The following is a 461,373-nucleotide window of genomic DNA, read 5'->3' as shown; positions in this document are numbered from 1 at the left end:
GGCGACGGCCCGCTGCTGCCCGATCCTTCGGGCAAGGGCACGATCGGCAGCAAGATCTTCCCGTCACCGAGCTTTACCCCTTCGTTCGGCGTCATCACGGTGGGCAAGAACGGCGCCGTGCTGACATCGAGCACGCCGATCAAGGTATCGGCCACCGTCAACAGCTCGGGCTTGCCCGTGCCTGTGGGCGCGGTCGGCAATTCGGCCGAGATTCCCGTCATGGATGCGATGAAGTTCGATGCCGCCGGCAAGGCCGTCTTCAATGCGGGCGGCCTCGATTCGGAAGCCATCGTCGTCGATGCCAAGCGCAACGCGCTGTGGGTCTCGGACGAATACGGTCCCTTCATCGTCAAGATCGATGCCGCCACCGGCATCATCCAGGCCAAGTACGAGCCGGGCAAGGGCTTGCCGGCGCTGTTCGCCAAGCGCCGCGCGAACCGCGGCATGGAAGGCATGACGCTCGACACGAGCAACGACAAGCTGTACGCCTTCCTGCAAAGCCCCTTGTCCGACGGCAGCGCGCCGTACACGGTGACGAAGAAGAATGAACAGGTCGAGCGCTTCGCCCGCTTCACGCGCTGGATCGAATTCGACCCGACGACGGGCACGAGCGGCAAGATGTATGCGTATCCCTTGAATGCGGCCGACTACCAGGATGGCCGCACGGGCAACGCCAAGCTGGGCGACATGGTGGCGCTGGGCGGCGGCAAGTTCCTCGTCATCGAGCAGGGCGCCGCGCCGTCGGGCAAGGTCTTCAATAAACTGATGCTGGTCGAACTGAAGGGCGCCACGGACATTGCGGCCGCCGCCTTCAACGCGACGACCTCCGACCTGGAAAAAAGCAGCATGGGCGGCGCGGCCGTCAATGGCGCCGACTGGGCCGCTGTCACGCCGCTGAAGAAAACTATGCTGCTGGACTTGAACGCCATCGGCTGGGCGGCAGAAAAGGCCGAAGGCCTGACCCTGATCGACGACTCCACCATCGCGCTGGCCAACGACAATGACTTCGGCCTGAAAACCAAGGTATTCGACGCGAATGGCGTGGAAGTCGATGGCGCCGACGTGACCAAGTGCACGGTCGACGCCAATGGCACCATCGTCACCAGCAGCACGGCCGGCTGCAACGCCGCCAACACCATCCGCGTGGCGCGCGGCGACGACCGCGAGCGTCCAAGCCGCTTGTGGATCGTGAAGTTTGCCAAGGCGCTTAATAGCTATTGAACGGGAGCGGTGGTGATGTCGGATTACGCGGCGCTACGCACCGCTAATCCGACCTACGTGAACATGAAAAAGCCGCGCGGTGCAGAGATGCACCGCGCGGCTTTTTTGCGTAGATACTGTTATCCCCGTCAAGCGGCATGCAAGGCCGGATCAAATATTTTTCCCGACCTGAGCACACCGAATGCCACATGCACCAGCTTGCGCATCATGGCGCCGATGATCAGCTTGGGCGCCTTGCCGGCGTCACGCAGGCGCTGACCGAAGCGCTTGCCCCAAGGCGTCTTATGGACTGCCACCATGGCCGGCATGTACAGTGCCTTGCGCAGGAAGCTGTGGCCGACCTTCGACATGCGTGGCTTGCCACGCACGCTGGAACCCGACTCGTGCTGGCGCGGGTCGAGTCCCGCAAACGCTACCGCCTGCTTGGCGCTGTCGAAGCGGTCCGGATTGGCGTAGTAGGACAGCAGTACCGGAATCGTCCGCTCGCCCAGGCCAGGGATGCTATCGAGCAGTTCGCGCTTGTCGCGTAAATCCGGGTCGTCATCGATATGGCGGCGGATCGCCAGGATCAGCGCCTTGATCTCGGCGTCGAGCCAGGCAATATGATCCTCGATACCCTGGCGTACCGCCGCGCGCGCGACTTCAAGCCGGTTGCTTTCCTGCAGGCGCATCGCCTGCAGGGCATCCAGGCGCAGCACCAACGCGCGCAGCGATTGCTCGGCGGGCGATGGCGCCAGCCAGGGCTCTGGCTGGCGTTCGTGGGCGAAGTCGGCGATCAGTTGTGCGTCGACCTTGTCGGTCTTGGTGCGCACCAGGCGCGAAGCGCCGAAGGCCTTGATCTGGGCCGGATTGATGACACTGACCACCATGCCAAGTCCAGCGAGATATTCGGCCACCCCTTCCCAATAGGTGCCAGTCGCTTCCATGCACACCCTGGGGCTGCCGGCAGCGTGCTTCAGCAGCCATGCGTTGAGCGCAGTGAATCCTGTGTGGTTGTTCTCGACAACCTTGTTACGATGCTTGCCGTTGGGTAGGCGCAGCGCGCAGTCGAGCTTGGCCTTGGCAACGTCGATTCCTAAATTAAACATGCTGTGTTCCTCTTGCGATCTACCTTGCAAATGCGGGCTAACCGGCATGCCGGTGCCAAAGATACTGTCCGATCTTGACATGGAGGATGGGTAACTGGTGCGAGATCTACGGAGCTGGCTCGGGGCCTAAGGGCGGATACGGCATCCAGTTACCCGGTCTTGATATGCCTACCAAGATTTTGACAGCGGTCGATGCCGTTCGCAATACCACGAACGGCATGAGGGGAATAATACAAGGTCGGATTAAGCCGAAGGCTGTAATCCGACATGTATCCGCTTATTTTTTCGTGTAGGTATTCAACCAATCCAAAACGGTGTGATGCCACAGCAGCGAATTGGCCGGCTTCAGCACCCAGTGGTTCTCGTCTGGGAAGACCAGCAGCTTGCTCGGGATGCCACGGCGCTGCAGCGCCGTGAAGGTACCCAGGCCTTGCGCGGTGGGGATGCGGAAATCGAGGTCGCCCTGCACCACCAGCATCGGCGTCTTCCAGTTCTTCACGAAATTGACGGGGTTGAACTGTTCGTGCCTGGCCGGTGCGTCGTAATAGGTGCCGCCGTTTTCCCACTCGGTGAACCACAGTTCTTCCGTTGCGTAAGCCATGCCGCGGTTGTCGAACACGCCGTCGTGGTTGACCAGGCATTTGAAGCCGTCCGGCCAGTTACCGGCGATCCAGTTCATCATGTAGCCGCCGTATGACGCGCCCAGCGCGCAGCTGCGCTCGCGGTCCAGCCACGGGAATTTTTTGGTGGCCGCTTCCAGGCCCTTTTGCAGGTCGAGCAGCGGCTTGCCGCCCCAGTCGCCGCTGATGGCATCCGTGAACTTCTGGCCATAGCCGGTGGAGCCGTGGAAGTCGATGAAGACGGTGGCGTAGCCGGCGCCCGCATACACTTGCGGATTCCAGCGGTAGCTCCAGCTGTTGCCGAAGCTTCCTTGCGGGCCGCCGTGCACCAAAAAGGCGATCGGGTACTTTTCGCCGGCCTTGGCGTTCCATGGCTTCATGACGTGGCCGTAGACGGTTTCGCCATTCGCGCCGGCGAACGAGAACTGTTCATATTCGCCGAAACGCACGTCGGCCAGCGCTGCCGCATTCTGCTTGGTCAGCTGCACCATCGGCGCCGATTCCGACCTGGCGTCGAGCTTGCGCGTGTACAGCTGCGCGCCCGAGGCCAGGTTCGCTTGCGCCAGCACGATGGTATTGCCGCGCACGTCGAAGTCGCCCACGGCGCCCTTGCCCGTCAGCGCGTTGACCTTGCCGCTGGCCGCGTCGATGTGGAACAGACGGTGCTGGCCCACGTCATCGGCGGCGACGAGAAAAGCCTTGCCGTCCGGCGTCCAGCGGAAGTCGGCCACGGAACGGTCCCAGTCGTCGGCCAGGGTGCGCTTCTTGCCCGTGGCGACATCCATCAGCACCAAATGAAAACGGTCCGCCTCGAAGCCCGGCTTGGTCATGGCGACATAGGCCAGGGTGCGGCCATCGGGCGACCAGGTGGCTTTCGCATCCCAGGCCGGATTGTCGGCGGTGAGGTTGCGCGGCGCCTGGCCGCCGGCGGCGGAGATCGTGTAGACGTCGAAGTTGGTCGACCACGCTTCCGTGCGGCCGGCCACGCGCACGGAGAAGGCCACCGTCTTGCCGTCCGGGCTGAAGTGGTATTCGCTGTTGTCGCCGAATGGCTTCGATGGCGCGTCGCCATCGAGGGTGCCGCTCAGGCTGACGGGTGCGGCGCTGACCTTGCCGGTCGCGTCGATCGGTGCCGAGTACAGCGCATTGCGGCGGCCATCGGCCCAGGTATCCCAGTGACGCACGAACATCTGGTCGTAGACCATGCCGCTCGCCTTGTTCTTGGTTTTTTCATCGAGGCGTTTTTTCGTGCAGGCGATATCGGCGCAATCGAGGAAGACGCCCATGCTGAAGGCCAGGCGGTCGCCCTGCGGCGACAGGCGATAAGTATCCACGTCCAGCGCCAGGTCGGTGACCTTGGCCGCTTCGCCGCCGTTCAGGGGCAGCTGCCACACTTGCGAGGAGCCGGAGCGGCCCGAGAGGAAGTAGATGGCGTCGCCGTTCGGCGACCATTGCGGGTCGCTGGCGCTGGCATCGCCACGCGTGAGCTGGCGCGGTGCCGCGTTCGGCGCGCGCAGGTCGATCAGCCACAGCTGCGTGTTGCCGCGGTTTTTGTCCAGGTTGGTCGTGCGCACCGTGTAGACGACGCGCGTGGCGTCCGGCGACAGCACGGGGCTGCCCACTCTTTCCATGGCGACCATGTCTTCCACGGTGAAACCGCGCGGCGCGGCCAATGCCGGCACGGCGGCAGTGGTGGCCATGGCGGCACTGAATGCTCCCAAGAGCAGCAGACGTAAACTCATTCAAACTCCCGATTCTGATGACGACGTTATCGATATGGTATTGACGTGGCCGGCTGTACCGCCGGCAGCCCGACATCATAGCAATAAAGACGTGCCCGCTGCGGGAGTTGACCGCCGGTTAGCCGGCGGGAAGTGCCAGTTGGTCGAGTGGGCGGACGCGCAGCTGTTTTCTTACAGAAACAGCCGTTTTTATGCAAAGTGCTAGACTGCCGGCCTTAGCTCACTACTTTTGATACCCATGCGCCTGACTTCCCTTGCCCTGACCGCCGCCGCCCTGTTCGCCGCCTTGCCGGCCCATGCGGACACCATGCCGACACTCGAACACATCGACGCCGCCGTGCAGGCGGGCGTGGCCAGGACCCAAGCGAAGACGCAATCGAGCATGCCGTTCGCCGTCAAGGTCAAGAGCCTGCAGGGTTGCCAGGATTCGCTGGAAGTACCAGGCGAAGTGGTGTGCCTGGTGGCCATGAGCGCCGGCATGCGCGACGGGTTTAATGTGTTGCCTCTGCGTAAAGAGGGCGATATCTGGGTCGGCGTCGAGCGCAAGCATGCCAAGTTCGCGGGACCGTCGCCGGCCGAGGCGCAAGCCATGGCACGCGCCTGGGTCAAGGAAGAAGCGGCGGGCAATCCGCAACTTGCCAAGGATTTGCAGATGGCGGAAGCGGAGGCCTCCCTGCAGGTCAAGGCCATCAACGAATGCGAAGTCAGGCGCTCGACGGGCTACCTCGTGTGCGACACGGAAGTGAGCCTGCCGAGCCGTCCGCAAGGCTTCAAGACGGATCTGACCTTCATGCTGGACAGCGGCAACTGGCGTTACGTGCCGCGCTAGGCCGCCGCTCGCGCATCATCTGATACTTCTCCCCGCATAGCGCCAGCGTCTTTTCGCGACGTCTGGCGCTGGCGCTCGTCTTTCCTTTCCTGCACATCATGCCCGTGTGGTGGCCCATGAGGCCGCCGGCAGGCATGCGCCTCCATCATCGGCAGGATGCATACAATTCCACGAAATCAATATGGATTAATTGATATATTTATTGATTAATTATTATTTTCTAATGAAAACGATATAATTGGTGATTATTGCTGTATTTGTTGTGATTTAGCTATATAAATCAATTTATTCGGTTTAATCATTATTTTTGGCGTATGATATTGATAATGCGCAAGTAAATGTCGCGATCTGAATGTGTGGAGAACCGCCGTGCTGAAAAAAATAAGGAGTAGCGAACTCATGCTGGGAATGTATGTCGAGCGCCTCGGCCGCTCCTGGCTTGAGAACCCGTTCTGGAAGCGTTCCTTTTTACTCGAATCGCCGGCTGACCTGGAGCGTATCCGGGCGGCCCGCCTGAATGAAGTGTGGATCGACACGGCGCGCGGGCTGGCGCCGCCTGAACCTGTTGCCGTTGCCGCGCCGCCCGTTCCTGCAGCCGACGCAGCCGGCACGGAAGCGGCAGTGCCGGCCGTCTCCGTCTCCGTCCCCGTTGTGAATGTGGCGCCTGCCCTGTCGCGCGAGGCGGAAATGGCGCACGCCCGGCGCCTGCTCGAGCGCACGCGCCAGGCCGTGCAGACGATGTTTGACGAAGCGCGCATGGGCAAGGCCCTGGCCGTGGGGCAGGCCTACGAGCTGGTCGACGACATCGCCGCCTCGGTGCTGCGCGGCGGCGGCGTGCTGCTGGGCCTGGCACGCCTGAAAACCGCCGATAACTATACGTATATGCACTCGGTGGCCGTGTGTGCGCTGATGACGGCGCTGGCCAGGGAGCTGGAGCTGGCGCCGGAGCAGGTGCGCTCGGCCGGCCTGGCGGGTTTGTTGCACGACATAGGCAAGATGGCCGTGCCAGCGGCCATCCTGAACAAGCCTGGCAGCCTGAGCGACGCGGAGTTTTCTTCCGTGCGTACCCATCCGGCCGCCGGCCATCGCATGCTGCTCGAGGTGGGCGAGATCGATCCGGTGGCCCTCGATGTGTGTCTGCACCACCATGAAAAACTCGATGGCAGCGGCTATCCCAAGGGCTTGCGCGGCGAGGAAATCAGCCTGTATGCGCGCATGGGCGCCATCTGCGACGTGTACGACGCGATCACCTCGAACCGGCCGTACAAGCAGGGCTGGTGCCCGGCCGAGTCGCTGCGCCGCATGGCGGCCTGGCGCGGCGGACATCTGGACGCGACACTGTTTGCCGCCTTCGTCAAATGCCTGGGCATTTATCCACTGGGCACCCTGGTGCGGCTGCAATCGGAGCGCCTGGCCGTGGTGGTGGGGCAGGCGGCGGGCAAGACGCTGACCTCGCCCACGGTCCGCGTATTTTTTTCCATCCGCGCCGGCACTTGTATCGTACCCAGCATCATCGACCTGGCGGCACCCGGTTGCCAGGAGCGCATTGTTTCCACGGAAAGCGCTGCCCAGTGGGGCTTGCTGGACGTCGACCGTTACTGGGTCGACGAACCTGCCGTGGCATAGCGGCAGCCACGGCAGGAATAAAGTCTATTTTGTTAATAATAAAATATTAAAATAATGGTGCCAGTGCCGCGTCCGTTTTCCTGTCTGGCGACCGTTCCTTGTCCGCATACCCGTCACCGTACGGGCTACCACTGAGGATGTGACCATGCGACTCAATCTTCCCGTCAACGATACCGAGATCAATCTGAGCGATACCGAGACCATCGTCTCGACTACCGACTTGCAAGGCAATATCACGTATGCGAACCCGTATTTCATCGCCGTCAGCGGCTACAGTGCGGAAGAATTGATCGGCGCGCCGCAAAACATCCTCCGGCATCCGGACATGCCGGTCGAAGCGTTCGCCGATTTCTGGGCCACCATCCGCTCGGGACGCTCGTGGAGCGGCATGGTGAAAAACCGCTGCAAGGATGGCGATTACTACTGGGTGCTGGCAAACGTGACGCCGGTGGTGGAAGACGGCGTGGCTGTCGGCTACGTGTCCGTGCGCACCAAGCCCACGCGCCAGCAGGTGGCGCAGGCCTCCGCCCTGTACGCGCGCATCAAGGCGGGGCAAGCCGACGGCATCGCCCTCAGCCAGGGCGCGGCCGTGCGCACGGGCATGCTCGCCAGGCTGGCGAGCATGCGTGACCTGCCGCTGGGCAAACGCATCGGCTGGAACCTGGGGGCGCTGGTCGTACTCTTGCTGCTGCAGCTGGCCTGGGATGCGGGCCTGTTGCCGGATGCGGCCCAACGCTGGCTGACGGGCCTGTCCGTGGCGGCCTTGTGCCTGACCCTGTATTTCTGGCATGCCCTGCACAAGGTGGTGCTGCAACCGCTGCAGCGGGCGCGCCAGGCCTGCGACGTGATGGCGGGCGGCGACCTGACGGGCGAGCTCGATACCACGCGGCGCGACGAGATGGGGCAGCTGCTGCGCTCCTTGCGCCAGCTGCGCGTGAACCTGCACTCCATCGTCGGCGACGTGCGCGGCAATTTCCTGCGCATCAGCATGGCCAGCCAGGAAATCGCCGCCGGCAATATGGACTTGTCGGGCCGCACGGAAGCGCAGGCCTCGGCCCTGGAGCAAACGGCATCGAGCATGGAGCAACTGGCGGCCACGGTGCAGCAAAACAGCGGCAACGCCGTGCAAGCGAGCGACATGGCGGGCAAGGTCCATGGCCTGGCGGGGCGCGGCGGCGAAATCGTCGGCCAGATGGTGACGATGATGGCGGACATTAACGCTTCATCGAAGAAGATCGGCGACATTACGGGCATCATCGAAGGCATTGCCTTCCAGACCAATATCCTCGCCCTGAACGCGGCCGTGGAAGCGGCGCGCGCGGGCGACCAGGGGCGTGGTTTCGCCGTGGTGGCGGGCGAAGTGCGCAGTTTGGCGCACCGCAGTGCGGCGGCGGCCACGGAAATCAAGCAATTGATCACGGCGTCTTTGGCCCAAGTGCAGGCGGGCGCGAAGCTGGCGCAGCAGGCGGGCGCCAGCAGCGCCGAGATGCTGGGCGCCGTGCAGGGCGTGCACGGTATCATGGCGGAGATCGCCTCGGCCTCGCGCGAACAGAGCCATGGCATCGGCCAGGTCAACATGGCCGTCACGCAGATGGATGAAGTGACGCAACAGAACGCGGCGCTGGTGGAGGAATCGGCGGCCGCCTCCGCGTCGCTGCAAGACCAGGCCTTGCAGCTGGAGCAAGCGATGGCGTTGTTCAAGCTGGAACGGCGGCGCGGCGGGCCGGCCACGCCCTTGCGCGCGCCCGAGCGCCGCGCTACAGCAGGCGCTCTGACAGCGCCTTGAAGTCCACTTGCGGTACGAGAAAGGCAAACGGCGTGGATACGGGTGGCAGTTGCCTCAGCATGCCGCAGTCGGCGCGCAAGGCTGTCAGTGCTTGCACTTGATCCACATCAACGGGCAAGTCGATTTCGCCGAAGACCAGTTTGCCGTTGCGCGGCACGTGCGCGATGGCCGCATCCTGGCAAGCGAGGAAGGCGACGGCGGCGTGCCAGTTGCCGAACAGCGTATGCCAGTCGGCATCCAGATCATGCTCCGCCGTGATGTCCGCCTGCACCTCGAGCGCAGGGGCGCTGCCGGTGCCGGATGCAATGCTGCAGTGCGCCTGCGTGGCGCCGACTTCCAGCGTCATGCCGGCGGCCAGGTGGGTCGGCAGGATGTCGCTGAACAACCGCGTGCCCAGCGCATGGGGCAGGCTATCCATGATGTTTTTCAGAAAATACACGCAGGGCACGGCGGGTGCGCCCGGTGGCGTGTGGTCCAGATATAAACGCCAGTTGCTTTGCAGGGGCGAGGGCAGCAGCTTGCGTAACGGACCGGGCAGGGCAGGGCCGAAATGCCCGTGGCGGTAGGTCAGCACGGTAAACGGCGTCTTGCCGTCGCGCTGCCACAAGGCCACACCTGGCGGCAATAATTTCTGCGCGGCAGCGGCGTCGACCAGCCAGCTCACGTAGACGACATCGCGCACGTCGCTGTGCAGGGTGAGGAAAGGCAGGCGCGACATGACAGCCTGGCGTAGGTTGGCGAAACGCGTGCAATTGGCGAGCGCGGCAAACAGGCGCCCCGGCCAGCCCGCGCGCGGGTGGCGGTAAGTGTTGTCTTGCAATTGGGAAGTCTTTCGGTTGCGGTGATGCAGGCGGACGGCGCCGCCTGCCGGAAACGCTACGTCTTATTGCATGTGCCAGCCGTGACTCACTACTATGGACTGGCCGCTCAGTGCCGTCGACGGGAACGCAGCCAGGAAGACGGCCGTTTGCGCCACGTCTTGCGTGGTGGTGAATTCGCCGTCGATGGTTTCTTTCAGCATCACGTTCTTGATGACTTCTTCTTCCGTGATCTTCAGCTGGGCCGCCTGCTCGGGAATTTGCTTGTCGACCAGCGGCGTGCGCACGAAGCCGGGGCAGATGACGTTGGCGCGGATGTGGTCTTTCGCGCCTTCCTTGGCCACCACCTTGGCCAGGCCCAGCAAGCCATGCTTGGCGGCAACATAGGCGCTCTTGAACGGCGAGCCTTCGTGCGAGTGCACGGAACCCATGTAGATGATGGCGCCGCCGCGGCCGGCCTTGATCATTTCGCGCATGCAGGCGCGCGTGGTGAGGAAGGCGCCGTCCAGGTGAATGGCCAGCATCTTTTTCCACTGGTCGAACGGGTAGTCGACGACGGGACTGATGATCTGGATGCCCGCGTTGCTGATCAGAATGTCGATGCCGCCGAAGTGGGCCACGGCGTCCGCCACGCCCTTGTCGACCTGCTCTTCGCTGGAAACATCCATGGCGACGGCAAACGCCTGGCCGCCCGATTGCTTGATTTCCTCGGCCGTCTTGCTGGCCGCTTCCAGGGCCAGGTCGGCGATGACGACCTTGGCGCCCTGTTTCGCGTATTCAATGGCCATTTCCTTGCCGATACCACTGGCGGCGCCGGTAATCAGTGCGACTTTGTCTTTGAGTTGCATATTAATCCTTTGCATTGCGGGTTGGAGTGATCGTGGGAAGTCAGACTATGCCAGTATAGCCAGAAAACGCGTCAGGCATGCCCCGCGCACGCGTGCAAACCGGCTTGCTTCTCCTGTAATTGCTGCAGGCGCCAGGCGCCGGGATTGGTGCCCGCCCAGACGCGGAACGCGTGGTTGAACGCGCTTTGTTCCTGGTAACCGAGCAGAAAGGCGATGTCGACCAGCGACAGGTCCGGCTCGCGCAAATAATCGCGCGCCAGGCCGTAGCGGGCCTGGTCCAGCAGGGCCTGGAAGCTGGTGCCCGCGTCGGCCAGCTTGCGCTGCAAGGTGCGCGGCGTCACAGCCAGTGCGGCGGCAACGCTTGCCAGCCGCGCCGAACCGTGGCGCAAGCCCGCCACGATGGACGCGTGTACTTGTACTTCGATGCCGGCGCCGGTGTCCATTTCGGCCTGGCGCTGCGCCAGCAGCTGTTCCGCGTGCTGGCACAGCACGGGGTACAGGCTGACGTCGGCATTCGGCACGGGCCAGTCCAGCAATTGCGCGTCGAAGGTGGCCGTGTTGGCGTCCGCGCCAAAGGCGGGCAGGCTGCCCAGCACGCGCACGTATTCGTCGCGGTGCGCCGCGTGGCGCAGCAGCTCGCCGCCACCATCATGGGCAAACGCCAGCCGGGCCGGCGGCAGCGGCATGCCCGCCAGCCAGTCGCCGCACACTTTGACACCGGCAAAGACGCTGTCGACCAGGTGCCGGCTGGCGCCCGGGTAATTGCTGGCCCAGCGGTAGTGCGCGACGGCGCCGTCGCGCTGCAGCGTTGAGCGGCCCAGGTCGTGCGCCAGCCGCTCGTAGCGGGCCGTCTGTTCCAGCGCCTGGCCCACGTTCTTGCAACTGAGCAAAATCAAGCCGTACGCGCTGTACGTGCCCATGCGCACGCGCTGGCCCACGTGCAGGCCGAAATGCGCGTCGCCCGCCAGGCTGGCGCCCGCATCGAGCAGGCGCACGTAGTCGCGCGCGGCCAGGCTGGCCGCTGACGCTTCCAGGCTGTGCGGCGGCACGCCGGCCGCTTGCGCCAGGGTGGCTGCCGCGATGCCGTGCGCGCCGGCCGCTTCGAGCAGCGGCAGCAGATAGGCGCCGGCGACACGGCCGTCAGTACTTGTCATGATAGAACAATGCGATTGTCATGAAAAACCAATACCCTTCGTTTGTGGCGGCATATGCTATTGATCTGGCAAGAAAATAAGGCAAGGACAGTATAGCAAGCCGCCGTGGCGCGCAACTGGCCCAACACAGGGGATATCAATGCAACGCTGGAATGGCTGGGGGGACGAGAGCGTCACGTACGCGCTGAGCGAGGAGGCGCTGGCCTTCCTGGGCGAACGCCTGGGGCCGGGCAGCGGCATGCTCGATGCCACATTGGACGAGGCTTGCGCGCAAGTGCCCGCTTCGCGCCTGGCGCCGCATCCACTGATCGATACCCTGCCTGCCACGCGCGTGCGCCATGCGCTCGGTCAAAGCCTGCCCGACTGGTTCAAATTGCGCCACGGCCGCATCGGTGTTGTTCCCGATGGCGTGGCGTTTCCCGACAGCGCGCTGCAGGTGCGCCAGCTGCTCGACTACGCGCGCCAGGCCTGCGTGTCCGTGATACCGCACGGTGGCGGCACCAGCGTGGCCGGGCACCTGACGGTGGCGGCGGGGTCGCGCCCCGTGCTGGCGCTGAGCCTCCGGCGTTTGTCTGCGCTGGACCACCTGGACCGCGAAGCGCAGCTGGCCACGTTTGGCGCGGGAGTCTACGGCCCCGACCTGGAAGCGCAGCTGCGCGCGCATGGCTATACCCTGGGCCACTATCCGCAGTCGTTCGAATATTCCACCCTGGGCGGCTGGATCGCCACGCGCTCGTCTGGCCAGCAATCGCTGCGCTATGGCCGCATCGAGCAGCTGTTCGCGGGCGGCGAGGTGGAAACGCCGTCCGGCACCCTGACGATTCCCACGTTTCCGGCTTCGGCGGCCGGCATCGACCTGCGCGAAATGGTGCTCGGTTCCGAGGGGCGGCTGGGCATCCTGACGCAGGCGACGGTGCGCATCTCGCCGCTGCCGCCCTACGAAGCGTTCCACGCCGTGTTTTTCGCCGATTGGGGTCAGGCACAGGCGGCCGTGCGGACGCTGGCCCAGTCGCGCCTGCCCCTGTGCATGCTGCGCCTGTCGAACGCGCTGGAAACGCAAACCATGCTGACCCTGGCCGGCCACAAGAAACTGGTGGGACTGCTGGAGCGCTACCTGTCCCTGCGCGGCTGCGCAGAAGGAAAATGCATGCTGATGCTGGGCGTCAGCGGAGAAGAAAAAACGGCGCGCGCGGCCCTGCGCGGCGCCTTGGCGCTGGCGCGGCGGCACAAGGGCGTGCACGTGGGGCGCCACATGGGCGACAAGTGGAAGCAGGGGAGATTTCGCAACGTTTACCTGCGCAATGGCGCCTGGGAACACGGCTATGTCATCGACACGGTGGAAACGGCCGTCGACTGGCCCCGCGTGGCGGCCATGATGGCGGCGCTGGAGCAGGCGGGCACCGCTGCGCTGGCCGCGCACGGTGAGCGGGTGCACGTGTACACGCACCTGTCGCACGTGTATGCGCAGGGCGCCAGCGTCTACACCACGTATGTGTACCGGCTGGCGTCCACGTATGAAGACAATATGGCGCGCTGGCGTAGCTTGAAAGACGCGGCCTGCGCCGCCATCGTGGCCAATGGCGGCACCATCAGCCACCAGCATGGCGTGGGCACGGATCACGCCCCGTGGCTGGCGGCGGAAAAGGGAGAGCTGGGCATCGCGGCCATGCGCGCGCTGCTGCGCCAGTTCGACCCGCAGGGCATGATGAACCCCGGCAAACTGCTGCCTGACGCCGGCGGCCCATCGTGAACAGGGGCGATTTGCCTGGCATCCTGGCGCGCGAGTGGGATGTGCTGATCGTCGGCGGCGGCATCACGGGCGCCGGCATCCTGCTGGAAGCCTCGCGGCGCGGCTTGAAGGCGCTGCTGGTGGAACAGCGCGATTTCGCCTGGGGCACGTCGAGCCGCTCCTCGAAGCTGGTGCACGGCGGCTTGCGCTACCTCAAGCAGGGGCAGTTCGCCATGACGCGCGAATCGGTGCATGAGCGGCAAGCCTTGCTGACCGATGCGGCGGGGCTGGTCGAGCCGCAAGGCTTTGCCTTTGGCGACTACACGGGCAGGAAACCGGGGCGGCGCCAGTTCATGCTGGGCCTGGCTATCTATGACGTGATGGCGGGCCGGCGCGCGCGCCGCTATCTGGCCGCAGACGATTTTGCCATGCTGGCGCCACATGTCAACCGCGATGGGCTGCGGGGCGGCATGCTGTACCAGGACGCCAAGACGGACGACGCGCGCCTGGTGCTGCGCGTGCTGCAGGAGGCGCGCCGCCATGGCGGCGTGGCCGTCAATTACCTGGGCGTGGCGTCGCTGCTGCGCGAAGATGGCAAGGTTGCCGGCGCCACCTTGAACGATGCGGTCGCTGGCGCGACATTCACCACGCGCGCGCGCCTGGTGATCAGCGCCACGGGCGCCTGGGCCGACGGCTTGCGCGGCCAGGTGGGAGAGCAGCCGAAGCTGCGGCCCTTGCGCGGCAGCCATCTGCTGCTGCCCGCCTGGCGCCTGCCGCTGGCGCAAGCCGTCAGCCTGATGCACCCGCACGATGGCCGTCCCGTGTTTGCGTATCCGTGGGAGGGCGTGACCCTGGTGGGCACCACCGATGTCGACCACGGCGCCAGCCTGGACCTGGAGCCGGCCATCACGCGCGGCGAACTTGATTATCTGATGACGGCGCTGCGCTGGCAGTTCCCGCAGCTGGCGCTGGGCGACGACGACGTGCTGGCCACGTTTGCCGGCGTGCGCCCCGTCATCGACAGCGGCCAGCTTGACCCGTCGAAGGAAGCGCGCGAACATGCGCTATGGCTGGAACACGGCTTGCTGACGGTGGCGGGCGGCAAGCTGACGACGTTCCGCGTGATCGCCCTCGACGCCTTGCGCCGCGCCGCGCCGCTGCTGCCGGGCTGGCAGGCGGATTTGCGTCCCTTGCCGATCTTTGACGCCACGCCGCCCCTGTCGGGCAAGGCCTTGCTGCTCGACGGCGAACAGCGCGCGCGCCTGCTGGGCCGTCATGGCGCGGCCGCGCAGGCGCTGTGCGATGCGGCGCACGAGGGCGAACTGGCGCCGGTTCCCGGCACGCAGACCCTGTGGGCGCAACTGCGCTGGGGCGCGCGCAACGAGGACGTGCGGCACCTGGACGACCTGCTGCTGCGGCGCACGCGCCTCGGTTTGCAACTGGCCGGCGGCGCGCTTGCTATCATGCCGCGCCTGCGCGCCATCTGCCAGCATGAACTGGGGTGGAGCGATGCGCGCTGGGACGACGAGCAGGCCCGCTACCTGGCCCTGTGGCGCCGCCATTACAGCGTGCCGCAAGGCGATTGAAAAACCATAAAAAATAAGGAGAACATCATCGACACCACCCTGTTTGGCCAGCCCCTGGCGCTGGGCGACGCCCGCATCACCTACGACAGCCTGTCGGCGCTGGACCTGCGCCAGAGCGTGGAGGCTCTCGTCGACGACCTGGGCGAAGACCTGCTGCAAATCACGTGCGCGAATGGCGACATCGTCGACGTGGGCTGGTATCCGGCCTGGAATGAACAGGGCCGCTTGCGCGTGGTGGCCGTGCGCGGGCAGGACTGGGAAGCACCCGTCTTCAGCGCGCAGCCGGAAAAAGATCCGCAGGCGCTGCTGCAGGCGCTGCGCGCCGCGCTGGCCAGCGTGGCATAAGCGATGGCCTCCGCAGCGGGCAATGGCCCCTATATCCTCTCCATCGACAATGGCACGCAAAGCGTGCGCGCGCTGCTGTTCGACCGGGACGGCAACCTGGCGGCCAAGGCGCAAGTGTTCCTCGAAGCGTATTACTCCGAGCACCCCGGCTGGGCCGAGCATGACGCCGACGGTTACTGGCAAGCCGTGTGCGAAGCGTGCCAGCAGCTGTGGCGCGGCACGGACATCAATCAATCCTCGGTGGCCGGCGTGGCCGTGACCACGCAGCGCGGCACGGTGGTCAATGTGGATGAACATGGCGCCCCGCTGCGGCCCGCCATCACCTGGCTGGACCAGCGCAGCACGCGCGACATTCCGCAACTGGCGCCGTGGTGGCGCGCCGCCTTCCGCGCCATGCGCCTCGATGGCACGATCGCCTACTTCCGCCGCGAGGCCGAGATCAACTGGATCAGCGCGCACCAGCCCGACATCTGGCGCCGCACGCATAAATTCCTGCTGCTGTCGGGCTTCTTGAACCACCGCCTCTGCGGAAAGTATATCGATTCGACCGGCTCGCAAGTGGCGTACATCCCGTTCGACTACAAACGCCACGCCTGGGCCGGGCGCTTCGACTGGAAGTGGCAGGCGCTGGCGATACGACGCTCCATGCTGCCGGAACTGGTGACGCCGGGCACGCGCATGGGTGCCATCACGGCCGCGGCGGCGGCGGCGACGGGCATTCTTGAGGGCACGCCCTTGCTGGCGGCGGCCGCCGACAAGGCGTGCGAGGTGCTGGGCGCGGGCTGCGTCGAACCGCATGTGGCGTGCCTCAGCTACGGCACCACGGCCACCATCAACACGACCAACCGCAAATACGTGGAAGTGACGCGCTTCATTCCGCCGTATCCGGCCGCCATGCCGGGCGCCTACAGCACGGAAGTGCAGATTTTTCGCGGCTACTGGATGGTCAACTGGTTCAAGGAGCAGTTCGGCGACCGCGAACGGGCGGCGGCCGCCGAAGATGGCACGGGCTTGTCCGCCGAAGCGCTGTTCGACCGCCTGGTCGACGCCGTGCCGCCCGGCTCCATGGGCTTGATGCTGCAGCCGTACTGGAGTCCGGGCATCAAGGTGCCCGGCCCGGAAGCGAAGGGCGCCATGATCGGCTTTGGCGACGTGCACACGCGCGCGCACATCTACCGCGCCATCCTCGAAGGTCTCGCGTATGCGCTGCGCGAAGGCAAGGAGCGCATCGAACAACGCAGCGGCATGGCGATTACGGAGCTGCGCATCGCGGGCGGCGGTTCGCAAAGCGACTCTGCCATGCAGCTGACGGCCGACATCTTCGGCTTGCCCGCCGCGCGCGCCCACGTGTATGAGAGTTCGGGCCTGGGCGCGGCCATCGCCGCCGCCGTGGGCCTGGGCTGGCATGCGGATTTCCCCGCCGCCGTGCAGGCGATGACGCGCAAGGGCAAGGTATTTCATCCCCATCCCGAGCACCGGAAAATCTACGAACAGCTGTACCGGCGCGTGTACCAGAAAATGTATGCGCGGCTGCAACCGCTATACCGCGAGATCGCCGATATCACCGGCTATCCGGAATAACTACTCATTAAATCGTATTGCGAATCATTCGCATCCGATATATGATGTATTCCGCATTTCACTAAGGCAACTTATCCCGGTGACTGCAGTGCGCCGCCGGCCATGCGCTGGCGGCGTGTCCGCGCGGGCAGGGTTCCGCCGCAACGCTTGCGTCAACGCCGCCGCTTGATCGTGCACCGCCTGTCCTCTGCCCAGCGTTTTTTCATTCCACAAGCATGAAGTAGCAAACCCAGGCAAGGATAGCGATGAAGAGCAGCAAACAACGATTGACCCCGCTGGCCGCCGCGCTGGCGCTGGCATTGGGCGGCGCGCAGGGCCCTGCGTGGGCGGCGGCGATGGCCGACAAGGCCGATGCCGTGCAGATGCCCGCCATCAGCGTGTTTGGCGACGCCATCAGCGCCGGCACGGCAGGGCGCTCGTACATCAACAGCGCCGACATCGAACGCCAGCAGGCCGACAACGTCGCCTCGCTGCTCGACACCCTGCCCGGCGTGGACCTGGCCGGTACGGCCCGTCCCAGCGGCCAGAGCCTCAATATCTGGGGCTTCAATAAAGTGCAGGACGTGAAAGTCATCCTCGACGGCGTGCCCAAGGGCTTCGAGAAATACCGCCAGGGCTCCATCTTCATCGAACCGGAACTGATCAAGCAGATCGAGGTGAACAAGGGCGCGCATACGAGCTTGTACGGCAACGGCGGCTTCGGCGGCGTCATCACGGTCGAGACCAAGGATGCGCAAGACTTGCTGGAAGGCGGCGAGAGCGTGGGCGCCATGCTGAAGTATTCGCGCCATTCGAACAATGGCGAAAACGACGCCACCGTGGCCGTGTATGGCCGCAGCGCAGATGGTCGCTTCGATGCGATGGCCTTTACCACGCGGCGCAAGTCTGATGATTTGCGCAAACCCGATGGCAAGCCATTCCGCTTCTCCGCCATCGACGCGCCATCGAGCCTGGCGAAACTGAATATCCGGCTGACGCCGGAGCAACTGCTGACCCTGACGGCGATGAAGAGCGGCAGTTCGGGCTGGGGGCCGTTCGCCGCCATGGGCGAAGACGTGCCCACGCCGACCGAGGCGGAAATCAAAAAATATGGACTGGAAGAGGCGTGGCGGCGCAAGGCCGTGTACCGCGACCAGGACGACGACACGGTTTCCGTGAAGTGGCAGTATGCGCCACAAGACAATCCGTGGATCAAGCTGACGGCCAGCGCCGGCTATTCGCACACGGACCAGCATGACCAGCGCCTGCCGTCCGCTTCACTCGGTTCCTATCTGGGTTCGCTGGGCAACGAGAGCTGGGCTTCGTACGTGGACCGCATCGCGGAGGTGCGCAATGAGAGCGTGTTTGCGACGGGTGCCGTGTCGCACGTGCTGCAAACGGGCCTGCAGTGGCACAAGAATGTGCGCGATACCCTGATGTACTACCCGTCGTCGACGGCGCTGAAGGATCCCAGCTATAACTATGGCTACTTCCAGCCCTATTACATGCCGGCCGGGCGCCAGGAAACCACGGGCCTGTATCTGCAGGATGCGATGACGTATGGCGACCTGACGCTGACGGCGGCGCTGCGCCATGACCGGGTCGTCTCCGAGGGCGTGCCGAACAAGGCATCGCGCTACAACAGCCCGCTGGCGGCGGCCGGTCACGACTTCAGCGAAAAGGCCCACGAAGACTGGTCGCCCCGCCTGGGCCTGTTCTGGAAGGCGTCCAGCACGCTGGCCTTGTTCGGCGACTTGAGCCGCACCTGGCGCGCGCCGACCATCGACGAGATGTATTCGAATGAATATTATGTGTCGCCGCGCCTCGGTTCATCGACGCCGGCTACCAGCCGCAACCTGGCCGTCGAGCGCGTGACGGCCGTGCGCGCGGGTGTCATGCTGCACCGCCAGAACGTGTTCATGGAGCGCGACGACGCGCAGCTGCGCCTGACGGTCTACCGCAATCGCGTCAGCGACAATATCGGCCCGCGCCTGGGCGTGCTGGTCGAAGGCTACGAGCCGGGATCGGGCAAGGTGCCGCCGGCGCTGTCCGACTACCGCAACCTGGCCGGTTTCCGCACGCAGGGCGTGGAGGTCGAGTCCTACTACAACGCGCCGCGCCTGTTTGCCAGCGCCTCGCTGTCGAAGCAGCGCGGCACGCGCAGCGGTACCCAGCGCGACCCGTGGGGTCAGGACGAACCCGTGTCGACGATTGCGCCGGACAAACTGATGGCGGGCCTGGGCTGGCGCTTGCCCGACCTGGGTGCCAGCATCGGCTGGCAGGGTCGCTTCGTGGCGAAGCAGGAGCGCGTGCTGCCCGTGGGCAGCGTGTACCGCCTGCCGCCATCGAAGGGCTATGCGCTGCACACCTTGTTCGCGTCGTGGAATGGCAAACAGGGCGTGTGGCGCGGCACGGAGGTGCGGCTGGCGGTCGATAATGTCTTCAACCGCCACTACATGCCGTATCTGAGTGAAGCGGTGACCGGCGTGGGGCGCAATGCGAAGCTGAGCGTGTCACGTAAGTTTTGATTAATTTTAAGAATGGCGGGCCTGAGACGCGGGCCTGAGAAAATGCCGATGGCGGCGTTGCAGCTTCCTTGCCGTACTTGCGTACTGTCTGCGTCGCTGCGCCTTGCCCTCGACATTTTTCAGGCCCGCTTGGCCCGGGGTGCCTTTGTTTGGGGCGTGGGTCTACTCCTGGTTCGCGACATGTTTCGTTGAACTTCCCTGTTAACGCAGTACCAACGCCTTGACCGTTTTCCATGCCGTGCTGCCCGAGTGCGTGGCGCGCACCTGGTTGCGGCCCGCTTCCTTGGCCACGTACAGGGCGCGGTCGGCGGCGACGAACAGGGCTTCGCGGTCGTCCAGCTGGTGCGGGTGGATGGTCGCCACGCCGATGCTGACGGTGATCCACGGCGAGGTGGCGGAGCGCGGGTGCGGCAGCTGCAGTGCTTCGATGTGCATGCGGATGGCTTCGGCCAGATGCAGGGCGCCGTCGGCATCCGTGTCGGCGAGCAGCATGACGAATTCCTCGCCGCCGTAGCGGGCTGCCAGGTCGCCAGGGCGGGCGGCATGCGAGGCGATGGCTTGCGCCACCTGCTGCAGGCAGCTGTCGCCGGCCGGGTGGCCCAGGCTGTCGTTGTACAGCTTGAAGTGGTCGACGTCGAGCACCACCAGCGACAGGGCTCCGCCGCCGCGCACGGCGCGCTGCCACTCTTTTTCCAGGAAACTGTCGAAATGCCGGCGGTTGGCTATTTTTGTCAGCGGATCGAGATAGGCGGCGCGCTGCAGCGCGTCTTCCGACTGCTTGTGGTGCGTGATGTCGTGCAGCAGGCCGATATACAGGGGCTGGCGCAGATACATGGGTGTCAGCGTCAGGTCCATGCTCAGCGCCGCGCCGGTGCGGTGGCGGATCACCACTTCGCGCGTGCCGTGGTTGTGCGCTTTTTCCGGATTGGCGGCGTACATGCTGAAGTAATCGAGGTATTCCTGCGTCACCAGGGGGCTGAGCAGTTCAGCGATCGAGCGTCCGGCCAATTCGTTTTCGCGGTAGCCCAGGTACTGGTCGCAGGCCGGGTTGGTGTACTGGATGCGCCCGTCCGCCTCGATGATCAGCAAGCCCTCGGCCATGTTGTTGACGATGGTGCGCAGGCGCTCGGCCTGCTCCTGCTGGGTTTCATTGCTGCTGCGGATGTGCAGCTGGGCGCGCACGCGCGCGCACACTTCGGCCATGCGCAGCGGTTTGCTGATGTAGTCGACGGCGCCGCAGTCGAAACCGGCCACCACGTCTTCCGTCTCCGTCCTGGCGCTCATGAAGATGACGGGAATACCCTGCGTCAGCGGATGCTGCTTGAGGCGGCGGCAGGTTTCGATGCCATCCATGTCCGGCATCAGCACGTCGAGCAGGATCAGGTCGGGATGGGCACGCTGGGCGATCGCCAGCGCCCGCTCACCGGACGTGGCGACATAGGTTTGATAACCCTGTTCGCTCATCAGCTTGCGCAGCAGCTCAAGGTTGGCTGGCGCATCGTCGACAATCAAAATGGCGGCGTTGCGCCGCTGGGAATGCTCCACACTGCCTGGACTCATTGCTTCCGGCCTTCTCGATGTACTCTGCGCTGCCAGCGTTTGCTGCATTTTCCGTGATGCTGACCGGGTTCAAATCGGATACAGCGGTCAAATCATACCGCTTTGCCAATTTTTTGGGTGGAAAAATCGATGCTGTGGGAGCTGGGAAAATATTATTCTTATACTATTTTTAAGAATAAATACACGCGGTTGCTGTCGCGAAGGCGGTTTTTGGGCGGAGAGCGGCGTGCCCGTTGGCGCTGGGGCAGCGATGACACGCCCCGCGCAGGCGGGGCGTGAAGAGCGCAATTACATTTTTGCGGCGATCAGTTTGCCCAGGATGGCGATGCCCTCGCGGATGCGTTCCGGCGGCACCGTGACGAACGACAGGCGCAAGGTGTGCGTTTCCGGCGTGTTCGCATAGAACGGCGCGCCCGGCACGAAGGCGACCTTGTTGGCGATGGCTTCATCGAGCAGTTGCATCGCGTCGATGTGTTTCGGCAGGGTGACCCAGATGAACATGCCGCCTTCCGGTTTGGTCCAGGTGACGCCGGCCGGGAAGTGCTCTTCCAGCGCCGACAGCATGGCCTGGCACTGGTTGCCGTACAGGCTGCGGATGCTGGGGATGTGCCGCTCCAGGAAGCCGTCCTTGATCACTTCATGCACCACCATCTGCGTCAGCTGCGACGTGTGCAGGTCGGCCGCCTGCTTGGCCAGTTCCAGGCGGCGTACCAGCGGCGGCGGGGCCACCACGTAGCCGAGGCGGATGCCGGGCGTGAGCACTTTCGAGAACGAACCCATGTAGATGACGCCGTCCGGATTCATGTTGATCATCTTCGGATACGGCTCGCCGCTGTAGCTCAGGGCGCCGTACGGATCATCCTCGATCAGCGGCAGGCCGTGGCGGGCGCAGGTTTCCACCAGTTCCACGCGGCGCGCCACGGACAGGCTGCGGCCCGTCGGGTTCTGGAAGTTCGGCAGCGCGTACAACAGGCGCGCGCCATCGGCGACGGGGTCGATCGACGACGGCACCAGGCCTTCGTCATCGGTGTCGACGGAAACGAATTCGGGACGGTAGACGGAAAACGCCTGCAGCGCGCCCAGGTAGCTGGGGGTTTCCACCAGCACGCGGCTGCCTTCGTCGATCAGGACCTTGCCCAGCAAGTCCAGCGCCTGCTGCGAGCCGGACGTCATCAGCACTTGCTCGGGCAGGATGGTGCTGCCATTGCCGGAGAGCGAGTCGGCGATCCACTGGCGCAGCGGCAGGTAACCGTCGGTGGGGCCGTATTGCAGGGCCACCTTGCCATTGTTCGACAGGACCTTGTCGAAGGCGGTCTTCATTTCTTCCACGGGGAAGGTGGCGGGCGAGGGCAGGCCGCCGGCAAACGAGATGATCTCGGGACGCTGCGTGATCTTCAGGATTTCGCGGATGAACGAGCTTTGCAGCTGTTCCGCGCGTTCGGCAAAGCGCCATTGGATCGGATTCGGATTTTCAATTTTCATACGAGTCTCACAGAAGATGCCGAGCTGCGCCGGCTGGATTTGTTGGCCCGCTTGTGGCGGTGCGTGCGCAAGCGGCGCCGGATAGGCGTCGCCATGGTGCTGCGGTATTGTACGGCTTGCACGCCGCTCTGCCCATCCGCACGCACAAGGGCGTTGCAAATGGGCGTCAGGGAACCTTACTTCAGCTTGCGTCCGATGGCCACGACGGCAATCACGGCGCCGGCAAACAGCAGGCTTTCGCCCGTCAGTGGCTCGTGCAGCAGCACGGCCGCGCCCAGCAGCGTGAGGAAAGGCTGCAGCAACTGCGTCTGTCCCACGCGCGCCACGCCGCCCAGCGCCATGCCCCGGTACCAGAAAAAGAAGCCGATAAACATGGAAAACACGGAGATGTAGGCAAAGCCCAGCCAGGCCGCGCCGCTGGCCTGCGCCATCAGCGCGCGCTGCGGCCAGGCGTTCCACAGCACCACGGGCAAGACAAAAGGCATGGCCAGCAGCAGCGCCCAGGAAATCACATGCTGGCCCGGCATGGCTTGCGCCAGGCGTCCGCCTTCCGCATAACCGAGGGCGCCCAGCAGCACGGCGGCGAACATCAGCCAGTCGGCCAGGTGGAAGCTGCCGCCGCCCTGGCGCAGCGCGAACGCCACCACCAGCGCCGTGCCGAGCAGGGCCATCAGCCAGAATCCCGGCGATGGACGTTCCTTGCCGCGCAGCACGGCAAATACGGCGGTGGCCAGCGGCAAAATACCCACCAGCACGGCGCCGTGCGAGGCGGGCAGGCTGCGCATGGCGATCGACGTCAGCCAGGGGAAACCCAGCACGCAGCCCAGCGATACAAGCGCCAGCGGCAGCCATTGCTCGCGCCGCGGCAACGGCGCCCGCTGCTGCCATAGCCACAGGCCGGCCAGGCAGGCGGCCACCAAGGCGCGGCCCAGGGCGACAAAGGTGGGGTCGAGTTCCGCCACCGCCAGGCGCGTAAAAGGCAGGGTCAGGCTGAAGAGGGCGACGGCGATGAGGCCCAGCAGCAGGCCTGTGCGGTCGGCGCCGAGGCGCGGGAGGGAGCTGGGGGAAGTGGTGGCGGGCGATGGCATGGCTGTCCTGGTACGGGTGGTGTGGGTCAATGGGCGGGGTGGATCAATCCGCCCCGTACTGCTATCCTAGAGGTGAATAGCAATACAGTAAAAATACACTTCCACGCATAATTTCACATACTGTCATGGTCATATGAGCAATACACTCGCCTCTCCATCCCTGCCCTTGCTGTCGCGCACTTCGGGCGAAACCCTGATCGACCAGATCGCGCGTTCGCTGGCGGCGCGCATCGACGACAAGCTGCTGCGCGGCGGCGCGCGCATGCCCTCGATCCGCCAGTGCGCCGCCAGCCTGAGCGTGTCGTGCGCCACGGTGGTGGCCAGCTACGACAAGCTGGTGGCGCGCGGCTACCTCGAATCGCGGCGCGGCGCGGGATTTTTCGTGCGCGAGCGCTCGCCGCTGAACACGCCGACGCCGCCCACCGGCGCGCAGGACGCGGCGGCGCAGCCGATGGACGTGGTTTGGCTGATCCGTAACATGTTCCGCCAGACGCCGGTCATCCCCGCGCCCGGCACCGGCATGCTGCCCGCCGAGTGGCTCGATGGCGACCTGGTGGCGCGCGCCCTGCGCGACGTCAGCCGCCAGCCGGGCAGCCTGCTGCTCGGTTACGGATCGCCGCAGGGATTCCTGCCGCTGCGCCAGCAGTTGCAGCTGAAACTGGCGGGCCTGGAAATCGCCTGTCCGCCCGAGCAGATCGTTACCACGGTGGGTGTGATGCAGGCGCTGGACCTGGTGGCGCGCGAGTTTGTCCGCCCTGGCGAGACTATTTTCGTCGACGATCCCGCGTATTGGCTGATGTTTGGCGCCTTTGCCGCCATGGGCATGCACGTCATCGGCATCCCGCGCTTGAACGACGGCCCTGATATCGCCGTGCTGGCCGAGCTGGCGGCCCTGCACCGTCCCAGGCTGTACGTGATCAACTCGGTGCTGCACAACCCCAGCTCGACGTCGCTGTCGGCGGCCAAGGCTTTCCAGGTGCTGCGCCTGGCCGAACAGCACGATTTCCTCGTCGTCGAAGACGATATCTATTGCGACATGCATCCGGGCGGCGAGGTGCAGCCGGCCACGCGCCTGGCCGCGCTGGACCAGCTGCGCCGCGTGATTTATCTGGGCGGCTTTTCCAAGAGCCTGGCGGCCAACTTGCGCGTGGGCTTCATCGCCACCTCGCCTGAATGGGCGCAGCGGCTGGCCGACCGCAAGATGCTCGCCACGCTTACCACCAGCGACATCGGCGAGCGCGTCGTCTATAAAATCCTCTCGCAAGGCTTGTACCGCAAGCATGCGGAACGGCTGCGCGCGCGGCTCGACAAGGTGCGCGAGGGGACCTACCGCCGCGCCGAGCGGGCCGGCCTGCGCTTCGATCCCGCGCCGGCCGGCATGTTCCTCTGGACCGATGCGGGTTGCGACACGAATGTGCTGGCCGAAAAGGCGCTGGCCGAAGGCCTGGTGCTGGCGCCGGGCAGTCTGTTTTCGCCGCGCCAGCTGCCGTCGACCCGCATGCGCCTGAACCTGGCCACGGTGCAGGACGAGCGGGTATGGGACTTTTTCGACCGCGCGCTGGGATAAGACACGGCGTGAAACGGGAGCCCTTGAAATCGCTTATATAATCCCCAACTTCATCAAATCCGTCCCATCCACAAGACTATGAGGTAAAAATGGCTGTCTCCGAAAAGCAAACCCTGGGTTTTCAGACCGAAGTGAAGCAAATGCTGCACCTGATGATCCATTCCCTGTACTCGAACAAGGAAATCTTCCTGCGCGAACTGATCTCGAACGCGTCCGACGCGGCCGACAAATTGCGCTTCGAAGCGATCGATAACGACGCCCTGTACGGCAACGATCACGAATTGAAGATCAAGGTCAGCTTCGACAAGGATGCGCGCACCATCACCATTTCCGACAACGGCATCGGCATGACCCGCGACGAGGCGATCTCGCACCTGGGCACCATCGCCAAGTCGGGCACCAAGGAATTCTTCGGCAAGCTGTCGGGCGACCAGCAGCAGGACGCGGCCCTGATCGGCCAGTTCGGCGTGGGCTTCTATTCAGGCTTCATCGTCGCCGACAAGATCACCGTCGAAACGCGCCGCGCCGGCGCGGACGCCGCTGAAGGCGTGCGCTGGGAATCGGCCGGCGAAGGCGATTACAGCATCGAAAACATCGACAAGCCGTCGCGTGGCACGGACATCATCCTGCACCTGCGCGAAGGCGAGGACGAATTGCTGTCGAGCTGGAAGCTCAAGTCCATCATCCGCAAGTACTCGGACCATATCTCGTTGCCGATCGTGATGCAGAAGGAAGAGTGGGACGAAGAGAAAAAAGAAACCGTCCTGAAGGACGAATTCGAGACCGTCAACCAGGCCAGCGCCCTGTGGGCCCGCAACAAGGCCGACATCACGCCGGAACAGTACGACGAATTCTACAAGCACGTCTCGCACGACTTCCAGTCGCCTTTGAGCCACACGCATAACCGCGTGGAAGGGCGCAGCGAATACACGCAGCTGCTGTACATCCCGGCCAAGGCGCCGTTCGACATGTGGGACCGCAACAAGCGCGGCGGCATCAAGCTGTACGTCAAGCGCGTCTTCATCATGGACGATGCCGAGCAACTGATGCCGACCTACCTGCGCTTCGTGCGCGGGGTGATCGACTCGGCCGACCTGCCGCTGAACGTGTCGCGTGAAATCCTGCAGGAGTCGCGCGACGTCAAGGTGATCCGCGAAGGCTCGACCAAGCGCGTGCTGGGCATGCTGGAAGAACTGGCGAACGCGGACGAGCAGGACAAGAAGGACAAGTACGCCGTCTTCTGGAAGGAATTCGGCCAGGTGCTGAAAGAGGGCATCGGCGAAGACGCGGCCAACAAGGAACGCCTGGCCAAGCTGCTGCGCTTTGCCTCGACGGCCAACGACAGCGACGGGCAAATCACCTCGTTCGCCGACTACGTGGCGCGCATGAAGGAAGGCCAGGACAAGATCTATTACGTCACGGCCGACAACTACGCCGCCGCCAAGAACAGCCCGCACCTGGAAATCTTCCGCAAGAAGGGCGTCGAAGTGCTGCTGCTGACGGACCGCGTCGATGAATGGATGCTGTCGTTTATCCAGGACTTCGAAGGCAAGGAACTGGTTTCCGTCGCCAAGGGTGGCCTGGACCTGGGCGCGCTGGAAGACGAGGCGGAAAAGAAAGAGCACGAAGAAACGGAAACCTCGTACGCCGACCTGGTGGGCAAGATGAAGACCGTGCTGGCCGACAAGGCCAAGGACGTGCGCGTCACGTTCCGCCTGACCGATTCGCCAGCCTGCCTGGTGGCCGATGAAAACGAATTGTCGGGCAACCTGCTGCGCATGCTCAAGGCTGCGGGCCAGAGCGCGCCGGAATCGAAACCGATCCTGGAAATCAATCCGAACCACCCGCTGGTGACGCGCCTGAAATACGAAGATGCCGAAGGCGGCAAGTTCGGCGACTGGGCCAACATCCTGTTCGACCAGGCCATGCTGGCCGAAGGCGGTTCGCTGGCCGACCCGGCCAGTTTCGTCAAGCGCCTCAACGAATTGCTGCTCAATACGGCGAAGTAATTCAGATGCGTGTAGGTCGGATTAGCGTAAGCGTAATCCGACACAGCGGCTAATGCATCAAGGCCGGCCCTTTCCTCGTGAAAGGGCCGGCTTTTTTTTAAGGGTCATCATGAAAATCCGCTGGATGGCGGGCCTGGGCGCGCACGCGCTGGGCTGCCTGCTGTTTATTGTATTGAGCTGGCTGGGATTTTTCCTGTACACGCAGCTGTTCGGCAGCCTCGGCTCGCGCGGCGTGGCCGGTGGCCTGGCCCTGCTGCTGGTGTTTTATGTGTATGTGGGCACGAATCTGCTGCTGGCGCTGCTGCCGCCAGGCTGGTGGAAGCCTGCGCTGTGCGGCTTGCTGGGCGCGGCCGTGCTTGCGTATCTGCTGCCGCAGCATCCGCTGCGGGCCATCTACTTCAGCGTGCTGTCGGGCGGCTTGAGCTGGCTGGCCGTGCTGGCCAGCGCGCGTTTAATCAGATTCCTGCGCGGCTGACAGGCCGTTGACAAAGGCGGCGACCGCATCGGCGGCCGCTGCCGGCGCCGCCTGCAGCAGCATGTGCGGCGCGTCGATATCGACCAGCTGCGTGCCTGGCGCCAGGCACAGTATCTGCAAGGCGTTTGCCGGCGGCACCAGACGGTCGTGGCGGGCGCGTAGATACAGGACGGGCAGGCTGCCGCGCGCGAAGCTGGGCGAGGTGTCTTTTTCCGGTATCTCCAGCACGGCGCGCAGGCGCTGGCGCAGCACGCTGGGCGGCACTTGCGCCAGCGCCGCCGTCAGTTCGGCCTGCAGGGCCGGCGTCGCATACGGCGCCAGCAGCGCCTGGCGCAGGGCGAAGCCGGGCAGGGCGCCAAAGGGCACCATGCCGAGCAGGTGGCGCAGTGGCGTCAGCAGCGGGCGCGGATTGCGCACGAACGCACAACACAGTATCAGCGCGCGCATGCCGGGCGGCGGATCGGCGCGCAAAGCTGCCCCCAGCGGTCCTGAAAACGATTCGGCCAGCACGACGAAAGGGCGGTCCTGCGGCAAGCGCGCGCGCACGAATGCTTCCAGCGCCGCGTAATCGAGTGGCGCGGCCGGATAGGCGATGGCCTGGGTCTCGATGGCGGTTTGCGCGCGCAAGGCGGCGTCAAAACGGTGGAATAGCCGGGCCGTGCCATCCATGCCGGGCAGGAGGACAAGCAGTGTTGGGGCGGGGGAAGAGATGCTCATTGCGGCCATCATAACAGCCGTCCTGGCGCACACGCCGTCCGCCAGCCGCACGGCATGGGGGCTGGCGCCATGCTAGAATCGCCGGCGCGCCATGCGTGGCCAGTGGCCGCTGGTAGCGGCCAAATCTCCCGACAGACAGAATCATGCATATCATCTTTTCGCATTACCGCACCCTGGGCGGCGCCTTGCTGGCAGCGGCTTGCGTCCTTTCCCAGCCCGCCCGCGCCACGGCTGCACCTTCGGCGCCGGCCGGGAAAAGCCTGTCTTCGCTGCTGACCGGCGGTCCCTTGCCGCGCCTGAGCGACGATGCGCAGGTGCGCGCGGCCCTGTTCGATTTCTTCGGCTACGCGCGCGGCAGCTACACGGAAGACGATGAACTGCTGCTGGCGCAGGCGCTCGAAGCGATCAGCGAAAAGCGCGACGCCACGCGCACCGCGCTGGCCGATGGCCGCCAGTTGCTGGCGTCGATGAATGACCGCAATCAGGGCCGTGAACGGGGCGCCATGCTGCTCGACAAGCGCGGCGTCATCCTCGCCTTTGGCCTGGTCAACGGGCATTGCCACCTCGAGGGCCAGCCGCTGGCGAAAGTCTGCAATCCCGATCCGAATGCGGTGCTGACGGTATTCCACCGCAAGGGCATGCTGGTCGGCGAAGCGGCGCCCTTGCTGGCCTGGGCCAGGCAATTGCCGCCCATGCTGGCGCTGATCGCGGGCGACAAGGAAGCGGGCGCCGATGGGCAGAGGATCGCCAGCGTCGAATATGTGCTGGCGCAGCCGGCCCTGCCGGGCTGGAACCGCGCCCAGCTGCCGCCCGCCTATCCGCCGGCGCTGCTGCCGCTGCTGCTCGATAAATCCACGGTGCTGACGTCGGCCGGCGCCGGCGTGTTTGCCTATCCGCTCACGCTCAAGGGCAAGAAACAGAACAATGTGCTGGACCATGCCGAAGGCCGCCCGCCGCGCGACCTGGAAGTGGCGTTGCGCAGCTATGCCAGCTTCGATGCGGTGGTCGAGCGCTACCGCCAGCTGGCCAAGGGCGCCAGGCTGCAGCGCAATGAGCGCACGGCCTACCTCGATGGCGACATGGGGCAGGGCAGCTACCGCGTCTACATCCGCAACACGGGCGTCGATGGCGTGATGATCGACGTGGCGCTATGGCAGCGCAAGCTGGCGGCCGGCCGCTGATCTTAGCCAGGGCGCGCCTCTGCGTAGCCCAGTTGCGCCAGCTGCGCGGCGATGGCGTCGTCGCGTGTTTTCCTGCCGGTGCGCAGGCGCGCATGCGTCAGGGATGCGGGCAAGCCATGCGCCAGCAAGGCGTCGATGTCGAGCATGGTCCCGGATGCCGACAACTGGCGCAGGGCGGGCAAGGTGGCCAGGCCGGGCAGGCTGTCGAGCGTCTTGCAGGTGTGCAGGTTCAGGCGTTCGAGCACGGAATTGGGCCCCAGCGCGATCTGCCGCAGCTTGATCTGGTCTTCCACCCATAGCGCCTGCAGCAGGGGGAAACGACCGATATCGCCCAGCGTTTCCAGGCCGCGCACGCGTAGTACTTCCAGTTTCCTCAACAGCGGCGCCTCGATGTGCGCGAGCGATTCGCGGCCGCCCAGCTGCAACAGCAGCCTGTCCAGGCGGGCCATCTCCGAGATGAAATCCAGCGGCACCTTGTTCTTGATGCGGTACAGCGACAGCTCGTGCAGCGCCGGCAGGCCAGCCAGGGTGTCTATATGCTGGCTGTGGCCTTCGATGACGAGGCTGGCCAGATGCGCATACTGGCGCAGCGGCGCCAGGTCGATATTGTTCCTGGCCGATTCGCCCAGGTTCAGGTATTCGAGGGCGCGCAAATTGTCCAGTTGCAGGATGTCGCCTTGCGCCAGCTCGTACACGCCCAGGCTCAGGCGCTTGAGGTGGCGCAGCTCGCCCAGCGCTTCCAGATGGATGGCTTGCCGGTGGCAATCGATGGACAGGCTGGCCACATGCGGCAGCGCGCGCAGGATGCGGGCATCGAACACCCTCGGGTCGTAGCCGTAGATGCGGATGGTCAGCGCCGTGCCGCAAGTGGCGGCCAGGGCGTCGAGGTCGGCCAGCAGCGGCCCCGGCTCGGCCAGGGTATTGAACTGCACCAGCACCTGTTGGCCGCTGGCGATGGCGGCGCGGATCGCCCCGGCATCGATGCGCTCGGGATTCTGGATGCGCTGCGGCTGTCTTGCTTGCGTCATCGTCACAGTCCTATGGGATAGTCCACCTGCCTGGGGGGCGGGCAGCCTTCCGGCCCCGGGAACGTCTGCTTGCCCGTATCGTCAAAGCGTTTGCCGCATTCGACGAGCACGCGCTTGCGGAAGGTGTAGATGCTGGCCATCTTGCCGTTCGGGTGGTAGCAGATATTGTCGCCATCGCGGTCGGCCGAGGCGTAGCTGATCATGGTCTGGCCGTTGACCGTGCGCGTGCTGTGGCCGCTGCGCGGCTCCGTGCATTTGAGCTGGCCGCTTGCATAATACGCGTTGAAGACGGAGGTGTCGGCCGCGCGGTCGACCAGCAGTTCGTCCTTGCGCTTGCCGTCCGGGTAGTTCGAATAGCCTTCCTGGCGCTGGCCGTACTGGAAGGCGTAGTAGTACTGCGGCTTGCCGTCCGGGTAGTACATGTGGTGGTACTCGCACACGTCGTCGCGCGTGCTGCCGTCCTCCTTGAAGGTACAGCGGTGGATGTCGTTGAGCAGCTGGCCGTCTTCATAGTATTCGCGCAGGTGGGTGAGCAGGCGTCCCTGGTCGATGACGGCCAGGCGTTCCGGCTTGCCGTTCGGGTAGTAGCGCGCATCGAGGCCCTGCTTCTTGCCCTTGTCCCATAGCGTATCGAGGCGCAGGATCTTGCCGCTGTCGTCGAACGCCTGTTCGCGCCCGTCCAGCTGACCATTGCGGTAGGTGGCCGTGTAGACCACGTATTCCTTGCCGGCCGGGCCCAGATAGCGCGTGCGCGTGCCATCGAGCACACCGGCCTGGTAATGGTCGCGCTGGCGCAGCGCGCCACTGGCGTCCGTGTCGAGTGCCTCGCCCTGTTTTTTACCTTTCACGAAAGTGACGCTTTGCGTGACCTTGTCCTTGAGCTTGAGTTTCCACGGCCCGTCGCGCAAGCCGTCGATAAAGCTGCCGTCGCCGTCTTCCGTGATCCATGCGCCATGGCGCGTGCCGTTGACGTAGTTGCCGCGCGTTTGCAGCTTGCCGCCCATGCGGCGCTCGTGCGGGCCGTTCAGCTGGCCGCCCGCGTAGGTGTCGAAACCCGTCACCTCCTCTGCATCGGCATAGTTGACGACCGTCCAGCGGCCTTCGCGCTTGCCGGCCTTGTACATGCCGCTCTCGCTTTGCTTGGGATAGTTGAAGGACCACAGGCCTTCCTGCAGGCCGTCGACGAAATGGCCTTTTTCGCTGCCTTCATGCATGCCTTCGCGCACCCACAGTCCCTGGCGCTTGCCTTTCACGTACTGGCCCCGCTCGACCACCGAGCCGTCGTCCCAGGCCAGGCTGTAGATGACGGACGGGCCGTCCTGGCTGCCCGTGAATTGCTTTGGCGCCGTTTCCCACGTCACTTGCCACAGGCGGTAATTGGGCAGGATGCCCGCGCCCGCGTCGCTGTACAGCGTGTAGCTGGCAGTGAGAAAACGCTCGCCTTTCTTCTGGAAGGTCTTCTTGTAGGTGATGGCGTCCTTGCCGCCTGCCGCCACGGGCTTGCCGTCATCGCTGTAGTAGCCGACGATGGTGCCTTGCGTATGGTCGATGGCGTCGAAGTCCGCATTGCCGCTCTTGCCCCGCGCGACGCTGTAGTCCATGGGTGCCAGTTTCGCCAGCGCCGCCTTGACCTGGCCCGCATTGGGAGCGGCGCCTTGCGCCACGATGCGGTTCAGGGCCGGCTGGAGGCCGTCCAGGCGCCGGTATTTGCCGGAACCGCGGTGGTAGCGGTAGGCGCGCAAGCCATTTTTTTCTCCCTGGCGGAACAGCACCAGCATGGTTTGCACGCTGTCGTCCGTTTCCTTGTCCAGCGAGGCGTAGAAGACGGAGCGGATGACGGCGTTGCCGAACTGGTCGAGCAAAATGGGTTTCGAGCTGCCGCTCTTGCACTCGCAGTAATAGCCGTTGACACCTTCTTTTTCCTTGAGAAAGGCGACGTCAGCCCCGCTGTCCTGCGAGGCGCTGATGGCGGGATGGGCGAGACTCTTGCCTTCATAGAAGGGCGTGCCGTGGGCGAGGGCGGAGCAAAGCAGCAAGGGCAGGATAACTGGCAAGAGCGGACGTTTCATCGTGGGGCTGGCGCCGGGGCGCCGCAATGGAAAGGCCACGATTCTGCCTGTGTTCTCTGCCGCGGGCAAATGGGCGCACGCGTATCGTGTGCGCGCCCTTGTTCAGGGCTGGTGCGCGGCGCAAAAATCGAGCAGCAGCTGTTCGCCGTCCAGCCAGGGGCCGTAGCCGGCGTCGCCATTGATATGGCCGGCGTCGCCGATCATGGTGAAATCGCTGCTCCAGGCGGCGGCAAACGCGCGTGCCCGCGCGAAGCTGACGTAGGGATCATCGCCGCTGGCCACCACCAGACTGGGAAACGGCAAGGCTTGCAGCGGCATGGGAGAAAAACCCGTGGTGCCCGACGGGTAGGAGGGCGCTTCCACATCGCTGGGGGCGACCAGGAAGGCGCCGGCGATCCTGTGCGGCGAGCCGCTGGCCGCCCAATGGGCCACCAGCGCGCAGGCCAGGCTGTGCGCCGCCAGCACGGGCGGGCGTTCGCAGGCGGCGATGGCGCGGTCGAGTTCCGCCACCCATTCATCCTTGTCCGGCGTCTGCCATTCCCGGTGCGGCACGCGCGACCATTGCGGGTGGCGCGCTTCCCAATGGGTTTGCCAATGCTGCGGCCCGGAATTCCACAGGCCGGCCAGGGTCAGGACCAGAGACGACATCGATGCTCCTTAAGTTACAACTCCGTGCGCAGGGCGAATAATTCCGGGAACAATACCACGTCGAGCATCTTGCGCAAGTAGCTCACGCCGGCCGTGCCGCCCGTACCCGTCTTGAAGCCGATGATGCGCTCGACCGTCGTCACATGGCGGAAACGCCAGAAGCGGAAGGCCGTTTCCAGGTCCACCAGCTTTTCGGCCAGCTCGTACAAGGCCCAGTGTTTCGACGGGTCGCGGTAGACTTCCAGCCAGGCCGCCTTGACCGAGGCGTCGGAGGCGGTCGGCAGGGTCCAGTCGGCGTCCAGGCGCTCGGGCGCGATGGGCAAGCCGCTGCGCGCCAGCAGTTTGACGGCTTCATCGTAGACGGACGGCGTGCGCAGGGCGGCGTCGAGCACCGCATAGGTGTCGGGCTTTGTGGTGTGCACGTTGAGCAGGGCGGCGTTCTTGTTCCCCAAAATGAATTCAATCTCGCGGTACTGGAAGGACTGGAAGCCGGACGAGGCACCCAGGTAGGGCCGGATGGCCGTGTATTCGGGCGGCGTCATGGTGGCCAGCACGTCCCAGGCATGCACCAATTGATCCATGATGCGCGCCACGCGGGCCAGCATTTTAAACGCGGGCGCCAGGTCGCCGCTTTGCAGGTTGGCGCGCACGGCGTGCATTTCGTGCAGCATCAGCTTCATCCACAATTCGCTGGTCTGGTGCTGCACGATGAACAGCATCTCGTTGTGGTTCGGCGACAGCGGATGCTGGGCCGTCAGGATGCGGTCCAGCGCCAGGTAGTTACCGTAACTCATCGATTCGCTGAAATCCATCTGCGCGCCATGCCATTCGGCGCCTTGCTGGGCGCCCGCATGCATGGGGCATCCGCTGCTGTTTTCTTTGCTCATGGTGTTCTCTTGGTTCGGGTTCAGGTGACGGCGTCGCGCTTGGCGGCGATGTCGTAGGCGAGTGTGTCGAGGATGTCGCGCAGGATCTCGACGGCATCCCACACGTCGGCAAAGCTCGTGTACAGGGGCGTGAAGCCGAAGCGCATGATGGCCGGTTCGCGGTAGTCGCCGATCACGCCGCGCGCGATCAGTGCCTGCATCACGGCATAGCCGTGCGGGTGCGTGAAGCTGACCTGGCTGCCGCGTCGCGCATGCTCGCGCGGCGTGACGAGGCCCAGCGGATGGCTGGCGCAGCGCTGCTCCACCAGCGCGATGAACAAATCCGTCAGGGCCAGCGACTTGCGGCGGATCGCTTCCATGCTCGTTTGCGCAAAGATATCGAGGCCGCATTCGACCAGGGCCAGCGAGACAATCGGCTGCGTGCCGCACAGGGCGCGGGCGATGCCGTCGGCCGGCGCGAAGCCCGGGTCCATGGCGAACGGCGTGGCGTGACCCCACCAGCCGGACAGTGGCTGGCGGAAGCGCGCCTGGTGTTTTTTCGGCACCCAGATGAAGGCGGGCGAGCCGGGGCCGCCGTTCAGGTATTTATAGGTGCAGCCGACAGCCAGGTCGGCGCCGGCACCGTTCAGGTCCAGCGGCACGGCGCCGGCCGAATGGGCCAGGTCCCACAGTGCCAGCGCGCCTTGCGCGTGGCAATGGCTGCTGATGGCGGCCATGTCGTGCTGGTAGCCCGTGCGGTAGTTGACGTGCGTGAGCATGGCGACGGCGCAAGCGGCATCGATGGCTTGCGTCAGTTCCTCGGGGCTGTCGACCAGGCGCAGCTGGTAGCCGCGGTCGAGCCAGGCGGCCAGGCCTTGCGCCATGTACAGGTCGGTGGGAAAGTTGCTGCGTTCGCTGACGATGACCCTGCGCGCGGCATGGGCGGGATCGCTGGCCTGCATCTGCAGGGCGGCGGCCAGCGCCTTGAACAGGTTGACGGAGGTGGTGTCGGTGATCACCACTTCGCCAGTCTGCGCGCCGAGCAGTGGCGCCAGGCGGTCGCCCAGGCGCTTCGGCAGGTCGAACCAGCCCGCGCTATTCCAGCTGCGGATCAGGTCCGTGCCCCATTCGGCCGTGATGACGTGCTGGGCACGGGCCAGGGCCGCTTTCGGCCGGGCGCCCAAGGAGTTGCCGTCGAGATAAATCACGCCTTGCGGCAAGTCGAATTGCTGGCGCAGGGGCGCCAGCGGGTCATCGAGGTCGCGCGCGCTGCAGTCATGTCGAGAAATCATGGTAGCTTTCATGTTGGGACTTGCGTTAATAGCACGATATTGCTTGAGGTCTAAAGTATTGTGCGGAAGCAGGCAGTGTAGCAAATCCCCGCCAAAAAGCGGCATTTGCGCCTCGGATGAGGGGTGGAAAGTGACGTTCTGCGGGGCGTCAACGAAAAAAATCACGTTTTTTTTAAAATATTTTCAAATCGCCCTAAAGTTCTGCGATTTGCCGCCGTCAACGATTACATGAACGGCGTCAAGCCGCCAAAAAGAATGCGGGTCTTTTAAATATTTTTCGAAAAAGCCCTAAAGTTCCTGTCAAGGCAGCCGTTATCTAGGTAAGCAGACTTGATTTTGATCAAGTTGTTGTAAAAAAGTGATATTTTTTACAGGCCTGAATCCGGGTAAATCCCCTTCAACGGCCACCTCCCGCATCCGCGCCGTTACTGGCGTGCGACCATGATCGAGTAGTGTTTGTCAGACAAACACCTACGGTCCTGCCCGCCATTTCCCGACCAAAAATACAGTCCTTCGCCTCTGTTGCGTTTGATGTTGCTCCTGCAGAATGTATCTCACTGGCAACAGACAACGCCAGCTGAATTCAACGGATTGAGGAGATGGAAATGACTGCTAACGACATGATGGCTGAGATTCGCGACGCTAACCTGAGCTACCTGATGCTGGCCCAGCAAATGATTCGTGCGGACAAGGTAACGGCCATCTTCCGTTTGGGCATAGCCGCCGAAATCGCCGAATTGATCGAAGGCATGAGCAATGCGCAGATCCTGAAGCTCGCTGGCGGCAACATGATGCTGGCCCGCTTCCGCTTCGACGACAGCGCCATCCTGGGCATGTTGACGAACTACAATAAAGACCGCTCGCTGGCCCAGTCGCATGCCGCTATTCTGATGGCAGGCCAGGGCGTCGAAGAAATCGCTTAAGGTTCCCATCAAAACGTCCATGGCGGCGTTGCATTGCCCTGAACATTTTGCTGGCAACCTTCAGTCAGTATCAGTCGCCGGTATCAGTCAGTAGTGGAGTACACAGCATGGCCAAGAAAAGTGTCGTATCGGAAGCGCAAGAAATCCAGCTGGCCATCGAATTGATACAGCTGGGCGCGCGCCTGCAACTGCTGGAGACGGAAGTCTCGCTGTCGCGCGAACGCCTGCTGAATCTGTACAAGGAATTGAAGGGCGTCTCGCCGCCCAAGGGCATGCTGCCCTTTTCCACCGACTGGTTCCTCACCTGGCAGCCGAATATCCATTCCTCGCTATTCATCAATATCCACAAATTCCTCGTCGACCACGCCGGCGCCACCGGCATCGAAGCCGTGATGAAGGCGTACAAACTGTATCTCGAGCAGATGCCGCCCGAAGCGGGTGAAGAGCCGTTGCTGTCGCTGACGCGGGCCTGGACCCTGGTGCGCTTTTTCAGCAGCAAGATGCTGAACATGGCGCCCTGCGGCAAGTGCGGCGGCAAGTTTGTCGTCAACTGCCTCGACCTGAACGCCGATTATGTCTGCGGCCTGTGCCATATGCCTTCGCGTGCCGGCAAGACCAAGAAGGCGCGCGATGAAGCAGCCGCGGTCGCGTCGCCGAGCATCGCCACCTGATACTGCCCCGCATCGCTCAAGCCGGAGCTGGTCGCCAGACCGGACTCCGGTTTTTTCATGGTGCTTTCGCTTACACTGGCGTTTTCCTTCTTTGACTGCCCCATGCTGCAACAAATCCTGCGCGCGCCCGCGCTCAAGGCCATCCTGATCCAGGTGCTGGCCTTTCCCTTGATGTTGCTATTGGTGTATGGCCTGGCGCGCGCAGGCGTGGCCATGTCGTTGTCCGTCGTGGCCTTGCTGCAGGGTGTGCTGGCGGCGCTCATCACGTGGCGTGCGGGACTGGCGCGCTGGTGGTGCGCCATCGGCCTGCTGTTCGCGCCCGCGCTGCTGGCGGCCAGCTTGCTGCACTGGCCCCCGGTCGTGTTCCTGGCGGCCTTTGTTTTCCTGTTGAGCTTGTATTGGTCCACGTTTCGCACGCAAGTGCCGTTTTACCCGTCGGGGCCGAAGGTCTGGCAGGCGGTGGCCGAGCTGATCGCGGACCGTCCCGGCGTGCGTCTGGTCGATATCGGCAGCGGCCTGGGCGGCCTGGTGCTGGACCTGGCGCGGCGCCGTCCCGATGGGCAGTTTTCCGGCATCGAGCTGGCGCCGCTGCCGTGGCTGGCAAGCCGCCTGCGCGCGCGGCTGTCGGGCAGCCGCGCGCGCTTCCTGCGCGGCGACTACGAAGCACTCGATTTCAGCCGCTACGATGCGGTCTTTGCCTACCTGTCGCCAGCGGCGATGGCTGCCCTGTGGCGCAAGGCGGAAAGGGAAATGTTGCCCGGCAGTATGCTTCTTAGTTACGAATTCCAGATTGCCGCACGCGAACCCGATAAGACCATCGCCGCCACAGAGGGTGGCCCTTTACTTTACATATGGTGCTTTTAAGCAATTGTCTGCGTTATTTGCTTGCCCGGAGGGCAATCTCACGTTATTGTAGTTCCACACGGCATTTTCTCGGATTTGCATTGAAAAGCAGCACATTTCAATTAACTCCCGGTTACTTTTTTTGCCGCTGTCTTCGTCGGCGGCGCAGCCGCCAGAGGGCAGGAACAGGTTTGAACATGCCGGGCACACAGCCCCGGCCATTATTGGGAGTCAGGGCACTTTGTTAGTCATAATCGGATACATCATCGTCTGCGCCTCGGTCTTTGGCGGCTTCGCGCTGGCCGGCGGCCATCTGGCGGCGCTGTTCCAGCCGCTGGAGTTGCTGATGATCGGCGGCGCCGCCCTGGGCGCCTTCCTTGTTGGTAACAATAACAAGGCGATCAAGGCGACGATCGCCGCCTTGCCCAGCCTGTTCAAGGGTTCGCGCTATACCAAAGAGCTGTACATGGAACTGATGTCGCTGCTGTTCGAAGTGCTCAGCAAGGTGCGCAAGGAAGGCTTGATGTCGATCGAAGGCGATATCGACAAGCCCGAAGAGAGTCCCCTGTTTTCCAAGTATCCGGCCGTGCTGGCCGATCACCACATCGTCGAATTCATGACCGATTACCTGCGCCTGATGGTATCGGGCAATATGGATGCGTTCCAGATCGAAAACCTGATGGACAACGAAATCGAGACGCACCATCACGAAGGCGCCGTGCCGGCCCACGTGATCGCCAAGGTGGGCGACGGCTTGCCCGCTTTCGGTATCGTCGCCGCCGTGATGGGCGTGGTGCACACGATGGAGTCGGTGGGCATACCGCCGGCCGAGCTGGGCATGCTGATCGCGCACGCGCTGGTCGGCACCTTCCTCGGTATCTTGCTGGCGTATGGCTTTGTCGGCCCGCTGGCCAGCCTGCTGGAGCAGAAGCTGGAAGAGTCGAGCAAGATGTTCCAGTGCGTGAAAGTAACCCTGCTGGCCAGCCTGAACGGGTATGCGCCGGCGCTGGCCGTGGAGTTCGGTCGCAAGGTCCTGTTCTCGACCGAGCGCCCGACGTTCAACGAGCTGGAAGACCACATCAAGAAATCGAAAACGAAGTAAGCAGTGAACAGACGCCTGGACACCATGATTCATTTGCAGCACACGGAAGGGGGACGCCATGGCCGATGAAGGCATGCGCCCGATTATCGTCAAGCGTATCAAGAAGACGGCTGGCGGCCACCATGGCGGAGCGTGGAAAATCGCCTACGCCGACTTTGTCACGGCCATGATGGCCTTCTTCCTGCTGATGTGGCTGCTGGGCTCCACCTCGAAGGGCGACTTGAACGGCATTTCCGAATTCTTCAAGACACCGCTGAAAGTGGCGATGGCGGGCGGTTCCGGCAGCGGCGAGAGCAATTCCGTGATCCAGGGCGGCGGCCAGGACCTGTCACGCCAGGATGGACAGGTGCGCAAGGCGCAGGAAGAGCCGCAGCGCAAGTCGTTCGACCTCAATTCCGCCAAGGCCGCGCTCGAACGCGAGGAAGGCAAGCGCCTGCAGGCGCTCAAGGCGCGCATCGAAGCGACCATCGACGCCGATCCCCTGCTGAAAAAATACAAGAACCAGTTGCTGCTCGATATCACCAGCGAAGGCTTGCGCATCCAGATCGTCGACGAGCAGAACCGTCCGATGTTTGCGCTCGCCAATGCGAATCTGCAACCCTATACCAAGGAAATCCTGCACGCCATCGGCTTCGTGCTCAATGAAGTGCCGAACCGCATCGGCCTGTCCGGCCACACGGATTCGACGCCCTACATGAGCGATGCCGGCTACAGCAACTGGGAATTGTCGGCTGACCGCGCGAATGCGTCGCGGCGCGAACTGGTGATTGGCGGCATGAAGGAAGAAAAAGTATTGCGCGTGGTGGGACTGGGCTCGGCCGCTCACCTGGATAAGCTCGATCCCTTCAATCCGATCAACCGGCGCATCAGCATCATCGTCATGAACAAACGCACGGAAGAAAATGTTTTGCGCGATGGGGCGGCGATAGAGCTGCCGGTGAGCGATGCCGCTTCCGCCGCTGTCGCTTCGGGGCTGGCGGCTGGTGCGCCGCCCGCGGCGGCGCCAGTTCCCGGCCCGGCAGCGGCGAAAAAATAACACGCAAGGCTGTCAACGCGTGGTGTACTGAAACAATGAGACCTTTATGACAAGAAAGAAAATACTTGGCTCGCATGTAAAACGCCTGCTGTCTGGCGTGTCGGACCATGGCCGCAAGCACTTGACGGAGGTGGAAACCGACCTGGTGCAGACCGGTATCTTGCTGGAAGAGGCAATCGAGAAGCTGTCCTTCAATTTCATGGCGATACACGCAGCCGTCGCTGCGCAGCAAGATACCATCGCCATGCTGCTCGCAGGCGGCGTGCCGGCCGAGGAGCAGCGGGAAAAACTGCTGGCGCTGCAGGACGAAGTGGGCGGCTACGTGAATGCCGCCATCACCAGCATGCAGTTTCAGGACATGACCAGTCAGCTGATCGAGCGTACCCTGAAGCGCGTGACGGGCTTGCGCGAGTTCCTCGGTACCTTGGGCTCGCATGGCGCGGAGATGTTGCCGGAGAGCGACAATGAAGAAATTGTCGCCTTGCTGGGGCGGGTCAGCATGGCGCTGGCGATTCAAAGCCTGGAGTTGCGCAGCGTGCTGCGCAAGGCTGTCAGTCAACAGCATTTGGAAAGCGGCGACATCGAGCTGTTCTAGCATGCCAGTGTGGAACGCTTGCGGTTGCATGGATTGATTAATCAAATACTCGGGCAGGATGCCCGGAATAAGTGGGAGCAAAGATGGCCAAAACGATACTTGCAGTGGACGATTCCAGCTCATTGCGCCAGATGGTGGCGTTCAGCCTGAAAGCCGCCGGTTACCAGGTGGTGGAGGCCGTCGACGGCCAGGATGGACTGGAAAAAGCCAAGCTGCAAACCGTGGACCTGGTATTGACGGACCAGAACATGCCGCGCATGGATGGCCTGGAGCTGATCAAGCTGTTGCGCGAGCTGCCGACCTACCAGAAGGTGCCGATTTTGATGCTGACGACGGAGTCGTCGGACGAAATGAAGTCGAAAGGACGTGCCGCCGGCGCCAATGGCTGGCTGGTCAAGCCCTTCGATCCGCAACGCCTGATTGAAGTGGTCAAGAAGGTGATCGGCTGATGCCAGCCGCGCAGCGCAACGATGCACATGACGGAGTCACCCTATGACCATCGATATTAGCCAGTTTTTTCAGGTCTTTTTCGATGAGGCCGAAGAACTGCTGGCTGAAAAAGAACGGCTGCTGCTGGCCGTCGATATTGCGGCGCCCGACGCCGAAGACCTGAATGCCATTTTTCGCACCGCCCATTCGATCAAGGGCGGCGCATCGACGTTCGGCCTCTCCGACATGAGCGAGGTGACGCACATCCTCGAGTCGCTGCTCGACCGCATCCGCCAGGGCCAGATGGCCCTGACGGCGGAACACGTCGACGCCTTTTTGGCCGCCAAGGACATCCTCAAGATGCAGCTCGACGGTCATCGTCTGGGCAGCGCCGTCGACCAGGATGCCGTGGCCAATGTGCGCATGATGCTGCAGTCGTTCTCGCAGGACGTGCCCGTGGCCGCGCTCACGCCCATCGCGCCAGCGTTCCATACGGCGGAAAAAGCAGCCGTCAGCCACGCCGGCGGACATCGCATCCGCCTGGAGCTGCCGAAGATGGAAGAGCGCGAAGTCGATGCGCTGGCGGCCGAACTGGGCTTGTTGGGCGACGTCGCCGTGTCCACCCTGGCCGACGCGCGCAAGGTGCTGGAAGTGACGACGCATGAAAGCCTGGACGATATCCTGGCCATCTGCTCGTTCGTGCTCAATCCCGACGACATGGTCATCACGCAGGCGCCGCCACTGGCGCCAGGCGAAGCCGAAGCGGCCCGCGCGGCGCAGGAAAAAGCCCAGGGTTATGGTTTCTTCGACCCGCTGCCAGGCGCGCCTGGAGCGCAGGGTGCGGCCGATCCCGGCTATGGCTTCTTCCAGCCGATCGAGGACATCCGCGCCGCCGCCGGCGTGCAGAGCGACGCCGAACAGGGCTACGGTTTCTTCCAGCCGCTCGAACAGATTCGTGCCGATGCCGCCAAGGCGGGCAACGCCGGCGCCGCCGCCGTGCCGGCCGTGGCGAGCGCCGCGACCGAGGTGGAGCCGGAAAAGAAACCGGCCAGGAAAGAGGGCGACAAGGCCGGTACCGAATCGTCGTCGATCCGCGTCTCGATTGAAAAAGTCGATCAGCTGATCAACCTGGTGGGCGAGCTGGTGATCACGCAGGCGATGATCGAGCAGCGCGCTGGCGCGCTCGACCCGATGCTGCACGAGAAACTGCTCGACAGCGTCAGCCACCTGACGCGCAATACGCGCGACTTGCAGGAAGCGGTGATGTCGATCCGCATGATGCCGATGGATTTCGTCTTTTCGCGCTTCCCGCGCATGGTGCGCGACCTGGCGACCAAGTTGGGCAAGAAGGTCGATTTCATCACCAATGGCGCCGCCACGGAACTGGACAAGGGCCTCATCGAGCGCATCGTCGATCCGCTGACGCACCTGGTGCGCAACAGTATCGATCACGGCGTGGAAATGCCGGCCGCCCGCGTGGCCGCCGGCAAGACCGAGGCCGGCCGTTTGTTCCTTTCGGCCAGCCACCAGGGTGGCAACATCATCATCGAAGTATCCGATGATGGCGCGGGACTGAACCGCGAGCGCATCCTGGCCAAGGCGCAGCAGCAGGGACTGGACGTGTCCGAGTCGATGAGCGACGCCGACGTGTGGCAGCTGATCTTCGCGCCCGGCTTTTCCACCGCCGAGGCGGTCACCGACGTGTCGGGCCGCGGCGTGGGCATGGATGTCGTCAAGCGCAATATCAGCGCCATGGGTGGCGTCGTCGACATCCGTTCGGCGAAGGGCTTCGGCACGACGATTTCGATCTCGCTGCCGCTGACCCTGGCCATCCTCGATGGCATGTCGATCCGCGTCGGCGACGAAGTGTATATTTTACCGTTGGGCTTTGTCATCGAATCGCTGCAGCCGGCCGTTGAGGATATCAAGGACATCAGTGGCAAGGGGCAAGTGGTGAAAGTGCGTGGCGAGTACCTGCCGCTGATTCCCTTGTACCAGATGTTCGACATCGCGCCGCGCTTTACCAGTCCGTCGGAAGGCATCTGCGTGATCCTCGAGACGGAAGGGCGCAAGGCGGCCCTGTTTGTCGACGACCTGGTGGGACAACAGCAGGTCGTGGTGAAAAACCTCGAATCGAATTACCGCAAGGTAGTGGGCATTTCTGGCGCCACCATCCTGGGCGATGGCGGTGTGTCGCTGATTCTCGATGTCGCCGCCCTGATCCGTTCCTCTCGCCAGCTGGCCGACGAGTCCATTTTTTCGTAATACCGATAGATAAAAGATAGGAAAACGCACCATGTCAGATACTCAACAAACATCCGGAAGCAATACGGGCGACGGCAAGGACATCGCCGGACGTGAATTCCTGGCCTTCACCCTGGGCTCCGAAGAGTACGGCATCGATATTCTGAAGGTCCAGGAAATCCGTGGTTACGAAGCGGTCACCCGCATCGCCAACGCGCCTGAATTCATCAAGGGCGTGATCAACCTGCGCGGCATCATCATTCCCGTGGTCGACATGCGCATCAAGTTCAACCTGGGCACGCCCGTGTATGACCAGTTCACGGTGGTGATCATCCTGAACATCGGTGGTCGCATCGTCGGCATGGTGGTCGACAGCGTTTCCGACGTCACCACCCTGACGCCGGAGCAGGTGAAACCGGCGCCGGAAATGGGCACCGCCTTCTCGACCGACTACATGATCGGCCTGGGCACCATCGACGAGCGCATGCTGATCCTGGTCGACATCGACAAGCTGATGTCGAGCAGCGAGATGGGCCTGATCGACAAGCTGGCGGCGTAAGCGGCAGCAAGGCGGCGCCCGGTGCGCCGCCGTGTTGCCACGCAAAGTATCACTACAGATATGCATGTACCGGCGCGAGCAGCATCTAGAGGCGCGCCGGCAGGCTGCAAGGTCCGACAGAGACCAGGCCACAACACGGCGCCGTCCGGTTGAACGGGCGCCGTTCACATAAATATTGGAGACTGTAATGAGTTTGCGCGATTTTAAGATAGGTACCCGGCTGGGGATAGGTTTCGGCAGCATCCTCGCCATCCTGGTGGTGGTGATCGTTTCGGCGAATGCACTGAATTATCGTAACAAGGCCCAGTTGCTCACGGGCCTGGCACTGGCCAGCGAAAAAAATACGCAGGCGTCGCTGATGAAAAGCGCGATGCTGGAAACCGGTATCGCCATGCGCAATATCGGCCTGCAGGGCGATGTCGGCCTGATGCAGGTGGAAGAGGGCAAGGTGCGCGAGCAGCGCAAGCTGTACGACGGCGCGCGCGGCAAGCTGGCCACCTTGGGCCTGTCCGATGGCGAGAAGACGCTGCTGGCCAATATCGCCAGGGTCGACGGCGAGGTCGATGCCGCCTTCAAGGAAGCGATGGGGCAGGTGCTGGCGTTTAACAGCGAGGGCGCGGCGAAGGTGATTGCAACCCGCATCGACCCTTTGAACAAGACGACCCTGGCCGATATCAACAAGCTGCTCGACTTGCAGCATGTGGCCCAGCAAAGCTTCATGGACGATTCGCTGGCGGCCGATGCGCGCCTCATGATGGTACTGTTCATCCTGGGCGGCGCGGCGGTGGCGATCGGCGCCTGGTGCGCCATCTTCATCACGCGCTCGATCACGGTGCCGCTGTCGGGCGCCCTGGCGGTGGCGCAGAAGGTGGCTGCCGGCGAGCTGACAGCGCGCGTGGTGGTCGAAGGCAAGGATGAAACGAGCGCGCTGCAGCAGGCGCTCAAGGACATGAACGAGAGCCTGGTGCAGACGGTCAGCGACGTGCGCACCGGGACGGACACCATCACCGTGGCGTCGCGCGAGATCGCCAGCGGCAATGCGGACCTGTCGGCGCGCACGGAAACGCAGGCCAGTTCGCTCGAAGAGACGGCGTCGTCGATGGAAGAGCTGACGTCGACCGTGAAGCAGAACGCGGACAACGCGCGCCAGGCCAACCAGCTGGCCGTGTCGGCATCGTCGGTGGCGGAGCAGGGCGGCAAGGTGGTGGCGCAAGTGGTCGACACCATGGGCTCCATCAAGGACAGTTCGCGCAAGATCGTCGATATCATCGGCGTCATTGACGGCATCGCGTTCCAGACGAATATCCTGGCGCTGAATGCGGCCGTCGAAGCGGCGCGCGCAGGCGAGCAGGGACGCGGTTTTGCGGTGGTGGCGTCGGAAGTGCGCAATCTGGCGCAACGATCCGCTGGCGCCGCGAAAGAGATCAAGGGCCTGATCGGCGACTCGGTCGACAAGGTCGATGCGGGCAGCCGCCTGGTGGATGAGGCGGGACAGACCATGGGTCTGATCGTCACATCGATCCGGCAGGTGGCCGACATTATGGGCGAGATCACGGCGGCAACGCAGGAACAGAGCCATGGCATCGAGGAAGTGAACCAGGCCATCGCGCAGATGGACCAGATGACGCAGCAAAATGCGGCGCTGGTCGAGGAAGCGGCGGCGGCGGCCGAAAGCATGCAGGAGCAGGCGCAGAAACTGGCCGACGCCGTCAGCATTTTCAAGCTGGGCGGCGAGAGCGCGGCGCAGGCGTCCGTGCCCGCGCCGGTGAAGGCGCCGGCACGGCCGGCACCGAATATGGCGGCAACTACACGGCGGTTGGCAAAGACGGCGCAGGCCGGCACGCCACCGCCCGCGAAAAAGCTGGCGGCGGCCGGCGGCGATGATTGGGAAGAGTTCTGACGCCAACCCGGTCCCGCTAGTTATACTTGCAAAGGCATTGGTCAGAGTAGTCATAGAGAGGTAAAAACAAAATGCCGCAAACTAAAACGGATTCGGTCAAGGAATTTGATTTCACTGGCAAGGACTTCGAACGGGTCCGCGCCATGATTTACAAGCGGGCCGGCATCGCGCTGGCCGACAGCAAGCAGGAGATGGTTTACAGCCGCCTGGCCAGGCGCCTGCGCGCGACCGGCATCTCCTCGTTCGTCCGCTACCTGGACGACCTGGAAGCGGGCCGCATGGGCGACGAGTGGGAAGCGTTCACGAATGCGCTGACGACCAACCTGACGTCGTTCTTCCGCGAGGCGCATCACTTCCCGCTGCTGGCCGAGCATGTGAAAAAACTGAGCGGTCCGATCACCATCTGGTGTTCGGCCAGTTCCACTGGCGAGGAGCCGTACTCGATCGCCATGACGGTGTGCGAGGCGTTCAATACGCTCACGCCGCCCGTCACCATCATCGCCACGGATATCGACACGAACGTGCTGGCCACGGCCGCCAATGGCGTCTACAACCTGGACCGGCTCGAGAAGATGCCGGCCGACCGTGCGCGGCGCTTTTTCTTGCGCGGCAAGGGCGATCGCGAGGGGCAGGTGCGGGTGCGCCCGGAACTGCGCCAGATGATCACCTTCAAGCCGCTCAACCTGCTGGCCGACAGCTGGCCCCTGACGGGACAGTTCGACGTCATCTTCTGCCGTAACGTGATGATTTATTTTGACAAGGCGACGCAGCGCAAGATCCTGTCGCGCTTTGTGCCGTTGATGAAGCCTGATGCCCTGCTGTTTGCGGGCCATTCGGAGAATTTCCTGTACGTGTCGGATTCATTGAAGCTGCGCGGTAAAACAGTCTATGAGCTCGACCAGCCTCGGGGCGCCGCGCCCAAGGCATCGTCGCATCGTACATGAGAGTGAAATATGAGCCTGGAATCCAAAGAGCAATTTGCCACTAACGTCTATTACGACAGGACGTTCAATTGTGACGCCGCCAAGATCTTGCCTGGTGAGTATTACTTTACCAACAAGGACATGCTGATCGTCACCGTGCTCGGCTCCTGCGTCTCGGCCTGCATCCGCGACCGCGTTACGGGCCTGGGCGGCATGAACCATTTCATGCTGCCCGACGGCGGCAGCGATCCGAATAGCCCGATTTCCGCGTCGATGCGCTATGGCACTTACGCCATGGAGATATTGATCAACGATCTGCTGAAGGCCGGCGCGCGGCGCGAGAACATGGAAGCGAAGGTGTTTGGCGGCGGCGCCGTGCTGCGCGGCTTCACGGCGATCAACGTCGGTGAACGCAATGCGGCTTTCGTCATCAATTACCTGAAGGCGGAAAAGATGCGCGTGGTGGCCGAAGACTTGAACGACATCCACCCGCGCAAGGTGTATTTTTTCCCCCGCAGCGGCAAGGTGCTGGTGAAAAAGCTGATGCAGACGCACAACGACACCCTGGTGCGCCGCGAACTCGATTACGCCAGCCGTCTCAAGGTTGCGCCCGTGGGTGGCGAGATCGAGCTGTTCTAGTAACACCAGACCAAACCTACTGCGCGTCGTGCTTTGCGGCCTGCGATGCTCACCGTGCTTCAGCACGGTTGCGCTTCTTAGCCACAAATCACTGCCGCTCGCTACGGTTTTGTCTGGCGTTTTTACCGATTAAGAATAAGGGCCGCAAGGCCTGGAAGGATATTTTATGAAGATCAAAGTATTGATCGTGGATGATTCGGCGCTCATTCGCAGCGTCATGACGGAAATCGTGAATAGCCAGCCCGACATGGAAGTGGTGGGGGCGGCGCCCGATCCGCTGGTGGCGCGCGAGATGATCAAGCAGACCAACCCCGACGTGCTGACCCTCGACGTCGAGATGCCGAAGATGGATGGCCTCGACTTCCTGGAAAAACTGATGCGCTTGCGTCCGATGCCGGTGCTGATGGTGTCGTCGCTGACCGAGCGCGGTTCGGAAATCACCATGCGCGCGCTGGAGCTGGGCGCCGTCGATTTCGTCACCAAGCCAAAGATTTCCATCCAGAGCGGCATGCGCGAGTACACCGACATGATCGCCGACAAGATCCGCGCGGCCTCGAAGGCGCGCATCCGCGCCCGCACGCTGCCGTCGGCGGGCGACCGGGTAGCCGCACCGCTGCCTGCGCTGCGCAGTCCCTTGACGTCGAGCGAAAAGCTGATCATCGTGGGCGCCTCCACGGGCGGCACGGAAGCGATCCGCGAATTTTTGATGCAGATGCCATCCGATTGCCCCGGCATCCTGATCACGCAGCACATGCCGGAAGGATTTACGCGTTCGTTTGCGCGTCGCCTCGATTCGCTGTGCAAGATCTCGGTGCAGGAAGCGGCAGGCGGCGAACGGGTGCTGCCCGGCCACGCCTACATCGCGCCCGGCCATTCGCATCTGACCCTGACGCGCAGCGGCGCCAACTACATGACCAAGATCGACCAGGGCGAACCGGTCAACCGCCACCGCCCCTCGGTCGATGTGCTGTTCCGTTCGGCCGCGCAATCGGCGGGTAAAAATGCCGTCGGCGTGATCCTGACCGGCATGGGCAAGGATGGCGCACAAGGCATGTTGGAGATGAAGGCCGCAGGAGCGTATAATTTTGCGCAGGACGAAGCCAGTTGCGTGGTGTTCGGCATGCCGCGCGAGGCGATCGCCATCGGTGCTACGCATGAGGTCGGCGCTCTGACGGCGCTGCCCGGCATGGTGCTGGGACACCTGGCTGCGCATGGCATGCGTGCTTTGCGCGTGTAAGCCACGTTTTGTATGATCTGGGGCAAGTTTGTTCGCCTAAAAGCAACGAAAATGCTATCCTACAACTTGCTGCCGTAGTGTCGACCATAATGTCGGCATTCATGTCGATATTATTAACAAACCGCTACAGAAACAACGGAGTTATTCATGGCTGATCCAAAGATGAAATTTTTAGTCGTTGACGATTTTTCGACGATGCGCCGCATTGTCCGGAATCTGTTGAAGGAACTGGGTTATGCCAACGTCGATGAGGCGGAAGACGGCGTGATGGGCCTGGCCAAGCTGCGCGCGGAATCCTACGATTTCGTCGTCTCGGACTGGAACATGCCTAATATGGATGGCCTGACGATGCTGCAGCATATCCGCGCCGATCCCGCACTGGCCAAGCTGCCCGTGCTGATGGTGACCGCCGAAGCGAAAAAAGAAAACATCATCGCCGCCGCGCAAGCTGGCGCCAGCGGTTATGTTGTCAAGCCGTTCACGGCCGCGACCCTCGATGAAAAGCTGAACAAGATTTTCGAGAAGCTGGAAAAAGCCGGCGCCTGATCCAGGCTTGACCGTTATCAAGAAAAACGCTGCCAGTGCGAACTGGCGGCGTTTTTTTCGTCGGCCTGCACCTTGCTTACACCAGGCCGCCATTCGCGCGTAACGTTTGTCCATTCACCCAGCGGCCGTCGGGGCCAGCCAAAAAGGCCACGGCGGCGGCGATGTCGTCCGGCGTGCCCAGGCGCTCCAGGGGCGCCATCTTGCTCATGCGTTCTATCATTTCCGCCGTCTTGCCATTCAAGAACAGGGCCGTGGCCGTGGGGCCGGGTGCGACGGCATTGACGGTGATGTTCTTGCCGCGCAATTCCTTGGCGAAGATAGTCGTCATCGTCTCGATGGCCGCCTTGCTGGCGCCATAGATGCTGTAGCCGGGCAGGGCCAGGCCAATCACGCTGGTCGAGAAGTTGACCACGCTGCCGCCGTGGCGCAAGCGCGTCGCCGCCTGGCGCATGGTGTTGAAGCTGCCCTTGACGTTGATGGCGAACAAGCTGTCGAAGGTGGCGTCGTCCGTGTCGGCCAGGGCGGGCAGCGCGGGCGGCATGATGCCGGCGTTGTTGACCAGCACATCAACGCCGCCGAAGGCCGCTTCGGCCGCATCGAACAGCGCTTGCACCTCGCCCGCATCGGCGACGTTGGCCTTGACCGCGATGGCGGCGCTGCCGTCGGCAAGCATGCTGGCCACCAGCTCGTCTGCCGCCGCCTTGTCGCTGGCGTAATTGACGACGACCTGCATGCCATCGCGCGCCAGGCGGCGGGCGATGGCCGCGCCGATGCCGCGCGAGGCGCCCGTGACGATGGCGACCCTGGCTGGGGTGAGTATGGTATGCATGCTGCTTCTCCTGTCATGGTGGGCGGCCCGCGCGATGTGTCTGCGAGCCCGTATGGCGATTGTGATCTTTATTGTTGCGTGGATAAAGACTGGTTTGATGGTTTTAGTGTGCAATCCAGATCAACAGTCACGGCGCCAGCCGTCGGGCAAACGCTGCCATGCAGCTGATTGCTACGCAGAATGAAATATTTCCCAAAGTTAACTTTACACGTCAACTAAAGTGGCTCATGATCGCTGCACTATTCCACCTCTGTCCCCGACCCCGACAAGAAGGAGCGCCACATGCGCCGAGCACCCGTATTATTCTTTGCCCTGAGCACGGCCTTGCTGGCGGCTTGCGGCGTGAGCCTTGAGCAAACCAGCGTCGCCCCTATCGCGCCTGCCGTCGTCGAGGCGCCGGAGCCTGCCGCGCAGCCGGCAGCCGATGGCGATGGCCGGCATGCCTATCTGCATCGCATGGGTGGCCATGATTATGTCAGCCTGAGCCAGAACGGCCCGCAGGGCGGCTTGCCGATACTCACAGGGGCGCAGCGCGGTGCGCACGCCATCCGCCTGCTGGCAGCCGATCCGGCCCAGGCACGGGCCATCCTGCGCAGCCTGAGGCTGCCTGCAAACCAGCGCAAGTTGTGGGCGGGCGAGGAAATCGTGCTCGATGCGGCCAGCTATGACATGTTGCAGGCGGCACGCGGCCATCACAGGCCGCTGTTTGCCGAGCTCAAGCTGGTCGGGATGGAGAGGTAGATAAAGAAACGGGGCCGAATGGCCCCGTTGTGAATGCGTTTAAATTTCCAGATTATCAATCAGACGCGTCTGCCCCAGCTTGGCCGCGGCCAGCACCACCAGCGGTTCGCCGGCGGCCAGTTCGGCGGCGCTCGGCGCTTGCAGGTTGGCGCGCTTGCGCACGGCGATGTAGTCCGACTTCCAGCCGCGGCCGTCCAGCAGCCGCATGGCCGCCTGTTCCAGTTCACCGACGGCCAGGTTGCCCTTGCGCACTTCCTCGGCCACGACATTAAGTCCCTTGAACAGCTCCGGCGCTTCCGCGCGTTCGCTTTCCGACAGATACATATTGCGCGAGGATAAGGCCAGGCCGTCGTTGGCCCGATACGTTTCAGCGGCGATGATTTCCGTCGGCAGCGCGAACTGGCGCGCCATGTTGCGGATGATCATCAGTTGCTGGTAATCCTTCTTGCCGAACACGGCTACTTTTGGCCCCACGCACGAGAACAGCTTGGTGACGACCGTGCATACGCCTTCGAAGAAGCCGGGGCGGAATTCCCCTTCCAGGGTATTGCCCAGGTCATCGGGCGGGCGCACGCGGTATTCCTGCGGTTCGGGGTACAGTTCCTTTTCCGTCGGCGCGAACAGCACGTACACGCCTTCCTTTTCCAGCTTGGCGATATCGTCCGCCATGGTGCGCGGATATTTTTCGAAGTCTTCGTTCGGGCCGAATTGCAGGCGATTCACGAAGATCGAGGCGACGACGGGGTCGCCATGCTTGCGCGCCAGGCGCATCAGCGACAGATGGCCTTCGTGCAGGTTGCCCATGGTGGGGACGAACGCCGTGCGCAGCTGTCCGCTGAGCTGGTCGCGCAATTCTTCGATGTCGGAAATAATTTTCATGGATTGCTTTCGCTAAAACCCCGTTGTACGGTGGTCAGTGACAAAGGGAAGGGATCAGGCGGGCGAATAGGCCAGCCGGACGTAGATGGGGGCAAACGGTTCTGCCTGCGTGATTTCGATCAGGGTTTCCTTGGCCAGTTCCAGCAAGGCCACGAAGTTGACCACCACCACGGGCACGCCGCCGGCAATGTCGAACAGTTCGCTGAACTCGACGAAGCGCGACGACTGCAAGTGGCGCAGGATGCTCGACATGTGCTCGCGCACGGACAGTTCCTGGCGACTGATGCGGTGGTGCTGGGTCAGCTTGGCGCGTTTCAGCACGTCGAGCCACGCCTGCTGCAAGTCCACCGGTTCCACGTCGGGCCAGGTGGGCGTCAGGCTTTGCTCGATGAAAATCTGCGTGCGCACGAAATCGCGCTCGAACTGGGGAATGGTGTTCAGGTCGTAGGCGGCCAGCTTGATCTGCTCGTACTCGAGCAGGCGGCGCACCAGCTCGGCACGGGGATCGCCACCGTCTTCCTCGACCTCGCTCTTGCGCGATGGCAAAAGCATGCGCGACTTGATCTCGATCAACATGGCCGCCATCAGCAGGTACTCGGCGGCCAGTTCCAGGTTGCTCACGCGGATCTGGTCGACGTATTTCAGATATTGCAGGGTCACCTGCGCCATCGGAATATCGAGAATGTTGAAGTTTTGCTTGCGGATCAGGTAGAGCAGCAAGTCGAGCGGGCCTTCGAAGGCTTCGAGGAAGATTTCCAGCGCGTCCGGCGGGATGTATAAATCCGTCGGCATGCGCAGCATCGGTTCGCCATACAGGCGGGCGATACCGGGTGGCTCGGCGGCAGGCGCCGCGTCCGTGCTTGCAGATGCTGCAGGGTCGCCGCTGCCGTCGCCGCCAGTGGCGGGTTCGGGCGACTCGATGACTGCGCCGGCACCGGAAGCGTCGGCTTCCGGCGTCACTGCAGACTCTTCAGGCAGCATCGTGCCGGTTCCAGATCTTAGTTCTTGTTCTGGTAAACGTAAGCCTGTTGCTTGACGGCCGATGCCAGCTGGCGTTCCTGCTCATCGATGCTGACGGCCGGCTTGTCCCACAGCAGGGCGCGGCCCGCTTGCTGGCCCGCTTCCATGCCAGGATTCTTGGCCTTCAGTTCGGCGATGAACAAGGTGTGGTCGGATACGTAGTTGTTGTGTTTTGCAGGCAGTTTCATATTCTCTTCTGAGTGTCTTATAAGTAAGGTCAGCCGGCCGTATTCTACCGCGCCGTGCCGCCTGGCGGGTTGTAGTATCGGCAAGTCCGGGGGCGAAATTGCTAAAAATCAATAACGCAATCAATAACGTAACAAGCGCCGCATCACCATCGGCGCCGGTTCGGCGGGGTTGGCGTGCGAATATTCCAGTTCTTCGGCCAGGTCGAATTCAAAGGCCGCATAAAAATCGATCAACTTGCGCTGGTCGCGCCGCACGGCCAGGCGCAATTCCTCGGCCTGGCACGACAGGCCATGATGAATGATGGCTTCGAGCAAATGTTGTGAAACATGGCTGCCCCGGTAGGCGGGCAGCACGCCCATGCGTGAAATCTTCCAGATGGCGGGATCGCTGTCGAGCGGCATCCAGCGCAGTGAACCGGCTGGAATGTCGTCGATCAGCAACAAAAAACCGCCGCCGTGGCGCAGTTGCGCTTGCACCTGCTGCGCCGTCTCGTGGTGCCCACTGGACGAGGCGGCTACCTTGCCGGCCCACGCGGCGCGGGTCAGATCGGCCATCAGTTGTGCATCGGCATTTGTTGCTTCGCGCACCACGATATTCATCATCGGTCCTTGTGGGGGGGGGCTTAGCGGATGCGCATGCCAGGTTCGGCGCCCGGCCACGGGTTCAGGATGTAGATGCCCGGATTCGCCTTCTCGTCGGCGGCGGAGGCGGCCATGACCATGCCTTCCGAAATGCCGAACTTCATCTTGCGCGGCGCCAGATTGGCCACCAGCACGGTCAGCTTGCCGATCAGTTCTTCCGGCTGGTACGCCGAGCGGATGCCCGAGAAGACATTGCGCAAACGGCCTTCGCCCGCGTCCAGGGTCAGGCGCAGCAGCTTGTCGGAGCCGTCCACCAGTTCGCAGTTGACGATTTTGGCGATGCGCAGGTCGACCTTGAGGAAGTCGTCGATCTTGATTTCGGGCGCCAGTTCCTCGATGGCGGCAGCGGGCACGGCTGGCACGGTGGCATCGTTCGCGGCGTCGCCGGCCGGTGCGGCGATAGCGGCGGTCGCTTGCGGCGCGTCAAACAGCGCCTCGATCATCTTTGCATCCATGCGCGTCATCAAATGGCTGTAGGCGCCGATGGTGCGGCCCAGCATGCTGTTCGCGACGGCGTCGCCGAACACCTGCGTATCGGCCCAGCTAAACTCGGCGTCGTTGAGGAACGATGCCACGTTCTTCGCCACGCCCGGCAGCACCGGCGAGAGCAAAATCGTCAGCTGGCGGAACAGGATCAGGGCCGTGGTGCACACGTCGTGCAACTCGGCTGTTTTGTCGACGTCCTTGGCGAGGATCCACGGCTTGTTTTCATCGACATACTGGTTGGTGATGTCGGCGATTTCCATGATTTCGCGCAAGGCCTTGCCGAATTCGCGGTTCTCGAAGTGCGCGGCGATGCTGGCCTGGCGCTCGACGATGACGCCGTTCACGTCCACCGTCAGCGCGCGGTTGATCCAGCTTTGCGCGCCTTCCGACAGCGTCGATGCCAGCTTGCCGTCGAAACGCTTGGCGATGAAGCCGGCGCAGCGGCTGGCGATGTTCACGTACTTGCCGATCAGGTCGCTGTTCACGCGGGCGACAAAATCTTCGCCGTTGAAGTCCAGGTCTTCCACTTTCGAGTTCAGCTTGAAGGCGATGTAGTAGCGCAGCCATTCCGGGTTCATGCCCAGGTCCAGGTAGCGCAGCGGCGAAATGCCCGTGCCGCGCGACTTCGACATTTTTTCGTTGTTGACCGTCAGGAAGCCGTGAACGTTGACTTTCAGTTTATCGATGACGGGGTGGCCGGCAAATTTCAGCATGGCGGGCCAGAACAGCAAATGGAAGGAAACGATGTCCTTGCCGATGAAGTGGATCTGTTCCGTCGCAGGATCATTCAGCAAGGCGTCGAAATCGATGCCTTTCTTGTCGCAATAGTTTTTCAGGCTGGCCAAGTAGCCGACGGGCGCATCCATCCACACATAGAAGAATTTACCTGGCGCATCGGGAATCGGGATGCCGAAGTAGGGCGCATCACGCGAAATATCCCAGTCGGCCAGCTTTTCGCCCGCTTCGCCCAGCCATTCGCTGACCTTGTTGACCATTTCCGGCTGCAAGCGGCCTGGCGTATTCAGCCAGCTTTTCAGGAATTCGAAGCAGCGCGGGTCGGACAGCTTGAAAAAATACTGTTCCGACGGCTTCATCACGGGCGTCGCGTTGGTAAACACGGAGAACGGATTGACCAGGTCGGTCGGCTGGTAAGCGGCGCCGCACACTTCGCAATTGTCGCCATACTGGTTCTTGGCGCCGCATTTCGGGCATTCGCCCTTGATGTTGCGGTCGGCCAGGAACATGCCTTTCACCGGATCGAAGAAGCGGTCGACGGTTTTCGTGACGATCAGGCCCGTATCGCGCAGCTTGCGGTAGATCGATTGCGACAGGTCGACGTTTTCCGGCGAATCGGTCGAATACCAGTTGTCGAAGGCGATATGGAAGCCATCGAGGTACTGGGCGCGGCCGGCGGCGATGTTGGCGACGAATTGCTGCGGCGTGATGCCTTCCTTTTCGGCGGCGATCATGATGGGCGTGCCATGCGTATCGTCGGCGCCCACAAAGTGCACTTCACGGCCGGCTGCGCCATCGCGTTGCATTCGCTGGAACCGGACCCAGATATCAGCCTGGATGTATTCCATGATGTGGCCAATGTGAAAAGCGGCGTTTGCGTAAGGCAGGGCAGTGGTGACGAACAGCTTGCGAGTCATGATTGATGCACTTTTGGGATGGATAATAGGACATTTTAACAGCGGAAAGGCAATATGAGCAGATGCAGCGCCGGCAAGTGATGCTTTTGTCTTGATCGCCCCTGGCGATTTTGCGCTAGACTGCGCGTATTGCACATATGTAGTACACACGGAGATTTACATGAGCATCACAGTAGAAGACGTCAAGGCCGCGCTGGCCCAGGTTATTGATCCAAATACACATAAAGATTTCATTTCCAGCAAAACCGTCAAGAATCTGAAGGTCGATGGCAATGATATTTCCCTCGATATCGAGCTGGGCTACCCCGCCAAAAGCCAGATCGACCTGATCCGCAAATCCGTGCTGGCCGCCCTGCGCGTGCTGCCGGGCGTGGGCAACGTCAGCGTGGGCGTGTCGTCGAAAATCATTTCGCATACGGTGCAGCGCGGCTTGAAGCCGATGAGCAATGTGAAAAACATCATCGCCGTCGCTTCCGGCAAGGGCGGCGTGGGCAAATCGACCACGGCCGTCAACCTGGCCCTGGCCCTGGCTGCCGAAGGCGCCACCGTCGGCATGCTGGATGCCGATATCTATGGCCCGTCGCAACCGATGATGCTGGGCATCAGCGGCCAGCCGAAGACGCTCGACGGCAAGAGCATGGAGCCGATGGAAAACCACGGCCTGCAAGTGTCGTCGATCGGCTTCATGATCGATCCGGACGAACCGATGGTGTGGCGCGGCCCGATGGTCACGCAAGCGTTGCAGCAACTGCTGGACCAGACCAACTGGCGCGACCTTGACTATTTGATCGTCGACATGCCGCCAGGCACGGGCGACATTCAGCTGACCCTGTCGCAGAAAGTGCCCGTCACGGGCGCCGTGATCGTCACGACGCCGCAGGACATCGCGCTGCTGGACGCGCGCAAGGGCCTCAAAATGTTCGAGAAAGTCGGCATTCCGATCCTCGGCGTGGTGGAAAACATGAGCACGCACATCTGCTCGAACTGCGGCCATGCGGAAGAAATTTTCGGTGCCGGCGGCGGCGCGAAGATGTGCGCGGACTTCGGCGTGGAATTCCTCGGCGCCCTGCCGCTGACCATGGCGATCCGCCAGCAGACGGATTCGGGCACGCCGACCGTCGTGGCTGAGCCGGATGGTCCTGTTGCCGAGATCTACAAGCAGATCGCCCGCACCATCGCCATCAAGGTGGCGGAAAAGGCGAAGGATATGACCAGCAAGTTCCCGTCGATCGTCATCAAGAACGACTGATGATTGGATTTGGCGCTCCCCGGCGCCAGTCTCAGCAGGAATATGGTTTCATGCAGTCCGTGTTGTTACTAAACAAGAGGAGACATCATGCAATTGACCACCGTATTCCTGCGCCAGGCCGCAGTCCTGGTTGCCGGCAGCCTGCTGGCCGCCAGCGCCTTCGCCCAATCCGTGTCCTTCGTCGAGCCTGTTGACGGTGCGACGGTGACCAGTCCGTTCAAGGTGAAATTTGCCGTCAGCGGCATGGACGTCAAGCCGGCCGGTGACATGACGGCCAGGACGGGCCACCATCATCTGCTCATCAATATGGGGCCGATGAAGGCGGGCGAGATGATCCCCATGGATGATAAACATTTGCATTTCGGCAAAGGACAGACGGAAACGGACGTCACCTTGCCGCCGGGTCAGTACACGCTCACCATGCAGTTCGCCAACGGCGCGCACCAGTCGTATGGGCCGGAGTTGAGCAAAAGCATCAAGGTGACGGTCAAGTAATCGCGCATATTGATTCATGTCGGCATCAGGCCGGGTTCCAGCGATGGTGCCCGGCCTTTTTCATGGTCGTGCTTCTTGTCATCATTGCGTCATACAGTTTGCGTATGCTGCCCGGTGGCCTAACTTTGGATGAGTGCATATGAGCAAGAATTTCTCCCTTTCCCGACAACTGGCGCAGGCGTTGCTGCTGGTGGCTGGCGCGGCGGCGTGCCAGGCGCATGCGGCCAAGGCGCTTCCTGCTGCTGCTTCTGCCACTGCGGCGCAGCCGAAGCTGGTGGTGGTGCTGGTGGTCGATGGTTTGCCGCAAGAGCAGGTGACGCGCTACCGCGACCAGTTCGGCCAGGGCGGCTTCCGCCGCCTGCTGGAGCAGGGCGCGTGGTTCAGCGATGCGCACCAGGCGCATGGCATCACGGTCACCGCCATCGGCCACTCGGCCGTGCTGTCCGGCGCTTATCCGTACCAGCATGGCGTGATCGGCAATAACTGGATCGATCCCGTCACGAAAAAATCCGTGTACTGCACCGAGGATGGCAATTTCCACTACATCGGCGAAGAGACGAAACCCGATGATGGCACCTCGCCCGTGAAGCTGCGCGTGAGCACCCTGGGCGACGAGCTGCGCTATGCCACGGGCGACAAGGCCAAGGTCGTCACGGTCTCGGGCAAGGACCGGGGCGCCATCCTGCTGGCGGGAAAAACGGGCACGGCCTATATGTACATGGAAAAAACGGGCAATTTCGCCAGCAGCACTTATTATATGCAGCAGCATCCGCAATGGGTGCAGCGCTACCAGGCCAGCAAGCCGCAGGACCGCTACTACGGCAAGAGCTGGACGCCCTTGCTGGCTGACAGCGCCTACGCCAATGATGCGCGCGAGGATATCGTGCCGGCCAAGCCGGGCACGCGCAACACCTTCCCGTTCGCCTATTACAGCGACAGCGGCAAGCTCGATGGCGAGTACTACAGCCGCTTGAAGTCCGGTCCCTTCCTCGATGAGCTGACCCTGGAATTCGCGCGCGCCGCCATCGATGGCGAAAACCTGGGCCGCAACCCGGCCGGCGTGCCCGATATCCTCGGCGTGAGCCTGTCCGCACACGACTACGTGAACCACGCCTACGGCCCGGAAAGCAGGATGTCGCATGACCACCTGCAGCGCCTGGACCGCATGCTGGCCGGTTTCTTTGCCGACCTCGATAAAAAAGTCGGCATGGATAACGTGCTGGTGGTGCTGACGGCCGACCATGGCTTTGCCAACGTGCCCGAATTTACGGAAGCGCGCGGCGGTTTTTCCGCCAAGCGCATCGACGGCGACAAGATGGTGGCAAGCCTGAACCAGCACCTGGCCACGACGCTGGGCATCGACAAGCTGGTGACGGCGTCGTCGCTGCCGAATATCTACCTCGATTACGCGCTGGCGGAAAAGAGCGGCGTCCATCGCGCCGCCCTGGAAGACGCGGCGGCCCGCTTCCTGCTGCAGCAGGACGGTCTGGCACAAGTATATACGCGCACGCAAATGGAAGCGGGCGCCGTCGCCACGCGCATGGACACCCTGATGCGCCGCGCCTGGAACCGCCAGCTGTCGGGCGACCTGATGGTCGTCACAAAGCCGGCCTGGTACTTCGGCAAGGGCGTTGGCGGCACCTCGCACGGCACGCCGTACACATATGACACCAACGTGCCGCTGATGGTCTTCGGCCCCCGCTGGATCAAGCCGGGCGCCTATGGCCAGTACGCGGAAGTGGTCGATATCGCGCCTACGCTCGCCCATTTGCTGCGCATACGCCAGCCGTCCGCGTCGGAAGGGCGGGTGTTGACGGAAGCGGTGCGGTAAGGCTCCGGGGCTGTGGTGTTGTCGGGTTACGCGCGGAGCGCTAACCCGACCTACGTCGGCTGCGTTAGCCTGGAGCGAGCGTAGGTCGGATTAGCGGGGCAAAGCCACGCGTAATCCGACAACAGTGTTGGCAAAACCGCTTACAGCAGCCAGTCTATCGGCAGCACCGACAGAATCGCCACCCCCATGCGCTTCCACACGCTGGTGCCCGGCTCCGTGTCGTAGCGCGTGGCGCCGCCGCTGGCGTCGCGGGCGATCCAGTACAGCTTGCCGTCGTCGCCCAGCAGCACCTGGTAGGCGCGCTGCGGGATGGTGGTGCGCATGGCCAGGCCCAGCTGGCTGGCCAGCGCGGGGCTGTCGATGACGAGGCCCATTTCCGTGTTCAACTCGATCGAGCGCGGATCGAAGTTGAACGAGCCGACAAAGATGCGCTTGTCATCGACGGCAAAGGTCTTCGCATGCAGGCTCGATGCGGAGCTGCCCAGGTGGCCGGGCTGCGCGCGCGCGTCGCCCCGTTCCCACGAGCGGCGCGATTCATACAGCAGCACGCCCGCTTCCAGCAGCGGCTTTCTCCACTTCGCGTAACCCGCATGCACGGCCGCCACGTCGGTCGCTTCCAGCGCATTCGTCAGGATGCGCACGCCGACGCCTTTTTTCGCCAGGTCCGCAAAGGCCAGCGTGCCGGCTTTGCCGGGCACGAAATACGGCGACACCAGGTCCACTTCCTTTTCCGGCACGCCCAGCAGGTTTTGCAGGTTTTCCGCCACGCCCGTGCCGGGCCTGGCCTTGTCCAGCACCTTGGCCGGGTCGTCGCTGACCATGCGCGTGCGCGCCCATTCGAAGGGCAGGGTGCGTTCCATCATCTGCCTGACGAAGGGCGAGGTGCGCAGCGCCTGCACGTATTCCTCGGCCGCCCTGGTGTCGTCGATGCGGTCCGCTTCGGCGGCGATGGTGGCCGCGTCGCCCTCGACTGGGCTGGTCAGCAGCAGGCTGGCCGGGTAGGCCGAGGCGCTGTTCCAGTAGCGGTCGAAATCGTGCGAGACCTCGTTGACGACGGGGCCGACGGCCAGCACGTCCAGGTCGGCGAACAGCACGTCGCCGGCCGCGCCAAAATACTCATCGCCCACATTGCGTCCGCCGACGATGGTGGCCTGGTTATCGGCCGTGAACGATTTATTGTGCATGCGCCGGTTGAGGCGGGAAAAGTCGGTGGCAAAGGCGAGCGCGCGCGGCGCGCGGGGCACGAAGGGATTGAACAGGCGGATTTCCAGGTTCTGCTGCTTGCCCAGCATGCTCAGGGTCTGGTCCAGGCCCGCCGTGTTGTTATCGTCGAGCAGCAGGCGCACGCGCACGCCCCGTTCGGCCGCCTGGCGCAGGGCGTCGAACAGCAAGGTGCCCGTAATATCCTTGTGCCAGATGTAGTACTGCACGTCCAGGCTGCGCTGGGCGGCGGCGGCCAGCAGGGCGCGCGCGGCAAAGGCGTCGCGCCCGTCGGCCAGCGGATAAATGCCGGACACGCCGGGATGCTGCGCCACCATGGGCGCAATGGCCGTGGCTAATTTGGTCTGCGCCGTATCCGTGATGACGCTGGAGGGAACGCGGCCTTCCAGCGACGGCAGTGCGGCGCAGCCGGCGAGGACGGCGGACAGCAGCAGGGACAGCAGCAGCCGGGTGGCGCTGCGGAAGGGAAGTACTTGGGCGGGCATGGCGGGCTTTCATCGAGTTGCCCCGATGTTAGCAGATGCGCATGCCCGCACGCGGGCACGGTTTTACAGTTGTTCCAGCGCGATCAGCTCGGCCACCGTCTGGCGGCGGCGGATCAAGCGGGATTGCGCCCCATCGACCAGGTATTCGGCCGCATGCGGACGGCTGTTGTAGTTCGACGACATCGACGCGCCATACGCGCCCGCGCCTTCGAAGACGACGTAGTCGCCCACCTGCGCGGCCGGTAGCAAGCGGGTTTCCACCACGCCGCCATCGCGCTGGGTAAACACGTCGCCCGATTCGCACAGGGGGCCGCCGACCACGGTGGCGCGCTGGGCTTCCAGGGCGCGGCCGTCGTGCGCGATCACCGACATCTCATGGTAGCTGCCGTACATGGCAGGGCGCATCAATTCATTGAAGCCCGTATCGAGCAAGGTGAAGTGGTTGCCGCCCATTTGCTTGGTGGCGCGCACTTCGGCCACCAGCAGGCCCGCGTCGGCCACCAGGAAGCGGCCCGGTTCGATTTCCAGGTGCACGGGATGGCCCAGGTGCGCCTCGATCTGCTTGCGCGCCGCATCCCACAGCTGGAAATAATGGTCCGTGTCGACCGGCTGCTCTCCTTCGCGGTAGGGCACGGACAGGCCGCCGCCCGTGGAAATGGCTTCCAGATCGTGGCCCATGTTTTTCACCAGGTCGACCATGGTGCCGCAGACGGTTTCCAGGTGGCTGTAGTCGACGCCCGAACCGATGTGCATGTGCAGGCCTACCAGGTGCAATCCATGCGCGCGGATGACGGCCAGCGCCTCCGGCAGTTCTTCATGCCAGATGCCGTGCTTGCTGTTTTCGCCGCCCGTATTGGTCTTGTTGCTGTGGCCATGGCCATAGCCGGGATTGATGCGCAGCCAGACGCGGTGGCCGGCCGACACGGGGCCCAGCTGGCGCAGCATGTCGACGGAGCCGCAATTGACTTCAATTTTTGCCGCCGCCACGCGCGCCAGGGTGGCGCGGTCGAACAGGTCGCAGGTGAATACCACGCCGGCGGCGCCATTCGTTTGCGCCGGCGTAAAGCCCGCCTGCAGCGCGCGTTCGATCTCGCCCAGCGAGACGGCGTCCACGTGCACGCCCGCTTCGCGCATCAGGGTGAGCAGATGGATGTTCGAATTGGCCTTTTGTGCGAAGCGCACGGTGTCGAACTGCGCCAGCTGCGCCACGCGCGCGCGAATGGTGGCCGCGTCATACACCCATAATGGCGTGCCGTGTTCCTGGGCGAGTTGGGCGAGGGTGGCGTCTGGCACTGGTTTCATGGTGATGGTCTTTGTCATGTTATGGGTGACGTCGGATTACGCGGGCTTTGCCCGCTAATCCGACCTACGATGCTGGCCATGATGCGGGTTTTCTGTGTAAACATAAAATATCTATTTAGGGTTACCTTATTCATTTATGATATGGCTATGACTATCTCCCTGCGCCATATCGAGGTCTTTCGCGCCATCATGACGACGGGCAGCGTGACGGCCGCCGCCGCCATGCTGCACACGTCGCAGCCCACCGTCAGCCGCGAGCTGGCGCGCCTTGAACACTTGACGGGCTTGACCCTGTTCGAGCGCGAGCGGGGACGGCTGCGCCCGACGGCGCAGGCGCTGCAGCTGTTTGAGGAAGTGCAGCGCGCGTATTTCGGCCTGGAGCGCATCGTCAGCACGGCGGCGGCCTTGCGCCAGTTTGACCAGGGTCAGCTGTCGATCGCCTGCCTGCCCGTGTTTTCCCAGTCGCTGCTGCCGCAGGCGTGCAAGCGCTTCGTGGCCGACTTTCCGAAGGTGAGCATCAGCATCACGCCGCAGGAGTCGCCGCTGCTGGAAGAGTGGCTGTCGGCCCAGCGCCACGATATCGGCCTGACGGAAGTGGGCAATGCGCCGCCGGGCACCGCGCTCGATACCCTGATGTCCGTCGATGAAGTGTGCGTGCTGCCCGATGGGCACCCGCTGGCGGCGAAATCCGTGCTGCAGCCGGCGGACTTCGCGGGCCAGCCTTTTATCAGCCTGGCCGCCGTCGATCCTTACCGCCAGCAGATCGACGCCATCTTCGCGCAGGCCGGCGTGGAGCGGCGCATGGCGCTCGACACGCACAGCGCCGCCTCCGTCTGCGCCATGGTGCGCGAAGGCGTGGGACTGGCTATCGTCAATCCGCTTACGGCCCTCGATTATGCGGGGCAGGGCCTGCAGATTCGCCGCTTCGGCGTGTCCTTGCCGTTCACGGTGAATCTCGTGAAGCCTTTGCACCGGCCCCTGTCGCAACTGGTCGCCCTGTTCGATCAGGCGCTGCATGCCCAGGCGGACGAGGTGAAAAGGCGCTTGCTGCAGCTGTGACGGCCCTTGTGGAGCGGCGGCGGTCAACAGAGTAAAATGGCGTTTTACTTATTCAGGCCTGATTACTTCGATGACCACAACCGCTACTCCCGTCCGTACCCGTTTCGCTCCCAGCCCGACCGGCTATCTGCACCTGGGCGGCGCCCGCACCGCTTTATACAGCTGGGCGTATGCCCGTCACTTCGGCGGCACCTTCGTGCTGCGCATCGAAGACACGGACGTAGAGCGCTCGACGCCGGAAGCCGTGCAAGCCATCATCGAAGGCATGCAGTGGCTGGGCCTGGACCACGACGAAGGCCCGTTCTACCAGATGGCCCGCATGGACCGCTACCGCGAAGTGGTGGCGCAGATGCTGGCCGAAGGCACGGCATATCACTGCTACTCGTCGCCGGACGAAGTCGAAGCGATGCGCGAGCGCATGCGCGCGGCCGGCGAAAAGCCCCGCTACGACGGCACCTGGCGTCCGGAGCCGGGCAAGACCCTGCCTGCCGTACCAGCGGATCGCAAGCCCGTCGTGCGCTTCAAGAATCCGCTCGATGGCGACGTGACGTGGGACGACGTGGTCAAGGGCACGATCACGATCTCGAACCGCGAGCTCGACGACCTGGTGATCGCCCGCCCTGACGGCACGCCGACGTATAACTTCTGCGTGGCCGTCGACGACTGGGACATGGGCATCACCCACGTGCTGCGCGGCGATGACCACGTCAATAACACGCCGCGCCAGATCAATATCCTGCGCGCCATCGGCGCACCGTTGCCGCTGTATGGCCACCTGCCGATGATTCTGGGTTCGGACGGTCAGAAGATGTCGAAGCGCCGCGATGCCGTCAGCGTGATGGATTACCCGGCGCAGGGCTTCCTGCCTGAATCGATGCTGAACTACCTGGCGCGCCTGGGCTGGAGCCATGGCGACGATGAAGTGTTTTCGGTGGAGCAGTTCTGCGAATGGTTCAACCTCGATCACCTGACCAAGTCGGCCGCGCAGTTCGACCTGGAAAAGCTCAAGTGGCTTAATAACCAGTACATCAAGCAGGCCGACAATACCCGCCTGGCCGACCTGGCGCGTCCGCAAATGGTCGCCGCCGGCGCCGTCTTCGAAGGCGCGCCGGACCTGGCGCAAGTGCTGGGCATGATGAAAGAGCGCGCCAACACCGTCAATGAACTGGCTGCCGCCTCGATGCTGTTCTTCCGCGAGCCGCAGCCGGAAGCTGAACTGGTGACGCAGCACATCACGGATGCGATCAAGCCCGTGCTGGCGCAGTTTGCCGAGCGCATCGCCACGGTGGAGTGGAGCAAGGAAGCCGTTGCCGCCATGATCAAGGAAGTGCTGGCTGCCAACACCATCAAGATGCCGCTGCTGGCCATGCCCTTGCGCCTGATTTTGACGGGCCAGCTGCAGACGCCGGCCATCGACCAGGTGGTGGTGATGTTCGGCCGCGACACCGTGCTGGCGCGCCTGGCAAAGTGGCTGTAATCGCCGCGATGAAATACGCGTAAAAACAGCGTGCGGAAACCGCCCCTATGAAAAGTTGCTCATAGACGAAAAAGGGTATTTGCAGAGTGAAACTTCTTTGCTATACTCTTGTTTCTGCACCAACGGGGGTATAGCTCAGCTGGGAGAGCGCTTGCATGGCATGCAAGAGGTCAGCGGTTCGATCCCGCTTACCTCCACCAGCAGCAAAATCGCAGTCAGGTTTTGTTAGTCGTTGAAGTGGTGCAGATGTTGTTTGGAAGTTCCGCGGTCCCCATCGTCTAGAGGCCTAGGACATCACCCTTTCACGGTGAGTACAGGGGTTCGAATCCCCTTGGGGACGCCAGGTAGTTGTGGTATAGTAGTGGCAGTTGTTTGTACTGATTGTTGTAAGTTCAGGCCCGTAAAAAACAGGTTCTGAATGGAAAGCAAGTAGTGGAACAAAGTCGCCAAGTGCGGCTTTTATTATTTCTGCGCCCGGGGGGTATAGCTCAGCTGGGAGAGCGCTTGCATGGCATGCAAGAGGTCAGCGGTTCGATCCCGCTTACCTCCACCAACAGCGCAGAAGTAAGGTAGCAAACTGTAGTTCCATGGTCCCCATCGTCTAGAGGCCTAGGACATCACCCTTTCACGGTGAGTACAGGGGTTCGAATCCCCTTGGGGACGCCAGTTCGGTCTGGTGTTGTGGTAGTGAAGAAGTAGCAGTGTTTCTGCGCCCGGGGGGTATAGCTCAGCTGGGAGAGCGCTTGCATGGCATGCAAGAGGTCAGCGGTTCGATCCCGCTTACCTCCACCAACAGCGCAGAAATCACATGATAATCAAAGTCGCCTCGAGCGGCTTTTTTTATTTCCGAGACACTTCTCGCCATCCCCCTCGGGGAATATGGCGTAGGTCGGATTAGCGGGGCCGCCGAGGCGCAGCGTAATCCGACAACACCGTCGCCCTGAATCAACATCCATAGTCATGTCAGGTCGCTTATGCGGCTTTTTTTGCGCCTGCTGAAATTGCAATGACACAGTATTTCCATATCGTATGAGTATCTTCTGTCCCATAGGGAGATCTCTGCAAATAAGATGGAAAATAAAACCCCCGGTAGTTGATTTCGTGAATCGCTTCGTGTTAAACTTCGCGCACGCTTTTTTGAGGGGCTAAGCAAAGCCTTCAACGAAGAGTCCGCTGAGAGTAGAGCCAGCACAGGTCCCCATCGTCTAGAGGCCTAGGACATCACCCTTTCACGGTGAGTACAGGGGTTCGAATCCCCTTGGGGACGCCAGGATTGAGTTGTAAAGTGAGTGCAGTGCTGAACGGGCCTGACAAGTCAGGCTTTTTTTGTTTCTGCGATCGCTGCAGTACCGGGTCAGGATGCGGAGTTAATGCATTCAGGACAGATTTCTGTCCCCATCGTCTAGAGGCCTAGGACATCACCCTTTCACGGTGAGTACAGGGGTTCGAATCCCCTTGGGGACGCCAGATTCGCAAGCAGTAAGCAGGTAAAGTAACAGGTCGGGATGCAAAGCAGCGCATCCTGGACAGATTTTCTGTCCCCATCGTCTAGAGGCCTAGGACATCACCCTTTCACGGTGAGTACAGGGGTTCGAATCCCCTTGGGGACGCCAGACCGGCTGAATCAGCCAACAACAAAGCCGCCTGGTAACAGCGCGGCTTTTTTGTTATTGGGCGTCGTGCCCACGTTTTTCTCTTCCCGTTGACTATGCCACTTCCTACCGATCGCGCACCATCCCTGGCCATCTTCTGCAAAGTCGTCGACAACTACGGCGATATCGGCATTTGCTGGCGCCTGGCGCGGCAACTGGGCGGCGAGCACGGCGTGGCCGTCACCCTGTGGGTCGATGATTTATCCAGTTTCCAGCGCATCTGTCCTGAAATCGATGTGGCTGCCGAAGTGCAGCACGTGTCCGGCGTCATGATCCGTCATTGGCGCGGCCAGGATGGCGTGTTTGCGCCGGCCGATATCGCCGATATCGTCATCGAGTTTTTTGCCTGCGACATTCCACCCGGCTACATCGGCGCCATGGCGCAGTGCGCGCCGCAGCCGGTGTGGCTGAACCTGGAAGGCTTGACGGCGGAAGAGTGGGTCGAGGGCTGCCATGCGCTGACCTCGCCACGCCATGGCATGATCAAGCATTTCTTCTTCCCCGGTTTTACCAATAAAACGGGCGGCTTGCTGCGCGAGGCGGCGCTCGATGAAAAAAGGCTGGCATTCCAGGCCGATGCCGGCGCCATGGCGGCATTCCTGGGGCAATTCGGCGTGAGTCCGGCGGAAATGTCTGCTTTGAAAGTATCGCTGTTCTGCTATCCGTCCGCGCCCGTCGCCCAGTTGTTTGGCGTGTGGCAGGCGGGGCGCGAAGCCGTGACATGCCTGGTGCCGGAAGGCGTCGCGTTCGATGCCGTTCAGGCATTTATCGGCGACGATGCGGCGACGGCTGGTGCTGCGCGCACGCGTGGCGCGCTCACCGTGCGCGTGCTGCCTTTCGTGCCGCAAGACGATTACGACCGCTTGCTGTGGGCCTGCGATGTCAATCTCGTGCGCGGCGAGGATTCCTTCGTGCGCGCGCAATGGGCCGGCCAGCCGTTTCTCTGGCATATCTATTTGCAGGATGAAAACTTGCATCACGTGAAATTGCGCGCCTTCCTGCAGCGCTATGCGGCCGATGCGGACGGTGCCATCGACAGCCTGGCGCAGGCGGCGCTGGCCTGGAATGGCGCCAGCGCGGACGCCTTGCCGTGGACGTTGCTGTGGCCCGCCTTGCAGGCCGACCTGCCGCGCATCAGGGCACGCGCGCGGGCCTGGCAGCGGCAGATGCAGTCCAATGGCGATCTGGCAAGTAACTTGCTGGCGTTCGCCGGCGCGACGAGATAGGCGCTTGCCAAAAATTAAGGTAAAATGCCCGGTTATTTCTAACGTATTTTTAACCGATCAAACGCAAGCTTGCGGCGCTGATGGCGCACAGGCGGCAGATGGTCTTCATGCAACCCACTTTTTACGTACATTCCTATGAAACCCGCAAAAGAAATTCGTGTTGGCAATATCATCATGGTCGACAGCAAGCCAATGATCGTGTTGCGTTCTGATGTCAACGGTTCGAGCCGCACGGGCTTCACCTACAAATGGAAGATGAAAAATCTTCTGACGAACACCCCGATGGAAAACGTGTTCCGCGGCGACGACAAGTTTGACGTTGTTGTTCTGGATAAAAAGCCAGTGACGTATTCGTACTTCGCCGACCCGCTGTTCGTCTTCATGGACACCGAGTACAACCAGTATGAAATCGAAGAAGAAAACCTGGGCGATGCACTGCATTACCTGAAGGATGGCATGGAATGCGAAGCCATTTTCTACGACGGCAAGGCTATCTCCGTTGAACTGCCTACGACCATCGCCCGTCAAGTGGTGTACTCGGAGCCTGCGGTCAAGGGCAACACTTCGGGCAACGTCCTGAAAGAAGCCAAGATCGAAAACGCCATCGAAGCGCACCGCCACATCGTGCAAGTGCCGCTGTTCGTGGCACAGGACGATGTCATCGAAATCGACACCCGTACCAACGAATACAAGCGTGTCGTGCGCAACTGATTTGCCCCAGTGCTTGACCATCAAGAAACGCTGCCTTCGGGCGGCGTTTTTTTTGCTTAAAAAATAATTCCCTTTGACAACAATTGAGTTGCAAGGACTGCTATGCTATGGATAGCACATTATTGCGTTAGAAGCACTGAAGTTTCCTGGAGATAGCATGCAGCGTAGTCATATGGTGCGCGACGGCGCATATCGGGGCGCGACGCCTGTCGTGGCGGCCGTGCCGGCGCGCGTGTCGCGCCCCGTATTGGCCCGTGCCACGGCGCCCGCCAGCCCCATGGCCCACCTGCTCGATGCGGGTGTCTTGCCGCAACAGCAGATGATGCGGGCAGGCAAGCTCAGTTCGCATGCGCTGACGTCGCAGTACCTGGCGCGTATCCGCTCCCTGTGCAGCATCGGCGCGCGTGCCTATGCCGGCATTGAAATCAATCCCGATGCGCTGAAAATTGCCCTGGAAATGGACCGCGAGCGGCAGGGGCACAAGGTGCGCGGCCCCTTGCATGGCATCCCTGTCGTCTTGCGCGACAATATCGCCACCGGCGACCGCATGAAGACGCGCACGCAGGCGCAGCTGGCCACGCAGGCCAGTTGCGATTCTTTTGTCGCGGCGCGTTTGCGCGCGGCCGGCGCCGTCATCATCGGCAAAAGCAATTTGCGCCAGTGGGCCGCCGTCAGCGTGCCGCATGCCAGTGCCAGCTGGGCCGGTCTGACCATCCTGGCCGTGGACAGCGCGGCGGACGGCTCCATCGTCGCGCCTGCTTCAAATTGCGGCCTGGTCGCCATCAAACCCACGGGCAGGGCAGCCGCCGGGCAGGGCGGCGAGCCAGCCACGGCGGGACCGATGGCGCCCAGCGTGCGGGAAGCGGCCTGGCTGCTCGCTGCCCTGACGGGCGAGCGCCTGGCCGATGGCATGGTGCTCGACGCCGCCGGCTTGCATGGGCGCCGCATCGGCGTGGCGCGCCACCTGTTCGGCCAGTGTGCCGGGACCGATGCCGTGATCGAGCAGGCACTGCTGGTGCTGCGCGAACAGGGCGCGGAACTGATCGAGACGCCGCCTGCGCCCGGACCAGACGGCATCGCAGCGTTGCTGTGCTCGCATGAGCTCGATGCGCTGGTGGGTCCGACCTGCCATGGCGTATCGCCGCAGTCCGACTTGCCGCACATTACGGTGCCTGCCGGCGTGGTTGCGGGCTTGCCCGTCGGTTTGTCCTTCATCGGACCTGCCCATGGCGACATGCCGCTCATTGCGATGGCCTATGCCTATGAGCAGGCGACGTTGCACCGGCGTACACCGGCATTGCCGTCCAGCATCACGCAGGCGCTGCGTTGACCATGATGATACTTTTCGCTTTCTTTCGATAACTATGCTTGCAATCTTGCTGCTGAGCGCGGCCATGGCCGCCACCCCGACTCCTTTTGATGCCGCGCAACTGTCTGGCAGTTGGTCCGACAGCGTGAATACGAGCAGTGTTTGCGAAGAAGCGCGGCACTTTACGCGCATGCAGCTGTCTGACGATCATCAGCGGCTGGCGATCTTCAACGACCGCACCTGGAAAAGCAAGCTCGGTGAAACCAACCGCTTTGCCGCGACCGTGGTGGCGGAAACGGAGCGCAGCCTGACTTTGCGCTATGACAATGAAACCCGCCTCAATGCCGCTGGCAAGCTGGTGGAATGGCAGTTGATCATCGTCGCGCCCGGCGTGTACCGCTGGCGCGAGACGGGTTGGCCGGAAGGCAAGGTCAACGGCGTGGTCGGCATCCGCTGCTCTCCCTGATGCGGGTGTGCAAGCATGGCATTCTGCTATGCTGCCCCCCATTACACTATGCTTTCAGGAGAAGTCATGTCCGCACGTTTGTTGTCCCCCCTGTTCCTGGCCGCCGCCGTGGCGCTGGCCGCCATGCCGGCGCAAGCGCGTACGCCCAGGCTGTCGCTCATTGAGCAAGCGCAAAGCTGCGACGGCGGCCATACCTGCCCGTATTTCCCCGACGTCTACAAGGCGGACTACGCCTTTCGCACGGCCTTCAATGTGGGCTTGAAAAAAGCCGGCCTGAAGCGCCAGCGCTGGGTGCCAGATGGCGTGGCCAGTCCGCTCAAGCCCGTCGAGATCGACGGCAAGGCGCGCCTGCTGAGCAGCGTCTGCGAACCGCACAATTGCGGCCACCACTACACCATCCTGTACGACCCGGTCGCGCGCAGCATGACGGGCGTGTACATGGGCAGCGACGACAAGGGCGGTTTGCGCACCGTGTACTTCGGTGAGCCCAGCATTGCCGAAGCCGACTTGCTGTACAAGAACTGATGCACGCGCCACTACGCATCTCCAGCGAACGCGGCGAACTGGACGTGCTCATGATCCACCGCTACCTGAGCGAGCAGTCGTACTGGAAGCGTGGCGTGGCGATCGAGACGGTGCGCAAGGGCATAGCCAACGCGCTGAGTTTCGGCGGCTACGTCGATGGGCAGCAAGTGGCCTTCGCCAGGGTCATCACCGATTACACGGATTTTGCCTACCTGCGCGATGTCTTTGTGCTGCCGCCATATCAGGGGCGCGGGTATGGCAAGCAGATGGTGGCCGCCGTGCTCGGCGATGTACGCTTGCGCGATGTCGCCTGGATGCTGGGCACCGACGACGCGCATGGCCTGTATGCGGGCTTTGGTTTTGCGCCGCTGGAGGCGCCGCAAAAATACATGCGCCGCCCCGCGCCATAAAATTATCAAAAAACCTTTAAGTGACAAGATAACCATTAGCATTATTGCACAAAATAATGTTGCATTGATAATGACATCATGTCATTATCTGCGCTCTGCAGCGTGCGCTGCGCTGAGTTGGTAGTGCTGTGCTTTGTCGTCGCCCCTTGGGCGCGGGCAAAGGTGGTGAGCGGTCCGATTCGTCGTCCCTGGCACGTTTTCTCGTCACTTTAAAGGAATACATCATGAAACAATATGGAGCCGAGTTCCTCGGCACGTTCTGGCTGGTGCTGGGCGGTTGCGGCAGCGCCGTGCTGGCGGCTGCCTTTCCCGGCCTTGGCATCGGCTTTGCCGGTGTGGCGCTGGCGTTTGGCCTGACGGTGCTGACCATGGCTTACGCCATCGGTCACATCTCGGGTTGTCATTTGAATCCTGCCGTCTCGATCGGCCTGTGGGCCGGTGGCCGTTTTCCCGCCAATAAACTGTTGCCGTACATCATCGCGCAAGTGCTGGGCGCCATCGTGGCCGGCGGCGTGCTGTACGTGATCGCCAGCGGGCAGGCCGGTTTCGATGTCAGCAAGGGCTTTGCCTCGAACGGCTATGGCGCCCATTCGCCGGGCGGCTATTCGATGTTGTCGGCGCTGGTGATTGAAATCGTGCTGACGATGTTCTTCCTGATCGTCATCCTGGGCGCCACCGACAAGCGCGCCCCGGCCGGCTTCGCCCCGCTGCCGATCGGCCTGGCGCTGACCCTGATCCACCTGATCAGCATTCCCGTGACGAATACCTCCGTCAACCCGGCCCGCAGCACGGGCGTGGCCTTGTACGTGGGCGACTGGGCCACCAGCCAGTTGTGGCTGTTCTGGCTGGCACCCATCATCGGCGCCTTGCTGGGCGCGCTGGCCTACCGCTTGATTGCTGGCGAAAAAAAGTAGGTCGGCTTAGCCCGCAGGGCGTAAGCCGACAATGCCGGCAGCGTAGCTTGTCGGCTTACGCGCGGCTGCGCCACGCTAAGCCGACCTACGCGGCTGGCGTATCGCCTGGTTGCAGGTGAAAAATCAAGGTGTAGGTCGGCTTAGCCCGCAGGGCGTAAGCCGACAATGCCGGCAGCGGCGCTTGCCGACCTACGCGGCGCGCCACTCGCTCAGGTAGTGCTGCGGCGTGCGGCCCAGGATGCGGCGGAACATGGCGCTGAAGGCGCTGGGGCTGGCGTAGCCCAGCGCATAGGCGATGGCGGCCACGCCTTCGCCCCGGTCGAGGCGGCAGAAGGCCTCGGCCAGGTGGACTTGCTGCAGCCATTGGCGGTAATGCAAGCCCGTTTCCTTGGGAAACAGACGGATCAGGGTGCGCGCGCTGGCGCCCGCCTCCTGCGCCCAGTCTTCGATGCTGCGCCGGCTGCCCGGTGCGCTCATGATGGCCGAGCAGACAGCCACCAGGCGGCGGTCGCGCGGCCAGGGGATGGCGAGGGGCACCGTATCGGCGGCCGCCAGTTCCGACAGGATCAGGTGGGCCAGCCAGTCGCCGCGCCCCGCCAGCGCATACTCGATCGGTTCGGCCAGCAAGGCCAGGATCAGCTCGCGCAGCAGCCGGCTCACTTCCAGCACCTTGCAATCGGCGCCATACTGGGCCGCTACCTGCGCATCGATGTACACGGTGCGCATGCTCAGTTCGCTCAAGATGTTGACCTCATGCACGATGCCCACGGGGATCAGCAGGGCGCGCCGGGGCGGCAATATCCACACGCCGTGCCCGGTGGAGACGCGCATCACGCCTTCCGTCGCATACAGCAGTTGCGCCCGCACATGGCTGTGCGGCGCCGTATAGTCGCCCACCGCATATTGCCTGGACATGGCCGTCACGGGGCGCGGCACGTGCTGGTAATCGTGCGAGCTGGTGCTGCGGCTGAACGGCACGCCAGCGGGGTGGGTCTGGGCAGGTTGCTGGGTATACATGTGGGGCGTTGGTTTGTCTCGTGGTTGTCACTTGGGCGACGATTATTGGAAGTTATCAGTTCGGCGACCATACTATACTGGCTTCTTTGCCGGGCCGCCCGCCGAGCCCGATTATTGCGGATGACACATGCATACAACCACAACTGCTCCAGCATTGGCCAAACCCGTGCCGGTGGCCCCCTCGCTTCATCGTTCCCAACAACCATCCGGTCTGGCCATGCACATCCTGGGCGCCGTCGCCTTCGTGCATTTGCTCAATGACCTGATCCAGGCATTATTGCCGTCGATTTACCCGATGCTGAAAGCCGAGTTTTCACTCAGTTTTACCCAGGTCGGCCTTATAACCCTGACGTTCCAGTGCACGGCCTCGTTGCTGCAGCCCTGGATCGGCTTGTACACGGACCGCCGTCCGCTGCCATTCCTGTTGCCGGTCGGCATGTGCTTTACCCTGGCCGGCGTGCTGATGCTGTCCATCGTCTCGACCTTTCCGACCCTGCTGCTCGCCGCTGGCCTGATCGGCGTCGGTTCTTCGACCTTCCACCCGGAAGCGTCGCGCGTGGCGCGCATGGCCTCGGGCGGGCGCTACGGCTTTGCCCAGTCCCTGTTCCAGGTGGGCGGCAACGTCGGTTCCGCGCTGGGGCCGCTGCTGGCGGCCGCCGTCATCGTCAACCGTGGCCACGGCAATATCGCCTGGTTCAGTCTGCTGGCCGTGCTGGCCATCGGCGTGCTGTACAAGGTCAGCCGCTGGTACAGCGGCCACCTGGCCAGCTTCAAGCCGAAGGCGGGCGGCCATGGCCCGAACTTGTCGCGCAACAAGGTGTTGCAAGCGCTGGGCGTGCTGGCGCTGCTGGTGTTCTCGAAGTACATCTACATGGCCAGCTTGTCGAGTTATTACACGTTTTACCTGATCGACAAATTCCACCTGTCGCTCGGCGATGCGCAGCTATACCTGTTCCTGTTCCTCGCCGCCGTGGCGGCCGGCACCTTCATGGGCGGCCCCATCGGCGACCGCATCGGCCGCAAGCGCGTGATCTGGATTTCCATCCTGGGTGCCGCCCCGTTCACCCTGCTGTTGCCGTATGTGGACCTGTTCTGGACGGCCGTCTTGACGGTGATCATCGGTTTCGTGATTTCTTCCGCCTTTTCCGCCATCGTCGTCTTCGCGCAAGAACTGGTGCCGGGCAAGGTGGGCATGATCGCCGGGATCTTCTTTGGCCTGATGTTCGGCGTGTCCGGCATCGCGGCGGCCGCCATGGGCCATCTGGCCGACGTGGCGGGTATCGCCTATGTGTATCAAATCTGCTCCTACCTGCCGCTGCTGGGCATATTGACGGTGCTGCTGCCGCATATCGAGCAGGCGAAAAAATAAGCGGGGGACGCGGGAGGGCTTGACGGCCCGCCCGCGTCCATGCGATATTTGTCCCATGATCACTTTCATCCTCGCTCCAGTTTTTGCATCCGGCGCCGCTGCTGCGCTGTGTCCGTGCGCCTGGCTTCGTGAGGATGCGGCCCGGCGCCGTTAAACTTTTTACTCCTCATTCGATGGCCACAGTGTTGAAAAACCTGTGGCCATTTTCTTTTTCCGCAACGCGCATGAAAGTCCCGCATGACACTTCATTTGTACGATACGTATAGCCGCAGCCTGCGGCCGTTTGAACCCATCGCCCCGGGCCAGGCGGGCCTGTACGCCTGCGGCCCCACCGTCTACGATTACGCGCACATCGGCAACTTGCGCACCTATCTGTTCGTCGACGGCTTGCGCCGCGCGCTCGCGTTCAACGGCTTGCAGGTGCGCCACGTGATGAACATCACGGACGTGGGCCATTTGACGTCGGACGCGGACAGCGGCGACGACAAGGTCGAGGCGCGCAGCCGGCGCAGCGGCGAGTCGGCCTGGGACATCGCCGCCGCATTCACGCGCGCGTTTGAAGACGATCTGCGCCAGTTGAATATCCTGCCGCCCACCGTCTGGTGCCGCGCCACCGATCACATCGCGGAACAGATCGCGTTCATCGGCGACCTGGAAGCGAAGGGCTATACCTACCGCACGGACGATGGCATCTATTTCGACACGACGCGCCAGGACGATTATGGCAAGCTGGCGCGCCTGAAGCGCGATGGCCTGCAGGCGGGGAAACGGGTGGAGCTGGGCGAGAAGCGCGATATCTGCGACTTCGCGCTGTGGAAGTTCAGCGGCGTGCCGGGCCAGCGGCAGATGGAATGGGACAGCCCCTGGGGCCTGGGTTTTCCCGGCTGGCATATCGAATGCTCGGCCATGGCGGAAAAGCACCTGGGTACGTATTTCGACATCCATTGCGGCGGCGAAGACCATGTGGCCGTCCACCACAGCAACGAGATCGCGCAAACGCAGGCGCGCCACGGCACGCGCCTGGCCAATTTCTGGCTGCACGGCGCTTTCCTCAAGACGCAGGATGCGAAGATGTCGAAATCCTCGGGCGATTTTTTGCGTTTGCAAAGCCTGGCGGAGCAGGGCGTCGATCCGCTGGCCTACCGCTACCTGTGCCTGGGCGCCCACTACCGCGGCAGCCTCAATTTCACGGATGACGCCCTGCGCGCCGCCGCCAGCGGTCTGGCGCGCCTGCGCCTGGCCGTGCATGGCCTGGGGGATGCGGACGGCGAGGCAGATCCCGCATGGCTGGCGCGTTTTACGGCCTGCATCAACGATGACCTGAATTATCCGCGCGCGCTGGCCGTGGCCTGGGAGCTGCTGAAAAGCGATGTACCCCATAGCGCCAAAAAAGCGACCTTGCTGCGCTTCGACGAAGCCTTGGGCCTGGACTTGCTGCGCTGGCAGCCGGCGCAGGTGGACGTGCCGCGGCAGGTGCAGGCCTGGATGGCGGAAAGGGCGCTCGCCCGCGCGCAGCGCCTGTGGGCCGAGGCGGACCGCTTGCGCGCACTGGCGCGCGCGGCCGGCTATGACATCGACGATACGCCGCAAGGGCAACAGGCGCGGCCTTTGTGAAGATGTCCTGCATAATGGCCGCCTGATGAAACTGGAGATGCCGTGAAGCGTCGTGTGCTGCTATTGAGTTGTTGCCTGGTCTTTTCTGCCGCGCAGGCGGCCAGCGAGTGTCCGGGCTTTCCCGCGCTGGCCACGTCAGGAGAGGCGCTGCTGGCGCAAGTGCGCGCGCTGCCGCCCGTCGGCATCGACCGCGAACGGCAGGCGTGCGCGCCGGCGACCATCATCGACTTCGCCTACAGTGGCGGCACCTTGTGCCGCTTTGGCGGCGAGATCGAGGCGGCGACGGCCGCCGTCACGCGCCTGGCCGACGGCGGTGAACTTGTCGAATACCTGTACCTGTTCCCGTATGCGCCAGCCACGCATGCGCGTTTGCTGGCGCTGCTGGCCGCGCGTTTTACGCCAGTCGACAAGGCGGCCTGGCCGGCCTTCCTGCGGGGGACCGCGCCGGGCAAGGAAACCACGGCCCTGTTCACGCAGGGCGGCTACCATATTTCGCTGGGCAAGCCCAGCGCAGGCGACCCTGCCGCATGGTATTCGAATGTGATCTTTGAAAAGGTGGATAAACCTGCCTTGGGCGTGCGCAAGGTGTGCCGGGAAGGGCGCGATGGCTGAAGCGGACGCCTTTCCGGCCGCCTTGGCCGGCACTGTGGCGCAGCTGTTGCCCGCGCTGGGGAGCAGCCGGGCACACCCGCCATTTGCCGTGTATCAGAATGGCGAGACCTTGCTGATCCCGACGCGCACGTACTACGACCGCGAGCGGTTGCTCACTTGTACCCGGCTGCCCGGCGACGCGGGCGTGATCGCTCTGTGCCTGGGCACGCGCCACCATGACGGCCATCTGCGCGAAGCGTGTGTAAGCCAGCTGCTGCTGCAGCAGCGGGTATGGACGGTGCCGTTCGTCGTGCACCTGTGCGGCGAATACGTGCTGGAGATTATCGAGGTGATTGGCGCGGCGCTGCCGGCCTGGAATGGAGAAGCGCTGGCGCGCTATCTGCGGGAAAACCCCGCGTATGTGGCTACCCTGGAGCGGCGCAGCATCAGTTACTGGAGCTGCTACTACCGCGGGCGCTATCCCGTGTGGGAAGACTATCCGGGACGCAGGGCCATGGCGGCCCTGCGTGCATTGCAGCAGCTTACGCCTCGATAAAGCGCATCTTGAAGCTGCGGCCCTTGATGTTGCCGAAGTCGCGGCCCAGGGAGTTACCGGCGTTGAGGCGCTTGAAGGCCGCTTCGGCCACCTTGCGGTCCAGCGCCACGTAGGTCATGAACTCGAACACGTTGATCTTGCCCACTTGCTCCTTCGTCAGGCCCGCATCGCCCGTCAATGCGCCCAGCAAATCGCCCGGACGCAGCTTGTCCTTCTTGCCGCCCATGATGCACAGGGTGACCATCGGCGCCGGCAGCGCCTCGATCCCGTCATCTTCCGCCAGTTCCTTCAGGTCGTGCCATTCGGCGGCGCTGTTCTGGTACTGCTCGATCAGCTTGACCCATTTTTTCTCGTTCGGCGCGCACAGCGACAGGGCCAGGCCCTTCTTGCTGCCGCGGCCAGTGCGGCCGATGCGGTGGATGTGGACTTCCGTGTCTTTCGAGACGTCGACGTTGATCACGGCGCCCAGGTCGGAGATATCGAGGCCGCGCGCGGCGACGTCGGTGGCGACCAGCACGGAGCAGCTGCGGTTGGCGAACAGCACCAGGATTTCATCGCGCTCGCGCTGTTCCAGCTCACCATACAGGGCCAGCGCGGAAAAGCCTTGCTGGCGCAGTTCGTCGGCCAGTTCGCGGCAATGCACCTTGGTGTTGCAGAAGGCCAAGGTCGATTCCGGCTTGAAGTGTTTCAGCAGCTTGCCGACGGCGCCATTGCGTTCGTCGAAGCCGATTTCATAGAAGCGCTGCTCGATCTTGTCGTTGTCGTGCTGCGCCTCGACCGTCACTTCCAGCGGATTGACGAGGAACGATGCCGTGGCGCGGCGGATGTCTTCCGGATACGTGGCCGAGAACAGCAGGGTCTGGCGGCGTGCCGGGCAGGCGCTGACGATGCCGGCGATTTCCTCGTAAAAGCCCATGTCCGTCATGCGGTCCGCTTCATCGAGCACCAGCGTCTGCACGTGGCTCAGGTTGATGGTGCCGCGGCCCAGGTGGTCGCGCATGCGGCCCGGCGTACCGACGACGATATGGGCGCCGTGTTCCAGCGAGGCGATTTGCGGGCGCATCGGCGCGCCGCCCGTCAGGGTCAGGATCTTGATGTTGCCGGCCGCGCGCGCCAGGCGGCGCAATTCATTGGCTACCTGGTCGGCCAGTTCGCGCGTGGGGCACAGCACCAGGCCCTGCACGGCAAACCAGGCCGGATTGAGCTTGTGCAGGATGCCGATGCCGAAGGCGGCCGTCTTGCCGCTGCCCGTTTTCGCTTGCGCGATCAGGTCGCGGCCATCGAGCACCGCCGGCAGGCTTTGCGCCTGGATGGTGGTCATCTCGTGGTAGCCGAGCGAGTCCAGGTTGGCCAAAAAGGCGGGCGTCAGCGGCAGGCTGGAAAAAGAATTGGTGGTGGCGGTGGTGGTGTTCATAGGGGCGGAGCCGGTAAAAAGCGGGTGGATGGGCACAGTCTACAGGCGTTCTACGCCCTTGTGCGGATGGTGGTGTGGAAGCCGGCGGCAAACGGCCGCCGGCGCGGGTACTAATTATCTGGCGCCCAGATGGGCAAGCCAGTGAGATCAAGGCCGGCGTCGCGCGTCCACACGGGCAGGCCCGTGGCGTCGGTCGGCTCCAGCAATTCGAGCTGCACCTGCTTCAAGGCCACCTTGCGCGCACGCGCGCGGCGCTGCGGTTCCGGCGCCGGCTCTGGCGCCTCGTGCGCTGGCAGCTGGCCGAAGCCGGGCAAGTCGATGGTGGCGTTGTCTTTTTTATCTCTCATTTGCTAACCTCTGTCCTTGGCCGGCGAAAGCCAAGGGGCGGGCAAGGTGCTGCCCGCCTATGTCTATACGCTTTAACTTCATCCACAAAACAAAAGCCCGGCTACTGGAGTCGGGCTCATTGTTGGAACAACCGTCAGGAATACCTGTCCTGCGGATTTAAGTGCGGCACGCAGTGTATCACAGGCGTGCCGCACCGTGTGGGGCTTAACGGAAGCTCAAGGCGCCAGTCAAGTCGCCCGGCGGCAGCGCGCCGCGTGACGCAAACGCGTCGTTGCGCACTTTCAGGCCTTCGAGCAGCGGCAGATCGTGCAGGCGCGTGATCAGGCGCAGGATCGACGTCGTGTCATAAAAACTGTGGTCGACGGCGCCTTTTTTCGCGTACGGCGAGACGACGATGGCGGGAATGCGCGTGCCCGGGCCCCAGCGGTCGCCCTTGGGCGGCGCCACGTGGTCCCACCAGCCGCCGTTTTCGTCAAACGTGATCACCACGATCATGTCTTTCCACTGCGGCGATTCCTTCAGATGCTGGATGATGTTGGCCACGTGCTGGTCGCCCGATTCGATATCCGAATAGCCCGCGTGCAGGTTCAGGTTGCCCTGCGGCTTGTAGAAGGTCACGGCCGGCAGCTTGCCCGCCACGGCGGCGGCGAGGAATTTGTTCGAGATCGGGCTGTCGCCCGTGCCGCCGTCGCGCAGGTGCTCGGCGCGCGCAGCCGTGCCAGGCGCGAACTGCTTGAAGTAGTTCAGCGGCTGGTGGTGGAACTGGAAATTCGGCTTGCTGCCGCCACCCTTCTGGTCGAGCGCCGCTTGCCAGCCGCCGCCGTACCACGCCCAGCTGACGCCCTTGCGCGACAACAGGTCGCCGATGGTGTCATAGGTTTGCGGTGGCAGGGTGTTCGCGTCGGCCGGGTCGGCATGCAGCGGATCGCCATCGAAGGCGGGGCGGACGTAACTCGGTTGATATGGCGGCGCCATGGTGTTGACGGCATAGCCGTCCGGCGTGAGGGCGCCGTCGTTCACGTACTTCGGCTTGCCATCGAGCGCGGAGGCGGGGCACTCGGGAGAGATCGCCAGGCGCACGCCTTGCGGGCCATCGGACAGCACGGCGATCTTTTTCTTCGCCGCCGTCTCGGCGGCATTGAAGTATTCGTTGGCGCGGCCCGTGACGAGGAACTGGTGGTTCATGTAGGAGCCGCCGAAGGCCGCCATGAAGAAGTTGTCGCACAAGGTGTACTGCTCGGCGATCTGCCACAGGTTCAGGTTTTTCGACGTTTCGCCGTAGTGGCCCATCACCAGGCCGCCGCTGTCGGCCCACGCGGCAAAGCCGTCGTTCTTGCCGCCGTTGATCTGCATCTGGTTGTTATAGAAGCGGTGCACGAGGTCGCGCGTGATGATGCTCTCGGGCAGGGGCTTGCCGGCCGCGTCGCTCAGTTTGTAGGGCGCGTTCGGCAGACCGGAAATCTGCTCTTCCTTGATCAGGTAATCGGTGCCGCCGATATTTTGCTGGTTCGGCACCAGGCCGCCCCAGATCTTCGGCAGGGTGGCCAGCGGCTTGCCGTCGCGGTCCAGCTGCCGCGCCTGTTCCGCCGTGACGGCGGACAGGGGCGCGCTGGTGCCGGGGAAGTTGGCGAACAGGTTGTTGAAGCTGCGGTTTTCCAGGTAGATCACGACCACGTTCTTGACGTGGGCCTTGAGTTTCGCGTCGAGCGAACCCCTGGCGATGGTCTTTCTGGCGGGCGCGGCGTCGGCCAGCGCCGGCAGACTGGCGGCCAGGCCGACTGCGGAAGCGGCCTGAAAAATGCGCCGGCGCGAGGGATTGGCGGGTTGGTCGGCCGGATCGGCTGGCAGGGCGGGGGCGAGGTCCTTCACACATTCTCCTTGGGTGTCATTCGTTTGCTGATGCGCGAAAATTGTATCACCGTGGCCTGGCAAATGTGAAATTTCACGGCTGCGTATCAGCAGTGCTTTTCCCCTGCAGGCAGCAAGGCAGGCAGCGGCGATTTGTGCTGCCCGGTGATACGGGGGGCGGAATGGATCGGAATGCAGGCGGGCGGCAACAGACATGCGAGGCCAATGAGGATCAAAGGACTTTCACTGGAGGCCGCTTTGCTGGCGTCGGAAAAAGCGACGTCGGCAAGGCGGCCGTGCGCTTACACTACCGTTTCAATGCCGTGGAAGTTCTCATAGAACTCGGTGGCGAAGCGTTCGCCGGGCAGTGGGGCGAAATCGTTTTCCAGCCAGGTGGCCAGGCGCGCGGCTTGCGTCTCGTTGCCTGCCCAGATCAAGGCGCTGATCTTGCTCTGAGGCGCAGGCGTCACCGAAAAGATAAGCCGCCGGTGGCCGCGCAGCACCTCCAGCGCCACTGGCGCCGTCTTGGCGGAGGCCCAGGCCAGCGCTGCCGGTGTGTACGGATAGCCATTGATACCTGTAATAACGTCGTCCGGCGCCAGCCCGCTATTTCCGGCCGGCGTGTTGTCGAGCACGTTATAGATGGCCGGTGCGCCCTGGTTCAGGAACATGATGCCCAGCTGTAGCACGGTACTGTGCTGCACGGCAAAGCCCAGTTCGCCAAGCAGCGCCTCCGTGCCCAGCCCGCCCGGATGGCGTACCGCCGCGCCGATCTGTGCCCCCAGTCCTGCGCGCTGGCTATCGAAGTAGGTGATCACATCATCGTTGGTGTAGCCCTCATGATCGGGGCCGCCGCTGAGATATTCCTCGAAGAAGCCGCGGAAGCTGCGGTCCAGCGTCTGTGTGTTCGAGCCCAAGCGCAGCGTGGCATCGACATCGAAGGCGATCAGCATACCCTTGTCGTAATAGTCGATGCTGCTGGCCGGCCGGCCGGGGTACTTGGGGTGATTCAGGTAAGTCGCCAGCGAAGAATCGGCCGCGCTGACGCGCTCGTAGGCGGGCACCGCCCGCAGGTGTTCCAGATAGCCAACCACGCTGCTGAAGAATTGTCCGGGACTGTAGATGCCGGCCCGGGTACAAGACAGAAATTCGTAGTAGCGCGTGAATCCCTCGGCCATCCACAGTCCTTCGCTGAAGCTGCCGCAGGTCAGCGCATGCTGCAATTGCAGCAGTGGCGCGGGCCGCAGGCGCCGCACGTTCCAGGCATGGAACAGTTCGTGGGCGCACACGCGCACGCCGATGGCGTTCTGTGCGGGATCGACGAAGACGTCTTGGCTCAGTCCGCACATGGTGCTGGTCAGATGCTCCAGCCCCCATTCGGCGGCCGGGTTCAGGCTCAGCACGAAGGTGTAATCCTCGAAAGGGAAGGTGCCGAACATGCGTCCAAAGCCCGCCGTCACCTGCGCCACCTGGTCGACGAACGCCTCCACACCCTCGTCGAAACCCACGCCGCTGTCAACAAAGGCAAAGTAAAACGGCGTGCCCTGGACCGTACGCTCGAGCAAGCGGTAACCGCCCATGACGACCGGCGTATCGAGCAGGATCTCGTAGCTGGGATAGCGCCACCCGTTGGCGCCCAGCGGCGTCGCCCCGGACGGATGGTGGATGCTGGCGCGCCACGCTTCCGGCAGCTCATAACTGACGGAGCAGGGGCCTGCATGATCCGGGCTGTGCAGATAGCGCGTGCCCAGCAGCACAGCGTACTCGCTGTCGACGATGCCGGCCTGTTCACCGAATTCAGCCGCATAGGCCGAGGCGCGGTAGCGGACGGTGACGTCGCCCGCGCCGCCGTCGACAACGAAGGCTTGCCAGCCATCGCGCCACAGCGGCAGGGGCGCGCCGCTGTGGCTGTCGTGGGCCTGCAGCTCGAAAAGCTCCCGCGCCAGCGGCGCAAAACTGTAGTCGCCCGGCACCCAGGTGGGCGTCTCCAGGCGGATCCTGCCGCGCGCAAGGTCGCCCGTCAGGCGCATGCAGACAGTCAGTTCATGCCGTTGCGGATCGACGGACACCTGGTAGTGCACGTTGGAAGTTGTGGTCATGGTGGACTCCTGCATGGATTCAGAGAATGGTCGGCGGTATCGGCGCGTACATCGCCGCATCGGCCTTGGCAGCGACTGTCGGCTCGATCTCCAGCGACGCGCGAATTCCCGATTCGATCGCGCCCTCGATCCATGCGTGGCGCAGCGTGGTCCAGTCGCCGGCGAAGTGCAGATTGCCGACCGGCGGCGCGACGTCCGCTTGCAGCTCGCTGAGCTGGCCCGGCGCAAACATCGCCGCCTCGCCCATCGCCAGCGGACTGTCATCCCAGTTGACCGAGTGGCCGGCGATGAAATGCTTGCGCACGTAGTCGCCGTGCACCTGGGCTACGCCGTCCAGCGCGAACTGGATGCGCTGCTCGTTGTTGAGCGAACCCCAGCCATGCGCCTCGGTCTCCCAGGTATAGCTGGCCAACAGCACGCCGCTGGACTCGCCGAAGCCGTGGCTGGGGTAGTAGATGGTGCGGTTGGCCAGGTCCGTCAACGAGCCGCCGCCCCAGATGTTGTCGCGGGTTTCCCAGAAACGTTCGTCAAAGCTCATCAGAACCTTGCAGGCGGAATCGTAGTACAGCTGGCGTATCATCTTGCGCTTGGCGTGCGGCAGCATGGGGCTGAAATCGACCGTGCGCAGGCAGGGCGTGGGCACGGTCAAGATCACGTGGTCGGCGCTGACGCGCGAAGGGTGGCTGTGCTCCGCCAGCTCCGCGCCCAGGCCGACGACGCCGTCCCATGTGGCGTCGTAAGGTTGAAAGTTGAGCTGCGCGCGATCGCCCTTGTCGGACCATTCCACGCTTTGCAGCCATTGATTGAAGCACACGCGCACGCCGGCGGCCTTGAGCGGCGCGAGCCACGCGCGCACCAGATTGTCGCTGCCGCCGGTGATTTCCCAATACATATTGTCGGAGTTAATCAGCGACATTTCGATCAGGTTCTGCACGAACGACAGCGCGCGCCGGCTCTCCAGGTTTTGCATCACCTCGACGAATTCCACGCCTTCAGCCGACAGCAGCGAGAACTGGCGCAGGAAGCCGTTGATCGAATAGCTGTCGTAGCGCGCGATCGCTTCCGGCCAGTTCTCGCGCGGCGCGGCATTGACGAAGTCCTTGACGAAGTCGGTCACGCTGGCCAGTAGCGTCGGCCCGTTCATGCGCTGCTGTGCCTGCGGCAGATTGCTCAGGTCATAACCGAGCGCCTTGCCCGGATATTCATGCTTCAGATAGTCGCCGGTGCGCAGTTTGATGCCGTTGACGTAGGTCCAGGATTGATACGCCTTGAGCGCCGGCGCGGCGACCACGGCGCCGGACAGCACCGCCAGCTGATCTTGCTCCTTGATGGTGTCGCGCTTGACGTCGACCTGGTAAAAGAAGTTGGTCGGCACCGAGTACTTGCAGATATAGGTGCGCAGCAGGTGGTGAATCTGCAGCGGCAGCCGCATCGCGCCGGCTTCGCCGTACAGATCAGCGCGGCCGAAGTAACGTTCGCCGCGCAGCGTGTGGACGCGCCCGCCGATGCGGCTGCCGGCCTCGAACAGGCTTACCTCATGGCCGGCTTCGGCCAGCAGCTGCGCCGACACCAGACCGGCCATGCCGGCGCCGACGATGGCGATTTTCTGCGGCCGCGTGGTTTTCGGCAGACCGTTTTTAATAATGGACAAGTACTCGGCGATGACAGGATCATCCTGCTCGCCCAGCAAGTCCTGGATGTTTGTGCTCATGGAAAGTGCCTTTCAAAAATCAGACGATGGCGTGATTGGCGGCGGGCGGCGTGCCGTCCAGCTTCCAGCGCGTGTTGCTTGGCAAGTCCTTGCAGACGTTGCGCACCGCCACCAGCGTGAAGGTGGAGTGCGGCGCCAGCGGCGCGCCACCGCCAAAGGTGCAGCCGCCGCTGCCGCCGCTGATGCCCGGCCCATGCGGCTGCGGCCCCGGTGGCGAGCCGGCCTTGATTTTTTCGAGGATGGCCGCCAGTTCCGCATTGGTGCTTGCCTCGTAGCCCACGCCACCGAAACCGCGCGCCAGCGCGGTCCAGTCCCACAAAGCCGTTTGCGGCACCCGGCACAGTGGCGCGAATTTATTGGTCGAGCCGGGCGCGAAGGCGTTGGCGTTGATCAGGAATTGCTCGATGGCAAACACGCCGTTGGCCATGACGAACACCACGTTGTCCAGGCCCAGCTCGGCCAACGTGCCGATGGCGTTGCAGCTTTCGGCAAAAGCGCCATCGCCGGAAACGGAGACCACGCGGCGCTTGCTGCCGGCCGCTTGCAGCGCCAGCTTGACGCCGCAGCTGGCCGCTGGCGAGTAGCCAATCGCGCCCCATGCCAGCTGGGCGATATAGCCGTTTTGCGGCGACTTGATATTGTTCAGGTTGTAGAACGTCAGGCCGGTGTCGGCCAGCACTACCGGCGCGTCGCCGTTTTCGTCGTTGCCGAAGGTGTCCAGATAATCGTGGTGCAGCAGTGACTTGAAACTGTCCCAGGTGATCTGCGCATCGCTGGCAAAGGTGGATGGCAGTGGAATGTCCCACACCGGGCCGACGATGGCGGGGAAGGGCGCCGCCGGCAATTTGCCGTCGGCGTTGAGCAGCGCCTGCTGGACCGGCGCCAGCGACGGATAGTTCTGCACCAGCACCGCCATGACGGTGCCATTCGGCCGGCTGATCACCTCGTTGAGGGTGCTGATGAAACTGCCAAGGGCAACGTCGCCCCAATACAGGCCGCCCGCCACGCCGCCGTTCAGGCGCGCCGCGCCCATGCGCACTTCGATGGCCGCGCTCATCGGCAGCGGTGGCGGCAGGTCCGGGTTGTAATCGGTCCTGGCCAGGCCGGAGAAGTTGAAGTCGGTCTCCTGCACGCCCAGGCTGAGGATCAGGTCGGCGGAGCGCACCAGATCCTGCACGTTCTGCTGCGAGTTCTTGCCGTTGTAGGTGCCGGCGAAATACGGCGCGTCATATTCGCTGAGGACGCTCTTGCCGAGCAGGCTGGACAGATACGGCGCCTTCAGCGTCCTGAGCAGATTGGCGAACGCATCCTGCAAGCCGAAACGCGCCAATTCCACGCCGCCCAATACCACCAGATTTTTTGCCTGGAGCAGCAGCGGCAGCGTCGCCGCCACCGCCTCGCCCAGCGAAATCGGCGTTTGCGGCACGGGCGATTTGAGCAGCGGCGGGCGCGAACCGACGTTGCTTAATTTATACGCCTCCATCTGGTTGGCAATTTCAATGTACACCGGCTTGGAATCGGTGATGCAGGCGGTCAGGGCGGCGTCGATCAGGTCGGCGGCATACGCCGGATTGTCGATGCGCACCGCCATGCGCGTGACTTCGCGCAGCACGCGCAGGTCGGTATACGCACCGTCGAACATGTGGTGCCACAGCACGCCCTGGTCGCGTTGCGAATTGAACTGGGCCGCCGACGGCGAACCGTTAATCAGCACCATGGGCACGTTTTCAACGAAGGCGCCGGCTACCGCCTGCACCGCGTTCAGTGCGCCGACGCCATAGGTGGTGGCCACGCAACCGACAGAGCCGGGAACGGCGCGGCCGCAGCCGTCGGCGGCGTAGGTGGCGCACATCTCGTTGTTCGGGTGGACGCGCACCAGGCCGGCGTTGTCAGGCCCGTCGAGCGTCTCGACCCATTCGCTGATGTAGTCGCCGGGAATGGCCATGACGTGGCGCACGCCGATCTCGGCCAGCCGCTTGTTCAGATAGGTGGCGACGGTGTCGACCTCCTCGCCGGGTGCCGCCGTCGGCGCTTGCAGCAAGCTGGCGCTGGCGCTGGCATTGGCCACTGGCGCGGCCTCAGGCAGCGCTTGCGGAGCGCCGAACTGACGCCGGTATTGTTGCTGAGTCAATAAATAATTGTTAGGCATGGGATTTCCTTGATGATCAAACAGGATTCGGCCGGGCGTGTTGGCCGCTCAGATCTGGATGGCGTTGGTGGTCGCCGCGTTCAGATGCTGTGGCGCTTGCCACGCAACCAGGTTGGCGCTGAGGTAGTAATACGCCAGGCTGTTCGGCACCGGCGTGGCGCCGCGCCAGGAGGCTACGCGGGCTTGCTGGTTGGCGCCGATCACCGACGTCACCGACGCCGGGCCTTGCCAGATCTCGTTCCAGAAAGCGCCGACGGCCGCCTGTTGCGGCGAGCCGGCCGCGTAGGGATAAATCTGCTGCATGTCGGCCCCGCTGGCGGGAGTGACGCCCAGGGTTTCGCTGACCACGCTGGTGCCCGACATCACGAATGAAATCTGCGGTTGAATGGTGTTGTTCTTGTCGCTGACGACTTGTGCCGGATTCGGCAGCGAAGCGAGCACGGTCTGGCGCGAGACGGCGGCGGCGTTGGCCGGCGGCGGTGCCTGCATGGCGAAGGCGCCATTCGGGATGAAGCCCCAGGCGTTGAACATGGTGTTGTTGACGGCGGTGTGCTGCACCGAGCAGGTGAACAGCAGGTTGCTGAACACGCTGTTCAGGCAGGCCACGCTGGGCGTCCAGGTAAAGCGCGTGGCGCCATCGTGGTTGAAGGCCGCTTGCACCGCATTCATCCAGCCGTTCAGGCCGGCGTCGGCGGCCACGGCGGCGTCGTTGGCGTAGGTGGCGTTGACGATGCCGCTGACGAAGTTGTTGACCGCCGTCCACCATCGCTGGCCGTCATCGCGATATGGAAACACCACCTTGGTGATCGGACCGCTGTTCAGGCCGCGCTTGCTGATTTGCGCCGGAAAGGCGTTATCGTCAAAGCGGTAGTTCTGGTACAGGCTGCTGATGACGGAATACAGGCCGACGCGCCCGGTCGGCAGCACATTGTCGCAAAAACTGCCTTTCTGATAAATGGGCGTGTCGCTGATATCGGCCTTCATGCCGATTACGCCGCTGTTGATGTTGAACGATTTTTGCAGATAGGGCTTGGCCAGGATCACCAGCGCATGGTTGGCCGGCAGCACGCCGGTCAGGATCTGGTTCAGCGCTGCCGTGCCGAACAGCATGTCGATGGTGTGGGTGTTGAACAGGTGGGAGCCGCTGAACCACCATTGCTGGTCGGATGAGGCTACCCAGAGTTTGGCCAGCAGCCAGGCGTCGCGCTGCGGGTCGGCCGCGTCGGTCGGCGTGAAGATGTAGGCGCCGCTGTCGGTGGCGCTGATCTGTATCGCCTGCGGCGTGAGTGCGGCGCCGCTGGCGTCGATGGTGAAGAAGCACAGCGGCGCGGCCAGGTGGCTGCCCTTGCGCACCAACTGGCCGGTGACGGCGGCGCCCAGCACCGGCCGGTAGTCGCAGACGAACAATGCGCCGGCGTTCTGGGCGGCGCTCAGGGTCGCTTGCAGGGCGGACAGTTGCGCGCCGTTGCTGGCCGCGCCTGTCCAGGCGGCGATGTCGTAGCTGGCGGCGTCGGCCAGCTTGATCACGTTGGGGTTGGCGCTACCGAGGCGCTGGCGCGCCAGTTCGCCGTCGTCGGCGACCCAGTTGCCGCTCAGCGCAGCCACCTGCTGTTGGGAGAAGAGGCTCGGATCCCACATGCCCTGGGTAAAATACTGCTCGATGATCTGGGCGGTGGTCGTGCCGTTGTACTGCTGGCCCGGCACATGGTTGGCGATGTAGCTCATCGCCGCGGACACTTGCGTCTGACGGTCGAGGGAGTCCTGTTTGTCGGCGGCCGTGGCCTGCCAGTTCTGCGGCACCGTGTTGATGTCGTCTAGCCACGGCGGCAGCACGCCGCCGAAGGTGCCGCTCTGCGGATACTCGCTGCTATCGTAGTTGAGGTCGGCCGAGGTCAGCCCGCTGTAGACAAATTGTGGCGCTATCACGTCGCTGGCGCGCGCGTTCGCCTCGGGCGCGCTCGCGCTCTTGTACAAGCTGCGCAGCGGTGCGCGCAGGCCGGCGGTGTAGGCGCCGGAACCGGCGTAGGATTTGTTGTCGCTCATTGCATGCTCCTGGAAAAAGGCTGAAAAATCAGTTGGGTTCAGACGGATGCCTGGTCGGAAAATACCTCGCGTGCCAAGGCGGCGATGCCCTCGTCGCCGAAATACGGAATCATGGTCGGCAAGACCAGCCCGCCGCCCAGCGCATCGCGCAAGCGGTGCATCAGCTTGCGGTTCAGCAAGCCTTCCTGGAGCGTCAGTTCCCATACGCTGCGGAAGGCCGAATCGTAGGCGCCGGCGATCCAGTAATGCACCATGTCCAGATGCTCGCCGGCGAAGTGGACGTTGCCCACCGGCTGGCGCGCGGCCAGGAACTTGCGCGTGAACTGTCCCGGCGCGAAGAATTCAAAGCCGCCGCCGGCCAGCGGTTCCTGGTTCCAGGTCACCGCCGCGCCATGGCCCAGATACTGTTCGCGCGCCACTTCGCCGTGCAGCGTGACCAGATGGCGCAGGCAGGTATCGAACATCTCTTGTTCCGAGAGGTGGGAAAACTTGTCGGCGTCGTTCTGCCAGCAATAGCTGGCCAGCAGGTAGGCCGGGCCAGGTTCGCCGATGCCGAACGACGGGTAGACCACGCTGCGCACCGGCAGGTCGGTATTGCTCTGGCCGCCCGCCATGTGCGTGCTATAGGGGCCTGTGCTTTCCCAAAAGCGGCTCTTGAAACCGAGCGCGACCTTGACTGCATTGGTCATTTTGAGCGTGCGGATGGCGTCGTACTTGCTGGCTGGCCAGTTGGCCGGCGTGTCGATGAAGCGCAGCGCGCTGAATGGCAACGTCATGATGACGTGATCGAACTCGGCTTCCTGTGCCAGCGCGCCGTCACCATGGCGGTAATGCAGCACCGGCTTGCCGTCGCGCTCTTCCAGGCGGAATACCTTGGCGCCCATCTGCACGCGTTCGGCCGGGATGCGTTTGACCATCTCCTGCGTGACGCGGTCGGTGCCGCCGTCCATGGCCGACCAGTTTTTCTCTTCAAACGAGAAATTATCGAGCAGCATTTCTGTGAACGCCAGGTCATACACGCCGGTGTAGCTGAGCACGGTTTCCATGTAATCGACGATGGCTGCCGGATACGGCCGCTGGCCATCGCCTATCTCTTGAAGATAGCTGCGCCCCGAATAGGTATCGAAACGCAGCATGCGTTCCCAGGCCGCATCGATCTGGCCGTCGTCAAGCAGCTCCATGAAAGGCGCCAGCGCGGCCGTCAGCAGCGCTTGCGCGGGTTTCAAGCGGCCCTGCTTATCCTTGAAGTAAGCGAACTCGCCGCTGTCGAAGGCGGCGTCAAAGCCGAGCAGCGTATTGTCCTTGGCGACCGCGTTGCGCGTCACCGGCGGACGGCCGTTGAAGCACATCAGGTTGCCGGCATCCTGCGCCTGGTTTTGGTCGAAGAGCACATAGGGAATGCGCTCGATCGGCGCGCCGCCCGGCACGCTGTCGGCGGTCGCGTTGAGGTAGTCCCAGAAATTGAACAGGCGGCTCTGCATCCAGGTGTGCGGGAAACGCATCGCGCCCAGCTCGGCGTACTGGTGCGGCTTGTCGTTGAAGTAATGGGTTTTCACCCGGCCGCCCATGCGTTCGCCGGACGCTTCAAAGATGCGGTAGCCGATGCCTAGTTCTTCCAGCAACAACGCGGCGTACATGCCGGCCTGGCCGCCGCCGACGATGCCGACACGCAGCTCGCTTGCTGGCCGCGAGGCCCGGGCGGCGGCCAGCAGATGCTTGTGCGCACCCGCATGGGCCTGCTCCTGCTGCTGGATGTGTTTGTCCATGGCTTCGAATAACTGTTTCCGGTACTGTTTTTTCAACTCCTGGGACTGCGCTTCTGCTGCTGGCATGACGTTCTCCAAGTCCCGGCCGTCGCCGGGATGCTCAATATGGAATTTCCGTCCGTCGGCGGAAATTGGCGCCGGCACCGGTGTCAAACGGTGCCTTGCGCCAGCAAGGATTTGCCGATCGGCCAGGCATGGGCGCGCTGACGCGCGGCGGCGCTGTGGAAGGCGCGCGGACTGACGCCGCGCACCGCGCTGTGCTGGCGCGACAAGGTATACGCGGCTGGGCCGACTGCCTGGCAGGCGGCCCAGCCGGGCGCGGCCATCAGGCCGAAGCATTCGGCGTGCAGCGTTTCCATGGACAGGCCGGTAGCGCCGGCAGCCCAGGCGATGAAATCGGTGTAGGTCGTTTCGCCGTCGTGGATGCGGGCGTCGCCCAGCGCGCGCACATAGCGCAGCAGGCGCCGGATGTAGGTCTCCAGCTGGGCGCACAGCACGCCCTCGGCCTGGGCTTCCGGCGTGGCGCCATACAGGGCCAGGTAGGCCGATTGCACCGGGGTGGGCGCGGCCACGGCCAGCAGCGTGCGGGCGGCGTCCCAGTAGTCGAACTCAAGACAGAAGGCCATGCCTTCGCAGAGGGGTTCGGCCAGCGCCGTGTCCAGGCCGGCCAGCGGCGACGCGGCATCGTCGTCTGGCGCCGGGGCCGGCCGGCCGCGTGCCGCCGCGCAGGCCCACGCGTTGATCATGCTGAGCAGGGACAGGCGCTGTTGCGCCGCCGGGCAGCGCCGGCCGCCGCACCGCGCGCCGGCATCAGGATCACGCGCCAGCAGGTAGCACGCGCCATAGTCTTCGCAAGCGCGCGCCACGCGCGCCGTCCAGTCGCCGCAATCGACTTCGTAATGGATGCAGACGCGCAGCCACACCGCTTGCAGGTCATCGGCGCCGCTGGCGAAGGGCAGGGCGGCGATTTGCCGGGCGACCTTCCGCGCCAGCGGAACCTCCCGCTCCAGCCAGGCTTGCGCCAGCGCGGCGATTTGTTGCGGGCTTTCCTGTATCTGGTAGCGAGATTGCAGGCAGGCCGGAAAACCGGGCGTGCGCTGCGGTCCGGCGATGGCGTCACCGGTCCGCAACAGCGGCCAGTATTCGGCGAAGGCGCCGGAAGCGAGGCCCTCGATCTCGAACAGCATCCGGTACTCGCGCAGCGCGGCGAGGATGGCGTTGACCTTGCCGCCGAACTCAGGCCATGACTGTTGCAACAACAGCAACGCGCCACGCAGCTGGATCGCGGCGTCCAGGCATTCGCGCCGCGTCAGCAGGGAAAAATCGTGCCCCCACCAGCGCAGCGTTTCAAAATTGACGAGGTCGTGCGCCGCATCCAGATACGCATCCATGCAGCACGCCTGCCGGTCATCGGCGAGGAACACGCGGTTCAGGCCGTCGGCGGCGGCGCGCACGCCACCCATGGCGGCGGCGGACGGTCCGGCGCCGCTGGGATGCGGTAAGGCCAGTTGCGATTGGAGCGCGCTGAGCAAGGCGTCGGAGGTAGCGCGCAGCCGGGAGTCGGCCACCTGCGGCAATTGCTGACGCAGCGCATGGATACGGTAGCGCATCTCCTTGACGTTGTGCACGGTCGGTTTGAACAGCGTCGACAGTACAGGCTGCCGGCCGCACAGGTAGCCGGCAACGGGATTGATCTCGGCCCATAGCGTGACGATGGATGCGGTCGTATCGTTCTGTCGTGTGCTTTCCAGGATAACCTCGCTGTCAGATGGGCCAAGGCCTCCGCGACGATGGGGCGGAGACAAGGACATCTACAGCAAGCGGCGTGCCAGGCCAGACTGGCATGCCGTTCAGAGGGGGAGCGCAGGCGGGGCGGAAAACGCGTGGACGGATTCGTCCATTGCGGCGCGCAATGGTGGACGAATCCGGGAAGGCTAGGCGCCGTACTTGCTATAACAGGCGCGGCTTGGACGAATTCCCATGCGCACCAGCGATACCAGGAAGCTGAAGCCGGCCTGATTCGGGTCGATCACCGGTACGTAAAAACCCAGCGCCGCCTGCAGCCGGGCCGTGACCTGGGCAGCCACGCCAACAAAACCGGTGCAGCCAAGCAGGATGGACTGGGCGCCGTCCTGCTGCACCGCCTTGATCGCCGCTTCCAGCGTCCGCTCGACCACCACGTCCAGGTCATGCAGTTCGGCGACCTTGACGTCAATCGAATGGATGGAGGCGAACGAATCGTTCAGGCCGTAGGTCGGCACGTGGCCGCGCTGCATCGCCGGCGTGCTCGGCAGGATGGTGATGATGGAAAAGCGCTCGCTCAGCGCCAGCGCGGTAAAAGCCGAGGTGGGAAACCCGCCGATGATGGGGATGTTGATGGCTTCGCGCGCCGCCTCCACGCCGCACATGTCAAAGTCGCTGAGCCAGATGCCGTCGTAGCCGTCGTTTTCGATCTGGATGGCCGCCTCGACGACCGGATAGCCATTGTGCAGCAAATCGATGCGGCTCTGAATGCAGTCATGCCCGGCTGTCAGGTTGCGTACCGAGACCGTCACATCGGGCGGTATGACAGGCTCCACCGCCTGCAGCAACAGATCGTTGTACAGACTGGTATTGACCGGCGCCAGGATACAGATGCGTAAGCGCTTGCTCATTGCGCGCTCCCTTCTTCAGCCAGCGGCAGATACGGTCCCAGATAACCGAGCTGCGCCACTTGCGCCATAAAGCTGTCCAGAATCAGGCCGCCAGGTTCGCGCAAGGGCGCCGCCGCCGCAATGCCGATTACGCTGAGCGGCCGCCCCTTGAGCTGCGGATTGAGCGTGCCGTCAGCCTGCAACAGATCGCCGTTGGTAAACACCTGCTGTCCCGCGCCATCGGCAAAATAGGCCAGGCTGTCCGGCGCCATGCCGATCGGCAGGCCTTTGCTGCTGTCCCAGGCCAGCAGCGATTCGTTCTGATACACCACCGTGCACTGCGCGCCGTCGGTATCAATGCTGACCTTGCCCACGTCAAAGCCGCCGGCCGTCTCCTCCTTGATGGAGACGATGCGTCCCGGCCCGAACACGACGCGCGCGGCCAGGCCGAACTTCTCTTGCAGGCAGCGGACCAGCGCGGAGGCGTTGTCCAGTTCGCCTTGTCGCAGCAAGCGGCCCAACTGTAATGCACGGCTCAGCGTGCCGCGTATCGGCAGCGCCTGCGCCAGCTCGGACGGCCCCATGATCCACATGGCCAGGCCGCCGAACTGCTTGAACTCCTGCACGGAGACAATCGGCCGCAGCATCTGTTCAATGATGGCCGCGACATCCTGCTGATGCCCGGTGGAGCCATTTTCGTTGCCGCGCGGCGTGACATCGAGTTCCACTTGCAAGCCGTCCTGGCTGACCAGCATGGTCGGCCGCGGATTGATGCCAGCCGCCGCGAACGTCAGCATGGGCAGCGATGGCACGGCGCGGCCGGCGCCGTCAGCGTCGATCACGGCCAGGCCGAAGTGGGCCGCCACCAGACAGGCCACCGTAAAACCAAGCGCACCGCTTTCGGGGGGCACGATATAGGCGAGCTTGCGGCCGTTCTTTTCCAGATGAGCCTTGATCTGTTCCACCGCCCTGACCGGCCCTTCAGGATAGGTGACCTGGTTGATGGCCACCGGCGCGCCCAGGTAAGCGACCATCACGGCCTCGCCTTCGGTCGCCTCTTCCACTGTGACCACGCGGATGCGCTGTTCCGGATAATATGGTCCCGGCACAAAGTTCTGCGCCAGGTGGCGCGCCGACGTCAGCGTGCCGCCGCCGCCGCTGCCAAAAAAACAGCCGCCTTGCAGCAGCGCTTCCAGATCGGATTGCTTCAATTCAAATGCCATGCTGGACCTCCCCAACAGGTGAAACACAGAGATCCCGGTGCTTGAGCTGCTCCATCAGCTGCAATGCGCGCGTCAACGCCGGGTACGGAACGACACTTTGTATATCGGTAATGTTTTTATCGAGCACGGCGATGGCCTGGCCGCGGCGGCCGTCCTGCAACAGCAGTTCAGCAAGATGGGTCGCGGCGCGGATGCGTCCCGGCACCGAGCCCAGCGCCTGAGCGGTCGACAGCGCGTTGCGCAAGCTGTCTTCGGCGCTGTCCAGATCGCCCAGCATGTGCTTGGCCAGGCCGCCCACACACATCAGTTCGCTCAGATAAGCGCGTTCGTGGTGGGACTGGGCGATGTCCAGCGCCTGTTCGATCAGCGCGGCGCTGTCGGCGGCACGGCCCGCGGCCAGCAGCGCATCGGCCCGTTTCCAGGCCTGGAAGGAGTGAAACAGTGCGCCGCCCTGTTCGACGAAACAGGAGGCATAGGCGTCGCGCATGTGCTGCTCGGCCTGCAACGGATTGCCCAGCGCCGCCATGTGGCAGCCGCAGAATATCTCGCCCACGCCCCGGTAGAAGCTGAACTCGTGCTGATGCGCCAGCCGCGCCAGTTCGCTCGACAGCGGACCCAGCGCTGGCATGTCTTCGAACAGGCAGGTCAGCCACGCGGCGCCTTGCAATGCGATGGCCCGGTCAAACGGGCTGGACTCAAATAGGGTGCAGCGCAGGGTCAGCTGTTCGCGCATGTGCTGGGCCCGCGCCAGCGCGCCGGTCTGGAAGGCGGCAAGGCCGGCAAAGGTCATGGCCAGGCCGAACAGATCGATTCCCTGTACGCTGCGGCGTTCGGTAGGCTCGGCATCGAGCAGCTTGCTCAACGTCAGGCAGGCCAGGGTTTCATCGCTGTCGCCCAGCCAGAACAGGGTGTTGGCCAGCGCAAATTGCGCCTCCGCATGAATTGCCGGATGCCCGGTTGTGTGCGCCAGTTTGAGCATGTCCTGCGCGGTGGCGCGCGCGGCGGACAGCTGCATCATCATCAGTTGCACGCTCCAGATGCCGAACATCAGCGAGTTCAGCTCGACCGAATCGACCACGCCCTGGCCGGCCCGTAGCGCCGACTCATGCTCGGCCTGTGCCTGCGGGCTGTGCCAGCCGTAAATGCCGCGATAGGACACGGCCAGCATGCGGTGCAGTTCAAACCGCAGCTTGCGGCTGGCCTCGGGCGCGCCGCCGCTTTCCAGCAAGGTCAGGCCGCGGCGCAGCGTGGCGGTCGCCTCCCGGAACTCGCCCCGCTCCAACATGCGCCTGCCGGCCAGCAGGCATTCATCGACACCTGTACGGCTTCTGTCGCGCGCCAGCAGGCGCCGTTCGATGACCTTGCGGTTCACGCCCAGCATGGTGGCGGCGGCCGTCTTGCTACCGCCGCTCAGGCTAAGCGCGCGGTCGATCAGCAAGCGTTCAAGCAGCGCCATCTTGTCTGGTGCGGCCAGGTACAGGACGGCGTCGATCAATGCCTCGGGCGGCAATGTCGGGGCAGTGGCGGGTCCGAGAAACGCCTCGAGGATGTCCAGGCTGATCTCGCTTTCGTCGCTGAGCACGGCGATGCGGCTGACCAGATTGCGCAGTTCGCGCACGTTGCCGGGCCAGGATCGCAGCTTCAGCCGTTCCAGTGCCTCGACACTGAAGCGTGGCGGTGTCAGCTCGCGTATCGCAAAATGGCGCACCAGCGCCGGAATGTCTTCCTTGCGTTGATCCAGGCCGGGCACTTCGATGGTGAACACCGCCAGGCGATAGTACAAGTCCTCCCGGAACCGGCCACTGTTGACCATGGCTTCAAGATTGCGGTGCGTGGCCGCCACGATGCGGCCGGTGAACGGGCGCTGTTCTTGTGCGCCCAGAGGCCGGAAAGTTCGCGTTTCGAGCACACGCAACAGCTTGGCCTGCAGCGCCAGTGGGAATTCGCCTATTTCGTCGAGAAACAAGGTGCCCTGCGCCGCCATTTCGAAGTATCCGGGCCGGTCCGCGGCGGCCCCGGTAAATGCCCCGCGGGTGTAGCCGAACAGTTCGGATTCCACCAATTGCTCGGGAATGGCGCCGCAATTGACGTCGACAAAGCGCGCCCCGGTGTGGCGACCGCTTTGATGTACCAGCTGTGCAACGACTTCCTTGCCGGCTCCGGTAGGGCCGGTGATGAGCAGGGTATGGTCGGTCGGGGCTATGCGGGCAATCAGTTGCAGAACTTTCTGGAAGGCGGCCGAATTCCCGATTGCGCGAGTGGACGGCTCGGCAATGGGCACGACGGAGAATCGCCCAGGTTCCGGGTGCGCAGTCATGATGGCTGCGGGAGAAGATTATTGGCTAAGGCATTTGCAATCCAAAGAATCATAAAAGTTGTATAAATATTTATAATTAAATAATCGTGTGGGCATATTGGAAGCTAAAGTTACATTAATGTTTTCAAAAAAGACTCATCAATTGTCACAGTTTTAGTGTTGTTGTTATCTTGCTACGCATTCATGCGGGTCTTGATGCGATTGCAGGCTTGCAGTCAAGAATATTCAATATAGTTGGGAAAGTTTGGGCGCGCGATGGCCGCCGGCATCGGAGGGGGAGTCCGAAGTTAGGGAGATAAGCTGTTCGTTTGCCCGCATATACACAAGTCCGCTCCAGCCAGGGATTGTGCTTGCAAGATACTACCGAACTGGATTTCAACGGACAGCAGGCATTCGGCTTGGGGCCGTTAAGCTATGCAGCCCAGCGCGGGATGTGCCTGCACCCGACCTACGTGGTGCCGCCAGATCGCCAACCGCCGGGCAACGTCAGAGTTGTGTATGACGAGGTGCTTTAGAATTGATACCGCACGCTCAACGCCACCTTGCGCGCCGGGCCATGCATGCCCGAGTACCACCAGTCCGACACGGAAGCCGTGTACTGCTTGTCGAACAGGTTGGCCACGTTGACGGTGGCAGAGAGCTTGTCGTTGACGTCGTAGCGCGCCATCAGGCTGGCCACCGAGTATGCCTTCTGTTCCCAGTGCAGGGTACTCTTGATCTGCCATGCCTCGATGTCGGAATACACGCGGCTTTGCCAGTTCATGCCGCCGCCCACCGTCAGGCGATGCAGCTCGCCGGGCAGCCGATAAGTGCTCCACAGCTTCACCAGGTGGCGCGGGAAGGTGGTCTGGATCGCCTTGCCGGCATTGTTTTCCGTCTGGCTGTACGACCACGAGGCCGACACATTCCAGCTTGGCGTGAGGGAGCCCGTCGCTTCCAGGTCGAGGCCCTTGGTATCGGCGCCCTTGATGGTGCGGAACGCCGGATCGTTGGAGCCGGGCAGGGTGTGGCCCGGATCCGTTTCAGCCAGGTTTTTCTGGCGGATCAGATACAGCGCGGCGGACGTGTTCAGGCGGCCATCGAACCAGCCGCTCTTGATGCCCGCCTCATAGGTCTTGCCTTCGCGCGGCGCCAGCAGCTTGCCGTAGCGGTCTTGCGAGGCTTGCGGCTGGTAGATGGTGGAGTAGCTGGCGTAGGCGCTGTGCGTGGCGTCGATGTCGTAGACCAGGCCGCCGTACGGCGTGAAGACGCTGCTGTCCGAGGCTGGCGAGGCGCTGAAAAATTGCGCGGCAGGCGCGTCCGCGATGTAATTCTCGCTGTAGCGCAGCACCTTGGCGCCGGCGATCAGTTTCAGGCGCTCGGAGAGGTTGAAGCGGCTGGCCGCGTAGGCGCTGGCCTGGCGGCGCGTGCTGTCGTAGGTGACGAAGGTATCGCCAAACACGGGCGTTGCCATGCGATTCCAGCGGTACAGGTTGACGGGCTGGCCCTGGATGTGCGTGTCGCGGCGGCCATCCGTCGTGCTTTGAAATTCGTTGTAGTCCATGCCCAGCACCAGTTCGTGCTGGCGGCCGAATGCGTTGAACGGTCCGCGCACGTTGACGTCCACGCTGTTGACCTGGAGCTGGTAATCGCGGTAGTCGGCGCTCATGCGCAGGCCATCGCCCGTGGCCTGATCGGCAAAGGCGCTACTCACGTTGATGAACACGGAGCGCTCTTCCTGCGACGACTGCACGCGGCTGGCCGAGATTTTCAGCTTCCAGTCGTTTGCCAGCGCGTGTTCCAGGGTGGCGAAAAGGTCGGTCGAATTGCTGCCGAAGCGATTCGACGCGGCCGCCGGGCTGAAGGAGCGGGGCAGGTCCGTCATTGCGCCATTGCTGTAGAACAGGGGAAAGCCCAGGTAGGACAGCGAACCTTTCGAGCGCTTGCGCTGGTGCGTGATGCCGGCCGTCAGCTTCGTGTCGCGTGACAGGTCCGCCTCGATCACGCCATACACGACTTTTTTGTCGTGGCTGTAGTCCTTGATGATGCTGTCGGTTTCTTCATACACAGTCACCAGGCGGCCGCGCAGGCTGCCCGCCTCGTTCAGCGGGCCGGCTACGTCGGCCACGCCGCGCCGTTCATTGCGGGAAGCCAGTTCGCCCTCGACGGAGGCCTGGAACTGCGCCGTCGGCTTCTTGCGCACCATGTTGATGGCGCCCGAGGCATCACCCGCGCCCGTCATCAGGCCCGAGGCGCCGCGCAGCACTTCGATGCGGTCGTACAGCGCCATGTCGGCCAGGCTTTGCGACGGTATCGCATTGAGGCCCAGGTTTTCCGAATGCGTGCTGACGCCATCGAGCTGGTAGTTGGTAATCGCATAGCCGCGCGAAGTAAAGCCGGAGCGTTCGCTGCCCAGCGAGAACAGGGTGATGCCCGGCGTTTGCGCCATGACCTGCGCGATGGTGTTCAGGCCCTGGTCCTGCATGCGCTGCTGCGTGATGACGCTGACCGACTGCGGCGTTTCCCGGATCGACAGACCCAGCGGCGTGGCCGTGGAAACCGGCAGGGTGGAGACATACGCGCCCGTGCCTTCGGTGGCATCCTGCTGCGCCTTGACCGACACTTCCGGCATCATGGCGATGGCATCCGCGCCGGATTCCACCTGGGCCTGGGCCGGACGCAGCACATAGCTGCCGTTGGCGCTGCGCTCGGCCTTCAGGCCCGTGCCGCGCAGCACGCCGTTCAGGGCGGCCAGCACGTCGTGGCGGCCCGTGAGGCCCGCCGAGGTCTTGCCGCGCGTCTGTTCCGGCGTGAAGCTGAGGATGACCCGGGACTGGCTGGCGACCTGGCGCAGCGCCGCCGCCAGGTCGCCGGCCGGCACCTGGAAGTCGAGGCTGGCCGCTGGCACCGCGGCGCTTTCCTGCGCCAGGGCTGGCGCCTGGGCGTTCAGCAACAGGGCCGAACCGATGCAGATGAGCTGGATAGCGTACGCCATGCGCTTGATGCGCGGCTTGGAATGAATGGCAGGAGACATGGTTACCTTGTGGTGTAGTCGTCAAAAAGAACGTTGCCTACACAGGTCACGCGAGAAACGAAATCGGGTAAGGTTTTTTTGCGGTGGACTCACAATAAATGTTTAATGCTGCCTGCGCGCTTCCACCTGCACCCAGTAGCGCGTGCGCAGGCGCACATCGACGGGCAGGGAGTCGGGCAGCGACAGCAGCACCGCGTCCAGGTCGGCCAGCGGGAAGACGCCGGAGATGCGCAGGCCGGCGACGGCGTCGTCGCAGCCCAGCAAGCCGTGGCGGTAGCGGCTCAATTCATGCAGGAAGTCGCGCAGCGGCATCGCGTCGGCCAGCAGCAAGCCCTGGCGCCAGGCCCAGATGTCGGGCGAGACGGCGTGCGCGGGCAAGAGCTGCCGCGCCGTCATGCCGCCGCCCTGGCCCGCATGGATCACGCGGTTGCCGTCGCCATGGCGCGGCATCAGCCGCACGGCGCCTTCCTCGACGGCGACCACGGTGCTGCCCTCGGCCTGGCGCACCGAGTAGCGCGTGCCCAGCGCCTGTGCGTAGCCATGCGCGGTTTCGACGAGGAAGGGGCGGTAGGGCCGGCCTGTTTCGCGGGCGGTGGCGATGAATGCCTCCCCTTGCACCAGTTGCAGCAGCCGTTGCGTGCCGCTGAAGCGGATGTTCACGGCGCTGCCGCTGTTCAGGTGCAGACGGCTGCCGTCGGGCAGGCTCAGCTCGCGGCGCTCGCCCACGCCGGTCGACAGGTCGGCCAGCGCGGCGCGGGCCATGTCGGGCGCATATTCCGAGCGCGCGCCGAACCAGCCCGTGAGGCCGATGCTCGATACCCACGCCAGCAGTTGCAGGCTGTTGCGGCGCGAGATCGGCGAGGCAGGATGCCGTGCCAGCGCCGTGCGGCACGCCTGCGCATCGAGTTCGCGCAAGCCGCCGCTGGCGCTTTCGATGTGTTTCCACGCCCGTTCATGGTCGGGGTGCGCCTGGCGCCACTCTTGCCAGGCCGATTTTTCCGCCGGGGTCGTTTCGCCGCTCATCAGGGTGGCCAGCCATTCGGCTGCCTGCATGGCGATGGCCAGGTCGATGGGCTGGCCCAGTGCATGGACGGTGGCGGTGCGCATGTCAGGACGCGGCAAAATCGGGCACGGCAAAAAAGCACAGCAGATTGGCCTTGCTCAGGTATTTTTTGACGGAATGCGTGGTGGTGTCCAGTTCGGCGGCGATCTCGGCATAGCTCATGCCGTCCAGGTGGGCCAGCAGGAAGGCGGCCCTGGCCTTGGTGGAGAGCTGGTCCAGCGCGCGGTCGATCAGTTGCAGCGATTCGAGCAGGATGGACATCGCTTCGGGCGAGGGCGTGCAGGCTTGCGGCTGATGCAGCAGGGCGTCGAGGTAGGCCCGTTCCAGTTCTTCGCGCCGGCAGTGATTGGCCAGCAGGCGCCTGGCGATGGTGGCCAGGAAGGGGCGCGGCTGCGCGATCCCGGCACTGCCGCGGGCAAGGAAAATCTTGAGGAAGGTATCCTGCGCCAGGTCGCCCGCCAGCCCCGTGTCGTACAGGCGACGCTTCAGCCAGTGCAGCAGCCAGGAATGGTGCTCGGCATACAGGGCCTGGAAGTCGGACGGCGGGGACGGGGCGGACGGCATGCGGACAGGGCACCTCAATCTAAATGAGAATTGTTCTCATAATAGCGCAGCGGCGCACGCCAGGCAATCAGGAAAACGCGGCGTTGCTGAAATGCGACTGTGCGCGCGGGCCGCACGCGGTGGTGGCTTTGCGCCTGCGCACGGCAGATGTAAAAGTTTCCTTGGCGCAAGCTTTCATGTGAGAAAATGCGGCTTGTCGATGTGGTGCGGAGCGCAAAATGATGTGGATGGTTGGCGGTGTCCTGGTTCTTTTGGTCGCCAGATTTTTATGGTTGGCCTTTTTTCATCGGGTCAATGCGATGTCGCGCCAGGCGGAACTGATGAACTGGCTCGACATCGGCCGCGTGTCGAATGCCGATGGCGGCAAGGATATTTTGTTGGCGAGAAATGAGCGCGGCGCCCGGATCGACTGGCGCACGGGCGAGGTCTGGTTGATGAATCCCAAGGTGGAGGAGCCGTTTGCCGACTTTCTCGCCGTCGAGCGCTGGCTGACGTTGCGTGACATGCCGATGGTGGACAAGCCGGCGCATGCCGCTCCCGCGCCAGCGGAGCCGGAACCGGCGTCTGAGCCCGGCCCCGTGCGCGACACCTTGCCGGCCTTCCAGCAAAAAGTCGATGCTTGCCTGGCCAAGGCGGAAGGTGGCCAGGAATTGTTGGAAACCAAGCAGGCTTTCGAGGCGGGCAGCGAGCCTTACCTCGAGGCGTCGACGGAATTGAGCAAGACCGCGCTGGAACTCGAAGTGTCGCCGGCCATGGTGGCCACGTTTCATATCAGCGCCTTTGCCGCCCTGGCTGAAACGGCGGGCACCGACAAGCTGGAACGGGTGGCGGCCAGCCTGCACGCGGCGGCCAGGCAGATCCGGGCCAGCGTCACCGCGTAAAAGTATTGACAGTATTGACCCGGCCTGGAATGAAAAAACCGCTGCATCCCTTGCAGGAGTCAGCGGTTTTTATGTATTGGTTGCGGGGACAGGATTTGAACCTGTGACCTTCGGGTTATGAGCCCGACGAGCTGCCAGACTGCTCCACCCCGCAGGCAAATTATAGCGGGGTTTGCTGCAATGCGCAATGGCCAGGGGCATTGCGCAGAAAAGGGGGGCAAGGCAGCGGCACGGCCGCGCCATTGCGGCGCAGGCATCGTCGTGTGATTCATGCCGCCGTCGAGCGGATGGCGGCGGCCAGGCGGCGCAGCGAGTCTCGCGTCTGTGGATCGGAGGCATTGGAATACAGCAGCACGTCCAGCGTGGGCAGGGCCGGTAGTCCGAACTTTGGCCCCGCATCCATCGTTCCCGCGGGTGCCACCCGGCACCCCAGCGCCGCAATGGCGAAACCTGCCGCAATGGCGGCGCCGATGGTGGCGATGCCGCCGCCGACGAAAACCTCGGTCCACGCGATGCCGTGCTCCTTGAGCGCGGCGAGTGCAATGCTTCTTACCCGGCAAGACTCGGATTGCGCCGCGAGACGCAGGGGCTCGTCCGGGTGGTATGCGAAGCCGGGGGCGGCCATCCAGCCAAAGCGTTCTTCGAGTATCACGTCGCCACCTTTGCGCAGATGGTCATGCCCCAGCACGATGGCGGCATCGAGCGTGCCGCGATCAAAGCAGGCGAGCACTTCGTGCGATGCGGCGATGCGTAATTCCAGCACCAGATCCGGCTCGGCGTCGTGCATCTGTTTCAGCAACAGTGGCAGTTCCGCGCCGACGATGTGGTGGCTGATGCCGATCACCAGCCGCCGCTTGCCGACGCTGAACGCGGCAAGGGCGCCTTGATGGGCGGCTACCAGCTTGCGCGCTGCGACCATGAACTGGTGTCCGTCCGCAGACAGGCCCACCAGGCGCGGCGTACGCTCCAGCAAATGCCGGCCGAGCATCTTTTCCAGTCGCTTGATCTTCAGGCTGACGGCCGACTGGGTGGTGTCGAGCGCCTCGGCCGCGCGCGTGAAGCTCTTCAGTTCCGCTGCCAGAACGAAGGCTTGCACGGCCTCGATATCGAGCGTCTTCACGGATAATCATTTAAAAAACGAATCATTGAAATATGGTGCCATGTGTTTTCAATATGGTCAATAGCGCCTATCGTTAGCTATCTCAATCAACCATCAGGAAGGAGTCACGCATGCCGATGACACGCGTATCCCTGCGGCGGGGCAAGCCCGCCGCCTATCGCCAGGCCATACTCGATGGCCTGTATCTGGCCATGCGCGAAACGTTTGACGTGCCGGACGATGACCGCTTCATGACGATCAGCGAGCACGACGAAGACGATTTCAGCTACGGCAAGTCGTATCTTGGCATCGCGCGCAGCGACGATCTCGTCATGATCCAGATCACGGTCAGCAAGACCCGGACGATAGCGCAGAAAAAGGCGCTCTATGCCCGGATTGCCGAGCGCCTGTCCAGCAGTCCCGGCCTGCGTCCCGAGGACATTTTTATCAACCTCGTCGAGGTGGCGCCTGAAAACTGGTCGTTCGGCCATGGCATCGCCCACTACGCGCCGCGCGACGCATAAGCGATGCAGATATGAAAAAACCGCTGCATCCCTTGCAGGAGTCAGCGGTTTTTATGTATTGGTTGCGGGGACAGGATTTGAACCTGTGACCTTCGGGTTATGAGCCCGACGAGCTGCCAGACTGCTCCACCCCGCAGCCGAATTATAGCCGGGTTTGCTGCAATGCGCAATGGCCTGGTTTCAGACCCTCGATTATGCCGCCGCCAGGCGCCACAGCGACGTGACTTCCTTCGAGCGGGCCGCGTGCAGGCTGTCCGTGGCGTCCTGCGCGCGCGGGTGCGTGGGTTTCACGTCCAGGCGGTCGACGACCTTCAAGCCTGCCTGCGCTATCCATTCGAGCAATTGCGCGCGCGGCCGCAGGCCCAGGTGCTCGGCCAGGTCCGACAGGATCAGCCAGCCTTCGCCGTTGGCTTCCAGGTGAGCGGCCAGGCCGGCGAGGAAACCGCGCAGCATGCGGCTGTCCGGATCGTAGACGGCGTATTCGATCGGCGAGCTGGGGCGCGCGGGCAGCCATGGCGGATTGCATACGATCAGCGGCGCGCGGCCGGCGGGGAACAGGTCGGCCTGCACCACATCGACCTTATCGAGCAAATCGAGGCGCGCCAGGTTTTCGCGCGCGCAGGACAGGGCGCGCGGGTCCTGGTCGGTGGCGACGATGCGTTGGATGCCGCGCTGCGCCAGCACGGCGGCCAGCACGCCCGTGCCGGTGCCGATGTCGAAGGCCAGACTGGCGCGCGCGGGCAGTGGCGCGTCCGCCACCAGGCCCACGTATTCGCCGCGAATCGGCGCGAACACGCCGTAATGCGGGTGGATGCGCTGGCCCAGGGCCGGCAGTTCCACGCCCGTGCGGCGCCATTCGTGCGCGCCAATCAGGCCCAGCAGCTCGCGCAGCGAGGCGACGAACGCTTCTTCGCCACGGCCATACGCTTCATTGCACGCCAGTTTCACGTCCGGCGCGCGGCGCAGCGGGATCGTGTAGTCGGCGTCAAAAGGCAGCAACAGCATGGCCAGGGTGCGGGCGCGCTGCGACTGCGCCTGGCGGTGCAAGTGAAACGCTTCCGTGGCCGATGGTTCCGGTTGCGCCAGTTTGGCGGCCTTGGCCTTTTTGCTCGGTTTGTCGTTCTTGTGGTCGGCGCGCCGCGCCAGCGCCTGCAGCAGCTGGCGCGCGTTCTGGAAGTCGCCGCGCCACAGCATGGCCGTGCCTTCGCAGGCCAGGCGGTAAGCCTGGTCGGCCGTCGTGCGGTCATCGGCGATGACGACGCGCTTGGGCGGCGGCATGCCGCTTTCCGAGCGCCAGCGGGCCGAATGCTCGGCGCCGTTTTCGCTCCAGTGGATCTGCGGATGAACGGTAGGGGAAGAAGTGTCGGACATGGGATTCAATCGATAGAAGGGGGCGCGCGGCATGGTCGCCTGCGCAGGCCGTCTTCCATTATACGTCGCTGGCCGTGCCGTTAGCAGTGTCCGTGCCATAGGCGAGTGCCAGCGCGCGGGCGCGCGCCTGCTCTTCCGGCGTGGTTTCCACGGCTTTCTTGTCGGCTTTGACCGCCGCGTCCGGCTGCACCAGCTTGAGCAAGCGCAAGCTCAGGCTGCCTGCCAGGTCGCCATCCTTGCCGCTGGCGCTGGCGCCATCGGCGTTGCTGTTGACGTTGTTATTAAAAATGTTGCTTTGCAATTGCTGGCCCAGCAGCTTGAACAGGTCGCGCAGATTGCCGGCAAAAGTCGTGGCGGGCAACTCTTTGGCGGGCAGGGCGGCGTCATCGGGTGGCGGAACTTCCTGCGCATCATCTTGCGTTTGCACCAATGCGCCCGCGCTGATGTTCGATTGATATTGCACTTCCAGTTCGAAGTCGAAGGTCTGGCCATCGGCCGTGGTGATCTTGCCCTTGCCGATGAAATGCGCGTTTTCATCGAGGCTGAAGGCGGCGGCGGCGCGGCTGCTGCCGGCGCCCGAAACGCTGGCACTGCCGCTGCTGAAGCTGGAACCGGCTTGCAGGTCGACCGAATCAAAGGCGATCGTGGCGCCGTCGCCGAACAGCTGGCGCGTCATGTTGCCAAGAAAATCTTGCGCCACATCGACGGTGGCGTTGCCCAGCGCATCGGTCCGTTGCGACAGTCCCTTGGCCGACAGGTCCAGGCCGTTTTTTGACAGGGCCACCACGTCTTGCGCCGTGCGCTGCATCAGGGGCGAAGCGGCCAGGCCCATGGCGCCGCTTCCTGTGCGGGACGGCTGCTGGCCAGCCAGCGTATTCGCGGCGGGTTGACGACTGGCAAGGGCGGGAAGCTGGGACATGGCGGTTTCTCAGTGAGCGAAGTACCGTTATTAACGGCGTTCTACGCCCATTCTTTAACCATTAGTGGTGGTGCGCCCAGTTACCATCCGCCGACTCCAGGTAAGACTTGACGGCATCGGCCTGGCCCGTGGCGTGGCGCTTGAGTTCGCCGCATGCGCAAATGCCCTGATATGGCTGGATATGCGAGCAGGCAGAGACTTTTTGCAGGTAGACCTGCATGGATTTGTGACATTTTACGCACTTGAAGGTGAGGCTGCGGGCGGCTTTCATGGGTTTCCTTGAATTGTTGCGGGGCGTAGGCGGTGCCTGCGCGAAGGCGGCGATTTTAACGCACTCCGGCCATCGTTACACGTTGTTGCATCTGCGCCACGCGCACGTCAACTGAATCCGCGCCATGACGTTGAGCGTATATAGGAGGTCGTCTGACCGCCGTTGAAGAGGTAGCACCATGGACAAGCATGACAAGGAAAAGCCTGTACAGCCCGCCAAGGAGCTGGTCAGGAAGTGGCTGAAAGCGGAGCTGGCCCAACGCCGGCCCCCGCCCGACCCCGAGCAGATCCGCCGCGAACTGGGCTGGGATCTGCTCAGGCTGGGCCGCGAACCTGTGCCACGCTAGCGCACCGTCACCACGCTCTTGCCGCCGGAGCCGGGCTGGACCAGGATCTTGGTGGCGATGCGCTCCGTCATTTCCTGGACGTGCGAGATGACGCCCACCTTGCGGCCCATCGCTTGCAGGCCGTCGAGCGCATCCATGGCCACGCGCAGGGTTTCCGTGTCCAGGCTGCCGAAGCCCTCGTCGATGAACAGCGATTCCACGCGCACCCGGTTCGAGGACAGCGAAGCCAGGCCCAGCGCCAGGGCCAGCGAGACGAGGAACGATTCGCCGCCCGACAGCGAGTGCACGGAGCGCAGCTCGCCGCCCATGTCCTGGTCGCGCACCATCAGGCCCAGCGAGGGATTGTTCGGGTTGTCGATGCGCTCCAGCTGATAGCGGCGCGCCAGGTGGTTCAAATGCGCGTTGGCATAGCCGAGCAGCACTTCCAGGGTGAATTGCTGCGCGTAGTTGCGAAATTTCTTGCCGTCGGCCGAGCCGATCAATTCATTCAGGCTGGCCCAGCGCCGCTCGATGACGGCTTGCGCCTCGATTTGCGCCAGCATCGCTTGCGCGCTGTGGCGCCGCGCGTCGTCTTGCGCGATGGCCAGGCGCAGGCGCGTCGCTTCCTGGTTGGCCGCCTGGCGTTCCAGCAGCAGTGCGTCGAGCGCCGCCTGCAGCGCCGCCACGTCCATTTCCAGGCCGTCTGGCGGCTGTGCCAGGTGCGCCGCCAGCTGCTGCCGGCGTTCGGCCAGCACGGAGACGGCCGCCGTGTGGCGGTCGGCGAGCACTTGCAGGGCGTCGCGTTCGGCGCGCATGGCGTCCGGCGCGATGGCCAGGCGCGCGCGCAAGGCGTCCATGTCGGCGGGCGCGTGACCAGGGTGGGCCAGCTGGAACTGGCGCAGCCAGTCGTGCAGGGCGGTTGTGGCGCCGTGTTCCTGTTCACGCAAGGCGACCAGGCGCTGCGACAGCTGCGCGCACGCTTCTTCCAGACGCGTGCGCTGCTGGCCAGCCGATTGCGCCGCCGTTTGCTGTCGCGCCAGCAGCTCCCTGGCTGCCGCGACGGCGGCTGCCAGCGCGCGCTCCACCTCGGCCACGCTCTGGCCTTGCCATAGCGCGTTGCGTTCCGCTTGCATTGCCGTGCGCTGCTTGTCGGCAGCGGCAAAGACGGCGTGGGCTTCTTGCGCCGTTTGCTGCGCCTTGCCGGCGGCCAGCTGCGCCGCTTCCAGCTGCGCGGCCAGGGTCGCCAGCGCGTGGCCGCGGTGGTCCTGATCCGCCTGCTGTTTCAGCCATTGCCGGCTTTCCGTTTCACGCGCCGTGCGGAAGGCGGCCGGGCCGGCGCGCCAGCTGTCTTTCCAGTCCTCGGCGCCGTCGGCGTCGGCAAACGCGCCATCGAGCTGCGCCAGCAAGGCATCGAGCGCGGCGCGCGCCGTCTCGCCCTTGTCGGCGTTGCCCGCTTGCTGCGCTTGCAGTTGCGCCAGCCGCGCTTGCGCATCGGCGACGGCGCTGGCGCAGCGCGCGTGGTCGTTTGACGCCAGTTCATGCGCCGCCTGCGCCTGCTCGCGCCGTGCGCCGGCCTGGCGCAGCGCCGCCTCCTGCTGCGCCAGCGCCTGCAAACCGGCCGCATTCGCCGCCAGCTGCCGCGTGAACCAGTCCGTGCGCTGCTTTGCCGGCGGCAATTCCAATGTGTCCGCATGCGGCCGCCACTGCGCATTCAGGCTGTCGATGGCGGGCGGCAGGGCCGCCAGTTCGGCATCCGTTTGCGCCTGTTCGCGCGCCGTCGCGGCCAGCGCCGCCTTGTGCGTGGCCAGCCGCTCCAGATTGTCGCGCGCTTGCGTGCGGCAAGCCAGTACGTCATCCTGCAAGCTGGCCAGCATCGCCTGCAAGGCGTGGTTGGTATGGTCGGCGTGGCTGTACGGGTGCTCCAGCGCGCCGCAGACGGGGCAGGGCTGCTCGTCCTGCAAAGTGGCGCGCAGCTGCTCGACGCTGGCCGCGCATGCCGCTTCCGCGCCCTTCAACGACTTTTCCGCCTGCGCCAGGCGCGCTTCCAGCAGCGGCGTTTGCGCCGCCGCCGCCGCCCATGCCGTACTTTCCGTTTGCGCGGCCTGCGCCAGCTGGGCCGCCCTGGCTTGCCAGTGCGCCAGCGCCTGCTGCTGGCGTGCCAGTTCGCTCCAGGTTTTTTCCGCGCTGGTTAAAACGCGCGCATGGTCTTCCAGCTGGCCGCGCTGTTCCTGCAAGGCCTGGCCATCGATGGCTTGCACGAGCGCCAGCGCTTCGCGCCGCTGCGCATCGCGCATGGAAAGCGCGGCAGCGGCGCTGGCCAGCGCCGTTTGCGCCGCCTGCGTGGCGTCCAAGGCCAGGCGCACCTGCTGCGCCGATTCGGCCATGCTGGCGTCGGCCGCATCGGCTTGCGCGGCTGCTTGTCCGGCCTGGGCAAACAATTGATCCCACAACTGCCACGATTGCGCCAGCGCCTGCCACTGCTGGTGCGATGCCAGCCACTGGCGGCCCGCTTCCTGTTCCGCCTGCGCGGCGTGCTGGCGCTGTTGCAGTGCCTGCAGCGCGCTGCGCGCCGCCTCGTTGGCCTGGTCAGCAGCCAGGGCGCCATCTTGCGCCTGGCGGTGCGCGGGCAAGTGGGCCGCGATGCCGGCGTCGAGTGCCTTGGCCTGGTCGAGCAGGGGCGCCGCATCGCGCTGCGCCGCTTCCCGGGCCAGCAAGGCCGCTGCCGCCTGCCGCACGGCTTGCGCCAGCTGCGCTTCGCTGGCCACGGCGTGCGCCGCCTGCGCGCGCGACGCTTCCAGCGCGGCGCCGCTGCCGGCGATGTCGCTGGCCAGGCGCGCCACGTCGTCGATCAGGGGCCGCGCCGGCTGCAGCAATTCCCACTGCGCCAGCGCCGCGCGGCGTTCTTCCGCGGCGGCGCGGTCAACGGCGGCGCTATCGAGCGCCTCTTGCGCGGCCGTCGCCTGGGTTTGCAGCTTGTGCGTCTCCTGGTGCCAGCGCTGCTGCAGTTCCAGCACCGCCTTGCGCAGGTCGATCGTTTGCAGGCTGGTCTCGGCCGCCCCGCACAGTGCCTCGGTCTCGCTGCGCTCTTGCGGCGACAAGGGCCGCTGGTCGGCCAGTTTTTCGCCCAGGCGTTCGAGGATCTGCTTTTCCTTTTTTGCCCGCTCGAAGGCGCGCATGGAAATGTCCGTATAGATGCTGCTGCCCGTCAGGGTTTCCAGCAATTCACCCCGTTCATTGTCTTCCGTCTTGAGGAAGGTGGAAAATTCGTTCTGCGCCAGCAGCACGGCGCGCGTAAACTGGTCGAAGGACAGGCCGATGCGTTTTTCGATCTCTTCCTTGACTTCCGTCTTGGTGCCGCCGATGGCTTGCAGCGCGGGCAGCTGATGCAAGCTCATGGCGGTCGCCTGCAGCGCCCCTTCAGCCCGGGTGCGCGAGCGGCGCACGCTCCAGCGCGCGCGGTAGCTGGCGCCGTCGTTGCCGACGAAATCGACTTGCGCATAGCCGTCCGGCGTGCCGCGGCGCAGCAGGGTGCGCGTATCCTGCGCGTTGACGGTTTCCTTGCCCACGTCGGGCAGGGCGCTGCCCCGGCCCAGCACTTTCAGCAGGCGCGGCGTGGCGTCGTACAGGGCCAGGCACAGGGCGTCGAGCAGGGTGCTCTTGCCCGCGCCTGTGGGGCCGCTGATGGCGAACAGGCCGGAAGACGCCAGCGGCTCCTGCTGGAAGTCGACTTCAAATTCGCCGGCCAGCGAGGCCAGGTTCTTACCGCTGATTTTCAGGATTTTCATGGTTTTTCAGGAGCAGTCAGGCGCCGGGCAGCAGCAGTTCGGCCAGGGCCGAGAGGAGTTCGGGTGGCGCTTCCTTGGCGTATTTTTGCTGGTACAGGCGGCGGAAGATGTCGTCGGGCTGCAGCTGGCCCAATTGGTCGAGCGTCATGTTCTCGGGCGCGCTGCTGCGCGCGGCGCTCGACGTTTCGATCTTTGCCAGGCGCACGCTCTTGCCGTCGAGCGCCGTTTCGATGCGCGTGCGCAGGCCCGGCTCGGGCGCATCGAGGCGCACGCGCACTTCCAGGAACGGTTGCGCTTCGGCCGGAGAATCCGGCACGTCGAGGGCCGCCAGCTGCGCCAGCACTTCGGCGATGGGCGCCGGCGTGGCGGGCACGCGCAACAGGGGCACGGCGCGCGGCACCTCGATGACGCGTACCTCGCGTAATTGCTCGCCGTCGATATCGAGGCACAGCACCTGGTGGCGGTAGTTCACTTCGGCAAACGACAGGGGAATCGGGCTGCCGCAGTAGCGGATATGTTCTTGCCCGCCCACGGCCTGCGCCTTGTGCAAATGGCCCAGCGCCGCGTAGGCGATGGCGGTATCGAAGATCCCCGACGGCAGCATCTCGGTGCCGCCGATGACGATGCGGCGCTCGGAATCGTTCGACATTTCGCCGCCCACCATGTGGCAGTGGCCCATCGCGATGATGGCTTGCCCTGGCTGGCGGCGCGCCAGCGCCAGGTCCGTCAATTGGCGGTACAGCAGGGCGATGCCGCCCAGGTAGGCATCCTGGGTGTCGCCGGCGGGCAGCTTCGGCACGTCGCCAGGGCGCAAAAAGGGCACGGCCAGGCACCAGGCCCGCACCTGGCCATCGGCGCCCGTCAGGGGCAGCAGCAGGCGCTCCAGGTCGATCTGGCCATCGTCGCCGCGCAGCAGGTGGCCGATCACGTGCGTGCCGTGCGCGGCCAGCAGGGGGCCGGGCGCTTCCAGCCGTCCGGCCGAATCGTGGTTGCCGGCGACGACGATCAACTGCAGCGCGGGCAGGCGCGCGCGCGCCTGCTGCAGGAATACGTACAGCTGCTTTTGCGAGGCGGCCGACGGGTTGGCGTTGTCGAACACGTCGCCCGCCACCAGCAGCACGTCGACCTGCTCCATCACGAGCGTGTCGAGCAGCCAGTCGAGGAAGCGCTGGTGTTCGTAGCCCCGTTCATAGTTGTGCAGGGTCTGGCCCAGATGCCAGTCGGAAGTGTGCAGCAGGCGCATGGTGGGGCAAGGGTAGGGGAGACAGGCGCCAATATAGCAGGAATGACAGGGGGCGGAATGATAGGGGTCAGACCCGTTGGGTCTGACCCCAGCCTTCAGTTGGGCTTGCCCTCAGCCATCAAGCCGTCAATGCGCCGGCCCTGTAGGTATTGCGCCCATCCTGCTTGGCCTGGTACAGCAGCACGTCGGCGCGCTGCAGCAGCACGGCGGGGGAAATGTCTTCGTCGCGGTAGAAGGCCAGGCCGATGCTGGCGGAAATGCGCACGGTGATGCCATCGAGTTCGAACGGCTGCCGCATGGCGGCGACGATTTTTTCCGCCAGCGCGGCCGCGTCGTCGGGCCGGGCGATCTGTTCCATGATGATGGTGAATTCGTCGCCGCCGAGGCGGGCGATGATGTCGTTGACGCGCATGGTCTGCGTAAGGCGCTGGGCGAAGGCGCGCAGCAGGGCGTCGCCGGTGCCGTGGCCATGCGTGTCGTTGACGGGCTTGAAGCGGTCGATATCCATGTACATGACGGCCATCAGGTGCTGTTGCCGGCGGCTGGCGTGCATGGCGTCGCTGAGTTTTTGCTGGAAGCCGGCGCGGTTCGACAAACCGGTCAGCACATCGACCTGGGCCAGCTGCAGCAAGCGCTGTTTCTCGCGCTTTTGCACGGTGATATCCTGGCGCATCACGTGAAAACCCGCCACCTGCAGCTTGTCTTCGCCGATCTGCGGAATGTAGATCACTTCCAGGCAGCGCTCGATGCCTTCTCTTTCATCTTCCTCTTCAAAACTCAGGGTTTCACCCGCCAGCACGCGCTCGATATACGGCGCCACGGTGCGGTAGCGCGCCTCGCCGACGGTCTCGCGCACGCTGCGGCCCAGCGCCGGCCGGCCGGTCAGGCCGAATTCGCGCTCATAGGCGATGTTCAGGAAGCGGTAGACCTGGTCGGCGTCGATGTAGGCGATCATGGCCGGCAGGGTGTCGGCGATGGTGCGCAGGCGCGCTTCGCTCTCGAGCAGCGCCACTTCCGATTCGCGCAAGGTGGTGATGTCGTCCAGGCTGCCCACATAGCCTTCGATCTGGCCGTCGATGAGGATGGGGGCAATTTTGACGGAGACCCAGACCAGCCTGCCGTCGGGTTGCAGGCAGCGCAAGGTGGACTGGAACGGCGCGTGGCTGCGCTTGAGCTGTTCCAGCGCCACGTGCATCAGCGGATAGTCGTCCGGGTGCAGCGCGCTGGTCCAGCCGGCGCCCAGGGCGGCGGCGCGCGGCAGGCCCGTGATCGATTCGAAGGTGCGGTTGACGTAGGTGCAGCGGCGCTGGCGGTCCAGGCGCACCAGCCCGAGCGGCGAGGCGTCGGTGACGGCGGCCAGCTCCGCCTGTTTCTGGCGCAGTTCCAGTTCCTGCTGGCGGCGCTGCGAGACATCCTCGGCGATGCACAGGATATGTTCGATCTGCTGGCGCTCGTCGAACACGGGCACGGAGACGGCGTGCACGTAGCGCAGGCTGCCATCACGCAGGCGCAAGGGCTTTTCCGTATGCTCGATGACCCCGCGCTCGGCCAGGATGGCGCGGTCGTCCTCGGCATCGTGCAGGCCGAAGTCGGGTGGAAAAGCCTGGCAATCGGTCTTGCCGATGACGTCGGCGGCCAGGTGACCGGTGATATCCTCGGCCGCCTTGTTCCACACCACCATCTTGCCGAAATTCTCCGGGCGCGCGCTTTTCACGTAGACCAGCACGGGCAAATGGTCGATCAGCGACTGCAGGAAGCTGCGGTTATCCTGCAGCGCCAGTTCGTCGTGCTTGCGCGCGCTGATGTCGCGCGTGGTGACGGCCACGCCGTCGATGATGGGCACCACCTGGTGGCGCAGCCAGCGCGTGCCGCCCGAGGCCAGTGTCAGCTCGAATTCGTCTTCCAGCGGCTGGCCCGTTTCCATCACCAGCACGAAGCGCTTGAAAAAACGCTCGCCGCGCAGCAGCGGCACGCGCGGCAGCACGCGCTGGCCCAGCAGTTCCGCGCGCGGCTTGCCCAGCATGTCGGCGGCCCGCTCGTTGACGTCGGCGAAGATGAAGTCTTCCACCGGCTTGCCCGGCGCGGGGCGCCAGGCCTTCAGCAGCAGCACGGCATCGAGGCTGCCCTGGTGCGCCGCGCGCAACAGGGCCTGCGTTTCCTTGGCCTGGCGGATGCTGCGGCGCAGGCGCGCGCTCTGGCGCATCAGCAGGCCCGTAAAGCCGCCAATGAGCACGCTGGCGGCGAGCAGCGCGCCGACATACTCCAGGCGGCGCTGTTCGAAGCGCGTCAGGGCGACGGCGCGGCTGACGCCCACCACGGCCAGCAGCGGGTAGCGTGGCAGCTCGCGGTAGCTGTAGATGCGCGCCGTCGCGTCGACGGGCGGCTCGATCAGCAATTCTTCGGCGGCATGCCGGGGCGGTCCGGGCATGCGGAAGTCGATGCGGTCGCTGAGGATCAATTGCTCGCCGATGCGTCCCACCGTCAGGCCGCTGTCGCGCGCCACCAGCATCAGCGCGCCCTGTTCATCGAGGTCCAGGCGGTCGTAATCGTCGACAAAATAGGTCGGGTCGACGTGGATGATGATGGCGCCGGCAAAGCGGCCTTGCGCATCGTTCAGGCGGCGTGCCAGGCGGATGGTCCAGTGCCTGGCGCCCGCGTCGAGCATGGGCGTGTCGACCAGGGCCGTGTCGGACGCATTCGCGGCCAGCGCCTTGAAAAATGCCTGGCTGGCCAGGTTTTCTGGCATATATGCATTGGCGCTGTCGATCACATTGCCCTGTGCATCGACGAGGGCGATCGGCAATGCCAGCTTCGACGGCAGCACGCTGTCGAGCAGGCCCTGGCGGCGCATGAATTCATTCAGGCGCAGGCCGCCATCCGATTCCTCGTACTTGAGCTTGAACAATTGCGTGGCGTGGTCCGCCTGGCGCAGGGTGAAACTGGTATGGTCGGCCAGGGTGCGCGCCAGCGACTGACTGACGGCCACGGCGTCGCGCACGGCGCTGGCGCGCTCCTGGCCCACCTGGTAAAAGACGGCCGCCCACAGCGCCAGCAGCAAGATGAGCGCGAACAGGGGTACCAGGCTGAGACGGTACAGGCGGCGGGCAAGGCGTTGCAGGGGTCTTGTTATCGCTATCACGGGCGCTTGCAGGCTAGAGTCATGGTAAAAGGGAGGGGCGGCGTGGCGCGCATGATAGCCGAAATCGGCTGCCTTGCGCGTCACGCTGTTGCCGCCGCTCCCATCGTCTGTTCGCGGTCTGTCGCTGGGCTTATTCTGCGTTAAATCAAGTATCTGTGGTGCCGCGCACGCTAAAAAAAGCACGCCGGCGACGACACGGGCTGGCGGCGTGGCAGAAAAAGTACAATTGCGTCCCCATCCTCATTAAAATGGGCGCTTCTACCTCCCATATCGAAAGTTGTCATGCAGAGTAAAAAGCCCGACGCGGCAAGACTGGACAAGATCGTGGCCGAAGCGCGCCGCGCCGCCGACCAGCGCGAGAGCGGCTACCGCGAGCGCTCGCTGAAGATGTATCCATGGGTATGCGGCCGCTGCACGCGCGAATTCACGCGTGCCAACGTGCAGCAACTGACGGTGCACCACCGCGACCATAACCACGACCACAATCCGCCGGACGGCAGCAACTGGGAACTGCTGTGCCTGTATTGCCACGACAATGAGCACTCGCGCTACCTGGAAGCGGACCGTGGCGCCGGCCTGCTGTCGGCCGAGGTGGCGCCCGCCACGCATAATCCGTTCGCCGCGCTGGCCGGCCTGATCAAGAAGAAGGACTGAGCGGGCCGCGCCGCTTCCCCATGCGCATCCTGCTGACCGAAGACGACCCGCAACTGGGCCGCGCCACGCAGATCGGCCTGGAACAGGGCGGCCATGCCGTCGACTGGGTCACCAGCGCTGAACACGCGCACACGGCCGTGCGCCTGCACGACTATGGCTGCATCCTGCTCGACCTGGGCTTGCCGGGGCAGGACGGCATGCAGGCGCTGGGCGTGCTGCGCGACAATGGCTACAGCGGCGCCGTGCTGGTCGTCACGGCGCGCGACACGGTGGGCGAGCGCATCGCCGGCCTGGTGCTCGATATCGCCGACCGGCAGGTGAGGCAAGGGGGCGTGCCCGTGACCTTGACGGTCAAGGAGTTCCGCATCCTGCAATTGCTGCTGGAACACGGCGGCCGGGTGCTGAGCCGGGAGCAGCTGGAGAAAAACCTGTACAGCTGGGGGGACGAGGTGGAAAGCAATGCCGTGCAAGTGCATATCCACCACCTGCGCAAGAAGCTGGGGCGGGACTTGATACGCACGGTGCATGCGATCGGTTATTGCATCGACAAGCCCAAAGCGGCCTGACGAAGGCGGCCGAGAGGCCGCCCGCTGGATCAGAAATCGACAGTCGCCGACAGCCACAGACGGCGGCCGTCCAGGCTGTTGACGTAGCGGTTGGCGTAAGTCAATGTCGGCGCCGATGAACCACGGTACGGCTGGTAGTCGATGAAGTCCTTGTTGAGCAGGTTGTACACGGCCGCGTTCAGGGTCACGCGCTGGTTCAGCTGATAGCTGGTGCCCAGGTGCAGCATGGTGTAGCCCTTGTAGTCGCCCAGCGCGGCCTTGGCGGCGCGCGTGGAAGCCGATGTGCCCGGATCGCGGAAGCGCTCGCTGCGGTACTCGGCGCGCAGCCAGCCGTTCCATGCGCGCGAGATATCCCACGAGAGGCGCGCGTTGGCGGCGTGCCTGGGCGTGTCGCTCAGCGGTTTGCCGGCGTTGCTGCCGCTCTTCTGTTCGCTTTCCGTGTAGGTGTAGTTGGCGCTGGCCGACAAGGTTTTGCCCAGCGGGAAGCGCGTGTTCAGCTCGACGCCGCGCGTGACGGCCTCATCCACGTTGACCGACTGGCCAAACGCATCGACGTTGGGCCAGTTGCCGAAGCTGACGCAACCGGGACGGTTCGGCGACGGGCGGTAGTCGCAGTTGACGAGGCCCGTGCCTGTCGTGATCTTGTCCTTGAATGCATTGTTGAACAGGGAGCCGCTGGCGGTCCAGCCGGCCAGGTTGTCGAAGTAGGCGCCGATTTCCGTCGTCGTGCTCGTTTCCGGCTTCAGGTCCGGGCTGCCGACGAGCGGGATCGTGCCCTGGCCGCCGAAACCGTTGATGCCTGGCGACAGCTGTTCCACGCGCGGCGTCTTGTAGCCTTTGCTGACGCCGCCCTTGACGGTCCAGCTTGGCGTCGCGTTCCACACGGCATACGCGCGGGGGCTGGTCTGGCCGCCAAAGATGCTGTGATCGTCATAACGGGCGCCGAAGGTCAGGGCGAGATGCTCCAGCAGCTGCCATTCGTCTTCCACGAACAGGGCTTTTTGCGTGAATTCGAATTTCTTTGGCGCCACGCCATCCGTCATTTCCGCTTTCCACCATTGCGCGCCGACGGTCGCCATGTGTTTGCCCAAAGGCATGACCAATTTGGTGTCAAACACCTGGCTTTCCACTTCCAAGGTGCGCGCGCTGCCGGCCACGGCGCCCGGCGTGCCTGGCGGAATCGTGCGGCCCAGGGTTTCCGTCTTGTTCACCATGTAGCTGCTGTCGAGCGTGCCGAAGCCGAAGCGGCCCGTGTGCGACAGGGTCCACTGGTCGCGGTTGTATTTTTGCTCGGGACCGTAGCCGCCCTGCACGGTCTTGGTGCCCAGCTGGCCGTTCGAATTGTCGTAGGTCTGGCGGCCCGCGTCGGCGTCGAGGATGACGGTGTGGTAGCGGTTTGGCGTAAAGGCCAGGCGCGCGCCAAAGTTGGCGATGTCCGCGCGCACGGGGTTGGCGCCCATGCTGGCGGGCACTTCCGCGCCGGCCGCGTTGGGGACGCGGATGTCGGCCGCATCGCGGCGCTGCTTGCTGCCGCGCAGGGACAGGCCCAGCAGGTCGGTGGCGATGGGGCCGCTCAGGTAGAAGCGGCCGTTTTTCACGTCGCCGAAATCCGATTCTTCCTGCACAGTGTAGTCAGCCGAGACGGAACCCATCCACTGCTTGCCCACCTTGCGCGTGATGATGTTGATCACGCCGCCCATGGCGTCCGAGCCGTACAGGGTCGACATGGGGCCGCGGATGATCTCGATGCGCTCGATGGCGGCCAGCGGCGGCATGAAGCTCGTCTGCGTGCCGCCGAAGCCGTTCGGCGTGACGTTGCCGGCCGCGTTCTGGCGCCGTCCGTCGATCAGCACCAGGGTGTAGTCGCTGGGCATGCCGCGGATGCTGATGTTCATGCCGCCCGTCTTGTCGCCCGCCGCGCCCACGTCGATGCCTTCCACGCTTTCCAGCGCCTGCGTCAGGTTGCCGAAGCGCTCCTTCGACAGCTCTTCACGCGTCAGCACGGTAATGGAAGCCGGCGCCTGCCTGATATCCTGCTCGAAACCGGAGGCGGAGACCACCACTTCGGGCATGCTGGCAGGCGTGCCCGTCTGGGCATAGGCCGGCAGGCAGGACAGGGCGGCCATGGCCAGGGCCAGGGTGGTGGGACGCGGCAGGTGCGCGCGGCGGGTGCGGTTGGACATGCAAACTCCTGGAAGGTGGATTAGTTATTGGTCTGGTTTATTTGGGGAATGGGAATCATGAAAGTAATAAGAATCATTAACAATTACGAACCTGGCTTCCCAAAAAATATTTCGTTTCGGATCATGCGCAGAAGTTCTTAAGAGATTCTTAACAAGCTGGCGGGAATGCGTCGCGCTTGCTTGTCGTCCGCTGCGGCGTCGTGCGTCCGGGCTGCGTGCCGTTGCCGGGCAAGCCGATAGCGATAAAACGTGCAAGTGTCACGCGGAATGCGGTATCTTTCTGTTATGCCTAGCCCACACCAGCCCATTCCTTCCGACCTCCCCCCTTTATCGCTGGCCGCCGCGCGCGCCTTGCACCTGGCCGCGCAAGGCTTGCTGCAAGCGCGCCGCAAGAAGGCCGTGAAGGCCGACGTGCTGGCCGCCGTGCGGCAGATGGGCGTGCTGCAGATCGACACCATCCACGTGGTGGCGCGCAGCCCGTATCTGGTGCTGTGGAGCCGGCTGGGCGATTATCCGCAGCCGTGGCTGGAGCAATTGCTGGCCGAGGGCGCGCTGTTCGAATACTGGGCGCATGAAGCCTGCTTCGTGCCCATCGAGGATTACGGCTTGTACCGCCACCGCATGCTGGACCCGGCCGCCATGGGCTGGAAGTATTCGGTCAAATGGATGGCCGAGCAGGGCGACGCCGTCGCTTCGGTGCTCGAGCACATCCGCGCCAACGGCGCCGCGCGCTCGGCGGACTTCGAACGCACGGACGGCAAGGTGGGCGGCTGGTGGAGCTGGAAGCCGGAAAAACGCTCGCTGGAGGTACTGTTTACGTCGGGCGTGCTGATGATCGCCAAGCGCCATCAGTTCCAGCGCTATTACGACCTGGCCGAGCGCGTGCTGCCCGGCTGGCACGATGGCTTGCTGCCGCCCGAAGAGCAGGTGCGGCGCCACCTGCTGCTGGCCAGCGTGAAGGCGCTGGGCCTGGCGCGCGCCAGCTGGATCAGCGACTACTTCCGCACGAAGCAAGCGCGCGCCAGCCTGGCGCAGGATCTGCAGGCGCTGGTGGACGAAGGCGCGCTGCTGCGCTGCGCGGTGGCCGGCTGGGATGATGCCGTCTACGTGCATGCGGATCATGCGGAACTGGCGCGCAACGCGGCGGCCGGCAAGCTGGCGCCCACCCTGACGACGATTCTATCGCCGTTCGACCCCGTCGTGTGGGACCGGCGCCGCGCGCTGGAATTGTTCGATTTCGACTACCGGCTCGAATGCTACACGCCGGCTGAAAAACGCCGGTATGGTTACTTCACCCTGCCGATCTTGCGCCGCGGCGCGCTGGTGGGGCGGCTGGATGCCAAGGCGCACCGCGCACAGGGGCGTTTCGAGATCAAGTCGCTGGCGCTGGAAGACGGCGTGCGCCTCAGTCCCCGCCTGGTGCAGGACGTGGCCGGCGCCGTGCAGCGGCTGGCGCTCTGGCATGCGTGCCCGGAGATTGACATTGCGCAGGCGCAGCCGGCGCTATTTGGCGCGCAGCTGGCCGCCGCCCTGCACGACGGCGGCGCTGCCGCAAGGCGGGCCGCATGATGCTGCCGCCGGCTCCTGCCCACCTGCTCGACGCTGATGGAGTTCCATGCTTTGGCCGCTACACGGGGCAATTGAACACCTTCGACTGGGCCGCGCTGGCGTCGCCGCACGCGCGCGGCGCCCTCTGGCGTTTGTTCCACCACAAGCGCTGGCATTACGTGGCCTTGTCCACGCCCGCCCTGTTCTGCGGCGTGGCCATCGTCGACCTGGGCTGGACCAGCACGGCGTTCGCGTATGCCTTCGACCGTCACAAGGGCAAGATCGTGGCCAGCTTTTCGCAGGATGGCATCCCCGGCCTGTGCGCCACGCTGGCGCCGCATGCGGGTGCCAGCAGCCGTTTCCGCTTCCTCTCGCACCTGATCGCCATCGAGGCGCAGCCGCAGCAGCGCTACCGTTTGCGGCTCGATTGCGGCCATTTCGGCATCGATGCGGAATTCGGCCCGCCCGTGGCGCCGACCCTGCTGGCCATCGGGCCGGTGGCCGAGGGCGGCAGCGTGCATGCGACGCAAAAGTCGGGCGGCCTGCCCTTGTGGGGCAGCGTGCGCTGCGGCGCCATGGGCTACAGCCTCGATGACGGCGTGGCCAGTTTCGACTATTCGAACGGCTTGCTGGCGCGCGAGACGGAATGGCGCTGGGCCTCGGCGCACAGCCTGGACCTGGGTTTCAATCTGCAGGCCGGTTATTTTGGCGCGCATGAAAACGCGCTGTGGCTCGATGGCCAGCTGTATGCGCTGGGCCGCGCGCATTTCGACTTCAATCCCGACAACCCGCTGGCGCCTTGGCACGTGTGGACGGACGACGATCTGCTGGACCTGCATTTCAAGCCCGAGGGGGCGCGGCGCGAAGATAAAAACCTGTGGCTCGCCGCCAGCCGCTACATCCAGCCCATCGGCACTTTCAGCGGCTGGGTGCGCACCAGCGCGCAATCTCCCAAGCGCATCGTGGCGCAGCTGGCGGGCGTGACGGAAAGCCACCGCTCGCGCTGGTAGGCGCGCGCGGTTTTTTTGCGAAACGCGCCACAAGGTCAAGTTTTTTTGGCAGCGCATCCTATACACTGGCGCAGCCATTCCGGCAATCCATGAGGCCAGAACATGAGTATCCGTAATCTCGACAAGTTGTTCAAGCCGGCCTCGGTGGCCCTGATCGGCGCCACGGCGCGCGACCACAAGCTGGGCGCCATCGCCCTCGCCAACCTGCTGGGGGGAGGCTATCAAGGAGACATTTGGCCCGTCAATCCCAAGTACGACGAGCTGATGGGCCTGAAATGCTACCGCAAGCTGTCCCAGTTGCCCAAGGCGCCGGACCTGGCCATCATCTGCACGCCGCCCGCCACCATCACGGCGCTGATCCGCGACCTGGGCGCGCTGGGCACGCGCGCGGCCATCGTCATGACGTCGGGCCTCGACCCCGTGCGCGAGCAGTCGCTGCGCCTGGCCATGTTGAAGGCGGCCAAGCCGCATCTGCTGCGCATCCTCGGCCCCAACAGCATGGGGTTGCTGGTGCCGAAACTGGGCTTGAACGCCAGCTTCGCCCACCTTGGCGCGACCAGCGGCAAGATCGCCTTCGTGTCGCAATCGGGTGCGCTGGTGTCGGGCGTGCTCGATTGGGCCAACGCGCACGGCGTGGGCTTTTCCAAGTTCATTTCGCTCGGCGGCAGCTACGACATCGATTTCGGCGACCTGCTCGATTATCTGGCCGGCGACATCGACACGGCCGCCATCCTGCTGTACATGGAAGACATCCAGGCGGCGCGCAAATTCATGTCGGCGGCCCGCGCGGCCGCGCGCAGCAAGCCCGTCATCGTCCTGAAGGCGGGACGCGAGGCGGAAGGCGCCGCCGTGGCGGCCTGGCACACGGGCGCGCTGGCCGGTTCCGACGCCGTGTACGACGCGGCCATCCGCCGCGCCGGCATGCTGCGCGTGTATTCGGCCGAAGAACTGTTCGACGCGGTGGAAACGCTCACGCATATCCGTTCGCAGCGCGGCGAGCGCCTGGCGATTTTGTGCAACGGCGGCGGCCTGGGCGTGATGGCCACCGATGCGCTGGTGGGCAGCGGCGGCAAGCTGGCCGAGCTGTCGCCCGATACCGTGATCGCGCTGGAAAAGGCGCTGCCACGGGGCTGGTCGCACGACAACCCCGTCGGCTTGCCCGGCGACGCGCCCGTGCAGCGCTATGTCGACGCCATCAAGCCGCTGCTCGACGAGCCCCAGGCGGACGCCTTGCTGCTGCTGCACGCGCCCACGGCCATGGTCTCGTCGATCGACATCGCCGAAGCCGTCACGCCGCTGATCAAGGCCACCTCGCGCACGGTGCTGTCGTGTCTGCTTGGCGGCACCACCGTGGCGCCCGCGCGCCAGGTCTTCAACCGCGCCGGGATTCCCACCTACGATACGCCGGAAAAGGCCGTGCATGGCTTCATGCAGATCGTGCAGTACCGGCGCAACCAGGAAACCCTGATGCAGGTGCCGGCGCAGCTGCCCATGTCGGCCACGCCGCGCCGCGCGCGCGTGCGCGAAATCGTCGCCGCCGCGCTGGCGGCCGGCCAGACGGTGCTGGGAGAGTGCCGCTCGAAGGAAATCCTGGCCGCCTACGGCATCCCGGTGGCGATGACGCGCATGGCGGCCGACGTGGAAGAGGCGCTGGCCGTGGCGGCGGACATCGGCTATCCGGTGGCGCTGAAAATCCATTCGCCCGACATCGGCCACAAATCCGACGTGGGCGGCGTGGCGCTCGACCTCGACACGCCCGACATCCTGCGCGCGGCCGCCGCCGCCATGCTCAAGCGCGTGCGCCGCATGCGCCCCGACGCGCTGATCGACGGCTTTACGGTGCAGCAGATGGCGCGCCGGCCGCAATCGCATGAATTGATCGTCGGCGTCACCACGGACGCCGCCTTCGGCCCCGTCATCCTGGTGGGGCAGGGCGGCATCGCCGTCGAAGTGACGGCCGACCACTCGATCGGCCTGCCGCCGCTGAACATGGTGCTGGCGCGCGACATGCTGGCGCGCACGCGCGTGTCGAAACTGCTGGCCGGCTACCGCAACCAGCCGCCGGCCGACATCGACGCCATCTGCTACACCCTGATCCAGGTGGCCGAACTGGTGGCCGATATCGGCGAGCTGGCCGAGCTCGACATCAACCCGCTGGTGGCCGACGCCGACGGCGTGATCGCCCTCGACGCGCGCATCCGTTTGCAACCGGGCCAGAAGAGCGACCGCCTGGCCATCCGCCCGTATCCGCAAGAGCTGGAAGAGCGCGTGACGTGGATGGGGCAATCCATTTTGCTGCGCCCCATCCGCCCCGAAGACGCGCCGCAGCATATGGACCTGTTCCACGCGCTGGACCCGGACGACGTGCGCCTGCGCTTCTTTACCTCGATGCGCGAGCTGCCCGTGTCGCAGCTGGCGCGCCTGACGCAGATCGATTACGACCGCGCCATGGCCTTCATCGCCACGCACACAGGCCCGGACGGCAAGCCGGAAACCCTGGGCGTGGTGCGCGCCGTGGCCGACCCGGACAATATTCACGCCGATTTCGCCATCGCCGTGCGCTCGGCCCTGAAAGCCAAGGGCCTGGGCCATATCCTGTTTGAAAAGCTGGTCGACTACTTCCGCAGCCGCGGCACGGAAGCGCTGGTGGGCGAGGCGATGGCGCGCAACAAGGGCATGCAGCGGCTGGTGAAAAATTTTGGCGGCGCAGTCACGCCATCGGAAGAGCCGGGCGTGGTCAACCTGTATATCGGCTTGCGCGCGCCGTAAAAGAAAGCGCGGGGGCTTGCCGCGGGTTTGTGCAGGATCAAACCGCCCCCTGTCGGTAGTCTTTACACTTTCACTTCCAGGATCAGACATCCAGCGCATTTTCGGGAGTGAGTGCATGCTTACGGCAACATATATATTGGTTTCCCTGTCGGTAGAACAGGCAAGTATCCGCATGAGTTTGTTGGCATTTCAAAAATACATGCAGGTGCAACTGCGCCAGCAGAGCAGGCTGAGCCTGGCGCAACTGCAGTACACGGGCGACTGGCTGAGCCGGCTGTACCAGGGCGGCTACTGGCGCAAGGTGGAGATGTATCTGGTGCCCGCCATCCGCCAGGCTGCGCCCCATGCGGACGGCTTGCTCGATGAAATCAATGGCTTGAACCACGTGGCGCTGGAAAGCATCAATGTGGTGCAGCAGCGCGCGGGCGCCGCCTTCGACCATTCCGAATTGCAGGCCGAGCAGCTGTGCGCGGCCATCGACGCCTTTTGCGCGGCCTTGCTGCAGCGCCTGGAAAAAGAAGAGCGCGAACTGTTCGCGCTGGCCCGCAAGGTCATCGTGGGCGAAGCGTGGTTTGCCATCGCCTACCAGTTCCTCGCCCACGATGCGCGCGCGCAGGAAGCGCGCCGTGGCAAGGCGCAAGTGCTGCCCTTTGTTTTGCCCGTGCCTTTGCCGGCGCCGCTGCCGGCAACCGGCGGCGCTGAAACGGCAGCCGATGGCGCCGCGTCCGCGTTGCCGGTGGCGGCACAGCCGCTGCGTGCGCAGGCTTGAACGGGTAGCGAGCGCACACCCCGACAAGCGGAGTCTGCTGTGGGCACTTTGGGTATGGTCGCTGGCGAGCTGTCATAGGAAAAAATAGAGGAAAAAGATTCGCTTTATTCATTTGATAACTTGTTCAGTCCTGTCCGATGCAATACCCCGGGCTTTGTTATGATGGTGGTTTTGATCCACGCGAAACCCGTCATGTTCGAATTTCTCTTCAAGCGTTCTGCCAGCAAGACTGCCGTCCCCGATCCTGTCGTGGCAGAACAGGCCGCCGCCTCGGCGCAGAGCGCATCGCGCCGCGCCGAACAGGTTGCGCGTGCCCATGCCGTGGCGGGCGACGAAGCCGCCGCCTGTGAATTCATCCTGGCCAGCGAATTTGCCGATGCCCGCCTGATCGCGGCCGAACACGTCCATGCCTTGCCCCTGCTGGAAAAAGTCCACCACGCCATGCGCAATACGGACCGCCGCGTTGCCAAGCTGATGCAGGGGCGCATCGACCTGATCCGCCACCAGGCGGCCGAGACGCAACGCGCCCAGGCCAGCATCGACACAGCCCAGCGCCTGTTGAACGATGACAAGCTGAGCCCGAACCAGGTAGCCGAGCTGGACCGCCAATGGCAAGTCATCAAGGCCACGCCCGAACTGGAGACCGCCTTTGCCGCCGCGCGCGCCGCGCTGGCCGCCCGCCTGGAAGCGCAAGTGGTGTTGCAGCGCGCCGTGATCGACGCCGTGGGTGCCATGCGCGCGCTGGCCAGCAATGGCCAGTCCGCCGCGGAACTGGCGCAGGCGCTGGCCCGCCTGGATGTGGAACACGCGCAGCATGCGCAATCGCCGGAGCGCGGTTCGCTGCCGAAACACCTGGAAAGCGATTTCATCCAGGCGCGCGAACAGGCGCAGTCCGCCTTGCAAGCGCTGCAGCAGCACCAGGCCTTGTTCGACGCGCGTCAGGCCGCGCTGGCCGAATGGCAGGCGCAGGACGCCGCCACCCTCGACGTGGATAGCCTGAAACGCGCGTGGCAAGCCCTGCCGCGCCTGCCTGAATCCAGTTTGTCCGACAGCCTGCAGCAGCAATTTGCGGCCGTGCTGGCCAGCGCGCCGGCGCCCGTGCAGTCGGCGGCGCCAGAGGCCGCAGCGGCCCATGCCGAGCCGATACCTGTACTGCGCAAGCCGCGCCAGGAGCACGCGCCCGTGTCGAAAGAAGCGACGGAGCAGTTCTTCAAGGTGCTCGACGCCATGGAAGCGGCGCTGCAGGATGGTTTGTTGCACGTGGCTTCCGAGCATGACAAGACTTTGCGCGATAGCAAACACGGCCGCCTGACACCTGCGCAAGCGGATCGCCTGGCACATGTGCGTGGAGAATTCAAGCGCCTGGCCGACTGGGCGCGCTGGGGCGGCAACGTGTCGCGCGAAGAGCTGGTCAAGGCGGGCGAGGAATTGCCGGCGCAAGAACTTCCAATGGCCGAGCTGGCCAAGAAAGTGGGCAGCCTGCGCGAGCGCTGGAAGTCGCTCGATACCTTGTCCGGCCCGGCACCGAAGTCCCTGTGGGAACGTTTCGACGCCGCTTGCAGCCTGGCGTACGCGCCGGCGGCCCAGCATTTCAAGCAACTGGCCGAAGAGCGCCACGGCAATGCGGCCAAGGCCCAGGAACTGATCGCGGAAACGGCGGCTCTGGCGGCCGAAGAGAGTACCGACTGGAAACACGTCGCCTCCGCCTCGCAGCGTTTGCGCCAGGCGTGGACGCGCCTGGGCACCATCGACCGCAAGGAAAAGAAACGCCTGGATGCGGAGTTCGGCGCCGCGCTGGACGCCCTGTCGAAGCCGCTCGATACGCAGCGCCAGATCGAGACGGCGCGCCGCGAACAATTGATCGTCGAAGTGGGCTTGCTCAAACCATCGGAGCGCAACACGGTCGACATGCTGAAAGCCTTGCAGGACAAATGGCAGGAACTGGCGAAAGCCCTGCCGCTGGAGCGCCGCGCGGAACAGGCGCTGTGGCAGCGCTTCCGCGCCGCCTGCGATGATATCTTCTCCAGGCGCAAGGAAACGGCCCACGCGGCCGACCACGAGCGCCGCGAACACCTGCATGCACGCGAAGCGCTGTGCGCCAGCCTGGAAACGGCCGTCGTGCCCGAGGGCGACGACAAGGCCCGCACGGCCTTCATCCACCACTTGCTGCGCGACACGCGCGCCGCCTGGAACGCCACCGGTCCCGTGCCGCGCGCCAGCGAAGCGAAGATCGAGCAGCGCTACCAGGCGGCTGTGGCTGGCGTGCAAGCGCAAGCGGACGCCATCGCCGAGCGCGCCGGTGCGGCCCAGGCCAACGCCCTGCGCGACAAGCTGCGCCTGGTGCAATCGCTCGAAGCCGCACTGGCGGACGGCGACGCCAGCGCCGATGCGGCCAGCTGGTCCGAACGCTGGAGCGCCTTGCCAGCGCTGGACACGCAATATGAACGCAGCCTGCAGCAGCGCTTTGCCGCCGCCCAGGCGGCACTGGGCGAGGGCAACGCCGCCTACGTGCAGCAATTGCAGGCCAACCAGGAGCGCTTGCGCGATGAAGTGTTGCGCCTGGAAATCGTCGCCGGCGTCGACAGCGGCGCCGAATTTGCCCGCGACCGCCTGAAAATGCAGGTGGAAGTGCTGCAATCGTCGCTGAAATCGGGCCAGAAGCCGCTCACGCAAGTGTCGCAGCTGATGCAACTGTGCGCGATCGCCGCCGCCACCGATGCGCGGACGGCCAGCCGTATCGAAACCCTGCTGCGCCGTATCGGAGGCCATGCCAAATGAGCACTTCCGTCCGCGTCCAGCAAGCCGATTTTGACTTGAGTCAAGAAATTGCACAATTGCGTGCAGGCAACCCCAAGGTGGGCGCCGTCGTCGGCTTTGTCGGCACGGTGCGCGACATGAACGAAGGGCTGGACGTGGCGGCCATGGAACTCGAGCACTATCCGGGCATGACGGAAAAGTCCATCGAAGCCATCGTCGAGCAGGCGCGGGGCCGCTGGCCCCTGTCCGGCGCACTGGTGATCCACCGCGTGGGGCCATTGCTGCCGCAGGAGCAGATCGTGCTGGTGGCCGTCTCGTCGGCCCACCGGGGCGAGGCCTTCGCCGCCTGCGAATTCATCATCGACTACCTGAAGACGGAAGCGCCGTTCTGGAAGAAGGAAGACACGCCGGAAGGCGCGCGCTGGGTCGATGCGCGCGACAGCGACGAGACGGCGCTGGACAAATGGACGGCAAAAGCCAGCGCTATTTGAGGCGTATCAGCCGCGCACGCTTGCATTTGCAAGAATGCATCAGTTTTCTGCTTTGTGTATGCTTGAAAAGTACTGCCTCACCCCAATTTGGTTAACAACTAATTAACCGGGAGCGCTTTTCATGCGACAAGACAAACTCACTACCAAATTACAGGAAGCCCTGGCCGATGCGCAAAGCTTGGCCGTGGGTAACGACAATCCCTATATCGAACCAGTCCACCTGCTGACGGCCCTGTTGAACCAGGACGACGGCGGCGCCCGTTCGCTGTTGCAGCGGGCCGGCGTCAACGTGGGCGGCCTGTCCAAGGCCCTGGGCGCCTCGATCGAACGCTTGCCGAAGGTATCGGGCACGGGCGGCGACGTACAGGTCAGCCGCGAATTCGTGGCCTTGCTGAACCTGGCCGACAAGGAATCGCAAAAGGCGGGCGACCAGTTCGTGTCCAGCGAAATGGTCTTGCTGGCCATGACGGACGACAAGTCCGACTGCGGCAAGCTGGCGCGCGAAAACGGCCTGACCCGCAAGGCCCTGGAAGCGGCCATCGACGCCGTGCGCGGCGGCAACAAGGTCGACTCGCAAGAGGCCGAAGGCCAGCGCGAAGCCTTGAAAAAATACACCTTGGACCTGACGGAGCGGGCGCGCAAGGGCAAGCTCGACCCTGTCATCGGCCGCGACGATGAAATCCGCCGCACCATCCAGATCCTGCAGCGCCGCAGCAAGAACAATCCCGTGCTGATCGGTGAACCGGGCGTGGGCAAGACGGCCATCGTCGAAGGCCTGGCGCAGCGCATCGTCAATGGCGAAGTGCCCGAGTCGCTGAAAGGCAAGCGCGTGCTGGCGCTGGACATGGCCGCCCTGGTTGCCGGTGCCAAGTTCCGCGGCGAGTTCGAAGAGCGCCTGAAGTCCGTGCTGAAGGAACTGGCCATGGATGAAGGGCAAACCATCGTCTTCATCGACGAGATGCACACCATGGTGGGCGCGGGCAAGGCCGACGGCGCGATGGATGCCGGCAATATGCTGAAACCGGCGCTGGCGCGCGGCGAGCTGCACTGCGTGGGCGCGACCACCCTCGACGAGTACCGCAAGTACATCGAGAAGGATGCCGCGCTGGAACGCCGCTTCCAGAAAGTGCTCGTCGACGAGCCGACCGTGGAAGCGACGATCGCCATCCTGCGCGGCTTGCAGGATAAGTATGCGCTGCACCACAAGGTGGAAATCACGGACGCGGCCATCATCGCCGCCGCCGAGCTGTCGCACCGCTACATCACGGACCGCTTCCTGCCCGACAAGGCGATCGACCTGATCGATGAAGCGGCGGCGAAGATCAAGATCGAGATCGATTCCAAGCCGGAAGTGATGGACAAGCTGGAACGCCGCTTGATCCAGCTGAAGATCGAACGCGAAGCCGTCAAGAAGGAAAAGGACGAAGCGTCGCTGCGCCGTCTGGGCCTGATCGAGGAAGAAATCGTCAAGCTGCAACGCGAATACAACGACTTCGAGGAAATCCTGAAGGCGGAAAAAGCCGTGGTGCAAGGCAGCACGCACATCAAGGAAGAGATCGAGCAAGTCAAGCTGCAGATGGAGCAGGCGACGCGCGAGAGCAACTGGCAGAAAGTGTCGGAATTGCAATACGGCAAGCTGCCGCAGCTGGAAGCCCAGCTCAAGCAGGCTGACAGCGGCATCCCGAAACGCGATCCCGACCAGCCGAAACTGCTGCGCACGGAAGTGGGCGCCGAGGAAATCGCCGAAGTGGTGTCGCGCGCGACGGGCATCCCCGTGTCGCGCATGATGCAGGGCGAGCGCGACAAGCTGTTGCATATCGAAGAGAAGCTGCATGAGCGCGTCGTGGGCCAGGATGAAGCGATCACGGCCGTGGCGGACGCCATCCGTCGCTCGCGCGCCGGCTTGAGCGACCCGAACCGTCCATATGGTTCCTTCATGTTCCTGGGACCGACGGGCGTCGGCAAAACCGAGCTGAGCAAGGCGCTGGCGACCTTCCTGTTCGATACGGAAGAATCGATGATCCGCATCGACATGAGCGAGTTCATGGAGAAGCATTCCGTGGCCCGTCTGATCGGCGCGCCGCCCGGCTACGTCGGTTACGACGAGGGCGGTTACCTGACGGAAGCCGTGCGCCGCAAGCCGTACAGCGTAATTTTGCTCGACGAAGTCGAGAAGGCCCACCCTGACGTCTTCAACGTGCTGCTGCAAGTGCTCGACGATGGACGCATGACGGACGGCCAGGGCCGCACGGTGGACTTCAAGAATACCGTCATCATCATGACCTCGAACCTGGGTTCGCATAAAATCCAGGCGATGGAAAGCGATGATCCCGGTGTCGTGAAGCTGGCCGTGATGGCCGAGGTACGCTCGCACTTCCGTCCCGAATTCGTCAACCGCATCGACGAAATCGTCGTGTTCCACGGCCTTGACGAGAAAAACATCGGCGCGATCGCGAAGATCCAGCTGAAGATTCTCGAAGAACGCCTGGCGCGCATGGACATGCAGCTGAGCTTGACGGACGCGGCACTGCAGCAAATCGCCGAAGCGGGCTACGACCCGGTGTATGGCGCCCGTCCTTTGAAGCGGGCGATCCAGCAGCAGATCGAAAATCCGCTGTCGAAGCTGATCCTGGAAGGCAAGTTCGGCCCGAAAGACGAGATCCGCATCGACGCCCAGAACGGCAACCTGGTATTTTCGGGTGCGCAAGTGGGGCTGGACAAGGTGTAATGCTCTCTGGTCAGTCCCTGCGGGATTGGAAGCTATTTCATTGGGGGTAGCTTCCCCCGTCGGGTCTGCCTCCAGTTTCACTGCATTCGCAGTGAGGAAGATTTGCGACGTCTAACAAAACCGTAGCGAGCGGCAGTGATTTGTGGCAGAGAAGCGCAACCGTACTCTAGTACGGTGAGCATCGCAGGCCGCAAAGCGCGACGCGCAGTAGGTTTTGTTAGACGTCCTCAGGCAGGGCGCGATCGGGCTAGACCTGATCGCGCCCTTCTTGCTATCATCGTCACTATTTTCTGACTAATTTTCGGAGGCGGTACGATGGCAAACACATGGCAAGCAGGGCGGCGCATTGGAGTGGGACTGACCTTGGCGGCGGCCGTGCTGGCATTGCCTGCCCACGCTCAGGCCCAGGAAGAGAAGGTCCTGAACATCTATAACTGGTCGGACTATATCGGCGACGATACGATCAAGAATTTTGAGAAGGAAACGGGCATCAAGGTACGCTACGACGTTTTCGACAATAACGAAATCCTCAATGCGAAACTGGTGGCGGGCAAGTCCGGCTACGATATCGTGGTGCCGACGGCCCAGTGGGCGCGCCTGCAGATCGATGCGGGCTTGCTGCGCAAACTCGACAAGAGCAAGCTGACGAACCTGGGCAACCTCGACCAGAACTTGCAAGCCAAGCTGTCGAAGATCGACCCGAACAACGATTACCTGGTCGACTGGCTATGGGGCTACACGACGGTGGGCATCAACGTCAACAAGGTCAAGGCCGCGTTGGGCGGCATGCCCATGCCCGACAATGCCTGGGACCTGGTCTTCGACCCGAAATACGCGTCCAAGCTGAAAGCGTGTGGCGTGTCCTTCCTCGACTCGCCGTCGGAAGTGCTGCCGGCCGCCCTGCAATACCTGGGCAAGCCCGCGTACTCGAAAACGGCCGCCGACTACCAGGAAGCGGGCAAGGTGCTGCAGGCGATCCGCCCCTACGTGACCCTGTTCAGTTCATCAGGCTACATCAACGACATGGCCAACGGTTCCGTTTGCGTCGCATTGGGCTGGTCGGGCGACATCAATATCGCGCGCCAGCGCGCCATCGAGGCGAAGAATGGCAATGTGATCCAGGTGCTGGTGCCGAAGACGGCCGCGCTGATGTTCGATACCATGGCCATCCCCGCCGACGCGCCCCATCCGAACAATGCGCACCTGTTCATCAACTACATTTTGCGTCCGCAAGTGCATGCCAGCCTGAGCAACAAGGTGTTCTACGCGAATCCGAATCCGGCCAGCATCAAGTATGTACGCAAGGATATCGGCGAGAACAAGGCCATCTTCCTGTCGGATGCCGACAAGCAGCGCATGGCGGCGCCAGAGGCGACCACGGCCGATATCCGCCGCTTGATGACGCGCATTTATACGAAATTCAAGACGGGAGTGTAAAAACAAGGATGGCGCGAGGGACGGGCCTGTAGGCCGTCACTGGCGCCATGCGATATTGCCGAGGTGAACACTACTCGTGGTAGCGGTCCATCAGCTTGTGGTGACTGCCGCGCATTTCTTCGATCAGTTCAAAGGCGACGAAGCCGATGATGGCGGCGAAGATGGCGATGAAGAGAAAAACGAGGAAGGTGATTAACATGGTCTTTCGGCCGCCGTTGGACGGCCGTCCGCTGGGTTGCTCAATGTGCCGGAGCAAGGCTCTTGCACGTAGTTGATGCAATTAAACTCTAGCAGATCGGCAGCGCTTTACAAGGCTGCTGAGTTGTAATTCCTACCAGTATTTGTCCCAGCGCACTTTTTGCGCATTCAGCTGTTTTACGACCCCGTGGCCTATTTCACCACCAAGTCATGCGCCATCACGGCCTTCAAATAAACGCTGATCGGGTCGCCCAGTTCTCGCTGCGAGAACCTGTCCATCCTTGCGCTGGCCTTGCGCATTTCCCCTTATTTCACCACCAGATCATGCGCCATCACGGCCTTCAAATAGACGCTGATCGGGTCGCCTAATTCTCGCTGCGAGAACCACCACGCGCTGGCCTTGCGCATTTCCCATTCCTGCTCCTCGCCCGTCAGCAGCAGGGCGGCCGCCTGGCCCAGGGTGGGCTGGTGACCGACGATGAGCACGCTTTCCTTGCCGCCGGGCCAGTTGGCCGCCTTGAGGATGTCTTCCGCCTCGGCGCCCGGCGCCAGTTCCGGCATCAGCTTGAACTTGCGCCCCAGCGCTTCCGCCGTTTGCAGGGTGCGCAGGGCGGGGCTGACGAGGATGCGGCAATTTTCCGGTAGTTGCGAGGCCAGCCATTCGCCCATGCGGCGCGCCTGCTTCTGACCTTTGATGGTCAGGGCGCGTTCGAGGTCGGGCAGGCCCGGCTCGGCTTCTGCGTGTCGCCACAAGATGAGATCCATGCTGTGCTCCTGTGTGTAGAGTTGCCTATTCGCCGACCTCCGCGCCCGGCGTGCCCAGTGTGTGCATCAAATACTGCTGGGCGCTGAACGGCGTTTGCTTGCCGCGCGGCTTGCGGCGCGCGTAGTGGCCCGTCGGCTCCAGCTCCCATGCATTCGTATTATCCTTCAAATACGGATTCAAGCCCTCGGCGATCACGCGCCGTTTCAGCGCCCGGTCCAGCACGGGAAAGGCCACTTCCACCCTGCGGAACAGGTTGCGGCTCATCCAGTCGGCACTGGCCAGGTAGACATCGTGCGCCAGGTCGTTGCGGAAATAGTAAATGCGGCTGTGCTCAAGGAAACGGCCGATCACGGAACGCACCTTGATGTTTTCCGACAGGCCAGGCACGCCCGGCTTCAGGGTGCAGGCGCCGCGCACGATCAGGTCGATCTTCACGCCATCGGTCGAGGCCGCATACAGGGCGCGAATCACGGATTCATCGACCAGCGCATTGACTTTCACGATGATGCGTCCGCGCCGGCCGGCGCGGGCGATCTTCGCCTCGTTGCGGATGGCCTTGATGATCTCGCTTTGCAGGCCGAACGGCGCCAGCCACAAATGGTTCAGGTTGTGCGGCTTGGTCAGGCTGGTCAGGTGGATGAAGACTTCGTTCACTTCCACGGCCAGGTCCTGGTTCGCCGTCAGCAAGCCGAAATCCGTGTACAGCTTGGTGGTGGTGGGATGGTAGTTGCCGGTGCCCAGGTGGGCGTAGAAGCGCAGCGCGCCGTCCTCGCGGCGGATGACGAGCGCCACCTTGGCATGGGTTTTCAGTCCCACCACGCCGTAGACGACTTGCGCGCCCGCCTGTTCCAGCTTGTCGGCCCAGTTGATATTGGCTTCTTCGTCGAAACGCGCCATCAATTCCACGATGACGGTCACTTCCTTGCCCATCTTCGCGGCCGTGATCAAGGATTCCATCAGGTCCGAGTTCATGCCCGTGCGGTAGATCGTCTGCTTGATGGCGACGACGGACGGGTCGTAGGCGGCGCTGCGGATGAAGTCGATTACCGTCTGGAACGACTGATAGGGATGGTGCAGCAGGATGTCGTGCTTGTTCAGCGCGGCGAAGATGTCGTTGCCGATGGCTTTATGCGCGAGGCCCGGGAAGAACGGCGGGAAGCGCAGCTCGGGCTGCTTGACGTGGTCGATCATTTCCGACAGCCGCACGAGGTTCACGGGGCCGTTGACGCGGTAGAGGCGGCTTTGATCCAGGTTGAACTGGTCGAGCAGGAACTGCGACAGTTCTGGCGGACAATTGCGCGCCACTTCCAGCCGCACGGAGGTGCCGAACTGGCGCCCCACGAGTTCGCCTTTTAACGCCTGACGCAGGTTCTTGACTTCGTCCTCATCGACCCACAGGTCGCTGTCGCGCGTGACGCGGAATTGTGAATAGGCGATCACTTCGCGCCCGGCGAACAGGTCCGAAATGTGCGCATGGATGACGGAGGACAATAAACAGAAGGACACGCCGTCGCCGGAAATGTCGTCCGGCAGCTTGATGACGCGTGGCAAGACACGGGGCGCCTTGACGATGGCGATCGCCGTGCCGCGTCCGAACGCATCCTTGCCGCTCAGCGAAACGATGAAATTGAGACTTTTATTCACCACTTGCGGGAAGGGGTGCGCCGGGTCCAGGCCGATCGGTGTCAGCAGGGGGCGCACTTCGCGGTCGAAATACTGCTTGACCCATGCGCGCTGCGCCTCGTTGCGGTCGCTGTCGCGCAGCAGATGCACGCCCGCTTCGCGCAGGGCCGGCAAGACTTCGCTATTTAATATCTCGTACTGGCGCTCCACCAGCGCATGGCATTCCTTGCCGATGCGCTCCAGGTTGGCCGCCAGGGCAGGGTGGCCCGCCAGTGTGCCGCCGATGCTGCCGGCCGCCAGCAGGCTGGCCACGCGCACCTCGAAGAACTCATCCATGTTACTGCTGACGATGCACAGGTAGCGCAGGCGCTCGAGCAGCGGAATGTTCGGGTCTTCCGCCTGGGCCATCACGCGCCGGTTGAAAGTCAGTTGCGACAGTTCGCGGTCAAGCAGGATGCCCGATTTGGTCACTTCCATGTGCAGTTCAGGTTTCATATTCTTTTGTCTTTGCAGATAGTTAATTCTAGCCGTATTTCATCATGTATGACGCGCTGTGAGTGTAATCATGAAATATGACGTAAGCGTGACATAAGCTGTCATAAAGCGTCGCCCGTCCTGTCATTTTTCACGTCGAAAAGGGCAATTCTCGGGGCGTAGCCAATTATTTCAGGATTTTTTACCCATGTCATAAAGCTGTCATATTCGCTTGCTAGACTGCGCAGCATTCAACCGGGACTTTGAGCCCTAACAACCCTGAGGACTTGATATGCAAATGAAGCAAATGTTCAAATTTATCGTCGTGGGTGCTTCGGCAGCGATGGCATTTTCTTCCGCTTCCGTCATGGCGGCAGATATGACAGGTGCTGGTGCTACCTTCCCGTACCCGATCTACGCCAAATGGGCCGAGACTTACAAAGCCAATACCGGCAACGGCCTGAACTACCAGTCCGTCGGTTCCGGCGCCGGCATCAAGCAAATCAAGGCCAAGACTGTTGAATTCGGCGCCTCGGACATGCCTTTGAAGGCGGAAGAGCTGGAAGAAGCGGGCCTGATGCAGTTCCCGGCCATCATGGGCGGCGTGGTCACCATCGTCAACCTGGACGGCGTAACCCCAGGCCAGCTGAAAATGACGGGTAAAGTCGTTGGCGACATCTACCTGGGCAAGATCACCAAGTGGAGCGCGCCTGAGATCGCCGCACTGAACAGTGGCGTCAAGCTGCCGGATACGGAAATCACCGTGGTTCACCGCGCCGACGGTTCGGGCACGTCCTTCCTGTTCACCGACTTCCTGTCGAAAACCAACCCGGAATTCAAATCGAAAATCGGCGCCGGCTCGGCTGTGAAATGGGCCGTGGGCGTGGGCGGCAAAGGTAACGAAGGCGTCGCCGCCAACGTGCAGCGTATCAAGGGTTCGATCGGCTACGTCGAGTGGGCTTACGCCAAGAAAAACAAGATGTCGCACACCCAGCTGCAAAACAAGGACGGCCACTTCCTGCAGCCTGACGACGAAAACTTCAAGGCAGCAGCCGCTTCGGCACCTTGGACGCAGACCCCGGGCTTCGGCGTGGTCCTGACCGACCAGGCTGGCAAGAACAGCTGGCCTATCACGGGCGTGTCGTTCATCCTGATGCATAAAGTCCAGGCTGACGCAGCCAAGGCTAAAGAAGTCCTGAAATTCTTCGACTGGGCCTACAAGAACGGCGGCCCTGCTGCCGTCGAACTGGACTACGTGCCGATGCCGGCATCGGTCGTGAAACTGGTGCAGGAATCGTGGAAAGCCAACCTGAAAGATGCATCGGGCAAAGCAATTTACTAATCCGATAGTCTGCATACTGAAGTACCTATCCTTGTCCCTCCGCCAGCAGCACGGCGGGGCAGGGAGTTAGCCAGGACCGCCCGCAAGCCCTTGCAGGCGTTCCCGGCTAAAAGAGCAAAATAAAAATAGCCGTACCTGCAGTACCACCCACATGGCACATTATGAGCGCACAATCTACCTCCTCCACGATCCCCATGCCAGGCGGCACCATGACCGATTCCATCAGTCACGCGCAAATGCTTTCCACCATGCGCAAGCAGCGCATCCAGGATTTTTTGTTCCACAAGGTGACGATGCTGTTCGCCCTGTCGGTGCTGATCGTCCTGGTGGGCATCATCATTTCGCTGATCATGGAATCGATACCGGCCTTCAAGACCTTCGGCCTGCACTTCATCGTGTCCGCGGAATGGGACCCCGTCAATGACCAGTACGGCGCCCTGATCCCCATCATCGGTACCCTGGTGACGTCGGTGATTGCCCTGCTGATCGCCTTTCCCGTCAGCTTCGGCATCGCCCTGTTCCTCACGGAAATCTGCCCGGCCTGGCTGCGCCGCCCGCTGGGCACGGCTGTCGAGCTGCTGGCCGGCGTGCCATCGATCATCTACGGCATCTGGGGCCTGTTCGTGTTTGCGCCCCTGTTTGCCGACCATGTCCAACCTATCCTGAAAGCCACGCTGGGCAACGTGCCTGTCATCGGCCAGCTGTTCAGCGGCCCCATGATGGGCATCGGCTTGCTGACGGCCGGCCTGGTGCTGGCCATCATGATCATCCCCTTCATCGCTTCCGTGATGCGCGACGTATTCGAGATCGTCCCTGCCGTGCTGAAAGAATCCGCATACGGCCTGGGCTGCACGCGTTGGGAAGTGGTGCGCAAGATCGTCTTGCCATACACCAAGACCGGCGTCGTCGGCGGCGTCATGCTGGGCCTGGGCCGCGCGCTGGGCGAAACCATGGCCGTGACCTTCGTCATCGGTAATGCCAACAAGCTGTCGTGGTCGCTGTTTGCCGCCGGTAACAGCATCACCTCGCTGCTGGCGAACGAATTCGGCGAAGCGCAATCCGAGCTGCACGTCGCGTCGCTGTTCTCGCTGGCGCTGATCCTGTTTGTCATCACCTTTATCGTCTTATCCGCCGCCAAGCTGATGCTGGCAGGCATGTCCCGCAAGGAAGGCACGAAATGAGCCAACTCAGCCAAGTTAGCACGCACGACGTTCCGGCCAAGCCGGCCATGAATCCTGTCTACCGCAAGCGCCTGCTGATGCACCGCATCGGCATCGCCCTGTCGGTGGCGGCCATGGCCCTGGGCCTGGCCGTGCTGGTGTGGATTCTGTTCACGCTGGTGATCAAGGGTTTCGGCGCGCTATCGATCGACCTGTTCACGCAAACCACGCCGGCCCCCGGCAGCGAAGGCGGCGGCCTGATCAATGCCATCGTCGGCAGCGCCCTGATGGTGGGCCTGGCGACTGTCGTCAGCACCCCGATCGGCATCCTGGCCGGCATCTACCTGGCCGAATACGGCGAAGAAAACAAGTTTGCGCAAGTGACGCGCTTTGTGACGGACATCATGCTGTCGGCGCCATCGATCGTCATCGGCCTGTTTGTGTATGCGCTGTACGTGGCCCACGTGAAACACTTCTCCGGTTACGCGGGCGCCATCGCGCTGTCGCTGATCGCCGTGCCGGTGGTGGTGCGCACGACGGACAATATGCTGCGTTTGGTACCGAACAGCCTGCTGGAAGCCGCGTTTGCCCTCGGTGCGCCGCGCTGGAAGGTGGCCACCCTGGTGCGCTTGCGCGCCGTGAAAGCCGGCGTCATCACCGGTGTGCTGCTGGCCCTGGCCCGCATCGCCGGCGAAACGGCGCCGCTGTTGTTCACGGCCCTGAATAACCAGTTCCAAAGCTTTAACATGAATGCGCCGATGGCCAACTTGCCGTCCGTCATCGCATCGTTCGCGATGAGCCCGTACGACAACTGGCGCTCGCTGGCCTGGGGCGGCGCATTGCTGATCACCTTCAGCGTGCTGGCCTTGAATATCCTGTCGCGCACCGTGTTCAGCCAAAAAGTCCCTAATTAAACAGATACCGAGCGAAGCGAACCCATATGAATACGCAAATGAACCCAGCCCAAGACCTGGCACCAAAGAAAAAAACCATCGAGATTTCGGGCCTGAACTTTTTTTACGGCAAAACGCAAAGCTTGCATAACGTCAACCTGGACATCCACGAAAAGAAGGTCACGGCTTTCATCGGCCCGTCCGGTTGCGGCAAGTCAACCCTGCTGCGCACCCTGAACCGCATGTACGATCTGTATCCGGGCCAGCGCGCGGAAGGCTCGATCCTGTACCGCGGCCGCAACGTGCTCGACGCGGACCAGGACGTCAACATGCTGCGCGCCAAGGTCGGCATGGTGTTCCAGAAGCCGACGCCGTTCCCCATGTCCGTGTATGACAACATCGCCTTCGGCGTGCGCCTGTATGAAGACCTGTCGAAAGGCGAGATGGACGAGCGCGTCGAGTGGGCCCTGAAAAAGGCGGCGCTGTGGGGCGAAGTCAAGGATAAGCTGAACAAGAGCGGCCTGTCGCTGTCGGGCGGCCAGCAGCAGCGTTTGTGCATCGCGCGCGGCGTGGCCGTGAAGCCGGACGTCTTGCTGCTCGATGAGCCGACCTCGGCGCTGGACCCGATCTCGACCTCGAAAGTGGAAGAGCTGATCAGCGAACTGAAACAGGATTACACGATCGCCATCGTGACGCACAATATGCAGCAGGCGGCGCGCTGCTCCGACTACACTGCCTATATGTACCTGGGCGAACTGGTGGAATTCGGCGAAACGGACCAGATCTTCATGAATCCGGCCCGCAAGGAAACGCAGGATTACATCACGGGTCGCTTCGGCTGATCCACCCAGAATAACGACATACAAGACAACTGAATACGGAGAGACAGCATGTTAGGCGAACATTCATCCAAGCAATACGACAACGAACTCGAAGCGATCCGCTCGAAAGTTCTGCTGATGGGCGGCATCGTTGAAACCCAGTTCCTCGACGCGATGACGTGCTTTCGCATCGGCAACCCGGAACGCGCCGACCGCGTGATGCGCGAAGACGACGTCGTCAACCAGCTGGAAGTGTCGCTGGACGACGCGTGCAGCCATCTGATCGTGCGCCGCCAGCCGGCCGCCAACGATTTGCGCACCATCATGGCCACCATCAAGGTGATTACCGACCTCGAGCGCGTAGGCGACGAGGCGACCAAAATCGCCCGCGTGGCGAAGAATCTGCACAAGCGGGGCAACGGCGTCGTCAACCATTACGAGATGGTGCGCGGCATTGCCAACACGGCCACCGACATGCTGCACGATGCGCTCGATGCGTTCGCGCGCAACGATGGCAAGCAGGCCTTACAATTAATTGCACAAGACGCCATCATCGACCATGAGTTTCGGTCTATCATGCGCAACTTGATCACCTTTATGATGGAAGACCCGCGCACGATTTCGGCGGCGCTCGATACCCTGTGGGTGGCCAAGGCCATCGAACGGATCGGCGACCATGCGAAAAACATCGCCGAATACGTGATTTACGTGGTTGAAGGCAAGGACATCCGCCACACCAAGGTGGCGGCTCCCGCCATTTCCGAGGAGCTCCCTGAGTAAGCTTTATGGCATCTGATAAAACCACGGTATTGATTGTTGAAGATGAGCCAGCCATCGTCGAGCTGGTGACGTATTCGCTGCGCGAATCGGGCTGGAATTGCTGTTCCGTACAAAACGTTGCCGATGCCTGGGAATTCATCCAGCACCGCACGCCGCACCTGATCCTGCTGGACTGGATGCTGCCGGACCAGACGGGCTTGCGCCTGCTGTCGCGCATCCGCGCCGACCGCAATTTCGCCGCCATCCCCGTCATCATGCTCACCGCCAAGAGCATGGAAGAAGACAAGCTGGCCGGCCTGAACAGCGGGGCCGACGATTACGTCACCAAGCCGTTCTCGCCGCGCGAGCTGCTGGCGCGCGCCAAAGCGCTGTTGCGACGCAAGAGTCCGGAACACGCGCAGGCGCCCATGCGCGCCGGCAACGTGGCCCTGGATCCCGTCAGCTGCACCGTGATGATGGATGAACAGAAGATCGATATCGGCCACGCCGAATACAAGCTGCTGAAATTCCTGCTGGCCCATCCGGAGCGCGTGTTTTCGCGCAGCCAGTTGCTCGACAAGGTGTGGGGCGACCATGTGGTGATCGAGGAACGCACGGTCGATGTCCACGTATTGCGCTTGCGCAAAGCCTTGAAAGAGGCGGAAAGCCTGATCAAGACCGTGCGCAGCGTCGGCTACATGTTGTCTGAAAAATAAAGCCTGTCTCTTATGAATCCGAAATTGCTGTTCTGGGTGCCGGCCGCCTTGCGCATGGTGCTGGCGCTGCTGGGCGTGTCCATCGTCTGGTATCTGTTTGGCGCCACGTATGCGCTGGGCATCGCCTTCGTGCTGATGGCCATGATGGTGTTCGTGCAGCTGTCGTATCTGTTCCAGCTGAGTAACTGGCTGGACAATCCGCAAAGCGCCAAGCTGCCCGACGGCTGGGGCGCCTGGACCAGCATCTTCGCGCGCCTGTACCGCATGCGCCGCGACGACGAGAAAAACCAGGCCGAGCTGACGGAATGGCTGGCGCGTTTCCGCCAAGCCATGCACCTGTTGCCCGACGGCGTCGTCATCATGGACGATGTGCTGTTCCTCGAATGGTGCAACCCGGCCGCCGAGAAACACCTGGGCCTGACGCACGAGCGCGACAAGGGCATGCGTGTGACCAACCTGATCCGCAGCCCCGAGTTCATGGATTACATCATCCTGGGCCGCTACGACCAGCCGCTGACGATCACTTTCCGCAACCGCAAGCTGATCGTGCAGATCATTCCGTTCGAGAACCGCCGCCAGATCCTCGTCACGCACGATGTGACGGAAACGGAACGCATCGAAATGATGCGCCGCGACTTCATCGCCAACGCTTCGCACGAACTGCGCACGCCGCTGACGGTCATCGTGGGCTTCCTGGAAATCGCTTCCGCCGAGCTGGACCTGGACGCCGCCACGCGCGCCGCTCACCTCAAACTGATGACGGAGCAGGGCCACCGCATGCAGCATCTGATCGAGGATATGCTGACCCTGTCGCGCCTGGAATCGGTCGACTATCCGCTGCGCCCCGAGCCCGTGGATATCAAGAAGCTCATGCAGCAGGTCTTGCGCGACGCCAAGGGCTTGTCGGCCGGCAAGCACGAGATCAAGATGGAATGCAACGGTCCCGACGTGCTGGGCAGCTACGACGAGCTGTACAGCGCGTTTGGCAACCTGGCGTCGAACGCCGTGCGCTATACGCCGGCCGGCGGCAGCATCGCTCTGCGCTGGCAGGATGGCCCGGCCGGACCGCAATTCATCGCGCAAGACACGGGCATCGGCATCAGCCAGGAACATATTTCGCGCCTGACGGAACGTTTTTACCGCGTCGACAAAAGCCGTTCGCGCGAAACCCAGGGCACGGGCCTGGGCCTGGCCATCGTCAAGCACGTGCTGCTGCGCCACGGCGGCACGTTGGCCATCCAGTCCGTGGCCGACAAGGGCAGCAGCTTCATCGTCAGCATGCCGAAGTCCGTCGTCACGCCGCTGCAGGGCGGGTTGCTGGTCAAGTAGTCCGCAGGGGGGCGATAGTTCCCCCTGGCGGCTGGTGCAATGTTGGCATAAGTCGTTACAATCAGGCCATGACTTTAATCAACGCCTCTTTTCGCCACGCCGGCGCGCAGCAACTGGCCCAATCGCTGCAGGCCGCGCGCCAGGACACGCTTTCCCTGTTCGACTGTTATGTCAGTGCCGGGCTGGACGTGGTGGCGGGCCTGCCCCGTCATCCGCGCCTCAATCCACCGTTATGGCAGCTCGCGCATATCGCCTGGTTCGCCGAGTGGTTCATCCTGCGCGAAGCCGCTTCCAGCCATCCGGCCGACGCCATCTACAATTCCCTGCTGACGCGCGGCGACGATATGTTCGACGCCAATATGGTGGAGCACCGTGCGCGCTGGAAGCTGGAACTGCCCAGTCCGGGCGCCGTGAAAACGTATTGCCGCGAAGTGCTGGACCGGGTGCTCGATAAACTCTCGCGCGAACCGAACGTCGACAGCGCCCTGGCGCCGTACCGGCTGGCGCTGGCGCATGAAGACTTGTGTGGCGAGGAAATGCTGGCCGGTTTGCAATGGCTGGGCCTGGAAGCCTCCGAATCCCTCGCTGCCAGCCCGGCCTTGCCGCCCGGCGCGGGGCAGATCGCTTTTCCTGGCGGCACCATCGCACTCGGTTCGCCGCGCGGGGCCGGGTTTGCCTTCGACAATGAATCGCCGCCCCATAGCTGCTACGTGGCGCCGTTTTCCATCGATGCTTGCGCCGTATCCAACGCCCAGTTTGCCGATTTCGTCGCCGATGGCGGCTACCAGAACCGCCAGTTCTGGAGCGCGGCCGGCAGCGCCTGGCTGATGCGGCAGGAGCGCTCGTCGCCCCTGTACTGGCTGCGCGAAGCGACGCAGTGGCGCACCATGCGTTTCGGCCAGCGCACGACCTTGCCGCCGAATGAGGCCGTGCGCCACATCAATCTGTATGAAGCGCAAGCGTACTGCGCCTGGGCGGGGCGCCGCCTGGCGACCGAGGCGGAATGGGAGTATGCTGCGCTGTCCGGCCATCCGCGCTTTCACTGGGGCCAGGTGTGGGAGTGGACGGCGACGCCGTTCGAACCGTATCCGGGCTTTGCGGTGGATGCGTGGCGCGAATATTCGGCGCCGTATTTCATGCGGCACCAGGTGCTGCGCGGCGCCGCCTTCGCCACGTCGCCGCGCCTGCGTTCAGCCCGCATGCGCGCCTTCCACGCGCCCGAACGGGGCGACATCTTTGCCGGCCTGCGCACCTGCGCCTGGTAGCGCGCCGAGAACAGACATCATTTCAGGATACCCTTGAGTACAGATAACGCCCCGCAGTTCATTCCCAAACGCATCACGCCCACGCCGGAGCAGGTGGCCATCCAGACGGCGCAAAAGAAAGTGGTCTTGATCGACGCCAATGCCGGCGCCGCCAAGACGACGACCCTGGCCCTGCGCCTGGCCGAAGCCTTGCACCGTGGCCGCGCGCCCGAGCGCATGCTGGCCCTGGTCTTCACGGAAGCGGCGCGCGTGGCGCTGCGCCAGCGCCTGCTGGAAGTGGGCGTGCCGCTCGGCGTCGTCAAGCGCCTGACCGTCGATACCTTCGACGCGTTTGCCGCCAAGGTGCTGCTGCAGCTGGAAAACATGCAGGTAGCCTCCATGCGCAGCGATGAGGAGCTGCGCCCCGTGGCCTGGGAAGCGCTGGAAGTGGTCTCCGAGAAATACGCTCACCGCTATCCGCTGGAAATCAATACGACCAACGGCGCCATCGCCGAGTTCCTGAAGTTGCAGTTGCGCACCAAGGCGCGCCTGGATTTCCAGAATCCTGACTTCGAGAGCAACTCGCTCGATGACAACCTGGAGCTGCTGGGCATGTCGCGCACGCATTATCTATGGCTACGCGAATATGAAGGCTTGCGCGGCGCCGACACGGGCGATATCCAGTTCCGCGCCCCGTTCGACGCCACCTACGACCTGGTGCGCATGCTCGACGGCGACGAACCGCTGCGCCAGCAATTGCCGGCCTTCCAGATCATCGTGGCCGATGAATTGCACGACTTGAACGAGGCGTCGTTCCGCCTGCTGACCATGCTGATACGCCGCGGCAACGCGTTTTTCTGCGGCGCCGGCGACAAGGATCAAGTGATTTATACGTGGTCGGGCGCCGACCACCGCTTTTTGCGCCAGCGTTTCGAGCAGGAATTCCCCGCCTTGCAGCGCTTGCCGCTGACGGCATCCTACCGCTACGGCCCGCAGCTGGCGCAGGCTGTCGGCGTGTTGAAAAACAAGGCCAGCGTGTCGGCCCTGTCGCGCGCCACCCATATCGACGTGCTGGAGTACGACCATGCGCAGCCCCAGGCGTGCAGCGCGCAGCTGATCGCCGCGCTCGAACAAGCGCATGCGGGCACGACGGCCATCTTGCTGCGCGACCGCGACCAGGCCATCCGCGTGGAAACGGCCCTTTTCCAGAGCGGCATCGCGTATGGCCTGGTGGACATGAACAGCTATTTGCTGAGCCTGGAAGTACTGATGCTGCGCGGCATGGTCGCCATCGCCCGCAAGGATTTACATGCGATCAAGAGCGGCCCGCGCCGTGGCGACATCCTCGAAGCCCTGGTGGCGTTCGCGGAAATCCCGTTTACGCGCGCGGAATTGCAGCAAGCCAAGGCCGACGTGGCCAATTACCCGGATTTGCTGGAAGGCTTTTTGACCAACCAGCTGGCCAAGTCGCAGAACCAGGACAAGGCGGCGCTGACCCTGGCCGCCGTCGACTACCTGCGCGCCTTGCCCCCGGACGCTCTGGCGGGCGACGCGCTGCAGCACATCTTCGGCCTGATGCAGCTGGAACAGACGGCGCGCCGCATCTATGTCGATCCGGCGCAGGCGCGGGTCGTGGCCCGTTCCCTGCACGGCTTCATTGCCGTGTGCCGCGAGGCGGGCGTGGCGCTGGGCGGCTTTGCCGGCTGGCTGGGCGAGATGGAAGACGCTGTGACGGTCTCGACCGGCAAGGCCAAACTGGTGATCGCCTGCATCGACCAGATCAAGGGCCTGGAATACAACCATGTCATCCTGCCTTACCTGGCCGTCGATGAATTCCCACGCAGCAAGACCGACCCGCTGGAAGAGGAAAACCGTTTTTATGTGGCCGCCACGCGCGCGCGCGACAGGCTCACTTTGCTGACGCCGCAAGACCCTGCTTATCAGAGCCGCTACATCGCCGCCCTGCAGCTGAAAAACAAGATTGTTGCGCCGAAAGCATAAATCTTTTGCCGTGCGGCGGCTTTTTGTGAAAGACGAAAGCGGGCATACTGGGCTGGTGTGATTGACAGCAATCTAACCAGACAGGAGCAACTATGAAAGTGTTTTTAACGGGTGCGGCAGGTTTCATCGGCAGTTCCATCGCGGCGGGTCTCGTGCGCGCCGGCCATCAGGTCACGGGCCTCGTGCGCAAGCCGGAGCAGGTGGCCGAGCTGGCCAAGGTGGGTGTGGTGGGCGTGCAAGGCGATTTGAACGACCGCGCATTGCTCATCGAGCAGGCGAGGGCGGCGGACGCCGTCATCAATGCGGCCAGCAGCGACCACCGGGCCGCCGTCGAAGCGATCATTGAAGCGCTGGCTGGCAGCAACAAGCCGTTCCTCCACACCAGCGGCTCGTCCATCGTGGGCGATGCCTCGGGTGGCGAGGGCACGGAACAGATCTATTACGAGGACAAGCTGCCGGCGCCCACGGCCGACAAGGCGGCAAGGGTCGCCATCGACGACCTGGTGCTGGCCAGCGCCGCGCAAGGCGTGCGCGCCAGCGTGCTGTGCAACACCCTGATCTATGGCCACGGCGCCTTGCCACGCGACAGCGTGCAGTTGCCACGCCTGCTGAAACAGGCGCGTAAGAGCGGCATCGTGCGCCACGTGGGGCCGGGCCGCAATAGTTGGTCGAACGTGCATATCGACGACGTCGTCAGCCTGTATTTGCTGGCGCTGGAAAAGTCGCCTGCCGGCACGTTTTACTTTGTCGAATCGGGCGAGGCGGCCTTCCGCGACATGACGGCCGCCATCGCCCTGGCATTGCAGTTGGGACCGGCGCAGGACTGGCCGCTGGCCGAGGCGATTGCCGAATGGGGCTACGAGATGGCGTCGTACGGCCTCGGCTCCAACAGCCGCGTGCGCGGCGAGCGGGCACGCACCCTGCTGGGCTGGCAGCCGCAGGGGCCAGCCGTGCTGGAGTGGATCAAGCACGACATGCTCAAGCCGCCGCACGCTATCGCCGCTTGATGCAGCTCAGCAAAACCGCCTCTGTGTGCGCTAGCGAACGGTGCTGTTTGGCGATCGGGAGTATGATGGCTTTGCTTGGTTGAGACGCACTGCCGTGAAGTTGGCGGCATGTTCGATCTTCCAGCAGGTCAGCCGGTCGCCTCAAGGATCGGCACCAGATTCTTGCCGCCGGCGCGCTCGCGCCGTGCGGCTGTGCACTGCAACTCCAGGTCGCGGTGTGTACTGCGAACCCTTTCAAGGCCGGCTTAGCCGGTCTTTTTTTTGCCTGTCGTTCCCTGCGTCGCGCCATTCACCGCCACCTGTCCGCCATTCGCCGAAACGAGGTTTTCCCATCGCCGAAATGCGCGTATCTTGACGATCAACCAAGACCAAGGAGGTATCGTGAAACCTGAACTAGCGTACTACCGCCGTACCCAGCTGCTGTGGGGCGTGCTGCTGATCGCCATCGGCGCCATCATCCTGCTGGACCGGCTCGATGTGATCTATCTCCATGACTACTATGCTCTATGGCATTATTGGCCGCTGATACTGGTCGTCTTCGGCCTCAACAAGCTGCTCACGCCCGTGTCCGCCAAGCAGGTACTGAGCGGCCTGTGGCTGATCTTTTTTGCCGCCTGGTGGTATGTGTCGTATGAAGAACTGTGGAATATGACCTTCTACAATAGCTGGCCAGCCTTGCTGATCGCCTGGGGCGTGGGCCTCGTGCTGGAACCGCTGCTGAACAAACATTTTATTGCCTACCGGGAGTCCGAGCATGAAAAATAGACCGCCGCTGCACTCGCCATCGCAGATCGTGCTGGGCGTCATCGTCATCGGCCTGGGGCTGCTGTTCCTGCTCGATAACCTCGGCTTCATCAATGTGCGCTACACCTTCCGCTTCTGGCCCACCATCCTCATCATTTTCGGCTTGCTGAAAATATCGCAAAGCCATACCCGCTCCGGCTACATCCTCGGCGGCGTGATGGTCTTGCTGGGCCTGAGCTGGACCCTGAAAGCCATGGGCTTGTTCTATATCAATTGGAGCATGCTGTGGCCGCTACTCATCATTGCCGCCGGCGTGGCCGTCGTGTCGAAATCGCTGCCGGGCGGGCAGCAGCGGCAGCGACGCCAGCGCCAGGCTGCTCCCCCTGACGATGCCGACCATTTTGGCCAGGCCCGCAATGGCGCCGTTTCCCTCGACAAGGATGCGGCCGATGCCACTGCAGCGCCCGGCGCCAGCGACCAGGCGGACGACGACAGCATCATCGAAGTGACGGCCATCCTCGGCGGCTATGTGCGGCGCGTGTCGTCGCAGCGCTTCAAGGGCGGCGATATCAATGTCATCATGGCCGGCTGTGAAATCGACTTGCGCCAGGCGTCGATCGAAGGCGAAGCCGTGCTCAACGTGTCTGCCCTGTGCGGCGGCGTCACCATCAAGATTCCGCCCGACTGGAGCGTCGTGCTGCAGGGCACGCCCATCCTTGGCGGTTTCGAAGAAAAGACCATCGTGCCGCCGAACCAGAGCAAGCGTCTGTACGTGACGGGTTACGCCATCATGGGCGGCCTCGAAATCCGCAACTAGGCGCGCATGTCCGGACCCTTGTCGAAGCGGCGCGGCGCCGTGGTGGTGTTCCTGGTGTGCATCGCGCTGGGCCTGGCCCTGGCTTTTATTTTGGCCAGGGTGGCGCATGCGCCGTGGCTCAACGCCGTCGTGCTGGTGGTGCCCGCCACGCTCGTGTATGCGATCGGTTCGGGTTTTTCCGCGTTTTACCTGTGCCGCGCCTACCCCTTGCACGCCCGCCATCCGCTCGCCATCGCCAGCGTGATGAGCGCGGCGGCCCTGTTCGCGGGCTTGCTGTGGGCCACCCTGCTGCAATTTTTGAACAGCGTCAGCCTGTTGCTGGAGCAGCACTGGCTGGGCATGGACCTGACACAGTCGATGCTGGCCCTGTTCTTCGGTCTGGGCGCGCTGCTGTATTGCCTGGCTGCCGCCGTGCATTACCTGTTGCTGGAATTCGTGCGCGCCAGGATGGCCGAACAGCGGGGGCTGGAAGCGCAATTGATGGCGCAGGAAGCGCAATTGCGCATGCTGCGCACGCAAATCGATCCGCATTTCCTGTTCAACAGCCTGAACTCCATCAGCGCCCTGACGTCCATCAATGCGGCGGGGGCGCGCCAGATGACGCTGCAACTGGCCAGCTTCTTTCGCCAGAGCCTGAGCCTGGAAGCGCACAAGCACATCACCGTGCAAGAGGAATTGGTGCTGATCCGCCACTTTCTCGCCATCGAGCAAGTGCGTTTCGGCGCACGCCTGCAAGTGGCGGAAGCCATCGACGCCGCCGCGCTGGCGTGTCTGTTGCCGCCCATGCTGATACAGCCGCTGGTGGAAAATGCCGTCAAGCATGGTATCTGTGGCTTGACGGAGGGTGGCCTGATCGCCATCGAGGTCCGGCGCGCGGGCAGCCTGCTGCAGATCGCCGTGCGCAACCCGGTGGATGCGGATCAAGGGCCAGAGCGCGGCAATGGCGTGGGCCTGGAGAATGTGCGCCAGCGCCTTGCCGGCGCGTATGGCCACGAAGCGGGCGTGCACTGGGGCCGGCGCAACGGCCAGTTCGAAGTGATGATTTCCATGCCGGCGCAGACCGGCGAGACGGAGGAAGCATGATGCAGGCAAGAATGCGGGTCGCCATCGTCGATGATGAATTGCTGGCGCGCAGCGTATTGCGCGAATATCTGGCGCGCCATGACGATATCGACATCGTGGCCGAATGTGCCAACGGTTTTGACGCCGTCAAGGCCATCGCGGAACTGGAACCGGAGCTGGTGTTCCTCGACATCCAGATGCCGCGCCTGGACGGCTTTGAAGTGGCCGAGCTGATCGGCGCGAAGACAAAGCTGATCTTTGTCACGGCCTACGACCAGTACGCCCTGAAGGCGTTCGAATGCCATGCCCTGGACTATCTGCTGAAACCATACAGCGAACAGCGTTTCGACCAGGCGCTGGCCCATGCGCGCGCCAACCGCGGCACGCCCGAAACGGTGCTGACGCTGGCGCGCGAGGCGGCCACGCGCGCGGCACCTTTGGCCCGCGTGCTGATCCGCGACGGCGCGAAAGTTCACGTGATCGCCAGCGCACGCATCGACTACATCGAAGCGCAGGACGATTACATCAGCATCCGCTCCGAGGGCAAGTCCTACCTGAAAAGCCAGAGACTGTCGGAGCTGGAAACCCAGCTCGACCCCGCCAAGTTCCTGCGCGTGCACAGGTCGTACCTGCTCAATATCGACGGCATCCGCCGCATCGAGGCGGCGACGAAAGACAGCCACGTGGCCATCCTGCGCGATGACACGCGCATTCCCGTGAGCAAGGCGGGCTACCAGAAGCTGAAGTTACTGGTTGGCTAGCTGCACATCCCACCAGGTGGGCAATAGCTGGCGGATTTCCGGCCGTGAAAAACGGTCGTCAATCAGATACACGACGCCCTTGTCCGACTGCGTGCGGATGACCCTGCCGGCCGCCTGCACCACCTTCTGCATGCCCGGATACAGATACGTGTAGTCGTAGCCGGAACCGAAGAGCTCGCCCATGCGCTGGCGGATCTGTTCGTTGACGGGGTTGATCTGCGGCAAACCCAGGGTGGCGATGAAGGCGCCGATCAGCCGCGCGCCGGGCAAGTCGATGCCTTCGCCAAACGCGCCACCGAGCACGGCAAAGCCGATGCCGCGCGTGTTCAGGCCGAAACGGCCCAAAAATTGCGCGCGGGCAGCATCGTCCATGCGGCGCGGCTGCTGCCAGAGGGGCACGTCGGGGTAATGCTGGGCAAACAGCGTGGCCGTCTTTTCCATGTAATCAAAACTGCTGAAGAAGGCCAGGTAATTGCCCGGCGTTTCCGCGTATTGCTTCGCCATCAGCTGGGCAATGGGCAGCAGCGAGGCGGCGCGGTGCTGGTAGCGCGTGGAAATGGTGTCGGCCACGCGCACGGACAATTGTTCCGCCTGGAACGGCGATTCCACGTCGACCCAGGCCGTGTCGTCCGGCATGCCCAGGGTGTCGCTGTAGTAATTCCACGGACTCAATGTGGCGGAAAACAGGGCCGTGCTGTGGCTGGCCGCGAAGCGTTCTTTCAAGAACGGCGCCGGGACGATGTTGCGGATGCAGACGGTGGAGCCCGTGTCCGTTTTACTGACGTCGAACAGCGAATGCGCGCCGAAGCTTTCCGCCAGGCGGTTGATCAGCAGCACGTCGAAATAGAAGCGCTGCAAGTCTTCATCGAGCGCCGCCGCGTGCTCGGCCGCGTAATCGCCGATGGCCGTCGCCACGCCTTGCAGCGCGCCAAAGAATTTGTCGGGCAAGGCGGCATGCACGTGGTAGTCGCCATCCTGCTCTTTTAGTAAAGCCGTCCACTGGCGCGAGAGGCGGTCCAGCGGCTTTTTCAAGCCCTCGGGCGCGAACTTGCGCAGCATTTTAAGGTCGATCTGCGCCAGTTCGGACGAATACATGCTGCGCGCGCGCGACACCATATTGTGCGCTTCGTCGACCAGCACATTGACTTTCCAGTCGTGGGCCAGGGTCATGCCGTACAGCATGGCGCTGAGGTCGAAATAATAATTGTAGTCGCCGATGACGACGTCGCTCCAGTGCGCCAGCTCCATGCCCAGGTAGTAGGGACAGATACCCTGCTGCAAGGCGATGGCGCGCACGGCTTCCTTGTCCAAAATCAAGCCGCTGGCCAGCGCCACCTCGCGCGCCAGCGGCAGCCGGTCGTAAAACCCCTTGGCCAGCGGACACGATTCGCCATGGCAGGCTTTGTCGGGATGTTCGCAGGCGCTGGTCTTGGCGCTCAGTTCCAGCACGCGCAGCGGCAGCAGGGGTGCGCTCTCCTTGAGGATGGCGCAGGCGTCGAGCGCCATTTGCCGGCCCGGCACCTTGGCGGCCAGGAAAAACAGTTTATCGAGGCCATGCGCGGCCGTGGCCTTCAGCATGGGGAACAGGCTGCCCACCGTCTTGCCAATACCGGTCGGCGCCTGCGCCAGCAAGCCGCAGCCGCGGCTGCTGGCCTTGTACATGGCTTCTGCCAGCTGGCGCTGGCCCGGGCGAAAGTCGGCATGCGGAAAGGCCATGGTCGCCAGTTGCGCGTCGCGGCTGGCGCGGTGCGCGATTTCCTGTTCGGCCCAGTCGAGGAACAGCGCGCAATGCTGCTCGAAGAAAATGCGCAGCGCCTCGGCCGTGCATTCCTCGTGCATGACCGTTTCCTTCTGGCTCACGATGTCGAAATACACGAGCGCCACGCGCAGCATGGGCAAGTTCAGCTGCTGGCACAGAAAATGGCCGTAGATGCGCGCCTGCGCCCAGTGCAGCTGGCGGTGGTTGGCTGGCATCGCGTCCAAGTCGCCCCGGTACGTCTTGATTTCTTCCAGCTGGCGGCGTGCCGGGTCGTAGCCATCTGCGCGGCCCCGCACATGCAGGGGTCCGAAGTGGCCGGAAAGACTGATTTCGCGCTGGTAGTCGTCGTCGCGCCGGCTAGTGACGGTAGCGTGGCCGGCCATGCCTTCCTGCGCCGTGGGCGAGGGGGTAAAGCGCAAGTCCAGGTCGCCCACCTTGGCGGTGAATTCGCACAGGGCGCGCACGGCGATCGTGTAACTTTTGCGGTTCATGCAGCCACCTGCCATTGCAGGTAGCACACGCTGACGGGCATGGCGTGCTCGGCGCAATACGCGATCCAGCGCAGCTGGTTGTCTTGCAGGCGGTCGCCCGGACCCTTGACTTCGATCATGCGGTAGCGCTGCTCGGCCGGCCAGAACTGGATCAGGTCGGGAAAGCCGCTGCGGTTGCTTTTAATGTCGAGCAAGATGCGCTCGAACGCCTTCTTCAGGTGGGCAGCCGGGATGCAGGCCAGCGCCAGGTCCAGCAAGCTGCCGTCCAGCATCTCCCAGCTGACGAAAGGCGAAACGATGCCGTGCTTGGCGGCAAGCGTGGCGCGTATCGTCGCTTGATATGTGCCGTCGTCCAATTGCGCCAGGCAGGTGGCAAAGTCCAGGCTGCGGCGCTGGTAAAAATCGGCGCTGTGCAAGTCGGCCGGGCCACGGTGAAACGGGTGGAAAAAGGCACCGGGCATGGGCTTGAAGATGGCGGGCCAGCACAGCAGGCCGAACAGCGAGTTGATCAGGGTGTTTTCCACGTAATACACGGGAGAGTCGTCCTGCATCAGGTGCTGCTGCACTACGCCCTCCACGTAGCAGGCTTGCGCCGGATACGGCAGCAGCAGGTCGATGCGCTCCACGGTGGCCGCCACGTTGGCCGCTTGTTTCGCATGACCCAGCTTGCGCCGCAAACGCGGTGCCATGCGCAGCAGCAATTGCTGTTCCGCCTCGCTTTCCGGCGCAGCCAGGGCGATCGTCAATCGCTCGTAGGCCGCTTGCGGCTGCTCATCTTTTTCCAGCACGCGGATGGCGCGGCCCCGGGCGCCCGGGTAGCGGCAAGCGGCGTAGGCGCGGTAGGCGGCCGGCCAGTCCTGGCATTTCTCCAGGTGCTGGGCGATCTGGAAGCGCAGCTTGTCGCGCCGACTGGCCAGCCAAGTATTGTCCTCGGGCAAGGGGAGCGCGGCCAGTTCCTGCAGCACCTCGTCCGCCGGCGCGCTGTCGTTGTAGCGTTCGCGGCACTGGTGCAGCACTTCATAGTGCTCGATATCCTGGCGCGTGCGAAAGCCGCGCGAAGCGGGCGAAAATTCCACTTTTTCGTATTGATACACGCCGAGGTCGGACAGCACGAATTCCGACCAGTCCTGGTGATAGTTGCCAAAGTAAATCAGGCGCAGGCGGTCGCACAGCGCTTGCAGGCCGATGCGGTACAGCACGTCGCCGGAGGCCGGATGCCAGGTGGAAAACGGTTTATTGTCCGCATGCTGCTCGCGCAAGGCTTCCAGCTGCTCGGCCTTGCGCGCCGCCTTCAGGGGAGCGGCGAGCTGGAAGGCCTGGGCGATTTCCCCTTTCAGCAGTTGCTCGAACAGTTCATCGAGCGAGATGGCAGGATCGGCCTCGACCCAACCCGTGGCGAGCAAGGGCAGGGCGGCGGCGCGCGTGTCGCCGATTTCCGGGTAATTGAGCTTGCTGGCGCGAAACAAACAGCCTTTGCGCATGACCAGGCGCACGAACAGCGCGCGCGACGGCTGCGGCAATGCGCCGAATGCGGCGATGAACTGCGTTTCTTCAGCGCTCAGCAGATCGGCGTAACGGGCGCTTATCCAGCTCAGCACATCCTGGAAATTGTCCAGATAGTACAGGGGATTTTCCAGGACTCTCAGCATGGGGATGGGAATAGGGCAAGTGGCAAGGCGATGGCTTTTACTGTGTTTATATACAGTTTAAGCCTTCCGCCGCCGCTTGCCCAGCGAATTATGTTCAGCCAGCCGTGCTGTAGGTGAAACAGCTGTCGAACTTTTCGTAAGGAATGCATTCCTCGCGCAGGCTGGCCAGTTCGATATCGGTGAGCAAGCCCCGATGCGTCTCTTTTCTTCCTTTGGGCAGCATGACCTCGTAATCGACGATATCCCTGGCCAGCAGCGTTTGCAGCACGTCGGCTTGCCGCGCCGTCAGGTAGCGCGCATGCGTGCCCAGGGTTTTTGCCAGTTGCTCCCTGAATGCCTCATCGCTGACGTCGTTGTAGGTATCCTGGTCGGCCATGCTGTTCAACAACATGTGAAACAGGAAGTCGTGCAGGTTTTTCGCCAAGTATTGGGCTTCATTCTGGTCATGCCACAGTAGCACGATGGGCATCTCGCCGTCCTGCTGGCTGGAAGCGAAAAAGCAGTAATGGTCGCCCGCGCCCGTTTGCGCGAAGGGGATGAGCTGCAAGGCGGGGTCGATCTGTCGGTAATCGTCCGCATCGCGCAAGGTGTCCGCGGCTTCGGCAACGGCCTTGATATTGAGCAATTCGAAATCATCGGCATGCAGCAGCAGGGTGGGTTTATCCTTTAATGTGGGATAGACCAGCTTGTACCAGTCGGGGCCATACTCGCCCACGGCCAGCATGCCGTCGCGCTCCAGCTGGCGGTACAGCGAAGGGTAAGTAAAGCTGTGTTGCCGTTCCATTTCTGACAGTGTCATGTTTGCCCTGTTAAACGTGATTCATTGGGCAATGATAGCCGAGGCGATGCCTGGCACGCTTCACGGCAGCAACGATGGGTATCATTCATAAACATTTAAGTTTGTTTGGGTGGCATGGTCACGTATGCTTGCCAGACTAAAATCTGCCGATTACGCATGAAAAACATCATCCTGATTTCCGCCGCCTGTTTGCTGGCGCTGCTGTCGACCATCGGCGCCTCGCTGCCCTATCCGATCCTGCCGCCTTTGTTCGCGGCCGAGGCGCCGAATGCCTTCAACAATTTCCTCGGCTTGCCGTCGAAATTGCTGTTCGGCCTGGCGCTGACCATCAATCCGCTGGGCTTGCTGATCGGCTCTGCCGTGCTGGGGCCGTTGTCGGATCGTTATGGCCGCCGGCCCTTGCTGATGCGCACGGCCGTGGGCGCCGCCATCGGCCATGCGATCACGGCCTGGGCGCTGGTGATCCAGTCTTACCCGCTGTTCATCGTCGCCCGTTTCATCACCGGTTTGCTGGAAGGGAACGGCGCCGTGGCGCGCGCCATGCTGGCCGACCAGCTGACGGGCCCCTTGCGCCTGCGCGCCATGTCGTGGCTGAATGGTGCGTTTTACCTGGGCTGGCTGGTGGGCCCGATCCTGGCGGGCGCGACCCTGCATTGGGGCGTGACGGTGCCGTTCTGGATCGCCGCCGCCGCCCTGATGCTCGTCGCCGTGCTGGTGGCCGTGGGCTTGCCGCGCGAAACACCGTCCCTGCTGACGACGTCGTGGTGGCAAGTGGCGCGCGACCGCCATTCGCTCAATCTGCTGCGCCATGAGGAGCTGCGCACGCTGTTCATCGTGCAACTGGCGTTCACCTGCGGCGTGGCCAGTTTTTACGAGTTCTATCCGCTGTGGCTGGTCGAGACGGCCAATTACCATGCACAGGAGATTTCCTGGGTGAATGTAGGTCTGTGCGGCACGATGACGGTCACGTCCCTGCTGGCGGGCGGGCCCAGCCGCCATGCGCCCTTGCTGCGCGCCTGCTGGTATGCCTGCGGCGTGGCGCTGGCCGTCGGGATCCTGGCGCTGGGCAATATTTGGGTGGGCATCGCCGCCATCGTACTGTTCGGCATTCCGAATGCGCTGTACAACACGGTGATACAGGGCTGGTGCGCCGAGCGCTTCAGCGCGCACGGGCAGGGCGCCGTGATGGGTTTACTGGCTACCACCTTTTGCATCGCCAACATCGTCGTCGCCCTCAGCGGTTCCGTGCTGACCCTGATCGACACGCGGCTCATCCTCGTCGCGGGCGCCGTGTCCGCCGCCTGGGCCGCGTGGCGCATGGCGGCCTGGCGCCGCCAGCTGGACGGAACCGTCGAGGCGAAGGCATGCCAGGATTTCTACAGCTAGGCGCTGGCCATCTTTCGGCGGGTATGGGGGGCGAATATCTGCTGGAGGGGAGGTGGTGCGTGTACCGGATCGTGCCGGTGGATGCGTCGTCGGCCGGGTTGTAGGTCGGGTTAGCGCTGCGCGCGTAACCCGACATCACCATTGGCGCCAACAATGCGTCGGATTACGCGCGGCGTTGCCGCGCTAATCCGACCTACATCGCTTACTTTTTAGCCGCCTTCGGCTTGGCAGCTGGCGCCGCCTTTTCAGCCGCAGCTTGTGCGCCCGCCGTGGCCTGCGCCACTTGCGCGCTGGCCTTGGCAATTTGATCTTCCACGGTTTTCACGGCTTGCCTGGTGGCCTTGGTCACTTGTTCGTAGCCGAGGAAGGCGTTGTCGATGGCGGCCTTGACGATGGCCACGGCGTTTTCCGAGCCTGGCGGCACGTTTTTCGTGACGTCGTAGATCAGGGCGCTCAAATTGCTTTTCGCTTCGGCCACGTGGGCTTCGGCGGCCGTGGTGAATTCCGTGTGGATTTCTTTGATGATGTCGTCGAGTTGCTGTTTATACGCTTTCGCGCCGGCCACGCCCGGTTGCAGCTGGGCGGCGGCGGCGGCCATGGCGGCCTTCGGATCCTTGGCCTGGCTGATTTCCTTGCCAGCGGCAAGGCCGTCCTCGATGCCGGACTTGGCGGTGGCCATGTTCAGCGCCAGCACCTGTTCCACGCCTTGCACGGCCTTGGAGGTGAGGGTGTTGAAGGTCATCAGCTGGAATTCAAACAGGGCCTTGGTGGCCGATGCGAATTGTTCGGGATTCGTAAACATGTGGTCTCCTCGGTTTGAATAGATACGTTCTTATCGTTCCATACTCTTTCGACGCCGCAATGCCATCGCTTGCTCTCAAGCCGGTGCCCCGTGTGGTCATGGCCCCATTATTTAACAAGCGCCGGTTTTTCGCAACGGCTATCTTTGTACGGTCCCGAGGCCAGTTCCCAGCCAAATCCCAGTGTCGATTGGGCGCACGACAGGGTGCCGTCGATCTTGCTGCGCCACTGGTACCAGGGTGCCGGTCCGGCCATTGCGCAAGCGCAAGCGGCCAGCAGGGCCGCGGCGATCAGGTATTTCATCGGTGCTCCGAAATTAAAGCTTGCGGGCATTGTAGCGCGCCTGCCATTCAGGGGGCGGGCGATTGCGGCGCCGCGGCGGGCAGCTGCAGGGTGAAGGTGGTGCCGCTGCCAGTGCCGGTGCGGCTGATGGCATCGATATGGCCGCCCAGCACGCCCGTGACGATGTTGTGCGCCACATGCAGGCCCAAACCCGAACCGCCGGAACCGAGCTTGGTCGTGAAGAAAGGGTCGTAGACATGCACGAGGTCGTCGGCGGCGATGCCCACGCCTGTGTCGCTGATGGACAGGGTGATCGTCTGCCCGTCGTCGCTGCCGCGCGCGGCGATGGCGATATTGCCGCCGCTGCGGCCCTCGAAGGCATGGCGCAGGCAGTTTTCCAGCAGGTTGCTCAGCACCTGCCCCAGCGGACCGGGATAGCTGTCCATGGCCAGGCCGTCCGGCACGTCCTGCGTCAGGCTCAGGCCGGCGGCCTTGAGCGGCGTGGACATGGGCAGCATCAGTTCGGCGACGAACTGGCGCAGCAGGAAGTGGCGGCGCTGCGAGCTGGCGCGGTCGACGGCGATCTGCTTGAAGCTGGAGACGAGGTCGGCGGCGCGCTGCAGGTTGCGCAGCATGATGGCGTCCGCTTCGCTGGCCTGGGTCAGGTAGGCGCCCAGTTCGGAGCGGCGCAAGCCATCGAGGAAGCTGGCCTGGATTTCGCGCGTGCGCTCGGCCATGGTGGTGGCCACCACCAGGCCGTTGCCGATCGGCGTATTGAGTTCATGCGCGATGCCGGCCACCAGCGCACCGAGCGCGGCGAGCTTGTCGCGGCGCACCAGTTCTTCTTGCGTGATGGACAGGTTTTCCAGTGCCGCGGCCAGTTCCAGGTTGGTTTGCTCCGAATGTTCCTTGGCCTGCGTCAGGGCCGCCGTGCGTTCGGCCACCAGCTCTTCCAGGTGGATGCGGTGGCGCTGCAGCTCGCGTTCGTGGCGCATGCGGCCAATCGCAATGCCGGCCAGGTCGGTCGCCGTGTCGATCAGTTCCAGGTCGCGCGCATCGGGCTGGCGCACTTCGCGGTAGTACATGGCGAAAGAGCCGAGCACGCTGCCATCCTGGCCGAAGATGGGGCGCGACCAGCAGGCGCGCAAGCCGAACGGGGCGGCCAGCTCGCGGTAGGGCGCCCACAGCGGGTCGCGCATGATGTCGCTGACCACCACCGGCTCGCGCAGGAACATGGCCGTGCCGCAAGATCCCACGCCGGGGCCGATGGCCACGCCTTCGAGCAGGGCCATGTACTCGGGCGGCAGGCTGGGGCCGGCCGCGCTGTGCATGTGGATGCCGTCGTCGTCGAGCAGCATGATGGAGCACAGCACGCCGCGCGACTGGCCTTCGATCAGCAGCAGCAGCTGGTTCAGGGTGGGGATCAGGGGCGCGCCCTTGGCGACCATTTCCAGCAAGGCGCTCTGGCCCGCGCGCATCGCTTCGGCGAGGTTGCGTTCGGTCAAATCGATGATGCGCGCATGCACGAGCTGGCGGCCCGGCACGGACAGGCGCATCAGCCGGATTTCGCAGGCGATCGGGTGGCTGTCGCGGTGGCAGCAACTGGCGCGGAAGACGACGATCTTGCCTTGCAGGGTATCGCGGATCTTTTCTTCCAGCAGTTGCGGCGAGGCGCGGCCATCGCCCTGATGCTGGGGAAACAGCGGCTCCATGCCGCCTTGCAGCAGTTCGGCCAGGGGCATGCCGAACAGTTGTTCGGCCAGGTGGTTGGCGTCGATCAGCAGCTTGTTGTCGATGTCGAACAGCAGCACGGCATCGGGCGAACCGGCCAGGATCGAGTGGTAATTGACTTCCAGCGTTTGCGGATGCACGGGGCGCGGCGGCGCGGCGGGCGTGGCGCGGGGACGGGCGGCGGACGCGTCGGCCTTGTGCAGCGCCAGTTCCATGAGGATTTTTTCCGCCACGTCGCGCGCATTGAAGGGCATCTTGATGTAGTCGGAAGCGCCGGCGCCCACGCTGCGGCCCTGTTCTTCGGCGCTGGGGGTGGCCGACATCAGTAGCAGGGGCACGCCGTGGCGTCCGCCCGCATTGCGCAGGCGCATGCAGGTGGCGCCGATATTCGTGCCCGCCAGGGCCGCGTCAAGCAGGATCAGGTCGGTGCCGCCGGCCGCCAGTTCCACGCCTTCGTCGATATCGCCCGCCAGTCCCGTGCCCAGGTTATGCCGGTCCAGCACATACAGCAGTTCGCGCACATCGTTAGGCGAATTGCTGACCAGTAGCACGTTGGCCCGGTCGGCGATGGAAGAAATCAACTGATTCATGGTGTCGCGTCCTTACGCGTATTGTGAGGCTAGTATTACATCAAGGCAAGGAGGAGTAAACGATAATTCTTGATGGCCAAAAGCAATGCGTTTGCGCGCCGTGTTACGCCGCGTTTTGTGCGTACGGCAGCGCGAGTTCGGCGCGCGCCTGTTCGATGCGCGGGTAATTATCCTCGATCCAGTCGACCAGCACGGCCAGGCGCTCGGCCGCTTCGCGTCCCAGCGGCGTGAGGCTGTATTCCACCTTGGGCGGTATCACCAGATAGGCCTGGCGCAGCACGAAGCCGTCGCCCGCCAGCGCTTCCAGGGTTTGCGCCAGCATTTTTTCGCTGACGCCGCCCACTTCGCGGCGCAGTTCGCTGAAGCGCCGCGTGCCGCTCAGCAGCAATACCAGCACCAGCACGGCCCAGCGGCTGGTCAGGTGGCTGAGCACGGCGCGCGACGGGCAGGCGGCCGCCAGCAGTTGCGCTCCCTGGTTTTGCCGGGCGAGGGCGGCGCGCAGACTGGCGCCGGGAGTGTCTGTGGACATGATAGGTGGCCTTGTTAATTTGATTGCATTCATACTTACCAAAAGGTACGTACTTACAATAAGTAAGTAATAGTCCTATTATAGGGTTTTACCAGCCACCCTCCAAGGAGAAATCATGATCGTCATTACCGGCGCCACAGGCAATCTGGGCCAGCACGTCATCGCCAGCCTGCTCACATCCGTCCCCGCAGCCAACATCATCGCCGCCGTGCGCAATCCGGCCAAGGCCGCCAACCTGGCTGCACTGGGCGTGCAAGTGCGCCAGGCCGATTACAACGACGGCGCCAGCCTCGATGCGGCATTCAAGGGCGCAACGAAAATCTTGCTGATTTCGTCGAGCGAAGTGGGCCAGCGCGCGCAGCAGCACCAGAACGTCATCGATGCGGCCAGGCGCGCCGGCGTGGCCCTGCTGGCTTACACCAGCGTCTTGCGCGCCGATACATCGCCGCTGGGCCTGGCCGCCGAGCACGTCGTCACGGAAGCGGCGATTCGCGCATCCGGCTTGCCCTACAGTTTCCTGCGCAACAGCTGGTACCTGGAAAATCATACGGAACACCTGGCGCCCGTGCTCGAGCACGGCGTGGTGCTGGGCGCGGCGCAAAACGGCCGCTTTTCGTCGGCCGCGCGTCTGGACTACGCGGCGGCCGCCGCTGCCGTGCTGACGGCGGACCAGCCGCGAGCCATCTATGAGCTCGCTGGCGACCACGGCTTTACCCTTGCCGAGTACGCTGCCGAAGTGGCGCGCCAGTCGGGCAAGGCGATTGTATATAAAGACTTGCCGCAGGCGGATTTCAAGGCGGCGCTGGTGAGCGTGGGCGTGCCGGAAGGCTTTGCCGACTTGCTGGCCGACTCCGATGCGGGCGCGGCCCAGGGCGGCCTGGAAGACAATGGCAAGCAATTGAGCGCGCTGATAGGCCGTCCGACGACGACGCTGGCCGAAGCGGTGAAGGCGGCGCTGGCCAAATAAGGGGAGGGTGCCGCAGGTTGGGAATACCGCGCGGCATTCTGGAATGAAAAAAGCCGCAAACTCGTGAAAGTTTGCGGCTTTTTTGCGAATTAGGTAATGGTGCCCACGAAGGGACTCGAACCCCTACACCCGAAGGCACATGGACCTGAACCATGCGCGTCTACCAATTCCGCCACGTGGGCACTGATGCTGCTACTACTTGCTGCTGATTACTGCGTTATCTCACTACTGTACTGCGGACTACAACGAAAACAACTCGTTGCTGGTGGTGCCCACGAAGGGACTCGAACCCCTACACCCGAAGGCACATGGACCTGAACCATGCGCGTCTACCAATTCCGCCACGTGGGCATTGTGCTGCGTTTTACTGCTTCTTGCTGTCTGCTGCGTGTTCTGCAGCGACGGACAAAATAATAAGGGTTGGCGGCGATTCGGTCAATGAACATTTTGTTCTTTTCTTCAAGAAACCCTCTTTTCTGCTGAAAAAAGGGTTCCCCTATGAGAAATGGCTCAAAACTACCTGTTTTTTCAGCGTATTTGGCGTCGTTGCTGCAGTGCCAGCAGTACCAAGGCCAGGCACAGCAGCGAGACGGTGCCCGGCGCCGGGATGGCGTTCGGGGCGATATCCCAGCCGATGGCGTCGAGGGCGATCAAATCGTTCCAGCGCAGGCGCAATAATTCGCCATACGCCACCGTCGGGTCCATGATGCCCAGGTGCAGGTTGTCGCGCCAGTGGCTGGCCTGGTCGCCGTCGCCGTGGAAGCTGCCGTTGGCAAACAGCGGACCGCGCGTGGCGCCGCCATCGAGCGAAAAATATTTGTCGCGGTTGTCGGCGGTCCAGTCGATCACGCCGGCCGCGGCGCTCTGGGCCGAGTAGCGGAACAGGTCCAGTCCCGAGACGTAGGTAAATTCCGTGTCGTCATAGGGTCCGCCCAGCGGCGGCGAGTTGAAGTCGAGGATGTCCACGCCGCTGATAAAGCCCAGTGCATGGCCGATTTCATGCATGGCCACGCCGATGAAGTCGATGCTGTTGGCGCCGATGCCATTGCCGGGATCGAAATCGAAATTGAAATCGCTGTTGAACTGGATGAAGCCGTCGCAATTGCCGATGCAGCCGTCCAGCGACTGCGGCGGCGGCGTCAGGCCGACGGCCTTGGCTTCGGCATTGCTCAGCGATAAATATTGATTGTTGGCATCGCCATTGTTGTCGACATAGGGCAGGGCGCTGCCGGGGCCGTTGGGATTGTTGGCCGTGCGGTTGATCAGCATGCCGAAGCTGTCGCTGTCGGGCAGGTGCGCCAGCGCCCGCTGGTCGATGGTGGAAGTGGCATCGGCGGCGAGGGCGCCGCGAAAGTCGCGGTAGCGGTAAAACGCTTCCGACGATCCCGTTTGCCCCAGGATATTGCCGCCCAGCGAATTGAAGCCCACCGTCAGGTCGATGGTGACATTGTCTTTCAGCACGCGCGACCAGCGCGCGGCCGCCGTCTGGAATCCCTGCTGCGCCTGCAACGAGGTGCCGGGCACGTATTGCAGATGGAACAGGGGCGAGGCGATGGTGCCGGCGGGCAGTATCAAGGCGAGGATGGCGACGAGGCTTTTCATGGTGGCGCTCCAGGAATGGGGATGCCATCCTGCAGGCAAGAAGCGTGCTCAGCTTTAAAATCAGGGACTTGGCGCTTGCGTGGCCGGCAACTGTCAAGAATACCGACAGGATCGATTGGCGCCGGAAATGAAAAAAGCCGCAAACTCGTGAAAGTTTGCGGCTCTTTTGCGAATTTTGGTAATGGTGCCCACGAAGGGACTCGAACCCCTACACCCGAAGGCACATGGACCTGAACCATGCGCGTCTACCAATTCCGCCACGTGGGCACTGATGCTGCTTTGCTGCTTTCTTTGCGTATTCTGCAGAGAAGGCAGGATCATAGAGGCTGCCAGCGTGGCGGTCAATGAAAAAATACGCAAAAGGCGAAATAAGTTCGCAGAGCCCGCTGGCAGGGGTGCAGAAATGAAAAAAGCCGCAAACTCGTGAAAGTTTGCGGCTCTTTTGCGAATTTTGGTAATGGTGCCCACGAAGGGACTCGAACCCCTACACCCGAAGGCACATGGACCTGAACCATGCGCGTCTACCAATTCCGCCACGTGGGCACTGATGCTGCTGTATTACTTGTTGCGAAATAACTTAGCAACAATTCTGCTATTATAGCGGCTTGAAGAGTTTTGCGCCAGATGAGCTTTCGCTCCATACTGCACATCAACCCTGTACCACTTTCCTGCAACTGCATCCCTGTGAGGGTTTGTCGCTGCAAGAGACAGGGATTATAGAGCAATATTTGCCGAAGTCAAATGCATTGCGCAGCTTTTCTCCTTTTTTTCATCGGCGGGCGTCTTGTACTGTTTCCGACACGCTGTCCGTTAGGCAAACCAAGGCGTCCTCCGGTACACTACCGGACATCACCGTGTCAATATTGACGGTGATGTCATCGGTCTTTGTCTTCCGTTTGATCACTGTCAATAACAACTATAGAAATACTTTTGAGCCAAAATACCCACACCATCCCCAGCCGGGAGGACATTCTCGGCATATTCCGCAGTGTCAACGCGCCTCTCGACCCGCAGTCTCTCGGGAAAACGCTGCAAGTGCATGCCGATTCCATGGATGTCCTGGTCCGTCGCCTGAAGGCGATGGAGCGCGACGGCCAGCTGAAGTCTGACGCCAGCGGTGTTTTCAGTCTGGCCGACCAGAGCGCGCTTGTCGCCGGTCGCGTCACCAGCCACCGCGACGGCTTCGGCTTTGTCATTCCCGACGACGCCAGCGCCGACCTGTTCCTGCCTGAGAAAGAGATGCAGAAAGTACTGCATGGCGACAAGGTCATGGCCCGCATCGTCGGCACGGACCGCCGCGGCCGCCCTGAAGGCACGATCGTGGAAGTCACCTACCGCGCCAATAGCCACGTCATCGGCCGTCTGATCCAGGAAAACGGCACCTGGGTCGTGGCGCCGGAAGACCAGCGCATCGGCCAGGACATTCTCGTCACCGGTTCGGTGGGCAAGGCGAAGGCCGGCCAGATCGTCAGCGTCGAGCTGACCGAGCAACCGATGCGCTTCAAGCAGCCGGTCGGCAAGATTGTCGAAGTGCTGGGCGCCCTGGATGACCCCGGCATGGAAATTGAAATTGCCGTGCGTAAATTCAACGTGCCGCACATCTTCTCCGCCGCCGCCCTCAAGCAAGCTGAAAAACTGCCGTTCGAAGTGCGCGACGCCGACCTGAAAGAGCGTGTCGACTTGCGCGACGTGCCATTGGTGACCATCGATGGCGAGGACGCGCGCGATTTCGACGATGCCGTATATTGCGAACCCGTCAAAATCGGCCGCGCCAACTGCTTCCGCCTGATCGTGGCGATTGCCGACGTCAGCCATTACGTGAAGCCGAACGACGCGCTCGATATCGACGCGCTGGAGCGCAGCACGTCCGTCTACTTCCCGCGTCGCGTGATCCCGATGCTGCCGGAAAAACTGTCGAATGGCCTGTGCTCGCTGAACCCGGCCGTCGACCGTCTGACCCTCGTCTGCGACGCCGTCGTCAGCGACAAGGGTGAACTGAAGGCGTACCAGTTCTACCCGGCCGTGATCCATTCGGCCGCGCGCCTCACGTATGACGAAGTCGCAGCCGTGCTGGGCAACACCAAGGGACCCGAAGCGGCACGCCGCGCGGACATCCTGCCGCACCTGCAAAACCTGGAAGCCGTCTACCGCGCCTTGCTGAAAGCACGCACGGAGCGGGGCGCCATCGATTTCGAGACGACGGAAACGTATATCGTCTGCAACAGCGCCGGCAAGATCGAAAAGATCATCCCCCGCACGCGCAACGAAGCGCACAAGATCATCGAAGAGTGCATGCTGGCGGCCAACGTCTGCGCGGCCGATTTGTTGCTGCGTAACAAACATCCAGGCACCTACCGCATCCACGCCAGCCCGACCAAGGAAAAGCTCACGCAAGTGCGCACCTTCCTCAAGCAAGTTGGCCTGAACTTGACGGGCGGCGACACGCCATCGGCATCGGATTACCAGACCCTGATGCAGCAGATCAAGCTGCGTCCCGACGCGGCCCTGCTGCAAACGATGCTGCTGCGTTCGATGCAGCAAGCCGTCTACAGCCCGGACAATATCGGCCACTTCGGCCTGGCCTATGAAGCGTATGCCCACTTCACCAGCCCGATCCGCCGCTACCCCGACCTGCTGACGCACCGCGCCATCAAGGCCATTTTGCAAGGCAAGAAATACGAGCCGAAACTGTCCGATAAAGTCGTGCTGAACACGAATGTGTCGAACGCCACGCGCAAGCAGCAGGCCAAGGACAAGGCCGACGGCAAGCCGAAGAAGACGGACCTGACGGTCTGGGACGCGCTGGGCGTGCATTGCTCGGCCAACGAACGCCGCGCCGACGAAGCGTCGCGCGACGTGGAAGCGTGGCTGAAGTGCTACTTCATGCAAGACAAGCTGGGCGAGGAGTTCACCGGCACCATCACCGGCGTAACCACCTTCGGCGTGTTCGTGCAGCTCGACACCCTGTTTGTCGAAGGCCTGGTGCACGTCACCGAGCTGGGCACCGATTACTTCCAGTACGACGATGCGCGCCATGAATTGCGCGGCGAACGCACGGGCAAGCGTTATCAATTGACCGACCGTCTGACGGTGCAAGTGGCAAGAGTCGACCTGGAAACGCGCAAGATCGACCTGCGCCTGGTCACCGATGCGGAACTGGCGGGCGAAGAAGCGCCGGCCAAGTCGAACGGCGGCGGCAAGCGCAAGGGCGAGAAGAAATCCATGGTCAAGCCCGGTCCCACGACCGAGCAGCGCCATGAGATCAAAGCCAGCGGCAACAACGGTGGCAACCCCGGCAATGGTTCCGGCGGCCGTTCCAACGGCGCCAAGCCTGCCGCCAAGGCGCAAGCCAAGGCAGCGCCGAAGGAAGCCCCCAAGGCGGCAGCTCCCAAGGCAGCCGCACCGAAGCGCAGCAAGAAACCAGCCGCGGCACCTGCCGCGGCGGCACCACGAGCAGCAAAAACTGTATCAAAATCAAGCAAGAACAAGCGATAAGCGATAGATAGATAATGAAGAATAAAATGATTTTCGGCTTCCACGCCGTCACCTCGCGCCTGCGTCACGAAGCGTCGTCCGTGGAAGAAATTTTCGTCGATGCCAGCCGCGTCGACGGCCGCATGAAAGACATGATCGCCGCCGCCAAGGCTGCCAACGTGCGCGTCATGCCCGTCGATTCGTCGCGTCTCGACAAGATCGTCGGCACGCGCCGCCATCAGGGCGTGATCGCGTTTGCGTCGCAGCTGTCGCTGGCGCGCAATCTCGATGAGCTGCTGGACGCCATCGATGGCCCGCCGCTGCTGTTGATTCTCGACGGCATCACCGACCCGCACAACCTGGGCGCCTGTCTGCGCGTGGCCGACGGCGTCGGCGCACATGCCGTCATCGTGCCGAAGGACCGCGCCGTGGGTTTGAATACCACGGCCGCCAAGGTCGCCAGCGGCGCCGCCGAAACCGTCCCGTACATCACCGTGACGAACCTGGCGCGCACCATGCGCGAACTCAAGGACCGCGGCATCTGGCTGATCGGCACCACCGACGATGGCGAAAAAGGCTTGTACGAAGCCGATTTCACTGGCCCGACGGCCCTCGTCATGGGTTCCGAAGGCGAAGGCATGCGCCGTTTGACGCGCGACACCTGCGACATCCTCGTCAGCATCCCGATGTTCGGCTCCGTCGAGAGCCTGAACGTGTCCGTTGCATCGGGCGTGTGTCTCTATGAAGCCCGCCGCCAGCGCATCGCGAAAGAAGGCTAAAAAACGTCCAGGGCGGCGTTGCATTGCCTCGCCGTACTTGCGTACTGTCTTCGGCAATGCGCCTTGCCCTAAACGTTTTGTAGCGCTTCTTTGATCAACCGCCGCCCTTGAGGCGGCGGTTGTTTATCTGCCTCTCCGGCAGCACGCCGCCGAATACGCTACCATTTGCGTTCCACCTCATTCATTTTCATTATGTTCCACCACCTGCGCGAAGATATCAACAGCATCATTGAACGTGACCCCGCCGCCCGCAATGGCTGGGAGGTGCTGACCTGTTATCCGGGCTTGCACGCCATCGTCATGCATGGCTGGGCGCACTGGTGCTGGAGGCGGCACATGAAGTGGGTGGGGCGCTTCATTTCCTATATCGCGCGCATCATCACGGGCATCGAGATCCATCCGGGCGCCGTCATCGGCCGGCGCGTCTTCATCGACCATGGCTTCGGCGTGGTGATCGGCGAGACGGCCGTCGTCGGCGACGACTGCACCATCTACCAGGGGGTGACTCTGGGCGGCACCTCGCTGCACAGCGGAAGCAAACGCCATCCGACCCTGGAGCGCGGCGTCATCGTCGGCGCCGGCGCCCAGGTGCTGGGCAGTTTTACCGTGGGCGAGTACGCCAAGGTGGGCTCGAACGCCGTGCTGTTGAAATCCGTGCCGTCCGGCGCCACGGCCGTGGGCAACCCCGCGCACATCGTGCAAAAAGATGTCAGCGCCTTGCGCGAAGGCAGCACTGCGCATCTGTTCGCCGCGTATGGCGTCACGCCGAACGGCGACGACCCGCTGTCGAAAGCCCTGCAGGGCCTGATCACGCATGCCGTGGCGCAGGAGCAGCGCATTGAAACCATTCTCGCCACCCTGAAGGCGGCGGGCATTTGCTGCCAGGCTGTGCCTGAGTGTGATAAATTTGATTCTGAGCAAATGAACAAGCTGGTTGATTAAGGATACAGGCATGACTACAGACGTAAACATAGCTGAAAACGCAGCAGAAAAGGGCAGTGACAATCCGAATCTGCTCGACCCCTTCGAGATCCGCGTGCTGGCCGTGCTGGCCGAAAAGGAAGCGCTGACGCCGGACAGCTATCCGCTGTCGCTCAACGCGCTGACGAACGGCTGCAACCAGCTGTCCAGCCGCGACCCCGTCATGGCCCTGTCCGAGGAAACCGTGTACGACGTGCTGCAGCGTTTGATGCAGCGCAAGTTCGTCAACGGCATCACGCAGGCGGGCGCACGCGTCGCCAAGTATGAACACCGCATGCGCATCAAGTGGTCGCTGGAGCAAGATAAACTGGCCATCCTGACGATCCTGATGCTGCGCGGCTTGCAGACGGCCGGCGAGATCCGCAGCCGCAGCGGCCGCGTGCATGAATTCAAGTCCGTGGCGGAAGTGGAATCCGGCCTGCAGTTCCTGATCGACAAATACCCGCCGCTGGTGGCCAAGCTGGCCGTCGCTCCCGGCGCCAAGGAACCGCGCTACGGCCATTTGCTGGGCGGCGAAGAAGCGCTGGCGCAGATCGAGACGGCGGCCGGTTTCGCCGGCGCCGTCAGCGCGCCGCAGCAGGGCAGCCGCGTGGCCCAGCTGGAACAGGAAGTGCTGCAATTGCGCAGCGACTTCGATGGCCTGGCGGCGCAATTCGAAGCGTTCCGCAAGCAGTTCGAGTAAAGCGGCATCAGCGCGTGACGTTTTCCTTCCTGTGCCGCTCCTGCGGCGAGACCCACACGGGCATGCCCAGCTTCGGCGCCGATGCGCCGTGGCTGATGGACCAGATGGCGCCCGCGGAGCGCGAAGCGCGCTGCCAGCTCGACAGCGACGCCTGCATCGTCGACGGCGAACACTGCTTCGTGCGCGCCACCCTCGACATCCCCGTGCATGGCTCGGACGAGCCATTCAGCTGGGGCGTGTGGGTGTCGCTCAGCGGCGAGAGTTTCCACGCCTGGGACGCGTGCTTCAACGACGCGCAGCGCGCGCACATCGGCCCCTTCTTCGGCTGGCTCAGCACGCAGCTGCCCGTGTATCCGGCTACCCTGAACCTGAAAACCCGCGTCCACCTGCGCGACGATGGCATACGTCCGGCAATCGAGCTGGAGCCGACCGATCACCCGCTGGCGGTGGAGCAGCGCGACGGCATCACGGCCGAGCGGGTGGCCGAGCTGTATGCACGGCTGATGCATGGCGCGTGACAGGCCCGGCTTTGCAGCCGCTCCCTGTCAGTCCGCTCATGTTTCCGGTATCATTCGGCATGAATACTATTTCCTTCCAACCGTTTGTTATTGGTGTCGCTGGCGGAAGCGGCAGTGGCAAGTCCACCGTATCACAGCAGGTGCTGGCGTCCTTTGGCGCCGACATGGTCTCGGTCGTGATGCAGGACGATTACTACCGCGACCAGACGCACCTCACTCCTGAAGTGCGGCGCCAGCAGAATTACGACCATCCGCAGGCGTTCGAGTGGTCATTGCTGGTGCAGCACATCCAGGCCTTGCGCAATGGCGAAGCGATCGAGATGCCCGAGTACGACTTCACGCTGCACAATCGCTCCAGCAGGACCATTCCCGTCAAACCGGCGCCGGTGATCGTCATCGAAGGCCTGTTTGCCTTGTATGACGAAGACTTGCGCGACATGATGTCGCTGAAGATCTTTGTCGATACCGCCTCCGACGTGCGCTTCATCCGCCGCATGCAACGCGATATCACGGAACGCGGCCGCTCGGTGGAAAGCGTCATCGAGCAGTATCTGGAAACCGTGCGCCCCATGCACAAGCAATTCATCGAACCGACCAAGCGCAATGCCGATGTCATTTTGCCGCATGGCGCGAACGGCCCCGCCGTCGACATGATCACCGCCAAGGTGGCCAGCGTGATCGGCCAGTTGACGCGGGCCTGATTCCAGCCGGCCAGCTGCGCGTATGCCGGGCTGGCATACGCGCAGGGCGCCACCCAGCTCAGCCTTCTTCGCGCCAGCCGCGCAGGCGGATGGCGGCGTAGATCATGGTGGCGCCCGCCACCGCTCCCAGCCAGGCCGCTGGCATGGCCAGGCTGGACCAGGAGTTGGCGAAGATGTCGATGCGCGCCATCTGCGAGCCTGGTGCCATGGTGTTGAGGTGCGGCAGCAGTCCCGGCTCGAAGAGGTACCAGCTGCCTGGAATCGTGCCCAGCAGGGCGCGCGCGATCACGTTCATTTGTATCCAGCCGATATCGGTTTCCGTCATGCTCAGCTTGCCGACCCAGACGGTCAGGATCAGCAGCAGCAGTGGCACGCCGAGGGCCCAGAACAGGACCTTCGAGCGTGCCCAGCTCGATACCATCAGCAACCAGCCCACGGTGGGCAAGGCCCACAGGGCATAGACGGGAATCAGGCCGAACAGGCGCAACGGGCCGAGATACAAGCCCGGCGCGGCCAGCAGTTCCGTAAAGACATAGATGCCGTTGAGCGCCAGCACGCCGCTCAGGATCAGGATCAGCGCCAGCGAGGTAAGGCAGGCCGCGGCGACCACGATCAGCGGCGTGACGACGATGGCGATGGCCAGCTTCGACAGCACCGTTTGGGCGTCGGAGACGGGCAGCGACTTCCAGAACAGCAGGCTGCGGTCGCGGCGGTCGTCATACAGGGCGCTCAGGCAATAGAAAAATACCAGGAAGCCCAGGGCCAGGAACAGCGGCGCGGCCACGTAGGTATAGTTGTTGGCGATGGTGTCGATGATTTCCGTCCGGCGCGGGCTCAAGGTCCGGGTGTTGAAGACGGCGCTCCAGGACATCTCTTCGCCGTTGATGATCAGCGCCGTGCGCATCTTGAGCTTGGCGACGGCGCCTGCCGTCATCAGGGCGGCCAGCAGCGTCATGACGATGCCGATAATGGCGGGCGTCCACAGCAGCATGCCCTTGTGCTCCCATAATTCGCGCCGGATCAGCCATTTCATCTTGTTCACAGGGGTGATGCTCATGGGTACGATCCTTTCATGGTCGCGACAAACAGGTCCGCCAGGCTCGGCGTGTGTAATTCTCCCAGGGTGGCCAGCTGGCTGCGGGCGACGCCATCGAACAGCATCACGGACTTGCCGAATACGCTGCGTTCGCTGATCGGCTGCAGCGCGCGCGCCGGATTCACGTGCTGCGGCCCCACCATCACTTCAATGTAGCGTTCGCCCACCTCTTCCATCGACGAGGCCAGCACGATCTTGCCGTCGCGAATAAACATCAGGTCGCTGAGGATATGCTCGACTTCCTCGATCTGGTGCGTGGTGATGATGATGGTCTTGTTTTCGTCGAAATAGTCTTCCAGCAGGTTCTGGTAAAACTGTTTGCGGTACAGGATGTCCAGGCCCAGGGTCGGTTCATCCAGGACCAGCAGCCTGGCGTCGATGGCCATCACCAGCGCCAGGTGCAATTGCACGATCATGCCTTTTGACATGCTCTTGACCCGCATCTTCGGCGCCAGCTTGGTGTGGGCCAGGTAGCGCTCGGCCTTGCTGCGGTCGAAGCGCGGATGCACGCCGGCGACAAAATCGATTGCGTCGCGCACGCGCAGCCAGCCCGGCAAGATGGCCACATCGGCGATGAAACACACGTCCTCCATCAGCGCGTCGCGCTGCACGCGCGGGTCGCGTCCCAGCACGGACAGGTCGCCTTCGAAGCCCGTCAGGCCGAGGATTGCTTTCAAGGTGGTGGTCTTGCCGGAGCCGTTAGGTCCGATCAGGCCGACGATGCGCCCTGGCGCGATATCAAAGCTGATGCCGTCGATGGCCACCTGCTTGCCATATTGCTTGCGCAAGCCGCGCGCGCTGATGACGCTATCGTTGTTCAATGCATTCATGTGCTCTCTCCCTGTGCGCCACTGTCGCGGCTCGCTTGCAGTAGTTGATCGAGGTCCAGGCCCAGTTGCGTGATGCGTTCCAGCATCGCCGGCCATTCTTCGCGCATGAAGCGCTCGCGTTCACTGGCCAGCAATTTATCGCGCGCGCCTTCCAGGACATACATGCCGAGTCCTCTGCGTTTTTCCACCAGGGCATCGTCGACCAGTTCCTGATAGGCGCGCGACACCGTGATGGGATTCAATTGATAATCGGCCGCCACCTGGCGCACCGACGGCAGGGCGTCGCCGGACTGCAGCACGCCATCGAGCATCATGCCCACCACCCGGGCCTTGAGCTGGCGGTAGATGGGGCTATTGTCGTTCCATGCCGCGCTCATGGGATGCGCTCCAACAAGGGCGGGGCGGCGCGGCGCGTGAAAAATGCGGTAGGCATCGGGGCTCCCTGATATGGTTGTTTGGTGTTGTAGTTAACTATAACAGTAAAAAATCGCATGTCAATACAATCTGTGTATTTTCAACATTGTTAAACGGGTAATATGCTGGCTCTCGAATAATGCCCAATGGCAACTACTCGGCGAAAATCTTCTTCAACAGTAATGAAAGCAACGATGAGAATGAAGTGCATGGAGAAACAGAGTCTGTTGGGGCGCGCGGCCTGCGGCGTCACCTTGTTAATAGGACTGAGCGCCTGCGGCGGCGGTTCCGGTGGTTCCAGCGATGCTGGTGCGCCGGTCGTGCCGGTGGCTGAAGCGCCTGGCTACCTGGTAGGCGGCACGGTCAGCGGCTTGGTGCCCGGCGCCCAGGTGGTGCTGGCGAACGGTAGCGACAAAGTCACCGTTAACGCCAACGGCGCCTTTCACTTTGCGGGCAAGCTGGCGCCGGGCGCCAGCTACGATGGCAAGATCGACAGCACGTCCGAGGGTCTCGGTTGCAGCATCGCCAGGGGCGCGGCGACGGTGGGCAATGCCGACGTCAACACCTTGGCCGTGCGTTGCCTGCCCGTTGTGCTGGCCGGCGTGCAGGAAAAAATCCAGAATGTGTCCGGCATGGTGCAAGATGCGGCCGGCAACTATTATATCGCCGATGCTGTCCGGCAAGTCATCCATAAGGTCACGCCAGCCGGCGCCTTGAGCGTGTACGCGGGTATTTCCGGCAAGCCGGGCGCCGACGATGGCGCCGCAACCGCAGCCACTTTCCACATGAGTAGCGGGATTTCGACCCTGGTCATCGATCGCGAGGCGAATCTGTATCTTTTCGAGAATTGCAATACCCTCTTGCGCAAGATTACGCCAGCCGGCGTGGTCAGCACGGTGGCGGGACAACGCAGCGCGGCATGCGACGGGTCTGCTTCGGAAGCGGTGATCGCTGATGGGCAAGGGGCGCTGGCGCAATTCGGCTGGACTACGGGCATGGCCATCGATAGCAATGGCGATGTCCTGCTTGCTGATGCTGAGCGGCAAATGATTCGCCGGGTGACGCCCGCAGGCCTCGTCAGCTCTGAAAAGCTGGTTGATGGCAAGGGGTTCCGGATATCCCCATCGCAACTGGCCGTCGATGCCAGCGGCACGATTTACTTCAGCGAAGGCGCTGGCAGCCGGCTATATCGTTGGCAGCAGGGCGTGGCCGTCGTGGTTGCGGGAAGCAACAAGCGCGTGAGCGCGGATGGCAAAGGCGCCGCCGCCAGCTTTAGTAACATCCGCGGCATGGCCACTGACCGTGACGGCAATGTGCTGCTGGCCGATACCGCCTCTATTCGCCGCGTCACTCCGGATGGCAGAGTGACGACCCTGGTGGGCGGGACGGTGACCGATGCGGCTGGCGCTTCCGCCGGCTGGACGTATCTCAACTCCCTGTTGCTGGAGTCTTCGGGCGGCATGATAGTCCACGATGCCAGCAAGCACCGGTTGGTCCGGTTCGATGCGACAAAGGTGTTGTCCGCCATGCCTTTCATGCCAGGTAACATGCAGGTGATCGAGGCTGTCGGCGGGGCTGCCCGTGTGGGATACGTGGGTACCTCGGGCATGTGCAGCGATCCTGCCGGCAACGTCTATTTGCTCGATATGTCAAACAAGGTGTTACGCCGTGTCACTCCGGATGGCGCATTCAGCGTTTACGCGGGCATCGCTGGTGTCGCCGGCAGCAATGATGGGCCGCGCGCCAGCGCGACCATGTTTGGTCCTGTCGCAATCGCTTGCGACAAGGATGGCGCCGTCTATTTTGCCGACAAGGCAGCGGCCGGCACCGCGTTTAACTTGCGCAAGATCAGCAAGGATGGCCAGGTGTCGACGCAGGAAGCTTTGCCTGCCGGCACCGGCAAGTCTTTGCAGTCTCGGCTGGCGATCGACAAGGATGGCTATATGGCCTGGCTGGGCTGGGGTCGTGACGGCATCTTCCGCCGTCCTCCCGGCGGAACGTTCTCGGCGTTTGTGTCATTTGAAGCCATGATGCGCTCGCTGGGCGAGACTGGTTACAATTGGCAATATATGGACCCGGGCAGCCTGGTTTTTGACAGCAAGGGCAATCTGTATTTTGACGATCATGTGCATCAAGTCGTCTTCAGGGTCGATCGCACTGGCAAGGCCAGCATTTTTGCCGGTACCCTCAACAAGGGCAGCGGCGGCGATGGTCCGCCAGGCGTGGGCGGCTTGCCGTTTACAGGGGCGCCCAGCCTGGCCTTCGACGCGAGCGACAATCTGTACCTGAGCGGTCAGGGCTGGGTGCGCAAGATCGATACGGCTGGCGTCATTTCCACGCCTGCATTGGCATGGGGCCATCCGGACATCAGTATCCTCGCCTTCGGCAACGGTACCTTGTACGGCTTCACGACCCAGGCGGTGCTGCAGACGCCGTTGCATTAGGCGGTGATCCGCGCCTGCAAGTCCAGCGCATTGAACAGGGCGGCCCCGGCCGCCGTGTTGTCGAAGATGAACCAGCTGTTCGCATGCGCCGATGCGCGCCATTCGGCGGCCAGCGCCGCCAGAGCGCTGGCCGGATAGTCCGAGTAGTATATTTTGGGGCTGCCGTGCAGGCGGAAATACGCCACGCTCGTTGTCGGCACGTGCGGGCCGGGCTGGCCGGCGGGCGGATCGGCGCGCACGCGGGTGATGCGCAGCATCGTTAACAGCTCGGTCGCGTCCGCCGCGAACCAGCTGGCGTGGCGCGCTTCGCAAGCGAGCATGCCGTCGAAGCGCTGGCGCAGCGCATGGAAAAATGCGCCGGCCACGTCCCCATCAAAGCGCAGGCTGGGCGGCAGCTGCACCAGCACGCAGCCCAGTTTATTCCCCAGTTGCATGACTTCTCCCGCAAAGCGCTCCAGTTCGGCCGTACAGTCGCGCAAGCGCCGTTCGTGTGTGATGCTGCGCGGCAATTTCACGCTGAAGCGAAAGTGCTCGGGCACGCTGGCGGCCCAGCGCGCATACGTGGCGGGTTGGTGCGGGCGGTAGAAGGAACTGTTGATTTCCACGCAAGGCAAGACCTGGGCATAGCGCTGCAGATGGCTGCCATCGAGGGGGAAGTGGCTGGCGGCGGCGCTGGAAAGGCTCCAGCCGGCCGTGCCGATATAAACTGTGTGCATGGCGCCATTACAGCAAGGCCAGGCGGGCGCGGCTATCGGACAAACGCCTGTGCGGCGGTCGGCGCAAGCCTAGTCGATGATCTCGCCGCTCAGGTCATGGCGCGTGATGTTGCCGCGTGCATCGATGGCGATCCAGCCGCCGCGTGGCTGTTGCGGCGGCGTGACGTCGCATTCCCAGTCGGGCAGGACATAGCGCAAGGTATGGTCGACCTGGTGCAGGGCAGGGCGGTGCGTGTGGCCGTGGATCATGATGGTGCTCGCCTGTTCGGCAAACACTTGCGCCACCGCATCGGGGGTGACATCCATGATATCCATGGATTTTTCGCCATTGTGCGCGCGGCTGCTCTGGCGCAAACCATCGATGATGGCCTTGCGCTGCGCCAGCGGCATGGACAGGAACTGTTTTTGCCAGGCGGGTTGGCGCACCATGGCGCGAAACTCCATGTATTGCACGTCTTTCGTGCATTCGGCATCGCCATGCAGCAAGACGATGCGCCGGCCGGCAATCGTGGCCACATGCGGTTCGCTGAGCAGGGTGGCGCCGGCGGCGGCGGCAAAGCCGGAGCCGACAAGAAAGTCGCGGTTGCCGGCTATCCAGTACACGTGCACGCCGGCATCGCTGACGGCGCGGATGGCGGCCGTCATGCGCGCATTGAACGGGTCTTCCAGGTCATCGTCGCCGGCCCAGTATTCGAACAGGTCGCCTAATAGATACAGCGCTTGCGCATATTGCGCATGGTGTTCCAGGAAAGAAAGAAACGCCGCGCTGGTGCGCGGGTGCGAGCTCTGCAGATGCAGGTCGGAAATAAAGAGTGCGGCAGGCATTGTCATCGTTCAACGCTCCCAAGAAGTGAAGTGCATGGAGAGGCGAAAACGCTGCAATGCCTGTTATTCATGATGCTGTAGCTTGATTACGCTGCTTCGACTTTTTCGATGATGACGTCCGTCACTGGCACATCGGCGAACATGCCGGCGCGCGAGGTTTTCACGGCGCGGATGGCGTCGACGACTTCCTTGCCTTCGGTGACTTTACCGAACACGGCGTAGCCCCAGCCGTCCTGGCCTGGGTAGTCGAGGAAGCTGTTGTTCTTGATGTTGATGAAGAACTGGGCCGATGCCGAATGCGGATCCGACGTGCGGGCCATGGCCAGGGTGTAGGTATCGTTTTTCAGGCCGTTTTTGCCTTCGTTTTCCACGGTGGTGTCGGCAGGCTTTTGTTTCATGCCTGGCTCGAAACCGCCGCCCTGGATCATGAAGCCGTCGATGACGCGGTGGAAAATCGTGTTGTCATAGTGACCGGCTTGCATGTAGGCCAGGAAGTTGGCAACCGTTTTCGGTGCTTTTTCGGCGTCCAGTTCAGCGGTGATCTTGCCCAGATTGGTGGTGATGATGACGGAGGTCATGATGATCCTTAATAAATTAGATGAAGAATGATTCGACGGCCCCCGTGGTTCAGGGCCGCAAAAACGCTATTTTACAGTTTTGCGGGCGCTGATTTGAGTAAAGTCGCCGATTCGATCACCACGGGGGTGACTGGCACGTTCTGGTGCGGTCCCTTGTCCACCACGGGCACGGCCTTGATCTTGTCGACCACGTCCATGCCTTTGATAACTTTGCCGAACACCGTGTAGCCGAAGCCGTCGCGGCCAGGGTAGTCGAGCGCGCCGTTATTGTTCACGTTGATGAAGAACTGCGAGGTGGCCGAATGCGGGTCGCCCGTGCGCGCCATGGCGATGCTGTAGGTGACGTTCTGCAAGCCGTTTTGCGCTTCATTCCTGATCGGCGCCTTGGTGGCTTTTTGCTTCATGTTCTTGTCGAAGCCGCCGCCCTGTATCATGAAGCCGTCGATGACGCGGTGAAATACGGTGCCCTTGTAGTAGCCGCTTTTGACATACTGCAAGAAATTGGCCACGCTTTGCGGCGCTTTTTCCTGGTCCAGTTCCAGCACGATCTCGCCCATGCTGGTTTTCAGGGCCACGTGCGGCGTGGGGTCGAGGGTAGGCGAAGGGCTTGCGGGTGCGGCTGCCACGACGGCGCTGCCCAGGGTGAGGCCGGCAAACAGGGTGCAAAAGCGCGCCAGGAAAGACAGGCGTTTCGATTTGATTTCTTGCATGAAGGTGTCCTTGATCGTTATTTTTCTCTAAACTTGCTGTCGTGCTAAAGCAATGAGTTTCGGTTGAACATCGTAAAAACCTGATCCATATCGGGCCAGTATGGTTTTTATCAATGTTATACTTGACCGCTAACGCCCTAATTCTAACAAACAAGAACAACACTATAGCGGCTCGACCAGTCTTGGCGCACACGGCAGTTCAGTGGCGCGGCACCCCCGGTGTCCGCGCCTGTCTGTCGTTTTGCCAGGCTGGCGGTCGCTCCACTTGCAAAGTACGATGAGCAATCTAAAGATTTACAACACCCTGGCTCGCGAGAAGCAGGTATTCGTCCCGATGGAAGCTGGCAAGGTACGCATGTACGTCTGCGGCATGACCATCTACGATTATTGCCATATCGGCCATGCGCGCATGATGATGGCGTTCGACGTCATCTACCGCTGGCTGAAAGCCTCCGGTTTCGACGTCACGTACGTGCGCAACATTACGGACATCGACGACAAGATCATCCGTCGCGCCGTGGAAAACGGCGAGACGATTTCCCAGCTGACGACGCGTTTCACCCAGTACATGGATGAAGACACGGCCGCGCTGGGCATCCTGACGCCCGACCACACGCCGCGCGCCACCGAATACGTGCCGCAGATGCTGCGCCTGATCGAGCAGCTGGAAGCGAAGGACCTGGCTTACCAGGGTCTTGACGGCGACGTCAATTACGCTGTGCGCAACTTCCCCAACTACGGCAAGCTGTCGGGCAAGTCGCTCGACGACCTGCGCGCGGGCGAGCGCGTGGACGTGAACACGGGCAAGCGCGATCCGCTCGACTTCGTGCTGTGGAAGTCGTCGAAGGAGTCCGAGCCGGAAGAAGTCAAGTGGGACTCGAAGTGGGGCAAGGGCCGCCCGGGCTGGCATATCGAGTGCTCGGCCATGTCCTGCGCCTTGCTTGGCGAACAGTTCGACATCCATGGCGGCGGCGCGGACCTGCAATTCCCGCACCACGAAAACGAGATCGCCCAATCCGAAGGCGCATTCGGCCATACCAGCGTGAATTACTGGATACATAATGGTTTCGTGCGTCTGGACAATGAAAAAATGTCGAAGTCGCTCGGCAATTTCTTCACCATCCGCGAAGTGCTGCAAAAATTCGATGCCGAAGTGATCCGCTTCTTCATCCTGCGCGCGCACTACCGCAGCCCCCTGAATTACTCGGACGTGCACCTCGATGATGCGCGCCTGTCGCTGACGCGCTTGTACACGGCGCTGGCCGACGTGGTGGTGGAAGAGGGCGCCATCGACTGGAATGAAGCCCACGCCGTGCGCGTGCGCGAAGCGATGGATGACGATTTCAACACGCCGCTGGCCGTGGCCGCCCTGTTCGACCTGGCGACGGAAGTCAACAAGAGCAAGTCGCCGGCCCTGGCGCGTCAATTGAAGGGGCTGGCGGGCGTATTCGGCTTGCTGGAACGTACGCCGCAGCAATTCCTGCAAGCCACCGTCGGCGCCGCCGTCGGCGGCCAGGATGAAGCCGCTGGCATCGAAGCGGCCATCGCGGCGCGCGGCGCGGCGAAAAAGGCGCGCGACTTTGCGCAGTCCGACAAGATCCGCGCCGAGCTGTTGGCGGCCGGTATCATTCTCGAAGACAAGCCTGACGGCTCGACCAACTGGCGCCGCGCATGATGGCTACGTCCAGGGAAAACGGGGAAGCCCCCAAGGTGACGGACTTGGCGCAAGTGATCCAGGTGCCGCACTACTGGGAAGAGGCGAAGATCGAGCTGATGAAGCGCGACCGCATCATGAAAAAGCTCATCCCGCAATTTGGCGACCTGCACCTGGTCGGCCATAGCGACCCGTTCACCACCCTGGCCCGTTCGCTGGTGGGGCAGCAGATCACGCCCAAGGCGGCGGATGCTGCCTGGAAAAAGCTGCTGCTGGCTTGCCCGAAATGCACGCCCTCGCAAGTGCTGAAGGCGGGCGCCGAGCAACTGTCCGCCTGCGGCTTGTCCAAACGCAAGACCGAATACATTCTCGACCTGGCCGACCATTTCAAGGCCAAGCGCGTGCACGCGAGCCAGTGGGACCAGATGGATGACGAAGCCGTCATCGCCGAACTGGTGCAGATCCGCGGCATCGGCCGCTGGACAGCCGAGATGTTTTTGATATTTAATCTGTTACGGCCGAATGTCTTGCCGCTCGACGACCCCGGTTTGATCCAGGGCATCAGCGTCAATTATTTTTCCGGTGAACCAGTTTCCCGCAGCGATGCGCGCGAAGTTTCCGCCAATTGGGAACCGTGGCGCACCGTGGCGACGTGGTATTTGTGGCGCAGTCTCGACCCTGCAGCCGCCCCTGCCGCACCCGATGCAGCCCCCGGCGCAGCAGCCGGTACGGTAAAATAAACATAGATGACGCCGCGCGCCCTGGCGCCGTGGCCGGTAAAACCTGGAGGTACAATGACTAAAACGACTTTCCTCAATTTTGAACAGCCGATCGCGGAACTCGATTCCAAGATCGAAGAGTTGCGCTTCGTGCAAGACGATTCGGCCGTCGACATCTCGGAAGAGATCGACCGCCTGGCCAAGAAGAGCCAGCAGCTGACCAAGGATATCTACGCCAAGCTGACGCCGTGGCAAGTGGCGCAGATCGCGCGCCACCCGCAGCGCCCCTACACCATGGATTACGTGAATGAAATCTTTACCGATTTCCACGAATTGCATGGCGACCGCAGCTACGCGGACGATCTGTCCGTCGTGGGCGGCCTGGCCCGCTTCAACGGCCAGCCGTGCATGGTCATCGGCCACCAGAAGGGCCGCGACACGAAAGAGCGCGCCCTGCGCAATTTCGGCATGCCGAAGCCGGAAGGCTACCGCAAGGCCATGCGCCTGATGAAAGTGGCTGAAAAGTTCAACTTGCCCATCTTCACCTTCGTCGACACGCCAGGCGCCTTCCCCGGCATCGACGCGGAAGAGCGCGGCCAGTCGGAAGCCATCGGCCACAACCTGTATGTGATGGCCGAACTGAAAGTGCCGCTGATCGCCACCATCATCGGTGAAGGCGGTTCCGGCGGCGCGCTGGCCATCGCCGTGGGCGACGCCGTGCTGATGCTGCAATACTCGACGTATGCCGTGATTTCGCCGGAAGGCTGCGCCTCGATCCTGTGGAAGAGCGCCGAGCGCGCCTCCGACGCGGCCGAAGCGCTGGGCCTGACTGCCCACCGCCTGAAAGCCATGGGCCTGATCGACAAGATCATCAACGAACCGCTGGGCGGCGCCCACCGCGATCCGAAGCAGATGGCGACCTTGCTCAAACGCGCACTGGCCGACACCCTGCGCCAGTTCCACGGCATGAAAACCAAGGACCTGCTGGCCGCCCGCCACGAAAAACTGCTGAGCTACGGCAAGTTCAAGGAAACCACGCCCAGCGAGTAAGCCATCGCCGGCCAGTGCAGGTCGGCGTAGGTCGGCTTAGCGCAGCGTAAGCCGACTTGACGTAAGCCGACAAGACAGTAGAACACACCAGGGACAGTCCGCTAAACGACACCATCCGTTTAGCAGCCTGTCCCTCTTTGCATTCCCGGAGTCCGAATGAAAAAGCAACAAACCGCCACCGTGCCCGACATCTTCGCCCGCGCGCTGGAAAACTGCGCGATGCCGCCCGGCAGCCCCATCGGCATTGCCCTCAGCGGCGGCCTCGATTCCGCGGCCCTGCTGCACCTGGCGCATGCCTGGGCGCAGGAGCAGGGCGTGGCCCTGCACGCGTTTCACGTGCACCACGGCCTGAGCCCGAATGCGGATGCCTGGCTGACCCATTGCGAGCAAACGTGCGCGGGCCTGGGCATCGCTTTCGAGGCGCGCCGTGTCACGCTGGAAAAGAATGCGAAGACGGGCACGGAAGAAGCGGCCCGCAAGCGCCGCTACGCGGCCCTGGGCGAGCTGTGCGCGGCGCACGGCGTGCGCCTGCTGCTCACAGCCCACCACCAGGACGACCAGGCCGAGACGGTGCTGCTGCAATTGCTGCGCGGCTCCGGCACGGCGGGCCTGTCCGGCATGGATGGCGCCAACAGCGCGCCCGAGCTGCTGGGCAACCCGGACCTGGTGATGGCGCGCCCGCTGCTGTCCGTGTCGCGCAAGCAGCTCGAAGCGTATGTGGCGCACCATGCGATCGCGCATATCCACGATGAGTCGAACGACGATCCCCGCTTTGCCCGCAATGCTCTGCGGCACCAGGTGATGCCCGTGCTGGCGCAGGCGTTTCCCGGCTTCCAGGAGCGCTTCGCCCGCAGCGCCCAGCATGCGCAATCGGCGCAGCGCCTGCTGACGGAACTGGCGACGCAGGATTTGCTAAATTGCCTCGACGGCGACTGCATCGAATTGAGCAAGCTGCGTGAACTGAGCGCGGACCGCTGTTACAACCTGCTGCGCCACTGGTTCGGCACGCGCGGCCTGCGCATGCCGTCGACGGCATGGCTGGCGGAAATGCTGGCGCAATTGCTGGAAGCGCGGCCCGATGCGCAACTGCTGGTCACGCACCCCGAATGCCACGTGCGGCGCCACCGCGACCGGCTGTACCTGACGCCCAAGCTGAATGACCTTGCCGGCATGCGCGAGCGTGACGACGCGGGCATTCCCGGCCTGGAAAAAGCCGGCCAGCAATTTACGTGGCAGGGCGAGGCCAGCCTGACCTTTCCTGCGTATGGCGGCGTGCTGCATTTCGATGCGGTGGAAGCGGGCGGCCAGGGTATCGATATTGCCTGGTTGCAAACGCAGACCCTGACCATCGATTTTCGCCAGGGCGGCGAGCGCCTGAAGCTGGCCCTGAACCGTCCCACCAAGAGCTTGAAATACCATTATCAGGCGTTCGACGTGCCCGCCTGGGAGCGCGAACGCCTGCCACTTGTCTGTGCGGCGCAACAATTGCTGTATGCGGCCGGGATTGGCCTCGATTGCCATTGTCTGAGCCTGCTGGAGCGTCCCCGCGTGGCCTTGCGCTGGCTCTCCTGCTGAGCGTAAGGGCAGCCGCCACGGCCACTCTCGGGGTGGCCGGCAAGTGGCTGCTCAAGCCAGCTGGACTGCATGGATTGGTTATTTCCATATGCGCAATCGGTATGAGCTAATGCGCTTTTTAGCTTGTTATTTTGCATTGCGGCATGTAGAGTAAAGCCCTCCTTTTTTATTCTTCTTGAGCGGAAACTTCACTCTTATGGCTTTAATCGTCCACAAATATGGCGGTACGTCGATGGGCTCGACTGACCGTATCAAGAATGTCGCCAAGCGCGTTGCCAAGTGGCACGACGCGGGGCATCAAATCGTGGTGGTGCCATCGGCCATGTCGGGCGAAACCAACCGCCTGATTGGACTGGCCAGGGAAATCATGGATCAACCCGATCCCCGTGAACTTGACATGATCGCCTCGACAGGCGAACAAGTGTCCGTCGGCCTATTGTCGATGGCACTGCTGGCGATCGGCAAACAAGCCGTATCCTATGCTGGCTGGCAAGTCGCGATCAAGACCGATTCCGCCTTTACCAAGGCACGCATCCAGTCGATCGATGACAAAAAAGTCAAGCGCGACCTCGATGCGGGCAAGATTGTCATCATTACCGGTTTCCAGGGTGTCGACGAGAACGACAACATCGCGACCCTGGGCCGCGGCGGTTCCGACACCTCGGCCGTGGCGATTGCCGCCGCCATGAAGGCGGCCGAGTGCCTGATCTTCACGGACGTCGACGGCGTCTACACGACCGACCCGCGCGTGGTCTCCGAGGCGCGCCGCCTGAAGACCATCACCTTTGAAGAAATGCTGGAACTGGCTTCGCTGGGTTCCAAAGTGCTGCAAACGCGTTCGGTGGAATTTGCCGGCAACTACCGCGTGCCCACGCGCGTGCTGTCGTCGCTGACCGACCCGATGTTGCCGCTGGAAATAGAAGCCAATTCAGGCACCCTGATTTCGTTTGAGGAAGATACAAACATGGAACAAGCAGTCATCTCCGGCATCGCCTTCAACCGCGATGAAGCCAAAATCACCGTGCTCGGCGTGCCCGACCGTCCAGGCGTGGCCTACCACATCCTGGGACCGGTGGCGGATGCGAACATCGAAGTCGACATGATCATACAGAATCAGTCGGTCGACGGTAAAACGGACTTCACCTTCACCGTTTCGCGCGGCGAATACACGCGCGCGCTGGCCGTGCTGGAAGCGAACCGCGAATCGCTGGGCGCCGCCAGCATCACGGGCGACGCGAAAGTGTCGAAACTGTCCGTCGTCGGCGTGGGCATGCGCAGCCACGTCGGCGTCGCATCGCAAATGTTCCGTACCTTGTCGGAAGAGGGCATCAACATCATGATGATCTCCACTTCCGAAATCAAGATCTCCGTGTTGATCGATGAAAAGTACATGGAACTGGCCGTGCGCGCGCTGCATAAAGCGTTCGAGCTGGAAAAAGCGTAAATATCCAAAAATATTGCCCCACGCCCTTGACCAAAGGGGGGGCAGTCGATATTATGACGTTCGTCGCTGCAGCGCAGTTAGCTACAGAGACATAGTTGAGTAATCAGCTAGGAGACGTGGCCGAGTGGCCGAAGGCACATCCCTGCTAAGGATGCATACGGCTTATACCTGTATCGTGGGTTCGAATCCCACCGTCTCCGCCAGAATCAAACAAAAAAGCCTCCCCTGCGGGAGGCTTTTTTGTTTGTCTGGACGGAACGGTGGGATTCGAAGGGTTGGGCCGTGCCGGCCCAACCCTCTCCGAATCGCCCAACCACCGCGCTCCGCGCGGCACGTTGGCCGCGCAGCGGCCAGCGCCGTCCCCTCATCTCAGGCACTGGCGGCAAGCGCATGCGCCGGTCTCTGCCCCTGCGATAGATTCTTTTCTTCCATCCCTCCTAACTCCCCTTAAAAAGTTGCATAATCAACAAATACCGCGCAGAAATTTCATACTGGCCAGCGCGGCCTATGTCAGCGGCATTGACGGCATGGTCCGGACAACCGAGGTGATACGCACATGCAGCTGCTTCGCCAAGTCAAACTGTCGCGCCGGCTGGCCTTGTTGGTCGCCATCTTTTCGCTGGGCCTGATCGTGTATGGCGGCTGGTCGCTGCGCGTGCTGCATGAATTAAAGGTCAACGGGCCCGTGTACCAGCGCATCGTGCAGGGCAAGGACCTGGTGGCCGACGTGCTGCCGCCGCCGGAATACATCCTCGAATCCTACCTGGTCGAACGCCGGCAGGCCTTGAAGGCCGAGTACGACACGCGCCATCAGTTCTGGCGCGCCCAGGATATCGATCGCGATATCGCCGAGGCCTTGCTGACGCAGGCGCACGCTCCGGCCATGGCTTTCTATGAGGCGGCATTCACGCGCTTCATTCCTGCGCTACGGGGGCCGGACAAGGTCGCCGTGGCCACTGCCATGGCGGCCAGGATGTCGTTCGGCATGGCGTTTCGTGGACGTTGCCGCGCTATGGCGCGCGGGCCGCTGCCGTGGCTTGCTTGTCGCACGTCGCCAGGGTGCCTGTGCAGGCGGAAAACGCTTCCAGATAGCTGATGGTTTTCTCGTACTCCTCGATCAGATAGCGTAGCTGATAGGCCACGTCGCCGGATTCCCCGGCGGCCTTGTCCCGCAGCCTGGACATATCGTTCAAGAAGCGTTTTTTTCGCACCAGTTCCGCAGCCAGGCGCGCCTTGCGCTCGGCGGCCGGTGGCAGCGGATACGGCTTGCCATTGATGGATCTGACGCCCTCAGGCGCCAGATCCAGGTCCTTGCCGGGGGTGCGAAATTCCACGCTCATTGTGCCATCCGCCCGCACCAGTATCAGCAGTTCGTCGGCGTCGCTGTTGGCCGGCAAGGTCAGGGCCAGCACTTCAGGTTTGCCCTTGGGCAGCCAGCGATATTCGAGCTTGACCTGCAACGGCGCGGCGGCCTGCGCCGGCAGGTAGAAGCAGCAGCTGGCGGCGCTGCTCATGTAAGGACTCAGGGGATCGGTATCGACAGCGTTGTCGGGATTGTCGACGGAACTGATGCCCACCTGAATCATGCGCGGCCTGTAGTTCAAGGTGCTGACCGATACCTTGCGCTCACCGGCGCCGGGCGTGTACGCGTGCCGGCCCCGTTCCCCGCGCTCGTCGTGGCCCGCCAGGAGCGGCCGGTGGAACAGGGGAGTAATGCCGAAGCTCGCGATATTGCTGATATAGCCGGTATCGGACGGGCCGACGCGCGAGTCGCTGTTGCCCGGCGTGTGGTAGAGGTAGCCGATCTCGTCCAGCGATAGCGCGCTGACCATGCGGCCCTGCTGAAACAGTGGCGGCGACGCATAGCTGTCGCCGTTGCCCATGACTTTAGCGTAGATGGGGCCTGTCCATGGTCCGTGGCCGGTAAGACGCGCGAGTACCACGTACTCGCCCAGCAGCGGTTTGACTTTCAGGACATCCTTGGTCTCGCCGGTGACGGGGTCGATGATGGAATAAATGCCCGGAAAGGGATTGCTGGCGACACGCGACAGCGTGGGCAGGGCAAAGCAGAGTCCGGCAACCACGGCGATGCCGATGGCGATGACGGTGGTGGCGCTGGTAGCTTTCATGCGCCGGGACCTTTCCCTTGCATTCTGCAGAGCGCCACCAGGTCGGCCGGATAGAAGGGCGCGCCGCGATAGCCGCTGTCGTCGATATCGAGCACGCAGGTGATGGCGGCCGCTTCCCAGGACCAGTAGCCCCGGAACGAGGTGTCGCGCCGGTGGCTGTCGTAACAGGGCTCGCGGCGGCTGGCCTCATACCATTGCTGCAACTCGTCCACCAGGTGGCCGGCGCTGCAGGCGAGGGCGAGCTGGTCGACGCCATCCCAGGCCCGCTCACGCGTGGCCGTCATGAAATTTTCTGGTGGAATATGTTGCAGCACGTGCGCCGGCTGTTGCAAGCCGGCTGCCACCATGTCGTAGCACTCGTCCTGGCTTTCCTTGCTTTCAAGGTGGATGGCGTAGGACAGCCGCGCTTCCCTGGGCCGGGCCAAAAAATCCTGTTCGTTCAGCGTCTGCATTCTTGTCTCTTGCTGATTATGGTTGCGGCCATGCAACTTCACTGGTGTAACGCGCTTCCTTCCGTAGCCGTCGCGCATAGTCGACCAGATCCCTGGGGTATACCAGGGATCTGCTCTGGCTATCGTCCAGGTCGAGCAGGAAAACCGTCGCCCCCGCTTCGAATGCCCAGTAGCCGGCATAGCCTTCCTCGCTGATATTGAGATGCTCGTTGTACCAGCGCGGATGATGTTTCATGGCCGGATACCATTGTTTCAGGTATTTCTGGAGCAGGGCCAAGGTAGCTTCCTCATCCTCCTCATAGAACACTTGCAGCAGGGTGTCATAGGGCCTGGCGATGATGCGGGCGTCGAGTGCTTGTCCCTCCTCCACATATCCGTCGATCAATTGCTCGAACAGGCCATCGCGGCCACGGTGGCTGCGCAGCACGTGGATGATGCGCAGTACCGAACGCTGATCGCGCAGCAGGATCGCAATGCTCAGCAGTTGCAAGGTGTCCTGATAGTCGGACAGGACGTAAAACTCCGGTGCTCCCTCATATTCGTAGGGCCCAAACTCTGGAAACTCAAGCGCCGCATCCTGCTGATAGAGTTGATCGACCGCATTCCATTCTTCAAACTTATCCACGATGCCCGCGATGCGCGGCGCCAGCGCATGAATCGGCTCGCCAGCCGTATAGTCGAGCATCCAGATCCAGAGCAGTTCCAGATACAAAAAATGATGGACGGAAGCATTCTCCTGCGTTGTTTCGGCGACTTTTTTGTTTTCCAGTCCTCCTGCAATCAGCGCAAATTGATTGTTGCGCGTTTTGACATACAGTTCTTCACCAAGAAATTGCTGGCGGCGCCGCTCGGTGAATGGGCGATTGTTCATCTTGTCTGGCCGCCGTCGTGATCGACGCGTAAGGAAGATGCGCTTGCATGGAGAATTGCGGACATTGCCTGGGACTCCGTGTGGTGAGGTAAACGTATCGGCAGTTGATGTAATGACTTGTTTGCAAGATTACACACTAGAAATAATGATCGAACAAGCGCGATTCAATTGAATCGTGTGCCAGAAAGAAATATTCAAAGTAGCTACCATGAGCGACTCGATGGCCTGCCGCAGGTGTTTTCGGCCGTCATCGTCTTTTTACGTGAACAGGAGCAAGCATGAGCAAGATGAAATACGCGGCCGCCGCGGCCTTATGTGCCAGCCTGTCGCCCGCCATGGCGGCGTCCACCCCGGCCGCACCGCCGTTCCTCGATGTGCTCGTCTATCAGTACGCCAATTGCGTCAAACCTGCCTACCATCAGGCCGACCTGCTGGTACAGGACGGGACGGGGCGCTACCAGATCGACGTCAAAGGCGAGGCCTACACGGTCGAACTGCAGGAACGCATGGGCTTTTCGCTGCAGGCGGGCATAGGCGGTCCCGTGGCGGCCGTCGTCAAGCTGGACCGGCCACCCGAGGGCCAGTTCGCGGAGCAGGCGCGCTGGCGCGAACGCTGGCTGCGCGACGTGGCCGAGCGCAGCGGCGTGGCGCTGGACGAGCGCGCGCTTGCGGGCGGCGCGCGCCTGCTGACCGTCAACAAGGGCGAGATCAAGGGCAACTATGTGGGGCAGTCCCTGCTGATCGATCCGGCACGGCAGTTGTTCATCGATTTGGCCTGGCCGAACACGCTGGACATCTATCGCGGTGCCGACGGCTTGCGGCAGGTGCGCGAAGTGCAGGACGACGTCTGGCAACGCCTGCTGTCCTGCCCGCCCGCCGCGTGACGCCGGCGGCCAGCGCATACCCCTGCTGCGCGCATGTGCATGCGCAAATAATAATGATTCTCATTTATAATTCGTATCCATGGGGTAGCGATGGGAGGGCATGATGGGCAGTGTGTATGGCAACGAGGACGCGATCGCGCATGAGCATCGCGTGCTGATGGGCGAGTATGGGCGGGCGCAGGCGCGTTGCAGTGCGCAGCTGGCCGCGCAGGCGGCGCGCATCGCGCAGCTGGAGTCGGAATTGATGCGCGCGCGGGCGCAGGTGGTGATCCGCGATACGCAGCTGGCGCTGGCGCGCGACGCACTGGCCGATCTGGTGGCCAGCGTGCCGGGCTTGCCGACGCGCGCCCGGCTGGCGCGCAAGGTCGAGTGGCTCAGCGAGCGCGTGCAGGACCTGATGCGCGAGTTGCTGCGCCTGCAGTGGCTGCCCGTGCCAGCCTTGCAGGCCGACGTGCGTGAAAAAGCCGTGCTGTATGTGGGCAGCTATTTGGCCCGGGATGCGGGCCAGGCTGCGGACGGCGCGCATAGGGCGCAGCAGGCCGTCGAGCAGGCCGGCGGTCGCTTCCTGCACCATGCTGGCGGCGACGATGACGCCGACGACGTGGCGGCGCTGGAGGCGGGTCTGGTGGCGGCCGACCTGGTGATTTGCCAGACGGGCTGCGTCAGCCACGACGCCTACTGGCGCGTGCATGACCATTGCAAGCGCACGGGCAAGCAGTGCGTGCTGGTGGACCAGCCGCAAGCCATGCATTTCGTGCGCAAGGAAGCGCTGGCCGCTTTTTGACGCCGGATTAATGCCTGTTTAATCCGCATGGGCCACAATGGCCGTCCATTCGACGTTATAGAGAGCGCCCATGCTGTCCCTGCAAATCGGCCCCCTGGCTTTGCCCACGGGCCTGGTCCTGCTGTTCGTTTCCCTGTGCGTCGCCTATGGCGTGGCATGGTGGCTGCGGCGCTACCGCCAACTGCCCGACGCCGGCCCCCTCGTTTCCGACCTGCTGATCGCCGGCCTGCTGGCGGCGCGCCTGGCGTTCGTGCTGCGCTGGCATGAACAATACCTGGCGGCTCCCTGGTCCATTTTGAATATCCGCGACGGCGGCTTCCTGGCGTCGGCCGGCGTCGCCGCCGCGCTGGCCATCGCCGCGTGGCGCTGCCGGCGTCCCGCCATGGCGGCCATGCGCCGACCGCTGGCCATCAGCGTGGCGTCCGGCGCGCTGGCCTGGGGCGTGTTGAGCGCAGGGCTAGGGCTGGCGTATGACAAGCCGACAGCCTTGCCGGCCGTGGCCCTGCAGGCGCTCGACGGCGCGCCAACGACCCTGGCGGCGCTGGCCGGCGGCAAGCCGATGGTGGTCAACCTGTGGGCCAGCTGGTGCCCGCCATGCCGGCGCGAAATGCCCGTGCTGGCCGCCGCGCAGCAGGCGCGTGCCGATATCGTCTTTGTATATGCAAACCAGCGCGAGGATGCGGCGGCGGCCAGCGCTTTCCTGGACAGGAGCGGCGTCACCCTGCGCAATGTGGTGCTCGACAGCGCGGCGGCGCTGGGCAAGGCGGCCGGTTCCTCTGCCCTGCCCACCACCCTGTTTTATGACGCGCGGGGGCGCCTGGTCGATACCCACCTGGGCGAATTGTCCGATGCCTCGCTGGCCAGCAAGCTGCAAAAAATCGCCGCGCCGGCCCCGTAGTGCCGATGTTGCTCGATGTTGCTTTGAACCAGCCGCCCATCCGCGAGGATGCGCGGCTTTTTTTGGCTCTGACGCAGCTTGACGACTTTCTGATAGTATACCCCCCTATAGTATTTATCGAGGTGGAATCATGGGACACACATCGCACAACAAGACCAAGCTGCTCAATCGCGTGAAGCGCATCCGCGGCCAGGTGGAGGGGCTGGAGCGGGGCCTGGAAGAGGGCCGCGACTGCGGCGAAGTGCTGCAGCTGATCGCCGCCGTGCGCGGCGCCGTGAATGGCCTGATGGCCGAAGTGATCGAAGAGCACTTGCGCGAGCACGTGGCCAGTCCCGACCTTGCCAGCGACGAGCGTACCAGGGGCGCCGACGACATCGCCGCCATCCTGCGCACCTACCTCAAATAATCCATCGGAGAGATCAGCATGAAACTGCAACATATCGAGGAAGACCTGTCCGCCTGGCAGCACGAACACGTCTTTGGCGGGGCCAGCGAAAAGGCGGAACGCCGCGCGCGCATCGTCATGTGGATCACCCTGGCCACCATGGTGCTGGAAATCGTCGCCGGCTGGTGGTACAACTCCATGGCCCTGCTGGCCGATGGCTGGCATATGAGTTCGCACGCGCTGGCCATCGGCCTGGCCGCGTTTGCGTATGCGGCGGCGCGCCGCTATGCGCGCGACCCCCGCTTTGCCTTCGGCACGTGGAAGATCGAGGTATTGGCCGGCTACACCAGCGCCATCCTGCTGCTTGGCGTGGCCGCGCTGATGGTGTTCGCTTCCGTCGAGCGTCTGTTGTCGCCGCAGCCCATCCACTATCCGCAGGCGATGGCGGTGGCGGCTTTCGGCTTGGCTGTCAACCTGGTGTGCGCGCTGATCCTCGGCGGCCACCACGACCACGATCACCACCATGGCCACGAGCATCACGACCATCATGATCACCACGGCCACGGCGAAGACCTGAACATGAAAGCCGCCTACATCCACGTGCTGGCCGACGCCGCCACGTCCGTGCTGGCCATCGTTGCGCTGGGCGGCGCGTGGGCTTATGGCTGGCAGTGGCTCGATCCCGTGATGGGCATCGTCGGTGCCGTGCTGGTGGCGCTGTGGGCGAAAAAGCTGATGCGCGAGACGGGCAAGGTCTTGCTGGACCGCGAGATGGACCATCCCGTGGTGGACGAAATCCGCGAGGCCGTGGAAGTGGAAAGCGCCGGCGACACGCCGCGCATCGTCGACCTGCACGTGTGGCGGGTCGGCAAGCAGCTGTATTCGTGCGCCTTGTCCGTCGTCAGCCGCGATGCCGCATTGACGGCCGCCCAGCTGCGCGCGCGCATCGGCATCCACGAGGAAATTGTCCACAGCACCATCGAGATTATTCGCCGGCCTTGACAATGATGGTGAAAAAGCACGCTGATGCGGGGCGTAGGCAGTATAATGTCGGCTTTTACAGCACACGCTGTTCACCAGACAGAGAAGAAAATGAGCACATTACCACCATGCCCGCAATGCAAATCCGAATTCACGTATGAAGACGGCAGCCAGTTGATCTGCCCTGAATGCGCGCATGAATGGTCGGCCACGGCTGCGGAAGCGGCGGAAGAGGGCGCCAAGGTGTACCGCGATTCGGCCGGCAATATCCTGCAGGACGGCGACACGGTCAGCGTCATCAAGGACTTGAAATTGAAGGGCGGCGGCGGTGTCGTCAAGATGGGCACCAAGGTCAAGAACATCCGCCTGGTCGACAGCGACCATGATATCGACTGCAAGATCGACGGTTTCGGTTCCATGAGCCTCAAAACCGAGTTCGTCAAGAAGGTGTAACGCTTTTACCTGTAACACGGCGCGCTGGCTTCATTCCTGCGCGCCGTTTTTTTATTCGGAATCCATGCAAATCGATCATCTTCGCCAGCGCCTGCGCGCCCTGGGCGCCAAGCCCCTGCACGAACAGCGCGTGCTGCGCGACTGGATCCAGGGCCAGCCGCACGACCAGGGCCGGCGCCGCGCCGAAGATTTTTTGCCGCTGCCCGTGCGCGAGGCCCTGCCTGCGCTCGACCTCGAATTGCAGGGCATGCTGAAATTGCTCAGTACTCATCCTGGCGCGGATGGTTCCGCGCGCCTGCTGGTGGGACTGCACGACGGCCAGACGGTGGAAAGCGTGCTGCTGCCGCGCGACGGCCTGTGCGTGTCGAGCCAGGTCGGTTGCGCCGTCGGCTGCCAGTTCTGCATGACGGGCCGCGACGGCTTGATCCGGCAAGTCACCAGCGGCGAAATCGTCGCGCAGGTGGTGCTGGCGCGCACCATGCGTCCCGTGAAAAAAGTCGTCTTCATGGGTATGGGCGAACCGGCGCATAACCTGAACAATGTGATGGAAGCGATCGAGCTGCTGGGCACGGAGGGCAACATCGGCCACAAGAACCTCGTGTTTTCCACGGTGGGCGACCCGCGCGCGTTCGAGCGCCTGCCGCAGGGTCGCGTCAAGCCGGCGCTGGCCCTGTCCCTGCACACGACCAAGCCGGCGTTGCGCGAACAGTTGCTGCCGCGCGCGCCCAGGCTCACCCCGCGCGAGCTGGTGGAATTCGGCGAGTCGTATGCGCGCCTGACCGGCTACCCGGTGCAGTATCAATGGACCCTGATGGAAGGCATCAACGATGGCGAGGACGAGATGGACGGCATCGTGACGCTCTTGCAGGGCAAGTACGCGGTACTGAACATGATTCCGTACAACACCATCGACGACTTGCCGTTCAAGCGTCCCAGCTGGGAAAAGGCGCGCGCCATTGCCGCCGCCCTGCACGCGCGCGGCGTGCTGACCAAATTGCGCGATTCGGCCGGGCAGGATGTGGAAGGGGGATGCGGGCAGTTAAGGGCGCGCGAAGCGAAGGGCAAGGTCATTCCCATCCGCGCCGGCGTCTAAACCCCACCGAGCAAATCGTTTTCATTCAGGATCGCAAACGCGATCTCGGGATGCGCGGCCAGGCAGCGCCGCACGGCGGCCGGTATGGCGGCGCGCGTCTTGCGGCACAGGCCCGGTTGCTCCAGCAGGCGGATCTGGAAGCCGCGCACGCTGCGCACTTCGCCGCTGCCCGGCGCGATCTGCAATTCCACGCCCAGGTTTTTCTTCAGCAGCAGTTGCAGCTTCTGCAACTGCGCATGGGTGGCGATGCCCTCGATATGCGCCAGCAGGCGCTTTTCTTCCGCCAGGTTCAGGCGCAGGATGGACAGGTCCGCCTGCGCATCGTCGAGCAGGCGCTCGCGCTCGCAGTCGCACAGCTGCGGCGGGCACTCCTTGCGGACTTCAAAATCGACGATGCGCATGCGGGTGTTCCCGTGACGTTCCAATGGCGATGCCGGATAAATCCAGTATCGTCCGCCATCTGGCGCCTGTCAATCAGCGCGGGCTGACGATCAGGCGCCAGCGGATAGCACCTTGCTCGCTGCTGTGCTGATGGTGGTTTTGCGGTGGCATGACGTGGCCTTCCGTGGACACGATCTCGTGCGCGCAGCCGTCGCAGCGGTAGATGCCCGAATACGGCACGGCTTCGCCGGGCGAGGTCAGTTCATCGAAACGCGGGTGCATGGAGCGGGCCACGTAGCTGGGGTTTTTGTAGTCGGCCATGGATTCCTCGTGAAGTGGGCAATGACGCCATTCTGGCACACTATCGTGCGGGGCCTTGACCGCGTGTCTTGGCGCGCGCGCCGCCCTGTGTTGTAATGTTGATCATTCCATTTGAACACGCAAGGCCATGAGAACCCGCATCAAGATCTGCTGCATCGCTTCCATCGACGAAGCGCAACTGGCGATAGCCGCCGGCGCCGACGCGCTGGGCCTGGTGGCGGCCATGCCATCCGGCCCCGGTCCGATTCCCGACGCGCGCATCGCGCAGATCGCCGCCTGGACGCCGCCACCCGTGGCCACGTTCCTGCTGACGTCCGAGACGACGGCGCAGCGTATCGCCGAGCACGTGCGCGCCACGCAGCCATCCACCGTGCAGATCGTCGGCCATATCGACCCGCGTGAAGTCGAGGAACTGGCGCGCTTGCTGCCGCATGTGCGGCGCGTGCAGGTGATCCACGTGGAAGGGCCCGAGGCTTTGGCGCTGATCCCCGCCTACGCGCCCCATGTGCATGCCTTTTTGCTCGATTCTGGCCGTCCGGGCGCCTTGGTTCCGGAACTGGGCGGCACGGGCCGCACACACGATTGGTCCGTCAGTGCGCGCTTCGTGCGCGCCAGCCCCCGTCCCGTGTTCCTCGCTGGCGGCCTGGATGCAAACAATGTGACGGAGGCGCTGCGCCAGGTGCGGCCCTACGGCATCGACCTGTGCTCGCGCGTGCGCACCGATGGCAAGCTCGATGTCATGAAGCTGGCCCTGCTGATGGCGGCCGTGCGCGACGTGGATGCGGCGCTGTATGCGGAAGGTTAATCCGTCGTTGCCAATGCGTTCATCTCGCGCACGAACGCTTCCGTAAACGCGGCCACCATGCCGCTGGCCGCGCGCGGCGAGATCAGGCCGACGACGGAATGCGATTGCTCGTCGGGCAGCGCAATAAAACGCACGCCGGGCGGCGCCACCAGGCGCATGCTGTCGGGGACGATGGCGATGCCCATGTTGGCCTCGATCAGGTTCAGCTGCGAGGTCTTGCGCGACAGGGCGCGCGCCGCCTTCGGAAAGAATCCCTGCGCCAGGCACAGGCCCGCCACCAGGTAACTGAGGCCGCCCCGGTCCTGGTGCGGGATCGAGACGAACGCTTCGTCGCGCAGGGCGGCGATCGTCGTGCGCTCCAGCGCGGCCAATGGCGACATCGCCGACACGGCCACCACCAGCTTTTCCGCAAACAGTTCGCGCACGACGATATTGGCATGCTTGCGCAAGGTGGGCAGGCGCACCAGGCCCAGGTCGGCGCGGCCTTCCTCGATATCAAACGCCTGGTTTTCCGACGAGCCTTTCGACACGTCGAGCGAAACGCCGGGGAATTGCGCCAGCAGGCGGTTCAGCACGGCGCCGATGGCGGGCGTGAGCGTGACGGAGCTCGAATGCAGCAGGCGGATGATGCCTTGCGCGCCTTGCCCTACATGGCGCGTCTGGCGCACGGTTTCGTCGATGTCGTCGAGGATGCGCTTGGCCCGATCATAAAAGACCTGTCCCGCCGGAGTGAGTTCGATATGGCGCGCGTCGCGCGTCAGCAGCAGCGCTTGCACCTCGCTTTCCAGCTCCTTGATCTGCCGGCTCAGGGCCGACTGCGCGATATATAACTTTTCCGCCGCGCGCGAGTAGCTGCCTGCATCGACGACTTCGACAAAATAGCGGAACTGTCTGATGGAAATCAATCGTATGCCTTTTCGAGATCGGTGACTGCCTGATTTGATATTGGCCTGGCCCCGTCGTTCGCGCTACAGTGGCCTGGTCTTCTGTCACTGCAAAGGAAAGACCATGCTGGAATTGATCGGGGTGCTGGGACTGCTCGTCAGTATTATCGTAAAACTGATTTTCGTCCAGATCGGCGCGGCTGATGACGGTAAAGAGGATTGAGTGGGAATTAACCCAACAGCGTGAAGCTGGGGTCAGACCCGTCGGGTCTGACCCCGGATTGTCGCTAACGTTGCCACGAAATTTTGCGGCGTCTCCACGGCTTGCAAATGACAATTCAATGCCACCCCATCCCACTCTGCCAACTGCCTGCCCGCGCACTTGAGCGCCGCCTCGCGCGCCGTCCACGCCTGCGCCAACAGCAGCGGGCGCAGTGCATCGGGACAGGCGGCCAGTTCCTCGGCCACCTGCGGCCCCAGGTAATCGCGCGCCAGATTCGCCCAGTCGGCAATGTCCTGCACGCGCATCACGTCGATGCCGACCGCGCCATGCAGGTGGACGGCAGCCAGCGAGAGTCCCTCGTCATGGCTGAACGACAGGCTGGCCACGCCGCCGGGCAGCAGCAAACGGGGAGGAGCGCCCGGCGTCGACTCCGCCGAGATCGCCTCGATGTCCAGTTGCAGCCACTGCGCGGCCGCTTCGCGCACGGCGGCGCGGAGGCGCTGGCGGGCTTCCGCGCGCGGCAGGACGGCGGCGATACCGATCACCAGCACGTCGTCGCCCGACCAGAGCACCGTTGCATCCATCCGCTGCGATCAGCTGCGCAAAGGCGCGGCCGGGCAGCCTGCCCAGTTGCTGCCGGCGGGGATGTGTTCACCCTTCATCACCAGGGTCAACGGGCCCAGGCGCGCATTGTCGCCCACCTTGGCGCTGTACAGCACGGAGCTGCGCGGGCCCATGTAGACGCGCTGGCCGATCTCCACGTGGTCGATTTTCATGACGCGGTCTTCGAATAAATGCGTTTGGGGACAGGTGAGGGCGTTCAATTCGCTGTAGTCGCCGATATGCACGCAGTCGAATTCCGTGATGTCCGTCGTGTCCATGTAGACGCCGCGGCCGATCTTGCAGCCGAACAGGCGGAAAGCCAGCGGCAGCCACGGCGTGCCGCGCAGGTAGCGCATGAAGTTGGGCACGGCGATGCCTTCATACAGGTTCGTGACACCTTCCGAAATCCACACGAACGGCGTCCACATGGGCGCCGCGTGCTTGCGGTAGCGTCCCAGCAGCAGCCACTTGAACAGCACCACGACGAGGAAATTGCCGATGCCGTAGGCGATGCCGGCAATGGCAAGGTCGCCCACCACTTCGCCCCAGCGCCCGGCGCCCGCGATCGGCATCACGTCCAGCACCAGGGTGTAGCCAACGGCGATCACCACCGCGTGCGGCGCGACGATGCGGAAGGCTTCGATCAGGCTGCGGCCCAGGCGACGCAGCATGGATGGCTTGAACGTCAGGTGCTCGGCAAAGCCGCTGACCTGTTCGCGCGCGGGCAGGTGCATGGGCGGGGAGCCGAGCCAGGTGTCGCCGCTGTGCATTTGCTCATTGCGCGGCGCGTGCGTGTGCACGCCGATCAGCACATGTTCGGGCAGCACGGTGCCGTCCGGGATATAGCTGCCGTTGCCGACAAAGCTGCGGTGCGAGATGACGGTGGGGCGCATGGTCATCCAGCCGCCGTCGATCTGCTCGTCGCCCAGCATGACGGCGTCGGCGATGAAGGTGTCGTCGCCCAGGGTCAGCATGTCGGGCACCACGCCCAGCGCCGTGGAAATCTCGGCGCCCTTGCCCACCTTGGCGCCCAGCAGGCGGTACCAGTATGGCGCGTACACGGTGGCGTAAATGCCGTGCAGGACGTTCAGGCTCGATTCCTGGATATGGCTGACCAGCCACTTGGCGCAGTAGATATTGCTGTGCACGGGCGAGCTACCCGGCTTCAAGCGGGGCAGCGCGCCCCAGCGGATGGCGGCCGACAGCAGGGCGGTCAGCACGATCAGCACGGCGCTGGCGGGGAAGGCCAGCAGGAAGTAGCGGGCCAGCTGGGTCGTCACGTCGCGCCCCTGCAGCCACGGCATCATTTCACGTTCGTCGAACCAGTCGATCAGCACGAAGCTGGGGAAGACGGGCATGAAGAACAGCACGGCGATGAGCACCATGCCGAAGCAGAAGAACAGGGTTTCGCCCGTCAGGCGCAGGCGTGAGACGGCGGGGCGCGGCGGCTGGCTGGCCCGGTCGTAGGGGCCGATGTCGCGCGCGGGCGAACCGGTATAGACGCGGCCGTCCGGCACCGACGCGCCATCGGCCAGCGCGGATTGTCCCTCCAGGTGGCCGAAGGCGCCCACGCTGGTATTGCCTTCCAAAATCGCGTAAGAGCTGATGCAGGCATCGTCGCCGATGCTGATCTGGCCCAGCAGCAAACGGCCCCGTTCCACGCGGGCGTTTTCAAAGTTGACGGCATTGCCGACGCTGACGTTGTCGCCGATGGACAGCAGGTCGGGCGCGCGCAGGGTCATCGAGCCGATGACCACTTCCTTGCCCACTTTCGCGCCCAGCGCGCGCAGCCACCAGCTGTTCAGTGACGAGCCGCTGAGCAGATACGCGGGCGCCGATTCGACCAGACGGTCGGCCAGCCACCAGCGGTAATAGGTGAAACCCCACAGCGGATAGCTGCCCGGCTTCAGGCGTCCGGCGATCAGCCACTTGCCGGCAATCGCGATGGCAAATTCGGCCAGGGTCGCGAGCAAGAACACGCCGATCGAGGCGGCGATGGCGCGCGGCACGGTGTCGCCCGTGTCGCCCGTGAAGAAGTGATAGGTGAAAAACGGCGCCATCCATTGCGCCATGCGCAGAGTGACGAGGCCCGGCACGGCCGCCGCCTGCGCCGCGCCGCAAATCCAGCGCTTCGTGGCCGATGGCGGCGTCCAATCCGCTTCCGGCGTGGCCAGCGCTGGCGCTTCGTTCAGTACGGCGGCGATCTTGCCGATCTGGCGATTGTGATAAATGTCGCGCACCGTCATGTGGGCGTAAGCCGGATCGGCGCGCAGGGCGGAGGCCAGGCGCGCGGCCAGGAACGAGTGGCCACCGAGATCGCTGAAGAAGTCAAACTGGCGCCGTATCGGCTGGCCCGGGAACAGTGTCGCCAGCGCCGCGAACAGGGCCGCTTCGGCCGGCGTTTCCGGCACGTCCGATTCGCCCGCCTCGCCGGCCGGCGGCGTCGAGAGCGGCATGGCCTTCAGCGCCTTCCGGTCGATCTTGCCTGAGGTGAGGCGCGGCATCAGCGGCAGCAATTCAAAACGGCCCGGCACCATGTACGGCGGCAGATGCAGGTTCAATGCGCTGCGCAGGGTTTTCGTCGTCAGCGCATCGTCGGGCGCATCGTCGCTGCCGACGATGTAGGCCACCAGCTGGTCGATGCCGTCATCCTTGCGCAGCAAGACGGCCACCGTGCCCACGCCGGGTTGCTGCGCCAGCACGGCTTCGATTTCGCCCAGCTCCACGCGGAAGCCGCGTATTTTCACCTGGTCGTCGGCGCGGCCCAGGCACAGCACCTGGCCGTCGGCATCGATGCGCGCCAGGTCGCCCGTGCGGTACAGGCGTGCGTCATCCTCGCTGGTCGCCCATGGATTGGGCAGGAATTTTTCCACCGTCAGGTCGGGCCGGCCCAGGTAGCCTTCGGCCAGGCCGGGGCCGATGATGCACAACTCTCCCGTTTCGCCGCGCGGCAGCAGGATCAAGGGACGGTGCTCACCCGGCTCGGCCACCTGCAGCACCAGCAAGCCATAGTTGGGCAGCGGCGTGCCGATGGTGACGGGTTCACCGGGCCGCAGCCGCGCCAGGCTGCACGAGACGGTCGCCTCTGTCGGGCCATAGGTGTTGAACATGGCGCGGCCCGGGCGCGACCAGCGCTCGACCAGCGATTCCGGGCACATCTCGCCGCCCAGGTTGATCAGGCGCAGGCTCGGTACTTCCTCGGCGAACAGGGCCAGCAGGGTTGGCACGGCGTGCAGCACGGTGACGTGATTGGCGGCCAAGGCGCGCGGCAAGGCTTCCGGGTCGCCCGAAATCTCCTTGGGGCCCAGCCACAGGGTGGCGCCCACCAGGTAGGCGATCCAGATTTCTTCGAACGACATGTCGAAGGCGACGGAAAAGCCCTGGTAGACGGTATCGGCTTGCGTCACTTCCAGCACGGCGTTTTCGCTGCGCAGGAAGTGGCAGATGCTGCGCTGATTGATCAATATGCCCTTGGGCTTGCCCGTCGAGCCGGACGTGTAGATGACGTACGCGGGGTGTGTGGGCAGCACGGCGCCGCGCGCGGGCAGCAGTTCGCCCGGCGCGGCGGGGGCCAGCAGGCTTTCCGCCGTCCACACGGGACGCTGGACGCCAGCATCCAACAGACGCGGCGCGAACTGCGCGCAGCTGATGACGCCAAAGCCGTTGGCGTCATCGAGGCACACTTGCAGGCGCTCGACGGGCGTGTCTTCATCGACGGGCAGCCAGGCGGCGCCCGCCTTGGCGATGGCCGCCTGCATCAGCAGCAGAGGGGCGCCGCGCGGCAGCCACAGGCCCACGATGTCGCCGGGCTTGACGCCGGCCGCCACCAGGCGCGACGCGGCCAGGCCAGCCTGCGCATCGAGTTCGGCATACGTGATGCGGCGCGCGCCGTCGATCAGCGCGATTTGCTGCGGGCAGCGGCGAGCCGTCGCTTCGAGCAGGTCGGCCAGCACTTCCTCGCGCAGCAGATCCGGTCGCGGCGGGCCGTACAGGATGTCGGCGTGGGTGGAAGGGATGCCTGGACTGACTGCTGTGAAATCGTTCATGGATGACGCTTATCTGTAATGCTGTGTGAGGAATCTGACGGGCTGCGCGTGGTGCGCGGCACAGTTGATACATTACAGCACGCAAGGCATTTCAGCGTTGCAGAACGGGTAATTTTGCGGGGCTTTGCAAAATTATGTGGTTACAGGCTCAACTGCCATGATTACGGAATGTAAAACGGGGAAACATGGCGCCGATTTGCGCCACCGTGCTCGCCGACGGATAGCCGTGCAGGGGGCGGCCGGCCAGCGCCGCATCTGCACAGCCTTCGGCGCGGAACTGCTGCAGCACGTAGTTGTCGACGCCTTTGGCGGCCAGGGTGGTGGCCAGTGCCAGCAGTTGTGCATCGGGCAGCAGGTCCGGATGGGTGGTGGTGCGGCATTCGTAGGCCACGCCGCTGGCGAGGATGGCGTCCAGGCAGGCGCGCGCCGGGTCGCCGCTGCCGGCCACGCGGGTCACAAGACGATAGTCGGCAAACGGCGCCTTGATGTCGAAGCCGACCCAGTCGACCAGGGGCAGCACTTCCTGCAGGCGCTGCGGATAGATGCAGGCCGTGTGCAGGCCGATGCCGAAACCCAGTTCCCTGACGTCCAGCATGGCGCGCGCCAGCGCCGGGTCCATGCACGCCTCGCCGCCGCTGAAGACGACGGCGTCGACCAGGCCGACGCGGCGGCGCAGCCAGGTCAATACGTCCTGCCACGGCATGGCGCCCTCCGGCGTGCGTGCCTGCAGGTGCGGATTGTGGCAATAGCCGCAACGCCAGGGGCAGCCCTGCACGAAGACCACGGCCGCCAGCTTGCCCGGATAGTCGGTGGCGGAAAAGGGCGTCAGGCCGCCTACTTTCAGTTCAAGCGCCATGGCAGGCGGGCTGGCCAACCCGGGCGCTCGCTTGCGTAAAATACTGGCGCTCGTGGAATTCGCCCTGCTTGCCGATGTTGAACGAGGCGACGGGGCGGTGGTAGCCCATCACGCGCGTCCAGATTTCGCAGCGCTGGCGTTCGGTGTCGAGCAGGGTGATGGCGGGAGTGAAGTCGGGACGTGCATTCATGGCGTTTCCTCAAGTGATGGAGCAGGGTGGGCTTGCTTGCGGGCGATCAGTTCCGCGTCGCAGGTGGGGCAGAATTCATGTTTGCCGGCCAGGTAGCCGTGGCGCGGGCAGATGGAAAACGTGGGGGTGACAGTGATGTAGGGCAGCGAAAAGCGGCTCAGGGCACGTTTGACCAGTTCGCGGCAGGCATTCGCGTCCGACAGCGCTTCCGTCATGTACAGGTGCAGCACCGTGCCGCCCGTGTACTTGCGCTGCAGTGCGTCCTGCAATTCCAGCGCCTCGAACGGATCGTCCGTGTGGCCCACGGGCAGTTGCGACGAGTTCGTGTAATACGGGTTGTCGACGGTACCCGCCTGCAGGATGGCGGGATAGCGCTTGCGGTCTTCGCGGGCAAAGCGGTACGTCGTGCCTTCGGCCGGCGTCGCTTCCAGGTTGTACATATGGCCCGTCTCTTCCTGGAATGCCACCATGCGGGCACGCACGTGGTCGAGCAGGCGTATCGCCAGCGCATGGCCCTCGGCGGACGTGATGTCGTAAGCGTCGCCGCTGAAATTGCGGATCATCTCGTTGATGCCGTTCACGCCCAAGGTGGAAAAGTGATTGCGCAAGGTGCCCAGGTAGCGCTTCGTGTAGGGGAACAGGCCTTGCTGCATCAGTTCTTCGATGGTGCGGCGCTTGATTTCCAGGCTGACTTTGCCCAGCTCCAGCAGGCGGTCCAGGTCGGCCAGCAGCGCCGCTTCGTCGCCGCGCCACAGGTGGCCCAGGCGCGCGCAGTTGATGGTCACCACGCCCAAGGAGCCCGTCTGCTCGGCGGAACCGAACAGGCCATTGCCCCGTTTCAGCAGTTCGCGCAAGTCCAGTTGCAAGCGGCAGCACATGGAGCGGATCATGTTCGGCTTGAGTTCCGAATTGATGAAATTCTGGAAGTAGGGCAGGCCGTAGCGGGCCGTCATCTCGAACAGGCGTTCCGCATTCTCGCTATGCCAGTCGAAATCCTCGGTGATGTTATAGGTGGGGATGGGGAAGGTGAAGACGCGGCCCTTGGCGTCGCCCGCCATCATGATCTCGATATACGCGCGGTTGATCATGTCCATCTCGGCCTGCAGCTCGCCATAGCTGAAGTCCATCTCCTGGCCGGCGATGACGGGAATCTGCTCGCGCAGGTCGTCCGGGCAGACCCAGTCGAACGTGAGGTTGGTAAACGGCGTCTGCGTGCCCCAGCGCGATGGCACGTTGAGGTTGAATATCAGCTCCTGCATGTACTGGCGCACGTCTTCGTAGCGCAGGCCGTCCTTGCGGATGTAGGGTGCCATGTAGGTGTCGAAGGAGCTGAACGCCTGCGCGCCGGCCCATTCGTTTTGCAGGGTGCCGAGAAAATTGACGATCTGGCCGATGGCGCTCGACATGTGTTTCGGCGGGCCCGATTCGATCTTGCCCGGCACGCCATTCAAGCCTTCATGCAGCAGGGTACGCAGCGACCAGCCGGCGCAATAGCCGGCCAGCATGTCGAGGTCGTGGATGTGCAGCGCCGCTTCGCGGTGCGCCGCGCCCACTTCCGGCGGATACACCTGGTCCAGCCAGTAGTTGGCGATGACCTTGCCCGAGACATTGAGGATCAGGCCACCCAGGGAATACCCCTGGTTGGCGTTGGCGTTGACGCGCCAGTCGCGCCGTTCCAGGTATTCATTGATGGACGCGGCGACATCGACCTGGCCGCGTGTGGGGGAAACTGCATTCGTTGTCATGAAACCTCCAATAAACACAACATGCGGTGTTTTTATGAAGGTTATCTACTAAATGTAGTGCAGTCAAAGGTGGCGTGCAAGCGATTCGCGTATCCTTGATCCAGGTGAAAAAACCACCTCAGCCGGTTTTGTTCCAGCGCGTTTCGCGCAGGATCAGCCAGCTCGCGCAAAAGAACGCGGCGCCGCAGGCGGCGATGCTGGCGACGGAGGCGGGCAGCACGTGGGCCCAGATTTCCAGCGGCGTATAGGTGCTCCAGCTGGCCACGCGCGCGTCGAACGTGACGTAATTGGCCAGCAGCCAGTAGATGGCCAGCAGGCCCGTGCAGATGGCGGCCTGGCGCAGCAGCGGCAGTTGGCGGCGCGCGAACACGGCCAGCAGGAACAGCAGCAGCACGCCCGGATAGGCGCCCAGCACTTCCGGCGACAGCACGGAGAGGGTCGCCGCGTCATAGCCATCGGCCGGGCCGGCCCACTGTACTTGCAGCGCGGTGAGGAACAGGGTCAGAAGAAAAATCAGCAGCGGTTTGCGGGTCATGGCGGGCAATCGAAGAGGGAGAAAAGGGGGGCATTTTACAGCCAGGTCAAGCAAGTGGAAGGTGCGCCAGCCATGCATGCATTCCTTCACCTGCGTCAAGGACTGGGCGGCATGGGCGGGGCTATAGTCTGCACCCTGAGCCGATACGGGACTGTGAACATCATGATGCTTGAATCAACTACCGCCACCCGCGTGGCCGGACCGCTGGAACTGGTCTGCCCCGCCGGCAGCCTGCCTGCCTTGAAAGCGGCCGTCGACAATGGCGCCGATACCGTCTACCTGGGCTTTCGCGACGCCACCAATGCGCGTAATTTCGCCGGCCTCAATTTCGACGAGAAGGCCATCGCCGAGGGCGTGCGCTACGCCCACCAGTACGGACGCAAGGTGCTGCTGGCGCTGAATACCTATCCGCAGCCGCACAACTGGGCCGTGTGGCGCAGCGCCATCGACCGCGCCGCGCAAGCGGGCATCGACGCCATGATCGTCGCCGATCCGGGCCTGATGGCCTACGCGGCCCAGCACCAGCCGCAACTGCGCCTGCACCTGTCCGTGCAGGGCTCGGCCACCAACTACGAAGCCATCAATTTTTACCATGAACACTTCGGCATCGCCCGCGCCGTGCTGCCACGCGTGCTGTCGATGGCGCAGGTGGAACAACTGATCGCCAAGACGGAAGTCGAGATCGAAGTGTTCGGTTTCGGCAGCCTGTGCGTGATGGTCGAAGGGCGCTGCGCGCTGTCGTCGTATGCGACGGGCGAGGCGCCGAACACGCACGGCGTGTGCTCGCCGGCCAAGGCCGTGCGCTGGCTGGAAACGCCGAACGGTCTGGAGTCGCGCCTGAACGGCGTGCTGATCGACCGCTACGCGCCCGGTGAAAACGCCAGCTATCCCACCCTGTGCAAGGGGCGTTTCGAAGTCAATGACGAACAGTATTACGCGATCGAGGAGCCGGCCAGCTTGAATACCCTGGCGCTGCTGCCGCAACTGATCGCCATGGGCGTGCGCGCCGTGAAAATCGAAGGGCGCCAGCGCAGTCCCGCCTACGTGGCCCAGGTGACGCGCGTGTGGCGCGAGGCGATCGACGCCTGCCGCGAAGGCAATGCACGCTACGCCGTCAAGCCGGGCTGGATGGCGGCCATGGACAAGCTGGCCGAGGGCCAGCAGCACACTTTAGGCGCCTACCACCGCTCCTGGAAATAGCAAAACCTACTGCGCGTCCCGGGGCGCGGCCTGCGATGCTCACCGTGCTCGAGCACGGCTGCGCTTCTCGGCCTCGCCGCGAGCCGCTCGCTACGGTTTTGTAACTTAAAAAATACTGGAAAAGGCATGCTAAAACTATCGTTGGGCCCTTTGCTGTACTACTGGCCGCGCGCCACCGTCTTCGAGTTTTACCAGCAGATCGCCGGCACGGCCGTCGAGATCGTTTACCTGGGCGAAACCGTCTGCTCGCGCCGGCATGAGCTGCGCCTGGCCGACTGGCTCGATATCGCCGACATGCTGGCCGCCGCCGGCAAGGAAGTGGTGCTGTCGACGCAGGCGCTGATCGAGGCGGGCGCCGAACTGGCGACCCTGCGCCGCATCACGGGCAATGGCCGCTATACGGTCGAAGCCAACGACATGGGCGCCGTGCACTGCATGGAAAAGGGCGCGCCCTTCGTCGCCGGCCCCCATTTGAACCTGTTCAATGGCCCCAGCCTGCAACTGCTGGCGCGCCTCGGTGCGCGGCGCTGGGTGATGCCGCTGGAAATGGGGCAGACGGCGCTGGCCGAAATGCAGCGCCAGAAACCGGAAGGGCTGGAGACGGAAGTATTCGCCTACGGCCGCATGCCGCTGGCGTTTTCCGCGCGCTGTTTCACGGCGCGCAACCGCAACCTGCCGAAGGACGACTGCGGCTACAGCTGCCTGGAAGAGCCGGATGGCCTGCTGCTGCGCACGCGCGACGAAGTGCCGTTCCTCGTATTGAATGGCACGCAGACGCAGTCGGCCCTCGTCTACAACCTGGTGCGCGAACTCGACGCCATGCGCGACATGGGCGTGGCGGTGGCGCGCATCAGCCCGCAGGCCATGCATACGGAACAGGTGATCGCCATTTTCGACCGCGCCCGCCGCGGCCAGGTCAGCGGCGTGGGCGCCCAGGCCCAGCTGGCGGCCTGCCAGCCGGCCGGCGCCTGCGACGGCTACTGGCACGGCCAGCCCGGCATGGAACAGCACGCCGCTCATTGAACGCATCGAAAGGAAGCACCATGCAAGATCAACTGGAAAGATTGCCCATCCCGGCCAAGCCCGCCATGAGCAAGCCCGCCATGTCGTACCGGCTGCCCGAACCGCTGGCCGAATTGCTGTCCAAGCTGCCGCCGTATCCCGCCTCCTGGCTGTTCGTGCAAGGCTTGAACCGCTTGCTGGCGCCGCAATTGCCCGACGATGTGCGGCGCAGCCTGGAAGGGCGCACCCTGCGCCTGCGTTTGCTTGATGCAGGCATCGCCTTCGATTTCGAGTGGCAGGGTACGGTGTTCGTGGCCGAGCGCTATGTGGACGTGCCGGACCTGTGCATCGCCGCCAGCGTGCATGACCTGATGCTGCTGGCGCGGCGGCAGGAAGATCCTGATACGCTGTTCTTCAGCCGTCGTTTGAGCCTGGAAGGCGATACGGAACTGGGCTTGCTGTTCAAAAATACGCTCGACGCCATCGAGCTGCCGCCGTTCGACCTGCAGGCGCTGGGACCGCGCCGCGTGCTGGCGCATCTGCGCGACCGGGGCGCGCGGGAAGGCTGAGCGGAGCAGGGCTGGAGCCGGCGCTCAGTGGCGGCAGTGACCGCAGGCGCCGCTGCACGAGGCCAGCTGTTCTTCATCCGTCGCTTCGCCCATGAAGCCGGCGTCGTTGACGGCGGCCAGCAGGCGTTCCTGCGTGGCCAGCCGTTCGTCAAATTGCACCGTGGCGCCGTGGCGCGCCAGCGAGACGCACACGGTGGCCACGCCTGTGACGGCCTCAAGCGCGCCCGTCAGCCTGTCGGCGCAGCCTTCGTGATCCATTCCAATAATATTCAAGCGCGCAGTCTGCATGGGTTCCTCTTGTTTTTCAGATAAAAAAACAGCGTAGGCGAGGGGTGCGCCTGCCGTCCAGAGCAGCACGCAAGATTTATTTTCTATTTGCGGTTTTATTGATCTGGATTAATTCCAAGCACTGCTGGTCAGCCTGGAAGTGCTGTTGTTCCATACTTGGAGACTATCCCATTCGATGAATACATCCCCTGCTGGCGCCCCTCAGAAGCGGGGACTGGCCGTCATGCATGACTTGCCTCGTCGTCGCGTGGCTCGCCACGCGTCCTCCTCACGCCTTGTCGCTGGCGCGCAAGGTACTTTGGTATCGTCAAAATCATTACTAGTGGTTTTGTTGATCGGTGTCAAACAGGTACTTCAATCGTGCGCAGGATGTTTGATGAAACGCAAGGCTAGTTCAACAGAACACCTGTTGACACTTGTGAAATTTTCACCGAACATGATTCCTCGTAACAACATTTCTCCGGCGCAAGCGCTTATCGCAGGTGTCGTGCGGGACTCGTGCGCCCGTTTAACAGCCAGCCGTCGCCAACCGCCGAGCGCTCTGTTCCCTTGTAACCATCCGTTATCTTTTCGAAGGTTCGTCCATGCTCGATTCGATCGCGTCGGTATTGCACCAGGTGCCGGAACTGGCCCTGTTCCTGGCGTTGGCACTGGGCTATGCGGTAGGGCAGATACGCTTCGGACCCATCCAGCTGGGCGGCGTGTGCGGCACCCTGATCGCCGCGCTGCTGATCGGCCAGCTGGGCATCACCCTGGATGCCAGCGTCAAGAACGTTTTCTTCATGCTGTTCATCTTTGCCCTCGGCTATGCGGGCGGTCCCCAGTTCTTTGCCAACCTGAATGCCAAGGGCTTGCGCTTGGGAATACTCTGCCTGATCGAAGTGGTGGTGGTGCTGGCGCTGGTGCTGCTGGCCACGCGCTTCCTGGGCCTGGATCAGGGTACGGCGGCCGGCATGATGGCGGGCGCGGCGACGGAATCGGCCGTCGTCGGCACGGCCACGGATGCCATCTCGAAGCTGGCGCTACCGGCCGTCCGCATTGCCGAACTGCAAGCCAACGTGGTCACCGCGTATTCCATCACCTACATTTTCGGCCTGATCGCCATCGTCATCGTCACCAGCCAGATTTTCCCGCTGTTGTTGCGCGTCAACCTGCGCGAGGAAGCGGACAATCTGTGGGAAAAGATGGGCGGCGCGCAGACCGATGGCGACGGGGTGCAGGCCACGCCGGAAATGGTGGGCCGCGCCTACCGCATCAGCCGTGGCGCGGGACGCCGCCTCGATGCCTTGCAGCATATTTTTGCGGGCCGCGCCAGCATCACGCGCGTGCGCCGGCACGGCAAGGTGCTGGAACTGGAACCCGCACTGCGCCTGCGCGTCAACGATGAAGTACTGGTGATCGGCCACCGTCCCGCGCTGGTGGCGGCCGAAGCCGTCCTGGGCGAGGAATTTGCCGACACGACGGGCTTGAACATGGCCGTTTCCGCCGTCGAAGTGGTGCTGCAGCAAGCCGCGCTGGTGGGCCAGCCTCTGCGTCAATTGACCTTGCCTTCCGGCGTGCATGTGGCGGCCGTCGTGCGTGGCGAGCACAGCATGCCGCCCTTGCCCGACCTGGCCCTGCAGCGCGACGACGTGCTGCGCCTGTACGGCACGGCGGAAGGACGGGAGCTGAACACGGCGCTGGCCGCCATCGGCAAGCGCGTGCCCACGGGCGAGCGCAGCAATATCGTCTACGCCAGCATCGGCATCGTGCTCGGCGTGTATATCGGCGGTTTTACCGCCAAGCTGGGCGGCATCCCGTTTTCGCTGGGCACGGGCGGCGGCGCCTTGCTGACGGGCCTCGTATTCGGCTGGTACCAGGCAAGAAAGCCCGGCATGCCGGGCATCCACCCCAGCGCGCTCGACATGATGAAGGATATCGGCCTGGCCACCTTCATCGCCTGCGTGGGGCTGGCGTCGGGGCCGCAAGCGATCGAGCTGATCCGCCAGTACGGCCTGTCACTGCCGCTGATGGGCGTGCTGATCGCCGTCGTTCCCGCCTCGCTGTCGTTGCTGGTCGGTCACTTTTTCCTCAAGCTGGAAGCGCCCGTGCTGCTGGGCGCCATCGCCGGCCAGCAGTGCAGCACGCCGGCCCTGTCGGCCGTGCAGAACGCGGCCGGCAACTCCACGCCCTTGCTGGGCTACACGATTACGTATGCGATCTCGAACGTGGTGCTGCCTCTGCTGGGGCCGCTCATCGTGGCCCTGGCCGGCTCCGTCCACGCATGAGCAGCTTGCAAGAGCACACGCAGTAAAGAATTCCTTCAACACGAAAGGCGGTCCGTATGGAATGGTTGCATGAGTTATTCAAGAAGTCGCCCGAAATTGCCTTGTTTCTCTCCCTGGCAGTGGGTTACTACATCGGCAAGATCAAGTTCGGCTCGTTTCAGCTGGGCGGGGTCGCCGGTTCACTGCTGGTGGCGGTCCTCGTCAGCCAGGTAGGCGTCGCCATCGATCCCGGCGTGAAATCGGTGCTGTTTGCCCTGTTCATTTACGCGGTCGGCTATGAAAGCGGACCGCAGTTCTTCAATTCCCTGGGCCGCCAGTCGGTGCGCGAAATCATCCTGGCCGTCGTGCTGGCCGTGACGGCGCTGCTGACGGTGGTCATCATGGCCAAGGTCTTTGGCCTGGACAAGGGCCTGGCGGCCGGCGTGGCGGCGGGCGGCTTGACGCAGTCGGCCATCATCGGCACGGCGGGCGACGCGATCACCAAGCTGGGCCTGGCGGCCGACGAGGTGGCGCGCTTGCAGGGCAACGTGGCCGTCGGCTATGCCGTCACCTACGTGTTCGGCTCGTTTGGGGCCATCATCGTCTGCGTCAATATCTTGCCTAAGCTCATGGGTCGCACCATCCGCGAAGATGCGATCAAGGCGGAAACGGCGCTGCAGGCGGGCGTGCAGGTGCTGGGACCGGGCCAGACGCCGGCCGCGCCTGACCTGATCGGCCGCATCTACGACGTGGGCCCGGGCGCCGGGCGCACGGTGGAAGAGATCGAAAGTGCTCATCCGAACACGGCCATCACCATCGAGCGCGTGAAGCGCAATAGCCAGATCATCGACGTCAGCCCGGATCTGGTGCTGGCGGCCGACGATATCGTGCTGCTGGTGGGCCGGCGCGAAGCCATGCTCAGCGTGTCTTCCCAGCTGGGCAAGGAATTGCTTGCCGTCGAAGGCATGGAACTGGTGATGCAGCGCCGCGATATGGTGCTGACCAACAAGGCTTACCACAACAAGACGGTGGGCGAAATCCGCAGCGCGACGGCGCCGGGCGTGCGTCACGGCATCTTTGTCGTGCAGCTGAGCCGCATGGGCAAGATCTTGCCCATGCAACCGGAAACCATCGTACAGACGGGCGACGTGGTGACCATCTATGGCGCCGAGCAGGACGTCAAGCGCGTGGCGGCCGAAGTGGGCTACATGATCGTGCCGAGCGCCAAGACGGACTTCGTCTACATGGGCGCCGGCCTCGTCGTTGGCCTGCTGGTGGGCTTGCTGGTGGCGCGCATCGGTTCGATTCCGCTGACACTGGGCAGTGGCGGCGGCGTGCTGCTGTCGGGCCTGGTGTTCGGCTGGTTCCGCGCCAAGCGCCAGACGTTTGGCTACATGCCGAGCGGTGCCGTGCAAATCCTGAAGGACCTGGGTCTGGCCGGTTTTGTTGCCGTCGTCGGCCTCACGTCCGGCCTGCAAGCGGTGCAAACCGTGCGCGAACACGGCCTGACCCTGTTTGGCGTGGGCGTGGTGGTGACCATCCTGCCGATGATTTTGACCATGCTGATCGGCCGTTACATCTTGCGTTATGACAACGTCGCCGTGTTTGCGGGCGCCTTGTCCGGTTCGCGCAGCGCCAATCCCGCGTTCGGCGAAGTGCTGAACGCGGCGCAAAACTCGATTCCCACCGTACCGTTTGCCATCACATATGCCTTGGCCAACGTTTTCCTGACCTTGCTGGGGCCGCTGATTGTGGCCTTCGTCTGAGTCTGCAAGTATTTGCAAGAACCCTGAACATTGTCAGTCATTTTAAGGAGTAGCAAAAATGGATTTCAGTAACCCAAGCAAACTCGCCCTGTTGAGCCCCTTCGAACTGAAGGATGCGCTGATCCAGACGGCCAAGCAAAGCAACCGCCTGATGCTGAACGCGGGCCGCGGCAACCCGAATTTCCTGGCGACCACCCCACGCCACGGCTTCTTCCAGTTCGGCCAGTTCGCCATGACGGAAGCGGAGCGCTCGTATGTCTACATGGACGACGTGGGCGGCTTTCCCACGCGCGAGGGCATCGAGGCGCGCTTTGAAATTTTCGTGCGCAAACATGAGGGCAACCCGGGCGCGCATTTCATCGAGGCGGCCGTGTCGTATGTGCGCGACCAGCTGGGCCTGAGCGCGGGCGATTTCATCTATGAAATGTGCGAAGCGATTCTGGGCTGCAACTATCCCGTGCCGGACCGCATGCTGCGCCTGTCCGAGAAAATCGTCGGCCAGTATATCCACCGCGAAATGATCGGCAAGCACCCGTTTGTCGGCAACTTCGACATGTACGCGGTCGAAGGCGGCACGGCCGCCATGACGTATCTGTTTGCCAGCCTGAAATCGAACCACATCATCCAGGAAGGCGACACCATCGCCCTGGGCATGCCGATCTTCACGCCGTACATCGAGATTCCCCAGCTGAACGACTACAAGCTGAACACCGTGCACATCGATGCGCCGCAATCGAACAATTGGCAATTCACCAAGAAGGAGCTGGACAAGTTGCTGGACCCGAAAGTAAAAGCTTTCTTCCTCGTCAACCCCAGCAATCCGCCATCCGTCAAGATCGACGACGAGACCCTGGAATACATCGCCAAGATCATCAAGAAGCGCCCGGACCTGATCATCCTGACCGATGACGTGTACGGCACCTTTGCCGACAATTTCGTCTCGCTGTTCGCCATTTGCCCGTTCAACACCATCCTCGTGTATTCGTTCTCGAAATACTTCGGCGCGACGGGCTGGCGCATGGGCGTGGTGGCCACGCATGAAAACAATGTGCTCGACGACAAGATTGCCAAGTTGCCGGAAACCATCAAGAAACAGCTCGATGAGCGCTATCACTCCATCACCACGGAGCCGCGCGAGCTGAAATTCATCGACCGCCTGGTGGCCGACAGCCGCACGGTGGCGCTGAACCACACGGCCGGCCTGTCCACCCCCGTGCAGGCGCAGATGACCCTGTTCTCGCTGTTCTCGCTGATGGACGAAGAGCAAAAGTACAAGCAGTCGATGAAGCGCATCGTGCTGCGCCGCAAAGAAGCGCTGTACCGCGAACTGGGCTTGCCGATGGTGCACGACGCCAATTCCGTGCGCTACTACCACCTGCTGGACATGGAATCGCTGGCCGCGCAGATGCATGGCGTGGAGTTTTCGCAGTGGCTGCTGAAAAAACTGAAACCGAACGAAGCGCTGTTCCGCCTGGCCGAGGAAACGGGCGTCATCCTGCTGCCGGGTCGTGGCTTCGGCACCACGCATCCGTCCGGCCGCGTGTCACTGGCCAACCTGAACGAATACGACTACGCCAACATCGGCCGCGCCATCCGCAACATGGCGTCCGAGTTCTTTGCCGTGTTTGAAAAGGAAAAAGGGAAGGGTAGCAAGAAGGCCAAGAAGTAAGCCGCCAGCCGCTTACGCTGAGTAGAACGGGCGCCCCGCAAGAGGCGCCCGTTTTTGTCTGTCAGTCTGCGTAACCAATAGTGCAGGGTGGAATGGACATCCATGGATATAATTGCTATTGTGAAAGTATAAACATGGCAACCCCGTGCTTTCCCCTCATTCATTGACTGGACGCTACATGGGCAGATTGCAAGGACATTTATCATTATTGCTGGCGGGCGCGCTGGGCGCGGCCATGCCCGCCCTGGCGGAACCGCTGACATTCAGCGAAGCGCTGCAGCAAGCGGCGGCCGCCTCGGGCGCCGTGCAGGGCGCCGCGCTCGACGTGCGCGCGAAAACCCTCAAGGCCGAGGCGCTGTCGAATATCGATGGCCCTTCCGTGGACTTGACGGCGTTTCGCGGCCGTTTGTCGACGGACTTGAGCATCGATACGAGCGGCCTGGCCGGCGTGGTGGGCGGCATCGAATCGGTGCTGCCGCCGGTTCCCGGCTTGCCCAAGCCACAGATTCCCAACTCCCTGAACCGCGAAGTGGTGACGGACCTGACCTCGTTCGGCTTGCTGGGCATGTGGCCCATCTACACGGGCGGACGGCTGGATGCCGTCAAGGGCCTCGCTTCCAGCCTGACCCTGGCCGCGCAGGCGGAGCACACGGAAGCGGAAGAACAGCTGGCCACCCTGGTGGCGCAGCGCTATTTCCAGTTGTTGCTGGCCAAGCGGGTGGTGGCCGTGCGGGCCGAAGTGACGGCCGGCGTGACGCAGCACCAGCGCGACGCGGCCAAGCTGGAAAAGGGCGGCCTGATTTCGCGCGCGGAACGCCTGCGCGCCGACGTGGCCCTGGACAGCGCCCGCAGCGACGAGGCGCAGGCGCGCAGCGACGAGGAAATCGCCCAGGTGGCGCTCGACCGTTTGCTTGCCGTCAATACCCAAGTGCGGCCCAGCACGCCCCTGTTCGTCAACAGCTTGCCAGTCGGCACTTTGCAATCGTTCATCAACACGGGCATGCGCGAAAATGCGAACTGGAAAAAGATCGACAGCAAGCGCGTGCAGGCCGAGCAAGCCTTGAAGCTGCATGGCAAGGAATATGCGCCCACCGTGTTTGCCATCGGTAACTACAACTTGAATCGCGGCAGCGAAAAGCTCGTGCGTTCGAACTGGGCCATCGGCCTGGTCGTGTCCGTGCCGCTGGTGCACCGCATCAACACGGGCAAGATGATCGCCGCCGCCAAACTGGACCAGGAGCGCGTGGAAGTGGTGGCGCGCCAGGCCGAGCGCGACATTCCCACCCTGATCGAAAAGAACTGGCGCGCGCTGGAAAACGCCCGCATCCAGTACCTGTCCACGGCCTCGTCGGTGGAGCTGGCGCGCGAAAATATCCGCTTGCAAACAGTCGCCTTCCAGCAAGGACAAGTGACGTCGCTGGAAGTGGTCGATGCGCGCCTGAACCTGGCGAAGGTGGAAACCCAGCGCGCACAGACGGCCTATAACTATGTGATGGGGCTGGCGCAATTGCTGGAAGCGACGGGCGAGACGCAGCGTCTGGGCAGCCTGGCCGCCGCGGCCGATATCCAATTACCTGTGGACAAATAATAATGAGCACCTCCAAAAAACCGTTGGCCATAGTCGCCGCCATCATCGTCCTGGGCTTCGTCGGCTGGGGCCTGTACCAGGCATTCCAGCCGCAGCGCCTGCCTTTGCAGGGGCAGATGGATGCGCAGGAAGTTAATGTCTCGTCGAAAGTGCCGGGCAGGGTGGGCCAGTTGTACGTCAAGCTGGGCCAGACGGTGCCGAAAGGTGAGCTGCTGTTCCAGCTGACGAGCCCGGAAGTGGACGCGAAGATCGCGCAAGCGACAGCCGCCACGCAGGCAGCCGATGCCGTGGCGCAAAAGGCGCAAGCGGGCGCGCGTCCGGAAGAAGTGGCGGCCGCAAAAGCCAACTGGGAACGGGCGCAAACGGGGGCGACCATCGCCAGGACCACGTACACCCGCGTCAACAATATGTACGAGCAAGGCGTGATTGCCCAGCAGAAACGCGACGAGGCGCAAGCGCAATGGCGCGCCGCCGACCAGCTGGCGCAAGCGGCCCGCGCGCAATATGACATGGCGCAAAAGGGCGCCCGTCCGGAAGACAAGACGGCCGCCGCCGCGCAGGCGCGCCAGGTGGGCGCCGTGCTGACGGAAGCGCAGATCGCTCTGGCGGAAACGAAGATCGCCGCGCCGGTGGCCGGGCAGGTCAGCAAGATCCAGATACAGCCGGGCGAACTGGCGCCGCAAGGCTTCCCCGTCATCACCCTGGTGAATCTCGATGACGCCTGGGCCGTGCTGCAGGTGCGCGAAGATGACATGGCCGCGTTTGCCATGGGCAGCATGCATACGGCCAATGTGCCGGCGCTGAAACAGCAAGTGAGCTTCAAGGTCAGTTCGGTGGCCGTGCTGCCGGACTTCGCCACGTGGCGCGCGGCCCGTCCGGGCGGCACGGATTTGCGCACGTTTGAAATCCGCTTGCGTCCCGCCATCAAGGTCGAGGGTTTGCGTCCGGGCATGTCGGTCGTGTTTCCACCGCTCTGATACGCGATGAACGAAGCGGATAAAGGGCCGGTTTCTGCGCTGGCGCGCGAGTGGGCGCGGCTGCGCGGCGATTTCTGGGATCTGGGCATGCTCAGCTGGATTCCCGTCGCGCTGTGCGGCATATTGTGGCTGGTGTTTTCCGCCGGCATCGCGCGCGACTTGCCCATCGTCGTCATCGATAACGACAACTCCACCTTGTCGCGCCAGCTCACGCGCTGGCTCGACGCGTCGCCCGGCATCGCGGTGGCGGCGAAAGTGGCGTCCAGCGACGAAGCGCTGCACCGGCTGCGCGAACGCACGGCGTTCGGCTATCTGCTGATCCCGAACGATTTTGAACAGAAGCTGCTGAGCGGCCGGCAAGCCACCGTGCAATGGCTGTACAACGCGCAGTTTTCCTCGCACGCGGGCGCCTTGCTGCGCGACGTGCGCACGGTCAGCACGACCTTGTCGGCCGGTATCGAGATGACGGCGAGGATGAAAAAAGGCATGTCGGGCGTGCAGGCGGCGGCCCAGTTCGAACCGATCCGCACGACCCTGAACAGTTTGTATAATGAAAACACCAGCTATGAAGCGTTTCTGACCCTGGCCCTGATGCCGGCCATGCTGCAGATTTTCATCGTCGTCGCCGTCGTCACGTCCATCGGACGCGAGTTACGCGACGGCACGGTGCCGCAATGGCTGACCTCGGCCAACGGCAGCTGGCTGCGCGCCGTCGGCGCCAAGCTGCTGTTTCCCCTCATCGCCTACTGTGCGCTGGCGCTGCTGTATCTGCTGTTTTTCAGCCTGGCGCGGGACTGGGCCGTGGCGGGCAGCTTGCCGGCATTGCTGCTGAGCATGTTGCTGCTGGTGCTCGCGTATTGCGGCCTGGCCACCTTGCTGATCGCCGCTACCTTGTCGCTGCGCCTGGCGCTGTCGGGCGCGGCATTTATCACGGCACCGGCGTTCGCGTTCGCGGGCCAGGCCTTTCCCCTGATGGCCATGCCGGCGCCCGCGCGCGCCTGGGCGGAAGCCTTGCCGCTCACGCATTATCTGCAGCTGCAAACCAAATACTGGCTGGCCGGCGCGCCGTGGCGTTATGGCGTGCAGGAAATGCTCATTTTGGCCGGCTTTGCCGTCGGCTGCGGCGCCGTGGGCGTATTCCTGCTGGCACGCCGCGCGAATGCGCCGGCGGCATGGGGGCGCGCATGATGTGGCAATCCTTTATCGCCACCTGGCGCGCCATGCTGACGGACAAGGGCGCGCTGACCTTGCTGTTTATTGGCGGCATCATCTATTCCTTCTTCTATCCGCTGCCGTACTCGACGGAAATCGTCCAGCGCGTGCCCGTGGCCGTCGTCGACCAGGACCGCAGCGCCATGTCGCGCCAGCTGACGCGCTTCGCCATGGCCCATCCCTCCTTGCAGGTGATCGCCGTAACGCCGGACTTGCCCGTCGCGCAAGATTTATTGTGGCGCGACAAGGTCATGGGCGTCTTGATCCTGCCCGAAGGCTTGCAGACGGACGTGCTGGCCGGCCGCGCCGCCCACGCGCAGGTGGCGGGCAATGGCCTGTATCTGATGCTGAACAAGGTGGCCTTGAACGGCTTGGCGGAAGTGGTGGGCACCGTGTCGGCCGGTATCGAGCTCAAGCGTTTGGGCGCGGGCACGCCGTCGACCGTGCAGGCCAACCAGCAGCGTTCGCCCATCGCCTTCGATGCCGTGCCCCTGTTTAACGTCAAGGAAGGCTATGGCGCGTATGTCGTGCCCGGCGTGGCGACACTGATCGTGCAGCAAACCTTGCTGATCGGCATGACCATGCTGTTCGGCACCTGGTACCAGCGCAAGACCTTCCCCGTGGCAGGCCGGCGCACGGCGGGCGGCTATGCGGGCATGCTGCTGGCGTTTGCCTGCGTGGCCTTTCTCAATTGCTGCTATTTCTTCGGCTTTGTCTTCTGGTTCCAGGATTATCCCCGTGGCGGCAACTTCGGCGGCATGCTCTTGCTGCTGGTGCTGTTCTCGCTGGCGGAAGCGGCGTTCGGCATGCTGCTGGGCATGCTGTTCCGCACGCGCGAGCGGGGCACGCAGCTGATGATCGCCACCTCGATGCCCGTGCTGTTCCTCGCGGGCCTGACCTGGCCCGTGTCGTCCATGCCCGTCGTGCTGCAATGGCTGCGCTGGCTGCTGCCGTCCACGGCCGGCATCCAGGGCTTTGTCGCGCTGAACCAGATGGGCGCCTCGCTGTATGAAATTCGCCATGAAGTGGCGGGCTTGCTGGCCTTGCTGCTGGCCTGCGTGGCGCTGGGCTGGTGGCGCTGGCGCAAGCTGGACGAAACCGTTGTTGATTTGAACAAGGCGAAGGCACTTGATATGTAATAATTTCATACCCGGGGCAGACCCGCCGGGTCTGACCCCATCTAAAGTAAACGAGCCATGTCCGCCTTCAATTTGTTCCAGCGCCTGTCCCAGGCCCCCACCAAGCCCAAGGCCGTACCCGCCGCGCGGCAGTTCGACGTGGCCGACCTGTACCAGGGCCCCATCGCGCTGGGAGCGGAAGGCGAGGCGGCCGCCAGGCCGTTCGATGAAAAGCTGCGCCAGGCGTATTTCTGGATCGTCAACCACGCCATCATCAGCCCCCATTACGACATCGAGTACAACGACGGCCCGTCGCAGACCTATTCCGTGGGCGACAGCCGCCGCACCCTGAATTTGCCGTCGGCGCAAAGCTATTCGAGTTTTATTTTGCTGCCGCTGCTGACGTTCGCCACGCGCCGCAAATGCCTGTTCGTCGGCGGACCGGGGCGTGGCAAGACGGCCAGCGCCTTGCTGATGGGCGTGCTGGCCGGCTCCACCGTCAAGGAAGTCAAACGCGCGATGCAGCACGGCCACCCGCAGATGACGGTGGCCGATTTGCTCGGCAATCCGCTGCCGGCCGACCTGGTCAACGCGCAAAGCATGGACGATATCCGCATCGCCTGGCGCGCTTGGCTGGGCATGCGCGTGAAAATCGTCGATGAATACAACCGCATTCCCACGCGCACGCAAAGCGCGCTGCTGACCGTCATGGGCGACAATTACGCGGAAGTGCTGAACCATATTTATGAATGCCCGGAAGCGGCCTGGTATCTGACGGCCAATGACGACCAGGGCGGCGGCACCTACCAGGTGATCGAGGCACTGCGCGACCGGGTCGACGTGACGGTGCAGGCACTCGCTTTCAATCCCCGCTTTCTGAACGAGCTGCTGCTGCGCGTGGAAGAAAACGTGCGTCCCGAAGAGCTGGTGCCGCCCGATATCATCTTCACGGAAGGCGAGGTGGATCAAATCGGCGAATCCATCCGCCAGGTGGGCATACCCGACGCCGTGCGCCGCCGCCTGGAATTCTTCGCCAGCCAGTTCGAGCTGTTCGAAACGGCGGGCGGCCAGTTCGAATACATGACCAAGGATACGGCCCGTCTGGCGGGCGCCGACCGGGGCGCCGCGCAGGCGGCCGACAATGGGCGCGACCGCTTGAAGGATCTCGGCTGCCAGACCCTGAACGGCATCTCCGTGCGCACCCTGATGGCGTTGCTGATCTATGCCAAGGCCATGGCGTATTTTCGCGGTAACGGTGAAGTGGAGCTGGAAGACTTGCGCCAGGTGCTGCCCTTCGTCCTGCATAACAAGCTGCAGCCTGACCCGGACGCGCCGTTTTTCGCGCTGCCGGAAAACGCCGCCTACCGCAGCGACAGACTGGGCTGGCTGCGCCGTTTGTTCGATTTGTCGAACGATGAATTCAACCGCCTGGACCTGGACCGCGACGATCCTGTCGGCGTGCTGTCGGCCGAATTCGACCTGGGACTCGATGGCGTCAGCGAGCGCGAGACCCTGGCGCGCCTGAACCGCATTGAAAAGCTGATCGGCGAACGCACGAAGGGGCGCAAGCTGTACGGCCCTCTGTATGACGATTTGCTGAAACTCAAATACCTGCATCAGCGCTATACGAATTACCGCAGCTGGCTGCGTTCGCAATGAGTATCCAGCATTGTCAAGGCTTCCTGGACGCGCTGGCTCTACTCAATAGTGAAGCCAGCGACCTGTGCGCGAGCTACGAGCTGCAGCGCCTGCCCGATGCGCCGGACCTCGCCACGGCGCTGGGCTTGCGTGTGGAGGATTATGCCCTGCACGTCATCGTACCCGCACGCGACTTGCCGGCGGCCCTGTGGCGCCTCCCTGCGGCGCCGTGCGGGCGCGCCCAGCTGGAACAGGTGTGCCAGCGCTGGTTTTTCTCGTCGCGGCACATGCAGGTGGCGCCACCGGGGCGCTTTCGCGCGCAACTGGTGGCAAGGTTCCTGGAGTCGCTCGACGAGGCGCTGGGCGGATTTTCCCTGCACGCCGTGACGATGACGCCGCCCGCCGGTTTCTGGTACGCGATCCACTGGGACGAGATCGCGTTCGAACTGGGGAATGAACGCTATCTGCTGCACTTTTCGCACAGCGACTGACGGGCCGCGATGATTTCTCCTGCCTTTGCCTCGATACTTGCCAGCGGCCGCGCCCAGTTCAATGCGCGCGCAGCGGAAGCGCGCCGGCGCTTTCCCGCGCTCGACATGGCTGCTTTTTCCGCCTTTTTGCGCGATGGCGTCGATCCGCTGGTGGTGGCCGTGGCCGCCGCCGCGCCCGAGCGCGTGGGCGGCGTCACCTTGGCCGCCTACGATATGGCCCTGGAACTGGTGGGCCATGGGCTGGCCGGTCCGGCCGCGAAAACCCCTTTCTTGAATACCGTCTGGCGCGAACTGGCGCCATCGTTTGCGCCGCTGCTCTCCACCGCCCCGGTCGACGTGCTGGGCATGCTCAGCAACGCCGCCCTCCACATCGCCTCCGTGGCGGGCGCGCGTCCCGCGCAGTGGCAGCGCGAGCTGGCCGCCCTCGCGGCGCGGATCGCCACGCTGGCGCAGCTGCGCGCCGTGGGCCAGGTGCTGGCCTGGCGCGCCGGCGTCGCGCATTTCCGCCAGGGCGCGCTGGCCGCCGCCGACACCTTGCCGCCCGCGCTGGCGCTGGCCGCCTTCGGCGAGCCTGGTGCGCCATGGCCGCAGGTGCGTGCGCAGTTACAGGAAAATCCGTGGCGCGGCAATGCGGACGGTCGGGAGTTCGGTTCCTTTACGGGCCTCGGTGGCGCTTTCGGCACGCCGCCGCTGGTGCGCGCTTCTGCGGATGGCTTTGTCGTGTATAGCGGCGAGCGTCATTACCTGCTGGTGGCCGACGCCTATGGCGCCGTGCTGCACAGCGCCATGGCGCAGGAGTTCGAGCAGGCGAATGCCGATATGCCAGCGTCCGTGCGGCTCGATGGGGCGACCCTGCAGATCGGCGCGCGCCGCATCGAACTCGATGTGCCGGCCGGCGACATGGCCATCGCCGCGAATGCGCATACGATCGCCGTCACGTCGCCGTGGACGCACGCGATCCGCCTGCTGCCGCTCGCATGAAGAACGATGCCGTCCCCGCTCTGATCGAGGCCTGGCGCGCCGCCTGGCCCGACGCCCTGGCCGTGTGGAGCAAATTTACGCGCCTGCGCGACCCCAGCCTGTGCGCCAGCCACGTCGAGGCCAGCAAGCAGGGCTTGTCCGGCAGCTTCGCCATGATCCGCCTGCTGGACCAGAGCGTGGTGGTGGACCTGCCGCTGGTGACGGAACTGGGGCTGGACGACTATGCGCTGGAAATCCTCGCGCATGAAATCGGCCACCATATCCTCGCGCCGGGCAGCGCCGGCGACCAGTTTCGCCTGCTGGCGCGCATGCGCCGCGCCTTGCCCACCCTGGAGCAGCATGCGCCCATGGTGGCCAACCTGTACACGGACCTGTTCATCAACGACCGCTTGCAGCGCCAGGCGAATTTGCGCATGGCCGACATCTACCGCAAGTTGCAGCAGGGGCGCGAGGTGCAAGCTGACGCTAAAAGCGGCGGCGTGTGGACCCTGTACATGCGCATCTATGAAAACCTGTGGCAGCTGGAAAAGGGGGAACTGGGAGGCGGTCGTGCCGACGAGCGCCTGGATACGGACGCCTGGCTGGGCGCGCGCCTGATACGCGTCTACGCGAACGACTGGATGCTGGCGGCGGGCCGCTTCGCCACCTTGCTGCTGCCCTATCTGGTTGACGATACGGACGCTCTGAGCCCGAGCCGCTATCTGCAGGACACGCGCGACGCGGCCAGGGGCTGCCAGACCTACGGCGCGCAGCAGATCGAGGATGACGAGGAGGGCGGCGCCATCCATCCCGTGCACGACAAGCGCATTTCCGGCCTCGATGGCGAGGAGCCGCCAGGCGAGGCGCCGGCCAAGGCGGGCGGCGGCCAGTTGCGCGAACCGTTCGAGCTGGGCGACATTTTGAAGGCATCGGGCATCGATCTGAGCGACCATGAAATCGCCATCCGCTACTACCGCGAGCGGGCCTTGCCGCACCTGGTGGCGTTTCCCAGCCGTCCGGTCCCCGAATCGCAGGAACCGCAGATGGAAGGGCTGGAGGCGTGGGAAATCGGCGATCCACTCGAGGAAATCGACTGGCTGCAATCCGTGATGCAGTCGCCGCGCCCCGTGCCCGGCGTGACCACCGTGCGCCGCGTGTATGGTCGCGAACCGGCGCGCGCCATCGACGCCGTGCCCGTCGACCTGGACATGTACGTGGACAGTTCCGGCTCCATGCCGAACCCGCAGGCGCACACCTCGTTTTTGACACTGGCCGGCGCCGTCATCGCCCTGTCCGCCCTGCGCGCCGGCGCGAAAGTAAAGGTGACCCTGTGGAGCGGCAAGAACGAGGTGATGCAGACGCCCGGCTTCGTGCGCGATGAAGACATGATCCTGGGCGTGCTGACGGAATTTTTTGGCGGCGGCACGTGCTTTCCCATCCACTGCCTGCGCAAGACCTATGCGGGCAAGCGCGAACGGCCCGCGCACATCCTGATGATTTCCGACGATGGCATCACCACCATGTTCGACAACGATGAACTGGGCAACAGCGGCTGGGATATTTCCGCCAAGGCGCTGGCCCAGGGCGGCGCGGGCGGCACCATGGCCCTGAACCTGGCGCGCGACTGGGATGGCGCGGCGGCCAACAAGTGGCTGCAGCAAACCTATGACGTTTTAAAACGCGCGCGCGGCGAGCAGGGCTGGGATATCCACGCCGTCGAGCGCTACGAGGACTTGCTGGACTTTGCGCGCGCGTTCAGCCGGCGCCACTATGTTTAAATTACCCCAACGGCGAAATCCGAGGTCGGACCCGGCGGGGCAATACGGTCCAATGGACCGTATTGCGATTCCGAAGGAACCGACCCCGGCATTTGCATTTAGGGTTGGATTTTAAAAGTAAAGCGATGAACACTCTTGGCCCACTACTCGAAATATTAACCCACCGCCTGGCCGACACCCCCGTCGAATTCCTCGCCGAGCCGCGCATCGCCGGCGTCGCCAATGCGCAGGCCGTGGCGGTTGCCGCGCTGGTCAACGACATTGTGCTGCTGCATGGCGCGCGCGCGCCGGCCACGTCGCTGCAGGGGTTTATCGGCGCGCAGGTGAAGGCCGACCGCAACCGTCTGGCGCTGGCCATGATCCTGTGCTGGCTGCTGGCCGACGAGTGGTTCATCGGCCAGCAGTTGCCGCAGCATGATCTGCTGCAGGTGCTGGGCGAGGCGGCGCGCGAACTGGCCGCCAGTACGCCCGCCCACCAGTTCACGCAAGACCCGGAGCGGCGCGAGGAGCTGGCGCGCATCGTGCTGGCGCGCCTGGGCTTTCGGCCCCGCGACGAAAGCGTGGCGCAGGCCACGGACAGGTTGTCCGCCATCAGCGGCACGGAGCGCCGCCGCCTGCTCGAAGCGAGCCGCCTGGCCGAGCAGCGCTCGCGCGAGATCCGCGAGGCGCTGGCGAAAAAGGCGGCCGAGGAATCGGCCGACAAGTGGTCGCGCGAATGACGCTCGCTGGCAAACCTGACGTCAATCTGCCGGGCGGCGCCTGGGCATCGGACCGCGATTACTGTCCCACCCTGACGCCGGCCGGCGCGCGCATGCTGGCAAAACTGCGCAGCCATCCTTGCGCGCCCTGGTACCGCAACCGCAGCGGCAACAAGCTGCTGGCCGGGGAGGTTGAAGCACTGCGCGTCTATGAGCAGGAGGTCATGGACGCGGTAGTCGCTTGGAGCGCCGCCGCGCCGCCATCCTGGCTGCCCGATTTTCTCAAGGTGACTTATGCCACGGTGCCGCATTACCGCGCCTGCGGTTCGCCGCCTTCTCGCCTGGCGGACGTGGCGCCCATCAGCCGCGCCGAACTGGCGCACGATATCGCCGCCTTCGTGCCCGACGATGCGGACCTGGCGCGCATGATCAATTTCCAGACGACGGGCACCACGGGCCACCCGCTGCTGATCGCCTCGCACCCGCTGGTGGCGGGGCGCTACCGGGCCTTCCACAAGCGCGCGCTGCGCCGCTTCGGCGTGATTCTGCGCCATGGCGCGGGCCAGGTGGGTGTCATGCTGCTGGGGCACCAGCGCCGCTGCTTCACCTATGTCTCCGTCACGCCCACGATGAACGAATCGGGACTGGCGAAGATCAACCTGCACCCGGACGACTGGCGCGAGCCGGATGACCGCGCGCGCTACCTGGACGCCATGGCGCCCGAGTTGATCGCGGGCGATCCCATCTCGTTTGCCGAGCTGCTGACCTTGCCCATGACGCACAAGCCGGCCGCGCTGCTGTCCGTCTCGATGATGCTGTTGCCCGGCATGCGCGCGCGCCTGGAACAGCGTTTCGGCTGCCCCGTGCTCGACATCTATTCGCTCAATGAAGTGGGGCCGGTGGCCGTCTACGACGAGCGGGCGGGCGGGCACGTGCTGCTGCAGCACCGCTTGTACGTGGAAATCCTCGATAGCGCGGGCCAGCCCGTGCCGGATGGGGCACGCGGCGAAATCACGGTGACGGGCGGGTTTAACTTTTGCCTGCCCCTGGTGCGCTACCGCACGGGCGATTACGCCTCGCTGGCGCATGGCCCCGACGGTCCCGTGCTGGCGGGCCTGGCGGGCCGCAGCCCCTTGCGTTATCGCACGGCGCAGGGACAGTGGATCAACAATATCGACATCACGCACGCCTTGAAGCCGCTGGCCATCGCCCTGTTCGGCGTGCACCAGCATGGCGATGGCAGCGTCGCGCTGCGCCTGGCGCCGGGCGCCATGCCGCAGGCCGACCAGGCGCGCGCCTTGCTGGCGCCTTTTTTCGGCGTCGTCACGGTCGAGACCTTGCTGGCGGAAGACAAGATCATTCAATACACGTCGGATTTGCGGGAAGCGGCAGTATGAGCAGATACAAACGGGGCCTGGTCGTGGGCAAATTCTGCCCGCTGCACCTGGGCCATGAACTATTGATACAGCGCGCCACGGAAGGGTGCGAAGAGCTGCTGGTGGTCAGCTACACCAGGCCTGAATTTCCCGGCCTGGAACCGGCGCGCCGGGAAACCTGGCTGCGCGCGCGGTTCCCGCAGGCGGTGGTCGTGGTACTGGACGATGCGCGCCTGGCCGCCCTGTGCGTGGCGCGTCGCGTGCCTGCGCGTCCGCTGCCGCACAACGACGACGAGGGCGACGCGCATCGCCACTTCATGGGCTGGCTGTGCTGGACGGTGCTGGCGCTGCCCGTCGATGCGGTGTTCAGCAGCGAGGATTACGGTCCCGGCTTTGCGCGTGTGCTGGAACGGCATTACGCAAGCGGGCCGGTGGCGCATGTCAGCGTGGACCAGGCGAGAACGCTGGTGCCCGTGTCCGGAACGCGGGTAAGGCAAGACCCGCAGGCCCACAGCGCCTTCCTGTCGCCCGTCGTGCGCGCCGATTTTGTCACGCGCGTGTGCGTGCTGGGTGGCGAATCGAGCGGCAAGACGACCCTGGCCGCCGCGCTGGCGGCGCATTTCGATACCGGCTGGGTGGCCGAGTATGGCCGTGAGCTGTGGGAAAGCCAGGATGGCATTTTGCACTACGACGATCTGCTGAAAATCGGCAGGGAACAGCTGCGCCGCGAAGCGCAAGCCGCCATGGCCGCGCAGCGCTGGCTGTTTTGCGACACGTCGCCCCTGACCACCTATTTTTACTGTGTCGAGATGTTCGGCAGGGCCGAGCAGGAACTGGCGCGGCTGGCCGAACACCGCTACGAGCTGGTGCTGCTGTGCGCCCCCGATTTCCCCTTCATCCAGGACGGCACGCGCCGCGACGGCGATTTCCGCGCGCGTCAGCATGCGTGGTACAGGGACGAGCTGGCGCGGCGGGGGATTGCGTATGTCGATGTGTCCGGCACGGTCGCAGACAGGGTCGGGCAAGTCGCGCAGTGGCTCGCGCGTAGGTCGGATTAGCGTAGCGTAATCCGACAACATTGTTGGCCATGTCCCTGGTGGCGTCGGATTACGCGCTTGCGCGCTAATCCGACCTACGCTGTTGTTACAGGGGCCGCACGGGAATGCAGATCTCGCAAGAGAATTCGCCGGTGGCCGGGTCCATGGCCGTGGCGGCGGAAAAGCGCTCGAAGCAGGGGCGCTCGTCCCACTGCAGGCCGCTGGCCGGCAGCTATTCGCGCGTCATGCGCGTCCACGTCTCGGCGATGGCGCTGGACGGCCCCTTGAACTGCGTTACCGCATAGCGCCCGCCGGGCAGGGTGGTGATGCTGGCCCGGCCGCCTGGCTGGAAGCCCTCTGGCAAGGCGACGCAGGCGTCATAGCGGCATTTGTCGGGCGGCGTGATGCTGGGATCGTCATGTCCGATGCCGTAGCAGGTGGCGTCGCCCAGGCCGTGCGACTGCATCCATGGTGCGACGGTGTCGCGCCAGAATGCACCGATGGCGGGGCCGTAGGGACCGATATGGCGCTGGCACGCCACGCTGGCGGGCGGCAGGTCGATGATGGTAACTTGCATGGGACTCTCTCTATAAAATGGATTGGAGTACCCATGGTGCTGGAAGTTCGGCCCGGTTTCCTGATCCGCATTGCGCATGGCCTGATCCGGATTGCTATCTTGCCGGCGCTGGCGCATGGCCGTGAGCATGGCAGCGTTTTTCGCGGCGACGCCGGCGCGCATAGTCGCCCAGCGTTTCGCCCATCCAGGCGGCGAACACGCGGTGAAAGTGGAAGCGCGAAAAATGCGCGACGTCGGCCAGCTGCGCCAGGTCCAGCGGCGTGTCGAGGTGGTGGTCGATATGATCGAGCACGGCATTCATGCGCCGCGCATATTCGGCGCGGAACAGGCCAGATACCGGCTGCTCAGGGGGAGTAGGAGGAGAAGACATGCCGCCGATTATGGCATGAAGTCCCCTCCGTGCGGTTTGAAACAGGGCCTCAGGCCGCATTCAAGGCCGGTTCCAGCTCGTTGCGCCAGTCGTCGATTTATGCCGGCAGTGATACATGGCCCAGCCGCAATCCCAGCCGCGCTAGCAGTGCTCGCACTGCATCGCAGCGGGCGGCTTGCAAGCATCCGCTTATGTTCTTCATAAATTCACAATAATTGACTGCGGATTACTTAGCTGTTTCACGGATCAGAGCGTGATTGCTGTTCCCAGTCGCTGGAGAAATTGCGCCAGCCATTGCGGGTGCGCGGGCCATGCCGGCGCCGTGACGAAACCGCCATCGGTGACTGCCTGGTCCACTGCAATGTCCGCATAGTCGCCACCGGCCAGGCGCACTTCCGGCGCGCACGCGGGATACGCCGCAATGCGTTTTCCGCGGATGACATCGGCGGCGACCAGCACTTGCGCGCCATGACAGATGGCCGCGATCGGTTTGTCGGCGGCGGAGAATTGGCGCACGATCTCGATCACGCGCGGGTTCAGGCGCAGATATTCGGGCGCGCGACCGCCCGTGATCATCAGGGCGTCGTAGTCGCCCACCTCGACTTCGTCGAAGCTGGCATTGAGCGCAAACAGATGCCCCGGCTTCTCCGTATAGGTCTGGTCGCCCTCGAAGTCGTGAATCGCGGTCTTGATCTTGTCCCCGCTCTTCTTGCCCGGGCAGACGGCATGCACCGTGTGGCCGACCATCTGCAATGCCTGGAACGGCACCATCATTTCATAATCTTCCGCAAAATCGCCGGTCAAAAACAAGATTTTTTTCGCTGCCATGTGTGTCTCCTGGTGAAAGTGCCTACTCCACGCCGCGTCGGCCGTGCGTTGTCATCCGTCCTGCCTGGCAAGACGGCCCTGTACGGCGGACGCGGGGGAGTAGTGGGATCGGAATTAAAACTTATAGTTGTACAGCAGTGCCGCCAGGACGGCGCCCAGCAGCGGGCCGACGACCGGTACCCAGGCATAGCGCCAATCGCTGTCGCGCTTGCCCGGGATGGGCAGGATCGCGTGCATGATGCGCGGACCGAAGTCGCGCGCCGGGCTCATCGCGTAACCCGTGGTGCCGCCGAGCGACACGCCGATGCCCAGCACCAGCAGGGCGACCGGCAAGGCACTCATGGCGCCCAGTCCGAAGCTCGGCGCCGCCATGTTCAGCACGGCAAACACGAGGACGAAGGTGGCGATCATTTCGGAAGCGAGGCTGCCGAAGGTGCCACGGATCGCCGGGCCGGTGCAAAAGACCGCCAGTTTGGTGTCGCCATCGGGGGTGGCCTCGAAGTGCTTGTAGTACATGACCCAGACCAGAAACGCCCCCATCATGCCGCCGAGCATCTGCATGGCGACATAGGCGGGGACATTTGCCCAGGGAAATTTCCCGACCACCGCCAGCGCCACGGTCACCACCGGATTGAGGTGGCCGCCGCTGGCGGTGGCGGTGCACAGCACGGCGACAAAGACCGCCATCGCCCAGCCGATGGCGATCACGACCAGGCCGCTGTTGTGGCCCTTGGTTTTTTGCAAGATGACGTTGGCGACCACGCCATTGCCCAGCAGGACGAGCAAGGTGGTGCCGATGAATTCGGCGAATAAAGGATGCATGTGAGACTTCCAGTGAGGTGGGCGGGATGGGCGTGTGGTCGATCAGACCGCATCGGCCCAGGCTTTGCTGGCGTTGACCGCACGCTGCCATCCCTGTATGTGGGTCTTCACTGTGTTCGCGTCGAGCGCCGGCGTGAAGCGGCGGTCCAGTTTCCATTGGTCCTGTATGTCGCTGACATCCTTCCAGTAACCGACCGCCAGGCCGGCCAGATACGCCGCGCCCAGGGCCGTCGTTTCGGTGATTTGCGGGCGCACCACGTCCACGCCGAGCAGGTCCGACTGGAATTGCATCAACAAATCGTTGGCCACCGCGCCGCCGTCAACGCGCAATTCGGTGATCTTGCCGCCCAAGTCGGCTTCCATGGCCTTCAATACGTCCAGCGACTGGTAGGCGATGCTGTCGAGCGCAGCGCGCGCGATGTGGGCCGAGGTGGTGCCGCGCGTCACGCCGAACAGCGTGCCGCGGGCGCGCGGATTCCAATGCGGTGCGCCCAGTCCGGCGAAGGCCGGCACCAGATAGACGCCGTCGCCATGCGGCACCGAGCGTGCCAGTGCCTCGATTTCAGAAGCGCTCTTGATGATGCCGAGCCCGTCGCGCAGCCATTGCACGACCGCGCCGCCGATGAAAATACTGCCTTCGAGCGCGTAGTTGACTTGTTCGCCGATCTGCCACGCGATTGTGGTGACGAGATTGTTCTTCGATTCAATCGGTTTTTCGCCCGTGTTCATCACCAGGAAGCAACCTGTGCCGTAGGTGTTCTTGACCATGCCTGGCTTGGTGCACATCTGGCCGAACAGCGCCGCGTGCTGGTCGCCGGCGATGCCGGCCAGCGGCACGGCGGAGGCGAACAAGGTGGTTTTGGTGGTGCCGTAGACGGCGGAAGACGGATGCACTTCCGGCAGCATGCTGCGCGGGATATCCATCATGGCCAGCAACTCGTCGTCCCATTGCAGCGTGTGGATGTTGAACAGCATGGTGCGCGAGGCGTTGGTGACATCGGTGACGTGCAGTCCCTGCTGCGAGAGATTCCAGACCAGCCAGCTGTCGACAGTGCCGAAGGCGAGCTTGCCCTGGTTGGCGCGTTCGCGCGCCCCTGGAACGTTGTCGAGTATCCAGCGGATCTTGGTTGCGGAGAAATACGAATCGATCGGCAAGCCGGTTTTTTCCCGCACGATGGCTTCGAGGCCGCGGCCTTTCAGTTCATCGCAGAAATCGGCCGTGCGGCGGTCTTGCCAGACGATGGCGTTGTACACGGGGCGGCCCGTCTCGCGGTCCCAGACGATGGTCGTTTCGCGCTGGTTGGTGATGCCGATGGCGGCGATCGATGCGCCATTCAGTCCCGCGTGCGTGACGGCTTCGGCGGCGACGCCGGCCTGCGTCGACCAGATATCCTGCGGGTCATGTTCGACCCAACCCGGCTGCGGATATATTTGCGGGAATTCCTTTTGTGCCACCGAGACGATGTTGCCGGCCCGATCAAACAACACTGCGCGTGAGCTTGTCGTTCCCTGATCGAGCGCAAGAATGTATTGGTCCTTCATCGCCATTTTCTGCATGTCTTCTTCTCCGTCTATAGTTGATTTTTTTTGCCGGTCTTTGCCGCGCCGGTCACTCGGTAAAACTGTCATCCCGTGTCCAGGGAGATGGTCCAGGCAAGGCAAAGCCGCCTGGCTCTCAGGCTTATTTGTTCAAGCGCTCATCTCAGGCATCGACATCTGTTTGATCCATTCCTCCAGACGCGCCACATGCCGCGGCTGGCAGTACAAGCCGCATTTGGTTCTGCGCCAAAGGATGTCTTCGGCACAGCGTGCCCATTCCACCTCGAACAGATAGCGCGCTTCCTGTTCGTACACGCCGGGCGTCAGTTCCTCGCCCAGATCCGTCATCTTCTTTGCCGTGCCGAGCATGCGCCTGGCGCGGGTGCCGTAACAGCGCGCATAACGTTGCGCCAGCTTGCCAGGCAGCCATGGGTACTGGGCCTGCAGTTGTTGTGCAAAGCGCTCGAAGTCGATGTTCTCAACCAGCGCGCCCGCTTGCTGCAAGTCGCCGCCCGGCAAGGGTGCCGAGGCGGTCCAGTCCGGCGCAGCGCCGCCCAGGCGCGGCTGCAGCATGGCCAGCGCTTCTTCCGACAGTTTCCGGTAAGTGGTGATCTTGCCGCCCCAGATATTGAGGAAGGGGGCGGTGTCCGGGTCGCATTCGAGCAGGTAGTCGCGCGTCACCGCCGAGGCGTTTTGCGCGCTGTCGTCGAGCAGCGGTCGCACCCCGGAATAGGTCCAGACCACGTCGCTCGGTGCAATCTGTTTGGTGAAATAACGGTTGGCCACCTCGCACAGGTAGCTCACTTCGCCGTCGCTGATCGTCACCTTGCCGGGCTCGCCGGTGTATTCCAGGTCGGTGGTGCCGATCAGGGTGAACTCGTCCTGATAGGGAATGGCGAAGATGATGCGTTTGTCCTGGTTCTGGAAAATATAGGCGTAAGGATGATCGAACAGGCGCGGCACGATGATGTGGCTGCCCTTGACCAGCCGCAGGCCGTGCGTATTGCTCACGCCCGAGGCGGCGTTGGCGAATTGCGCGGTCCAGGGGCCGGCGGCGTTGACGATGGCGCGCGCCGTCACGTCGATGCGGCCATGCTGCTCGCTCTCCAGCGTGGCGTGCCAGCCCTGGCCTTCCTGGCGCACCGCCGCGCAGCGGGTGCGCGTCAGGATGTTGGCGCCGCGTTCGCTCGCGTCCAGCGCATTGAGCACCACCAGGCGCGCATCGTCCACCCAGCCGTCGGAGTACACGAAGCCCTTGCCGAAATCGCCTTTCAGCGGTCCGCCCGCCACGTGCTGGCGCAGTGACACGCCTTGCGAGGCCGGCAGGAAAGCGCGTCGCGCCAGATGGTCATACAGGAACAGTCCGGCACGGATCATCCAGGCCGGCCGTTGTCCGGCGTCGTGCGGCATGACGAAGCGCAGCGGCCACATGATGTGCGGTGCCGTGCGCAACAGCAATTCGCGTTCCTGCAAGGCCTTGCGCACCAGCTTGAATTCGTAATACTCAAGGTAACGCAGGCCGCCGTGTATCAGTTTGGTGCTGGCCGAGGACGTGTGCTGGGCCAGATCGTGCTGCTCGCACAGGATGACGCGCAAACCGCGGCCGGCCGCATCGCGCGCGATACCGACGCCGTTGATGCCGCCGCCGACGATTAAAAGATCACAGTCCTGTTGCGCTAGCTGCTTGATTGTCGATTGCATCATGATCCTGAAGGTGGTGATAGGCCGCTATGGGCTATAAAAAGTGCATGGTTTCAGGTGTTTCTCATCGCGCCACGCAGTCGCTGTCATGCGCCTGCCTGCCACTGCCATGGGCGCATCCGGGCGTTCATGCGAACAGGAAGAGAACTGCGCTGAAGTGAAGAATAACGCGCTTTTTTTGTTTATTCTACGCACGTTCGAAAATTTAACAACATCTAATTCTTCTTTATTGTTCGTTTCGATTCGTTTTCGCAACACGACAATATCGAGCATGAGCGGCGGCGCATAGGCCGGCTGCCCGCCGCATGCCGGAAGCACGGGCGTTCGCCGATCATCAAACCGGGCAGGCGCAGCGAAGAAGTCGCCACGGCATAGGCGTGACATCAGGGGAGGCGGGGAGGGGGTAAGGAGGTTGCGGGCTGGACCTGGGGGCGATCCAGTGCAACCATGTGGACGATGACAGCAGCGTCGCTGGCGCTCTGCGTGAACGCCGGCTTCGCTTTACGGCATGCAGGAACCTGTCCCGGCGGGGGCTGCATGCCTATGCCGGGACAGGCTTTCAGCCTGATTTCAACCTGATTTCAGCTTGATTTCAACCTGATTCAGGCCGCGTTCAACGCCTGCTCCAGGTCTTCACGCAAGTCGTCGATATGCTCGATGCCGACCGACAGGCGCAGCATGTCTTCGGACACGCCGGCCTTGGCCAGTTCTGCCGGATTGAGCTGGCGGTGCGTGGTGGACGCCGGGTGGGTGGCCAGCGACTTGGCGTCGCCGATATTGACCAGGCGCGTGAACAGCTGCAGGGCGTCGAGCACGCGGGCGCCGGCCGCGCGCGGGTCTTCGCTTGCCGTCAGTTTCAGGCCGAACGACAAAATGCCCGAGGCGCGGCCGTGCATGTATTTTTTCACCAGCGCGTGGTCCGGGTGGTCTTCCAGGCCCGCGTAATTGACCCACGCGACTTTCGGATGGTTTTTCAGGTGCTTGGCCAGGGCCAGCGTGTTGTCGCAGATGCGGTCCATGCGCAAGGCCAGCGTCTCGATGCCCTGGATCAGCTGGAAGGCGCTCAAGGGCGAAATCGCCGCGCCCATATTGCGCAGCGGGACGACGCGCGCGCGGCCGATGAAGGCGGCGGGGCCGAACGCTTCCGTGTAGACGACGCCGTGATACGACACGTCCGGCTCGTTCAGGCGCTTGAAGCGTTCCTTGTGCTCGGCCCACGGGAACTTGCCGCTGTCGACGATGGCGCCGCCCACGGTGGTGCCGTGGCCGCCCAGGTATTTGGTCAGCGAATGGACGACGATGTCGGCGCCATGCTCGATGGGGCGGAACAGATAGGGGCTCGGTACCGTGTTATCGACAATCAGCGGGATGCCGTGCGCATGCGCGATCTCGGCCAGTTTGGCTACATCGGTGACATTGCCCAGCGGGTTGCCGATCGATTCGCAGAAGATGGCCTTGGTGCGCGCATCGATCAGCGCGGCGAAGGTCTCGGGCTGGCGCGCGTCGGCGAAGCGCACTTCGATGCCGATCTGCGGCAGCGTGTGGGCAAACAGGTTGTAGGTGCCGCCATACAGCTGGCTGGCGGAGATGAAATTGTCGCCCGCTTCGGCGATCGTCTGGATCGCGTAGGTGATGGCCGCCATGCCCGACGCCACGGCCAGCGCGGCCACGCCGCCTTCCAGCGCCGCGACGCGCTTTTCCAGCACGTCCTGCGTGGGGTTCATGATGCGCGTGTAGATATTGCCGGCGACTTTCAGGTCGAACAGGTCGGCGCCATGCTGGGCATTGTCGAAGGCGTAGGCCACCGTCTGGTAGATGGGGACGGCGGCGGCCTTGGTGGTCGGGTCGGGGGTGTAGCCGGCATGCACGGCCAGGGTTTCGATTCTCATGTGGTCTCCGGTGTCGATGGTATGCGGTGGTGAAATCCGCAGCCATTGTGCCATGCGTCCGTTAGCCCGTTGCTACGCTTGATAGAATATTAAGTCATAAGCTAGTGCCGTCTTGATATAAGTCATGCAGCTCTGCCAGCTCGATAAACCGTTCATGCGTGCCATGCTGGGCGCAGGCAAACGCGCCGCCGATGGCGCCGTGGCGCATGGCGGCGTCGATGCCCGCACCGTCCAGCCAGGCGTGCAAAAAGGCTGCCACAAACGAGTCGCCCGCGCCATTCGTGTCCACCACGGGCAGCGTCAAGCCTGCCGTCGGGTAGTGCCGCACTTCGCCGTTGATTCGTTCCAGCAGGTAGGCGCCGTCGGCGCCGGCCATGGCGATCACGGCCTGCGCGCGGCCTTCCGAAATAATTGCGCGCATGACGTCGTCCCGACGTTCGCCCAGCGCCGCCGTGCTGAGGAAGACCAGGTCGGCGCGCAGGGCAAACACCTTGTGGTGCGGGTTGACGCCATCCCAGTCGTGCAAATCGGTCGACACCGTGGTGCCGCACGCTTGCGCATCGTCAAACAGTTCGGCCACCCAGCCCATGATGGAAAAATGCGCGTGGCGCGCCGGCCCCAGGTAGGGAAGATAAAAGGCGGCCGGCATGCGCACATCTTCCGGATGGCGGCCGTCGTACAGCGACAGCCGGCGCCCTTGCGGGTCGACCAGGTTGACGCTGCGCCGCGTGCCCGAGGGTTCGATGATGTGCGAAAAATCGAGCCTGGCATCTTTATAGCGCTGCAGGATGGCCGCGCCTTGCGCATCGTCGCCGATGAAGTCGATGAACTTGCAGCGCAAGCCCAGCGCGTGGCAACCGAGCGCCACGCCATTGCCCGTGTGCGCCACATAGTCGAGGATGGGCGCCACGTGCAGCGAATCGGCGACGGGCAATTGCAGGTCGGGGACGCGCACGATGGTATCGATGCCGGCGCCACCGACCACTAAGACGTCATAGGTACTCATGGTGCTGCCTTTTCTAACAGGACGCTGCCGGCCGCGTTCACGGCGACGGCGCCATTTTTGACGATGTAGGTTTGATTGGTGTAGGCGTCGCGCACACTGGTGCCATCGGCAAAGACGCCGTGCACCTTCAGTGCGATGGCGCCTTGCGCTTCGGGCACGGCGATGACGGCGTCACCATCGATCACGCGGGCGAAGGCGTACGGCTTGTCGTTGATGAACCGATGCTCGCCGCGCGCCAGGGCAGGATGGCGCAAGCGGAACTGGCCCAGCTTGCGCGCATGCGCAAGAGTTGCAGAGTCCATGGATGTCCAGTTCATGTCGGAGCGGGTCGCCTGCTGTTCGTCGCCGACGGGCGCCGCGCCAGGCTGGCGCGCGCTTTCATCACCATAGAACAGCTGCACGCCGCCCGGCGCCAGCAGCAGGGCGGACAAGCCATGTTTCAATTGCTCGCGCGGGAACAGGCTGGTGTCGTGCGAGGAGATGTACGACAGGATGTCGTAGCGGGGCGCATTGCCAATGCGCTTGCCTAGCAGGCCCGCGTACTGGCGGTACACGCCATCGATGCTTGTCCAGTCGCCGCCAGCGCGGCCTTGAAAATCGAAATTGATCATCGAGTCGAAGCCCGCGTCATGCCAGCTGCTGCGCTCGGGGCCGTGGCCCCACGCTTCGCCCGTCATCCAGAACGGCGCGTCGTCGATTTTCTGCTCGGGATGGCGCGTTTTCCAATCCTTGAGGGCATCGGTGGCGGCCGCGCGCAGGGCCAGCCAGCTGTTTGGTTCCACGTGCTTGACGGTGTCGGCCCTGAAACCGTCGACGCCGAATTCGCGCACCCAGTTGGCCAGCCAGTGCACCAGGTAGCCGCGCACGGTGGTGTCGGGCAGGGCCACGGCGCGCGTATCCATCTTGCGCTGCAGGATAGGCGGCAAGTCCACGGCCTTGCCGCTTTCCGTGCGGAAGTCGGGCAGGTACGCCAGTTGCATCGTGTAGTCGTCCTGGCCGCCGTCGGGATAGCCGGGCAAGCCGGCGCGCACCCAGTCCGGGCCCCACCACTGCTTGAATTCGAAGTTGTTGTAGTCGATGAAGCTGTGATAGTCGCGCAAGCCGGCCTTTTCATGGCCGGGCCACAGCACCGGTACCTTGTATTCGGCCAGGGTGCGCAAGTCCGCATAGCCGGGATGGTTCAGCACCACGTCGAACAGCACGCGGATGCCTTGCGCGTGCGCCGTGGCGATCATCTCGCGCAGCTCTTCGCGCGTGCCCATGTTGGCGTCCATGGTCGTGTAGTCGAGTGCCCAGTAGCCGTGGTAGGCATAGTGCTGGAATTGCTGCTTGCCGCCCACCACCCAGCCGTGGATCTGTTCATACGGCGCCGTGATCCACAGGGCGTTGACGCCCAGCTCCGTGAAATAGCCGGCTTTCAGCTGCTGCGTGATGCCGGCGATGTCGCCGCCGTGAAAGCTGCCCACGTCGCCACCTTGCGGGTCGGCGGCGCGGCCATAACTGTGGTCGTTGCCGGGATTGCCGTTGGCGTAGCGATCCGTCACGGCGAAGTAGACGATGGGATTGTCCGCGAAACTGCCCGCCTGCGCCGGTGCGCAGAAGAGCAAAGCGGCGAGGGCGGTCAGCACGGTCTTCATGTCAGCCCTTCACGCCGCCAGCCGTCAGGCCGGAGATCATCCATTTTTGCGCCAGCAGGAATACGGCCGTGATGGGCAAGCCGGACAAAATGGCTGCCGCGGCGAAGTCGCCCCACAGGTATTTTTGCTCGTACAGGAACAGTTTCGAGCCGACGGCCAGGGTCAGGTTGTTCTGTTCATGCAGCAGCACGGAAGCGATCGGGTATTCGATGATGGCGCCGATGAACGACAGCAGGAATACGACCATCAAAATGGGCACCGTCATCGGCAGCAGCACGTAGATGAACGCTTGCCACTGCGTGGCGCCGTCGACCTTGGCCGCTTCCTCGATCTCGATGGGGATGGTTTGATAGTATCCCTTGATGGTCCAGATATGCAGGGCGATACCGCCCGTGTAAGCGAGCACCAGGCTGCCGTGGTGGTCGATGCCCAGCCACGGCACGTAGCTGCCCAGCACATCGAAGATGGCGTAGATGGCCACCAGGGCCAGCACGGCGGGGAACATCTGCAGCGGCATCAGCGCGGACAGCGTCTGCGACTTGAAGCGGAACTGCATGCGCGCGAACGCATACGCGCAGGTGGTCGACAGCAGCACGGTGACGGTGGCGCTCATGCTGGCCACCTTGATGGAATTCCACAGCCACAGCAGCACGGGGAAGTCCGGCTCGACCAGGGTGCCGTTGGGCGCCTGGTAAGACATGCCCAGCGCCAATCGCCAGTGCTCGAAGCTGATCTCGGGCGGGATCAGACTGCCCGAGGCGAAGTTGCCGGGTCGCAGAGAGATCGACAAGATCATCAGGAAGGGGAACATCACCAGCGCGATCAGCGCGATCACGGCGACGTGGGCCGCCAGGATGCGCCAGCGGTTGGAACGATCGACAACGATAGCCATATGCTGTCCTTTATGCTTTGTTCATGCGCGTCAGGCGCATGTTGACCAGCGAAATCGCGGCCACGAGGAAGAAGATCAGGGTCGAGATGGCGGCGGCCAGGCCAAAGTTCTGGCCGGAATCCTCGAACGCGATGCGGTAGGTGTAGGACACGAGCAAGTCCGTCGTGCCGGCCGGTAAGGTGGTGTCGAGGAAATCAGGACGCCCGCCCGTCAGCAAGCTGATCAGTACGAAATTATTGAAATTGAAACCCAGGCTGGCCACCATCAGCGGCGTCAGCGGCTTGATGATCAACGGCAAAGTGATCTTGAAGAAATTCGTCAGCGGTCCCGCACCGGCCAGGGCCGACGCTTCGTACAGGTCCGACGGGATCGCCTTGATGAGACCCATGCACACGACCATCATGTAAGGGTAGCCGAGCCAGGTGTTGACGATCAGGATCATGGCCTTGGCCAGGGTGGTGTCCGAGAACCAGGCGGGCTTGATGCCGAACAGGGCGTCGAGCACGAGGTTGATTTCGCCAAAGTTGTTATTGAACAAGCCCTTGAAGACCAGGATGGAGATAAAGCCGGGCACGGCGTACGGCAGGAACAGCAGGGTGCGGTACAGGCCGCGGAAGCGCAGCGCATCCCAGTTCAAGAGCACGGCCAGCACCATGCCCAGGCCCGTCGTGGTGGCCACGCTGATCAGGGCGAAAACGATGGTCCAGACGAAAATGCGCAGGAAGGGGCCGCGGAACGCTTCATCGGAGAAAATTTTCACGAAGTTGGCGAAGCCCACGTTGACCTTGAAACCCGGTTCCAGTTTCGTGCCGTCCGGCATTTCATAAAAGCCCGTCTTGAAGTTCGGTTTGACCAGTTCACCCGTGGCGATTTTCTTCAGGGTCTTGTCGGGGAGTTGCTTGTAGACATGCGCGACGGGGCCGAATTCGCGCAAGCCCACCATGCGCAGCTCGATCTTGTTCGGCAGCACGAGGGTGAGCAGCTTCAAATCCTTTTGCAGCGCGATGATGTCCTTGATGGGCAGCGGCGGGGCCAGCACGGGCGCCTGCACGGGGTCAGCCGGCGCCACTTCCACGGTCAAAGGTACGGCGCGCTTCAGGGCCAGCGGCGGCGTCAAGAGCACTTCGCCCGTGTCCGGGCTTTCCAGGCGCAAGCGGTATTCCTTGTTGTCCGGGTGCACGGTCAGCGCGTAGCCCGTGCTTTCCACGCGCTGCGTCTCGTCCAGCAAATATTGCGTGGCCCGCTCGTAGGTGAGCAGGTTGCGCGAACTGAAATTGGTAAAGCCGATCGACACCGTGTACACCATCGGCAGCAGCACGAAGACGATGACCGCCGTGATGCCGGGAAACAGATAACGGTAGGCATAGGCGCGCGGCGACGTGAAGACAAACGTCGTCAAGGTCAGCAAGCCGAGGAAAACGGCGGCCAGCATGGTCTGGCCGGATATGTACAACATGAAGAGCAGATACAGACCCAGCGCCATGCTGATGGTCAATACCGTAGGGCCGATAAACTTGCGCACGATGGATACCTGTAATGATACGTAGGTCGGATTAGGCCCAAAGGGCCGTAATCCGACAACATTGTTGGCGGCACATGTCGGATTACGCGCTACACGCTAATCCGACCTACGCTCAAACAAAATAGGGCTTAATTGGCGGTCGTAATCCGCTTCGCCGCCGCATCCAGGCCATCCTTGGTCGTCTGGCGGCCTTGCGTGATGTTTTCCAGCGCCGATTGCATCGACGACCAGAAGCGGCCCATTTCCGGGTTGTTCGGCATCGGGCGGCCCGCTTGGGCGCTTTCCATCGTCGCCTGGATGTTCGGGTTGGTTTTCAATTCCGCGAACAGCACTTTATTAGCTGGCGTGCCCAGCGGGACGTCGGCGTTGATGGTTTTCAGGCCATTGAGCTGCAGCATCTGGTTTTCCAGGAATTCCGTCGCCAGGTCCTTGTTCGGGCTGGCTTTCGAAATCATCGCACCGAGCACGCCCACGAATGGGGTGGCCGTCTTGCCTGCTACGGTCGGAATCGTTGCCACGCCGTAATTGATCTTCGATTTGCGCGCATTGTCCCACGACCATGGGCCGTTGATCATCATGGCGATCTTGCCCTGGTTGAAGCCCGCTTCCATCTCCGCATAGCCGGCGCCCTTCGGCATGGCGCCGCTGTTGATCAGGGTCATCAGCGCATTCACGCCCGCCTGCGAACCGGCATTGTTGACGCCCGTCTTGGCTGCATCGTAGCGGCCGTCGCTCTTGACTTCAAACGGGAAGCCGCCGCCCGCGCCCAGCAAAGGCCACGTGAAATAGGTATTCGTGTAATCCCACAGGATGGCTTTCTTGCCTTGTGCGGAGAGTTTCTTGTCCAGCGCGGCGATTTCCTCGAAGGTTTTTGGCGGATTCGGCACCAGGTCCTTGTTGTAGACGAGGGCGACGGCTTCGATGGAGATCGGGTAGCCCCAGGTCTTGCCGCCCACGGTAAAGGCGTTCCATGCCAGCGGCAGGATGGCGGCGCGCGCTTCCTTGCTTGGCGTCACTGGTTGCAGCAGGCCGGCGTCGATCCAGCCGCCGATGCGGTCATGCGGCCAGATCCAGATGTCCGGGCCCTTGCCGGCGGCCGCCGCCTGCTGGAATTTGTTCGGCGCATCTTCCGGGTGCTCGACGACGACCTTGATGCCCGTCTTCTTGGTGAATTCCTCGCCGACCTTGGCCAGGCCCTTGTAGCCCTTGTCGCCATTGATCCAGATCAAGAGGGTGCCTGCTTCGGCCGCGTTTGCCATGCTGACGGCGGCCAGGTTGCCGATGCCGGCCAGGGCGGCGGCGATCAGCGTGGTTTTGATGAAGCTGCGTTTCGGGTGCGTGAAGGACATGTCAATCTCCAGTATCTTTTTTTATGCTAAGTTTATGTTGAGTATCAAGGCTGAAACGATGCAACCGGGCCAGGCGGCGCCTGTAGCGCCTGGCCCCTTAATTCGGGTGTCAGGTCCGGGTCTGGCCGTGCTCGTCGAACACGTGGACGCGGGCGGGCGCCACCTGCAGCGCCACGGACTGGCCAATCGCCCAGTCCGTATCGGCATCGGCGCGCACCACCAGCGGCTCGTCGCCGCCCGGTACCTGCACATACAGATAGCTGATGTCGCCCAGTTTTTCCACCGCCTGCACGCTGGCCGTGATGGCGGCAGTGGCGCCGGGCGCGCACGCCTGCACGTGTTCGGGGCGGGCGCCGATGGTGACGGGGGTGCCGCTGGCCAATGGCTGCGTCAACGCCGCCTGCAGCATGCCACCCGCGTTGGTGGCGATGGTGGCCACGCCGTCCACATAGCTGTGGATCTTGCCTTTGAGGAAGTTCATACGGGGCGAACCGAGGAAGCCGGCCACGAACAGATTGGCTGGATGATGGTACAGCTCAAGCGGTGCGCCCACCTGTTCGATGCGGCCCGCGTTGAGCACGACGATGCGGTCGGCCAGGGTCATCGCTTCCACCTGGTCATGCGTGACGTAGATCATGGTCGAGCGCAATTCGCGGTGCAGATTCGCCAGTTCGATGCGCATCTGCACGCGCAGCGAGGCGTCCAGGTTCGACAGCGGTTCGTCGAACAGGAAGACGTCGGGTTTACGCACGATGGCGCGGCCGATGGCCACGCGCTGGCGCTGGCCGCCCGACAAGTCTTTCGGTTTGCGTTCCAGTAAAGGTTCGATGCGCAGGATTTGCGCGGCGCGCTGCACGGCGTCGGCGATTTGCACCTTGCTCATGCCAGCTAACTTGAGGCCAAACGCCATGTTTTGCGCCACGCTCATGTGCGGGTACAGGGCATAGCTCTGGAATACCATGGCGATGCCCCGTTTTGCGGGCGGCACGTCGTTCATGCGCGTCTTGCCGATGAACAAGTCGCCGCCGCTGATTTCTTCCAGGCCGCAGATACTGCGCAGCAAGGTGGATTTGCCGCAACCCGACGGCCCCACGAAGACCATGAATTCGCCATCGGCGATCTCCAGGTCGATGCCGTGCAGGGTTTGCACGTCGCCATATGCCTTCTTCAGCCCTGCTAATTTCAGTCCTGCCATGTCGTCCTCACTGTGTCAATCCGTCCCCGCTGATGCGCGGGGCTCGTTATTGTAATTGGCGGCATGGCCGCCAAAGGATACTGTTTAAGCGTGCGTGCCGAACCAGCCGCCATGCGGTGGCAGGCTGATCTGCTGGCCATCTTTGCTACCCGGCAAGCCGTGACCGGCCAGGTCGGTCGCTGCTGCGGCGGCCGGCAAGTCAAACGTGACCGTTTCGGTGCCCAGGTTGAAGGCGGCCAGCACGGACGGGTGTCCCGGCAAGTCGCGGCGCAGGGCCAGCACGGGTTCCGGCGCATCGAAGAAGACGATATCGCCGCGCAGCAATTGCGGCAAGGTGCGGCGCCAGGCAAGGATATTTTGCGCAAAGCGCAGCGGCGAGGCGGCATCGTTTTCTTCGAGGTCGACCGCGCGCGCCAAATGTTCGGGCGGCACGGGCAACCACGGCGTGGTAGTGCTGAAGCCGCCATGCGGCGCGTCAGCCACCCACGGCATCGGCGTGCGGCAGCCGTCGCGGCCCTTGAACTGCGGCCAGAACGGGATGCCATATGGGTCTTGCAGCGCTTCGAAAGGAATGTCCGCTTCCGTCAGGGCCAGCTCGTCGCCCTGGTACAGGCACGGCGTGCCTTTCAGCGCCGCTTGCACGGCCAGCACCACCTTGGCCAGCGATGGCGACGGGTTTTCGCCGCCCCAGCGCGTCATGACGCGCACGCTGTCGTGGTTGCCCACGGACCAGGAAGCCCAGCCGTCGGCCACTTGCGCTTCGAACTCTTCCACTTGCGTGCGGATGTGCGCGGCGGAAAACTCCGCCGTCAGCAAGTTGAAACTGTAAGCCATGTGCAGCTTGTCGGCGCCCGTGTAGGCGGCCATGGTGGCCAGCGCATTGTCGTCGCCCACTTCGCCGATGGAAATGGCCTGGTATTCATCGAGTATGGCGCGCACGCGCTGCAGGTAGGCGATGTTTTCCGGCTGCGTCTTGTCGTACACGTGCGCTTGCATGCCGTACGGGTTGATGGCCGACACGCTGCTGGCGTCGCGCTGGGCGGCCGGCGGATTATCGCGCAGCAACTGGTCGTGATACGGAAAGTTGCAGGAATCGAAGCGGAAGCCATCGACGCCGCGTTCCAGCCAGAAGCGCAGGTTGTCCAGCTGGGCCTGCTGCACGGCCGGGTTATGGAAATTCAGGTCGGGCTGGCTGGCGAGGAAATCGTGCAGGAAGTACTGGCCGCGGCGCGGTTCCCATTGCCAGGCGGAACCGCCGAACACGGACAGCCAGTTGTTGGGCGCCGTGCCATCCGGTTTCTGGTCGGCCCATACATACCAGTCGGCCTTGGCATTGTCGCGGCTGGAGCGGCTTTCCACGAACCACGGGTGGACGTCGGACGAGTGCGACAGCACCTGGTCGATCATTACTTTCAGGCCCAGTTCATGGGCGCGCGCCACCAGGCGGTCGAAATCGGCCAGGGTACCGAACATGGGGTCGACGTCGCAGAAATCGGCCACGTCGTAGCCGAAGTCTTTCATTGGCGACGTGAAGAAGGGCGAGATCCAGACGATGTCGGCACCCAGGGCGGCGATGTAATCGAGCTTGGAGGTGATGCCGGGCAAGTCGCCGATGCCGTCGCCATTGCTGTCGAGGAAGCTGCGTGGATAGACCTGGTAGATGACGGCGCTGCGCCACCAGTCGGCGGGCAGGTTGGCGAGATTGTTCTGGATGGTCGGCATGAATGATTTCTTAAAAGTTGCCTGTAGCCTCGGCTATCAGGGCGGCGCTGCTGGTTGGTAGGCGAACGTCTTATTTTAAAATTCAAAGCGCTTTGGGTATGAAATGAGTATAGTTCAAAGCGCTTTGAAAAGTAAAGCGATACCGTGTGCCGAAACCGTGAAATTTTTTCGAGGCTGCGGCCCGGCGCCGTGGCGCTTGCACTGTCCCTGTTTTCCAGCGCCTGTTCGGGTGGAACAGTTGCATAATGGCTGCATCGTCGTGCGTCGAGGAAGCCTGCTCTGGCCCTGCGCAAGGCGAAGACACAAGGGTTGCGCTTTCCACCGATGAAAATTCTTTACCGCCAAGCATTACTCTATCGTTTCATCGGGATATTTTTCCTGCTGTTCATACTTGGCGCGCATGCGGCCAGGGCCGATGTGGTTGCCAACGGGCATGCCGTCACCGTCAGCGGCCGCATCGGATTGGAAGAGTATGAAAAGTTATCTGAAGTTCTTGCAACTGAGAAAATTTCCAAGGTCGTCTTCAAGAATTCAGGCGGCGGTTCATTTTCCTGGGGGCTCAGGATCGGGAAATTAATTGCAGAAAAAAAAATAACAACGGTTGCCGAAGGCATTTGCGCATCGGCATGCGCAATCGCATTCATGGGCGGCGAGGTGAGGGAATTTTCTTCCGAACAGCCCGATTCGGCCCTGATGTTTCATCCTGGATTTGAGCCAGGGAGCCAGGTGCCGGCCCTGGAGACCAAGGTGATCTTGCTTGCATGGCTGGAAGCGAGGACCGGGCAGCCTTCGCCAGCTGATTTTTCGGCGGCGATGAACAGGATTACAAAACGCAAAGGCGGCGTGTATGTTCTCTCGCCCACCCATGGCCTGGCTTTGCAAAAAGGAGTTTCCGTCCTGTTCTGCGAGGGGAGTGAAGACAAGGTCAGCCAATGTGCGGGACAGGCCGCGGCAAGCGCGCAGCAGATGCAGATTATCTCGCCAAGCCAGGCCCGCTGAGGCGCACGCCGTCCACGCTGCTCAAGGGTGGCGGCGCAGGGGCATCAGGCGGCTACCGGCCCGGCCGACTCGCCCGGCAACAGTTCGCACGGCCACAGTTCCTGCAGATCTGCGACGGGCGTGCCATCCATCAGGGCCAGCAGCATGTGGATCATCTTCGCGCCGGCGCCGCGCGGGTCGGGCTGGACGACGGTGGTGACGTTGTGGCCGGCCAGGGAATCTTCCATCACGCCCCAGACGATCAGCGACATCTCGCTGCCGATGGCGATGCCCGCGTCGAGCAGGGCGCGCACCGCACCCACGCCCGACATGTGATTGTCGACGATGACGGCGGTGGGGCGGGGCGAGCGGGCCAGCAGGCGCTGCATGGCCTGGTAGCCGGCGCGGCGGTCGTGCGCATTGTCGACCAGGTTGTCCGGATCGATGGCCAGGCCGCCCGCCTGCATGGCGTGCTGGAAACTCTCGACGCGCTGGCGCACGAAGTTCAGGTCCGGCGTGGCGCTGATCAGGCCGATGCGCTGGTGGCCCAGCTGCGCCAGGCGTTCGACGGCCAGGCGCATGCCCGCCTCGTTGTCGTAGTCGAACCACGCGTGCGGCTGGTTCAGCTGCGTGCGGCCATGCGCGACAAACGGCATGCCCTGCTGCGCCAGGTAGGCGATGCGCTCGTCGTACGGTTTCGTGCGTCCGACCACCAGCCCATCGATGCGACGGCCCTTGACCATGCGTTGATACGTGTGGAATTCATTGGTGGCCGACGCTGGCGCGATCATCATGTCCATCTGCTGCGCTTCCAGCGCTTCCGACATGCCGCCCACGATGTCGATGAACATGGGGTCGGCCAGGTCGTTCGGCATCAGCGGGTAGATGATGCCGACGATATTCGTGCGTCCCACGGCCAGGCTGCGCGCCATGGGATTGGGACGGTAGCCGGCCGCCTGCGCGGCGGCCAGCACCCGCTCGCGCGTGCGTTCGCTCACTTCCGGATAGCCATTCAAGGCGCGGCTGACGGTGGTTTCGGATATTCCTAGCGTTTTGGCGAGATTTTTGAGGTTCATGGATGCTGCGTCTGGGGTGGATCGGGAGCGATGCAGGGTAGTTTATCTGATAAATGCCGGAATGATCAGGGGGATGACCTGCGGCGGCAGCGCCCAAAAAAATACGCGGGCAAACCCAGGGGCGCCCGCGCTAAAAGAGGATACTGCTGAATCACTACAGTGAAGCTGCCGGCCATCGCGTGCAGCGGCGAAATGGTGGGTCCGGATATTCCTTGCCCCTGAAAAAGCGGGCGGTGTTGCTGCCTGTGGCAAGTGTCCATGGACGCTTACCAAAGTTCTAGAGTCCCGCGCTTACCACCACGACTCGACCTGGAAACCCAGCGAACTGCCGTTGGTCTTGCCACCGAACACGCCCGTCGACGACAGCGCGGTTTCCGCCGCGGCGGCCGATTGGGCGGCCTTGTTCCATTTGGCGTAGGTGTAGAAGGCGCGCAGCACGGGGCGCGACCAGAAGCTGTTGCCGGCCGACAGTTGCGGCGCGAAGGTCAGCTTGGTCAGGTTGCGGCTCTCGCCGCCTTCCGGCTTGACGATGTCGTGGCCCAGTTCCACGGCCAGGCTGTAGTTGTCCGTGAAGTGGTAGACGGGACGCGCGCCGATCGAGGTCCACTTGCTGCTCACGCCCGCCGTTTCCTTGTCTTCGTAGACGAAGGTGCCCATGCCCGACCAGGCGCCTTTGGGCTGAATCATGATTTGTTCCGTCAGGCGCACGACCTTGTCATCCTTGTTGGCGCCCAGGTTGAAGCCGCCCGTGTTGGCGGCGCTGCCTTTACCATATTGCAATGCCACCTTGTTGAAGCCGCCCAGCAGGTTGCCCTGCGTATGCATGATGGTCAGCAGGTGGCCGCTGGCGATGGGGGCCGCGCCTTGCGCGTTGCGTTTCTGATTGAATTGCAGGCCCAGCGTCAGTTCGCCATCCGGGTTGACCTTGATGCCGGAGAAGCGCAGGTCGTGGGACAGGCCCATGCGCTTGCTGTCGCCGTCATCGGCCGTGCGCACGACGGCGTAGGCCAGCTTGGCGGCGCCCAGGTCGATGTTTTCCAGGCCGGCGCCGGGGCCGCTGTTATTCCAGAAGTAGTAATCGGTGATGTGCACGTCCTGGCGGTCGTAGTAGCGCTTGCCGACCCAGGCGCGCGCTTCGGCGAAGGCGCCCGTACCGATCTTGTCGGCCACCACGTTCATTTCGCGCCACGACGGGTCCGATTGTTCCCAGTCCTGATTCTGGTTGACGGAAAACGCCACCAGGGTATTGATGCGGAAGGTGGTGCCGTTGGCTGCCTTGAAGGCTTCGCCGCCGAATTTCAGCTCGCCGTAGGTTTCGCACTCATTGCCCAGACGATACTTGGACGAGGCGCCGGCCAGGCCGAAACAGGCTTCCTTGCCGCCTTCGCTGCTGGTGCCGAAGCCCGAGCGGATGTAGCCGCCGAAGTCGATCGGCAGGGCGGCCTGGGCAGCCGAAGCGCTCAAGGCCAACGCCACGGCGGCAGGCAAAGTTTTCAAGAAATGTTTGTTCATTGCGTCTCCAGTGTTTTTATAGGTGTGGGATCGGCGTGCATCAATTTGCACAACCAAAGCGCTTTAACTATGTTTCAAAGCGCTTTGAGTATAGTTCAAAGCGCTTTGATGAGTAAACTAGTTTTATTCTTTGAATTCTTCTTAAACTTTTGAGGTGTTGCGGAGAAACATCAAAGGCGGGCGGCGGCGCATTGGCGCCGCCGTGTACGGAAGAGAAACTACGATGGTGAATTATTGCTGTGCCTTGCAGGCGGGCAGGGCGGCCGTGTCTGTTGCGGCAGTGGCAGGATGACGCAGGAATGCCAGGATCAGCAGGGCCGAGGCCGTCGTAATGCTGGCCAGCACATACAGCAAGTGGCGGAAGGCCATGCCGTACGCTTGCGCCAGTTCGGTCGCGCCCACTTGGGGCAGCAGGCTAGCCGCATGGCGCAGCTCGCCCAGCGCCAGGAAGGGGCCCGCGTGCGCCGCCTGTTGCGCGCCGATGCCGGCAAGGCCGGCGCGGCCCAGCGCCGCCACAGTGAACGTGCCCAGCAGCGCGCTGACGATGGCCAGCGCCAGGCCTTCGCCCGCCACGCGCGTCGTGTTGAAGATGCCGGCGGCCATGCCGGCCCGCTCGACGGGCACGACGCTGATGGCCAGGCCATCCATCAAGCCCCAGGGCAGGCTGATGCCGCAGCCGATCAGCAGCAGCGGCCCCAGCAAACTGGCGGGCGACTGGCCCGGCGCGCAGGTCGACAGCCACAGCAGGCCGCCCGCCGCCAGCAGCAGGCCGCTGGCGCAAATGTGCGCGGCGGCGATGCGCTGCGCCGCCATGCCGGCCAGGACAGGCAGTACCAGCATGGGCGCCGACAGGGCGATCATCATGCGTCCCGCGTCGAAGGCGCCATAACCCTCGATGCCGATGAAGCGGGCCGGCAGCAGCACCAGCAGCACGACGAAGGAGAACGCGGGCGCGGCGGCCAGCAGTTGCACGCCGGCAAAGGCTGGCAGGCGAAACAGGGTCAAGTCCAGCATGGGCCGCGCGGCGCGCCGCTCCACGCGGATGAACGCGACCAGCAGCAGGGCCGCGCCACTGAACAGCCCCACGCTGGCCGCGCTGCCCCAGCCACTGTCGGGCGCTTGCAGCAAGCCATACGTAAACAGCGACAGCGCGCCCGTAAACGTCAGGGCGCCGGGCCAATCGACGCCCTGCGCCTGCGGATCGCGCGATTCGCGCATGGCGCGCGCGGCGGCCAGCAGGGCGGCCAGGCCGGCCACGGCCGTGGCGATGAAGATGGCGCGCCAGCCCGTGTGCGTGATCAAGGTGCCGGCCAGGAAGGGACCGAAAGCCAGGCCCACGCCGAAGGCCGTGCCGATCAGGCTGAAGGCGCGCGCGCGGGCCGGGCCGTCGAATTCCTGCGCCAGCGCCGCCAGTCCGCTCGACAGGGCCATGGCGCAGCCGAGGCCCTGGACGGCGCGCAGCACGTCGAGCCACACAATGCCTGGCGCGGCTGACAGTGCCAGCGCGGCGGCGGAAAACACGCCCATGCCCAGCAAGAACACGCGCTTGCGGCCGTAGCGGTCGGCCAGCGCGCCGGCCACCATCAGGCAGCCGCCAAAGCTGAGCATGAAGGCATTCGTGATCCACGCCAGCGCCAGCGGCGTGCCGTGCAGGTCGGCGGCGATGGCGGGAATGGCGATGGCCGGTCCCGTAAAACTGAGCGGCATGCATAGCGCGGCCAGGCAGACGGCGGCCAGCACCAGCATACGCCGTGCAGTCGCTTGGTCCGGGGCATGCGCGGGAAGATTCGTATCCATGGGAGTGATTCCAGAAAGAGGGAATCTGATGATAATATGGACGCAATCCATGAAAAAATGGCTGAAAATCCACTCATAACGGATAAATATTCCCTAATAAAGAAGATATGGATAATCTGAACGGCATTGCCGCCTTCGTGCGCGCGGCGGAAACCTCCAGTTATGTGGCGGCCGGGCGCTTGCTCGGCGTGTCAGCCTCGGCCGTGGGCAAGAGCGTGGCGCGGCTGGAAGAAAAGCTGGGCGTGCGCTTGCTCAACCGTAGCACGCGGCGCATCAGCCTGAGCAACGAGGGCGCGCTGTTTTACGAGCGCTGCCAGCGCATCCTGGCCGACCTCGGCGATGCCGAGGCGGAACTGTCGCACCTGGCCGAGGCGCCGCGTGGCAAGCTGCGCGTCAGCTTGCCCGTGATCGGCTACCGCATCATCCTGCCCTTGCTGGCGGACTTTACGCGCAAGTACCCGGAGATCGAGCTCGACCTCGATTTCAATGACCGGCTGGTCGACGTGGTGGCCGAAGGCATCGACGTGGCCATGCGCAGCGGCACCTTGACGGATTCGCGGCTGATGGCGCGCGAACTGGGGCCGTTCGCGTTTGCCATCGTGGGTTCTCCCGCGTACTTCGCCCGCCATGGCGTGCCGGCCACGCCGCGCGCGCTGGAAGAACATGCGTGCGTGCGCTATAAATTCCCCACCACGGGCAAGTTGCAGGAATGGGCGCTGCAGCGCGCCGAGGGCGACAGCGGCGGCGAATTGCGCTTGCCGACTGCCTTGACCTGCAACAATATCGAAGCCTTGATCGGCGCCGCCACGCAGGGCGTGGGCCTCGCGTATTTGCCTGATTTTATCGTGCGCGATGCCATCGGACGGGGCGAACTGCAAGCCGTGCTGGGCGACTACTTGCTGCACGCGAGCAAGTTCTGGGTGCTGTGGCCATCAAGCCGCCATCTGTCACCGAAAATCCGCGTCTTTGTTGACCATCTGTGTACCCACCTGCATTTTTCAGCCCCACCTCCCATCCCCTGAACGGTCTGGCAGCCGCCATGGCGGCCAGTTGAGGAATATTCCTACCCAAAAGAGATTTTTCCTAACATTGCAGAATATTTATTTGCTGCGATGCGTCACGCCACGCCGCGTGCCGTCAACTTATACCCTTTCTGAATACCTATCATGCGTTAATTAAATTGCCATAAGGAATTTATTTATGTTAATTTAATATCTGTTTCGGCAATATTGCAATAGTTTCCAGTTGCTGGAACATGGGCATGAATCAGCGTAGTAAGCGTGTAGTAACCAACAATTAGGGCGTGAGCCCGGTTCCGTTCAGGGAGTGTGCATGAAGACAGTAAGCACGATGCCGCCACATCCGGCACCAGCCGCGACACCCGCCCGCAAGACGGGCCTGCTGCTTGGTGGCGGTGCACCAAATTCCACCTTGATCGCGGGCGCGCTGGCCGCGTTTCTCGACGAAGGCATTGAATTCGATGTCATTTCGGCCTCGGGCGCCGGTGTGCTGATGGGTTTGCTTTACACGACGCCACACGAAGCCACGCCGCGCCAAGCGCTGCAAAGCTGGGCCGACACGGGCGTGGCCGACAGCATCTACAAGATGATTCCGATCAATTACAAGGTGTTCCAGAAGCCGGGCATGCATGCGAGCACTTTTCGCGACGCTTTCCAGCCGCCGGCCAACAATCCTTTTTTTCAGGCGTTCCAGCAAACGTTTGCGGGCGTGCCCACGGCCTGGTCGGACTGGGGCAAGCTGATGGTGTCATCGCTGTCGCCATCGGACCTGTCGGCGAAAAGCCTGGGCCTGTGCGCGCACTTGCCCTTCCTGGAAAAAGCCGTGGATTTCTCGGGCGTGGCGCGCATGCGTCCCGATTTCTACATCAATGCCTACAACCTCAGCGAGCACCGCATGCAAATCTGGGGCAAGCACGAGATCGCACCGATCCACGTGCGCGCGGCCCTGTCGTTTCCCTTCCTGTATGCGCCCACCACCATCGATGGCGACGACTACATCGAAGGCGCGGCGCTCGACACGCTCAATTTCGACCCGTTTATCGAAGGCAAGGGCGAGCATCATGACGCGGACACCCTCGTCATCCTCGACATCCTCGGCGATGAGCGCCTGCTGCGCAAGCCGCGCAACCTGTACGACGCCTGGGTGCGCTCCATCATCACGCCGCTGGTGAAGATTTCCAAGAGCGAGCTGCGCCTGTTTGAACTCGAACACAACACGGACAGAAGCACGGGCCAGCCCAAGCGGCGCCTGCTGAAACTCGACCTGATGGGCGGCATCCCGGAGCAGCACTGGCCCGACACCCTGGACTGGTCCAGCTCGAACATGCAGTTGCTGTTCGACGTGGGCCACAAGGCGGGCCTGGCATTTTGCCGCCAGCATGGCGACTTGCTGCGCCGCACGCCTGACGCTGCCCCGCTGGCGGCCTAAGCTCGCGCCGTTTGCAACCGGTCTCCGGCCACCTGATCGGCAGCTACTCATCCCGCCTGGCCCTACCAGGCTGCTTTTTTGACTGTGAACACCATGAATATCACCAAGCAATTAATCCTGACCCTCACCATCGCCTTGCTGGCCCTGCTATTGCTGGGCGCCGGCGGCGCCATCCAGCTGCAGCGCGCCCAGGAACGTTTTGACACCGTGCAAAACCGCATCATCCCCAGTATCCAGGGCTTGAATGCGGCCAAGGGTTTCCTGGCCGATTCGCGTCTGGCCGGCTACCGCCTGTCCGTATTCTCGAACCTGACCGACAAGACGGCGCTGGACAAGGCCGTGGCCGAGGCCAACACGAATTTCGACAAGGTCATCGCCACCTACCGCGCCGAGCGCCTGTACGACGCGACGGACAGCAAGATGCTCGACGCCGACCAGGCCGCCATGGAAGCGTACCGCCGCGCGCTGGTGCCATTCTTTGCCGCCGCCTACGCGGGCGACATGGATGGCGTGCGCGCCACCTTGCTGGCCGGCACGCCGCTGGCCATCACGGCCGCCGCCGCGAAAAAAAGCATGGATGACCATATCGCCTACAACAACAAACTGGTCGACGATGTAAAAGCGGAAAGCCTGGCCGCCTACGACACGGCGTTCAACACCATGCTGGCCGTGCTCGGTGTGGCCGTGCTGCTGACGGGCGCCCTGGCCTGGCATATCTACCGCACCATCAGCGGCGGCCTGGGCAATATCGAACACACCTTGGAACGCGTCAGCGCCTCGCTGGACCTGTCCGCCGCCATGCCCGTGGAGCGCATGGATGAAGTGGGCCGCACGGCCACCGCCTTCAATAACTTCCTGGAACGCATCGTCGACGTGATCGCTACCGTGCGCACCTCGGCCGATACGGTCAGCGTGGCGGCCGCGCAGATTTCCGCCGGCAATGCGGACTTGTCCGTGCGCACCGAGCAGCAGGCGTCGTCGCTGGAAGAAACCGCTTCCAGCCTGGAAGAGCTGACCTCGGCCGTGCGCCAGAACACGGACAATGCGCGCCAGGCGAATACCTTGGCCGTGTCCGCTTCGGACGTGGCCCGCAAGGGCGGCGCCGTGGTGGCGCAAGTGGTGGGCACGATGGGGTCCATCAATGAGTCGGCGAAGAAGATCGCCGACATTATCGGCGTGATCGACGGCATTGCCTTCCAAACCAACATTTTGGCGCTGAATGCGGCCGTGGAAGCGGCGCGCGCGGGCGAGCAGGGCCGTGGCTTCGCCGTGGTCGCCACCGAGGTGCGCAACCTGGCGCAGCGCTCGGCGGCGGCCGCCAAGGAAATCAAGGGCTTGATCGAGGATTCCGTGGATAAAGTCAACACGGGCAGCGTGCTGGTCGACCAGGCGGGCGCGACCATGGAAGAAATCGTCGCCAGCATTCGCCGCGTGACGGACATCATGGGCGACATCGCCAACGCCAGCCACGAGCAAAGCGCCGGCATCGAGCAGGTGAACCAGGCCATTTCGCAGATGGACCAGGTGACCCAGCAAAACGCGGCCCTGGTGGAAGAGGCGGCCGCCGCCGCATCCTCGCTGCAAGAGCGCGCCGTGGAACTGGTCGACGTGGTGGCCGTATTCCGCCTGCGTGGCGACGCCCAGGGGAAAGCGCTGAAAGTGGCGGGCGGCTTGCCGACCCCGATTTCAAGCGCCGCCAGCCGCCGCCTGGCGCTGCCAGGCCGCAGCGCCCGCGGTTAAACCTTGTGACTGCCCCGGTACGCCGGGGTTTTTCCTTGGTGGTATCACTGTCCTATGCGGGAGCGTTGATGTCCTGCAGCTGTGGCGAGTGTCAGTAAAGTTGCTCGGGCTGGCAGGGCGGAGGGGAAGGTGGGCGGCGCCGTCCGGTTCCGCAGCAGTCAGGGTGTCTGCTTCACTGTCGGGCGCGTGAGTCCGCTTGCGCCCCAAAACGGACACAGCTCAACATTTTTCGCCGACTTTTTCGCCACCGTCGAGACTTTTCACCAATGCGGCTCGATTTTCGAAAAATCGCATATTTTTCATTGTAACGATGCCCCCACAGCGGGTACAGGTGCATGTCTTCGTTTGCGTAAATGTGTTTTCCTCGCTAAGTGCCTGGCACATTTCGCAGCGCCAGATCCACGGAAATCTTTCAGGTAGAGATACAGAACAGAGGAAAACGAATTGCTGAGCGACTGTCTGGATGCACTCTTCGGGTTTATTTAGGTCAAGCGCTCCGTTAAATTTTATGCAGTCGGTTTGAGCTTTTGCTGGATCGAGATCGTTTACGAGATCCAGCCAGATCCAGTGGATATAAGGTTCATTGTAATCATCAGAAATTGTTAGCATTTCCTGCACGCATTCCCAAGGCATAAGTAGGCCTTGAAGCATCTTTTGGCAAATGCTACTAGAGTAAGTACATAGAGCGCTGTACCAGTCGCTCGGCAGTTCCAATCTTAGTTCGTTTATGGATGACTGAAATAATCGTTCAACTTGATCCGAATCGACGTAGTCGTCCCAGCGGCAAACAGCGAGTTCCCAAATGCTAGGCGCATCACAACCGCCTTCCAGCAACTCATTTGCCCAATCGACGTAGTCGAGTGTCTTTATCCAGGATCCATCGATCCTCTTAAAAGCAAGTTCTGTGAAATCCAAGTGTTTCCTTGCAAGGCTTCAGTTTTAGAATAGAACGCGTATGACCGCTTCTGGCCGGTTGCCGTCGTTGGCAGGCTCCGCCCCATTGGATGCTTTACTGACCGTTTGTAACTGTCGCCCAGCCAAAGCTTATGAACAAATCAGCAGTGTCAAGTGAACTCGTGGCAGTTTAAACATCCAAGAACATCATCACAGTCGACAATACTAGCAACTGAAAAAAAGCGAGAAACAAAGCTCTTGGTATCGGTGGCATGAACTTCCATTGCAAGCTTTTCGTCGGTGAAACCAAAGCATAGTTGTTGCTCCCTACGCAAGAAAATAGTGCCGATAGCGCCAAAGAAAAAAACCTTACATGAACCGGTACAACTTCAGGAGCAAAGGCGCAACCAAAGAAAATTAACGAGAAAAAAAATAGAGAAATGCGGGAAATTTTCTGTCCCAACTGAAGTCGTATTTCATATTCCATAATTTTTATCATTGATTTTAGTTTCTTAAGTTTCGCTTCAACGGCTGCTCCTGGCCGGTTGCCGTCGTTGCCAGGTTCCGCGCCAAATCGGACGACACATTAGGCTATGTTCCCACCGCTCTAGACGGTTCGATATCCTGCAATCCACCCACCAACTCCACATATGTGAAGAAATTCCCCTTCTTGTATGACGCGACTGAGCTGTCCCCACCCATAAATGGAAAAGGTACAGGAATGAAAATCTCGCCATCATCGAGAGACCCAAGTCGAGTTTCAATTTCGACGACTTTTTCTTCTTTTGGAATCAATCGCTTGGTCTCGGGATGAGCAAGAAAGGATTCGATAAAAGCAGTGATTAAATTCATTCCTAGTGGAACGATTTCCGGATTTACTGTAAAAAGAACTGCACATTGGCCACCGGAAGGATTACGTAAGAAAACGTCTTCCAAATAGCTATATCCAAAGACTTCGTCGAATTCGCCGACAAAATTGGCCCAGCGCCCCATTGCTTGCGACACGGCCGTAGATTGAGGCAGCAATCGGTACATGATATATATTCCTTTTCCGTCGTTGTCGCCCAAGAGCACAAGCTTATCAAGTCGTCTGTCCGCTTTTGGCCGGCTGCCGGCATTTATAAGAGTCTGCCTTTAGCGTCGGATGTTGGGGCAGCAAGTTCCTCGTTTAATCGATGGCGAATTTTTTCTAGTGCGGCCTCTTCCGCTTCTGCATCTTCAGGATGCAGAGCTCTCGATATATGCCTAGCTGCATCTGCAAGTATTGTCCCCCAGGCCGATTCCTCATCAATGCCCACACCATCTCTGTACATGCCAATCTTCAGTGAGCAGTGCAACTGCTTCTCAGCTACCCAAACACGCAGCATTTCAACCGAAGCCGCGTCTCTTAGTGCTGCAGGGGGTATTGGGCGCTCGTTCATATAAACCCATTCATAAATTTTCGACAGGCTGCTCTTGGCCGGTTGCTGTCATCGGCAGGTTCCGCCCCAATTCGGACCTTCGCGATTGGACTGATAGCTAGTAGTCCGAGCCACAGTCGTTGATTGTTATCGGCATACCAAATAAGGCCGCCAGTCTGTTGGTATTGCTCTGAAGCCAGAGTAATGCATCTTCATTAAAATGGTCCGCCGCGAAGAAGACCACAGAGCGTCGATTTTCCAACATCCTTACCTCAAATGAAACAAAGCCAGGACCCTTCGCTCTGCGCATGAAGCAGACCGATAAGGCCTCCATGTTTTCAACGTCAATTGAAATTACTTGGTTTTTTCTGGCTATTCCAATGGAGTTCGAACTACAGTCCTTCCACCCAATTAAATGCCAATACTTGGCATTTACGCAGAGTTCGGCCACACGCGGTGGAGCCCCATCGTGATTGCTCCGGCCGGGAGGAATTGTGAATGGCCATGAAACGCTTTCGTCGAGAACTTCTACTTGAATCATGAATGGCCCCAAACCGGACTGATGGCAATTAATATAGTCGCGTGAATCGCTTTTGGCCGCTAGCGGCCCATGAGCATAGCGAAATGCCGAGCGAGAAAAGTCACGCATTGTCACGTCAACGCGAATGGCTGCTCTTGGCTGCGGATTCAATCGGTTGCCGCCGTAGGCGGAGTCCGCCCCTTGGCGGACGTAGCAGTCGAAGCGCGTTAAAACGGGACTAAAAGCCACCAAGCCTCGCCCCGTGTCATAGCTTGCCCGAAGCAGGAGTGCGTTTACGCTCTGGTAAGCTGAATCCTTTCCCCGTTCTATAAAACTCATCCTTGAATTCTACGCATCCATTGCAGGGCCTAACGGTTTCTAACACCGATATGCGCTGTTCAGTCAGCTGCATCAAACACAGGTCCATCGAAAAGTTGTAACCACTTGCGCCATGCATCGCCGCGTTCTGGAACTTGCACTCCGCGTCGCGGAAAACAATCCATGCACGTTGCGCGCGTTGCAACCCTCGTGGCTTGGTAAGCGCAGACATCAATGTCTTGTAGACGACGTTTAAACGCGTGTCGGATTCTTTTAGCTCTCGACTCATGCAGAAAGTACTCTCAAGATTACTATTTTCTTCGCAATGCTCCTGCTTGATCGATGCCATATCGCTTTGTTGTTCGGAAGCATTGGTCAAGGACGACAGCGAAAGGCACAAGAAAACAACGCCCAACATGGACAACCGGCTTAAAACGGCATTTCCCACGAGCACTCGCCCCTTCTTATACTGGATCATATGGAGGTCGGCTTCTGGCCGAACTCGGCCTTTAATCAAAGACAATTCGCTGCCCTACCTCGAATGCATTTTCATGGCAATAAAACAGGACAAGCGGCGTGTCGTTCGAACAGATCATCGCGTCGTCACGCGAAGGGACAAAAATATCCGACCAATTTTCGACCAGGAACACACTGTTGCATACGAAGCTTTCGTCTTTTCCAAACACAACTACGACCTGCTGAATTCCCGGCACACGCGCACGTAACCACCTGGTCGCGCTGACCACATCATTGCCGAATGCGAAGCGCTCGATGGAGTCAACGGTGTTAACGTCCAGGCCGGGATGCGTCTTCGAATCATGAAGGCGTACTAAATGATATGCACGGCCGGCGCCCTCGGCATCAAGCCAGACGATATCCGCTGAGTGGTGATTTAGCTCCTGAACCCTCCAATGTGTTGCGTTCATAACTTCTCAAAATCCAATGGGCTCACGGTCATGGCGAGCGGCAGCTTGTGGTTCCTACTCACTGGCGCATCCCTTAATCTTGGCACCAAATAAGCTGTCATCATGGTCTGGCTTTGTCTGCGACAAGTATAACCAGAATCTAACTCTATTTATATGATAAAAAAACAGTGTACCCTGCAATCTCAGCAGCTATATTTTTTATCGATGCAAAGGAAAAGCGGCTGTCTTTGTGCCTGTCGGAAAACGATCCTTTGACTGTCGCAGTTGTCATGGATATTCCACATGATGAATGCCATGCCGCTGACCAATACCCAGGCACTGCGCGATGCGGATAGCAGGCGCAGTTACTTTTATCGCAATGATAGGGAGATCCCCAAATTGGCGCATATCGAAGAAAGCATCCACATTGCCGTCCCGCCCACGGTCATCGATCAAATCTGGAGCGAAGTCGACCGATGGCACCTGTGGGATCCGGATACAAAGCAAGCCCGGCTCAATGGGCCATTCGCCGCGGGAACACAGGGCAGGATAGTGCCGAACAAGGGGATGGGTATTGCGATGCTGGTTACCGAGCGCACCGCAGGCCGCTCGTTCACCGTCGAGGGCTACATTCCCCTGTTCCGCATCCACTTCGAGCACACGGTTACTGCCGTAGACGGCGGATCTGCAGTCGTTCACCGCGTGTGGTTCACTGGAGCGCTTGCCTTTCTGTTCGGACCAGGCGTTGCCAGACAAGTGCGGCAAGGGCTTCCCAAAACGATGCGCTCGCTCAAGGCCTATGCCGAGAAGCGCCACGCGACGCTCCATGATGGCGTGGTGGACGGGGTCAAGGCGAGCACCGCCTGACAGATAGTTTCCCCACGTCAATTCCTTGCAAAGCACCGCGTCAAATTAACGTGCCCTTCCTGTCATGATGGCATACAATTCCTGCGTGGCAGCCAGCTTGCCTGGCAAGGCCGGGCACGGCGTCACGCTTTGACCTTGGAAAGATGTTTGCTTATGACTCTGCAGTTCCCCCTGCCGAATGTGCCCCTTGCGCCGCGCGCGCCTTCCATTCTGTCCAAGCCCTTCGGCTCCCTGTTTTCCCTGACCCTGTTCTGCCTGATTCCTGCGGCGTCCGCTCTGGCGGCCACGCCTGCTGGCAGCAGTGTCATGCTGGAAGAGCTGACGAGTACGGAGTTGCGCAGCCGTATCGACCACGGCGCCACCACCGTGCTGGTGCCGATCGGCGGCGTCGAGCAGAGCGGGCCGTATATTGCGCTGGGCAAGCACAATGTGCGCGCCGGGCTGCTGGCGCGCCAGATTGCGCAAAAGCTGGGCAACACCATCGTCGCGCCCGTCGTTTCCTACGTGCCGGAAGGCGCGATTTCTCCGCCGGCCGGCCACATGCGTTTTGCCGGCACGATCTCGATACCGCCAGCCGCCTTCGAGGCCGTGCTGGAAGGGGCGGCCGCCAGCCTGCGCCAGCATGGTTTCCGCGACATCATTTTCCTCGGCGATCACGGTGGTTACCAGAAGAACGAGCAGAATGTGGCGAACAAGCTCAATCGGGCCTGGGGCAAAGCTTCCACGGCGAAAGATGCGCGTGCGTATGCCTTGCTCGATTACTATGACATCACACAATCGGCCTATATTGCCGAGCTGCAAAAACGCGGCTACGGCAGCGCCGAGATCGGCCTGCACGCGGGCTTGGCGGACGCGGCGCTGATGCTGGCGACGGACCCGTCGCTGGTGCGCAGCGAGGCCATGGCGCACGGACCCAAGCCCGGCGTGGCGGACGGCGTGCGCGGCGACGCCACGCGTGCCACGGCTGAACTGGGGCAGATCGGCATCAAGCTGCAGGTGGACACGTCGGTGGTCGCCATCAGGCAGCTGCTACAACGTAACAAGTAAATTCTCCGCCGGCAGTGCTGAACTTCCGGCTTTTGCAACGAAATGACGCGAAAACACATGAAAAAATCTCAACGACGCACCATCGTCACCTTGTCCGTCCTGGCTGCCGCTCTGGCCGGCCTGGGCGTGGCCAGCCAGGTCATCGGCGCCAGCACGCCGGCTCCTGCCGCTGCCGCGCCGGCTGCCGCCTATTCGCCGCTGCCGGGCATGCCGCCGCTGGTGGACCCGAAAAACGTGTATGGCAGCATCGCCAGCAGCAATATGAGCCCCGTCGTCAAGGATCATTTGCGCCGCGTCTACGTGCCCAACCTGCGCTCGAACGACGTGTATGTGATCGACCAGGACAGCCTGAAAGTGGTCGACAAGTTCAAGGTCGGCAGCGGCCCGCAGCACGTGGTGCCGTCGTGGGACTTGCGCACGCTGTGGGTGGCGAACAATGCCGAACGCACGGACAAGGGCAGTCTGACGCCGGTCGACCCCTTGACGGGCAAGCCGGGCAAGGAAGTGCCCGTCGATGATCCCTACAATATGTATTTCACACCGGATGGCAAGTCGGCCATCGTCGTGGCCGAAGCGCGCCACCGCCTCGATTTCCGCGATCCGAAGACCATGGCCGTGCAGTATTCGATCGACACGCCCCAGTGCGGCGGCATTAACCATGCGGATTTCTCGAATGACGGCCGCTACGCCATGTTCACCTGCGAGTTCGACGGCACCATCGCCAAGATCGACCTGGTGGGCCGCAAGGTCGACGGCTACCTGAAATTGCAGATGCCGGCCAAGCGCTTTGCCGAGTCCGGTCCCGTGGGCGGCCCCGCGAATGAAATCTGCAGCGTCAAGAAAGGCATGCCGCAAGACATACGCATCTCGCCGGACGGCAAGAAATTCTTTATCGCCGACATGGACGCCGACGGCGTGCACATCGTCGATGGCGCCACCCTGAAGGAAATCGGCTTCATCCAGACGGGCGTGGGCGCACACGGCCTGTACCCGAGCCGCGACGGTAAAAAGCTGTACGTGGCCAACCGCGGCACGCACCGCATCCATGGCAAGCGCAATGGCAAGGGCAGCGTCAGCGTGATCGATTTCGCCACGGAAAAAGTGGTGGCGAACTGGCCGATTCCCGGCGGCGGCAGCCCCGACATGGGCAATGTGAGCGCCGACGGCAAGTATCTGTGGCTGTCCGGCCGTTTCGACGATGTGGTCTACCGCATCGATACGAACAGTGGCGACGTGTCGAAAGTGAAAGTCGGCCAGGAACCGCACGGCCTCACCGTGTGGCCGCAGCCAGGCCGCTATTCGCTCGGGCATACGGGCAACCTGCGCTAGGCGAGGCAGGTGCAAGGTAATAGTGATGGGGTAACTGTGCGTGCAAGATCCGACCGCACAGGACCTGCTGCCTTGCTTGCTTAAAAGGCAATATTGGCGCATACTGCGCTTCCTGTCCCCTTACCTGCGAGGAGCACCATCATGATTCTTGATCACATCGGTTTGAATGTCAGCGATGCACAGGCCAGCAAGGCCTTCTTTTCGGCCGCCCTGGCGCCTTTGGGCGTGTCGGTGGTGATGGAAGCGCAGGGCTGGGTCGGCCTGGGCAGGGATGGCAAGCCCGATTTCTGGTTCGGCGTGGGCGCCGCGCCGCATGCCGGCATGCATCTCGCCTTCGCGGCGGACAACCGCGCCCAGGTGGACGCGTTTTACCAGGCCGCACTGGCAGCGGGCGGCAAGGATAACGGCGCGCCCGGCATCCGCGCCATGTATCACCCGAATTACTATGGCGCTTTCGTGCTGGGGCCGGACGGTCACAATGTCGAAGCCGTCTGCCACCATCCCGAACCCTGACACCGTTCATTACCAGAAGAGAGCAGCATGAAGCACAGCGCCACCCTGTTTGCCGACGATGCGGGCCGCTATGCCTACGTGAAAGCGGGTTTTTCCTGGCCGGCCCTGTTGCTGGGCTCGTTCTGGGCCGTGGCCAAGCGCCGCTGGTGGCTGTTGCTGCTCATGCTGGCGATGGATGCCTGCCTGTGGTTTGGCCGCCGCGGAGCTCAGTTACCTGCTGGCACGTGGCTGGTATGGCAACCGCTGGCTGGAAGCGTCGCTGCGCAGCCATGGTTACAAGCCTGTCGTGCCGGGCAGCGGCGCCGCGCGTTGAGCGTGCCTGTCACAGATTTTCCTTCCTGTCACTGACGTTTGCCAAGGGCAAGCTGTCCAGCCAAAACTTTCTGCGCAGCTTAGCGCACGTTTGATCCAGATCATGCCTCACCTGCGGTGCTCACGTAGCCTTGGGACTCGCGTTGCAAAGCATCTTCCCACCAATCGGATATGTTTTTCGCGTTTCGTGGCGTAGCCCGGTCGTCTGCTTCAGCGTTCGACAACCGGTGGTGTCGCCTTGTGTTTACCCAACCGCTATTTAATGAGGAACTCCATGTATCCATATTCCCGTAGTGTTACCCCAGCCGCCAAAAACCACCTGGAAGCGCAACTGGCTTTTTTCAATAGTTTGTCGAAGTCCTTGTTCCAGTCGGTGCAGCACTTCAATGACCTGAACATGCAACTGGCGCAAGGCTTGCTGGAAGAAAGCACCGTGACCAGCCAGAACCTGCTGACGGTCGAGCGCGCCGAAGATGTGTTCCAGGTGGCTGCCGCAGCGGGCCAGCCAGCTGCCGAGCAATTGCGCAAGTATCAGCAACAGCTGTCGCGTCTGGCCGCCGATACGCAGGTCGAACTGGCCAACGTGGCCGAGCAACATGTGAATGAAACGAGCCGTACCGCCAAGGCACTGGCCGAAGAAGTGGCCCGCACCGCTTCGGAAGAAACGGAGAAAAACGTGCGCAAGCAGCAGGAAGCCATGCAGCGCATCGCCGAACCGTTCCAGGCTTACCATCAAAACGGCACCAACCGCGACCAGCAGCGCGGAGCGCAAAGCCGTGATGGCCAAAGCCTGCAAAGCGGCAACCACCAGGGCAGCCAGCAGTCGTCCGGCAGCGAAAGCTCGGCCAGCGGCAGCGCATCGCAAGCGGGCTCCGCACAAAGCAAAACCAGCAGCGCCAGCCGTAAAGAGTAAGCGGGCTGCTGCCGGTAGCTGAATGCCAGCTGAATTCGCATCGCGAGGGCCGAGCCTTGGGATAGGCTCTTAGCTGGCGCCGCATCGTGCATCGTGCATCGTGGTCCGGGCAGAGCGCCCGCCCTTCAGGGGGCGGGCGTTTTGTCGTGGGCGCGCGCGACGGCAGCCTGCGTGGTGGCGCTTTGCGCCGTCGCAAGACGTGGCGGCATGGCGGGAGTTTCCCGCCCGTCCGTGCCCACGCCCATGTTACGTGTCAGCATGGTATCGACCTTGCTGTTGGCGTCGATAAAGGCGCTCACGGCGTCCAGCGTGGGGGCCAGCATGCGCAGGGGGCCGGCCAGCGAGGCGACCAGGGTGGTATGGCTGACCTTGTCGAAATACGTTTCCGTCACGGGCCTGTGCAGCGCCCGCAAGGCCTTGGCCAGGCCACCCGTATTGCGTTGTGGATTGACCAGCTTGTCCTGTCCGGGCAAGGGGGCGATCAGCAGGGCGGGCGGGGCCTCGGCCGTCACGTGGTGGATGGGCTGCGAAGCGGCGGGCGTGTCCGGGTAAAAGAAGACGGGCCGGGTGGTGGTATTTTCGATCGGCAAGAAATCGTAGGGACCGGCCAAGCCTATCCAGCCCCGCAAGTCGTGCGGGTGCATGCCGTGGCGCGCCAGCAGGCTGGCGTCGAGCGCCACCATCGCCGCATTGTAGGCGCCGGCGCTATGGCCCATGACGAACAGGCGGGCGGGGTCGCCGCCATGGCGGCTCGATTCCATCGCGGCCCAGGCCACGGCGCGGGCCGCATCCTGCAAAATTTCCGGGTAGTGCACATCCGGATACAGCCGGTAGTCGGCGATCACGGCCAGGTAGCCGCGCGCAGCGAGCGCGTGGCCAACGAAGGCATAGTCGGCGCGCTCGCCCGCCGTCCAGTTGCCGCCATAAAAGAACACCACCACGGGCACGGGCCCCGTGCGGATTTTGGGGGCGTAGACATCGAGTTTTTGCCGTGGCAGGGGGCCGTAGGCCAGGCCCCGCGTCACTTGCGAGGCACTGCCGGACGACAGGGCATTGATGGCCGTCAAGGGAAAGCAGGCGATCAGGCCGGCGGCCACAGGCAGCGTCGCCAGCAAGCCCAGCAGAGTGGTGCGCACGATCGTCATGCCGTCCCCTGGTTGTCATGAAGGATGTTTGCAGTGTAGGCCAAGCGGCGCGCGGTATGTATCAGTTGTTGCAGTAGCATAGAAATTATTCGGAAACAAAGTTGTCTTGTAGCAGCCATTTGCGCGCCGTGGCGATGACGGCGTCCGACAGGGTGCGCGTGAGCGGCGTCTGGATATCCCAGGCATGCCAGGTCAGGGGCACGTCGAGCGCTTGCCCGGCCACCACGTCGACCAGCCGGCCGGCGGCCAGCGCCGTTTCCGCCTGCAGCAAGGGCACCATGCCATAGGCATAGCCCGCTTCGATGAAGCGCACGAAGTCGCGCGCCGAACCGAGCACATGGTGCGGATAGCGGCCCGTGTAGCCGAGGCGGTGCTGCAGATAGCGCTCGTGCAGCGCATCCTTGCTGCCAAACGTGATGGCGGGCGCCTGGCTGACGGCTTCCACCGTAAAACCATGGGGAAACCATTGCAGCGCGAACGCGGGCGAGGCCACGCACAGGTAGCGCATGCCGCCCAGCGGCGTGGCCGTGGTGCCGGCCACCAGGTCGTTGGCGCTGGTGACGCAGGCAAACACGCGGCCTTCGCGCAGCTGGCTCAAGGTATGGTCCTGGTCGTCGAGGCGGATATCGAGCAGGCAGGATGGCGGCGAGAGCAGCGGCCCCAGCGCTTCCGGAATCCAGGTGGCGGCGCTGTCGGCGTTGACGGCGATGGCCAGCTCCGGCAATTGCGTGGTGGGACCGGGCTGGGCGTCGAGCGCCGCTTCAAGCAGCTTGACTTGCCGGTAATGGGCGATCAGGCGCTGGCCCGCTTCCGTGGGCAGGGGCGGGTGGCTGCGGATGATCAACAGGGTGCCTTCCAGGTTTTCCAGGGTGCGGATGCGCTGCGACACGGCCGGCTGGCTGATCGCCAGCGCCTGCGCGGCCTTTTCAAAGCTGCCCAGGCCAATCACGGCGTCGAGGGCGGCCAATCCACGGTAATCGACGACACGCATAAGATTCTCTTATATATGGTTAGAATCATTCATTATACTTATATTTACTTTTTCTTTACACTGTTGAAATAGGGTAACAACCACTGTTGAAATAGGGTAACAACTCCACTCTCCCGCGCGGTCCCCCTGGTTCCGCACCACCCTCCACCTACCTCTGATGACTTTGCCGTTGCCGGCAGAGCGTGGGCGGCCGTGCGCGTGATGGAAGCAATAGAAAGGAATCGATATGGACAGCGCAATTTTCTTGAAAGGCATGGGGCTCGGAGCGAGCCTGATCGTGGCCATCGGCACGCAAAACGCATTCTTGCTCAAGCAGGGGCTGAAGCGCCATTACGTGCTCACCTGCATACTCGTCTGTTTGCTGTGCGACGCCATCCTGATCACGGCCGGCGTGGCCGGCATGGGCACTTTTATTGCCGACAATCCTGATTTCCTGCTGTGGGCCAAGGCCGCTGGCGCCACCTTTCTGATCGCCTACGGCTTGCGCGCGGCCAAGTCGGCCTGGCGTCCAACGGCCATGACGGTGTCGGCGGCCAAGTCGCCCGAAGGCTACTGGGCCGTGATCGGCGCGGCGCTGGCGTTCAGCCTGCTGAACCCGCACGCCTTCCTCGACACGGTGATTTTGCTCGGTTCGATCGGCGGCCAGCATGAAGGCGCGGGACGCTTCTACTTTGCCGGTGGCGCCATCATGGCGTCGGCCCTGTGGTTCTTCCTGCTGGGCTTTGGCGCCCGCTATCTGGCGCCCGTGTTTGCCAATCCCATGGCCTGGCGCGTGCTCGACGGTATTATCGCCCTCGTCATGTGGGCCATCGCCGCCTCGCTGTTCCTGTAATCAGCGGGTCAGGAAGTTCAATACACGGCTGGCCAGCTTGCCATACGGCGGCCACAGCAGTGTCAACGCGCTGTAGCGCGCCTGGTAAAACACGGGACGCAGCTTGCTGAAAGTGTGAAAACCTTCGACGCCGTGGTAGTGGCCCATGCCGGACTCGCCCACGCCGCCGAACGGTAAATCATGCTGGCCCACGTGGTACAGCGCGTCGTTGACGGACACGCCGCCCGACATCACCGTGTCGATCAGCAGCTGCACGGTCTGCTTGTCGTTGCTGAACGGATAGATGGCCAGCGGGCGCGGCCCCGCGTTGATGCTGGCGATCACGGCCTCCAGCTTCGTATAGCCGCGCAGCGGCAGGATGGGGCCGAAGATTTCGCGCGTCAGCAGCAGGCTGTCCGCGGGGGCGTCGAGCACGATGTGCGGCGCGATCTTGCGCGTGGCGCGGTCCCAGGCCGGACCTGGCAACAGGGAAATCACTTGTGCACCCCGTTCCCGTGCTTCGTCCAGCGCCTGCAGCAGGCGCTCAAAGGCGGCCTCGTCGATGATGGACGTATAGTCGGGCGTGTCCAGCCGCGGGCAGCGCGTGGGCATGATCTGGCGCGCGTGCTCGACGAAGGCGGCGATGCTGGCTTCGGGCAGCCAGACATGGTCGACGCAAGTGCAGATTTGCCCCGCGTTCAGGTATTTGACGAACAGGATGCGTTCGGCTGCCGTGCGCAGGGGAAAGTCTGCGCAGACGATGGCCGGCGCCTTGCCGCCCAGTTCCAGGGTCACGGGGCACAGATTGCGCGCGGCCGCCGCCATGACGGCGCGGCCCGTCTGGCCGGAACCCGTAAACAGCAGGTGGTCGAACGGCAGTTGCGAAAACGCGATGCCCACACCACCCGTCTCGTCGAAAAACTGCAGCTTTTCCGGCGGGAAATAGGCGGGCATGGTGTCGATCAATAGCCGCGCCAGGTGGCGCGAGTTTTCGCTCATCTTGACCATGGCGCGGTTGCCGGCGGCAAAGATGTAAGTCAAAGGCACCAGGCTCAGGTTGACGGGGAAATTCCACGGAACGATGACGCCCACCACGCCCAGCGGCTGAGGCAGCACGCGGTTGCGGGCGCCTGGAAAATTGCGCCAGTCCACGCTGCGGCGCTGCGGTTTCATCCATTTTTTCAACTGGCTCAGTACGTGATCGATCCCGTCGATGGCGGGAAAGATCTCCGCCAGCAAGGTTTCGTGCCGGGAGCGGTTGCCATAATCGGCGCTGATCGCCTCGCATAGCGCGTCTGTATGGTCGCGGATGAAGCGCTGCAGGGTTTGCAGGTCGCGTTTGCGCTCGGCGAACGTGGGTAGGGGGTGGGCCAGGCAGGCGGCACGCTGCACGGCCAGGGCTGCAGCCAGTTCGGCGTTCTTCAGCTCCATGTTGTTTGCGACATCAGGCATGTTTCTCCTTGGCCGGCCGGGCAATATGCGCGCCGTTCCAGCACACTATAGTGGACTATGCGGATAAGCGCCGCCGCACGATACGCCGTAAAATGTCCGGCAACCGTACGCTACCCTTTCCAGGAATGCCATGACCCCGACCACGCCAGACTCCCTGCACATCGTGTGCCCCCATTGCGACGCCGTCAACCGCTTGCCGGCCGTCCGCCTGATTGAACAGCCCACTTGCGGCAAGTGCCAGAAGGATTTGTTTACGGGCCAGCCCGTGGACCTGGCCAGCGCCCGTTTCCTCAAGCATATCGAACGCAGCGACATTCCCGTGCTGGTGGATTTCTGGGCGCCCTGGTGCGGCCCGTGCCGCAGCATGGCGCCATTCTATGTGCAAGCCGCCAGGACCCTGGAACCAGCGTTCCGCGTTGTCAAGGTGAATACGGAAGCGTCGCCCGACCTGGGCAGCCGTTTCAATATCCGCAGCATTCCCACGCTGGCCCTGTTTTTGCGCGGCGTGGAAGTGGCGCGCCAGCCGGGTGCCATCGATGCGAATGCCATCATCGTGTGGGCGAGGGATAAAGCCCGTCTTTAAGGCTACGGGAAAACCTTCACGGTTTTTCATTTGACATGTAGTATGGCGCCATATTATATTGCGCCATATGATAAAACTCGAACAGAAATACACGGCCCTGCTCGCTGACGTGCAGCGCCGCGCGCTGGGCGCGGACGCTCCGGCATCCATCGGACGCTTGCGCCTGTGCTTTGAAGTGCTGGGCCTGGCGTCCGCCATCGATGGCGATTGCGCCACGCGCCTGGGCCGGCATGGCTTGTCGGAAGGCAAGTTTGTACTGCTGTCCCTGCTGCGCGACGTGCCCGACGGACTCTCGCCGCACGCACTGGCCGAGCGGGCCGGCGTGACGCGCGGCACCATCACGGGTTTGCTCGACGGCCTGGAGCGCGATGGCTTCCTGGCGCGCCACGCGGACCAGTTCGACCGGCGCAAGCTGCTGGTGCGCCTGAGCGCCAGGGGAGCAGCTGCCGCCGCCACCCTGGTCGATGAGCATGCGCAATGGATCGCCAGCCTGTTTGCCGATTTCACGGCCGAGGAAATGCAATTATTGAGTGGACTGCTGGAAAAAGCCTGGCGCAAGACGGATAAAGGTGAAATGCAGGGTGCGCCATGAGTCGTGGCGTCGCCGACATCGCCCCCGCGCGCCTGGCCCTGCTGAATGGGGGCAGCGTGGTCAGCGCCACCCTGACGGAGGGGCTGGCCATCGATTTTGCCCAGCTGCTGGCCGCAGCCGTGCCCGATCTCGGCGCCGCCCGCCTGGAGCGGATGCGTGCGCAGGCCGCTGCGGGCATCACCAGACGCATGGCCTTGGCGACACAATTGCTGCTGGAAGCCGACGCCGACCCGGCGCTGCTGCAAGCGCACCCGTCCGACACGGTGCGCGGCTGGGCCTGTTTTGCCATCGCCGCCCAGGCTGGCTGGTCCTTGCCGCAACAGCTGGCCGCCATGCGGCCGCTGGCCGACGATGGCCACTTTGGCGTGCGCGAATGGGCCTGGCTGGCGCTGCGGCCCCGTCTTGCCGAGCATCTGCCTGAGGCCATCGCGCTGCTGGCGCCGTGGACGGCGCACCCGTCGGAACGCCTGCGCCGCTTTGCCTGCGAAGCGCTGCGCCCGCGCGGCGTGTGGTGCGCGCATATCGCCCAGTTAAAAGAAGAGCCGCAGCTGGCCTTGCCCCTGTTGCAACCCTTGCGCGCCGATCCTGCCGTCTACGTGCAAGATTCCGTGGCCAACTGGCTCAACGATGCGGCGAAGAGCCAGCCGGACTGGGTGCGCAGCCTGTGCGCGCAATGGCTGCTGGAAAGCCCCGTTGCCGCCACGGCACGCATCTGCAAGCGCGCCCAGCGCTCGCTGGCCTGATCATTCATCACCGAAGGAGAAAACATGCATTATCTGTTGGAGCTGTACAGCCCGAAAGCCGCCTGGCTGGCCCTCGACGGCGCCGCGCGCCAATCGTATTTCGCCACGGTGGGCGCCGGCATGGCGGCCTTGTCCGGCAGCGGCGCCGAAGCGCTGGCCATGGGCGCCATCGACGGCGGCAAGCTGCATGCGGCTGCCCAGCAATTCTATGCCGTCTGGCGCTTCCCGGACGAGGCGGCACTGGACGCCTTGCTGGCCGGTATCGCCGCCACGGGCTGGCATGATTACTTCGACACCGTCAATGCGGCCGGTCCGGCCGTGGATTTCCCTGCCCACCTGGCGCAGCTGGCGACCGTCTAAGCGTCCGACGTTTTTCCTGCCGCTGCGGTAAAGTTGGCATTTACACGCAAGCCCCGACGTTGATGCCCATCAAACCGCTTTTCACCGTGATGCTTGCCCTGGCGCCCATGCTGGCGTCGGCAGTCCCTGCCAGCCCGCAAGCCCTCGTTGCCGCCGCCCGCAGTCAGGTGGGCGTGACGGTGCAGTACGATCCGCGCTACGAACGCCTGGCCTATCCGGGCGGCGATGTGCCGCTCGAGCGGGGCGTGTGCACGGATGTGGTCGTGCGCGCCTACCGCCAGCTGGGGCAGGACTTGCAGGTGCTGGTGCACGAAGACATGCGCAAGGCATGGCAGGTGTACCAGCGGCAGGGACGCTGGCAGATGAAGGGGCCGGACCGCAATATCGACCACCGCCGCGTGCCGAACCTGGGCACCTACTTTGCCCGCCACGGCACCAGCCTGCCTCCAGCCACGCAAGCGAACGCTTACCGCGCGGGCGACATCGTCACCTGGCGCCTGCCGCGCAACCTCACGCACATCGGCATCGTCAGCGACAAGCAGTCGTGGAGCGGCGTGCCGCTGATCATCCACAACATCGGCGAAGGCGCGCGCGAGGAAAATATTTTATTCAGTTATCCGATCACGGGGCACTATCGTTGGCAGCCCGGTTGGCAACCCCGCTGAGGGGCAGGGGCGCCATGTCTTGCAGGATCGCCAGCACGATGGCCAGCGCCGTGTCGATGTCGAGCTTGTCGATGGCGCCATAGCCGAGGAACAGGCCTTCGTGGCGGGCGGGGCCATGGTAAAAGCTGGCCAGCGCATACAGGCTGACGTCGGCCAGGCGTGCGCGGCGCAGCAATTCGGCGATATCGAGCGGCGCCTGCGCCAGCGCCGCCACGTGGAAGCCGGCGCTGGCGGGCACCAGGCGGAACCACGGCGACAACGGGCCGTTGAACCAGTGCTGCAGCCGTTCGCGCCGTCCCGCATAGATGTCGTGGCAGCGGCGGATATGGCGCAGCAAATGGCCGTCGCCGATGAACTTGGCCAGCGCATGCTGGCCCAGGCTGGCCGTATGGCAATCGCTCAGGTATTTCACCGTCTGCATGGCGGACACGAGGGCTTGCGGCAGCACCACATAGCCCAGGCGCAGTTCCGGCAGCATGATCTTGGAAAAGCTGCCCACGTGCGCGACGACGCCGTAGCGGTCCATGCTTTGCAGCGCATCCTCGGGCCGGCCTTCATAGCGGAAGGCGCTGTCGTAATCGTCTTCGATGATGATGGCACCCAACTGCCGGGCACGCTCCAACAAGGCATGGCGGCGGGCCATGCTCATCGGCATGCCGAGCGGAAATTGATGGGCGGGCGTGACATAGATCAAGCGCGTGCCGTCGGGGATTTACGCGACGATGAGCCCGTCCTCGTCCACTTCGATGCCCACCACGCGCGCGCCCTGGCTGGCGAACACGGCGCGCGCCACCGGGTAGCCGGGTTCTTCCACGGCAACCGTGTCGCCCGCTTCCAGCAGGGCCAGCGCCAGCAGGTGCAAGGCTTGCTGCGCGCCGCTGGTAACGAGTACCTGTTCCTCGGTGCAATGGATGCCGCGGCTGAAGGCGGCATGGCCGGCGATCGCCGCGCGCAAGGCGGGCAAGCCTTCCACGGGGCCATAGCGGCCGCGCGCCTGGTCACCCTGGCGCAGCGCATGCAGCATGCAGGTGCGCCATTCATCCTGCGGGAAGTGCGCTGGCGTGGCGCGCCCGCCGATGAAGGCGTAGCGCGCTGGCGTTTCCTGGCTGGCCTGGCGCAGGGGCGTGGGCGTCGCTTCCCAGCGGGCGATGCGCTGCGCGCTGGCCAGCGGCGTGCTCGCATGGCGGCGCTGCGGCGAGGCGTGCGGCGTCTGCACGAAGCTGCCCACGCCGACTTTACCGACCAGCAGCTTTTCGTAACCGAGCCTCTCATACACGTCGGACACCGTCTTGCGCGACAGGCCCAGCTGGCTGGCCAGCAGGCGCGTGGGCGGCAATTGCTGCCCGTCCGTCAGGCGGCCCGAGCGGATGGCTGCGCTGAGCTGGCGGTACAGCTGGCCGCCCAGGTCGCGCGTGCCGTCGATCAGGATATGTAATTCCATGGGGTATCTGTTGGTGGTCTGCCGTTTTTCGGCAGGATTGGCCTGCCGCGCGCTCTTCTTGCGCTTCTACAATGGAGCATCTCTCATCATCAAGGAATGCATCATGACACAGCAACGACTCGATTTTACACAAGCTTCGCCCGACGCCGTCAAGGCCATGTACGCGCTGGAAGCGGCGATTGCCAAGCTGGGGCTGGAACACTCGCTGCTCGAGCTGATCCGCCTGCGCGCTTCGCAAATCAATGGCTGCGCCTTTTGCGTGGACATGCACACGAGCGACGCGCGCAAGGCGGGCGAAACGGAACGCCGCCTGTATGCCGTGTCCGTCTGGCGCGAAACGCCGTTTTTCACGCCGCGCGAGCGGGCCGTGCTGGCCTGGACGGAAGCGCTGACCCTGCTGCCGCAAAGCCAGGCGCCCGATGACGTGTATGCGGCGCTGGCGCAGCAATTGACGCCGGCGGAAATGGTCAACGTCACCCTGGCCATCGGCTCCATCAATACCTGGAACCGCCTGGCCGTGGGCTTTCGCAAGATGCCCGAATAACTCTGTGTTCGTTCGCGAACAGACGCCTGGCTGGTCCCGGAGTAGGCTGGCAGGACGATTGATCAGCCAGGGAGCAGCCATGCAAGTACCTATCGGAGAAGGCGCCGCAAAGACGCCGCAGCAGGAGGAAGAGGCGCGCCGCGAATTCATCGCCGAACTGTGGCGGCGCTTTGAAACCTTGCAGGAATGGGCCGTCAGCCACTGGCCGGACCAGCAACATCCCTTGAGTTCCGCCGACTTCGTCGAGACGCGCAAGGAAATCTTGAGTTTGCGTTCGCCGGCCGGTTCCTTGAATCAGCCAGTCACGCGCGATGGGGCGGAGCCGGCCCCTGAGCAGGGCGGGGCGCAATATCTGGATGTGACGCCGGCACCGTGGCCGTAGGTCGGATTAGGCGCAAGGCGCCGTAATCCGACGACATTGTTGGCCTGTGGTGGTGTCGGATTACGGCCCTGCGGGCCTAATCCGACCTACGCTTCAGCCTTGCCCTGCGCAAACACCCAGCAAACCAAACTCACCAGCAGTCCCGCCATCACGCCATACGCCAGATTCAGGGCGCTGTCGAACAGCAGCGGCGCCACCAGGCCCGAGACCAGCGCGAACAGCAGCATCTGGATGAAGGACTGCATCGACGAGGCCAGGCCGCTGTTGTTGGGGAAGTGGTTCAGCGCCATCAGGGTCATCGGCGGCATGGCGATCGACAGGGCGAACGAGTAGAAGAACAGCGGCAGCACGGCCCATGGCACTTCGGCGGCAAAGAAGTAGTTGTAGCCGATGTTGGCTGCAGCCGCCACCAGCATCAGGATGAAGCCGGCCCAGATCATCTGGCGCTGGCTATAGCGGTGGGCGATTTTCGCCGACAGGGCCGAACCGAACACCATGCCGCTAATTAAGGGAATGAACAGCCAGGCGAAGGCCGTCTCCGGCAGGTGCAGGATGTTGATGATGAAGTAGGCGGCCGAACCGATGTACAGCGCGAAGCCGCCGAAGGCGGCGCCGATGGCCGTCGACAGCAGCAGGAACTGGCGGTGGCACAGCACTTTCCAGTAATTGACGGCGATGTCGCCCAGGTGGAAGGCGTGGCGCTGCTCCTTCGGCAGGCTTTCCGGCAGCGCGCGCCAGACGACGATGAACATCAGCACGCCGAAGGCCGTGAGGAACCAGAAAATCCAGCGCCAGCCCAGGCTCACCTGCAGCCAGCCGCCCAGCACGGGCGCGATGGCCGGCGCCAGCGCGAACACCATCATGATGTGCGAGAGGATTTTTTGCGCGGCGGCGCCCGAATAGCGGTCTTGCACGATGGCGCGGCCGATCACGGAACCGGCGCCCGCCGACAGGCCCTGCAGCACGCGCCAGGCCAGCAGCCAGCCCAGCGACGGCGCCAGCGCGGCGCCCACGGAGGCGATCACATACAGCACCAGCGAGACGAGAATCACGGGACGGCGGCCGAACGAGTCGGACAGGGTGCCGTAAAACAGCATCATGAAGGCGAACGTGAACAGGAAAAAGCTCAGGGTCTGCTGCACCAGCAGGGGGCTGGCATTGAAATCTTGCGTGATGGCGGGGAAAGACGGCAGATAGGTGTCAATTGCAAGCGGTCCGACCATCGCCAGGCCCGCCAAAATCCAGGTTAATAATTTAGTCATGTTGAAGAGTGTTTTTGTTAGTCCGTCATTTTACGCTAAGTAATCCTCAGGAAATTATTGTGAATTTATGACGAACAGAACAGGATGCTATGCAAGGCGCGCGCTGCGACGCAGTGCGAGCACTGCTAGCAGCGGGCAACGCCGCAGAGCGCCGGTTATGGAAGTCAGAAATCACAATAATTTATTGGGGGTTACTTAGCGGCGGGAATCGGGTCCGGTGTCGCCGCGGCTGGCCATCCATATGCGTTTTTCGCATATGAAACCTTGGAATTCTTCGTTTGAATCGCGGTGCCTGGCCGCTATGCTTGGGCGACCCGGCCTGTTTGCCGTTTTCTGGAAGTGATACGCCATGCACAGTATTTATCCCGCGGCGCCCGCCGACGACACGGCCCAGTGGAACCTGGGGCCCGTGATCCAGGCGCTGCGCAGCTCGCGTGAAGACAAGCACAAGATCCGCCATAACGGCAGGGTGCGCGAACTGCCGTCGCGCGAAGCGCTGACCACCATCGTCAACGGCCTGTCGGCGGCGCTGTTTCCCACGCATTACGGGCGGCCGAATCTGACCGATGAAAGCATCGACTATTTTGTCGGCGACACGCTCAACACTACCCTGAACCGGCTCAGCGAGCAGGTGCGGCGCGGTTTGCTGTTCTCCGCTCCGGCTCACGCCGTGCCGGCCGGCGATGAGGGTGATGGCGCCAGCGACGACGCGGCCCTGGCGCAGCAGGCGCGCGACATCACGCGCGCGTTCGCCGCCAGCCTGCCCGACATCCGCGCCCTGCTGGTGTCGGACGTGCAGGCCGCTTACGCGGGCGATCCGGCCGCCACCTCGGTGGCTGAAATCATGCTGTGCTATCCGGGCACCATCGCCATTTTGTACCACCGCCTCGCGCACCGGCTGCACGCGCTCGGCGCGCCGTTCCTGGCGCGCCTGATCGCCGACATCGCGCACACGCTGACGGGCATCGACATCCACCCGGGCGCGCACATCGGCGCCTCGTTCTTCATCGACCACGGCACGGGCGTGGTGATCGGCGAGACGGCCATCATCGGCCAGCGGGTGCGCCTGTACCAGGCCGTCACCCTGGGCGCCAAGCGTTTTCCGGCCGACGCTTCCGGCGCGCTGATCAAGGGCACGCCGCGTCACCCCATCGTCGAGGACGACGTGGTCATCTACGCGGGCGCGACCGTGCTGGGGCGCATCACCATCGGCGCGGGATCGACCATCGGGGGGAATGTGTGGCTGACGCAGAGCGTGCCGCCTGAGAGTAACGTATCGCAGGCGCAGATGCGCAACGACTAGGTGCGGCGGAAGGAAAAGTTAACCCAGATAAGGCCGGGGTCGTACCCTGAGGGTACGACCCCGGTATTTGCGGTTGGGATTACTTCACCGTCAGCGCTTCATAGCGCGCCACGGGCACGCCATCCTTCAGCAGCAGCAATTCCTGGTCGGCGTAGCGGTAGCCATTGACTTCGCCCAGGGTGGTCAGGAGCTCGCGTTCGAGGTCCATGTCCTGCGGCTGGCACATCATCATGGTGCCGGCCATCTGCGCAAAGTTCAGGGTGCTGACGCCATCGCTGGTGTAGCCGCCCATCATCTGGTTGCAACCGCTATGGCCACTGGCGCGGCCTTCGGCCAGCAGCAGGGTCACGTCGCGCTGCTCGGGCGCCTTGCGCACCACTTGCTTGCCCTTCAATTCCTTCAGCTTCCACTGCGTGCCCGTCAGTTTGGGCGCCGGCTTGGCGGGCGAGGTGGCGCCTGGCGCGGCGGCGGCGGCGTCGCTGCGCACTGGCGTTTGCGCACAGCCGGCGGTGATGGCGACGATGGCGGCGAGGGGAATCAGTCTGGCGAATGTGAACATGGCATTTCCTGGTTAAAGTGATAGCCGCCAGCGTAGCAGATCGGCGCCACGCCAGCGTGCACGGTTGACAAGCCTACCGCTCCTGCTCCAGCCGCGCCTCAAGCAAGGTGCGCGCCGCCGCCACATAGGCGTGGCAGGCCTGCGGGTCGACAAAGGCGTCGCTGCCGGCCGTGGCGCTCGCTTCCAGCCGCTCCCACAATTGCGACGCTTCCGGATGCGCCGAAACGAGTACGTCGCAGGGCAGTTTTTCCAGGGTCTCGAAGCTGTGGCGCAAATCCGCCAGGGCGTTCGGATACTCGCTGCTGGCGCTGAACTTGAAGCCGGGGCGCGAGACGGCGTTGAGGCTGTCCGCGTACACCATGTTCAGGCAGCGGGGGCCGTCGCACGATTGCCACGTCCAGCTCAGGCCTCCGGGCGTGTGGCCCGGCGTGGCGTGCGCCGTCAGTTTGATGGGGCCGACATTGAACTGGCCGCCGTCGCGCGCCAAACGCATGTCCTTCACGGGCGGGTACTTGGGCAGCGCGTGGTATTGCGGATCGTCCGGCCCCACTTCGCCCGACGCCAGGTCCAGCGCCGCCGACGGGCTGGCGGCCACCAGCGCATTGCTGCGCCGCTGCAGTTCGGCCAGGCCGCCCGCATGGTCGATGTGGCCGTGCGAATTGAGTATCAGCTTGACGTCCTCGATGCGCAAGCCCAGGGTGGCGATATTGGCGATGATCTTGGGCGCCGATTCCGGCAAGCCGCCGTCGATCAGCACGTGGCCCTGCGGCGACGTGATGAGCACGGAACTGAGGCCTTTCACGCCCACATAATAGGTATTGCCGAAGATGCGGAACGGCGCCTGGTCCGCATTCCAGGTGGCGCAGACGTCGCAGCCCGGCGTCGGCGGCGTGGCTGGCGCCTGCGCCAATGCCAGGCAGCCATGGCCTGCCAGCAGCGCCAGTGCCAGCGCGCGTGTAAGAGTGAGGGGCATTGCAATCCTTATCCGTGTTGCCAAGGTGGCGTATGCTGACACGGAACGGGGCTGGACGCAAACGCATCCTTGCATGCATAGCTGCTGGCGAAGCGGATATTCAGGCCGCAGCCAAGGTGGCGCTGCCGGGCGCGATGCTGACCTGGCGTCCCGCGTGGTCGGCGGGCAGGCGCGGGCCTTGGCCGAAGACCTTGTGGCGCAGGGTGCCTTCCTCGTAACGGGTGCGATAGCGGCCGCGCCGCTGCAGTTCCGGCACGATGTGGGTCACCACGTCGGCCATGCTGTCTTGCGCCACGGCGAAGGCCAGATTGAAGCCGTCGATGCCCGTCTCGTCCAGCCAGCTTTCCAGCTGGTCGGCCACCTGGCGCGCATCGCCCACCAGCACCGGGCCGCGCCCGCCCAGGCCGATGTATTCGGCGGCCTCGCGCACCGTCCACGTGCGGTCCGGGTCGGCCTGGCTGAACGAGGCCAGCGCCGAGCGGCCGGCCGACGAATCGATGTAGTCGATGGTGGCGTCGAGCGGGTAGCGGCTGAAATCGACGCCCGTCCAGCCAGACAGCAGCACCAGCGCCGCCTCGATATTCACGTGGCGCAGGTAGTCGGCGTGCTTGGCGCGCGCCTCTGCTTCCGTGGCGCCCGTGATGACCAGCGCCTGCGCGTAGATCAGCAGCGCATCGCCATCGCGTCCGCTTTGCCGCACGGCGGCGCGCAGGTCGTCGGCATAGCGTTTCACTACCGTCTTGCTGGGGCCACTGACAAATGTCGCTTCCGCGTGGCGCGCCGCGAAGCGCGTGCCGCGTGGCGAGGTGCCCGCCTGGTACAGCAGGGGCGTGCGCTGCGGCGACGGCTCGCACAAATGGATGCCGGGCACCTGGTAGTGGCGCCCGGCATGGTTGATCGGATGTACCTTGGCCGGATCGGCGTAGATGCCGCGCGCCTTGTCGTTGACGACGGCATCGTCGTCCCAGCTCTTTTCCCACAGCTTGTAGACGACGTCGAGGTATTCGTCGGCCAGGTCGTAGCGTTCGTCGTGGCCCAGCTGCTGGCTCAGGCCCAGGTTGCGCGCGGCGCTGTCTAAATAGCCGGTGACGATATTCCAGCCGATGCGCCCTCCCGTCAGGTGGTCGAGGGTGGAAATGCGCCGCGCGAACGTGTACGGATGCTCGTAGGTGAGGGCGCAGGTGACGCCGAAACCCAGGTGCGTGGTGGCCTGCGCCATGATGGGCACGAGGGCCAGCGGGTCGTTCAGCGGCACCTGCACGCCGTGTTCCAGGGCCGCATCGAGGCTGCCCCGGTACACGTCATACACGCCCAGCACGTCGGCCAGGAAGACCGCGTCGAACAGGCCCGCTTCCAGCAGCCGCGCCAGTTCCGTCCAGTGTTCGGGGTCGGTATAGCGGTGGCTGCGGTCGCGCGCATGCGTCCACAGTCCCGGCGACTGGTGGCCGACGGTATTCATCTGGAAGGCGTTGAAGCGTATCGTCTTGGCCATGGCTTATTTGGCTGCTGTTTGCAAGGCTTGCTGGTAATCGGGTTTCGAGTAGCCGGCAAAGTGTTTATTCGTGATGTCGAGGAATTCGCGCGAGCGGTAGGCGGCCGCCAGGTCCTTGGCGAACTGCTTGTCCTTGTCGGCCGTGCGGATGGCCACCAGGTTGATGTAGTTGGGCGAGATTTTCTCGGCCACCAGCGCCTCCGTCAGTTTCAGCCCCGACGCCAGCGCGTAATTGCCGTTGATGAAGGAGTAGTCGGTGTCGCCCAGCGAGCGTGGCAGCTGCGCCGCTTCCAGCGGCAGCAGCTTGATTTTCTTCGTGTTGACGGCGATATCCTTTTCCGACGCGCGCACGGGGTCGAAGCTGGCGCGCAGCTTGATCCATCCCAGCTGGTCGAGCAGCACCAGCGCGCGCGCCTGGTTGGTCGGATCGTTCGGCAAGCCCACCGTCGTGCCTTCCTTCACGTCGTCCAGGGTCTTGTGCTTCTTGCTGTAGATGGCGATCGGCGCCGTGGGGATCGTGATCAGGTCCGTCAGGGCCAGCTTGTGCTCCAGCGCGAATTTCTTCAGGTAGACGATGTGCTGGAATACGTTGGCGTCCAGCGAACCCTCGGCCAGCGCGAAGTTCGGCTGGATGTAGTCATTGAATTCCACCAGCCTGACCTTGTAGCCCTGCTTTTCCAGTATCGGCTTGATGCCCAGCTTGATCTGGTCCGCGTACGGCCCGGCGCTGGTGCCGATGGTGATCTCTTTCGGGTCCTTGGCGTGGGCGAAGCTGGCCGTCAAGGCCAGGGTCAGGGCGCTGAGGAGGATGCTGCGGCGGGCGATGGTCATGCGGGCTCCTTGGTGAGTGAATTATGAATATGCCGTCGGTTCGGGCACCGTGCCTGTCAAGGCAAAGCGTCCCAGGTCGCGCAGCTTGTAGTCGATGGGGTCGTGCAGGGTATGCACGCGCACGTTGCGCCAGTAGCGGTCGAAGCCGTACTGGGCCGAGGTGGAGCGGGCGCCCGTCAGCTCGAACATCTGGCTGCTGATCTCCAGTCCCGCCTTGTGCGCCAGGCATTTGGCTTCGGCCACGGCCACGGCCAGCAAGCCCCGTTCGCGCGCCGTCACCAGCGCGCCCTTGCGGAACACCTTTTCCAGTTCCTGCGCCGCGCCGTCAGCCAGCACTTGCGCGGGGCGCAGCAAAAGCCACAGCTGGCCGTAGCGGTGCTGCACCAAAGGGTCGTCCGTTGCCCTGGCCACGCCCGAGGCAAACCAGGCTTTCGCCTGCTCGTTGGTGTAGCGGCGCGCCGCCTCGAACGCGCCTTCGGCGATGCCCAGGTATAAATTGGCCATGATCAGCTGCGCGATCTGCGAGCGCACGGTCGCTTGCGGCGTGGCGGCCTGCGCGGGCGCCTGCAGCACCAGCGCGTGGGGCAGGGCGACCGCCTGGAAATGCACATTGCCGCTGTCCGTCTGGCGCTGGCCGAAGGCGTCCCAGTCCGCCTGCACGGTCACGCCATCCTGGCGCGTCGGCAGGGCGGCGATCAGCGCCGTCTGCGTGGGTGCGTGCCAGGCGGAGACGGTCAGCCAGTCGGAACCGACCGAGCCGGAAGAAAAGCTCTTGATGCCGTCGAGGATAAAGCCACTGTTGGTGTCGCTGGCCGTGACCCGTTTGTCGAGGGGGTTCAAGGCATTGCCCCAGAACAGGCGCTCGTCGACGGTCAGGGTGAGCAGGCGGCGCTGCTGCTGCGCGCTGCCATACAGCTGCAGGCCGGCCAGCTGCAGATGGTGGAAGCCGAAGACATGCGCCAGCGCGCTGTCGGCGCGCGCCAGGATGCGGATCACCTGGTACACGAGGGGCCACGAAGCGCCCTGGCCGCCGAATTCCACGGGGATCGACAAGGTCAGCAGACCCGACTCGCGCAGCCATTCACGCTCCTGCGCCGCATGGCCGCCGGCCTGGTCGCGGGCATTCGCCGTTTCGGCCAGGCGCGCGGCCAGCGAGGTGGCGATGCGGATGGCGTCCTGCAAGGGTTCCGGCACGGGCGACAGGGGAAGGGTGGCATGGAGTAAAGCGCTAGACATGAGTGACATTCCAGAAAGACGATGAGGCCGATATTGCACCGCCAGGCGCGTGCCGTACACGAAGAAAACCGCGCATGGATATGCGAAAAAAGCCATGTGGGGAGGAGCGCCTTCGCTTGCGGGGCGTCAGCCCCGGATAGTCAAAAAACGCATATCGAAGCGCGAAAGCATTCGTTTTGCCGGGCGGCTGATGGCGATAGGCTGCAAGCATCCGAGCAACGCCACTTTCGACCACCTACAGGGACGGGCATCACATGAGCATCTTGTTATTGGGCGGTAGCCCGCAACTCCCATCGAGTTCCAGTCGCCTGCTGCTGCATATCGGCGAGCAGCTGGCGCTGCAGGGCCACAGCTACGCCAGGCTGCATGTGCGCGACCTGCCGGCGCGTGCCTTGCTGCTGGCCGACTACGACGACGTGGCGATTGCCCGCGCCGTGCGCGCCGTGGCCGACGCCGATGCCATCGTGATCGCCACGCCCATCTACAAGGCGTCGTATACAGGGCTGCTGAAAGCCTTCCTCGACCTGCTGCCGCAAGATGGCCTGGCCGGCAAGCTGGTGCTGCCGCTGGCCACGGGCGGCGGCCATGCCCACACCCTGGCGCTCGACTATGCGCTGCGCCCCGTGCTGCATGCGCTGGGCGCCAAGCAGGTGTTCACCAGCATTTACGTCAATGCGCAGCAGCTGGCCTGGCACGAAGAGCGGGGCCTGAGCCTGGACGCGCCGATTGCCGAACGCGTGCAGGCCGGCATCGAGGAGCTGTCTACCGGCCTGTTCGTGCTGCAGGGCCGGCGTCCGCCCGCGCCAGCGGAGGTCCCGCATCCCGTGCGTTCGCTGCAAGACCAGCCTTACGCTCCCCAGTTTCAAGCCGCCTGATTATTTGTTACTTACCAACCAAGGAAGCACCATGACACACCGCCACGCACAACGACTCTCGCGCCGTACCACTTTGGGCCTGCTGTTTGCCGCTGCCGCCGGCGTGATGACGGCCGGCATGCCGGCCGCGGCGCTGGCGCAGGCCAAGGGGGAGGTCCAGGTGCGTATTGGTTATCAGAAATACGGCACCCTGACCCTGCTGAAAGGGCGCGGCACCCTGGAAAAACGCCTGGCCGAACAGGGTGTGGGCGTGAAATGGACGGAGTTCCCGGCCGGCCCCGTGCTGCTCGAAGGCCTGAACGTGGGCAGCATCGATTTCGGCACCGTGGGCGAAGCGCCGCCGATCTTTGCGCAGGCGGCCGGTGCCAACCTGGTGTATGTCGGCAATGAGCCGGCGTCGCCGGCCAGCGAAGCCATCGTCGTGCCCAAGGGCTCCGGCCTGCGTACCCTGGCCGACTTGAAGGGCAAGAAAATCGCCCTGAACAAGGGCTCGAACGTGCATTACCTGCTGTTGAAAGCGCTGGAAAAGGCCGGCGTCGCGTATGCCGACATCCAGCCCGTCTTCCTGCCGCCGGCCGATGCGCGCGCCGCTTTTGAACGGGGCAGCGTGGACGCCTGGGCCATCTGGGACCCGTTCCTGGCGGCCGCCGAAAAGCAGCTGGGCGCGCGCGTGCTGGCCGACGGCAAGGGCCTGGTGGCGAACTACCAGTTCTACCTGGCCTCGCGCACGTATGCGGAAAAGCATCCCGAGATCCTGCGCATCGTGCTCGAAGAAGTGGCCAAGGTCGATGACTGGGGCCGCAACAATCCGGACGAAGTGGCGACGATTTTGTCGGCGCAGACTGGGCTGAGCAAGGATGTCGTGGCGCTGGCCGCCTCGCGCTATGCGTATGGCGTGAAACCCGTTTCCGTTGACGTCATCGCTTCGCAGCAAAGGGTGGCCGACGCCTTTTCCAGCCTGAAGCTGATTCCGAAACCGATCGTTGTCAAGGACGCGCTGCTGCCGGCGCGCCAGCTCGCTACCAGCACAAAATAAGGAAAAAATATCATGTCATTGAATGTCTTCTGGTTCATCCCCACCCACGGCGACAGCCGCTACCTGGGCACGTCGCAGGGCGCGCGCCCCGTCGATGCCGATTATTTGCGCCAGGTGGCCGTGGCCGCCGACACGCTCGGCTACGACGGCGTGCTGCTGCCCACGGGCCGCTCCTGCGAAGACGCCTGGGTGGTGGCGTCGTCGCTGATCAGCGTGACGCAAAAGCTCAAGTTCCTCGTGGCCGTGCGGCCCGGCCTGTCCACGCCGGGCCTGGCCGTGCGCATGGCGTCCACCTTCGACCGCCTGTCGAACGGGCGTCTCTTGATCAACATCGTCACGGGCGGCGACCAGGGCGAGCTGGAAGCGGACGGCCTGTTTGCCGACCACGCCAAGCGCTATGAAATTTCCGATGAATTCATCAAGGTGTGGCGCGCCACCCTGGCGGGCGAGGGCGGCGCGGCCGGCTACGATTTCGAGGGCAAGCATATCCAGGTCAGAGGCGCGAAAACCCTGTACCCGCCCGTGCAGAAACCGTATCCACCGCTGTATTTTGGCGGCTCGTCGGAGCCCGCGCATGAACTGGCGGCCGAGCAGATGGACGTCTACCTGACGTGGGGCGAGCCGCCCGCCGCCGTCGCCGAGAAAATCGCCGACATCCGCGCGCGCGCGGCAAAAAAAGGCCGCACGGTCCGGTTTGGCATCCGATTGCACGTGATCGTGCGCGAAACGAACGAGGCGGCCTGGCGCGCGGCCGATGAACTGATCAGCCACCTGGACGACGACATCATCGCCAAGGCGCAGGCGGCGTTCGGCAAGATGGATTCCGTGGGCCAGCAACGGATGGCGGCCCTGCATGGCGGGCGGCGCGACAAGCTCGAAGTGTCGCCGAATCTGTGGGCCGGCGTGGGCCTGGTGCGCGGCGGCGCGGGCACGGCCCTGGTGGGCGACGGTCCGACCGTGGTGGCGCGCATGCAGGAATACGCGGACCTGGGCATCGACACCTTCATTTTTTCGGGCTATCCGCACCTGGAAGAATCGTACCGCTTCGCCGAACTGGTGTTCCCGCTGCTGGGCAAGGGCAAGGCCGTGGGTGAGCAGTCACTGACGGGGCCTTTCGGCGAAGTCATGGCCAGCAATATCGTGCCGGCCGCGCCACAGAAAAAGGCGGCCTGAGATGGCGACGGCCACCGTCAAGCATCCGCCCGGCACGCCATGGCGCAATGCATTGGCGCCGTGGGCCTTGCCCGTGGCGCTGCTGCTGGCCTGGCAACTGGCCGCGCAGTGGGGCTGGCTGTCGAGCCGCATCCTGCCCGAGCCGTGGGCCGTGGCGAAAGCCTTCTGGCACCTGGCCGCGTCGGGCGAATTGTGGCTGCACCTGAAAACGAGCTTGTGGCGCGCGACGCTCGGTTTCGCCATCGGCGCGGGACTGGGCTTGCTGCTGGGGCTATTGACGGGCAGCTTCCGCCACGCGGAAACCCTGCTCGACACGACATTGCAAATGGTGCGCAACATCCCGGCCCTGGCCCTGATCCCGCTGGTGATACTGTGGTTCGGCATCGACGAGACGGCGAAACTGTTTCTGCTGGCCGTCGGCGTGTTCTTTCCCGTCTACCTGAACACCTTCCACGGCATCCGCTCGGCCGACCAGGGCTTGATCGAAATGGCGAAAAGCTACGGCTTGTCCGGCTGGCCCCTGTACCGCGACGTGATCCTGCCGGCCGCCATGCCCTCCATTTTAGTTGGCGTGCGCTTTTCGCTGGGTCTCGTGTGGGTGCTGCTGATCGTCGCCGAAACCATCTCGGCGCAGGCCGGCATCGGCTACATGACCATGAATGCGCGCGAATTCCTGCAAACGGACGTGGTGCTGGTGGGGATTTTGCTGTACGCCTTGCTGGGCAAGCTGGCCGATTTATTCTCGCGCCGGCTGGAACGCCACTGCCTGCGCTGGAATCCCGCCTACCGATAATGAGGAAAGAAAAAACCATGCTGCTCGCCCCCATCCAGATCGAAACGGATTTTTTGTCGCACTTCGTGCAGTACGACCCGGCCAGTGCGCCCCCGCAGGCGAAGGTAGCTCCGCAGGCTCCCTTGCAGCGCAGGGGCGTGCCGCTGGAACTGACGAACCTGAGTAAATCCTACACCAGCCGGTCCGTGCTGAACAACGTCGACCTGCAGCTGGAAGCGGGAGAATTCGTCGCCATCGTGGGGCGCAGCGGCTGTGGCAAGAGCACCTTGCTGCGCGCGATCGCGGGGCTGGAAAGCATCGATGAAGGCAGGGTCGCCATCGGCAGCGGCGTGGGCGCGCCCGACATCCGCATCATGTTCCAGGAGTCGCGGCTGCTGCCGTGGAAAACGGTGCTCGACAACGTGGCCTTGGGGCTACCCCGCTCCGTCGGCGCGGCGGCCGCCTCGCTGTGGACGGTGGGCCTGGCCGAGCGGGCGGACGACTGGCCGGCGGCCCTGTCGGGCGGGCAGAAGCAGCGCGTGGCGCTGGCGCGCGCCCTGGTGCACGAACCGCAATTGCTGCTGCTTGACGAGCCCCTGGGGGCGCTCGACGCCCTGACGCGCATCGAGATGCAGCAGCTGATCGAGTCGCTGTGGCTGGCGCGCGGTTTCACGGCCGTGCTGGTGACGCACGATGTGGCCGAAGCGGTGGCGCTGGCCGACCGGGTGCTGCTGATCGAGGAGGGGCGGATCACCCTGGACGTGCGGGTGGACTTGCCGCGCCCCCGTCAGCGCGGCCATGCGGCTTTCGCCGCGCTGGAGCAGGCTATCTTGTCGCGGGTGCTGCAGCAGCAGGGTCAGATGACTGCGCCAGCACGATGAAACCATCGTCATCGACGGTCGCCACGATGTTCTCATAGCTGGCGATGGCCGGATGGCGCGTGGCCAGCGGGTGCGCATGCGTGGCGGTGACCACCATGATTTTCGCTCCCGCCGCTTCGCCCGCCTCGATGCCGACGGACGCATCCTCGAACACCAGGCAATCGACGGGCGCCACGCCCAGTTTTTCCGCCGCCAGCAGGTAGCAATCGGGTTTTGGTTTACCCGCCTTGACGTCTTCCGCCGTCACCATGATGGCGGGAATGGGCATGCCGGCCGCCTTCAGGCGCGCCGTCGCCAGCGCGCGCGGCGCCGAGGTGACGATGGCCCATTGCGCGGGCGGCAGCGACTGTAAAAAGCGCAGCGCGCCCGCGATTTCAATAATCCCTGCCACATCGATGATTTCCGCATCCGTGATGCCCTGCGATTCGCGTTGCGCGTCGATGCCGGGCAAGCGCAGTCTGGCGATGGTATCGACCGAGCGCGCCCCGTGGATGGTGGGTAAAAAGGTCGCTACATCGAGGCCCTGGCGCTGCGCCCAGGTGCCCCAGATGCGTTCGGCGGCGGCGATGGAATTGATGACGGTGCCGTCCATGTCAAACAGAAAAGCCCGATAGCGGCCGGCGGCCGATGGTGGCGGGGGTGAAAACGGCGAGGGCAGTGCGGACATGGCTTCCTTCCGGATGATGGGCTGGAAGCCATTGTAACGGCAGTCGATTTTTATTTCACAGGTAGACCGATTCAAAACGGGCCACGGGCGCGCCATCCTTGAGCAGGATCAGCTTCTCGCCCTCAAGCTGGTAGCCCGTCACGCTGTTCAAGTTGGCCAATACCGCGCTTTCCAGCTGCATCAGGGGCGGCGGGCAGGCCATGCGCGTGCCGGCCAGTTGCGTGAAACGCAGGGCCGTGCCAGCCAGCGTATAGCCACCCATCACGCGGTTGCAGCCCGTAAAACCCTGGACCTTGCCATCGTCGGTGAGGGTGATGCGCACTTCGCGCTCCTGCTGCGGCGCCATCGTCACCGGGGCGCCATCGAGCTGCGTCAGCTTCCAGTAGGTATTCGTCAGGCTGGCCTGCGGCGCCAGGCCGTTGTCTGGCCTGGCGCTGTCGGACGTGGCGGCGCAGCCGCCGGCCATGGCGATGGCGGCGGCGAGGGACAGGTATTTGAGACGATGCGTCAGGCGATGCAGCATGGGATGCTCCTGTGAGGGGGGATGCCCGCACATTAGCAGATTTTTCGTGCCGGCCAGCGTACCGTAGCGGCGATTGCTTTCCATTTTGCCAGCCTTGGCATTAAACTCATGCTTTCTGCTGTTTCAACCTTGATCGGGGAGCCGGGCCGATGCTGCAAGCGCAAACGCTGGATAATCGACTGGTCGCCACCACTGGCGACGACGTGCTGGTCGACCGCATCGTGCCCGGCGCGCCGCTGGTCATCGCCTTCGGCTTCGTTTCGTGGACCACGCGCCCCGCCTTCGATTTTTATGGACGCCTGAGAAAACTGGAGCAGGTCAGCGGCCAGCATCTGAACAAAATCCTCGTGCGCGATTCGGGCAATGCCTGGTATCACCGCCAGATCGCGGGCCTGGGTAATCACGTGGATGAAACGGCGCAGGCCCTGCGCGAGCTGGTGCGCCGCATCGCGCCAAGCCAGGTCACTACCCTGGGCCAGTCCATGGGCGCATACGCGGCCGTCATGTTTGGCTTGCTGCTGGACGTGCAGCAGATCGTCGCCTTCGGTCCGTTGTCCTTCCTCGACGTGCGGCAGGCGCGTTTGTATCACGAGCTGCGCTGGCTGCCCGTGATGGAGTCGCTGGCGCAGGATCCACCGCCGTCCGGCTATTACGACCTGGCGTCCCTGTGCCGCGCCAGGGCGACCGAGCATACGCAGCTGCACCTGCTGTTCGGCACGCGGCCTGACGCGGCCAGCTCTGGCGCCAGTGCCAGCGAATCGGTGAATCTCGACGCCATGCACGCGCAGCGCCTGGCCGCCTTCGGCCGCTGCACCCTGCACCCGTTTCCCCAGTCGGGCCACGCGGTGGTGCAGCACCTGATCGACACCAAACGGATCAACGGCTTGCTGGCCCGCTGCATACTCGGTCTCACGCTGGAAGATGAACCGATGCCGGAGATCGGCGCCGCCTGGCAGGACTGGGTGGCGGAAAACCTGCGTTTGGGCTGCGCCCGCGAACAGCTGGTCGCGGTGCTGCAGCAGCACGGCTTTTCGCCGGCCAGCAGCATGGCGGCCGTGGAGGCGGCCCGCGCCGCGCCGAAAGCTCCATGACGCCGCAGTTCGAACTCGACACCCTGAAAATCCGCCTCGCCGCGCCTGAACTGGCGGCGCTCGACTTGCGCGTGCGCGTGCAGCGCGCGCTGCGCCAGCTGATACTCGATGGCGTGCTGGCGCCCGGCCTGCGCCTGCCGGCCACGCGCGCGCTGGCGCAATCGCTGGGCGTGTCGCGCGACACGGTGGAAATGGCGTACGCGCAGCTGCGTCTCGATGGCTACATCGAGCGGCAGACGGGATCGGGCAGTTTCGTGTCGGCGACGATAGGCGCGAGCTTGCTGGGCAAGTCGTCTTCGGCATTGCGGCCCGCGTCCGCGCAGCCGGTGGCCCTCAGCATGCGCGGCGCGCAGATTCTCGCCAGCGGCGGCGTGGCCGACCAGCAGAGCGTGAAGGCGTTTGCCACGGGCTTGCCGGAAACGCGCGCCTTTCCCCTCGCCGTGTGGGAGCGCTTGCGGCGCCAGGCGGCCAGCGAACACCAGGCCGGCGTCCTGCTGCACGGCGACCCGCAAGGCGCGGAGCCTTTGCGGCAAGCCATCGCCGACTATGTCAACCTGGAGCGGGGCGCGCGGGCCACGGCGGATCAGGTGCTGGTCTTGAGCAGCACGCGCCAGGCCCTGTACCTGTGCGCGCAGGTGCTGGCCGACGCGCATGGCCCGATATTGATGGAAGATCCCGGCTATTTTGGCGCGCGCAAGGCGTTCGAGATGGCGCAATTGCAGGTGCTGCCCGTGCCGGTCGACGCGCAGGGCTTGTCCATCGACCACCTGCGCGCGGACCGCAGCGGCGCCAACACGGTGTACGTCACGCCGTCGCATCAATACCCGACGGGCGCCACGCTGACACTGGAGCGCCGCCTGGCCCTGACGGCCTGGGCTGTGGAACGCCAGGGCTGGATCATCGAGGACGATTACGACAGCCAGTTTCACTATGCGGGCTTGCCGACGGCTTGCGTGCAGGGGCTAGACACACAGCAGCGCACGATCTATCTGGGCACCTTCGCCAAGTCGCTGTATCCGGGCCTGCGCATCGGCTACATGGTGCTGCCGCCCGCGCTGGTGACGCCGATGACCTATGCGCGCAGCATCCTCGATGGTCACACGCCGCAACTGGATCAGCTGACACTGGCCCGTTTCATCGCGGACGGCCATTTCGCGGCCCATGTGCGCGCCATGCGCAAGGTCTATGCCGTGCGCCGCGACGCGATGGCGCAGGCCGTGCGGCGCCACTTGCCGCACGTGGTCACGGCGCAGCTGCCGCCGGGCGGCTTGCAGATGCCATGTTTGCTGCACGAGGGCAGGGACGAGCTGGAAACGCTACGCCGGGCGGCCCAGGCGGGCATCGTGCTGCCCGGTCTGAGCCGGCTGTATGCGACGCCGCCGGCCCGTGGCGGCTGGCTGCTGGGCTTTGCGGCGCTCACGCCGCACGAGATCGACAGCGGCATCGTCCGCCTGGCGCGCGCCTTGGGCTGATGCCGTCAAAGTGGTCTGTTATATGTGTTTGAATTGGACTGCTTGAGCAGTCCATATGGCCATTAAGATGCTCCCTTTCAATGGCAGGGGCATACACATGACAACCACCACCACAACAACCGCCGCCATGGCCGACCGGCTGCGCTGGCGCGATCTTGCGGCCCCCACGCTGGCCGCCTGCATCTCCGTGTTCGTCAACTATGGCGGCACCTTCGTGCTGGTGTTTCAGGCGGCCCAGCTGGCCCAGCTGAGCGCGGCGCAGACGGCATCCTGGGTCTGGTCGCTGAGCATCGGCGTGGGCGTGACGGGCATCTGGCTCAGCTATCGCTACCGCGCGCCCATCATCACGGCCTGGTCCACACCCGGCGTGGCCTTCCTGGCCACCGTCATGCCGCACACGCCGTATGCCGAGGTGATCGGCGCCTACATGGTGTCGGCCATCGCCTTCATTCTGCTGGGCATGTCCGGCGCCTTCGAGCGCCTGGTGCGGCTGATTCCTGGCGGCATCGCGGCCGGTTTGCTGGCCGGCATTCTGCTGCAGTTCGGCGTGAATGCGTTTGGCGGCGCCAGCGCCGACCCGCTGCTGGTGGCGGTGCTGCTGCTGTCGTACGCCGTGCTGCGCCGCTTCACGGCACGCTTTGCCGTGGTGGGCATCATGCTGATCGGCCTGGCACTGCTGCTGGCGCAGGGGCGCATCGATGCGCACGGCATCGAACTGGCCCTGGTCGCGCCCGTCTTCGAGATGCCGCGCTTTTCCGTGGCGTCGCTCTTGGGCGTGGCGCTGCCCCTGTTCCTGATCACCTTGACGGGGCAATACATGCCCGGCATGCTGGTGCTGCGCAATGACGGTTACCCCGTCAGTGCCAATCCCATTTTGACGGTGACGGGACTCGGTTCGCTGCTCATGGCGCCGTTCGGCGCGCACGCCTTCAACGTGGCCGCCATCACGGCCGCCATCTGCACGGGCAAGGATGCCCATGCGGACCCGTCGAAACGCTATGTCGCGGGGCTGGCGTGCGGCGTGCTGTACATCCTGGTGGGCATCTTCGGCGTCACCCTGGCCAGCCTGTTCATGGTCTTGCCGCGCAGTTTTATTACGGCGCTGGCGGGCCTGGCCCTGCTGGGCGCCATCGGCAACAGCCTGGCACAGGCGATGGCGGACGTGCGCATGCGCGAAACGGCGCTGATCACTTTCCTGGCGACGGCGGCGAACGTGACCTTGCTGGGCGTGGGCGGCGCCCTGTGGGGGCTGGCGGCCGGCCTGGCGGCGCATGGGCTGATGCATGGCTGGCGCAAGGCGGCTTGACGGCGGCATAGCCATTTTGCCAGCCGCCGCATACAATTGCTGCGCCCGTGCCCGTTGGCACCGTACTTTTCCCGATGTGAACGATGGCCGAGTTGAGCTCCCTGGCGCATGGCCTGGCGATTTTTGCGCTGGCCGCCGGCTGGGTGTGAATGTTTATTAATTAATGAAAAGCGAGAAAGCGATGCCTGTCAGCTCCTACCTGAATACCCGTCCCGTCGTGGGCGAGCGCGTCTACCTGCATGACACGGCGCAAGTGATTGGCGATGTGCAGATCGGCGACGACTGCTCCATCTGGTGCAACAGCGTGCTGCGCGGCGACGTCAACCGCATCGTCATCGGCGAGGGCAGCAATATCCAGGACTTTTCCATGGGCCATGTGTCGCACAAGAATGCGGCCAAGCCCGACGGTTCGCCCTTGACCATCGGCAAGTACGTGACCATCGGCCACTCCGTGATTTTGCATGGCTGCACCATTGGCGACGAATGCCTGATCGGCATGGGCAGCATCGTCATGGATGACGTGGTGGTGGAAAAACACGTGATGCTGGGCGCGGGCAGCCTGGTGTCGCCGGGCAAGGTGCTGGAAAGCGGCCATCTGTACGTGGGCCGGCCCGCCGCCAAGGTGCGTGCGCTGACGGACGCCGAGATCGCCTACCTGCGCTATTCGGCCGAGCATTACGTACGCGTCAAAAACAATTACCTGGCCGGTGGCGACGCCGCCTGATTGTCGGCATGATCGAGGCGGCGCAGTTCCGGGCGCGGCGCCAGGTCTTGCGGCAGGCGCAGGCCGGACACCAGGCCCATGCGTTGCCACAGCAGCAAGACCCACCAGCCCGGGTCCCATTCGCCCGGCAGCAGGCCCAGCCTGGCCGAGCCCGGATACGCGTGGTGGTTGTTGTGCCAGCATTCGCCCATGGTCAGCAGCGACGTCAGGCGGATATTCCTGCCTTGCACGGCGGCGCCATCGACATGGAAGTGCATTTGCCCATGGTTGTGGGCGAAGTAGCCGATCAGCCAGTGACCGAGCACGCCGGCGCTGACCCGCGCGCACACTCCCCAGCAGACGAAGCCCCAGCCACCCCAGGCGTAGAACAGCACGGCCCACGGCAGTTGCTGCAGCATCCAGGTGGCTTCCAGAAAACGGTAAAAACGGTCGTGCCCGATGCGCGGCTCGATGGCGACGTGCGGCGGATGGTCGAGGTCCAGGCGGCAGTGTAATTGCCACCAAGCATCGCGCCAGAAACCGGCGCCGTGGCGCAAATAGGGGTGACAGTCGGGCAGGCGCTGGGCATAGTCGCGCAGTTCGTGCTGGCGAAGCAGGCCCAGCGGGCCACTGAGTCCCACCAGCACACCCAGGTAGACGAGTACATATTCCAGCCATGTTGGGCAATGAAAGCTGTCGTGGATCAGTTTGCGGTGGCTGCCCAGCGAGTGGCCGAACAGCAGGACGATGGCCGTGCCGCTGACAAACAGCAGCAGGCCGGTCCAGCTGAAGAAAAACAGGGCGCCCGTCACGGCGCCGGCCAGCATGGCCATCAGCCACAGCGAGGGCAGAGGCGCGTAGCGCACCGCGCCGTCGAGCACGCTGCCGGCGTGCGTGGCGCGGACGCGGTGGCTGTCCAGGCTGACTGCGGACATCAATCCTTGGGGGCGGACGACGGTTGCGTGTACTTGTCGAAGTTGGTGATGTAGTCGTTGAAGTTGTCGGTCAGCATGCGCTTGTACTGTTCCGTGAAGAAGGCCACGGCGCCTTCCTTCTCTTCCTGCATCTTGGCCACGTCGTTGCTCTTGCTGGCGACGAGGAAGGCGTTGAAGCGGGCGGCCGCGTACAGCAGCGAGGTGGCTACTTCATTGCCGCCGCTATGCTGGCATTGCTCGTTGGCCAGGGCGATGACCTGGTCGGCGCGTTCCCAGAATTCCGGGCCCGGTGCTGGTTTTGTTGTTGGTGTGTTCATGAAAATCCCTATGAAAGTGCGCGCCAGTCTACACAGGGGGCCGCGGGCTGTCCAGCCGCGCGGCTGCCGGTCAGGACGCCTGCAGGATCTGTTCCAGCAAAATGGGCAGCGGCTGGCGGATGTCGAGCACGATGCCGGCCTCGTCCGCTTGCAGGGGCTGCAGGGTGGCCAGCTGGCTGTCGAGCAGGCTGGGCGGCATGAAATGGCCGGGACGCTGCATGCGGCGCTCCAGCACGGCGCGCGGGCCGTCCAGGTGGACAAGGCGCAGGGCCGGGTCGCCTTCGCGCAGCACGTCGCGGTAGGCGCGCTTCAGGGCCGAGCAGGAGACGACCAGGCCGCCGCCTTGCGCGCGGGCCGTGGCGATCCGGTCGCGCAGGGCGGCCAGCCAGCCGGCCCGGTCGGCATCGTCGAGCGCGATGCCGGCCGCCATCCTGGCCACGTTTTCCGGGGAATGCACGTCGTCGCCTTCCACGTAGGGCACGTGCAAGGCGTCGGCCAACAGGCCGCCGACGGCGCTCTTGCCGCAGCCGGAGACGCCCATCACGACCCAGCGCGCGGCGGGCATACCCACGCTCAAGGCGCCGAGACGATGACGGTGACGCGGCGGTTTTCCGCCTGGCCAGCCTTGGTGGCGTTCGAGGCCACGGGCTTGCTCATGCCCAGGCCCTTGACGACGATATTGCCGCGTGGAATGCCGGCCACGCCCATCGCATCGGCCACCACGTTGGCGCGCGCCAGCGACAGCTTGTTGTTGAGCAGTTCGGCACCTTCGTTGTCCGTATGGCCTTCCACGCGCATGTGGGTGATGCCCACTTTCAGCAGGGCGGCGCTGATTTTCTGGATGGCGGCCCGGCTCGGCGCCGTCAGGCTGGAAGCGCCGAAATCGAACAGCAGCTTGTCGGTAAAGCTCAGTTCCCAGCCTTCGTCCGTCTGGTTGAAACCTTGTTCCTTCAGGGTGGCGACTTGTTCGGCGTTGAACAGCGGTTTTGTCTCTGGCGTGCTCTGGCAGGCGGCCAACAGGCCCAGCATGAACAGACCGAGGAAGCCGCGGCGTAATTGCTTGTAGATGAATTGCATGGTGTTGCTCCTTGGTTCAGGGGTGAGTGTGGAGGTGCGGGGGTTGCGGCAGGCGCGCCACCTGGCGCGTGCCGCGCTGCGCCTGCTTGGCGCGGTACATGGCTTCGTCCGCCGCGCCCACCAGCGAGACGGCGTCGATGGCGTGATCGGGGAAGACGGCCACGCCGATGGTCAGCGAGCTGACGATGCTGTTGCCGGTAGGCAGTTCAATGGCTTGCGCCATGGCGGTGATGATGTTGTCGGCGATGTGCATGGCGTCGCTGCTGTTGCGCAGCGGCTTGAGCAGGATGGCAAATTCGTCGCCGCCCAGGCGCGCCACCAGGTCGCCCTCGCGCAATTGCTGCTTGATGCGCGCGGCGATCGTCACCAGCACGCGGTCGCCCGAGGCATGGCCAAACGTGTCGTTGATGTACTTGAAGCGGTCGCTGTCGAGGAACAGCACGGCCACCTTGCCATTGCCGATGCGCGCTTCGAGGATGGCGCGTTCCAGTTCCGCTTCCATGAAGGCGCGGTTCGACAGGCCCGTCAGGCTGTCGTGGTTGGCGCGGTGCGACAGCGAGGCGTGTTCCTTTTGCAGATGGCTTTGCCACGCTTCCAGTTCGTCGAGCAGGGCGTTGAAGTCGTCATTGATCTGGTTCAGTTCGGCGATGTTGGCGGGCGGCACGCGCAATTCGAACGAGCGGTCGCGCCGCACGCGGTGGGCCGTTTCCGCCAGGTGGCGCAGGGGCGAGGTGATTTCTGTTTCCATGCGGCGCGACAGGCGCACGGCGACGACCAGGCTCAGCACGAGGCAAGCGAGCAGGCAGGACAGTCCGCTCAGCAGGAAGGGCAGCAGGCTGCGGCTGTGCGGCACCAGCTTGATGCTGCCGATGGCCTGCTCATTGCGCATGATGGGGAAGGTCAGCGAATCGGGCAGTATCCAGCCCGTCAGCGCGCGTTCGATGGAGTAGCGCGTGCCGTGCTGACCCCGTTCCCAGCGGGCCAGCACCTTGCCGGCCATGTCGCTCACTTGCGCCTGGTCAACATCTTCATTGACGCCAATCAAGGCCAGCGCTTCCCTGGCGGCCATGGAGTCGCCAAAGACGACGGCCCCTTCCACCGTGTAGCTCATCGAGCGGGCCACCAGGCGCAGGTTCTGGTCCGAATACACGCGCAAGGCCAGCAGCGCCACGGCCGTCAGGGTCAGGCCGGCCGCCAGCACGGCGATCAGCGACACGCTCAGGTGGGCGCGCCGCAGCACGCTGTCGAGCGTGGGGCGGGGCTGGCGGGCAGATTTATTGCTCATGCGGGCGCTCATGGCGGCGCTGCCTTGCGACGTGCAATTTGCAAGGCGTTCGGATGCACGCGCAGGCCGCTGCGGGCGATGGCGTCGAGGTTGACGTCAAAACCGATCTGCGCGTCGTTCAGGCGCAGGCAGAACATGGTGCCCACGCTGCAGGACGTGCCAGGTTCGGCGACCGATAAAATCGGTTTGCCGATGATCTGCGCCAGCAGGTGTTCGCGCTCTCCCTCGGGCAGGCTGCCCAGGTAGATGACGTCGCAGTCGCCGGCAGCGGCGGCCGCCGCCGGGACTTTCACGCGGATGCGCTGGCCCAGGCTGGAGGCGGGTTTGTCGACGATGGCCGCCCCGTAGCGGGGGGCACCGAGCATGCAGACGCGCACTTCCGGATGCGCCACGGGCCAGCGCACATAGCTGATGATGCCAAACAGGACCTGGGCCACTTCGGCCGGCCGTCTGGCGTCGGCCGCCGCGCCCGTCTGCGCCCACGCCGCGACCGGCGCCAGCACGCCGATGGCGAACAGCGAGGCCAGCAGCGAGGTCAGCAGCACGGGCAGGGCGGGCGGCGCGCAGCGCTGCCGGTGGCGGGGGGAGGAGGGCACGGCGTCGGGTATCTTTATGCAGGTCGGGCGGCTATTCAAATTCTTACTCAACAACACAGACTGTACGGAAGTCCATGCTGAAAGTAAATCATGGCGCTATGCCATGCAATCTTGCATTATAAACACGAATGCTGAAACTTGCATTCTTTACCATGAGAATTGACTGATCGACACTATTGCCGTGCAACAGAGTGTTGCTATTCTTCCAGTGTCGCTTCCAGCAAGTCGATTTCGCGCAGCAGGCGCAAATGGATGGTGTCGTCCAGTTCGCCCGAGATGCGGCGGCGGTACAGTTCATCGCGTTCCGCGTTCAGCGCTTCCAGGCGCAGCGCCCGTTCGGCCTTGGCCAGTTCCTGCAGCCGCGTCGCCTCGTCGTTGCTGCTTTCGCCGTACGCGAGGCGGCGCCGGTAGGCTTCGATCAGGCGGTTGGCCGCCTCGGTGACGACTTGCTGCTTGTCATTCTTGTCGATGCCTTCGCACACTTTTTCCAGCCGCGCGATGGCCGCTTCGGCGGCGGCGGCGCGGGCATCGCGCTCTTCCGTCGAGCGGCGCGCGGGCGGCGCGAACACCAGGCCCTTGGTCAGCAGGGGCAGGGTGACGCTGGCCAATATCAGCGACAGCAAAATCACCCCCATGGCCAGGAAGATGACCAGGTCGCGCGCGGGGAAACGATTTCCGTCAGGCAAGAACAACGGCAGGGTCAGGATGCCGGCCAGGGTCAGCGCGCCGCGCACGCCCGCAAACGAGGCCACCAGCAGCAGGCGCAGGCTGGGGCGGGCCAGCAGCGCCGCGTCCTTCGGTTCGCCGGCCATTTTCTTGTGGTGCTTGAACAGGGTCAGTTTCATCGAGATGAAGACCCAGATGAAGCGCATGAAGGTCAGCCCCACCGTGATGGCGACGACGAACAGGGGCAGTTTCCAGGCGCTGCCGGCGCCCACTTCCATGGAGGCGGCGGGCAAGCCGGCCACGGTGGTGGGCAGTTGCGCGCCCAGCATGACGAAGATCACGCCATTCAAGACCAGTTGCACGGTATCCCACACGGCCTTGCGCTGGGTGCGCGTGGCGGCCAGCGGGCGGCCGATCAGGTCTGCGTAATGCATGGACACGCCCGCCGTGGCGGCGGCCAGGATGCCCGAGCCGTGGATTTGTTCGGCGCCCAGGTAGGCGGCGAACGGAATCAGGATGCTGATGAGGATTTGCAGGCCCGGTTCCTCACCGACCTTGCTCACCAGCCATTTATTCGCCAGGCCCACGCCCCACGAGATGGCCAGGCCGATGACGATGCCGCCGCCCGCTTCCTGCAGGAAACTCAGCGAAGCGGCGCCGATGGAAAAGCCGCCCGTCATCATGGCGCCGACGGCAAACGTGAAGCAGACCAGGCCCGAGGCGTCGTTGAGCAGGGATTCGCCTTCGAGGATGTGCATCAGGCGCGGCGGAATCGGATTGCCGGCCGCGATCGCCGACACGGCCACGGGGTCCGTCGGCGAGAGGATGGCGCCCAGCGCGAAGGCGACGGCCAGCGGCACGCTGGGAATCAGCCAGTCGATGAAGAAACCCATGCCCAGCACGGTAAACAGCACCAGGCCGATGGCCAGCATCAGGATCGAGCGCGCATCGGAAAAGAAGGCGCCCTTGGGAATGCGCCAGCCATCGAGAAACAGCAGCGGCGGGATGAAAAGCAGGAAGAAAATGTCGGGATCGAGCGGCACTTGCACGCCAAACAGGGCCAATCCCGTGCCGCCGGCGATCTGGATCAGGGGCAGCGGCAGCTTGACCCAGCGCGAGCGGGCGAGAAAGCCGCACAGGACGACGGTCAAGACGAGGATGAGGATGATGGTAACGGTATGCATGAAGGAGCGGCGGCGTGCTGAAACGCTGATTATAAGGCGCAGTCCGCCCGCGGCGTTGCCTGCGTGTCATTGCGTACATACAACAAGTCACAATCGCGGTAAGATTGCCCCTATCATTGTCATAATCCGCCCTGTTGCCGCCGTCCGTGCGCGGCAGGCGCGTGCTTAGCCTTTTATCGGACTCCTGTTTTGCTCAAAAAGATTTTCACCGGCCTGCTGCTGTCGCTGGCATTGCTCATCGTGGCGGCCCTGGCTGCCTACTTGTATTACTGGCGCCCCGCGCTGGCGCCCATCGATCCGCCTGCCGCCACGGCCTTTTCCCCGCAAGTGGTGGAGCGGGGCCGCATCCTGGCCGGCATGGGCAATTGCGCCGCCTGCCATACGGCCCAGGGCGGCGCCGACTACGCGGGCGGCAATGGCCTGGCCACGCCGTTCGGCACGATTTATGCCACGAATATCACGCCGGACCGGCAGACGGGCATCGGCCGCTGGTCGCTGGCCGCCTTCCAGCGGGCCATGCGCGAAGGCGTGGGCCGCGATGGCGCGCATTTGTTTCCCGTCTTTCCGTACACCCACTTCACGCTCGTTTCCGACGCGGACCTGACGGCCTTGTACGCGTATTTCATGACGCGCCCGCCCGTGTATGCGGTCGCGCCCGCCAACAGCGTGCCGTTCCCCCTGAACCTGCGGCCCTTGCAGGCGGGCTGGAAGTTGCTGTTTTTCAAGCCGGCCAGGTATCAGCTTGACCCCGCGCAAGGGCTGGACTGGAACCGGGGCCGCTACCTGGCCGAGGGCCTGGCCCATTGCGCCGCCTGCCACACGCCGCGCAATGCGCTGGGCGCCGAGCTTGCCGGCTCGTCGTATCTGGGCGCTTCCATCGATCACTGGTATGCGCCGGCCTTGACCAGCGCCAATACGGCACCGTTGCCGTGGACGCAGGACGAGCTGTACGCCTTCCTGCGCACGGGGGCGACGGCCTTGCACGGCGTGGCGGCCGGCCCCATGTCGGCCGTCGTGCACGAAGGCATGGGCGCGTCGCCCGACGGCGATATCCGCGCGCTGGCCACGTATTTTGCCGGCGTGGCCGGCGTAGAGCAACGCCAGGTCGATACCGATACCGTCGTGAAAGCCGGCATCGCCCGCTCGCAGCGCGTCAGCCTGGTCGACAATGACCGAGGCGCCAGCCTGTACGTGGCCGCCTGCGCATCGTGCCATTCGAACAGCGATGGAAAACCCACAGCCCTGCGTCCGGAACTGAGCCTGAACAGCGCCGTCAGCGCGCCCGATCCCGCCAACCTGATCCAGGTGATATTGCACGGCATCAGCAAGGATGACGCCATGCCCGGCGTGCTGATGCCCGGCTTTGCCTCCTCGCTGACGGACAACGACGTGGCCCAGCTGGCCGCCTATCTGCGCCGCAGCCGCAGCACCCAGCCGGCCTGGACGAACCTGGAAGCGGCCGTGGCGCGCGCGCGCGCCGGCAAGTAATTCTTGAAAGTGTCTTAAATATTTATGTATAACATTACCGTCAATGGCCAGCCCTTCGGCACCGAGACCGACGCCGAGACGCCCCTGCTGTGGGTGTTGCGCGACGAAGCCCATTTGAAAGGCACGAAGTTTGGCTGCGGCATCGGCATGTGCGGCGCCTGCACCGTGCACGTGGATGGCCGCGCCATGCGCTCGTGCATCACGCCGATTGCCGCCGTGGCCGGTTGCGCCATCACCACCATCGAAGGCCTCTCGCCCGATGGCACGCACCCGCTGCAGCGCGCGTGGCTGGCCACGCAGGCGCCCCAGTGCGGCTATTGCCAGTCGGGCCAGATCATGCAGGCGGCCACCTTGTTGAAAGACTATCCGCAGCCGACGGATGCGAATATCGATGCCGTCATGAGCGGCAACCTGTGCCGTTGCATGGCGTATGTACGGATCCGCAAGGCAATTAAACTGGCGGCCGGCATGCAGGAGGCGCCCCGTGTTTAAGCTGCCGAAAGAACATTCTGCTGCCCGCCCCAGTTCGCTGGGACGGCGCGGCTTCCTGATCGCCGCCGCCGGCACGGGGTTTACGCTGGCCTTCTTGCGCGCGGACAGCTCCTTGGCCGCCGGCAAGGCGGCGTCCGCGCCGCCCGTCAAGCCTGCCGCGCCCGTGTTCGACCCCAGCATCTGGTTCCAGATCGGCCGCGACGGCATCGTCACCGTGAATATCGCCAAGGCGGAAATGGGCCAGCACATCGGCACGGCCCTGGCGCGTATCGTGGCCGAGGAGCTGGAAGCGGACTGGAGCAAGGTGCGCCTGCATTACGTGGACACGGACCCGAAATGGGGCTTGATGGTCACGGGCGGCAGCTGGTCCGTCTGGCAGAATTTCGATCCGCTCAGCCGTGCCGGCGCGGCTGGTCGCCTCGCGCTGGTCGAGGAGGGCGCGCGCCTGCTGCGCGTGCCCGTCTCCGCCTGCCACGCCCGGCTCGGTGTCGTGCATGGCCGGGGACGCTCGATCAGCTATGGCGACATCGTGCGCCGTGGCAAGCTGGCGCGCCAGTACACGCCCGGGCAATTGCAAGCCATCGTGCTGAAGACGCCGCAGCAGCGCAGGCTGATCGGCCAGCAGGTGCAGGCGCTCGACATCCCCGCGAAAATCGATGGCACGGCCGTGTACGGCATCGATGCGGAAATCGAGGGCATGCTGTATGCGCGCCCGAAGATCCCGCCCACGCGCTACGGCTCGAAAGTCGTGTCCATCGATGATACGGCCGCGAAAAAGGTCAAGGGCTACTTGCGCTCGTTCGCCTTGCAAGACCCCAGCGGCACGGTGCCCGGCTGGGTCATGGTGGTGGCCGACACGTATGCGGCCGCCATGCGCGCGGCCGACCTGGTGCAGGTGAAATGGCGGGCCGGTGCGGCGGCCCACGTGTCGGAGCAGGATATCGTCAACTATGCGGGCAAGCAGCTGGCCGATGCCGGCCTGGGCGCCCGCGTGGTCGATGATGATGGCGTGGAACAAGCGTTCAACGATGCCAGCCTGCAACTGGAACGCCATTACACGACCAGCACCGTGCTGCATTTCCAGCTGGAACCGGTGAATGCGCTGGCGCAGGAAATCGACGGCGTCTGGCATATCCATGCGGGCAATCAATGGCAATCGTTGATCCTGCCCGTGCTGGCGCAGGCGTTGAAGGTGCCGGAGAGCAAGGTCATGCTGCACACCTATCTGCTCGGCGGCGGCTTCGGGCGGCGCCTGAATGGCGATTATTGCGTGCCGGCCGCGCTGGCGGCGCAAGCCGTGGGGCGGCCCGTCAAGATGATTTGCACGCGGTCCGACGATGCGCGTTTCGATTCGCCCCGTTCGCCATCCGTGCAGCATGTGCGCATGGCGTTCGACGAGGCCGGCAAGGTGTCGGCGATGGTGCACGAAGCGAGCGCGGGCTGGCCCACGCAAGCGATGATTCCCGCCTTCCTGGCCAAGGATAAGCAGGGCCATCCGTACGATCCGTTCGCCATCGCCGGCGCCGACCACTGGTACACGGTGGGTGCGCAGCGCGTGCGGGCCGTGTCGAACGACCTGGCCAACAGCAGTTTTCGCCCCGGCTGGCTGCGTTCCGTGGGTCCCGGCTGGACGAATTGGGCTGTGGAAAGTTTCATGGACGAGGCGGCGCAGGCGGCCAAGGTCGATCCGCTGGCGTTTCGCCTGTCCTTGCTGCAGGCGACGGGGCGCAACGCGGGCAGCGCGCCGAACGCCGTCGGCGGCGCCGCGCGCCTGGCCCACGTGCTGCGGCGGGTGGCGGACAAGGCGGGCTGGGGCACGGCCATGCCGCCCGACACGGGCCTGGGCATCGCCGCCACGTTTGGCCAGGAGCGCGACATGCCCACCTGGACGGCCTGCGTCGCGCGGGTGAAAGTGGACCGCAGCACTTGCATGGTGAAAGTCGAAAAGCTGTTCATGGTCATCGATGCGGGCAGCATCGTCGACCCCGATGGCGCGCTGGCGCAGGCGGAAGGGGGCGCGCTGTGGGGCGTGAGCATGGCCTTGCATGAAGGCACGGCTTTCCTCAACGGCGAAGTGAAGGATACCAACCTGAATACCTACACGCCCCTGCGCATGGCCGACGTGCCCGAGCTCGACATCGAATTCGTCGCCAGCACGGCGACGGCGACGGGCATGGGCGAGCCGCCCACGACGGCCGTGGCGCCAGCGATTGGCAACGCCATCTTCGCCGCCGTGGCCTCGCGCGTGCGGCATTTGCCGATCCGCCCCGATGCCGTGCTGAAGGGGCTGGACCGGCACGGCGCCGTCTGATGCGGGCGTGGGGCAAATTTGACGTGCGCCGCGCGTGAACGGACGCAGGCTGGTACACTGAGAATTGCCGCTCAGGGCGCGCAGGCGGCGCCCGGTCCGGCAAGATCAGAGCAAAATCAGCGCGATGTCAGCTTAATTCCAGCTCGATAGCGGAGGCAGCCATGCAAGAACAATTTGTCAGCATCACGGCCGATGAACTTCAAATGGACGGCGTGCTTGAAATGCCCGAGCGGCCCGTGGGCATCGTCCTGTTTGCCCACGGCGCTGGCGCCGATAGCGACTACCTGGGCGCCTCCAGCCACGCCACTTCCCAGGATTTTTTGCGAGCGGGCATCGCCACCCTGCGCTTCGACCAAGGCGGTGTCGCGCCCGGCGGCGGCGGCGATGGTCACGCGTACTTCGTGCGCAGCGATATCGTGCTGCTGGCGCGCCAGCTGGAAAAAGCCCTGGGCTGGCTGCAGGTCGACCCTTCCACGCGGCGCTTGCCCTGCGGCCTGTATGGCTATGGCACCAGCGCCGCCGTGGTGATGCAACTGGCGGCCTGGCGCAGCGCGGAAATCGCCGCACTGGCCGTCTGTGATGGCCAGGTGGAAATGGCGGGCAAGGCGGCGCTGGAAAACGTGCGCGTGCCATCGTTGCTGATCGTGGGCGGGCGTGACCCCGACGTGGCCGGCCTGAACCGCATGGCGTTTGCCACCTTGCGCTGCGACAAGCAGCTGGAACAGATCGCCGCCCCAGGCGGCCCCGACACGCGCCACCAGGCGGCCCTGCTGGCTACCGACTGGTACACGAGGCATTTCAACGGGCATACCAGTACGGCGCAGTAGGGCAGCAGGTCAGGCGGCGCGCAAGTTCCTCGCATGGAAGCGCACGTGCTCTTCCATGAAGCTGGCGATAAAGTAATAGCCGTGGTCATAGCCGGCATGGCGGCGCAGCCGTAATGGCTGGCCGGCGTCGCGGCATGCCGCTTCGAACACCTCGGGGTACAGTTGCTCCGGTAAAAACTTGTCGGCCAGGCCCTGGTCGATCAAGATGCCGTTAGGAAATAGTGCCGGCTTGCCTTGCTGGCCGCGCATCAGCGCGCTGGCATCGTACTGCTGCCAGCTGGCTTCGTCCTTGCCCAGGTAGCCCGTAAACGCTTTCTTGCCCCATGGGCACTGGCTCGGCGCGGCGATGGGGGCGAAGGCGGAGACGGAGCGGAATAGGTCTGGGTTGCGCAAGGCCAGCACCAGCGCGCCATGGCCGCCCATCGAGTGGCCGAAGATGCCCGTGCGTTGCGCATCGATCGCCAGTTCCTGTTCCAGCAGCGCGCGCAGTTCCAGCAGGTAGCTATACATCCGATAGTGGCTGCTCCACGGCGCTTCGGTGGCGTCGACGTAAAAGCCGGCGCCCGCGCCGAAATCCCAGGCATCCGTCTCGCCCGCGATGTTGGCGCCACGGGGGCTGGTGTCGGGCGCGATCAGGATCAAGCCTTCTTCGGCCGCCACGCGCTGCGCGCCACCCTTGATCATGAACGTTTCTTCCGTGCACGTCAGGCCCGCCAGGTAAAACAGGGCGGGGCGTTTGGTGCTGATCGTGGCGCCTGGTGGCGTATCCGGAATGAAAGCCGAGAAACGCATGGGCAAGCCGATGGCGTGCGCGTCGTGGCGATAAAAGCGTTGTACGCCGCCAAAACAGGCGTGTTCACTCAACAGTTCCAGCATGAATTCTCCTCGTTAATGCCACAGTATAGCCAGAGTGGCGCAGGGCCGGCACGGCATCAGCCCAGCATGGCCGCTAACGCAGGCAGGATGTCCTGTGCCGGCGCTTCTGCCTTGAAGGCCAGCAAAGGGTCGGCGCGCGTCTTGCCCAGGTTGATGGCGGCCACGGGCTTGCCCGTTTCGGCCGCCATGCGGCACAGGCGAAAGCTCGAATACACCATGACGGACGAGCCCACCACCAGCAGTGCGCCGGCCGCATGCATCTTGCTTTCGGCCTCGGCCGCGCAGGCGGCGGGCACGCCATCGCCAAAAAACACCACGTCCGGCTGCAGGGTGCCGCCGCAGCGGGGGCAGGCGGGCAGGTGGAAGGTGGCCAGCTGGGATGGTTCTAGCAAGGCGTCGCCATCGGGCGCCGGCGTGGCCGTGGCGCCCAGCAGTTGCGGATTGTCGCGTTCCAGCAGGTCCTGGATCAGGCGGCGCGTGTGGTGGGTCCGGCAATCGAGGCATACGACGCCATGTATGCTGCCGTGTAACTCCGTGACGGCGGCGCTGCCCGCCTGCTGATGCAGTCCATCGACGTTTTGCGTGACCAGGCCGCCGATGCGCTGGCGCTGCGCCAAATGCGCGATGGCCAGGTGACCGGGATTGGGCGTGGCGCGCGCCAGGGTGGGCCAGCCTACCATGCTGCGCGCCCAGTAGCGGCGGCGCACGGCTTCCTGGCGGCGAAAATCGGGGCCTTGCACGGGGGTGTTGCCGCGCCGCACGCCGTCCGTGTCGCGGTAGTCGGGAATGCCGGATGCCGTGCTGATGCCGGCGCCCGTCAGCAGCAGCACGTCGGGATGGCGGCGCAGGAACTGCGCCAGTTGCTCCAGGGCGGCATCGTCGCTGGCGGCTTGCAGGCTGGCTGAGGGAAAATTTTGCATGATGCGCCATGCTAACCGAAAAGCATGGCGCCGTTGCAAGGGCAGTGATTACTCCAGTTTCATGCCGAAACGCTGCAGCCGCGGCTGCCAATGCTCCTGAATATTGGCCGAGACGAGGATGCGCTCGGCCTTGCCGATCAGCAATGCGCGGGGCACGAAGCCGAAATAGCGCGAGTCGGCGCTGTTGTCGCGGTTATCGCCCAGCATCATGAAGTGGTCTGCCGGCACCGTCACGGGGGTAAAGCTGCGTGCCGCGCCCGCGATTTGCGGCAAGACCTGGATGCGGTGCTGCTCGGTCGCGTTGCGCTCGCTGATGCGCTGCGCCGTCAGCTGGCCCAGGTGGGCGATGCTTTCAGGCGCCGTGTCGAGCGCCGTGTACCGGGCGGGCTGGCCGTTGATGACCAGCTGTTCATTGCGCATTTCCACCGTGTCGCCGGGCAGGGCGATGATGCGCTTGATCAATCGCGTGCCGTCTTTCGGCGAGGAAAAGGTGACGATGTCGCCCCGTTGCGGGTCGCCCAGGCGCTGCAGCACGATATCGGTGAGCGGCACTTTCAGGTTGAAGGCGAGGCGATTGACGAAGACCACGTCGCCTTCGAGCAGGTTGGGGCGCATGGACGCCGACGGTATGGGATTCCAGTCCGCCACGGCCGTGCGGAATACGCCGAACAGCAGCAGAAACATCAAAAAACCTTTGTTGGCGCGCATCCATGTTTTCATCTTGGCTCTTTCGCTGGGCCGTGCCCGTGATGGTGAGGGAGGCGCCATTGTTGTTGGCGCCCTATCCACGATGCACGGCGAGGCTGAAGCCAGTCTTAAATCAAGCGCCTGCGCGGCCGATGGCGTGGCCGTTGTTGCGTGCAAGCATCAGCCTAGGGATGCCGGCAGGGCGCCTGTGCGTCGTCGTCGCCGTTCCGCAGGCGCTTGCCATGCATGTCATCCCACAGCTCGCCCAGCGCCACCAGCAAGCCGCCGGCCACGAGGGGGATCGCCACCAGCCATGGCATGCTGTCGAGCCAGGGGCCCAGCAGGATGGCCGAGGCCACGGCGATGACGAGGGCGCTGCACCAGAAGCGGCGCGGATGCCGCAGGGTCAGCAGGTAATGAAGGTGGTTCATATATCCTCCTTGGTGAGCAGGCGGAACAGCCGGGCGGCCAGGATGCTGCTGACGGCAATGACGATGCAGCCATCCAGGAAAAACAGCACCTTGCCCACCAGATGCATGCCCTGCACGAGATAGAGGGGCAGTTCCCGCGCTTCCGCCCACTGCGTCATGCGTGCCAGCACGATGGCGGCGGCAAAGATGACAACGGCCAATGCCAGCACCAGCAGCACATGTTCGAACAGGCGTAGCCGCAGTTTCATGTTGGACTTGGCAAGATAGGGGAAATTCCCGAACCCTGACGTTATCAGTTCAATATCGCCGTGCTTTGCGCTGCGACAAAGGCGCGGCCGACAGGACAGAAACTGCGTTGACGCCGGAAAATGCGCTTATTTGAAGGCCTTGATGACGGCATCGAGCTTGACCTTCAGCGACTTGTCGTGCGCGTGGATGGCCGGCACGTCGCGCTGCACGCCGAGCAACTGGTAGACGGCCGTCTGCGCCGCGCGCACCGAGTATTCCACGGTGAAGACGACATCGTCGGTGAGCTCCACGAACTGGCTGACGAAGGCCAGGTTGACGGAGTTGGCCGGCACGGGCAGCGGGCGGTCGCTCTTTGCGCGGGGCATGAACATGCTGGTGATGTAGGGCATGCGGCAGGGAATGCAATTGGCCGTGGCCATGATGTCGAGGTCGAAGTTCAGGTGGCCGCACAGCTCGCGCAGGATTTCCTCGCCGCTGCAGTCGGACATGGGCTTGGCGACGAAGTTGCCGATGCGGTCAGGGTGCAGCGCATAGCCCCAGAATACTTGCACGCCCTCAGGCTGGCCGGCGAAATGAGGCTGGTGCGCCAGCACGATGGACATGAACCAGTTGCTGTCCTTGAAGGTGACGAGGCCGCCCGTGCCCGCGCTGTTGCCCGTGAATTGCTCCATCCTGTCAAAGAAGGCGCTGTCCTTCAGGGTGACCGTGTACGAGGCCCAGTACGATTCGGGGATGCTGCTGTTGAAGGCGGCTGGACGGCCCAGCTCCGGGCGGCCTTCGGCCAGTTTTTCCCACAGCAGCCAACCCTGGCTGTCGTTTTTCGTGCGCTTGGCCGGCGCGCTGTGCATGCTGCCATAGCTGGAGGCATCCGTCATCGAGGCGTTCTGGAAAAAGACCAGGTCGCCGGCCGCGACGGGAATCACGTCGGCCAGGCCGCGCCGCTGGCAGTGCAGGGCGGTGGCGGTCAGGCGGCCTTCGGGTTCCTGAACCTCGATATCGGTCACCGTGCAATCCATGATGATGTTCACGCCTTGCTCCTGCAGCCAGGCGACCAGCGGGCGCACCAGCGAGTCGTACTGGTTGTAGACGGTACGCTTGACGCCGGCCAGGGTTTCGATGCGCGAAAACTCCATCATGAAGCGGTGCAGGTAGCGCTTGAATTCGACGGCGCTATGCCAGGGCTGGAAGGCAAACGTGGTGGCCCACATGTACCAGAACTTGGTGTCGAAAAATTCGGGCGAGAGCCAATCCGTGATGGCGCTGCTGCCCAGGGTGTCTTCATCGGCTTCCGTCAGCTTCAGCAGTTCCAGCCTGTCCTGCATGGAAAAGCCCATGCTGCTGACATCGACCTTGAAGCGGTTGCGGTCGACCAGGCGCGCGCGCGAGTGGGGAATGTGCAGTTCGTTGAAGGCGATGGTTTCATCGTAGACGCTCTGGCCCGCATGTTCGAGCGAAGGGATGCTCTTGAACAGGTCCCAGGTGCACTCGTAATTATCGGTGGTCAGCATGCGCCCGCCGCGCAAGGTGTAGCCATCCTCGGCATTGCCGCCGCCATCGAGGCTGCCGCCCGTCACGGGCGACGTTTCGAAGATGGTGATGTTGCTACCTTGCATGCCGCCGTCGCGGATCATGAAGGCGGCCGCGGCCAGCGAGCCGATGCCGCCGCCGACGAGGTAGGCTTTTTTGTCTGTATTACTCATGGTTTTTCCCTGAATGTGAGTGCATCCGCATGCGCGAAAGGCTGGCAAGCGGCACGGCCGATGCCGTGCCATATTTGCCTATCTTACAACGTCAGGGGGAGAGTTGGCGGATAAATAGAGCGTTCGTTCGGTTTTTTCAGGCGCCAGCGTGTTCCTTGTGGCGTTCAAAGTACCGCAAATCCGAGTGGCCATATTGGTGAAACCGTTGCCCTGCATGACGGCGATCGAGTCCAGGTTTTGCGGTGCGTCCACCGACCTGTTTGCCGAGATGGAATGCAGTCGGAAACGATATGCCAATATAATCAGCTGGCGCATTTCGCCGCACATGCTTGAATTCATGAAGGAGCAGCATGCTGTCCCATATCTGCCTCGGTACCAATGACTTTCCCCGCGCCTACGCCTTTTACTCGGCCCTGCTGGGAGAACTCGATTTGATCGAAAAATTTCATGATCCGGCCCAACCCTGGGCCGGCTGGATGGCGCGGCAGGCGCCGCGCCCCCTGTTCGTGCTGACGGCGCCGCATGACGGCTTGCCGGCGACGCCGGGCAATGGCCAGATGACGGCCTGGCTGGCGGCCAGCCGTGCCCAGGTGGACCGCTGCCACCAGGCCGCGCTGGCGCTGGGCGCCGTGTGCGAGGGAGCACCCGGCTTGCGGCCCCATTACCACGCCAATTACTATGGCGCCTACTTCCGCGACCTCGACGGTAACAAGCTGTGCGTCTGCTGCCACGCCGAGGAATGATTCAGCGCGCTCCCCACACGTCGTCTTCCGTCCAGCCCAGCTCCAGGAAATCCTGCGCCCGCTCGCCCGCTTCGCCGGCGCAATAGAATTCATCGAGCTGCGGCGCTTCGATGCGCGTGCCGGCCAGCATGGCGTGCACTTGTCCCCGGTGGTGGATCTGGTGCTGGAACAGGTGCGCCAGCAGACGCTGGCGCGTGTCGATTTGCGGATTATCGCGCAGGATCGTCACGGGCCGCGCCAGGTCCGCATCGCACAGGCTGCGGCAATGGGCGATCAGGCGTAGGTCCGAGGCGTGCTGCGCCGCGTGCAGCGCGGCACAATTATCGAACGGTTCGTCCCGCTCGAAAAAGCTGTAGCAGTCGGGATGGGGCGCTGCGCCGCGCAGTTCGCGTTCGAGCGCGTCGAGATAAAACCAGTCGCACGTCAATATGTGGTTCAGAGTGAAGCCGATGGTGGGAAAAAAGCTGACGCGCGTGGCCTGGAACTCGGCCTGGGTCAGCTGCCCGCAAGCCTTCAGCAGGCGGTGGTTGGCCCACGCGTTGTTATACGCCTGGCTGGTGACATAACGGGCCAGCGGATTGTTCATGATGGACCTTGCAAAGCAGGGAAGCTGCGAGAGTGCCACTTTAGCATGTTGCGGCAGGTGGACAAAGCGCTCACGCCAGCCGCACCAGCGCTGCTGTCATCAAGTAAAATCACGGAGCGAACTTCGCGATAATGATGGATACAGGGCTTGGGACAGCAAAATGGGCTGGATAGGAAAATTACTGAACGGCGGCGACGAAAAAAACAAGCCTGCGCCAGTCACGGAGGCGGCGCCCGAGATGGCACTGCAGCCGGCCACTATCACCGAAATCGATGCCATCTACTACCGCTGGCTGGCGGCCGCGGGGTCGGCGCAGGCTCCGGCGGAGGCGGAACAGCAGATTCTGGACGAATTGGCGCGCCTGGCCCGTGAACCGATCGCTGGCGCCGCGCTGGTGCCGCGCATTCCAGCCATCATTCCGCAGTTGATGCGTACCTTGCAAGATGAAAACATGAGCGCGGCCAAGCTGTCGGCCCAGCTGGCCCAGGACGTGCTGCTGGTCGCCGAGGTCTACCGCGAAGCGAACCGGCCCTGCTACCAGTCGCGCTACAACGCCAGCCCGTCGATCAATAACATGGAAGGCGCCATCATGCTGCTCGGGCAAAACGGCATGCGCATGCTGCTCGCCCGCGTCGCCTTCCGTCCCATCGTCAGCATGCAAAGCGGCGGACTGACCGTGCGCACGGCGCCGCTGATCTGGCGCCAGTCCGAGAAATGTGCGCTGGCGGCCAGCCTGGTCGCGCCGACGATGCATGCCAACGCCTTCGATGCCTATCTCGCGGGGCTGATGGCCAATGTCGGCCTGGTGGTGGCGTTCCGGCTGATCGACCAGATGCATGCGCCTGACGCCTTCCCGCAATCGGACGCCTTCATTGCGCAGGTGTTTGCGCAAGCGCGCATCTTGTCGGTACGCATCGCCGAATTGTGGGAGTTTCCCCAGTCCGTGACCCGCGCGATCGGGCAGGTGGGTGTGGATGCCAACGCCGATGCCGATCCGCAGGCGCAGGCGCTGGCGCTGGGAGAGCGCTTGAGCAAGCTGCGCATGCTGGCCGATAGCGGCCACTTTCCTGCCGACGATCCTTTCGTGACGACCGGACTGGGCAAGAGTGCCCTGCAGGCGTTTGACAAACTGGCCGACGACGACGAGTGATGCCAGCCGCGTGCGGCTGATATCGCTCAGCGCGCAAAATACAGTTCGTGCAGGTGGTCGAGGTCGACGTCAAGCGCTGCCTGCGACAGCGCCACTTTGCCGCTTTGCATCAGGTAGACGTGATCGGCCACGCCCACGGCACGCGCCGTGTTCTGCTCGACGAGGATGATGGTGCGCTGGCCGTCGTTCAGGCGCGCGAGGATCTCGAACAGTTCATTGACCACCAGCGGCGCCAGTCCCAGCGACGGCTCGTCGATAATCAATAGCGACGGGTCCGACATCAAGCCCCGTCCCATGGCCAGCATCTGCGCCTCGCCGCCGGAGAGCGACCCGGCCAGTTGCTTGCGCCGTTCGTGCAGGCGCGGGAACATGGCATAGGCTTCGGCCAGGCGCGCGGGCATGTGGCTGCGGTGCTCCTTCGGAAACGCGCCCATGATCAGGTTTTCTTCCACGCTCATGTCGCGAAACGTCATGCGCCCCTCGGGGATCATCGTGACCCTGGCGTCGCTCATCTTCCAGGTGGGCGTGCCGTTGATGGCCACGCCGTCGAGCGCGATGCTGCCCGCGCCCACGGGCAGCAGCCCCATGATGGCGCGCAGCAAGGTCGTCTTGCCGGCCCCGTTCGGGCCGATGATGGTGGTCAGCTTGCCCTTCTGGATCGACAGCGACACATCCCACAGCACGTTGATGGCGCCATAGCCGGCGCGCAGATTCTCTATATTAAGCATGGGCTGCCCCTGTATAACTCTCGATGACGGCCGGGTCGCGGAAGACGGCGTCCGGCGTGCCGTCGGCGATCAGCTGGCCAAAATTGAGCACGGCCACGCGCTGGCACAGATTGCTGATGGTCTCGATGTCGTGTTCGATCATGACGATGCCCACGCCAAAGCTGGCATGCAAATCCTTCAGCATGCCCATGAAGCGGCGCTTGCCGTTCGTCTCCAGACCCGCCAGCACTTCGTCTAACAGCAGCAGTTTCGGGTTCGTCGCCAGCGCCTTGGCCACTTCCAGCGCTTTGAGTTCCGTCAGCGCCAGTTCGCTGGCCGCATCGCGCCCGGCCTTGTCAAGCAGGCTCGTAAACTCGAGGATTTCATCGATCTTGCGCATGTCGACCTTGCCCGTGCCGAAGCGCTGCGCCACGACGAGGTTTTCGCGCACCGTCAAATCATGCATGGGCTGCGGAATCTGGAAGGTTCGGCCCAGCCCCAGGCGCGCGCGCTGGTACATGGGCGTGGCCATGATGTCGCGCCCTTCGAAGCGGATGCCGCCGCTGGTAGGGCGCACCAGGCCGGAAATCGCATTGAACAGCGTGGTCTTGCCGGCGCCGTTCGCGCCCACCAGGCCGATCACGTCGTGGCTGCCCACTTTTAAGGTGACGGAATCGACGGCCGTCAGGCCGCCGAAGCGCACGGACACATTATCGAGTTCAAGCATGTGCGTTCTCCTTCGCTTTGAACATCTTGCGCAACAGCGGCAGCAGGCCGTTCGGACTGAAGACGATCATCGCCACCAGCAGCACGCCCAGCACCAGCTGGTGGCCGGTGGGGATCAGCGACTTGAAGATCAGCTGGTCGACCAGGTAGACCACCACGGCGCCCAGCACGGGGCCGAGTATCGTGCGGTAGCCGCCGAAGATGGCCGCCACGATCGGTAACGTCACCCACAGGCTATTGAAGGCGTAGTCGGGCTCCAGGAAGTTGATGTAATGGGCGTTGAAGGCGCCGAACAGGCCCGCCATGAAGGCCGACACCAGCAGCATCGCGCCTTTCAGCAAGGTGCTGTTGACGCCGACGACGCGCGTGGCGTCTTCGCTGTCGTGCATGGCCCGCAGGGCGATGCCGTAATGGCTGGCGCGGATGCGGCTGTAGGCAAACGCGCAGCACACCACCAGGGTCAGCACCACCAGGTAGGCGCCCGTCTTGCTGGCCAAATCAAAACCGAAGACGGTGGGCAAGGCGGGAATATTGTTGATGCCGCCGGCGCCGCCCGTCACCGAGCTCCACTCCGTGGCCAGGATGCGGAAGATGTGGGCGTAGGCGAGGATGGCCAGCGCAAAATACGGTCCGCGCAGGCGGAGCACGGGGAGCATGATGACGGCGGCGATGGCCGCCCCCGCGCCACCGAGCAGCATGGCGGCAAACACGGGCACGCCCAGTTTCACGGTGGCCAGCGCGGAGACATACGCGCCCACGCCGAAGAAGGCCGCATGGCCGAAGCTGACCATGCCGCCCAGGTTACCCAGCAGGGCCCAGGACATGGCCACGCCGCCGATGATCAGGGCCGCCACCACCATGCTCATCACATACTGGTTGGCGCCCAGGGCCAGCGGCACGGCGATATACGCGGCCAGCAGCAGGCCCGCCGTTGAAATCAGTGTCGAGCGCTTCATCCGCGCCTCCGTTGTGCGCCGAACAGGCCGTTCGGCATGATGAACAGCACCAGCAGGAACAGCACCATGCCCGACAATTCCTGCAGCGCGGAGCTGGCCAGGGTGACGGTCAGCGCTTCGGCCACGCCCAGCAGCACGGCGGCGAGCAGCACTCCTGGGATCGAGCCGATGCCGGCCAATACCGTGATGATGAAAGCTTTCACCGTCAGCGCGCCGCCGTAGGCGGGCTGGATCACGCCATAGCTGAACAGGGCGACGCCGGCGAAGGCGGCCAGGATGCCGGCGACTAAAAATGAGACCAGTTCCGTGCGGCCCGGATCGATGCCCATCAGCTTGGCCGCGTCGCGGTTGCTGGAGACGGCGCGCACGGCGCGGCCATACCAGCTGGTGGCGAGCCAGCGCCACAGCGCCGCCATCAGCACCAGGCTGACGCCGAAGAAAATCACTTCGCTGCGCATGCTGAAAAACGGGCCGATCTCGATGCCTTCCTGCAGCCAGCTCGATGAGGTCGAGCGGATGTCCGCCTTCCAGACCAGCAAAATGACATTGGTGAGTATCACGCCGATGCCGTAGGTGAGGATCAGCGAATTGATTTCGCGGTCTTTCTTGATGCGGCTGACGATCAGGTACACGCCCACGGACGTCAGGCTGACGATCACCAGCGCGATGGGAATGGCGAACATGGGACCCAGGCCCAGGCCCGATTCGACGCTGTAGGCGATGTAGGCGGCCAGCAGCACCAGTTCGCCGTGCGCCAGGTTGATCACTTTCATGGTGCCGAAGACCAGCGCCAGGCCCAGTGCGATCAGGGCGTAGGAGCCGCCCTGCAGCAAGCCCGAATACAGCGCTTGCAAGATTAATTCTGTCATGTCGTCATCCCGTCAGGCAGCCCTGGCGCATCGCGAAGCTGCGCCGGGACTGCCGTTCATCGGTGCGCGTCCTGGCGGACGCGCGCGTGCGCAGCGGGAGGCTGCCTACCAGGGCAGGGCCGGGTAGGCAAGCTTGCCCGTCGCGTGTTCCTTCGGCCAGACGATCACCACCTTCTTGTCCTGGTGCTGCGCCATGCGGTGCACGAAGTTCTGATTGTCGCCGTTGGCGGCGAACTGCACCCGGCCGATCAGGGTTTCGCGGTCCGTCTTGCGCATCTCGTCGGCCACGCCGCCTTTCTTGAGCGTGCCCTTGTCGGCCGCGCGCGCGATCGCTTCGAACAGCAGCATCGACTGTACGTAGCCGAACTGGCCCAGGTAGTCCGGCTCCTTCTTGTACAGCTGCTTGTAGGCGTCGCTGAAGGCCTTGCCGTCGGCCGTCTTGAATTCGGTCGGGAAGGGCAGCAGGGCCGTGCCGAACACGTTCGGCATCAGGTCGGGGAAGTCGGCCGCCATCTTCGGCGTGGCCAGCGACCACACGCCCACCATGGCCTTGATCTTCGGCTTCAGGACGCGCGCGGCGCGGATGATGCCCACGTAATCGTTTTCGTAGCCGACCATAGCCACGACTTCCGATTTATCCTGCAGCTTGATCTTGTTGATGATGGGCTTGAAGTCGGTAATGGCCGGGTCGAACGAGTGCGTCGTCACCTTCACGCCCTTTGCCGCCAGGGCTTTTTCCACGTCTTTCGCCAGGCCCGTGGTGGCGTCCTTGGTCGAATACACGATGGAGACGGACTTGGCGCCCACGTCCTGCAGTAGTCCCAGCATGGCTTTTTCATAGCCGGCCGTGTTATTGATGCGGAAAAAATTCTTGCGCCCGCTGGCCACCAGGCTGTCGTCCACCCCGCCCGAGGTGATGTAGACCAGGCCCAGTTTGTTTGCCGTGTCCGAGGCGGGCGAGATATTGTTCGAGCCATAGCCGCCCGTGATGGCCACCACGCCCTGGCTGGCCAGCTTTTCCACGGCGGCGATGGCCTTGGCGGGCGCCGATTCGTCGTCGACGGTGATGATCTTGATGGTGTGCTTGCCGTTGGTCTTGTTGAAGACTTCGGCCGCGACCATGATCCCTTCCTGCATGCCGGCGCCGACCCGCGCCAGGTTGCCCGTCAGCGGGATTTCCGCGCCGACCAGAAATTCGTCGGCGCTGGCCTGCGTCATCCAGGCGCTGGCGACCAGCGCTGCCATGGCGATGCGTGTGTAGGTGCGTTTCATCGTGTCTCCTCCGGTGATGTGGCTTGGTTTTATTGTCGAGTCTGGTACAACATTGTCAACTTATCGGGCATTCTGCGCCATTTGCCGCAGCTGCCCTTTTAAAATCTTGCCCGTGGCGGCCGCCGGCAGCGCTTCCATGACGATGATGGCGGACGGGCATTTGTACGGCGACAGGGTTTGCGCCAGCCAGGCCTGCAATTGTGCCACGCTGGCTGGCTGGCGCGGATCGAGCTCCACGTAGGCGATGACATCCTCGTTGCCATCGTCCAGCGTGCGTCCCACCACGGCCGACTGCACCACGGATGGGTGGGCGTTCAGGGCTGTTTCCACTTCCAGCGGATACACATTGAAGCCGGAGCGGATGATCAGTTCCTTGGTGCGCCCGACGATGAACAACGCGCCGTCCGGTTCCTGGCGCGCCATGTCGCCCGTATTGAGCCAGCCGCCGTCGCGCATGGTGGCCGCCGTCATGGCCGGTTCGCGGTAGTAGCCGGCCATGATGTTCGGCCCGCGTATCCATAATTCCCCCGGCTCGCCCGGCGTCACGTCCGTGCCTGCCACGTCCACCACGCGCACTTCCACGCCCGGTATCGGCATGCCCACGGAATCGTCGCGGCGCGGCGTTTCCAGGCGCGTCTGGCTGATGGTGGGCGCGCTTTCCGTCATGCCGTAGCCATTGTGCAGCGCAGTGCCCAGCAGCTTTTCCACGTCGTGCTTGAGCGACGGCGCCAGCGGCGAGCCGCCCGCATACGCAAAGCGCAGCCGCGTGGGCAGCGGCGTATCGGCGCCGCCCAGGGTTTGCAGCAGCTTGGCGTACATGGCGGGGACGCCCTGGACGATGGTCAAGCCGTCGTCCTGCAAGGCTGAGAGGAGGCCGTCGACGGAAAAGCGCGGCACCAGGTACAGCGCGGCGCCCGCATACAGGGTACCGAGGGCCACCGAGGCCAGGCCGTACACGTGCGAAATCGGCAGCACGCCGTAGGCGCGGTCGGTGCGCGTCAGGCCACGCAGGGTGCTGGAGACGGCGGCGATGAACAGCAGGTTGCGGTGCGTGAGCATCACGCCTTTTGACTGGCCCGTCGTGCCCGTCGTGTAGATCAGCGCGGCCACCTGTTCGTTGCCGGGCACGCAGGCTTCGGCGATGCTGTCTTCATTCAGTTCTCCCGCCAGCAGCTCGCCCATGCCGTCGACCGCGGCGCTGGCCGCGCCCAGACGTGCCGCATGCGCGGCCGCTTCCGGCGAGGCGCCGGCCAGGAACAGCACGCGCCGCGCCGAACTGTGCGCAGCGATGGTGTCGATCTCGCGCGCCGACAGCCGTGCATTGACGTTGACGATCCACGCGTCGATGCTGGCGGCGGCAAAAATCAGCGCCACCTGCAGCGCGCTGTTCTCGCCCACCACCATCAGGCGGTCGCCGGCGCGCACGTCCAGCCGGCGCAGCAGCTGCGCGGCGCTTTCCACACCGTGCTGCAGCTGCGCGTAGGTCCAGCTGCGGCCCCGTTCATGCAGCGCCGGTGCATCGGGCGCGCGCGCCGCCCAGTGGGCGGGGATGGCCGACAGGCGCGCCGGCAAGTGGGCCAGCAGGGCGGGAATGTCCATCGCGGCCTCCTTCACTTTTGCGCTGCCTTGATCATGTTGCGGGCGATGACGATCTGCTGGATCTGCGTCGTGCCTTCGTAGATGCGGAACAGGCGCACGTCGCGGTAGAAGCGTTCGGCCGCGTATTCGCTGATGTAGCCGGCGCCGCCGTGGATCTGCACGGAGCGGTCGGCCACCCGGCCGCACATTTCGGAGGCGAACAGCTTGCAGCACGACGCTTCCGTCGAGATGTCTTCCTTGTTGTCGCGCCGGCGCGCCGCGTCGAGCACCATGCTGCGCGCCGCGTAGATTTCCGCCTTGCTGTCGGCCAGCATGGCCTGGATCAGCTGGAATTCCGCGATCGGCTGGCCGAACTGCTGGCGCTCCATCGCATAGGCGAGGGCGTCGGCCAGCATGCGCTCGGCCGCGCCCACGCAGACGGCGGCGATGTGCAGCCGGCCCTTGTCGAGCACCTTCATGGCCGTTTTAAAACCCACGCCTTCCTTGCCGCCGATGACGTTCGCGGCCGGCACGCGGCAATTCTCGAAGATGACGTCGCAGGTATGCGCGCCTTGCTGGCCCATTTTTTTATCGATTTTTCCCAGCGAGAGGCCTGGCGTATCCTTTTCCACGATGAAGGCGGAAATGGCCGAGGCGCCGCGCTTGACGGGGTCCGTGCGCGCCATGACGGTAAAAATGCTCGCTTCGGGCGCGTTGGTTATATAGCGCTTGCTGCCGTTGAGGATATAGAAATCGCCGTCGCGCACGGCGCTCGTGCGCAGGGATGCCGCATCCGACCCCGATCCCGCCTCCGTCAGGGCGAACGAGCCGATGATCTCGCCCGCCGCCAGTTTCGGCAGGTAGTATTGTTTTTGCGCTTCCGTGCCGTCGATGACGATGCCTTGCGAGCCGATGCCGTTGTTCGTGCCGATCAGCGAGCGGAAGGCGGGCGAGGTGCGGGCGATTTCAAAGGCGACCCTGACTTCCTCTTCCATGCTCAGTTCCAGGCCGCCGTACGCTTCCGGGATGGACAGGCCGAACAGGCCCAGTTCACGCATCTGCGCCACGATGGCGGGCGGAATGGTATCCGTTTCGGCCACCAGCGCTTCGTTCGGCACCAGCACTTCGCGCACGAAACGGGCGATGCTGTCGAGCAGGATGTTCAGGGTTTCTTCGTCGCGTATCATCGGTTTCCTCGGCGCTTTGATTTGATCTGTCGTTGAGAGGGGGCGCGCAGTCTAACCGCGGCCCAGGTTTTTTTCCACCGTCTTGACCAGGGCGACCAGGCGCGGTCCCAGGTCTGCTTCGAGTTTTTCGCGCGACAGGAGGAAGGCGGGGCCGCCGCAATTGAAGGCCATCACCTGTTCGCCGTCGGCACCCAGCATGGGCACGCCCACCGCATGCACGTCGTTCTGCCACTCGCCGGCCGAGATGCAAAAGCCCCGGTCCTGGTAATTCTTGAAGCCTTGTTCGATGCCGGCCTTGATGCGCGGCCAGCGCTCCGTCTCGTGCAGGCGCGCATGGTCCATCAGGTAGTCGCGCTCGGCCTGTGGCAGGATGCACAGCAGGGCCTTGCCCATGGCCGTCGTCATCAGGGGGATGCGCGAACCGACATCGAGGCGCAGGGTGACGTTGGCGCTGCTGCGGCAGGTTTCCACGTACACCATGCTGAGGCGGTCGCGCGTGCCCAGCGATACGGAGGCCTGCGCATGCTCGGCCAGCTCCTCCATCAGCGCGCGCGCCATCTTGCGCACATCGAGGTTCGACAGCATGCGGTAGCCGAGGGCCAGCACGCCCGCGCCCAGCTGGTACTTGCCCAGGCTGTCCGAATAATTCAGGTAGCCGAGTTTGGTGAGGGTATAGGTGAGGCGCGAAATGGTGGGCTTGGGGATGCCCGTGCGCTTGGCCATGTCCGCGTTCGACAGGAACACTTCGCCGGGGCGAAAGCACCGCAGCACTTCCAGCCCGCGCGCCAGCGCGTTGACGAACTGGCGGTCCTTGCCTTCTTCGTCATCGCTGAAGACGATCAGTTCCGGATCGGCCGCGGTCTGAGTATTGGTCATATTTGCCTTCATTTTTCTGACTCCCTGGAAATCAGTTTGCCTAGCCAAATTGGACGTGTCAATCGTTTTGTGAAACATTCGTTCGCACAGCGAAATGCTGCGGTGCATGAAATTTTCCTGGAAAATTGACCTGCATAGCTGTTTCCGGCCTAGTCGCTTGAGCATCGTTGTATACGTCTGTATATTGCGCCATGGGATGACGGCCGCCGCACGAGTGGCCGCTTTTTTTGTATTTTTTTGTATATCGCTGTATAAGGCGATATATAGCGGAAGAGAACAACATGACGATGGTGAAACAGGCAATGGCAGGCGCCGTGATGCTGGCGCTGGCGCAGCAGGCTGCTGGCAAGGAAGACGTGGATGCGGCGGCGCCGTTCGTGCTGGGCACGGTGACGGTGATCGGCCAGCGCGACCAGCTGGGGCAAGTGGCGCAGTTGGATGGGCAGCAGGTGGGGTCGCAAGTGAGCCGCGCCGAGATGCGCCGCTTTAACCGCGACAACGTGGGCGACGCCCTCAATTTGCTGTCGGGCGTATCGCTGTCGACCAATTCGCGCAACGAAAAAACCGTCGCCATCCGCGGCTTCGATGCGCGCCAGGTGCCGCTGTACATCGACGGCATTCCCGTCTACGTGCCGTATGACGGCTATGTCGATTTCAACCGCTTCACGACCAGCGACCTGGCCGCCATCCAGGTGGCCAAGGGTTTCAGCTCCGTGGCCTACGGCGCCAATACCCTGGGCGGCGCCATCAACCTGGTGTCGCGCAAGCCGACGGCTTTGATGGAAGGCGATACGTCAGTGGGATTCGGTTCGGGCAGCGAGCGCCAGGTCTCGGCCAACGTGGGCACGAACCAGGGCCTGTGGTATCTGCAGGCGGGCGTGTCGTACATTGACAGCGACGGTTTCCCCCTGTCGTCCGACTTCCGTCCCACGGCCACGGAAGACGGCGGCACGCGCAACAATGCGTATCGCAAGGACCACAAGCTGTCGTTCAAGGTGGGCTACACGCCCGAAGGCGCGCAGGCGGGCGACGAGTATGCACTGAGCTACTACAAGCAGCATGGCGAAAAGGGCCAGCCGCCATCGACGAATCCCGTCGGCGCGCGCTACTGGCAGTGGCCGTACTGGAACAAGGAAAGCGTGTATTTCGTCTCACAGACGCGCCTGGGCCAGCAGGAACGCCTGAAACTGCGGCTGTACCACGACAGCTACGACAATGAAATCACCTCGTTTACCAATGGCAGCTACACGACCCTGAAAACCAGCGGCCAGGGCAGCGTCAGCGGCGGGCGCAGCATCTATAACGACCGCACGAACGGCGGCGCGGTGGAACTTGAATCGTTCCGCCTGGCCGCGCACAGCCTGCGTTTTGTGGCCAGCGTCAAGGCCGACGAGCACCAGGAACGCGATGCCAAGGGCGTGCGCACTACCTGGTACAAGGATGCCCTGTGGACCCTGGGCGCGGAAGACAGCATCGCCCTGAATGCGGCGACGGAACTGTCGCTGGGCGTGTCGCGCAATGAACTGCGCCCGGACACCGTCTACAGCGCCGGCAATGCGTATACCCTGCCGGAGAATCAATCGGCCACCGACCTGCAGGCGGGCCTGTTCCACAAGATCGGTCTTGATGCACGCGTGTATGCCAGCGTGGCGCGCAAGTCGCGCCTGCCGACCCTGAAGGACCGCTATTCGCAGCGCCTGGGCACGTATATCGAAAACCCGGCCTTGCGCGCGGAGCAGGCGATGAATTATGAGCTGGGCTATCAAGGCAATGCGCAAGGCCTGGTGCTGGAGGCGGCGCTGTTCTACAGCGACGTGAAGGACAAGATCCAGAGCGTGGCGAATGTGTCGGGCGTGCGCGCGCAGATGCAGAACGCGGGCCGGGCGCATATCAGCGGCGTGGAACTGGGTTTGCGTGGCCGCGCCGGCGCCTGGCTCGATTTCGGCGGCAACTACACGTATACGGACATGAAAAATGTCAGCGACCGCGCCATCCGTCTGACGGACGTGCCGCGCCACAAGCTGACGGCGCATGCCGTGCTGCACGCGGCGCGCCAGGTCGACGTGGTGGCCATCGCTGAATCGAACAGCGGGCGCTGGGTCTCGAACACCCTGGAACTCGGTGGTTTTACGACGCTGAACCTGAAGGCCGTGTACCTCCCCTTGCCGGCATTGACCCTGGAAGCGGGCGTGGCGAACCTGGGTGACCGCAATTACGCGCTGTCCGACGGCTTCCCCAGCGCCGGGCGCACCTGGTTGGCCAATGCACAGTACCAGTTCTGATTTTTGACTTTTCCATGAAAGGACTTGGCATGTTCAAGAAAATATTTGCTGCCTGTACCGCGGCGTCGTTGCTGGCGGCGGCACCGGCCGCGTGGTCGGCACCCGCTGCCGCGCGCGACAACATGAGCCACGCGCTCGCCGTGACGGGCATGGTGGAAACGCCCTTGACCCTGAAGGTGGCCGACTTGCGTCAGCTGCCGCCCGCGAATGGCGGAGAGATTGCCGTCACGCGCCATAACGGCGACAAGGCCGAGACCATCACCAGCTACAAGGGTGTGCGCCTGCGCGACATTCTCGACAAGGCGGTGCTCGACGCGCCCGGTCATAACGACGTCAAGAAGCTCGCCATCATCGCCACGGCCACGGATGGCTACGCGGTGGTATTTTCCTGGGGCGAGCTGTATAACGCGCCGGCAGGCGAGGGCGTGATCGTCTACTACGAAAAACACGGCAAGGCCCTCGACGACAACGATGGCGAGATCGCGCTCATCTCTGCGAAGGATATCCGCACGGGGCCGCGCCATGTGAAATGGTTGAACGGCATCGAGGTGCGCAAGCTGGTGGACTGATGTGATACGCCGCCGTGGAGCCATCCCCGGCGGCGGTTTTTTTACCTTCCCTGCTTACCTTCCCAGCGCCTTCCGCATCGCCAGTCCCGCCACGTCAAACAATCCCCGCGCCGCTGGCGTCAGGCCCGGCATGTGTATCGATGCATGGATCATGCCGTCGAGCTGCACGCATTGCGCCGCCACGCCGTCATCGCGCAAGCGCCGCGCATACGCCGCGCCCTCGTCCTGCAGCGGATCGAATTCGCACACCAGCACCGTCGCCGGTGGCAAGTCCTTCAGTGAGGCGGCCCGCAGCGGTGCCGCATACGGATTGCTCCCTTCTGCCGGCGCGTTCAGGTAGGCCGACCAGCAAAAACGCATCGCTTCCCGCGTCAGCGAATGGCCCTCCGCATAGCGCTGGTACGAAGCCGTGTCGAAGGCGAAATCGAGCGCCGGGTACAGCAGCAACTGGTGCGCCAGCGCGGGACCGGCCTGGTCGCGCGCCATCAGTGCCGCTGCGGCGGCCAGGTTGCCGCCCGCGCTGTCGCCGCCCACGGCGAGGCGCTTCGCGTCGATGCCCAGCACTGCGGCATGCTGGGCGACCCAGCATAGTGCCCGGTAAAAGTCGGCTAGCGGCACGGGGAACTTGTGCTCGGGCGCCAGCCGGTAGTCGACGGAAAAGATCACGCAGCCGGTGGCGTTGGCCAGCGCGCGGCACGGATTGTCGTACAGGTCCAGCGAGCACAGGCACCATCCGCCGCCATGCGCAAAGACGATGGCGGGCAGGGGGGAACTCGTATCCGCGCCAGCCGGCACGTAGGCGCGCACGATGAGCGCATGTTCGCCCGGCAGCACGTAATCCCTGATCGAGGCGACGTCCTCCATCGGTCCGTGCAGCTGGCGCAAGCCCGTCTCCGTGGCGGCGCGCAGGTCTGCCAGCGAGGCGGGCGGCGGCGCATTTTTGCTCTCTTCCAGCCAGGCGGCGATCAGTGGATCGAGGCTCATGCGGGCTCTCCGGCCAGGAAGGGCAGCAGGTGGGCGATGAAGGCTTCCGGCTGTTCTTCCATGATGAAGTGGCCGCATTCGGCGACGATGGCGCCTTGTAACTGATCCGCCTTGCCCTGCATGGTCAGCAGGGGTGCGTCATTCGTCGCGTGGTCGGCGCCGATGGCCAGCACCGGCATCGGCAGGCTGTGTTTTGCCCGTTCCAGATTTTGCCGGATGGTTTCTGGAATGGCGCGGTAGTAGGCGAAGCCCGCGCGCAGGGCGCCCGGCGTGGCATACGCGTCCGCATACACGTCGACGGCCACCTTGTCGCGGCGGTACGACCAGCGGTCGAAAATGAAGCGGATGTACTCGCGTTCCTTGCCCGCCGTGAGCATTTCCGGCAAATCGAGCACCTGGTTGAACATGAAGTGCCACAGGAAGATGTTATCCGACGGCGCGACGAAAATCGGTGGCGCGGGCGCCAGGCCGGGAATCACGGCTTCCGTCAGCGCCAGTTTCGTCACGGCCTGCGGGAAATCGCTGGCCAGCGCATAGCCGACCCACATGCCGATGTCGTGACCCACCACGTCGTACTGCGCATGGCCCAGTGCCAGCATGGCGCGGTGCAGGGTGGCGGCCACGGCGCCGGTGTCGTAGCCATCGGCGGGGCGGCTGGAGTGGCCGCTGCCTGGCGGGTCGATGGCGATGGCCTGATAGCCATTGGCCGCCAGCGCCGCCATCACGTGGCGCCACGCATACCAGGTTTGCGGCCAGCCGGGAATCAGGAGCACGGGTTTGCCGGTGGCGGGACCAGCGATGACGCAATGCAGGCGTTGGCCGTCGATGCGGACGTAATCGTGAATGAAGTCGTTCATATTTTTCCTTGATTAATTATGCTGGATGCCCAGCAGGGTATTGATCTGTTGCTTGCTGACGGGGGCGCCGGCGAAGTCGTCGAAGATCTTGTCGGTGACGGGGATGATGTGGGCATTGATGAAGGCCACGCCTTCGCGCGCCCCCACTTCCTGGTCCTTCAGGCAGCACTCCCATTCCAGCGTCGCCCAGCCCGCGTAGTCGTTTTGCGCCATCTTTGAAAAAATCGCCTTGAAATCGACCTGGCCATCACCGAGCGAACGGAAGCGCCCGGCGCGGTTTTCCCACGACTGGTAGCCGCCGTAAATGCCTTGCCGCCCCGTCGGATTGAATTCCGCATCCTTCACATGGAACATGCGGATGTGCTCCTTGTAGATGTCGATGAATTCCAGGTAGTTCAGCTGCTGCAGCACGAAGTGACTGGGGTCGAACAGCATCTTGCAGCGCGGGTGGCGGCCCACGCGTTCATAAAACATCTCGAAGCTGATGCCGTCATGCAGGTCTTCGCTGGGGTGGATTTCATAGCACAGGTTGACGCCCTGTTCTTCGCACACGTCGAGGATGGGCAGCCAGCGGCGCGCCAGTTCGTCGAAGGCCGTTTCGATCAGGCCGGGCGGGCGTTGCGGGAACGGGAACAGATACGGCCAGGCGAACGAACCGGAAAACGTGCCCATGTCGGTCAGGCCCAGGCGCTTCGAGGCCATGGCCGCCAGTTTCACTTGCTCGATGGCCCACTCGGTGCGCGCCGCCGGCTGGCCGTGCAGGTGTGCCGGGGCGAAGCTGTCGCACAGCGCGTCGTAGGCCGGGTGCACGGCCACCAGCTGGCCGAGGATGTGCGTCGTCAGTTCGCTGATGACCAGGCCATGGCTGGCCAGCATGGCAACGAGGTCGTCGCAGTATTGCTGGCTGTGCGCGGCCTGCGCCACGTCGAACAGGCGCGCATCCCAGGCGGGAATCTGCAAGGCCTTGAAGCCCATGCCGGCCGCCCATTCGGCGATGGCGGGCAGGGTGTTGAAGGGCGCCGTGTCGGCGGCGAATTGTGCCAGGTGCAGGCTCGGTCCTTGGATGGTTTTCATATCGGCTCCTATTGTTTGTCGATCGACAAAGAATAGGTGAAATTGTTGGCGCGGTCAAGGCGTCGATGCAAAATAAATCGCGAAGGCGGCTTGCGTGCCAGGCGTTATACTGGCCGCCACTTCGTAAGCAGAGGATCACAATGGCAGGAAGACCGAGGGAATTTGACCGCGCGCTGGCGCTGGCAAAAGCGCGTGACGCGTTCTGGACGCGCGGCTATGAAGGCGTGTCGATGGCCGACCTGGTGGCGGCGCTGGGCATCGCCTCGGCGCGCATCTATGCGGCGTTCGGCTCGAAGGAGCAGCTGTTCCGCGAAGCCGTGGAGTTGTATGAAACGGGAGAAGGCGCGTTTGCCGTGCACGCGCTGGCGGCCAGCCTGAATGTGCGCGACGCGGTGGCGCGCATGCTGGAAGAGGCCGTGCTGCTGTACACGCGCAGCGGCCAGCCGCAAGGCTGCATGGTGGTCACGGCCGCGACCAACACGAGCGCGGAAAACGCCGGCATCGCCGACTGGCTGGCGCAGCACCGCCGCGCGCGCACGCAAGCGGTCATCGAGCGCTTGCGCGCGGCGCAGCTGGCGGGAGAATTAAAAGAGGATGCGGACGTGCAGGCGCTGGGCGACTATTATGCGGCCTTGCTGCACGGTCTGTCGGTGCAGGCGCGCGACGGCATTCCCGCCGAACGGCTGCTGGCATTGATCCGGCCGGCGATGGCGCCCTTGGCGCTGGAAATGAAAAATCAGACTATCTAACCGGTAGTGACTGTGCTTAAGTCTTGACGTCGATCAGGCTGCCCAGCGCCTGGTCGGCCGCCTTGACGACATTCGCCGATAAATTAAAACCGGCCTTGTAGACGAGGTTATCCGTCAGTTCGGATGCCAGGCCGACGCCGTTCGGCCGGCTTTCGGCCGCCTTGGCCGCAGTTGCATTGGCGCCGCTGACGCTTTCGCTGGCGGCCAGCTTGCGCCCTTCGACGGACAGCGTGACGCCCGTGCCGGCCGGACTGGACTCCTGGAACTCGGCTTGTTGCGGCTGGAAGCCCGGCGTATTCGCATTGGCGATATTGTTGGCGGCCACATCCAGCGCGCGCTGGTTGGCGGTCAGCCCCGAAGTACCGGTGGTGAGGGCGGAGATGGACATGGCGACTCCTTCAGAATACATCCAGTTTACTCCCGCCAGCGGGAAAAGTGTGGTGGTGTAAGGCAACAATTTTTTCTGTTGGATCTTGCCGCAAAAAAATAGGTGCATCACGTAATTTTTTTATATTGTCCTGTGGCATTTCACTGTCTAGACTGGCAGGGAAGTCATCCACGGAGTCCGCCATTTTTCATCTGCTTCGCCCCATGTTCCTGGGTTTGCTGCTCAGTCTGCCTTGCCTGCCCCTGAAAGCCCAGTTTGTTCCCTTGCAGTTGCCGCTCGATGCGCGCCTGAACGAGCAGGTGATCATGGTGCCGGCCGGCGACGGCTTGCGCGAGGTGCTGGAGACGACGGTGTTCCGTCCCGCCGGGCCCGGACCGTTTCCCTTGCTGCTGATGAATCACGGCAAGCAGGCCGGCCCGGCCCGGCTGCAGCAGCGCGAGCGCTTCATCTATATGGCCACCGAGTTCGTGCGCCGCGGCTATGCGGTGATGCTGCCCATGCGCGCCGGTTTTGCCCGCTCCACGGGCGCCTATCGCGATTTTGGCTGCGACATGCTGGGCAACGCCCAGGGCCAGGCGCGCGACATGCTGGCCGCACTGGCGTATGCGCGCCGCCAGAGCTGGGTCGACCCGCAGCGCATCGTCGTCGCGGGGCAGTCGTATGGCGGCATGGCGGCGCTGGCGCTGGCCACCCGGATGGTGCCCGGCGTGCGCGGCGTGCTCAATTTTGCCGGCGGCCTGCGCGTCGACATGCCCGGCTGCGACTGGCAAGGGGCGCTGGCCAAGACCTTCGCCACCCTGGGCGCCTACAACCACATCCCCAGCCTGTGGCTGTATGGCGCGAACGACTCGTATTTTTCGCCGGCGCTGGCGCGGCGGTTGTTCAATTCCTTTACCGGTTCAGGCGGCCGGGCACAATTGCTGGCCTATGGCCCGTTCAAGCGCGACGCCCACCTGACCCTGGGCAGCCGCGACGGCGTGGCCGTGTGGCTGCCCGCCACCGAGCGCTTTCTGCAGAGAGTCGGCATGCCGGTGCGGCAGGTTTACCGCGTGGCCGATGCGCCGCCGCCGCCCGCCACGCATTTCGCCCCGCAGGACGATATCGCCGCCGTGCCGTATCTGGAAGAGCAGGGCCGCGCGGCCTACCGCGTATTCCTCGAGAAAACCGCGCCGCGCGCCTTTGCCCTGTCGGCCAGCGGCGCCTGGGGCTGGGCCGAGGAGGGCGAAAGTCCCGAGGTGCGCGCACTCGCTTCGTGCCAGCGCCGCAGCAGCCTGCCGTGCCAGTTGTATTCGGTCGATGAAAGCGTTGTTTGGCCCGGTGCCAGCGCCGTCGGCGGTGCGCAATAGGCCGCCGCGCACGATAGTTGTCGCCGAAACGGGCGATGGGCGAATATACTAGGCGAAAAGGGAGGCGTTGCGCTTCCCGTCCGCCCTTATTATCCAGCGAGAATTCACCCTTATGGCGTCATCCCCAGAAAACCTCAGCATGGCCGTGTTTTGCGACTTCGAGAACGTCGCGCTCGGCGTGCGAGATGCAAATTACGAAAAATTCGATATCAAGCCCATCCTCGAACGCTTGCTGCTCAAGGGCAGCATCGTTGTCAAGAAGGCATATTGCGACTGGGACCGTTATAAAAGTTTCAAGGGCACCATGCACGAAGCGAACTTCGAGCTGATCGAAATTCCCCACGTGCGCCAGTCCGGCAAGAATTCGGCCGACATCCGCCTCGTCGTCGATGCACTGGACCTGTGCTACACCAAGGCCCACGTGAACACCTTCGTCATCATCAGCGGCGATTCCGATTTCTCTCCGCTGGTGTCGAAACTGCGCGAAAACGCCAAGCAGGTGATCGGCGTGGGCGTCAAGCAGTCGACCTCCGACCTGCTGGTGGCGAACTGCGACGAATTCATTTTCTACGATGACCTGGTGCGCGAGAGCCGCCGCACGGCCGCCAAGCGCGATGCGCGCGAAAGCCCGGCTGCCGCTGTCAAGCGCTCGCCCGACGAAGAAGTGCGCCGCAAGGAAAAATACGAGTCGCGCAAGACGGAAGCGATCGAGATGGCCGTCGAGACGTTCGACGCGCTGGTGTCCGAACGGGGCGACAGCGGCAAGATCTGGGCTTCGATGCTGAAAGAAGCGATCAAGCGCCGCAAGCCGGACTTCAGCGAATCGTATTACGGTTTCCGCACCTTCGGCAACCTGCTGGAAGAAGCGCAGGCGCGCGGCTTGCTGGAATTTGGCCGCGATGAGAAATCGGGTGCCTATGTCTACCGCAGCAGCGGCCTGGTGGCCGTGCCTGCCGCCGTGAACGCGGATGCCGCCAGCGAGACAAGCGCCAGTGGCGAGACCGGCGCGACGGCGGAAGAGGGCAACAGCCGCGAAGGCGGCAGCCGCCGCGATTCGCGCCGCAATGGTCGTGGCGGCCGCAAGCAGAACGAGCAACGCCGCGGCGAGTCCGCGCCACAGGCTTTCGTGCCGGTGGCCGAGGCCGAATCGGCTGTCATCGAGCAGTATGCGCCGGCGCCACAGCCGGAGATCGTGCATGAAGTGGCCGAAGCCGCGGTCGAGGTCGTGGCGGAAGAGGGCAGCGCCAAGCGCGGTTCGCGCCGCAATGGCCGTGGCGGCCGCAAGAATGGCGATGGCGCCCGTGAAGCGCGCGCCGAGGCCGTCGAGGTGGTGGTGGCGGAAGCCATGCCCGTGCCTGAACCGGTAGCTGAAGTGATTGTGGACACCGTCGCCGAAGCGAAGACTAAGGCCAAGCCGCGCACGCCGGCCCGCAAGGCGGCAGCATCGAAAAAGCCGGCCAAGAAGGCGGTTGACGCCGTAGTGGAAGCGGCGCCTGTTGTCGAAGTGGCGCCGGTGGAAGTGGCCGTCATGGCGGAAGACAAGCCGGCCAAGGCGCCGCGCAAGACGCCAGCACGCCGTCCCGCGCGCAAGAAAGCGGAAGCGGCTTGATTGAAACCCCAAAGCAAGGACTGGGGTCGGACGGGGACGCCGAGTCCCGACGGGTCTGACCCCAAGCGTGTAGGATGAGCCTGTTTTTAACGAAGCGGGCTTAAGCATGTACCACGGTGAACGGTTCAACAGCATTTCCCATACGGTGGGCGCCGCGCTGGCGGCCATCGGCGGCGTCATCCTGATCGTCGTGGCGGCGCGCACGGGCGACCCCTGGAAAATCGTCAGCTGCAGCGTGTATGCGGTCATGCTGCTGACCTTGTACCTCACTTCCAGCCTGTACCACAGCGTGCGCGGCAAGGCCAAGGCCGTGCTGCAGCGGCTCGACCACTGCGCCATCTACCTGCTCATCGCGGGAACCTATACGCCCTTCATGCTGGTGACCCTGCGCGGGCCGTGGGGCTGGTCGCTGTTCGGCGTCGTCTGGGGCCTGGCGCTGTTTGGCATCGTGCAGGAATATGTGTACGCAAAAGGCGCGCGCATCCTGTCGCTGGTGATTTACGTGGCCATGGGCTGGCTCATCGTCATCGGCATCAAGCCGCTGCTGGCGGCGCTCGAGTGGAACGGCTTCCTGTGGCTGGTGGCAGGCGGGCTGTGCTACACGGGCGGCATCGCTTTCTACGCCACCGACCACAAGCTGCGCCATGGCCACGGCATCTGGCACCTGTTCGTGCTGGCCGGCAGTAGCTGTCATTTTATCGCCATTTTGTTCTACGTTGCCTGACGTTGTCGCCGACCCTCACTGTTGCCATGATTCCATTATAATGGCGCGATATGTGAAACGCAGTCAATAATAAGGCAACAATGGATATCAATTCGGACGACCTGAAAATCTTCGTCACCGTCATCGACAGCGGCACCCTGAGCGCGGCCGCCGTGCACCTGGGACAAACCACCTCGGGCGTCAGCCGCGCGCTGTCGCGCCTGGAAGACAAGCTGGCCACCTCGCTGCTGACGCGCACCACGCGGCGCATGGAGCTGACGGAAGAGGGGCAGCTGTTCCTGGACAAGGCGCGCGCCATCCTCGCCTCGATGGAGGATGTGGAGGAATCGATCCGCATCCGCCGCCAGAAGCCGGCCGGGCGCCTGTCCGTCGATGCCGCCTCGCCCTTCATGCTCCATTGCGTGGTGCCCCACGTGGCCGAGTTTCGCGCCATGTACCCGGACATCCGCCTGGAACTGACCAGCAACGACCAGATCGCCGACCTGCTCGAGCACCGCACCGACATCGCCATTCGCATCGGCGCCCTGGTCGACTCGACCCTGCATGCGCGCCCGCTCAGTGCCAGTCCCCTGCACGTGCTGGCCACGCCCGCCTACCTGGCGCGCCACGGCGTACCCGCCACGCCGGAAGCGCTGTCCGGCCATGCGCTGTTGGGTTTTGCGCAATATGAACTGGGGAATCACTGGCCGCTGCGCCACGAAGCGGGCAACAGCCTGCAGATCGTGCCCGCGCTGGCCGCCTCCAGCGGCGAAACCCTGCGTCAGCTGGCGCTGCATGACCAGGGCATCGTCTGCCTGTCCGACTTCATGACGAAGGACGACATCGCCGCCGGCCGCCTGGTGCAGGTGCTGCAGCCGTTCTACACGGGCTACCGCCAGCAGATCCACGCCGTCTACTACCGCAATACGCAGCTGGCGCAGCGCATCAGCTGCTTCCTCGAATTTTTGCAACAGAAGCTGTAGCCATGACGGAGAGCGGCATGCAATGTCCAACCTGTGACGAATATGGCGATCTGCTGTACGCCACCATCAAAGAAACAGGGCAGCAGGTGATCGTCTGCTCGGAGTGCGATGCACTATGGGAGCATCCGGAGATGCGGATCACGGCCGACAGCATGCTGGATGTCGGGACGTTTCTCACCGAGGCAGGGCTGCATGCCGGCTGGGATGAGTTCGAGGCGAGGCTGCCTGCGCCAGGAGTGCCTGCAATAAAACCGTGGTGCCTCGCGTGAGAAAGTGTGTATTTTTTATTATATAAGCCATGTTAGCATGTTACAACTTAAAACATTGCAAAAAAAACATGCGCAAACATTTTGCCCTGATCGCCTTGTTATACATGTCCAGCGCCGACGCCGCCAGCATCACCTATGCGGGCAAAGCGGACTGCCGCGTTGTCGAGCATGCGCGGGTGACCGGGCACATAGCTTACTGGAATGGCGCTTGCAACGATGGCTATGCCAGCGGACCCGGTGCTTTGCAGTGGAGCAAGGACGGCAAGCCAACGGAGCGTTATGAAGGAACGCTGAGCAAGGGCGTGCCGGAAGGCGCAGGCATTTCACAGTGGGCGGACAGCAGCTTGCATGAGGGGACCTACCGGGATGGCATGCTGCAGGGCCCTGCCGTGGTGATCTTTACGGGCGGAAAAAAACTGGAAAGCAATTTCGAGCAGGACAAGCCGGTGGGCAATGTCAAGTTCGGCTCTCCGGGCGACGATCAGTATGAGGGCGGCTGGCAGGATGGTCCGGAAGGCTACGGTACCATGACATTTTTTATGGGTGGCGCCTATCGTGGGCAATGGCGTAAAGGACGACCGGATGGTGACGGTGAGATCTTGTATCCCAACGGACGCGTGCTGAAGGGGCGTTTCAATGGTAGCTTCCACCTGACGGCGCAGCCGGAGTTGCCCGTGGTAAGCAATCTGTACACCATCAAGGAACAAAGTGCGGCGATTGGCTCGAACATTCGTGGCACTGCCTCCGGGGGCTTTGACGTCCCCCCGGAAAAGTCCTACGCCCAGTTGACACCGGAGCAGCAGCAGCTTGTGAAAAGAGACTACGCAGTCTTGCAGGATGACGATGCGCCGCCGTATCCGGAAAAGGGCATACTGGAAATATCGCGCGCCATGCAAAGCCTGATCTCATACAAGGACGCAATCGGCGAGTTGCACGTCAATGTCGGTGTCGATGAGCAGGGCGTGGCGCAGAATGTCACCCTGCTGAAAAGCCCGGACAGCGAGTCCGGCAAGCTGGCGGCGGCCATGTTCATGCATCTCCGGTTTACACCGGGCCGTTGCGCAGGCCAGCCTTGCGCGATGGTAGTACCGTTCAGGTTTACGCTCAGATACAAGAAATAGCACGCCGGCCTGACCTTATGCGGTCGTGTGCGCGCTGCTCAGCAGCGCCTCCACCTCATGCGCTGGCAGCGGGTGGCTGAAGAAATAACCTTGCGCTTCGTCGCAGCCATGGCGGCGCAGGTAATCGAGCTGCTCGGCCGTTTCCACCCCTTCGGCCACCACGCGCAGCTTCAAATTGTGCGCCAGGGCGATGATGGAGACGACGATGGCCGCGTCGTCCGCGTCGCGCGCCACGTCGCCGACGAAACTGCGGTCGATCTTCAGCACGTCGATGGGGAAGGTGCGCAGGTAGGCGAAACTGGAATAGCCGGTGCCGAAGTCGTCGATCGACAGTTGCACCCCCAGCGCTTTCATGTCGTGCAGCTGGCTGACGGCCAGCGCCACGTCGTGCATGAACAGGCTTTCCGTCAGTTCCAGTTCCAGGCAGGCGGGCGGCAGGCCCGTTTCCAGCAGCACTTCGGCGATCAAGGCGACCAGGTTCGGCTCGTTGAACTGGCGCGCCGACAGGTTCACGGCCAGGCGCAGCGTGTCCAGTCCCGCCGCATGCCAGCGTTTCACCTGCGTGCACGCTTCGCGCATGACCCAGGCGCCGATCGGCACGATCAGGCCCGTATCTTCCGCCAGCGCGATGAAGCGCTGCGGCGCCACCATGCCCAGTTCCGGGTGCTGCCAGCGCAGCAGCGCTTCCACGCCGACGATGCGTCCGCTGGCCAGGTCCACCTGCGGCTGGTAATGCAGCACGAACTGCCCGCGTTCCAGCGCGTTGCGCAGCGCCGTCTCGATGCGCAGGCGCTCCAGCGTGGCCTGGTTCATGGCCGTCGTGTAGAACTTGATGTTGTTGCGGCCCTGTTTCTTGGCGCAGTACATGGCGATGTCGGCCTGCTCGATCAGGTTCTGCGTCTCGCCATGCAAGGTCACGTCGCCGGGGGCGTCGTAGCGCGACATGTCGTAGACGGCCACGCCGATGCTGCAGGTGACGAAGAATTCCTTGCCGTCGAGTAGTACCGGCTGCGCCACCGCATCCATCACGCGCTGCACGATGGCGGCGCTGAGCACTTCGTCGGCCTGTTCGCACAGGATGGCGACGAATTCGTCGCCCGACAGGCGCGCCACCGTATCGCTTTCGCGCAGGCTGGCCTGCAGGCGCGTGGCGATGGTTTTCAGGAGCAGGTCGCCGGCTTTGTGGCCCAGGCTGTCGTTGACGAACTTGAAGCGGTCGAGGTCGATCAACAGCACCCACATGGCCCGGTTCTTGCGGCGCGACAGGGCCATGGCCTGTGCCAGGCGGTCGCGCAGCAGGGCGCGATTGGGCAAGCCCGTCAGCACGTCGTGGTGGGCGATGTGCTGGATTTGCTGCTCGGCCAGCTTGCGTTCCGTGATTTCGGACCCTGTGCCCCGGTAGCCGTGAAATTCACCGAGCTCGTTGAACAGCGGTTCGCCATTGATGCTGAACCAGCGCAGCTGGCCATCGCGGTCCTGCATCGCATATTCGAGGTTGGAAAAGGGCAGGTGCGCTTCCAGGTTGGCGATATGCTGCTTGCCCCAGCGCGAATTGCGCATCTCCGGGTTGTTTTCCCAGCGCGTCATGCCGATGAAGCGTTCCAGCGGCATGTTCGACTTGTCCGTAAAGCCGCCGGTGATGTGGGTGAAGCAGAAGTTGGCATCCTGTTCCCAGTACCAGTCCGAGGACAGGGCCAGCAGGCGGCGGAAGCGCTTTTCGCTTTCCTGCAGGGCGCGTTCCGTGCGCTGGCGCGCCCGCACGTCGGCGCTGAGCAGTTCATTGCTGCGCTTGAGATCGGCCGTGCGCTGTTCCACCAGCAGCTGCACGCGGCGCGAGCGCTGCGTCAGCGATTGCACGAAGGCGGCCGTCAGCACGCTGAACAGCAAACCGGTGATCAGGGTGAACAATGAGCCCAGATGGTCGGCCAGGAAAGGGCGCGGATGGGCCACCACGCGCACATGCCAGGGCCGGCCGGCGGAGGAAAAGCCCCGGTCATAACGGCTGTGATAGGCAAATTGCAGCCAGCGTGGCAGCGACTCCCAGGCGTCGCCCGCTTCGGCGGCAGGCGCCTGGCCATGCCGGAAGATCAATTGGCGCGGGTCGGCGTCAGCGTCGGCGTAGACGCTCAGTTCAAGCTGCGGGTCGCCCAGCAGGTCGGCGCCGGCGAGGATTTTCTGCACCAGTTCGCCTGCGCGGACGATGGCCGCCGTATCGCCGATCAGCGCCGCGCGCCGCTGCTGCACCGTCTGCAGGGGCACGCCGTGGCGGTACACGGGGCGCAGGATGACGAAACCCTGCTGCGGACCCTGCGCCAGGGCCAGCAGGCCGGTGGCGGTGGTCTGGCCGCTGATGATGGCTTGTTCCAGCGCGCCGGCCAGCAAGCCGTCAGGGCGCACGTTCAGGCCGAAGGCGGGGCGGTTGCCCTGCAGCGGTTCGAGATAATCGACGATCAGGTAGGTCGCGTGCTCGGTCACGGGATGGATGACGCCATTGTGCATTTCCGTCATCGCATAGTCGGGCACGATGCGCCGCAGCTCGGCCTCGAACGCCGCGCGCTGCGCATGCGGCACGAGGCGGTGGAAATTGAAGGCCTGGATGAACGGGTGGCGTTGCAGCAGCGGCGTGGTGAAGGCGTGGAACTGCTCGCGCGTGACGGGCACGACGGCGGCAAACAGCTGGTTGGTCGTGGTCAGCACCTCGACCGCGTCGTCGAGTCCCTGCTCGATGGCGGCCACGCGCGCGCCTGCGCGCTGCTGCAGACTCAGGCTCATTTTGTCGTATTCGAGCTGGCTGATGGCGCCGAACAGCACGCCGGTGATGCCGACGCCGCAGGCAAAAGTCAGCGCGGCCGCGGCGGAAATCGACAAGGGCAGGCGGCCACGCAGCATGGTTTTTCCTATCTCACTTCATGGATACTTGGATTCGGCGGCGCCTGCCGGCCCCGCGCAGGCCATAGTTTGTCATAAACCACATCCATCATGCTGATTTTGCACCAAATTACTGCTAATAAGCAACAACATCCATGGCAGGGGAAGACGACTTTCAGTCGCTGCCCGCGCCTGCCCGCCGACGCACACGCCACAACTGCCATGCGGGCAGCCAGCGGTTCAGGAAACCCAGGCCGCACACGCGCCGCCAGCGCACCAGGCGCACGACGCGCAGGGCCCGGCCCGCCCCGAGCTTGTCTGGCCTGGCGGCGAAGACGATGCGGTTGTTGCCGGCGATGCCGTCGAAGTGGCACACGGCGCCGCGGAAGGTGAGCATCAGGCGCGCCAGCATGGCAGGGTAGTGCTCGTCATAACTGAACAGGTTGGCTACCAGCACGCCGCCGGGCAGCAGAGCGCGCAGGCAGTCCGCATAGAAGCGCGCGCTGCCCAGTGCGGGTGGCAGGCCCGTTTCGTCGTAGCCGTCGAGCAGCAGCACGTCGGCGCAGCCCGGATGCTGGCGGATATAGCTGACGGCGTCCGTTTCGATGATGCGCAGGCGCGCGTCGTCGGGCGGCAGCATGAACTGCTCGCGCAGGGCGATCACGTCGGCGCGCAGTTCCAGCACCGTGATGCGCGCCTCGGGCAGGTGGCGGTGGCAGAATTTCAGCAGCGAGCCGCCGCCCAGTCCCACCATCAGGATGTGCCGGGGACGCGGCACGAACAGGGTGAAGCACATCATGGCACGCGCATAGCGCAGCAGCAGATGGTCGGGGCGCGACAGCAGCATTTCGCTCTGGATCATGCCTGGCTGGAATTCCAGGCGGCGCCGGTCGCCAAAGGTATGCACCTGAGGCGCGCGCACGGCAGGTAATTGGCTATCCGGCATAGGACGACTTCGCTGAGTGGACTGGGGAAGATGCTTTGTTGCATTCAGAGAAATCTGATAAGCTTCCGCGAGCATACCCGATTAATCCGCGCCGAGCATGCGTATATGTAGATGGCGCGCGGCGGCACGGCCACGCAGTCGGGCACCATGGAGACAAGCATGTTTTTGGATCACCCCATCATTACCGCGACGAACAGTTTTACGGAGCCTGACCGCATCGAGCGGCTGACGCGCGTATATGGTTATGCGGCGGCGCTGGCCGACGTGGCCGCCAACTTCGGATTCATTGAAAAAGTGGCGCAGATCCATGACCACAAGGGCACCCTCATCGTGTTCTGGCATGAGGCGCCCAGTGAAGTGGAAAAGCAGTATTTCGTGCAGGCGTGGGCCAGCAAGGTCGGCGACGGCAGCACGAATGTCGAACACGAAATCTGACCTGGCGCGCCGCGCCTGCGCATCGATAGCGTAGCCCATGGATATCAAGACCCTGGTACTGGCCCTGGCGCTCGGCAACCTGAGCCTGTGCGCGGCCCTGTTCTTCTTCGAATACGAGCGCAAGAAGTCGCTCAGCCTGTCCACCTGGGCGGTAGCCAAGCAGTGCCAGGCCGTGGCCTGGTGTCTGCTGTATTTCCGCGGCGTGCTGCCCGATTTCCTCTCCATCGTGCTGGGCAACAGCTTGCTGTTTGCCGGCATGGCGCTGGACGCGGGCGCGCTGTGGCAGGCGGCCGGGCGCAGCGGCTGGCGCCGCTATGTATTGCCGGCACTGGGGTTGTCGGTGGCGCTGTTTGCCGCCTGCTATCTGTTTGACGTGGCGCCGCTGCTGCGCAGTGCCGGCGGCTCGCTGATCGTGGCCGGCTTTTTCCTCGCCGGCGTGGCCGCGCTGTGCCTCAAATGGCGCGAGGCAAGCATGCTGCGCCGCTTCCTCGTCGTCAGCATGGGCATCCTGTCGCTGCTGATCGCCGCGCGCGGCGTGCTCGCTGCCGCCGTGCCCGATGTTGACGCCGAGCTGCTGCAGCTGGCCGGTTTTGGCGCCCTGTACCTGATGATGCTGACGAACGCTTTCGGCTACCTGCTGCTGTCGCGTGAAAAAATGGGCAGCGAACTGGCGCGCCTGGAGGTGCTCGATGCGGCCACGGGCGTGCCGAACCGGCGCGGCTTTTACCAGGCGCTGGCGCCGTGGATGGCGCTGGCGCGCCGGCCCGGCTTGCCGACGGCCTTGGTGGTGCTCAATATCGACCATTTCAAGCGCGTCAACGACAGCTATGGCCATCCGGTGGGCGATGCGGTGCTGAAAACCATCGTCGACACGTGCCGCCAGCAGCTGCGCGACAGCGACCTGATGGGCCGCCTGGGCGGCGCCGAATTTGCCATCCAGCTGCCGCGCACGAATCTGGCCGATGCGCTGATGGTGGCCGAGCGCATCCGCGCCGCCGTCGAAGCGCTGCCGGTCAAGACGGAACGCGCCGTGCTGCAGCTGACGGCCAGCCTGGGCGTGACCACCATCCGCGCCGAGGACAGCAGCGTCAGCCTGTTCAAGCGGGCCGACGAGGCGCTGCAGGCGGCCAAGCAGGCGGGCCGCAACAGGGTGGTGGAAGCGCAAGGCGCCAGCACCCTGGATATGTAAATCGGCCTATTTTTTGCGCGAGCCCAGCCAGTTGGGTTGCTTGCCGCATTCCTTGGGCAGGAACAGGACAAGAAAATTGCAACGGCACGTTACCAGACAGGCCATGTTGGCCGCCGGCACGCCGAACATGTGCATTCTCTAACTTTCATTTAAGCTAGGCAAGTTATGCTGTGGGGTGCACGCTCGGCCCCTCTTGTCGTCCGCACCGCGGTTCCCCTTTCTTACTCTTGCCAGGCCCATAATGAAAATGCTCAAATCCCTGCCTGTATGGCCGCTTGCCGCCCCGCTTGCCGGCTGGCTGTTCCTGTTCGGTTCCACCTTCAATGTCGGCGGCTACTATCAGATCCTGCTGGTGGCTGGCCTGATCGGCAGCGTGCTGGCCGCCGTCTACCACGCGGAAGTGGTGGCGCACCGTATCGGCGAACCGTATGGCACCCTGGTGCTGGCGCTGGCCGTGACCCTGATCGAGGTGACGCTGATCGTCTCGCTGATGCTGGCCGGCGGGCCGGAAACGACGGGACTGGCGCGCGACACCGTGTTTGCCGCCATCATGATCATTTTGAACGGCATCGTCGGCATCTGCCTGCTGCTGGGCGCCGGGCGCCACCGCGAACAGACCTTCGGCCTGCTGGGCGTGAGCGCGTCGCTGGCCACGCTGGCGGCCATCGCCATCCTGACGCTGGTGCTGCCGAATTACACCTCCAGCGCCGCCGGCCCGTACTACAACTCCAGCCAGCTCATTTTCATCGCCGTCATCTCGCTGGTCCTGTACGGCACTTTCGTGCTGGTGCAGACGGTGCGCCACCGCGACTACTTCCTGCCCAAGGAAGCCGTCGGCGATGAAGAGGTGCATGCGGCGCCGCCCACGCCCACCGTCGCCTGGGTCAGCGCCGGCGCGCTGCTGGTGTGCCTGGGCGCCGTGGTGCTGCTGGCCAAGTCGCTGGCGCCCGCGCTGGAGACGGCGATCGCCGCCATGGGCGCGCCAAAGACACTGGTGGGCATCGTCATCGCCGCCATCGTGCTGCTGCCCGAAGGCCTGGCCGCCGTGCGCGCCGCGCGCGCCAATCGCCTGCAAACGAGTTTGAACCTGGCCCTCGGCTCCGCCCTGGCCAGCATCGGCCTGACGATACCCGCCGTGGTGGTGGTGTCGCTGGCCACGGGCCTGACGATCACCCTGGGACTCGATATCAAATCGACAGTGCTGTTGCTGCTGTCGCTGATGGTGGCCACCCTGTCGCTGGGCACGGGCCGCACCACGGTCATGCAGGGCACGGTGCACCTGGTGATTTTTGCCGTGTATTTATTTACCACCATCGTCCCATAAGCCGCCGCGCGGCTGCCGTTTTGTCACAATCCTGTCACGCCGCTGTCATACGATGGGGGTAGTGTGGTAGGATTTTTAAATTGTCTAAATGATTTATATAGTTTAGCAACTGATTTTGCCAACTTTTTCAGTTGGTACAGCAATGACAAGACAAGAGGCCAGTATGTATGCAGCGGTGGACCTGGGGTCCAACAGTTTTCGTTTACACGTCGGCAAGCATGATGGCGACACCATACGCGTGGTCAAGAGCGTGCGCGACCCGATACGCCTGGCCGCCGGCCTGGATGCCAATGGCGACCTGACCGAGGCGGCCATGCAGGGGGCGCTGGCTTGCCTGCAGCGCTTTCGCGCCATCCTCGCGGGCTTCGAACTCGATGCCGTGCGCGTGGTGGCCACATCGGCCATGCGCGTGGCGCGCAACGGTGCCGTCTTCCTGCCGCTGGCCGAGCAAGCCATCGGCCATCCGATCGAAATCATCTCGGGCGAGGAAGAGGGGCGTTTGATCTACATGGGTGTGGCCAATGCGCTGGCCATCCCCGGCGAACGCCGGCTGGTGATGGATATCGGCGGCGGCTCGACCGAACTGATACTGGGGCGCGGCAACGATATCGAGCGCGTCGAGTCGTTCAGCCTGGGCACCGTCAAGCAAAGCCTGTCGTTCTTCATCGGCGGACGCATCGACGCGCCGTCGTTCGAGGCGGCCATCCTGTCGGCGCGCAGCCATTTCGAGGATGCCGCGCCGCCGTACCGTCCGCAGCACTGGAAGACGGCCTACGGCTCTTCCGGCACCATCCGCACCATCGCCGACATCATCGCCCGCAACAAGCTGGGCGACGGCTTGCTCACGAGCGCCAGCCTCGATGCGCTGGCACGGCGCTTCATCGAACTCGGTCACACCAGCCGCATCGACATGCCCGGCTTGCGCCCCGATCGCGCCAGCACCATCGTCGGCGGCCTGGCCATCTTGATCGGCCTGTTCCGCGAAATGGCGATACCCGTCATGACGCCGATCGAGGCGGGCTTGCGCATGGGCGTGATGTGGGATTTGTACCTGCGTTCGACCAAGCGCGACCGCCGGGAACAGTCGGTGCAGGGTTGCATGGAAAAATTCCATATCGACCAGCAGCGTGCCGGCCGGGTGGCCGAGCAGGCGCTGGCCATGTATGCGCAGCTCAAGCCCACGTCGGACGCCCTGGTGAAAAGCCTGCGCTGGAGCAGCCTGCTGCACGAAGTGGGCCTGGCCGTGTCGCAGACGGGCTACCACAAGCATGCGTCCTACATCGTGGAAAACGCGGACTTGCCCGGTTTTACCACGCGCGAACAGAAGACCATGAGCCGGCTGATCCTGGCGCAGAAGGGCAATTTGCGCAAGATCGGCGAAGTGCTGTCCGACCCCGATTTCGCCAAGGCCGTGCTGGCGCTGCGCCTGTCGATCCTGCTCATGCATGCGCGCATCGAAGCCGATTTCAGCGAACTGCGCCTGCGCATGAAGAGCCGCATCGAGCTCGACATCAAGCGCGGCTGGGTGGCGCACCATCCCACCGTGTCATTCTGGATCGAGAAGGAGCAGGAATTCTGGGATGAGGTCGGGGTCGATTTCACCATCCGCGCCAGCGCTTGATAGCTCATTAGCTCATGCCGTGCGCATGGCTTGATGTGTAGCAAGCAAGATTTCAAAAAAGAGTATATATTGTTTATATTATTTATTAGATTGGAAAATCCATGACCAAAACCGTCCCAGTGAAAAAAGCCGACAGCGCGCCCGTATCGATGTTCCCCACCAGCGCTTCGATCAATGCGGCGGCAGCCAAGGCCGCACCGGCCGCCAAGCCTGCCGCAAAGCCGACAGCCAAGCCAGCCGCCAAGCCGGTGGCCAAGGCCGCCGCCAAGCCAGTGGCCGCCAAAGCCGCCGCTGCGAAGCCAGCGGCAGTCAAGCCCGTTGCCGCCAAGCCTGCGGTAGCCAAGGCACCCGTCGCCAAACCGGCAGCCAAGGCCGTCGTGGCCAAGCCGGCTGTGGCCAAGCCAGTCGCCAAAGCCGCTGCCAAGCCGGCGGCCAAGGTTGCTGCGAAACCATCCGCCAAGGCCGTCGCCAAGCCGGCAGCGAAAGCCGCCGTCAAACCGGCAGCCAAGCCGGCCGCCGCGAAAAAAGCGCCGCTCGCCAAGGTCGTCGCCGTCAAGGAAAAAGCCCGCAAGCCGAAACTGGTGCGCGACAGCTTCACCATGCCGGAAGCGGAATATGAAGTCTTGGGGCAGGTCAAGAAAGCTTGCCTGAAGGCCGGTTTCGAGATCAAGAAAAGCGAATTGCTGCGTATCGGCGTGGCGCTGATCAGCCAGATCGACCTGGCCACCCTGCAAAACGTGCTGGCCGGCTTGCCGCAGCTGAAAACGGGCCGTCCGAAGAAGGATTGATGGCGCGAGCGGAGGGTCGCCCCCCGCTTGCCCATTCTGGTTTACCATGGGGCCTGTGATAGTTCCCCCATGGTTGCCATGTCAGAAGAAATCAGTATTGAACGCGCCGGCTTCGTCGAGCGCGCCATCGTTCGCCACCGCGCGGGCCAGTCCACCGATGCCATCGACCACGTCGCCGAGGAAATCCCCGTGGCGCTGGTCTTCAATGGCATTTCCCACGTCGTCATGATGGCCACCCCGCGCGACCTGGAAGCGTTCGCCTACGGCTTCGCGCTGACGGAAGGCGTGGTCGCTTCGGCCGGCGCCATCTTCGACTGTGAAGTGTTCCTGCGCCCTGATTCCGCCGAAGTGTCCTTGAGCATCGCGCAGGAAGATTTCGTGCGCCTGAAGGACCGGCGCCGCCAGCTGACGGGCCGCACGGGCTGCGGCGTGTGCGGCATCGACAGCATCGACATGCTCGACTTGCGGCCCGCGGCGCTGCCGCCGTCCCTGATCCGCGTCGACCTTCCGGCCGCGCTGGCGCGTGCCTCCGCGGGCTTGCGCGAACACCAGGCGCTGATGCGGGAAACGGGCGGCGTGCATGCGGCCGCGTGGTGCACGCCCGACGGCGACATCGTGCACGTGTTCGAGGATGTCGGCCGGCACAACGGCCTGGATAAACTGATCGGCCACCTCGCGCTGCACGATGTCGACATGCGACGCGGCTTCGTGTTCCTGTCCAGCCGCGGCAGCTACGAGCTGGTGCGCAAGGCGGCGCGCATGCAGATTCCGCTGCTGGCGACGATTTCCGCCCCCAGTTCGCTGGCCATTTCCATCGCCACGCAGGCGCGCATGAAACTGGTGGGCTTTTGCCGCCAGGATGCTTTCGTCGACTACACGCCCGGCATCACCCTGTAAGCGACGTTTTCACTGACGGCGCCGGCGAGTGTGGTAAATGCGCACGCTCTTCCCCTGGCATTGACTTGCGTCATGGAAATGACATTCGGCTGTCATTTTCCTGACATATTAGACAAGTACGCTGGAGTCGTCTTGATCACAGGGGATGAAACCATGCAGAACATAGTCGCATCAAACGAAGCCAAGGCCCGGCCGGTCCAACTGGTGCTGAGCCAGGCCACGACAGCGGCGGAATTGCGCGAAGTCCAGCGTTTGCGTTACAAGGTGTTTATCGAAACCATGGGATTGAGTTCGCTGGCGAATGCCGATGGCCTCGACAGCGATGAATTCGACGCGCATTGCGATCACCTGATCGTGCGCGACGCCGATACCCTGAAAGTGGTGGGCACCTACCGCGTGCTGAGCGCGGCCAAGGCGGCCAAGATCGGCCGGCTGTACGCGGAAAACGAGTTCGACCTGAGCCGCCTGAAGAACCTGCGCGGACGCATGGTCGAAGCGGGCCGCGCCTGCATTCATCCCAAGTACCGGGGCGGCAGCGTGATCATGCTGCTGTGGTCGGGCCTGGCCGAGTACATGCGCCGCGAGCGCTGCGACTATCTGGTCGGCTGCGCCAGCATCAGCCTGGCCGATGGCGGGCATAACGCCGTTGCCGTGTACCAGGCGCTGGCCGAAAAGCACATGGCCCCGAGCGAATACCGCGTCACGCCGCACCTGCCTTTCCCCATCCACCAGGTGGAAGCGGCGCACAAGCCGCAAGTGCCGCCGCTGATCAAGGGCTATCTGCGTTCTGGCGCGTGGATTTGCGGCGAACCGGCGTGGGACCCTGATTTCGAAAGCGCCGACATGTTCATGATGATGCCGCTGGCGAATCTGGACGAGCGCTATGCGCGCCATTACGGAGTGGTGCCTGGTTAAGGCTAAGGCCCGGGAGTGAGGACTGCAGCTGGCTGGCCAGCGCCTGCACGGCGCTGCGCAAGCCGGTATCCGCGCTGTCGGGCGGCAGCAGTTCGAGCAGGAAGTGCAGCGGCACCATGATCGCTTCGGGTTCGCCGATGCTGCCGTGGCGCTGCACGGCATCGTGGTACAGGGCCAGGAACGCGGCGCGCGCGGGCGCGTCGAAGGGCTGGCTATCCGGCGCCTGCCACAGGGCCGCCAGCAGGGCGGCGCGCACGGGGGCGCCGGCGTCGATAGCGCGGTGTTCGTCCGCGTGGCGCTGGCGCGCATACGCGATGGCATCGTGCAGCAAGTCGCCCAGTTGCGCATCGAGCGTGCGCCAGGCGCTGTCGTCGCCATGGGCTTTCAGCAGCAGGGCACCCGCCAGTACATGGAAAATCAGGTCGCAGTCGGCCACGCCGCTGCGTAGCCGCGCTTCGTCCAGCGCGGCCAGGCAGGCATCGGTCATGGCGCGCAGCGCCGGCGCGCCGGAGGTGCCCCCGGCGCAGGCCAGGCGCGCCTGCAAGGCCCAGTAGCGTCCCAGCAGGGCCAGGCGCTGGGCCGTGGGCGCCAGCGCCACCAGCAAGTCGATATGCTGCCGTCCGTCGTGCAGCAGCTGCCGTCCCTGTGTCATATCCGGCACGGCCGGCACCTCGATGCCGGCGCCCGCATCGAGGCCGCACAGGGCCGCGCCCTGGCGTATCTCCAATTCCGCCCAGTGCGCCAGCGCGCGCAAGCCCACCTTGCCGTCGGCCGCGCTGTGCGCCGCCCGGTAGTGCTCGATGGCGCGCAGGGTGTTGTCCAGGCCACCGAGGCCGGCGCGCGTGGCGGCCATGTTTTCGCGGATGTCGGCGCAGCCGAAGAAGCGCGCGCGCACGGCTTCCTCGATGCTGGCCAGCTTTTCCTCGATGGCGGCGCGGCGCGCAGGATCGGCGCCCGCCAGGCGCGCGTGCAGGGTTTCTAGGTCGGCCAGCAGGTGGCCGTGGTAGTGGTAGTCGGGCGCCTGCCAAGGGCGGCTCTGGGTGTTCGGGAAGCGGTAGCGGTCGTCGCCATACGCCTGGTAGGCGCCCCAGGTGTTCGAGGCCGGGAACTGCAGATACGCCGCCTCGCGCGCCAGGCGCACGGCGTCGCCGAAGTATTCGCCGCTCAGCATGGCGTGATAGAAGCTGTGCGCGAAGATGCTGGCCGCCTGGTCGTCGATGCGCCAGCCGGCCGCGATCACCGCCTGCGAGCCCATTTCAATGAAGGCCGTGGCCAGGCTGGCGGCCAGCTTGGACCACGGCGCGATGGCGTCCGGGCGCATGTCGCCCAGGTGGCAGCAATTGATGAAGACGAATTGCGGCACCCGTTTCAGCTTGCCCACCTGCGCCGCCGTCAGCCGCGTCTTCGGCCCCAGCACCAGGCCTGTATGGGCGATGCCGGGGCCGGCCACTTCGCCGTGGCCGGCCAGGTGGATGGCGAAATAGCGCTCGTCGAACAGGTGCACCAGCACCCGCTGCGCCTGCGGGCGCAGCAGCTCGCGCACCTGGTAGCCGTACGCGCCGAACATGCGCGCCACGTCCTGCGCTTCGGCCTGCGCGGCGGGCAGCTCGGGCAGGCCGGAATCGGTGTCGCCGATCACCAGCACGCTGTTGCTGGGCGGGCTGACGGCGGGCGGCTGCTCGCGCAGGCTGGCCAGCTGGCGCACCATGCCGATGCGCGTCGACAACGGGCTTTCCTCGCTGCCCGCCTCGTCGCGCATGAGTTCCCACGGATAGATGGCGGCGCTCTGGTCGACGGCCAGGATCAGGCCGCGCATCTCGGGGATGGCCGCCTTCAGCCCATTGGGCAGCATCAGTTCGTACAGGGCGCGTGACAGGCCCGGCTGGTCGGTGGTGTTGTCGGTGGCATCCATGATCAAGCCATCGACGGCTTGCCGCTGGTTCGGCTCCTCGTCGACGCTGTTGTGGGCGCGGTCCGTCAGCACGGTGAAGCGCAGGGCGCCCGAGAGGTCCGCGGCGACGATCTGCACGCGGCGCCAGCCATTGTCGCCACTCAGGCTGGGCAAGATGCGCCGATAGCCGCCCGGGCTGTGGCGGATGCGCCGCTCGAACGTGAAGCTGCCCTGGTAGCGCGCCTCGGCCATGATCTGCTCGATGGCCACGGCGGCGGCGATGGCGCGCGCTTCCGATTGTTCATAGATGGCGATGTGGCCGATGCGGCAAGCCATGCCCGCGTCTTCCAGGCGCCGGTTGGCGCTGCGCGCGCCGTCGATCAGGGCCCGCGCGCACAGGGCGATGCTCAAGCCGCCATAGCCGGAACCAGACAGCAGGCTGGCCACGCGCAAGCCGTGTTCGCCCATCGGCGACGCAGCCACACGGCCGGCGGCGCGTACCTGCAGGCAGACGCACGCGTATTCGAGCAGGCCGCCGGCAAAGGCGCGCGCCAGCTCGCCCGGCGTCAGTTCGCCCAGCGCGCCCAGGCCGATGACGATGGCGCCGCCGGGCCGGCGCGCCGCATCGGGCTGCAACACCACCAGGGCCGCATCGGGACGTTGCGGGAAGCGCCCCAGTGCGTGGATTTCCTGCAGCTTGCCCGCCAGCAGGCGGTCCAGAAAACTCATGCTGCCGCGCAGCGACTCGTAAGCGTAGCAGCCGCTCATGACGGGCGCGTCGGCCGAGGCCATGCTGCCGTGGATGACGGATAGGCTCAGCTGCGGCGCGCGGCTCTCGACAGCGCTGGCGGGGCCGGCGGCGCCGAGGGCGGCGTCGAGCAGTTCCGGCGGCTGCGGGTACAGCGGCCGCGCATCGGGAGCGTACGCGCGGAAGCGCGGCGGGGCGCCGCCCGGCGCGTGCGGCGGGCGCCGGGACAGGCCCGCGCCCTGGCCGTTGTCGAGCAGTTGCGCGATGGCCGGGTAGGTTTCTTTTTGCAGCAGCAGGTCGCCATGCGCCACCGGCAGGTAGCAGGCTTCCACGCCGTCCGGCACCGCGCCTTGCCAGGCCGTGCGGCCATCGCCGTCCGGCGACCAGGCCGTCTCGATGCCGCCGTCGCGCAGGCGCAGCGCCACCGGCGTGTCGGCGCAGCCGGCCAGGTAGCTGCAATGGCGGGCGTCGAGCGGGGCGGCCTCCAGCAAGGACACGGTGGCGCGCGCCGCCGCCAGCGCTGGCGCCTCGGGCGCCTGCCAGCCGTCGGGCAGGCCCGCTTGCGCGTCGCCGGCGGCCAGTTGCGCCCAGGCGTTGGCGTCGAAGTAGTCGATACTGCCCGCCTGCGGCCACGGCAGCATGTCCAGCACCCCGGGAAAGGCGCGCACGAAGCCGAGAAACTGGCGCCGCGTGTGCTTCCAGCCTATCCAGCAGGCCAGCATTTGTACCAGCCGGTCGCGCCCCAGCAGCACTTGCACCATCGCTTGCGTGCCCCGGTTGGCCGTGCCCACCTGCAGCAGGCGGCTGCCGGGCAGGGCACTGAAGCGCGGCCAGCGCTCCTTCAATGCCAGGCGCGCCACCAGCCCGCCCGTGCCGTGGGCAACGATGCGCAACGCTTGTCCGCGCTGTTCGGCGTCGCGCATGGCCTCGTCCAGCACGGGCAGGAAGGCATTGCCGGAGTGCTGCAGCGACAAACGCCAGTCATACGTAAAGGGCCGCACTTCCTGGCTTTGCGCGAGAAAGCGGGCAAACGGCTCATAGCACGATTCGATCCAGCCGGCGCTGACGATGTGCGGCTGGCCCACGGCCAGGCGCTCGATGCGCCCTTCGACCAGGTTGACGGGGTCGAACCAGATGCGGTTGCTGCCCACTTGCAGATGGCTGCCCATGATATCGGGCAGCAGCAGCACGATGGGGGCGTGCGCGCGCCGCTTCGGCACTTCGCCGCCGCGTCCCAGCGCGCCGTGCTCGATGCCGGCCAGCGGCTGGTAGGCGCTGTCGTCGCCCGTGAGCGCCTGCACTGCCGCCAGGCCGGACGGTGCGCGCTCGAAGTAGTTCAGGTGGTGCGTCCGCGGCCCGCGCAGCAGCAGTTGCCGCACCGGCGTGCTGCGCGTGGCGCCGCCCGCCATCGAGGCGCAATTGACCACCAGGTCGTTCTGCCCGCCGTACAGCTGGTCGCCGAGGCAGTCGCCCAGCCAGCCCAGCAAGCCATCGCCGCTGCACGCGCCTGCCAGCACGTGCAGCGGGCTGGCCACGCGCACGTCGGGCGCGTTGAGCAGCGCCACCAGCGGCGAGTCGGGCATCATCGCTTCCAGGCCCGGCAGGATGCGCGCGTCGCAGCGCTGCTGCACCACGGCCAGCAGGAAGGCCATGCCGCCATCGGGCACATCGTCCTGCGGCAGCAGGTTGCACATCACGCTGGCCCAGCGGTCGAGCCGTCCCGACATCAAGGTGGTGCCGCGCGCCGGGCAAGCCACGCGCACGAAGCGGGCGATGCGGATGGCGCGCGTCTTCAACTCCTCGCCCAGTTCGCGCAGGCGCGCCGCATCGGCGTCGTGGCCGCCGCGTCCGCCCAGCCGCGCCTGCGCCGTGAAGTGCCCGATATCGTGGCTGTTGAACGCTTCGCCGCCCACCGTGTTTTCGCTCAGCCGTTCCAGGCCGTCGCCCGCCAGGTCGACGGCGCTGCGGCTGTCGATGCGCTGCGCGCGGGCCAGCAATTCGCCCACCAGGCCGCCGCGCGAATGGGCCAGCAGGTGCAGCACGGCGCCGTGCGGCAGCTGGCGCACGAGGGCCAGCGCGTTCTCGATGGGGCTGTCGCTGAGGCTGCGGTGCTCGTAGCCGTAGATGCGGTTGCCGTAGTGCGCCGCCAGCTGCGGCGCCAGGCCGTTGCGCCACAGGCCGCCAAAGCTGCGCTGGGTCGACGACGCCGTGCCATGCAACAGCAGTAGCACCGGTTCCGGCCCGGCGGGCACGCTGGCGACGGCCGTCATGCTGCCCGCCTCGATGCCGCAGCGGTACAGGCCCAGCCGTTGTTCCAGCTGGCGGTCCTGGAAGGCGCCCGCCGCCGCCAGCGCCGTCATGGCGGCGGCACCGCAGCGGTACACGCGCACGGCCCGCAGCATCCAGGCGCCCAGGCCGTCGCGACTGGCGCCCGGTGGCGGGCGCGCCGCCTGCGGGCGCAAGGCCAGTCCCACTTCGATGCTGGCGGGCGCGCCGTCGCGTGCCGCCGTGGCCGGCCCCAGGTAGCGTGGCAGGTCCAGGCCGCTCGCCAGCAGCGAACTGCCGTCGCACAGCAGCAATTGCACCACGTCGGCCGGACCGATATCGAGTGCCGTGCGGCAACTGCCGATGCCGCGCGCGCCCGACAGCACGTGGGTCTCGCTGTGCCAGCCGGGCGCGGCGGGGCCGTCGCCGGCGTCGGCGAGGGGATCGCGCGTGAGCGTCAGGCGCAGCACGGGCGGCGCAAGAGGGTCGCTGGACATGCGGTTGGGATCACTGGTTAAAAGCTGACCTTGATGCCTGCGGAGACTATGCGTGTTGTGTCAGATCAAGTTTGAGTGGAAATGCTGGCTGGCAGGGGGAATGCGCAGTGAAAGCGGGGAGGGGATGGCGCTGGAGCGGATGGGCAGAGAAACGGTCAGCATGGTTTGGGCTGGGTCTCTTCGCTATCGTGCGCGGATGTGGTGCGGTGAGCGAACTGCGCGAATTGCATGGCAAAAGTTCATGGCGCCGGGGACCTGGGTGCCTGGCATGGCATGACAACAGCGTGTATCTCAGTGGACTGGCGTGGCGGACAGTTCCTTCAGTTCGCGGATGGTGATGTCCGATTTTTCATGCATGCGCAATAAAATCGTTGCACCGACCGACAGTTTGCCGTGACGAATCTTGCTGATGATGGGAGGCTGGACTTCCAGAATACGGCACAGTTCCGCATCATTTTTCAGGTTCATCTTCTCGATCAGGGTATCGAGCAGCTTGTTGGGCACAAAACTCGATGGTTCGAGCGCACGCGCCCGGTTCATCGCTTCAATCATTTCCAGCTTCTTTTGCCGAACGTTCATTTACTCCTCCTTCAGGTTATGCAAGGGACGAGACCACTGTATGTGGTCCCAGCTATAGTTCGTCATCGCAGTACGACTGTCCGGGTGACGTGATACCATTCGCGTTACAACATTGATAACCAGGCAAGTGTTTTCAATAATACTACGATAACAAAATTTGTGAAAGATGGTCAGTTAAATTAACTGATTGTTTGATTAATTTGATCGACGGTTGTTGTATTTTGTAAGCCGTTTTTCGTCAGGATCATGGTTCTGTCCGCCATTTCGGCGGCGGCCAGCGAATGCGTGACCATGATCGCGCAACTGCCGTTGGCCTTGATTTCGGCGCGCAGCAATTGCAGGATGCTGTGTGCCGTATCGGGATCGAGGTTGCCGGTTGGTTCGTCGGCCAGCACCAGCGCCGGCTTGTGCACGAGCGCGCGGGCAATGGCCACGCGCTGCATTTCGCCGCCGGACAATTGCTGCGGAAAGTCGCCGCCGCGTCCGCCCAGGCCGACCGCGTCGAGCATGCTGGCGGCACGCTCCTGGGGCAGTCCGTTGAGCAGCAGCGGCAGGGCCACGTTTTGCAGCAGGGTCAGGTGCGGCAAGACGTGGAAGGCCTGGAAGATAAAGCCCATGCGGGCGCGACGCAGCCGGGTGGCGGCGGCGTCATCGAGGCTGGACATGGCGATGCCGTCCACCAGGATAGGGTGCGCTTCGGCACCCGCATCGGGCGTATCGAGGCCGGCGATCAGGTTCAGCAAGGTCGACTTGCCAACGCCCGAGTCACCCATGATGGCGATGAATTCCCCCGCCTTGAAGCGGCAGGAAATGTTGGCCAGCACGGGACGGGCATGGGCATAGGACTTCGACAGATGGCGCAATTCGAGCATGGTGTTAACGGCTATCGTAAAGGGAGGCACGCGGGGGAGAGGGGGGCCTGGGAACTGCAAAGGGGCGCGGATTGATTGGCCGGCAATGTGTAGTATACGACAGGCTTATCATTTTTGCTGGGCAATACCAATTTTGCGTGCACACCGCTAGTTTGATCTTGCGTTACCTGTCGCACGGCTGGCTTGTGCGGATTCCGCTATGATGGAAAAAAGTCATCGGAAAAGGCGCCCGCAAACCGCTGTGGCAGGGGCGGCGCCCGGTGGCTGACCGTGCAAGCCCTTCGTAAACCTTGATAGACGACGCCAGCCCATGACCATGCCACACGCGCAACAGCAGTCAGATTTGTCTCCCGCCAGCAACGTTCGAGTGGCCAGCGCCACTCCTGCCACGATAGTCGAGGTCAGCAGCGGCCTGCTGGCACGCGAGGCCTGGACCTCGCCCAAGTACCTGTACGACGCGCTGGGCTCGAAACTGTTCGAAGCCATTTGCGCCTTGCCCGAGTACTATCCGACGCGCACGGAGGCGGCCATCTTCGCCCGCCACGCCGCCGAGATCGCGCACGCCGTGGGGCCGGGCAGCACCCTGATCGACCTGGGCGCGGGCAATTGCGCCAAGGCCGCCAGCCTGTTCCCCCTGCTGCACCCGGCCCAGTATGTGGCCGTGGATATTTCCTATGATTTCCTCAGTGAATCGCTGAGCCGGCTGCAGCAGCGCTTCCCGCACATCGAGATGACGGGCCTGGGCCTGGATTTTTCCAGCCGCCTGGACTTGCCCGACAGCGTGCGCGAGGCGCGGCGATTGTTCTTCTATCCCGGTTCGTCGATCGGCAATTTTTCGCCTGAACAAGCGACCGCCTTTTTGCGCCGCCTGCGCGCGAACGCGGACGGCGATGGCGGCCTGCTGATCGGCGTCGACCTGATCAAGGACGATGTCATCCTCGACGCCGCCTATGACGATGCGCTGGGCGTCACGGCCGCCTTCAACCTGAACATGCTGCGTCACGTGAACGGCCTGATCGGCGCGGACTTCGACGTGCGCGCCTGGCGGCACCACGGCTTTTTCAACGCCGACGAGCGCCGCGTGGAAATGCACCTGGAAGCGCGCAGCGAACAAGTTGTCCACTGGAAAGGTGGCCAGCGCCGTTTCGCGAAAGGCGAGCGCATCCATACGGAAGACAGCTATAAATACACGCGCGCGGACTTCGTCGGTTTGCTGGAGCAGGCAGGATTTTCCACCGTGCAAGTCTGGACGGACCCGCAGCAGTGGTTTGCCGTCATTTACGCCCGTGTCATCAGAGACTAAAGGCGACGATGCTGATCGATCACTATAACAAGGTGCGCCAGCACTCGCTGCGCCTGGCCGAACCGCTGTCCGACGAGGATTGCGGGGCCCAGTCGATGCCGGACGCCAGTCCCGTGAAATGGCATCTGGCGCATACCACCTGGTTTTTCGAAACGTTTATTTTGGAAAGCATGGAAGCGGCGTTCGCGCCGTTCCACCCCGCCTTCCGCGTGCTGTTCAATTCCTACTACAACGGCGTGGGCGAGAAGCATCCGCGCGCGCAGCGGGGCTTGCTGACGCGCCCCGGCATGGCGCAAGTGCGCGCTTATCGGGCCAACGTCGATGCGCGCATCGCCCGCCTGCTGGCGGGCGAGCTGGCGCGGCCCGAGCGCGAGCGCCTGACCATGCTGCTGGCGCTGGGCCTCGAACACGAGCAGCAGCACCAGGAGTTGCTGTTAACGGACGTCAAGCACCTGCTGGCGCAGAGCGCGCTGTTTCCCGCTTATCTGGACAACGCGCTGGACAACGCGCTGGACAGTGTTCCTGCGCCAGCGCAAGAACACGCACAGCCCACGGCCTGGCTCGCGTTTGACGGCGGCCTGGCGCAGATCGGCCATGCGGGCGATGGTTTTTGCTTCGACAATGAATTGCCGCGCCATCCGCAATACGTGGCGCCGTTCGAGCTGGCCACTGCGCTGGTGACGAATGGCGAATTTCTCGCCTTCATCGAGGCGGGCGGCTACCGCATGGCGCATTGGTGGCTGGCCGAAGGCTGGGACTGGGTGCGCAGCCAGCAGCTGGCGTGTCCGCTGTACTGGCAGCGCGATGACGCCGGGCACTGGCAGGAATTCACCTTGTTCGGGCTGCGCCCGCTCGATTTGCAGGCGCCGGCAGTGCACCTGTCGCTGTTCGAAGCGGACGCGTATGCGCACTGGGCGGGCGCGCGCCTGCCGACGGAAGCGGAATGGGAAGTGGCTGCGCAGGGCGTCGCCGTGCAAGTGGGCCAGCTGCATCCGGCCGCCGGTGCGCCGGGAGCGGGACTGCGGCAAATGTTCGGTCACTGCTGGCAGTGGACCAGCAGCAGTTATGCGCCGTATCCGGGCTACCGCACGGCGCCCGGGGCGCTCGGTGAATACAACGGCAAGTTCATGCTGAACCAGTATGTGCTGCGCGGCTCGTCCTGCGCCACGCCGGCCGGCCATGCGCGCGCCAGCTACCGCAATTTCTTCCCGGCTGGCGCGCGCTGGCAATTTACGGGCATCCGCCTGGCGCGCCAGGTGGAATAGCGGCCTTACTGCAAGCGCTGGACGGCGGGCGCGGCGGGGCGGGGCGGCGCCTTGGCGACGGCGTTTTGCTCCAGCTTGAACTGGCTGACGAGGGTTTCCAGTTCGCCTGCCTGTTCATGCATGGCTGCCGCCGCCGCGGCTGCTTCCTCGACCAGGGCCGCGTTTTGCTGCGTCGTCTGGTCCATCTGCATGATGGCGGCATTGATCTGCTCGATGCCTTCGCTTTGTTCGTGGTTGGCGACGCTGATTTCACCGACGATGGCGCTGACCCGGCCCACGCTGGCCACCACTTCACCCATCGTGGCGCCCGCCTGGCTGACCAGCTGCGTGCCCTGTCCCACGCGGTTGACGGAGTCGGCAATGAGTTCCTTGATTTCCTTGGCGGCGGCCGCCGAGCGCTGCGCCAGGTTGCGCACTTCGGTGGCCACTACGGCAAAGCCGCGTCCCTGTTCGCCGGCACGCGCCGCCTCGACCGCCGCGTTCAGGGCCAGGATATTCGTCTGGAAGGCGATGCCGTCGATGACGGCGATGATGTCGACGATCTTGCGCGAGGACGCATTGATGGCATCCATGGTGCCGATCACTTCCGCCATGGCCGTACCGCCGCGCTGGGCGATGGTGGATGCCGAGCGGGCCAGGCTGTCCGCCTGGCGCGCATTGTCGCTGTTGCTGCGCACGGTGCTCGTCAGTTCGATCATCGACGAGGCCGTTTCTTCCAGCGCGCTGGCCTGCGCTTCCGTGCGGGCCGACAGGTCGGCATTGCCGCTGGCAATCTGGCTCGACGCCACGGCGATGGTGCCCGTGCCGCCACGTACTTGCCCCACGATGCTGGCCAGGCTGGTATTCATGTCGCGCAGCGCCTGCAGCAGCTGGCCCGTTTCATCCTTGCCGTCGGCCACGATTTTACTGCTCAGGTCACCTGCGGCCACGGCTTGCGCCACGCGCAGGGCATACGCGATGGGCGTGGTGATCGAGCGCGTGACCCACCAGGCAAAGAGCACGCCCAGCAACAGGGCGGCCGTGCCCAGGCTGGCCATCAGCATATTGGCTGCTGTAATATTGTGCTGGATTTGCTGGCCGCCATGCACGACTACTGCGCGCTGGATTTCGTTCAGTTGGTTCACCGTCTTTTGCAGGCGGTTCAGGGCGGGCAGGGTATCGTCGCGCACATGCACGGCCGCTTCCGCGCGTTGTCCCGCCATCAGCAGCTTGTCGGCCTGGCTGAACGAGACGACATAGGCCTTGCGCTGCTGCTTCAGGGTAGCCAGCAGTTCCTTGCCTTCAGGTAGCACGATCAGACGGTCGAGGATGACCAGCGCATCGCTGATGGTGGCCTTGTTGGCATCGATTTCGCCGTGGATGGCGTTGGCGCGGGCCGGATCTTCATGGATGAACAGTTCCAGCACCAGCGCCGCGTTCGAACGCGTGGTGCTGCGGATGGTGGCGATGGCGTCGGCCTTGGCCCAGTCATTCTCGATGATGGACTCGCTGAGCCCACCAATTTTGTCCAGGCGCAACAATCCCGTGCCTACCAGCACTGCCATCAGCAGCAGCACCAAGCCAAAACCGGCGCCCAGGCGCACGCCTATCTTCATATCCGTCAATTTCATACTGATTCCCTCGGTAGCTGATAATTTGTCTCCGCTGGTCTTATTATGAAACGATTATACGGTGCGTGATACTTCTTTTGCAGCAACAATTGCCTCGGAGAAATGAAAAAGCGGCACGGCGATCAAGCCGTACCGCTTTTTCTCCCTATGAGGGGTGCCCGGGTCGTGCTCAGGCGGCGCTGGCCGCCACGTCGGCCGCTGTTGTTTTTTCAGCTTCCGTCTGTCCGATGCGGCGGTTCACTGCCGACAGCACGGCCTTGAACGAGGCGGTGACGATATTGCTGTCGATGGCGGCGCCGAACAGGGTCGGGCCATTATCGAGGCGCAATTCCACGTAGCACGCCGCTTGCGCGTTGGCACCCGAGCCGATCGAGTGTTCATGGTAATCCATCAGCTTGATATCGAGACCGAGCGCATTGACGAAGGCATCGATGGGGCCGTTGCCGCCGCCTTGCAGGGCCAATGGCGTCTGGCGGTGCGACAGGCTGATGTCGATCTGCACGGATTCATCGCTGCTGGTGTCTTCCACCATGCGGTGCGCAGCGTAGGCGTACGGTGCCGTCTGCTGCAGGTATTCCTTCTGGAAGATTTCATGGATATCCTGCGCGGCGATTTCGCGGCCCGTGGCGTCGGCCACGGCTTGCACGGCGCGCGAGAATTCGATCTGCAGGCGGCGCGGCAAGACCAGGCCATATTCCTGTTCCAGCAAATACGCCATGCCGCCCTTGCCGGACTGGCTGTTGACGCGGATCACGGCATCGTAGCTGCGGCCCAGGTCGGCCGGGTCGATCGGCAAGTACGGCACTTCCCAGATGCTGTCCGGTTGTTGCTTGGCAAAACCTTTCTTGATCGCATCCTGGTGCGAGCCGGAAAACGCCGTGAAGACCAGGTCGCCCGCATATGGGTGGCGCGGGTGGACGGGCAACTGGTTGCACTCTTCCACGCACTTGCGCACGGTATCGATGTCGGAGAAGTCCAGGCCCGGATGCACGCCTTGCGTGTACAAATTCATCGCCAAAGTGACGAGGTCGACGTTGCCCGTGCGCTCGCCATTGCCGAACAAGCAGCCTTCCACGCGGTCGGCGCCCGCCATCACGGCCAGCTCGGCCGACGCGACGGCCGTGCCGCGGTCGTTATGCGGGTGCACGCTGATGATGATGGAATCGCGGCGCGCCAGTTTGCGCGACATCCATTCGATCTGGTCCGCATACACGTTGGGCGTGCTGCATTCCACGGTCGACGGCAGGTTGATGATCATCTTGTTGGCGGGCGTCGGCTTCCAGATGGCGCTGACGGCGTCGCAGATATGCTTGGAGAAATCGAGTTCCGTGGTGGAAAACGATTCCGGCGTGTATTCAAAGCCCCATTCCGTTTCCGGATGCTGGGCCACCAGCTGTTTCACGAGGGTGGTGCCGGTGGTGGCGATATTCGTGATTTCCTCGCGCGACATGCCGAACACGACCTTGCGGAACACGGGCGCCACGGAGTTGTACAGGTGCACGATGGCGCGCTTGGCGCCGACGACCGATTCCACCGTGCGGCGGATCAATTCTTCACGCGACTGCGTCAGCACGATGATGGTGACGTCGTCCGGGATGCGCTTTTCATCCACGAGTTTACGCACGAAGTCGAAATCCGTCTGCGATGCCGATGGGAAACCCACTTCGATTTCCTTCAGGCCGATGGCGATCAGCATCTCGAAGAACCGCAGCTTCTTTTCCGCGCTCATCGGCTCGATCAAGGACTGGTTACCGTCGCGCAAGTCGGTGCTCATCCAGATAGGCGGTTTGCTGATGATCTGGTTCGGCCATTGACGGTCGGTCAATTTGACGGGAGGAAAGGCGCGGTATTTGGAAGCTGGATTTTGCAACATCATGATCGGGTACTCCTGAATATAGGGGGAAATCAATGGTTGTGGCGCAAGCTTGCCGGGCGGCCACGCAACACTAGGCCAGGCAAGCGGTCGGTAGTTTTAGCAGGCAAAGCAGGGCAACGGCGCCAGCGGTGGCGGTCGCGTCAGAAGTTACGGGTGTAGCGGGGGATGGTGCAAACATCATCAAACCTTCCAGGGTTTTTGAAACACGCCGGCGTGTGGCCAGGCGAAGCAATGCGGCAAACTTATGCGCGTGCTAGCAGTAGTCGCGATAGCGACAGCAGGGAAGGGGAGGAATGTTTGAAGGAGGACATGCACTTAATGTAAGGGATGTCGGGCGGGGCTGTCAAGCATATTTCGCCAGGGAACGATGCTGCTGCCATGCCGCAGCTCGACTTATTGTTCCTGCGCAACTTACTTTTCTATCATTATTGAATAATGCAGTTTCCGTCTCGGGATAAAGGAGCGGCACGTGGCCAAAAATTTCCTGCTGCTCGTCATAGCTATCCTCATTGCAAAGATAGCTCTATCGTCCTGTGCTGTGCACCCGGCAGCAGTTGCCGATGACGATAAACGCAACGCGCTTGATGCAGGAGCGCCATTTATAGCTCAAGTGGTGGGAGTGCAGTGGCTCAATCCCCTGCAACGCCAGGATTATCCAACCGAATGGCAACTGCTATGGACCCTTGGGAAAGTGCGGCCGAATAAAAAAGACGACATGTTGGAACAATACCCTGCCATTTTTTCTGAGGTCAGATCTGTGTCTGGCATAGCTTCATCAAATGATGGTAAAGGTACTTTTTTTAATTTCCATGGGAAATATTTGTTTGAAATGATAGGTAATTTTCACGGTGTATATTTCTCCAACCCCACCTATTTTTATAACGCCCACGACTTCAAACACAAAAAAGGCTGGAATGAATTGGCGGGTATCCATGTCGAATACGCGGTGCCTGCAGAACGGTTTGATCCCACCCAGGCTGGCGATGTCCTGCGCGAGGAGATCATCGATACCTTTTCCATCGGAAATCCGAACTTCCCCAAATCCTGGACCAAATCCACACCGCCCGACGTGCGTGTGACGGCCGGCGGCGCGAATGCCGGGTTTATCTCCCTGGCCGCCGCCCTCGATTATCTGCAGGCGCATCCGAAGGAAACGGTCTGGGTGATGAGCTGGGATGCGCCCAGTTTTCCCAAGGATGAGCAGATCAATGAAAACATGGTCTTGCTGGTACTGGCCGGTCCCCATTACAAGACGGAGCGCGATGCGCTGGCGTGGATAGGCTATCCGGCCACGCAGCAGGTCAGCGCCTTTGCAGCGCAGAATGGCTTGCCGCCGCCCACGGTGCAGGCGTGGCAGGCGACGCTGGCGCAGGCAGCAGGCAATGGGCGCAAGAGCGAGGTAGAGATCGGCTATGTAATCCACGATGCGAACAACACCCGGCCGGCGTCGCCTGACCGTATCGCCTACCTGGCGCAGACCTTGACGACCGAGCTGCCGGCCTTCGATTTCCTCCAGCAGACCTTCAATACGCCAGCCTTGCTGGGTGAAATGGGCGCTGCCACGGCCTTGACCAACGTGGCGCTGGGCATCGCGCAGGCGAATCACTTTGGCCAGAACGTGCTGGTGGCGGGCACCAGCGACGCCGGCCAGACGACGGGCGTGCTGATCTTGCCGCCGGCCAAGGTGCGGCCGATTGACCCCGTGAAACCGTGGTTCCGCGCGCGCGGCGGCGGCAATGCCTATCTGATGTGGTGGGGCATCCGGCATGCCTGGGCCACGCTGGATGCGGGGCAGTTCAATGAGCAGGGATATTCGAAATAGACAATGTCGCAGGCTCAGGCATAGCGCACCTGCGCTGCCTGGGCCGGCATGTCCTGTGCCATGCGCGCCAGGATGCGCTGCAGCATGGCCGCATCGGCGGGCAGGCGCGTGGCGAAGGCTGGCCAGCCGCGCAGTTCCAGCTGTTGCGGCATGTCCACCAGGCCCGTGATGGCATCGTGGAAGGCATCCCAGTTCATGCCGTAGATGGTGGGGAAGTTCAGCGCGGCCGCCAGGCTGGCATGCAACTGGCGTGAGGAATTGATATCGCTCAAGTCGATTATCACCAGGGTTTGCCTGTTCACAGTATGCCCTTGAGCAAGTTCTGCAGGTTTTCGCGCATGCCACCGACCACTGCCTCGTGCTGTTCCAGGATGGCGGATGCATCCTTGAACGGTGCCGGGTCGAGGTACAGGCGCGGCAGGTCGGCCACGGCCACGCCGCGTGGACCGCCGCGCAGGATCTCGTCCACATGCTTGTTGATCGAGTGGATGGCAGCCTGGATGCGCGGCGTGGAAGATGCCGCCAGGCAGGCGGCCAGCGCGGCGCCGAGTGCGGCGCGCGCGGGCGCCTGCGGCAGCACGGGCGCGGCGATCTGTTCCAGTGGCGACATGTTGACGGCCGGCTTGCGATACGCGCATAGGGTATCGAGCGCCATCAGCCGGTGCACGCCGCCGCGCTGCAGCCAATCGAGGATGCGCGGCCAAGGCGTGCCCAGCAGTGCCGCCGCCACGCCCCATTGTCCCGCCACGGGCGAGCCGATATTCGCGTCGATCCAGTCCAAGGCGGCCGGGTTGCCCGTGTAGGCCAGCAGGATGGCGTTCGACGAGCGCAGCGCGGGCGCCTGCGTGACCAGCACGCAAGTCAGCCAGGCGAGGGCGCCGTCGGGCGGATCGTTGGATAACTGTTGTGCAAATGGGGCGCCCAAGGCGCGGCTGTCGGCAAATTGCAAATCGTCGGACATGTTTGATTGAGAGTAAAGAGCAGGCGCCAGTCTAGCAGTGGGGCAGGGGCGCACGAACCTTGTCACCATAAACATTTAAGACTGCCTTCAGTGCCAGCGGCCCCGCTTGCGCTACAATCAGCTCTCCTTTGTTGCCACTGCCGCGCGCGGTTCTCACTTTCCACCATGTTCCCTAAACGCCTGACCCTGCTTGCCCTGGCCGCCTTTGCGCTGGCCGGGTGCGATACCACCGCCCCGAAGCCCGTACAAGTATTGACGCCACCGGAACCCATCGTCGTCACGCCGCGCAAGATCAAGATCGGCCTGGCGCTGGGCGGTGGCGCGGCGCGCGGCTTCGCGCACATTGGCGTGATCAAGGCGCTCGAATCGCAGGGCATCCACGCCGACATCGTCACCGGCACCAGTGCCGGCAGCGTGGTGGGCGCCCTGTATGCGGCGGGCAACTCCGGCTTCGCGCTGCAAAAAATGGCCTTCGACATGGACGAAGCGGCCATTTCGGACTGGGCCTTGCCCCTGTTCGGCAAGTCGTCCGGCGTGCTGAAAGGCGAAGCGCTGCAAAGCTATGTCAACAAGGCCGTCGGCGGCGTGCCGCTGGAAAAGCTGAAAATTCCGTTTGGCGTGGTAGCGACCGATCTGAAAAATGGCCAGCCGATCCTGTTTCAACGCGGCAACACCGGCATGGCCGTGCGCGCCTCGTCGGCCGTGCCGGGCGTGTTCCAGCCCGTGACGATCGCCGGCCACACCTATGTTGATGGCGGCCTCGTCGCTCCCGTGCCCGTGCGTTTTGCGCGCGACATGGGCGCCGATTTCATCATCGCCGTGAATATCTCGTCGCAAACGGATACGCAAAAGGCCATCAGTTCGATGGAGGTGCTGATGCAGACGTTCGCCATCATGGGCCAGCGCATCAACCAGTTCGAATTGAAAGATGCGGACGTGGTGATCCAGCCCAGCCTGGGCACCATGAAGGGCAACGATTTCAACAGCCGCAACCAGGCCATCCTGGCGGGCGAGCAGGCGACGTTTGCCGTCATGGCGCAGCTCAAGCAAAAGCTGAAAGCCAAGCGCGAGCAGTAAGCGATCATTATGCGATCGCGCCGCTGCGCATTTCGTATACAATTTTGATTCAACATAACAAGGATGCACCATGCAATCGAAACCGATTTTGACCCTGGACGACGTAAAGAAAATCGCTGCCGCCGCCGAAGCGGAAGCGGTCAAGAATAACTGGGCGGTCGCGATCGCCATCGTCGATGACGGCGGCCACCTGCTGTGGCTGCAGCGCATGGATGGCGTGGCGCCGATCTCGTCGCACATCGCCCCATCGAAAGCCAAGACGGCCGCGCTGGGCCGCCGCGAATCGCGCATCTATGAAGAGATGATCAATGGCGGCCGCGTATCGTTCCTGAGCGCGCCGGAAATCGACGGCTTGCTCGAAGGCGGCGTGCCCATCGTGTTTGACGGCCACTACGTGGGCGCCGTCGGCGTCTCGGGCGTGAAGTCGGCCGAAGATGCGCAAATCGCCAAAGCAGGTATTGCCGCTTTGACGGCCTAAGTAGTCGCCGCAGTTGCAGAAGCAGCCGTCCCGCGCAAGCCGGGCGGCTTTTTTCATGGGGCGCAGGATTTATGCTGCTGCGCAAAAAAATGCCGGGCCTTCTGTATTTTCTTCCTTGTGGAAAAGCTTCCTTTTGGTTATAATTCAAAGGTTTAGCCAATCACACATATACCGTAGCGACTACCCATCCCCTCATTCAAAATGACCGTTGAAACACCCTGAGTGCATCTGGCTCGGGTATCTAGGCGGTCGGTCTGACGTGGCGCAGCTACGGTAACTTTATCAGGAGTTGCCCTTGCCGCCATTTTTTTCTGGCCCTGCCGTTCCAGCCATATTAGCGCTTGCTGATGGAACGATCTTTAAAGGTTTTTCGATCGGTGCCGCCGGTCATACCACGGGCGAGGTTGTTTTCAACACCTCGATGACCGGGTATCAGGAAATCCTTACCGACCCAAGCTATTGTCGCCAGATGGTCACCCTGACCTATCCGCATATCGGCAATACGGGCGTCAACCCGGAAGACGTCGAATCTTCCAAGGTTCACGCCGCTGGCCTCATCATCCGTGATCTGCCATTGCTGGCATCCAATTTCCGTTCCACGCTCTCCCTGTCCGACTACCTGAAAGCTGAAAATATCGTCGCCATCGCCGGCATCGATACACGCAAGCTCACGCGCATCCTGCGTGAAAAAGGTGCGCAGGGCGGCGCCATCCTGGTCGGTACGCAAGGCAATGAGCCATCCGCCGCGCAAGCGCTGGAACTGGCCCGTTCCTTCCCCGGCCTGGCCGGCATGGACCTGGCCAAGGTGGTATCGAGCAAGGCTGCCTACGAGTACCGCGAAACGGAATGGACCCTGGGCGAAGGCTATGGCCAGCTGGCTGACGCGGACGCGAAATACCACGTGGTCGCCTTCGACTACGGCGTCAAGCGCAACATCCTGCGCATGCTGACGGCGCGCGGCTGCAAAGTCACCGTGCTGCCCGCGCAAGCGACGGCGGCCGACGCCCTGGCACTGAATCCGGACGGCATCTTCCTGTCGAACGGTCCCGGCGACCCGGAACCGTGCGACTACGCGATTGCCGCGACCAAGGAGCTGATCGAGAAGGGCATCCCGACCTTCGGCATCTGCCTCGGCCACCAGATCATGGCTTTGGCTTCCGGTGCGAAAACGCTGAAGATGAAGTTCGGCCACCACGGCGCGAACCACCCGGTGCAAGATCTGGAAACGAAACAGGTCTTGATTACCTCGCAAAACCACGGTTTCGCAGTCGACGCGGCAACTCTGCCCGCGAATTGCCGCGTGACCCATGAATCGCTGTTCGACGGCTCCCTGCAGGGCTTTGCCCGCACGGACAAGCCGGCCTTCTGCTTCCAGGGCCACCCTGAAGCGTCGCCGGGCCCGATGGATGTTGCTTACCTGTTTGACCGCTTCATCAACTTGATGGCTGCGGAGGAGAAAAAGAAAAATGCCTAAACGTTTAGATATCAAAAGTATTCTGATTATTGGCGCTGGCCCGATCGTGATCGGCCAGGCCTGCGAATTCGATTATTCCGGCGCGCAAGCGTGCAAGGCCCTGCGCGAAGAGGGCTACAAAGTCATCCTGGTCAACAGTAACCCCGCGACCATCATGACGGACCCGGAAATGGCCGACGTGACGTACATCGAACCGATCACCTGGTCGGTGGTTGAACGCATCATCGCCAAGGAGCGTCCTGACGCGATCCTGCCGACGATGGGTGGCCAGACGGCGCTGAACTGCGCGCTGGATCTGTTCAACAACGGCGTGCTGGCAAAATACAACGTCGAGCTGATCGGCGCGTCGCCGGAAGCCATCGACAAGGCGGAAGACCGTTCCAAGTTCAAGGACGCGATGACCAAGATCGGCCTCGGTTCGGCCCGTTCCGGCGTGGCGCACTCGATGGAAGAATCGTGGGCCGTGCAGCGCACCCTGGGCTTCCCGACCATCATCCGTCCATCGTTCACCATGGGCGGTTCCGGCGGCGGCATCGCCTACAACGAAGAAGAATTCGAAACCATCTGCAAGCGCGGCCTGGAAGCATCGCCGACCAAGGAATTGCTGATCGAAGAATCGTTGCTGGGCTGGAAAGAGTACGAGATGGAAGTGGTGCGCGACAAGGCGGACAACTGCATCATCATCTGCTCGATCGAAAACCTCGACCCGATGGGCGTGCACACGGGCGACTCCATCACGGTGGCGCCGGCGCAAACCCTGACGGACAAGGAATACCAGATCATGCGCAATGCCAGTCTGGCAGTGCTGCGCGAGATCGGCGTCGACACCGGTGGCTCGAACGTGCAATTCTCGATCAACCCCGTCGATGGCCGCATGATCGTCATCGAGATGAACCCGCGCGTGTCGCGTTCGTCGGCGCTGGCATCGAAAGCGACGGGTTTCCCGATCGCAAAAATTGCCGCCAAGCTGGCCGTCGGTTACACCCTGGACGAGCTGCGCAATGAAATCACGGGCGGCGCCACGCCGGCTTCGTTCGAGCCGTCGATCGATTACGTCGTCACGAAGATTCCCCGTTTCACGTTCGAGAAGTTCCCGACCGCCGACCACCACCTGACGACGCAGATGAAATCCGTCGGCGAAGTGATGGCGATTGGCCGTACCTTCCAGGAATCGTTCCAGAAAGCCTTGCGTGGCCTGGAAGTGGGCGTCGACGGCATGAACGAGAAAACCAAGGACCGCGAAAAGATCGAAGAGGAACTGGGCGAGCCTGGTCCTGAGCGCATCTGGTACGTGGGCGATGCGTTTGCCCAAGGTTTTACTCTGGAAGAAGTGCACAATCTCACCAAGATCGACCCATGGTTCCTGATCCAGATCAAGGAAATCGTCGACCTGGAACTGTGGCTCGATACGCAGAAGCTGGACAACCTGGACAAGAACACCCTGTACAAGTTGAAACAGAAGGGCTTCTCGGACCGCCGCCTGGGCTTTTTGTTGCAGACGACCGACACGGCCGTGCGCCTGCAGCGCCATGCGCTGGGCATCCGTCCCGTCTACAAGCGCGTCGATACCTGCGCGGCCGAGTTCTCGACCGACACGGCGTACATGTATTCCACGTACGACGAAGAGTGCGAATCGAATCCGACCGACAAGAAAAAGATCATGGTGCTGGGCGGTGGCCCGAACCGTATCGGCCAGGGTATCGAGTTTGACTATTGCTGCGTCCACGCTGCCCTCGCCATGCGCGAAGACGGCTACGAAACCATCATGGTCAATTGCAATCCAGAAACGGTTTCGACCGACTACGATACTTCGGACCGTCTGTACTTCGAATCGCTGACGCTGGAAGACGTGCTGGAAATCGTCGCCATCGAAAAACCGGTTGGCGTGATCGTGCAGTACGGCGGCCAGACACCATTAAAACTGGCGCTGGACCTGGAAGCGAATGGCGTGCCGATCATCGGCACCTCGCCCGACATGATCGATGCGGCCGAAGACCGCGAGCGTTTCCAGCAACTGCTGCACAAGCTGGAACTGCGCCAGCCGCCTAACCGCACCGCGCGCACGGAAGCTGACGCCCTGGCGCTGGCGCAGGAAATCGGCTACCCGCTGGTCGTGCGTCCATCGTACGTGCTGGGCGGCCGCGCCATGGAAATCGTCCATGAGCAACGCGACCTGGAACGCTACATGCGTGAAGCCGTCAAGGTTTCGCACGATTCGCCGGTGCTGCTGGACCGCTTCCTGAACGACGCCATCGAGTGCGACGTCGATTGCATCTCCGACGGCGAAACGACGTTCATCGGCGGCGTGATGGAACACATCGAACAGGCTGGCGTGCACTCGGGCGACTCGGCTTGCTCCTTGCCACCGTATTCGCTGTCACAAGAAACCATTGATGAACTGAAACGCCAGACGGCGCTGATGGCCAAGGGTTTGAACGTGGTCGGCCTGATGAACGTGCAGTTCGCCATCCAGAAGCAAGAGATCGATGGCGAAATGAAAGATGTCGTCTTCGTGCTGGAAGTCAACCCGCGCGCGTCGCGCACCGTGCCTTTCGTGTCGAAAGCCACCGGCTTGCAACTGGCGAAGATCGCCGCGCGCTGCATGGTCGGCCAGTCGCTGGCGTCGCAAGGCATCACGCAGGAAGTCGTGCCGCCATACTTCAGCGTCAAGGAAGCCGTGTTCCCGTTCGTCAAGTTCCCGGGCGTGGACACCATCCTCGGCCCTGAAATGAAATCGACGGGCGAAGTCATGGGCGTGGGCCTGACGTTCGGCGAAGCGTTTGTGAAATCGCAACTGGGCGCCGGCGTGAACCTGCCAAAATCGGGCAAGGTCTTCATCAGCGTGAAAGCGTCGGACAAGCCGCGCGCCGTGCAAGTGGCGCGTGACCTGGTCGAGTCCGGCTTCACCGTGGTCGCCACCAAGGGCACCGCCGCCGTGATCGCTGCTGCCGGCATCGCCGTCACGCCAGTGAACAAGGTGATCGAAGGCCGTCCGCACGTGGTCGACATGATCAAGAACCATGAAATCGTGCTGGTGATCAACACCGTGGAAGAAAAACGCAGCGCCATCGTCGATTCGCGGGCCATCCGCACCTCGGCCCTGGCGTCGCGCGTGACGACCTACACCACCATCGCGGGCGCGGAAGCGGCCGTCGAAGGCATCCGTCACCTGGATGAGTTGCGTGTGTACGATTTGCAAGGTCTGCACAAGACCTTGAACTAAGTGCGTTTGCAGTGACCGCCGTTAGGCGGTACACTGCATGCTTATCAACCACAGAGTTCCGTGCAGAGCAGCGCGCGGCCTCTGTGGTTTTCACTTGGTAAGTCCGTTATCCGTGGCAAAACACGGACGATGGCACCGATAACCAGCAGATAGTAGAGATAACATGACCTCAGTCCCATTGACCAAATACGGCGCAGAACTTCTGAAGGAAGAACTGCATCATTTGAAGACCAAGGAACGCCGCATCGTCATCGATGCGATCGCCGAAGCGCGTTCGCACGGAGATTTGTCGGAAAACGCCGAATACGATGCCGCCAAGGAACGCCAGGCCTTCGTCGAAGGCCGCATCGCCGAGCTCGAAGGCAAGCTGGGCGCAGCGCAAATCATCGACCCGACCGCGCTCGACGCGGAAGGCCGCGTGGTGTTTGCCTCGACCGTGAACCTGGAAGACCTGGAATCGGGCCAGAAAGTCACGTACCAGATCGTCGGCCTCGATGAAGCCGACCTGAAAAAGAACAAAGTCTCCGTGACGTCCCCGATCGCCCGCGCGCTGATCGGCAAGTACGCCGGCGACGTGGTGGAAGTGCAGGCGCCGTCCGGCCCGCGCGAATACGAAATCCTGGAAGTACAGTACATCTGATGCTCGCCCGCGTGCGCTTCCTCGTTGCCACCCTGTGGGCCGGCAGCCTGTGGACCATCGGCTTCATCGTGGCGCCCACCTTGTTCGGTACCTTGAGCGACCGTGTGCTGGTGGGCAATATCGCCGGCAGCATGTTCCGCGCCGAGGCCTGGCTGTCGATCGCCTGCGCGCTGATTCTGCTGGCCTTGCTGCAGTGGGGCGCTGGCGCGCTGGAGCTCAAGCGCCGCCGCCTGCTGGGGGCGCTGGTGCTGTCCATGCTGGTGTGCGCGCTGCTCAGCCACTTCGGCATTTCGCCGCTGATGGCCGAGCTCAAGGCGCAAGCGCCTTCGGGCATCATGGACGAGGCCATGCGCAGCCGCTTCGGTATGCTGCATGGCGTGTCGACCCTGATCTTTGCCGTGCAGAGCTTGCTGGCGGGCGTATTGATCTGGAAACAGCAGTAATCGTCTGTGGTGTTGTCGGATTACGCGCTGTGCGCTAATCCGACCTACATGGCAACACGTAGGTCGGATTAGCGAGGCCGCAGGCCACGCGTAATCCGAGAAATGCCGCAGCGGCAATAAAAAAGCGGAGCAGGGGATATCCCGTGCTCCGCTTCTTGTTTCAAGCCCGGCAGCCTTGCGGTTGCCGGGTGAACAGGCTTACTTGCTGCCCAGTGCGCTTTTCTTGGCGCTTTTCTGACGTGGCTTGGCACGCTTGATGGAACCGCCTTCGGTAACGCGCTCATTGCCCTTGATCATGACTTTCGTCACGCTGGGGCGCTTGGTGCCGCTGGCGCTGGCCTTGACGATGGTCACTTCGCGCATGCCTTTGCCGGCGCTGACCTTCTCCTTAACCACTTCTTTTTTCGGACGGTAGATTACCAGCAGTTTGCCAATATGTTGTACCGGGGCGGCGCCGAGATTGCCGCAAATCGTATCGTACATTCCGACGCGGGCTTCGCGGTCGTCGCCGAACACGCGGACTTTAATCAGACCGTGCGAATCCAGGCCAAGGTCGATCTCTTTGAGTACAGCAGGTGTCAAGCCCGCTTCGCCAATGATGACGATAGGCTTCAGCGCGTGTGCTTCGGCGCGCAGTGCGCTGCGCTCTACGGGTGTAAGTTTTAGCATAATAATATTTAGTAATTCCCTTAAAAGCAGTATTCTACGCGAATGGCAAAGAAGAAATTAAACAAAAACTGGTTGCACGACCACATAAATGATCCTTATGTGAAGTTGGCGCAAAAAGAGGGCTACCGCGCCCGGGCAGCATACAAGCTCAAAGAAATCGATGAAGACGAAAAACTGATCAAGCATGGACAGGTAATTGTCGACCTTGGTTGCACTCCTGGCAGCTGGGCCCAGTATCTGCGGCGCAAGCTGGCCGGCAAGGACGGCGGCGGGGTCAATGGTACCCTGATTGGCCTGGACATGCTGGAAATGGAGCCGATCGCCGATTTTCACTTCATCCAGGGCGACTTCCGCGAAGCGCGCGTGCTGCGCCAGCTGGAAGTGGTGTTGCAAGGACGCAAGGTTGACGTGGTCCTGTCGGACATGGCGCCGAATCTGTCGGGCATTGCCACGGCGGACGCCGCGCGCATGGAACATCTGATCGACCTGGCCATCGAATTCTCGCAATTGCATTTGAAGCCATCGGGCGTCTTGCTGGTGAAATGTTTCAAAGACATGGGTTTCAGCCAGATCGTGGAGAAATTCCGCGCTGAATTCAAGGTCGTGGTGCAGAAAAAGCCCAAGGCCAGCCGCGATAAATCGTCGGAAATCTTCCTGATGGGGCGTGGTCTCAAGAATCCGCTGAAAAATGCCGTGCAAGAAGATGATTCCGCCCTTGATATTTAAGCAGGAATCCGCACATGGGAACGAGAAGTGCAGTAGCGTCTGATGGCATAAAAGCCTAAATTGTTTATACTGCATTTTTTTTGCGTGAGCGCGGTTTTTTCGCGCGCACGGATCGGCGGGCTTTGGCACGGCCCGCTTATTGCGAGTAAAATCGTGTTTCTAGCTATTGGTAAAGAGATGCGCACTGCATCCAAGGAGTCTTCGTGAATAACATGTTTTCCAAATCTGCCATCTGGGTAGTCGTATTGCTGCTGTTGTTCATGCTGTTCAAGCAATTCGACAGTCATGGCGCCACAGGCGGCAGCAAGGCCATCGCTTATTCCGATTTGCTGGATGAAGTCAAAGCCAAGCGTGTCAAGGATGTCGTGATCGAAGGTTCGTCGATCACCGCCAAGCTGATGGACGACACCAAGGTGCGTACCACCGCCACCAGCCTCGACAAGGGCCTGATCGGCGATCTGCGCGACAATGGCGTGCACTTCGATGTGCGCCCGCCAGAGGAAGCGTCTTTCCTGCAAACTATTTTTGTATCCTGGTTCCCCATGCTGCTGTTGATCGGCGTCTGGGTCTTCTTCATGCGTCAGATGCAAGGCGGCGGCAAGGGCGGGGCATTCTCGTTCGGCAAGTCGAAGGCGCGCATGATGGATGAAGCCAGCAATACCGTCACCTTCGCCGATGTCGCCGGTTGCGACGAAGCGAAAGAAGAAGTCAACGAAGTGGTCGACTTCCTCAAGGACCCGAGCAAATTCCAGAAACTGGGCGGCCGCATTCCCCGCGGCGTGCTGATGGTCGGTCCTCCGGGCACGGGTAAAACCCTGCTGGCGCGCGCCATCGCCGGCGAAGCCAAGGTGCCGTTCTTCTCGATTTCCGGTTCCGACTTCGTGGAAATGTTCGTCGGCGTGGGTGCTTCCCGCGTGCGCGACATGTTCGAAAACGCGAAAAAGCATTCGCCATGCATCATCTTCATCGATGAGATCGACGCTGTCGGTCGTCACCGCGGCGCCGGCATGGGCGGCGGCAATGACGAGCGCGAACAGACCTTGAACCAGTTGCTGGTCGAGATGGACGGTTTTGAAGCGAACTCCGGCGTCATCGTCGTGGCCGCCACCAACCGCGCCGACGTGCTCGATAAAGCGCTGTTGCGTCCGGGTCGTTTCGACCGCCAGGTTTCCGTCGGCTTGCCCGATATCCGCGGCCGTGAGCAGATCTTGAACGTGCACATGCGTAAAGTACCTATCAGTACCGACGTGAAAGCCGATATCCTGGCCCGCGGCACCCCCGGCTTCTCGGGCGCGGACCTGGCCAACCTGGTCAACGAGGCAGCCCTGTTCGCCGCCCGCCGCAGCAAGCGCCTGGTGGAAATGGCTGACTTCGAAGACGCGAAAGACAAGATCTACATGGGTCCTGAGCGTAAATCGATGATCATCCGCGAGGAAGAGCGTCGCAATACGGCTTACCATGAGTCCGGTCATGCGGTGGTGGCCAAGCTGTTGCCAAAAGCCGATCCCGTGCACAAAGTGACGATCATGCCGCGCGGCTGGGCCCTGGGCCTGACCTGGCAGTTGCCGGAACACGATAACTTGTCCGCCTACAAGGACAAGATGCTGGAAGAAATTTCCATCCTGTTCGGTGGCCGCATCGCCGAAGAGATTTTCGTGGGACAGATGTCCACGGGCGCGTCGAATGACTTTTCGCGTGCCACCAAGCTGGCCCGTTCCATGGTGACCCGCTTCGGCATGTCCGACAGCATGGGCGTGATGGTCTACGAAGACAGCGAAAACGAAGGTTTCTTCGGTGGCGCCACCAAGACGATCTCGGAAGCGACGCAGCAAAAGGTCGATGCTGAAATCCGCAACATTCTCGACAAGCAATATGCTTTGGCGCGTACTTTGCTGGAAAGCAACCGCGACAAGGTCGAAATGATGACCAAGGCCTTGCTGGAATGGGAAACCATTGATGCAGAGCAAATCAATGACATCATGGCCGGCCTGGAGCCGCGGCCACCGAAAGTCATTCCGCCACGCCGCAATGCGGGCGGTGACAGCGGCACGGGCGGCATCTCGCCAAACGTGACGGCACCAGCCTGATAACGGCTGCCCTGACGGGCGGCGCGCAATGGCATGGCAAGAACGAGGGTAAGGAGCGATCCTTGCCCTTTTTCGTTGCCGCAGCAGTTTTTCCCTGACGACTACAAAGATTCACATGCGACACTATTTGCAATTCGGCCGTTTCGGCTTCAACCTGTCCGGCACGCAGGCGCTGGTGATGGGCATCCTGAACATCACGCCCGACTCGTTTTCCGATGCGGGCCAGTATCAACACCTGGAATTTGCCCTCTCGCGCGCCGAGCAGATGATAGTCGACGGCGTCGACATCATCGATATCGGCGGCGAATCGAGCCGTCCCGGCGCGCCGCCCTTGCCGCTGCAGGACGAGCTTGCGCGCGTCATGCCGGTGCTGTACGCCTTGCGCGACTGCGGCAAGCCCCTCTCCGTCGACACGTATAAACCCGAAGTGATGCGCGAAGCCATCCTGGCGGGCGCCGACATGATCAACGACATCAACGGTTTCCGCGCGCCGGGCGCCATCGAGGCCGTGCAGGACAGCGACTGCGCGCTGTGCATCATGCACATGCAAAACGTGCCAGAAACCATGCAAGCCCAGCCCCAGTACGACGATGTGGTGCGCGAAGTCACTGACTTCCTGCGCGAACGCATCGACACCCTGACGGCGGCCGGCATCGCCCGCGAGCGCCTGTGCGTCGATCCCGGCTTTGGTTTCGGCAAGACGGTGGAGCAGAACTATGCCTTGCTGCGCGCCACGCGCCAGTTGCGCAGCGAGCTGGACCTGCCCGTGCTGGCGGGCCTGTCGCGCAAGTCGATGATCGGCGCCGTCACGGGACGTCCCGTCGAGCAACGCCTGGCCGGCAGTGTTGCCGGTGCGCTTGCTGCGGTAGCGCAAGGTGCAGAAATTATCCGTGTGCATGATGTAGCTGAAACCGTCGATGCGTTGAAGGTCTGGCGCATGGCACACTGAGCCTGTAAGATTTATCATAAACAACAAGAAGAGAAATACGATGACGCGTAAATATTTTGGCACCGATGGCATCCGCGGCCTGGTGGGCACGGCTCCGATCACCCCCGATTTCGTCATGCGCCTCGGCTATGCGGCCGGCAAGGTGCTGGCCAAGTCGCAAGGCGGCAAGGCGCGCCCGACGGTGCTGATCGGCAAGGACACGCGCATTTCCGGCTACATGCTGGAAGCGGCGCTGGAAGCGGGCATGGCGGCAGCCGGCGTGGATGTGATGCTGGCCGGTCCCATGCCGACACCGGCGATCGCCTACCTGACGCGGGCGCTGCGCCTGTCGGCTGGTGTCGTCATTTCCGCCTCGCACAATCCGTATCATGACAATGGCATCAAGTTCTTTTCCAGTCAGGGCACCAAGCTGCCCGACAGCGTGGAACTGGAAATCGAAGCGGCGCTCGACGAGCCCATGGCCTGCGTGCCGTCGGACAAGCTGGGCCGCGCCAAGCGCCTGGACGACGCCCAGGGCCGCTACATCGAGTTTTGCAAGAGCACCTTCCCGAACGAGCTGGACTTGCGCGGCCTGAAGATCGTCGTCGACTGCGCGCATGGCGCCGCCTACCATATCGCGCCGCACGTGTTCCATGAGCTGGGGGCGGAAGTCATCGCCATCGGCAACAAGCCCGATGGCTTCAACATCAATGCGGGCTTCGGCGCCACGGCAACCAAAGCGATGGCCGAAGCCGTCGTCGAGCACGGTGCCGACCTCGGCATCGCCCTCGATGGCGACGCCGACCGCCTGATCATGTGCGACGCCACGGGGCGGCTGTATAACGGCGACGAGCTGTTGTACGTCATGGTCAAGGACCGGCTGGCAACGGGCCCCGTGGCGGGCGCCGTGGGCACCCTGATGACCAACATGGCGCTGGAAGTGCTGTTCAAGCAGCAGGGTATCGGCTTTGCGCGTGCCAAGGTGGGCGACCGCTATGTGCTGGAAGTCATGAAGGAAAAGGGCTGGATACTGGGCGGCGAGGGCTCCGGCCATCTGCTGTGCCTGGATCGCCATACGACGGGTGACGGCATCGTCTCCGCGCTGCAGGTGTTGTCCGCGCTCAAGCGTAGCGGCCAGAGCCTGCAGCAATGCCTGGCCGAACTGGTACTGTTCCCGCAAACCCTGATCAATCTGCGCGTGGCGCCCGGTTTCGACTGGCAAAAAAATGCCGCCATGGTGGCCGAGAAAGAATTGGTCGAGGCCGAACTGGGCGACACGGGCCGCGTGCTGATCCGCGCATCGGGCACCGAGCCGTTGATCCGCGTGATGGTCGAGGCGAAAGATAAAGAGCAGGCCGAATCGATGGCGCGCCGCATCGCGGATAAAGTTACGGCGTGATAGGCAAGAACCGATAGTTATTTCCATCTAATTCGTCTATGGCAATTGACGAAATTGGATGGGGGCGTTATTATCTTGTCTTCGGAGTGTGGCGCAGCCCGGTAGCGCACCTGGTTTGGGACCAGGGGGTCCAAGGTTCGAATCCTTGTACTCCGACCAAAGTCATAAGCGGGCTGTCAGAAATGACAGCCCGTTTTCTATTCCGCGCTGGCATTTCATTGCTGGCGCGCATAGATTAAAATACTGCACCTTTCCGCCCATCGTTCAACGGATAGGACAACGGTCTTCTAAACCGTGAATGGGGGTTCGATTCCCTCTGGGCGGACCAGTTTCATACTGGCCACGGCTTGCGCCATGCGGCCGCAACTTCTCTCTTTCCTGTCTGTCAGCGCGCGGCCCTAAGGCTGCGCAAACAGCACCATGCTCAGCAAATACAGCAGCGGCACCGCGCACAGCAGCGCCGAGCATACCGAAACGATTTTTCTGTTGGCCAGTCGGGCCAGACGCAGCCGTTCCCGCACGGGCAAGTGCTGGCGGATCACGCTGCGCGCGCGTGGCTGAAACGGTTGTTCGTGCATGAATTCTCCCTTGTCGATCAGCGATTGATGCTGTCGAGCATAGCGAGGGGGATCTAAAAATGGTGTAAACAGTGGGCCTGGCGCCGCAAGCGCGGCGTAAAGATGCCGCTGGCATTGAGGGCGGCAGCGGGCGCTGCTGCGCCGCTGCCGTGATGAGACTTAATATGAGGCTTACTTTCCCTGGCGGCGGCGTGCCAGGAAGCCCAGCATGCCCAAGCCGGCGAGCAGCATGGCATAGGTTTCAGGTTCCGGCACGGCGGAAATGAAGGCCCTGTAGTTGCTCAGATCCTTGGGCAGGCCCGCCACCGTGAAAGTGGCGCCGGCGGCCACGGGTGCGGCCCAGTGGAACACCAGTTCGCCCTGGCCGAAGTGGATGGCCAGATAGTCATAGGCGGCCGCGCTCGTATAGGAATTGACGCCGCCGCTCAAGCCTGCCGTGGTGCCGGCAGTGCAGCCCGAGGTGGCGTTGTCGCAAAACGAGACGGCGGCGCCCAGGCTGCTGCCGAACACGCCATTGATGTAACCCTGGATGGCCGCAGGACTCTGCGGCACCAGATTATCGTCATAATATTTCACCTGCAGTGCCGGCGATGGTGAATACGTGACGGTGCTGCTGGCGATGACGAAACCGCTGGCCGGACCCACGTCGATCCATGTGGCAGCCTGTGCCAGGCCCCCAAGGGCCGTCAGGGCGGCCAGCATGGATGCCTGTATGGCAACGCTTGTTATGCTTTTCATCAAAATCCCCTTTATTTTATTGAAGGCATTTCACGGCTTCAGGGTGCGCGCCATCCTGTCAGGGAGGTCATTTTGTCGCCCGATCGCCTTTGCGTGAGTACGCATATGCAAGCTTAGTCTCGATGCAAATCAATACAATTTAAATAATTCTATTGATTTATTTGATAATATCGCATACGCCTATTTATGGCTGTGCTAGCGAGAATGCTCGCGGCGATCAGAAACGGCGTGAGAGGACACGCCGCTTGGTGCCAGAGGGGGAGGCAGGAGGAGGGTTCAGTCGTTGTTGTTGCTGACGCCAAACAGACGGTCCTTGGCGTTGAGCAATTTTTGCACCTTGGCGCCCATTTTCATCAGCTGCGCCATCGATTCGGGCGACAGGCGCTGCAAGTCGTCGAACCAGGTGTTGGCCAGGTCGACCAATTCATACATTTCGCGCATGCGCTCCTGCGCATACTGGTCCACGGGTTCCGTGGCCGGCGCCAGCAGCGATTCGCGCAGCACCGTCAGGGTGGGCGCCACTTCGCGGCGGCGGCGTTCGGCGGCCACCACGCGGAAGATTTGCCACACATCGCCCAGGGACGAAAAATACTCGCGCCGGTCACCAGGGATGCGCGACTGGCGGATCAAGCCCCAGCCCTGCAATTCCTTCAAGCCAATGCTCACGTTCGAGCGTGAAAAACTCAGGTGTTCCGCGATTTCGTCCGCGTGCAAAGGATGCTCCGCGACAAACAACAAGGCGTACACTTGTCCCACCGTACGGTTAAAGCCCCAGCGGCTGCCCATCTCGCCGAAATGGCTGACAAAGGTCAGGATCAGCGGCGTCATGTGGATATTTTGAGTTTTCATAATTATCTGAATTTTTTCACGCCACACCCGCAGGGTCAATTGATATATGTCATGTTTCGCAGTATTATACAAAAAATCGAATTTACAGAAAATTCTGAAAACTCAAAAAGTATAGAGATGCCGACCACGCCACTGTCTTTGCCCCGCTTTATCCTCCCCCGCGCCGCCAGCCTGGCGCAAGGCGGCGCCGCCTTGTTGTGGCTGCCACAAGCGGCCTTGCTGGCCTGGGCCGTGCAAGCCATGCTCGATGGTGCACCGTGGCGCGCGGCCCTGTTGCCGGCCGCTGGCGTGCTGCTGCTGGGCGTGCTGCGCGCCGGCTGCGAAGCGTGGGGCGCGCGGCGCATGTACGCGGCGGCGCGCGCCCATCTGAGCACCTTGCGCGCCCAGGTGGCGCAAGCGCTGGCGCAGCGTTCGCCGCTGGACCGCCAGCGCGCGCAGTCGGGTCAGGCGGCCAGCGTCATCGCCGAACAGGCCGAAGCCATCGTGCCGTATCTGGTGCGCTACAGGCCGGCGCGCTGGAAAGTGCTCACCGTGCCGCTCGTGATCCTCGCCGTCGTAACGCCGCTGTCGTGGATCGCCGCCTTGATCCTGCTCATCGCCGCGCCCCTGATTCCCGTCTTCATGGCCCTGGTGGGCATGGGCGCGCAAGTGGCCAGCCGCGCGCAGATGGTGGAAATGGGCAGCATGAACGCCTTTCTATTGGACCGCCTGCGCGGCCTGGCCACCCTGCGCGCGCTCGACGCCGTCGACGCCACGGCGGAACGCCTGGACGCCTCGTCGCAATCCGTGCGCCGGCGCACGATGGTGGTGCTGCGCATCGCCTTTTTGTCGTCCGCCGTGCTGGAACTGTTTTCCGCGCTGGGGGTGGCCATGGTGGCGGCGTTTATCGGGTTCTCCTTGCTGGGCAGCATCAATTTCGGCACCTGGGGCCGCGAACTGACGCTGGGGCAGGGCTTGTTCATCCTGCTGCTGGCGCCCGCGTTTTTTGAACCCTTGCGCGAACTGGCCGCCGTCTGGCACGACAAGGCGGCCGGCGAAGCGGGCCTGGCCGGCCTGCATGACCTGGCGGGCGAGGGCGTCGCCCTGCCTGGTGCCGGCGTGGAAGTTGCCGCCGTTTCCGCCGCCGCCATGGCGGTGGCAGCGCCGCCCGCCATCGACATCCGTGAACTGCGCTTTGCCCATCCCGGCGAAGCGCCCGTGTTCGACGGCTTTGACTTGAGCGTGCGCGCCGGCGAACACGTGGCCCTGCTGGGCGCCAGCGGCGCCGGCAAGACCACCTTGCTATCCTTGCTGGCCGGCTTGCTGCCCGCCAGCGATGGCGAGATCCGCATCGGCGGCGTGCGCCTGACCGACAGCAGCGTCAATACCTTGCGCCAGCGCATGGCGTGGATGGGCCAGCGTCCCCACGTGTTTGCCGCGTCCGTCCGCCAGAATGTGACCCTGGGCCGCCTCGGTGCGAACGCGGCGCAGGTGACGCAGGCGCTGCACCTGGCCGACCTGGCTAGCGTGGCGCAGGCGCAGCCGGCCATCATGCTCAGCGATGGCGGCCAGGGCTTGTCCGGCGGCGAAGCCGTGCGCCTGGCCTTGGCCCGCGTGGCCCTGCACCCGCATGCCGATTTGCTGCTGGTCGATGAACCGACGGCCCACCTGGACAGCGAAACGGCGGCGCGCGTGACGGACGCCTTGCTGGCACTGGCCAAGGGCAAGACGATGCTCGTCGCCACGCATGACCCCGTGCTGGCTGGCCGGCTGCAGCGCACGGTGCAGGTCGATGTCCGGGCGCAGGAGCACGAACAGGAACAGCCGGCATGAAAACTTCCCTCATATCGAACACCGTCCTGCGGCAATTGCTGCTGGCGCAACCCGGCAAGCTGATCGGGGGCGCCTTGCTGGCGGCCCTGACGGCGGTGGCCGGCATGGCCTTGTTGGGCTTGTCCGGCTGGTTTATTACCGCCACCTCGATTGCCGGCCTGCATGCCTCCACGGCCGTGCTGTTCGACGTGTTCGGCCCGTCGGCCGGCATCCGCCTGCTGGCCATCGGCCGCACGGGCTCGCGCTATGCGGAGCGGCTCGTCACGCACGACGCCACGTTCGCTGCGCTGGCCAGCATCCGCGTGCAACTGTTCCGCGGCTGGACGCGCCCGGAAGCGGCCAGCCGCCTGCTGCGCCAGCCCGCCAAGCTGCTGTTTCGCCTGACGGCCGATATCGACGCGCTCGAAGCGCTGTATTTGCGCCTGCTGGTGCCTGCCTTCACGGCGCTGTGCGCGGCCCTGCTGGCCGGCTTGGCGCTGGGCGTGATGCAGTGGCAGCTGGGCCTGGGCCTGGCCGCGTGGCTGCTGGTCGCCGGTGGCGGCATCAGCTGGCTCGTGGCGCAGCGTGCCCGCCGTCCCGCCATCGTGCGCTCGCGCGCCATCGAAAAATTGCGTTCCGGCACCATCGACCTGGTGGCTGGCCAGACGGATTTGGTGATGGCAGGCCGCATCGATGCCCAGTGCGCCGCGCTGGGGCATATCGACCGCTCGCTGGCGCAAGCCGATTTCGCCCTGCTGCGCCTGGAGACGGCGGCCGGCGCCGCGTATGGCGTGGCTGGCAGCGCGACCCTGGCAGGGGTGCTGCTGGCCGTGGCGGCGCTGGTGCAGCAGCAGGTGCTGAACGTGCCGCTGGCGGCGCTGGCCTTGCTGATCGCCCTGACGGCCGTGGAACCGTTTGCGGGCTTGCGCCGTGGTGCGCTGGAAGCGGGCCGCATGCTGCTGGCCATGCGCCGCCTGGCGCCGCGCCTCGATGGAGAAGATGTACCTCCGCCGCCCGTCGACGCCGCACCGGGCTTGCGCCTGGAACACGTCAGCGCCGCGCATGCGGGCAGCAATAATGCCATCTTGCACGATATTTCCCTGCATATCGCCGATGGCGAGCGCGTGGCCTTGATCGGCCCCAGCGGTGCGGGCAAGTCCACCTTGCTGGCCATCGCCGCGCGCGAGCTGGCGCCCCTGTCGGGCACGGTGCACGCGGGTCGCGCCTGTTTGTTCACGCAGAAGACGGAATTGTTCCAGGACAGCCTGCGCGACAACCTGCGCCTGGCCGACCCGTCCGCCAGCGATGCGCAGCTGTGGGCGGCGCTGCAATCGGCCGGCCTGGATGAGGAAGTGCGGGCCTTGGCGGGCGGCCTGGACACCATGCTGGGCGAGGGCGGCCTGGGCTTGTCGGGCGGGCAGGCGCGCCGGCTGGCGCTGGCGCGGCTGTTCCTGCACGCATCGACCTTGTGGCTGCTGGACGAAGCGACGGAAGCGCTGAATGCGCAGGTGGCGATCGACGTCCTGCAGCGCCTGCGCGCGCGCAGCGAAGGACGCAGCTTGCTGATCGCAACCCACTTGCGGCGCGAAGCGACGCTGGCGGACCGGCTGGTCAGCCTGAGCGATGGCCGCATCGTCGGTGACGCGCGCCGTGGCACACCCGCCTTCGAGGCGGCGCTGGCCGGCTTGCGCGGCGATTGAAGAACAATAGGAGAGACACAGGCGGCGCTGCCTGACAGCTTTGCCACAACGGCGCCAAGCGAAACAGCATCAGATTGATACCAAGTTTACAATTACAGTAGGGAAACACCAAGGAAATCATATGGACTTCGATATTGTCGCTTTATCCAGACTGCAGTTCGCGCTGACAGCTCTGTACCACTTTATATTCGTTCCGCTGACGATCGGCCTGTCAGTGATCCTCGCCATCATGGAGACGGTTTACGTGATGACGAACCGCCCCATCTGGCGCGACATGACCAAGTTCTGGGGTGTCTTGTTCGGCATCAACTTCGCCATGGGCGTGGCGACGGGCATCGTCATGGAATTCCAGTTCGGCATGAACTGGAGCTATTACAGCCATTATGTGGGCGACATTTTCGGCGCGCCGCTGGCCATCGAGGGTTTGATGGCCTTCTTCCTGGAAGCGACCTTCGTCGGCCTGTTCTTCTTCGGCTGGGACAAGCTGTCGAAGCGCGGCCACCTGGTCACCACCTGGCTGGTGGCCATCGGCTCGAACTTCTCGGCCCTGTGGATTCTGATCGCCAACGGCTGGATGCAAAATCCCGTCGGCGCGGCCTTCAATCCGCAGACCATGCGCATGGAAATCACGGATTTCGGCGCCGTGCTGACGAATCCCGTGGCACAGGCGAAATTCGTGCACACGGTGTCGGCCGGCTATACGGCCGCGTCGATTTTCGTGCTGGGTATTTCCGCCTGGTATCTGCTGAAGGGCCGCCACGTGCAGCTGGCCAAGCGCTCGATGACGGTGGCCGCCTCGTTCGGCCTGGCCGCCAGCCTGTCGGTGGTGGTGCTCGGCGATGAAAGCGGCTACCTGTCGTCGGAACATCAAAAGATGAAGCTGGCCGCGATTGAGGCCATGTGGACCACGGAGCCGGCGCCCGCCGCCTTCACGGCCTTCGGTTTTCCTGACGCGAAAGCGCGCGAGACGCATTACGCCGTGCACATTCCGATGGTGATGGGCCTGATCGGCACGCGTTCGCTGACGACGGAAATCCCCGGCATCGAGCAGCTGGTCGACCGCGGCGAACTGCTGATCCAGGATGGCATCAAGGCGTACGACGCGCTGCAAACCATCCGCGGCGTGGCGCCGGGCGCGCCCGTGCCGCAAGAGGCGAAGGATATGTTCGAGTCGAAAGGCCAGTCCCTGGGCTATGCCTTGCTGCTGAAGCGCTACGTCGACGATCCGCGCCAGGCCACGCCCGAGCAGATCCGCAAGGCAGCGCTCGACACCGTGCCGCCCGTGGGGCCCTTGTTCTGGTCCTTCCGCGTGATGGTGGGCCTGGGCATGTTCTTTATCTTGCTCACCGGCACGTTCTTCATCCTGTCGACGCGCCGCACCCTGGACAAGCACCGCTGGCTGCTGAAGCTGGCCGTATTCGCCATCCCGCTGCCGTGGGTGGCGATTGAAGCGGGCTGGATCGTGGCCGAAGTGGGCCGCCAGCCGTGGGTCATCGAAGGCGTGCTGCCGACGGCCGTGGCGGTCTCCAACCTGGGCGCGACGACACTGCTGATTACCATTGCCGGCTTTGCCGCCATCTACACCGTGCTGTTGATTATCGAAATGAAGCTGATGCTCAAGGCCATCCGCAAGGGGCCGGAAGAGACGGCGCCGGCCCCCGTGCCAGCCCCCGCAGCCATTCATACTCAACGCGCCTAAGGAGGGCCAGACCATGATTTTGCATGAAATGATTTCTTACGAAACACTGCGCCTGATCTGGTGGCTGCTGATCGGCATCTTGCTGGTGGGCTTTGCCATCACGGACGGCTTCGACCTGGGCACGGGCATCCTGCTGCCCTTTGTCGGCAAGACGGACCTGGAACGTCGCGTCGTCATCAACAGTATCGGTCCCGTGTGGGAAGGCAACCAGGTGTGGCTGATCCTCGGTGGCGGCGCCATCTTTGCCGCCTGGCCGCAGCTGTACGCCGTCTCGTTCTCGGGCTTTTACCTGGCCATGTTCGTCATCCTGGTGGCGCTGATCGTGCGTCCCGTGGCGTTCAAGTTCCGCAGCAAGCGCGAAGATCCGCGCTGGCGCGCCCGCTGGGATGCGGCCCTGTTCGTGGGCGGCTTCGTGCCGGCCCTGATCTGCGGCGTGGCGATCGGCAACGTGCTGCAAGGCGTGCCGTTCCGTTTCTCGCCAGACATGCACATCTTCTATGACGGCACCTTCTTTGCGCTGCTCAACCCGTTCGCCCTGCTGTGCGGCCTCGTCTCGGTGGCCATGCTGGTGATGCACGGCGCCACCTGGCTGCAGCTGAAAACGGATGGTGCCGTGGCTGACCGTGCGCGCCGCTACGGCAGCGTGGCGGCGATCGCGACAGTCGTGCTGTATGCGCTGGCCGGCGTGGCCCTGTGGCTGTGGGTCGATGGCTACCGCATCAGCAGCACGGTGGTGGTCGACGGTCCGTCGAACCCCATGCTGAAAACGGCAGAAGTGCACGTGGGCGCCTGGTTCCTCAACTTTGCCGCCCATCCGTGGACCTGGATCGCCCCTGCGATAGGCTTGCTGGGTCCCTTGCTGGCGTTCGCCTTCCTGCGCGCGCGCCGCGAAGTGCCTGCCTTGCTGGCCAGCGCGGCCAGTATCGCCGGCATCATCCTCGGCGTGGGCGCGGCCATGTTCCCGTTCATTCTGCCCTCGTCGATCGACCCGCGCGCCAGCCTGACGGTGTGGGATTCCTCGTCCAGCCACATGACCCTGTTCATCATGCTGGTCGTCACGGCCGTCTTCATTCCCCTCATCGTGGCGTACACGACCTGGGTATATAAAGTACTGTGGGGCAAGGTTGATGCAAAAGCCATCCAGGACGACAGCGGTCACGCTTACTAAGAATTAAGGAAAGGAACTAACTATGTGGTATTTCGCCTGGATACTGGGTCTTCCGCTGGCGGCGACGTTCGCCGTGCTCAATGCGATGTGGTATGAAATTGCCGACGGCGACACGACGCCGGAGCAATACCGTGACACGCCGAAGTAGGCGCGTGTCGGCTTGACTGGCCCCGCCCGGCGCGATGGTTTTACCATCGCTGCCCGGCGGGGTTTTTTTATGCTTGTTCACGGATGTCCGGAAAGCAATCACAGCAATAAGAATGCGCTGAAGAAAGGATCGCTTTGTTGTGCAAGCAACATAGAACTCGTCGCCATGCGGGTAGAGATTCACGACATAAATTTATGTATTTTGTTTTATTTTTGTTGTTTTTGTTAATTTAATTAATTTTTCGTTGAATTTGCATAAATTCGATGTAAAATAAGTTGCCTCTTATAAAAATTAAATACCGTTTTAATCATATATCGGACTTCGAATGATCGCCTGCCATACATGCGCGAGCAGTGTTACTCCGTAGCTGAACCAGATGCAAGCACAGCTAATATAAGGAAACATCATGAATATGTTACGAGTACTCAAACTATCGCACCGTTTAGCTGTGCTGATTGTGATCTTTTCAGCCGGCTTCATCCTCTATGGCCTATGGTCGTTCAAGACTCTGCAAGAATGGAAAGTGAACGGTCCGGTCTATCAGAAAATTGTGCAAAGCAAGGATCTGATTGCGGACGTGTTGCCACCGCCGGAGTACATACTGGAATCCTATCTGGTCAGTTTTCAGCTGCTGGCGACCGAGGATCGTGCCGAACAGGCGCAGTTGATCGCACAATTTAAAACGCTCAAACATGATTACGATGAGCGCCATGCATTCTGGAAGGGCGCGACACTGGATGCCGATATCGCCGGGCTGTTGCTGAACAAGGCGCATGCGCCGGCACAGGCCTTCTATACGACGGCACTGCAACAGTTCATCCCCGCAATAGAGGCGCAGGATAAGGCTGGCGCTACTGCTGCGATGAAAGAAATGACGATCAGTTACACCCAGCATCTGCAGGCCATCAAGCAACTGGTAGAGGTGACCACCCAACGCGCGTCGGCGACCGAAGCGGAGTCGGGCGCGCGCATCACGGTGGCGAGCAGCTTGCTGTTGGCGATACTGCTGCTCTCGCTGGGCATTGGGATTGCGGTGGCTGTGCTCATTAGCAAGAGTATTACCAGGCCACTGCAGGATGCCGTGAAGGTGGCCCGCATTGTCGCTTCCGGTGACCTGCGCAGCCAAATCGCGACCGACTATCGCGACGAGCCAGGCGAATTGATGAGTGCTCTGAAAAGCATGACGGAGAGCCTGCGTCATACGGTGGGGCGTGTGCGTGGCGGGACTGAAACCATTTCGACTGCCTCGCAGGAAATTGCTGCAGGAAATATGGACCTCTCGGCCAGAACGGAGGCACAGGCCGGTGCACTGGAGCAAACGTCGTCGGCGATGCAGCAGTTAACCAGCACCGTCCAGCAGAATGCCGAAAGCGCCCAGCAAGCCAATCAACTGGTTTTGTCGGCGTCAGCGGTCGCGCTGCAGGGCGGGAAAGTGGTTGAGCGTGTCGTCGCGACCATGGTATCGATCAAGGATGCTCGAAGCGTATCGTCGAGATCATTTCCGTGATCGATGGCATAGCGTTTCAGACCAATATTCTGGCCCTGAACGCGGCTGTCGAAGCGGCGCGCGCCGGTGAACTGGGGCGCGGTTTTGCCGTCGTCGCATCGGAGGTGCGCGCCCTGGCGCAGCGTTCCGCCAGCGCCGCCAAAGAGATCAAGCAGCTGATTGCCGAGTCGGTCGAAAAAGTCGAGCTTGGCAGTAATCTGGCCGATGAAGCGGGCGGCACGATGCAGAAAATCGTCTCCTCTGTGCAGCAGGTGGCGGGCATCATGGGGGAAATCGCCGTCGCCAGCCACGAACAAAGCGACGGCATCAAACAGGTGAATCAGGCCATCAGTCAGATGGATGCTGTGACCCAGCAGAATGCCGCCCTGGTCGAGCAGGCAGCGGCGGCAGCGGCCAGCATGCAGGAGCAGGCGAACAGTATGATGCAGGACGTGCGCGTGTTTAAACTGCTGGCGTCTTGCTGACCGGCTTGGGGATGGCAATGGCAATCGGATCGCTGGCCGGAAAGCTTTCCTTCAGCGCTTCATCCAGCGCTTGCTCGGCATGGCTTTCGCTGGCCGGCGTGGGCGAATCGCGCTCCGGTGGCGGGGCGGGCGTGGTGGCGGCGTTGGTGCTCGAATGCATGGTCATCCCCTTGCGGTGGTGTGCCACCCGGCCGGAATGGTCGTGGCACGTGCTGATGTTTCCATCCTAGCACATCGCGCAGCGCGCCCGCTGCGCCTGCCCAAGGGGAGGATGGCGGCGTCTGCTACACTGCGCTCCACTTTTATCGACGGAACCGCCATGACTTCCCTTCCTTTGCCGTACCGCGCCACCGCCTTTGACGCCTGTGCCTGGCTGGCACAACAGACGGGCACGCCGTGGACCCTGGCGCGCCTGCTCGAGCAGGGCGGCTTGCCATATGTCTGGCTCGATTACAGCGACGCCTGGGCCGAGCTGTTCCATGATGGCGTGACGCGCTATGCGGCGCCCGTCGTGTTTATCGAGGACAAGCAGCACCTGGCTTCGGGCGCGGACGACGTGTGGCTGCGTTTTACGCGCGATTCGGGCAATCTTCCCATCGAACTGAAAGGGCAGGGCTTGCGCGTGCCGCTGGACGGCTTGCACTTCCAGGAGCGCGATCTGTTGCGCTTGCTCAAGGAGTTGCAGCACCCGCAGCCGGCCGAGCCGGAAGCCGGAGCTGACAAGGCAGCGCCGTTTGTCTTGCCCAGCGCCCTGAAGGGCCTGGGACGCGAGCAGATTTTGCTTGCCTTTGCCGGCGTGGGCAAGGTCGACCTGGACAAGGGCATGGCCAGCGGCGTGGGCATCTTTGGCGACGATGGCGCGCGCGTGCGCAAGAATTCACGCGGCGGCAAGAACAGCCACCTGTGGCATCCGGTGACCCTGGCGTTCGGCTTGCACGACGTGCATCGCGTGCCGATGGCGCACCTGAAGAAGGCGTTCGCCACGCAACCGTTGCTGCGCGAATGGAAGGCGGACTGGCTGGAGTCGCTGCGCCTGCTGGGCGAGTGAAGGGCAGGACAGTTTTTACAGCTCGATCGGCGCGACGTCCGTGCCGATATCGGGCGCCGCGTAATGCATGCTGAAATATACGAAAGCGCCGATATTGAGGGCGACCGTGATCCAGAACAGCACGCGGAACGAACGCTTGCTGGACTTGTGGCGCAGCCATTGCTGCGCCAGCACGGCGCCCGGCCAGCCGCATAGCAGTCCCAACAGCAGCAAGGTGCGTTCCGAGGTGCGCCAGCGTCCCTGTTTGGCGGCCGACTTGTCGATCGCATAGGCAACGAAGCAGCTCAGGCTCAGCACGCCATACACGAGGGCGACCAGGACGGGGATGTGGAAAAAGAACGTGGCCAGTAAATACAGTACGACAAAGAACAGGATGACAAGGTAGGGCATAGGATGTGTGGTTTTGAGCGAGGGCGTGAGTATCCCACACGGGGAATGATGCCGCCGCCTAAAATAAACAGCCTTGCGCCGTATCGATGTGCACGGCGCGGCGGCGGGCGTGGCCCGTTTTCAGCGCTTCGCGGTCGCTGGACAAGGAAATACCTTCCAGCGCCAATAACGTTTCCTTCGCATGCAGGCCGCCCGCAAAGCCCGTCAACTCGCCCGTGGCGCCGATGACGCGGTGGCAGGGGGCGATGATGGAAATGGGATTCTTGCCGTTGGCGGCGCCCACGGCGCGCACGGCGGCGGGGCGGCCGATCTGGCGCGCGATCTCGCCATAGCTGCGCGTCTGGCCGTACGGTATCGTCAGCAGCGCGCGCCAGACTTCCTGCTGGAATGGCGTGCCGGCAAAATCGAGCGGCACGTCGAATTGCTGGCGCGTGCCGGCGAAATATTCCACCAGCTGGCGCGCCGTTTCCAGCAGCACGGCGCAACCGTCATCGACGCGCATCGCGCCCAGGCGCACGCGGTTGGGCTTGTCGTTTTCCCACAAAATCGCGGCCAGCGCCGCGCCGCGCGCCACCAGCGTCAGCTCGCCCACGGGCGAGGGCACCACGATGCAGTCGTATTCCATGTTGGTTCCTTGATCGGAGAGCGCCAGTGTAGCAGGCTGGCGGCCGCATGCATATTGCAGGTAGGATAGCGTTTTTCGGCATGGAGCACTGGCTTTGACGACGATCCCCACCTATGACGCTATCCGCGCGATCGCCGTGCGGCTGGTGCAGGAACACTATCCCACGGCTGTGGCGGCCATCATCGGCGGCTCGTTTGCCACGGGCCGGCAGACGCCCACTTCCGATATCGATTTGCTGCTGCTGTTCGAACACGTCGACTGCGCCTGGCGCTCGACCATCGTGGCCGAAGGACGCACGGTGGAACTGTTCGCGCACGACCTGGCCACATTCACGTATTTTTGCAAGGAAATGGATGCACCGGGAGGCTCGGTGCCGCTGGCGAGGATGGTGGTGGAAGGGGAAAACATCGTCGCTGCCAGCGACGCCTGCACCCGGCTGCACGCGCTGGCGCACGCCATCAACACGGCCGGGCCGCCCTTGCTCGACGCGGAGAACCTGCAGCGCCGGCGCTACGCCATCACCACCGCGCTGGAAGACCTGGTCGACAGCCGGCACCCGGGCGAGGCGCTGGCCGTCGCTTGCCAGCTGTACGAAGCGCTGGCCGACCTGCACCTGCGCGCGGCCGGCGAATGGAGCGGCGGCGGCAAGCATCTGTTCCGTCGCCTGCAGGCATTTGACGCGGCCATCGCCGGGCAACTGGACGGGGCCTTGCGCCTGCTCGCCAGCGATTTGCCGGCGGGCCAGCGCGCGTTCGAACACGTCACCGCCGCCGTGCTGGCGCCCGCGGGCGGGCCCTTGCTGCATGGCTTTACCTTGCCGGCACCCGCGCACTGGCGTGCTTAAAACGCCGTGCGCACGGCCAGGCTGATGTTGCGCGGTTCGCCCCAGAACACGCTGTCGTAGAAGCCTATGGTGCGGTAGTATTTCTTATCGAGCAAGTTATTCACGTTCAGCTGCACGCTGGCGTGGCGGTTGATGGCATAGCTGGCCATGGCGTTGACCAGTGCATAGCCCGCTTGCGGGATATTCGTCATCTCGCCCGATGGCGGGTGGCCGTACCACGATTCGCTGTAGATGGCGCTTTGCGCCGTCATGCTGGCGCCCGCTTTCAGCCCTGCCAGGCGGCCGTCGAAGCGGTAGCTGGTAGCCAGGCGCAGCAAATGGCGCGGCTGCGTGGTGGCGGCGCGGCGGCCATCAGCCTCGGCCGCGTGCAGATAGGTATAGCCGCCGCTCGCTTCCCAGCCGGGAGATAACTGGCCGGAAACGTCGAACTCGACGCCCTTGGCCGTCACGCCGGCGCCATTGGCCACCATGGCCTGGCCACCGTCGGGCAGCAGAAAGCCGGGCGGTACCGTGCGGTCCAGTTCCGCCAGGTTCTTTTTCTTCGTGTGGAACAGGGCGGCCGACGCGTTCAGCTTGCCTTCATAGAATTCGCCCTTGATGCCCAGTTCCGCATTGTCGCCCGTTTCCGGCGCCAGGAACTGGTTGTTGCGGTCCTTGCTCGATTGCGGATTGAACAGCTGCGTGAAGCTGGCGTAGGCCGAATACTGCTTGTTGATGTCGAACACGGCGCCCACGTACGGCGTGACTTCATTGCGCGTTTCCACAAAGTTACTGCTGTTCGTGTGCACGCCTTGCGTGTTGTAGTTGCGCCTTTCCGTGCGGTAAGTACTGCTGCGCGCGCCGATGATCACATGCAGCGGGTCGGCCAGGCTCAAACGCGTGGCCACATAGCCGCCCGCCAGGCGCGTCACGGTTTCCGTGTGCGAGCCGTCCGGGTGGAACACGGGGCGGGGAATGTTGCCCGTCCAGCTGCGGTAATCAGGGACCAAAGGTTCATAATTGATTTTCGCCTTGCCGCCTATCGAATTGTCCTGGGCGTTATTGCCATTCCAGCCGACGATGGCTGTATGCTTGCGTCCCAGCAAGGTAAACGGCCCGCTGGCGTAAATGTCGAAATTGTCGCTGTTCTTTTTGCCTGCACCCCAGGCGCCCGTCCACAGTTCCATGCCTTTGCCGGTGGCGGGATCGGGATAACCTTTGCCCGCATAGAGAACGGTGGTGTGGTTCGTGCTTTCCGTGCGCGCATAGCCGAGGTGCAGATTCCAGTTGCCGGGCAGGCGCTGGTCCAGCGACGTGAATACCGTGTGCTGCTTGTTGGCCCAGGTGCTCCATGGCGCCGTCCAGCTGGTGTTGCGCGGCAAGTTGGCCAGGCTGCCGTCCGCGTTCCAGTAGGGCACGGCGCCCCAGGTGGCGCCTGTGGGCTGGTTGTCCTGGAAGTCGACGCCGGCCGTCAGCAGGGTGCCGGGACGCAAGTCCGCCTCAAGGATGAGCATGCCGACCGTCTTGCGTTCGTGGTACATGTCCAGGTAGGAATCGCGTTTTTGCCAGGCCAGGGCCGTGCGTGCGCGCACGCTGCCCTGCGCGTTCAGCGGCGTGGAGAGGTCGGCTTCGACGCGCTGGTCATCCCAGCGGCCCATGATGAGGCCGGCGCTGGCCTGGAATTCCTTCGTCGGCCGCTTGCGTATCATGTTGATGGTGGCCGACGGGTCGCCTTTGCCGCCCATCAGGCCGGTGGCGCCGCGCACGACCTCGATGCGGTCGTACAGGATGGTGTCTTGCAATGGCGCATTGCCGCCGCGCGCCATGCCATCGATATGGATATTGTTGATGCCGAAGCCGCGCGCACTAAACGTCGTGCGTTCCGTGTCGTTCTGGTTCACCTGGATGCCCGTCGTCTGCGCCAGCGCCTGGTCCAGGCGCACGGCGCCCAGGTCGTCGAGCAGCTGGCGCGTGATCACGCTGACCGATTGCGGCGTTTCGCGCAGGGACAGGTCCATGCGCGTGGCGCTGCGCGTTTCGCCTGCCGTGTACGATTGCGTGCCTTCCGTCGTCGCTGTCGACTGGCCTGTCACGGTGACGGCCGGCATGGTCACGTCGGCCGCGGCGGCATCGGCGGCCTGTGCCGGCAGGGCCACGCCAGCGGCAAGGCTAAGCAGGCTGATGTGTAATAAACGGGGCAGGGGGCGCAAGGCGGGCTGGCGCGAAGAAGGGAAGGCGGTGGTCGATTGCATCATTTTCCTGGAGTATTTTTAGTCGTGTGTGTTCCTATCTCGTCTGGCGAGGTGCGCAGTAGCTGGGGGGATGGCATGACGCTGGCCCGTGGTCTGGCTTGGATAGCAGTTCCACCGCAAGGCCCGGCGCGGTCGGGCAGTGGAAAAGAAAGGCGCGCGATTCCACTCACTTTCGTGAATAAGAATCATTATCAATATAGGTGGTATTTGCCAAATAATCAAGCGTGTGCGCCACAGAGTGCGGCGGACCCGGAGCGACGCGCAGGCTGGCTTCTGCGATAATGTCGGGGCTGACAAAATATTTTCCTCATTGAAAGAAATGCATGCGTACATGGATCGCTTGTGCCGGATGGTTGTGTGTCGTGTCGCTGGGCCAGGCCCAGGAACACGCGCCGCCGCCGGCTGTTCCCGCGCCGCTGCAGAGCGCCAGCGTGCCGCCTGTTACCGATGCCGTGCCGCCGCCCGTTGCGCCAGCGGAGGACGCCTTGCCCCCGCAAACGGTGACGGTCACGGCCAACAGCGACGCCAAGGCGCCGCGCATCCGTTTCACGGCGTACCGCGAGAGTTATCTGACGGCCAGGAAAGTGTGGCAAGTGTCGAGCGGCAGCGTGGTCATGGCCCTGCGCCTGATTCCCGCCAAGCTCAGCGCCACCATCGACGATGTGCGCGTGGCCCTGCAAGGCAATGGCGCTCCCGTGCCGATCAAGGTATCCGCCGGCGGCGTGTTTGTCGTGCCGCTCAACGACGACATCGCCGCGCAGGATGGCATTTTCCTGGTGAACAAGGGCAGGGGCGAGCTGACGGCAAATATCGTGCTCCAGCCGTCCGTGGCGCGCGATGCGTGGAATGTCACGCGCGTGGGGCAAGTCTTGCGCGACGCCCGTCGCGCCGTGCGGGCCATCACGCCGTGGTACAAGCGGCCGTTCGCCAGCGATGTGCAATCGCTGGCCTTTTGCGCGACCGAGCGGGGCAGTGCCTTGCAGCTGATGGATGGCGAGCAAATGATCGCCACCTTGCCCATGAATGAGCCGGCCGTCAACGACATCAATCAGCCCGTGTTTTGCAAGATTTTCGACGGCGAAGACAAATACCCGGGACACTACCGCGTCGTCCTGCCCGAGCAGGCCACAGTGCTGCTGCTGTAGATCTAGTTGGGCTGGCGCTGCACCAGCTCCAGGGCCGCCGCCAGGGCCAGGTCCATGGTGGCCTGGTGGAAGATCAGCCATTGCGGCAGGAGCGACAGCGCATGGCGTCCCTGTTCCAGGTCGCCTTCATCGACGGCGGCCCACGCATGGTGCAAGCCGCTGAGCACGCGCGCATGCTGTTCCCGGTGATTCGCCAGCGAGGGGAAACCGATTTGTTCCATCAAATCCTCTTCCTCGCGGAAATCGCGCTCGACGGCCGCAATCAGTTCACGAAACGCCACGCTGAAATGCTGGTCGCTCAACTGCCCCAGCCGCGCCAGCTCCTGAAACAGCGCCTCATGCGCCTCGTCGATGGCGGGAACGCCCAGCGCCATCTCGTCTTTCCAAGCCGATATACCCATGCCGATGCTCCCGGTTAAGTCCGTCGCGATGCGAAGCGGACTGTTCCAGTGTGGACGCAGCGAAGGGGGAAATCCATGACCTGGATCAAAATTATGGTGAAGAGGGGATGAGGAAAACGAGACAAAAACAAATGGGAGAAGGGAACAATTCCCCACCCGCAATGAAGCGGCTCTTAAAGCTGAGCACCACTAGCGAGCGCCGCTGAAAAACGCCGCTGGCAAGGCGTCTTTGACGCAGACAGTACGCTAGTACGGCAAGTCAAAGCAACGCAGTCAGCGGTGTTTTGTCAGCCGCGCGTCTTATTGCCGAGGCCAATGGCTCCACATGGCATGGGCATCAACATTCGGCACCTGCATCTGCTGCCCGGCCGACGTCTGCATCGCGTCGCGCAGTACGAGGGGCACGAGCAGCAAGGCCGACAGGGCAAGGCAGGCCAGCACTTTGAGCGTCAACATGGTCGTCTCCCGGTGTCCCGGTGGCGGCGCGGGGATGCGGCGCCTGCCGGTCACTTCCTATGTACTACCATGCTTGCAGTTTAGTTCATCTGATTGAAACTTCAACTAATTGCTGTGACGCACCGCACCAGTTCGCCTGTTGCCAGGGGCTTATTTGGCCTTGCGGCTGCGCCGCGGCTTGCCTGCCGGGGGCAGGAAGGAATCGAACCACACTTGCGTCAACTGCCGCGTATTTTTCGCCGCTTCGCGCTTGACGGCGGCCGTGGCGTGGCCGCGCGCCGTGTTGGCGATGCGGTTGGCGGCGCTCAGGTACATGCTCATCCAGGGGTTTTTCATGGCTAGCCTCGCAGACAGTGGGTGGCGCGGCGGGCAGGGCGCCATGCCGCGATGTCCCCACTCTAGTCCGATGGCTGGCGCTGACTGTGCGCCCGCCCACATAGCCGGGCGGCGCTGACCATGTGCTGAGGCAGATCAATACACATCGCGGCGGTAGCGTCCCGCCGCCAGCAGGGCGTCGAGGCCTTCCTGGCCCAGGACTTCTTGCAGCACAGCATCGATTCCTGCCGCCATGCCTTGCAGGCTGCCGCACACGTAGACGATGGCGCCGTGCGCCAGCCAGTCGCGCAGTTCGTCCGCGCTGGCGCGCAGGCGGTCCTGCACGTATTGTCGTGTTTCACCATCGCGCGAAAAGACACGGTCCAGTCGCGCCAGGTGGCCAGCGTCGAGCCAGCCTTGCAACTCTGCGCCGCAGACGCTGTCAAAAGCTTGCTGCCGTTCGCCAAACAGCAGCCAGTTACGGGCCAGCCCCGCCCGCTGGCGCGCGCGCAGGTGCGCACGCAGGCCGGCCAGGCCGGAACCATTGCCGATATAAATGCAGGGTACGTCGACCAGGGCGGGCGCGAAGGCGGGATTGGCTTGCAGGCGCAGGCGGATGGTGCTATCCAGCGGCGCGAAACGCGTAAGCCAGCCGGAACAGATGCCGTACCCGTCGTTTTCCTCGCCCGCATGGCGTTCCTGGCGCACCAGCAACTGCAGTTCGCCATCGGACGGCAGTGAAGCGAGCGAGTAGCTGCGCGGCGCATGCTGGACTTTATGCTCACCCTGCGCGTCACCCTCGCTGCCGTCCGCGTTGCAAGCGATGATTTCCGCCAGCGCCCCCGCTTCCCAGGTGGCGCCGGCCGGGCCCGTCAAGGTGATTTCATGCAGCTCTCCGCCCAGGCTGCCAGGGTTCAGCAGCACGCGGCGCGCGAGGCGCCACTCGGCGTATGACGCTTCTTCCTGCACGCCGATGGCGTCGATGGCGCTGCCGCTGCAACGGGCCAGCGCTTGCGACCAGTCGGCCAGGGCAGCGGGGTCGTGCTTGTCCACTTCGATCAGCGGGAACAATGGCGTGGCGCCCAGCGCGCGCAATTGCCGCTCCAGCGCATGGCCGAAGCCGCAGAAGTCGCTGTAATGGCGGTCGCCCAGGGCCAGCATGCCCACTTCCAGGCCGGCCAGCGGCGTGCCCGACGTTTGCCGCAGCAGGCGCGCGAAGCGGCGCGTGCCGTCCGGCGCCTCGCCTTCGCCAAAGGTGCTGGCGACGATCAGGGCCCGCGCGTACTGGCGCAATTGCGCGGGATCAAAGCGGTCCAGCGACTACACGTCGACGGCCACGCCCGCCTGCAGCAGGGCGCGCGCGCTTTCCAGGGCCAGGCGTTCGGCCTGGCCCGACTGGCTGGCGTAGGCCACCAGGGTGGGCAAGCCTGTCTCCGCCTGGCCCGGCGCGCCGCTGCCCAGCAGGGTGCGTTGCGCCTGCACGGCCCGTTTTGCCTTGCGGCGGCCCAGGTACAACATCCAGCCCGTGATGGCGAACAGGGGCAGGCCCAGGCTGGCCAGGGTGACGATGATGCGGCCGGGCAAGCCGAAATACGTGCCCATGTGCAGCGGATAAATGATGTTGACGAGGCGCGAACCGAGCGCTTGCTGGCTGTACGGCGCGTTTTCCGTGAGCGTGCCGTCGGCCGGCAAAATGCTCATGCGGCTGCGCGCCCGCTCGTGCGGGGCGTCGCTGGCCAGCCAGGTGAATTGCACGGCGTCGCCGGGGCGCGCGGGCAGGCGCAGCGTGGCCAGGGTCCAGCCGGGGGCGTGTTGCTGGAAGCTGCTCCAGGCCAGGCCGATGTCGACGGCCGGCGCCTCCTTCTCCTTGCCCGTCCCCTTTTTCATGGGCGCCTGTGCCATCCTTGGGGGCTTGCCGGCCCAGGCATCGATATTGTCGCGCACCACGTCATAGCTCCAGTAAATGCCCGTCAGGGTCAGCGCCACGTACACCACCAGGCACCAGGTGCCGGCCACGGCGTGCAAATTCCACAAAAACGAGCGGCCTTTTAATGCAGGATCGAAGGTCAGCCACGTGCGCCAGTCCAGCGGACGGCGGGGCCAGCGCAGATACAGGCCGGACAGGGCCAAGCCCAGCAGGCACAAGGCCAGCGCGCCCGCCACTTGCCGGCCCGGATCGCGTGGCAGCAGCAGCCAGCGGTGCAATGACTCCGTCCACTCGAAAAATTCCGCCCCCTCCAGCGCCGGCTGGGTCGCGCCCGTGTATGGGTGCACATAAATCGATTCGCCGCGCCGCTGGCCGTTCTTCGGCGCGAAGAATAAACGGGGCGCCGCGCCCGCTTCTGCATACATGGTGATGGAAGCGACGCGCTGGCCGTGTTCGGCTGCGGCAATGTTGCTCAGCTGGGCCGGCGTCAGCGGCGCGCGTGTTTCCACGGGCACATGGCGCACGCCGGGGTTCATGACATCGAGTAGTTCATCCTTGAAGGCCAGCGTGGCGCCGCTCAGGCCGATGATCACCAGCACCGTGCCGGCCGTGATGCCGATAAACCAGTGCAATTGAAACCAGACCTGCTTCCAACTCCAGTGCCAGCGCCGCTGTTGCGGGGCGGCGCTTGGCTGGCGCACTGCGGACGCGGCGTCGGTGCTGCTGGCACGCAACTGGGGGAGGGAGGAGGTGGTCATGGCGGCTTTCGATAGCGCCGCCATGCAGATATCAGGCATGGCGGGAAGAAGGAAGGCTGACATTTTAACGCAAACGAGAATCATTCGCAAATTATGGCACCCTGTTTTCGCGTGGCGGAGGCCATTCTCGTTTGCCTGATTGGTCGCCATAGGCGCTACAATAGGGATACTGTTCACTAGTTTCCATTGCCGCCATGACCACTTCCACACCGAATCTCGTCGTCACCCCGTCCGCCCACCCCTTGTCCGACGCCGAGCGCGCCGCGCGCATGGTCAACCCCGCCTTCGGCCGCATCTTCACGGACCACATGGTGGTGATTCCTTACCGTGACGGCAAGTGGCAGCAGGGTGAACTGAAGGCTTACGGCCCTTTGACGCTGGACCCGTCCGCTTCGTCGCTGCACTACGGCCAGGCCATCTTCGAAGGCTATAAAGCGTTTGCCCAGCCCGATGGCAGCATCAAGACTTTCCGTCCAGAACAAAATGCCGAGCGCTTCAACCGTAGCGCCGCGCGCCTGGCCATGCCGGCCATCCCTGTCGAGCTGTTCCTGGAAGCGGGTGACGCGCTGATTGCGCAAGACCGCAACTGGGTGCCGAAGAAAACGGGCGAAAGCCTGTACATGCGTCCGCTGATGATCGCCACCGACCCTTACCTGGGCGTGCGTCCATCGGAAGAATACCTGTTCGTGCTGTTCGCCTCGCCGGCCGGCGCCTACTTCCCGCAAGGCGTGAAACCCGTCACCGTGTGGATCAGCGAAGACTTCGTGCGCGCCGCGCCCGGTGGCACCGGTGAAGCCAAGTGCGCGGGCAACTACGCGGCCAGCCTGATGGCCCAGTCGCAAGCACAGGAAAAGGGCTGCGACCAGGTCGTCTGGCTCGATGCCGTGCACCGTGAATTCATCGAGGAAATGGGCGGCATGAATTTGTTCTTCGTGTACAAGGATGGCGAAAAGGTCACCGTCGTGACGCCGGAATTGACGGGCACCTTGCTGCCAGGCATCACCCGCCGCAGCTTGCTGGAAATGGCGAAAGACCTCGGCTATGCGACGGAAGAACGTAAATTGTCCGTCCAGCAATGGCGCGACGACATCGCCTCGGGCCGCATGACCGAAGTGTTCGCCTGCGGCACGGCCGCCGTTATCACGCCCGTTGGCGTGGCCAAGGCCAACGGCTTTGAAATGACCATCAACAACAATGAAAACGGCGCCGTCACCCTGGCCCTGCGCGAAGCGCTGCTGGGCTTGCAGCATGGCACGGCACCGGACACGCATAACTGGATGCACAAGGTTTGCTGATCAGCTTGTCTGATTGATACCGCGCCGGCACTCAGTTGCCGGCGTTTTTATATCTTGAAGGAATTACGATGAAAATTCGCTCTGTCTTGCCCGCCCTGGCCGCCGTTTTCCTCAGCCTGTCCGCCGGTGCCGTCCACGCGGCCGACGCCAGTTGCGCCATTCCGCGCAACGTCAGCTATGTCGATTACGACGTCAAGCCATCGGACGAGAAAAACACCTGCTACAAGCAAAGCACGAACGTGCCCACCGATTACTTCATGCTGGCGCTGTCGTGGTCGCCAGGCTTTTGCGACAGCCAGCGCCGCCGTGGCGAAGTGTCGAAAAAGGCCGCCTTCCAGTGCGCCGAGAGCAACCACTTCGGCTGGATCGTGCATGGCCTGTGGGCGCAGTCGGCCAATCCCGCCACCTGCGAAGACATTTCCGTGACGCCGCCGCGCAAGACGGACATGCACCCGCGCTATTGCAAGGGCAATTTGCCGAAGCTGGCGCCATCGGAGATCCTGCCGTACATGTGCATGCAGCCCGGTGAAGCCTTGCTGCAGGGCGAATGGGAAAAGCATGGCGCCTGCGATTTCGATACGGCCAAGCAGTATTTCGAGAAGGAACGCGAACTGTTCCAGGCCTTGAAATTGCCGGATTCCACCATGCCGAAAAACGAACTGTTCCAGTGGATGAAGCAGCACAACCCGCAGCTGAAGGGGCGTTGGCTCGGCTATGAAAAGCACTCGGGCGAGTTGCGCATCTGTTATTCGAAAGAGTTTAAAGTGATCGACTGCCAGAAGTAAGCTTGCCGCTCCTGCAGCTTTCTTTCATACATGCTAGTGTATTGCCCGGATCAGCAAGATGAACAGGTAGTGTATTTATGCAGCAGTTTATGCAGCGGCAAACGCAACCCGTCATGGTGGGCGAGGACGGCTTGCCGCCCGGCGCCCGTTTATGGGCCATGCTGGCGCTGGCCATCGGCGTGGGCATGGCCTCGCTCGATACGGCGATCGCCAACACGGCCTTGCCCGCCATCGCCAGCGAGTTGCACACGACGCCGGCCGCTTCCGTCTGGATCGTCAACGTCTATCAACTGGCCATGGTGGCGACCCTGCTGCCGTTTTCCGCCCTCGGTGAAATCGCCGGCTACCGGCGCGTATTTATCTCCGGCATGCTGTTATTTACCCTGGCGTCGCTCGCCTGTGCGCTGGCCTGGTCTCTGCCGTCGCTGGTGGTGGCAAGGCTGTTTCAAGGCGTCGGCGCCAGCGCCATGATGAGCGTCAACACGGCGCTGCTGCGCGCCCTGTATCCGAAACACTTGCTGGGCCGCGCGTTCGGCAACAATGCGCTGGTGGTGGCCGTCGCGTTCGCCATCGGCCCCACGGCCGCCTCGCTGATCCTGGCGACGGCGTCGTGGCCGTGGCTGTTCGCGATCAACGTGCCGCTGGGCGTGGCCGGCTTTTTCCTCGCTAGCCGCATGCTGCCGGCCACCAAACTGTCTGGCCACACCCTGGATGCGCGCACGGCGCTGTACAACGTGGGCGCCTTCGGCTTGCTCATTTTGCTGTTCGGCGACGCGGCCCATCACGCGTCCGGCGCCGTCCTGCTGGCGGAACTGGTGGCCGTGGCCGTGTTCTTTGCCTTGCTGCTGCGCCGCCAGGCGGGACATGCGGCGCCGATGCTGCCGATCGACCTGTTCCGCCGTCCATTGTTTTTGCTGTCGTCGCTGACGGCCATCTGCACGTTTGCCGCGCAGGGACTGGCGTTCGTCTCGCTACCATTCTATTTTGAAGTCACGCTGGGCCGTTCGCCCGTCGAGACGGGTTTTTTGATGACGCCGTGGGCCGTGCTGGTGGCCGTGATGGCGCCCGTGGCCGGGCGTTTGAGCGACCGTTACTCGCCGGGCGTGCTGGGCGGCATCGGCCTGGCGGCGCTGGCCGGCGGCTTGCTGACACTGGTGTGGATACCGGTGCATCCCAGCGCGTTTGATATCGGCTGGCGCATGGCCTTGTGCGGCATCGGTTTCGGCTTTTTCCAGGCACCCAATCTGAAAGCCATCATGGGCAGCGCGCCGCCCGAGCGGGCAGGCGGCGCCAGCGGCGTGGTGGCCACCTCGCGCCTGATCGGCCAGGCGACGGGCGCCGCGCTGGTCGCCTACTGCTTCACCGTTTCCGCCGCCAGGGGCACGACGTATGCGCTGTGCCTGGCGGCAGGGTTTGCCGCCGTGGCCAGCATCGCCAGTTTTTCGCGCCTGGTGGTGGCGCAGCCGGCGTGGCAGGCCGGCAAGCGCGACTGACTGCTATCGCTTAAACGTCGATGGCCTTGTCCGACTGCATGCGCTTGCGCAATTCAAACTTCTGGATCTTGCCCGTCGACGTGCGGGGCAGGGGACCGAAATAAATGGCTTTCGGCACCTTGAATCCGGCCAGGTTGTTCTTGCAGAAGGCGATCAATTCCGCTTCCGTCACGCTGGCCCCTTCGCGCAGTTCGACGAAGGCGCATGGCGTCTCGCCCCATTTTTCGTCCGGCTGGGCGATGACGGCGGCGGCCAGCACCTGCGGGTGGTGGTATAGCGCATCTTCCACTTCCACGCTGGAAATATTCTCGCCACCGGAAATGATGATGTCCTTGCTGCGGTCCTTCAGCTTGATATAGCCATCCGGATACATCACGCCCAGGTCGCCCGTGTGGAACCAGCCACCGGCGAAGGCTTCCTGCGTCGCCCTTTCATTCTTCAGGTAACCCTTCATGCAGATATTGCCGCGGAACATGATCTCGCCGATCTGTTCGCCATCGGCCGCCACGTGCTGCATGGTTTCCGGGTCGATCACGGCGACGGCGCTTTGCAAATGGTAGCGCACGCCCTGGCGCGACTTCAATACGGCGCGCTCTTCCTGGCTCAGGGCCGCCCACTCATCCTGCTCGGCGCAGATGGCGGCGGGGCCGTACACTTCCGTCAAGCCATACGAGTGGATCAAGTCAAAGCCCATGGCTTCGATCTTTGCCACCATGGCGGCCGGCGGCGGCGCGCCGGCTACCATGCCGCGCACGGTCCAGTCGATTCCCTCGCGCCAGCTGGCGGGTGCATTGGCTAGCGCCGCATGCACGATGGGCGCCGCGCAATAGTGGGTGATGCGCAATTCGCGCATCAGGTCGAACACCAGTTTCGGTTCGAACTTGCGCAGGCACACGTTGACGCCGGCGCGCGCGGCGATGGTCCACGGGAAGCACCAGCCATTGCAGTGGAACATCGGTAATGTCCATAAATACACGGCATGCTTGGGCATGTCCCACTCTAATATGTTCGACAGGGCGTTCAGGGCCGCGCCCCGGTGGTGGTAGACCACGCCTTTCGGGTCGCCCGTGGTGCCGGACGTGTAGTTGAGGGCGATGGCGTCCCACTCGTCCGCTGGCGGCTGCCAGTCGTAATCGGGGTCACCGCTGGCCAGCAAGCTTTCGTAGTCGAGGTCGGAAAAAGCCTCCACTTCCGGTCCCAGCACGTCATTGACCTGGATCACGCGCAGCCCCGGGATCTGCGCCGCCATCTGGCGCGCCAGCTCGGCAAATTCCGTATCGGCCAGCAAGACTTTCGCGTGGCCATGGCGCAGCATGAAGGTCAGCGCCGCCAGGTCGAGGCGGATATTCAGGGCGTTGAGGACGGCGCCGGCCATGGGCACGCCAAAACTCGCTTCCACCATGGCGGGCGTGTTCGGCAGCATCACGGCCACCGTGTCGCCCGTGCCCACGCCCAGTTTGATCAGGCCGGAGGCGAGGCGGCGCGTGCGCGCATAGGTTTGTTGCCACGTCTGCCGCACGGCGCCATGTGCAATTGCCAGTCGATTGCCATATACTGCCGCTGCCCTGGCGATATAGTCGAGCGGGGTGAGGGCGGCGTAGTTGGCGCTGTTTTTGCCGAGGCCGGTGTTGAAATCAGCAGTCATGCTTGTCTCCTGGTAAATAATATTGGTACTGGAATTCTGTAGCTCCCTGTTTCGGGATTGATACCGGCCAGCATAGCACCGGTGCTGGAAAATCACTGTCATCTTAGTGACAACTGAAGGATGGAATGAATAGCAATGATAGTGTAGAGCGTGCCGTGCCGGAACTCGACAGCCATGACTGGTTCACGGCCCTCGACGCGCGGCATCAGACCTTGTTGCGCACCGGCAGCGTGCTCCGGCATTACGAGGCGGGTGCCTTCATCACGCGGCGCGGCGAACCGTCGGCGCACTGGATCGGCGTGCATACGGGCTTGATCAAGCTGGCCGTCTACAACGCCGATGGGCGCGGCGCCACGTTTTCCGGCGTGCCGGCCGGCGGCTGGTGCGGCGAGGGCAGCGTGCTCAAGCGCGAATTGCGCCGCTACGACGTGGTGGCCGTGCGCGCCGCGAACATTATCCTGGTGCCGGTGGAGCTGTTTCATCTGCTGCTGGCCGAGAGCCTTTCCTTCAATGCCTTCGTCATCCGCCAGCTGAACGAACGCATGGGGCAATTCATCGCCACCATCCAGAACCAGCGCCTGCTGGCCGTCGACGCGCAAGTGGCGCAAGCGATCGCGCAGCTGTTCCACCCCATGCTATACCCGCGCACCTCCAGCGTGCTTGAGCTGTCGCAGGAAGAAATCGGCTTGCTGACCGGCATTTCGCGCCAGCGGGTGAACCTGGCCCTGGGTCGCCTGGCCGAATTGAAACTGATCAGCATCGCCTACCAATCGATTCGCGTGGTGGACCTCGATGGCTTGCGCCGCTATGGCGTGGCGTCGCTGTGATGACAGACTGCTTGCGCGATGTGTGGCATGCTTATGGCTCGTTCACCACATTGACCTGACGCATGGCCCTCGTTTCCGATCATCCCTTGCACTTGCTGGGCCTGCGCTTTCCGCTCAGGCTGCGCGTCACCGTGCGCCAGGGTTTTGTCACCTTGCATAATGAAATCACCACCAAGAAACTGGGCAGCGGCGACAGTTTTGTCGTGCCCGCTTTTCTGCGCTTCGCCTGCGACGTGATGCCGGGACGGGGCAAGCCGGCCGTGTTCACGCTGGCGCTGGAAGATGATGAGGCGGAGGGCGGCCACGGCGGCGGCAAGCGCTGGAGTCAGGCGTTGGCGCAGCACATCTTTGATACGCCGCAAGGAAAATGGACGGCGGCCCGGCTGGCGACCCTGTGGCAAGTGACGCCGCACAAGGCGCGCGCGCGCCTGTTTGCCGAGGGCGAAGCATTGCTCAGTCTGGTGCGCGAGCAGCGCCTGGCGCATGCGCTGCACACGGCGGCGCAAGCGGGCGCCGATGGCGAAGGAGGCGAGCGCGACCTGGCGCAAGTGGCGGCCGGCTCCGGCTTTGCCTCGATCCCCGCGTTTTGCGACGCCTGCGTGGACGTGGCCGGCGTGCGCCCCAGCCTGTTCCTGCGTGGCCAGGCGCCCGGATAGCCGGACTCCGCTATAATCGGGGCCATGGGATCTTTATTGAAACGCAAACAGTGGCACATGTGGTTCGCCTGCCTGGCGATACTGCTCAATGCGCTGTCGCCGTCCCTGTCGTATGCGTTTTCCGCGCTGCACGCAAACGCGAACAATGCCGCCGTCGAGATCTGCTCGGCCAGCGGCGCCGTCTACACGCAAGCGGACCTGGCGCCGGCCGTCAAATCCACCACCGATTCCGTACTGCACCACATCGAGCATTGCCCGTTCTGCATGAGCCATGCGGGCAGCGCGGCCCTGCCGCCGCCGACCTTGTCTCCGCTGGCCGTCATCACGGGCCACGACCACTATCCGCCATTGTTCTGCCAGGCACCGCGAGTACCGTTCGCGTGGCTGGGCGCCAGCCCGCGCGGCCCGCCTTTGACTGCCTGAACGCAACAGTCACGCCTTCCACGTCCCAACTTGTCTCAACTACGCCCATCGGGCCGGAATTACCATGAAACGTCGTCTTTTCCTTCTCGCCGGCACGGCGGGATTGCTTACGCTTGCCGCTTGCGAACAAGCACCGAAACCCCATTACAACGGCCTCGACCTGACGGGAGGCGATTACAAGCCCGACTTCAAGTTGAGCGGCCCCGACGGCAAGGTCTACACCCTGGCCGACTTCAAGGGCAAGTATGTGATGGTCTTCTTTGGCTTCACGCAATGCCCGGACGTCTGCCCGACAGCCTTGTCGCGCGCGCTGGAAATCCGCCAGAAACTGGGCGCCGATGGGGATAAACTGCAGGTGATCTTCATCAGCATCGATCCCGAGCGCGATACGCCCGAGCTGCTGGGCGAATACATGCGCGCCTTCGACCCCAGCTTCCTGGGCTTGCGCACGGATCCGAAGAACACGGCGCAGACGGCCTTCAATTACAAGGTCTTCTACCGCCGCGTGCCGAGCGGCAGCTCGTACACGATGGACCACACGGCCATCAGCTATGTGCTCGATACGGAAGGGCGCATGCGCCTGGGCCTGAAACACCAGTTGACGGGCGACGAGTGCGTGCAGGACATCAAGACCCTGATGAAATCGAAATACACCTTATAACCACACCGAGGAATGATCATGACCCATCTGAAAACCCTGCTGGCCACGGCCCTGACCGTGCTGTCCTTCTCCGCCGCTGCCCAGACTTCCGTGCAGATTACCGACCCGTGGGTGCGCGCCACCGTGCCGCAGCAAAAAGCCACGGGCGCCTTCATGCAGATCACGGCGCCGAAAGCCATGCGCCTGCTGGAAGTGCGCTCGCCCGTGGCGGGCGTGGCGGAAATCCATGAAATGAGCATGACGGACAATATGATGCGCATGCGCCAGGTCAAGGAAATCGCCTTGCCAGCCGGCAAAGCCGTGGAACTGAAGCCGGGCGGCTACCACGTCATGCTGCTGGACCTGAAAGGCCAGGTGAAGGCGGGCGACAAGATCCCGCTGACCCTGGTGCTCGAAGGCGAGGACAAGCACCGTGAAACCATCGAAGTGACCGCCGTGGCCCGTCCGCTGGGCGCCGCCTCGGCCCCGATGCCGGCGATGAAGCACTAAGCTTCCCGCTACCTCCTTGAAAAGCCCGGTACGCCGGGCTTTTTTGTGCCTGTTTGAAAGTTAAACGCCCGTTTGATACAATATCGGACAATATTAAACGGTTGTTTAAATGATGGGATAGGCATGACGGAAGAAATACAAAACGAAAGTGAACCGGCGCGCGCGCGCATCCTGCAGGCGGCGGCGGACCTGTTTGCCGACGAGGGCTACAAGGCCGCGTCCGTGCGCCGCATATGCGAAGCGGCCCACGTCAACGTGGCGATGGTCAATTACTATTTTCATAGCAAGGAAGAGCTGCATCTGGCCGCCTTCGACCATGCGCGCGAATTGGCGCGGGCCTCGGCCGCCGACGTGGCGGCCGCCAGTGCGCGGGCGCAGTTGCCGGCAGTGGAACAGTTGCGCCTGGCCATCGAGGCGCTCGTGTCCGACATGCTGCGCTCGGGGCCGGCATCGCTGTTCAGCCGCCTGGTGGCGCGCGAACTGATCGAGCCGACGGCCGCCATCCACAAGCTGGCCGAACGCAATGTGCGCCCGCAGCACGCCCTGTTCACGGGCTTGATCCGTGGCGTGGTGGGGCCGGCCATGCCGATTGAGGTGGTGCAGAAATGCGTGTTCAGCGTGATTGGCCAGGCCGTGTTCTATGCCCGCTCACGCATCGTGCATGAACTGGTGGCGCCGGAGATCACCTATGACGAGGCGGGCATCGCCAGCATTGCGCAGCATGTGTCGCAATTCTCGCTGGCGGCCCTCGATGGCATGCGCCGCCAATATGCCGAGCAGGCGGGCGCATGAAGGCGCGCAACCTGACCCTGGTGCTGGCCGGGCTGGCCATGCTGGGCCCGTTCGCCACCGATACCTTCTTGCCGTCGTTTCCCGCGATCGGCACGCATTTCGACGTCAGCAGCGTGCTGGTGCAGCAGACCCTGAGCGTCTACCTGGCCGCCTACGCCTTCATGACCTTGTTCTATGGCACCTTGTCCGACTCGTTCGGCCGCCGTCCCGTGATTCTCGCTTCCCTGCTGATCTTTGCCGTCGGCTCCATCGGCGCCGCCTTCGCGCCCAGCTTTGGCTGGCTGCTGTTCTTCCGCGGCATGCAGGGCGCCTCGGCGGGAGCGGGCAGGGTCATCGGGCAAGCCATCGTGCGCGACACCCTGTCGGGCGCGGCCGCGCAAAAGATGCTGGCCAATATCATGATGGTATTCGGCATCGCACCCGCCATCGCCCCCATCATCGGCGGCTGGCTGCACGTGGCCTACGGCTGGCAATCGACGTTCGTCTTCACGTTTGCCGTCACGGTGTTGCTGGCGCTTGCCTGCCTGAAAGGTTTGCCGGAAAGTTTAGCCGTCGAGCAACGCCAACCCTTCCACCCCGGCAACATCGCGCGCAATTACTGGCTGGCCTTGCGCCACCGGGCGTTCCTCTTGCGTTCGCTGGCCGTGGCCTTCGCCTTTGGCGGCTTCGCCCTGTACATCTCCTCGGCCCCGCATTTCATTCTGGAATTGCTGCGCCTGCCGGAAACGGCGTTTGGCTGGATGTTCATCCCCATGGTGGCCGGTCTGGTGCTGGGTTCGGCGCTGTCGGGCAAGCTGGCCCATGCGGTAAAAAGCACCGTGCTGGTGCGCTGGGGCTTGCTGGCCATGGCGGCCACGGGGGCGATTAACATTGTTTACAACCACTGGTTCGTGGCCAGCATCCCGTTCGCCGTCGTGCCCGTGATGCTGTACGCGTTTGGCATGTCGCTGGCCTTGCCGGGCATGACCATGTCGACGCTCGACATTTTCCCGCAGATGCGGGGCCTGGCCGCGTCCTTGCAAAACTTCGTGCAAATGCTGGTGTTTGCGCTGGTGTCCGGTTTTGTCGCACCATTGCTGTTCGACAGCGCATTCAAGCTGGCGCTGGGACAGGCGTCGGCCGTCGTGCTGGCCGCCGTATTCTGGTGGCTGGGCAGCCGCCAAGGGGTGGGGCAGGGCGTGACGGGGGTTATTGAAACAACATGACCAGCCCTGGAAATAGATGGCATGCATTCTGCTTTGTTACACTGTGACAATCAGACCCGTGCCGCGGGCGCCACAGCACGCGCGCGGGTCTAAGCAGTTTTGCAACTTTACCTTTGGCTATCATGCACTTGATTAACTCCAGTTTGAACCACGCCTTGCGCGTGCCGCTGGCTGCGGAAATCCACTCGCGGCCATTCTTGCAGCTCGATGCCCCCGAGCTGATCACCCATCTGGCCGTGTACAAGGATGACAGCGCGGCGCCCGGTGCGTCGAATATGGCGGCCCAGCACGCCACCCTGGCGGCCCTGTGCACGCATTTCGGCGTCACGCCGCCCGCCGCCGAAGCCAAGTATTTTTATTACGACTTTGGCCGCTTCCGCCTGAAATGGGAATGCCACACGGAATTTGCCACGTTTACCTTTGCCGAACATCCGGGCGCCGCCTTGCCCCTGGAACAGGCGTTCGAGCGCATGCCCCTGGAACAGTTGCCGCAGCAGTGGCTGGCGGGTTTGAAGGGCAAGCTGATGGTGGCCGCGCACGTGGTGCTGCAGCAGGCGACCGAGCCGGCCGAGATCTTCATGCAGGGCTTGTCGCGCGTGTTCGAGGGCAATACCCTGGCCGGCAGCAAGGTGTTGCAGGGCGGCGAATTGTGGACGGATTTTACGATCCAGTCCGACGGCTTCAGCCGTTTCGTCATCCGCGATGCGGGCATGCACTCGCAGCAGTCGGGCCGTTTGGTGCAGCGCGTGCTGGAAATCGAAACCTACCGCATGATGGCCTTGCTGGGCTTGCCTTACGCCATGCAGGCGGCACCATCGTTGAACGCCATCGAAAACGAACTGGCGACCCTGGCCGCCGCCATGGTCGATACGGATGACGCGCCGGGCCTGGCCAAGGCCGACGAGGGCGTCGCCGAGCAAGCCTTGCTTGACCGCATCACGCGCCTGGCAGCCCGCATTGAAAAGCTGTCACTCGACAATAGCTACCGTTTTTCCGCCTCGAAAGCCTACATGGGCCTCGTCAAGGCGCGCATCGAGGAGTTGCGCGAAGAGCGCATCGAGGGTATTCCCACGGTCGAGGAATTCATGGATCGCCGTTTGACGCCCGCCATGAATACCTGCGAAGCGATGGCCAGCCGCCAGGAAGCGATGGCCCAGCGCATCGCCAACACCAACGACTTGCTGCGCACGCGCGTGGGCATCGTGCAGGAATTGCAAAACCGGCAAATCCTGCAATCGATGAACGCGCGCGCGGCGCAGCAGCTGCGCTTGCAGCAGGCGGTGGAAGGCTTGTCCGTGGCGGCGATCTCGTATTACGTGATCGGCCTGTTCAGCTACACGGGCAAGGCGGCCAAGGTGCTGGGTTTACCCGTGAATCCGGAAATCCTCGTCGGCGCCCTCGTGCCGTTTGTGGCGGCCGGCGTGTGGCTGGGGCTGCGCCGCATGCATCACAAGCTGCACGCGGACTGAGCAGGGTAAATACCTTGGCGGCGCGTACGTCGCGCGCCGCCAATCCGTGTCCAGCGAGCAAGTGATCGTCGGCGGCCAGGCCTTGCGCCAGAAGACGAGCCGCATCGACGATGGCATCCTGCAGGCGCTCGGCGACCTGTCCGAACTGGATCAGCTGCCTTGTTTGACGAGCATCGAGACGCGCCAAGGCAGCGCGGCGCTGGCCGCCTACATCAACGGCAACCCCATCATCAATGAAGTGCACTGGCAGTCCTCGACGGTCCAGGAGCTCGACTTGCGCAACAGCAATGTCAGCCGCCTCATCGTGCATGCCGAAGGCTTGCAGACGCTGCGCCTGAACGAGGGCCTGGCATCCCTGATACTGAATGGCGCGCCGTCGCCATCGCTGCACATCGACGACCCGCATGCTGGCCGCTTCCTGCGCCTGCAGTTGTCCGGCGCCCTGGCGCCATTCCATGGTCTCGATCAGCTGGCGCGCCTGTCGCTGAGCGCCATGCCGGCCGTCGATTTCGATGTGGTGGCACAGCGTTTCCCTGCGTTGACTGACTTGACCGTGTGGGGCAAGCCGGGGCTGGCGTCGAACGTGACCAGCATCGCCAAATTGACCCGCTTGCAGGATTTCACTGCGGATGAACTGTTCGGCTACGGTCCCGATGACTTCCCCGCGCCGGCGCAGTTGCCGGCCTTGTCCAGCCTGTGCCTGACCAGCCTGCCGGCCGACGCCGCCAAAGCCATCAAGGCCAAGTACAAGAAGGCGGCGGCGCTGGGCCTGGACCTGTCGGTGACGCGGCCGCGCAAGCCGGAATGGCTGGCGGAAAACCTGCACAACGCCTTCCGCGACTGGGATGGCCGCGCACATATTTCGGCGGCATATGCCAAAAAGGCCGCGCAGGCGTATAAAAAGCTGCTGGCCACGGCGCGCACGCTTGACGGGGTGAGCGATGCCGAGACTGCGCAAGCCATGGCGCAGGAGATGGTCACTGCCTATGTCAGCGTGTTCAACCAGATCGAGCGGCGTTCCAGCATCATCGAGACGGTGGAGCGCGATGAAATCTACGTGGCGCTGGAGCAGGTGCTGATGCAGGTGCCGCTGCCGGATGTTGCGGCGCTGTATGCCTTGTTCGACTGCCTGCGCGATTTTTAGTCAGGCATGAACTAGAAAAAAAGTTCTAGACAAGGCGTTCTAGAATCGGTATTCTGGCGTCATGTTAAAAAATACCTCCACTCCCCATCCCACGGCCGCCGAACTGGACCTGCTGCGCATCCTGTGGCAACGCGGTCCGTCCGACGCGCGCGCCGTGTATGACGCGCTGGCGGTCGAGCGTGCCGACGCCAGCTACGCCACCGTGCTGCGCCAGTTGCAGCTGATGCATGGCAAGGGCTTGCTGAGCCGCGACGAAAGCCAGCGGCCGCAGCTGTATGCAGCCGTCGAGGCGCAGGAAAAGCTGCAAACGAGTCTGCTCAAGGACTTGATCGGCAAGGTGTTTTCCGGTTCCGGCAAGGCGCTGGTGCTGACGGCGCTGCGCGAACACGTGAGCGACGCGGAACGGCTGGAAATTGAAAAGATCCTGCGCAGCAAGGATGGCAAGGCGCCATGAACCTGGACATGCGCCTGGGCATCGAATTGGGCAACCTTGTCCCTGCGCTGGGCTGGGTCTTGCTGTATTTTGTCTGGCAGGGCGTGATCGTCGGCGCCGTCTCCGCAGTCCTGCTCCGGCTGCTGCGCCACGCCAGCGCGCGCTGGCGCTATGCCGTCTGCGCGCTGGCGCTGCTGCTGTGCCTGTGCATTCCCGCCATCCACCTGCTTTCTCTGCTGTCTGGCATATCTCCGGCCCAGCTGCCGGTGGCGGCGCCGCCCGCCTGGCGCGCCGCGCTGCAAGCGTGGATGCCGGCCCTGGTGCTGGCCTGGAGCGCCGGTGTCGGCTTGATGAGCTTGCGCCTGTGCCTGGGCCTGGCCTGGGTCGGCAGGCTGCGCCGCCAGGCAGTGGCCGCGCCAGCCATCTGGCAGGCGCGCCTCGATGCGCTGGCCTTGCACATGGGCTTGCGCCGCAGTCGGCAAGTGCCGCTGAAGCTGCATGGGGGATTGTCCAGCCCCGTCACGGTGGGTTTCTGGCGCCCCGTCATCCTGCTGCCGGCCGTCTTGCTGAGCGGCATGCCCGTCGCCTTGCTCGAAGCGCTGCTGGCGCATGAACTGGCGCACGTGCGGCGCTGGGATTACCTGGTCAACCTGTTGCAAAGCGTGGCCGAGGCGCTGCTGTTCTTTCACCCCGTCGTCTGGTGGCTGTCGGCGCGCATGCGGGTCGAACGGGAACAGGTGGCCGACGCGCTGGCTGCGCAAGCGCTGCAAGACCCGCAGCAGCTGGCCACGGCGCTGCATGCCTTGTCCCTGCACACGGCTGTGCCGCAGCACTCCGGTTTGCTGATGTCGGCCCGCGGCGGGGCGTTGCTGACGCGCATAGAACGGCTGATGGCGCCCGGCCCCGACACGGGCGGCTGGAAACTGGCCGTGCCCGCCTTGCTGCTGGCCTGCGCCACCTTGCTGCTGCAGGTGCAGGGCAAGCCCGAGGTGAATGGAGCGACCCTGGCCGAGGCCGCCGTCGCGATGCTGGACTTGCCCGTCAGCGCAAAACACATGCTGGTATTTGACGATAGCACGGGCCAGGTGCTGATGGCGAAAGATGCGGACGCCGTCGTGCCCATCGCCTCGATCACCAAGCTGATGACGGCCATGGTGGTGCTCGACGCGGGCCTGGCCCCCGACGAACAGCTGCGCATCGTGCGCGCCGATGCCGACGCTTCAATGCAGCGCAACAGCCTGCTGGCCGAGGGCGTGGCCGTGTCGCGCGGCGCGCTGTTGCAACTGGCGCTGCTGCCGTCCGAAAACCGCGCCGCCGCCGCGCTGGCGCGCACCTATCCCGGCGGCAGCGTGGCATTTCATCAGGCATTGCAAGCGAAGATCCGCAGCCTGGGCTTGACGCGCACCACCCTGACGGACCCCGTCGGCAGTTCGCCGGCGAATACGTCCACGGCCAGCGAGGTGGCGAAGATCGTCGCGGCGGCCGCGCGCTATCCCGACATCGCGAACATCACCAGCCACCCGCAAGCGAGCGTGGCCGTCAATGGCAAGGTCCGCACCTTGCACAACACGAACCCGCTGGTGGGCGGCCAAGGCTGGGACATCTTGCTGTCGAAGACGGGCAGCAGCCACGCGGCGGGCAGCTGCCTGACAATGCGCATGCGCAGCGGCGGCAAGCACGTCACCGTGGTGCTGCTGGACGCCGACGGCGCGCAGCGGCGCTCGCTCGACGCCGGCCACATCCGCGACACCCTGGCCGACAGGACTGGCCCCATGCATTGATACCCCCCCGGGCGCGCCAGTGCGGGCGCCCTTCTTTTTACACTCTGGAGATGAAGATGACACTATTGGCGAAGTTGATGCTGGCTACGGTTGCGACCATGGCGGCAGGCACGGTGCAGGCGAAGACCCCCGCACCGCTGCAGGATAAACCGGTTAATTGCGACAATTGCAAGGAATGGAATGCGCCCGTCAAGCCATTCAATATCTATGGCAATAGCTGGTATGTGGGCACGGCCGGCCTGTCCGCCGTGCTGGTGACGAGCCCGCAGGGCCACATCCTGCTCGACGGCGCGCTGCCGCAATCGGCTCCCCTGATCGTGGAAAACATCAAGGCGCTGGGCTTTCGCATCGAGGATGTGAAATATATCCTCAATTCGCATGCGCACTGGGACCATGCGGGCGGCATCGCCGCGCTGCAAAGGGCCAGCGGCGCCACCGTGGTGGCCAGCGCAGCGGCCGCCCCCGTGCTGCAAAGCGGCACGAATGGCAAGGATGACCCGCAATACCAGGCTGATCCCGTCGTGCATGTGGCCAAAGTGGCCAAGGTCAAGGCGGTGGGCGAGGGCGATACCGTCAAGGTGGGCCCATTGGTATTGACGGCCCACATGACGCCGGGCCACACGCCCGGCGGCACGACGTGGACCTGGACCTCGTGCGAAGGCCAGCGCTGCCTGGAGGTGGTGTACGCGGACAGCCTGAACCCGTATGCGAGCGGCGATTTTACTTACATTGGCAAAGGCAAGACGCCGGACATTTCGGCCTCGTTCGAAGCGAGCATCGCCAAGGTGGCTGCCTTGCCGTGCGACATCATCATCCCCGTGCATCCGGGCACGACGGACGTGCTGGGCAAGGCCGCCAGGCGCAGTGGTACGGACAATCCCCTGATCGACGCGAATGCCTGCCGCGCCTATGCGGCCGAAGCGGGCGGCTTGCTGGCCAAGCGTCTGGCGAAAGAGCGGGGCGCGGCGCACGCGCCTTAAACGGTTTTACTCGGCCGCCTGCCGCTGTTTTTGCAGGCGTTTCAGGAACACCGTCATTTCCTTGACGGCTTGCAGGTCGCCTTGCTGCTGGGCCACCGTCACGCCCGTCGTCCAGGCGGCCTGCGCTTCGTCCAGCCGCCCCAGCTGGTGCAGGGCCTTGCCCAGCAGTTTCCAGGCGGCGGAATAGCTTTTTTGCTGTTGCGTCGCCTGCGCCAGGTGGATGGCCGCTTGCTCGGCGTCATTGTCTTTCAGGCAGGCATCTCCCAGGCCAAAGCGCAGCAGGGCGCTGTCGCGTCCCTGCGCCAGCAGTTTTTCCAGTTTTTCACGCATTGCCGGCCTCATCTTGATATGCAAGTATATTCTTGCATATTAACGCTTCAGTGCGCGGGAAACAAGCCCGTATTCAGTCCTGCACCTCCACCACCAGCTTGCCGCGCGCGCTGCCGTCCATCTGCGCCATATGCGCCTCGTGTGCCGTGTGCAGAGTAAAGCGGCGCGGATCGAGCCGTACATTTAACTTGCCAGCGTCGATCAGCTTGTTGGCTTCGCGCAGGATGGCGCCATGGCGCGCGTGATGCTCACCGCTCAACAGGGGCAGCAGGGTGAACACGCCCGAGTAAGTCGCCGCGCGCGCCGTCAGCGGGCTCAGGGCGAACGTGCCCCAGCCCAGGCAGCTGACGACGTGGCCGCCGTAGATGCGTGCCGCCTTGAAACTGGCGTCCAGGGTGGCGCCGCCCACCGTATCGTAGACGATGTCGAAACCCACGCCACCCGTATGCTCGGCCACGTAGTCATCCACCGTGCTGGTGCGGTAATCGATGAAGCGCGCGCCCAGCGCCTCGATGACAGCGCGGCTGGCGGCGCTGCCCGTGGCATACACTCTGGCGCCAAGGGCGGCGGCCAGCTGCACGGCCATGTGGCCCACGCCGCCCGCGCCGCCATGCACGAGCACGCTGTCGCCCGCCTGCACGTGGGCGCGGTCCACCAGCCCTTCCCAGGCCGTGATGAAGACGAGGGGCAGGGCGGCCGCTTCGCGCAAACTCAGTCCTGGCGGCACGGGCGCCAGCAGGGCGGCGTCGAAGACGCCGTATTCGGCCAGCGAGCCCTGGACGCCGCCGATGCCGCCCGCCATGCCATACACTGTTGCTCCAACGTGAAAAGTTGTCACGCCATCACCCACGGCCGCCACCGTGCCGGCCACGTCCATGCCGAGGATGGCGGGCAGGCGGGGCCGGGCGTGCGGCGCGGCACCGGCGGCGATTTTCGTGTCGAGCGGATTGACGCCGCTGGCGGCGATGCGCACGAGGACTTGCCCGGGGCCGGGCTGCGGCACGGGCAGGTGCTCAATGCTCATGGGGGCGGCAAAGGTAGTCAGGACGAGGGCTTGCATGGTGTTCTCCGTTGGGTTGATGCGGCCAGTCTAGGCTGACGGCGTGCAAAGAAAAACGGGGCGCGGCCCGATGCACTATTTCAGTTTCGTGGATAATCATTGAAAACAGGAGAGGAAAGCATGGACAGGCTGGCAGCAATGCAGGTGTTTTGCGCCGTGGTCGAGGCGGGCGGTTTCAGCAAGGCGGCGCAGCGCCTGGGCATTTCCACGTCTTCCGTGACGAACCAGGTAGCGGCGCTGGAAAAGCATTTCGGCGTGCGCCTCTTGCAGCGCACCACGCGCAGCATGTCACTGACGGCCGAAGGCCGGCAGTGCCATGCGCAGGCGCGCCAGGTGCTGGCCGATATGGCCGCGCTGGAAACGAGCCTGCTGCAGGCGGCAGGGAAACCCTCGGGCAGCCTGCGCGTGGATATGCCCAGCAGCATCAGCCGTAACCTGGTGGCGCCCGCCTTGCCCCGCTTTATCGCCGCCTATCCCGATATTTCCCTGCGCCTGACGGTCAGCGACCGCCTGATCGACATGGTGGAAGAGGGCATCGACGTCATGCTGCGCATCGGCGAACCGCAGGATTCGTCGCTGGTGGCGCGCAGCCTGCTGAGCATGGATTACCTGTGCTGCGCTTCTCCCGCTTTTGTCGCCCGGCATGGCCTGCCGTCGTCGCCGCAGGAACTCGATCAATTTGCTTGCCTGCATTTCCTGTATCCGAAAGCGCGCCAGGTGCGGCCCTGGCTGTTCCAGGACGGGGACGCGGGCGAGCCGTATGCCCACACGCCGCCAGCCGCGCTGGCTTTCGACCATATCGAATCGATGATCGCCGCCGCCCAGGCCGGTTGCGGCATCGTGCAGGCGCTGTCCGTTTCCGTGCTGCAGCCGCTGCGCGAGGGGACTCTGGTGCCCGTGCTGCAACCGTTCCGCACGCGGGGACCGGACCTGTGGGCGCTGTTCCACCCGCGCCAGCTGCGCGCCGCCAAGGTGCAAGCGTTCGTGGACTTTCTGGCGCAGGTTTTTCGGGAAGGTTTTAGTGGGAACTAATTGTCAATTGCAATACAAGACTGGTGCATGGATTTCCTCTCTAGTCAGCAATTCCATGTTTTACCGCCGTCCGCTGATGTTGTCACCGTCAGTGCCGAACGCCGGCATTACCGCCGCCTCTCGGCCACGGGCGCCAGCCACCTGCTGAGCGACGCGCCGCAGCTTTTTATGGCTTATTTACAGTAGAGTCGGTCTATGCTGTGGCTGGATGCCAGGTAATGCCGCGTCTGCCATTCGATGGCCACGCGGTAGGCGCACGGCGGGTCGAGCGCCACGTTGACGGGAAAACCGCCATTGTTGCCCGACAGATGCGGTCCGCCCGCGCCGCCGCGGAACAGATAATTGCTGGGCGGTGGCGGCGGCGTGAAACTGGCGGCCGGCAGCGGTGGCGGCGGGTGCGCGATGCCGTTGTTGTTGGAAATCGTGATATTGAAAAAGCGCAAATGCGGGTGGTCGATCGTGTACAGGATATGCACGAGGCCGCCCGCGATGGGGTTGCAGGCATTGCTGCGCAACTCTTCCAGATCCAGCGCCACGATGACGGGCGAGTTGTCGAAGACGATGGAATCGAGCCCATCCGTGGCCACGATGGCCAGGGTGTTGCCGTCGCGCACCTCGAAGCCCAGGCGGTAGCGACGTATCGGTTCGCTTTCGGCCGCCGTCAGGCTGCGGCCCGCGTCGAGTATCGGCAAGCCGCCCGGCAGCTTGGCCGGATGCAGGCTGGTGATGGCGGGCGTATTGACGGTGAGCAAATCGAAGGTGCGCAGGAAGATATTCTGCTGCACGATGACGATGGCCGTCGTGCCATCGCGCATGTCCACAGTGACTTGCTTGCCGTCCACCCGTATCCAGCCACCCGGTTTCAGATCGCTCGCATCGACGATCACCTGTGCCGAGTCGGCGAGGCCCAGTCCATTCGTATAAAACACATAGCCGACGAGGGTGCCGAGCACTTGCGTCAAAGGCACCAGGCTGGCCGGCGCCACCGTCGGCAAGGCTGTCGGGTCGTCGTTGCCGCCCGGCCAGGACCATTCGCCGATCAGGAAGCGGTATTCGAGCGGATTGGCGGGGATGGCGCTGTTGCGCAGCGGGCAATTGCCTTTCAGAGTGACGCCGCCGGCGAACACATACGATGCGCCGGCGCCGCCCGCATAGCCTTGCGCGGAAAAGCCGGCCAGCGAGGGGAACGGGTGGATGTCGAACACTTCCACCTGCTGCCAGTGGGGCACGCCTTCCACGTCGGGCGGCAAGACGTCTTTCGAGCACAGTTCCACACAGAAACAGTGGCCCACGTTTTCGCGTCCCGGCTGACGGCCGTTCGCTTGCGTTTCCGACAGGATGGTCACGCTGCCCAGCTGCGCCGTGAAATACACGTCGGGGCCGCTGGTGAATTCCACGTTGATGAACGGCGAGAACGGCGTGAGCGTGAAATCCGACGTCAGGTAATCGATGCGGAAGCGCCCCGTGGCATCGGTGACGGCCACGCCCAGCGCATCGTCCTGCAGCCAGTCCGCGTCGAAGGCGCGCACGGTGGCGCCGGCGATCGGCGTGTGGGGCGCATCGCAGGTGCGCAGCCGGCCGCAGATGGTCCAGGCGCCGAAGCGGGCACGCATCAGGCACCAGAAGCGTTGCGGCAGGCAGTAATCCCAGATGGCGAGGAAATCGTTGTCGACCTGGCGCCAGCGGGGCTGGATGGTGGTGATGGAAAATTGCAGCGGCACGGGGTCTTTCGGGCCTGGCTTCAACTGCGGCACGGTGGGGCACAGGATATCGACCTCGACGGCCTCACCCTGGTAATCGCCTTCCAGGGTAAAGCTGTAGTTGCCGTCCTCGTCCGTGCGCGCTTCGGCCAGCAGGAACGGCGCTTTGGCCTGCACTTCCTCGTCAGTGAGGATGGCGAAGGTTTCCTTGGCGCTGGCCACGGCCAGCGCCGTGACGTTTTGCGTGTCGCGCGGGCGGTACAGGCGCACGATGACGTGCGACAAGGCTTCAGGACACTCGGCACAGATCAAGCCGCACAGTTTGCCCCGCAGGATATAGGCCATGATGGTTCTCCAGCTCAGTTGGACAGTTGTACCGCTCAGAATGGCGGCGCTGTTACCAAGTTAGCAAATGAACAGTCTTCGGGCTTGATCCTGCGTAAAGGAGTGGCTATTTGATCAGCGCCAATACCTCGCGGAAGCGTGGGTGCTTGCAGTCACGCAACCACTCGAAGGCCAGCATTTCCACCGTCACCAGATGGGCGCCCAGCTTGTCCAGACGGGCCAGCGCCGCGTCGCGGCTGGTGGCCTGGCGCGAGCCGACGGCATCGATGGCGATGATGACTTCATACCCCAGCTGCAGCAGGCCGATGGCCGTCTGCAGCATGCACACATGGGCTTCGCAACCCGTGACGACGATCTGTTTGCGCCCGGCGGGCAGCATGTCCTGCAAGCCATCAAAGCAGGCGCCGAAATGCGTCTTGTGCAAGGTCCGTTCGCACAGCGCTGCGATTTCCTCCACGTTCGGCCCCAGTCCCTGGCGGTTCTGTTCCGTGCCCAGCACGGGCACGTCGAGCAGGCGGGCGATCTTCGCCAGGCGCAGGTTTTGCGCCAGCACCAGGCCGGCGTCGTGGATGGCCGGCATCAAACGGCCTTGCAGGTCGACAATGACCAGTGCAGCCTGGTTCGCATCCATCAGCATGGCGTTCTCCCTTATTCATATGTGGCGACAGTGTAGCGCGCTCAGCTTGGCCAGCTGGGCACGGCCGTTTCGCCCATCAGGTAGGCGTGATTGAGGTCGATGGCGGCACGCAGGTAATTCCACAGGGCGCTGACGCGGGCGATGTTGCGCCGCTCGCTGGGCGAAATCATCCAGAAGGCGCGCAGCAGGTCGATCTCGCCGTCGAGCACGGGCACCAGCTCGTTCGACTGCTGCGCCACGAAGCAGGGCAAAATCGCCAGCGCCTGGCCCGCGCGCGCCGCGTGGTACTGGGCGATCACGCTGGTGCTGCGGAATGCGCGCAGGGAATCGGGCGCCACGTTGTCCATGTAGCGCAGCTCCGAACTGAAGACCAGGTCGTCCACGTAGCCGATGATCGGGTGCCGCGCCAGTTGCGCCACGCTGGTGATCGGCGCGTGGCGCGCCAGGTAGGCTGGCGTGGCGTACAGTTTCAGGCGGTAGTCGGACAATTTCGTCACCACGTACGGGCCGGACAGGGGCCGCTCGATGGAAATGGCCACGTCCGCCTCACGCTTGGACAGGCTGACGAAACGGGGCACGGCGATCAGGTCCACGCTGATGTGCGGATAGCGGCCGCAAAACTGCGCCAGGTGGGGTGCCAGCACGATGGCACCGAAGCCCTCGGTGGCGCCCAGGCGCACCTGGCCCGACAGCAGGCGGTTGTGTTCGCCCAGCTCCTCGGTGGCGGCAAACACCGTGCTTTCCATCGTTTCCGCGTATTCCATCAGGCGGTGGCCCTCGGGCGTCAGCTGGTAGCCCACGTAATTGCGGTCGAACAGCTGCGTGCCCACCTGTTCCTCGAACTTGCGCATGCGCCGCGACACGGTGGAATGGTCGATGCCCAGCTTTTTCGCCGCATCGACGAGTCCCGCGCTGCGCGTCAGTTCCAGGAAGACCCGTACATTGTCCCAATCGAGCATGGCAATCCCTCTCTGTGCATTTTTGCAAAGGAATTATGCATTAATTTCACTTGAGCGCATATTTTTACACATGCAGAATGCATCTAAACATATAAGAAAACCCATCCACCTGGAGACACGCATGAAAAAAACCGTTCTGGCCATGGGCGCGCTGGCGCTCACCCTTTCCTTTGGCGGCGCGCACGCGCAGATTTCCGATGGCGTCGTCAAGATCGGCATCCTCACCGACATGTCCGGCCCGTATTCGGCCATGGGCGGGCGCGGCTCCGTCGTCGCCAGCCAGATGGCCGTCGAGGATTGTCTGAAAGCCGAATGCAAGGGCATGAAGATCGAAATCCTGTCGGCCGACCACTTGAACAAGGCCGACATCGCCGCCTCCAAGGCGCGCGAGTGGATAGACCGCGACAAGGTCGACGCCATCGCCGACCTGACCAATTCCTCGGTGGCCCTGTCCGTGCAAAAGCTGATGAAAGAGAAGGGCGGCATCGCCATGTTCAGCGGCCCGGCCACCACGCGCCTGACCAATGAAGACTGCTCGCCGAACGGCTTCCACTGGATGTTCGACACGTATTCGCAGGCGGCCGGCACGGCGGCGGCGCTGACGAAACTGGGGCAGAAATCGTGGTATTTCGTCACCGTCGATTACGCGTTCGGCCATTCGCTGGAAAAAGATGCCAGCGAAGTCGTCAAGCGCAATGGCGGCACGGTGCTGGGCGCCGTGCGCCATCCTCTGAACGCGTCCGATTTCTCGTCCTTCCTGGTGCAGGCGCAAGGCTCGAAGGCGCAGGTGATCGGCCTGGCCAACGGTGGCGCCGACGTGGTCTCGGCCATCAAGCAGGCGCGCGAATTCCGTATCGGCAGCGGCACGGACCAGCGCCTGGCCGCCTTGCTGGTGTTCCTGTCCGACGTGCATGCGCTGGGCCTGGAAACGGCCCAGGGCCTGGTCTACGCGGACGGTTTTTACTGGGATTACGATGACCGCAGCCGCGCGTTTGCCAAGCGCTTCGAGGCGCTCAACAAGGGCGCCAAACCGACCATGGTGCAGGCGGGCGTGTATTCGAGCGTCTACCACTACCTGAAATCGGTGGCGGCGGCGAAGAGCGATGACTCGAAGATCGTCGCCCAGAAGATGCGCGAGCTGCCCATCAAGGATGCCGTCATGAACAACGCTTCGATCCGCCCCGACGGCCGCGTGATCCACGACATGTACCTGGTGCAGGTCAAAACCCCGGCCGAATCGAAAGGCGCGTGGGACTACCTGAAAGTGCTGTCCACCATCCCCGCCGACCAGGCGTTCAAGCCGATGGATGGGGCGGCGTGCAATCTCGTTAAAAAATAATTTTAGTCTATCGACGGAACAGCAGAAAGCCGGGGTCAGACCCGCCGGGTCTGACCCCAGTACTCCGCTGCTCCGTCGAGTCCTATGAACATCGCACACCCGGAGCCTCAACCATGAACCAAGCCCTCACCCAAATCCCTTCCATCCCCCTGCACATAGCCGGCAAACATCACGCCTCGACCAGCACCGAGTGGCGCGACGTCGTCAACCCGGCCACGCAGGAAATCGTCGCCAGGGTGCCGTTTTCCACGCCGGACGAAGTCAAGCTGGCCGTCGCCACGGCCAAGGAAGCCTTTAAAACCTGGCGGAATACCCCGCTGGCGGCGCGCATGCGCATCATGCTCAAGTACCAGCACCTGATCCGCGAAAACATTGGTGCTTTGGCCGAACTGATCACGCGCGAACACGGCAAGACGCTGCCCGACGCGGAAGGGGAAGTCATGCGCGGCCTGGAAGTGGTGGAGCACGCGTGCTCGATCGCCACCCTGCAGCTGGGCGAGATCGCGGAAAACGCGGCCACGGGCGTCGATGTCTACAATATCTATCAGCCGCTGGGCGTGGGTGCCGGCATCACGGCCTTCAATTTTCCCGTCATGCTGCCGTGCTTCATGTTCCCGATTGCTATCGCCTGCGGCAATACGTTTGTATTGAAACCGTCGGAGCAGGACCCGTCATCGAGCATGTACCTGGTCGAACTGATGTACCAGGCGGGCTTGCCGGCCGGCGTATTGAATGTCGTGCATGGCGGCGCCGACGTCGTCAACATGCTGTGCGACCATCCCGACATCAAGGCCGTCTCCTTTATCGGCTCCACCCATGTGGGCACGCATGTGTACCGCCGCGCCAGCGAATCGGGCAAGCGCGCGCAATCGATGATGGGCGCGAAAAACCATTGCGTGGTGCTGGCCGACGCCAACAAGGAGCAGGCGATCAATAACCTGATCGGCGCCGCGTTCGGTGCGGCCGGTCAGCGCTGCATGGCCAATTCCGTCGTCGTGCTGGTGGGCGAGGCGCGTTCCTGGCTGCCGGAAATCGTCGCCCGCTCGCAAGCGCTGAAAGTGGGGCCGGGTAGCGACCGCACGGCCGACCTGGGTCCGATGGTCTCCAGGGCCGCCATGCAGCGGGCGGAAAAGCTGATCCAGGCGGGCGTGGACGAGGGCGCGCAGCTGCTGCTCGACGGCCGTGGCCTCAAGGTGGCCGGCTACGAGGGCGGCAACTTCATGGGGCCGACGATTTTCTCGCAGGTAGCGGCGTCGAACTCCGTCTATACGCAGGAAATCTTCGGCCCCGCCATGTGCGTGGTCGAGACGGATACGCTGGACCAGGCCATCGCTTTCATCAACGCCAACCCGAACGGCAACGGCACCTCGATCTTCACCTCGTCCGGCTGGGCGGGGCGCAAGTTCCAGAACGAGATCGACGTGGGGCAGGTGGGCATCAACGTGGCCATTCCCGTGCCCGTCGCCTATTTCAGTTTTACCGGTTCGCGCGCCTCGAAACTGGGAGATCTGGGCCCGAACGGCAAGCAGGCCTTGTACTTCTGGACGCAGACCAAGACCGTCACGGCGCGCTGGTTTGCCCCGGACGACGGCGGCAGCGGCGTCAATACCACCATCTCGATGAAATAAGGAGGCGGCGATGAGCACCAATATCGTTTTCATCGGCCTGGGCAACATGGGCTTGCCCATGGCGCAAAACCTCGTGCGGGCCGGCCATGCGGTGACGGGTTTTGACTTGCTGCCGGCCAGCGTGCGGCAGTTTGCCGACGGCGGCGGCCTGGTCTCCGACGACCAGGGCGCGGCGATAGGCGCGGCCGACATCGTCATCACCATGCTGCCGGCCAGCCGCCACGTGCTGGGCGCCTACCTCGGTGAGGCTGGCATCCTGGCGCAGGCGCGGCCCGGCACCCTGCTGATCGACTGTTCGACGATTTCCACCGAGGCGGCGCGCCAGGTGGGCCGCGCGGCCGAGGAAAAGGGCATGCCCATGCTGGATGCGCCCGTGTCGGGCGGCACGGCGGGCGCCACCAACGGCACCTTGACCTTCATGGTGGGCGGCGAAGAAGCGGCGCTGGCGGCGGCGCGGCCCTACCTGGACGTCATGGGCAAGGCGATTTTCCACGCGGGCGGCGCGGGTTGCGGCCAGACGGTCAAGATCTGCAACAACATGCTGCTGGGGATTTTGATGATCGGCACCAGCGAAGCGATACGCCTGGGCGTGGCCAATGGCCTCGATCCAAAAGTGGTGTCGGACGTGATGGCGCAAAGCTCGGGCCGCAACTGGACCCTGGAGGTGTACAACCCGTGCCCGGGCGTGGCCGAGAACGTGCCCGCGTCGCGCGGCTACACGGGCGGCTTCGGCGTCGACCTGATGCTCAAAGACCTGGGACTGGCCATGGAAAGCGCCGAGGCGTCGGGCGCCAGCGTGCCGCTGGGCGCCCTGGCGCGCACGCTGTATGACATGCACAGCAAGGCAGGATCGGGCGGGCTCGATTTCTCCAGCATCTACCGGCTGCAGGATACGCCGGCATAAGGCAGCGGTCGTGGCGATGGCGCTCCTGCGGGAGCGCTTTTTTTTTGTTGATCGTCATGCAAACGTGCATGCTGTCAGGAGGGTAAGAATATACAATCAGCAACTTGATTGGATACAAGTTCGATGCACGATGCATGCCGCCGATACGGACGCCGATTGCGAAAAGAAAACACGCCCGGCAAGGGCCTTGATGAACAGGAAAGACGGATCACCCGATGTTTAAAAAAATACTGGAACTGGCGCAGGGCGTAGTGGGTCTGGCAGGCCTGGATGAGCATGCGCAGTTGAAGAAGGGCTTGCGCGGTCTGGCGCAGATCTCGCCTGCGCTGTGGGAGCGCGCCTGCGAGTTTGTCTGCGAAGGGCGCGAGGAAGGCGTGCTGCTCGATGTGCAGGCGGCGGCGCCGCGCGGCGGCACCTTGCTGGGCAAGCCCGGGCGCCTGTACTCGCATTTTTATACCCATAACCTGGGTAACAAGGATGGCGCGCTGGCCAATGAAAGCCTGCGCCACCGGCACCAGTTCTACGCCCAATCCGACGCGGCGACGCTGGACGCGGCGCTGCTGGTGCGCCTGGGCAAGCTGCTGCAGGCCGCCGACGGGGGCGATACGCTGGAACGCACGGGCGCCCCAGTGCCGCAGTGGCTCGACTACCTGCTCGGCGATGCGTTGTTCGCCAGTTTTTCCGAGACCCGCGCGCAGGCGACCACGGTCAACCGGCGCGGCTGGGACGTGGCGCTGCTGGCGCGCCTGCTGGCTGCCGATGGCGAGGCGGAAGAAGGCGCGCTGCAACTGGTGTTCGAGCGGCGCGAATTGAACGAGTACGTGCGCGATAACAGCCTGCAGCGCCTGCTGGCGCCGGGCGCGCTCGACGCTTACATGCTCGCGCATGCCGCGCAGGTGGAGCAATTGCCAACGCTGTTGTCGGCCAGCGGCAAGGCGCAGCTGGCCAGGCGTGTGGGCGCCGCGCCGGCGCTGGCCGACGCCTATGCCGCCATCCTGGTGCGCCTGGCCGTCGATGGCGGCAAGAGCGTGCGCATCGAAGCGGCTCCGCATCTGGCCGCCATTCCCGTGGAACGCAGGGCCGTCTTGCTGCAGCAGTGCCTGTTGACGGGCAAGACGGAAGAGCGCGTGCAGGCGGCCGAGCTGCTGGGCCGCAGCCTGGGGCCGCAGCAGGCTGCGCTGCTGGAACAGGCGCTGGCGCAGGAGACGAGCAAGCCGGTGCAGGCGGCCATCCGCAATGCCTTGTCGTGGCTGGGCGCGGCCAGCGATGCGGGCGCGGCGGAACTGCCCGTGCCGCCGCTGCCGCCCGCGCCGCCGGCGACGCGCCTGGGCGACGCCGCGCTGCAGCTGCTGCAGGCCAATCATGCGGCGCTGCTGGAAAAAAGCCGCGCCGAAGCACGGCGGGAGCGCGAAGACAACCAGCACGCCAAGCACAAGTACGAGTGGCATCAGGAGCGCCTGAAACGCTTTGAGGCGATCAAGCCTGCCTACATGGAAGCGGCCATCCGCGTGTTCAATGGCGAGGCGTCGAAGGGCGAGGCGCAGCTCCTGAAAAACAACATGATGCGCGAACCGGTCCAGTTTCAGGGAAAACTGGCTGCCTTGCCGGATTTTGGCGTGGCGCACATGGCGCGCTGGCTGATGACTTCGCAGCGCAACAGTCTTCACTTCTGGCACGATGACTTTTTCCAGCAATGGCTGGCGCGGCAGGACCTGTCCACCTTCGACCTGCGCCTGCTGGCGCGCGCCATGCGCGAGGCCGGCGACGAGCATGACAGCGTGGCCATGGCCTGCATGGGCAGCAACTGGTGGGGCGCCAAGCCGCAGCAGGTGCTGGCGGCTGACATGGTCTGGCCGCTGTTCGCGGAACGCCCCGAACTGATCGAGCAGGGCCTGGGCTTGCGCGCCGTCGAAAGGCGCCAGGGCGTGGCGCCCGAGCTGGGTCCCACCCTGGAAGTGCTGGCCACCTTTCCGGTGCTGCCGGCGCAATGGCTGCCGCGCGTGATGGAGATCGCGCTGGGCGAGGGCAAGCAGCACCGTGCCAGCGCGCAGCAGGTGCTGGCCAGCCTGCCCGATATCGGCAAGCGCGTGGCCGAGGCGCTGGGATCGGGCAAGCAGGACATGCGCATCGGCGCCGCGCGCTGGCTGGGTGACCTCGATTACCGCGCGGCCGTCCCGGCGCTGTACCAGGCGCTGGACAAGGAGACGCGCGAGACCGTGATCGCCGCGCTGATGACGGCGCTGGAAAAACTGGGTGAGGACCTGAGTTCGCGCCTCTCGCCCGAGATCCTGCTGGCCGCCGCGCGCAAGGGCTTGAAGGGCAAGGCGCCCGTCGGCCTGGCCTGGTTCGTCTTCGAGGCGCTGCCCGCCTGCCGCTGGCAGGACGGCACGCCGGTCGACGCCGACATTATCCGCTGGTGGGTGGTACTGGCCTGCAAATTGAAGGAGCCGGGCGGTAACGCCTTGCTGCTGCGCTATCTGGGCCTGCTCGACGAGGCAGGCCGCGCCGCCTTGGGCGAGACGGTGCTGCGCCTGTTCATCACCGAGGATCTGCGCGGCCCGAGCCTGGAAGTGGCGACCGCCGAAGCGCAGGCGCGTGCGCCGCAGACCTACCAGAGCTACCAGGACCAGGCCAGGCGCTATCCCGAGTATTATGGCGCGCAGGGCAAGATGAGCGAAGAGCAGGTGTTCGACCAGATCCGCCGCAACAAGATGGCCGAATACCTGGGCAGCGCCATCGGCGAGAAGGGCATCCTGGCACTGGCCGCGCATACGCCTGGCCATGTGGCGATCAGCCTGCTGCAAGCGTATATGCGCGACCATTACCCGCGCCGCGCGCAGATCGAAGCGATGCTCGACGGCCTCGCTGACGGCTACGATCCGGCCGTCATCCAGTTATTGCTGGGCATTGCGCGGCGCTACCGCACGGCCTCGGTGCAGGAAAAGGCGCGTCTGCTGGTCGAGCGCATCGCGCAAGGCAAGGGCTGGAGCCAGGACCAGCTGGGCGACCGCACCATCCCGACCGGCGGCTTCGACGACAGCGGCCGCCTCGACCTGTCGTATGGCGAGCGGGTCTTCCATGTGACCTTGGACGGCGCCATGAAGCCGCGCCTGCACAACCCCGACGGCAAGGAGATCAAGGCCTTGCCCGAGCCGCGCCAGGACGAAGCGCCCGAACTGGCCAAGGAAGCCAAACAGCAGCTATCCGTGTGCAAGAAAGAACTCAAGCAAGTCATCACCATGCAGACGGCGCGCCTGTACGAAGCCATGTGCGCGGGACGTGTCTGGCCGGCGCAGGAGTGGCGCGATTACCTGCTCGGCCATCCGATCGCGGGCCGCCTGGTGCAGGCGCTGCTGTGGATCAGGGAGGACGACGCAGGGCGCACCCTGCTGCGCCCCAGCGACGATGGCAGCCTGCTCGACGCGGACGACGAGGAAGTCGCGCTGCCCGAAGGCAGCCGGCTGCGCCTGGCGCACGCCTCGCTGCTGGACGCGCCGCAGATCGCCGCCTGGCAGCGCCATTTCAAGGATTACAAGGTCAAGCCCCTGTTCGAGCAGCTGGCGCACCAGTTGCCCGACGCCGCGCTGATGGCGGGCCGGCACATCGCGGACCGCGAAGGCTGGGTGGGCGACACCTTCGGCTTGCGCGGCGCCTTCGGCAAGCACGGCTATCAGCGCGGCCAGGCCGAGGATGGCGGCGTCTTCACCGAGTATCACAAGGATTTCGTCAGCGCCGGCCTGCGCGCGGTGATCGAATTTTCCGGCAGCAGCCTGCCCGAGGAATTGATGGCGGCCGCCCTGAAAACGCTGCAATTCTATCCCTTGCCGCGCTCCTGGCGCGACGAGGCGGTGCCGCTGGCCGACGTGCCGTCCGTGCTGCTGGCCGAAACCTATGCCGATTATCTGGCGGTGTCGAAGGCGTGCGGCGGCTATGATGCGCAATGGGAAAGTAAAATGCCGTGGTAAGCAAAGAAAGCAAAATCATGACGGAACAACATAACGATAATCAGGTGGTGCGGCGCAGCGCCGAACAGCGCTACGCGAGCGAGCTGGAACGTCTGAAGGCGGCCGATACCGATCCGCGCCCGCAGGGCTGGCTGCTGTCGCCGCGCGCGGTGCGCCGCTTCATCCTGGGCGACGCGGCGCTGCAAGTGAGCCGCAAATTCTATGGCGACGATCCGCTGGTCGACCGCGCCATCGTCACCCTGATGGGGCACCAGGGGCTGATGCTGGTGGGCGAGCCGGGTACGGCCAAGTCGCTGCTGTCCGAATTGCTGGCCGCGGCCATCAGCGGCGACTCCGCGCTGGCGATACAGGGCACGGCCGGCACCACTGAAGACCATATCAAGTATTCGTGGAACTATGCCTTGCTGCTGGCCGAAGGGCCGAGCCGGCGCGCACTGGTGCCGTCGCCCTTGTTCCAGGCCATGGAAGCGGGCAAGCTGGTGCGCTTCGAGGAAATCACGCGCTGCGCGCCCGAGATGCAGGACGTGCTCATTTCACTGATGTCGGAAAAGCAGCTGATGATTCCCGAACTGGGCGGCGACGCGCGCGTGCATGCGCGGCGCGGCTTCAATATCATCGCCAGCGCCAACTTGCGCGACCGCGGCGTGCATGAAATGTCGTCGGCGCTGAAACGCCGCTTCAACTTCGAAACCGTCAAGCCGATCCGCGACCATGGCTTCGAAGTCGAACTGGTGATGCAGCAGCTGCGGCGCGAACTCGATGCCATCGGCGCCGCCGTCATCGTCAGGCGCGACGTGGTCGAACTGCTGGTAACCACGTTCCAGGAACTGCGCGCCGGCCAGACCCGCGAAGGCACGGCCATCAAGACGCCGGAGGCGGTGATGTCGAGCGCCGAGGCGGTCAACCTGGTCTATGCGGCCTCGCTGGAGGCGCTGCATTTCGGCGACGGCACCTTGCGCCCGCGCGAACTGGCCAACCAGTTGCAGGGAGTGGTCCTGAAGGACAACGCCGATGACCTCAAGCGCGTGCGCCATTATTTCGACACCGTGGTGCGCGAACGTGGCCGCCGCGACGATTTGTGGAAAAGCTTCGGCGACGCGGCGCGCCAGCTATGGCTGTAGTGCCGCCGGACTTGTCGCCGGACTTGCCGGCCGGCGTGGCCGCCGCGCGCGCCAGGCTGTTCGGGCAGGGCGTGTACTTTGCGCCGGTACGCCACCACAGCCCGGCATGCGCGCATGCCTTGCAGGCCATGTTGCGCGAATTGCGCCCGGCCGCCGTGCTGATCGAGGGACCGGAAGGTTTTACGGACATGCTGCCCCTGCTGCTGGACGAACGCACGCGCCCGCCCGTGGCGCTGTTGTGCCAGACGCCGGCGGCAGGCGCGGAGGGCACGCGCGCGCAATCGGCGTTTTTCCCGTTTTGCGATTACAGCCCCGAATGGGTGGCGCTGCGCGAGGGGGCGGCCGTGCAGGCGCAGCTGGCCTTCATCGACCTGCCGTGGCAGGCGCGCGCGGGCACGGCCGACGCGCAGCCCGATGCCGAGGCGCGCAGCCTGATGGCCGAGCGCTACCTGGCCCACAGCAGCTATCTGAACGCCCTGGCCGCGCGCGCCGGCTGCCGCGACCAGGATGAACTGTGGGATCACCTGTTCGAGGCGCGCTCGCGCGCGGCGCTGGCGGACTGGCGCAGCGTGTTTGGCGACGTGTTTTCATACTGCGCCATGGCCCGTCTCGATTACGAGCCGGCCGTGCTGGAAGCGGAGGGCAGCCTGCCGCGCGAACGCCACATGGCGGCGCATATCGCCCGCTGGCGCAAACAGGTCGATGGCCCCGTGGTGGTGGTCACCGGCGGCTTTCACACGAGCGTGCTGATCGAACTGCTTGACGCGAATCCCGTACCTGCCGCACCTGCCGCGCCGGCCGCCGCTGGCGCCAGCTGGCTGATACGCTACAGCTTTGAGCGGTTCGATGCCCTGAATGGCTATGGCGCCGGCATGCCGGCGCCCGCCTACTACCAGGCCGTCTGGGACGCCCTGCAGTCGCCGGCGCCTGGCGAGCATCAGCTTGCCGTCGCCGTGGACCAGTTGACCAGGCTGGCCCAGGATAGCCGTGCGCGCGGCGTGCACGAGCGCATTTCCACGGCGCAGGTACAGGCGGCCGTGCTGCAGGCGGCCAGGCTCGCGGCCTTGCGCGGCCATGCGGGGCCAGGCCGCCAGGATGTGCTCGACGCCATGCGCTCCTGCTTCGTCAAGGGCGCCATCGACGATGGCATGCAAGGCCTGTTCGACGACGTGCGGCGCCAGATGACGGGCAGCCGGCTGGGCGACGTGCCGCCATCGGCCGGTTCGCCGCCGCTGGTGCAAGACGCGCGCGCGGCTGCGCATCGCCACGGCTTGCGCCTCGACGACGGCGACAAGCGGCTGGCGCGGCTGGACCTGTACCGCAAGGAACGCCACCGCCGGCGCAGCCGCTTCTTTCATCTGATGCAGTATCTGGACACGGACCTGGCGCGCTGGCAGGGCGGCCCCGATTTCATGGCCGGCAGCCGGCTGGAACTGCTGTTCGAGGAATGGACGTATGCGTGGACGCCGCTGGTCGAAGCGCGCCTGATCGAATTGGCCGCCGATGGCGCCACCCTGGGCGAGGTGGCGCTGGCGCGGCTGCTGCGCGAAGAGCAGGCGCTGGGCGCCGCGGGCCGGGCCCGTTCGGCCGGCAGCGCCGCGGCCCTGCTGGTGCGTGCCTGCCTGGTGGGCTTGCATGAGCGTTTGCCCGATCTGTTGTCGCTGTTGTCGCGCCATCTCGATGACGATGCCGATTTTGCCTCCGTCGTCGGCTGCGGCCATGCGCTGGTGACCCTGTGGCGCGCGCGCGAGCCGCTGGGCGTGCGCGAGCATCCGGGCGTGCTGGCGCTGATGCGGCGTGTCTGGCCTGCCGCGCTGTTCCTGCTGCCCGGGCTGGCCGATACGGGGATGGATGGGGACGGCGCGCAAGTGGGACAGTTGCTGGCATTGCGCGAATTTGGCCGTGCCGCACGCAGCGCCTTGCCGGTGCGGGAGGCTGGCCTGGCTTTCGAAGCCGGCGACCTGCACCGGCGCCTGCAGGCCCTGACGGCGACGCGCGCCTGCGCGCCCGGCATCTGCGGCGCTGCCGCCGCGCTGCTGTTCCTCGATGGCGCCTGGGATGAACAGGATTTGTCGCGCTTGCTGGAACAGCGCTTCGGCGCCGGCGCCACGCCGCAGGATGCCGTGCGCTTCCTGTCGGGCCTGATGGCCGCCGCGCCTGAATTGCTGCTGACGCAGCCGGGACTGCGGCGCAGCTTCAATACCCTGGTCGGCAGCTGGGACGAGGCCAGTTTCATCCGGTATCTGCCCGATTTGCGGCTGGCCTTCACTGGCCTGAAGCCGCAGGAGACGAGCGACCTGACCGAGGCGCTGGCGGTGCTCAACGGCGCCGCGCCGGACGCCTTGCAGGTCGAATTTCACTACGACGTCAGCGAAGATGTGATGCTGGCGGGCGGCCGCCTGAACGCGGCGCTGGCCGCCTGCCTGGAGCGCGATGCGCTGTCTGTCTGGCTGGATCTTTCAACGGAGAAGCCGCATGGCTGAGAATCTGCATCATCAGGAAATGCTGCGCCGCTGGCGCCTGATGCTGGGACGCTACGCGCAGCCGCTGCAAACGGAAGCCTGGTCCGCCAACGATGGCCGGCTCGATGCCAGCCTCGATTACTTGTATGGCCGCGAGTATGAGCGCAAGGGCATGTTGCGCGCCGGCGGTGGCGGTTCGCTGGACCCCAGCCAGTTGCGCGCCATCGACTGGCTGGCGCAGGCGCGCAAGCTGTTTCCGCAGGAGGTGTACGAGCGCGTGCAGGGCCACGCGATCGAGCGCTATGAATTGAGCGGCCTGCTGCGCGACCCGTTTGTCCTGGCCAGCCTGGAGCCGAACCAGGCGCTGGCGCGTGCCCTGATCGGCATGCGCGGGCGCCTCGGCGCGGACATGCATGACGCGGTGCGCGCCGTGATACGGCACGTGGTCGAGGAAATCACCGAGCGCCTGCGCAAGGATTTCGTCAACGCGGTGGTGGGGCGGCGCAATCGCTTTCGCCGCACGCAGATGAAGAGCGCGCAGAACTTCGACTGGCGCGCCACCATTGCCGCCAACCTGAAACACTATGATCTGGCCAGCCGCCGCCTGCTGATGGCGCGGCCCGTCTTCAACGCGCGCGTCAAGCGCAGCCTGCCGTGGGACGTCATCCTGTGCGTCGACCAGAGCGCCTCGATGATGGATTCGGTGATCTATGCGGCCGTGGTGGCAGGCATCCTGTCCGGCCTGCCGGCCGTGAATGTGCGGCTGGTGGTGTTCGACACCAGCGTGGTGGACCTGACGCACCTGGCCGCCGACCCGGTCGAGGTGCTGCTGACGGTGCAGCTGGGCGGCGGCACGAATATCGGCCGCGCGGTGCAGTACTGCGAGCAGCTGGTGAGCAATCCGCAGCGCACGGTACTGGCCCTGATCAGCGATTTCGAGGAAGGCGCGCCGCCAGGGCCGCTGCTGGCGGCGCTCAAGCGCATGGCCGAGTCGCGCGTCACGCTGCTGGGCCTGGCCGCGCTCGACGCGCGCGCGCAGCCCGTGTATGACCACGGCATGGCGCAGCGCCTGGCGGATCAGGGCATGCACGTGGCGGCACTGACGCCGCAGCACTTTGCCGAATGGCTGGCCGGGGTGATGGGATGAGCTGGCACGCCCTGTACCGCAGCTTTGACGACGACAGCCTGGCGACGCTGGCCAACGCGGGCCTGCTGCGCCGCGCCCTGAAAGATATCGGGGCGGGCAAGGTGGGCTGGCGGGATGACGTGGGCGGCGCCCTGGTCGCCGACGGCCAGCGGGTGCTGCTCGATGCGGGAGGACCGCAGAAGGGCCGCTGCGATTGCCCGGCGCCCGGCATGTGCAAGCATCTCCTGGCCGCTGCCGTGTGGCTGCGCGAACTGCCGCAGGAGAGTGGACAAGACAGTGGACAGGACGGTGCGCAGGAGGCGCCGCCGGCCGGTGTGCTGGAGGAGGTGCTGGCGCTCGACAGCGCGACCGTCTGCAAGCAGGCGGGCAAGCCGGCGGTGCGCCAGGCGCTGGCCTGGCTGGCGGAAGGCGACCAGGCGGACGTCACCATCGTCAACGCCAGGCTGCAGATCGAGCTGCCCTTGTTGAAACTGGGCTGCAGCTATCTGCGCGGCGCCGGTGTGGACGCCATGGTGTCCGATACCCCGGCCGCCCTGCGCAAGGCGCTGCACCTGTATGCGCTGGCCTGCGTCTGGCGCAAGCATGGACGGGAGTTTGCCTGGCCGGCGGGCGCCGCGACGGCGCCTGTCACCGCAGCGCCCGGGATGAGTACATCCGAGCTGGTGTTCCTGGCACAGGTGCGGCGGCTGCTCGGTGAACTGTACGACAATGGCCTGTCGCATGCCAGCGCGATTGCCGCCGGCCAGCTGCGCGCGCTGACCATGTCGGCGCGCAGCGAAAACCTGCCCCGTCTTGCCGCCCTGTTGCGTGGCCTGGGCGGTACGCTGGACTTGCTCGTGCGGCGCGATTACCACGCCAGCGAGCGCCAGGCATTCGAAGAGATGGCGGCCATCAGCGCCTTGTGCGCGGCGCTCGAACACGCGCCTGGCCCGCTCTTGCGGCGCTTGCGCGGACAGGCGCGGCGCAGCTTTGATGCGGCCGGCGACGCGCCCCTCGACCTGCTGCCGCTGGGCGCGTATTGGTGGGAAACGCGCGGCGGCGCGCATGGCCTGACCTTGTCGTTCTGGCAGCATGCCGAGGGAGGCGAGGGGCGGATCGTGCAGGCGGTGCTGGCGCGGCCCGACGCCAGCGACCGCTCGTTTACGCGCGAATCGGCATGGGATGCGGGCAGCCTGTGGACGGGTGCCGGCAGCGCCCGGCATATGTGCGAGGCGAGCTGGCAGTTGGCAGGCGCGTCCCTGGCCGACGATGGGCGCCTTGCCATGGACAGCCGGGCGCGCGCCAGTGCGGCGCCGCTGTGGGCGCTCGACGATGCGCGCTGGCAGAGTCTGGGTTTCAGCGACTGGACGGCGCTGGCCGCTTTCGTGAGCGGTAACGTCGGCTTGACGCCGGAGCCCGTCGATTGCGTGGTGCTGCGTCCGGTGGCCGTGGCGCGGCCGCAGCTCGACGAAGTGGGGCAGCGGCTCGATTGGCAAGTGTTCGACACCTGCGGCGCCGCCCTGGACTTGCAGATTCCGGCACTGCCGGCGCTGCGTCCGCGCATCACGCGGCTGCAGGCGGCCGTGGCCGATGGCGCCGATATCCGTGCCGTGCTGGCCAGCCGCGCGCGTGGCGAGCCAGGTGGCTGGCAGCCGGTGGCGCTGCTCATCGCCAAGGATGGCAAGCTGCGCGTGGTGTCGCTCGATTTCGAGATCGACGCAGGCAAGCTGCCGTCGGCGCTGGCGCGTTTTTTCAAGAGCCTGGGGGGCGCCAGCCTGGCGTCATCGGTGCCGCAGCAAACCTCGGCGGCAGCGCGGGTGCTGGCCCAGGTGCTCGACCTTCTCGCACTGCAGGCGCGTAGCGGCCGGCCACGGCTGGAAGCCGAACTGGCCGGCGAACTGGCGCGACACGGCGCCACCTTGCGCGCGCTGGGCCTGGATTTGCCGGCCGGCCTGCTGGGGGCCTACGTCGGCACGCCGCGCGCGGCGCAAGCCTTGCGCCTGGCGTACGTCTGCACGACGTGCCTCGCGCTGGAGGCGGCAGGGTAGCCGCCGCTTGTCGTCAGGGCTGCTGCGCCTGCAGGGCGGCCAGTTCCGCCCTGGCTTTTTCCAGCTTGCCTTCCAGCTTGGCGATCTTTTTCGGCTCTTTATTCGCTTCCTGGGCCAGGCGCAGCGAACGCTCCGTCTGGTTTACTTTTGCCTGCGCCTTCAGCACCTTCTTGTTGTGGCGTTCGATCAGGGTGCTGTCGCGGCAGTGGGCGTTGACTTCGTCGAGCGCGCGCGTCAGGCCAGCGACCTTGTCGGACAGGCCCTGTTCCTGCGCCTGCTGTAATTCGTTGCGGATGCTTTCGCGCTTGGCGGCGCAGCCGGCCAGCTGGGTGTCTGCGGCGCTGGCGCCCACGGAGGCTGCGGCGAGCAGCAGGGTCAAGGCGGTTGTGGCGAGGCGGTTCATGGTGTTCCTGTATAAGTGGTGAGCCCGTGCAATGTAAGCCTGCCAACGCCCCCTGTCAAACTTCGCCTGCCGTGCGCGCCAATCTGGCCATGCATCGGCTACCATGCATGTTTTCTTCTTCCCGACTCCGCCGCATGCCCAGGAAATTACTGTTGCTGATCCCTTTGCTATTGCCGCTGCCTGTGCTGGCGCAAAGCTCGCCCACCTTGCTCGATCTGCAGCTGATCGCCATCGAGGCACGGGCCGATGTGACTACCCATAGCCCGGAAAGCATCGCCGAATTTGCCGAGACCCGGCGTGCGGCCGAAGCGGGCGACGTGGAGGCGCAGCTGGCGCTGGCGCGCATGCTGCAGCTGGGCGTCGGCGCGCCGCAAGACACGGCGCACTCGATGGCCTGGGTGCGCAAGTCGGCCGAAGGCGGCTATGCGCCGGCGCAATCGGCCATGGGGCTGGCCTATACCGTGGGCGGCAAGGTGCCCATCGACCGCGTGCAGGGACAATATTGGCTGCGCAAGGGCGTGGCGCAAGGCGATGCGCTGGCGCAAACCATCCTGGCGCTGGAATTCATTGACGGCGACAGCAGTGCCGAAGAACAGGCACTGGCCATCACCTGGTTGAAGAAGGCCGCGCTCGAAGAACACTTTATCCCTGCCTACAACGCGCTCGGTGAACACCTGATGCGCGCAGCCACCGATGAGCAGGAGCGCGGCGAGGCTTTCCACTGGTATGACAGATCGGCGCGTGAAAAGGAACCGGCCGGCATGCGCAACCTGGCCCGCGCGCACGAGTTGGGCCTGGGCGTGAAACAGTCGGACAAGCTGGCCCTGGTCTGGTACGAGCGGGCCGCATGGAGCGGCGACTTGCCCGCCATGCGGCGCATGCTCGACGTGTACGTCAACGGTGAACTGGGACAAGCGGCGAATGCCGAAGACGCCGCCGAATGGCGCGCCAAGCTGGCGGAAAGTGAAAAGAAATGAAGACCATCGTATTGTTATTGACCCTGGCGCTGGCGCAGCCCGTGCTGGCGCAGCCCGTGCTGGCGCAGCCAGCCGCCGAAGCGGCGCCGCGCCAGCATCCGGCGCTGGCCGAATTCGACATGTCCGGCCTCGACGACATGCGCGCCAGAGTGCAGGCCGTGATCAACCGTCCGGCCGACCTGTCGCCGGAGAAGGTCGCCGCCTATGAGAAGACGCGCCGCGCCGCCGAAGGCGGAGATACGGCCGCCCAGCTGGAGCTGGCGCAGATGCTGCACGAGGGCGAGGGCGCGCCGCGCGACGTCGACGCGGGCCTGGCATGGATGCAGAAATCGGCCGAAGGCGGCTATGGTCCGGCGCAGGCATTCCTCGGCGTGGCGTATACGAATGGCCAGGGCATGGCGGTGGACCGCAAACTGGGCGAATACTGGTCGCGCAAGGGCGCCGCGCAAGGCGTGGAACTGGCCAACTTCATGGTGGCCCAGCATTTCGAAAACATCCACAGCAGCCCGGCAGAACAGGCGCACGCACTGCACTGGCTGAAGTTCTACGCCGAAAACGGTTTTATTCCCGCCTACAATGAAATCGGCTACCGCCTGATGATGACGGCACACGATGACGCGCAGCGCAAGCAAGCATTTGGCTGGTACATGCGGGCGGCCAAGGCGCTCGATCCACCGGGCTTGAACAATGTCGCCTATTCATATGAAGTGGGGCAGGGCGTGCCGCAGAGCGACGAGGGTGCCCTGGGCTGGTATGAAATGGCGGCCATCGCCAAGAGCCCGCCGGGCCAGACGGGCTTCGCGCGGCTGCTGGAGCAGGGCCGTGGCGGAGCCACCCGGCAAGGGCCGGCGCCCAAGCCCTTCGCGCTGTATCTGCTGGCGGCGAAGCAGGGCGACGTTGAAGCGATGGAACGGCTGGTCAAGGTGTACGACAAGGGCGAGCTGGAACAGGCGGCCGACCCCGTGCAGGCGGCACTGTGGCGCGAAAAGCTCAGGCTGGCCAAGACCCCTTGAGCGGGCATGACGGCGTGAAGACGGCATGCTATCATCATTGTTATCGATAACAATATCATGAGAGACCCATGAATCCCGATTTCCGCTCCAGGCAAATGCTCGAAGGGCACATCCTGCACACGATGCACTTTTATCACCCGCGCGCCATCGATGCGAGCGGCGGCTTTTATCACTTCTTCCTCGACGACGGCACGGTGTACGACGCGGCCACGCGCCACCTGGTCAGCAGCACGCGCTTCATCTTCAATTACGCCATGGCTTACCGCCACTTCGGCGACGACGATTACCAGGCGGCGCTGCGCCACGGCGTGGCCTTCTTGCGCGACGTGCACCGCGACCCGGCCACGGGCGGCTACGCCTGGCAACTGACATGGCAAGACGGCGCCAAGACGGTGGAAGACGGCGCCAACCACTGCTACGGCCTGGCCTTCGTGCTGCTCGCGTATGCTCACGCGCTGCAGGCGGGGATGACGGAAGCGCGCGCGTATCTGGACGAAACGTTCGAGTTGATGGAACAGCGCTTCTGGCTGCCCGAACATGGCCTGTATGCGGACGTGGCCAGCGCCGACTGGGCCACGCTTGACGGCTACCGGGGCCAGAACGCCAATATGCACGCCTGCGAAGCCATGCTGGCCGCGTTCGAGGCGACGGGCGAAGCGAGATATCTGCACCGCGCCGAAACCTTGGCGCACAACATCACCGTGCGCCAGGCGGGTCTGGCGAACGGCATGATCTGGGAGCACTACAAACCCGACTGGGCTATCGACTGGGATTACAACCTGCACGACAAGAGCAATATCTTCCGTCCCTGGGGTTACCAGCCCGGCCACTTCACGGAATGGGCCAAGCTGCTGCTGATCATGGAGCGCCACAGCCGGTTCATGGCCGGTCCGTCCGACTGGCTGCTGCCGCGCGCGCGCGCCCTGTACGACACGGCCCTGGCCAAGGCGTGGGATGGCGCGCATGGCGGCATCCACTACGGTTTCGGCCCGCACGATGAAATCTGCGACGGCGACAAATACTTCTGGGTGCAGGCGGAAAGCTTCGCCGCCGCCGCCGTGCTGGCCACGCGCACGGGCGACGACGCCTACTGGCGCAGCTACGACAAGATCTGGGATTACAGCTGGACGCACTTCGTCGACCACGAACACGGCGCCTGGTACCGCATTTTGACGCCCGAGAACCAAAAAATCAGCAACGAGAAAAGCCCGGCCGGCAAGGTCGATTACCACACCATGGGCGCCTGCTATGAAGTGCTGAACGTGCTCAAAGGTGCAGCATGAGCGCCCCTTTCCCTTCCTTTGTGTCGGCCGGCGAAGCGCTGACGGACATGCTGCGCACCGGCAGCGACCAGTGGAGCAGCCAGGTGGGCGGTTCGACCTGGAACGTGGCGCGCGTGATGGCGCGCCTGGGCGTGCCCAGCGCCTTTGCCGGCGCCGTCAGCCTCGACGTCTTTGGCGACGCGCTGGCCGCTGCCACCGAGGTAGCGGGCCTGGACATGCGTTTCTTGCAGCGCCGCGCGAAGTCGCCGCTGCTGGCCATCGTGCATGAACTGCATCCGCCCACGTATTACTTCATCGGCGACGACAGCGCCGACCTGCATTTCGACGCGGCGCAGCTGCCTGCCGGCTGGATGCAGGGCGCGCAATGGGTGCATTTCGGCGGCATCAGCCTGGCGCGCGAACCGCTGGCCGGCAAGCTGGTGGCGCTGGCGCGGGAACTCAAGGCGGCCGGCGTCAAGATCAGCTATGACCCGAATTTCCGCATCATGATGGATGAACGCTACGACGCCACCCTGCGCCGCATGACGGAGCTGGCTGACGTGATCAAAGTGTCGGACGAAGACCTGGCGGGCCTGTTCCGCCACGACGACATCGATGGCGCGTTTGCCGTGCTGCGCGGCTGGAATCCGCACGCCACGTATTTGTATACGCGCGGCGCGCAGGGCGCCGCCCTGTACCGGGGCGAGCAGGCATGGCGGGCGGCGCCGCCCGTCATCGAAGTGGTCGACTCGGTGGGGGCGGGCGACGCCAGCATCGGCGGCTTGCTGTACAGCCTGATGTACCGCCCAGAGGCCGACGGCGGCCAGCACTTGCGCTTCGCCGTCGCGGCGGGGGCGGGCGCCTGCCTGGCGGCCGGCGGCGCCCCGCCATCGGTGCAATTGGTGGAATCGTTGCTGGAGCGCACTATATTGGGATGATGTGGGCAGCGTGTGCGTATTCAGCGGCGCCAGGGCGCCCTTCTTGCCAGAATAGGCGTAAGATTTGCTCTCTCGCCATGTCAAGAGCCTGTCCCGGGAACGGTATTCGTCCGCGGGGCCAGGCTCCAGGCCATTCGCTGACCAGTATGCCGTTCCTTCCAGTGCCATGCGTGGCGCCACCTGGCCGGAGCTGTGCGCTTTACAGAGCATGGGCGCTGAGAAGGAAGTCCGCATGCATAAGATCTGGATGTTGTTCAATCCCAGGAGCTTCAAATTCAAGATGACGGTGCTCGTGGGCGTGCTGGTGCTGTGCGCGACGGGTTCTGTTGCGCTCACATCGCTGTCTGTCGAGCAAGGGCAGATGGTATCGGTCATCGGCAATCAGCAATATGCCTTGCTGACCAGTGCGGCGGCGTATATCGACGAAGACTTGAATGCGAAGAAAGCACTGCTCAGGGTGCTGGCGGAAGGGCTACCCGCGGATGTGGTTGAACATCTGCAGCGGATGCAGGCATTTATTGAAAAGCATCCAACCCTGCGCGAGGAATTTTTCAATCTCGTCGCTTTTGATGCTACGGGGAAATTGATTGCCAGCATGAATGACCGGCGCGTGGTCGGCACGCTCAATTTCGCCGCGCGGGAGTATTTTATCGATACCGTGAAACTCAGGGAAGGCGTGATATCGCGTCCATTCAAGAGCCAGCTGTCGGGCAAGCCCATTGTGCTGGTAACCGAACCGATCTATGACGCAGCCGGCAAATTGTTGTATATGATCGCTGGCGGTATCAATTTGCAAAGCCCGACATTTTTTGGCCAGTGGGAGCAGCTCAAGCCGGGCAAGAGCGGTTATCTGTTCATGCTGACCGACGACGGCACGATACTTCACCACCCGGACCCGGCGCGCGTCCTGAAGCGGGTGCATGATGAAACGGGCGGCGTAACGCCTTCTACGCTGGCCGCATTACGGGGATTCGACGGTTGGACGCAAGGTAAAACCAAGCAGGGCGTGCAGGCCATTATCACGTACAAGCACTTGCATGCGGCCGATTGGATCATCGGTGCCGTCTACCCTGAAAGCGAGGCATTCACGCCGATCACCGATATTTATGCCCAAGTCATCATTGCTTCGTCCGGTGTCGCCTTGCTGGCCGGTTGTGCCGGCTGGCTCGCGGTGATGCTGCTCTTGCGTCCCTTGGGCGATCTGGGCCGGCATGTGGCGAGCATACGCTCCGGCCATGCCGATATTGCGGTGTTTGATATCGCCCGCAAAGACGAGTTCGGAAAACTGAGCCGTGCATTCTATGCGCTGTCGCTGCAGAGGGAAGCCGCGGAGAGCAACCTCGCTGCTCTGGCGCGTACCGACATGCTGACCGGCCTGCACAACAGGCGCATGTTTGACGAGGCGCTGGCCGCGGCATTGACGCGTGCCCGGCGCGCGGGTACGGGTCTGGCGCTGGCCTATCTGGATATCGATTATTTTAAAAAAATAAATGATACCTATGGGCATGGCATCGGCGACCTGGTGTTGATTGAATTTGCCAAACGGCTCAAAGCTTGCATCCGGGCCTCGGACACGGTAGCGCGCCTTGCAGGCGACGAGTTTGTCATCATTTTTGAACAACTGAATGATCAGTCCGAGCTCGCGATACTGGGCAAGAAAATCGTGCAAGAGATGGTCGTGCACTTTGATTGCGGCGGTATCGGTCTGCATGTCGCCACCAGTGTCGGCCTGGCGTTCAGCGCCCAGGGCGATACGACGGCAGGGGCATTGTTGACGGCGGCCGATACGGCGCTTTACAAGGCAAAGAGCGCTGGCCGCAACGGTTATGCCATCACCTCCATCGGCAGCTCCGCCTTGACCGAGGCGCTGTAGGGCCTCGCCTGTTCTGGCAGCATCAAGATCTGTGCTGGCCCTTTGCCGCCAGCGGCGCATACACACCCGACGATGCGCGCTCGACCAGGGTAAATTCCATCAGGCGATGCGTGGCGGGCGCCGGTTCTCCCGCGCGGCGCTGGCGTATCTCGTCGATGACGAGGCTGACGGCGGCGCGCGCCATGTCGGCGATGGGCTGGTGGATGGTGGTCAGCTCGGGCCAGACGGTGGTGGCGACGGGCGTGTCGTCGAAGCCGCACACGCTCAATTCGGCCGGCACCTGCAAGCCCATGCCGTGCGCCACGGCCAGGGTGGCGGCGGCCATGTCGTCGTTGCTGGCGAAGATGGCGCTGGGGCGCGGTGTTTGCGCCAGCAGCTGGCGCGCCGCATCCAGTCCCGAGCGATACGTAAAATAGCCTTGCGCCACCCTGTGCGGCGGCAGTGGCAAGTGCGCTTCGCGCATGGCGTCTTCGAAGGCCTGGCGGCGCAGCAGGGCGGGCGTGTGCGCCGGATCGCCCTCGATGAAGCCGATGTCGCGGTGGCCCAGCGCGAGCAAATGGCGCGTCATGGCCAGCGCGCCCTCGTAATCGTCGATGCGCACGGCCGACACATCGGGCGAGGGGCGCGCCGTGGCCACGGCGATGGCGGGGATGCCCATCTGATTCAGCTGCGCCAGCACTGTGGGCGAATCACACAGGGGCGGCGGCACCAGGATGCCGTCCACGCCGGCCGCCACCAGGCAGGCGATGCCGGCGCGCTGGCTGTCGATGTCTTCGCAGCGTTCGAGCAGCAGCTGGCCGCCGCCCTGGCGGCATTGATCCATGGCGCCGACGAGAAATTCGCTGAGGAAGGCGGCGCTGGGATTGCTGTACAAGAGGCCAATGCGCAAGGTACCCGTGCGGGCCGCCCTGGCCGCCAGGTTGGGCTGGTAGTGCAGGCTGGCGATCGCCGCCTCGACCTTGTCGCGCGTGGCCGCGCTGACGCTGGCGCGTCCGTTGATCACGCGCGACACCGTCATGGCCGACACGCCGGCCACGCGCGCCACGTCATGCACGGTGGCGCCGCTGGTTGTATCGGGGGCGGCGTGCGCCGCCTTATTCGAGGTGACCACCGAATTTCAGCTTGCCGCTGATGCGCATGCCGTGCAATTGCCCCTCTTCCAGCTGGGCGGCGCTGGTGCGCTGCGCCGTGTCGCGCCGCGCCAGTCCCACCGACAGGATATCGAGCATCATCAGCTGCAGCAGGCGCACGATCATGGGCACGAAATTGAGGTTGCCTTCCGGGTGGTTCAGGGTCAGCAACACGTCGGCCAGCTTGGCCAGCGGCGAGCCGCTGGCCGTAATGGCCAGCACGCGCGCGCCGCAGCCCTGCGCCACCTTGACGGTGCGCAGCAGGTCGGGCAGGGCGCCCGAGCGGGAAATGACCAGCGCCACGTCGCCCGGCTTGAGCATGGCGGCGCTCATTTCCTGCGCCTGCGGATCGGCAAAGAAGCTGCTGACGATACCCAGGTTGAGCAGCTTGTGCTGCATGTCGTCGGCCACCACGCGGGCGCTGCCCACGGCCAGCAATTCCACGCGCTGCGCGCCGCGCAGCAGTTCGATGGCCGCCGTCAGCGCCTTTACATCGAGCATGTCGCGCAGCGCCAGCGCGGCCGAGGCGTTATTGCCCAGCACCTTGCGCGCCAGCTCCGCGTCGGAGTCCGAGATCTCCACATGGCAGTGCGCCACCGTGATGGCGCCGCCCGTCAGGCCGGACGCCAGCTTCAGTTTGAAGTCGGCCAGGCCCTGCACGCCGATCGAGCGGCAAAAGCGCATCACGGTCGGCTGGCTCACGCCGACCCTCTGGGCGATTTCGGCGATCGGCAAGGTGAGCATGGCGTTCGGCTCCTTCAGCACCCAGTCTGCCACCTTGCATTCCGATGGGCTCATCCTGCCGCGCGCCTGGCGCACGGATTCGAGCACGGGTGCGCCGGAATGGGCACGCTTGAGCTTTTGCGCCAGGATGGCGGCGATGCCGAGGAACGTGGGCAGTTCGGCCGTGATCAGAAAGGTGGGAATCTGCGCCAGGTATTCGTTCAGGCGGCCCTTCTGTTCGAAGCGGGCGCGGAACTGCGACCGTTCGAACAAAGGACCCAGGCGCGGCACGATGCCCCCGCCTATATAGATGCCGCCCAGCGCACCGAGCGTCATGGCCACGTTGCCGGCGATGGAGCCGAGGATGGCGCAGAAGCAGTCCACCGCTTCGATGCACACGTCGCATTCATTGTTCAGGGCCCGGCTGGTGATGTCGGCCGCCAGCAGCGGCGGCACGTCATGCAGGCCAGCCCGGTCGGACAGGGCGCGGTAGATCAGTTCCAGTCCGCGTCCGGAGGCGAGGCGTTCGGCCGAGACGTGCGACAGTTCGCGCCAGGCGAAGGACAGCACATCCATCTCGCGCTGGTCGCAGGGGGCGAAGCTGACGTGGCCCCCTTCGCTGCCCAGCGCGATCCAGCGGTCTTCGGCGGGAATCATGCCCGACACGCCCAGGCCCGTGCCCGAACCGAGCAGGCCGATGACGCTGTCGGCGCGCGCCATGCCGCCGCCGATCTGCAGGCGCTGGTCGGGCCGCAGATAGGGCAGGGCCATGGCCAGCGCCGTGAAGTCGTTCACCACCAGCAGGGTGTCGAGGCCCAGCGCGGCGCGCATCGCCTCGATCGAGAAGAACCAGTGATGGTTCATCATGCGGATATTGTCGTCGTCGATGGGATTGGCGATGGCGATGGCCGCATGGCGCACGCGCGCCGAACCGGCGGCACGCGCCTCGCTGCTATCCATATACGCGGTGATGGCGTCGAGCAGCGAAGCGTAGTCGTCGCAGGGCAGCACGGCCACCGCTTCCAGGTGGCCCTGGCGCGTTTCGAGCACGAAGCGGGCATTGGTGCCGCCGATGTCTGCCAGCAGGCGCGGCCCTTCACTGAAACGCTCCGCCGGATCGCTGCCTGCTACTTCCATTTTTTCATCAATTTTCATGGCGGTGCTTAGTCTCGTTTGCGTGCGCGGTCGTGGCGGCGCACTGTCGTTATGGGCAAAAACCAAGGATTTTAATTCGTATACGGGCCGCGTGCCGAAAAATGCGGGGTGCCTGCGCAAATGCCTGCATGCAGCGCCAGAAACCCTGGCGCCAGCGGAAAAAACAGGGCAGTCAACTCGCACATCAGTACGCAAATAAAGTGTCGCAGAGTAGTCGTAGGATTACAACATAATATGTTGATATTTGTTCGTAGTATAGTTACTATGTCCCTGCTGGAAAGAATTCTGGCCAGTACATTCGGCCACGAATGACTAGATAAAAAATAACTACTGAGGAGACTTACCATGCTGCATCGCACCATGTTGAAGGCCGTGTTGAAAACGCTGCCAGCTGCCATCGTCTTAGCCATCGCCAGCGGTTCCGCTGCCGCCGACCCCATGTACCCAAGCGATGCCGAAGGCTTCCATGGCTACCTGCGCGCCGGCGCCGGCAGCAATACCTCCGGCGACGGCGGTTCGCAAGGCTGCTTCGGCCTGGGTGGCAATACCATGAAATACCGTCTGGGCAATGAGTGCGACGCCTACACGGAATTCGGCTACACCAAGTCCGTCGCCCAGTCCGGCGGCGTGAACTATCTGGCCACCATCTGGGTCAACGCCTACGCGCCAAACTCCGATTTCGGCGACAACAAGCTGGGCATCGTCAAGGCCTATGTCGAAGCGCAGGGACTCGATTTCCTGAACGGCGGTACGGCCTGGATCGGTAAACGCTTCTACTACCGTCCTGATATTCACATGCTGGACTTGCAGTACATCAACATGAACGGCACGGGCGCCGGCCTGGACCGCATTCCTGCGGGCCCCGGTAAATTCTCGTACGCCTTCTTCAAGGACAACGACATCAACACCGTGTCGAAGACCGGCGTCGTCAGCACCAAGTCGGCCGTGCGCCAGAACTTCATCTACGGCGAGATTCCCGTCAATGAAAACGGCACGCTGGACCTGGCCGCGACCTACATCATCGGCGAAGGCAAGGACAACGACGCATTTGGCCAAAAGCACAATGGCTGGCAGTTGTCGGCCTTCCACCGTCAAGCGAAAGTCTTCGGCGGCGGTAATACCTTCGGCGTGCAGTACGGCGTCGGTCCCGGCACTGGCAAGGGCGCGCAGTTCGGCGCGTCGGGCGACACCAATTTCGGTTCGGACGTGAAACGCACGCGTATCTTCAATGACATGGCGATCCAGCCGATGGCCAATTTCGGCATGGAATTCGTCGCCCTGTGGCAAAAAGACGAGTCGAACGCCACCGGTTCCTCGACCTGGACCTCGGTCGGCGTGCGTCCTGTGTACGCATTCACCAACAACTTCAAGCTGGTGGGCGAACTGGGCACGGACCGTGTGACGCAAGCGGGCGGCCTGCCGGCCAAGCGCCTGACCAAGCTGACCATCGCCCCGACGATCTCGGCCGGCCCAGGCCTGTGGTCGCGTCCTGAACTGCGCGCTTTTGTCACCTACGGCAAATGGAACGATGCGGCCACCGCTTCGGTCAATGCGTCGAACAACGGCGGCCCGATCTACAACAACAATACCAGTGGCACTTCCTATGGTTTCCAAGTGGAAACCTGGTTCTAAGTTTGCAGGCCTTGTAAGCGCAGATCAACCTGGCGCATCCTTCGCGGATGCGTTTTTGGCGCCGTCCCGTGATATAAATACGATGTAAGCATGTCATGGATCACGGCGCCGTCTTTTTACTGAAGATGATGCCCGTTTGCAAGCGGGTCTGAGTACAAGAGCGCCGGTACAGGCGCAGATTTCACCTTTTTCGGCCCCCGTATGCCGAAGCCCCCTAAAAGCTTGATCAAAAAAGGAATGTGGAGATGAAACTGAAATTCAAGATTACCCAACTGGCCGCACTGACCACCCTGGCATTTGCCGGCAGCGCCTTTGCGACCGACGTGGAAGTGTTGCACTACTGGACCTCCGGCGGCGAAGCGAAGTCCGTGGGCCAGTTGCAGCAAATCGTGAAAGAAAGCGGCTTCGGCTGGAAAGACTTCGCCGTGGCTGGTGGCGCTGGCGAAAACGCCGCGACCGCGCTGAAAACCCGCGTCATTTCCGGCAACCCGCCAACGGCCGCCCAGATCAAGGGTCCATCGATCCAGGAGTGGGGCGCGGAAGGCGTGCTGGCCAATATCGACGATGCCGCCATTCCAGGCAAATGGGATGCCGTGCTGCCGAAAGTCGTCGCCGACATCATGAAATACAAGGGTCACTACGTTGCCGCTCCCGTCAACGTCCACCGCGTCAACTGGATGTGGGTCAATCCGGAAGTGCTGAAAAAAGCCGGCGTGGCCACCACCCCGACCACCTGGGATGCGTTCTTCGACGCGGCCGAGAAAATCAAGAAATCGGGCGGCATCGCGATCGCCCACGGCGGCCAGCCATGGCAGGACGCGACCGTGTTTGAATCGGTCGCGCTGGGCGTGGGCGGCACGGAATTCTACAAAAAAGCCATCCTCAAGCTGGACCAGAAGGAATTGACCGGCCCGACCATGCTCAAGGTGTTCGACACCCTGGGCAAGGTGAAGACCTATATCGACAAGGATGCGGCAGGCCGCGACTGGAACCTGGCCACCGCCATGGTCATCAACAACAAGGCCGGCTTCCAGTTCATGGGCGACTGGGCCAAGGGCGAGTTCACGGCTGCTGGTAAAGTACCGGGCAAGGACTACCTGTGCGTGGCAGCGCCTGGCACGGACAAGGCCTACACCTTCAACATCGATTCGTTTGCCATGTTCACGCAAAAGGATGCGAATGCGAAGAAAGGGCAGATCGCCCTGGCCAACGCCATCATGAATCCGAAGTTCCAGTCGATCTTCAACCTCAACAAGGGTTCCATCCCCGTGCGTTCCGGCGTTTCGAAGGACAAGTTTGACGCTTGCGCCCTGAAATCGATGGAAGACATGGACGCCACCAACAAGACCGGCGGCCTGGTGCCATCGTTCGCGCACGGCATGGCGCTGCCATCGGCCACGCAAGGCGCCGTGACCGACGTCATCGCCAAGTTCATGAATACCAACATGAGCTCGAAAGACGCGGTTGCAGCCTTGGCCAAAGCGGCTAAGGTGAAGTAATCACGCCGGCGCCGGCACTCCCGCCGGCGCCCGCTGCATCGCATGCATCGCAGGCGCCCGCCCTGGCGTTCGTCCAGGCCGGCGCCACACGCAGTTCTCTTTACGGCTCTCCTATGTCCATACGCAAGCAATTCGACCGATGGATACCGCAGATGGTGCTGGGCCCCACGCTCATCGCCAGTCTGCTGTTCGTCTATGGTTTTATCTTTTTGACCGGTTGGCTGTCGCTGACCGAATCGCGGCTGATGCCGAACTACGAGTTCGCCGGCCTGGTGCAATACGTCGAGCTGTTCGACAATGAGCGCTGGTGGACCTCGCTCAAGAACCTCGGCATCTTCGGTGTCCTGTTCATCGGTTGCAGCATCGCCATCGGCCTGTTCCTGGCGATCCTGCTGGACCAGAAAATCCGCGCCGAAGGCGCGCTGCGCGCCATCTACCTGTATCCGATGGCGCTGTCCTTCATCGTCACCGGCACGGCCTGGAAATGGATGCTCAATCCCAGCCTGGGCCTGGAAAAGGTCATGCACGACTGGGGCTGGACCTCGTTCACCTTCGACTGGCTGGTGAACTCCGACATGGCCATCTACACGGTGGTGATCGCCGGCGTGTGGCAATCGTCGGGCTTTGTCATGGCGCTGTTCCTGGCCGGCCTGCGCGGCATCGATGATGAAATCATCAAGGCGGCGCAAGTCGATGGCGCGTCCTTGCCGACGATCTACTGGCGCATCGTGATTCCCGCCATGCGGCCCGTGTTCTTCAGCGTGCTGCTGATCCTGGCGCATATCGCCATCAAGAGCTTCGACCTGGTCATCGCATTGACGGCTGGCGGACCTGGCAACTCGTCGTCCGTGCCGGCCATCTTCATGTACCAGTTTTCCTTCACCCGCGGCCAGCTGGGCCTGGGCTCGGCATCGGCAATGATGATGCTGGCCACCATCGTGGCCGTGCTCGTGCCGCTGATGTACCTGGAAACGCGCAGCGCAAAGGCGATGAGATGACACACACTCCTACACGTAACAACAAACTCACCCTGGGACGGGTGGTGCTGTACCTGCTGCTGATCTTGTTCGCGGTGTACTACATCGTGCCCCTGTACGTGACCCTGTCGACGTCGTTCAAGTCGCTCGACGAGATCCGCAGCGGCAATCTGCTGGCCTTGCCGCATGTGTGGCAGTTCGATTCCTGGTCCAAGGCCTGGTCTTCGGCCTGCACGGGCGTCACTTGCGACGGCATGCAGCCGTTCTTCTGGAACTCGATCAAGATGGTGATACCCGCCGTGCTGATCTCGACCTTCCTGGGCGCCTTCAACGGCTATGTGTTCGCGCACTGGCGCTTCCGCGGTTCGGAAATGCTGTTCGCCGCCTTGCTGGTGGGCTGCTTCATTCCGTTCCAGGTGGTGATCCTGCCGATGGCGCGCCTGCTGGGCGAATTCGGCCTGGCCAATACCACCACGGGCCTGGTCTTCGTGCACGTGGTATACGGCACGGCCTTCACGACCCTGTTCTTCCGTAACTACTACATCGGCGTGCCGGAAGAACTGATCAAGGCGGCGCGCATCGACGGTGCCGGCTTCTTCCTGATCTTCCGCAAGATCGTGCTGCCGATTTCGGGTCCGATTTTCGTCGTCTGCATCATCTGGCAGTTCACGCAGATCTGGAACGACTTTCTGTTCGGCATCGTCTTCGCCAGCGGCGATTCGCAGCCGATCACGGTGGGCTTGAACAACCTGGTCAACACGTCCACGGGCGTGAAGGAATACAACGTCAACATGGCGGCCGCGGTGATCGCCGCGCTGCCTACCCTGCTGGTCTATCTGGTCGCAGGCCGATATTTTGTGCGCGGTCTGACCGCAGGCGCAGTCAAAGGTTAAGGAAATAATATGTCCAGTTTATCGATACGCGGTATCCGCAAGGTGTACACGAATGGCGTCGAAGTCCTCAAGGGCATCGACATCGAGATCAAGGATGGCCAGTTCCTGATCCTCGTCGGCGGCTCCGGCTCCGGCAAATCGACCTTGCTCAACATGGTGGCCGGCCTGGAAAGCGTCACCTCGGGCGAAATCCTCATCGACGGCAAGGTCGTCAACGACCTGCCGCCGAAGGACCGCGACATCGCCATGGTGTTCCAGTCCTATGCGCTGTATCCGTCGATGACGGTGCGCGAAAATATCGCGTTTGGCCTGAACGTCAAAAAAGTGCCGAAGGCCGAACAGCAAGAGATCGTCGCCCGCGTCGCCGAAACCCTGCAGATCACGCATTTGCTGGACCGCCGTCCGGCGCAGCTGTCGGGCGGCCAGCGCCAGAGGGTCGCCATGGGCCGCGCCATCTCGCGCAAGCCGTCATTGTTCCTGTTCGACGAACCGCTGTCGAACCTGGACGCCAAGCTGCGCGTGGAAATGCGCGCCGAGATCAAGCTGCTGCACCAGCGCCTGAAAGCGACCATCGTCTACGTCACGCATGACCAGATCGAGGCGATGACCATGGGCGACCTGATCGCCGTCATGAAGGATGGGGTGGTGCAGCAACTGGGTACGCCGCAGGAAATCTATGACAATCCGGCCAATCTGTTCGTGGCCGGCTTCATCGGCTCGCCGTCGATGAATTTCATTACCGTCAAGCCTGTCATCGAGGGTGGCGAGGTCTTGGTCGCCATCGAGAACGCGGGCAAGAGCATGCGCCTGGCCTTGCCTTTCGACGCCGACAAGCTGCGTGCCTACGCGGGCCGCGAGGTGGTTTTGGGCGTGCGCCCGGAGCAGATCACGGACATGAGCAGCGCGCACGGCGACGTGGGCCAGGAACTCGGCTGCCTGATCGACCTGGTCGAGCCGACCGGTCCCGATACCTTGCTGACGACGCGTTTGAACGGCGCGGCCGTGACGTGCGCCGCACGCACCCGCGCGAAGCCGTGCTGCCGGGGCAGACCATGCAGCTGTCGTTCAACCTGTCGAAAGCGGCCCTGTTTGATCCGGCCAATGGCGAACGCATCGCGTAAGCGGCACCTGCAATAGAAAACGGCCCGCCTGTCAGCTGACAGGCGGGCCGTTGTTGTTTGCGCCGGCGCGATTACCTTGCCAGCGATTTCCTGTACGCGATGGCGTAGCCCAGCTTGCCTTTGTTCTGCGTCAATTCTTCCAGCGTTTCGCGGTCGACCTTGTCGAGTGCGCCCAGGTCTGCGGCGCGCTTGCCGCCGCTGACGATGTCATCAGGCCGCAGCGCCACCATGGCCTGCGCCGCTTGCAGGATGACGCCGGCATACGCGGCGGGATCAAGCAGGTCGATGCGCGCCAGGTCCAGCGCCGGCATGCCGCGCAGCCAGTCGGCCCAGTAGAATTCGAGAAATTCCGTGGCCTTGTCGGGCGGCTGGTAGCCGATCTCGCGCGTAAAATAGACGAGCGAGCGGTACGGGTCGTCGCCCAGCGACGCCAGGCCGATGGCGGCCGGCAGTTGCTGCGGCGTGATGGCCTGGTTGCGGCCGTTCTTCAGCCACACCTTGTTTTCCGCGCGCATGCGCGTCCAGAACGCCGCTTCGCCCAGCGCGCTGAAATTGTCGCTGACCTTGACCCAGACTTTCAATTGATGATTGCGCCCGCCGTCGGCCTCCCAAAAGGTGGAAAACGTGTGGTGGCCATCGGTCAGGTACACGACGCCGCGCGGGCCGATGACGACGCTCTTCATGTCGCCCGGGCGGCTGCCCACGGCCGCCTTGCAGCGGTAGCCGGCCGGTGGCGCGGCCAGGGTGGCGCCGGCCACGTTGGCCGTGTCGGGCAAGACGTCGCCCTGGCCATTGGCCTCGCACAGGTCGGCGAATTTCTTCGGCCTGGCGATGTCGGCGATGTGCTTTTCCTCGGCCGCATAGCGTCCCAGCTTGTAGTACACCTGGTCGTAGCCGATGGCGGGCTGGGTCGGGTGCAGTTCATCGAGGCGCACCTGCAGGATGCGCGGATGGGCGGCGCTGCCCACGACGGTGGCCATCAGCGCCTGCTGGCGCGCATTCAACGCGGGTGCGGTGGCGACGGCGGCATCTTTGGCGCTGGCCATGCCGGTGAGGGACAGGGCCAGCAGCAGGGCGCTGGCAGCGTGCGTGGTGTGCATGCGACTCTCCTGCGCGCGCCTCATTCCAGCAGCGCGCTGGGCACGCGCGGCGAGGACATCAGGTCGCGGAAGGCGGCCCAGTGCTCGGCGCGCGTACCGCCCTGGCGTTCGACATAGGCTTTCGCCATGTCCTGGCCCAGGTTGTAGTTGATGACATAGGCGCCCATGGCATCGTAGAACTGCAGGCGCTGCGCGGATTTTTCGGCCGGATACAGGCGCACGTTGACCAGCCATTCCAGCGCTTCTTCGCGGCTCAGGCTGCCTTCGAGGTACTGGCGCGCGATGTCGTTGTCGGCATAGCCGAGTTTGGCCAGCAGCGCGTTCAGTTGCGCATAGCGGGGCGCCAGCGCGGGATCGAGGCCGGCCAGCGGGTACAGCACCTGCTGTTCGAAAGCCAGCCGTTCTTCATCCGTGAAACTCAGTTCGATGCCGTAATTGGCCGTGCCTTCGGCGATCAGCGATTGCGGCGAATACAGCGGATAGATGCAGTATTCCATCCAGCCCTTGCCGCGCACCAGGTCGCGTTCCAGCAGCACGTTGTACACGTGGTGGCCCGGATACGCTTCATGGCAACCGAGGTCGACGGCACGGTCTATATACACGGGCAAGTCCGTATTGATCTGGATCACACTCTGGTAGTTGCCCTTGTACCAGTTGTAGCCGCTCCATGGCTTGTCGCTGACGAATTCCAGCACGAAATCTTCGCCTTCCGGCAGGGCGATGTACTGCAGGGTGCGTTCGCGGCCCGCGCGGATGGCCGCCTCCATGACGGCGCGCAGCTTGTCGGCGGGAATGACGAGTTGTGCGCGCAAGGCGTTGACCCTGTCGCTGACCGTGCCGTCGCCGGGCAGCAGGGCGTCGATCTGCGCCACCAGTGCTTCGTAGTACGCGCGGCTGTGATGGGGTGAGACGGCGTCATACAGGCGTGCGCTTTCCGTATCGAAATCGAGGCGTGCTCCCTGCAGCATGTCGGCCTTGGCCAGTACGGCTTGCAATTGCTTGCGCAGGTTGAGGGCGCGCAGGCAAGGTTCGTCGGCCAGCAGGGCCAGCGCCTCGTTTGCGCCATCCTTGATATCGCTCAAACCTTGTTGCTGTTCTGACGCTTCCCGTTGCCACGCGGGCGGGCCGTAATAGGCATCCACATATGAGGCATCGTGCTGGCCCATGGCCAGGACCAGCTTGACGTAGCGTTCGGCCACGTGGGCGAGGGAAGGGGAGTTGCTGTCGTTGTGCGTCATGGCGGCAGGGTTTTTCACGGTTGGACAGCGCTTATTGTATAGCGCAATCGGATGCGTGTGAGGCGTGTACGCGCCACATGATTTCTTTACAGTAACTGGGGAAACGCATCTTGATATACATCAGTGATCCCGGCATTCGGCACCTGCGTCACGCGGTTTGGCCGCAAGATGGCGTGGTCTTTTGTCTTCACGTGATTTTCTCCTTGATCTTTCTTCGTTTATGGACGAATATGATGTTTGAGATCCGGCACTACCTGACATCATCGGGCAGGGACTTGTATACGGAATGGTTGAAACGCCAGCGCGACAATACGGCCAGGGTGGCCATAGCCCGGCGCGTGTTGCGTATGATTCCCGGCAACTTTGGCGATCACAAGTTTTGCCATGATGGCGTGTGGGAATTGCGGATCGACGTGGGTGCAGGCTACCGTATTTACTACGCCATTGCCGGGGAACAGATCATTTTATTGCTGTGCGGAGGCGACAAGCGCACGCAGCCGAAAGATATCGAATACGCCTGTGCCTGCTGGCACGACTGGAAGGAGAGAGGACATGAAAGAGGAACTAAGCAAACCACCGAGAGACCGCTCGCATGACGAGGCCATGGCTGAGCTGTACCGCGACGATCCCGATCTCGCCCTTGAATTGATCAACCATATCCTCATCGATGGCGATCACGGCGAACTGCTGGCCGTGCTGCGCCAGCTGACGCGCGCCTTTGGCGGCGTGCCCGCCGTGGCGCAGGCGGCCAAGCTCAATCCTACCCAGCTGTACCGTACCTTGTCGCCCGAGGGCAATCCTTCACTGAGCACCTTGACGGCCATCCTCGATGCCATGGGCTTGCGTCTGGCCGTGGAACCCAAACAGCCCGGACGTCCATTTCCTGCACCGGCTGCCTGAGTCCCTGCCTTCTGCTTAAAACTCGACGGGCCGCGCCTCGCGCATCGCTTGCGTCATGGCCAGGCCGATGCGCGTCGCTTCCGTCGCGTCGTGCAAGGTCAATGACAGAGTGCGCCGGCCCAGCGCCGCGTCCGTGAATTCCTGCGCCTCGATCAAAAAGGCGTCGGCGAAGCGGGCATAGAAGTCCGGCGTGCATTCATTGCGCACGCCATGCGCATCCGAGATTTCCACGCGGTTCAGGCGCGGATTGCTGCCCACGGCCAGGCGGCCGCCCGTGCCGAACACTTCCGTCAGGGTTTCATGGCCATGCGCCATGGTGCGCGAGGCCATGAAGCTGGCCATGCTGCCATCGGCAAACTCGACCGTTGCCAGGCCGTTGTCGACGTCGCCAAACGCCTGTAAGCCCGTGTGGATGGCATTGGTGCCGCTCGCATACACGCGCCTGGGCACGGGGTTGCCCAGCAGCCAGCGCGCCAGGTCGATATCGTGCACGCTGCAATCGAGGAAGATGCCGCCGCTGGTGGGGGCGAAGCGCATGAAGGCGCCGCTGGGGTCGTTCTGGTCGCAGGTTTGCGAACGGACAAGGTAGGGCTTGCCGATGACACCTTGGGCGATCTTTTGCTGCGCGTCATGGTAGCTGGCGTCAAAACGCCGCACGAAGCCGATCATGATGGTCAGCTGCGGGTGGCGCGCCGCTTCCGCTTCCACCTTCAGGCAATCGGCCAGGTCCAGCGACAGCGGCTTTTCGCAAAACACGTGCTTGCCTGCGCGCAGGGCGGCGATGATCTGGTCCGCATGCAGCGAGGTGGGCGTGACGAGAAACACGGCGTCCAGGCCCGGATGAGCCAGCAGGGCGTCGTAGTCCGCATAGCCGGTGGTGATGCCGAGCGTGCTGGCGGCCCAGTCCAGTTCAGCGGGCACGGGGCTGCAGGCGGCCACGACTTCGGCATTCGGCACGCGCTGCGCCAGGTTGATGGCGTGGCGCTGGCCCAGGCGGCCCAGGCCGACGATGCCGATTTTTAATGTTTGGGATGACATGGTGTCTCCAGTATCTTGTTTTTGTATTTTTACAGGGTCACGACGCGCTGTTCGCGCCAGGACAGCGTGGCCGCTTCGGCCAGTTCCAGTGCCTTCAAGCCATCGTGCACGGTGGTGCGCAGCGGCGTGCCGTGGCTGAGGGCATCAAAAAAGTGCGCCATTTCCTGCGCGTACGCCACGCGATAACGTTCCAGGAAGAAATCTTCCGGCTTGTCCACGCTGACGTTGACGGCACCATACGCCGTCACTTCCGTCGGCTTGTGGTTGCCCGCCTGCAGCATGCCGGCGCTGCCCAGCACTTCGAAGCGCTGGTCGTAGCCGTAGGCGGCGCGGCGCGAGGCATTGATCTGGCACAAACGTCCCTGCGCCGTGCGGATGGTGACGACGGCCGTATCGAGGTCGCCCGCCGCGCCGATGGCTGGATCGACGAGACAGCTGCCCGTGGCGTGCACGCTGACGGCTTCATCATCGAGTATCCAGCGGAAGATGTCGAAATCGTGGATCAGCATATCCTTGAAGATGCCGCCCGAGACCTTGATGTAGCTCACGGGTGGCGGGCCCGGATCGCGGCTGGTCACAATGAGCAACTCCGGCGTGCCGATTTCGCCCGCCTCAATCCGTGTCTTGACGGCATGGAAGGTGGGATCGTAGCGGCGCTGGAAGCCCAGCATGCACATGACCTTGGCTTCCTTGACGGCGGCGGCGCAGGCGCGCGCCCGGTCCAGCGTCAAATCGACGGGTTTTTCGCAAAAGATGGCCTTGCCTGCGGCGGCCGAACGCAGGATCAGGTCCGCGTGCGTGTCCGTGCTGGAAGCGATGACGACGGCCTTGACGGCCGGGTCGGCCAGCGCCGCTTCCACCGTGGCACTGCTGCCACCATGCAAGCCGGCCAGGGCGGCGGCCGCTTCCTGGTTGACGTCGACCACGTACTTGAACTGCACGCCGGGTTGGGCAGCCAGGTTGGCTGCGTGGATTTTGCCGATGCGTCCGGCGCCGAATAACGCTACTTCAATCATCATGTTCTCCTGGGGTGTGGATTTCTTCGATGTCGAGCTCTAATTTATATGCCAGCGCGATGAACAGCGCCTGGCACAGGCAGATGGTGCTGGTCAGCGAGCGGAAGGCGAAGGCGCTGCCCTCGGTGACGGTGAGCAGCGCGTCGGCGGTCCGCGCGAGCGGGGCCAGCTTGCTGTCGGTAATCACCAGGACCTTGGCGCCCTTGTCTTGCGCCGCCTTGATGCACTGCTGGGTTTCCTTGCCGTAAGGCGAGAAACTGATGGCGATCGCCACATCGCGTTCGCGCACGCTGCGCATCTGTTCGCGGTGCATGCCGCCCAGTCCGCTAATCAGGTGCACGCGCTTGTCCGTGTGTTCCAGCGCGTAGGCGATGTAGGAGGCGATCGGAAACGAGCGGCGCACGCCGATCACATAGATATTTTCTGCTTTTAACAGCAGGTTGACGGCCGCTTCCAGCTGCGCGTCGTCGAGGCCAGCCGCCAGGTCGTCGAGGCCGGCACGGCTGGCGCCGACGAATTCGCGCGTCAGGTCACCTGCGCTGAGGGCAGAGTCGCGCGTGGAAATGAGCTTGCGGATGCGCTGCTGGTAATCGGGCGTGGCGCCGGCCTGGTCGGTATAGGCCTGGCGGAACACATCTTGCATTTCGGAAAAGCCCGTATAGCCGAAGCGCTGCGCGAAACGCACGATGGCCGACGGCTGCACGTCGCAGGCGGTGGCGATGTCGCTGATGCGTTCGAGCATCAGGCTGGCCCGGTGCTTCTCGATGTATTGGGCGATGACTTTCAACTGGCGCGACAGATTGTCGTACTCGGCGGCGATATGTTGCATCAGTTGTTCGATGGGGGCGGTGGCTGCCATGTTGTTTCCTTAGGGCTGGTTCTGGCGAGAATTATAGGAGTGAATTCAGAAAATAGAAATGATTTTCTATTTAAATTTATTTTGAAAATTTTATTGCATTTGTCTTTTTTGTGGCCTAAGCTGTGCGCAGTGCATCGGGTCTTGCCGGCTTTCCGGCTCCCCGTTGACACGCTTCAAAAGCTGGCAACTATAAAAATTAATCCTTCAAGGAGACATTCATGCAAAGCAATAAGCGTAAGGGATTTCTGAAGAGCATGGCCATGCTGGGCCTCGGCCTGGGACTGGGTATGGGCATGCACGCCAGCCACGCGGCGGGCGAGAAATTCGTGTTGATCAGCCATGCGCCCGATTCCGATTCCTGGTGGAATACGATCAAAAATTCCGTCAAGCAAGCAGGTGAAGACTTCAATGTCAGCGTCGACTACCGCAACCCGCCGAATGGCGACCTGGCCGACATGGCGCGCCTGGTCGAGCAATCGGCGGCCCGCAACTACGATGGCGTGATCGTCAGCATCGCCGATTTCAGCGTGCTGCAAAAACCGCTGGGCCTGGTGGCGGCGAAGAAAATCCCCTTTATTACGATCAACTCGGGCACCCTGGCGCAAAGCGAACAGCTGGGCGCCGTGATGCATGTGGGCCAGCCTGAATACGAGGCAGGCAAGGGCGCTGGCGAAAAAGCCAAGGCGGCCGGCATCAAGTCCTTCGTCTGCGTCAACCATTACGCGACGAATCCATCGTCGTTCGAGCGCTGCCGTGGTTTTGCCGATGCGATCGGCGTCGACTTCAAGGCCGCCACCCTGGATGCGGGCGAAGACCCGACCACCATCGAAAGCAAGCTGAGTGCCTTCCTGCGCAACAACCCGAAAACCCAGGCCGTGCTGGCGCTGGGCCCGACCTCAGCCCACGCTTCGCTGAAGGCGCTGGAAAAAATGGGCTTGAAGGGCAAGATGTGGTTCGCCACGTTCGACCTGTCCGATGAAATCTCGAAAGGCATCAAGGATGGCAGCATCCAGTTCGCCATCGACCAGCAACCCTACCTGCAAGGCTACATCCCCGTTGCCGTGCTGGCCATCATGAAGCAGGACAAGACCACGGACCTGGCCAAGGTACGCGAAAAGCTGATCAATAACGCCAAGTTCAAGGCGCGCCTGGCCGAGTATGGCCTGGCACCATCGTATGGCCCGCGCCATATCGGTTCCGGTCCTGGGTATGTCACCAAGGACAATATCGGCAAGGTGGAGAAATACGCCGGCCAGTTCCGTTAAGCACCCGCTTTTCAATTCAATCAATACTTAGTTGTTGTCCCCGCGCGCAGGCAATGCTTGCCGGCGCGCGGGTCCTGCCGCCCTGGAATTGTTGTCGAGGTTGGCAGGTTGCTATAAACAAGGGAGACATAGCATGAGTACCGTGAAATTCAGCGTGGAACAGGGCGGCATGGCCGCCTCGGGCACGCCGCCGCAAAAGCAGGGCGCGGATGAGCGCGTGGGGCAGGTCAGCTGGCTCAAGCGGCTGTTCAGCCGCCCGGAATTCGCCTCGATCTCGGGCGCCATCCTGGTGTTCGCCTTCTTCATCCTGACGGCCGGCGACTCCGGCATGTTCAACCTCGACGGCGTGATCAACTGGGCGCAAGTGGCCGCCTACCTGGGCATCATCGCCATCGGCGCCTGCGTCTTGATGATCGCCGGTGAATTCGACCTGTCGATCGGCTCCATGATCGGCTTTTCCGGCATGATGATCGCCATCCCTTCCGTGTATTTCCACTGGCCCGTGTGGGCCGCCATCCTGTTCGCCTTTGCCGGTTCGATGGCGCTGGGCTGGCTCAACGGCTACCTGGTCATCAAGACGCGCTTGCCGTCGTTCATCGTCACCCTGGCCTTCCTGTTCATCTTGCGCGGCCTGACCCTGGCCCTGTCCATCATGTTTGCCAACCGCACCATCGTCAGCGGCATCGGCGCGCTGGCCGCCGACGACTGGCTGGCCCTGACCCTGTTCCATGGCGAAGTGGGCACCTCGCTGTTCGCCTGGATGGCCAAGGCGGGCTGGATCACGGCGCTCGACAATGGCGCGCCGCTGGTCAAGGGCATCCCCAAGGTCATCGTCTGGTGGGCCGGCCTGGCGCTGGTGTCCGGCTTTGTCCTGGCCCGCACCCGTATCGGCAACTGGATCTTCGCCGTCGGCGGCGACGCCAACGCGGCCAAGAATGTGGGCGTGCCCGTGAAAACCATCAAGGTGTCGCTGTTCGTCTTCACGGCCTTCTGCGCCTGTTTGTTTGCTACGCTGCAAGTATTTGACGTGGGATCGGCCGCCGCCGACCGTGGCATGCAAAAGGAATTCGAAGCCATCATCGCGGCCGTCATCGGCGGCGCCTTGCTGACGGGTGGCTATGGTTCCGTCGTCGGCGCCTGCTTCGGCGCGCTGATCTTCGGCGTGGTGCAGATCGGCATCACCTACACCAATATCAATTCGGACTGGTTCCGCGTCTTCCTCGGCGTCATGCTGCTGATCGCGGTACTGTTCAACAACTTTGTCCGTGCACGTGTCACGGAAGCGAGATAAGCCATGAGCGAATACATCCTTGCGCTGGAAAACATCAGCAAACGTTTCGGCTCCGTCATCGCCCTGCAAAACGTCACGCTGCGTTTGAAACCGGGCGAAGTGCATTGCCTGCTGGGCGACAATGGCGCCGGCAAGTCGACCCTGATCAAGACCCTGGCCGGCGTGCACCGTCCCACCAGCGGGCAATACCTGGTCGACGGCCAGCCCGTCAGCTTCAATTCGCCGAAGGAGGCGCTCGACCTGGGCGTGGCCACCGTCTACCAGGACTTGGCGCTGGTGCCCTTGCTGTCCGTGGCGCGCAATTTCTTCATGGGGCGCGAGCCGATCAAAAAGATGTTCGGCGTGCTGCCCGTGATGGATATGGAGTATGCGGCCACCACGGCGCGCGACAAGCTGGCCGAAATGGGCATCATGGTGCGCGACCCGCACCAGGCCGTGGGCACCATGTCGGGCGGCGAACGCCAATGCCTGGCCATTGCCCGTGCCATCCACTTCGGTGCGCGCGTGCTGATCCTCGACGAGCCGACGGCCGCGCTGGGCGTGAAACAGTCGTTCAATGTGCTGAAACTGATCTACAAGGCGCGCGAACGGGGCTTGTCCGTGATCTTTATTACCCATAATGTGCACCACGCCTACCCCGTGGGCGACTCGTTCACCCTCTTGAACCGGGGCAAGTCGCTGGGTACTTACACCAAGGAAACTGTTTCCAAGGATGAAGTACTCGACATGATGGCGGGCGGTGCGGAAATGCAAACGCTGATGGCTGAACTCGACGGTGTCACGATTTAAGGATAACCATGAATAACCCGACACAATTTGCCCACGGCCGCGCGCTCGACGTGATTTGCCTGGGCCGCCTGGCGGTGGACCTGTATGCGCAGCAGATCGGCAGCCCCCTGGAAGACGCGAGCAGTTTCGCCAAGTACCTGGGCGGCTCGTCGGCGAACATCGCCTTCGGCACGGCCAGGCTGGGCTTGAAGTCCGCCATGCTGTCGAAAGTGGGCGACGACCACATGGGCCGTTTCTTGACGGATACCTTGTCGAAAGAGGGCTGCGACGTCAGCCATGTCGGCATCGACCGCGACAGGCTCACCGCCCTCGTCATGCTGGGCATCAAGGATAAAAACACCTTCCCCCTGATTTTTTACCGTGAAAATTGCGCCGACATGGCCATCGACCCGGCGTCGGTGGATGCGGCCTTCATTGCCTCCAGCAAAGCGCTCCTGATCACCGGCACGCATTTTTCCACCAGTGCCATGCACGCCGTCAGCACGCAAGCATTGAAACTGGCCCGCGCCAACAACGTGCGCACCGTACTCGACATCGATTACCGGCCCGTGCTGTGGGGCTTGTCGGGCAAGGCGGACGGCGAAACGCGTTTCGTCTCGAACGACGGCGTGACCAGCCATTTGCAGGCGATCCTGCCGCAATTCGACCTGATCGTCGGCACGGAAGAGGAATTCATGATCGCCGGCGGCGCTGCCGACATCATGGCCAGCTTGCGCGCCGTGCGTGCCGCCACCCTGGCCACCCTGGTCGTCAAACGGGGCCCATTGGGCAGCGCCGTCATCGACAATGTGGTGCCGGCCAGTTTGGATGACGCGTATAACTACCGTGGCGTGCGCGTGGAAGTGCTGAACGTGCTCGGCGCGGGCGATGCGTTTCTGTCCGGCTTCCTGAAAGGCTGGCTGCGCGGCGAGGATTACGAGGCGTGCTGCCGCTACGCGAATGGCTGCGGCGCCTTGGTCGTGTCGCGCCACGGCTGCGCGCCGGCCATGCCGTCGCCCGTCGAGCTTGACTATTTCCTGGCCAATGCGGCCAAGCTGACGCAGCCGGACCAGGATGCCACCCTGTCCCGCTTGCACCGCACGACAGTCGCGCGCCCGCAGTGGGACGAGTTGTGCGTGTTCGCGTTCGACCACCGCACGCAATTCTTTGAGCTGGCGCAGCAAACTGGCGCAGCCGAGTCGCGTATCTCGGCCTTGAAGCAATTGATGGTGCAAGCCGTGGCGCAGACGGAAACGGCCTTGCAGCTGGCCGGCAAGACGGGCGTGCTGATCGATGGCCGCTATGGCGTTGACGCGCTCAACGATGCGACGGGGCGGGGCTGGTGGATCGGCCGTCCCGTGGAATTGCCGGGTTCGAACCCGCTGCAATTCGACTGGGGCCGCTCCATCGGTTCGCATCTGCTCAGCTGGCCGAAGGAACACGTCATCAAATGCCTGGTGCAGCTGCACCCGGACGACGCCGTGGAAAACCGGCTGGAACAGGAAGCGCAAATCAAGGCCCTGTATGACGCGGCGCAAGTGAGCGGTCACGAACTGTTGCTCGAAGTCATACCATCGGAATCCCTGCTGCACAGTGACGATACCGTCTTGCGCGCCGTCAAGCGCCTGTACAACCTCGGTATCTATCCGGAATGGTGGAAGCTGGAAAGCATGTCGGCCAAGCAATGGCAAGCCATCGATGCCCTCGTGCACGAGCGCGATCCGTATTGCCGTGGTGTTGTCTTGCTGGGCTTGAATGCCCCGATCGAGAAACTGGCCGCCAGTTTTGAGCAGGCCAGTGCCAGCACGACGTGTCGCGGCTTCATGGTGGGCCGCACCATTTTCCAGGAACCGAGCCGCCGCTGGCTGGCCGGAGAACTCGACGATGCGGGCCTGATCGCCGCCGTACGCGCCAACTTCGAACAGCTCATCAGCTTGTGGCAACGCACGCGCAACCGTCTGGAGCGTGCGGCATGAAGACGACGATCAGATTGACCATGGCGCAAGCCTTGGTCCGCTACCTGGCTGCTTTGCGTACGGAAGACGGTGACGGTACCTTGCTTCCCTTGTTCGGCGGCGCCTTCGCCATCTTTGGCCACGGCAATGTGGCGGGCCTGGGCGAAGCGCTGTACCAGTATCGCGATACTTTTCCCACGTATCGCGCCCACAACGAGCAGGCGATGGCGCACTCGGCGATTGCCTATGCGAAGGCGCACATGCGTCGGCGCATGATGGCCGTCACCAGTTCCATCGGCCCGGGCGCGACGAATTTGCTGACGGCCGCCGCCCTGGCGCACGTGAACCGCCTGCCCGTGCTCTTGCTGCCGGGCGACGTCTTCGTGTCGCGTGCGCCGGACCCGGTGCTGCAGCAGCTGGAAGATGGCAGCGACGGCAGCGTCTCGGTGAATGACGCTTTTAAACCTTTGTCGCGTTATTTCGACCGCATCGTGTATCCCGAGCAATTGCTGACGGCCTTGCCACGCGCCATTGCCGCCTTGACGGACCCGGCCGCCTGCGGTCCCGTCACCTTGTCGCTGCCGCAAGACGTGCAGACGATGGCATATGACTATCCGGAGGAATTTTTTGCGCCGAGGATCGTGCGTTTCCGCGCCTTGCCGCCCGTCGAGCAGGAGCTGGAAGAGGCGGCAGCGTTGTTGAAAAATGCGAAACAGCCGCTGATCGTGGCCGGTGGCGGCGTGTTGTACGGCAAGGCCAGCGCCGCCCTGCAGGCGTTTGCCGAGCGGCATGGCATCCCCGTGGCGGAAACCCAGGCGGGCAAGAGTGCCTTGCCGTGGAACCACCCATTGCAGCTGGGCGCCATCGGCGTGACCGGTTCGCCCGCCGCGAACGCGCTGGCGGCGGACGCGGACGTGGTGCTGGCCGTCGGCACGCGCCTGCAGGATTTCACGACCGGGTCGAATTCCCTGTTTGCGCAGGCGCAACTGGTCAGCCTGAACGTCAATAGTTTTGACGCCTTGAAACGCCGGGGCCTGGGCGTGCAGGCGGACGCGACGCTGGGCTTGCAAGGCATGTCGCGGCTGCTGGGCAGCTGGAACAGCGCGGGACTCTGGCTGGACCGGGCGCAGCAGGCGGGCAATGCCTGGCGCGACACCGTGGTGTCGATCACCGGGAAAAGGGAAGTGGCCGGCTTGCCGTATGACGGCGAAGTCATCGGCGCCGTGCAGCGTTCATCCAGGGACTCCACCACCCGCGACATCGTCGTCTGCGCGGCAGGCACCTTGCCGGCCGAACTCCATAAACTGTGGCGAACGGAAACACCGGGCGGCTACCACATGGAATACGGCTACTCGTGCATGGGCTATGAAATCGCCGGCGGCCTCGGTGTCAAGATGGCCAAGCCTGACTCGGAAGTCATCGTCATGGTGGGCGACGGCAGCTATCTGATGATGAATTCGGAAATCGCCACTTCCGTCATGCTGGACAAAAAACTCATCATCGTCGTGCTCGACAACCGCGGCTACGGCTGCATCAACCGATTGCAGCAGGCGTGCGGCAATGCCTCGTTCAACAATATGTTGCCCGACAGCGCCCCGCATATCGACTTTGCCCTGCATGCGCAATCGTTGGGCGCCATGAGCGAACACGTGGGGTCGATCGCTGAACTGGAACAGGCCATGCTGCGCGCCCGCGCCGCGCCGCGCACGTATCTGATCTGCATCAATACGGACGATACGCGTACGACCGCAGAGGGCGGTTGCTGGTGGGAAGTGGCCGTGCCGGAAGTCTCCACCCAGCCAGGCGTGCAAGCTGCGCGCGCCCGTTATGAACTTGACCGTCTGAAACAAAGGAATTGAGATGACTACCTGGAATGTCAAGATCGGCATCAACCCGATCTCGTGGATGAACGACGATTTACCCAGCCTGGGCGGCGAGACGCCCCTGGAGACAGCGCTGAAAGAGGGCGCCGAGATCGGCTACGTGGGTTTCGAGCTGGGCAACAAGTTTCCAAAGGATGCGCCGGCCCTGAACGCCGTGCTGGGCAAATACAATCTTGCCTGTGTTTCCGGCTGGTATTCGGGCCGGTTGGCGCATCGCTCGGTGGAAGAAGAGATCGCTTCCGTCGGCCCGCATTTGCGGCTGCTGGCCGACAGCGGCGCGACCGTCATGGTGTACGGGGAAGTGGCCGACGCCATCCAGGGCGAAGCGCGCCCTTTATATAAACGCCCCCGTTTCCAGACCCAGCAGCAATGGCAGGACTACGCCGACAAATTGACGATGTTTGCCAGGCACTTGCTCGACAACGGCGTGCGCCTGGCGTATCACCACCACATGGGTGCCTACGTGGAAACCCCGGCCGATGTGGATCAACTGATGGCCCTGACGGGGGCCGAGGTCGGCTTGCTGTTCGACACGGGGCATATCACGTTTGCCGGCGGCGATGCGCTGGCGGTGTTAAATAAGCATATCGACAGGATTTGCCACGTGCATTGCAAGGATGTGCGCCCGAACGTGGTGAAACTGGCCCGTAATGGCCACTGGAGTTTCTTGCAGGCCGTCATCAATGGCGCCTTCAGCGTGCCCGGCGACGGCAGCATCGACTTCCCGGCCATCCTGACGCGGCTGTATCTGCACGGCTACGAAGGCTGGCTGGTGGTGGAAGCGGAGCAAGACCCGGCCGTGGCACCCAGTTATCAGTATGCAAAGATGGGCCACGATTACCTGGCAAGCCTGGTCGATGCGATTCCCCGCTTGAAACGGGAGGCGGCATGAGCCCGCTGCTGGTGAAAGCGGGGCAGGGACAGACCATCGTCGAGGTCACGCCCGAGTCGGCCGGCTGGACGCATGTGGGTTTTGCCGCGCACCGCCTGGCGGCCGGCGAATCGCTGAGCCTGGAGACGGGCAGCCGCGAACTGTGCCTCGTCGTGCTGACGGGCACCGTCACCGTGCAGGCGGGCGAGCAGAGCTGGGAAGCCATCGGCAATCGCGCCAGCGTCTTCGAGGAGCGCTCTCCGTATGCCGTGTATGTGCCGCTGGAAACACAGGTCAGCATCACGGCCGTGAGCGCCGCCGAAGTGGCCCTGTGCAGCGCGCCGGCCACCACGCACCGTCCGGCGCGCCTGATCGAACCGGCCAGCATGACGCGTTCCGTGCGCGGCAAGGGCGCCAACACGCGCTATGTGTGCGACATCCTGCCGCAGACAGAGGAAGCGGATGGCTTGCTGGTGGTCGAGGTGGTCACGCCGTCCGGCCACTCGTCCAGCTATCCGCCGCACAAGCATGATAGCGACAATGTGCCGCTGGAAAGTTCGCTGGAAGAAACGTATTACCACCGTCTGAACCCGGAGCAGGGCTTTGCATACCAAAGAGTCTACACGGATGACCGTTCCATCGACGAAGCCATGGCCGTGGAAAACCACGACGTGGTGATGGTGCCCAGGGGTTACCACCCCGTCACCGTGCCGTATGGCTATGACGGCTATTACCTGAACGTGATGGCCGGCCCGAAACGCGTGTGGCACTTTAAAAACGACCCGGCCCATGAGTGGCTGATGAATACCAAATAATCAAGGACAAGATATGACTACCCCGATGATCGGCCACTTTATTGGTGGCAATCCCATGGCTTCGCGCTCCGAGCGCACGAGCGACGTCTTCAATCCCGCCACGGGCGCCGTCACGGCCAAGGTGTCGCTGGCGACTGCCGCCGAGCTGAACGCGGCCGTGGCCGCCGCCCACGCGGCCTTTCCCGCCTGGTCGCAAACCTCGCCCCTGCGCCGCGCACGGGTCATGTTCAAGTTCAAGGAATTGCTGGAAGAACATGCGGATCAATTGGCTGCCCTGATCACGGCCGAACATGGCAAGGTGTTTACGGATGCGAAAGGGGAAGTGACGCGCGGCATCGAAGTGGTGGAGTTTGCCTGCGGCATCCCGCAGATGATGAAGGGCGAGTACAGCGAGCAAGTGGCAGGCGGTATCGACGCCTGGTCGATCCGCCAGGCGCTCGGTGTCTGCGTCGGCATCACGCCGTTCAATTTCCCCGTGATGGTGCCGATGTGGATGTTCCCGATGGCGATTGCCTGCGGCAATACGTTCGTCCTCAAACCGTCGGAGCGCGACCCGTCGGCCAGCCTGCTGCTGGCGCAGCTGTTGACGGATGCGGGCTTGCCCGATGGCGTCTTTAATGTGGTGCAGGGCGACAAGGAAGCCGTCGACGGCTTGCTGCGCCATCCGGACGTACGCGCCGTCAGCTTTGTCGGCTCCACGCCGATCGCCGAATACATCTATGCCACCGGCTGCGCGCAGGGCAAGCGCGTGCAAGCGCTGGGTGGCGCCAAGAATCACATGGTCGTCATGCCCGACGCGGATATCCCGCAGACGGTCGATGCCCTGATGGGCGCTGCCTTCGGTTCGGCGGGCGAGCGCTGTATGGCCATTTCCGTCGTCGTGGCCGTCGGCAACGTGGCCGACCAGCTGGTCGAAGCGCTGGTGCCCCGCATCGCGGCCCTGAAAATCACGCAGGGCATGGATCTGTCGGCCGAGATGGGCCCCGTGGTCACGCAAGTGCACAAGGACAAGATCGCCGGCTACATCGCCACCGGCGTCAAGGAAGGCGCCAAGCTGGTCAGCGATGGACGCGGTTTCGTGCTGCCAGGTCATGAAACCGGCTTTTTCCTCGGTGGCAGCCTGTTCGACCATGTCACGCCCGAGATGACCATCTATAAAAAGGAAATCTTCGGCCCTGTCCTGTGCATCGTGCGCGTACCCGATTTCGCCACGGCGCTGGACCTGGTCAACGCGCATGAATACGGCAACGGCACGGCGATTTACACGCGCGATGGCAACACGGCGCGCGAATACACGCACCGGGTGCAGGTGGGGATGGTCGGCGTCAACGTGCCGATTCCCGTGCCGATGGCCTTCCACAGCTTCGGCGGCTGGAAGCGCAGCCTGTTCGGCGACCACCACGCGCATGGCCCGGAATCGGTGCGTTTCTACACGAAACAGAAGGCCGTCACGCAGCGCTGGCCGGCCTCGACGGCCGCCGGGGCCGAGTTCGCCATGCCGACCCTGAAGTAAAACCCGCTGGTTCGCTTCTTGCTTACTGCAATGGTTGTGTTTAGCCATTGCAGATCGCTCCCATGACGTCCAGCCGTACCCAGCCTTTGCGCATCGTTGTCGTCAACACCATCGTCGAGCACGGCGTGCACGCGGATGCGGCTTTGGCGGCCCAAGTGCTGCGCGGTAATGCCTTGCGCATCGGCTTGCTGGAATCGGGTTTCGACATCGTCGCCTCCTTGCCAGCCGACCTCTATCTTCCCGAGCGCATCGCGCAACTGCAGCCTGATCTCATCATCATCGATGCGGAATCGGATGCGCGCGACGTGCTCGAACACATCGTCATCGCCACGCGCGACGAGCGCCGTCCCATCGTCCTGTTTACGGAAGACGGCGCCACGGCCAGCATCGACGCGGCCATGGCGGCCGGTGTCTCCGCCTATATCGTCGCCGGCTTGCAGGCCGAGCGCATTCAACCCGTGCTGAACGTGGCGCTGGCGCGCTTTCGCCAGGAAGAAAAACTGCGCGCCGAATTGCTCGACACGCGGCACAAGCTGCTGGAACGCAAGGTGATCGAACGGGCCAAGGGCCTGTTGATGACGCATCAGGGCTTGACGGAAGAGCAGGCTTACCAGCGGCTGCGCAGCATGGCGATGAATAAAAAGCTGAAGCTGGCGGAAATTGCCCAGCGCATCCTCGACGTGGAGGACTTGCTGGGATGAGTCGATGTGGTGCAATGCACCACATCAGTGCGTACTTGCCTGTCAGTAGCTGGCACGCAAGATCAGCGCCGCGCTGCGTGGTTCTCCATAGAAATTGCCATTACTGGAGCGGCCCATGGTGCGGTAATAGGTCTTGTCGAAGACATTATTGATATTGACGCTGGCGCTCCAGTGGCGGTCGATGCGATATTGCGCCATGGCATTCCAGACGGCATAGCTTGCCTGTGTATAGTGGAATGGCACGGCAGGGCCGTTGAACTTGCCTGTGGCCGCATTCCAGCTGGCAGCCGTGCCTTGTGCGTATTGCTTGCTCTGCATGGTTGCACCGGCGCCGAGTTTCCAGGCGGAAGCCGCCCCCGGTAATTGCCAGCTGCCCCACAGCTTGAGCGCATGCCTGGGCGTGATCGTGCTGAAAACGGCCTTGTCCGTTTCATTGCTGTTGTGGTTGTAGGTATAGCCGCCGGACAATTGCACGCCAGCGGCCACTTCACCGTTGACTTCCATTTCCACGCCCTGGCTGACGACCTTGCCGGAAGCCAGGTAGCAGCAATTGCTGGAAAATAGGGCGGACTGTTCTTCATAGCGGGGATCGTTGACGGCCCGGCCATCCTGCACGATGCGGTACAGGGCCAGTGCCGTATTGAGCTTGCCGCCCAACAGTTCCCCTTTCAGGCCCAGTTCGCTATTTGCACCGCGCATGGGGCGCAATCCCGTGCCCGGCGCGGGGCCAGCCTTGAAGTCGGCTTGCGGCTTGAATATTTGCGCGTGGCTCGCATAGGCCGACCACTCGTGATTGATATCGTGCACGAAGCCGATGAAAGGGGTGACCTTGGTCGGTTCCGCGTATTGCGTCAAACCTGAAGTGTCCCAGATGCCCGTGTCCGTATCGAGTTCGCGATAGTGCTGGCGGTAGCGGTAGCGGTTGACCCGCGCGCCTGCGATCAGCTTGCTGCCTTCGGCCACGTCCAGGCGTAAGGTGGCGTAGGCGCCATACTGGGTCTGGCCCCAGGGATCGTAGTCGCGTTCAATGGGGCCATACACAGGTTTGGGAAAGGGAGTATTGCCTGGGTGAAACAAATCTCCCGGTGCGCCGTTGCCTTCCAGCGGATAGCTGGCCACCCAGCTGCTGGTGACTTTCTGGCCATCGATGCCGGCCAGTACTTCATGCGTACGGCCGAACCAGTTGAAGGCGCCGCTGACGTTGATATCGAGCAGTTGTTGCTTGTTATGGTATTGCGTGTGGCCGCTTTGCCAGCGGCCGCCCGTCAAGGTTTGCGGATCGATGGCGCCCTGGATGAAACCATCGTCCGTCGCGCCGGCCTGGCGCATCTGCGCGGCATTCGCGCGCAGGGTCCAGCGCTGTGCCAGGCGCCAGGTCAGTTTGGCGAACAGTTCTTTCGAGGTGGAATCGACGCCGGCCCAGTCGGCCATGGCACCCGTGTTGCGGGGCAAGTGCAGCTCGGCGCCCGTACTATAGCGGGGCAAGCCCGGCCAGGTTCCCCGGTCATGCGTGCGCTGTTCGCGAGCGCCGATGGCCAGCACGGCACCGGGCGCGATATCGGCTTCCAGTACGCCATAGATGAGCGGCTTTTCCGTTGCGCGGATGGCCGTGAAGTATTTGCGGTTTTCATAGGCGACGACGACGCGTCCGCGCAAATTGCCGTCGAACGCCAGCGGGCCGGAAGCATCGAGGTCGCTGCGGTAATTGTTCCAGCTGCCGGCCGCTACGCTGGCATTGAACTGCGGCGCGGCAGTAGGCATCTTGCGCACGAGATTAACGGCGCCGCCTGGATTGCCCGTGCCGTTCAGCAAGCCTGCCGCGCCGCGCAGGATTTCCACACGATCATATTCCGCCAGGTCGGCTGCGATGCTGGCGGAAAAGCCCGTATCCATGGGGGCACCGCCATCGAGTTGGTAGCTGCTGATTTCAAAGCCGCGTGCATACAGCTTCTGTATCAGGAAAGTATTGTCCTGTACGGTGATGCCGACGGCTTGTTCGGCTGCCTTGCTCAAGTCGCTGATATTCTGGTCGTCGAGGCGCTGGCGCGTCAGCACGGAGACTGTTTGCGGGTGTTCGCGCAAGGATTGGGCCGTTTTTCCTATGGTAATGACAGGCGTGGTATACGAAGCCGTACCTTCCGTTTCGCCGTCGCGCCGGCCCGTCACGCGGATTTCACGCATGCTGATTTCCATCGCCTGCGGCGCAGCAGCCGCCTTGCGCAACACATAATTGCCGTCGCCGCGTTGCTCCGCTTCCCAGCCGCTCCCTTGCAGCAATTGCGCATAAGCCTGGTCGACTGTGTAGTTGCCGTGCAAGCCAGGCGAACTCAGGCCGGCCAGCTGCGTGGCATCGAAGGCGATGGCGACACCGGCCGTGCTGGCATAGCGGCTGATGGTGGCGCCCAGTGGCCCGGCGGGAATGTCGACGTTGCGGGCGGTGCTGGTGGCGTCAGCAGACGCGACGGCTGGAGTGAGTAATGGCGCGGTGGCCAGCATGGCCAGCAGGACGGTGTGTACAGCGTGGGCGACGGCGGTGCGGCGCGCGATACTTGGTGCGGCGGTCATGGAATTCCTTCAGGGTTAACGCGTCTTTCAGGACGCTTGCAGGAAGGAGGTCGGATCAGCGGCAAAAAAAGTGCACGCTTTGGGAATATATTTTTCAGGCGGGCAGCACGCGTACCCAGAAACGCGTGTGCATCACGATGTGCAGCGGGAAGCCGTTGGCCAGCACTTGCAGGGCGCGGTCGCTATCTGCCAGCGGGAAGTTGCCCGATACGCGCAGGTCGGCCACACGCGGATCGCATTGCAGCACGCCACGGCGGTAGCGTCCCAGTTCAGCCAGCAAGCGAGACAGCGGCATGTTGTCAACCAATAAACTGCCGTCCTGCCACGCGCCCGCGCCGAATTCAGCCGGCGCGGGGCATTGCATGGCGCCATCGGCGCCAATGCGCAATTGCTGGTCCGCTTGCACCAGCATGGGGCGCTGCTGTCCGCTGCGCACTTCCACGGCCTTTTCCAGTACGGTGACCAGCGTGCCCGCATGATCGCTGCGCACGAGGAAGCGCGTACCCAGCGCGCGGATGCGGCCATGTGGCGTATCTACCAGGAAAGGCCGGGCGCCATAGCCGATGGCCAGATGGGGATCGGCGACCGTGCCGATGAAAATTTCACCGCTGCGCAACAGCAGGCGGCGCTGCGCCTCGTCATATGCCAGGTCCACGGCGCTATCCGTATTGAGCACGAGGCGCGAGCCGTCGGGCAAGATCAGGCGCCGCTGTTCGCCCGTTGCCGTGGAGATGTCGGCCAGCATGGCCAGCCGCCATTCCCGCGCGGCGGGCTGGCGCCAGCCATGCCATGCGAGGCCGCTGGCACCCAGCACGGCCAGGGTGCCGCGCAGCACGCCGCGGCGCGATACCTGCGCAAGCCTGGTTTGCGCCGCAGCCTGCAAGGCTGGCGCGGCCAAAGCGCCGGGCACGCTGCCCAGTTGCCGCTGCATCGCTTCGATGCGTTGCCAGGCGGCACCGTGGGCGGGGTGTGCGTCGCGCCAGCGCTGCCAACGCAACTGGTCCTCCGGCGTGACGTGGCCCGAGCACAGGCGCGCATACCAGGCGGCCGCCGCGCGCAGCGCGCGCAACTCCATGCCGGACAGGCCGCCCGCGCTCATGCTTCGAGCGCCGCTTGCAGCAGGCATACCTGCAGCACGGCCTTCGCCATGTAGTTGTTCACGCTGCGCAGGCTGATGCCGAGCTCCTGCGCAATGCGGGCATAGCTGAGGCCCTCGAATTGCGACAGGATGAAGACTTGCTTGACTTTTG

At 63.6% G+C, this 461,373-nt stretch carries 406 protein-coding genes, 17 tRNA genes and 3 pseudogenes (2 of these 426 cut by a window edge); 242 read left to right on the top strand and 184 right to left on the bottom strand.

The annotated features are described in order from the left end of the window. Positions 1–1,221, top strand: partial view of an esterase-like activity of phytase family protein gene (locus KY494_RS07630; RefSeq protein WP_219890485.1) — the 3' portion only. The gene continues 834 nt to the left of window position 1, outside the view; 1,221 of the gene's 2,055 nt are visible here — the last part of the coding sequence; the start codon falls outside the window, past its left edge; its stop codon occupies positions 1,219–1,221. Positions 1,222–1,349: 128 nt separating this feature from the next. Here KY494_RS07630 and KY494_RS07625 read toward each other — a convergent pair whose 3' ends face one another. Together KY494_RS07625 and KY494_RS07620 are read right to left on the bottom strand one after the other, a co-directional pair. Further along, positions 1,350–2,357, bottom strand: a complete 1,008-nt coding sequence (locus tag KY494_RS07625) for an IS110 family transposase (RefSeq protein WP_375143462.1) — start codon at positions 2,355–2,357, stop codon at positions 1,350–1,352. Positions 2,358–2,586: 229 nt separating this feature from the next. Continuing rightward, positions 2,587–4,671 (bottom strand): prolyl oligopeptidase family serine peptidase, encoded by a 2,085-nt coding sequence (locus KY494_RS07620; RefSeq protein ID WP_375143461.1) that lies wholly within the window; start codon positions 4,669–4,671, stop codon positions 2,587–2,589. A 238-nt stretch (positions 4,672–4,909) separates the two neighbouring features. Here KY494_RS07620 and KY494_RS07615 point away from each other — a divergent pair, with 238 nt between their 5' ends. The 3 genes from KY494_RS07615 (at position 4,910) to KY494_RS07605 (ending at position 8,912) form a co-directional block, all read left to right on the top strand. Further along, entirely contained in the window at positions 4,910–5,500 is a 591-nt protein-coding gene (locus tag KY494_RS07615; RefSeq protein ID WP_219890483.1) for a hypothetical protein, read from the top strand. Between the two features lie 369 nt (positions 5,501–5,869). After that, a complete protein-coding gene (locus KY494_RS07610; RefSeq protein ID WP_219890482.1) occupies positions 5,870–7,126 on the top strand; it encodes an HD-GYP domain-containing protein in 1,257 nt (418 codons plus the stop codon). Between the two features lie 145 nt (positions 7,127–7,271). After that, the gene (locus tag KY494_RS07605; RefSeq protein ID WP_219890481.1) at positions 7,272–8,912 is read left to right on the top strand and encodes a PAS domain-containing methyl-accepting chemotaxis protein; all 1,641 of its coding nucleotides are present in this window, start codon (positions 7,272–7,274) and stop codon (positions 8,910–8,912) included. Here the strand turns inward: KY494_RS07605 and KY494_RS07600 are convergent. The 3 genes from KY494_RS07600 to KY494_RS07590 form a co-directional block, all read right to left on the bottom strand. Continuing rightward, complete coding sequence (locus tag KY494_RS07600; protein ID WP_219890480.1) at positions 8,884–9,732, bottom strand: DUF2071 domain-containing protein; 849 nt, start codon at positions 9,730–9,732, stop codon at positions 8,884–8,886. The two genes, KY494_RS07605 and KY494_RS07600, sit on opposite strands and share 29 nt — an antisense overlap. Before the next feature lie 63 nt (positions 9,733–9,795). Beyond that, complete coding sequence (locus KY494_RS07595; RefSeq protein ID WP_219134740.1) at positions 9,796–10,578, bottom strand: 3-hydroxybutyrate dehydrogenase; 783 nt, start codon at positions 10,576–10,578, stop codon at positions 9,796–9,798. Positions 10,579–10,649: 71 nt separating this feature from the next. Next, the gene (locus KY494_RS07590; protein WP_219890479.1) at positions 10,650–11,732 is read right to left on the bottom strand and encodes an AraC family transcriptional regulator; all 1,083 of its coding nucleotides are present in this window, start codon (positions 11,730–11,732) and stop codon (positions 10,650–10,652) included. Positions 11,733–11,871: 139 nt separating this feature from the next. Between KY494_RS07590 and KY494_RS07585 the strand changes: the two genes are divergently transcribed. From KY494_RS07585 to KY494_RS07565, 5 genes are all read left to right on the top strand, one after another. Next, positions 11,872–13,482, top strand: coding sequence for an FAD-binding oxidoreductase (locus tag KY494_RS07585; RefSeq protein WP_219890478.1), 1,611 nt, complete (start codon positions 11,872–11,874; stop codon positions 13,480–13,482). Further along, positions 13,479–15,047, top strand: a complete 1,569-nt coding sequence (locus KY494_RS07580; RefSeq protein WP_219890477.1) for a glycerol-3-phosphate dehydrogenase/oxidase — start codon at positions 13,479–13,481, stop codon at positions 15,045–15,047. The genes KY494_RS07585 and KY494_RS07580 overlap by 4 nt, the downstream gene beginning before the upstream one ends. 117 nt (positions 15,048–15,164) lie before the next feature. After that, the gene (locus KY494_RS07575; protein ID WP_219890476.1) at positions 15,165–15,392 is read left to right on the top strand and encodes a hypothetical protein; all 228 of its coding nucleotides are present in this window, start codon (positions 15,165–15,167) and stop codon (positions 15,390–15,392) included. Positions 15,393–15,395: 3 nt separating this feature from the next. After that, on the top strand, positions 15,396–16,973 hold the full coding sequence (locus KY494_RS07570) for an FGGY-family carbohydrate kinase (RefSeq protein WP_219890475.1): 1,578 nt from the start codon (positions 15,396–15,398) through the stop codon (positions 16,971–16,973). 245 nt (positions 16,974–17,218) lie between these two features. Next, positions 17,219–19,480: a TonB-dependent hemoglobin/transferrin/lactoferrin family receptor gene (locus KY494_RS07565; RefSeq protein ID WP_219890474.1), complete on the top strand. Its 2,262-nt coding sequence runs from the start codon at positions 17,219–17,221 to the stop codon at positions 19,478–19,480. A 201-nt stretch (positions 19,481–19,681) separates the two neighbouring features. On the opposite strand, the gene KY494_RS07560 is transcribed toward KY494_RS07565, so the two are convergent. The 3 genes from KY494_RS07560 to KY494_RS07550 all read right to left on the bottom strand — a co-directional run bounded on the left by KY494_RS07560 (position 19,682) and on the right by KY494_RS07550 (position 23,610). Next, entirely contained in the window at positions 19,682–21,040 is a 1,359-nt protein-coding gene (locus KY494_RS07560) for a diguanylate cyclase domain-containing protein (protein WP_219890473.1), read from the bottom strand. Positions 21,041–21,328: 288 nt separating this feature from the next. Next, complete coding sequence (locus KY494_RS07555) at positions 21,329–22,522, bottom strand: PLP-dependent aminotransferase family protein (RefSeq protein WP_219134748.1); 1,194 nt, start codon at positions 22,520–22,522, stop codon at positions 21,329–21,331. A gap of 176 nt (positions 22,523–22,698) precedes the next feature. Next, positions 22,699–23,610, bottom strand: a complete 912-nt coding sequence (locus KY494_RS07550; protein ID WP_219890472.1) for a DMT family transporter — start codon at positions 23,608–23,610, stop codon at positions 22,699–22,701. Between the two features lie 133 nt (positions 23,611–23,743). Between KY494_RS07550 and KY494_RS07545 the strand changes: the two genes are divergently transcribed. The 3 genes from KY494_RS07545 to KY494_RS07535 all read left to right on the top strand — a co-directional run bounded on the left by KY494_RS07545 (position 23,744) and on the right by KY494_RS07535 (position 27,661). Next, a complete protein-coding gene (locus tag KY494_RS07545) occupies positions 23,744–25,177 on the top strand; it encodes a PLP-dependent aminotransferase family protein (RefSeq protein ID WP_219890471.1) in 1,434 nt (477 codons plus the stop codon). 89 nt (positions 25,178–25,266) lie between these two features. Then, positions 25,267–27,186 (top strand): molecular chaperone HtpG, encoded by a 1,920-nt coding sequence (gene htpG, locus KY494_RS07540; RefSeq protein WP_219890470.1) that lies wholly within the window; start codon positions 25,267–25,269, stop codon positions 27,184–27,186. Positions 27,187–27,295: 109 nt separating this feature from the next. After that, entirely contained in the window at positions 27,296–27,661 is a 366-nt protein-coding gene (locus KY494_RS07535; protein WP_219890469.1) for a hypothetical protein, read from the top strand. On the opposite strand, the gene KY494_RS07530 is transcribed toward KY494_RS07535, so the two are convergent. After that, entirely contained in the window at positions 27,638–28,378 is a 741-nt protein-coding gene (locus KY494_RS07530) for an alpha/beta fold hydrolase (RefSeq protein WP_219890468.1), read from the bottom strand. The genes KY494_RS07535 and KY494_RS07530 overlap by 24 nt on opposite strands. Before the next feature lie 143 nt (positions 28,379–28,521). Between KY494_RS07530 and KY494_RS07525 the strand changes: the two genes are divergently transcribed. Continuing rightward, a complete protein-coding gene (locus KY494_RS07525; RefSeq protein ID WP_219890467.1) occupies positions 28,522–29,559 on the top strand; it encodes a hypothetical protein in 1,038 nt (345 codons plus the stop codon). Between the two features lie 2 nt (positions 29,560–29,561). On the opposite strand, the gene KY494_RS07520 is transcribed toward KY494_RS07525, so the two are convergent. The 5 genes from KY494_RS07520 to kynU all read right to left on the bottom strand — a co-directional run bounded on the left by KY494_RS07520 (position 29,562) and on the right by kynU (position 35,462). Further along, entirely contained in the window at positions 29,562–30,587 is a 1,026-nt protein-coding gene (locus tag KY494_RS07520; protein WP_219890466.1) for a hypothetical protein, read from the bottom strand. A gap of 2 nt (positions 30,588–30,589) precedes the next feature. Next, positions 30,590–32,695, bottom strand: coding sequence for a toxin-antitoxin system YwqK family antitoxin (locus KY494_RS07515; protein WP_219890465.1), 2,106 nt, complete (start codon positions 32,693–32,695; stop codon positions 30,590–30,592). 63 nt (positions 32,696–32,758) lie between these two features. Further along, positions 32,759–33,304, bottom strand: coding sequence for an alpha/beta hydrolase (locus tag KY494_RS07510; RefSeq protein ID WP_219890464.1), 546 nt, complete (start codon positions 33,302–33,304; stop codon positions 32,759–32,761). A 14-nt stretch (positions 33,305–33,318) separates the two neighbouring features. Next, positions 33,319–34,191 carry a tryptophan 2,3-dioxygenase gene (kynA, locus tag KY494_RS07505; protein ID WP_219890463.1) on the bottom strand — a complete coding sequence of 291 codons (873 nt, stop codon included), beginning with the start codon at positions 34,189–34,191 and terminating at the stop codon, positions 33,319–33,321. A 20-nt stretch (positions 34,192–34,211) separates the two neighbouring features. After that, on the bottom strand, positions 34,212–35,462 hold the full coding sequence (gene kynU / locus KY494_RS07500; RefSeq protein ID WP_219890462.1) for a kynureninase: 1,251 nt from the start codon (positions 35,460–35,462) through the stop codon (positions 34,212–34,214). Positions 35,463–36,067: 605 nt separating this feature from the next. Here kynU and flhD point away from each other — a divergent pair. The 14 genes from flhD to cheY all read left to right on the top strand — a co-directional run bounded on the left by flhD (position 36,068) and on the right by cheY (position 49,109). Then, on the top strand, positions 36,068–36,385 hold the full coding sequence (gene flhD / locus KY494_RS07495; protein ID WP_034758381.1) for a flagellar transcriptional regulator FlhD: 318 nt from the start codon (positions 36,068–36,070) through the stop codon (positions 36,383–36,385). A 107-nt stretch (positions 36,386–36,492) separates the two neighbouring features. Next, positions 36,493–37,056 (top strand): flagellar transcriptional regulator FlhC, encoded by a 564-nt coding sequence (gene flhC, locus KY494_RS07490; protein ID WP_219134759.1) that lies wholly within the window; start codon positions 36,493–36,495, stop codon positions 37,054–37,056. 102 nt (positions 37,057–37,158) lie between these two features. Beyond that, positions 37,159–37,920 (top strand): class I SAM-dependent methyltransferase, encoded by a 762-nt coding sequence (locus KY494_RS07485; RefSeq protein WP_219134760.1) that lies wholly within the window; start codon positions 37,159–37,161, stop codon positions 37,918–37,920. Positions 37,921–38,140: 220 nt separating this feature from the next. Continuing rightward, positions 38,141–39,001 carry a flagellar motor stator protein MotA gene (gene motA, locus KY494_RS07480; RefSeq protein ID WP_077401985.1) on the top strand — a complete coding sequence of 287 codons (861 nt, stop codon included), beginning with the start codon at positions 38,141–38,143 and terminating at the stop codon, positions 38,999–39,001. 58 nt (positions 39,002–39,059) lie between these two features. Then, positions 39,060–40,037 (top strand): flagellar motor protein MotB, encoded by a 978-nt coding sequence (gene motB / locus KY494_RS07475; RefSeq protein WP_219890461.1) that lies wholly within the window; start codon positions 39,060–39,062, stop codon positions 40,035–40,037. Positions 40,038–40,083: 46 nt separating this feature from the next. Further along, the gene (locus tag KY494_RS07470) at positions 40,084–40,632 is read left to right on the top strand and encodes a chemotaxis protein (RefSeq protein ID WP_096234722.1); all 549 of its coding nucleotides are present in this window, start codon (positions 40,084–40,086) and stop codon (positions 40,630–40,632) included. Between the two features lie 83 nt (positions 40,633–40,715). Continuing rightward, positions 40,716–41,081, top strand: coding sequence for a response regulator (locus tag KY494_RS07465; protein WP_034758362.1), 366 nt, complete (start codon positions 40,716–40,718; stop codon positions 41,079–41,081). A gap of 43 nt (positions 41,082–41,124) precedes the next feature. Further along, the gene (cheA, locus tag KY494_RS07460) at positions 41,125–43,326 is read left to right on the top strand and encodes a chemotaxis protein CheA (RefSeq protein WP_219890460.1); all 2,202 of its coding nucleotides are present in this window, start codon (positions 41,125–41,127) and stop codon (positions 43,324–43,326) included. Positions 43,327–43,357: 31 nt separating this feature from the next. Further along, the gene (locus tag KY494_RS07455; RefSeq protein WP_071078260.1) at positions 43,358–43,864 is read left to right on the top strand and encodes a chemotaxis protein CheW; all 507 of its coding nucleotides are present in this window, start codon (positions 43,358–43,360) and stop codon (positions 43,862–43,864) included. A gap of 187 nt (positions 43,865–44,051) precedes the next feature. Further along, positions 44,052–45,764, top strand: a complete 1,713-nt coding sequence (locus KY494_RS07450) for a methyl-accepting chemotaxis protein (protein ID WP_219890459.1) — start codon at positions 44,052–44,054, stop codon at positions 45,762–45,764. Between the two features lie 71 nt (positions 45,765–45,835). Then, positions 45,836–46,708: a CheR family methyltransferase gene (locus tag KY494_RS07445; RefSeq protein ID WP_102121798.1), complete on the top strand. Its 873-nt coding sequence runs from the start codon at positions 45,836–45,838 to the stop codon at positions 46,706–46,708. A gap of 9 nt (positions 46,709–46,717) precedes the next feature. After that, positions 46,718–47,326: a chemoreceptor glutamine deamidase CheD gene (gene cheD / locus KY494_RS07440; RefSeq protein ID WP_071078257.1), complete on the top strand. Its 609-nt coding sequence runs from the start codon at positions 46,718–46,720 to the stop codon at positions 47,324–47,326. A 166-nt stretch (positions 47,327–47,492) separates the two neighbouring features. Further along, positions 47,493–48,563: a chemotaxis response regulator protein-glutamate methylesterase gene (locus KY494_RS07435; RefSeq protein ID WP_071078256.1), complete on the top strand. Its 1,071-nt coding sequence runs from the start codon at positions 47,493–47,495 to the stop codon at positions 48,561–48,563. Between the two features lie 147 nt (positions 48,564–48,710). Beyond that, positions 48,711–49,109: a chemotaxis response regulator CheY gene (cheY, locus tag KY494_RS07430; RefSeq protein WP_010396677.1), complete on the top strand. Its 399-nt coding sequence runs from the start codon at positions 48,711–48,713 to the stop codon at positions 49,107–49,109. Positions 49,110–49,185: 76 nt separating this feature from the next. Here cheY and KY494_RS07425 read toward each other — a convergent pair whose 3' ends face one another. Then, positions 49,186–49,938, bottom strand: coding sequence for an SDR family oxidoreductase (locus tag KY494_RS07425; RefSeq protein ID WP_219134764.1), 753 nt, complete (start codon positions 49,936–49,938; stop codon positions 49,186–49,188). Positions 49,939–50,220: 282 nt separating this feature from the next. Here KY494_RS07425 and KY494_RS07420 point away from each other — a divergent pair, with 282 nt between their 5' ends. Beyond that, entirely contained in the window at positions 50,221–50,679 is a 459-nt protein-coding gene (locus KY494_RS07420; RefSeq protein WP_219890458.1) for a hypothetical protein, read from the top strand. 39 nt (positions 50,680–50,718) lie between these two features. On the opposite strand, the gene panC is transcribed toward KY494_RS07420, so the two are convergent. The 5 genes from panC to metG form a co-directional block, all read right to left on the bottom strand. Continuing rightward, on the bottom strand, positions 50,719–51,558 hold the full coding sequence (gene panC, locus KY494_RS07415) for a pantoate--beta-alanine ligase (protein ID WP_219890457.1): 840 nt from the start codon (positions 51,556–51,558) through the stop codon (positions 50,719–50,721). Positions 51,559–51,612: 54 nt separating this feature from the next. Beyond that, complete coding sequence (locus KY494_RS07410) at positions 51,613–52,539, bottom strand: ScpA family protein (RefSeq protein WP_219134767.1); 927 nt, start codon at positions 52,537–52,539, stop codon at positions 51,613–51,615. Between the two features lie 17 nt (positions 52,540–52,556). Next, a complete protein-coding gene (locus KY494_RS07405) occupies positions 52,557–52,766 on the bottom strand; it encodes a DUF3460 family protein (RefSeq protein WP_034778041.1) in 210 nt (69 codons plus the stop codon). 120 nt (positions 52,767–52,886) lie between these two features. Further along, positions 52,887–53,366 (bottom strand): GNAT family N-acetyltransferase, encoded by a 480-nt coding sequence (locus KY494_RS07400; protein ID WP_219134907.1) that lies wholly within the window; start codon positions 53,364–53,366, stop codon positions 52,887–52,889. A 23-nt stretch (positions 53,367–53,389) separates the two neighbouring features. Further along, positions 53,390–55,546 (bottom strand): methionine--tRNA ligase, encoded by a 2,157-nt coding sequence (gene metG / locus KY494_RS07395; RefSeq protein WP_219890456.1) that lies wholly within the window; start codon positions 55,544–55,546, stop codon positions 53,390–53,392. Between the two features lie 160 nt (positions 55,547–55,706). On the opposite strand from metG, the gene apbC reads away from it, so the two are divergent. The 3 genes from apbC (at position 55,707) to KY494_RS07380 (ending at position 59,121) form a co-directional block, all read left to right on the top strand. After that, complete coding sequence (gene apbC / locus KY494_RS07390) at positions 55,707–56,795, top strand: iron-sulfur cluster carrier protein ApbC (RefSeq protein WP_219890455.1); 1,089 nt, start codon at positions 55,707–55,709, stop codon at positions 56,793–56,795. Positions 56,796–56,882: 87 nt separating this feature from the next. Further along, on the top strand, positions 56,883–57,290 hold the full coding sequence (locus tag KY494_RS07385) for a DUF4399 domain-containing protein (RefSeq protein ID WP_219890454.1): 408 nt from the start codon (positions 56,883–56,885) through the stop codon (positions 57,288–57,290). A gap of 139 nt (positions 57,291–57,429) precedes the next feature. Beyond that, positions 57,430–59,121 (top strand): alkaline phosphatase family protein, encoded by a 1,692-nt coding sequence (locus KY494_RS07380; RefSeq protein ID WP_258194735.1) that lies wholly within the window; start codon positions 57,430–57,432, stop codon positions 59,119–59,121. 140 nt (positions 59,122–59,261) lie between these two features. On the opposite strand, the gene KY494_RS07375 is transcribed toward KY494_RS07380, so the two are convergent. Both KY494_RS07375 and lysA read right to left on the bottom strand, forming a co-directional pair. Continuing rightward, positions 59,262–60,827 (bottom strand): phospholipase D family protein, encoded by a 1,566-nt coding sequence (locus KY494_RS07375; RefSeq protein WP_219890453.1) that lies wholly within the window; start codon positions 60,825–60,827, stop codon positions 59,262–59,264. Positions 60,828–60,890: 63 nt separating this feature from the next. Continuing rightward, the gene (gene lysA / locus KY494_RS07370) at positions 60,891–62,129 is read right to left on the bottom strand and encodes a diaminopimelate decarboxylase (RefSeq protein WP_219890452.1); all 1,239 of its coding nucleotides are present in this window, start codon (positions 62,127–62,129) and stop codon (positions 60,891–60,893) included. Between the two features lie 147 nt (positions 62,130–62,276). On the opposite strand from lysA, the gene KY494_RS07365 reads away from it, so the two are divergent. The 17 genes from KY494_RS07365 (at position 62,277) to aqpZ (ending at position 71,878) form a co-directional block, all read left to right on the top strand. Beyond that, a complete protein-coding gene (locus tag KY494_RS07365; RefSeq protein WP_219890451.1) occupies positions 62,277–63,188 on the top strand; it encodes a LysR family transcriptional regulator in 912 nt (303 codons plus the stop codon). A gap of 70 nt (positions 63,189–63,258) precedes the next feature. Continuing rightward, positions 63,259–64,665 carry a glutamate--tRNA ligase gene (gene gltX, locus KY494_RS07360; protein WP_219890450.1) on the top strand — a complete coding sequence of 469 codons (1,407 nt, stop codon included), beginning with the start codon at positions 63,259–63,261 and terminating at the stop codon, positions 64,663–64,665. Positions 64,666–64,789: 124 nt separating this feature from the next. Next, positions 64,790–64,865, top strand: a tRNA-Ala gene (locus KY494_RS07355). Positions 64,866–64,932: 67 nt separating this feature from the next. After that, positions 64,933–65,008 (top strand) — tRNA-Glu (locus KY494_RS07350). A 134-nt stretch (positions 65,009–65,142) separates the two neighbouring features. Next, a tRNA-Ala gene (locus tag KY494_RS07345) sits at positions 65,143–65,218 on the top strand. A 37-nt stretch (positions 65,219–65,255) separates the two neighbouring features. Beyond that, positions 65,256–65,331 (top strand) — tRNA-Glu (locus KY494_RS07340). A gap of 50 nt (positions 65,332–65,381) precedes the next feature. Continuing rightward, positions 65,382–65,457: transfer RNA gene (locus tag KY494_RS07335), tRNA-Ala, on the top strand. A 402-nt stretch (positions 65,458–65,859) separates the two neighbouring features. After that, positions 65,860–65,935: transfer RNA gene (locus KY494_RS07330), tRNA-Glu, on the top strand. A gap of 121 nt (positions 65,936–66,056) precedes the next feature. Continuing rightward, positions 66,057–66,132: transfer RNA gene (locus KY494_RS07325), tRNA-Glu, on the top strand. A 70-nt stretch (positions 66,133–66,202) separates the two neighbouring features. Beyond that, a tRNA-Glu gene (locus KY494_RS07320) sits at positions 66,203–66,278 on the top strand. 95 nt (positions 66,279–66,373) lie between these two features. Then, complete coding sequence (gene earP / locus KY494_RS07315; RefSeq protein ID WP_219890449.1) at positions 66,374–67,543, top strand: elongation factor P maturation arginine rhamnosyltransferase EarP; 1,170 nt, start codon at positions 66,374–66,376, stop codon at positions 67,541–67,543. Between the two features lie 135 nt (positions 67,544–67,678). Then, positions 67,679–68,254 carry an elongation factor P gene (locus KY494_RS07310; protein ID WP_071078242.1) on the top strand — a complete coding sequence of 192 codons (576 nt, stop codon included), beginning with the start codon at positions 67,679–67,681 and terminating at the stop codon, positions 68,252–68,254. A gap of 157 nt (positions 68,255–68,411) precedes the next feature. Next, the gene (locus KY494_RS07305) at positions 68,412–69,584 is read left to right on the top strand and encodes an amidase family protein (RefSeq protein ID WP_258194733.1); all 1,173 of its coding nucleotides are present in this window, start codon (positions 68,412–68,414) and stop codon (positions 69,582–69,584) included. 34 nt (positions 69,585–69,618) lie between these two features. Beyond that, a complete protein-coding gene (locus tag KY494_RS07300; RefSeq protein WP_219134776.1) occupies positions 69,619–70,029 on the top strand; it encodes a hypothetical protein in 411 nt (136 codons plus the stop codon). Positions 70,030–70,095: 66 nt separating this feature from the next. After that, on the top strand, positions 70,096–70,554 hold the full coding sequence (locus KY494_RS07295) for an Ivy family c-type lysozyme inhibitor (protein WP_219890448.1): 459 nt from the start codon (positions 70,096–70,098) through the stop codon (positions 70,552–70,554). Then, positions 70,554–70,964, top strand: coding sequence for a GNAT family N-acetyltransferase (locus KY494_RS07290; RefSeq protein ID WP_219890447.1), 411 nt, complete (start codon positions 70,554–70,556; stop codon positions 70,962–70,964). The genes KY494_RS07295 and KY494_RS07290 overlap by 1 nt, the downstream gene beginning before the upstream one ends. Positions 70,965–71,188: 224 nt before the next feature. Further along, complete coding sequence (gene aqpZ / locus KY494_RS07285) at positions 71,189–71,878, top strand: aquaporin Z (protein ID WP_219890446.1); 690 nt, start codon at positions 71,189–71,191, stop codon at positions 71,876–71,878. Positions 71,879–72,067: 189 nt separating this feature from the next. Here aqpZ and KY494_RS07280 read toward each other — a convergent pair whose 3' ends face one another. Continuing rightward, complete coding sequence (locus KY494_RS07280) at positions 72,068–72,895, bottom strand: helix-turn-helix domain-containing protein (RefSeq protein WP_219134780.1); 828 nt, start codon at positions 72,893–72,895, stop codon at positions 72,068–72,070. Between the two features lie 217 nt (positions 72,896–73,112). Here KY494_RS07280 and KY494_RS07275 point away from each other — a divergent pair, with 217 nt between their 5' ends. From KY494_RS07275 to KY494_RS07260, 4 genes are all read left to right on the top strand, one after another. Next, entirely contained in the window at positions 73,113–74,264 is a 1,152-nt protein-coding gene (locus KY494_RS07275) for an MFS transporter (protein ID WP_219891515.1), read from the top strand. A gap of 237 nt (positions 74,265–74,501) precedes the next feature. Then, on the top strand, positions 74,502–75,878 hold the full coding sequence (gene cysS / locus KY494_RS07270; protein WP_219890445.1) for a cysteine--tRNA ligase: 1,377 nt from the start codon (positions 74,502–74,504) through the stop codon (positions 75,876–75,878). Between the two features lie 42 nt (positions 75,879–75,920). Further along, complete coding sequence (locus KY494_RS07265; RefSeq protein WP_219890444.1) at positions 75,921–76,490, top strand: hypothetical protein; 570 nt, start codon at positions 75,921–75,923, stop codon at positions 76,488–76,490. Continuing rightward, positions 76,483–77,025 (top strand): hypothetical protein, encoded by a 543-nt coding sequence (locus tag KY494_RS07260; protein WP_219890443.1) that lies wholly within the window; start codon positions 76,483–76,485, stop codon positions 77,023–77,025. Before KY494_RS07265 ends, KY494_RS07260 begins: the two co-directional genes overlap by 8 nt. Here KY494_RS07260 and dbpA read toward each other — a convergent pair. From dbpA to KY494_RS07200, 12 genes are all read right to left on the bottom strand, one after another. Further along, the gene (dbpA, locus tag KY494_RS07255) at positions 77,012–78,439 is read right to left on the bottom strand and encodes an ATP-dependent RNA helicase DbpA (RefSeq protein WP_219890442.1); all 1,428 of its coding nucleotides are present in this window, start codon (positions 78,437–78,439) and stop codon (positions 77,012–77,014) included. The genes KY494_RS07260 and dbpA overlap by 14 nt on opposite strands. Before the next feature lie 110 nt (positions 78,440–78,549). After that, positions 78,550–78,786, bottom strand: coding sequence for a hypothetical protein (locus KY494_RS07250; protein ID WP_102121041.1), 237 nt, complete (start codon positions 78,784–78,786; stop codon positions 78,550–78,552). Positions 78,787–78,991: 205 nt separating this feature from the next. Further along, positions 78,992–80,656: an acid phosphatase gene (locus KY494_RS07245; protein WP_219890441.1), complete on the bottom strand. Its 1,665-nt coding sequence runs from the start codon at positions 80,654–80,656 to the stop codon at positions 78,992–78,994. 281 nt (positions 80,657–80,937) lie between these two features. Then, on the bottom strand, positions 80,938–82,734 hold the full coding sequence (locus tag KY494_RS07240) for a hypothetical protein (RefSeq protein ID WP_219890440.1): 1,797 nt from the start codon (positions 82,732–82,734) through the stop codon (positions 80,938–80,940). Positions 82,735–82,753: 19 nt separating this feature from the next. Beyond that, entirely contained in the window at positions 82,754–84,445 is a 1,692-nt protein-coding gene (locus KY494_RS07235) for an FAD-dependent oxidoreductase (protein WP_219890439.1), read from the bottom strand. 19 nt (positions 84,446–84,464) lie between these two features. Further along, a complete protein-coding gene (locus KY494_RS07230) occupies positions 84,465–86,594 on the bottom strand; it encodes a thiamine pyrophosphate-binding protein (protein ID WP_219890438.1) in 2,130 nt (709 codons plus the stop codon). A 48-nt stretch (positions 86,595–86,642) separates the two neighbouring features. After that, positions 86,643–88,637 (bottom strand): lipoxygenase family protein, encoded by a 1,995-nt coding sequence (locus tag KY494_RS07225; RefSeq protein ID WP_219890437.1) that lies wholly within the window; start codon positions 88,635–88,637, stop codon positions 86,643–86,645. Positions 88,638–88,675: 38 nt separating this feature from the next. After that, on the bottom strand, positions 88,676–90,469 hold the full coding sequence (locus KY494_RS07220; protein WP_219890436.1) for an NAD(P)/FAD-dependent oxidoreductase: 1,794 nt from the start codon (positions 90,467–90,469) through the stop codon (positions 88,676–88,678). An 83-nt stretch (positions 90,470–90,552) separates the two neighbouring features. Continuing rightward, on the bottom strand, positions 90,553–92,208 hold the full coding sequence (locus KY494_RS07215; RefSeq protein ID WP_219890435.1) for a hypothetical protein: 1,656 nt from the start codon (positions 92,206–92,208) through the stop codon (positions 90,553–90,555). Between the two features lie 129 nt (positions 92,209–92,337). Then, a complete protein-coding gene (locus tag KY494_RS07210; RefSeq protein ID WP_219890434.1) occupies positions 92,338–93,057 on the bottom strand; it encodes an aspartate/glutamate racemase family protein in 720 nt (239 codons plus the stop codon). After that, positions 93,054–94,259, bottom strand: coding sequence for a DUF917 domain-containing protein (locus KY494_RS07205; RefSeq protein WP_219890433.1), 1,206 nt, complete (start codon positions 94,257–94,259; stop codon positions 93,054–93,056). Before KY494_RS07205 ends, KY494_RS07210 begins: the two co-directional genes overlap by 4 nt. Further along, complete coding sequence (locus KY494_RS07200; RefSeq protein WP_219890432.1) at positions 94,249–96,576, bottom strand: sigma-54 dependent transcriptional regulator; 2,328 nt, start codon at positions 96,574–96,576, stop codon at positions 94,249–94,251. The genes KY494_RS07205 and KY494_RS07200 overlap by 11 nt, the downstream gene beginning before the upstream one ends. Positions 96,577–96,920: 344 nt before the next feature. Here KY494_RS07200 and KY494_RS07195 point away from each other — a divergent pair. Beyond that, a pseudogene (locus KY494_RS07195) lies at positions 96,921–97,058 on the top strand (IS4 family transposase); the annotation flags it as partial. A gap of 29 nt (positions 97,059–97,087) precedes the next feature. On the opposite strand, the gene KY494_RS07190 reads toward KY494_RS07195, so the two are convergent. The 3 genes from KY494_RS07190 to KY494_RS07180 all read right to left on the bottom strand — a co-directional run bounded on the left by KY494_RS07190 (position 97,088) and on the right by KY494_RS07180 (position 101,216). Then, on the bottom strand, positions 97,088–99,589 hold the full coding sequence (locus KY494_RS07190) for a TonB-dependent receptor (protein WP_219890431.1): 2,502 nt from the start codon (positions 99,587–99,589) through the stop codon (positions 97,088–97,090). A gap of 102 nt (positions 99,590–99,691) precedes the next feature. Beyond that, a complete protein-coding gene (locus KY494_RS07185) occupies positions 99,692–100,696 on the bottom strand; it encodes a FecR domain-containing protein (RefSeq protein ID WP_219890430.1) in 1,005 nt (334 codons plus the stop codon). Between the two features lies 1 nt (position 100,697). After that, the gene (locus tag KY494_RS07180; RefSeq protein WP_219890429.1) at positions 100,698–101,216 is read right to left on the bottom strand and encodes a sigma-70 family RNA polymerase sigma factor; all 519 of its coding nucleotides are present in this window, start codon (positions 101,214–101,216) and stop codon (positions 100,698–100,700) included. 320 nt (positions 101,217–101,536) lie between these two features. Here KY494_RS07180 and KY494_RS07175 point away from each other — a divergent pair, with 320 nt between their 5' ends. Continuing rightward, a complete protein-coding gene (locus KY494_RS07175; protein WP_219890428.1) occupies positions 101,537–102,097 on the top strand; it encodes a hypothetical protein in 561 nt (186 codons plus the stop codon). Between the two features lie 77 nt (positions 102,098–102,174). Here KY494_RS07175 and KY494_RS07170 read toward each other — a convergent pair. Further along, a tRNA-Met gene (locus KY494_RS07170) sits at positions 102,175–102,251 on the bottom strand. A gap of 114 nt (positions 102,252–102,365) precedes the next feature. Further along, complete coding sequence (locus KY494_RS07165; RefSeq protein WP_219890427.1) at positions 102,366–103,217, bottom strand: LysR family transcriptional regulator; 852 nt, start codon at positions 103,215–103,217, stop codon at positions 102,366–102,368. Between the two features lie 110 nt (positions 103,218–103,327). Between KY494_RS07165 and KY494_RS07160 the strand changes: the two genes are divergently transcribed. After that, positions 103,328–103,720, top strand: coding sequence for a tautomerase family protein (locus KY494_RS07160; protein ID WP_141172522.1), 393 nt, complete (start codon positions 103,328–103,330; stop codon positions 103,718–103,720). Between the two features lie 59 nt (positions 103,721–103,779). Here KY494_RS07160 and KY494_RS07155 read toward each other — a convergent pair. From KY494_RS07155 to KY494_RS07140, 4 genes are all read right to left on the bottom strand, one after another. Further along, positions 103,780–103,856, bottom strand: a tRNA-Met gene (locus KY494_RS07155). A gap of 56 nt (positions 103,857–103,912) precedes the next feature. Beyond that, the gene (locus KY494_RS07150; RefSeq protein ID WP_219890426.1) at positions 103,913–105,091 is read right to left on the bottom strand and encodes a class I SAM-dependent methyltransferase; all 1,179 of its coding nucleotides are present in this window, start codon (positions 105,089–105,091) and stop codon (positions 103,913–103,915) included. Positions 105,092–105,149: 58 nt separating this feature from the next. Next, the gene (locus KY494_RS07145; protein ID WP_219890425.1) at positions 105,150–106,010 is read right to left on the bottom strand and encodes a hypothetical protein; all 861 of its coding nucleotides are present in this window, start codon (positions 106,008–106,010) and stop codon (positions 105,150–105,152) included. Positions 106,011–106,071: 61 nt separating this feature from the next. Further along, a complete protein-coding gene (locus KY494_RS07140; protein ID WP_099759861.1) occupies positions 106,072–106,281 on the bottom strand; it encodes a hypothetical protein in 210 nt (69 codons plus the stop codon). Between the two features lie 178 nt (positions 106,282–106,459). On the opposite strand from KY494_RS07140, the gene KY494_RS07135 reads away from it, so the two are divergent. Continuing rightward, positions 106,460–106,627 (top strand): hypothetical protein, encoded by a 168-nt coding sequence (locus KY494_RS07135; RefSeq protein ID WP_167389643.1) that lies wholly within the window; start codon positions 106,460–106,462, stop codon positions 106,625–106,627. Here KY494_RS07135 and KY494_RS07130 read toward each other — a convergent pair. From KY494_RS07130 to KY494_RS07120, 3 genes are all read right to left on the bottom strand, one after another. Further along, positions 106,624–110,391: an AAA family ATPase gene (locus KY494_RS07130; RefSeq protein ID WP_219890424.1), complete on the bottom strand. Its 3,768-nt coding sequence runs from the start codon at positions 110,389–110,391 to the stop codon at positions 106,624–106,626. The genes KY494_RS07135 and KY494_RS07130 overlap by 4 nt on opposite strands. Before the next feature lie 16 nt (positions 110,392–110,407). Further along, positions 110,408–111,634 (bottom strand): exonuclease SbcCD subunit D C-terminal domain-containing protein, encoded by a 1,227-nt coding sequence (locus KY494_RS07125; protein ID WP_219890423.1) that lies wholly within the window; start codon positions 111,632–111,634, stop codon positions 110,408–110,410. Positions 111,635–111,752: 118 nt separating this feature from the next. Next, entirely contained in the window at positions 111,753–114,857 is a 3,105-nt protein-coding gene (locus KY494_RS07120) for a PAS domain S-box protein (RefSeq protein ID WP_258194730.1), read from the bottom strand. Positions 114,858–115,055: 198 nt separating this feature from the next. On the opposite strand from KY494_RS07120, the gene KY494_RS07115 reads away from it, so the two are divergent. Beyond that, entirely contained in the window at positions 115,056–115,427 is a 372-nt protein-coding gene (locus KY494_RS07115; protein ID WP_258194728.1) for a YajD family HNH nuclease, read from the top strand. A 20-nt stretch (positions 115,428–115,447) separates the two neighbouring features. Continuing rightward, complete coding sequence (locus tag KY494_RS07110) at positions 115,448–115,993, top strand: winged helix-turn-helix domain-containing protein (protein WP_219890422.1); 546 nt, start codon at positions 115,448–115,450, stop codon at positions 115,991–115,993. A gap of 29 nt (positions 115,994–116,022) precedes the next feature. Here the strand turns inward: KY494_RS07110 and KY494_RS07105 are convergent, their stop codons facing one another. After that, positions 116,023–118,176, bottom strand: coding sequence for a TonB-dependent receptor domain-containing protein (locus KY494_RS07105; RefSeq protein WP_219890421.1), 2,154 nt, complete (start codon positions 118,174–118,176; stop codon positions 116,023–116,025). Positions 118,177–118,461: 285 nt separating this feature from the next. On the opposite strand from KY494_RS07105, the gene KY494_RS07100 reads away from it, so the two are divergent. The 8 genes from KY494_RS07100 to KY494_RS07065 all read left to right on the top strand — a co-directional run bounded on the left by KY494_RS07100 (position 118,462) and on the right by KY494_RS07065 (position 131,685). Beyond that, positions 118,462–119,745: a winged helix-turn-helix domain-containing protein gene (locus KY494_RS07100; protein WP_219890420.1), complete on the top strand. Its 1,284-nt coding sequence runs from the start codon at positions 118,462–118,464 to the stop codon at positions 119,743–119,745. Continuing rightward, the gene (locus KY494_RS07095) at positions 119,742–120,734 is read left to right on the top strand and encodes a DUF2804 domain-containing protein (protein ID WP_219890419.1); all 993 of its coding nucleotides are present in this window, start codon (positions 119,742–119,744) and stop codon (positions 120,732–120,734) included. Before KY494_RS07100 ends, KY494_RS07095 begins: the two co-directional genes overlap by 4 nt. Positions 120,735–120,836: 102 nt before the next feature. Next, a complete protein-coding gene (locus tag KY494_RS07090; RefSeq protein WP_258194727.1) occupies positions 120,837–123,503 on the top strand; it encodes a bifunctional acetate--CoA ligase family protein/GNAT family N-acetyltransferase in 2,667 nt (888 codons plus the stop codon). 172 nt (positions 123,504–123,675) lie between these two features. Further along, complete coding sequence (locus KY494_RS07085) at positions 123,676–124,272, top strand: hypothetical protein (protein ID WP_219890418.1); 597 nt, start codon at positions 123,676–123,678, stop codon at positions 124,270–124,272. Between the two features lie 192 nt (positions 124,273–124,464). After that, positions 124,465–127,050 (top strand): DUF349 domain-containing protein, encoded by a 2,586-nt coding sequence (locus tag KY494_RS07080; protein ID WP_219890417.1) that lies wholly within the window; start codon positions 124,465–124,467, stop codon positions 127,048–127,050. Further along, positions 127,047–127,520: a molybdopterin synthase catalytic subunit MoaE gene (moaE, locus tag KY494_RS07075; protein WP_219890416.1), complete on the top strand. Its 474-nt coding sequence runs from the start codon at positions 127,047–127,049 to the stop codon at positions 127,518–127,520. The genes KY494_RS07080 and moaE overlap by 4 nt, the downstream gene beginning before the upstream one ends. 121 nt (positions 127,521–127,641) lie before the next feature. After that, complete coding sequence (gene clpB / locus KY494_RS07070) at positions 127,642–130,248, top strand: ATP-dependent chaperone ClpB (RefSeq protein ID WP_219890415.1); 2,607 nt, start codon at positions 127,642–127,644, stop codon at positions 130,246–130,248. A gap of 315 nt (positions 130,249–130,563) precedes the next feature. Then, positions 130,564–131,685 carry a polyamine ABC transporter substrate-binding protein gene (locus tag KY494_RS07065; protein WP_219890414.1) on the top strand — a complete coding sequence of 374 codons (1,122 nt, stop codon included), beginning with the start codon at positions 130,564–130,566 and terminating at the stop codon, positions 131,683–131,685. A 70-nt stretch (positions 131,686–131,755) separates the two neighbouring features. On the opposite strand, the gene KY494_RS29635 is transcribed toward KY494_RS07065, so the two are convergent. From KY494_RS29635 to ppk1, 3 genes are all read right to left on the bottom strand, one after another. Then, positions 131,756–131,884, bottom strand: coding sequence for a hypothetical protein (locus tag KY494_RS29635; protein WP_257224845.1), 129 nt, complete (start codon positions 131,882–131,884; stop codon positions 131,756–131,758). Positions 131,885–132,189: 305 nt separating this feature from the next. Next, positions 132,190–132,648, bottom strand: a complete 459-nt coding sequence (sixA, locus tag KY494_RS07060) for a phosphohistidine phosphatase SixA (RefSeq protein WP_219134813.1) — start codon at positions 132,646–132,648, stop codon at positions 132,190–132,192. A 25-nt stretch (positions 132,649–132,673) separates the two neighbouring features. After that, positions 132,674–134,767, bottom strand: a complete 2,094-nt coding sequence (gene ppk1, locus KY494_RS07055) for a polyphosphate kinase 1 (protein ID WP_219134814.1) — start codon at positions 134,765–134,767, stop codon at positions 132,674–132,676. A 271-nt stretch (positions 134,768–135,038) separates the two neighbouring features. Here ppk1 and pstS point away from each other — a divergent pair, with 271 nt between their 5' ends. The 14 genes from pstS to KY494_RS06985 all read left to right on the top strand — a co-directional run bounded on the left by pstS (position 135,039) and on the right by KY494_RS06985 (position 149,402). Next, positions 135,039–136,088 (top strand): phosphate ABC transporter substrate-binding protein PstS, encoded by a 1,050-nt coding sequence (gene pstS / locus KY494_RS07050; protein WP_219134815.1) that lies wholly within the window; start codon positions 135,039–135,041, stop codon positions 136,086–136,088. A gap of 209 nt (positions 136,089–136,297) precedes the next feature. Next, positions 136,298–137,269, top strand: a complete 972-nt coding sequence (gene pstC / locus KY494_RS07045; protein WP_232730888.1) for a phosphate ABC transporter permease subunit PstC — start codon at positions 136,298–136,300, stop codon at positions 137,267–137,269. After that, entirely contained in the window at positions 137,266–138,162 is an 897-nt protein-coding gene (pstA, locus tag KY494_RS07040; RefSeq protein WP_100876426.1) for a phosphate ABC transporter permease PstA, read from the top strand. The genes pstC and pstA overlap by 4 nt, the downstream gene beginning before the upstream one ends. 38 nt (positions 138,163–138,200) lie before the next feature. Further along, positions 138,201–138,983, top strand: coding sequence for a phosphate ABC transporter ATP-binding protein PstB (gene pstB, locus KY494_RS07035; RefSeq protein ID WP_373629715.1), 783 nt, complete (start codon positions 138,201–138,203; stop codon positions 138,981–138,983). A gap of 48 nt (positions 138,984–139,031) precedes the next feature. Then, the gene (gene phoU / locus KY494_RS07030) at positions 139,032–139,742 is read left to right on the top strand and encodes a phosphate signaling complex protein PhoU (RefSeq protein WP_071078202.1); all 711 of its coding nucleotides are present in this window, start codon (positions 139,032–139,034) and stop codon (positions 139,740–139,742) included. Between the two features lie 5 nt (positions 139,743–139,747). After that, on the top strand, positions 139,748–140,437 hold the full coding sequence (locus tag KY494_RS07025; RefSeq protein WP_034755074.1) for a response regulator: 690 nt from the start codon (positions 139,748–139,750) through the stop codon (positions 140,435–140,437). A 12-nt stretch (positions 140,438–140,449) separates the two neighbouring features. Next, entirely contained in the window at positions 140,450–141,766 is a 1,317-nt protein-coding gene (gene phoR / locus KY494_RS07020; RefSeq protein ID WP_219890413.1) for a phosphate regulon sensor histidine kinase PhoR, read from the top strand. 68 nt (positions 141,767–141,834) lie between these two features. Next, positions 141,835–143,031, top strand: coding sequence for a selenoneine synthase SenA (senA, locus tag KY494_RS07015; protein ID WP_258194725.1), 1,197 nt, complete (start codon positions 141,835–141,837; stop codon positions 143,029–143,031). A 33-nt stretch (positions 143,032–143,064) separates the two neighbouring features. Next, positions 143,065–145,011, top strand: a complete 1,947-nt coding sequence (locus KY494_RS07010) for a UvrD-helicase domain-containing protein (RefSeq protein WP_219890412.1) — start codon at positions 143,065–143,067, stop codon at positions 145,009–145,011. A gap of 92 nt (positions 145,012–145,103) precedes the next feature. Beyond that, the gene (locus KY494_RS07005; protein ID WP_219890411.1) at positions 145,104–146,018 is read left to right on the top strand and encodes an NAD-dependent epimerase/dehydratase family protein; all 915 of its coding nucleotides are present in this window, start codon (positions 145,104–145,106) and stop codon (positions 146,016–146,018) included. Positions 146,019–146,399: 381 nt separating this feature from the next. Beyond that, the gene (locus tag KY494_RS07000) at positions 146,400–146,783 is read left to right on the top strand and encodes a LiaI-LiaF-like domain-containing protein (protein ID WP_258194722.1); all 384 of its coding nucleotides are present in this window, start codon (positions 146,400–146,402) and stop codon (positions 146,781–146,783) included. Beyond that, on the top strand, positions 146,773–147,579 hold the full coding sequence (locus KY494_RS06995) for a LiaI-LiaF-like domain-containing protein (RefSeq protein WP_219890409.1): 807 nt from the start codon (positions 146,773–146,775) through the stop codon (positions 147,577–147,579). Before KY494_RS07000 ends, KY494_RS06995 begins: the two co-directional genes overlap by 11 nt. A 6-nt stretch (positions 147,580–147,585) precedes the next feature. After that, on the top strand, positions 147,586–148,662 hold the full coding sequence (locus KY494_RS06990) for a sensor histidine kinase (protein ID WP_219890408.1): 1,077 nt from the start codon (positions 147,586–147,588) through the stop codon (positions 148,660–148,662). A gap of 11 nt (positions 148,663–148,673) precedes the next feature. Continuing rightward, the gene (locus KY494_RS06985; protein WP_219891510.1) at positions 148,674–149,402 is read left to right on the top strand and encodes a LytTR family DNA-binding domain-containing protein; all 729 of its coding nucleotides are present in this window, start codon (positions 148,674–148,676) and stop codon (positions 149,400–149,402) included. Here KY494_RS06985 and KY494_RS06980 read toward each other — a convergent pair. From KY494_RS06980 to KY494_RS06970, 3 genes are all read right to left on the bottom strand, one after another. Continuing rightward, the gene (locus KY494_RS06980; RefSeq protein WP_258194720.1) at positions 149,388–151,652 is read right to left on the bottom strand and encodes an ATP-dependent DNA helicase; all 2,265 of its coding nucleotides are present in this window, start codon (positions 151,650–151,652) and stop codon (positions 149,388–149,390) included. The genes KY494_RS06985 and KY494_RS06980 overlap by 15 nt on opposite strands. Further along, complete coding sequence (locus KY494_RS06975) at positions 151,649–153,301, bottom strand: VRR-NUC domain-containing protein (RefSeq protein WP_219890406.1); 1,653 nt, start codon at positions 153,299–153,301, stop codon at positions 151,649–151,651. Before KY494_RS06975 ends, KY494_RS06980 begins: the two co-directional genes overlap by 4 nt. Before the next feature lie 94 nt (positions 153,302–153,395). Continuing rightward, a complete protein-coding gene (locus KY494_RS06970; protein WP_219890405.1) occupies positions 153,396–154,100 on the bottom strand; it encodes an SMI1/KNR4 family protein in 705 nt (234 codons plus the stop codon). Positions 154,101–154,256: 156 nt separating this feature from the next. Between KY494_RS06970 and KY494_RS06965 the strand changes: the two genes are divergently transcribed. Continuing rightward, a complete protein-coding gene (locus KY494_RS06965) occupies positions 154,257–155,486 on the top strand; it encodes an MFS transporter (protein ID WP_219890404.1) in 1,230 nt (409 codons plus the stop codon). A 202-nt stretch (positions 155,487–155,688) separates the two neighbouring features. On the opposite strand, the gene phaP is transcribed toward KY494_RS06965, so the two are convergent. The 4 genes from phaP to KY494_RS06945 all read right to left on the bottom strand — a co-directional run bounded on the left by phaP (position 155,689) and on the right by KY494_RS06945 (position 159,419). Next, the gene (phaP, locus tag KY494_RS06960) at positions 155,689–156,288 is read right to left on the bottom strand and encodes a TIGR01841 family phasin (RefSeq protein ID WP_219890403.1); all 600 of its coding nucleotides are present in this window, start codon (positions 156,286–156,288) and stop codon (positions 155,689–155,691) included. A gap of 107 nt (positions 156,289–156,395) precedes the next feature. Then, complete coding sequence (locus KY494_RS06955; protein WP_219890402.1) at positions 156,396–156,590, bottom strand: hypothetical protein; 195 nt, start codon at positions 156,588–156,590, stop codon at positions 156,396–156,398. Positions 156,591–156,637: 47 nt separating this feature from the next. Further along, complete coding sequence (locus tag KY494_RS06950) at positions 156,638–158,890, bottom strand: ATP-binding protein (RefSeq protein WP_219890401.1); 2,253 nt, start codon at positions 158,888–158,890, stop codon at positions 156,638–156,640. Positions 158,891–158,993: 103 nt separating this feature from the next. After that, positions 158,994–159,419: a helix-turn-helix domain-containing protein gene (locus tag KY494_RS06945; protein ID WP_219134829.1), complete on the bottom strand. Its 426-nt coding sequence runs from the start codon at positions 159,417–159,419 to the stop codon at positions 158,994–158,996. 115 nt (positions 159,420–159,534) lie between these two features. Here KY494_RS06945 and KY494_RS06940 point away from each other — a divergent pair, with 115 nt between their 5' ends. Beyond that, complete coding sequence (locus KY494_RS06940) at positions 159,535–160,386, top strand: SDR family oxidoreductase (RefSeq protein WP_219890400.1); 852 nt, start codon at positions 159,535–159,537, stop codon at positions 160,384–160,386. 97 nt (positions 160,387–160,483) lie between these two features. On the opposite strand, the gene KY494_RS06935 is transcribed toward KY494_RS06940, so the two are convergent. The 5 genes from KY494_RS06935 to KY494_RS06915 all read right to left on the bottom strand — a co-directional run bounded on the left by KY494_RS06935 (position 160,484) and on the right by KY494_RS06915 (position 162,531). Further along, positions 160,484–160,568, bottom strand: a tRNA-Leu gene (locus KY494_RS06935). A gap of 84 nt (positions 160,569–160,652) precedes the next feature. After that, positions 160,653–160,737: transfer RNA gene (locus KY494_RS06930), tRNA-Leu, on the bottom strand. Between the two features lie 177 nt (positions 160,738–160,914). Then, positions 160,915–161,988 (bottom strand): NF038122 family metalloprotease, encoded by a 1,074-nt coding sequence (locus tag KY494_RS06925; RefSeq protein WP_219890399.1) that lies wholly within the window; start codon positions 161,986–161,988, stop codon positions 160,915–160,917. A gap of 182 nt (positions 161,989–162,170) precedes the next feature. After that, positions 162,171–162,255: transfer RNA gene (locus tag KY494_RS06920), tRNA-Leu, on the bottom strand. Positions 162,256–162,446: 191 nt separating this feature from the next. Beyond that, positions 162,447–162,531, bottom strand: a tRNA-Leu gene (locus tag KY494_RS06915). 387 nt (positions 162,532–162,918) lie between these two features. Between KY494_RS06915 and rnr the strand changes: the two genes are divergently transcribed. From rnr to udk, 6 genes are all read left to right on the top strand, one after another. Further along, a complete protein-coding gene (gene rnr / locus KY494_RS06910) occupies positions 162,919–165,483 on the top strand; it encodes a ribonuclease R (RefSeq protein ID WP_219890398.1) in 2,565 nt (854 codons plus the stop codon). A gap of 14 nt (positions 165,484–165,497) precedes the next feature. Then, positions 165,498–166,241: a 23S rRNA (guanosine(2251)-2'-O)-methyltransferase RlmB gene (gene rlmB, locus KY494_RS06905; protein WP_219890397.1), complete on the top strand. Its 744-nt coding sequence runs from the start codon at positions 165,498–165,500 to the stop codon at positions 166,239–166,241. 192 nt (positions 166,242–166,433) lie between these two features. Next, positions 166,434–167,183, top strand: a complete 750-nt coding sequence (cysE, locus tag KY494_RS06900; RefSeq protein ID WP_219890396.1) for a serine O-acetyltransferase — start codon at positions 166,434–166,436, stop codon at positions 167,181–167,183. A 10-nt stretch (positions 167,184–167,193) separates the two neighbouring features. Next, positions 167,194–167,904 (top strand): YceH family protein, encoded by a 711-nt coding sequence (locus KY494_RS06895; protein ID WP_152284473.1) that lies wholly within the window; start codon positions 167,194–167,196, stop codon positions 167,902–167,904. Between the two features lie 14 nt (positions 167,905–167,918). Then, positions 167,919–168,422 carry a DUF2199 domain-containing protein gene (locus KY494_RS06890; protein ID WP_219890395.1) on the top strand — a complete coding sequence of 168 codons (504 nt, stop codon included), beginning with the start codon at positions 167,919–167,921 and terminating at the stop codon, positions 168,420–168,422. 59 nt (positions 168,423–168,481) lie between these two features. Next, a complete protein-coding gene (udk, locus tag KY494_RS06885; protein WP_219890394.1) occupies positions 168,482–169,123 on the top strand; it encodes a uridine kinase in 642 nt (213 codons plus the stop codon). A gap of 58 nt (positions 169,124–169,181) precedes the next feature. Here the strand turns inward: udk and KY494_RS06880 are convergent, their stop codons facing one another. Genes KY494_RS06880 through KY494_RS06870 form a run of 3 tightly spaced genes read right to left on the bottom strand, consistent with a single transcriptional unit; the run spans position 169,182 to position 171,426 of the window. Continuing rightward, entirely contained in the window at positions 169,182–170,180 is a 999-nt protein-coding gene (locus KY494_RS06880; protein WP_219890393.1) for a hypothetical protein, read from the bottom strand. After that, a complete protein-coding gene (locus KY494_RS06875) occupies positions 170,177–171,049 on the bottom strand; it encodes an ABC transporter ATP-binding protein (RefSeq protein ID WP_219890392.1) in 873 nt (290 codons plus the stop codon). Before KY494_RS06875 ends, KY494_RS06880 begins: the two co-directional genes overlap by 4 nt. Continuing rightward, entirely contained in the window at positions 171,046–171,426 is a 381-nt protein-coding gene (locus KY494_RS06870) for a GntR family transcriptional regulator (protein WP_219890391.1), read from the bottom strand. The genes KY494_RS06875 and KY494_RS06870 overlap by 4 nt, the downstream gene beginning before the upstream one ends. Before the next feature lie 246 nt (positions 171,427–171,672). Between KY494_RS06870 and KY494_RS06865 the strand changes: the two genes are divergently transcribed. After that, entirely contained in the window at positions 171,673–173,907 is a 2,235-nt protein-coding gene (locus tag KY494_RS06865) for a hypothetical protein (protein ID WP_219890390.1), read from the top strand. On the opposite strand, the gene KY494_RS06860 is transcribed toward KY494_RS06865, so the two are convergent. The 4 genes from KY494_RS06860 to KY494_RS06845 all read right to left on the bottom strand — a co-directional run bounded on the left by KY494_RS06860 (position 173,904) and on the right by KY494_RS06845 (position 176,736). After that, the gene (locus KY494_RS06860; RefSeq protein WP_219890389.1) at positions 173,904–174,623 is read right to left on the bottom strand and encodes a DUF72 domain-containing protein; all 720 of its coding nucleotides are present in this window, start codon (positions 174,621–174,623) and stop codon (positions 173,904–173,906) included. The two genes, KY494_RS06865 and KY494_RS06860, sit on opposite strands and share 4 nt — an antisense overlap. Before the next feature lie 69 nt (positions 174,624–174,692). Next, entirely contained in the window at positions 174,693–175,448 is a 756-nt protein-coding gene (locus KY494_RS06855) for a UDP-2,3-diacylglucosamine diphosphatase (RefSeq protein WP_219891509.1), read from the bottom strand. Between the two features lie 86 nt (positions 175,449–175,534). Next, positions 175,535–176,026 carry a peptidylprolyl isomerase gene (locus tag KY494_RS06850; RefSeq protein WP_219134841.1) on the bottom strand — a complete coding sequence of 164 codons (492 nt, stop codon included), beginning with the start codon at positions 176,024–176,026 and terminating at the stop codon, positions 175,535–175,537. A gap of 71 nt (positions 176,027–176,097) precedes the next feature. Next, positions 176,098–176,736: a peptidylprolyl isomerase gene (locus KY494_RS06845; protein ID WP_258194716.1), complete on the bottom strand. Its 639-nt coding sequence runs from the start codon at positions 176,734–176,736 to the stop codon at positions 176,098–176,100. Between the two features lie 277 nt (positions 176,737–177,013). Between KY494_RS06845 and cysS (KY494_RS06840) the strand changes: the two genes are divergently transcribed. The 7 genes from cysS (KY494_RS06840) (at position 177,014) to KY494_RS06810 (ending at position 184,274) form a co-directional block, all read left to right on the top strand. Beyond that, positions 177,014–178,411 (top strand): cysteine--tRNA ligase, encoded by a 1,398-nt coding sequence (gene cysS / locus KY494_RS06840; RefSeq protein ID WP_219890388.1) that lies wholly within the window; start codon positions 177,014–177,016, stop codon positions 178,409–178,411. Continuing rightward, the gene (locus KY494_RS06835; RefSeq protein ID WP_258194910.1) at positions 178,411–179,130 is read left to right on the top strand and encodes a DNA-3-methyladenine glycosylase; all 720 of its coding nucleotides are present in this window, start codon (positions 178,411–178,413) and stop codon (positions 179,128–179,130) included. Before cysS (KY494_RS06840) ends, KY494_RS06835 begins: the two co-directional genes overlap by 1 nt. 54 nt (positions 179,131–179,184) lie before the next feature. Continuing rightward, positions 179,185–180,159 (top strand): acetyl-CoA carboxylase carboxyltransferase subunit alpha, encoded by a 975-nt coding sequence (locus KY494_RS06830; protein ID WP_010396889.1) that lies wholly within the window; start codon positions 179,185–179,187, stop codon positions 180,157–180,159. 156 nt (positions 180,160–180,315) lie between these two features. Beyond that, positions 180,316–181,734 (top strand): tRNA lysidine(34) synthetase TilS, encoded by a 1,419-nt coding sequence (gene tilS / locus KY494_RS06825; RefSeq protein ID WP_219890387.1) that lies wholly within the window; start codon positions 180,316–180,318, stop codon positions 181,732–181,734. A gap of 196 nt (positions 181,735–181,930) precedes the next feature. Next, positions 181,931–183,178 (top strand): aspartate kinase, encoded by a 1,248-nt coding sequence (locus KY494_RS06820; protein WP_219134845.1) that lies wholly within the window; start codon positions 181,931–181,933, stop codon positions 183,176–183,178. A gap of 110 nt (positions 183,179–183,288) precedes the next feature. Beyond that, positions 183,289–183,381: transfer RNA gene (locus tag KY494_RS06815), tRNA-Ser, on the top strand. Positions 183,382–183,734: 353 nt separating this feature from the next. Continuing rightward, positions 183,735–184,274: a hypothetical protein gene (locus KY494_RS06810; RefSeq protein ID WP_219890386.1), complete on the top strand. Its 540-nt coding sequence runs from the start codon at positions 183,735–183,737 to the stop codon at positions 184,272–184,274. On the opposite strand, the gene KY494_RS06805 is transcribed toward KY494_RS06810, so the two are convergent. The 3 genes from KY494_RS06805 to KY494_RS29630 are packed head-to-tail and all read right to left on the bottom strand — an operon-like array spanning position 184,189 to position 186,630. Next, entirely contained in the window at positions 184,189–185,307 is a 1,119-nt protein-coding gene (locus KY494_RS06805) for a hypothetical protein (protein WP_219890385.1), read from the bottom strand. The genes KY494_RS06810 and KY494_RS06805 overlap by 86 nt on opposite strands. Further along, on the bottom strand, positions 185,304–185,759 hold the full coding sequence (locus KY494_RS06800; protein WP_258194714.1) for a DUF1911 domain-containing protein: 456 nt from the start codon (positions 185,757–185,759) through the stop codon (positions 185,304–185,306). Before KY494_RS06800 ends, KY494_RS06805 begins: the two co-directional genes overlap by 4 nt. Before the next feature lie 16 nt (positions 185,760–185,775). Next, on the bottom strand, positions 185,776–186,630 hold the full coding sequence (locus tag KY494_RS29630; RefSeq protein WP_308836419.1) for a PoNe immunity protein domain-containing protein: 855 nt from the start codon (positions 186,628–186,630) through the stop codon (positions 185,776–185,778). 278 nt (positions 186,631–186,908) lie between these two features. Between KY494_RS29630 and KY494_RS06795 the strand changes: the two genes are divergently transcribed. The 7 genes from KY494_RS06795 (at position 186,909) to KY494_RS06765 (ending at position 192,108) form a co-directional block, all read left to right on the top strand. Continuing rightward, on the top strand, positions 186,909–187,514 hold the full coding sequence (locus tag KY494_RS06795) for a hypothetical protein (RefSeq protein WP_219890383.1): 606 nt from the start codon (positions 186,909–186,911) through the stop codon (positions 187,512–187,514). Between the two features lie 244 nt (positions 187,515–187,758). After that, positions 187,759–188,298: a DUF2325 domain-containing protein gene (locus tag KY494_RS06790; protein ID WP_258194907.1), complete on the top strand. Its 540-nt coding sequence runs from the start codon at positions 187,759–187,761 to the stop codon at positions 188,296–188,298. Positions 188,299–188,368: 70 nt separating this feature from the next. After that, positions 188,369–189,196, top strand: a complete 828-nt coding sequence (locus KY494_RS06785; protein WP_219890382.1) for a TlpA disulfide reductase family protein — start codon at positions 188,369–188,371, stop codon at positions 189,194–189,196. Between the two features lie 130 nt (positions 189,197–189,326). Next, positions 189,327–189,602 carry a metal/formaldehyde-sensitive transcriptional repressor gene (locus KY494_RS06780; RefSeq protein WP_219890381.1) on the top strand — a complete coding sequence of 92 codons (276 nt, stop codon included), beginning with the start codon at positions 189,327–189,329 and terminating at the stop codon, positions 189,600–189,602. Between the two features lie 18 nt (positions 189,603–189,620). Then, entirely contained in the window at positions 189,621–190,583 is a 963-nt protein-coding gene (dmeF, locus tag KY494_RS06775; protein ID WP_219890380.1) for a CDF family Co(II)/Ni(II) efflux transporter DmeF, read from the top strand. 90 nt (positions 190,584–190,673) lie between these two features. Continuing rightward, complete coding sequence (locus KY494_RS06770; RefSeq protein ID WP_131686765.1) at positions 190,674–191,015, top strand: zinc ribbon domain-containing protein YjdM; 342 nt, start codon at positions 190,674–190,676, stop codon at positions 191,013–191,015. A gap of 64 nt (positions 191,016–191,079) precedes the next feature. After that, positions 191,080–192,108 carry an RNA methyltransferase gene (locus KY494_RS06765; protein WP_219890379.1) on the top strand — a complete coding sequence of 343 codons (1,029 nt, stop codon included), beginning with the start codon at positions 191,080–191,082 and terminating at the stop codon, positions 192,106–192,108. Here the strand turns inward: KY494_RS06765 and KY494_RS06760 are convergent. Together KY494_RS06760 and KY494_RS06755 are read right to left on the bottom strand one after the other, a co-directional pair. Continuing rightward, positions 192,105–192,509: a hypothetical protein gene (locus KY494_RS06760; RefSeq protein ID WP_219890378.1), complete on the bottom strand. Its 405-nt coding sequence runs from the start codon at positions 192,507–192,509 to the stop codon at positions 192,105–192,107. The genes KY494_RS06765 and KY494_RS06760 overlap by 4 nt on opposite strands. 73 nt (positions 192,510–192,582) lie before the next feature. Next, positions 192,583–192,810: a hypothetical protein gene (locus KY494_RS06755; protein ID WP_070218305.1), complete on the bottom strand. Its 228-nt coding sequence runs from the start codon at positions 192,808–192,810 to the stop codon at positions 192,583–192,585. A 127-nt stretch (positions 192,811–192,937) separates the two neighbouring features. On the opposite strand from KY494_RS06755, the gene KY494_RS06750 reads away from it, so the two are divergent. Next, on the top strand, positions 192,938–193,615 hold the full coding sequence (locus KY494_RS06750) for a phosphoribosylanthranilate isomerase (RefSeq protein WP_219134865.1): 678 nt from the start codon (positions 192,938–192,940) through the stop codon (positions 193,613–193,615). On the opposite strand, the gene KY494_RS06745 is transcribed toward KY494_RS06750, so the two are convergent. The 7 genes from KY494_RS06745 to KY494_RS06715 form a co-directional block, all read right to left on the bottom strand. Then, complete coding sequence (locus KY494_RS06745) at positions 193,612–194,520, bottom strand: LysR family transcriptional regulator (RefSeq protein ID WP_219890377.1); 909 nt, start codon at positions 194,518–194,520, stop codon at positions 193,612–193,614. The genes KY494_RS06750 and KY494_RS06745 overlap by 4 nt on opposite strands. Before the next feature lie 234 nt (positions 194,521–194,754). Next, positions 194,755–195,306: a 4'-phosphopantetheinyl transferase superfamily protein gene (locus KY494_RS06740; protein WP_219890376.1), complete on the bottom strand. Its 552-nt coding sequence runs from the start codon at positions 195,304–195,306 to the stop codon at positions 194,755–194,757. Positions 195,307–195,315: 9 nt separating this feature from the next. After that, a complete protein-coding gene (locus KY494_RS06735; protein WP_219890375.1) occupies positions 195,316–199,371 on the bottom strand; it encodes a Pls/PosA family non-ribosomal peptide synthetase in 4,056 nt (1,351 codons plus the stop codon). Between the two features lie 148 nt (positions 199,372–199,519). Further along, the gene (locus KY494_RS06730; RefSeq protein WP_219890374.1) at positions 199,520–200,227 is read right to left on the bottom strand and encodes an anaerobic ribonucleoside-triphosphate reductase activating protein; all 708 of its coding nucleotides are present in this window, start codon (positions 200,225–200,227) and stop codon (positions 199,520–199,522) included. Further along, positions 200,217–200,417: an anaerobic ribonucleoside-triphosphate reductase gene (gene nrdD, locus KY494_RS06725; protein ID WP_219134870.1), complete on the bottom strand. Its 201-nt coding sequence runs from the start codon at positions 200,415–200,417 to the stop codon at positions 200,217–200,219. The genes KY494_RS06730 and nrdD overlap by 11 nt, the downstream gene beginning before the upstream one ends. Continuing rightward, on the bottom strand, positions 200,414–202,162 hold the full coding sequence (locus tag KY494_RS06720; protein ID WP_219890373.1) for a ribonucleoside triphosphate reductase: 1,749 nt from the start codon (positions 202,160–202,162) through the stop codon (positions 200,414–200,416). The genes nrdD and KY494_RS06720 overlap by 4 nt, the downstream gene beginning before the upstream one ends. A gap of 118 nt (positions 202,163–202,280) precedes the next feature. Then, positions 202,281–202,697 (bottom strand): hypothetical protein, encoded by a 417-nt coding sequence (locus tag KY494_RS06715; RefSeq protein WP_219134872.1) that lies wholly within the window; start codon positions 202,695–202,697, stop codon positions 202,281–202,283. Between the two features lie 165 nt (positions 202,698–202,862). On the opposite strand from KY494_RS06715, the gene KY494_RS06710 reads away from it, so the two are divergent. The 3 genes from KY494_RS06710 (at position 202,863) to KY494_RS06700 (ending at position 205,468) form a co-directional block, all read left to right on the top strand. Beyond that, on the top strand, positions 202,863–203,897 hold the full coding sequence (locus KY494_RS06710) for a peptidase U32 family protein (RefSeq protein ID WP_219891506.1): 1,035 nt from the start codon (positions 202,863–202,865) through the stop codon (positions 203,895–203,897). 126 nt (positions 203,898–204,023) lie between these two features. Then, positions 204,024–204,920: a U32 family peptidase gene (locus KY494_RS06705; RefSeq protein ID WP_219890372.1), complete on the top strand. Its 897-nt coding sequence runs from the start codon at positions 204,024–204,026 to the stop codon at positions 204,918–204,920. A gap of 20 nt (positions 204,921–204,940) precedes the next feature. Beyond that, the gene (locus tag KY494_RS06700; protein ID WP_219134874.1) at positions 204,941–205,468 is read left to right on the top strand and encodes an SCP2 domain-containing protein; all 528 of its coding nucleotides are present in this window, start codon (positions 204,941–204,943) and stop codon (positions 205,466–205,468) included. A gap of 24 nt (positions 205,469–205,492) precedes the next feature. On the opposite strand, the gene KY494_RS06695 is transcribed toward KY494_RS06700, so the two are convergent. Then, entirely contained in the window at positions 205,493–205,741 is a 249-nt protein-coding gene (locus KY494_RS06695; protein ID WP_219890371.1) for a heavy-metal-associated domain-containing protein, read from the bottom strand. 599 nt (positions 205,742–206,340) lie between these two features. On the opposite strand from KY494_RS06695, the gene aspT (KY494_RS06690) reads away from it, so the two are divergent. The 14 genes from aspT (KY494_RS06690) to KY494_RS06625 all read left to right on the top strand — a co-directional run bounded on the left by aspT (KY494_RS06690) (position 206,341) and on the right by KY494_RS06625 (position 224,331). Then, positions 206,341–208,023, top strand: coding sequence for an aspartate-alanine antiporter (gene aspT, locus KY494_RS06690; RefSeq protein ID WP_219890370.1), 1,683 nt, complete (start codon positions 206,341–206,343; stop codon positions 208,021–208,023). Positions 208,024–208,079: 56 nt separating this feature from the next. Next, a complete protein-coding gene (gene aspT / locus KY494_RS06685) occupies positions 208,080–209,768 on the top strand; it encodes an aspartate-alanine antiporter (RefSeq protein ID WP_219134876.1) in 1,689 nt (562 codons plus the stop codon). A 58-nt stretch (positions 209,769–209,826) separates the two neighbouring features. After that, the gene (locus KY494_RS06680; protein WP_219134877.1) at positions 209,827–211,437 is read left to right on the top strand and encodes a bifunctional aspartate transaminase/aspartate 4-decarboxylase; all 1,611 of its coding nucleotides are present in this window, start codon (positions 209,827–209,829) and stop codon (positions 211,435–211,437) included. A 178-nt stretch (positions 211,438–211,615) separates the two neighbouring features. Then, positions 211,616–213,025, top strand: a complete 1,410-nt coding sequence (locus KY494_RS06675; RefSeq protein ID WP_258194713.1) for a TolC family protein — start codon at positions 211,616–211,618, stop codon at positions 213,023–213,025. 2 nt (positions 213,026–213,027) lie between these two features. Then, positions 213,028–214,002 carry an HlyD family secretion protein gene (locus tag KY494_RS06670; RefSeq protein WP_219890369.1) on the top strand — a complete coding sequence of 325 codons (975 nt, stop codon included), beginning with the start codon at positions 213,028–213,030 and terminating at the stop codon, positions 214,000–214,002. A gap of 6 nt (positions 214,003–214,008) precedes the next feature. Beyond that, positions 214,009–215,190 carry an ABC transporter permease gene (locus tag KY494_RS06665; protein ID WP_219890368.1) on the top strand — a complete coding sequence of 394 codons (1,182 nt, stop codon included), beginning with the start codon at positions 214,009–214,011 and terminating at the stop codon, positions 215,188–215,190. Then, a complete protein-coding gene (locus tag KY494_RS06660; protein WP_219890367.1) occupies positions 215,187–216,353 on the top strand; it encodes an ABC transporter permease in 1,167 nt (388 codons plus the stop codon). The genes KY494_RS06665 and KY494_RS06660 overlap by 4 nt, the downstream gene beginning before the upstream one ends. 57 nt (positions 216,354–216,410) lie before the next feature. After that, positions 216,411–217,991 carry an AAA family ATPase gene (locus KY494_RS06655; protein ID WP_219890366.1) on the top strand — a complete coding sequence of 527 codons (1,581 nt, stop codon included), beginning with the start codon at positions 216,411–216,413 and terminating at the stop codon, positions 217,989–217,991. Continuing rightward, entirely contained in the window at positions 217,988–218,461 is a 474-nt protein-coding gene (locus tag KY494_RS06650; protein WP_219890365.1) for a hypothetical protein, read from the top strand. Before KY494_RS06655 ends, KY494_RS06650 begins: the two co-directional genes overlap by 4 nt. A gap of 9 nt (positions 218,462–218,470) precedes the next feature. After that, the gene (locus KY494_RS06645) at positions 218,471–219,442 is read left to right on the top strand and encodes a hypothetical protein (protein ID WP_219890364.1); all 972 of its coding nucleotides are present in this window, start codon (positions 218,471–218,473) and stop codon (positions 219,440–219,442) included. Further along, entirely contained in the window at positions 219,439–221,199 is a 1,761-nt protein-coding gene (locus tag KY494_RS06640; RefSeq protein WP_219890363.1) for a VWA domain-containing protein, read from the top strand. The genes KY494_RS06645 and KY494_RS06640 overlap by 4 nt, the downstream gene beginning before the upstream one ends. A gap of 125 nt (positions 221,200–221,324) precedes the next feature. Beyond that, positions 221,325–221,918 carry a hypothetical protein gene (locus KY494_RS06635; RefSeq protein ID WP_258194711.1) on the top strand — a complete coding sequence of 198 codons (594 nt, stop codon included), beginning with the start codon at positions 221,325–221,327 and terminating at the stop codon, positions 221,916–221,918. Continuing rightward, entirely contained in the window at positions 221,915–223,294 is a 1,380-nt protein-coding gene (locus KY494_RS06630; RefSeq protein WP_219890361.1) for a capsule biosynthesis protein CapK, read from the top strand. Before KY494_RS06635 ends, KY494_RS06630 begins: the two co-directional genes overlap by 4 nt. Continuing rightward, positions 223,291–224,331: an AAA family ATPase gene (locus tag KY494_RS06625; RefSeq protein WP_219890360.1), complete on the top strand. Its 1,041-nt coding sequence runs from the start codon at positions 223,291–223,293 to the stop codon at positions 224,329–224,331. Before KY494_RS06630 ends, KY494_RS06625 begins: the two co-directional genes overlap by 4 nt. Before the next feature lie 211 nt (positions 224,332–224,542). Here KY494_RS06625 and KY494_RS06620 read toward each other — a convergent pair whose 3' ends face one another. The 14 genes from KY494_RS06620 to KY494_RS06555 all read right to left on the bottom strand — a co-directional run bounded on the left by KY494_RS06620 (position 224,543) and on the right by KY494_RS06555 (position 241,359). After that, a complete protein-coding gene (locus KY494_RS06620) occupies positions 224,543–224,887 on the bottom strand; it encodes a GyrI-like domain-containing protein (protein WP_258194709.1) in 345 nt (114 codons plus the stop codon). A gap of 94 nt (positions 224,888–224,981) precedes the next feature. Next, a complete protein-coding gene (locus tag KY494_RS06615; RefSeq protein WP_219890359.1) occupies positions 224,982–225,257 on the bottom strand; it encodes a helix-turn-helix transcriptional regulator in 276 nt (91 codons plus the stop codon). A 246-nt stretch (positions 225,258–225,503) separates the two neighbouring features. Then, positions 225,504–226,085: a DJ-1/PfpI family protein gene (locus KY494_RS06610; RefSeq protein WP_219890358.1), complete on the bottom strand. Its 582-nt coding sequence runs from the start codon at positions 226,083–226,085 to the stop codon at positions 225,504–225,506. A gap of 114 nt (positions 226,086–226,199) precedes the next feature. After that, positions 226,200–226,907, bottom strand: a complete 708-nt coding sequence (locus tag KY494_RS06605) for an MIP/aquaporin family protein (RefSeq protein WP_219890357.1) — start codon at positions 226,905–226,907, stop codon at positions 226,200–226,202. Positions 226,908–226,949: 42 nt separating this feature from the next. Beyond that, positions 226,950–228,449: a glycerol kinase GlpK gene (gene glpK, locus KY494_RS06600; protein ID WP_219134890.1), complete on the bottom strand. Its 1,500-nt coding sequence runs from the start codon at positions 228,447–228,449 to the stop codon at positions 226,950–226,952. Positions 228,450–228,596: 147 nt separating this feature from the next. Then, positions 228,597–230,150, bottom strand: a complete 1,554-nt coding sequence (gene glpD, locus KY494_RS06595; protein WP_258194708.1) for a glycerol-3-phosphate dehydrogenase — start codon at positions 230,148–230,150, stop codon at positions 228,597–228,599. 599 nt (positions 230,151–230,749) lie between these two features. Then, complete coding sequence (locus KY494_RS06590) at positions 230,750–232,036, bottom strand: O-acetylhomoserine aminocarboxypropyltransferase/cysteine synthase family protein (RefSeq protein WP_219890356.1); 1,287 nt, start codon at positions 232,034–232,036, stop codon at positions 230,750–230,752. A gap of 94 nt (positions 232,037–232,130) precedes the next feature. Beyond that, entirely contained in the window at positions 232,131–233,042 is a 912-nt protein-coding gene (locus KY494_RS06585) for a carbohydrate kinase family protein (protein WP_219890355.1), read from the bottom strand. Next, positions 233,039–234,679 (bottom strand): alpha-amylase family glycosyl hydrolase, encoded by a 1,641-nt coding sequence (locus KY494_RS06580; RefSeq protein WP_219890354.1) that lies wholly within the window; start codon positions 234,677–234,679, stop codon positions 233,039–233,041. Before KY494_RS06580 ends, KY494_RS06585 begins: the two co-directional genes overlap by 4 nt. Position 234,680: 1 nt before the next feature. After that, positions 234,681–235,571, bottom strand: a complete 891-nt coding sequence (malG, locus tag KY494_RS06575) for a maltose ABC transporter permease MalG (RefSeq protein ID WP_219890353.1) — start codon at positions 235,569–235,571, stop codon at positions 234,681–234,683. A 10-nt stretch (positions 235,572–235,581) separates the two neighbouring features. Continuing rightward, positions 235,582–237,093, bottom strand: coding sequence for a maltose ABC transporter permease MalF (gene malF / locus KY494_RS06570; protein WP_219890352.1), 1,512 nt, complete (start codon positions 237,091–237,093; stop codon positions 235,582–235,584). Between the two features lie 128 nt (positions 237,094–237,221). Then, positions 237,222–238,442, bottom strand: coding sequence for a maltose/maltodextrin ABC transporter substrate-binding protein MalE (malE, locus tag KY494_RS06565; RefSeq protein WP_219890351.1), 1,221 nt, complete (start codon positions 238,440–238,442; stop codon positions 237,222–237,224). A gap of 109 nt (positions 238,443–238,551) precedes the next feature. Continuing rightward, positions 238,552–239,637, bottom strand: coding sequence for an ABC transporter ATP-binding protein (locus KY494_RS06560; RefSeq protein ID WP_219890350.1), 1,086 nt, complete (start codon positions 239,635–239,637; stop codon positions 238,552–238,554). Between the two features lie 84 nt (positions 239,638–239,721). After that, positions 239,722–241,359 (bottom strand): alpha-amylase family glycosyl hydrolase, encoded by a 1,638-nt coding sequence (locus tag KY494_RS06555; RefSeq protein ID WP_219890349.1) that lies wholly within the window; start codon positions 241,357–241,359, stop codon positions 239,722–239,724. 324 nt (positions 241,360–241,683) lie between these two features. On the opposite strand from KY494_RS06555, the gene KY494_RS06550 reads away from it, so the two are divergent. Continuing rightward, a complete protein-coding gene (locus KY494_RS06550; RefSeq protein ID WP_219890348.1) occupies positions 241,684–242,358 on the top strand; it encodes a hypothetical protein in 675 nt (224 codons plus the stop codon). A 44-nt stretch (positions 242,359–242,402) separates the two neighbouring features. Here the strand turns inward: KY494_RS06550 and KY494_RS06545 are convergent, their stop codons facing one another. The 3 genes from KY494_RS06545 to KY494_RS06535 form a co-directional block, all read right to left on the bottom strand. Continuing rightward, complete coding sequence (locus KY494_RS06545; protein ID WP_219890347.1) at positions 242,403–243,413, bottom strand: substrate-binding domain-containing protein; 1,011 nt, start codon at positions 243,411–243,413, stop codon at positions 242,403–242,405. Between the two features lie 291 nt (positions 243,414–243,704). Next, a complete protein-coding gene (locus KY494_RS06540; RefSeq protein ID WP_219890346.1) occupies positions 243,705–244,925 on the bottom strand; it encodes a carbohydrate porin in 1,221 nt (406 codons plus the stop codon). A 231-nt stretch (positions 244,926–245,156) separates the two neighbouring features. After that, the gene (locus tag KY494_RS06535; protein WP_219890345.1) at positions 245,157–246,722 is read right to left on the bottom strand and encodes an MFS transporter; all 1,566 of its coding nucleotides are present in this window, start codon (positions 246,720–246,722) and stop codon (positions 245,157–245,159) included. A gap of 107 nt (positions 246,723–246,829) precedes the next feature. On the opposite strand from KY494_RS06535, the gene KY494_RS06530 reads away from it, so the two are divergent. The 3 genes from KY494_RS06530 (at position 246,830) to KY494_RS06520 (ending at position 250,910) form a co-directional block, all read left to right on the top strand. After that, a complete protein-coding gene (locus tag KY494_RS06530) occupies positions 246,830–247,744 on the top strand; it encodes a LysR family transcriptional regulator (RefSeq protein WP_219890344.1) in 915 nt (304 codons plus the stop codon). Between the two features lie 310 nt (positions 247,745–248,054). Further along, entirely contained in the window at positions 248,055–249,170 is a 1,116-nt protein-coding gene (locus KY494_RS06525; RefSeq protein WP_375143460.1) for a patatin-like phospholipase family protein, read from the top strand. Positions 249,171–249,263: 93 nt separating this feature from the next. Further along, positions 249,264–250,910 carry a methyl-accepting chemotaxis protein gene (locus KY494_RS06520; RefSeq protein WP_219890343.1) on the top strand — a complete coding sequence of 549 codons (1,647 nt, stop codon included), beginning with the start codon at positions 249,264–249,266 and terminating at the stop codon, positions 250,908–250,910. A 219-nt stretch (positions 250,911–251,129) separates the two neighbouring features. Here the strand turns inward: KY494_RS06520 and KY494_RS06515 are convergent, their stop codons facing one another. From KY494_RS06515 to KY494_RS06490, 6 genes are all read right to left on the bottom strand, one after another. Then, entirely contained in the window at positions 251,130–251,825 is a 696-nt protein-coding gene (locus tag KY494_RS06515) for a hypothetical protein (RefSeq protein ID WP_219890342.1), read from the bottom strand. A gap of 570 nt (positions 251,826–252,395) precedes the next feature. After that, positions 252,396–252,839 carry a T6SS immunity protein Tdi1 domain-containing protein gene (locus KY494_RS06510; protein ID WP_219890341.1) on the bottom strand — a complete coding sequence of 148 codons (444 nt, stop codon included), beginning with the start codon at positions 252,837–252,839 and terminating at the stop codon, positions 252,396–252,398. An 83-nt stretch (positions 252,840–252,922) separates the two neighbouring features. Beyond that, positions 252,923–253,225, bottom strand: coding sequence for a DUF5076 domain-containing protein (locus KY494_RS06505; protein ID WP_219890340.1), 303 nt, complete (start codon positions 253,223–253,225; stop codon positions 252,923–252,925). Between the two features lie 97 nt (positions 253,226–253,322). Next, on the bottom strand, positions 253,323–253,973 hold the full coding sequence (locus KY494_RS06500; protein WP_219890339.1) for a hypothetical protein: 651 nt from the start codon (positions 253,971–253,973) through the stop codon (positions 253,323–253,325). Between the two features lie 16 nt (positions 253,974–253,989). Next, complete coding sequence (locus tag KY494_RS06495; protein WP_219890338.1) at positions 253,990–254,520, bottom strand: lysozyme inhibitor LprI family protein; 531 nt, start codon at positions 254,518–254,520, stop codon at positions 253,990–253,992. Between the two features lie 31 nt (positions 254,521–254,551). Continuing rightward, positions 254,552–254,968, bottom strand: a complete 417-nt coding sequence (locus KY494_RS06490; RefSeq protein ID WP_219890337.1) for a hypothetical protein — start codon at positions 254,966–254,968, stop codon at positions 254,552–254,554. Positions 254,969–255,250: 282 nt separating this feature from the next. On the opposite strand from KY494_RS06490, the gene KY494_RS06485 reads away from it, so the two are divergent. The 6 genes from KY494_RS06485 (at position 255,251) to KY494_RS06460 (ending at position 259,928) form a co-directional block, all read left to right on the top strand. After that, positions 255,251–255,814 carry an SRPBCC family protein gene (locus KY494_RS06485; protein ID WP_258194706.1) on the top strand — a complete coding sequence of 188 codons (564 nt, stop codon included), beginning with the start codon at positions 255,251–255,253 and terminating at the stop codon, positions 255,812–255,814. 147 nt (positions 255,815–255,961) lie between these two features. After that, positions 255,962–256,861, top strand: a complete 900-nt coding sequence (locus tag KY494_RS06480) for a creatininase family protein (protein ID WP_375143459.1) — start codon at positions 255,962–255,964, stop codon at positions 256,859–256,861. Between the two features lie 57 nt (positions 256,862–256,918). Beyond that, the gene (locus KY494_RS06475; RefSeq protein ID WP_219890336.1) at positions 256,919–258,190 is read left to right on the top strand and encodes a YncE family protein; all 1,272 of its coding nucleotides are present in this window, start codon (positions 256,919–256,921) and stop codon (positions 258,188–258,190) included. A gap of 141 nt (positions 258,191–258,331) precedes the next feature. Next, the gene (locus KY494_RS06470; protein WP_219890335.1) at positions 258,332–258,703 is read left to right on the top strand and encodes a VOC family protein; all 372 of its coding nucleotides are present in this window, start codon (positions 258,332–258,334) and stop codon (positions 258,701–258,703) included. Between the two features lie 27 nt (positions 258,704–258,730). Further along, entirely contained in the window at positions 258,731–259,051 is a 321-nt protein-coding gene (locus KY494_RS06465) for a hypothetical protein (protein ID WP_219890334.1), read from the top strand. A 238-nt stretch (positions 259,052–259,289) separates the two neighbouring features. Next, positions 259,290–259,928, top strand: a complete 639-nt coding sequence (locus KY494_RS06460; protein ID WP_219136360.1) for a phasin family protein — start codon at positions 259,290–259,292, stop codon at positions 259,926–259,928. A 125-nt stretch (positions 259,929–260,053) separates the two neighbouring features. On the opposite strand, the gene KY494_RS06455 is transcribed toward KY494_RS06460, so the two are convergent. Next, positions 260,054–261,073 carry an alpha/beta hydrolase gene (locus KY494_RS06455; protein ID WP_219890333.1) on the bottom strand — a complete coding sequence of 340 codons (1,020 nt, stop codon included), beginning with the start codon at positions 261,071–261,073 and terminating at the stop codon, positions 260,054–260,056. Between the two features lie 85 nt (positions 261,074–261,158). Further along, positions 261,159–262,064: a LysR family transcriptional regulator ArgP gene (locus tag KY494_RS06450; RefSeq protein WP_219890332.1), complete on the bottom strand. Its 906-nt coding sequence runs from the start codon at positions 262,062–262,064 to the stop codon at positions 261,159–261,161. Between the two features lie 226 nt (positions 262,065–262,290). Here KY494_RS06450 and KY494_RS06445 point away from each other — a divergent pair, with 226 nt between their 5' ends. Further along, positions 262,291–262,896, top strand: coding sequence for a LysE/ArgO family amino acid transporter (locus KY494_RS06445; RefSeq protein ID WP_219890331.1), 606 nt, complete (start codon positions 262,291–262,293; stop codon positions 262,894–262,896). Here the strand turns inward: KY494_RS06445 and KY494_RS06440 are convergent, their stop codons facing one another. Continuing rightward, positions 262,897–264,327, bottom strand: a complete 1,431-nt coding sequence (locus KY494_RS06440; RefSeq protein WP_219890330.1) for a coniferyl aldehyde dehydrogenase — start codon at positions 264,325–264,327, stop codon at positions 262,897–262,899. A gap of 130 nt (positions 264,328–264,457) precedes the next feature. Between KY494_RS06440 and trxC the strand changes: the two genes are divergently transcribed. The 5 genes from trxC to KY494_RS06415 all read left to right on the top strand — a co-directional run bounded on the left by trxC (position 264,458) and on the right by KY494_RS06415 (position 267,270). Then, on the top strand, positions 264,458–264,910 hold the full coding sequence (trxC, locus tag KY494_RS06435; RefSeq protein WP_219890329.1) for a thioredoxin TrxC: 453 nt from the start codon (positions 264,458–264,460) through the stop codon (positions 264,908–264,910). A gap of 70 nt (positions 264,911–264,980) precedes the next feature. Further along, the gene (locus KY494_RS06430) at positions 264,981–265,502 is read left to right on the top strand and encodes a MarR family winged helix-turn-helix transcriptional regulator (protein ID WP_375143478.1); all 522 of its coding nucleotides are present in this window, start codon (positions 264,981–264,983) and stop codon (positions 265,500–265,502) included. Then, positions 265,499–266,245 (top strand): HEAT repeat domain-containing protein, encoded by a 747-nt coding sequence (locus KY494_RS06425; RefSeq protein WP_219890327.1) that lies wholly within the window; start codon positions 265,499–265,501, stop codon positions 266,243–266,245. The genes KY494_RS06430 and KY494_RS06425 overlap by 4 nt, the downstream gene beginning before the upstream one ends. A 24-nt stretch (positions 266,246–266,269) precedes the next feature. Continuing rightward, positions 266,270–266,605, top strand: coding sequence for a DUF6616 family protein (locus tag KY494_RS06420; protein WP_219890326.1), 336 nt, complete (start codon positions 266,270–266,272; stop codon positions 266,603–266,605). 62 nt (positions 266,606–266,667) lie between these two features. Beyond that, entirely contained in the window at positions 266,668–267,270 is a 603-nt protein-coding gene (locus tag KY494_RS06415) for a DUF1287 domain-containing protein (RefSeq protein WP_219890325.1), read from the top strand. On the opposite strand, the pseudogene KY494_RS06410 reads toward KY494_RS06415, so the two are convergent. Further along, a pseudogene (locus KY494_RS06410) lies at positions 267,227–268,711 on the bottom strand (PLP-dependent aminotransferase family protein). The gene KY494_RS06415 and the pseudogene KY494_RS06410 sit on opposite strands and share 44 nt — an antisense overlap. 103 nt (positions 268,712–268,814) lie before the next feature. On the opposite strand from KY494_RS06410, the gene KY494_RS06405 reads away from it, so the two are divergent. Both KY494_RS06405 and KY494_RS06400 read left to right on the top strand, forming a co-directional pair. Then, a complete protein-coding gene (locus KY494_RS06405) occupies positions 268,815–269,255 on the top strand; it encodes a carboxymuconolactone decarboxylase family protein (protein ID WP_219136350.1) in 441 nt (146 codons plus the stop codon). A gap of 79 nt (positions 269,256–269,334) precedes the next feature. Beyond that, positions 269,335–269,637 carry a hypothetical protein gene (locus tag KY494_RS06400; RefSeq protein WP_219890324.1) on the top strand — a complete coding sequence of 101 codons (303 nt, stop codon included), beginning with the start codon at positions 269,335–269,337 and terminating at the stop codon, positions 269,635–269,637. Between the two features lie 86 nt (positions 269,638–269,723). On the opposite strand, the gene KY494_RS06395 is transcribed toward KY494_RS06400, so the two are convergent. Then, positions 269,724–270,899, bottom strand: a complete 1,176-nt coding sequence (locus KY494_RS06395; RefSeq protein ID WP_219136348.1) for a multidrug effflux MFS transporter — start codon at positions 270,897–270,899, stop codon at positions 269,724–269,726. A gap of 349 nt (positions 270,900–271,248) precedes the next feature. Here KY494_RS06395 and epsC point away from each other — a divergent pair, with 349 nt between their 5' ends. Continuing rightward, on the top strand, positions 271,249–272,202 hold the full coding sequence (gene epsC / locus KY494_RS06390; protein WP_099379658.1) for a serine O-acetyltransferase EpsC: 954 nt from the start codon (positions 271,249–271,251) through the stop codon (positions 272,200–272,202). 79 nt (positions 272,203–272,281) lie between these two features. On the opposite strand, the gene KY494_RS06385 is transcribed toward epsC, so the two are convergent. The 5 genes from KY494_RS06385 to KY494_RS06365 form a co-directional block, all read right to left on the bottom strand. After that, entirely contained in the window at positions 272,282–272,761 is a 480-nt protein-coding gene (locus KY494_RS06385; protein WP_219890323.1) for an META domain-containing protein, read from the bottom strand. A gap of 73 nt (positions 272,762–272,834) precedes the next feature. Further along, positions 272,835–273,734 (bottom strand): subclass B3 metallo-beta-lactamase, encoded by a 900-nt coding sequence (gene bla, locus KY494_RS06380; RefSeq protein ID WP_219890322.1) that lies wholly within the window; start codon positions 273,732–273,734, stop codon positions 272,835–272,837. A 100-nt stretch (positions 273,735–273,834) separates the two neighbouring features. Further along, positions 273,835–275,226: an LLM class flavin-dependent oxidoreductase gene (locus KY494_RS06375; RefSeq protein WP_219890321.1), complete on the bottom strand. Its 1,392-nt coding sequence runs from the start codon at positions 275,224–275,226 to the stop codon at positions 273,835–273,837. A 3-nt stretch (positions 275,227–275,229) separates the two neighbouring features. Further along, the gene (locus tag KY494_RS06370; protein ID WP_219890320.1) at positions 275,230–276,057 is read right to left on the bottom strand and encodes a MetQ/NlpA family ABC transporter substrate-binding protein; all 828 of its coding nucleotides are present in this window, start codon (positions 276,055–276,057) and stop codon (positions 275,230–275,232) included. Between the two features lie 21 nt (positions 276,058–276,078). Then, complete coding sequence (locus tag KY494_RS06365) at positions 276,079–277,293, bottom strand: acyl-CoA dehydrogenase family protein (protein ID WP_219890319.1); 1,215 nt, start codon at positions 277,291–277,293, stop codon at positions 276,079–276,081. A gap of 254 nt (positions 277,294–277,547) precedes the next feature. On the opposite strand from KY494_RS06365, the gene ssuE reads away from it, so the two are divergent. From ssuE to KY494_RS06340, 5 genes are read left to right on the top strand one after another with little or no spacing between them, the layout of a single operon-like run. Continuing rightward, positions 277,548–278,168, top strand: coding sequence for an NADPH-dependent FMN reductase (gene ssuE / locus KY494_RS06360; RefSeq protein WP_219890318.1), 621 nt, complete (start codon positions 277,548–277,550; stop codon positions 278,166–278,168). 31 nt (positions 278,169–278,199) lie between these two features. After that, a complete protein-coding gene (locus KY494_RS06355; protein WP_219890317.1) occupies positions 278,200–279,204 on the top strand; it encodes a sulfonate ABC transporter substrate-binding protein in 1,005 nt (334 codons plus the stop codon). Positions 279,205–279,216: 12 nt separating this feature from the next. Further along, positions 279,217–280,377 (top strand): FMNH2-dependent alkanesulfonate monooxygenase, encoded by a 1,161-nt coding sequence (ssuD, locus tag KY494_RS06350; RefSeq protein ID WP_219890316.1) that lies wholly within the window; start codon positions 279,217–279,219, stop codon positions 280,375–280,377. Between the two features lies 1 nt (position 280,378). Then, positions 280,379–281,170: an aliphatic sulfonate ABC transporter permease SsuC gene (gene ssuC, locus KY494_RS06345; protein WP_219136339.1), complete on the top strand. Its 792-nt coding sequence runs from the start codon at positions 280,379–280,381 to the stop codon at positions 281,168–281,170. Positions 281,171–281,187: 17 nt separating this feature from the next. Further along, on the top strand, positions 281,188–282,030 hold the full coding sequence (locus KY494_RS06340; protein ID WP_219890315.1) for an ATP-binding cassette domain-containing protein: 843 nt from the start codon (positions 281,188–281,190) through the stop codon (positions 282,028–282,030). Here KY494_RS06340 and KY494_RS06335 read toward each other — a convergent pair. Then, positions 281,975–282,697 (bottom strand): HAD-IA family hydrolase, encoded by a 723-nt coding sequence (locus KY494_RS06335; protein WP_219890314.1) that lies wholly within the window; start codon positions 282,695–282,697, stop codon positions 281,975–281,977. The two genes, KY494_RS06340 and KY494_RS06335, sit on opposite strands and share 56 nt — an antisense overlap. Positions 282,698–282,752: 55 nt before the next feature. Next, positions 282,753–283,220: an META domain-containing protein gene (locus tag KY494_RS06330; RefSeq protein ID WP_219890313.1), complete on the bottom strand. Its 468-nt coding sequence runs from the start codon at positions 283,218–283,220 to the stop codon at positions 282,753–282,755. Positions 283,221–283,369: 149 nt separating this feature from the next. Here KY494_RS06330 and KY494_RS06325 point away from each other — a divergent pair, with 149 nt between their 5' ends. The 4 genes from KY494_RS06325 (at position 283,370) to KY494_RS06310 (ending at position 287,813) form a co-directional block, all read left to right on the top strand. After that, positions 283,370–284,311, top strand: a complete 942-nt coding sequence (locus KY494_RS06325) for a hypothetical protein (RefSeq protein ID WP_219890312.1) — start codon at positions 283,370–283,372, stop codon at positions 284,309–284,311. Then, a complete protein-coding gene (locus KY494_RS06320; RefSeq protein ID WP_219890311.1) occupies positions 284,308–285,783 on the top strand; it encodes a PLP-dependent aminotransferase family protein in 1,476 nt (491 codons plus the stop codon). Before KY494_RS06325 ends, KY494_RS06320 begins: the two co-directional genes overlap by 4 nt. A gap of 97 nt (positions 285,784–285,880) precedes the next feature. Continuing rightward, complete coding sequence (locus tag KY494_RS06315) at positions 285,881–287,089, top strand: benzoate/H(+) symporter BenE family transporter (RefSeq protein ID WP_375143458.1); 1,209 nt, start codon at positions 285,881–285,883, stop codon at positions 287,087–287,089. A 181-nt stretch (positions 287,090–287,270) separates the two neighbouring features. Next, on the top strand, positions 287,271–287,813 hold the full coding sequence (locus KY494_RS06310; RefSeq protein ID WP_219890310.1) for a gamma carbonic anhydrase family protein: 543 nt from the start codon (positions 287,271–287,273) through the stop codon (positions 287,811–287,813). Here the strand turns inward: KY494_RS06310 and KY494_RS06305 are convergent. From KY494_RS06305 to KY494_RS06275, 7 genes are all read right to left on the bottom strand, one after another. Continuing rightward, on the bottom strand, positions 287,786–288,727 hold the full coding sequence (locus tag KY494_RS06305) for an acyl-CoA desaturase (RefSeq protein WP_219890309.1): 942 nt from the start codon (positions 288,725–288,727) through the stop codon (positions 287,786–287,788). The genes KY494_RS06310 and KY494_RS06305 overlap by 28 nt on opposite strands. Continuing rightward, the gene (locus KY494_RS06300; RefSeq protein ID WP_219890308.1) at positions 288,727–289,044 is read right to left on the bottom strand and encodes a DUF3144 domain-containing protein; all 318 of its coding nucleotides are present in this window, start codon (positions 289,042–289,044) and stop codon (positions 288,727–288,729) included. Before KY494_RS06300 ends, KY494_RS06305 begins: the two co-directional genes overlap by 1 nt. Positions 289,045–289,114: 70 nt before the next feature. Then, complete coding sequence (locus tag KY494_RS06295) at positions 289,115–289,609, bottom strand: gluconokinase (protein WP_219891499.1); 495 nt, start codon at positions 289,607–289,609, stop codon at positions 289,115–289,117. Positions 289,610–289,617: 8 nt separating this feature from the next. Beyond that, entirely contained in the window at positions 289,618–290,121 is a 504-nt protein-coding gene (locus KY494_RS06290) for an OmpA family protein (protein ID WP_219136330.1), read from the bottom strand. Between the two features lie 16 nt (positions 290,122–290,137). Further along, the gene (locus KY494_RS06285; RefSeq protein ID WP_258194700.1) at positions 290,138–291,406 is read right to left on the bottom strand and encodes a diguanylate cyclase domain-containing protein; all 1,269 of its coding nucleotides are present in this window, start codon (positions 291,404–291,406) and stop codon (positions 290,138–290,140) included. A gap of 8 nt (positions 291,407–291,414) precedes the next feature. Further along, positions 291,415–292,002, bottom strand: a complete 588-nt coding sequence (locus tag KY494_RS06280; RefSeq protein WP_257572300.1) for a YfiR family protein — start codon at positions 292,000–292,002, stop codon at positions 291,415–291,417. Between the two features lie 197 nt (positions 292,003–292,199). Then, positions 292,200–293,852, bottom strand: coding sequence for a Na+/H+ antiporter (locus KY494_RS06275; RefSeq protein WP_219136328.1), 1,653 nt, complete (start codon positions 293,850–293,852; stop codon positions 292,200–292,202). A gap of 189 nt (positions 293,853–294,041) precedes the next feature. Here KY494_RS06275 and KY494_RS06270 point away from each other — a divergent pair, with 189 nt between their 5' ends. From KY494_RS06270 to KY494_RS06255, 4 genes are all read left to right on the top strand, one after another. Further along, positions 294,042–295,340, top strand: coding sequence for a cytochrome c (locus KY494_RS06270; RefSeq protein ID WP_219890306.1), 1,299 nt, complete (start codon positions 294,042–294,044; stop codon positions 295,338–295,340). A gap of 24 nt (positions 295,341–295,364) precedes the next feature. Continuing rightward, positions 295,365–295,832 (top strand): (2Fe-2S)-binding protein, encoded by a 468-nt coding sequence (locus KY494_RS06265; RefSeq protein WP_219890305.1) that lies wholly within the window; start codon positions 295,365–295,367, stop codon positions 295,830–295,832. Continuing rightward, positions 295,825–298,143 (top strand): xanthine dehydrogenase family protein molybdopterin-binding subunit, encoded by a 2,319-nt coding sequence (locus KY494_RS06260; RefSeq protein WP_219890304.1) that lies wholly within the window; start codon positions 295,825–295,827, stop codon positions 298,141–298,143. The genes KY494_RS06265 and KY494_RS06260 overlap by 8 nt, the downstream gene beginning before the upstream one ends. A 161-nt stretch (positions 298,144–298,304) precedes the next feature. Beyond that, the gene (locus tag KY494_RS06255) at positions 298,305–298,970 is read left to right on the top strand and encodes a dienelactone hydrolase family protein (RefSeq protein WP_219136325.1); all 666 of its coding nucleotides are present in this window, start codon (positions 298,305–298,307) and stop codon (positions 298,968–298,970) included. A gap of 9 nt (positions 298,971–298,979) precedes the next feature. Here KY494_RS06255 and fghA read toward each other — a convergent pair whose 3' ends face one another. The 6 genes from fghA to KY494_RS06225 all read right to left on the bottom strand — a co-directional run bounded on the left by fghA (position 298,980) and on the right by KY494_RS06225 (position 303,833). After that, the gene (fghA, locus tag KY494_RS06250; protein ID WP_308836418.1) at positions 298,980–299,846 is read right to left on the bottom strand and encodes an S-formylglutathione hydrolase; all 867 of its coding nucleotides are present in this window, start codon (positions 299,844–299,846) and stop codon (positions 298,980–298,982) included. Between the two features lie 56 nt (positions 299,847–299,902). Then, positions 299,903–300,766 (bottom strand): NAD-dependent protein deacetylase, encoded by an 864-nt coding sequence (locus KY494_RS06245; RefSeq protein ID WP_219890303.1) that lies wholly within the window; start codon positions 300,764–300,766, stop codon positions 299,903–299,905. Between the two features lie 48 nt (positions 300,767–300,814). Further along, entirely contained in the window at positions 300,815–301,486 is a 672-nt protein-coding gene (gene lepB / locus KY494_RS06240) for a signal peptidase I (protein ID WP_219890302.1), read from the bottom strand. A 152-nt stretch (positions 301,487–301,638) separates the two neighbouring features. Beyond that, positions 301,639–301,884, bottom strand: coding sequence for a hypothetical protein (locus KY494_RS06235; RefSeq protein ID WP_219890301.1), 246 nt, complete (start codon positions 301,882–301,884; stop codon positions 301,639–301,641). Next, the gene (locus KY494_RS06230) at positions 301,881–302,132 is read right to left on the bottom strand and encodes a hypothetical protein (protein WP_219890300.1); all 252 of its coding nucleotides are present in this window, start codon (positions 302,130–302,132) and stop codon (positions 301,881–301,883) included. The genes KY494_RS06235 and KY494_RS06230 overlap by 4 nt, the downstream gene beginning before the upstream one ends. A gap of 126 nt (positions 302,133–302,258) precedes the next feature. Beyond that, positions 302,259–303,833, bottom strand: coding sequence for an oleate hydratase (locus tag KY494_RS06225; protein ID WP_219890299.1), 1,575 nt, complete (start codon positions 303,831–303,833; stop codon positions 302,259–302,261). A gap of 350 nt (positions 303,834–304,183) precedes the next feature. Between KY494_RS06225 and KY494_RS06220 the strand changes: the two genes are divergently transcribed. Continuing rightward, complete coding sequence (locus tag KY494_RS06220) at positions 304,184–304,576, top strand: VOC family protein (protein WP_219890298.1); 393 nt, start codon at positions 304,184–304,186, stop codon at positions 304,574–304,576. A gap of 1 nt (position 304,577) precedes the next feature. On the opposite strand, the gene KY494_RS06215 is transcribed toward KY494_RS06220, so the two are convergent. Continuing rightward, the gene (locus KY494_RS06215; RefSeq protein ID WP_219890297.1) at positions 304,578–305,162 is read right to left on the bottom strand and encodes a DinB family protein; all 585 of its coding nucleotides are present in this window, start codon (positions 305,160–305,162) and stop codon (positions 304,578–304,580) included. 160 nt (positions 305,163–305,322) lie between these two features. On the opposite strand from KY494_RS06215, the gene KY494_RS06210 reads away from it, so the two are divergent. Then, the gene (locus KY494_RS06210; RefSeq protein WP_219890296.1) at positions 305,323–306,312 is read left to right on the top strand and encodes an HDOD domain-containing protein; all 990 of its coding nucleotides are present in this window, start codon (positions 305,323–305,325) and stop codon (positions 306,310–306,312) included. Between the two features lie 26 nt (positions 306,313–306,338). Here the strand turns inward: KY494_RS06210 and KY494_RS06205 are convergent, their stop codons facing one another. The 8 genes from KY494_RS06205 to KY494_RS06170 form a co-directional block, all read right to left on the bottom strand. Next, positions 306,339–307,040 carry an ABC transporter ATP-binding protein gene (locus KY494_RS06205; protein WP_219890295.1) on the bottom strand — a complete coding sequence of 234 codons (702 nt, stop codon included), beginning with the start codon at positions 307,038–307,040 and terminating at the stop codon, positions 306,339–306,341. Then, positions 307,033–307,746, bottom strand: coding sequence for an ABC transporter ATP-binding protein (locus tag KY494_RS06200; RefSeq protein ID WP_219890294.1), 714 nt, complete (start codon positions 307,744–307,746; stop codon positions 307,033–307,035). Before KY494_RS06200 ends, KY494_RS06205 begins: the two co-directional genes overlap by 8 nt. After that, a complete protein-coding gene (locus tag KY494_RS06195) occupies positions 307,739–308,701 on the bottom strand; it encodes a branched-chain amino acid ABC transporter permease (protein WP_219890293.1) in 963 nt (320 codons plus the stop codon). The genes KY494_RS06200 and KY494_RS06195 overlap by 8 nt, the downstream gene beginning before the upstream one ends. Then, positions 308,698–309,570, bottom strand: coding sequence for a branched-chain amino acid ABC transporter permease (locus tag KY494_RS06190; protein WP_071077978.1), 873 nt, complete (start codon positions 309,568–309,570; stop codon positions 308,698–308,700). The genes KY494_RS06195 and KY494_RS06190 overlap by 4 nt, the downstream gene beginning before the upstream one ends. Positions 309,571–309,675: 105 nt before the next feature. Next, positions 309,676–310,842, bottom strand: coding sequence for an ABC transporter substrate-binding protein (locus tag KY494_RS06185; RefSeq protein ID WP_219890292.1), 1,167 nt, complete (start codon positions 310,840–310,842; stop codon positions 309,676–309,678). A gap of 60 nt (positions 310,843–310,902) precedes the next feature. Beyond that, positions 310,903–312,441 carry a class I adenylate-forming enzyme family protein gene (locus tag KY494_RS06180; RefSeq protein WP_219890291.1) on the bottom strand — a complete coding sequence of 513 codons (1,539 nt, stop codon included), beginning with the start codon at positions 312,439–312,441 and terminating at the stop codon, positions 310,903–310,905. Positions 312,442–312,452: 11 nt separating this feature from the next. Continuing rightward, positions 312,453–313,607 (bottom strand): acyl-CoA dehydrogenase family protein, encoded by a 1,155-nt coding sequence (locus tag KY494_RS06175; RefSeq protein WP_070289686.1) that lies wholly within the window; start codon positions 313,605–313,607, stop codon positions 312,453–312,455. Between the two features lie 51 nt (positions 313,608–313,658). Next, positions 313,659–314,483 carry an IclR family transcriptional regulator gene (locus KY494_RS06170; protein ID WP_219890290.1) on the bottom strand — a complete coding sequence of 275 codons (825 nt, stop codon included), beginning with the start codon at positions 314,481–314,483 and terminating at the stop codon, positions 313,659–313,661. Positions 314,484–314,764: 281 nt separating this feature from the next. On the opposite strand from KY494_RS06170, the gene KY494_RS06165 reads away from it, so the two are divergent. Further along, on the top strand, positions 314,765–316,765 hold the full coding sequence (locus KY494_RS06165) for a TonB-dependent siderophore receptor (RefSeq protein ID WP_219890289.1): 2,001 nt from the start codon (positions 314,765–314,767) through the stop codon (positions 316,763–316,765). A gap of 29 nt (positions 316,766–316,794) precedes the next feature. Continuing rightward, a complete protein-coding gene (locus KY494_RS06160) occupies positions 316,795–317,334 on the top strand; it encodes a molybdopterin-dependent oxidoreductase (protein ID WP_219890288.1) in 540 nt (179 codons plus the stop codon). A 54-nt stretch (positions 317,335–317,388) separates the two neighbouring features. Here KY494_RS06160 and KY494_RS06155 read toward each other — a convergent pair whose 3' ends face one another. The 3 genes from KY494_RS06155 to KY494_RS06145 are packed head-to-tail and all read right to left on the bottom strand — an operon-like array spanning position 317,389 to position 320,249. Further along, a complete protein-coding gene (locus KY494_RS06155; RefSeq protein WP_219890287.1) occupies positions 317,389–318,318 on the bottom strand; it encodes an alpha/beta hydrolase in 930 nt (309 codons plus the stop codon). Further along, the gene (locus tag KY494_RS06150; protein ID WP_219890286.1) at positions 318,315–319,175 is read right to left on the bottom strand and encodes an alpha/beta fold hydrolase; all 861 of its coding nucleotides are present in this window, start codon (positions 319,173–319,175) and stop codon (positions 318,315–318,317) included. Before KY494_RS06150 ends, KY494_RS06155 begins: the two co-directional genes overlap by 4 nt. A 12-nt stretch (positions 319,176–319,187) precedes the next feature. Further along, positions 319,188–320,249 carry a sugar phosphate isomerase/epimerase gene (locus tag KY494_RS06145; protein ID WP_219890285.1) on the bottom strand — a complete coding sequence of 354 codons (1,062 nt, stop codon included), beginning with the start codon at positions 320,247–320,249 and terminating at the stop codon, positions 319,188–319,190. A 140-nt stretch (positions 320,250–320,389) separates the two neighbouring features. Here KY494_RS06145 and KY494_RS06140 point away from each other — a divergent pair, with 140 nt between their 5' ends. Next, complete coding sequence (locus tag KY494_RS06140) at positions 320,390–320,998, top strand: TetR/AcrR family transcriptional regulator (protein ID WP_219890284.1); 609 nt, start codon at positions 320,390–320,392, stop codon at positions 320,996–320,998. 16 nt (positions 320,999–321,014) lie between these two features. Here the strand turns inward: KY494_RS06140 and KY494_RS06135 are convergent, their stop codons facing one another. Together KY494_RS06135 and KY494_RS06130 are read right to left on the bottom strand one after the other, a co-directional pair. Beyond that, the gene (locus tag KY494_RS06135) at positions 321,015–321,386 is read right to left on the bottom strand and encodes a flagellar basal body protein (protein ID WP_219136304.1); all 372 of its coding nucleotides are present in this window, start codon (positions 321,384–321,386) and stop codon (positions 321,015–321,017) included. A gap of 10 nt (positions 321,387–321,396) precedes the next feature. Next, complete coding sequence (locus KY494_RS06130) at positions 321,397–321,570, bottom strand: hypothetical protein (protein WP_219890283.1); 174 nt, start codon at positions 321,568–321,570, stop codon at positions 321,397–321,399. A gap of 19 nt (positions 321,571–321,589) precedes the next feature. Between KY494_RS06130 and KY494_RS06125 the strand changes: the two genes are divergently transcribed. The 6 genes from KY494_RS06125 (at position 321,590) to KY494_RS06100 (ending at position 327,417) form a co-directional block, all read left to right on the top strand. Beyond that, positions 321,590–322,732 carry a dienelactone hydrolase family protein gene (locus tag KY494_RS06125; RefSeq protein ID WP_219890282.1) on the top strand — a complete coding sequence of 381 codons (1,143 nt, stop codon included), beginning with the start codon at positions 321,590–321,592 and terminating at the stop codon, positions 322,730–322,732. Positions 322,733–322,844: 112 nt separating this feature from the next. Next, complete coding sequence (locus tag KY494_RS06120; RefSeq protein WP_219890281.1) at positions 322,845–324,341, top strand: NYN domain-containing protein; 1,497 nt, start codon at positions 322,845–322,847, stop codon at positions 324,339–324,341. A gap of 106 nt (positions 324,342–324,447) precedes the next feature. Continuing rightward, complete coding sequence (locus KY494_RS06115; protein WP_219136300.1) at positions 324,448–325,065, top strand: hemolysin III family protein; 618 nt, start codon at positions 324,448–324,450, stop codon at positions 325,063–325,065. 80 nt (positions 325,066–325,145) lie between these two features. Further along, a complete protein-coding gene (locus tag KY494_RS06110; RefSeq protein ID WP_219136299.1) occupies positions 325,146–326,027 on the top strand; it encodes a LysR family transcriptional regulator in 882 nt (293 codons plus the stop codon). Between the two features lie 2 nt (positions 326,028–326,029). Continuing rightward, complete coding sequence (locus KY494_RS06105; protein ID WP_219890280.1) at positions 326,030–326,296, top strand: hypothetical protein; 267 nt, start codon at positions 326,030–326,032, stop codon at positions 326,294–326,296. A gap of 68 nt (positions 326,297–326,364) precedes the next feature. Then, positions 326,365–327,417, top strand: coding sequence for a hypothetical protein (locus KY494_RS06100; RefSeq protein WP_219890279.1), 1,053 nt, complete (start codon positions 326,365–326,367; stop codon positions 327,415–327,417). Positions 327,418–327,432: 15 nt separating this feature from the next. Here the strand turns inward: KY494_RS06100 and KY494_RS06095 are convergent, their stop codons facing one another. Then, positions 327,433–330,306 (bottom strand): EAL domain-containing protein, encoded by a 2,874-nt coding sequence (locus KY494_RS06095; RefSeq protein WP_219890278.1) that lies wholly within the window; start codon positions 330,304–330,306, stop codon positions 327,433–327,435. 154 nt (positions 330,307–330,460) lie between these two features. Continuing rightward, complete coding sequence (locus KY494_RS06090) at positions 330,461–331,231, bottom strand: transferase spermidine synthase (protein ID WP_219890277.1); 771 nt, start codon at positions 331,229–331,231, stop codon at positions 330,461–330,463. Positions 331,232–331,390: 159 nt separating this feature from the next. Here KY494_RS06090 and KY494_RS06085 point away from each other — a divergent pair, with 159 nt between their 5' ends. The 7 genes from KY494_RS06085 (at position 331,391) to KY494_RS06055 (ending at position 338,400) form a co-directional block, all read left to right on the top strand. Next, entirely contained in the window at positions 331,391–331,666 is a 276-nt protein-coding gene (locus KY494_RS06085; protein ID WP_071078435.1) for a hypothetical protein, read from the top strand. A gap of 37 nt (positions 331,667–331,703) precedes the next feature. Next, positions 331,704–332,855, top strand: coding sequence for a diguanylate cyclase (locus KY494_RS06080; protein WP_219890276.1), 1,152 nt, complete (start codon positions 331,704–331,706; stop codon positions 332,853–332,855). A gap of 241 nt (positions 332,856–333,096) precedes the next feature. Further along, a complete protein-coding gene (locus KY494_RS06075; protein WP_219890275.1) occupies positions 333,097–334,179 on the top strand; it encodes a calcium:proton antiporter in 1,083 nt (360 codons plus the stop codon). A gap of 163 nt (positions 334,180–334,342) precedes the next feature. Continuing rightward, positions 334,343–335,800 (top strand): Ppx/GppA phosphatase family protein, encoded by a 1,458-nt coding sequence (locus KY494_RS06070; protein WP_219891497.1) that lies wholly within the window; start codon positions 334,343–334,345, stop codon positions 335,798–335,800. A 101-nt stretch (positions 335,801–335,901) separates the two neighbouring features. After that, on the top strand, positions 335,902–336,588 hold the full coding sequence (locus tag KY494_RS06065; RefSeq protein ID WP_219890274.1) for a hypothetical protein: 687 nt from the start codon (positions 335,902–335,904) through the stop codon (positions 336,586–336,588). Positions 336,589–336,657: 69 nt separating this feature from the next. Continuing rightward, positions 336,658–337,485, top strand: coding sequence for a formate dehydrogenase accessory sulfurtransferase FdhD (gene fdhD / locus KY494_RS06060; RefSeq protein WP_219890273.1), 828 nt, complete (start codon positions 336,658–336,660; stop codon positions 337,483–337,485). 153 nt (positions 337,486–337,638) lie between these two features. Further along, entirely contained in the window at positions 337,639–338,400 is a 762-nt protein-coding gene (locus KY494_RS06055) for a GNAT family N-acetyltransferase (RefSeq protein WP_071077956.1), read from the top strand. On the opposite strand, the gene KY494_RS06050 is transcribed toward KY494_RS06055, so the two are convergent. The 3 genes from KY494_RS06050 to KY494_RS06040 all read right to left on the bottom strand — a co-directional run bounded on the left by KY494_RS06050 (position 338,333) and on the right by KY494_RS06040 (position 345,252). Then, positions 338,333–343,801, bottom strand: a complete 5,469-nt coding sequence (locus KY494_RS06050) for a CHAT domain-containing protein (RefSeq protein ID WP_219890272.1) — start codon at positions 343,799–343,801, stop codon at positions 338,333–338,335. The genes KY494_RS06055 and KY494_RS06050 overlap by 68 nt on opposite strands. Before the next feature lie 291 nt (positions 343,802–344,092). Beyond that, the gene (locus KY494_RS06045; protein WP_219136292.1) at positions 344,093–344,380 is read right to left on the bottom strand and encodes a hypothetical protein; all 288 of its coding nucleotides are present in this window, start codon (positions 344,378–344,380) and stop codon (positions 344,093–344,095) included. Between the two features lie 179 nt (positions 344,381–344,559). After that, complete coding sequence (locus tag KY494_RS06040; protein ID WP_219890271.1) at positions 344,560–345,252, bottom strand: ABC transporter ATP-binding protein; 693 nt, start codon at positions 345,250–345,252, stop codon at positions 344,560–344,562. Positions 345,253–345,562: 310 nt separating this feature from the next. On the opposite strand from KY494_RS06040, the gene egtD reads away from it, so the two are divergent. Together egtD and egtB are read left to right on the top strand one after the other, a co-directional pair. Then, positions 345,563–346,555, top strand: a complete 993-nt coding sequence (gene egtD, locus KY494_RS06035) for an L-histidine N(alpha)-methyltransferase (protein ID WP_219890270.1) — start codon at positions 345,563–345,565, stop codon at positions 346,553–346,555. A gap of 8 nt (positions 346,556–346,563) precedes the next feature. Continuing rightward, positions 346,564–347,820: an ergothioneine biosynthesis protein EgtB gene (egtB, locus tag KY494_RS06030; RefSeq protein WP_219890269.1), complete on the top strand. Its 1,257-nt coding sequence runs from the start codon at positions 346,564–346,566 to the stop codon at positions 347,818–347,820. A 5-nt stretch (positions 347,821–347,825) separates the two neighbouring features. Here the strand turns inward: egtB and KY494_RS06025 are convergent, their stop codons facing one another. Both KY494_RS06025 and leuA read right to left on the bottom strand, forming a co-directional pair. Further along, on the bottom strand, positions 347,826–349,430 hold the full coding sequence (locus KY494_RS06025; RefSeq protein WP_219890268.1) for a methyl-accepting chemotaxis protein: 1,605 nt from the start codon (positions 349,428–349,430) through the stop codon (positions 347,826–347,828). A gap of 169 nt (positions 349,431–349,599) precedes the next feature. Beyond that, positions 349,600–351,306, bottom strand: a complete 1,707-nt coding sequence (gene leuA / locus KY494_RS06020) for a 2-isopropylmalate synthase (RefSeq protein ID WP_219890267.1) — start codon at positions 351,304–351,306, stop codon at positions 349,600–349,602. Between the two features lie 469 nt (positions 351,307–351,775). Here leuA and KY494_RS06015 point away from each other — a divergent pair, with 469 nt between their 5' ends. Next, positions 351,776–353,128 carry a virulence factor gene (locus KY494_RS06015; RefSeq protein WP_258194694.1) on the top strand — a complete coding sequence of 451 codons (1,353 nt, stop codon included), beginning with the start codon at positions 351,776–351,778 and terminating at the stop codon, positions 353,126–353,128. Between the two features lie 14 nt (positions 353,129–353,142). On the opposite strand, the gene KY494_RS06010 is transcribed toward KY494_RS06015, so the two are convergent. Continuing rightward, entirely contained in the window at positions 353,143–353,412 is a 270-nt protein-coding gene (locus KY494_RS06010; protein WP_258194693.1) for a barstar family protein, read from the bottom strand. 14 nt (positions 353,413–353,426) lie between these two features. Then, entirely contained in the window at positions 353,427–354,089 is a 663-nt protein-coding gene (locus KY494_RS06005) for a hypothetical protein (RefSeq protein ID WP_219890265.1), read from the bottom strand. Between the two features lie 165 nt (positions 354,090–354,254). On the opposite strand from KY494_RS06005, the gene KY494_RS06000 reads away from it, so the two are divergent. The 6 genes from KY494_RS06000 to KY494_RS05975 all read left to right on the top strand — a co-directional run bounded on the left by KY494_RS06000 (position 354,255) and on the right by KY494_RS05975 (position 361,424). Further along, positions 354,255–355,166, top strand: coding sequence for a patatin-like phospholipase family protein (locus KY494_RS06000; RefSeq protein WP_219890264.1), 912 nt, complete (start codon positions 354,255–354,257; stop codon positions 355,164–355,166). Between the two features lie 70 nt (positions 355,167–355,236). Then, positions 355,237–355,644 carry a heme-binding protein gene (locus tag KY494_RS05995; RefSeq protein ID WP_102123312.1) on the top strand — a complete coding sequence of 136 codons (408 nt, stop codon included), beginning with the start codon at positions 355,237–355,239 and terminating at the stop codon, positions 355,642–355,644. 295 nt (positions 355,645–355,939) lie between these two features. Continuing rightward, positions 355,940–357,118, top strand: coding sequence for a glutamine-hydrolyzing carbamoyl-phosphate synthase small subunit (gene carA, locus KY494_RS05990; protein ID WP_219136279.1), 1,179 nt, complete (start codon positions 355,940–355,942; stop codon positions 357,116–357,118). After that, positions 357,111–360,341 carry a carbamoyl-phosphate synthase large subunit gene (gene carB / locus KY494_RS05985; protein ID WP_219136278.1) on the top strand — a complete coding sequence of 1,077 codons (3,231 nt, stop codon included), beginning with the start codon at positions 357,111–357,113 and terminating at the stop codon, positions 360,339–360,341. Before carA ends, carB begins: the two co-directional genes overlap by 8 nt. Before the next feature lie 163 nt (positions 360,342–360,504). Then, complete coding sequence (gene greA / locus KY494_RS05980) at positions 360,505–360,981, top strand: transcription elongation factor GreA (RefSeq protein WP_071077944.1); 477 nt, start codon at positions 360,505–360,507, stop codon at positions 360,979–360,981. Next, the gene (locus tag KY494_RS05975) at positions 360,981–361,424 is read left to right on the top strand and encodes a DUF4149 domain-containing protein (protein WP_219890263.1); all 444 of its coding nucleotides are present in this window, start codon (positions 360,981–360,983) and stop codon (positions 361,422–361,424) included. Before greA ends, KY494_RS05975 begins: the two co-directional genes overlap by 1 nt. Before the next feature lie 198 nt (positions 361,425–361,622). On the opposite strand, the gene KY494_RS05970 is transcribed toward KY494_RS05975, so the two are convergent. Beyond that, positions 361,623–362,093, bottom strand: coding sequence for a YhbY family RNA-binding protein (locus KY494_RS05970; protein WP_010397237.1), 471 nt, complete (start codon positions 362,091–362,093; stop codon positions 361,623–361,625). 42 nt (positions 362,094–362,135) lie between these two features. On the opposite strand from KY494_RS05970, the gene KY494_RS05965 reads away from it, so the two are divergent. The 6 genes from KY494_RS05965 to KY494_RS05940 all read left to right on the top strand — a co-directional run bounded on the left by KY494_RS05965 (position 362,136) and on the right by KY494_RS05940 (position 367,561). Further along, positions 362,136–362,819: an RlmE family RNA methyltransferase gene (locus KY494_RS05965; RefSeq protein WP_096234939.1), complete on the top strand. Its 684-nt coding sequence runs from the start codon at positions 362,136–362,138 to the stop codon at positions 362,817–362,819. A 203-nt stretch (positions 362,820–363,022) separates the two neighbouring features. Beyond that, entirely contained in the window at positions 363,023–364,906 is a 1,884-nt protein-coding gene (gene ftsH, locus KY494_RS05960) for an ATP-dependent zinc metalloprotease FtsH (RefSeq protein ID WP_071077941.1), read from the top strand. Positions 364,907–365,021: 115 nt separating this feature from the next. Next, positions 365,022–365,855, top strand: coding sequence for a dihydropteroate synthase (gene folP / locus KY494_RS05955; RefSeq protein ID WP_219890262.1), 834 nt, complete (start codon positions 365,022–365,024; stop codon positions 365,853–365,855). A gap of 40 nt (positions 365,856–365,895) precedes the next feature. Then, positions 365,896–367,233 (top strand): phosphoglucosamine mutase, encoded by a 1,338-nt coding sequence (gene glmM / locus KY494_RS05950; protein WP_219136275.1) that lies wholly within the window; start codon positions 365,896–365,898, stop codon positions 367,231–367,233. A gap of 82 nt (positions 367,234–367,315) precedes the next feature. Further along, positions 367,316–367,392, top strand: a tRNA-Pro gene (locus tag KY494_RS05945). Between the two features lie 94 nt (positions 367,393–367,486). Next, positions 367,487–367,561: transfer RNA gene (locus tag KY494_RS05940), tRNA-Arg, on the top strand. Positions 367,562–367,631: 70 nt separating this feature from the next. On the opposite strand, the gene KY494_RS05935 is transcribed toward KY494_RS05940, so the two are convergent. The 3 genes from KY494_RS05935 to KY494_RS05925 form a co-directional block, all read right to left on the bottom strand. Further along, a complete protein-coding gene (locus KY494_RS05935; protein ID WP_219136274.1) occupies positions 367,632–367,811 on the bottom strand; it encodes a hypothetical protein in 180 nt (59 codons plus the stop codon). Between the two features lie 171 nt (positions 367,812–367,982). Then, positions 367,983–368,549, bottom strand: coding sequence for a PEP-CTERM sorting domain-containing protein (locus KY494_RS29625; protein WP_258194691.1), 567 nt, complete (start codon positions 368,547–368,549; stop codon positions 367,983–367,985). A gap of 276 nt (positions 368,550–368,825) precedes the next feature. After that, positions 368,826–369,398 (bottom strand): GbsR/MarR family transcriptional regulator, encoded by a 573-nt coding sequence (locus tag KY494_RS05925; protein ID WP_242428456.1) that lies wholly within the window; start codon positions 369,396–369,398, stop codon positions 368,826–368,828. 117 nt (positions 369,399–369,515) lie between these two features. On the opposite strand from KY494_RS05925, the gene cydD reads away from it, so the two are divergent. From cydD to KY494_RS30105, 7 genes are all read left to right on the top strand, one after another. Beyond that, positions 369,516–371,210: a thiol reductant ABC exporter subunit CydD gene (cydD, locus tag KY494_RS05920; RefSeq protein WP_219890261.1), complete on the top strand. Its 1,695-nt coding sequence runs from the start codon at positions 369,516–369,518 to the stop codon at positions 371,208–371,210. Further along, complete coding sequence (locus KY494_RS05915) at positions 371,207–372,889, top strand: amino acid ABC transporter ATP-binding/permease protein (RefSeq protein WP_219890260.1); 1,683 nt, start codon at positions 371,207–371,209, stop codon at positions 372,887–372,889. The genes cydD and KY494_RS05915 overlap by 4 nt, the downstream gene beginning before the upstream one ends. A gap of 121 nt (positions 372,890–373,010) precedes the next feature. After that, a complete protein-coding gene (locus tag KY494_RS05910) occupies positions 373,011–374,588 on the top strand; it encodes a cytochrome ubiquinol oxidase subunit I (protein WP_219890259.1) in 1,578 nt (525 codons plus the stop codon). Positions 374,589–374,601: 13 nt separating this feature from the next. Then, a complete protein-coding gene (gene cydB / locus KY494_RS05905) occupies positions 374,602–375,756 on the top strand; it encodes a cytochrome d ubiquinol oxidase subunit II (protein WP_219890258.1) in 1,155 nt (384 codons plus the stop codon). Between the two features lie 22 nt (positions 375,757–375,778). Further along, complete coding sequence (cydX, locus tag KY494_RS05900) at positions 375,779–375,904, top strand: cytochrome bd-I oxidase subunit CydX (RefSeq protein WP_070258990.1); 126 nt, start codon at positions 375,779–375,781, stop codon at positions 375,902–375,904. Positions 375,905–376,310: 406 nt separating this feature from the next. Next, on the top strand, positions 376,311–377,411 hold the full coding sequence (locus tag KY494_RS05895; RefSeq protein WP_219890257.1) for a methyl-accepting chemotaxis protein: 1,101 nt from the start codon (positions 376,311–376,313) through the stop codon (positions 377,409–377,411). After that, a complete protein-coding gene (locus tag KY494_RS30105; protein ID WP_375143457.1) occupies positions 377,408–377,875 on the top strand; it encodes a methyl-accepting chemotaxis protein in 468 nt (155 codons plus the stop codon). Before KY494_RS05895 ends, KY494_RS30105 begins: the two co-directional genes overlap by 4 nt. On the opposite strand, the gene KY494_RS05885 is transcribed toward KY494_RS30105, so the two are convergent. Next, positions 377,853–378,035 (bottom strand): hypothetical protein, encoded by a 183-nt coding sequence (locus tag KY494_RS05885; protein WP_219136269.1) that lies wholly within the window; start codon positions 378,033–378,035, stop codon positions 377,853–377,855. The genes KY494_RS30105 and KY494_RS05885 overlap by 23 nt on opposite strands. Before the next feature lie 159 nt (positions 378,036–378,194). Between KY494_RS05885 and KY494_RS05880 the strand changes: the two genes are divergently transcribed. Beyond that, the gene (locus KY494_RS05880; RefSeq protein ID WP_219890256.1) at positions 378,195–378,923 is read left to right on the top strand and encodes a hypothetical protein; all 729 of its coding nucleotides are present in this window, start codon (positions 378,195–378,197) and stop codon (positions 378,921–378,923) included. Positions 378,924–378,938: 15 nt separating this feature from the next. Here KY494_RS05880 and KY494_RS05875 read toward each other — a convergent pair whose 3' ends face one another. Further along, positions 378,939–379,313, bottom strand: a complete 375-nt coding sequence (locus KY494_RS05875; RefSeq protein ID WP_219890255.1) for a DUF1294 domain-containing protein — start codon at positions 379,311–379,313, stop codon at positions 378,939–378,941. A 58-nt stretch (positions 379,314–379,371) separates the two neighbouring features. After that, positions 379,372–379,938: a methylated-DNA--[protein]-cysteine S-methyltransferase gene (locus KY494_RS05870; protein WP_219890254.1), complete on the bottom strand. Its 567-nt coding sequence runs from the start codon at positions 379,936–379,938 to the stop codon at positions 379,372–379,374. Positions 379,939–380,032: 94 nt separating this feature from the next. On the opposite strand from KY494_RS05870, the gene KY494_RS05865 reads away from it, so the two are divergent. Next, a complete protein-coding gene (locus KY494_RS05865; RefSeq protein WP_219890253.1) occupies positions 380,033–380,782 on the top strand; it encodes a nucleotidyltransferase domain-containing protein in 750 nt (249 codons plus the stop codon). Here KY494_RS05865 and KY494_RS05860 read toward each other — a convergent pair. Continuing rightward, positions 380,779–383,013 (bottom strand): TonB-dependent siderophore receptor, encoded by a 2,235-nt coding sequence (locus tag KY494_RS05860; protein ID WP_219890252.1) that lies wholly within the window; start codon positions 383,011–383,013, stop codon positions 380,779–380,781. The genes KY494_RS05865 and KY494_RS05860 overlap by 4 nt on opposite strands. 323 nt (positions 383,014–383,336) lie before the next feature. On the opposite strand from KY494_RS05860, the gene KY494_RS05855 reads away from it, so the two are divergent. Continuing rightward, a complete protein-coding gene (locus KY494_RS05855) occupies positions 383,337–384,158 on the top strand; it encodes a hypothetical protein (protein ID WP_219890251.1) in 822 nt (273 codons plus the stop codon). Positions 384,159–384,160: 2 nt separating this feature from the next. On the opposite strand, the gene KY494_RS05850 is transcribed toward KY494_RS05855, so the two are convergent. The 5 genes from KY494_RS05850 to KY494_RS29995 form a co-directional block, all read right to left on the bottom strand. After that, positions 384,161–384,559, bottom strand: a complete 399-nt coding sequence (locus KY494_RS05850; protein ID WP_219136262.1) for a bacteriohemerythrin — start codon at positions 384,557–384,559, stop codon at positions 384,161–384,163. Between the two features lie 300 nt (positions 384,560–384,859). Then, positions 384,860–385,015 carry a hypothetical protein gene (locus tag KY494_RS05845; RefSeq protein WP_219890250.1) on the bottom strand — a complete coding sequence of 52 codons (156 nt, stop codon included), beginning with the start codon at positions 385,013–385,015 and terminating at the stop codon, positions 384,860–384,862. Between the two features lie 150 nt (positions 385,016–385,165). Continuing rightward, positions 385,166–385,351, bottom strand: coding sequence for a hypothetical protein (locus KY494_RS05840; RefSeq protein ID WP_219136259.1), 186 nt, complete (start codon positions 385,349–385,351; stop codon positions 385,166–385,168). Positions 385,352–385,486: 135 nt separating this feature from the next. Further along, the gene (locus KY494_RS30000) at positions 385,487–386,623 is read right to left on the bottom strand and encodes a sulfite reductase subunit alpha (RefSeq protein ID WP_308836417.1); all 1,137 of its coding nucleotides are present in this window, start codon (positions 386,621–386,623) and stop codon (positions 385,487–385,489) included. Positions 386,624–386,650: 27 nt separating this feature from the next. After that, on the bottom strand, positions 386,651–388,015 hold the full coding sequence (locus KY494_RS29995) for a PepSY-associated TM helix domain-containing protein (protein ID WP_308836416.1): 1,365 nt from the start codon (positions 388,013–388,015) through the stop codon (positions 386,651–386,653). 194 nt (positions 388,016–388,209) lie between these two features. Between KY494_RS29995 and KY494_RS05830 the strand changes: the two genes are divergently transcribed. The 3 genes from KY494_RS05830 to KY494_RS05820 all read left to right on the top strand — a co-directional run bounded on the left by KY494_RS05830 (position 388,210) and on the right by KY494_RS05820 (position 391,588). Next, positions 388,210–389,310 (top strand): branched-chain amino acid aminotransferase, encoded by a 1,101-nt coding sequence (locus KY494_RS05830; protein WP_219890249.1) that lies wholly within the window; start codon positions 388,210–388,212, stop codon positions 389,308–389,310. 68 nt (positions 389,311–389,378) lie between these two features. Then, entirely contained in the window at positions 389,379–390,095 is a 717-nt protein-coding gene (locus KY494_RS05825) for a hypothetical protein (RefSeq protein ID WP_219890248.1), read from the top strand. Between the two features lie 77 nt (positions 390,096–390,172). After that, on the top strand, positions 390,173–391,588 hold the full coding sequence (locus KY494_RS05820) for an MFS transporter (protein ID WP_219890247.1): 1,416 nt from the start codon (positions 390,173–390,175) through the stop codon (positions 391,586–391,588). Positions 391,589–391,598: 10 nt separating this feature from the next. Here the strand turns inward: KY494_RS05820 and KY494_RS05815 are convergent, their stop codons facing one another. Next, positions 391,599–393,233 (bottom strand): acyl-CoA synthetase, encoded by a 1,635-nt coding sequence (locus tag KY494_RS05815; RefSeq protein WP_219136255.1) that lies wholly within the window; start codon positions 393,231–393,233, stop codon positions 391,599–391,601. Positions 393,234–393,358: 125 nt separating this feature from the next. Here KY494_RS05815 and KY494_RS05810 point away from each other — a divergent pair, with 125 nt between their 5' ends. The 12 genes from KY494_RS05810 to bla (KY494_RS05755) all read left to right on the top strand — a co-directional run bounded on the left by KY494_RS05810 (position 393,359) and on the right by bla (KY494_RS05755) (position 404,093). Continuing rightward, positions 393,359–394,060, top strand: a complete 702-nt coding sequence (locus KY494_RS05810; RefSeq protein WP_219890246.1) for a Crp/Fnr family transcriptional regulator — start codon at positions 393,359–393,361, stop codon at positions 394,058–394,060. A gap of 62 nt (positions 394,061–394,122) precedes the next feature. Further along, positions 394,123–394,716, top strand: coding sequence for a helix-turn-helix domain-containing protein (locus KY494_RS05805; RefSeq protein WP_219136253.1), 594 nt, complete (start codon positions 394,123–394,125; stop codon positions 394,714–394,716). Positions 394,717–394,752: 36 nt separating this feature from the next. Beyond that, positions 394,753–395,139, top strand: coding sequence for a DUF2946 domain-containing protein (locus KY494_RS05800; RefSeq protein ID WP_258194689.1), 387 nt, complete (start codon positions 394,753–394,755; stop codon positions 395,137–395,139). 64 nt (positions 395,140–395,203) lie between these two features. After that, a complete protein-coding gene (locus tag KY494_RS05795) occupies positions 395,204–395,800 on the top strand; it encodes an SCO family protein (protein WP_070222056.1) in 597 nt (198 codons plus the stop codon). A gap of 18 nt (positions 395,801–395,818) precedes the next feature. Beyond that, positions 395,819–396,289 carry a copper chaperone PCu(A)C gene (locus tag KY494_RS05790; RefSeq protein WP_219136251.1) on the top strand — a complete coding sequence of 157 codons (471 nt, stop codon included), beginning with the start codon at positions 395,819–395,821 and terminating at the stop codon, positions 396,287–396,289. Between the two features lie 123 nt (positions 396,290–396,412). After that, positions 396,413–397,081, top strand: a complete 669-nt coding sequence (locus tag KY494_RS05785; protein ID WP_219890245.1) for a CerR family C-terminal domain-containing protein — start codon at positions 396,413–396,415, stop codon at positions 397,079–397,081. Continuing rightward, on the top strand, positions 397,078–398,286 hold the full coding sequence (locus tag KY494_RS05780; protein ID WP_219890244.1) for a multidrug effflux MFS transporter: 1,209 nt from the start codon (positions 397,078–397,080) through the stop codon (positions 398,284–398,286). Before KY494_RS05785 ends, KY494_RS05780 begins: the two co-directional genes overlap by 4 nt. 122 nt (positions 398,287–398,408) lie before the next feature. Then, entirely contained in the window at positions 398,409–399,755 is a 1,347-nt protein-coding gene (locus tag KY494_RS05775) for a DUF3422 family protein (RefSeq protein WP_219890243.1), read from the top strand. Positions 399,756–399,801: 46 nt separating this feature from the next. Next, the gene (locus KY494_RS05770) at positions 399,802–400,899 is read left to right on the top strand and encodes a hypothetical protein (protein ID WP_219890242.1); all 1,098 of its coding nucleotides are present in this window, start codon (positions 399,802–399,804) and stop codon (positions 400,897–400,899) included. Positions 400,900–400,960: 61 nt separating this feature from the next. Continuing rightward, positions 400,961–401,353, top strand: a complete 393-nt coding sequence (locus KY494_RS05765; protein ID WP_219890241.1) for a BlaI/MecI/CopY family transcriptional regulator — start codon at positions 400,961–400,963, stop codon at positions 401,351–401,353. Next, the gene (locus tag KY494_RS05760) at positions 401,350–403,113 is read left to right on the top strand and encodes a M56 family metallopeptidase (RefSeq protein WP_219890240.1); all 1,764 of its coding nucleotides are present in this window, start codon (positions 401,350–401,352) and stop codon (positions 403,111–403,113) included. Before KY494_RS05765 ends, KY494_RS05760 begins: the two co-directional genes overlap by 4 nt. Positions 403,114–403,190: 77 nt before the next feature. Then, positions 403,191–404,093 (top strand): subclass B3 metallo-beta-lactamase, encoded by a 903-nt coding sequence (gene bla, locus KY494_RS05755; RefSeq protein ID WP_258194687.1) that lies wholly within the window; start codon positions 403,191–403,193, stop codon positions 404,091–404,093. A 6-nt stretch (positions 404,094–404,099) separates the two neighbouring features. On the opposite strand, the gene KY494_RS05750 is transcribed toward bla (KY494_RS05755), so the two are convergent. Both KY494_RS05750 and KY494_RS05745 read right to left on the bottom strand, forming a co-directional pair. Next, on the bottom strand, positions 404,100–404,423 hold the full coding sequence (locus KY494_RS05750; RefSeq protein ID WP_219136246.1) for a tetratricopeptide repeat protein: 324 nt from the start codon (positions 404,421–404,423) through the stop codon (positions 404,100–404,102). Between the two features lie 73 nt (positions 404,424–404,496). Beyond that, positions 404,497–405,483: a zinc-dependent alcohol dehydrogenase family protein gene (locus KY494_RS05745; protein WP_219890239.1), complete on the bottom strand. Its 987-nt coding sequence runs from the start codon at positions 405,481–405,483 to the stop codon at positions 404,497–404,499. 120 nt (positions 405,484–405,603) lie between these two features. Here KY494_RS05745 and KY494_RS05740 point away from each other — a divergent pair, with 120 nt between their 5' ends. Together KY494_RS05740 and KY494_RS05735 are read left to right on the top strand one after the other, a co-directional pair. Further along, the gene (locus KY494_RS05740; RefSeq protein WP_219890238.1) at positions 405,604–406,515 is read left to right on the top strand and encodes a LysR family transcriptional regulator; all 912 of its coding nucleotides are present in this window, start codon (positions 405,604–405,606) and stop codon (positions 406,513–406,515) included. Positions 406,516–406,542: 27 nt separating this feature from the next. Then, entirely contained in the window at positions 406,543–406,701 is a 159-nt protein-coding gene (locus KY494_RS05735; protein ID WP_219136243.1) for a hypothetical protein, read from the top strand. On the opposite strand, the gene KY494_RS05730 is transcribed toward KY494_RS05735, so the two are convergent. The 3 genes from KY494_RS05730 to KY494_RS05720 all read right to left on the bottom strand — a co-directional run bounded on the left by KY494_RS05730 (position 406,689) and on the right by KY494_RS05720 (position 410,156). Then, entirely contained in the window at positions 406,689–408,560 is a 1,872-nt protein-coding gene (locus tag KY494_RS05730) for a hypothetical protein (RefSeq protein ID WP_219890237.1), read from the bottom strand. The genes KY494_RS05735 and KY494_RS05730 overlap by 13 nt on opposite strands. A gap of 106 nt (positions 408,561–408,666) precedes the next feature. Beyond that, positions 408,667–409,197: an isochorismatase family protein gene (locus tag KY494_RS05725; RefSeq protein WP_219890236.1), complete on the bottom strand. Its 531-nt coding sequence runs from the start codon at positions 409,195–409,197 to the stop codon at positions 408,667–408,669. A 41-nt stretch (positions 409,198–409,238) separates the two neighbouring features. After that, a complete protein-coding gene (locus KY494_RS05720) occupies positions 409,239–410,156 on the bottom strand; it encodes a LysR family transcriptional regulator (RefSeq protein ID WP_219890235.1) in 918 nt (305 codons plus the stop codon). A gap of 121 nt (positions 410,157–410,277) precedes the next feature. On the opposite strand from KY494_RS05720, the gene KY494_RS05715 reads away from it, so the two are divergent. The 8 genes from KY494_RS05715 to KY494_RS05680 all read left to right on the top strand — a co-directional run bounded on the left by KY494_RS05715 (position 410,278) and on the right by KY494_RS05680 (position 424,749). Then, positions 410,278–411,495: an ABC transporter substrate-binding protein gene (locus KY494_RS05715; protein WP_219890234.1), complete on the top strand. Its 1,218-nt coding sequence runs from the start codon at positions 410,278–410,280 to the stop codon at positions 411,493–411,495. Positions 411,496–411,608: 113 nt separating this feature from the next. After that, a complete protein-coding gene (locus KY494_RS05710) occupies positions 411,609–413,123 on the top strand; it encodes a CoA-acylating methylmalonate-semialdehyde dehydrogenase (protein WP_219890233.1) in 1,515 nt (504 codons plus the stop codon). Between the two features lie 10 nt (positions 413,124–413,133). Beyond that, the gene (gene mmsB / locus KY494_RS05705) at positions 413,134–414,027 is read left to right on the top strand and encodes a 3-hydroxyisobutyrate dehydrogenase (protein ID WP_219890232.1); all 894 of its coding nucleotides are present in this window, start codon (positions 413,134–413,136) and stop codon (positions 414,025–414,027) included. A 215-nt stretch (positions 414,028–414,242) separates the two neighbouring features. Then, positions 414,243–417,992, top strand: a complete 3,750-nt coding sequence (locus KY494_RS05700) for a DUF4132 domain-containing protein (RefSeq protein WP_219890231.1) — start codon at positions 414,243–414,245, stop codon at positions 417,990–417,992. A gap of 17 nt (positions 417,993–418,009) precedes the next feature. Further along, the gene (locus tag KY494_RS05695; protein WP_219890230.1) at positions 418,010–419,113 is read left to right on the top strand and encodes an AAA family ATPase; all 1,104 of its coding nucleotides are present in this window, start codon (positions 418,010–418,012) and stop codon (positions 419,111–419,113) included. Further along, positions 419,104–421,596, top strand: coding sequence for a DUF5682 family protein (locus tag KY494_RS05690; protein WP_219890229.1), 2,493 nt, complete (start codon positions 419,104–419,106; stop codon positions 421,594–421,596). The genes KY494_RS05695 and KY494_RS05690 overlap by 10 nt, the downstream gene beginning before the upstream one ends. Next, positions 421,589–422,722 (top strand): VWA domain-containing protein, encoded by a 1,134-nt coding sequence (locus tag KY494_RS05685; RefSeq protein WP_219890228.1) that lies wholly within the window; start codon positions 421,589–421,591, stop codon positions 422,720–422,722. Before KY494_RS05690 ends, KY494_RS05685 begins: the two co-directional genes overlap by 8 nt. After that, a complete protein-coding gene (locus KY494_RS05680) occupies positions 422,719–424,749 on the top strand; it encodes an SWIM zinc finger family protein (RefSeq protein WP_219890227.1) in 2,031 nt (676 codons plus the stop codon). The genes KY494_RS05685 and KY494_RS05680 overlap by 4 nt, the downstream gene beginning before the upstream one ends. A 13-nt stretch (positions 424,750–424,762) precedes the next feature. Here KY494_RS05680 and KY494_RS05675 read toward each other — a convergent pair whose 3' ends face one another. Further along, positions 424,763–425,152 (bottom strand): DUF1090 family protein, encoded by a 390-nt coding sequence (locus KY494_RS05675; protein ID WP_219890226.1) that lies wholly within the window; start codon positions 425,150–425,152, stop codon positions 424,763–424,765. Positions 425,153–425,304: 152 nt separating this feature from the next. Between KY494_RS05675 and KY494_RS05670 the strand changes: the two genes are divergently transcribed. The 5 genes from KY494_RS05670 to KY494_RS05650 all read left to right on the top strand — a co-directional run bounded on the left by KY494_RS05670 (position 425,305) and on the right by KY494_RS05650 (position 431,215). After that, on the top strand, positions 425,305–426,129 hold the full coding sequence (locus tag KY494_RS05670) for a tetratricopeptide repeat protein (protein ID WP_219890225.1): 825 nt from the start codon (positions 425,305–425,307) through the stop codon (positions 426,127–426,129). Continuing rightward, positions 426,126–427,142: a tetratricopeptide repeat protein gene (locus tag KY494_RS05665; RefSeq protein WP_219890224.1), complete on the top strand. Its 1,017-nt coding sequence runs from the start codon at positions 426,126–426,128 to the stop codon at positions 427,140–427,142. Before KY494_RS05670 ends, KY494_RS05665 begins: the two co-directional genes overlap by 4 nt. A 68-nt stretch (positions 427,143–427,210) precedes the next feature. Continuing rightward, positions 427,211–428,425: an AGE family epimerase/isomerase gene (locus KY494_RS05660; protein WP_219890223.1), complete on the top strand. Its 1,215-nt coding sequence runs from the start codon at positions 427,211–427,213 to the stop codon at positions 428,423–428,425. Further along, a complete protein-coding gene (locus KY494_RS05655; RefSeq protein WP_219890222.1) occupies positions 428,422–429,342 on the top strand; it encodes a carbohydrate kinase in 921 nt (306 codons plus the stop codon). The genes KY494_RS05660 and KY494_RS05655 overlap by 4 nt, the downstream gene beginning before the upstream one ends. 232 nt (positions 429,343–429,574) lie before the next feature. Further along, on the top strand, positions 429,575–431,215 hold the full coding sequence (locus KY494_RS05650; protein WP_219890221.1) for a diguanylate cyclase domain-containing protein: 1,641 nt from the start codon (positions 429,575–429,577) through the stop codon (positions 431,213–431,215). Between the two features lie 22 nt (positions 431,216–431,237). On the opposite strand, the gene KY494_RS05645 is transcribed toward KY494_RS05650, so the two are convergent. Together KY494_RS05645 and KY494_RS05640 are read right to left on the bottom strand one after the other, a co-directional pair. Then, on the bottom strand, positions 431,238–432,326 hold the full coding sequence (locus KY494_RS05645) for a LacI family DNA-binding transcriptional regulator (protein ID WP_219890220.1): 1,089 nt from the start codon (positions 432,324–432,326) through the stop codon (positions 431,238–431,240). After that, entirely contained in the window at positions 432,310–434,223 is a 1,914-nt protein-coding gene (locus KY494_RS05640) for a glucokinase (protein ID WP_219137204.1), read from the bottom strand. Before KY494_RS05640 ends, KY494_RS05645 begins: the two co-directional genes overlap by 17 nt. A gap of 345 nt (positions 434,224–434,568) precedes the next feature. Between KY494_RS05640 and KY494_RS05635 the strand changes: the two genes are divergently transcribed. The 5 genes and pseudogenes from KY494_RS05635 to KY494_RS05615 all read left to right on the top strand — a co-directional run bounded on the left by KY494_RS05635 (position 434,569) and on the right by KY494_RS05615 (position 440,345). Beyond that, positions 434,569–435,855: a carbohydrate porin gene (locus tag KY494_RS05635; protein ID WP_219890219.1), complete on the top strand. Its 1,287-nt coding sequence runs from the start codon at positions 434,569–434,571 to the stop codon at positions 435,853–435,855. Positions 435,856–436,100: 245 nt separating this feature from the next. Continuing rightward, positions 436,101–437,354, top strand: coding sequence for an ABC transporter substrate-binding protein (locus KY494_RS05630; RefSeq protein WP_035817882.1), 1,254 nt, complete (start codon positions 436,101–436,103; stop codon positions 437,352–437,354). 113 nt (positions 437,355–437,467) lie between these two features. Continuing rightward, positions 437,468–438,352 carry a carbohydrate ABC transporter permease gene (locus tag KY494_RS05625; protein WP_071077887.1) on the top strand — a complete coding sequence of 295 codons (885 nt, stop codon included), beginning with the start codon at positions 437,468–437,470 and terminating at the stop codon, positions 438,350–438,352. After that, entirely contained in the window at positions 438,349–439,224 is an 876-nt protein-coding gene (locus tag KY494_RS05620; protein WP_071077886.1) for a carbohydrate ABC transporter permease, read from the top strand. Before KY494_RS05625 ends, KY494_RS05620 begins: the two co-directional genes overlap by 4 nt. A 9-nt stretch (positions 439,225–439,233) precedes the next feature. Then, a pseudogene (locus KY494_RS05615) lies at positions 439,234–440,345 on the top strand (ABC transporter ATP-binding protein). A gap of 71 nt (positions 440,346–440,416) precedes the next feature. Here the strand turns inward: KY494_RS05615 and KY494_RS05610 are convergent. Continuing rightward, complete coding sequence (locus KY494_RS05610) at positions 440,417–441,445, bottom strand: ParB/Srx family N-terminal domain-containing protein (protein WP_219890218.1); 1,029 nt, start codon at positions 441,443–441,445, stop codon at positions 440,417–440,419. Positions 441,446–441,465: 20 nt separating this feature from the next. Beyond that, positions 441,466–442,701: a hypothetical protein gene (locus KY494_RS05605; protein WP_219890217.1), complete on the bottom strand. Its 1,236-nt coding sequence runs from the start codon at positions 442,699–442,701 to the stop codon at positions 441,466–441,468. A 215-nt stretch (positions 442,702–442,916) separates the two neighbouring features. On the opposite strand from KY494_RS05605, the gene KY494_RS05600 reads away from it, so the two are divergent. Together KY494_RS05600 and KY494_RS05595 are read left to right on the top strand one after the other, a co-directional pair. Further along, positions 442,917–443,279 carry a type II toxin-antitoxin system RelE/ParE family toxin gene (locus KY494_RS05600; RefSeq protein ID WP_219891492.1) on the top strand — a complete coding sequence of 121 codons (363 nt, stop codon included), beginning with the start codon at positions 442,917–442,919 and terminating at the stop codon, positions 443,277–443,279. Next, complete coding sequence (locus KY494_RS05595) at positions 443,236–443,583, top strand: DNA-binding protein (RefSeq protein WP_258194678.1); 348 nt, start codon at positions 443,236–443,238, stop codon at positions 443,581–443,583. The genes KY494_RS05600 and KY494_RS05595 overlap by 44 nt, the downstream gene beginning before the upstream one ends. Before the next feature lie 15 nt (positions 443,584–443,598). Here the strand turns inward: KY494_RS05595 and KY494_RS05590 are convergent, their stop codons facing one another. From KY494_RS05590 to KY494_RS05580, 3 genes are read right to left on the bottom strand one after another with little or no spacing between them, the layout of a single operon-like run. Then, positions 443,599–444,621, bottom strand: a complete 1,023-nt coding sequence (locus KY494_RS05590) for a Gfo/Idh/MocA family oxidoreductase (protein WP_219890216.1) — start codon at positions 444,619–444,621, stop codon at positions 443,599–443,601. Positions 444,622–444,650: 29 nt separating this feature from the next. Then, on the bottom strand, positions 444,651–445,637 hold the full coding sequence (gene iolG, locus KY494_RS05585; RefSeq protein WP_219891490.1) for an inositol 2-dehydrogenase: 987 nt from the start codon (positions 445,635–445,637) through the stop codon (positions 444,651–444,653). Beyond that, positions 445,630–446,496 (bottom strand): MurR/RpiR family transcriptional regulator, encoded by an 867-nt coding sequence (locus KY494_RS05580; protein WP_219890215.1) that lies wholly within the window; start codon positions 446,494–446,496, stop codon positions 445,630–445,632. Before KY494_RS05580 ends, iolG begins: the two co-directional genes overlap by 8 nt. A gap of 260 nt (positions 446,497–446,756) precedes the next feature. On the opposite strand from KY494_RS05580, the gene KY494_RS05575 reads away from it, so the two are divergent. From KY494_RS05575 to KY494_RS05535, 9 genes are all read left to right on the top strand, one after another. Next, entirely contained in the window at positions 446,757–447,761 is a 1,005-nt protein-coding gene (locus tag KY494_RS05575; protein WP_375143477.1) for a sugar ABC transporter substrate-binding protein, read from the top strand. A 169-nt stretch (positions 447,762–447,930) separates the two neighbouring features. Further along, positions 447,931–449,052, top strand: a complete 1,122-nt coding sequence (locus KY494_RS05570; protein ID WP_071078420.1) for an ABC transporter permease — start codon at positions 447,931–447,933, stop codon at positions 449,050–449,052. Between the two features lie 3 nt (positions 449,053–449,055). Then, positions 449,056–449,841 (top strand): ATP-binding cassette domain-containing protein, encoded by a 786-nt coding sequence (locus KY494_RS05565; RefSeq protein WP_219890213.1) that lies wholly within the window; start codon positions 449,056–449,058, stop codon positions 449,839–449,841. Positions 449,842–449,849: 8 nt separating this feature from the next. Next, positions 449,850–451,796: a 5-dehydro-2-deoxygluconokinase gene (gene iolC, locus KY494_RS05560; protein ID WP_219890212.1), complete on the top strand. Its 1,947-nt coding sequence runs from the start codon at positions 449,850–449,852 to the stop codon at positions 451,794–451,796. Next, positions 451,793–453,634, top strand: a complete 1,842-nt coding sequence (gene iolD, locus KY494_RS05555) for a 3D-(3,5/4)-trihydroxycyclohexane-1,2-dione acylhydrolase (decyclizing) (protein ID WP_219890211.1) — start codon at positions 451,793–451,795, stop codon at positions 453,632–453,634. The genes iolC and iolD overlap by 4 nt, the downstream gene beginning before the upstream one ends. 1 nt (position 453,635) lies before the next feature. Next, entirely contained in the window at positions 453,636–454,550 is a 915-nt protein-coding gene (gene iolE, locus KY494_RS05550) for a myo-inosose-2 dehydratase (protein ID WP_219890210.1), read from the top strand. Then, positions 454,547–455,344, top strand: a complete 798-nt coding sequence (gene iolB, locus KY494_RS05545; RefSeq protein WP_219890209.1) for a 5-deoxy-glucuronate isomerase — start codon at positions 454,547–454,549, stop codon at positions 455,342–455,344. The genes iolE and iolB overlap by 4 nt, the downstream gene beginning before the upstream one ends. 13 nt (positions 455,345–455,357) lie before the next feature. Beyond that, positions 455,358–456,857, top strand: coding sequence for a CoA-acylating methylmalonate-semialdehyde dehydrogenase (locus tag KY494_RS05540; RefSeq protein WP_219890208.1), 1,500 nt, complete (start codon positions 455,358–455,360; stop codon positions 456,855–456,857). Between the two features lie 62 nt (positions 456,858–456,919). Beyond that, positions 456,920–457,558, top strand: coding sequence for an ANTAR domain-containing response regulator (locus tag KY494_RS05535; RefSeq protein ID WP_071077872.1), 639 nt, complete (start codon positions 456,920–456,922; stop codon positions 457,556–457,558). A 42-nt stretch (positions 457,559–457,600) separates the two neighbouring features. On the opposite strand, the gene KY494_RS05530 is transcribed toward KY494_RS05535, so the two are convergent. The 3 genes from KY494_RS05530 to KY494_RS05520 form a co-directional block, all read right to left on the bottom strand. Next, a complete protein-coding gene (locus tag KY494_RS05530; protein WP_219890207.1) occupies positions 457,601–460,123 on the bottom strand; it encodes a TonB-dependent receptor in 2,523 nt (840 codons plus the stop codon). 94 nt (positions 460,124–460,217) lie between these two features. Next, complete coding sequence (locus tag KY494_RS05525; RefSeq protein WP_219890206.1) at positions 460,218–461,222, bottom strand: FecR domain-containing protein; 1,005 nt, start codon at positions 461,220–461,222, stop codon at positions 460,218–460,220. After that, positions 461,219–461,373, bottom strand: partial view of a sigma-70 family RNA polymerase sigma factor gene (locus tag KY494_RS05520; RefSeq protein WP_219890205.1) — the 3' end only. 364 nt of this gene lie beyond the right edge of the window; 155 of the gene's 519 nt are visible here — the last part of the coding sequence; its start codon lies off the right edge, out of view; it ends in the stop codon at positions 461,219–461,221. Before KY494_RS05520 ends, KY494_RS05525 begins: the two co-directional genes overlap by 4 nt.

Origin of the sequence: Janthinobacterium sp. PAMC25594 (assembly GCF_019443505.1) — a bacterium.
Lineage (GTDB): Bacteria > Pseudomonadota > Gammaproteobacteria > Burkholderiales > Burkholderiaceae_D > Janthinobacterium.
The sequence above is the reverse complement of the archived record's forward strand: the minus strand, read 5'-3'. Positions and strand labels throughout refer to the sequence as shown.

Coding starts and splice junctions, on each gene's coding strand:
- KY494_RS07570 (WP_219890475.1), top strand. CDS start 15,396: ATGGCCTCCGCAGCGGGCAATGGCCCCTATATCCTCTCCATCGACAAT.
- KY494_RS07545 (WP_219890471.1), top strand. CDS start 23,744: ATGAGCAATACACTCGCCTCTCCATCCCTGCCCTTGCTGTCGCGCACT.
- KY494_RS05600 (WP_219891492.1), top strand. CDS start 442,917: ATGTTTGAGATCCGGCACTACCTGACATCATCGGGCAGGGACTTGTAT.
- KY494_RS06385 (WP_219890323.1), bottom strand. CDS start 272,761: ATGTTCACATTCGCCAGACTGATTCCCCTCGCCGCCATCGTCGCCATC.
- pstA (WP_100876426.1), top strand. CDS start 137,266: ATGAGCCAACTCAGCCAAGTTAGCACGCACGACGTTCCGGCCAAGCCG.
- apbC (WP_219890455.1), top strand. CDS start 55,707: ATGAGCATCACAGTAGAAGACGTCAAGGCCGCGCTGGCCCAGGTTATT.
- KY494_RS05580 (WP_219890215.1), bottom strand. CDS start 446,496: ATGGCAGCCACCGCCCCCATCGAACAACTGATGCAACATATCGCCGCC.
- KY494_RS05970 (WP_010397237.1), bottom strand. CDS start 362,093: ATGCTAAAACTTACACCCGTAGAGCGCAGCGCACTGCGCGCCGAAGCA.
- KY494_RS07450 (WP_219890459.1), top strand. CDS start 44,052: ATGAGTTTGCGCGATTTTAAGATAGGTACCCGGCTGGGGATAGGTTTC.
- KY494_RS07025 (WP_034755074.1), top strand. CDS start 139,748: ATGGCATCTGATAAAACCACGGTATTGATTGTTGAAGATGAGCCAGCC.
- KY494_RS06290 (WP_219136330.1), bottom strand. CDS start 290,121: ATGCAATTCATCTACAAGCAATTACGCCGCGGCTTCCTCGGTCTGTTC.
- KY494_RS05935 (WP_219136274.1), bottom strand. CDS start 367,811: ATGCACGAACAACCGTTTCAGCCACGCGCGCGCAGCGTGATCCGCCAG.
- KY494_RS05875 (WP_219890255.1), bottom strand. CDS start 379,313: ATGCCCTACCTTGTCATCCTGTTCTTTGTCGTACTGTATTTACTGGCC.
- cysE (WP_219890396.1), top strand. CDS start 166,434: ATGTTCCACCACCTGCGCGAAGATATCAACAGCATCATTGAACGTGAC.
- KY494_RS06000 (WP_219890264.1), top strand. CDS start 354,255: ATGTTCCCTAAACGCCTGACCCTGCTTGCCCTGGCCGCCTTTGCGCTG.
- KY494_RS05785 (WP_219890245.1), top strand. CDS start 396,413: ATGACGGAAGAAATACAAAACGAAAGTGAACCGGCGCGCGCGCGCATC.
- KY494_RS05820 (WP_219890247.1), top strand. CDS start 390,173: ATGCAGCAGTTTATGCAGCGGCAAACGCAACCCGTCATGGTGGGCGAG.
- glmM (WP_219136275.1), top strand. CDS start 365,896: ATGACGCGTAAATATTTTGGCACCGATGGCATCCGCGGCCTGGTGGGC.
- KY494_RS06025 (WP_219890268.1), bottom strand. CDS start 349,430: ATGAAATTGACGGATATGAAGATAGGCGTGCGCCTGGGCGCCGGTTTT.
- KY494_RS06275 (WP_219136328.1), bottom strand. CDS start 293,852: ATGCATACCGTTACCATCATCCTCATCCTCGTCTTGACCGTCGTCCTG.
- KY494_RS06165 (WP_219890289.1), top strand. CDS start 314,765: ATGACGATGGTGAAACAGGCAATGGCAGGCGCCGTGATGCTGGCGCTG.
- KY494_RS06375 (WP_219890321.1), bottom strand. CDS start 275,226: ATGGCCAAGACGATACGCTTCAACGCCTTCCAGATGAATACCGTCGGC.
- cheY (WP_010396677.1), top strand. CDS start 48,711: ATGGCTGATCCAAAGATGAAATTTTTAGTCGTTGACGATTTTTCGACG.
- KY494_RS06425 (WP_219890327.1), top strand. CDS start 265,499: ATGAGTCGTGGCGTCGCCGACATCGCCCCCGCGCGCCTGGCCCTGCTG.
- KY494_RS07420 (WP_219890458.1), top strand. CDS start 50,221: ATGCGCCGAGCACCCGTATTATTCTTTGCCCTGAGCACGGCCTTGCTG.
- KY494_RS06115 (WP_219136300.1), top strand. CDS start 324,448: ATGTACCACGGTGAACGGTTCAACAGCATTTCCCATACGGTGGGCGCC.
- KY494_RS06710 (WP_219891506.1), top strand. CDS start 202,863: ATGCTTGAATCAACTACCGCCACCCGCGTGGCCGGACCGCTGGAACTG.
- KY494_RS06265 (WP_219890305.1), top strand. CDS start 295,365: ATGTATAACATTACCGTCAATGGCCAGCCCTTCGGCACCGAGACCGAC.
- KY494_RS05975 (WP_219890263.1), top strand. CDS start 360,981: ATGCTCGCCCGCGTGCGCTTCCTCGTTGCCACCCTGTGGGCCGGCAGC.
- KY494_RS07080 (WP_219890417.1), top strand. CDS start 124,465: ATGTTCGAATTTCTCTTCAAGCGTTCTGCCAGCAAGACTGCCGTCCCC.
- KY494_RS06340 (WP_219890315.1), top strand. CDS start 281,188: ATGCTGCTCGCCCCCATCCAGATCGAAACGGATTTTTTGTCGCACTTC.
- KY494_RS05610 (WP_219890218.1), bottom strand. CDS start 441,445: ATGCACACCACGCACGCTGCCAGCGCCCTGCTGCTGGCCCTGTCCCTC.
- KY494_RS06875 (WP_219890392.1), bottom strand. CDS start 171,049: ATGAATGCATTGAACAACGATAGCGTCATCAGCGCGCGCGGCTTGCGC.
- KY494_RS06955 (WP_219890402.1), bottom strand. CDS start 156,590: ATGAAATACCTGATCGCCGCGGCCCTGCTGGCCGCTTGCGCTTGCGCA.
- iolE (WP_219890210.1), top strand. CDS start 453,636: ATGACTACCTGGAATGTCAAGATCGGCATCAACCCGATCTCGTGGATG.
- KY494_RS06735 (WP_219890375.1), bottom strand. CDS start 199,371: ATGAACGATTTCACAGCAGTCAGTCCAGGCATCCCTTCCACCCACGCC.
- KY494_RS06510 (WP_219890341.1), bottom strand. CDS start 252,839: ATGTACCGATTGCTGCCTCAATCTACGGCCGTGTCGCAAGCAATGGGG.
- KY494_RS06715 (WP_219134872.1), bottom strand. CDS start 202,697: ATGACCCGCAAACCGCTGCTGATTTTTCTTCTGACCCTGTTCCTCACC.
- KY494_RS06210 (WP_219890296.1), top strand. CDS start 305,323: ATGGGCTGGATAGGAAAATTACTGAACGGCGGCGACGAAAAAAACAAG.
- KY494_RS05685 (WP_219890228.1), top strand. CDS start 421,589: ATGGCTGAGAATCTGCATCATCAGGAAATGCTGCGCCGCTGGCGCCTG.
- KY494_RS06675 (WP_258194713.1), top strand. CDS start 211,616: ATGGGCAGATTGCAAGGACATTTATCATTATTGCTGGCGGGCGCGCTG.
- iolB (WP_219890209.1), top strand. CDS start 454,547: ATGAGCCCGCTGCTGGTGAAAGCGGGGCAGGGACAGACCATCGTCGAG.
- KY494_RS06485 (WP_258194706.1), top strand. CDS start 255,251: ATGATGAATGCCATGCCGCTGACCAATACCCAGGCACTGCGCGATGCG.
- KY494_RS05815 (WP_219136255.1), bottom strand. CDS start 393,233: ATGACTGCTGATTTCAACACCGGCCTCGGCAAAAACAGCGCCAACTAC.
- KY494_RS07585 (WP_219890478.1), top strand. CDS start 11,872: ATGCAACGCTGGAATGGCTGGGGGGACGAGAGCGTCACGTACGCGCTG.
- KY494_RS06085 (WP_071078435.1), top strand. CDS start 331,391: ATGTTTTTGGATCACCCCATCATTACCGCGACGAACAGTTTTACGGAG.
- KY494_RS07205 (WP_219890433.1), bottom strand. CDS start 94,259: ATGGCATTTGAATTGAAGCAATCCGATCTGGAAGCGCTGCTGCAAGGC.
- KY494_RS07410 (WP_219134767.1), bottom strand. CDS start 52,539: ATGCTGCCTGAAGAGTCTGCAGTGACGCCGGAAGCCGACGCTTCCGGT.
- KY494_RS06200 (WP_219890294.1), bottom strand. CDS start 307,746: ATGCTTGAACTCGATAATGTGTCCGTGCGCTTCGGCGGCCTGACGGCC.
- KY494_RS05565 (WP_219890213.1), top strand. CDS start 449,056: ATGAGCGAATACATCCTTGCGCTGGAAAACATCAGCAAACGTTTCGGC.
- KY494_RS05635 (WP_219890219.1), top strand. CDS start 434,569: ATGCTGCATCGCACCATGTTGAAGGCCGTGTTGAAAACGCTGCCAGCT.
- KY494_RS06315 (WP_375143458.1), top strand. CDS start 285,881: ATGACAACCACCACCACAACAACCGCCGCCATGGCCGACCGGCTGCGC.
- KY494_RS07405 (WP_034778041.1), bottom strand. CDS start 52,766: ATGAAACTGCCTGCAAAACACAACAACTACGTATCCGACCACACCTTG.
- KY494_RS06550 (WP_219890348.1), top strand. CDS start 241,684: ATGAAAATTCTTTACCGCCAAGCATTACTCTATCGTTTCATCGGGATA.
- KY494_RS06440 (WP_219890330.1), bottom strand. CDS start 264,327: ATGCCTGATGTCGCAAACAACATGGAGCTGAAGAACGCCGAACTGGCT.
- htpG (WP_219890470.1), top strand. CDS start 25,267: ATGGCTGTCTCCGAAAAGCAAACCCTGGGTTTTCAGACCGAAGTGAAG.
- KY494_RS07565 (WP_219890474.1), top strand. CDS start 17,219: ATGAAGAGCAGCAAACAACGATTGACCCCGCTGGCCGCCGCGCTGGCG.
- KY494_RS05925 (WP_242428456.1), bottom strand. CDS start 369,398: ATGAAAACTCAAAATATCCACATGACGCCGCTGATCCTGACCTTTGTC.
- KY494_RS05700 (WP_219890231.1), top strand. CDS start 414,243: ATGTTTAAAAAAATACTGGAACTGGCGCAGGGCGTAGTGGGTCTGGCA.
- KY494_RS07185 (WP_219890430.1), bottom strand. CDS start 100,696: ATGCGCACCGCCACCGTCCATGCACTGGGCCAGCCCATCGACCTGGCC.
- KY494_RS07605 (WP_219890481.1), top strand. CDS start 7,272: ATGCGACTCAATCTTCCCGTCAACGATACCGAGATCAATCTGAGCGAT.
- KY494_RS07005 (WP_219890411.1), top strand. CDS start 145,104: ATGAAAGTGTTTTTAACGGGTGCGGCAGGTTTCATCGGCAGTTCCATC.
- KY494_RS07550 (WP_219890472.1), bottom strand. CDS start 23,610: ATGCCATCGCCCGCCACCACTTCCCCCAGCTCCCTCCCGCGCCTCGGC.
- KY494_RS06610 (WP_219890358.1), bottom strand. CDS start 226,085: ATGGCAGCGAAAAAAATCTTGTTTTTGACCGGCGATTTTGCGGAAGAT.
- KY494_RS06420 (WP_219890326.1), top strand. CDS start 266,270: ATGCATTATCTGTTGGAGCTGTACAGCCCGAAAGCCGCCTGGCTGGCC.
- KY494_RS06810 (WP_219890386.1), top strand. CDS start 183,735: ATGCAGCTGCTTCGCCAAGTCAAACTGTCGCGCCGGCTGGCCTTGTTG.
- KY494_RS06150 (WP_219890286.1), bottom strand. CDS start 319,175: ATGAACGACTTCATTCACGATTACGTCCGCATCGACGGCCAACGCCTG.
- KY494_RS07310 (WP_071078242.1), top strand. CDS start 67,679: ATGAAACCCGCAAAAGAAATTCGTGTTGGCAATATCATCATGGTCGAC.
- tilS (WP_219890387.1), top strand. CDS start 180,316: ATGAAAAAGCAACAAACCGCCACCGTGCCCGACATCTTCGCCCGCGCG.
- KY494_RS07275 (WP_219891515.1), top strand. CDS start 73,113: ATGCACATCCTGGGCGCCGTCGCCTTCGTGCATTTGCTCAATGACCTG.
- KY494_RS06790 (WP_258194907.1), top strand. CDS start 187,759: ATGCGCGCGCGGGCGCAGGTGGTGATCCGCGATACGCAGCTGGCGCTG.
- KY494_RS06045 (WP_219136292.1), bottom strand. CDS start 344,380: ATGAACGTTCGGCAAAAGAAGCTGGAAATGATTGAAGCGATGAACCGG.
- KY494_RS06765 (WP_219890379.1), top strand. CDS start 191,080: ATGCAAATCGATCATCTTCGCCAGCGCCTGCGCGCCCTGGGCGCCAAG.
- aspT (WP_219890370.1), top strand. CDS start 206,341: ATGCTCGATTCGATCGCGTCGGTATTGCACCAGGTGCCGGAACTGGCC.
- iolC (WP_219890212.1), top strand. CDS start 449,850: ATGAATAACCCGACACAATTTGCCCACGGCCGCGCGCTCGACGTGATT.
- flhC (WP_219134759.1), top strand. CDS start 36,493: ATGGCCAAGAAAAGTGTCGTATCGGAAGCGCAAGAAATCCAGCTGGCC.
- KY494_RS06095 (WP_219890278.1), bottom strand. CDS start 330,306: ATGCTGCGTGGCCGCCTGCCCTTGTCGATTTCCGCCGCGGCCGCGCTG.
- KY494_RS06965 (WP_219890404.1), top strand. CDS start 154,257: ATGAAAAACATCATCCTGATTTCCGCCGCCTGTTTGCTGGCGCTGCTG.
- KY494_RS05665 (WP_219890224.1), top strand. CDS start 426,126: ATGAAGACCATCGTATTGTTATTGACCCTGGCGCTGGCGCAGCCCGTG.
- KY494_RS06335 (WP_219890314.1), bottom strand. CDS start 282,697: ATGTCCGCACTGCCCTCGCCGTTTTCACCCCCGCCACCATCGGCCGCC.
- KY494_RS06800 (WP_258194714.1), bottom strand. CDS start 185,759: ATGCAGACGCTGAACGAACAGGATTTTTTGGCCCGGCCCAGGGAAGCG.
- KY494_RS07530 (WP_219890468.1), bottom strand. CDS start 28,378: ATGAGCATCTCTTCCCCCGCCCCAACACTGCTTGTCCTCCTGCCCGGC.
- KY494_RS06945 (WP_219134829.1), bottom strand. CDS start 159,419: ATGTCCACAGACACTCCCGGCGCCAGTCTGCGCGCCGCCCTCGCCCGG.
- KY494_RS29630 (WP_308836419.1), bottom strand. CDS start 186,630: ATGAACAATCGCCCATTCACCGAGCGGCGCCGCCAGCAATTTCTTGGT.
- KY494_RS06445 (WP_219890331.1), top strand. CDS start 262,291: ATGGACAGCGCAATTTTCTTGAAAGGCATGGGGCTCGGAGCGAGCCTG.
- KY494_RS06065 (WP_219890274.1), top strand. CDS start 335,902: ATGACCAAAACCGTCCCAGTGAAAAAAGCCGACAGCGCGCCCGTATCG.
- KY494_RS06325 (WP_219890312.1), top strand. CDS start 283,370: ATGCTGCAAGCGCAAACGCTGGATAATCGACTGGTCGCCACCACTGGC.
- kynU (WP_219890462.1), bottom strand. CDS start 35,462: ATGATTTCTCGACATGACTGCAGCGCGCGCGACCTCGATGACCCGCTG.
- KY494_RS05795 (WP_070222056.1), top strand. CDS start 395,204: ATGAAACGTCGTCTTTTCCTTCTCGCCGGCACGGCGGGATTGCTTACG.
- KY494_RS06355 (WP_219890317.1), top strand. CDS start 278,200: ATGACACACCGCCACGCACAACGACTCTCGCGCCGTACCACTTTGGGC.
- KY494_RS06770 (WP_131686765.1), top strand. CDS start 190,674: ATGAGCACATTACCACCATGCCCGCAATGCAAATCCGAATTCACGTAT.
- KY494_RS06755 (WP_070218305.1), bottom strand. CDS start 192,810: ATGGCCGACTACAAAAACCCCAGCTACGTGGCCCGCTCCATGCACCCG.
- KY494_RS06580 (WP_219890354.1), bottom strand. CDS start 234,679: ATGAAGACCGTGCTGACCGCCCTCGCCGCTTTGCTCTTCTGCGCACCG.
- KY494_RS07110 (WP_219890422.1), top strand. CDS start 115,448: ATGCGCATCCTGCTGACCGAAGACGACCCGCAACTGGGCCGCGCCACG.
- KY494_RS06170 (WP_219890290.1), bottom strand. CDS start 314,483: ATGACCAATACTCAGACCGCGGCCGATCCGGAACTGATCGTCTTCAGC.
- KY494_RS05825 (WP_219890248.1), top strand. CDS start 389,379: ATGAAAATTCGCTCTGTCTTGCCCGCCCTGGCCGCCGTTTTCCTCAGC.
- KY494_RS06635 (WP_258194711.1), top strand. CDS start 221,325: ATGAACACTCTTGGCCCACTACTCGAAATATTAACCCACCGCCTGGCC.
- KY494_RS29995 (WP_308836416.1), bottom strand. CDS start 388,015: ATGACCACCTCCTCCCTCCCCCAGTTGCGTGCCAGCAGCACCGACGCC.
- moaE (WP_219890416.1), top strand. CDS start 127,047: ATGAGCACTTCCGTCCGCGTCCAGCAAGCCGATTTTGACTTGAGTCAA.
- trxC (WP_219890329.1), top strand. CDS start 264,458: ATGACCCCGACCACGCCAGACTCCCTGCACATCGTGTGCCCCCATTGC.
- KY494_RS07525 (WP_219890467.1), top strand. CDS start 28,522: ATGCATATCATCTTTTCGCATTACCGCACCCTGGGCGGCGCCTTGCTG.
- leuA (WP_219890267.1), bottom strand. CDS start 351,306: ATGATGTTGCAAAATCCAGCTTCCAAATACCGCGCCTTTCCTCCCGTC.
- KY494_RS06310 (WP_219890310.1), top strand. CDS start 287,271: ATGCCTGTCAGCTCCTACCTGAATACCCGTCCCGTCGTGGGCGAGCGC.
- KY494_RS06650 (WP_219890365.1), top strand. CDS start 217,988: ATGAGTATCCAGCATTGTCAAGGCTTCCTGGACGCGCTGGCTCTACTC.
- KY494_RS06155 (WP_219890287.1), bottom strand. CDS start 318,318: ATGAGCCTCGATCCACTGATCGCCGCCTGGCTGGAAGAGAGCAAAAAT.
- KY494_RS06305 (WP_219890309.1), bottom strand. CDS start 288,727: ATGTCCGCAGTCAGCCTGGACAGCCACCGCGTCCGCGCCACGCACGCC.
- KY494_RS06495 (WP_219890338.1), bottom strand. CDS start 254,520: ATGATCCAGTATAAGAAGGGGCGAGTGCTCGTGGGAAATGCCGTTTTA.
- KY494_RS06395 (WP_219136348.1), bottom strand. CDS start 270,899: ATGACTAAATTATTAACCTGGATTTTGGCGGGCCTGGCGATGGTCGGA.
- KY494_RS06525 (WP_375143460.1), top strand. CDS start 248,055: ATGAAGACAGTAAGCACGATGCCGCCACATCCGGCACCAGCCGCGACA.
- KY494_RS07465 (WP_034758362.1), top strand. CDS start 40,716: ATGGCCAAAACGATACTTGCAGTGGACGATTCCAGCTCATTGCGCCAG.
- KY494_RS06190 (WP_071077978.1), bottom strand. CDS start 309,570: ATGACAGAATTAATCTTGCAAGCGCTGTATTCGGGCTTGCTGCAGGGC.
- KY494_RS07455 (WP_071078260.1), top strand. CDS start 43,358: ATGTCAGATACTCAACAAACATCCGGAAGCAATACGGGCGACGGCAAG.
- KY494_RS06925 (WP_219890399.1), bottom strand. CDS start 161,988: ATGAAAAGCCTCGTCGCCATCCTCGCCTTGATACTGCCCGCCGGCACC.
- KY494_RS05575 (WP_375143477.1), top strand. CDS start 446,757: ATGCTGGGCCTCGGCCTGGGACTGGGTATGGGCATGCACGCCAGCCAC.
- greA (WP_071077944.1), top strand. CDS start 360,505: ATGACCTCAGTCCCATTGACCAAATACGGCGCAGAACTTCTGAAGGAA.
- KY494_RS06245 (WP_219890303.1), bottom strand. CDS start 300,766: ATGCAAAATTTTCCCTCAGCCAGCCTGCAAGCCGCCAGCGACGATGCC.
- KY494_RS06185 (WP_219890292.1), bottom strand. CDS start 310,842: ATGAAACGCACCTACACACGCATCGCCATGGCAGCGCTGGTCGCCAGC.
- KY494_RS06050 (WP_219890272.1), bottom strand. CDS start 343,801: ATGTCCAGCGACCCTCTTGCGCCGCCCGTGCTGCGCCTGACGCTCACG.
- KY494_RS07190 (WP_219890431.1), bottom strand. CDS start 99,589: ATGTCTCCTGCCATTCATTCCAAGCCGCGCATCAAGCGCATGGCGTAC.
- KY494_RS06450 (WP_219890332.1), bottom strand. CDS start 262,064: ATGCGTGTCGTCGATTACCGTGGATTGGCCGCCCTCGACGCCGTGATT.
- glpD (WP_258194708.1), bottom strand. CDS start 230,150: ATGATGCAATCGACAATCAAGCAGCTAGCGCAACAGGACTGTGATCTT.
- KY494_RS06505 (WP_219890340.1), bottom strand. CDS start 253,225: ATGAACGAGCGCCCAATACCCCCTGCAGCACTAAGAGACGCGGCTTCG.
- KY494_RS07225 (WP_219890437.1), bottom strand. CDS start 88,637: ATGAGCGACAACAAATCCTACGCCGGTTCCGGCGCCTACACCGCCGGC.
- fghA (WP_308836418.1), bottom strand. CDS start 299,846: ATGCTGGAACTGTTGAGTGAACACGCCTGTTTTGGCGGCGTACAACGC.
- dbpA (WP_219890442.1), bottom strand. CDS start 78,439: ATGAACACCACCACCGCCACCACCAATTCTTTTTCCAGCCTGCCGCTG.
- KY494_RS07260 (WP_219890443.1), top strand. CDS start 76,483: ATGGCTGAAGCGGACGCCTTTCCGGCCGCCTTGGCCGGCACTGTGGCG.
- KY494_RS06855 (WP_219891509.1), bottom strand. CDS start 175,448: ATGCCTGCCGCACTCTTTATTTCCGACCTGCATCTGCAGAGCTCGCAC.
- KY494_RS07175 (WP_219890428.1), top strand. CDS start 101,537: ATGAACTGGCTCGACATCGGCCGCGTGTCGAATGCCGATGGCGGCAAG.
- egtB (WP_219890269.1), top strand. CDS start 346,564: ATGCTGATCGATCACTATAACAAGGTGCGCCAGCACTCGCTGCGCCTG.
- KY494_RS07305 (WP_258194733.1), top strand. CDS start 68,412: ATGCAGCGTAGTCATATGGTGCGCGACGGCGCATATCGGGGCGCGACG.
- KY494_RS06990 (WP_219890408.1), top strand. CDS start 147,586: ATGTCCGGACCCTTGTCGAAGCGGCGCGGCGCCGTGGTGGTGTTCCTG.
- KY494_RS05655 (WP_219890222.1), top strand. CDS start 428,422: ATGAGCGCCCCTTTCCCTTCCTTTGTGTCGGCCGGCGAAGCGCTGACG.
- KY494_RS06055 (WP_071077956.1), top strand. CDS start 337,639: ATGCAGAACATAGTCGCATCAAACGAAGCCAAGGCCCGGCCGGTCCAA.
- KY494_RS07400 (WP_219134907.1), bottom strand. CDS start 53,366: ATGAATATCGTGGTGCGCGAAGCAACAAATGCCGATGCACAACTGATG.
- KY494_RS06090 (WP_219890277.1), bottom strand. CDS start 331,231: ATGCCGGATAGCCAATTACCTGCCGTGCGCGCGCCTCAGGTGCATACC.
- ssuE (WP_219890318.1), top strand. CDS start 277,548: ATGAGCATCTTGTTATTGGGCGGTAGCCCGCAACTCCCATCGAGTTCC.
- KY494_RS07135 (WP_167389643.1), top strand. CDS start 106,460: ATGGACAAGCATGACAAGGAAAAGCCTGTACAGCCCGCCAAGGAGCTG.
- KY494_RS06805 (WP_219890385.1), bottom strand. CDS start 185,307: ATGAAAGCTACCAGCGCCACCACCGTCATCGCCATCGGCATCGCCGTG.
- carB (WP_219136278.1), top strand. CDS start 357,111: ATGCCTAAACGTTTAGATATCAAAAGTATTCTGATTATTGGCGCTGGC.
- KY494_RS06835 (WP_258194910.1), top strand. CDS start 178,411: ATGGCTACGTCCAGGGAAAACGGGGAAGCCCCCAAGGTGACGGACTTG.
- KY494_RS06785 (WP_219890382.1), top strand. CDS start 188,369: ATGCTGTCCCTGCAAATCGGCCCCCTGGCTTTGCCCACGGGCCTGGTC.
- KY494_RS07250 (WP_102121041.1), bottom strand. CDS start 78,786: ATGAGAGATAAAAAAGACAACGCCACCATCGACTTGCCCGGCTTCGGC.
- KY494_RS05680 (WP_219890227.1), top strand. CDS start 422,719: ATGAGCTGGCACGCCCTGTACCGCAGCTTTGACGACGACAGCCTGGCG.
- KY494_RS06490 (WP_219890337.1), bottom strand. CDS start 254,968: ATGAACGCAACACATTGGAGGGTTCAGGAGCTAAATCACCACTCAGCG.
- KY494_RS06670 (WP_219890369.1), top strand. CDS start 213,028: ATGAGCACCTCCAAAAAACCGTTGGCCATAGTCGCCGCCATCATCGTC.
- KY494_RS07510 (WP_219890464.1), bottom strand. CDS start 33,304: ATGTCGTCTCTGGTCCTGACCCTGGCCGGCCTGTGGAATTCCGGGCCG.
- egtD (WP_219890270.1), top strand. CDS start 345,563: ATGACCATGCCACACGCGCAACAGCAGTCAGATTTGTCTCCCGCCAGC.
- KY494_RS06535 (WP_219890345.1), bottom strand. CDS start 246,722: ATGGATACGAATCTTCCCGCGCATGCCCCGGACCAAGCGACTGCACGG.
- KY494_RS06285 (WP_258194700.1), bottom strand. CDS start 291,406: ATGAGCAATAAATCTGCCCGCCAGCCCCGCCCCACGCTCGACAGCGTG.
- KY494_RS06130 (WP_219890283.1), bottom strand. CDS start 321,570: ATGGCGGACTCCGTGGATGACTTCCCTGCCAGTCTAGACAGTGAAATG.
- kynA (WP_219890463.1), bottom strand. CDS start 34,191: ATGAGCAAAGAAAACAGCAGCGGATGCCCCATGCATGCGGGCGCCCAG.
- KY494_RS06135 (WP_219136304.1), bottom strand. CDS start 321,386: ATGTCCATCTCCGCCCTCACCACCGGTACTTCGGGGCTGACCGCCAAC.
- KY494_RS07425 (WP_219134764.1), bottom strand. CDS start 49,938: ATGCATACCATACTCACCCCAGCCAGGGTCGCCATCGTCACGGGCGCC.
- KY494_RS07485 (WP_219134760.1), top strand. CDS start 37,159: ATGCTGCAACAAATCCTGCGCGCGCCCGCGCTCAAGGCCATCCTGATC.
- KY494_RS06655 (WP_219890366.1), top strand. CDS start 216,411: ATGTCCGCCTTCAATTTGTTCCAGCGCCTGTCCCAGGCCCCCACCAAG.
- KY494_RS06980 (WP_258194720.1), bottom strand. CDS start 151,652: ATGAACCGCAAAAGTTACACGATCGCCGTGCGCGCCCTGTGCGAATTC.
- KY494_RS06070 (WP_219891497.1), top strand. CDS start 334,343: ATGTATGCAGCGGTGGACCTGGGGTCCAACAGTTTTCGTTTACACGTC.
- KY494_RS06460 (WP_219136360.1), top strand. CDS start 259,290: ATGTATCCATATTCCCGTAGTGTTACCCCAGCCGCCAAAAACCACCTG.
- iolG (WP_219891490.1), bottom strand. CDS start 445,637: ATGATTGAAGTAGCGTTATTCGGCGCCGGACGCATCGGCAAAATCCAC.
- KY494_RS05895 (WP_219890257.1), top strand. CDS start 376,311: ATGAATATGTTACGAGTACTCAAACTATCGCACCGTTTAGCTGTGCTG.
- KY494_RS06820 (WP_219134845.1), top strand. CDS start 181,931: ATGGCTTTAATCGTCCACAAATATGGCGGTACGTCGATGGGCTCGACT.
- KY494_RS07365 (WP_219890451.1), top strand. CDS start 62,277: ATGACTATCTCCCTGCGCCATATCGAGGTCTTTCGCGCCATCATGACG.
- KY494_RS07290 (WP_219890447.1), top strand. CDS start 70,554: ATGCACGCGCCACTACGCATCTCCAGCGAACGCGGCGAACTGGACGTG.
- KY494_RS05740 (WP_219890238.1), top strand. CDS start 405,604: ATGGACAGGCTGGCAGCAATGCAGGTGTTTTGCGCCGTGGTCGAGGCG.
- pstB (WP_373629715.1), top strand. CDS start 138,201: ATGAACCCAGCCCAAGACCTGGCACCAAAGAAAAAAACCATCGAGATT.
- KY494_RS06555 (WP_219890349.1), bottom strand. CDS start 241,359: ATGCCGACCATCCAGAACAATCTCGCCAACCTGCCCGCCGACTGGTGG.
- cydD (WP_219890261.1), top strand. CDS start 369,516: ATGCCGACCACGCCACTGTCTTTGCCCCGCTTTATCCTCCCCCGCGCC.
- KY494_RS06795 (WP_219890383.1), top strand. CDS start 186,909: ATGAGCAAGATGAAATACGCGGCCGCCGCGGCCTTATGTGCCAGCCTG.
- KY494_RS05660 (WP_219890223.1), top strand. CDS start 427,211: ATGAATCCCGATTTCCGCTCCAGGCAAATGCTCGAAGGGCACATCCTG.
- KY494_RS07520 (WP_219890466.1), bottom strand. CDS start 30,587: ATGACGCAAGCAAGACAGCCGCAGCGCATCCAGAATCCCGAGCGCATC.
- KY494_RS06180 (WP_219890291.1), bottom strand. CDS start 312,441: ATGGACATTCCCGCCCTGCTGGCCCACTTGCCGGCGCGCCTGTCGGCC.
- nrdD (WP_219134870.1), bottom strand. CDS start 200,417: ATGAATGCACGTCCCGACTTCACTCCCGCCATCACCCTGCTCGACACC.
- KY494_RS06110 (WP_219136299.1), top strand. CDS start 325,146: ATGGATATCAATTCGGACGACCTGAAAATCTTCGTCACCGTCATCGAC.
- cydX (WP_070258990.1), top strand. CDS start 375,779: ATGTGGTATTTCGCCTGGATACTGGGTCTTCCGCTGGCGGCGACGTTC.
- KY494_RS07085 (WP_219890418.1), top strand. CDS start 123,676: ATGAGTTTGTTGGCATTTCAAAAATACATGCAGGTGCAACTGCGCCAG.
- KY494_RS05855 (WP_219890251.1), top strand. CDS start 383,337: ATGCGTACATGGATCGCTTGTGCCGGATGGTTGTGTGTCGTGTCGCTG.
- KY494_RS05620 (WP_071077886.1), top strand. CDS start 438,349: ATGACACACACTCCTACACGTAACAACAAACTCACCCTGGGACGGGTG.
- clpB (WP_219890415.1), top strand. CDS start 127,642: ATGCGACAAGACAAACTCACTACCAAATTACAGGAAGCCCTGGCCGAT.
- KY494_RS07200 (WP_219890432.1), bottom strand. CDS start 96,576: ATGACTGCGCACCCGGAACCTGGGCGATTCTCCGTCGTGCCCATTGCC.
- KY494_RS06850 (WP_219134841.1), bottom strand. CDS start 176,026: ATGACCTCCGTCATCATCACCACCAATCTGGGCAAGATCACCGCTGAA.
- ssuC (WP_219136339.1), top strand. CDS start 280,379: ATGGCGACGGCCACCGTCAAGCATCCGCCCGGCACGCCATGGCGCAAT.
- KY494_RS06585 (WP_219890355.1), bottom strand. CDS start 233,042: ATGAGTACCTATGACGTCTTAGTGGTCGGTGGCGCCGGCATCGATACC.
- KY494_RS05695 (WP_219890230.1), top strand. CDS start 418,010: ATGACGGAACAACATAACGATAATCAGGTGGTGCGGCGCAGCGCCGAA.
- KY494_RS06665 (WP_219890368.1), top strand. CDS start 214,009: ATGAACGAAGCGGATAAAGGGCCGGTTTCTGCGCTGGCGCGCGAGTGG.
- KY494_RS06740 (WP_219890376.1), bottom strand. CDS start 195,306: ATGGATGCAACGGTGCTCTGGTCGGGCGACGACGTGCTGGTGATCGGT.
- KY494_RS05710 (WP_219890233.1), top strand. CDS start 411,609: ATGAACCAAGCCCTCACCCAAATCCCTTCCATCCCCCTGCACATAGCC.
- KY494_RS05850 (WP_219136262.1), bottom strand. CDS start 384,559: ATGGGTATATCGGCTTGGAAAGACGAGATGGCGCTGGGCGTTCCCGCC.
- KY494_RS06640 (WP_219890363.1), top strand. CDS start 219,439: ATGAAGAACGATGCCGTCCCCGCTCTGATCGAGGCCTGGCGCGCCGCC.
- KY494_RS05690 (WP_219890229.1), top strand. CDS start 419,104: ATGGCTGTAGTGCCGCCGGACTTGTCGCCGGACTTGCCGGCCGGCGTG.
- KY494_RS06530 (WP_219890344.1), top strand. CDS start 246,830: ATGGATAATCTGAACGGCATTGCCGCCTTCGTGCGCGCGGCGGAAACC.
- KY494_RS07385 (WP_219890454.1), top strand. CDS start 56,883: ATGCAATTGACCACCGTATTCCTGCGCCAGGCCGCAGTCCTGGTTGCC.
- aspT (WP_219134876.1), top strand. CDS start 208,080: ATGGAATGGTTGCATGAGTTATTCAAGAAGTCGCCCGAAATTGCCTTG.
- KY494_RS05715 (WP_219890234.1), top strand. CDS start 410,278: ATGAAAAAAACCGTTCTGGCCATGGGCGCGCTGGCGCTCACCCTTTCC.
- KY494_RS07535 (WP_219890469.1), top strand. CDS start 27,296: ATGAAAATCCGCTGGATGGCGGGCCTGGGCGCGCACGCGCTGGGCTGC.
- fdhD (WP_219890273.1), top strand. CDS start 336,658: ATGGTTGCCATGTCAGAAGAAATCAGTATTGAACGCGCCGGCTTCGTC.
- KY494_RS06230 (WP_219890300.1), bottom strand. CDS start 302,132: ATGAAACTGCGGCTACGCCTGTTCGAACATGTGCTGCTGGTGCTGGCA.
- KY494_RS07130 (WP_219890424.1), bottom strand. CDS start 110,391: ATGAAAATCCTGAAAATCAGCGGTAAGAACCTGGCCTCGCTGGCCGGC.
- KY494_RS07100 (WP_219890420.1), top strand. CDS start 118,462: ATGCCTAGCCCACACCAGCCCATTCCTTCCGACCTCCCCCCTTTATCG.
- KY494_RS06545 (WP_219890347.1), bottom strand. CDS start 243,413: ATGAACCTCAAAAATCTCGCCAAAACGCTAGGAATATCCGAAACCACC.
- KY494_RS07620 (WP_375143461.1), bottom strand. CDS start 4,671: ATGAGTTTACGTCTGCTGCTCTTGGGAGCATTCAGTGCCGCCATGGCC.
- KY494_RS06205 (WP_219890295.1), bottom strand. CDS start 307,040: ATGCTTAATATAGAGAATCTGCGCGCCGGCTATGGCGCCATCAACGTG.
- KY494_RS06590 (WP_219890356.1), bottom strand. CDS start 232,036: ATGAGAATCGAAACCCTGGCCGTGCATGCCGGCTACACCCCCGACCCG.
- pstS (WP_219134815.1), top strand. CDS start 135,039: ATGCAAATGAAGCAAATGTTCAAATTTATCGTCGTGGGTGCTTCGGCA.
- KY494_RS07210 (WP_219890434.1), bottom strand. CDS start 93,057: ATGAGCAAGCGCTTACGCATCTGTATCCTGGCGCCGGTCAATACCAGT.
- malG (WP_219890353.1), bottom strand. CDS start 235,571: ATGGCTATCGTTGTCGATCGTTCCAACCGCTGGCGCATCCTGGCGGCC.
- glpK (WP_219134890.1), bottom strand. CDS start 228,449: ATGAAGGACCAATACATTCTTGCGCTCGATCAGGGAACGACAAGCTCA.
- KY494_RS07160 (WP_141172522.1), top strand. CDS start 103,328: ATGCCGATGACACGCGTATCCCTGCGGCGGGGCAAGCCCGCCGCCTAT.
- KY494_RS29635 (WP_257224845.1), bottom strand. CDS start 131,884: ATGTTAATCACCTTCCTCGTTTTTCTCTTCATCGCCATCTTCGCCGCC.
- KY494_RS06870 (WP_219890391.1), bottom strand. CDS start 171,426: ATGAGCGCGGCATGGAACGACAATAGCCCCATCTACCGCCAGCTCAAG.
- KY494_RS06300 (WP_219890308.1), bottom strand. CDS start 289,044: ATGAACACACCAACAACAAAACCAGCACCGGGCCCGGAATTCTGGGAA.
- KY494_RS06620 (WP_258194709.1), bottom strand. CDS start 224,887: ATGCAAGTTACCATCATCGACCTGCCGCCCGCCAGCGTGGCGTGCCAG.
- cydB (WP_219890258.1), top strand. CDS start 374,602: ATGATTTTGCATGAAATGATTTCTTACGAAACACTGCGCCTGATCTGG.
- KY494_RS07095 (WP_219890419.1), top strand. CDS start 119,742: ATGATGCTGCCGCCGGCTCCTGCCCACCTGCTCGACGCTGATGGAGTT.
- cysS (WP_219890445.1), top strand. CDS start 74,502: ATGACACTTCATTTGTACGATACGTATAGCCGCAGCCTGCGGCCGTTT.
- KY494_RS06160 (WP_219890288.1), top strand. CDS start 316,795: ATGTTCAAGAAAATATTTGCTGCCTGTACCGCGGCGTCGTTGCTGGCG.
- KY494_RS05860 (WP_219890252.1), bottom strand. CDS start 383,013: ATGCAATCGACCACCGCCTTCCCTTCTTCGCGCCAGCCCGCCTTGCGC.
- lepB (WP_219890302.1), bottom strand. CDS start 301,486: ATGAAAACATGGATGCGCGCCAACAAAGGTTTTTTGATGTTTCTGCTG.
- KY494_RS06560 (WP_219890350.1), bottom strand. CDS start 239,637: ATGGCAGGACTGAAATTAGCAGGGCTGAAGAAGGCATATGGCGACGTG.
- mmsB (WP_219890232.1), top strand. CDS start 413,134: ATGAGCACCAATATCGTTTTCATCGGCCTGGGCAACATGGGCTTGCCC.
- KY494_RS06605 (WP_219890357.1), bottom strand. CDS start 226,907: ATGCATCCTTTATTCGCCGAATTCATCGGCACCACCTTGCTCGTCCTG.
- iolD (WP_219890211.1), top strand. CDS start 451,793: ATGAAGACGACGATCAGATTGACCATGGCGCAAGCCTTGGTCCGCTAC.
- KY494_RS05595 (WP_258194678.1), top strand. CDS start 443,236: ATGAAAGAGGAACTAAGCAAACCACCGAGAGACCGCTCGCATGACGAG.
- KY494_RS06005 (WP_219890265.1), bottom strand. CDS start 354,089: ATGTCCGACGATTTGCAATTTGCCGACAGCCGCGCCTTGGGCGCCCCA.
- KY494_RS06195 (WP_219890293.1), bottom strand. CDS start 308,701: ATGAAGCGCTCGACACTGATTTCAACGGCGGGCCTGCTGCTGGCCGCG.
- KY494_RS06295 (WP_219891499.1), bottom strand. CDS start 289,609: ATGCCCGCCGCGCGCTGGGTCGTGATGGGCGTCTCCGGCTGCGGCAAG.
- KY494_RS06455 (WP_219890333.1), bottom strand. CDS start 261,073: ATGACGATCGTGCGCACCACTCTGCTGGGCTTGCTGGCGACGCTGCCT.
- KY494_RS06705 (WP_219890372.1), top strand. CDS start 204,024: ATGCTAAAACTATCGTTGGGCCCTTTGCTGTACTACTGGCCGCGCGCC.
- KY494_RS06370 (WP_219890320.1), bottom strand. CDS start 276,057: ATGACCATCGCCCGCCGCAGCATCCTCCTCAGCGCCCTGACCCTGGCC.
- KY494_RS07280 (WP_219134780.1), bottom strand. CDS start 72,895: ATGTATACCCAGCAACCTGCCCAGACCCACCCCGCTGGCGTGCCGTTC.
- KY494_RS06780 (WP_219890381.1), top strand. CDS start 189,327: ATGGGACACACATCGCACAACAAGACCAAGCTGCTCAATCGCGTGAAG.
- KY494_RS05640 (WP_219137204.1), bottom strand. CDS start 434,223: ATGAAAATTGATGAAAAAATGGAAGTAGCAGGCAGCGATCCGGCGGAG.
- KY494_RS05870 (WP_219890254.1), bottom strand. CDS start 379,938: ATGGAATACGACTGCATCGTGGTGCCCTCGCCCGTGGGCGAGCTGACG.
- KY494_RS05885 (WP_219136269.1), bottom strand. CDS start 378,035: ATGCATTCGAGCACCAACGCCGCCACCACGCCCGCCCCGCCACCGGAG.
- KY494_RS06330 (WP_219890313.1), bottom strand. CDS start 283,220: ATGCTGCATCGCCTGACGCATCGTCTCAAATACCTGTCCCTCGCCGCC.
- KY494_RS06880 (WP_219890393.1), bottom strand. CDS start 170,180: ATGAGCATCACCCCTGTGAACAAGATGAAATGGCTGATCCGGCGCGAA.
- gltX (WP_219890450.1), top strand. CDS start 63,259: ATGACCACAACCGCTACTCCCGTCCGTACCCGTTTCGCTCCCAGCCCG.
- KY494_RS06225 (WP_219890299.1), bottom strand. CDS start 303,833: ATGAGTAATACAGACAAAAAAGCCTACCTCGTCGGCGGCGGCATCGGC.
- KY494_RS05625 (WP_071077887.1), top strand. CDS start 437,468: ATGTCCATACGCAAGCAATTCGACCGATGGATACCGCAGATGGTGCTG.
- KY494_RS07380 (WP_258194735.1), top strand. CDS start 57,430: ATGAGCAAGAATTTCTCCCTTTCCCGACAACTGGCGCAGGCGTTGCTG.
- KY494_RS07180 (WP_219890429.1), bottom strand. CDS start 101,216: ATGCCGTCCGCCCCGTCCCCGCCGTCCGACTTCCAGGCCCTGTATGCC.
- KY494_RS07145 (WP_219890425.1), bottom strand. CDS start 106,010: ATGTCCCAGCTTCCCGCCCTTGCCAGTCGTCAACCCGCCGCGAATACG.
- folP (WP_219890262.1), top strand. CDS start 365,022: ATGCGACACTATTTGCAATTCGGCCGTTTCGGCTTCAACCTGTCCGGC.
- KY494_RS06080 (WP_219890276.1), top strand. CDS start 331,704: ATGGATATCAAGACCCTGGTACTGGCCCTGGCGCTCGGCAACCTGAGC.
- KY494_RS06940 (WP_219890400.1), top strand. CDS start 159,535: ATGATCGTCATTACCGGCGCCACAGGCAATCTGGGCCAGCACGTCATC.
- KY494_RS05775 (WP_219890243.1), top strand. CDS start 398,409: ATGCACTTGATTAACTCCAGTTTGAACCACGCCTTGCGCGTGCCGCTG.
- KY494_RS06120 (WP_219890281.1), top strand. CDS start 322,845: ATGGCGTCATCCCCAGAAAACCTCAGCATGGCCGTGTTTTGCGACTTC.
- ssuD (WP_219890316.1), top strand. CDS start 279,217: ATGTCATTGAATGTCTTCTGGTTCATCCCCACCCACGGCGACAGCCGC.
- KY494_RS05535 (WP_071077872.1), top strand. CDS start 456,920: ATGACGTCCAGCCGTACCCAGCCTTTGCGCATCGTTGTCGTCAACACC.
- KY494_RS06950 (WP_219890401.1), bottom strand. CDS start 158,890: ATGAATCAGTTGATTTCTTCCATCGCCGACCGGGCCAACGTGCTACTG.
- KY494_RS05910 (WP_219890259.1), top strand. CDS start 373,011: ATGGACTTCGATATTGTCGCTTTATCCAGACTGCAGTTCGCGCTGACA.
- KY494_RS05730 (WP_219890237.1), bottom strand. CDS start 408,560: ATGGCCTATATCCTGCGGGGCAAACTGTGCGGCTTGATCTGTGCCGAG.
- sixA (WP_219134813.1), bottom strand. CDS start 132,648: ATGGATCTCATCTTGTGGCGACACGCAGAAGCCGAGCCGGGCCTGCCC.
- KY494_RS07105 (WP_219890421.1), bottom strand. CDS start 118,176: ATGTCCAACCGCACCCGCCGCGCGCACCTGCCGCGTCCCACCACCCTG.
- phoU (WP_071078202.1), top strand. CDS start 139,032: ATGTTAGGCGAACATTCATCCAAGCAATACGACAACGAACTCGAAGCG.
- KY494_RS05805 (WP_219136253.1), top strand. CDS start 394,123: ATGGCCCTCGTTTCCGATCATCCCTTGCACTTGCTGGGCCTGCGCTTT.
- KY494_RS06630 (WP_219890361.1), top strand. CDS start 221,915: ATGACGCTCGCTGGCAAACCTGACGTCAATCTGCCGGGCGGCGCCTGG.
- KY494_RS05760 (WP_219890240.1), top strand. CDS start 401,350: ATGAACCTGGACATGCGCCTGGGCATCGAATTGGGCAACCTTGTCCCT.
- KY494_RS06145 (WP_219890285.1), bottom strand. CDS start 320,249: ATGAAAACCATCCAAGGACCGAGCCTGCACCTGGCACAATTCGCCGCC.
- KY494_RS05995 (WP_102123312.1), top strand. CDS start 355,237: ATGCAATCGAAACCGATTTTGACCCTGGACGACGTAAAGAAAATCGCT.
- KY494_RS05830 (WP_219890249.1), top strand. CDS start 388,210: ATGACCACTTCCACACCGAATCTCGTCGTCACCCCGTCCGCCCACCCC.
- KY494_RS05720 (WP_219890235.1), bottom strand. CDS start 410,156: ATGCTCGATTGGGACAATGTACGGGTCTTCCTGGAACTGACGCGCAGC.
- KY494_RS07555 (WP_219134748.1), bottom strand. CDS start 22,522: ATGAAAATTGAAAATCCGAATCCGATCCAATGGCGCTTTGCCGAACGC.
- KY494_RS06475 (WP_219890336.1), top strand. CDS start 256,919: ATGAAAAAATCTCAACGACGCACCATCGTCACCTTGTCCGTCCTGGCT.
- KY494_RS05725 (WP_219890236.1), bottom strand. CDS start 409,197: ATGCTGATGGATGCGAACCAGGCTGCACTGGTCATTGTCGACCTGCAA.
- KY494_RS06125 (WP_219890282.1), top strand. CDS start 321,590: ATGTTCCTGGGTTTGCTGCTCAGTCTGCCTTGCCTGCCCCTGAAAGCC.
- flhD (WP_034758381.1), top strand. CDS start 36,068: ATGACTGCTAACGACATGATGGCTGAGATTCGCGACGCTAACCTGAGC.
- KY494_RS06865 (WP_219890390.1), top strand. CDS start 171,673: ATGGAGAAACAGAGTCTGTTGGGGCGCGCGGCCTGCGGCGTCACCTTG.
- KY494_RS06320 (WP_219890311.1), top strand. CDS start 284,308: ATGACGCCGCAGTTCGAACTCGACACCCTGAAAATCCGCCTCGCCGCG.
- KY494_RS07115 (WP_258194728.1), top strand. CDS start 115,056: ATGCAGAGTAAAAAGCCCGACGCGGCAAGACTGGACAAGATCGTGGCC.
- KY494_RS07240 (WP_219890440.1), bottom strand. CDS start 82,734: ATGACCACAACTTCCAACGTGCACTACCAGGTGTCCGTCGATCCGCAA.
- KY494_RS06985 (WP_219891510.1), top strand. CDS start 148,674: ATGCGGGTCGCCATCGTCGATGATGAATTGCTGGCGCGCAGCGTATTG.
- KY494_RS07090 (WP_258194727.1), top strand. CDS start 120,837: ATGAGTATCCGTAATCTCGACAAGTTGTTCAAGCCGGCCTCGGTGGCC.
- KY494_RS05880 (WP_219890256.1), top strand. CDS start 378,195: ATGACTTCCCTTCCTTTGCCGTACCGCGCCACCGCCTTTGACGCCTGT.
- KY494_RS05590 (WP_219890216.1), bottom strand. CDS start 444,621: ATGTCATCCCAAACATTAAAAATCGGCATCGTCGGCCTGGGCCGCCTG.
- KY494_RS07435 (WP_071078256.1), top strand. CDS start 47,493: ATGAAGATCAAAGTATTGATCGTGGATGATTCGGCGCTCATTCGCAGC.
- KY494_RS06105 (WP_219890280.1), top strand. CDS start 326,030: ATGACGGAGAGCGGCATGCAATGTCCAACCTGTGACGAATATGGCGAT.
- KY494_RS06700 (WP_219134874.1), top strand. CDS start 204,941: ATGCAAGATCAACTGGAAAGATTGCCCATCCCGGCCAAGCCCGCCATG.
- KY494_RS06175 (WP_070289686.1), bottom strand. CDS start 313,607: ATGATACGCGACGAAGAAACCCTGAACATCCTGCTCGACAGCATCGCC.
- KY494_RS05540 (WP_219890208.1), top strand. CDS start 455,358: ATGACTACCCCGATGATCGGCCACTTTATTGGTGGCAATCCCATGGCT.
- KY494_RS06660 (WP_219890367.1), top strand. CDS start 215,187: ATGATGTGGCAATCCTTTATCGCCACCTGGCGCGCCATGCTGACGGAC.
- KY494_RS06680 (WP_219134877.1), top strand. CDS start 209,827: ATGGATTTCAGTAACCCAAGCAAACTCGCCCTGTTGAGCCCCTTCGAA.
- KY494_RS05810 (WP_219890246.1), top strand. CDS start 393,359: ATGAATAGCAATGATAGTGTAGAGCGTGCCGTGCCGGAACTCGACAGC.
- KY494_RS07065 (WP_219890414.1), top strand. CDS start 130,564: ATGGCAAACACATGGCAAGCAGGGCGGCGCATTGGAGTGGGACTGACC.
- KY494_RS06465 (WP_219890334.1), top strand. CDS start 258,731: ATGAAGCACAGCGCCACCCTGTTTGCCGACGATGCGGGCCGCTATGCC.
- KY494_RS05650 (WP_219890221.1), top strand. CDS start 429,575: ATGCATAAGATCTGGATGTTGTTCAATCCCAGGAGCTTCAAATTCAAG.
- KY494_RS06100 (WP_219890279.1), top strand. CDS start 326,365: ATGCGCAAACATTTTGCCCTGATCGCCTTGTTATACATGTCCAGCGCC.
- rlmB (WP_219890397.1), top strand. CDS start 165,498: ATGAAGAATAAAATGATTTTCGGCTTCCACGCCGTCACCTCGCGCCTG.
- KY494_RS06720 (WP_219890373.1), bottom strand. CDS start 202,162: ATGACAACGAATGCAGTTTCCCCCACACGCGGCCAGGTCGATGTCGCC.
- cheD (WP_071078257.1), top strand. CDS start 46,718: ATGAGCCTGGAATCCAAAGAGCAATTTGCCACTAACGTCTATTACGAC.
- malE (WP_219890351.1), bottom strand. CDS start 238,442: ATGTCCTTCACGCACCCGAAACGCAGCTTCATCAAAACCACGCTGATC.
- KY494_RS07615 (WP_219890483.1), top strand. CDS start 4,910: ATGCGCCTGACTTCCCTTGCCCTGACCGCCGCCGCCCTGTTCGCCGCC.
- phoR (WP_219890413.1), top strand. CDS start 140,450: ATGAATCCGAAATTGCTGTTCTGGGTGCCGGCCGCCTTGCGCATGGTG.
- KY494_RS05745 (WP_219890239.1), bottom strand. CDS start 405,483: ATGCAAGCCCTCGTCCTGACTACCTTTGCCGCCCCCATGAGCATTGAG.
- KY494_RS06415 (WP_219890325.1), top strand. CDS start 266,668: ATGCCCATCAAACCGCTTTTCACCGTGATGCTTGCCCTGGCGCCCATG.
- KY494_RS06405 (WP_219136350.1), top strand. CDS start 268,815: ATGACACAGCAACGACTCGATTTTACACAAGCTTCGCCCGACGCCGTC.
- ppk1 (WP_219134814.1), bottom strand. CDS start 134,767: ATGAAACCTGAACTGCACATGGAAGTGACCAAATCGGGCATCCTGCTT.
- phaP (WP_219890403.1), bottom strand. CDS start 156,288: ATGTTTACGAATCCCGAACAATTCGCATCGGCCACCAAGGCCCTGTTT.
- KY494_RS07220 (WP_219890436.1), bottom strand. CDS start 90,469: ATGCCAGCAGCAGAAGCGCAGTCCCAGGAGTTGAAAAAACAGTACCGG.
- KY494_RS06540 (WP_219890346.1), bottom strand. CDS start 244,925: ATGAACAAACATTTCTTGAAAACTTTGCCTGCCGCCGTGGCGTTGGCC.
- KY494_RS07445 (WP_102121798.1), top strand. CDS start 45,836: ATGCCGCAAACTAAAACGGATTCGGTCAAGGAATTTGATTTCACTGGC.
- KY494_RS05630 (WP_035817882.1), top strand. CDS start 436,101: ATGAAACTGAAATTCAAGATTACCCAACTGGCCGCACTGACCACCCTG.
- KY494_RS06520 (WP_219890343.1), top strand. CDS start 249,264: ATGAATATCACCAAGCAATTAATCCTGACCCTCACCATCGCCTTGCTG.
- KY494_RS06760 (WP_219890378.1), bottom strand. CDS start 192,509: ATGCGCATCGTCGATTTTGAAGTCCGCAAGGAGTGCCCGCCGCAGCTG.
- KY494_RS07140 (WP_099759861.1), bottom strand. CDS start 106,281: ATGAAAGCCGCCCGCAGCCTCACCTTCAAGTGCGTAAAATGTCACAAA.
- KY494_RS07560 (WP_219890473.1), bottom strand. CDS start 21,040: ATGAGTCCAGGCAGTGTGGAGCATTCCCAGCGGCGCAACGCCGCCATT.
- KY494_RS05750 (WP_219136246.1), bottom strand. CDS start 404,423: ATGCGTGAAAAACTGGAAAAACTGCTGGCGCAGGGACGCGACAGCGCC.
- KY494_RS06750 (WP_219134865.1), top strand. CDS start 192,938: ATGAGAACCCGCATCAAGATCTGCTGCATCGCTTCCATCGACGAAGCG.
- KY494_RS06970 (WP_219890405.1), bottom strand. CDS start 154,100: ATGACACTGTCAGAAATGGAACGGCAACACAGCTTTACTTACCCTTCG.
- KY494_RS06995 (WP_219890409.1), top strand. CDS start 146,773: ATGAAAAATAGACCGCCGCTGCACTCGCCATCGCAGATCGTGCTGGGC.
- KY494_RS06845 (WP_258194716.1), bottom strand. CDS start 176,736: ATGCAAGAAATCAAATCGAAACGCCTGTCTTTCCTGGCGCGCTTTTGC.
- KY494_RS05790 (WP_219136251.1), top strand. CDS start 395,819: ATGACCCATCTGAAAACCCTGCTGGCCACGGCCCTGACCGTGCTGTCC.
- KY494_RS06895 (WP_152284473.1), top strand. CDS start 167,194: ATGACTACAGACGTAAACATAGCTGAAAACGCAGCAGAAAAGGGCAGT.
- KY494_RS07470 (WP_096234722.1), top strand. CDS start 40,084: ATGACAAGAAAGAAAATACTTGGCTCGCATGTAAAACGCCTGCTGTCT.
- KY494_RS06075 (WP_219890275.1), top strand. CDS start 333,097: ATGAAAATGCTCAAATCCCTGCCTGTATGGCCGCTTGCCGCCCCGCTT.
- bla (WP_219890322.1), bottom strand. CDS start 273,734: ATGCCCCTCACTCTTACACGCGCGCTGGCACTGGCGCTGCTGGCAGGC.
- KY494_RS05675 (WP_219890226.1), bottom strand. CDS start 425,152: ATGAACCGCCTCGCCACAACCGCCTTGACCCTGCTGCTCGCCGCAGCC.
- dmeF (WP_219890380.1), top strand. CDS start 189,621: ATGAAACTGCAACATATCGAGGAAGACCTGTCCGCCTGGCAGCACGAA.
- earP (WP_219890449.1), top strand. CDS start 66,374: ATGCCACTTCCTACCGATCGCGCACCATCCCTGGCCATCTTCTGCAAA.
- KY494_RS06625 (WP_219890360.1), top strand. CDS start 223,291: ATGAGCAGATACAAACGGGGCCTGGTCGTGGGCAAATTCTGCCCGCTG.
- KY494_RS05570 (WP_071078420.1), top strand. CDS start 447,931: ATGGCCGCCTCGGGCACGCCGCCGCAAAAGCAGGGCGCGGATGAGCGC.
- KY494_RS05525 (WP_219890206.1), bottom strand. CDS start 461,222: ATGAGCGCGGGCGGCCTGTCCGGCATGGAGTTGCGCGCGCTGCGCGCG.
- KY494_RS05765 (WP_219890241.1), top strand. CDS start 400,961: ATGTTAAAAAATACCTCCACTCCCCATCCCACGGCCGCCGAACTGGAC.
- KY494_RS29625 (WP_258194691.1), bottom strand. CDS start 368,549: ATGAAAAGCATAACAAGCGTTGCCATACAGGCATCCATGCTGGCCGCC.
- lysA (WP_219890452.1), bottom strand. CDS start 62,129: ATGAAACCAGTGCCAGACGCCACCCTCGCCCAACTCGCCCAGGAACAC.
- KY494_RS06235 (WP_219890301.1), bottom strand. CDS start 301,884: ATGAACCACCTTCATTACCTGCTGACCCTGCGGCATCCGCGCCGCTTC.
- cheA (WP_219890460.1), top strand. CDS start 41,125: ATGACCATCGATATTAGCCAGTTTTTTCAGGTCTTTTTCGATGAGGCC.
- KY494_RS06830 (WP_010396889.1), top strand. CDS start 179,185: ATGACTAAAACGACTTTCCTCAATTTTGAACAGCCGATCGCGGAACTC.
- KY494_RS05735 (WP_219136243.1), top strand. CDS start 406,543: ATGGATTTCCTCTCTAGTCAGCAATTCCATGTTTTACCGCCGTCCGCT.
- epsC (WP_099379658.1), top strand. CDS start 271,249: ATGCACAGTATTTATCCCGCGGCGCCCGCCGACGACACGGCCCAGTGG.
- KY494_RS06215 (WP_219890297.1), bottom strand. CDS start 305,162: ATGAACAATCCGCTGGCCCGTTATGTCACCAGCCAGGCGTATAACAAC.
- bla (WP_258194687.1), top strand. CDS start 403,191: ATGCTGGCTACGGTTGCGACCATGGCGGCAGGCACGGTGCAGGCGAAG.
- senA (WP_258194725.1), top strand. CDS start 141,835: ATGACTTTAATCAACGCCTCTTTTCGCCACGCCGGCGCGCAGCAACTG.
- pstC (WP_232730888.1), top strand. CDS start 136,298: ATGACCGATTCCATCAGTCACGCGCAAATGCTTTCCACCATGCGCAAG.
- KY494_RS07590 (WP_219890479.1), bottom strand. CDS start 11,732: ATGACAAGTACTGACGGCCGTGTCGCCGGCGCCTATCTGCTGCCGCTG.
- KY494_RS05965 (WP_096234939.1), top strand. CDS start 362,136: ATGGCAAAGAAGAAATTAAACAAAAACTGGTTGCACGACCACATAAAT.
- KY494_RS05915 (WP_219890260.1), top strand. CDS start 371,207: ATGAAAACTTCCCTCATATCGAACACCGTCCTGCGGCAATTGCTGCTG.
- KY494_RS07595 (WP_219134740.1), bottom strand. CDS start 10,578: ATGCAACTCAAAGACAAAGTCGCACTGATTACCGGCGCCGCCAGTGGT.
- KY494_RS06730 (WP_219890374.1), bottom strand. CDS start 200,227: ATGGCGCTTGAACTGAAAGTAGGCGGCCTGACGCCCTTTTCCGCCACC.
- metG (WP_219890456.1), bottom strand. CDS start 55,546: ATGACTCGCAAGCTGTTCGTCACCACTGCCCTGCCTTACGCAAACGCC.
- KY494_RS05840 (WP_219136259.1), bottom strand. CDS start 385,351: ATGAAAAACCCCTGGATGAGCATGTACCTGAGCGCCGCCAACCGCATC.
- KY494_RS07625 (WP_375143462.1), bottom strand. CDS start 2,357: ATGCCGGTTAGCCCGCATTTGCAAGGTAGATCGCAAGAGGAACACAGC.
- KY494_RS07375 (WP_219890453.1), bottom strand. CDS start 60,827: ATGCCCGCCCAAGTACTTCCCTTCCGCAGCGCCACCCGGCTGCTGCTG.
- KY494_RS05530 (WP_219890207.1), bottom strand. CDS start 460,123: ATGACCGCCGCACCAAGTATCGCGCGCCGCACCGCCGTCGCCCACGCT.
- KY494_RS05780 (WP_219890244.1), top strand. CDS start 397,078: ATGAAGGCGCGCAACCTGACCCTGGTGCTGGCCGGGCTGGCCATGCTG.
- KY494_RS06255 (WP_219136325.1), top strand. CDS start 298,305: ATGCAAGAACAATTTGTCAGCATCACGGCCGATGAACTTCAAATGGAC.
- KY494_RS06400 (WP_219890324.1), top strand. CDS start 269,335: ATGCAAGTACCTATCGGAGAAGGCGCCGCAAAGACGCCGCAGCAGGAG.
- aqpZ (WP_219890446.1), top strand. CDS start 71,189: ATGAAACAATATGGAGCCGAGTTCCTCGGCACGTTCTGGCTGGTGCTG.
- KY494_RS06860 (WP_219890389.1), bottom strand. CDS start 174,623: ATGCACACAGTTTATATCGGCACGGCCGGCTGGAGCCTTTCCAGCGCC.
- KY494_RS06615 (WP_219890359.1), bottom strand. CDS start 225,257: ATGTCTTCTCCTCCTACTCCCCCTGAGCAGCCGGTATCTGGCCTGTTC.
- KY494_RS07125 (WP_219890423.1), bottom strand. CDS start 111,634: ATGCGCCTGCTGCACACTTCCGACTGGCATCTGGGCCAGACCCTGCAC.
- cysS (WP_219890388.1), top strand. CDS start 177,014: ATGAGCAATCTAAAGATTTACAACACCCTGGCTCGCGAGAAGCAGGTA.
- motB (WP_219890461.1), top strand. CDS start 39,060: ATGGCCGATGAAGGCATGCGCCCGATTATCGTCAAGCGTATCAAGAAG.
- panC (WP_219890457.1), bottom strand. CDS start 51,558: ATGAAAATTATTTCCGACATCGAAGAATTGCGCGACCAGCTCAGCGGA.
- KY494_RS06975 (WP_219890406.1), bottom strand. CDS start 153,301: ATGCTGAGAGTCCTGGAAAATCCCCTGTACTATCTGGACAATTTCCAG.
- KY494_RS06470 (WP_219890335.1), top strand. CDS start 258,332: ATGATTCTTGATCACATCGGTTTGAATGTCAGCGATGCACAGGCCAGC.
- KY494_RS05845 (WP_219890250.1), bottom strand. CDS start 385,015: ATGTTGACGCTCAAAGTGCTGGCCTGCCTTGCCCTGTCGGCCTTGCTG.
- KY494_RS07235 (WP_219890439.1), bottom strand. CDS start 84,445: ATGAGCACAAACATCCAGGACTTGCTGGGCGAGCAGGATGATCCTGTC.
- KY494_RS06365 (WP_219890319.1), bottom strand. CDS start 277,293: ATGTCTAGCGCTTTACTCCATGCCACCCTTCCCCTGTCGCCCGTGCCG.
- KY494_RS06220 (WP_219890298.1), top strand. CDS start 304,184: ATGCTGTCCCATATCTGCCTCGGTACCAATGACTTTCCCCGCGCCTAC.
- udk (WP_219890394.1), top strand. CDS start 168,482: ATGAATACTATTTCCTTCCAACCGTTTGTTATTGGTGTCGCTGGCGGA.
- KY494_RS07230 (WP_219890438.1), bottom strand. CDS start 86,594: ATGCCTAACAATTATTTATTGACTCAGCAACAATACCGGCGTCAGTTC.
- KY494_RS06040 (WP_219890271.1), bottom strand. CDS start 345,252: ATGCTCGAATTGCGCCATCTGTCGAAGTCCTATGCCCATGCCCGTCCC.
- KY494_RS06140 (WP_219890284.1), top strand. CDS start 320,390: ATGGCAGGAAGACCGAGGGAATTTGACCGCGCGCTGGCGCTGGCAAAA.
- KY494_RS07150 (WP_219890426.1), bottom strand. CDS start 105,091: ATGTCCGACACTTCTTCCCCTACCGTTCATCCGCAGATCCACTGGAGC.
- KY494_RS06645 (WP_219890364.1), top strand. CDS start 218,471: ATGATTTCTCCTGCCTTTGCCTCGATACTTGCCAGCGGCCGCGCCCAG.
- KY494_RS07295 (WP_219890448.1), top strand. CDS start 70,096: ATGTCCGCACGTTTGTTGTCCCCCCTGTTCCTGGCCGCCGCCGTGGCG.
- KY494_RS07300 (WP_219134776.1), top strand. CDS start 69,619: ATGCTTGCAATCTTGCTGCTGAGCGCGGCCATGGCCGCCACCCCGACT.